The following is a 461,373-nucleotide window of genomic DNA, read 5'->3' as shown; positions in this document are numbered from 1 at the left end:
ATTCGCCGCGATCACCCCTGCGCCCAGCCTTCGGTCGGCGAGGTCCGCCAGGCCGGCGAAGGGCAGCTCCGCCGACCGGTAGTCCGCGTAGGGATCGCCCCCGCCGTAGGGCCGCGCGTCCCCCGTGAAGGAGGTCAGCGCCGTGCTCACCCCGTCCGCACCCGCGCCGGCCGCTCCTGCCCCGCTCTGCTCCGTCATCGCCATCCCCTCGTCCCCCTCGTCCCCCGCGTCGCGGCGGTGATGAACCCCGTCTCGTCGGGGGTACGCAGCACGTGCCGCTCGCGGAGGTCCCAGTCCTTCATGCAGCCACCCTAAACAGTCCGCCGCCGGCCGCCGGGTTCCCCTGTGGACAACGGATCTGCCGGTCAGGACGCCGCCGCGCCCTCACGGTGCTGCCGTGGACTGACGCCGCGCACCCGCTTGAACGCGGCGCTGAGCGCGAACGGACTGCCGTAACCGACCTTGCGGGCCACCGCTGCGATCGTCGCGTCCGGCTCGCGCAGCAGGTCCGCGGCGAGCGCCAGCCGCCAGTTGGTGAGGTAGGCCATGGGCGGTTCGCCGACGAGTTCGGTGAACCGCCGGCCGAGTGCGGCCCGGGACGCCCCGGTCCTGGCGGCGAGCGCGGCCACCGTCCACGGGTGCGCTGGGTCGTCGTGCAGCAGCCGCAGTGCCGGCCCGACCACCGGGTCGCCCTGGGCGGCGTACCAGGACGGCGTGTTCGCCTCCGGCCGGGAGAACCAGGCCCGCAGCACCGCGATCAGCAGCAGGTCAAGCAGCCGGTCGAGCACCACGTCCTGGCCGGGCTGGTCCTTGACGATCTCCTCGCGGAGCAGTCCGGGCAGCGGGCTGTGCCAGGCGCCGGCGGGCAGCACCAGGATCTGCGGCAGCGCGGACAGCAGCCGTCCGCTGACCTCGCCGCCCAGCTGGTAAGTGCCGCTGATCAGCACGGCGGTGCCCTCGGGGTCGTCGCCCCAGGTGCGGACGCCGAGGTCCATCGCGTCGCACAGCAGGCCGCCGCGCAGGTCGGCGGAGACCTGGCCCGGCCCGACGACGATCTGCGGCTCGCGCGCCGGGTCGTCGCCGACGGTGTACGCCTCCGGGCCGCGGATCACCGCGATGTCGCCCGGCGCGAGCCGCACCGGCACGCCGTCGTCGGGGACCACCCAGGCGTCGCCGTCCACCAGGTGGACCAGGGTCAGCGGCGCGCGGTCCTCGATCCTCACCGCCCAGGGCGGAGTGAGGATCGACCGCAGCAGGAAGGCGCCGCGGGCCCGCGGACCGTCCAGCAGGTTCGCCAGCGCGTCCATGCCTCCAGCCTAGGCTGGACGCTCGCGTATGGGCGTGAGCTTTTCGACGATGGCCGGGGCGCCGGCCGGACGGCTGTACTCGATGGCATGACGACACCGCCGCCGGGTGCCCCGGCGGTCTGCCGCCTCGTCCCCGACTCGCCCGCGTACCAAGGGAATTGCCATGACCGGCGAACTCCGCGCCTTCGTCCTGCTGGCCGCCACGCTCACCACGGGCCTCATGGCCGGCCTGTACTTCGCCTTCTCCGTCGCTGTCATGCCCGGCCTGGGCCGCTCCGCCGACCGGACCTTCGTCGAGGCGATGCAGCGCATCAACGTCTCGATCCTGAACGGGTGGTTCGGCCTCGCCTTCGGTGGTGCGCTCGTACTGGGCGCGCTGGCGGCGGCGCTGCACTGGCGGGGTGACGGGCGGCCCGCCCTGCCGTGGATCGTCGCGGGCGTCGTGCTCTACGCGGTCTCGCTGCTCATCACGATGGGCGTCAGCGTGCCGCTCAACGACCGGCTGGCGGCGGCCGGTGAGCCGGACCGGATCCGCGACCTGGCGGCGGTACGCGAGAGGTTCGCGTCCGCGTGGGTGCGCTGGAACGCCGCCCGCACCCTGACCTGCCTTGCCGCCCTCGGGTGCCTGGCGTGGGCGCCGCGGGCCGGCCGGGGCTGATCCGCGGGGCCGCCCGGTGGCAGGCGGCGGGTAGAGTCGGCCGCGACCTGCGAGGGCGGAGGACCGGGGAGCGGCCCGCGCAGTCCGGATGAGCGTCGACCGCCTGGGCGCCTCGCATCAGCGGGGCAGAGCGGCTGTGGAGGCCCGGTGGAGCTGCGGTACGGACTCAATCCCCAGCAGGGCGGCGCTCACGCCGAGCCGGTGATCCCGGGCGAGTGGCCGCTGCGGGTGCTGAACGGCGCTCCCTCGTACCTCAACCTGCTGGACGCGCTGAGTGGTTGGCGGCTGGTGCGGGAGGCGGCCGAGGCCCTGGGGCGGCCGGTGGCGGCGTCGTTCAAGCACGTTTCCCCGGCGGGTGCGGCGCTGGCCGGACCGGTGGACGGGCCGACCGCGCAGTTCTACGGTTTCGACCCTGCCCAGGGCATCGCGAGTCCGCTGGCCAGTGCGTACGTCCGCGCGCGGGACGCCGATCCCAGGTCGTCGCACGGCGACTTCGCGGCGCTCTCGCACCCGGTCGACGCGGAACTGGCGGAGTTGCTGGCCCGGGTGGTGTGCGACGGAGTCATCGCGCCGGGGTACGAGCCCGGCACGGTCGGCGCGCTCAGCGCGAAGAAGCGGGGACGTTTCCTGGTCCTGGTGGCCGACCCGGCGTACGTACCACCGCGGTTGGAGGAGCGTGAGCTGTACGGGCTGCGGCTGACCCAGGCCCGCGACGAAGTGCCGCTGACCGCGGACCTGCTCGGCGACGTGGTGTGCGGACAGGAACCGCTGCCGCCGTCGGCGGCCGAGGATCTGCTGCTCGGGCTTGCCGTGGTGCGCCACGCCCGGTCCACCGCGGTCTGCTACGTACGCGGTGGGGTGACCCTGGGGATCGGGGCCGGGCAGCCGTCCCGGGTGGACGGCACGCGACTGGCCGGCGCGAAGGCGGCCACCTGGTGGCTGCGGCGCCATCCGGCGCTCCAGGCCATGGAGTTCGCGCCGGAGGTACGGCGTCAGGAGCGGGCCGACTGGCAGGTCCGGCGGGCGGAGGGCGATCTGACGCCCGACGAACACCTGCGGCTGGCGGCCTCGTTGGCGGCTCCCATGCCCGAACTCCCCGACGAGGAGCGGCGCGCCTGGTCCGCGCTGCTCTCCGGTGTCTCCTTCGCCTCCGACGGCGCTCTGCTGTTCCGGGACAACGTCGACCACGCGGCCCGCCACGGAGTCCGCTGGATCGCCGAACCCGGCGCCTCGCTCCGCTCGGGCGACGTGGCGGCGGCGTGTGCGGAGCACGGCATCACCTTGATCCGCACCGGCCTGCGTCTCTTCCAGCACTGACCGGGGTGACCGGGGACGGAACCGCCGTACGCGGCCTGTGACCGTCTTACGGGGGAGATCGCCCGGCTGTCACGGGCGCCGCAGGTGGCGGAGGAAAACCCACTCCTTGCCACTCTCAACTTATAGCCCACGGGGGGGCTTGCGGCAAGGCCCGGGTGGTGGGGCAGAATCGCACGCCGAAGCCCGAACTTGCCGAAATGGGAGATTTGCCAGGTGCGCCTTTTTTCTTCGGTCCGTGGTTCGTGCGGTCCGCGGTTCGTGCGGTGCCGCCGGGCCGGTGGCGGGGCGGCGCGCGCCGCGGTCGCGGGCTCGGGGCGCCGAGGCGCGGGAGTGCGCGCCGACGGCGCCAACCGGCGCGACCCCGGATCGGAGCTGCTGCCATGAACCCCCTCACCACCAGCGCGTTCGACCTGCCCGACCGGCTCTCCGCCAAGGCCGACCCGGCGCTGACCGACCGCGACGAACGGCACTTCGCGGCCATCGCGGAGAGCCTTGAGCTGACGATCGCCGAACTCTCCGAGAGCCTTGCGGCCGAGCGCAGGGCGCCTGGTGGCATCGGCCGGGAGGCGATGGACCGGGACACGGAGATCCACCGGCTGACCGGCCGCCTGCGCGCGTTGCGCCGCTTCGGCCTTGACCTGTGTCTGGGACACATCGTCACCGCGGGCGACCCCGAGCCGGTGTACATCGGGCGCCTCGGACTCACCGACAGCGCCGGACGCCGGCTGCTGCTCGACTGGCGCTCCCCCGCGGCCGAGCCGTTCTTCGCGGCGACCCACGCCAACCCGATGGGTCTGGTGAGCCGCCGCAGGTACCGCTGGACCCGCGGCCGGATCAGCGACTACTGGGACGAGGTGTTCACCGCCGACGGGCTCGAAGGGCACGCGGCGCTCGACGACCAGTCCGCGTTCATCGCCAGTCTGGGCGGCAACCGGTCGGCCCGGATGCGCGACGTGCTCGCCACCATCCAGGCCGACCAGGACGCCGTGATCCGGGCGGGCTCCCGCGGCACGCTCGTCGTCGACGGCGGGCCCGGCACGGGCAAGACCGTCGTCGCCCTGCACCGCGCCGCCCACCTGCTCTACTCCGACCCGCGCCTCGGGCGCCGCAGGGGCGGGGTACTCTTCGTCGGTCCGCACCAGCCCTACCTGGCCTACGTCGCCGACGTGCTGCCCAGTCTCGGCGAGGAGGGCGTGAAGACCTGCACCCTGCGGGACCTGGTCGCCGAGGGAGCCGCGGCGGCGGCCGAGACCGACCCGGGCGTGGCCGCGCTGAAGGCGTCCGCGGACCTGGTGAAGGCGATCGAGCCGGCCGTCGGCATCTACGAGGAGCCGCCCACCGAGGGGATGACGGTCGAGACCCACTGGTCCGACCTCTGGCTGAGCCCCGACGACTGGGCGGCGGCGTTCGCGGCGGTGGAACCGGGTACTCCGCACAACGAGGCGCGTGACCAGATCCGGGAGGAGCTGTTCACGATCCTGATGGACAAGGACGACAGCGACGCCCCGCCCGACCTGCTCCGCAGGTCGCTGCTGCAGGACCGCGAGCTGATCAGGACGCTCAACCGCGCGTGGCCGATGCTCGAAGCAGGTGACCTCGTCGGAGATCTGTGGTCGGTGCCCGCCTACCTGCGCGCGTGCGCTCCCTGGCTCAGCCCGGAGGAGGTCCGCAGGCTGCAGCGCGCGGACGCCCAGGCCTGGACGGTGTCCGACCTGCCGCTCCTGGACGCGGCACGCGCGCGGCTCGGCGATCCGGAGGCGTCCGCGCGCACGCGCCGGCACGAAGCCGCTGTCGCCGCCGAACGCGCGCGAAGGGCCGACGTCATCGACAGCCTGCTGCAGAACGTCGTGATCGACGAGAGCGAAGGCGCGATGGGGATGCTGCACGGACGGGACCTGCAGGACAGCCTGATCGACGAGAGCGCCCTGCCCCGCGCCGACCCGGAACCCCTCGCCGGTCCGTTCGCGCACGTCATCGTGGACGAGGCGCAGGAACTGACCGACGCGGAGTGGCAGATGCTGCTGCTGCGCTGCCCGTCCCGCAGCTTCACCGTGGTCGGGGACCGGGCCCAGGCCCGGCACGGGTTCACGGAGTCGTGGCAGGAGCGGCTGGAGCGGGTCGGGCTCGACCGGATCACGGTGGCCTCCCTGAGCATCAACTACCGCACCCCGGAGGAGGTCATGGCAGAAGCCGAGCCGGCCATCCGCGCCGCGCTCCCGGACGCCAATGTGCCGGTCTCCATCCGCAGCGGCGGCCTGCCCGTCGTCCACGGATCCGTCGCGGAGCTGGACACGGTCCTCGCCGGCTGGCTCGCGGCGCACGCCGACGGGATCGCCTGCGTCATCGGTGATCCCTCCTTCCTGGCGACTCCCCGCGTCCGGTCGCTGCCCCCGGAGCTGTCGAAGGGGCTCGAATTCGACCTGGTCGTCCTCGTCGACCCGGAGAAGTTCGGCGAGGGCATCGAAGGGGCGGTCGACCGCTATGTCGCGATGACCCGGGCGACGCGGCAACTCGTCGTCCTCACCGGTCCCTGACGCCGGCCGTGGAGACTCGCGGCAACGGGCAACGGGCAACGGGCAAGGGAGAACGGGCAACTGACTACGGAGAACGGGCCGGCGGCGGGTTCCGACGCGACGGTCGCACGCCGCGACCGGAGCCGCCGCCGCGTCCGGTCCCCGGACCGGCCGGCCCTGGCTACAGTGGCCGGATGCGCGAGACACCCGAAGAAGTCAATGAGCTCCAGGCCCTGCTCGACGCCTCCTTGTCCGGTGCCACGGCCCACCTCCGCTCGATCGTCGCCGAGCGCACGGTGACAGCGGAGCAGCTCACCGGGATCCTGACCGGCATGTGCACGCTCGCCCTGTCCACCGTGACGGCAAAGGGCGAGCCGCGGATCAGCGGCGCGGACGGCCATTTCCTCCACGGCACCTGGCACTTCGGCACGGCCCGCACCGCCGCGAAGGCCCGCCACCTCGCCGCCCGCCCCGCCGCGAGCGTCGCGCACCTGCGCGGTGAGGACCTGGGCGTCTTCACGCACGGCACGGTGGAGATCCTCAACCCCGAGGAGGGCGAGCCGGCCGCGGACTGGCCCGAACTGCTCGCGTACTTCAAGGACTTCTACGGCGACGACAGCTTCGACTGGGACCACGAGGTGGTCTACTACCGGCTGCGCCCGCACTGGATGACCGTCTACGCCCCCGATGTCGCCAAGCTCACCACCGCGTGAGCGAAGGCGCATGAACGAAGGCTCGTGAAGCGGCCGGCGCCGGCCCGGACGGCCGGGTGACTCCTTCAGCCGGCCGCGGCTTCCCGCAGCGAGATCTGCCGCGAAAGCCTAGGCGCCTGCCCCGGCGTACCGATCCTCCCGTATCACCATCAACCCGAACAGAAGCCTTCCCCCACCTGACGCAGCATCAACCACCGCCCCACCAAGGGGGTTCCACCCGCTCCCCCGCGCCCTAAGATCGGCGCGATGCGGAGCTGACAGGCGGAATCCAGATCGCGTTACGTGTCATGTCTCCGTCGATTCACGCGTGGCCGTCACCGTCCTGAACGGAGAGCCACCCCCCATAGGAGGACACGTGACCGGTCCGACGTCCCGTCGTCGAGTTACCCTTCGCCCCCGTGCGGCGCTGCGCACCGCGCTGCTCGGCACGCTGACCGCATGCCTGGCGTTCGCCGTCGCCGGCCCCGGAGCGGGCACCGCCGCCTCCGCCGCCGGCACGGACTCACTGCCGCTGTCCGGCGCCACCACGTCGGGCCTGCACAACAGTTACGACCCCGCCACGTTCACGTACCTCGCACAGGCGCTCGACACGGGCACCTCGATGATCGAGCTGGACGTCTGGGACGACTTCATCACCCAGGAGTGGAAGGTCAGCCACTCCAACCCGCTGGGCAACAGCAACAACTGCGTCGACGCGTCCTCGGCCGCGCAGCTCTACACCGGCGGTGCCAACAAGGACCTGGAGAGCTGCCTTGACGACGTGCGGGTGTGGCTCGGCGCGCACCCCGGGCACGGTCCGCTGATCATCAAGCTGGAGATGAAGGCGGGCTTCCAGGCCACCTTCGGACTGAGCCCGGCCAAGCTCGACCAGTCGATCAGCGCCCACCTGGGCAACCTGGTCTTCAAGCCGAACGACCTGCTCAACAAGCCGGGCGGCGGGCAGTACGCCACCCTCGACGACGCGGCGAAGGCGGGCAACTGGCCGACCCGGCAGCAGCTCGCCGGCAAGGTGCTGCTTGAGGTCATCCCGGGCACCGTCGAGGAGTCCAACCCGACCGACTCGCTGTGGACGGACAAGGAGTACGCGCAGTACCTGCGCGACCTGCACACCCAGGGCAAGACCGCGCAGGCGAACATCTTCCCCTCGGTGCACAACGCCGCGGCGGGCGACCCGCGTACGCGCTACTCGGACACCTCGATCCGTCCCTGGTTCGTGGCCTTCGACGGTGACGCGGCCACCTACCTCAACGGGTCCATCGACACGAGCTGGTACGACACCAACCACTACCTGCTCTTCATGACCGACTCGCAGAACGTGGCGCCTGCCCTGGACGACGTGAATCCGTCGCCCGCGGACGCCGCGGCGCGGGTGGCGCTGCTGGCCAAGGCGCACGCCACGGTCGCGTCCAACGACTGGAAGAGCCTGCCGGACGTGCAGTCCCTGGTGGTGCCGCGCGGCTGAGGCACCGGGCCACCGGGCGCCGGGATCCGGCGGCTGACCGCAGCGCGCGGCAGCCGTGGGAACCCGGCGCCCGGTGGCTTGCGGCTTGCGGCTTCAGGCGGACAGGGACGTGTGGTCGCCCATCACGATCACCGGGTGGTCGGCCGGCTGGAGTGTGCGCAGCAGGTCGACCATGTGCGCGGCCGAGACGCTCACGCAGCCGTGGGTCGGGCCGCCGTGGTCCACATGCACCCAGATCCCGCCCCCGCGGCTCGGCCCGAGCGGCTGCGTGCCGTCGAGCGGGGAGGTGCCGGCGACGCGGTTGTAGTCGATGGCGATCACGTAGTCGAACGCCTGATCCAGCGTCTCGCCGTCGAAACCGACGCCGCCCGCCTGGAACTTGGACGAGTGGTGGTACGGCAGTGCGGACCCGGGGTCGGCGTCGAAGCCGCCGGCGTCGTGAAGCGTGAACACCCCGATGGGGCTGTGCAGATCGCCCGCGTGGTGCGAACTCGTCCAGCCGTGGAGGGCGTTGTGGGCGGGCCAGGTGGCGCCGGCCTTCCAGTGGCCGTCGTCGGTACGGGACCAGAGGGTGACCAGGGTGTCCGCGGAGTTCTTCGCCTTGCCGGAGGCGACCAGCACCTGCCGGGTGGTGGCCGGGATCCGGCCGCGTGTCCTGGGGCCGAGTCCGGGGATCCCGGTGGGCAGCGCGTCAGCAGGGCTCGGCGTGGCCGACGGGGTCGCCGGCGCGGTGGCGGACAGCCGCCCGGAGGCGGGCCCGCGCTGTCCGTCGGCGGCGACGGCGGTGCCGTTGTGCCGGGCCACCACGAGGTATCCGGCGCCGGCCACGACAAGGCCGACGGCGCCGGCGGTCGCCAGCATCATCCTGCGCCGGGGCGCGCGCCGGGGACCGCGGTGCCGGTTCCGGCCGCGGTCTTCGTCGTCTCCGCGCTCATGGGGCGCGTCAGGAAAAGCGGAAGTCATCGTTCTCATCCTCGCAAACCTTCGGCTCTGGGTAACCACTCGCCCCCTGATGTCGTCCGTTTGGTCCAGGAGATTCACCTTTCGTTCGCAGGGGCGTGTCGCTGCGTGCGATCAGCGGATGGTGCGGTGGACGGCGAGCAGCAGGCGCCAGACATGCCGGGCGAAGTCCTCGGGGCTCAGTTCGACCTGCCCGTGGAGCCAGTCGGCGAGCAGCCCGGTGAAGGTGGCGGCGGTCGCGGCGGCGGCGAGGTCGGGGTACGGGGCGCCGGCTCTGACCCGCTCCGCGTGGGAGCGGGCGCGCAACTCCCGGTGCAGAAGAGTGCCGAGCGGGCCGCCGGCGCCGTCGGGCAGCAGGGCGCGGTAGAGAGCGGCCCGCCGGTGGACGGCGACGAGGAAGTCGGTGAGCGGGGCGGGCGGGGCATCGGGCGAGGGGGCACCGGTCCAGGCGTGCAGGGCGTCGACCCCTTGCCGTACGACGTCGGCGCACGCGTCGACCGCCAGCGCCTGGAGCCCCTCGTAGTGCAGATAGAGGGTGGCCCGGCCGACCCCGGCGCGGCGGGCCACCGCCGAGAGGCTGACCTGGTCCAGCGGGCGCTGTTCGCACTCGGCGAGGAGCGCGGCCCGCAGCCGGGCGCGGGTACGGATCGTCCGCGGGTCGCCGGGTCTGTCCTGGCCGTCGGGTTCCGTGGTCATGCCGCCACGAGCACCACGACGAGCGTGACCACCGCCGGCGCGAACTGGGCGAAGAGGATCGTGCGGGACGCGGTGGCGGCGCCGTACGCCCCCGCGACGATCACGCAGCACAGGAAGAAGACCTTCGCCTGGAAGCCCACCGGGTCCCCGGCGATCAGCCCCCAGACCAGCCCGGCGGCCAGAAACCCGTTGTAGAGGCCCTGGTTGGCGGCGAGCGGCGCGGTGATACGGGCGCCGGCCGCGTCGAGGCCGTGCAGCACCCGGCCGCGCGGTCCCTGCCACAGGAACATCTCCAGGACCAGCACATAGACGTGAAAGGCGGCAACGAGTCCGACCAGCACGTTCGCAACGACGTTCACCGTATCCCCCAGGGCTCGATTTCCTGGGCAACTGTACAGGAAGTGGCCTACGGACTCACCCCGAAGGTGATCCGGTACCCGGCCTCGCCGTTGCTGGTGAAGGTGCTGGTCGCGTCGTCGTCCACGTAGGAGTACGCGAACGGCTCGGCCTTCTTGAAGATCGCCGCGTAGTCCACCGGCCACTGGTCCGGCAGGCACTTGTCGCGCGGCGCCCACTGGGCCCGGCAGCAGTACTGGTCGGTGTCGAAGACCCCGCACGGCGACTCGCAACCCACCGTCCGGCCGCCCGAGGTGACCTTGAGTTCGGCGGGGCAGGCGACCGCGCGGGTGCAGCCGGCGGCCGAGCAGCCGTTCGCGCTCACCGGGTCCTTGGTGGTGCCGCCGACGAGGTTGATGTACATCGGCAGGTTGGAGCCGTCGACCAGGCTCACGTCGTAGAAGTCGAGCCCGTTCCAGGCGTTGAGGTTGAACTCCGCGAGGGTCGCCGGGATCACCCCGTAGCCCGCGCACTGGAACCTGCCGTCGCAGTCACCGGTTTCGCAGTGGCCGCGGCCCGCCGTGTCGAAACTGCAGCCGGTGCGGCCCCAGAAGCGGCCGTTCCAGTGGTCGGGAACCCGGACGCTGAGTGTCTGCCCGGCCTTCAGCACCCAGCCGGTGGTTCCCAGTGCGGGCTGCGCCGTCTGCTCGCCGGAGGCCAGCCAGATGGTCTGGCTCACGTTGTTGACGAAGGTGAACACCCGGGTGCCCGCCTGGGGCGCGAGGCCGGCGCCGGTCGCGGGCGGAGCCGCCGCCTTCTTGTGCCGGGGCTTCGGCGCGGGTCGTACGGACGGGGGCTTCGTCGTCGGCTTTCTCCTGGTCGGGGTGGCCGAAGGGGTGGTCGGCGACGGCCGCACCGTGGTGGGCGCGGGTACGGGTGGGGCCGTGCTTCCCGCGTCGGCAACAGGTGTGCCACGACCGGCCGTTGCCGACCTGCCGCCATGGCCGACCACGACGTACACCGCCACACACAGCGCGGCCACCGCCAGCGCGGCTGCGGCCAGCAGGCCGCCCTGCCCCTTGCGCCGTCCCCTGTGTCCCATCGCTCCGACCTCTCCCGGCATGCCATCCCCGACACACAGGAGACGGCCGCCGACCGGGCCGGATAACAGAAATTCTCCATGGTTCAGGGTTTGCGGCGGCGGGAGTACGGACACGGCCCGCGGCTGTCGGGCGGCCGTCCCGCCAGGTGCGACGGGAGCGGGACGTGCCGCTCCCGGGCCGGGTCGGGTGGCCCCGTAGGCGGGTCTCCGCGGTCACCCGACCCCGTAGACCCCGTCGAGCCAGTGCTTCAGGTCCGCTTCGAGAGACGCGGGGTCGGCCTGCGGGGCGAAGTCGTGGACCGCGAGACCGACCGTGGCACCGGACCGGTTGCGGCCGAAGACGCGGTACATCGCGTGGCCGGTGCGCAGGCCGATGAAGTACGGGTTCAGATAGTCCAGTACGGCCTGCGAGGAGTGGGCCGCGCCGGGGAGCTGGACGCGGACCGTGTCGCCCTCGGCGGCCCCCGGCGCGAGGCCGAGGGCCCGGGCGGCGACGGTCAGGGCGTCCGGGCGCCGGCCGCGCCGGAGCCCGAGGCGGTGGCGAAGGCCGCGGGGCGGCCGGTGAAGTGCAGGAGGTACTGGCGCAGGGTGTGGAGGTAGAAGTCGGTGTGCTTGTCGGCGCCGTCGTACTGATTCTCCCAGTCGTCGACGAAGATGCCGCTGTGCACGTACCGCACCCAGGAACCGCCGCCCTCCCGGGGCTCGAACTCCATGGGCCACAGCCAGCCGCCGGTGCCGGCGGAAGCGGCGGGGCCGAAAGGTGACGTGCCGGGGCACGCGCGACAGACCGCCTGCGTGGGTGTCGCCGCAGGTCCCGGCGGAGGAAGCCCCGCCGGATCTGTCGCTCAGCCGGCCGTGATATGTACTGCGTCGGGGGCAGCGTTGGCACGTCCTCGGGGGAGCAGCAATCAAGGGGGGCCTTCATGCCGTTGATCCGTCGCCGCGCCGAGACCGGGGTGTCCCGCCGGCGGCGCGCCACGCCCTGGGTCGACCCCAGCTACGGCGATCCGCGGCTCGCTGCCCTGCGCGAGACCGCACAGGGCGCGACGGCCGGACAGTGGCCGCTGCTGCGCGAGCAGCTGGATCTCGCCGTGGACGGCGAGGATCTGACCTGGCTGGTCGAGGGTCTGGCCGCGATCGACGGCGTCGAGAGCTGGATCGGCGAGGTGGTTGCGGCGCAGCCGGAGTCGGCGCTGCCGCTGCTGGTCTCGGGCGCCCGGCACATCGAGTGGGCCTGGCAGGCCCGCACCCGCAAGATGGCCAAGTACGTCTCCGAGGAGCAGTTCGAGGTCTTCCACAGCCGGCTGCGCCTCGCCGAAGACCAGTTGTACGAGGTGGCGGAGCGCGAACCCGGCTGGGTCGCGCCCTGGTACTTCCTGCAGATCGCCGGCCGGGGACTCCAGGTGGGGACGCGCGCCGCGGCCGGCCGGTTCGAGGCCGCGGTACGCCGCAGCCCCGGTCATCTGGCAAGTCACCGGCAGCAGTTGCAGCAGGTGTGCGACAAGTGGGGCGGCTCGCACGAACAGATGCACCGCTTCGCCCGTGAGTCGGTGCTCGCCGCACCGGCCGGCGGCCCGCTCGGTGAACTCGTCGCCATCGCGCACCTGGAGCAGTGGCTGGACGACGGGGCCGGCGGCAGCGCCTACATGCGCAGCTCCGCCGTCATCCTCCAGCTGTACGAGGCCGCGGAACTCTCCGTGCACCACCCGCAGTACGTCCGCCACCGGGACTGGACCCGCGGCTTCAACACCTTCGCGCTGGCGTTCGCGCTCGCCGGGGAGTCCGAGGCGGCCCGCGACCTGTTCCGGGTGCTCGACGGGAGCGTCACCCAGTTCCCGTGGATGTATCTCGACGGGCAGGATCCGACGGTGCCGTTCCGCGAGTGGCGGTCCCGCTGCCGGGGGTGACCCGGGCCGGCCGCGCGCCCGCCTCCCCTGACTCCCCCCCTCCCCCGACTCCCCTGACTCCCCTGACTCCCCCGCTGGGAAACGCCGTACGAGCCCCGGGCACCCGGGCCGTCGAGCCCGGTCGAGTCACCCGCCCACCGACGAGAAAGCCGCCATCGGTGTCAGACGACGCACAGTCAACACACACGTTCCAGGTCGACCTGCGGGGCCTGGTCGACCTGCTCTCCCACCACCTCTACTCCAGCCCCCGGGTCTACTTGAGGGAGCTGCTGCAGAACGCGGTGGACGCCATCACCGCCCGGCAGGCGCTCGACGCCGGGGCGCCGGCCCGGATCACGGTCCGCACCGCGGACGGCCGGCTGACCGTCACCGACACCGGGGTCGGCCTCACCGAGGCCGACGTGCACCGCTTCCTCGCCACCATCGGCCGGAGCTCCAAGCGCGGCGCGGACGGCGGCCTGGACGGCGCCGAACTGGCCTCGGCCCGCGGCGACTTCATCGGCCAGTTCGGGATCGGGCTGCTCGCCTGCTTCGTGGTGGCCGACGAGATCACCGTCACCACGAAGTCCGCTGCCGACCCGGCGGCGCCCGCGGTGGAATGGCGCGGCGGCTCCGACGGCCGCTACGCGATCCGGCCGCTGCCGGCCGGCGCCGTCACAGAGCCCGGCACCACCGTCACCCTGGTCCCGCGCCCGGACGCGGCCGAATGGACCCGCCCCGAGCAGGTGGTGGCGCTGGCCCGGCACTACGGCGCCCTGCTGCGGCACGAGGTCACCGTCGAGGACGCCGGCGGCCGGGTGACCCGGATCAACGACACGCCCCCACCGTGGCAGCGGCGGTACGGCTCGCCGCTGGCCCGCAAAGAGGCGCTGGTCGAGCACTGCCGCAGGACGTTCGACTTCACCCCGCTGGACACGATCGACCTCGACCTGCCGCTGGTCGGACTGCGCGGGGTGGCGTACGTGCTGCCGACGTCGGTGCATCCCTCCCGGCAGGCGGGGCACCGGGTGCACCTCAAGGGCATGCTGCTCTCCGACCAGGCCCATGAACTCCTCCCCGACTGGGCCTTCTTCGTCCGCTGCGTGGTGGACGCGGACAGCCTGCGGCCGACCGCCTCGCGCGAGGCGCTGTACGAGGACGAGACACTCGCCGCGATCCGCGACGCGCTCGGGGCCCGGATCCGCGACTGGCTCACCGGTCTTTCGGCCGGCGATCCCGCACTGCTGCACCAGTTCATCGCCACCCACCACCTGGCGGTCAAGGCGCTGGCCCGCTACGACGACGAACTGCTGCGGCTGCTGCTGCCGTGGCTGCCGTTCGAGACCACCGACGGGCAGGTGACGCTGGACGAGTTCGCCCGGGCGCACCCGGTGATCCTGGTGACGCAGTCGGTGGAGGAGTTCCGGCAGGTGGCGCCGATCGCGAGCGCCGCCGGCCTCGGCGTGGTCAACGGCGGTTACGCCTACGACCGGGACCTGGTGCACCGGCTGCCGGAGATCCGGCCCGGCAGCTCGGTCACGGACCTCGACCCCACGACGGTCACCGCCCACCTGGACACGGTGGACCCGGCGGCCGAACTGGCCGCGGCGGCCTTCCTGCACACCGCCCGCGAGGTGATCGCCCAGTTCGACTGCGATGTGGTGCTGCGCAGTTTCCACCCGGTCAGCGCACCGTCGCTGCTGCTGGACAGCCGGGAGGCCCGGCACGAACGGACCCGTACCGAACTGGCCACGGAGGCCGACGGGTTGTGGGCGGACATCCTCGGCTCGCTGCGATCCGCCGCGCCCCGCGCCCAGTTGGTGCTCAACCATCTCAACCCGCTGGTGCGGCGGGCCGCTTCGGTCACCGAGCCGGGGCTCGCGGTGACGGCGGTGGAGGCACTGTACGGCCAGGCGCTGCTGCTGACCCGCCGCCCACTGCGGCCCACCGAGAGCGCACTGCTGAACCGGGCCTTCATCGGCCTGCTGGACCATGCCATGCACGAGACCGGGAGCGACCCGCGGGGGGAGACGTCATGACGGACACGCCGGAAGCCGTCTTCGAGGCGCTGCGCGAGAACAACGAGCGCCCGTACGGCCGGCCGCGGACCGTGCGCGCCGAGGAACTCGTCGAGGCCGCCGAGCAGTTCGACGACAAGGGGGCGCTGGTCACCGCGCTCTTCGAGCTGATGTCGGCGTACACGTACTCCGGTGAGGAGCGGAAGTCGCCGGTGGTGTTCGCGCGGATCTCCCGGATGTGGGACGCGCGCCCCGAGGACTTCAGCGAGTGGGAGGAGCACCAGCTCTACTGGCGCTACAAGTGGGTGACCACCGCGCTGCTCCAGGTGCCTGAGGTGCCGCTGGCGGCCATCGAACGGTGGACCGGGGAGATGCGGGACCGCTACCGCACGGCGGGGCACGGCATGCAGCCGGTGTACGCGATGCGGTACCAGGTCGCCGCGCACACCGGAGCAGGCAGGGACGAGGCCTACGACCTGTGGGTGTCCCGGCCGCGGACCGATCTGAGCGACTGCGAGGCATGCGAGACCCGGCACCTGGCGCTGCACCATGTGGCGGCCGGCGACGACGCCCGGGCCCTGGAGGCGTGGGCGCCGGTGCTGACCGGCCGGCAGACCTGCCTTGAGGAGCCGTTCGCCAGCATGGCGCACGCGCTGACCCCGCTGCTGCGGGCCGGACGGCTGGACGAGGCACGCTCCTGCCACCTCACCGGCTACCGGTTCGCCCGCGGCAAGCCGGACATGGCCGGTTCGATCGGCCTGCACCTGGAGTTCTGCGCCCTGTCGCGCAACGAGGGCCGCGGACTTGAGGTGCTGGCCGAGAACCGGGCGCTCTTCGAGATCACCGGCGCCCCGCTGGACCGGCTCGACTTCCTGACCGGCGTGGAGATCCTGCTGGCCCGGCTGGCCGGGCAGGGCCACGAGGACGTCGCGGTGGCCGGCCCGCCCGGGCGCAACTGGACCGTGGGCACACTGCTCTCGCAGGTGCGGGCCGACGCGTCCGGCCTCGCGGCGGCCTTCGACGCCCGGAACGGCACAGCGGCGGTGAGCGCGCGGCGCGGCGCCCGGCTGGCCGGGGAGCCGCTGGTGGACGAGCCGCTGGCGCTGGGCATACGGGCGAAGGCCGTCGCCGGAACACCGCGGGCCGTGCCGCCGGCAGCGGTCGCGGCCACCGCGGAGATCCCGGACGACTTCGCCGGACTGGTCGCCCGGGCAAGGGAGTTGTCGCTGGTCGGGCAGCCCGCGGCCGACGCGTTGTGGGCTCGGATCCGGGAGCTGACGCAGCGCCCTGGCCACGTCCACGACGACCGGGTCGGGCCGGAGGTGGTGCTGCGGGCCGAACTCGCCGAGCGGCTGGGCTTCGACGGCTTCGACCGGGAGGAGTGGGAGCCGGCCAGGACGGCGATGCTGCGGGCCGCGGAGCTCTACGAGGAGGCCGGAGAGCCGTGGCGGGCCGCCGCCGCGCGGGCCAGGGCGGTGACCGCGCTGGTGGCCGCGAACGAACGGGACCCGGCGGTCGACTGCTCCACGGCGCGCGCCGACCTGGACGCCGAAGTACGCCTGGCCGAAGGGCTGCTGGCGGCGCGGGAGGGTGCCGGGAGCGGGATGGAGGCCGACCGCTGTCTGGCGATCCTGCAGTGCGCGGCGATGGTCACCCGGCACGCCCTGCTCGCCGAACTGCCCGAGCCGTCGGAAGCGGCCCGCGCGGACTTCGACGCGTCCGTCGAGCGGCTGCTGCGCGCGGCGGAACGCTGGCAGTCGCCGTCACGGGCCTCGGCAGCCCGGCAGTACGCGGCCGACGTGGCCGCCCGCGACGGCGCGCTGGAGACGGCCACCGAGCAGCTGACCACCGCGCTCGCCCTGCTCGAAGAGGCCGGGCAGCCGTGGCGGACCCCCCGCCCGCTGGCGCTGCTGGCCCAGGTCACGATGCAGTCCGGCCGGGCCGCGGAGGCGGTTCCGCTGATCCATCAGGCGCTGGCTGCCGCCGCCCGCTGGCCCGACGCGACCTTGTCCCTCGGTCCCTTCCACGCCCTGCTCGGCCACGCCGGCGCGCACTCCGGTGATCTCACCGCCGCCGTACGGCACTTGTCGGAGGCGGCGGACCGGCTGGACCGGGACGGCGCCGACGAACACGCGGCGCAGATCCGGCTGGAACTGGCCGACCTGCTCGCCCAGGACGGGCGGCAGGCCGACTCGGTGGCGGTCCTGGAGTCGGTGCTGCTCGGCGGTACCGAGGGGATCGAGCCGCGGCTGCTCGCCCAGGTGCGGCTGAACCTCGCCCGCGGGCTGGCGGCGCTCGGCGAGAAGCGGGCGGCGGCCGAGGAGTTCCTGCGGCTGGCCGACGTGGTGGCCGAGTGGACCGACGAGCAGTTCACCCACACGCTGGTGGCCTGCGAGGCGGCGGCCGCCCTGGCCAGGGCGGGGATGTGGGACGCCGCCCGCACCGCCTACGCCCGCGCGGTGTCCTCGCACGGCGTCGCCCCGCGGCCGGCTCCGGTGGCGGGCATGATGCGCGAGTTCGCCCGGCTGACCATGGCCGACGAGGAGGCCGCCGGTCTGGACAAGGCGCTGGCCCACCTCGCCGAGGCCGACGCGCTCTGCGCCGCGTTCCCGGAGTCGACGGACGACTTCGTGACCTGGTACCAGACCGGCGCCACCCATTACCAGCGCGGCCGCAGTTACGTCACCGCCAACGCGTACGACGAGGGCCTGGCCGAGATGGAGCGGGCCATCGCCGCCTATGAAGCCGGCGGTCACGCCGGCGAGGAACCCCGCGCGGAAGCGGTCCGCATCGCCGCCCTCATCGAGGCCAACGCCCTCGGATCGCTGCCGGCCGCGACGGCCCGGCTCAACGCGGCGATCACCCGCTGCGAGCAGGCCGGCTTCCCGGACGCGGCGGCGGCGCTGGCATCGGTACGGGCAGGGCTCGCGGAGGGGTGACGCCCGCCGGGGGCGGGGGGCGTTGTGCCCACCAGGGGCCGGGGCAGCGCGTTACGCTCCCCGCCCCCGTACCGCCCGCGGTCCGAACGCGCGCATCGCCTCGTCCACCAGCGCCGCCAACTGGGCGTGGTGCGCGCCCTTCCAGTAGGCGCGGCCACAGGACGCGCACTGGGCGAAGACGTCGTAGGACTTCCGGGTGCCGTCCTCCAGTTGGGCGCGGACGGTGTCCTTGTCGGCGGGGGTGAGCGGGCCGTTGCAGGCGACGCAGCGGGTCCAGGGGGCGAGGTCGGGCGCGAAACGGGAGAGCACGTCGGGCAGTTGCTCGGCCGGGCGGTCACTGTAGACATAGCCGCCGGCCCACAGCTCCCGGCGGCGCAGCAGGCCGCGGTCGCGGGAGAGCAGCACCCGGCGCTCCGCGGCGGACATCGCGGCGAGCGCTGGGTCGCCGATGTCCTCGTTCTCGTAGGCGGTGTCGACACCGAGCAGGCGCAACCGGCGGGCCAGCGTGCCCAGATGGACGTCGAGCAGGAAGCGCAGCGGGGCGCCGGGCACGCGTTGGGGGCGGACGACGGCGTCGACCGTCACATCGGCGCCGTCGGCGGGGACGTACGAGCGCGGCACCTCCCGTCCGTCGACGGCGAGCCCGCCTACTTCGGTGAGCGGGATGCCCAGGGACTCGACGACGTGGCCGAGCGAGGAGGAACCGTCGGTGGCCACGTCGGTGGACTCGCCGCGCCGGTCGGCGGGGAGGAAGAGCCGCAGGCCGGCAGGGACCCGTACGGTGATGTGCGGTCGGTTCACCGGCTCAGCATGCCATCGGGCCCGGCCCGCGGACCACGGGGTTCTCCCGCCCGCCCGGCGCGGGGCCCGTGCCGCAGGAACCCGTCGCGCGACCCGGGCGGACGGCCGGCCGCGGGCCGCCGGTCAGAGGTCGTAGCTGACCGTCACCGGGGCGTGGTCGGACCAGCGCAGGTCGTAGGAGGCGGCGCGTTCGACCACGGCCGCGGTGGCGGTACGGGCCAGGCCCGGGGTGGCGACCTGGTAGTCGATCCGCCAGCCGGCGTCGTTGTCGAAGGCCTTGCCGCGGTAGGACCACCACGAGTACGGGCCGGTGGTGTCGGGGTGCAGGTGGCGGACGACGTCGGTCCACGCGGTGAGGACACCGCTCAGCCAGGCGCGCTCCTCGGGCAGGAAGCCCGCCGCTTTCTGGTTGGACCGCCAGTTCTTCAGGTCGGCCTCCCGGTGGGCGATGTTCCAGTCACCGCAGACCAGTGCGTGGGTGCCGCCGGCCGCGGCCTTGGCGTGCAGGTCGCCGAGGTGGTCGCCGAAGGCGTCCATGAAGCGCAGCTTCTCGTCCTGCCGCTCGGTGCCGGCCTCGCCGGAGGGCAGGTAGAGGCTGCCGACGGTGAGACCGGGTCCGGCGTCCGGCAGGTCGATCTCCAGGTAGCGGCCGGACGCGTCGAACTCCGCGGAGCCGAAGCCGACCCGGACCGCGGCGGGCGCCGAGCGGCTGTAGACCGAGACACCGGCCCGGCCCTTGGCGGCGGCCGGCGCGTGGTACGCGTGCCAGCCGGCGGGATCGCGCAGCTCGGGCGGGAGCTGGTCGGGCTCGGCCCGGACTTCCTGCAGGCAGACGACGTCGGCGCTGGTGGCCGCGAGCCAGGCGGGGAAGCCCTTCCTGGCGGCTGCGCGCAGACCGTTGACGTTCACGGTGGTAACGGTGAATGGCACGCCAGGACCTTACCCGGAGGGCCGGCGACCGCCGTCCGCCGGCCGGACCCAGACCGTCCCCGGCCCGTCCCCGGGCTGTCCCCAGCCCGTCGCCGTCCGGGTCCGGCCGACCGCCCCGGCATCGTACAAAGGTACGAGCGCCGTACGATGTGGCCTGTGGAGATCAGAACGACGCGCTATGACGCCCCCGACGCGGTGAAGCTCAACGACCTGGTGCAGCAGGAGTACGTACGGCGCTACGGGGACGGCGACATCACCCCCATGGACGCGGCGCACTTCGAGCCCCCGCAGGGTCTGTACCTGCTGGTGTACGACGCGCAGGGCACACCGGTGGCCAGCGGCGGATGGCGGGCGAAGGACGCCTCGCCGGAGGGTTTCCACGACGGGGACGCCGAGATCAAGCGGATGTTCGTGGTGCCCGAGGCGCGCGGGCGGGGGCTGGCCAGGGCGTTGCTGGCCCGGCTGGAGACGACCGCGGCTGCGGCCGGCCGGACCCGGATGGTGCTGGAGACCGGACTGAAACAGCCCGAGGCGATCGCGCTGTACGAGTCCTGCGGATATCTGCCGGTGCCGAAGTTCGGGGTCTACCGGAACGACGAGCTGAGCGTGTGCATGGGGAAACCGCTCACCGCCGACGTGCAGGTCTGAGGCGGTTCCCGGAGGGCCCGCCGGGCTCAGTACCGGCTGCGCCGGCTCCCGCCGCGCCGCAGGACCAGGCCGCACAGCAGACCGACCACGAAGGTGATCAGCAGCGCCGCCCACAGCCGCATCGTCACCTCGGGGATGATCAGCCGGATCCTGATCTTCTTGGTGTTCTCGAAGATGAAGATCAGCGCGAGCGCGGCGAGCACCAGGACGGCGATCCTGGCCGGGGTCATCGCGTCGCGGAAGGAGCGGCCGCCGACCCGCTTGTCGGAACTCATGGCGTTCACCTGCTCTCGGCTGGTCGGTCGTCACCTCTGCCCATGATCGGCCCCTACGGGCTCGGTGACCCGTGGACCGCGCCGAACGGGTGACGGGACAGGCGGGGAGGAGCTGAGGGCAAGGGCAGGGAGCAGGTGGCGGGGGCCGGGCGCCGGCGCGTTAGGAGTGCAGTTCCTCGTACACCGCGATCACGCTGCGTGCCTGCTGTTCCACCTGGTCGGTGACGGGGACCCAGCGGGGGCGGTAGGCGCTCTCGTACGCCTCGCACCACTCGTCGACCAGCCGGGTGGCGCCGGGGACGTCGCCGATCCGGCGGAGCATCGCGGCGGCGCGCAGCGGGATGCGCTGGGCGTAGACCTGGAGGCTGGTGACCTGGGCGGTCGTCATCGGCGGCAGCGGGGCGGCGTCCGGCGGACGGACCGCCGGGTCCCAGTCGGCCGTCAGCTCGGGGCCGATGGAGACCAGTTCGCGGACGGTGCGGAGCATCGGGCTGTCGGCGCCGATACTCCGTGGGTCGATCCGGTCCAGCACCCGGGCCACGGTGGGCAGATCGCGGCGCAGCGCGGCGCCCGCGGTGCGCAGCGCCTGGTCGGCGGCGGGGTGCGGGGTGGTGTCGGCGCTGCGGTCGCAGGCCCACATCGGCACTTCGACGATCGCCGTCACCCCGTCGTAGCGCTGGGCGTGCGCCCAGGTGGAGTGGGCGCCGTCGCCGGCCGCCGGGTCGGACACGGGCGGCATCACGTACACCCCGGGCCCGGGGCTCGGCCACCGGAAGGCGTCGGAGGAGCCGCTCTCCAGCGGGATGTCGAGTTCTGCGGCCGACTTGCCGATCCGCTCCGGGACCCCGGGGATGTCGCTGGTCAGCTGGACGAAGCTGCCGCCGACGTCGATGCCGTGCAGCGAGCACTGCAGCACCGGCCGCAGGCCGTCGAGGACGCCGACCAGGGCGCGGGTCTCGGGCAGACGAGCGGCGGCGACCTCTCCGTCGCGCGGCAGCCACTCGGGCTGCTCGGCGGCGCACGGCCGGAAGAAGTGTTCGTAGTGGCCGCGCAGGGTGTAAGGCCCGGGCAGCCACGGCTCGTTGAGCACCGCGCCGTCCGGGTCGATGCACAGCAGGAAGTTCCAGGCGCTGCCGTCGTCCTCGCCGCGCTCGCGCGCCGCGGCGATCTGCCCGGCCAGCCGCAGCACGGTGGCGCCGCCCAGGGCGGCCTCGTTGGCGTGCGGCCCGGCCACCACCAGGACGTTCCGCGTGCCCTGCCCGACCGTCAGCATCAGCAGCGGACGTCCCGCACGCGATCTGCCGACCGCCCCCAGCCGGCAGATCCCCGGATACCTCAGCGTCAGCGACCGGGCACCCTCGGTTACTTCCGCCGTCGTCGGATATCGCTCTCTCGTCACCGCAATCCCCCTGGAGCCCGGCACGTCAAGGCTGCGACCGCATGACGACACCGGAGTCGATCCCGTTAGTAGGTCACGGTGCCGCGAGGGTGTCAACGGTGCTACTCGCCCCTTTCCCGCCGGGCAGCGCACGGGCCGCGGCGATGTGCGCGAACGTCCGTACGGCGTACGGCAGTTGACCGATCCACGGCACATCGACGGCCGCAGGGAGGGTACGCAGCCGGTCAGCCGGCGGGCTCGTGGCGGGAGGCGGCGGCCCTCGGCGCCGCACAGGTCGAGCCGGGAGGGGCGCGGACACGCGTCGCCGGGTCGCCGGCCGGAACCTTACGGATTGGGGACGGCGGGGACCTGCGGGGGCCGGGCCGTGGTCACTGTCAGTGGTGGGTGGCAGACTCGACCGCATGAGCAGCGCAGCCGTTTCCGTAGGGCCGGGGGAGCTTCCGCAGGTGCGCCGGCGGGTGCTGGTGGTGGACGACGATCCGACCGTCGCCGAGGTCGTGGCCGGTTACCTCGACCGGGCGGGCTTCGCCGTGGAGCGGGTCGCGGACGGGCCGGCGGCGGTGGCGCGGGTGGCCGCCGCCCGTCCCGATCTGGTGGTGCTCGACTTGATGCTGCCGGGGATGGACGGCCTGGAGGTGTGCCGGCGGATCCGCGAGGACGGCCCGCTGCCGGTGGTGATGCTGACCGCGCGGGGTGACGAGGACGACCGCATCCTCGGCCTGGAAGTGGGCGCGGACGACTATGTGACCAAGCCGTTCAGCCCGCGTGAGCTGGTGCTGCGGGTGGAGTCGGTGCTGCGGCGGGCCGGCAGCACCCCGCCGCCGGGGCCGTGGCTGCACTCCGGGTCGCTGGCGCTGGACCCGGCGGCCCGGCGGGCGGTGCGCGGCGGCGAGGAGCTGCCGCTGACGATCAGGGAGTTCGACCTGCTGGCCTTCTTCCTGCGGCACCCGGGCCGGGTGCTGGGCCGGGAAGAGCTGATGCGGCGGGTGTGGGGCTGGGAGTTCGGCGATCTCTCCACTGTGACGGTGCATGTGCGGCGGCTGCGGGAGAAGATCGAGGCCGACCCGGCCAGGCCGCAGCTGATCAGCACGGTGTGGGGGGTGGGGTACCGGTTCGACCCCGAGGACCCCGAGGACCCAGCCGACACCGCCGGGACCACCGGCATCGCCGACCCGGCCGGCGGGGGTGAGCACGGTGCGTGACCTGCTGGTGATCGCCGCCTACGCGGCGGTGGGCGCCGCGGCGGCCGGACTGCTGGGCGCCGTCGTGCTGCGGATGCTGCGGCACCGCTCGGTCGTGCTCTCGCTCGCGGTGGTCGCCGCGGTGACCGTGGCGGCCATGCTGGCGGGCACCTTGTCCGTGGCCTGGGCGATGTTCCTCTCCGAGCACGATCTGGGCGTCGTGACGACGGTGTGCGCGATCGCTGCGGTGGTCTCGCTCGCCGTCACCCTGCTGCTGGGCCGCCAGGTAGTGGCGGGCAGCCGGGCCCTGACCGCGGCGGCCAGGGCGTTCGGCGACGGCGACCCCTTCGCGGCACCGGCCGGCGCCCCCACCGCGGAGCTGGCGGAGCTGGGCCGGGAGCTGGCCGCCACCAGCGCGAAGCTGGCCGCCTCACGGGAGCGGGAGCGCGCGCTGGAGGCGTCCCGCCGGGAACTGGTGGCGTGGATATCGCACGATCTGCGCACCCCGCTGGCCGGGCTGCGGGCGATGACGGAGGCGCTGGAGGACGGCATAGCGGTCGACCCTGCCCGCTACCACCAGCAGATCAGGGCCGAGGTGGACCGGCTCAGCGACATGGTCGGCGACCTCTTCGAACTCTCCCGCATCCAGGCCGGGGTGCTGGCCCTGTCCCCCATGCGGATGTCGGTCTACGACCTGGTGGGCGACGCCATCGCCGGCGCCGACCCGCTGGCCGCCGAGCACGGCGTGCGGCTGGTCGGGGACGGGGTGGAGCAGATACCCGTCGAGGTCGACGGCCGCGAGATGACCCGGGTGCTGGCCAATCTGCTGACCAACGCGATCCACCGGACCCCGGCCGACGGCACCGTGGCGGTCGCGGCCCGCCGGGACGCCGAGTCGGGCGCGGTGGTGCTCTCGGTGACCGACGGCTGTGGCGGCATACCGGCGGACGACCTGCCGCGGGTCTTCGACACCGGCTGGCGGGGTACGGGCGCGCGCACGCCGCCGGCCGGCGCCGGACTGGGCCTGGCCATCGTGCGGGGCATCGTGGAGGCCCACCACGGGCGGGCCGCGGTCCGCAATGTCCCCGGCGGCTGCCGCTTCGAGGTGGTCCTCCCGGCTGCTCCGCACTGAGCCGTCGGCCGGCCCGCGGGGCCGGCGGGCGCCGGTAACAGCGGGCGGTCGGCGGCCGGCGGACCGGGCGGGGCCGGGTCAGGCCAGGGCGGGCGCCTCAAAGGTGAGGGTGGCCGCGTCCGCGTCCAGCACCGCGGGGACGCCGAGCGGGACGGTCAGCGTGGACGGGCAGTGCCCGAAGCCGAACTCCTCCACGACCGGGACCCCGAGGCCCCCGAGCCGGTCCAGCATCAGCGCCCGGACCTCCTCGTAGGGGCCGCAGTCCTCCCAGGAGCCGAGCACGATGCCGGCCACCCCGTCGAGCCAGCCGGAGCGCAGCAACTGGGTCAGGATGCGGTCCAGCCGGTACGCCTCCTCGCCCACGTCCTCCAGGACCAGGATGCCGCCCGCCGCGGACGGGCGGGCGTAGGGCGTACCCAGCTCCGCGGCGAGCAGGCTGACGCAGCCGCCGAGGGTGACGCCCTCGGCCCGGCCCGGCAGCAGGGTGCGGGCGCTCCGCGGGGCCAGGGTCCGCACCTCCTGCGGGGTGAAGAGGGTGCGCCGCAGGTGGTCCTGGGTGGGGCCGTCCTTGAGGAAGGTCGGCGCCGCGGCCATCGGCCCGTGCAGGGTGGCGAGGCCCAGCCGGGTGGCGAAGGCCTCGTGCAGCGCGGTGATGTCGCTGTAGCCGATGAACGCCTTGGGGGCGGCCTCGCCCATCGCCGTCCAGTCCAGCAGGTCCACCATCCGCTGCACCCCGTAGCCGCCGCGGGCGCACAGCACCGCGGCGAGTGCCGGGTCGCACCAGGCGGCCTGCAGGTCCTCGGCCCGCTCCCGGTCGCCGCCTGCGAGGTAGCCGCAGGGGTGGTCGTCCAGCACGTGGGGGGCCACCACGGGTTCCAGGTCCCAGGCCCGGAGGATGTCCAGGCCGGCGTCGAGCCGTTCGCGGGGCACCGGACCGCTGGGGGCGACGATGCCGATCCGGTCGCCGGGGACCAGCCGGCGGGGGCGGAGCAGTGCGGGGACCGGCGCGCCTGCCGGGCCGGTCCCCGGTGCCGGCCGTCCGCCGGTCACGGGTTCAGCTCCAGTACCGGCACTCCGGCCGGGGTGAAGCCGAAGACCTGTCCGTACAGGGAGAGTTCGGCCTCCAGGCAGGTGACCATGGTGGCGAGGCGGCGGAAGCCGTGGCTCTCGCCCTCGAAGGTGAGATAGGCGTGCGGGATGTCCCGGCCGGCCACCGCCGCCAGGAACCGGTCGCACTGCACCGGCGGGCAGATCGGGTCGTCGAGGCCCTGGAGCAGCAGGAACGGCACCTCGATCCGGTCCCCGTGGCTGACCGGTGAGCGGTCCCGGTACCGCTCGGGCACCTCGTCCACCGGTCCGACCAGCGACTCCAGGTACTGGGACTCGAAGTCGTGGGTCTCGCCGCCGTTCTTCGACCAGCCGGTCAGGTCGAGGATCGGGTAGAGCACGGTGCCGCAGGCGTAGGTGGAGGTGGAGGTGAGGGCCGCCGCGCTGGTCCAGCCGCCGGCGCTGCCGCCGCGGATGGCGAGCCGGGCCGGATCCGCGGAGCCCTCGGCGACCAGTCCCTGGGCGACGGCCGCGCAGTCCTCGACATCGACCACGCCCCACTGCTCGCGCAGCCGGTTGCGGTAGGCGCGGCCGTGTCCTGTCGACCCGCCGTAGTTGACCTCGGCGACGCCGATGCCGCGCGAGGTGAAGTAGGCGATCTCCAGGTCGAGCACCATCGACGCCCGGCTGGTGGGGCCGCCGTGCACCCACACCGCGTAGGGGGCGGGGCCGCCGGCGGTCGCCACCGGGTTGCGGGGCGGGTAGACGTGCGCGTACACCTCCCGGCCGCCGGGGCCGGCGAAGACCCGCTCGACCGCCTCGGGCACATAGGCCGGGTCGACGGTGTCATGGTGGGCGTTGCCGATCACCCGGGCGCGGCCGGTGGCGGCGTCGAGTTCGACGATCTCGTACGAGGTGCGGGAACTCGCCGCGATGCCGATGACCCGGCTGCCGTCGGCGGCCAGTGCCGGATTCCACTCGGTCCAGTGGCCTGCGGTGTCGGTGACCTCGCCGGTGGCCGGGTCGAGGAGGCCGAGGTGCGGGGCGCCGACGCCGTGCAGCACGGCGACCAGTCCGTGCTCCAGCGGCAGGAACCAGCGCTGGCCGATCTTCCACAGCGCGCCGGCGAACTCCTCGTCGCGGCGGCACAGGTTGACCGCCTGGCCGGTCGCCGGGTCCACCCGGTGCAGATTCCACCAGCCGGTGCGGTCGGTGGCGGCGAGCAGGGTGCCGTCGGCGGCCCACTCGGCCTGGGCGACGGACTCCTCGGGGCCGCCGATGAGGGTGCGCGCGGGACCGAGGAGACCGGAACCGGGGTCGACGTCGGCGATCCGCAGTTCGGTGCCGTCCCACGGCATCCGCGGGTGGTCCCAGGCGAGCCAGACCGCCTGGCTGCCGTCCGGGGAGAGCCGCGGCCCGGTGACGAACCGGTGCTCGGCGGCGGCCAGTTCCCTGATCCGGGTACGGTCATCGGCCGCGGAGCCGTCGAGCGGCACCGCGGCGGGGACCCGGCGGCAGTCGCTCGGGCCCTCGCCGGTGAACTCCTCCAGTACCGCCCAGACCTCGCCGCGCTCGGTGTGCAGGGTGAGGTCGGCCCAGCGCAGGCCGCCGCCCACCGCGGAGAGCGGGGTGAGCGGGCGGGGCGCGGCACCGGGCTCGTCCGGGCGGAAGGCGTAGAGCCGCTGGTCGGCGTGGTGGACGAAGACGATCAGCGGGGCGCCGTCGGTGATCGCGCCGGCCCAGGGGATGCCGCCGTACTCGATGAAGCGGCTGCGGACGTTCCAGGGGGCGGGCAGCGGGCACTCCTCGGTGCCGTCCGCCTTGCGGCGGATCAGTGCCCGGCGGCCGGCTTCGGCGGGCCGGGGCGCGGTCCACCACACCTCGTCGCCGACCGTCCCGACGTACTCGGGGCTGCCGTCGTGCGAGGCGGCGGTGACGGCGTCGATGGGCGAGGGCCAGGTGCCGTACGCGAGGTGCTGGGCGGTGGGCGCGGTCATCGTCCGGCCTCCCCGTTCGGTGCGGAGGTGCTGGGGGAAGCGGTGGCGGCGCGCATGAAGCGGTCCAGCACGCGGACCCCGAAGTGCAGCGCGTCCACCGGCACGCGCTCGTCCACGCCGTGGAAGAGCGCCTGGTAGTCGAAGCCGGGGGGCAGCTTCAGCGGTGAGAAGCCGTAGCCGGTGATGCCGAGCCGGGAGAACTGCTTGGCGTCGGTGCCGCCGGACATGCAGTACGGCACCACGTGGGCCTGGGGGTCGAAGTGCTCCAGTGCCTCCCGCATGGCGGCGAAAGCGGGTGAGTTCACCGGGGCGGTCAGCGGGACCTCGTGGTGGTAGTACTCCCAGGTGACGTCGGGGCCGGTGAGGCGGTCCATGGTGGTGACGAACTCCTCCTCGCCGCCCGGCACGATCCGTCCGTCGACGTAGGCGGTGGCGCTGCCGGGGATGACGTTGACCTTGTATCCGGCGTCCAGCATCGTCGGGTTGGAGCTGTTGCGGACGGTGGGCCGGACCAGGGTCGCGGCCGGGCCGAGCCTGTCGAGCAGCGCGTCCACGTCGGCCAGGTCGGCGGGCAGGTCCTGCAGGGCGGCGAGTTCGGTGATCGCGGCCCGTACGGTGTCGGTGATCCGGACCGGCCAGCGGTGCTCGCCGATCCGGGCGACGGCGGCGGCGAGCCGGCTGACCGCGTTGGCGCCGTTGACCTTGGAGCCGTGTCCCGCCGTGCCGTGCGCGGTGAGCTTCATCCAGGCGGTGCCGCGCTCGCCGGCCGCGACCGGGTAGATCCGCAGGGTGTCGCTCGCGTGGAAGGTGTAGGCGCCGGACTCGCTGATGCCCTCGGTGCAGCCTTCGAAGAGATCGGCGTGCTCCTTGACGAGGTAACCGGAGCCGTAGGCGGCGCTGTCCTCTTCGTCGGCGGTGAAGGCGAGCACGATGTCGCGGACCGGGCGCGCTCCGGTGCGGGCCCAGGCGCGGACGGTGGCGAGCACCATCGCGTCCATGTTCTTCATGTCGATGGCACCGCGGCCCCAGACCACGCCGTCGCGGATCTCGCCGGAGAACGGCGGCACGCTCCAGTCGGCCGGCTCGGCGGGGACCACGTCGAGGTGACCGTGCACCAGCAGCGCGTCGGCCGACGGATCGGTGCCGGGGATGCGGGCGACGACATTCGCCCGGCCCGGGGCGGACTCCAGGATGCGCGGTTCGATGCCGGCGTCGGCGAGCTGCCCCGCGACGTATTCGGCGGCGAGCCGCTCGTTGCCGTCGCCGCCACCGCGGTTGGTGGTGTCGATCCGGATCAGGTCGGAGGTGAACGTCACCACCTCGTCCAGCGCCCGGGCGTCGAGTACCGCCGCCCGGTCGATGGTCGGGACGACCTGCTGCTGCTCAGCCATACTGCTCCTCCACGGCCTGCGAGACGAGGGTGGTGACCGCCTTGAAGGCGCGGATGCCTTCGTACATGGTCGGTGCGGTGTAAGAGACCCGCCGCTCACCGGTGCGCTCCACGCCGGGCACCACGGCGGCGGCCCCGGACAGGTGCACCGCGTCGAACTCCAGCTCCACCGTGAACGGCCCGGCGTCGACCGGTTCGTGCCGCACGGCGAGCGCCACGGCGTCCTTGGCGGCGGCCCGGATGTCGGCGGCGGTGCGGGCGGGGGTGCGGCACACGGCCGCGTACCGCGACACGTAGTCCTTCACGGCGACGGTGCGGGCCTGCGGGGCGTATCCGTGGGCGTCGAGGCCGGTGCGGTCGTCGCCGGTGACCAGGACGACCGGGACGCCGTACTCGGCGACGACCAGCGAGTTGAGCCGGCCCTCACTGGCCGGCTCGCCGTTGACCCACACCCCGGTGATGGAGTTGGCGAGGTAGGTGTGGGCGAGGACGCCTTCGGTGCCGGCGCCGGTGTGATAGCCGACGAAGGCGATGCCGTCCACGTCGCCGTGCTGGACGCCCTCGACCATGGAGAGGTCCTTGTGCCGGCCGGTGAGCATCTCGACGCGCTCGTCCAGCTTCTCCAGCAGCAGGTTGCGCATGGACCAGTGCGCCTCGTTGATGAGCACCTCGTCCGCGCCGCCGTCGAAGAAGCCGAGGACGGCGGCGTTGACATCGGAGGTGAACATGTGGCGGCAGCGCTGCCATTGCTCACTGCCGGGCAGCACGTCGGCCGGCCAGGTCACACCGGTCGCGCCTTCCATGTCCGCGGAGATCAGGATCTTCATGGTCAGCACGTTACGCGGCACCGCGTCGTCGCTGCCAGGGCCCTCCCCCGGCCTGTGGATAACTTCAGTGGACTAGACCAATAAACCCGGCCTTCCGCGCCCCGGGAACACCGCCCGCCCGAGCCCGCGGGACCCTGCGACCCCACGGACACCACTGGTCCCAGCGCGGCACCGGCCGGCCGCGATACGGATGTGATCCAGGTCAAAACCGGTGGCGCAATCCGGCGGACCATGGTTCGTTGGACGGGGTCTCCGAATGCCCGGGACGGTCAGGGGAACCCGTCAACGCAGGATGCGCGTCACCGCTTCCAGGGTGCGGCCGGATCCCTGGACGAGGGGCCGCAAATGCACCAAAGCGGGTGCACGCCCGCGCATAAGCAACCTAACCGGCCGTGCTAGCGTCCAAAGTCTCTGTTCGAACTCTGCTCCTGAAGCGCGGTTCGATCCCGCCGGACGGGACCCGGCCGGGATGTTCCGCCCCCGCTACTGGAAGAGGCCACGTGACCACCTGGCAGCCCGCGCGCTTCGCCGTCGTACGTGGTCCCAGAGCCATCTTCAAGCGGGTCGACCCGCGCCACCCGATCCTGCTCGCCACCGCCATGGCCGCGGCGCTCCACCTGGTGTGGGCGCTCTATCTCGCCAAGGACTCCGGTGACATGGCGGCCCAGTACGCCTGGACCAACTTCATACGAGCACATCCGTCGGCGTCGTACAACCTTTCCTGGTACGGCGGTATGCACCCGGCGTCCTACAGCATCCTGTCGCCGTACGTCATGGCGGCGCTGGGGGTACGGACGACCGCGGTGATCGCCGGCACGCTGTCCGCGACGCTCGCCGCCGCGCTGGTGCTGCGGGCCGGCGTGAAGCGCCCGCTGGTGCCGGTGCTCTGGACGGTGTTCGCTCTTTGGTGTGACGTGATCTCCGGGCGGGTGACCTTCGCGCTCGGCATCCTCTTCGCCCTGGTCTCGACGGTGCTGCTCTACCCCGCCGAGCGTGCGACGCGCGGGCACTCCTCGCGGCTCGCGGTGGCCACCGCCTCGGCGGCGCTGGCCACCATGTGCAGTCCGGTGGCCGGACTCTTCCTGCTCGTGGTCGCGGCGGCGCTCTTCTTGAACAAGCGCCGCAGGGACGCCTACATCCTGGCCGCCGCACCACCGCTGGTGGTCGGCTCGACCTCGCTGCTCTTCCCGTTCTACGGGGTGCAGCCGTTCAAGTGGTACTTCGCGATCATCCCGCTGGCCGTCGCGGTGGTGATCTCGCTGGTGGTGCCCCGGTCCTGGCGGTCGATACACCTGGGCGCCGCGGTCTACGCGATCGGGGTGGCGCTGACCTGGGCGATCCCGTCGCCGATCGGCAGCAACGTGGAGCGCCTCTCCCTGCTCTTCGGCGGCACGGTGATGCTGATCGTGGCGATGGGCAGCACCTGGGGCACCCGCCGCGCGCTCGCGCTGTGGCTGGCGTTCGCCGGAGTGGCGGCCTGGCAGATCACCAAGCCCATCGTGGACCAGGTGACCACCTCGGCGGTGTCCTCCACGGTCAAGCACGCCGCCCCGCTCATCTCCGAGCTGCGCCAGGTGCGGGCCGACCGGGGCCGGGTCGAAGTGGTGCCGCTGCGCTCGCACTGGGAGGCGTCCGGCCTCTCCCCCTACGTCAACCTGGCCCGCGGCTGGAACCGGCAGGCCGACGTGGAACGCAATCCGCTCTTCTACGACGGCACCCTGACCGCCGAGACCTACCGGGCCTGGCTCTACAACTGGAGCGTCAACTACGTCGTCCTGCCGGCCGACCAGCCGGACGGCGCCGCGGTCGCCGAAGCGAAGATCGTCTCCGCCGGGCAGAACTGGCTGCGGCCGGTGTGGCACGACGCGAACTGGCGGCTGTACGAGGTGAGCGCGGCCGCTCCGCTGGCCGATCCGCCGGCCGTGGTGAACGAGGCCGGGCCGGCCGAGCTGACCGTGACCATGCCCCGGGCCGGCTCGGTGCTGCTGCGCATCCCGTGGTCGCCGGTGCTCGGCATCGAGGGTGCGAGCGACAACAAGCACGGCTGTGTGACCTCCGACGGCGACTGGACCCGGCTGTACGCGCCCTCGGCGGGCAAGTACCGGATCGGCGGCAGCTACGCGCTGATCCGCGGCACCCAGTGCGACAAGGCCGAGGTCGAGAGCGGGGACGGCACGCCGGCTCCTCCCGACAGCGCCAACTGAGCCGCGGCCCGGCAGCGGGACCCCACCGCACCTGGGAGCCCGGAGTGCATGGAGCCCGCCCGGACATGCGGAAGGCCGGGTCCGCCCGCGCGGCACCCGGCCTCCCTCACACCGCGCTCCCCCTCAGTCCTCGTGCCCGAGCTGGATGTCCCGCTCGGTGCGCCCGCCGCCGGCCACCTGGAGCACCGTGGCCACCGGCGGATACCCCGCCGCGATCACCGTGTACTCGCCCGCCGCCAGGTCCACGAACCGGAAGTGGCCGTCCGCGCCGGTGGTCACCGAGTCCACCACATTGCCCGCGGCGTCCAGCAGGGTGACCCGGGCGTCCTCCACCAGCCGGCCGCCGGGGGCCCGTACGATCCCGCGGAGCACCGCGCCACCGGCAAGCTCCACGTCCTGCCGGGTCTCCCGGGACGCCTGCACCGACACCGGCAGCGCCGAGGGGCGGAAGGCCAGTGCACTGGCCGCCAGGGTGTACTCGCCCGCGACGAGGTCGGTGAGCGCGTACACACCCTCGCGGCCGCTGCGGGCGCTGGCGACCACGTCGCCGCGGACGTCGGTGAGGGTGACCACCGCGTCCCTGACCGGGGTGCCGTCGGCGGTGTGCACGGTGCCGGCGAGGCGGCCGGCCCCGCCGAGCACCACATCCAGCTCCACCGGGTGGTCGCCGACGGTGACACTGACCGCCTGCGGCTGGTGGCCACCCGCGGCGGCGATGAGCACATAGCTGCCGGCGCCCGGGGTGCTGAGCGCGTACCGCCCGTCCTCGGTGGTGGCGCCGCGGCCGACCTGCCGCCCGGAGACGTCGATCAGGGTGAGGGCCGCCCGTCCGACCGTGGTGCCGTCGGAGTGCTGGACGGTGCCGCAGACCGGTACGCCGCCCAGTTGGGCGCGGCGGGCGCCGGGCAGCGCCTCCGATGCGGTGAGCCCGGTGACGGTGTCGGTGAGTACGCCGCCCGCCGGGGTCGGGGCGGCGTCGTAGAGGGGTTCGTAAGCGGGGTCGTACGCCGTCGGGGCGGCGGGGCCGTGCTGGGTCACCAGAGGTTTCTCCTTGAGCAGGAAGGCGAAGAGGAAGCCGAGAACGAGGACCGGCACCAGGTAGAGGAAGATCCGTGGCATGGCGTCGGCGTAGGCGTTGATGTAGCCGTCACGGACAGGTCCCGGCAGCGTGCGGACCAGTTGCGGGGTGACCGACTGGGGGTCGGGCAGCCTTACTCCGTGCGGGAGTTCGGCGGTCAGCCGCTTGCCGAGCCGGTCGGCGAACAGGGTGCCGAAGACCGCGGCGCCGACCGAACCGCCGATCTGCCGGAAGTAGTTGTTGGCGCTGGTGGCCGCGCCGATGTCGGACGGGCGCACCGAGTTCTGCACGGCGAGCACCAGGACCGGGAGGATCAGACCGATGCCGAGGCCGAGCACCGCCATGTAGACGCTGTAGGCGACCTGCGAGGTGTTCGCGTCCATCAGGGAGAGCAGAAACATCCCGGCCGAGGACAGGGCGCCGCCGATGATGGGGAAGATCTTGTAGCGGCCGGTGCGGCTGATCAGCTGGCCGCCCGCGATGGACGCGACGACGACGCCGAGCATCATCGGCAGCATCAGCAGCCCGGAGCCGGTGGCGCTGGCGCCCTCGACCATCTGCAGGAAGGTCGGCAGATAGCTGGCCGCGCCGAAGAGCGCCACCCCGACGATCCCACCGATCAGCGCCGTCATGTTGAAGACGCCGTCGCGGAAGAGCCGCAGCGGGATGACCGGTTCTGCGGCGAAGCGTTCGACCAGCACGAAGAGCAGTCCGCACAGGAGCGCGCCGACGCCCAGCGCCACGATCTGCCGCGACTGCCAGTCGTACGTGGCGCCGCCCCAGGTGGTCAGGAGCACCAGGCAGGTGGAGCCGGCCGCGAGCAACAGGGCGCCGAGCACGTCGAGTCGGGGGCGGGCCTTCGGCTTGGGGAGTTTCAGCACCACCGAGATGACGGCGAGGGTGACCAGGCCGAAGGGCACGTTGATGGAGAAGCACCAGCGCCAGGAGGCGTGGTCGGTGAAGAAGCCGCCGAGCAGCGGGCCGGCGACCGAGGCGAGGCCGAAGGCGGCGCCGATCAGGCCCATGTAGCGACCGCGCTGCCGGGGCGGGACGATGTCGGCCATGATCGCCTGGACGCCGATCATCAGCCCGCCGCCGCCGATGCCCTGGATGGCGCGGAAGGCGATCAGCTCGTCCATCGTGCGGGACCAGGCGGCCAGCGCGGAACCGGCTACGAAGACCAGGATGGCGAACTGGAAGACGCTCTTGCGGCCGAAGAGGTCGCCGAGCTTGCCGTAGATCGGCAGGCCGATGGTGGAGGCCAGCAGATAGGCGGTGACGACCCAGGACATCTTGTCCAGGCCGTGCAGCTCGCCGACGATCTTCGGCAGTGCGGTGGCCACGATCATCTGGTCGAGGGCCGCGAGCAGCAGGGCGAGCATCAGGCCGAGGAAGACCAGCCGCAGCCGGCGCGGGGTGAGTTCATCGCCCGCGGTGCCGGGACCGGCCGGCGGCTCGGTGCCCTTCTGCTCCCCGGCGACCCGCTCTTCGGTCCCCCGCGGCCCGGTTGCCTGCCGCTCCGTCCCCCGCGGCCCGGCTGCCTGCCGCCCGGGGTGGTCCTGCTGGGGGCCTTCGGGGCGGGGCGGGGCCTGATCGGCCTCCGCCGCCGCACCTTCGATCACCGTGCCACTCACCGCTGCCGCTCCCCTCGTCCCGCCTGCTCCGCCACCGTTTCCCGCACGAGGCGACAACGACGGACAGAGGCGGCGATTCCCAGGAAGCAGGCAAAACCACCCGTATCAGTGAATGATCCGGAAACCCCGCGTCACTTCTGCTCCACCTCGACCGCCAGCGACGCCAGCACCGCGTCGTAGATCCGGCCGAGCCCCTTGGGCGCGAAGGTGCGCTCGAAGAAGCCGCCGACACCGCTCGCGCCCTGCCAGGTCGTGGCGGTCACCACCTTGCTGCGGCCTTCACCCGCCGGGGTGACGGTCCAGGTGGTGACGAGCGTCGAGTTGCGGTCGGTCTCGACCAGCTGCCCCGGGGTGGGGGCGGTGACGTCGAAGAGGCAGTCGCGGACCCGCTTGCTGGTGGCCTGGAGCTTCCAGTGGACGACCGTGCCGGCTCCCTTGCCGCCCTCGCGGACCTCGTACTCGCTGAACTGTCCGGGCAGCAGCCGGCCGCGGGTCCCGGCGTAGTCGGCGAGCGCGTCGTACACCCGCTCCGGCTCCGCCTCGACGATGCGCTCCGTGGTGGCCTCGACCAGCGCCATGACTTCTCCTCGATCTACCTGGGCGACGTGTCCGCTACGCGCTGCATACCGCGTGTCGCGTGTCGCACAGCCAACCACACCCGCATTTCGAATTTCTGTTCTATTCTGGGGCGGACGGGGACCACTGACGACCGAAGGAGGGCGCGATGCGCTGGGACCAGCTGGACCGCCATGACTCCGCAGGTGCGCTCTTCAGCACGGACGCGGTGACCACCCGCACCTTCGACACCCCGGGTTTCCGCGGCATCACCTTCCACGAGATCCGCGCGCGTTCGATCATCAACCGGGTGCCGGGCGCCTCCCGGATGCCCTTCGAGTGGACGGTCAACCCCTACCGGGGATGCAGCCACGCCTGCGTGTACTGCTTCGCCCGCAAGACGCACAGCTACCTCGACCTCGACACCGGGCACGACTTCGACTCGCAGATCGTGGTGAAGGTCAACGCGCCGGAGCTGCTGCGCCGGGAGCTGGCCTCGCCCCGCTGGGAGGGCGCGCACATAGCCATGGGGACGAACGTCGACTGCTACCAGCGGGCCGAGGGCCGTTACCGGCTGATGCCGGGTATCATCACCGCGCTGCGCGACCGGGCGAACCCGTTCTCGATCCTCACCAAGGGCTCACTGATCCTGCGCGACCTCGAACTGGTGCGGCAGGCCGCCCGCGTCACCGATGTGTCCCTCGCGCTGTCCGTCGGATTCGTCGACGGGGAGCTGTGGCGCAGCGTGGAGCCGGGCACCCCTTCCCCCGAGACGCGTCTCGCGGTCTGCCGCACCCTCGCCGAGGCGGGGCTCGCACCGTCGGTCCTGATGGCGCCGGTGCTGCCCTTCCTCAGCGACTCCCCCGAGCAGCTGCGGGCGACGGTACGGGCCATCGCGGCGGCCGGCGGGGCCTCGGTCAGCCCGATCGTGCTGCACCTGCGGCCGGGGGCCCGTGAGTGGTACATGGCGTGGCTGGCCCAGCACCACCCGCATCTCGTACGGCGCTACGAGACGCTGTACGCGGGCGGTTCATATGCGGCCAAGTGGTATCAGCGGCAGGTCACCCGGCAGGTGCACGAGTTCGCCGCGGAGTTCGGGTGCGGGCCGCTGCGAAGGGGACGGCAGGTCGAACCGCCGGTCGCCGAGGAGCCGGTGGTGCCGGCGCGGCCCGCGGAAAATACCCAGCTGACCCTCATGTGATCCGCCTAGGGTCTGCGCATGGTGCGCGTACGGGCGATGACCGATGACGATGTGCCGGCGGTGTCGGCGATCCGGGTCGGGGGGTGGCGGGCGGCGTACGCCGGGATCGTGCCGCAGAGCTATCTGGACGCGATGGACGTGGAGCAGGACGCGGCGCAGCGGCGGAGGTTCCTGGCCGGATCGGCCGGGCGGGTACGGAATCTGGTGGCGGTGGAGCCGGGCGGGGGACCCGGCGGACCCGGGGCATCCGGGGCATCCGGCGAAGAGGTCGTGGGCTGGGCGGCGTTCGGGCCGTACCGCGGGGAGCCGGACGATTCGGCGGACGGCGAGCTGTACGCGCTCTACGTACGCCCCGACCGGATCGGTACCGGCGCCGGGCGGGCGCTGACCGCCGCGGTGATCGGCGAAAGCGCCCGACTGGGCCGCAGGCGGCTGCTGTTGTGGGTGCTCGCGGAGAACACGGCGGCCCGGCGCTTCTACGGGCGGGCCGGCTTCACCGCGGACGGGGCGGAGACGACGGACCAGTACGACGGGGTGCCGCTGCGCGAAGTGCGGTACGTCCGCGGGGTGCCTACGGCTCCTCGCTGACGGCCCCCAGCGCTTCCAGTCCCTCGGCGCAGGCCCGGGCGATCCGTTCGTGGGCGGGCTGCGGCGCGGCGCGCAGCCGCCGCAGGGTCTGGGTGAGCGCGGGTACCGCCTCGGGTGCGCGCAGTTCGACCAGCAGGCGGATGGCGGGCAGGGCGTAGCCGACCCGCAGCGGGTTGGTGGCGAGCGCGGCGGCGGCCCGGCCGGTGCGGGGGTCGCCGAGCCGCAGCAGGGCCTCGGCGGCTTGCTGGGCGCGGGCCTCGTCGCGGTAGTTGAGCAGCAGCGCGAGGGTCTCGAACGACCGCGAGTCCCCCGCGGCGGCGAGCTCCACGGCGGCGGATTCCCGTACCGCCAGGGGCTGTCCGGGGGCGGTAAGAGCGAGCGCGAGCCGCTCACGCGACGCGGAGTCCATCGCCCCACCCTAAGCCGCGCGGCCCAACCGGGTGGGCAACCTCCCCTTTTCCGCAGGCACCGGCCTTCTCCCCCGCGCCACCGAGCCCCCCGCCCGCGGCTCCCCCAGCCGATCCCCCACCCGGACGACCGGCCCGCCCCCGGACCCGCGGGCCCCCAGCGCCCGGTCTCCCGCGGGGAGCCGCTCATGCGGGCGCGGCGGAACCCCCCGCCGCGCGCCGCACCGGCCCCGGACCCGAGGCCCCACAGCCCCCGGCCCTCGCACGGAGCCGCTGATTCGGTCGCAACGGAACCCCCCGCCGCGCGCCGTCGGCCGTCCGACCTGCGGGCTCACCGCGTCCCGCTTCCGGCAGGGAGCCGCCCGTGCGGTCGGACCACCCCAGCAGAACCCCCGCAAGCCGGCCGAGGGCCCTGCCGTCCCAGGCCATCAGCGCCCCGGCTTCCCGCAGGGAGCCGTTCCGTCGGTCGGACCCACCACAGCCGGAACCCCCCGACGTCAGGCAGATGCCCCCGGCCTCCCGGAAGGGACCGCCCGTGCGGGCGCGGTGGGACTCCCGGTTGCGCGCCGCAGGCCGCCGCTCATATGGGTTGGGGGGATGTCATCTGCGCACAGGGCTGGCCAGGAAGTTACTGACGGGTTACCCTCGGAGAGCCGGGTGTTCGGTGGGTGGTGACGCAGCCGCCGGGCACTGATGAGCACGACGTCGGTTCGGCATCGCTTGGCGAGGCCCCGGGACAGGGTCCGCCGTTGACTGCGCGGGCGCGCGGGGTGACCCCCCGGCCCGCGACTCCTCCTCACTCCCGGCGGTGGCCGCGCGCTCGCGCGCCCCGCGGTTCCTCAAGCGTCTGGAGTCACGCGATGGACCGTCCCTCCCTGGATTCTCCCGTCCCCCCTCCCTCCGTCGTGGCCGTCATCGGTCTCGGCACGATGGGCACCGGTATCGCCGAAGTGCTGACCCGCGGCGGCCACGAGGTGATCGGCGTCGACCTCAGCGACGCCGCCGCCCGGCGGGCCGTCGCGGAACTCGAACGCTCGACCGCCCGGGCCGTGGAGCGGGGGCGGATGACCGGCGCCGAGCGGGACGACGCGCTCGCCCGCTTCCGTACCTTCGGTGATCTGCAGGCCGCCGCCGACGCCGATCTGGTGATCGAGGTGGTGGACGAGCGGTACGACACTAAACGCGAGGTCATCACCGCGCTGGACCGGATCGCCAAACCGGGCGCGATCCTGGCGACCGGCACCAACGCGCTGTCGGTGACCCGGCTGGCCGCCGAGACCGCGCGGCCCGACCGGGTGCTCGGCCTGCACTTCTTCGCCCCTGCGCCGGCCATGAAACTGGTGGAGGTGGTCTCCACGGTGCTCACCTCGCCGGAGGCGACCGCCGCCGTCACCGCGCTGGTCCGTGACCTCGGCAAGGAGCCGGTGCCGGTCGGCGACCGGCCGGGCTTCATCGCGGACGGCCTGCTCTTCGGCTACCTCAACCAGGCCGCCGCGATGTACGAGGCCCGGTACGCCACCCGGGAGGACATCGACGCCGCGATGCGTCTCGGCTGCGGCCTGCCGATGGGCCCGCTGGCGCTGCTCGACCTGATCGGGATCGACACCGCGACCACCGTGCTGGAGGCGATGTACGAGGCCAGCCGCGACCGGCTGCACGCGCCCGCGCCGGTGCTGAAGCAGCTGACCGCGGCCGGGCTGCTGGGCCGGAAGGCGGGCCGCGGCTTCTACACCTACGACGCGCCCGGCAGCCCGGTGGTGCTGCCGGACGGCGAGACCCCGGGCGACCCGGGCACGCGGGCCGCCGAGGGGCGGACCGTGCGGCGGGTGGGCGTGGCCGGGTCCGGCACGATGGCCACCGGCATCGCCGAGGTCTTCGCGAAGGCCGGTTTCCCGGTGGCGCTGGCCGCCAGGACGCCGGAGAAGGCCGAGCTCGCGGTGGCACGGCTCGCGGCGTCGCTCGACCGCTCGGTGGCCAGGGGACGGCTGACCCCGGAGCAGCGGGACGAGGCGGTGTCCCGGGTGACGCCGGCCGGCTCGTACGACGCCTTCGCGGACGCCGATCTGGTGGTGGAGGCGGTGGCCGAGGACCTGTTCGTCAAGCAGCAGCTCTTCCGGACGCTGGACAAGGTCTGCAAGCCGGGCGCGGTGCTTGCCACCACCACCTCCTCACTGCCGGTGGTGGCGATCGCCCGGGCCACCGGCCGCCCGCAGGATGTGGTGGGGGCGCACTTCTTCAACCCGGCGCCGGCCATGAAGCTGGTCGAGGTGGTCCGTACGGTGCTCACCGCGCCCGATGTCCTCGCCACCGTGCACCAGGTGTGCGGGACGCTGCGCAAGCACCCGGTGGACTGCGGCGACCGGGCCGGCTTCATCGTCAACGCGCTGCTCTTCCCGTACCTCAACAACGCGGTGAAAATGGTCCAGGACCATTACGCGACCGTGGACGCCATCGACGCGGCGATGAAGCTGGGCGGCGGCTATCCGATGGGCCCGTTCGAGCTGCTGGACGTGGTCGGTCTCGATGTGTCGCTGGCGATCGAGCAGGTGCTGCACGAGGAGTTCCGCGACCCGGGCCTGGCACCGGCGCCCCTGCTGGAACACCTGGTCTCCGCGGGCTGCCTGGGCCGTAAGACCGGCCGGGGCTTCCGCGAGTATGCCGCCCGCTGACCGGCCGCGGCGCGGCCGGCGCACCCGTCCGGCGGGCTGGGGCGGTTTTCCCCCGACCGCCGGACCGGGCGGCCCGGCGTGTTACGTTCCCCACATGCCCCAGTCCGTGAAGTCCGACGTACCCGAGACCGCGAACGGCCGCCGGGCCGCGGCCCAGCGCCACCGGGTGCGGCAGGATCTTGCGGCGGCGGCGATGCACCTGTTCGCCACGCAGGGGTACGAGGCCACCACGGTCGACGAGATCGCGGCGACCGCCGGAGTGGCGCGGCGGACCTTCTTCCGGCACTTCCGCTCCAAGGAAGAGGCGATCTTCCCCGACCACGACGACACGCTGGTCAGGGTGCAGGCGGTGCTGGACTCTGCGGACCCGCACGAGCACCCGCTGGACACGGTCTGCCGCGGCATCACCGAGGTGCTGCGGATGTACGCGCACCTGCCCGAGGTGTCGGTGGAGCGCTACCGGCTGACCCGCGAGGTGCCGACCCTGCGGGAGCGGGAGATCGCCTCGGTGGCCCGCTACGAGCGGCTCTTCACCCGCTATCTGCTGGGCCACTTCGACGAGGGCGCGCACCGCGACGGCGACGACGACCCGCTGCTCGCCGAGGTGGCCGCCTCCGCGGTGGTGGCGGCGCACAACCACGTGCTGCGGCGCTGGCTGCGGGCCGGCGGCAAGGGCGACGTCGAGGCGCAACTCGATCACGCCTTCGAGGTGATCAAGGTGACCTTCGGCACCGGGATAGGAGCCGGCCGGATACCCTCGCGCGCCACCGCGCGACCGGTGTCCACGGTCTCCCGGCACGGCGAGGTGGTGGTCGCGGTGGCCCGCACCGACGCCTCCCCCGCGGAGATCCTGCGCAGCATCGAAGAGGCGCTGCGCAGGGCCTGACGTCCCTCTGCCGCTCTCCCGAACGGCTCCCGACCGCGCACAGCGACCGCCCGGCAGGCCCGGGTGGCCGCTGTTGCTCGTTTGCGGGCCCAGGGTGACGTTTGAGAGAAATTGATGGCACTCAGTGTCTTTACGACTGGCACGGGGTGTCATACGGTGTGGGCAGTCCGGGCGGCGGGCGTACCGCGATCCCCGTACGCCTGCTGTCCCCCAGGCCCGGACGCCTGCGTCACAGGCACTGACCGCGCCACCGCGCGAACCCTTCACCGCACGACTGCGAACCGACGACGGCACCCCCATCCCATCGACCCCCGCGTTCCCGAACGCGGTGCGAACGCTCCGCCGGAGGCGAGTCATATGAAGGAAATCCTGGACGCGATCCTCGCGCCGGACAGTACGGCCGCCGACTTCGCGGCCGTCAGACTGCCCGAGTCGTACCGCGCCGTCACCGTCCACAAGGACGAGGCCGAGATGTTCTCCGGCCTCACCACCCGGGACAAGGACCCGCGCGTCTCGCTGCACCTGGACGAGGTGCCGCTGCCCGAACTCGGCCCCGGCGAAGCCCTGGTGGCGGTGATGGCCAGTTCGGTCAACTACAACTCGGTGTGGACCTCGATCTTCGAACCGGTCTCCACCTTCGCCTTCCTGGAGCGGTACGGGCGGATGTCGCCGCTCTCCCGGCGGCACGACCTGCCGTACCACATCATCGGTTCCGACCTGGCCGGTGTGGTGCTGCGCACCGGGCCCGGGGTCAACAAGTGGCAGCCGGGCGACCGGGTGGTGGCGCACTGCCTGAGCGTGGAACTGGAGTCCGCCGACGGGCACAACGACACGATGCTCGACCCGGAGCAGCGGATCTGGGGCTTCGAGACCAACTTCGGCGGCCTCGCCGAGATCGCGCTGGTCAAGTCGAACCAGCTGATGCCCAAGCCGGCGCATCTGACCTGGGAGGAGGCGGCGGCACCCGGGCTGGTCAACTCCACCGCCTACCGCCAGCTCGTCTCGCGCAACGGCGCGGGCATGAAGCAGGGCGACAACGTGCTGATCTGGGGCGCCAGCGGCGGACTCGGCTCGTACGCGACGCAGTTCGCGCTGGCCGGCGGCGCGACTCCGGTCTGTGTGGTGTCCAGCCCGCAGAAGGCGGAGATCTGCCGGAAGATGGGCGCCGAGGCGATCATCGACCGCAGCGCGGAGGGCTTCAAGTTCTGGAAGGACGAACACCACCAGGATCCGCGGGAGTGGAAGCGGCTCGGTGGCAGGATCCGTGAACTGACCGGCGGCGAGGACGTGGACATCGTCTTCGAGCACCCGGGCCGCGAGACCTTCGGCGCGTCGGTGTACGTGACCCGCAAGGGCGGCACCATCGTCACCTGCGCGTCCACCAGCGGCTACACCCACGAGTACGACAACCGGTACCTGTGGATGAGCCTCAAGAGGATCGTCGGCTCGCACTTCGCCAACTACCGCGAGGCGTGGGAGGCCAACCGCCTGGTGGCCAAGGGGAAGATCCACCCCACCTTGTCGCGCACCTACGCGCTGGAGGACACCGGGCAGGCCGCGTACGACGTGCACCGCAACCTCCACCAGGGCAAGGTCGGCGTCCTCGCCCTGGCCCCGCAGGAGGGCCTGGGCGTCACCGACCGGGCACTGCGCGAGAAGCACCTGCCTGCCATCAACTTGTTCCGTGACGCGGCAGCGGAGTGGGCCGGCGAGCACAGTCGCGACGCGGCAGCCCGGCCGGCCGGCGAGCAGGGCGGGAACGCCTGATGACGGGCCGTCAGGGAGTCGACGAGGCGGCCGGGGCCGGCCGGCCGGCGGCGGCGCGCCGGGAGCGGGACCGGCCGTGGCTGATGCGCACCTACGCCGGGCACTCCACCGCGGAGGCGTCCAACGAGCTCTACCGGCGCAACCTCGCCAAGGGGCAGACCGGCCTGTCGGTGGCCTTCGACCTGCCCACGCAGACCGGCTACGACCCGGACCACGTGCTGGCCCGCGGCGAGGTGGGCAGGGTGGGCGTACCGGTGGCCCATCTCGGCGACATGCGGCGGCTCTTCCAGGACATCCCGCTGGACCGGACGAACACCTCGATGACGATCAACGCCACCGCGATGTGGCTGCTGGCCCTCTACCAGGTGGTCGCCGAGGAACAGGGCGCCGACATCACCGCGCTCCAGGGCACGACGCAGAACGACATCGTCAAGGAGTACCTCTCCCGGGGAACGCACGTCTTCCCGCCGGCGCCGTCGCTGCGGCTGACCACCGACATGATCACGTACACCGTGAACAACATCCCCAAGTGGAACCCGATCAACATCTGCAGCTACCACCTGCAGGAGGCCGGGGCCACTCCGGTGCAGGAGATCGCCTACGCGATGTCCACCGCCATCGCCGTGCTGGACGCGGTGTTCTCCTCCGGGCAGGTGCCGCTCGACCGGCGCGGGGAGGTCGTCGCGCGGATCTCCTTCTTCGTGAACGCCGGGGTGCGGTTCGTCGAGGAGATGTGCAAGATGCGCGCCTTCGGCGAGATCTGGGACACCATCACCCGCCGGCGGTACGGCATCCTCGACGCCAGGCAGCGCCGATTCCGCTACGGCGTGCAGGTCAACTCGCTCGGCCTGACCGAGGCGCAGCCGGAGAACAACGTGCAGCGGATCGTGCTGGAGATGCTGGCCGTCACGCTCTCCAAGGACGCCCGCGCCCGGGCGGTACAACTCCCGGCGTGGAACGAGGCGTTGGGACTGCCCAGGCCGTGGGACCAGCAGTGGAGCCTGCGCATCCAGCAGGTGCTGGCGCACGAGAGCGACCTGCTGGAGTACGAGGACATCTTCGCCGGGAGCAGCGTGATCGAGGCGAAGGTGGCCGAACTCGTGGGGCAGGCGACCACGGAGATCGAGCACATCCAGGAGCTGGGCGGCGCGATGGCCGCGGTGGAGTCCGGCTATCTGAAGTCGGAGCTGGTCTCCTCGCACGCCCGGCGGCGGGCCCGGATCGAGTCCGGGGCGGAGAAGATCGTCGGGGTGAACTGCTACGAGTCCACCGAACCCAGTCCGCTGACCGCCGATCCGGCTGCCGCGATCATGACCGTTGACCCGGCGGACGAGGCCCGGGTGGTGGCCGCGCTGGAGGAGTGGCGGAGCGGTCGTGACGAGGAACGGGCGCAGAAGGCGCTCGCCGCGCTGCGGTCGGCGGCGGCCGGCCCGGAGAATCTGATGCCCGCGAGCGTGGAGTGCGCGCGGGCGGGTGTCACCACCGGGGAGTGGTCCGGGGCGCTGCGGGAGGTCTTCGGCGAGTTCCGGGCGCCGACCGGGGTGAGCGCGGCGCCGGTCGCGGTGGCCGCCGAGCCCGGCAGCGAACTGGCGGCGGTACGCGGCAGGGTCGCCGAGACCGCGGCGGAGCTGGGCGGCGGGCGGCTGCGGCTGCTGGTCGGCAAGCCGGGTCTCGACGGGCACTCCAACGGCGCCGAGCAGATCGCGGTACGTGCGAGGGACGCCGGTTTCGAGGTGGTCTACCAAGGCATCAGGCTGACACCGGAGCAGATCGTGTCGGCGGCGGTCGCCGAGGACGTGCACTGCGTGGGTCTGTCGATCCTGTCGGGGTCGCATGCCGCGCTGGTGCCCGATGTGCTGGCGCGGCTGCGCCGGGCCGGGGTGGACGACATCCCGGTGGTGGTCGGCGGGATCATTCCGGCGGCGGACGCCAAGGAGTTGCGGGCCGCCGGTGTGGCAGCGGTCTTCACCCCGAAGGACTTCGGTATCACCGGGATCATCGGCCGGATCGTGGACGAGATCCGGCTCGCGAACAAGCTGGAGGTATGACTGTGCGGTTCGGGCGCACCTATGAGGAATTCGAGATCGGTGCGGTGTACAAACACTGGCCGGGAAAGACGGTCACGGAGTACGACGACCATCTCTTCTGCCTCCTCACCATGAATCACCACCCGCTCCACCTCGACGCCAACTACGCGGGAAAGACAACGGACTTCGGCCGTAACGTCGTCGTGGGCAACTATGTGTACTCACTGCTGCTCGGCATGTCGGTGCCGGATGTCTCCGGCAAGGCCATCGCCAATCTGGAGGTCGAGTCGCTGCGGCACGTGGCGCCGACCTTCCACGGCGACACGGTCTACGGCGAGACGACGGTGCTGGACAAGCGGCCGTCGAAGTCGAAGGACGACCGCGGCATCGTGCAGGTGGAGACCCGCGGCTACAACCAGGACGGCACGCTGGTCTGCGTCTTCCGCCGCAAGGTGATGGTGCCGACCGCCGCGTACATCGAGCAGCGCGGCGGGGAGCAGCCCGGCCGCCCGCGGCCGGCTGCCGACGCGGCGGCCGCGCAGGCTTCCCCGGGAGGGAACTGAGATGGCCAACCGGCTCGCGCAGACCGACGGTCTCACCGACATCCAGCAGGAGATCCTCGCCACCGTCCGCTCCTTCGTGGACAAGGAGATCCTGCCGGTCGCCACCGAACTCGAACACCGCGACGAGTATCCGTCGCAGATCGTCGAGGGTCTCAAAGACCTCGGGATCTTCGGGCTGATGATTCCCGAGGAGTACGGCGGCCTCGGGGAGTCGCTGCTGACGTACGCGCTCACCGTGGAGGAGATCGCCCGCGGCTGGATGAGTGTGTCGGGCATCATCAATACGCATTTCATCGTCGCGTACATGATCAAACAGCACGGCACCGAGGAGCAGAAGCAGTATTTCCTGCCGCGGATGGCGACCGGGGAGGTGCGCGGCGCGTTCTCGATGTCGGAGCCCGGACTCGGCTCGGACGTCGGGGCGATCCGCACCAGGGCGGTGCGGGAGGGCGACGCGTATGTGATCAACGGCCAGAAGATGTGGCTGACCAACGGCGGCACCTCCAACCTGGTGGCGGTGCTCTGCCGGACCGACGAGGGACAGCCCGCCGACGCCGCCCCGCACAAGTCCATGACGACCTTCCTGATCGAGAAGGAGCCGGGTTTCGGGCCGAATCCGAAGGTCTCCGGGCTGACCGTGCCGGGGAAGATCGAGAAGATGGGCTACAAGGGCGTCGACACCACCGAGCTGGTGCTGCAGGACGTACGGGTTCCGGCGGACCGGGTGCTCGGCGAGGCGAGCGGCCGGGGTTTCTACCAGATGATGGACGGTGTCGAGGTCGGCCGGGTCAATGTGGCCGCCCGCGGCTGCGGGGTGGCCCGGCGCGCCTTCGAACTGGGCATCTCCTACGCACAGCAGCGCCACACCTTCGGCAAGCAGATCGCCGAGCACCAGGCGATCCAGTTCAAGCTGGCCGAGATGGCCACCAAGGTGGAGGCCGCGCACCAGCTGATGGTCAGCGCGGCCCGCAAGAAGGACTCCGGGCAGCGCAACGACCTGGAGGCCGGGATGGCGAAGTACCTGGCCGCCGAGTACTGCAAGGAGGTCGTCGAGGACGCCTTCCGCATCCACGGCGGCTACGGCTTCTCCAAGGAGTACGAGATCGAGCGGCTCTACCGGGAGGCGCCGATGCTGCTGATCGGCGAGGGAACCGCCGAGATCCAGAAAATGATCATCGGCAGGCGGCTGCTGGAGGAGTACCGCATCCAGAGCTGAGCCGGGCGGACCATGAAGAGATTTGTCCGTATTTGCCACTGTTTTCCGGAGGCGAATCCCCGTCAAAGGTCACACTGTGTCATCGGCCGTGCCACCGGAACCAGCCATCGACTCGCCCTCCAGCTTGCCGAGTTGCCCGTGTCAGCCGATACCATCGACCAAAGCCGCCGTCCCCTTGAAGCAATTCGCGGCATCCTCCGCTACGAAGGTCTTCCATGCCCCACAGCCATTCCTCTGCACCACGCGGCCGGGTCCGCCTCGCGCGCGGAGCGTCGCCGTGGCTCCTCCCGACCGTGGCCACCGCAGCGCTCTCGCTCACCCGGGCCCGCCGCTCCGGCCGCTGGGCGACCGTGGCCGTCCCAGCCACCGCCCTCGCGGCCGGCATGCTGTGGTTCTTCCGCGATCCCGAGCGGGAGATCACCGAGGGCCGGGTGATCTCCCCGGCCGACGGTGTGGTGCAGAGCATCATGCCGTGGAAGGACGGACGCACCCGCGTCGCCATCTTCATGAGCCCGCTGAACGTCCATGTGAACCGGGCCCCGCTGGCCGGCACGGTCACCTCCGTCGAGCACATCCCCGGCGGATACGTACCGGCGTTCAACAAGGAGAGCGAGCACAACGAGCGGGTGATCTGGCACTTCGACACCGAACTCGGTGACATCGAGGTGGTCCAGATCGCCGGCGCGGTGGCGCGGCGGATCGTGCCGTACGTGCCGCGGGGCTGCAAGGTCGAGCAGGGGGACAGGATCGGGCTGATCCGCTTCGGCTCCCGGGTGGACGTGTATCTCCCCGAGGGCATCGAGCCCGCTGTCGAGGTCGGGCAGACCACCACGGCTGGGGTGACTCGCCTTGACCGTGCTTGAGCCCGACACTCAGTCCTCGGCGCCCCCGGCGCCCGGCGGGTCCACCGCCGCCTCGTCGTCCTCCTGGGTGAGCGAGCTGGAGCACGAGGTGGGCGACCTGCCGCTGTCCACCCGGCTGTCCATCGCGGACGCGCTCACCCTCGGCAACGCGATCTGCGGCTTCATGGCCGTGTACTTCACCACCACCGGGGTGCTCGTCCCGCACCTGATGGGCACCAGCGACGGCGCGATGTCCAAGCACAGCGCGGCGAACGCGGTCACGCTGATGCTGCTCGCGTCGGTCTTCGACCTCTTCGACGGGCTGGTGGCGCGCAAGCTGCGCAGTTCGGCGATGGGCGCGGAGCTGGACAACCTCTCCGACCTGATCAGCTTCGGTCTCGCGCCGGCCTACTTCGTCGTCGTCTGGGGCCTGATCTCGGACGACGCCCATGGCAAAGTCGCGGCGCTCGCCGCGGTGATGGTCGTGCTCGCGGTGGTGCTGCGCCTCGCCCGCTTCTCCTGCACCACGCTGCGGGACGGCGTCTTCCAGGGCATGCCCAGTCCCTTCGGGGCGATGACCGTGGTGTCGCTGGTCCTGCTGGAGCTGCCGTTCATCCCGACGGTGATCGGGATCGTCGGGGTGGCGTGGCTGATGGTCAGCCGCGTCGAGTACCCCAAGCCGCGCGGGCGACTGGCTCTGATCACCTTCGGCTGGACCCTGGTCAGCATGGCGTGCCTGGCCGCGTGGACGCTCGGCGTCCCCGGCGGCCACGCGCTGCTCCAGGCGGGCTGCGCCCTGCAGTGCATCGCGGCCGGCGTCATCCCCTGCTTCGCGACCACCCGCCGGGTCAACACGATCCGCGCCAACCGGCGCGAGGCGCGGGCCGGCGTGGCCCGCTGACACCGCACGCGGAAAGGCCCCGGGGTTCCGTTCCAGGACGGGAACCCGGGGCCTTCTGATGTCCCGGCGCGGGTCACCGCGCGGGGAGGAGAAAGTCCCGCGCGAGGTCCGCCGCCACCCGCTCCAGCAGCGGTCCTGCCCCGGCCATGCTGCGGGAGACGTCCGGCTCGATCGCGGCGATGGCGTACGCACGGCGGATCCCGGCCGCGCCGAGAGCCGCCGGCGGGAGCGCCAGACGGCCGCAGACCGCCACCACGTCGATACCGCGGGCCCGCGCCGCCTGGGCGACGCCGGCCGGCGCCTTCCCGTGCAGGGTCTGCTCGTCGAGGGAACCCTCGCCGGTGATGACCAGGTCCGCGCGGGTGAGCGCGTCCTCGAAGCCCAGCACGTCGAGCATGACGTCGATGCCGGCCCTGAAGACCGCGCCGAGCCCGACCAGCGCGCCGTAGCCGATGCCGCCGGCCGCCCCGGCCCCCGGCGCCTGCGCGGCGGCGGCCGCGGCGGGCCCGACCGCCGCGGTCAGCGCCTCGACGTAGATGCCGAGCGCGGCGTCCAGCGTGGCCACGTCCTGCGGGGACGCGCCCTTCTGCGGCCCGTAGACCGCCGCGGCCCCCTTCGCGCCGAGCAGCGGGTTGTCGACGTCACTGGCGAGCACCACCGAGGTCTCAGCGAGCCGCGGGTCGAGGTCGGTGAGGTCGGCCGTCACCAGCGTGGCCAATGGGCCGCCGCCGGGAGCCACGGGCACACCCTGGGCGTCGAGCAGCCGGGCACCGAGGGCGTTCAGCATGCCCGCGCCACCGTCGTTGGTGGCGCTGCCGCCGACACCGAGCACGATCGTCCGCGCGCCCGCGTCGAGGGCGGCCCGCAGCAGCTCACCGGTGCCGTACGTGGTCGCGGCGAGTGGTGCGAAGACGCCGGGCGGCAGGTGCCGCAGCCCGGACGCCTCGGCCATCTCCACCACCGCGGTGGTGCCGCGGAGCGCGTACGCGGCCTCGACGGGCTCACCGAGCGGCCCGGTGACCCGCACCGTGCGGCGCTCGTACCCGGCGGCGACCGCGGCGTCGACCGTGCCGTCACCGCCGTCGGCGACCGGCAGGGACTCCACGGTCACCCCGGGCACCACCGTGCGCAGCCCCGCCTCGACATGGGCGGCCACCTCGACCGCGGTCAGCGAACCCTTGAACTTGTCCGCGGCGATCAGCACGCGCGCCGTTGATCGTCCTGCAGCGTCCGACACGTTTGTCACTCCCAGCAGAAATCGGAACGTCGCGCCACTGGGGACCTTATCCCGGCACGGCCCGGCTGCCCACGGCGGCGTCCCGGCGCGACCGCCGCGCTACCGCCACCCGGGGGAGCCGGCGCGCCGTAGGTTGGGTGCCATGAGCATCGACTTCGCCACGTACCTCGCCGGCCTGCCCAGGATCCTCGCCGGAGCGAACACCCTCTTCCGGTCCGCCGACGGCCGGGTCCTGCTGGTCGAGCCGAACTACCGCGACGACGGTACGTGGACGCTGCCCGGCGGCACGATCGAGTCGGACGAGGGCGAGACACCCCGGCAGGCGGCCCACCGCGAGACGCTGGAGGAGATCGGGCTCGACATCACACCCGGCGCGCTGCTCGCGGTGGACTGGGTGGTCGGCCCGGGACGTCCGGCGCTGAGCAGTTACCTCTACGACGGCGGCGTCCTCGACGAGGAGCAACTGGCCGCGATCCGGCTGCAGGTTGAGGAGCTGGACTCCTGGGAGCTGAGCACGCCGGAGGACCTGGAGCGCTATCTCACCCCGGGCGCCACCCGCCGGGTGCGGGCCGCGCTGGCCGCCCTGCGCGCCGGCACCGGAACCGCCGAACTCGTCAACGGCCGCCCGGCCGCTGAGAGTTGAGAGCCGCATTGGGCACGTACCCGGGATCCGCCTCCGATGTGGTGCATGAGGTACGGGAGTTGCCGGCGATGCGCTGATGCGGGCCCCGGCCGGGCGGCAAGAATGCTCCGGGCAAAAATCCTGGAATCCGGTGACAAGGGGGTGATCCTTTCCCCTATGCTCACGTCTCTCTCCCCCACGTCGGTGACGCGTGCCGCACACGTGCGTATCCGTCCTGCGGGAGAGCGACTTGACGTCCCCGTCCATCGAAGGGCAAGTAATGAATCAGGTTCTCGGCCGAGGCACCACGACCACGTGGGAGCGCTTCTGGTACGTCCTCGGCTGCATCTACTTCGGCGCCGCCTATTTCCAGAAGGTGCCGGTGAAGAAGGCGCTGAGCGAGTACGGCCTCGCCACTCTCACCGGAGCCGAGAAGTTCTGGTACGTCGTCGAGTGCATCTTCTTCGGCGCCGGCTACTTCGCCAAGACCACCATCAAGAAGGCGCTCTCCGAGGTGCAGTACGGCCAGGGCGTTCCGCAGGGTGCCGCTCCTGAGGGTGCGCCGGCCGGTCCGCCGCCGTCCGCCTACTGAGCCACTGACGCGGCCGGGCGGGGGTGCGGCCCCCGCCCGCCGCGGGTGACCGGCCCGCCCCGGCGTAATCCGCTCGCCGCCGGGGCGCCGCCGCCCTACTCTCGGGGCGCATGAGCACCCGCAAGCCCCTCGTGGCGCTGCTGACCGGCGCCGGGATCTCCACCGACTCCGGCATCCCCGACTACCGGGGACCGAAGGGCGTGTGGACCCAGGATCCGGCGGCGGAGAAACTGGCCACCTACGACGTGTACATGGCCGACCCGGAGATCAGGCGCAGGGCCTGGCGGGTCCGGCAGGACACCCGGGTGTGGCAGGCACGGCCGAACGCGGCGCACGAGGCGATCGTGCGGCTGGAACGGGCCGGTGTGCCGGTGCGGGTCATCACGCAGAATGTGGACGGCCTCCACCAGCTGGCCGGGCTGCCGCCGCGCAAGGTCCTCGAACTGCACGGCAGCGCACGGTCGGTGGTGTGCACCGCCTGCCACGAGCGCGGACCGATGACAGCGGCGCTGGAGCGGGTGGCGGCCGGCGAGGAAGATCCCCGGTGCCGCTCGTGCGGCGGCGTTCTGAAGGCCGCGACGGTGATGTTCGGCCAGCGGCTCGACCCCGGGGTGCTGGCGGACGCGGTGGCCATCGCCAAGAACAGCGACATCTTCGTGGCGGTCGGCACCACGCTCGCCGTCCAGCCCGCCGCCTCCCTGGCCGGTCTCGCCGCCGAGAACGGCGCCCGTCTGATCATCGTCAACGCGGAGCCGACGCCCTACGACGCGCTGGCCGCGGAGCTCATCCGCGAACCCATCGGCACGGCCCTGCCCGCCCTGCTCGCCGGTCTGACGCCGGCGGCCGGCTGAGCCCCGCCGGGCACCGCTCGGCCACGCCGCCGGCGCGGCCGGCGCGGCCGGGCTACCGCCTGGCGGCGCGGTCCAGGTGGCGCAGGACCGCCCGGGCCGCGTTGTGGCCGCTCATGCCGTGGACGCCGGGGCCCGGCGGGGTGGCGGAGGAGCAGAGGAAGACACCCGGGCGCGGCGTGGCGTAGGGGATCGCGGCGAGCCGGGGGCGCAGGACGGACTGGAGCCCGGAGTAGGCGCCGCAGGCGATGTCGCCGCCGACGTAGTTGGCGTTGCGGGTCGCCAGAGCCGCAGGCCCTGTGGTCGCGCGGGCCAGCACGAGGTCGCGGAAACCGGGCGCGAACCGTTCGATCTGCCTCTCGATCACATCGGTGGCGTCTCCGTGCCAGCCCTGGGGAACATGGCCGTAGGCCCAGAAGACGTGTTTGCCGGCCGGTGCGCGTGAGGGGTCCACCACCGACGGCTGTGCGGTGATCAGGAACGGTGTCTGCGGCGGCCGGCCGGTGACCGCCCGGGTCAGCGCGTCACCGATCTCGGTGTAGGTCGGCCCGACATGCACCGTCCCGGCCCTGCGGGCGTCCGGCGACGTCCACGGCACCGGCCCGTCCAGCGCGTAGTCGACCTTGAAGACCGACGCGCCGTACCGGTAGCCGCGGTAGACGTCCCCGAGCGCGGCGATCCGGGCCAGCGCGGTCGGCGAGGTGTCGAAGACGTACGCGCGGGCGGGCGGTAGTTCGTCCAGTTTGCGTACGGTGACGCCGGTCCTGATCTCTCCGCCCAGCGAGGTGAGCAGACCGGCCAGCGCGTCGGAGATCGCCTGGGAGCCGCCGCGGGCCACCGGCCAGCCCCGCTCGTGCGCGGCCAGCGCGAACATCATCGCCATCGCGCCGGTGAACGGTTCGGTGAGCCGGGTGATCGCGTGCCCGGCGAGCCCCGCGAGCAGCGCCCTCGCCCGGGCGTCGCGGAACCGCAGCGCGAGCAGCGCCACCGGCGGGCTGCCGGTGAGCCCGAACCGTACGAAGCGGTACGGGTCACGGGGCAGCCCGGCCCAGGGCGGCCGGAAGAAGTCGGCGGCGATGGAGTCCCAGTGGCCGGTGTAGGGAGCCAGCAGCCGCCGGTAGGTGCCGGCGTCGCGTGGCCCGAGGGACGCCGCGGTCTCCCCCACCGTCCGGCCCAGCACCACCGCGGTGCCGTCGGGGAAGGGGTGCGCCATCGGCACCTCGGGCTGCAGCCACTCCAGGCCGTGCTCGGCGAGCGGCAGCGCGCCGAAGGCGGGCGAGCCGATACCGAAGGGGTGCACCGCCGAGCAGGGGTCGTGCCGGAAGCCGGGCAGCGTCAGCTCCTCGGTGCGGGCGCCGCCGCCGACCGTGCCGGCGGCCTCGTAGAGCTGGACGGAGAGCCCGGCGCGGGCGAGTTCGACGGCCGCGGTGAGGCCGTTGGGTCCCGCGCCGACCACCACCGCGTCGGCCACCACCGCCCGGCTCACCGCCGTACCGCCTCGGCGTCCGGCAGCAGGGTGCTCATGATCCGGCGGGCCGCCGCCTCGTCGCGGGCGACGGTGAACGGCAGGGCGTTGCCCCCGGGGACGCGGAACGGCTCGCCGGCCGCGGTCAGGCTGCTGCCGCCGGCCTCGGTGACCAGCAGCAGCCCGGCCGCGTGGTCCCAGGGCGCCTCCCAGAAGAACGCCACCGCGTCCGCGATTCCCCGGGCCACTTCCAGATAGCCGAGTCCGGCGCTGGTCAGGCAGGGCACCAGCTCGGCGCCCGCGTCCGCAAGACGGGCCAGGGAGGCCCGCTCGTCGTCGGTGCGGAACACCGGGTTGGAGATCCACACCCGCAGCCGCCGCGGGTCGGTGGCGGTCCGCAGCGGCTTCCCGTCGAGGCAGGCGCCGTGTCCGCGCCGGGCGGTGGCGAACAGGCCGAGCTGCGGGGCGTACGTCCAGCTGGCCAGCGGCTGCCCGCCGCGGACCAGGGTGACCAGCGTGGAGAAGCCCGGGTCGCCGCGGACGAACGCCGAGGTGCCGTCGACCGGGTCGATCACCCACACCGGGTCGTCGCCCTTGAGCAGCCCGAGCAGCGCCGGGTCCGCGCTGACTGCCTCCTCGCCGACCACCACCGAGCCGGGCAGCAGCGCGCCCAGTTGCTCGGTGAGCCGTTCCTCGGCGATCCGGTCGGCGGTGGTGACCAGGTCGTGCGGGCCGTTCTTCTCGGTGATGTCGGCGTCGGCCAGGCGCCGCCAGCGCGGTACGACCTCGGCGCCGACAACCGCCCTGACCGTGTCCTCGACGGCGGCGAGCAGCGCGTCCGTGACGCCTTCCGCCCCCGCCGGCCCACCGGTGACCGAACCGACCTCGTTGCCCATGCCGCCATCCAATCAGACCGCGCTGCGGCGCGGTCGGGGCCCGGTGGTGCCGGACGTCCCGGCTTCCGGAAGGGTTCCCGGGGGAGTTCAGGCCATCGCCGGGATGATGTACTCGCCGTACGCGTCGATCACCTTCTCCTTGGCGTCGTGCATGTCGTAGACCGCGAACTGGTCGACGCCCAGCGCACGCAGCGCCTCCAGCTTGTCCAGGTGCGCCTCGACCGGGCCGATCAGGCAGAAGCGGTCGACGATGTCGTCCGGCACGAAGGCGGTGTCGGGGTTTCCGGTCCGCCCGTGGTGGGAGTAGTCGTATCCCTGCCGCTGCTCGATGTACGCGGTCAGCTCCTCCGGCACCAGGTCGGAGTGCTGCCCGTACCGCCCGACGAGGTCGGCGACGTGGTTGCCGACCATGCCGCCGAACCAGCGGCACTGCTCACGGGCGTGGGCGAGCGCCTGCGGGGAGTCGTCGTCGGTGACGTACGCGGGGGCGGCCACGCAGACGGTGATGCCGGCCGGGTCGCGGCCGGCCTTCTCCGCCGCTTCCCTGACCGCCTTGACCATCTGCTCGGTGAGGTAGACGTCGGCGAGCTGGAGGATGAAACCGTCGGCCTTCTCCCCGGCGAGCGCCAGCGCCTTGGGGCCGTAGGCGGCCATCCAGACCGGGAGCCGGCCGTCGGTCACCCAGGGCAGCCGCAGCGCGGTGCCGTCCACCACCGCCTCGCGGCCCTCGGCCAGGTCGCGGATGACGGTGATGGCCTCGCCGAGGCGGGCCAGGGTGTTGGGCGGGCGGCCCGCCACCCGCATCGCGGAGTCGCCGCGGCCGATGCCGCAGACCGTCCGGTTGCCGTACATCGAGTTGAGGGTGGCGAAGGTGGAGGCGGTCACCTCCCAGGTGCGGGTGCCGGGGTTGGTGACCATGGGGCCGACGGCGAGCCGGCGGGTGTGGTCGAGGATACGGCTGTGGATGACGAAGGGTTCCTGCCACAGCACGGCGGAGTCGAAGGTCCAGCCGTGGGTGAAGCCGTTGCGCTCGGCGCGCCGCATCAGATCGACGACGTCGGAGGCGGGCGGGTCGGTCTGCAGCACGAGGCCGAAGTCCATGGGCGTGCTCCTTGGGCTGCTGGGGCTGCTCGGTTCCGGGCTCAGTTGACGTACTGGCAGATGCCGCGGGGTGTGTAGCGGCCGTGCCCGGCGCGGCCGACGTAGCCGCCGTCCTGGATGACCGGCACACCCCGGGAGAGCACGGTCTGCACCTTGCCGGTGATCCGCTTGCCCTCGTACGCGCTGTAGTCGACGTTCATGTGGTGGGTCTCGGCGGAGATCACCTGTTCGGCGTGCGGGTCGTAGATCACCACGTCGGCGTCCGCGCCGGGCGCCAGGGTGCCCTTGCGCGGGTAGAGCCCGAACATCCGGGCCGGGGCGGCGCAGGCGATGTCGATCCAGCGGCGGCGGCTGATCCGGCCCTCCACCACGGCCTGGTGGAGCAGGTCCATCCGGTTCTCCACGCCGGGCATCCCGTTGGGGATCCTGGAGAAGTCGTCGCGGCCCATCTCCTTCTGGCCGCTGAAGCAGAACGGGCAGTGGTCGGTGGACACCACCTGGAGGTCGTCGGTGCGCAGGCCCTGCCAGAGCGCGGCCTGGTGCTCGCGGGGGCGCAGCGGCGTGCTGCACACGTACTTGGCGCCCTCGAAGCCGGGTTCTGCGAGGTTGTCGGTGGACAGGAAGAGGTACTGCGGACAGGTCTCGCCGAAGACCGGCAGGCCAAGGTCGCGGGCGGCGGCCAGTTCGGCGACGGCCTGCTGGGCGGAGACGTGCACGATGTAGAGCGGGGCGCCGGCCACCCGGGCCAGCTGGATGGCGCGGTGGGTGGCCTCGGCCTCCAGCAGGGCGTGCCGGACCTCGCCGTGCCAGCGCGGGTCGGTCCGCCCGGCGGCGAGCGCCTGCTGGACCAGGACGTCGATGGCGATGCCGTTCTCGGCGTGCATCATCACCAGGCCGCCGTTGCCGGAGGCGCGCTGCATGGCCCGCAGGATCTTGCCGTCGTCGCTGTAGAAGACGCCGGGGTAGGCCATGAACATCTTGAAGCTGGTGACGCCCTCCTCGACGAGGATGTCCATCTCCTTGAGCGTCTCGTCGTTGACGTCCGAGACGATCATGTGGAAGGCGTAGTCGATGGCGCACTGGGCGTCCGCCTTGTCGTGCCAGGCGTCGAGGCCGGCCCGCAGGCTGCGGCCGACGCTCTGGATGGCGAAGTCCACGATGGTGGTGGTGCCGCCCCAGGCGGCGGCGCGGGTGCCGGTCTCGAAGGTGTCGGAGGCGGTGGTGCCGCCGAACGGCATCTCCATGTGGGTGTGGCCGTCGACGCCGCCCGGGATGACGTACTTGCCGGTGGCGTCGATCACCGTGTCGTTGTTCCAGCTCTTGGCGACCGAGGATTCACTGGCGGCCACCGCGGCGATCCGGCCGCCTTCGATGAGGACGTCGGCGTGGGTCTCGTCGGCGGCGGTGATCACCAGGCCGCCGCGGATCACGGTACGGGTCACAGGACGTTGCCTCCCTGCGGCTTGCCGGCCGCTGACAGTGCGGGCAGTGCGGACTGTGCCTGCTTCAGGGCCGCCTCCAGGGCGGCGGCGCCCTCCTCGGCCTCGGCGACGGTGAGCGAGAGCGGCGGGGCGATCCGCAGCGCGTTGCCCGCCCGGCCGCCCTTGCCGATCAGCACGCCCTGCTCGCGGGCGGCTTCCAGCACCAGGCTCGCGGCAGCGGCCGAAGGGGTGTCGGTGCCGGGTTCGACGAGTTCCACGCCGAGCATCAGGCCGCGGCCGCGGACCTCGCGGACGATGCTCAGCCCGGCGCCGATCGCGTCCAGCCGGGACTTGAGCAGGCCGCCGACCCGGCGGGCGTTGCCCTGCAGGTCGTGGTCGACGAGGTAGGTGAGGTTGGCGAGCGCGCCCGCGGTGGTGACCGGGCTGCCGCCGAAGGTGGAGATGGAGTTGGCGGTCAGGCTGTTCATCACCTCGGCGCGGGCCACCACACCGCCCATGGACAGGCCGTTGCCGACGCCCTTGGCGAAGGTGAGGATGTCCGGCGGCCCGGCCTGGCCGTGCGCCTGCCATCCCCAGAAGTTGTCGCCGGTACGGCCCCAGCCGGTCTGCACCTCGTCGCTGATCCACAGGATGCCGTGCCGGTCGAGGACCCGCTTGAAGGCGGCGAGCAGCCCGTCGGGCCCGGAAGTGAAGCCGCCGACGCCCTGGACGGGTTCGGCGATCAGCGCGGCGACGGTGTCGCCCGCCTGGCCGAGCATGTCCTCCAGGTCCTCCACACAGGCGGCGGTGAACTCGGCGTCGGACAGGTGCGCGAACGGCCCGCGGGTGCGCACTCCCCCGTGCACGTAGAGCGTCTGCAGCGGGGAGAGGCTGGTCGGGGACCAGGAGGAGTTGCCGGTGATGCCGATCGAGGTGAAGGAGCGGCCGTGGTAGCTGTTGCGCAGCGCGAGGATCTGGTTGGAGCGGCGGAAGGTGGTCGCCAGCAGCAGCGCGGTGTCGTTCGCCTCGGTGCCGGAGGTGGTGAAGAAGACCCGGGCGTCGGGGATGCCGGAGAGCCGGGCGATCCGCTCGGCGAGTTCGACCGCCTGGTGGCTGAGGTAGAGCGTCGAGGAGTGCAGCAGCTTGCCGGCCTGCTCGGCGACCGCGTGCGTCACCTCGGGCAGCGCGTGCGCGGTCATGGTGGTGAGGATGCCGCCGAAGAAGTCCAGGTAGCGGTTGCCCTCGGCGTCCCAGACGTGGCGGCCCTCGCCGTGCGTCAGCTCGATCGGGCGCTTGTAGTACGTGGCCAGCCAGTCGGGCAGGACCGCGCGGTGGCGGCTGTACAGGGCGTGGGTGTGCTCGGTCGCGGTCGCCATCGCGCTCACGCCCCCGTCAGGTCGCCGTAGGCGTCGGGCCTGCGGTCGCGGTAGAAGGCCCAGGTCTGGCGGACCTCGTCGATGAGGTCGAAGTCGAGGTCGCGGATGAGGAGTTCCTCCTCCTTGTCGGAGGCGGCCCCGTCCACCAGCTGACCGCGGGGGTCCACGAAGTAGCTGGTGCCGTAGAAGTCGTTGTCCCCGTAGGGTTCGCGGCCGACCCGGTTGATGGCGGCGATGAAGTACTCGTTGGCGACGGCCGCGGCCGGCTGCTCCAGCTGCCACAGGTACGCCGACAGGCCGCGGCTGGTGGCCGAGGGGTTGTAGACGAGCTGGGCGCCGGCCAGGCCCAGCGCGCGCCAGCCCTCGGGGAAGTGGCGGTCGTAGCAGATGTAGACGCCGATCCGGCCGACCGCGGTGTCGAAGACCGGCCAGCCGAGGTTGCCCGGCTTGAAGTAGTACTTCTCCCAGAAGCCGGTGACCTGCGGGATGTGGTGCTTGCGGTACTTGCCGAGATAGCTCCCGTCGGCGTCGATGACGGCCGCGGTGTTGTAGTAGACGCCCGGCTGCTCGATCTCGAAGACCGGGACGATCACGACCATGCCGGTCTCCCGGGCGAGCGACCGCATCCGCTGGATGGTGGGACCGTCGGGCACGGGTTCGGCCCAGCGGTAGTGCTCGGCCTCCTGGACCTGGCAGAAGTAGGGGGCGTTGAACACCTCCTGGAAGCCGATCACCTTCGCGCCCTGTGCGGCGGCGGCGCGGGCGTGTTCCTCGTGCTTGGCGATCATCGACTCGGTGTCGCCGGTCCAGGTGGCCTGGACGAGCGCGGCACGCACGACATTGCTCATGTGCAGCTCCTCTGACGTGACGTCACGTCGGTTCTACGCACGTAGATCCCGCCGTGGGGACGAACGTAGAAGCGCGGAGACCACCATGGCAAGAGTGCCGCCGTTACCGGCCCAAGACGTTTCGGTTTCCGGCCGCGGCGACCCGTTCGGCGGTGCGGGGCGCTTCAGTGGTCGGGCAGGGCGGCCCGCCGCAGTGCGGCCACGATGTCGCGGCGGCGGGACTTGGAGACGCGTTCGGCCGCGGCGAGCAGCGCGGGCGTGAGTCCGGGGGCGGTTCGGGCCACGTCGACGGCGTCCTCGGGGCTGTGCACGCGGGTCAGCGTCTCCAGCAGTTCGCCGGCCTCGGCGCTACGGGCGCTGTCGTGCAGGACGGCGGCGACGGTGGCGATGTCCTTGGCCGGGCGTCCTGCGGCCTGCCGGAGCAGGGTGCGGCTGTCCTCGGTGCGGCCGTCGGCGGCCAGGGCGGCGGCCGCGGCGGCGAGCCGGTCGGGCGGCAGGACGGCCACTTCCCACAGGAGCGTGGCCACGTCGGCGCCCAGGTCGGCGCGTTCCAGCTCCCGGGCCAGGTACGGCAGGCACTCCGGCGGTCCGAGCGCGGCCTCGCACAGGACGAGGTAGGCCGCGCCGCTCTCCCCGGCCCGCCGCAGTTCCCCCAGCCGCGCGGCGCCCGCCCGGGCGTCGGCGGCCAGCCGGGGGTCCTCGGCGGGGACCTCGGGGGTCTCCTGGGCGCCGGGGGCCGCGGGCGCGCCGGCGAATCTGGCGCCGCGAGGGGCGGCTTTCCCGGTGGCGGCGGCCGGGACCGCCGGGACCGCGGCCGCGGGCGCCGGTGCGCTCGGTGCGCCGGCGAAGCGGGCACCCCGGGGCTTGGCGGCCTGTTCCGGCAGCGGGACGACCGTCGCCTCGGGGCCGGGCGCGGGGGCGGCGGGTGCACCGGCGAATCTGGCGCCCCGGGGGGCGGCCCTCCCGGTGGCGGCGGGCTCCGCCGGGGCGAACCGGGCACGGCGGGAGGCGGGCGCGTTCGGCGGCAGCGCGGAGCCGGCCTCGGGCTCCGCGCCGCGGGGGGTGTCCTGGGGGCCGCCGGAGCCCTCCCAGGCGTCGAAGCCGGGCCGGTCGGACCGCTGCGCCGGTTCGTTCCCGGCCGCCCGGCCGGCGCCGGTGCCGGTGTCGGCACCGGTGCCCCAGTAGGGGGACCTGACCGGGCGCCGCGCCTCCTGGCCGTCCCGCCGCTCGCGGTACACCGTGCCCTCTTCGGTGACGACCTGCGCCGCGGGTGCGGCGGCCCGTCGGGCCCGGACGTCCTGGCCGTACTCCTGGAGCGGCGTACGGCCGGGCAGTGCGACGAGGCGGGCGTGGAGTTCGGTGAGCCGGGCCGCCGCGCGTTCCCGGTCGTCGCGGGCCCAGGCGAGGGCGTTGCCGAGGCGGGCGACGGTGGCCTCGGAGGCGGTGGCGGCACCCTGGTCGAGGGTGCGGGCGGCCTCGTGCTCGCGCAGGACGGCGAGGTCGTGGGCGCGGGAGGCGGCGTCCAGGCGGGCCCGCAGGGCGCGTTCGGCGCCGGGCGCGGTGTCCCAGGCAGCGATCGCGGCGCGGTGCAGGGCCAGCGCCCGGGAGGTCTCGGCCGGATCGGGGCCGGCGCCGTGGGCGGCGGCGAGGTCGTGCAGCAGGGCCCGTACGACGTCCCAGGGCGGGACCTCCGAGCCGCTGTCGTAGGCCCGCGCCGCGCCCGGCTCGCGTTCGGCGAACACCGGGTACCAGCCCGGCCGGTCGCCGAGCGCGGCCACCAGCGAGCGGAAGTAGTAGGTGAAATCCGCTGTCGCCCGGGCCCGTTCCGTCGTCACCACGTCCTTCGCCGCCCTCTTCCGTTCCGTCCCGCATTGCACACCCGGCGCGTTACGACGCTGCTACAGCGCGTTTTCGACTGGCGACCGCATTCGACAGGCAAACTTGCAAGTTTTCCTGTTGAAGTTCTACGGTGGGGTCATGCCGAACCAGGACCAGGCCCGTACCGCGGACGAGCTGACGACGGTGTTGTCGCAGCTCGTCCGCCGGCTGCGGGCGGCCTCCGGGGAGGACGGGCTGACCCCGTCACAGGTCTCGGTGATGGGCCGGCTGCTGCGGGAAGGTCCGGCGACCACGGCGGCCCTGGCCCGCGCCGAACTCGTCCGCCCGCAGTCCATGGGGGCGACCCTCGCGGTGCTGGAGGAACACGGGCTCGTCACCCGCGCCCCGCACCCCACCGACGGCCGCCAGGTGGTCTTCTCCCTCACCCCCGCCGGCACCCACCTGCACGGCACCGCCCGCCAGGCCAGGCGCGGCTGGCTCGCCGAAGCGCTGGAGTCCGGGCTGACCGCGCCGGAACAGCGCGTCCTGGCCGAGGCGATCCCGCTGCTGCGGCGCCTGGTGGAGCTGTGAGCCGCGGCTGACCTCCCCGACCGGTCGCCGCACGGTCCGCCGCGCACCGACCAACCGCACCGAAGAACAGAACCGAACCGTCAACGCACCTGGAGTGACCCCCGTATGACCGCCACCACCCTCGACCCCCGCACCGCCCTGGTCGTCATCGACCTTCAGACGGGCATCGTCGGGCTGCCGACCGCGCACCCGGCCGACGAGATCGTCGCCCGCAGCGCCCGACTGGCCGCCGCTTTCCGGGAGCGCGGCCTGCCCGTGGTCCTGGTGAACGTCACCGGTGTCGCCCCCGGCCGGACCGACGGCGGCCCCGGCGGGACCGTCTCCTTCCCCGACGGCTGGGCCGACCTGGTCAAGGAGCTCGACCAGCAGCCCGGGGACATCACCGTCTCCAAGCAGCAGTGGGGGGCCTTCTACGGCACCGCGCTCGACCTGGAGCTGCGCCGCCGCGGGGTGACGCAGATCGTGCTCTGCGGGATCTCCACCAGCATCGGGGTGGAGTCCACCGCCCGGGACGCGTACGAGCACGGCTACCACGTCACCGTCGCCACCGACGCGGTGACCGACACCGACGCCGAGGCGCACGCGCGCGCGGTCGGCACGATCTTCCCGCGGCTCGGCGAGACGGGCAGCACGGCCGACATCCTGGCCCTGCTGCCCGCCGCGGAGTAGTCACCCGGTCAGTGCGGCACCGCGGTCCGCGGTGCCGGGCTGACCACCGCCGCCGCCCCGCCGCCGCGCCGCACCGGCTCTGCGGCGGCCAGCCACCGGCCGTCCGGCAGCCGCTGGACGCCGGTGGCCGCGCCGATCTCCGGGTTCTGGGTGAACTGCTGGCCGAGCGCCTGCAGCCGGGCCCGCAGTTCGCTGTCCCACAGCGCGGGTTCCAGTTCGGTCGCGGCGGCGTTGCGCTGGCTGGCCCGGGGCGCCGCGATGGCGTCCACCAGCGGCAGCCCGCGGTCGACGTGCTCGGTGAGCACCTGCAGCACGGTGGTGATGATGGTCGCGCCGCCGGGCGAGCCGAGGGCGAAGTCCGGCCGGCCGTTCTTCAGCACGATCGTCGGCGAGATCGACGAGCGGGGCCGCTTGCCGGGGCCCGGCAGGTTCGGGTCGTGCACGGCGGGGCTCGCCGGGACGAAGGAGAAGTCCGTCAGCTCGTTGTTGAGCAGGAAGCCGCGGCCCGGCACGGTGATCGCGCTGCCGCCGGTCTGCTCGATGGTGAGGGTGTAGGAGACCACGTCGCCCCACTTGTCGGCGACGGTGAGGTGCGTGGTGCTGTCGCCCTCGTAGGTGGTCGGTGCGGCCTGCCCGGTGGCGCCGCACGGCGTGGGACGGGCCGGGTCACCGGGGGCGAGCGGGCTGGTCAGGGTCGCGTCGTCCTTGATCAGGCAGGCCCGGGACGCGGCGAAGCCCTTCGAGGTCAGCCCCGCGGTCGGCACCTGTTCGAAGGCGGGGTCGCCGACCCACCGGCCGCGGTCGGCGAACGCGATCCGGCTCGCCTCGATGTAGTGGTGCAGATACTGCGTCTCACTGGCGCCGGCGAGATCGGTGTGCTCCAGGATGTTCAGCGCCTCGGCCACCGTGGTGCCGCCGGACGACGACGGCGCCGGCCCGTACACATCGAGCCCCCGGTAGCTGGTGTGGGTGGGAGCCTGCTTCTTGGCGTGGTAAGCCGCGAGGTCCGCGGTGGTCAGGTCGCCGGTGCGCACCACCCGGGTCGCGGCCGGGTCGACGGGCGGCTTGCGGACGGTACGCACGATGTCGGCGCCGATGTCGCCGTGGTAGATCGCGCCGATCCCCTTGGCCGCCAACTCCTGGTACGTGCGCGCGAGTTGCGGGTTGCGCAGGGTGGAGCCCACGGCGGGTGGGCGCCCGCCGGGCAGGAAGAGCCGCGCGGTGTCCGGGAAGTCCTTGAAGCGGTCCTGGTTCGCCGCGGTCTGCGAGGTGAAGGTGGCGTCCACGGTGAAGCCGTCGCGGGCGATCCGCTCGGCGGGCTTGAGCACCTCGCCAAGGGAGCGGGTGCCCCAGGAGTCGAGGGCGGTCTGCCAGGTGGCGGCGGTGCCGGGCACCCCGACGCTGCGCCCGCTGGTGACCGCGTCGGCGAAGGCCAGCGGCTTGCCGTTCTCCACGAAGAGCTGGTCGGTGGCACTGCGCGGGGCGGTCTCGCGCCCGTCGATGGTGAAGACCTGGTGCCGGGCCGCGCTGTAGTAGACGAAGTACCCGCCTCCGCCGATGCCCGAGGAGTACGGCTCGGTGACACCCAGCGCGCCCGCGGTGGCCACGGCCGCGTCCACCGCGTTGCCGCCGTGCCTGAGCACCTCGATCCCGGCGGCGGTGGCGTCGGCGTCCACACTGGCCACCGCACCTCCGTAGCCGACCGCCAACGCCTGCTTGGCCGGGGGCGGCTGGGGGTGGGAGTGGGCGGGGGCCGCGGCGGTGACCGCGCCGGCGGCGGCGGTGACGGCGAGCGCCGCGACGGTGCGGACCACCGCGCGGCGCGCGGTGGTGCCGCCTCGGACATGTCGTGCTGGTTGCGTCGTACGGTTGCTTGCCATGGCGGGGCCTCCACTCAACGACCGTCCCGGCAGCCTAACTTCACCCCACCCATCACGTCAGTAGCACCGGCGGCGGGTGTCCCGGCCCGGTCCCGGGGGTGTGCCGGGCCTGTCCCGGCCGGGCACCGGGCGGTGCGCCGGCGGCTCGAACACCGCTACGATCCGCGCCATGAGCGACGATGCGCGCACTCTTGTCCTCGCGCTGGCCGGTCTGGTGGTCGGCGCGGTACTCGGCTGGTTCGTCCGCAGCTGGGTGCTGCGCCGCCGGCTCCACCGCAAGCAGCGCTTCTTCGGACTGCCGAAGGAGTCGGAGTGCCTGCTGGTGGTGCCGCGCGACGCCGGCGCCCGCGGCTGGAGCCTGGCCCGCCACGACGCCTTCGCGCTGCTGGAACTGGCGGCGGTGATCAAGGAGTGCGGGGCGCATGCCGAGGTGCTCGCGCACGACACGGCCTGGCAGGGGTTCGGGGCCAGGACCGAGTTCTGCATCGGCGGACCGCAGGCGAATCTGCGGCTGGCCGCGCATCTGCGTTCGATGCTGCCCGGCATCGAGATCAACGCCGATCCGGCGCCGGGTCCCGAGCAGGGCGCGATCGGCGTCGGCGGGGAGACGTACCGGCTGGAGAAGGGCGCGGTCGAGTACGTCCTGCTGGCGCGGCTCGCCGCGGCCCGCGACTCCGGCAACGACCGGCCGGTGTTCCTCTCCTCGGGCCAGGTCGGCATAGCCAACCAGGCGGCGGTGCGCTACCTGGCCCGGCACCATGTGCGGCTGGCCCGCAAGCACGGGGTGGACGCGACCTTCTGCCTGCTGCTGCGGGTGGTGAACTCGCAGGCGTACGGCTCCGACGTGGTCGAACTCGTCGCCGACGTGACCAAGGCGGCGGTCGCCGCAAAGCCGGTCCCGAAGGTCAGCCGGCCAGACCGATCACCAGCCACATGATGCCCGCGCCGGCGACCGTGCAGGCCAGCGTGGTGCTGGACGGGTGCGGGCTGTGCGCCTCGGGCAGGATGTCGGACGTGGCGAGATAGAGCAGGAAGCCGGCGAAGAAACCGAGGTAGAGCCCGAGCACCCCGGACGGGATGGTGAACGCCAGGGTGATCGCGGCGCCCGTCACCGGAGCCAGCGCGTCGGCGCCGAGCAGCACCTGGGCCCGGCGCTGCCCGTTCCCGTAGAGCCGGGTGATCGTGTACGTGTTGAAGCCGTCGGCGAAGTCGTGCGCGATCACCGCGATGGCCACCACGGTGCCGACCGTGTTCCCGGCCTGGAAGGCGGCGCCGATCGCGAAGCCGTCCATCACGCTGTGCCCGACCAGCGCCGCCGCGGCGGCCAGGCCGACGCCCTTCACCGGGTCGTGCGCGTGGCCGTGCCCGTGCTCGTGCGAGGCGTACTCCCCCTCGTGGGCCCGGTGGATGGCCACCGAGCGCTCCACGATGTGCAGGGCCAGGAAGCCGGCCACGAACATCAGCAGCGCGGCCGGCACCCCGAACACGTGCCGCGGCTGGGTCTCCAGTGCCTCGGGCAGCAGGTCGAAACCGACCACGCCGAGCATCAGCCCGGCGGCGAGACCGAGCACCAGATGGCGCCGGTCGCCGATGCGCTGTGCGACGACGCCGCCTATCAGGGTCATCGCGAACGCGCACGCGGCTATCAGGACCGGCATGGAGTCATGATCCACGAAGCCGTGAGCGCCCGCGACTCAGGTCAGCCTTACCAGCGGGGGGTCAGTGGGCCTGCGGGGTGGACGCCGAGTGGCCCGCCCGTTCCGTGCGCGCGTCGGTGATGTCGAGGAAGACCCGGTCGGCGGTGGGCAGTTCCTCGCGGATGGTCTGCCGGATCCGCAGGCTGACCTCCTCCACCCGTTCGCTGTCCATGCCGGGCACCAGGTCGATCCGGGCGGCCACCAGGGTGGAGTCCATGCCCAGCCGCATCGTCAGCAGTTCCTCGACGGTGTCCACCTCGGGCTGCCGCGTCAGCAGCCGCTCGATCTTGCCCCGCAGCTCCGGGTCGGCGGCGATGCCGATCAGCTGCTGGTGCGCGGTCCTGCCGAGGGTGAAGGCGACCACCATCAGCAGGACACCGATCGCCATCGAGGCGGCGGCCTCGCCGACGCCGTTGCCGGTGGCCATGTGCACGATCATGCCGGCCGCCGCGAGCAGCACGCCGATCACCGCGGTGCCGTCCTCGGCCAGCACGGTCCGCAGCGCCGGGTCCTTCGCACCGTCGTCGGAGCGGCGGGCCTGGATCACCGCCCTGAGCAGCGAGGCACCCTCGGCGAGCAGGGCGATCAGCAGGACCGCCAGGCCCGCGATGTAACCGGACCGGGACTCGTTCTCGGTGCTGCGCAGCGCCTCGACGCCCTGGTAGAAGGAGAAGACGCCGCCGAGCACGAAGATCCCGACGGCGGCGAGCAGTGACCAGAAGTAGCGCTCCTTGCCGTAGCCGAAGGGGTGCTCGGCGTCCGGGGCGCGGCGGGCGCGGCGCAGCGACAGCAGCAGGAAGACCTCGTTGAGGCTGTCCGCGACGGAGTGCGCCGCCTCGGAGAGCAGCGCCGGCGAGCCGGAGAAGAGTCCCGCGGCGGTCTTGGCGGCGGCGATCACCAAATTCGCGCCGAGCGCCACCAGCACCGCGCTACGCGTGCCCGCGTCGCGCCCTTGCTCCGCCATCCGTACTCCGTCCCGCGCCCCGCGGGCCGCCGGTCACCGTGCGTGAGACGGTGGGCCGCGACCTGGGGTTTGCGCTTTCTTGGTCGTTTTCCCGGTCGTGTTCCGTGTTCCCCGCCGGATCTCGGGCATCCGCTCAACAAGGAGGTGCCGAGAATGTCCGCTTACGACCTTCCCGCCGTGCAGCTGGCGGTCAATGACTACGCCGTAGGCATCGGTCCCATGGTGATCGGTGTCTGCATCGTCATCGTGCTGATCGCCGCGGTCTGGCTCGGTATGCGGCGCATGGGCCGCGGCCCGGCGGTGCCACGTGGCCCGCGGCCCCGGTCGGGTGCCTGGCAGACCCGCCAGGAACACGACTCGGGTGCGCCGGACGACCACGGTCCGGGCCATCAGGAATCCACCGCGCGCACTCACGAGTCGCGCCAGCCGGAGCCGGACGAGATGCCCCAGGACGGTCGGCGCCGCCTGCCGTACGAGGTGCACAGCTCCGGTGTCCGTGCGGGGCGGGAGCGCACTCACGGGAAGCGGCACAGCGGCCCGAACGTCGACTGAGCGCCTTCGCCGCACGGTAGGCCGAGTGGGCGGTGGCGGAACCTCCGGGTTCCGCCACCGCCCACTGGCATGTCAGCTCCGCAGCGCCCGCAGCCGCCTGCCCGCGGGCCCCAGCGACCGGCCGCGGGCCGGCAGCCCCGCCCAGGGGTCGGTGCGGGCCTGCTCCAGCGCGTTCGCCAGTGTCCAGCGCCGTGCGCCCAGCTCCGGGTCGTCCAGCGCCTCCCGGGAGACCGGCGCCGCCACCGGCGCCCCGGGCAGCGGCCGTACGGACCAGGGGGCGACGGCGGTCTGCGCGTAACCGTTGCGCAGCACGTCGAGGTAGAGCCGCTTGCCGCGGTCGGCCTTGCGGGGTTCGGTGGTCAGCTCCCGCGGATACCGCGCGGCCAGGGTGCCGGCCACGTCGCGGGCGAAGTCCCGTACGTCGTCCACGTCCGCCCGCCGGTCGAGCGGCACCACCAGGTGCAGGCCGCGTGAGCCGCTGGTCATGGGCGCCCAGGGCAGTTCCAGCTCGTCCAGCAGCTCGCCGAGCCGCTGGGCGGCCCGGCGTACCGGCCGGAAGTCGTCCGAGACGGGATCCAGGTCGAAGACCAGCCGGTCAGGCTGCCGGGGCCGGTCGGCCCGCGCCAGCCAGCGGTGGAGGGTGGTGCAGCCCTGACCGGCGAGGTAGACCAGCGTCTCGGCGCTGTTGGCCAGCACATGCGTCACCGTGCCGCCCTCCTTGGGCAGCTCGGCGCGGCTGATCCACTGCGGATAGTGGCGGGGCACGTTCTTCTGCATGAAGCGCGGCCCGTCGATGCCGTCCGGGTGGATCTCCAGCATCAGCGGCCGGTCCTTGAGGTGCGGCAGCGCGTAGGGGGCGATGTCGCGGTAGTACGCCGCCAGGCCGGCCTTGGTGACCTCGGGGGCGCCGCCGGCCGCCGGGAAGAGCACCTTCTCCGCCCGCGCCACCTCGACGGTGTGCCGGCCGGCCTCGATGGTCACCGTACTCATCAGGAGGCGACCAGTTTGCGGGCCGCGGCCACGATCGCGTCGGCGTCGATGCCGGCTGCCTTCAGCTGCTCCTCCGGGGTGGCCGAACCGGGCATGGAGTGCACGGCGAGCCGGGTCAGCAGCGGCATCGGGTGCCCGTTGCCGAAGGACTCAAGCACCGCGTCGGCGAGCCCGCCCTCGGGGTGGTGGTCCTCGACGGTGACGAACCGGCCGGTGACCTCGGCGGCGGTGCGCAGCGTCTGGGTGTCCACCGGCTTCACCGAGTACAGGTCGATCACCCGTGCCCTGATGCCCTCGCCGGCCAGCCGGTCGGCCGCGGCGAGCGCCTGGTGCAGGGTGACGCCGGCGCCGATCAGGGTCACCTGGTCGTCGGCGCCGGACCGCAGCACCTTGCAGCCGCCGACCGGGAACTCCTCGTCGGGGCCGTAGATCACCGGGGTGGCGCCGCGGGTGGTGCGCAGATAGGTGATGCCGGCGCGGTCGGCCATGGCCGGGACCAGCCGGGCGGTCTGGTTGGCGTCGCACGGGTAGAGCACCGTGCTGCCGTGGACCGCCCGCATCATCGCCAGGTCTTCGAGCGCCATCTGCGAGGGGCCGTCCTCACCGATGGAGACGCCGGCGTGCGAGCCGAAGACATTGAGGTCGGAGCGGCTGATCGCGGCCATCCGGATGAAGTCGTGGGCGCGGGTCAGGAAGGCGGCGAAGGTGCCCGCGTAGGGCTGCCAGCCGCACACGCCGATACCGACGGCGGCGCCGATGAGCTGCTGCTCGGCGATGTAGCACTCGACGTACCGCTCGGGGTGCTCCTTGGAGAAGAGCTCGGCCTTGGTGGAGTCACCGACCTCGCCGTCCAGCACCACCACGTCCTCACGGCGGGTGCCGGTGACGGTCAGTGCCTCGCCGAAGGCGGTACGGGTGGCGACCGGGTCGCCGCCGGCCTCGTACACCGGCAGTGCGGCCCGCGGGTCGCCGCCGTGCGCGCGCCGCTCGGCGGCCGGCGGGCGGCGCACCTCGACCCGGATGTTCCGTACCCCGCCCAGCTCGCGGATCGCCTCCTCGGCGTCCGGCACCGGCTTGCCGTGCATGCCCTCGCGGTCCTCGACGGCGGCGACGCCCCTGCCCTTGCGGGTACGGGCGATGATCGCGGTCGGCGCGCCGCGGGTGGTGCGGGCGGCGGCCATCGCCTCGTCGATGGCGTCGATGTCATGCCCGTCGATCTCCACCGTGTGCCAGCCGAAGGCGCGGATCCGCCGGGCGTAGGCGTCCAGGTCCCAGCCGTGCCGGGTCGGGCCGCGCTGCCCCAGCCGGTTGACGTCGATGATCGCGGTGAGGTTGTCGAGTCCCTCGATCCCGGCGTGCTCGAACGCCTCCCACATCGATCCCTCGGCCATCTCGCTGTCCCCGCACAGCACCCAGGTCCGGTACGGCAGGTGGTCGAGGCGCTTGCCCGCCAGCGCCACCCCGACGCCGACCGGCAGCCCCTGCCCGAGCGACCCGGTGGCCACGTCCACCCACGGCAGCTTGGGCGTCGGGTGCCCTTCCAGCCGGCTGCCGAACTTGCGGTACGTGGTCAGCAGCTCCTCCTCGCTGATCGCGCCGGCCGCCCGGTAGGCCGCGTAGAGCAGCGGTGAGGCGTGCCCCTTGGAGAAGATCAGGTGGTCGTTGCCGGCGAGTTCCGGGTGGTCGAAGTCGTAGTGCAGATGACGGGTCAGCAGGACCGCGATCAGGTCCGCGGCGGACATCGACGAGGTGGGGTGGCCGGAGTTGGCCGCCGTCGACGCACGTACCGCGTCCACCCGCAGCTGCTGGGCGAGTTCGGCGATCTGGTGGTCGGTCAGGGCCGCTTCCGGGGTGGTGGCCGTGTTCATGAGGGACGTTCTCCGTTCGCTTGCGGACGGTAGGGGTGGCGGGGCAGTTCGGGGGCGGCGGTGTCCAGCGGGACCGCGTAGGAGCGGACCAGGCCGAGCTGGACCGCCTGCCGGGGCAGGATCGCGTCCAGCACCCAGTCGACGGCGACCCTGATCCGGTTGCCGGGCATGGCCGCCAGGTGGTAACCGCGGGTGACCGCGCCGGCCGCCAGCGAGGGCAGCGGCACCCCCAGCGGATTCGCGGCGCCCTTGGCGCCGCCGAGGTCGACGGTGAAGCCGAGGTCGTTGTGCTTGTAGGGGCGCGCCTCGCCGTAGCCGTACGAGGCGGCGATGTTGCGGGCGACGGTCTTACCCTGCCGGCTGGCGTGCTGCGCGGTCATCGCGGTGGACGAGCCGGGCCGGGTCACATCGGGTACGGCGGCGGCGTCACCGGCCGCGTAGACGTCCGGGTGGCCGGGCACTCTCAGGTCCTGGCCGACCACGAGACGGCCGCGTTCCTCCGGCAGTCCCACGGCGGCGACCAGCGGGTCGGGGCGCACCCCGACGCACCAGATGAGGCTGTGGGTGGCCAGCTGCTCACCGGTGTCGAGCAGGACACCCTCCGCGGTGGCCTCCTTGACGGTGTGGCCGGTCCGCACCTCCACCCCCCGCTGCCGCAGGATCTTGTCGGCGGTCCTCGACAGCCGCGGGTCGAGTTCGGGAAGCACCCGCTCGGCGATGTCGAGCAGCAGCCAGCGCGGCGGGTCGCGGTGCCGCAGCACCCGGTGCCGTTTGACCAGCGCGTCGGTGTAGAGCTTGCCCTGGGCGGCCACCTCGGTGCCGGTGTAACCGGCGCCGACCACCACGAAGGCGCAGCGCGCGGCGCACTCGGCGGGGTCGTCGGTGCCGCCGGCCAGTTCGATCTGCCGGGTGATGTGGTCGCGCAGGTAGAGCGCCTCGGGCATACCGCGGAAGCCGTGCGCGTGCTCGGCGACGCCCGGGATCGGCAGCAGCTTGTTGACGCTGCCGACGGTGAGCACCAGCCGGTCGTACGGCATGCTGCCGCGGTCGCCTTCTGGCCCGGTGAACGAGACGGTGCGCCGGTCCAGGTCGACCCCGTCCACCTCGCCGAGCACCAGCCGGGCCTTGGGCAGGGTGCTGGGCAGCGACACGGCGACCCGCCGGGGTTCCAGTACACCGGCCGAGACCTGGGGCAGTAGCGGCAGGTACAGGAAGTAGTCGGTCGGGTTGATCAGGACGATCTCGGTCTCTTCCCGCAGTGCGCGGTGCCGGGTCAGGGCGCGGGCGGCCTGGTATCCGGCGAATCCGGCACCCACGATGACGACACGGGATCGGGACATGGCTGCTCCCTTCCTCAGGCAGCGGGTGCCCGGGCGGGAGCAGGACAAACAGGACAGGCTGCGGAAAGGGGGGCCGCGGCGGCCCGGGGGCGGTCAGCCGAGCACGCGGTTGACCAGGGTGTCGCGCTCGGTCTGCGGGATGGCGGTCCACCGCATGCCGCGCAGGGCGCCCTCCAGCGCCAGCAGGGTGTGGGTGCGGGCGTCCTCGGGGAGGTCCGGGCTGATCTTCTCGAATGCGCGGCCGGAGCCCAGCCGGCGCAGTTCGCCGGCGTCGTCGACGCCCGCACGGCGCAGGCGGTCGGCGAGCACCGCCCCGATGTTCGGCAGCTGCTGAAGGGAGTCCACGTGGTGCCTCCGGTACAAGCTGGTGGGTGCGTTCGGCGCCATCATGCACGGACAGTGGTGTGTGGCCGGGAGATCTCCGGCTGACACGCCCGTGGCGGTCCCCCACGGTGGTGACGGTGTGCTGGCAGATGCCGAGGGGCCCGTGGTCGGGGCGGTGCCGCCCCGACCACGGCGTGGCGCGCCGTGGCTACCATCGCGGGCATGGAATTGGCGAGCTGGGGCCAGACGACGGGGCAGGGCTGGTCGCAGATCGGGGATCTGGGACTGGCGTTCGTGCTCTCCGCTGCGATCGGCCTGGAACGCGAGGTGCGGCAGAAGAGCGCGGGCCTGCGCACCCATACGCTGGTCGGCGTCGGTGCCGCGCTGATCATGCTGGTGTCGAAGTACGGCTTCAGCGACGTGCTGGGCGGGGAGACGGTGCTTGACCCGTCCCGGGTGGCCGCGCAGATCGTGTCGGGGATCGGCTTCATCGGCGGCGGGCTGATCTTCGTCCGCCAGGACATGGTGCGCGGCCTGACCACCGCGGCGGTGGTGTGGATCACCGCGGCGGTCGGCATGGCGGCGGGGGCCGGGCTGCCGGTGCTCGCGCTGGCGGTGACCGCCGGCCACTTCCTGATCGTGCTGGGCTTCGTCCCGCTGGCCGCCCGTATCCCCGGCTCCACCCGGGTGCCGGCCTGGCTGCGGCTGGAGTACGAGGACGGCCGCGGGGTGCTGCGCACCGCGCTGAGCACCTGCACCGACATGGGCTACAACGTGATCGACCTCTCCGCGGAGCACGACGAGCACCGCGGAGAGGTGACCGTGCATCTCACCGTCCAGGGCCAGCGGCCGGTGGTGGAGCTGGCCACGGTGCTCTCCGAGATCGAAGGGGTGCGGGGCGTCAGCACCAGCCAGGACTCCCCCAGCGACTAGCTGTACTGCCCGGTGAGGTCGGGGACGTGGGCGGCAGTCCTAGTCCTCGGCGGCCTCGGCCTGGACCTGGGAGAGTTCCGGGCTGCCGTGTTCGGCCCAGGAGTGGCCGAGTTCGACCGTGTCGATCTCCCGGCCGGAGGCGAGCCGCACGGTCGGGCGGCCGTCCGGCCAGATCTGCCAGGCCGCGCCGGGCACGGTGTTGACGATCACCGTGCCCAGGTAGAGGCCGGCGTCGTTGCCGAGTTCGGTGAGTGCTTCCGGGTCCTCCCGCCAGCTGGGCACGAGCTGGTCGAGGGCCGCCAACGAGCCTGCGGAGCCGTCGAGTTCCACTGCGTCGTCGGCGGCGCGGGCCCGCAGCAGCTCGTTCTCGCCGAGGAGTTCGCGGATACCGGAGTCGTCCGGTGAGTTGTCCATACCGCTCAGCGTCGCATCCCCGGCCGCCGCCGACCACCGACACCGCCGGACCCGCGTCCGGCCGAGGCCGGTATCCGGCCCGGCGCCGGTCTAGAGATCGAGGTCGACCACCACCGGCGCGTGGTCGGAGCCGCCCTTGCCCTTGCGCTCCTCGCGGTCCACATACGCGTCGGAGACCGCCTTGGCGAAGGCCGCGTTGCCGTAGACGAGGTCGATCCGCATCCCGCGGTTCTTGGGGAAGGCCAGCTGCCGGTAGTCCCAGTAGGTGTACGGGCGGTCGTACTTCAGCGGGCGCGGCACCACGTCGGTCAGGCCGGTGGAGCGCAGCGCGGCCAGCGCGGCCCGCTCGGCCGGGGTGACATGGGTGAGACCCTCGAAGGCCGCGGGGTCGAAGACGTCGTCGTCGGTGGGTGCCACGTTGTAGTCGCCGAGCACCGCGAACGGGCGGTCCCCGGCCGCGTCGCCGGCCACCGCGGCCTGCAGCGCCTCGAACCAGCGCAGCTTGTAGGCGAAGTGCGGGTGGTCGACCTCGCGGCCGTTGGGCACGTACACCGACCAGACGCGGAGCGGGCCGCAGGTCGCGGCGACCGCCCGCGGCTCCGGGACGCCTTCGTACGCGGGCCCGTCGGGCAGCCCGTGCACCACGTCGTCCAGGCCCACCCGGGAGATCACCGCCACGCCGTTCCACCGCCCGCTCGCCTCCACGGCCGCCTCGTAACCCAGCGCGCGCAGCTCGGCGTGCGGGAACTGCTCGGCGGTGGACTTCGTCTCCTGGACACACAGGACGTCCGTCCCGCTGCCCTCCAGCCAGGCCAGCAGCCGCGGGAGGCGGGCGGTGATCGAGTTGACGTTCCAGGTCGCGATACGCATGCCTGACAACCTAGCGGCTGGGTCCGACAGGCTCAGTCCTCGGTGCTCTCGTCCGGGGCGAGCCGCAGGTGCTCGGCGCCGCCGAGGCTGCCGATCTGCAGGTCGTAGACCGGCCGGGCCAGGTCGGCCAGCAGCGCGTCGTGCACGTCGACCGACCGGCGGGGCTTGACCTCGCGGACGTAGTCGATGACCTCGGAGATCTTGTTCCAGGGCGCCTGCACCGGCAGCAGCAGGGTGTCGACCGGGTGGTTCGGCACGGTCAGCGCGTCCCCCGGGTGGAAGACCGAACCGTCCACCAGGAAGCCGACGTTGGTGATCCGGGGGATGTCGGGGTGGATCACCGCGTGCAGTTCGCCGTGGACCTGGACGTCGAACCCGGAGACGGTGAAGGAGTCGCCGTGGCCGACGGTGTGCACCCGGCCGGGGAAGGCGGCGGAGAGCTGCTCCGCGACACTGGCCAGCGTCCACAGCTCGGCCGCCGGGTTGCTCTCCAGACCGGTACGGAGCCGTTCCTCGCTGAAGTGGTCGGGGTGCTCGTGGGTGACGAGGATGACGTCGGCGCCGACCGCCGCGTCCTCCTCGCTGAAGACCCCCGGGTCGATGACAAGGGTCCTGCCGTCCTTCTGCAGCCGGACGCAGGCATGGCGCTTCTTGGTCAGCTTCATGCTTCCATCTTGCTACGCCCGGCTATTCCTTCCCACCCGTCTCCTGCGCCACCACCGTCCTGGCCGCGGCGACGGCGGCCCTGGCGGCGGGCAGTCCGCAGTAGACCGCGGTGTGCAGCAGGATCTCCTCGATCTCGGCCGCGGCCAGCCCGTTGCGCAGGGCCGCGCGGGTCTGTTCGGCGATCTCGCCGAGCTGGCCGAGGGCGGTCAGCGCGGTGAGGGTGATGACGCTGCGGGTGCGCCGGTCGAGTCCGGAACGGCCCCAGACCTCGCCCCAGGCGTAGCGGGTGGCGAAGGTGTCGAACGCGGCGCCGAAGCCCTCGGCCCCGGCCAGCGCGGCGTCCACCTCGGCGTCCCCGGTGAGCTCGCGGCGCAGCCGCATGCCCTCGGCGTACTGGTCGGGTCCCGCGGGCGCCGCGGCGGGCACGGGGGTACGGGGCGCGACCGGCGGCGGGGCGGGCGCGAAGGGCGCGGGCGCCGGCGTGTGGTCCGCCCAGGCGGCCCGGAAGTGCCGGGCCAGCAGGTCGCCGACCGCGGTCGGCTCCTCGACAGGGGCGAGGTGCCCGGTCGCGGGGACCACCGCGAGCCGGGCGTCCGGTATGCCGGCCACCAGCAGCCGGGCGTCGGCGGGCGGGGTCTCGGAGTCGTCGGCCCCGGCCACCACCAGGGTCGGCACCGTGATGCCGCCGATGTCGTCGCGGATGTCGAAGGCCGCCAGCGCCTCGCAGGCGGCCACGTAGCAGGCGGCGTCGGTGCTTCTGACCATCTGCACCGCCCACTGGGTGATGGCCGGCTGGGTGGCCAGGAACGCCTCGGTGAACCAGCGCTCGGGGGTGGCGTGGGCGGTACGGTCCAGGCCGTTGGCGCGGACCACGACGCCGCGCTGCCGCCAGGCGTCGGCGGTGGCATACCGGGCGGCGGCCGAGACCAGGGCGAGCGCGGCGACCCGGTCCGGCCGCAGCAGGGCCAGCCGGGCGCCGATGGCCGCGCCGAGGCCGCAGCCGGCGTAGCCGAAGCTGTCGATGCCTTCGTCGTCGAGCACCGCGAGCAGCCGCCTGGCCAGGTCGTCGACCGAGTAGGCGGGATCGGCGGGCGCGCCGCCGTGTCCTGGCAGCTCGTAGCGCAGGACCCGCCACTCACCGGCGAGCACCGGCAGTTGGCGGTCCCACATGTGCCAGGTCGAGCCCAGCGCCGGGCCCAGGACGAGCACCGGGGCGTCGTCGGGGCCGTCGAAGCGGTACTGCAGCGGCGGCTGCAGCAGGTCGTCACGGTCGTCGTACCCGTCGCTGAACGTGTCGTACACGGGGGCGGCCTGGTCGGTCGTCTCGCTCATCGCCTCACGCTATCGAGTGCTGTCGAGTGACGGCGGGGGCGGGGTCTGCCGCGGAGCAGCCGCGGATCACCCGCCCCCGAAGCCGTGCTGGAAGTTGACGGTGGACACCACGTACACCGTCGGAGCGTCGGGGTTGGTCAGATCCACGATGATCTCGTGGTCGGGCTTGTCGCCGACCTGGTGCAGGGAGACGCCGGCGTACGAGCGCGGGACGTCGAAGTTCCAGCCGGCCGCCTTGGCCTGGGCGGGGCTGATCGCGGTGTTGCCCATGCGCAGCGCGGTACGGCTGGTGCCGATCTTGGCCAGGAAGGTGTCCAGGCCGCCCGCGGTGGTGCTGAACTGCGCGTAGAAGACGCTGACGTCCCAGGAGTTGGTCTCCAGGTAGCCGGGGTGGTGGGACTCGGTCGGGAACTCCACCTGGTAGATGCGCTGCTGCAGCCCGCTGGGCCAGTGCCGGGTCAGGTGCCGGGCGGCGGCCTCCTGCTGCTTGTCCATGCCGCTGTCGCGGCTCTGCTCGGCGGAGATGGCGACGTAGCCGATGGGCACCACGACCAGCAGCGGGAGCACGGTCCAGCGCACCCAGCGCGGAAGGTCGCGCGGGGCGTGCGGGTCGCCGGACCGGGGGTGGCCGGTGCCGGCTGCGGAGTGCTGGGGCGGGATGGTCTGCGAGGGGCTCATCTGCTCGGAGGGGTCGGAAGGTTCGGGGGCCCCGGGGGATCCCGTGGACCCGGAGGTTCCGGTGAGGCCATTGGGCCCATTGGGCCCCGTGGCTCCGGGGGACTCCAGGGACACGGCGGACCCGGCGGGGTCCGCGGCCGCTTCCGGGGCACCGGCCGGAACCGTTTCCCCGCCGCCTGCCGCGACCGGGCCGAACGGATCGTCCGGCCCTGACGCGTCCGGCGGACCCGGCTGTCCGGGCAAGTCTGCCGGATCCGCCGGATCGGCGGAATCCGCCTCGCTCTCCCCGGCCGCCCCGGGCTCCGACGAGGGGCCGGGCAGCCGCGCGGTGTGCTGCTGCCCGGGGGTCGCGGTCATGAATCGGCCGCCTGTCGCCCGTAGACCCGACCGTAGCGCTCGTACCGCTCGACGCGCCGCCGATTGGCGCGGCGGAAGCGGCGGGCGACCAGCCGGGCCAGGTCCGCGGCGCCGACCATGCCGGCCTCCGGGCCGAGTTCGGCCTTGACGATGCGTGCTTCCGGACGGTAGCCGCGGCCGGTGAGGTTGCGCCGGAAGGCGTCCCGGGCCGGGTTGATCAGCAGGTCGTCGGCGGCGCTCACGCCGCCGCCGATGACGAAGCAGGAGGGGTCGAGGGCGGCGGCCAGGTTGGCGATGCCGACGCCGAGCCACTGCCCCATGTCCTGGAAGAGTTCGATGCACATCGGGTCGCCCTGGCGGGCCAGCTCGGTGATCATCGGGCCGGTGATGTCGCGGATGTTGCCGCCGACCCGGTCGATGATCCCGTACGCCACCGGGGAGTCCTGGGCGGCCAGTTCCCTGGCCTCGCGGACCAGCGCGTTGCCGGAGCTGTACTGCTCCCAGCAGCCGCGGTTGCCGCAGGCGCAGCGGTGCCCGCCGGGCACCACCTGCATATGGCCGAACTCGCCCGCCACCCCGTAACGGCCCCGCTTGACGTGACCGTCCTCCAGGATGGCGCCGCCGATGCCGGTGCCGAGGGTGATCATCACCAGGTCGCTCTCGCCGCGGCCGGCGCCGAACCGCCACTCGGCCCAGGCGGCGGTGTTGGCGTCGTTGTCGACCATCACCGGCACCAGCAGCCGTTCGGCCAGGCGCTCGCGCAGCGGCTCGTCGCGCCAGGCGAGGTGCGGGGCGAAGAGCACCCGGGAGCGGTCGGCGTCCACCCATCCTGCGGCACCGATGCCGACCGCGTGCACGTCGTGCCGCTCCGACAGGTCGAGCACCAGCTCGACGATGGTGTCCTCGACGACCTTGGGGCTCTTGGACTTGTCCGGCGTCTCGGCGCGGATCTTCTCCAGGATGGTCCCGTCCGCGTCCACCACCCCGGCCATCACCTTGGTGCCGCCGATGTCGATGCCGACAGTGGGGACACGGGGCGCGGTCAGATGCGAGCGGCGCTCCCTGCGGTCGCGCATGCCGACGTTCTGCCACACCGTGGCCCGGGCGGCGCCGCCGCGGTAGACACGTTCACGATTGGCACTCAAGCGTTGATCTCCGGGTCAGTGCTGTCGGTGGATGTACGGCGCGGTTCCCCTTCCTCAGTCGGGTCGGGCGTCGTACGGCTCAGTTCATGGGTCAGCTCGTCAAGCTCGCTGCCTCCGGCCATCTCCCGGGTCAGCTCGTCAAGCGTAATGTCCCGCTTGAGGTGGCTGCCCGACATGGTGCCGCGCTTGAGCAGGACGAAACGGTCACCGACCAGGTAGGCGTGGTGCGGATTGTGGGTGATCAGCACCACCCCGAGGCCCGCGTCCCGGGCCGCGGCCACGTACTTCAGCACCATTCCGGACTGCCGGACGCCCAGTGCGGCGGTCGGTTCGTCGAGTACCAGAACCCTCGCACCGAAATGCACCGCGCGGGCGATGGCCACGCACTGGCGTTCGCCACCTGACAGAGTGCCGATCGGCTGGTCGACGTCCCGCAGGTCGATCCCCATCCGCAGCAGCGCCTGCCGGGTGGTGCCGCGCATGGTGGCGGTGTCCAGCCGGCGCAGCGGCCCGCGGCCCTTGGTGGGCTCGGAGCCGAGGAAGAAGTTCCGCCACACCGGCATCAGCGGGACCACCGCGAGGTCCTGGTAGACGGTGGCGATACCACGGTCCAGGGCCTGCCGGGGTGAGGTGTGCCGGACTTCCTCGCCCTCGACCGCGTAACGGCCGGAGTCGTGCGGGTGCAGCCCGGCGATGATCTTGATCAGGGTGGACTTGCCCGCTCCGTTGTCCCCCAGGACGCAGCTGATCTCTCCGGCGTGCACTTCGAGGGAGACGCCCCGCAGGGCCAGGACGTTCCCGTAGGACTTGGAGACGTCGGTCAGTTCGACCAGCGGGACCCGCCGGGACCGGTCGGTGGCGGTCAGGGTGCTCACTTGTTGGCCTCCGCCCGCAACCGGACCACCGCGTTGAGCAGGGTGGCGATCAGCAGCATCACTCCGAGGAAGAACTTGAACCAGTCCGGGTTCCACTGCGCGTACACGATGCCCTTGCTGGTCATGCCGAAGATGAACGCGCCGACCGCGGAGCCGAAGGCACTGCCGTAGCCGCCGGTCATCAGGCAGCCGCCGATGACGGCCGCGATGATGTACAGGAACTCGTTGCCGACGCCCTCGCCGGACTGCACCACATCGAACGAGAAGAGCAGGTGCTGCCCGGAGATCCAGGCGCAGAAGGCGACCGCCATGTAGAGCCCGACCTTGGTACGGGCCACCGGGACGCCGACCGCGCGGGCCGCTTCCGCGTTGCCGCCGGCCGCGAAGATCCAGTTGCCCGCGCGGGTGCGCAGCAGCACCCAGGTGGCGACCGCGACCAGGCCCAGCCACCACAGGATGGTCACCTGGAGGTCGACCGAGCCGACCGTCCAGTGCGAGGCGAACAGGTCACGGGCGGTCGGGAAGCCCTCCATGTCACCGATCGACTTGGTGGAGACGGTGCCGCTGATCAGCTTCGTCACCCCGAGGTTGAGGCCGGTGAGCATCAGGAAGGTGCCCAGCGTGATGATGAAGCTGGGCAGTCTGGTGCGGACCAGCATGACGCCATTGAAGGCACCGATCGCCAGCGTGACCAGCAGCGAGACACCGACGCCAACCCAGACGTTGGCGGTCATCTGGTAGCTGAACATCGAGGAGACCAGCGCGGAGCTGGTCACCATCACACCGGCCGACAGGTCGAACTCGCCGCCGATCATCAGCAGCGCCACCGGCACCGCCATGATCCCGATGGTGGAGGACGCGTAGAGCACCGTGCCCAGGCTCGACGCCTGCAGAAACGAATCGGCAACGATCGAGAAGAAGACGAAGACGGCCGCGGCGCCGACCACCGCGCCGAGTTCCGGCCGCCCCAGCAGCCGCCGGGTCAGCGAGCGCGGCGCGAGCCGTTCGTCCAGCTCACCCGGGTCGTTGGCGGTCAGCACGCTCATCGGGTGCCCCGCTTGGTGTAGCTGAGCAGGGCGTCGGCGTCGTCCTTGGTGACGATCTGCGGGCCGGTGAGGACCGGCTTGCCGCCGCCGAGGGTGTCGCCGTTGTAGCGGTAGAGCCACAGCAGGTCGATCGCCTCGTACCCCTGGAGGTACGGCTGCTGGTCGACGGCGAAACCGATGGTGCCGTCCTTGAGCGAGGTGGCGACCTGCGCGTTGAGGTCGAAGGTGTCGATCTCGGCCGTGGAGCCGGCCTCGCTCCTGGACTTGGCGGCGGTGGCGGCGAAGGGCGCGCCGAGAGTGACCACCGCGTCGATGGACTTGTCGGACTGGAGCTTTGCGGTGATCGCGGACTGCACGTCGGGCATGTTGGTGCCGTTGACGTAGAGCTTGTCCATGGTGCCGGAGAAGGTGTCCTTGACGCCGGCGCAGCGCTGCTCGTGGCCCACGTTGCCCTGCTCGTGCAGCACACACAGGGCGTGCTTCTTGCCGCGCTTGTCCAGTTCGGTGCCGACCGCCTGTCCGGCGATGGTCTCGTCCTGGCCGATGTGGGTGATCGCGCCGAACTCGGCGGACTCCTCGGAGCCGGAGTTGATGGTGATCACCGGGATGCCGGCCTTCTCGGCCCTGGCCACCACGGCCTTCATCGCGTCGGGCTTGGCGAGGGTGACCACCAGCCCGTCCACATGGCTGTCGATGGCGGCCTGGACGAGCTGTGCCTGCTCGTTGGCCTGGTCGCTGCTGGAGTAGACGAACTTGATGTTGTCCTTGGCGGCGGCCTGCTTGGCGCCGCTCTGCACGATGTCCCAGAAGGAGTCGCCGGCTCCCGAGTGGGTGACCATCGCGAAGGTCCAGTGCGGGGTGTTCACCGCCGAGCCGTTCGCGGCGAGCTTCTTGGCGCGGTCCTCCGCACGCTTGCCGCCGGTGCTGCTGCAGCCGGCCAGCGCGGTCGCGGCGAGCACCGCCGCCAGTGCCACGCCGAGCAGCCGCCTGGCGGTGACCCCCCGCCGTACCGTCGTTCCCGACCCTGCCTTCGCCACGTGGCGGCCCTGCCTTTCCGTGCTGTTCCTGGTGCAGCCGGGGTGGTGGTTGCGCGCGTAGCACACGTGGTGGGTGGGCTGCGCGTGCTGTGTGGGCTGCTGAAGCTGTGAAGTGCTTCGAGCGACCATCCCGGCGGGCCAAGTATCCGTCAAGGGGTCGGGGGGAGGGGGTGGCGGGGGGAGCGGGGGCGGAGCGAGGGGGTGGGGCGTCGCCGGGTTGCAAATACGCGATGACCGCGACTGCCGTCCCCCTCGTGGGAGGTGAACCGCGGCTGGCTGCTCGCCGCGGACGAATCGAGGCTAACCGTAGACGGGAACGTCCTTGGGATTGGGCCCGTACTGGTTCGTCGCCCAAAAACTGCCGCTGGAAAGGAATAGCAGAACAACGATGATCCCGACGACCGGGACAATGCCGATCAGGAGCGACCAACCGGAGCGACCCGTGTCGTGCAGGCGCCGTACAAGCACGGCAAGACGGGGAACGAAGGTCGCCAGCACGTAGATCTGGAAGGGGGCCCCGATATCCGTCTGGAGACCGATGAGAAACAGCAGGACGAGTACGACCGCGTCGAACAAGGAGTACATCCAGAACTCCCTGCGGCGGGCGCGCCCCTCGAAAACGGCATACTTCTTGAACACGTCGACATACCACCGCACAGCGAGTCCCCCCAAGGACCGTTCTTTCGACAGGCCGTCAAGCCGCCTTCAGCGGCGACTGGGCCAGCAGACCATATGGGTCCTCACCTCCCCGGGTCAAGAAGATCTTTTGACACGGCAAGGTATCGCCATCGGCGTCGGGGCACAGGAGAGTCACCCCGAATGAACTGCCCCGGCAGCCCGCCGGCTCCGCCTCACAACCCGCGGTGCCGCTCGGCGTGATTCCGGAGCCGGTCGGTGAGCGTCCGGGCGTTACGGAATGGCACCGGTTCGGCCTCCCGGATCTCGTCGTAGGTCCATACTTCGGAATCGGCTCCGGCGCCCCGCAGGAAGTCGAAAGAACGACCCTGTCCGTGGAAGTCAGGGTGACCACGGAATTGTTCTCCGCCAGCAGCCCGCCGGCGGCTCATCGCACACCCGGCACCGCAGGGTGGAAAATGTCGCCGCCCGCCAGGAAAAGGCCGATGCCGCCACCGGCCACCTCCAGGAACCGCCGGCAGGCGGCGCCGATCGGGACCGGCCGGTCCTGGTCAATGGCCTCGATCTCCCCAGCGGTCAGACCGACGGCCGAGGACGCGGTCGCCGCATACTGTGCCTGACCCCGGACCCCCGTTCAGCACCCGGTAGTGGTCGAAGCGGGAGCGACTGTCGCCGGCGACTCGCAGCCCGGGGTCCATCGCTTCGGGAAACCGGTTCGCGAACGCTCTCGCTATCTCCTCGCACGCCATGGCGGCACCCGAGGACGCACCGCAGGTGGCCCGTTCGGGTCGGGGGAAATGCGGTTGCCGGGGCGGGGCCGGGGTCGCGATGATCGCGGTATGAGCGACGGCTACGGGAAGGGCGGTTTCCGCCCCGTGCGTTGAGTGCGGCCCGAGTGGTTGCGGTTGGCCGGTCCCCGGTGTGCCCGGGGGCGCGCCGGCTGTCTTCCGAGGTGACGTATGAGCACAGAACTGTCCACGGCGTGGGAGCTGTTCGCGTCCGGCGACCCCAAGGGCGCGATGCGCGCGCTGCGGTCCGCGGCCGAGCACGTGCCGCCGGGCGAGACGGCCGCCCTGATGGCGGAGCTGAGCCGCCCGGCGGGGTTCGACGACCTCGGCGAGGCGTCCCGCGCGCTCGTCGAACGGCCGGACGGCGTAAAGGAGTTGTACGCGTTCGCCATCGCCTGCATCGGACGCGGGGTCAGTGAGGCCGCGGTGCCCGCGCTGCGGCAGGCGCAGCGGTCGGTGACCGGAGGCGGCCGGCGCGCCGTCGTCGTGCAGTTGGCCGTCGCGCTCGAAGACCTCGAACGGCATGCGGCGGCGGTGACGGCACTGCGGGAGCAGGACGCCGTCCTGGCGGACTGGCCGGACCGGTATCTGCTGGTCCACAACGCGCTGATGGACGGTCAGCCAGCCCTCGCCCGGGAGGTGTTCGGCCGGCTGAGCGAGCCGGCCGACGCGAGGTGGCGGCCGGCCGCCGACCGTGTCCGCCGTACCTTCGCGCGGGCGGCGGACGCGGCGCCTGCCGGGAACACCGATCTGCGGGGGTGGCACTTCACGCTCACCGGTGGCCTGCTCTGCACCCTGTCCCCGCACGGCTTCCGGCAGGGCATGACCGGCCGCTGGGCGTTCGCGCAGGACAGCCTGGAGTCGTGCAGGTACGGCCTGGAGCGGCTGCGGGTGGTGCTCGCCGCGACCGGGCGGTGGCCGGCCTCGGTCGGGCTGCTGCCGGACCGGGGCAGCCAGGTGCTCGGTCTGGCCGCGGCCCGGCTGCTGGGGCTCCCCGCCGCTCCCTACCGGCCGGGGACCGCGGACGCGCTGGTGGTGGCGTACGACCTGACCAGGGCGGCACCGGAGTTGCTGCCGGCACTGCGCGAACGGGCCCCCAGGGAGGTGCTGTTCGAGCACGCCACCTGCTGGACCCGGCCGCCCGCGGTCTCCGCGGACGTGAACACGCTGCTGGTACAGACGGTCATCGCGCCCTGGGAGGCGCAGTTGCGGTTCGGCCCCGAGCGCGAGCGGGTGCCGGCGGTCCCGGATCCGCGGCCGGCGGCGGAGCTGGCCGAGGCGGTCTGCGCGGCGCCGGTCGCGCCGCAGGAGGGTGACGGGGAGACCCCGCCGGACCCGGACGAACTGCTGGCCGCCTTCGCGGCCCGGGTACGCGGGACGTGGCTCACCGGCCCGCGGGACCGCGTGAACTCCCCGGGCCCGGTACGCAGTTCGCGGTTCGCCTGACCGGCGACACCGCGCCGCCGCCGGCCGGCGACGGCGCGCACCGAGCGGACGGACCAGGGCCACGGTTCAGCCGACCCTGGAGCGGCAGGCTGCGGCGGGGGTCAGGGCGGGCGCGGCGAGGGTGGCGGCCAGTGGGCCGTGGTGGCCGGGCGGGAGGAGCAGGTGCCGGCCGCCTACCGCGAGCACTTCGGGATCGTGCTGGACCGGGAGCCGGTGGTGGCACCGATCGGGGTCTGAGACCCGGCCGGGCCTACGGCGGCGGACCGCTCCGTACGCCCGGCCGCCGCCCGGGTCAGGCCGGGCGGCGGCCGGAGGCATCGCGCTCGCCGGGTCTCTCAGCAGAGTCAGGAGAAGACGACCGAGCGCAGCCTGCTGTCCTCCGGGTTCGCCGGTGAACACCCCCACCCTAGAACCCCCGGTCCCGCTCCGGTCGGGGGGAACGTTTCCGCCGGCGGGTCGGCCCCCGCACACGAGGAGCGGCGGGCAGGGACTACACGCCCCACTGCTCCCGGATCCCGGCGAAGAACTCATGGAACTCAGGGAAGGTCTTCTTCACACACCCCGGGTCGTCGAAGGTGGTGCCGGGGGTGCGCAGGCCCGCCACCGCGAAGCTCATCGCGATCCGGTGGTCGCCGTGGCAGCTGATCTCCACCGGCGCCGGGGTGCCGGGGTGGATCTCGATCCAGTCGCGGCCGGTCTCCACCCGGATGCCCTGACGGCGCAGGTTCTCCGCGCACGCCTCCAGCCGGTCGCACTCCTTGACCCGGGTGTTGTAGACGTCCTCGATCCGGACCGGGCCGTCCGCGAAGGGAGCGATCGCGGCGAGGGTCGGCATCGTGTCGGAGATGTCCCGCATGGCGACGGTGACACCGGAGAGCCGCCCGGTGCCGGTCACCGTGGTGGCGCCCTCGCCGATCTCCACCTCGGCGCCCATCTCGCGCAGCACGTCCACGAAGCGCAGGTCGCCCTGGAGGGCGCCGGTGCCCAGGCCGGGGACGATCGCGGTGCGGCCGGAGAGCGCCGCGGCGGCGAAGAAGTAGCTCGCCGTGGAGGCGTCGGGCTCGACCGGGTAGTCGGTGGCGCGGTAACCGCCGGGCGCGACGGTGAAGGTGTCGCCGTCGCGGGTCACCTCGGCGCCGAAGCGGCGCATCATCGCCAGCGTGATCTCGACGTACGGCACCGAGACGATGCCGGTGACCTTGATCCGCAGGCCCTCGGCGGTGAGCGGGCCGGTGAGCAGCAGGGCGGTGAGGAACTGCGAGGACAGGCTCGCGTCGAGCTCGATCGCGCCGCCCTTGATGCCGTCGGCGACGACGGTCAGCGGCAGGTGGCCCTCGGCCTCCTCATGGGTGAGGTCCACGCCGAGCTCCCGCAGCGCCCGGGTCAGCGGGGCGACCGGGCGGCGGCGCATCTGGGCGGAGGCGTCGAACCGGAAGGTGCCGTGGCCGGCTGCCGCGAGCGCGGGCAGGAAGCGGGCAGCGGTGGCCGCGTCCCGGCAGTAGACGTCGGCCTCGTCCACGGCCGGGCCGGCCGGGCGCCCGGTGATCCGCCACTCCCGCGCGCCGCGCACGACGTCGTACCCGAGGCCGGCCAGGCCCTCGGCGAAGCCGTCGGTGTCGTCGGAGAGCAGCGGGCGGTGCAGCGTGCTGACACCGTCCGCCGCGGCGGCGAGGAACAGGGCTCGGGCGGTCACCGATTTCGAACCGGGTACGGCGACGACGGTCACGGGAGATCTCCTGGCGGGGTTACGGATGAGGGCCCGCGCGGCCCCCCGCCGAGTTTAGGGCGCGCCCGCCGCGGGCCGGCTCCCGCCCGGGACCGGCCACGCTCCGCGCCCCGCCGGGCCCCTGCCCGATGCGGCCCGCGCCCGCCAGGCCCGCACCCGCCAGACCCGCTCCCGCCGGCCCGCTCCCGCGGGCCCGCACCCGCCGGGCCCGCACCCCGCCAATCCCCGCGCCCCGACCGAGCCCCGTCCGGTCCGCCGCCCGCCGCCCTAGAACCGCACCGGAAGCCGCTGCAAGCCCCGCATCAGATGGCCGGAGCGCCAGGTCAGCTCGTCGGGGGTGGCGTCCAGCGTCAGGCCGGGGCAGCGGGCCAGCAGGGAGGTCAGGGCGATCTGCCCCTCCATGCGGGCGAGCGGGGCGCCGAGGCAGTAGTGGATACCGTGGCCGAAGGCGAGATGGCCCTGGGTCTCCCGGCGGATGTCGAAGGTGTCGGGGGACGGGAAGCGGCCGGGGTCGCGGTCGCCCGCCGCCAGCACTACCGCTATCAGCTGCCCGGCGGGCAGCAGCCGACCGGCGATCTCGGTGGGTTCGCGGGTGAAGCGGAAGGTGGCGTTCTCCAACGGGCCGTCGTACCGCAGCATTTCCTCGATCGCGCCGGGCATCAGGCCGGGGTCGGCGCGCAGCGCGGCGAGCTGGTCGGGGTGGCGCAGCAGCGCGAGCACGCCGTTGGCGATGAGATTGACCGTCGTCTCGTGACCAGCGACCAGCAACAGGAAGGCCATGCCGACGAGTTCGGCGGCCGACAGCTGGTCGCCGTCGTCGTCCCGGGCCCGGATGAGAGCGCTGAGCAGATCCGGCTGCGGGCCGCCGCGCCGCTTGTCCTCGATGAGTTCGGCCAGATAGCGGCTGAGCAGGTCGGTGGCGGCGGCCCCGTCGTCATACCCGTCGCTCTCGCCGATGGCCTTGCGGGACAGGGTGCTGAAGGTCTCCCGGTCCAGATCGGGCACGCCCAGCAGCTCGCAGATGACGGTCATCGGGAGCGGGAAGGCGAGTGCTTCGATGAGGTCGGCGCTTGTCCGCGGCGCCATCTCGTCCAGCAGCCGGTCGGTGATCTCCTGGACGCGGGGCCGCAGCGCCTCGATCCGCCGGGAGGTGAACTCACGGGCCACCAGCTTGCGCAGCCGGGTGTGCACCGGGACGTCGGACTCCAGCATGTTGGCGCTGATGCTGGGGATCTCCTGGGTGTCGGGGACGACGGTCCGCCAGTCCTTGCTCAGGCGCGGATCGGCGAGGACCGCGCGGGCCTCCTCATAACCGACGACCAGCCAGATGTCCCCCTGTAAAGGTGAGTTGGCGCGGTGCAGTGGTCCCTGCTCGCGCAGGCGGGCGTAGAAGGCGAACGGGTCGGCGACGAACTCCCGGCCCAGTGCGGACAGATCGACGATCCCGGTGACGCTCATGCACTTCCCCCTGACGGTGTGTGTCCACCACCGCCACCGTAGCCAGGGTCGGTTGGGTACCGCGTCCCCCGCAAGGAGGAAGCCGAATGGGGGAACGGGCCGGTCCGGCGGAGGCCGGCCCGCCGCTCATGCCACGTCGGCGAGGCGCTCCAGCAGTTCGGCCAGCCGCTTGGTGACCGTCTCGCGGTCACCGTCAGTCAGCGACGAGCCCATGCCGACCGCGACGGCGCCGGCCGCCACCCAGTGCGGGGCCGCGGAGACGGTGATGCCGCCGATCGGCAGCAGGGCGGCCTGCGGGATGATCGCGTGCACGTCGACCACCCAGTCCGGGGTGTAGGCGGTGGCCGGGTAGAGGGTGAGCGCGTCCGCGCCCATCTCCATGGCGCGGACCGCCTCGGTCGGGGTGGCGACACCGGGGAAGACCGGGATGCCGTACCGGTGGCCGGTGCGCAGCACCTCTTCGTCGAGGTTGGGCGAGAGCAGGAAGCGGGCGCCGGCCTCGATCGCCATCCGTGCGGAGACCTGGTCGAGTACGGTGCCGGCGCCGATCACCGCGTCGTCGCCGACCTCACGGACCAAGGTGGTGACGGCTTCCAGCGCGAACGGGGTGGTGAGGGAGATCTCCAGGGTGGTCAGCCCCGCCGAGAGCAGGGTGTCGGCGGTGGCGGCGGCCTGGTCGTAGCTCTCGCTGCGGATGGTGGCGAATACCCGCTGGGCCAGTGCGGCCCGGGTGGTCTCCCAGCGGTACACGGCGGATCGCCCACCTTCCTCGGGGTCTGCGGATCTGCGGGACAGCGGGTGCGTGGGGCGGTGGCGACGGGACGGCGGCGGTGCGGCGGGCGGCGGTGCGGCGGATCGGGGTGCGGGGCAAGGCTGCGGTGCGATGCACGGGATCAGCACGTTACTCGCTGTGGGCGGCGGTAACGGAGGCCGCAAGGGCAGCTGTCACCTCAACGTGACATGAGAGGAGCATGAGACCTTCGCCGGGCGCCGTGGCGCGGGCACCCGGCATGGGGATCAGCCGGCATCGGGCCAGCCGGCGCGGGGGTCCCCCGCGCAGGGGAAAGCCCGCGCGGGGGCCAGCCGGCGCGGGGGTCAGCCCGCGTGAGTGGAGAAGAGCCCCCCGGTGGGGCCCTGCTTGTCGCCGCCCTGGGACTTCTTGAGGGCGTTGGCCAGGCCCTCGATCGTCATGGACTGGAGGATCACCTGGCCGTTGCCCTCAAGGGTGGCGAGGGAGAGGCCCTCGCCGCCGAAGACCGCGTTCATGATCCCCTGGCGGTTGAGGCCGCCTATCCGCTGGACCCCGTACTGGATGCCCTCCTCGAAGGCGACGATGCAGCCGGTGTCCACCTCGATCCGGCCGCCGAAGTCCGCCGGGTTGAGGTCGATGAAGTTGCCGGCGCCGGCGATGATCACGGTGCCGCGGCCGGTGAACTTCTCCAGGATGAAGCCCTCGCCGCCGCTCATGCCCTGCCGGCCGCCGGCGAAGGCGATGCCGAACTGGACGGTGTCCTCGGCCGCCACGAAGGCGTCCTTCTCGGCGAACCAGGCCCGCGACCCGGTGAGCTCCAGGGCCCGCATCTCGCCCGGCAGCACCCCGGCGAACCCGACCGTGCCCTCGCCGCCGGAGGCGGTGAAGTACTGGAAGGCCAGTGACTCGCCGGCCAGCGCGCGCTGGCCGACCTGCATGGCGGTGCCCATGGCCTGCCGCAGCAGGCCGCCCATGCCGCCCGCGCCCTGCTGGCCGGGGGCGCCGCCCTGCTGGCGGTTGCCGGGACCGCCGAGCCGGGTCTCCATGGAGACGTTGGCGGTCTTGAAGAGGAACTTGCCCGCCTCGCAGTACACCGTCTGGCCGGGGTTCAGGGTGCAGACGGCCATCTGCATGGCGTTGCCGACGATCTGCTGCTGCAGGGTCACAGCGGGCTCCTAGGTCGTGCTCGGGATACGTGAGCGGGTGCCCCTGGTCGCTCACGGACCGGGAGTCACCGCCAGGTCAACGTACCGCCCGCGCGATTCGGTTCCGCAAGCTCTCCGGGCGCTCGGAGTGCTCGGTGCCGTCGTGCGCACCGTCCTGAGCGGCGGGAACCCGGACCGTACGCTCGCCGCCGGTCTCCAGGAAACGGGCCAGCGGGAGGGTGGCGGCACCCACGGTGACCGCGTCCGCGCCGAGCCGGCCGAGCTCGATGGAGGTCTGGGCGCAGGGGTGGTGGAGCGAGTAGGCGGCGGCGACCTCGCGGACCGCGGGCAGCAGCCGGGGGCCGAGCAGCAGGCCGGCCCAGCCGCCGATCACGATGCGCTGCGGGTTGAAGAGGTTGATCAGGTCGGCGATGCCGGCGCCGAGGTACTCGGCGGCCTCGGCGAGCAGCGCGCCGGCCTGCGGGTCGTGGTCGGCGGCGGCGAGCAGGGCGGCCAGCCCGTTCTCCTCGCTGACGCCCTCGGGGGCGTCGGGCCAGCGGCCCAGGAGCGCCGCGGCGCCGACGTACGCCTCCAGGCAGCCGCGGGAGCCGCAGCGGCAGGTCCGGCCGCCGACCCGCAGGGTGGTGTGGCCCCACTCGCCCGCGCTGCTGCTGGCGCCGTGGTAGGGCTTTCCGTCGGCGACGACGGCCGCGCCGACACCGGAGCCGATCAGGGCGATGACCACGTTGCGCGAGCCGCGTCCGCCGCCGAACCACATCTCGGCCTGGCCGAGGGTCTTGGCACCGTTGTCGATGAAGAGCGGCAGCGCGGTGCCGGCCCGCAGCAGCCGGCCGAGCGGGACGGCCTCCCAGCCGATGGTCTGGCCGTGTACGACGATGCCCTCGCCCGCGCCGGGGACGGCGGAGCCGGAGTCGCCCTGTTCGACGATGCCGGGGACGCCGATGCCGACGCCGAGCACCTCGCTGTCGTCGATGCCGGCCTCCCTGACCACCGACGCGATGCCTTCGAGGGCGAGCCGGACCACGTGGTCCACGTCATGGCCGCTGTCGGAGAGCGGCAGGTCGGCGGAGGCACGTTCGGTGAGCGCGAGGTCGAAGAGCTCGACCCGCACCCGGGTCTCGCCGACGTCCACGCCGACCACGTATCCGTAGCCGGCGGCGACCTGGAGCAGGATCCGCGGGCGGCCTCCGTCGGACTCGACGGCGCCTGCCTCCTCGACCATCCCGTCGGCGATCAGTTCACCCACGACATTGCTGATCGAACCCGCGCTGAGGCCGGTGTCCCGCCCCAACTCCTGACGGCTCAGGGGGCCTTCGAAATACAAATGACGCAGAAGCGATGCACGGTTGCCCCGCCGCAGGTCACGCACGGTCCGCTTGCCGCGCTCTGCCATCGCGTCTCCCTCCCAGGCCGTCCCGCGGAAATCTATCGCTGCACAGGGTCTTGACGCCACCTTTTCTCACAAGTTAAATCACGGCCTGAATTAAGGCACAGGCGCTGTTCACTTCCTGAAGCGATCCCACCCCCTGAGAGGGAACCGGTATGCGCACCTCCAGCACCTCCAGCAGACTCCTCGCGGCCACCGCCCTCGTGGCCGCGCTCGGTCTGACGCTCTCCGCCTGCGGTGGCGGCAACGACGACGGCGGCAGCGGCAAGACCTCCGCCGCACCCGGCAGTCTCAAGGGCCAGACGATCACCTACTGGGCGAGCAACCAGGGCACCAGCCTGGACAACGACAAGCAGGTGCTCACCCCGGAGCTCAACAAGTTCACCCAGCAGACCGGCATCAAGGTCAAGCTGGAGGTCATCGGCTGGGCGGACCTGCTCAACCGCATCCTGGCGGCGACCACCTCCGGTCAGGGCCCCGATGTGCTCAACATCGGCAACACCTGGTCCGCTTCGCTCCAGGCGACCGGCGCGCTGCTGCCGTGGGACGCGGCGAACTTCACCGCGATCGGCGGCAAGGACCGCTTCGCGCCCGCCGCGATAGCCTCCGCCGGCGCGGCCGGCAAGGACCCGGCCGCGGTGCCGCTGTACTCGATGGCGTACGGCCTGTACTACAACAAGAAGATGTTCGCCGACGCGGGCATCGCCACGCCGCCGAAGACCTGGGACGAACTGGTCGCGGACGGCAAGAAGCTGACCACCGGCGGCCACTACGGCCTGGCGGTCGAGGGCGGCAACGGCTCGGAGAACATCCACCACGCCTTCGTGCTGGCCAAGCAGCGCGGCTCGGACTGGTTCGACGCGTCCGGCAAGGCGACCTTCGACACCCCGCAGAACGTCGCGGCGGTCAAGCAGTACGTCGACTTCATCGCCCAGGACAAGATCGCCGCCAAGGGCGACGCGGAGTACGCGCAGAACCAGACCATCACCGACTTCGCCACCGGCAAGGCCGCGATGATGATGTGGCAGTCCGCCGCGACCTCCATCAAGGCGCACGGCATGACGCCCGATCAGTACGGCGTGGTGCCCGTCCCGACGCAGACCGCGGGGGCGACCGGCGACGCCGGCATCACCTCGATGGTGGCCGGCATCAACCTGGCGGTCTTCAAGAACAGCAGCCACCAGGCCGCCGCGGTGCAGCTGGTCAAGTTCCTGACCAGCACGCCCGAGCAGAAGATCCTCAACGGGACCTACGGTTCGCTGCCGCCGGTCAAGGAGGCGCAGAGCGACCCCGCCTTCCAGACGCCCGACCTGAAGGTCCTCGCCGGTGTGCTCGGCAGCTCCGCCGCGCCGCTGCCGCAGGTGCCCAACGAGAGCCAGTTCGAGACGCTCGTGGGTACCGCGGTCAAGGACCTCTTCGCTGACGCAGCCGCCGGCAAGAGCGTCACCGAAGACTCCGTCAAGGCCGCGCTGACCAAGGCGCAGCAGCAGATGCCCGCATCGTAAGGATCGGCTCTCCATGACTGCCACCGCCCCTCCTCGGAGCGCTCCCGAGGCCGGTCCCCCCAGCGGCAAGAAGCCCGCTGCCGGGGGCCGGCTCCGGCCGCGTATCCCCGTTCGGCTGCGCCAGCTGGGCCTGCCGTACCTGCTGCTGTTCCCCGCGCTGATCCTCGAACTGCTGATCCACCTCATACCCATGGTGTTCGGCATCATCATCAGCTTCAAAGGGCTGACCCAGTTCTTCATCAGGGACTGGGGCAGCGCGCCCTGGTCCGGCCTGGACAACTACCGCCTGGCGGTGAAGTTCAACCAGCCCGTCGGTGAGGCGCTGCTGCACTCGTTCTGGGTGACCTGCGGCTTCACCATCCTGTCGGTCGGCTTCTGCTGGCTGATCGGCACCGCGGCGGCGATCTTGATGCAGGACGCCTTCCGCGGCCGGGCGCTGATGCGCGCGGTCTTCCTGGTGCCGTACGCGCTGCCGGTCTACACCGCGGTCATCACCTGGACCTTCATGTTCCAGCAGGACACCGGTCTGGTGAACCACGTCCTCCACGATCAGCTGCACCTCACCTCGGACAAGCCGTTCTGGCTGATCGGCCCGAACAGCTTCTGGGCCCTGGTGATCGTGTCGGTCTGGAAGGGCTGGCCGTTCGCCTTCCTGTGCCTGATGGCCGGTCTGCAGAACATCCCGCGCGAGCTGTACGAGGCCGCCGCGATGGACGGCGCGGGTGTCTGGCAGCAGATCCGGAAGATCACCATGCCGTCGCTGCGGCCGGTGAACCAGGTGCTGATCCTGGTGCTCTTCCTGTGGACGTTCAACGACTTCAACACGCCGTATGTGATGTTCGGTCAATCGGCGCCGCACGCGGCCGACCTGATCTCCATCCACATCTACCAGTCGTCCTTCATCACCTGGAACTTCGGCTCCGGCTCGGCGATGTCCGTGCTGCTGCTGCTCTTCCTGCTGCTGGTGACGGCGGTCTATCTGCTGCTCACGTCCCGGAAGCGAGGCGACGCCGATGCCTAGGGTCCCGGTCCAGCCGTCGCCGATGGCGTCGCCGAAGTCCTTCCTGTGGACCCGGCGGATCGTACTGACGCTGCTGCTGCTCTTCGTACTCGTCCCCGTGTACGTGATGCTCAGTTCGTCGCTGAAGAAGCTGCAGGACGTGCAGGGATCCTTCAAGTGGATCCCCAGCGGTCTGACCATCCGGCCGTACATCGACATCTGGTCGACCGTCCCGCTGGCGCACTACTTCATGAACTCGCTGATCGTGTCGGTCAGCGCGACCCTGCTGTCGGTGGCGGTGGCGATCTTCGCCGCCTACGGCGTGAGCCGGTACCGCTTCCCTGGCCGCCGGTTCTTCACCATCACGGTGCTGTCGACCCAGATGTTCCCCGGCATCCTCTTCCTGCTGCCGCTGTTCATCATCTTCGTCAACATCGGCAACTCCACCGGCATCCAGCTCTACGGCAGCCGGCTCGGCCTGATCATCACCTATCTCACCTTCTCGCTGCCCTTCTCCATCTGGATGCTGGTCGGCTACTTCGACTCCATCCCGCGCGACCTCGACGAGGCCGCCAAGGTGGACGGATGCGGCCCGTTCGGCGCGCTCTTCCGGGTCGTCGTGCCGGCCGCCATCCCCGGCATCATCGCGGTCTGCGTCTACGCGTTCATGACGGCCTGGGGCGAAGTGCTCTTCGCCTCGATCATGACCAACGACAGCACCCGGACGCTGGCGGTGGGCCTGCGCGGATACGCAACCCAGAACGACGTGTACTGGAACCAGGTCATGGCCGCCTCGCTCGTGGTGAGCGTGCCGGTGGTCGCCGGATTCCTGCTCCTGCAGCGTTACCTCGTCGCCGGACTGACCGCCGGCGCCGTCAAGTAACCCCACCGAAAGGTACCTTGTGAACGACCTGAGCGCTCTTCCCGCCGATTTCATCTGGGGAGCGGCGACCGCCGCCTACCAGATCGAGGGCGCGGTGGACGAGGACGGAAGGTCCCCGTCCATCTGGGACACCTTCTCCCACACCCCCGGCAAGGTCGCGGGCGGCGACACCGGCGACGTCGCCTGCGACCACTACCACCGCTGGACCGAGGACCTGGAGCTGATGAAGGCTCTGGACCTCGACGCGTACCGCTTCTCCGTGGCCTGGCCGCGGATCGTCCCGGAGGGCTCGGGCGCGGTCAACGCGGCCGGGATCGCCTTCTACGACCGGCTGGTCGACGGCCTGCTGGAAGCGGGCATCACCCCCAACGCGACCCTGTACCACTGGGATCTGCCCCAGGCCCAGCAGGACCGCGGCGGCTGGCCGGAGCGGGAGACCGCGGAACGGTTCGGCGACTACGCGGCCGTGGTCGCCGACGCGCTCGGTGACCGGGTGAAGGACTGGGCGACCCTCAACGAGCCGCTCTGCTCGGCGTGGATCGGCCACCTGGAGGGCACCATGGCTCCGGGTCTGACCGACCTCACCGCGGCCGTCCGGGCCTCGTACCACCTGCACGTCGGGCACGGTCTGGCCGTGCAGGCGCTGCGGGCGGCCCACTCCGACCTGCGGATCGGCATCGTCAACAACCTCAGCCCGTGCGAGCCGGCCACCGACCGGGAGGCGGACATCGCGGCCGCCAAGCGGGCCGACGGGCACACCAACCGCTGGTGGCTGGACCCGATCCACGGGCGCGGCTACCCGCAGGACATGGTGGACCTGTACGGCGTCGACCTGCCGGTCAAGGACGGCGACCTGGAGTCGATCGCCGCGCCGCTGGACTGGCTGGGCCTGAACTACTACTTCCGGCAGGTCATCGCGGACGACCCGACCGGCCCGGCGCCGCACGCCAAGATGGTGTACCTGCCGGGTGTCCGCCGTACCGCGATGGACTGGGAGGTCAACGCCGACGGTCTGGAGCAGCTGCTGGTCCGGCTCTCCGAGGAGTACGGCGCGAGCCGGATCCTGGTCACCGAGAACGGCTCCGCCTACCACGACACGGTGGGCGCGGACGGTCAGGTGGACGACCCGGAGCGGGCCCAGTACCTGGAGGAGCACCTGGCCGCCTGTGCCCGGGCGGTCCGCCGCGGGGTGCCGCTGGCCGGCTACTACGCCTGGTCGCTGCTGGACAACTTCGAGTGGGCGTACGGCTACGACAAGCGCTTCGGTCTGGTGCACGTCGACTACACCACGCAGAAGCGCACCATCAAGGGGAGTGGCCGCCGGTACGCGGAACTCATCGGGGCGCACCGCCGCAAGGCACGCCGCGCCGCGTGACCGCGATTCCGGTACCGCTCAACTCCCGCCGGCCGGCCGTTCGATGAGCCGGCCGGCGGGCTCGCCGGTCACCGCCCCGTCCCGCGCCACCACCCGGCCGGCCAGCCAGGTGGAGCGCACGACTCCGTGCAGGGTGCGGCCGGCGTAGGCGGTGATGGGGTTGCGGTGCTGGAGCCGGGCCGGATCGACGGTGAAGGTCCGGTCGGGGGCGAGGACGGCGAAGTCCGCGTCGTAGCCCTCGGCGATGGCGCCCTTGGTGGCCGCGAGTCCGGCGAGGCGGGCCGGGCCCGCGGACATCCAGCGGGCGACGTCGGCAAGGGTGTGGCCGCGGCGGCGGGCTTCGGTCCACACCGCGGGCAGACCCAGCTGGAGTGAGGAGATACCGCCCCACGCGGCGGCGAAGTCACCGGTGTCCTTGTGCTTGAGGTCGAGGGTGGACGGCGAGTGGTCCGAGACCACACAGTCGATCAGTCCGCCGGCCAGCGCCCGCCAGAGCTGATCCTGGTTGGCGGCCTCCCGGATCGGCGGGCAGCACTTGAACTCGGTGGCGCCGTCCGGCACTTCCTCGGCGGTCAGGGTGAGGAAGTGCGGGCAGGTCTCCACCGTGATCCGGACGCCTTCGCGGCGCGCCGCCGCGAGCAGCGGCAGCGCGCCGCCGGAGGACAGGTGCAGGACGTGCACCCGGCCGCCGAGCCGCCGGGCGAGCGCGATCAGTCCGGCCACGGCCTCGTCCTCGGCGGCCCGCGGGCGCGAGGCGAGGAAGTCCGCGTACTTCGGCCCGGCCTGCCGCGGGGCGCCGTCGATGATCCCGGGGTCCTCCGCGTGGACGATCAGCAGACCGTCGAAGCGGGTCAACTCGGCCATGGCTGCTTCGAGTTCGCCCGGATTCAGCTGGGGGAACTCGTCCACGCCGGAGTGCAGCAGGAAGCACTTGAAGCCGAAGACCCCCGCGTCGTGCAGCGGGCGCAGGTCCTTGACGTTGCCGGGGACGGCGCCGCCCCAGAAACCGGTGTCGGTGTGCACCCGGCCACGGGCGGTGTCCCGCTTGATCTCCAGATGCTCGGTGCTGGTGGTGGGCGGGATGCTGTTCAGCGGCATGTCCACCACGGTGGTGATGCCGCCGGCCACCGCGGCGGCGGTGGCGGTCGCGAAGCCCTCCCACGCGGTGCGGCCCGGATCGTTGATGTGCACATGGGTGTCGACCAGGCCGGGCAGCACGACGTCGCCACCCACGTCGGTGAGCCGGGCGCCGGGTGGGACCGGCGCGTCGTACGGGAGCACCGCGCCGATCGTGCCGCCGTCGAGGAGGATCGCGGCCGGGCGCTCGCCGTCCGGGGTGATCACGCGCGTCGAGCGCAGCACCTGCTTGCCCTGCACCGGCTCTACCACCGTATGACCTCCGGTTCGACGGCTGCTTCAACGTTCTGTTGACGGACATCGTGGGTATCGTTCGCGTGGACGTCAAGGGCGGTACGATTCCACAGAGCGAAAATCACCTTCCGCTCCATCCGTACCGGGCCGTATCGAACGAGGGGATCGCACGTGTCTGCTGACCGCGCCGGGGGCGTCCAGTCGCTTGAACGGGCCTTCGATCTGCTGGAGCGGATGGCTGACGCGGGCGGCGAGGTGGGTCTGAGCGAGCTGTCGGCGAGCAGCGGGCTGCCGCTGCCCACCATCCACCGGCTGATGCGCACCCTGGTGGCCTGCGGTTACGTCCGCCAGCAGCCGAACCGGCGGTACGCGCTCGGCCCGCGGCTGATCCGGCTCGGCGAGGGCGCGTCCCGGCTGCTGGGCACCTGGGCACGGCCGTATCTGGCCGAGCTGGTCGAGGCGACCGGCGAGACGGCGAACATGGCGCTGCTCGACGGCGACGAGGTGGTGTACGTGGCGCAGGTGCCGTCCCGGCACTCGATGCGGATGTTCACCGAGGTCGGGCGGCGGGTACTGCCGCACTCCACCGGGGTGGGCAAGGCGCTGCTCGCCGCGGTGCCGCCGGACGAGGTACGCGCGCTGCTGGCCCGTACCGGAATGCCGGCCGCGACCGACCACACCATCACGGAGCCGGACGCCTTCCTCACCGAACTGGAGCACATCCGCACCCAGGGCTACGCGGTGGACGACAACGAGCAGGAGGTCGGGGTGCGGTGCCTCGCGGTGACCGTGCCGGACTCCCCCACGGCCGCGGCCATCTCCATCTCGGGCCCCGCGGGCCGGGTCACCGAGGCCGCCACGGACAAGATCGTGCCGGTGCTGCACGCGGTGGCACGCCGGCTCGCGCTGGCGCTGAGCAGCGCGGGGGCGCCGGTCGGCTGACCGGCGGTACGGTGTCCGCTCTTTCGCGTCTTTCGCGAGGGCGGGGTCAGACGCGGCCTCCGTACGGCGGCGCCAGGGTCTCCACCGCCTCGCGCAGGGCGTCCAGCGGGGCGGCCAGCGCGCTGACCGAGCCGAGCGCGGCGGCCACCAGGAGTAAGGAGTGCCGAAGGCGTTCTGTGTCCAGCAGAATGCCGGCCCGGGCGGCCGTCGCGGCCTGCCCCGCCAGCTGGTCGAGTTGGTCCTCCGCGACCGCGCGGTCCGGTAACAGCGGTCGGTACGCCGCGAGTTCACGCCGCAGCAAGGCCACCGCATCCTGCAGGCCCACCGCCGCGCCCCCCGGCGCACCGTCCCCGCCCGGCCGCGCGGCCATGCCGCTGCGGTCGTCGTCGAGCACCTGAGTCTCCCCCACCACCACGTACTACCTGCCCCATCGAGTCGTACTCGTGCCCGGGCGTCCTGGCCCTCGGCGCCCGGGGCCGATCAGTAAACGCGACTCTTGCTCGATGCGCTACAGACTCGTGGAAATCTGCGCCGAATTCGATGGCGGAAGGAGGCGATCGGTCGTCGGGCCACCGGTTGCGACGAGTCCGTCCGTTACGGCGGTTGTGGCGGGGCCGGCGGTTGTGGCGGGGCCGGTGGTTGTGGCGGGTCCGGCGGGCTGCCGCCACACCGTGACGTCGACGGTGGCGGCGGGCTGCGGGTCGCCGGGCTCGGTGATCTGACGGATGGTCAGCAGTGCGGTGGTGCCGTTCGGCGACCGTACGCACACCCGGGAGCCGCCGACCACCAGCCGCCGGGGGATCGAGACGATGCGGGACGTGCTCGCGGTGCATTCGGCGAGCGTCCCCTGGCCCTGCGGGTCGAGCAGCGCGAGGGTGCCGTGCTGCGGGTCGGTGGCGAAGGCGTCGGCCTGCGGGGTGTACCCGAAGCCGCCGCTGTAGGTGCCGGGGCGCACCACGGGTGAGCCGGTCTGCCACGAGAGCGCGTAGCCCGCGGGGAGGCGGAACCCCTGGTACCTGCCCTGCGGCGAGGGCTCCGCGCTGCCGCCCGTGGGTGGGGTGGGCGCAGCCGTCGGCGGCACGCCGGGCGCCGGGGCACCCGCGCTCGCGCCGGACCGGCCGCCGTCGTGGAACTCCCCGCCGAGCACCAGTGCCGCGACGGCGATCAGCGCGAGGCCGGTCACCGCACCCAGCACCGCGGCGGTCCGCCGCCGCGGCTTCCACCCGGCCGGCGCCACCTGCGGCTGCGCCGCCCGCCCCCAGCGCTGGGGCCCCCAGGCGAACCCGGGCGCCGCCCCGGCAGCGGGCACCGGCGGCGCGACGACGACCGGGGACTGAAAGGGCGCCCCCGGGGCAGACCCCGGTGCTCCCCCGGCGCTGGGGGCCTGGAGAGGCGGGCCGGCAACAGGCGCCGGTGGCGCGGCAACGCCAGGGGGCTGAAGGGGCGGCCCGACAGCGGGCGCCGGCGATGCGGCGACGGTCGGGGACTGGAACGAAGCCCCCGGGACGGCCCCCGGCGCACCCCCCGCGCCGGGGGGCTGGAGGGGCGGGCCCGGGGCCGGTGCTGTCGGTCGGCTGGGGGCCTGGAGGGGTGCTGGGGGGTGTGCCGGGTGCGGGGGGGCCGGTGGGGGCATCGCCGGGATGATGGCGGTCAGGACCGGGGCCGGCAGCCAGGGCGCGGGGTGGCGGTGGAAACGGCGGGACGGCGCGGCCTGGGCGCACATCGCGGCGATCTGGCCGAGTGAGGGCCGCAGCGCCGGGTCCTTGATGAGGCAGCGGGTGACGATCTCCCGCAGCTCGCCGGGGAGTTCGTTGAGATCGGGCTCCTCCTGCTGGACCCGGGGCAGCACCGCGCCTGCCGCCCCCTCGCCGAAGGGCGCCGCGCCGATCGACGCATAGGCGGCGAGCTGCCCGAGGGCGAAGACGTCCGTGGCCGCCAACGGCGGCTTCCCGCCCGCCTGTTCGGGGGCGAGGAAGACCGGCCCGCCGCCGGCCGCCGGATCCGCCACGACGGGCGCGAGACCGTACCCCTTGAGCCGGGGCCCCTCCGCGGTGAGCAGCACCTGGGCCGGCCGCAGGTCGCCGTGGACCACGCCCGCCCCGTGGAGTGCCCGCAGGCCCTCCGCGACGCCGGCCACCAGCCGCAGCACCGTCCGGGTGGGCAGCGGTCCCGCCCCGGCGACGGCGGCACGCAGTGACACCGCGGGGACGTAACCGGTGGCGATCCAGTAGCGGTCGCCCTCCTTGCCGCTGCCGAGCACCGGGACCGTGAAGGGGCCGGCCGGTACGCGTCCCGCGGCCTGCGCGTGGTGGTGGAAGCGGGCCGCGAAGTCCGGCTCCGCGGTGTCCCGTGCACGGAGCACGGTGAGCGCCACCGGCTGCCCGCCGGGGGCGTGCGCCAGGTAGACCCGGCCGAGCGCGCCGTCGCCGAGCACCGCGCCGATCCGGTGGCCCGAGACCACCGCCGGGTCGTCGGCGGCGGCGGGTCCGAAGACCGGTTCCCGGAAGGCCGGACCGGTGTGCGCCATGCCCATCAGCCCCCGCCCCTCACCTGACCAACGCCCCGCCCCGGACACGGCTTGACGATACCGGAACACGCCACGCCGCCAGGGGCCTGTTCCGCCACCGTGCGGCAGGCGGTATGCAGGACGCATGGAGACGAATGGCGAGGTGGCCGGTCTGCTGCTGGCGGCCGGCGGGGGGCGGCGCCTCGGCGGCCGTCCGAAGGCGCTGCTGCCGTACCGGGGGCGGCCGCTGGTGGAGCACGCCGTGGAGATGCTGCGGGCGGGCGGCTGCGGCCCCGTGCACGTGGTGCTGGGCGCGGCGGCGGACGAGGTACGGGGGCAGGCCGATCTCTCCGGCTGTGTGATCGTGACGAACCCGCGCTGGGAGGAGGGCATGGGCACCTCGCTCCGGGCCGGTCTCGCCTCCCTGGCCGGGCACGAGCAGGACGCGGAGACCCCGGACACGCGCCGGGCCGGCTCCGCGGCGGGCGCCGGACACCCGGGGGCGGCGGTGATCTGCCTGGTGGACCAGCCCGGCGTCGGCGCCGAAGCGGTCGCCCGGGTGCTGGCCGCCGCCCGGGCCGGCGAGGACCTGCCCTCGGCGCTGGTCTCGGCGGTGTACGGGGCCCAGCGCGGGCACCCGGTCCTCTTCGGGTCGAGCCGCTGGGCCGCGGTGGCGGGCAGCGCGGGCGGGGACCGCGGGGCTCGTAGGTATCTTCGCGAGCACGCCGAGCAGACGCTTCTGGTGGAGTGCGGTGACGTGGCGGACCCGGCGGATATCGACACCCCCGCCGACCTGCGGATTCTCGATGAGACCGCCCGTGGTGCCACAGAACGTTGAACTTCCGCACTGCGAAAACTACACTCCACCTAGCAGAAGCGCCCGTATCCCGACGCGGCCCGGCACCGCGTGCCTGCCCACCGCCCCGGCGTGGGCGGCACCTCCGGGCCGTACACGGCGGACGCCGACACCCTTTGCTCTCTGGAGGAGTGACCCGCATGTCCGCAAGCGCGCCGTCCCCGTCCCCGGCCGTCGTCTCCGAAGCCGCCCCGACCGTGGCCCGCGCGGAGGAGGTGCTGACGCCGCAGGCGCTGGCCTTCCTCGGCGAGCTGCACCGCCGTTTCGCCCCCCGCCGCGCCGAACTGCTCGCACTGCGCGCGAAGCGGCGGGCCGAGATCGCCCGTACCGCCTCCCTTGACTTCCTCCCCGACACCGCGCACATCCGGGACGGCGCGTGGCAGGTGGCCCCCGCCCCGGCGGCGCTGAACGACCGCCGGGTGGAGATCACCGGCCCCACCGACCGCAAGATGACCATCAACGCGCTCAATTCCGGCGCGAAGATCTGGCTCGCCGACTTCGAGGACGCCTCCGCGCCCACCTGGGAGAACGTCATCGGCGGCCAGGTCAACCTGATCGACGCCTACGAGCGGCGGATCGACTTCACCTCCCCCGAGGGCAAGAGCTACGCGCTCAAGGACGCCGCCGAACTCGCCACCGTCGTCACCCGGCCGCGCGGCTGGCACCTCGACGAGCGGCACCTGACCGTGGACGGCGAGCAGGTCCCCGGCGGCCTGGTCGACTTCGGGCTCTACTTCTTCCACAACGCGCAGCGGCTGATCGACCTCGGCAAGGGCCCGTACTTCTACCTGCCGAAGACCGAGTCGCACCTCGAAGCCCGGCTCTGGAACGACGTGTTCGTCTTCGCCCAGGACTACACCGGCATCCCGCAGGGCACCGTCCGCGCCACCGTGCTGATCGAGACGATCACCGCCGCGTACGAGATGGAGGAGATCCTCTACGAACTGCGCGACCACGCCTCCGGGCTCAACGCGGGCCGCTGGGACTACCTGTTCTCGATCGTGAAGAACTTCCGGGACGCCGGTGAGCGGTTCGTGCTGCCGGACCGCAACGCGGTCACCATGACCGCGCCCTTCATGCGGGCCTACACCGAACTGCTGGTGCGCACCTGCCACAAGCGCGGGGCGCACGCGATCGGCGGCATGGCGGCGTTCATCCCGTCGCGGCGCGACGCGGCCGTCAACGAGGTGGCGTTCGAGAAGGTCAAGGCCGACAAGGACCGCGAGGCCGGCGACGGCTTCGACGGCTCCTGGGTGGCGCACCCGGACCTGGTGCCGATCGCCCGCGCCTCCTTCGACGCGGTGCTCGGCGACCGGCCGAACCAGAAGGACCGGCTGCGCGAGGACGTGCACGTCACCGCCGCCGAACTCATCGACATCGCCTCGCTGGACGCCAGGCCGACCTACGACGGTCTGCGCAACGCCGTCGCGGTCGGCATCCGTTACATCGAGGCGTGGCTGCGCGGGTCGGGCGCGGTGGCGATCTTCAACCTGATGGAGGACGCGGCCACCGCGGAGATCTCACGCTCGCAGATCTGGCAGTGGACCAACGCGGGTGTGGTCTTCGAGGGCGGCGAGAAGGCGACCCCCGAGCTGGTCCGCCAGGTCGCCGCCGACGAACTCGTGGCGATCCGCACCGAGGTCGGTGAGGACGCGTTCGCCGCCGGCAAGTGGACCGAGGCGCACGAACTGCTGCTGCGCACCGGCCTCGACGCGGACTACGTCGACTTCCTGACGCTGCCGGCGTACGAGCAGCTGGCCGGCTGACTGCCCCTCCAGGGGCGGCCGGCTGACCGCTGCCTCTCCAGCGGTGCGGTGGCCCGGCGGGCGCGGCATCGCCCGCCGGGCGCCGGCCGGGAGCCGTCCCTCCGCGGCCGGCGGTCCTGTGCGGGCGGCGGTCAGGCCAGGCCCGCGATCCCGGCGAGGCGGCGCGCCTCGCTGCGGGTCAGCTTCGCCACCGCCTCCTCGTCGGCCCGGGTGAGGCGGCCGTTCTCCACCACCGGGACGCCGTTGACCAGCGACAGGGTGACCGGGGCCGCCGCGCCGAGGACGAGCGCGGCCACCGGGTCGGCGATGGAGGCGTGGCCGATGCCGTCGAGCTTCCACAGCACCAGGTCGGCGAGCTTGCCGGCCTCCAGTGAGCCGATCTCGGCTGCCCGGCCGAGGACTTGGGCGCCTCCGTAGGTGCCCAGCCGCAGCGCCTGGCGGGCGTTGAGCGCCTTCTCACCGCCGCCGAGCCGGTTGATGAGCAGCGCGTTGCGCAACTCGGTGTGGAGTTCCCCCGATTCGTTGGAGGCGGTGCCGTCCACACCGAGGCCGACCGGGACTCCGGCGGCGAGCATGTCCGGCACCCGGGCGATCCCGGCGGCCAGCCGGGCGTTGGAGGACGGGCAGTGCGCCACTCCGGTGCCGGTGCGGGCGAAGGCGGCGATGTCGGCGTCGTTCATATGGACGCAGTGCGCCATCCACACGTCCTGGCCGAGCCAGCCGGTGGACTCGAAGTAGTCGGTGGGGCCCATCCCGAACAGTTCGTGGCAGAACTTCTCCTCCTCCACCGTCTCGCTGCCGTGGGTGTGCAGCCGCACACCCTTGCGGCGGGCCAACTCCGCCGCCTCCCGCATCAGTTCGGTGGAGACCGAGAACGGCGAGCAGGGCGCCGCGGCGATCTGCAGCATCGAGCCGAAGGAGGCGTCGTGATGGGTGTCGATCGCCGACTCGGTGGCCAGCAGCGCCTCTTCTGTGGTCTCCACGGCGAAGTCCGGCGGCAGCCCGCCGTCCGCTTTCCCGCGGTCCATCGAGCCCCGGGTGGCGGTGAAGCGCACCCCGAGTTCGGCCGCGGCCCGGATCTCGGCGCCGAGCAGGTCACCGGCGCCGCGCGGGAAGACGTAGTGGTGGTCCATGGCGGTGGTGACGCCGCCGCGGACCATCATCGCCAGCGACCCCGCGGCGGCCGCGTACACCATCGGCTCGTCGATCCGCGCCCAGGTCGGGTAGAGCTCGACCAGCCAGTCGAAGAGGTTGCTGTCCTGGGCCAGACCGCGGGTGAGCCACTGGTAGAAGTGGTGGTGGGTGTTGACCAGGCCGGGGGTGACGAGGTGGCCGGTGGCGTCGATCCGGCGGGTGACGCCGGTGAGGCCGCCGGGAGCGGGGCCCGCGCCGACCGACTCGATCAGGTTCCCGGCGACGACGACATGCCCCCGGGCGTACTCGGTGCCGGCCGCGTCCACGGTGGCGACGGCGCCGTTCTCGATGACGATCCGGCCGGGCGCGGGGGCGTTGCTGGTGGTCATGGTGAGCCCTCTCAGTCCGTCACCGGGATGCGGGCCTGGGCGCCGTCCCGCAGCACGGTGCCCTCGATGAGTCCGTAGGGGCGGTCGGCTGCCAGGTAGACCTCGTTGTCGTTCTTCAGCCCGAAGGGCTCCAGGTCGACCAGGAAGTGGTGCTTGTTGGGCAGCGACAGGCGTACTTCGTCCACCTCGGGCCGCTGCTCGACGATCCGGGTGCCCATCGCGAAGAGGGTCTGCTGCAGCGAGTAGGAGTAGGTGTCCGCGAACGCCTCCAGCAGGTGCCGGCGGACCTGCGGGTACGACTCCTCCCAGTCCGGCGCGGGCTGCCCGTCCTCGCTCCAGCCGAACCGCCAGCGGGCGTTGACCTCGGTGGCCAGGATGCGGTCGCGAGTCTCCGGGAGCGTCGTGTACTTGTCCTTGACGTAGCCCCAGAACTCCGAGTCGGTGGAGTTCAGCACCACCAGGTCCTTCAGACCGGAGATCACCTGCCAGCCCCGGTCGTCGAAGGTGACCTCGGTGGTACGGATCTCCTGGCCCTTGCGGGCGAAGGAGTGCTCGCCCGCGCCCTCGTGGGGGATGCGCTCCCAGCCGTACTCCTCGATCCGGATCCTGGCGCGGTGAATGGAGGGCCGGCTGTCGACGAAGTGCCGGGCCAGGTGGATGCCGAACTGCTCGGCGGAGTCGATGCCGTGTTCCCTGGCGAACGCGAAGACGGTGTTCTTGGTGGCGTCGGTGGTGAGCACATTGGCGTTGGAGCCGGACAGGTGGACCTCGTCCATGGCGCCGGAGAGCGCCACCGAGACGTTGAGGTCCTTGATGTGGTGGGTGGCGCCGTCGCGGATGATCCGCACGACACGGTTCTCCGCCTTGCCGTACTGGTTGGGTCCCAGCCGGGTGACACGGACAGGGCGGGTTTCGTCGGTCATCGTGCTAGCTCCCTCGGTATACGGAGTAGCCGAACGGGTTGAGCAGCAGCGGTACGTGATAGCGCTCGCCCGGCGTGACGGCGAAGACGACCGCCACCTCCGGGAAGAACACTCCGCTGTCCCTTGTGCGGGGGGCGTCCTGCCGGTCCTCGGCTGCGGGTGATGAGGTGCGGGTGAAGTACGGCTCGACCTCGAAGCGGAGCCGTACGTGGGTGGTGGCTTCCGGCAGCGCCGGCAGGTCCTTGCAGCGGCCGTCCGCGTCGGTGGCGGAGACGGCGTGCGCGGTCCACGGGGCCCCGCGGCCGGCGCGTACCGACACCTCGACCGCGACGGCGGCGGCGGGGCGGCCGGCGCTGGTGTCGAGGACGTGGGTGGAGACAGAAGCGGAGGGGGACGGGGATGCGGGGGACGGCGCGGGCGTCATGACGGGTCCTCCTGGGCGAGCCGTTCGATCAGCCGGCCGAGCCGGATGTGATTGATCTTCCCCAGTTCGGTGCGGACGATCTCGCGTTCGGTCGCGGTGTCGTTGCCGATGCGCTCCTTGAGCGCGGCGAGCATCTCGGCGCCGGTGCGGCCGGTGGCGCAGATCAGGAAGACATGGCCGTGGGCGTCCTGGTAAGCGAGGTTGAGCCGGAGCAGTTCGGCCCGCTCCTCGTCCCGTACGCCGCTCTGCTCCCGTGCGGAGGCCGGGTCACCCGGCCGGGGGCGGCCGATCGGCGGGTGGCCGGCCATCGCCTCGCCGAGGTCCGCGGCGGTGAGTGCCGCCATCGCGGCGTCGCTCGCCGCCAGCAGGTCACCGAGACTGCCGTACGGCCGCCCCCGTGCCACCGCGGCTCCCCAGGCGGCGCTGGCGCACACCTCGTGCAGCCGCTCGGCCAGCGGGGCCGGGGCGGCGTCGTTGAACCGGGCCAGACCCGGCGGAGCGCTGGAAGTCACCCTCGCAAGCTAAGAGCCGCCCGGGCCGGACGTCAACAGATTGTTGAAAAATCCGGGTTACGGATCCGCCCGAATGGCGCCGGCCGCGCGGTCACTCCCCCGTTCGCGCGGTGTTCTCCCTGTTCAGATAGTTGTAGACGGTGAAGCGGCTGACACCGAGCGCGGAGGCGACGGTCTCGACGCCGTGCCGTACCGAGAAGGCGCCGCGTTCCTCCAGGAGCCGGACGACGGTCTGCTTCTCCTTGCGGCCCAGCTGGGCGAGCGGTCCGTGCCGGCGCTCCAGGTCGGCCAGGATGTGGTCGAGTGAATCGGCCAGATGGGGCAGCCGCACCGCCAGCACCGGCTCGCCCTCCCAGCTCAGCACGACGTCGTCGCCGCGGGCGTCCGCCAGGGTGACGAGTTCGGCGCCCATCGCGTCGACCAGCGGTTTCACGGCCACCGCGAGCGGGTGCCCCGGCGGGAGCGGACCACCGGGGCTCATCGCTGGTCCTGGGGCGCGGCGGCGCCGGCGTCTGAGCCTGCGTCTGTGCCTGAGCCCGCGTCGATGACATTGATCTGCAGCGACACGCGGGTGGCGCCGACCGCGACCGTACGCCGCAGCAGGTCGGCGACCGCCTCGACCACCGCCTCGGTGGAGCCCTCGGCGGTGTTGCCGAACGGGCCGACGTCCACGGCCTCCAGGGTGCCGTTCTCGACCACCTCACGGGCCACCAGGGCGTGCTCGGGCGGCTCGTCCAGGTCGAACGGCTCGGTGGTGAATTCCAGCCTCAGTCTCATGTGGGCCCCCACGGCGGCTGCGAGGTTCGCCGGCCCTCCACCGCGGAGGGCGACTCGCAGGTGACCTTAACCGACGGGCCCGGGGCCGCGAGGTGCGCGCGGGCGGCGGCCACCGGCTACGGCGATCCCGCCGCGGCTCTTGGCCACGGCTCTTGGCCACGGCTCTTGGCCGCGGCTCTTGACAGCCACGCCGACCCTGCTTCACTGTTTCCACAAGACAGAATAAGTCTTCCGCATTTCGGAAGGAGCGCCACCCCGTGAGCTTCACCGACGCGCGCTTCGATGTGAACCTCTCCATCCTGTTCACCGAACTCCCGCTGCTGGAACGGCCGGCCGCCGCGGCGGCCGCGGGCTTCGACGCGGTGGAGCTGTGGTGGCCGTGGCCCGACGACCCCACCCCCGCCCCCGCCGTACTGGCGGAGCTGCGGTCCGCCCTGGAGGCGGCAGGCACCCGGCTGGTGGGCCTCAACTTCTACGCCGGGCGGCTGCCGGGGCCGGACCGGGGCGCACTGTCGCTGCCGGGCGCCGAGTCCGAGCGCTTCCGGGCCAACGTCGAGGTGGCCGCCGCGTTCGCCACCTCGGTGGGCTGCACCGCGCTCAACGCGCTCTACGGCAACCGCGTCGCGGGGGTGGACCCGGCCGAGCAGGACGCGCTCGCGCTGGAGAACCTGGTGCTCGCCGCCCGGGCCGCCGACCGGATCGGTGCCACCTTGCTGATCGAGGCGCTCAACGCCCCGGAGTCGCCGCACTATCCGCTGGTCGGCGCGGACGCGGCGGTCGCGGTGGTGGACCGGGTGAACGAGGCGAGCGGGCTCGGCAACGCCCGCTTCCTGCTCGACCTCTACCACCTGTCGATGAACGGCGAGGACCTGCCCGCGGTGATCGACCGCTACGTCTCCCGCACCGGCCATGTGCAGATCGCCGACAACCCGGGCCGCGGCGCGCCCGGCACCGGGTCGCTGCCGCTGGCCGAACTGCTGGGCGCGCTGCGCAAGGCGGGTTACGACGGATGGACCGGCCTGGAGTACAAACCGGGCCCGGCCGGCAGCGCGGCGAGCTTCGGCTGGCTGGGCTGAGGCGCGCGCCCCGGGGCCCCGAGCCCCTCCCCCGACCCGCACTCCCCGAGAGGACCCCCATGAGCACCCATCTGCCCACGATCGCCTGGATCGGGCTCGGCATCATGGGCTCGCCCATGTCCGAGAACCTGATCAGAGCAGGTTACGACGTCACCGGCTACACGCTGGAGCCGGAGAAGCTGGCACGGCTCACCGCCGTCGGCGGCACCGCGGCCGGTTCGGTGGCCGAGGCGGTCAAGGACGCCGATGTGATCATCACGATGGTGCCCGCCTCTCCGCAGGTCGAGGCCATCGCCTACGGTGACGCCGGCATCCTGGCCAACGCCCGCCGCGGCGCGCTGCTGATCGACACCTCCTCGATCACCCCGCAGACCTCGATCGACCTGGCGAAGGCCGCCGCGGACAAGGGCATACGGGTGCTGGACGCGCCGGTGTCCGGCGGCGAGGCGGGGGCGGTGGAGGCGGTGCTCTCCATCATGGTCGGCGGTGGCCAGGCCGACTTCGACGAGGCCCGGCCGATCCTGGACACCCTCGGCACGACGGTGGTGCGCTGCGGACCGCACGGCGCCGGCCAGACGGTGAAGGCCGCCAACCAGTTGATCGTGGCGGTGAACATCCAGGCCTGCGCGGAGGCCGTGGTCTTCCTGGAGAAGTCCGGGGTGGACCTGCCCGCGGCGCTGGAGGTGCTGGGCGGCGGGCTGGCCGGCTCGACGGTGCTGGCCCGCAAGAAGCAGAACTTCCTCGACCGGGAGTTCACACCCGGCTTCCGGATCGATCTGCACCACAAGGACATGGGCATCGTCACCGACGCGGCCCGTACCGTCGGCGCCGCGCTGCCGGTCGGCGCGGTGGTCGCCGGTCTGGTCGCCTCGCTGCGGGCCCAGGGCGACGGCGGCCTCGACCACTCGGCGCTGCTGCGCGGGGTGGAGCGGCTCTCGGGCCTGCCGGTCAAGGACTGACCCCGGCCCTCCTCCGGGTCCCGGCATACGCGCCAGGGCCCGACGAAGTCCCCGTCCGGCGGTGCGTGACATCCTGTCGCGCCAACCGCACCGCCGGACGGCACCACGGGCGGGGGCCCGGGACGGCTGCGTGCCCGGACACCGCGGGGTGGTCGGGGCGCCGCGGGTGGTCGGGGCGCCGCGGGTGGTCGGGGCGCCGCGGGTCACCGGTCGTACGGGTACGGTCCCAGCGGCTCCCGGCGGCGCCGGATTCCTGCACTATGGGTGCAGACGTCTTGGGCGTATCCGCCACGGCCGACCGGGAGTTGCGAGCGATGGCAGAGAACGTGCGGGTGTGCTGCCCGGCCTGCGGGCGTGTACACCGCTACACCGCCCCGACGTTCCCCTGTGCCTGCGGCACCCCGCTGGCGCCGCCGGTGCACCACGGCGGTCCGCCGGTCGCGATTCCGTACCGGTCGTGGGAGGACTCCTGGGTACGGCTGCGCTGCCCCGACTGCGGGCGCTGCGACCAGTGGCCGCAGCCGGAGTTCGACTGCTCCTGCGGCGCGCTGGTACGGCTGCCAGTGGCCGGCGAGGCGGTCACCGGAACCCTTGAACCGGCGGCGCCGCACGGTACGGCGCCGGCGCCGGTGGGCCAGGTGCCGCCGCCGACCACCGAGCGTCCGCCGTTCCGGCCGGTGACCATCCGTACCGCCCGCGACGCGCTGTCGGCCGCCTCCCACTATCTGAAGTGGCTCGGCTTCGGCGGGGTACGGCCGGCCGGCGACCGGACCGCGAGCGGCATCGATCTGCGCGGCGACGGCCTGGTGGCGCAGGTCGATCCGACGACGCTGCCGACCCCGCTGCGCGAGGTCGAGTGCCTCTGGCTCAACTGCGCCAACGAGGACGCCACCGGGGCGTTCTTCTCGCTGGCCGGCTACGCGCACGACGCCCGGCTGCGCGCCGACGAGTTGGGCGTACCGCTCTTCGTGATGGATCTGACCGGCACCCCGCAGCCGGTGAACGAGGCGGCCGGCGAACTGATCCGGTCGGGGCCCGGCACCGGGGACTGACCCGGGCAGCGCGTCCCAGCATCTCTCAGTACCTCGCAGCACCTCTCAGCACCTCTCAGCACCTCTCAGCACCTCTCAGCACCCTTCCGGCACCTTTCAGGGCGCCCGGCCGCGCGACGCGTGCCGGGCGCTTTCGTGGTGCGCCCGCGCCCTCGCCCGCCTCGGCGCACGCCCCCTTCGCCCCTCCCTTGACGGCTGCCGCACCCCGCCTTATGTTCATTCCATATTGCAGAACTGCTTTTCCGTACTGCGGAAATGAGCGAGAGCGCCCCGGCGCACCGCGCACGACGGAGAAGACCCGGCTCACGCCTGGAGAGGGAGACTCATGCCTCGTATGACCGCCGCCCGTGCGGCCGTGGAGATCCTGAAGCTGGAGGGCATCGACACCGCGTTCGGGGTGCCCGGTGCGGCGATCAACCCGTTCTACGCGGCCCTCAAGGCGTCCGGCGGCATCCGCCACACGCTCGCCCGGCATGTGGAGGGCGCCTCCCACATGGCCGAGGGCTACACCCGTACCGCGCCCGGCAACATCGGTGTCTGCATCGGCACTTCGGGCCCGGCCGGCACCGACATGATCACCGGCCTCTACTCGGCGACCGGCGACTCGATCCCGATCCTGTGCGTCACCGGCCAGGCGCCGACCGCGGTGCTCCACAAGGAGGACTTCCAGGCGGTCGACATCGCCTCCATCGCGGGGCCGGTCACCAAGGCGGCCACCACCGTGCTGGAGGCCGCACAGGTGCCCGGTGTCTTCCAGCAGGCCTTCCATCTGATGCGCTCGGGCCGCCCGGGCCCTGTCCTGGTCGACCTGCCCCTCGATGTCCAGCTCACCGAGATCGAGTTCGACCCCGCGACCTATCAGCCGCTGCCGGTGTGGAAGCCGGCCGCCTCCCGGGCCCAGATCGAGAAGGCGCTGGCGATGCTCGGCGCCGCACAGCGCCCGCTGATCGTGGCCGGTGGCGGTGTCATCAACGCCGACGCCTGCGAACTGCTCGTGGAATTCGCCGAGTTGACCGGCGTGCCGGTCATCCCCACGCTCATGGGCTGGGGCGCCATCCCCGACGACCACGCCCTGAACGCCGGCATGGTGGGCCTGCAGACCGCGCACCGCTACGGCAACGCGACCTTCCTGGAGTCCGACTTCGTGCTCGGCATCGGCAACCGCTGGGCCAACCGGCACACCGGCCGGATCGACGTCTACACCAAGGGCCGCACCTTCGTGCACGTGGACATCGAGCCCACCCAGATCGGCAGGATCTTCGCTCCGGCCTACGGCATCGCCTCCGACGCCGGGGCGGCACTGGAACTCTTCATCGAGGTGGCCGGTGAACTCAAGGCCGCGGGCCGGCTCCCGGACCGCACCGCGTGGGCGGCGTCCGCCCGGCAGCGCAAGGCGACGCTGCACCGCCGCACCCACTTCGACAACGTGCCGATGAAGCCGCAGCGGGTCTACGAGGAGATGAACCGCGCCTTCGGCCCGGAGACGCGCTACGTCACCACCATCGGCCTCTCGCAGATCGCCGGCGCCCAGATGCTCCACGTCTACCGGCCGCGGCACTGGATCAACTGCGGCCAGGCCGGCCCGCTGGGCTGGACCGTGCCGGCCGCCCTCGGGGTGGCGGTCGCCGACCCGGACACCCCGGTGGTCGCCCTGTCCGGGGACTACGACTTCCAGTTCATGCTGGAGGAGCTGGCGGTCGGCGCGCAGCACCGCATCCCGTATGTGCATGTGCTGGTGAACAACGCCTACTTGGGGCTGATCCGGCAGGCCCAGCTCGGCCTCGACATCAACTTCCAGGTCAACCTGGAGTTCGAGAACCTCAACTCGCCGGAGCTGGGCGTCTACGGCGTGGACCACGTCAAGGTCGCCGAGGGACTGGGCTGCAAGGCGATCCGGGTCACCGACCCGGCGGAGCTGGGCGCGGCCTTCGAGCAGGCGAAGAAGCTGGCCGCCGAGCACCGGGTCCCGGTGGTGGTCGAGGCGATCCTGGAGCGGATCACCAACATCTCGATGAGCACCACCGCCGACATCGGCGAGGTGGTGGAGTTCGAGGAACTGGCGACCGCGCCCGGTCAGGCGCCGACCGAGATCATCCCGCTGGGCTGACGTCCCCGCCGGAAGCGAAGTCCCCGCGCAGTTCCACCTTGCGGACCTTGCCGCTCACCGTCATCGGGAAGGCGGCCAGGATCCGCAGCCGGCGCGGGATCTTGAAGTGCGCGAGCCGCCCGGAGCAGAACTCCGTCAACTCCGCCAGGGTGGGCGGATCGGCCGGGTCGCGCGGGATCACGCAGGCCAGGATCTCCTCGCCGTACCGCTCGTCCGGCACCCCGACCACCTGCACGTCGGAGACCTTGGGATGCGCGTACAGGAACTCCTCGATCTCCCGCGGGTAGACGTTCTCGCCGCCGCGGATGATCATGTCCTTGATCCGGCCCACGATGGCGACATAGCCGTCGTCCCGCATCACCGCCAGGTCCCCGGTGTGCATCCAGCGCCCCTCGTCCACCACCTCCCTGGTGCGCTCCGGTTCGTCCCAGTAGCCGAGCATCACCGAGTAGCCGCGGGTGCACAGTTCACCGGTGGTGCCGCGCGGCACGGTGACGCCGGTGAGCGGGTCGATCACCTTGACCTCGATGTGCGGCAGCGCCCGGCCGACGGTCGCGGTGCGGTGTTCCAGGTCGTCGTCCATCCGCGTCTGGGTGGAGACCGGCGAGGTCTCGGTCATCCCGTAGCAGATGGACACCTCGGCCATGTGCATCTCGGCCATCACCCGCTTCATCACCTCGACCGGGCAGGGCGACCCGGCCATGATGCCGGTGCGCAGCGAGCTGAGGTCGTAGGAGGCGAAGGACGGCAGGCCCAGTTCGGCGATGAACATGGTGGGGACGCCGTAGAGCGAGGTGCAGCGCTCCTGCTCCACCGCGCGCAGCGTCGCGGCCGGGTCGAAGGCGGGCGCCGGGATGACGATGCACGAACCGTGCGAGGTGGCCCCGAGGTTGCCCATCACCATGCCGAAGCAGTGGTAGAACGGGACCGGCAGACAGACCCGGTCCTGTTCGCTGTAGCCGACCGTACCGCCCACGAAATAGCCGTTGTTGAGGATGTTGTGGTGCGAGAGGGTGGCGCCCTTGGGGAAGCCGGTGGTGCCCGAGGTGTACTGGATGTTCACCGGCTCGTCGCAGCTCAATGTGGCCTCGGCGGCGGTGAGTTCGGCCGGGTCGCGGGAAGCGCCGGCGGCCAGCAGCGCGTCCCAGGAGGGGTCGCCGATGTGCACCACCTCGCGCAGCGCCGGGCACTTCGGGCGGACCGCGGCGGCCATCGCCCGGTAGTCGCTGGTGCGGTACTCGGTGGAGGCGATCAGCAGCCCGACGCCCGCCTGGTTGAGCACGAACTCCAGCTCGTGGAGCCGGTAGGCGGGGTTGATGGTGACCATGATCGCGCCGAGCCGGGCGGTGGCGTACTGCACCATCACCCACTCCGGGGAGTTCAGCGCCCAGATGCCGACCCGGTCGCCCTTGATGACGCCGCGGGCCAGCAGGCCGAGCGCCACTTGGTCCACCGCGCGGCCGAACTCGGCGTACGTCCAGCGCCTGCCGCTGGGGACGTCGACCAGCGCCTCCCGGGCGGGGTGGGCGGCGATCGCCCGGTCGAGGTTGCGGCCGATGGTGTCACCCAGCAAGGCCGTCACCCCCGTCCCGTGCGCGTAGGACGGTTCGTCCGGTGGATAAGGGGCCTTCGGCGCCGGCTCCGTCACCGGTAGTCCTCCTCATGGAACTCCCTGCTGCCGTCGTGCATGGTCGCTTCGCGCAGTTCGATCCGGCGGATCTTGCCGGAGACGGTCTTGGGCAGTTCGGCGAACTCCAGCCGCCTGACCCGCTTGTACGGCGCCAGCACGGCCTGCGAGTGCGCGAAGATCGCCTTCGCGGTCGCGCCGTCGGGCTCCCAGCCCTCGGCCAGCACGACATACGCCTTGGGGACCGACAGCCGCAGATCGTCCGGCGCGGGCACCACCGCCGCCTCGGCCACCGCCTCGTGCTCCAGCAGCGCGCTCTCCAGCTCGAACGGCGAGATCTTGTAGTCGGAGGACTTGAAGACGTCGTCGGAGCGGCCGATGTAGGTGATCCAGCCGTCCTGGTCGCGGCGGCCGATGTCCCCGGTGCGGTAGTAACCGCCGCCCATGGCCTCCTCGGTGAGGTCGGGCGCGCCCGCGTACCCGGTCATCAGGCCGACCGGGCGTTCGCTCAGATCGAGGCAGATCTCGCCCTCGTCGCCGGGCAGGCCGCTGACCGGGTCGATGAGGGTGACGGTGTAGCCGGGGGTGGGGCGGCCCATGGAGCCGGCCTTCACCGGCTGCCCGGGGCTGTTGGCGATCTGCACGGCGGTCTCGGTCTGTCCGAAGCCGTCCCTGATCGTCGTCCCCCACACCCGCTTGACGTGCTCGATCACCTCGGGGTTGAGCGGTTCGCCGGCCGCGACGGCCTCCCGCGGCGGGGTGCTCAGGCCGCTCAGGTCGGCCTGGATGAGCATCCGCCAGACCGTCGGCGGGGCACAGAAGCTCGTCACCCCGGCCCGTTCCATCTCGGCCATCAGCCGGCCGGCGTCGAAACGGCTGTAGTTGTGCACGAAGACCGTCGCCTCGGCGTTCCACGGCGCGAAGAGGCTGGACCAGGCGTGCTTGGCCCAGCCGGGCGAGGAGATGTTGAGGTGCACGTCGCCGGGGCGCAGCCCGATCCAGTACATGGTCGCCAGGTGCCCGACCGGGTACGAGACGTGGGTGTGCTCGACCAGCTTCGGCTTGGCGGTGGTGCCGGAGGTGAAATAGAGCATCAGCGGATCGGCCGAACGGGTGACACCGTCGGGGGTGAAGCCGGGTTCGGATCCGTAGGCGTCGGCGTAGGCGAGCCAGCCGGGGACCTCGTCGCCGACCGCGATCCGGGTGTAGCCGCCGGGCACGCCGGTGAACTTCCCGGTGTCGGCGGAGCGCGCCACCACGTGCCGGGCCTCGCCGCGGTCGATGCGGTCCCGCAGGTCGGCGGGGCCGAGCAGGGTGGTGGCGGGGATGACCACGGCCCGCAGCTTCATCACCGCGAGGACGGTCTCCCACTGCTCCGCCTGGTTGCCGAGCATCAGCAGCACCCGGTCGCCGGCCCGTACGCCCTGTGCGCGCAGCCAGTTGGCGACCCGGGCGGAGCGCTCGGACATCTCCGCGAAGGAGATCCTGGTCTCGGTGCCGTCCTCCTCCACGATCCACAGGGCGGGGCGGCCGGCGTTGGCCGGGTCGCCGGCGATGACGTCGAACCAGTCGAGCGCCCAGTTGAAGTGCTCGGGGCGGGGCCAGCGGAAGCCTTCCCTGGCGGCCGGATAGTCCTCCCGGTAGCGCAGCAGGAAGTCCCGGGCGGACCGGAACTCCCCGGTCGCCTCCGATGCCGGCATGTGCCCTCCTCGTCGATGAGCCCCCACGTAGCATCGTGCGGTAGTGACCTGGGTCTCACTACCCCCGGACGGGGGTGAGGAGGGCGAGGAGGGCGAGGAGGCGGTTGGGGTGGACGCGCGGGGCGAGGCCATAGAGGTGCGGGCGGCACTGCTGCGGATGCGCGGGTCGGGGCTGCTGCCGGTGACCTTCGGCGGGCTGGTGGCGGGTGCGGGCGGCGCGGGCCAGCCGGCCGGTCATGGCGCCCGCAGGTTCCGGATCACCGAACTCTCCGGCGCCGCCACCGAGTCGCTGCGCGGCCTGGGCATCGCCACCGGCAACGGTCTGGGCGGGAAGACGCTGGCGATGGGCCGCCCCTTCGCGGTCACCGACTACGGTTCGGCGCGCAGCATCAGCCATGAGTACGACGCCGCGGTCGCCGTCGAGGGCCTGCGCTCGGTGCTCGCGGTCCCGGTGGTGGTGCACCGGCGGGTGCGCGGGGTGCTCTACGGGGCGCTGCGGCAGCCGTACGCGCTCGGCGACCGGGCGCTGACCGTGGCACTGGACGCGGCCCGCGAGCTGGAACAGGCGCTGGCGGTCCGCGACGAGGCGCACCGGCTGCTCTCCTTCGCGCAGGCTCCGCCGACCGCCGATCCGCGGGCCTGGGAGGAGGTCAGGGCGGCCCACACCGAACTGCGGGCGCTGGCGGTGCGCATCCCGGACCCGCGGCTGCGGCAGGAACTGCTGACCGCCTGCTCCCGGCTGGCCGCGGCGGGCAGCACGCCGCCCGGCGGCACCACCGCGGAGCGGGTCCTCCCGCCGGCCCAGCTGACCCCGCGGGAGCTGGACGTGCTCGCCACCGTCGCCTCCGGCGCCACCAACGCGGCAGCCGCCGCCAGGCTCCGGCTGCGGCCGGAGACGGTGAAGAGCTATCTGCGTTCGGCGATGCGGAAGCTGGGGGCGCACACCCGGCTGGAAGCGGTGGTGGCCGCCCGCCGGGCCGGGCTGCTGCCGTGACCCGCGGGCCGGGGGACACCTCGCCGGGCCGCCGGCCGCGCCGGGTGGACGCGTAAGGCGGAAGACGCCGCCGGGAGCCGAAAGGGTTGAGCCGGGGGTGGTGTGAGGAGAGGCACACCCCGGACGCCTGCGAAACGTTTGCGTTTCGATAAGGGCAGTCGTACGGTCAATCGAGTACGAAACCGTTTCGTTCTTCCTGCGGATCACCCGTCCCACACAGGAGTCCCACGCATGTCGACACAATCAGCCGCCGACGCGCACGTCGGCGAACCCGCCGCCGGTCCGTCGCTGGACAAGGACCTCCCCGGCGCCAGGGTGGAGAAGCCGAACCACCGCTGGTGGGTCCTCACCATCATCGCCATCGCCCAGCTCATGGTTGTCCTCGACGCGACCGTGGTGAACATCGCCCTGCCCTCCGCCCAGAAGGCGCTCGGCTTCAGCGACGGCAACCGCCAGTGGATCGTCACCGCGTACTCCCTCGCCTTCGGCAGCCTGCTGCTGCTCGGCGGACGGCTGGCCGACCTGGTCGGCCGCAAGATCGTCTTCCTGATCGGCGTGGTCGGCTTCGCCGGCGCCTCCGCACTGGCCGGCGCCGCCCAGAACTTCGAGGTGCTGGTCACCGGTCGCGCCCTGCAGGGCATGTTCGGCGCGCTGCTCGCACCGGCCGCCCTGTCGCTGCTCAACACGACCTTCACCGACGCCAAGGAACGCGCCAAGGCGTTCGGCATCTTCGGCGCCATCGGTGGCGCGGGCGGCGGTATCGGCCTGCTGCTCGGCGGCGTGCTCACCGAGCACCTGAGCTGGCGCTGGACCCTGTACGTGAACCTGGTCTTCGCCGTCATCGCCTTCCTCGGCGGCATGGCGCTGCTGCGCAAGGGCGCCCCCGCGGACCGGCCCAAGCTGGACGTCCCCGGCACCGTGCTGGTCACCGCCGGCCTGGTCGGCGTGGTCTACGGCTTCTCCAACGCCGAGACCCACGACTGGAGCTCCCCGCTGACCTGGGGCTTCCTGACGCTTGGCGCCGTGCTGCTGGCCGCCTTCACCTGGTGGCAGACCAGGGCGGAGCACCCGCTGCTGCCGCTGCGTGTCCTGCTCGACCGCAACCGCGGCGCGTCCTTCATCATGCTGGCGATCTCCGGTGCGGGCATGTTCGGCGTGTTCCTCTTCCTCACCTACTACCTCCAGCTGTCGCTGCACTACACGCCGGTCAAGACCGGCCTGGCGTTCCTGCCGATGATCGGCGCGCTGATGGTCGCCGCACAGCTGGCCACCAACATGCTGCTGCCGAGGTTCGGGCCGCGGCCGATCGTGCCGCTCGGCATGGCGCTGGCGGCCGGCGGCATGGCCTGGCTCACCGCCCTTGACCTGGGCAGCACCTACGCGGCGAACGTACTGCCGCCGCTGATCGTCACCGGTGTGGGCATCGGCCTGGCGCTGCCGCCCGCGATGAGCGTGGCCACCTCCGGTATCGCCCCGCGGGACGCCGGCGTGGCCTCGGCCGCGGTCAACACCATGCAGCAGGTGGGCGGTTCGATCGGTACCGCACTGCTGAACACGCTGGCGGCGAGCGCCGCGGCCAGCTACCTCGTGGGCAAGAAGCTGTCCGCGCCGGTGGTCGCCCAGTCTCAGCTGCACAGCTACTCCACCGCCTACTGGTGGTCGGCCGGCCTCTTCGCGGTCGGCGCGGTCCTGGCACTGCTGATGTTCACCAACGGCCGCATCAAGGAGGACCCGGAAGGCGTGCAGACCGTCCACATGTAGTGCGTGAGCCGCCCCAAACCCCCCGGCGACGCTTCTGAGCGGAGAGCAGCCGGGGACGGGGGGCGGGCCACCGGGTCATCGTGGGGACGGGACACCCGGTAGCCACTTCGCCCCCCTGTACAGCCGCCCCGCCGGTGCACGACCCCCGTGTGCACCGGCGGGGCGGCCGTCTGTGTGCTCCCCGCACACCGCTCTCCTGCCCCCGATCCGCGCGGGTCTGCACGCCGGACGCCGGGCATGCGGGTGCATTTGGCGGGCCCGCGCCGCCGGGTTCCGCGCCCGCGGGGGCCGGGCGCGGCAGGCTGCTGGGCGATCCCCCTCCCCCCACGGAAGGCCCGCCCATGAAGTACCTGCCCTCACGTTCCCGGCCCTGCCCCCGGCCGCGCGCACGGCTGCGCGCCCTGGCCCGTGTCCCCGGCTGCCTCGCGCTCACCTGCGGGCTGCTGCTGGTGGCGGCGGACGGTTCGAGCGCGTTTCCGGTGCCCCCGCTGGGCGCTGTGCCGCGCGTGCCCACTCCCGGCATCCGGCCCCTGCCGGCACCGCCCGGGGCGGACGACCGCGGCGGCACCTCCCTCCACGGCTCGGTGGCCCCGGTCGACACCGAGGTCGCCCGCGACCAGAACGGCGACTTCACGCTCACCGTCGTCAACACTGGAAGCGCCACCGCCCAGGACGTACAGGTGCTGATGGAGCGGAGCGACGAGGGCAACACCGTGGGCGCGTCCGACGGGCGGTGCCTGGGCCGGGTGAACACCGCGTCGCCGGCCGATCTGTGGTGCGACCTCGGCGATGTGGCGCCGCTGGAGAGCGTGTCGGTGGACGTGCACGCCTTCATGTCCACCTGCGTACGGGCCGCCCCGGCGGCCACGTCGACGCCGCTGCACGCCGTGGCCTTCCGCTGGCGGGTCCGGTACACCGACAGCGGCCGCGCCCTGACGCTGAACGCCCCCACGCCGCGCTGGACATGCGGAACCAGCAGGCATCAGGCGGACCTTGACACCGATCCGGCGGCCCGGCGACCCTGAAGCACAGGACCTCGCACCGCCCGTGCACGACCGCCGGCGCCCTCCGGCCACCCCCGCCCGGTCGTCAACAGCCATCACGGACCCGGTAGTCCACGAGAGGCCGCCATGCCGCCCGACAGCACCGACGCAGCGCTCTTCGGTTCCGCCTTCGCCGTACCGGAGGACTGGAGTGCCCGGCTGATCCCGGATCTCGGCGGCAGGCTGGCGGTCATCACCGGCGGCAACACCGGGCTGGGCCTGGCGACCGCGCGGGAGCTGGCCAGGGCCGGGGCGGACGTGGTGCTGGCGGTGCGCAGCACCGGGCGCGGGGCCGCGGCGGCGGCCGACATCCGGCAGGCGGCGCCGCGCTCCCGGGTGGACGTCCACCGGCTGGACCTGGCGGATCTGGGGTCGGTGGGGGACTTCGCCGACCGGTTCCTGGACGAGTACCCGGCGCTGGACCTGCTGATCAACAACGCCGGGGTGATGGCGACGTCGCGGCAGACCACGGCGGACGGTTTCGAGCTGCAGTTCGGGGTCAATCACCTCGGGCACTTCGCGCTGACCGGGCGACTGCTGCCGGCGCTGGCGGCGGCGACGGCGGCGCGGGTGGTGACGGTGAGCAGCGCGCTGCACGCGGTGGGGCGGCTGGACTTCCGCGATCTGCAGTCGCGGCGGCACTACCGGCGGCTGCGGGCGTACGGCACGTCGAAGCTGGCGAACCTGCTCTTCACAGGGGAGCTGGACCGGCGGGCCCAGGCGGCGGGGCTGGCGCTGCGGGCGTACGCGGTCAATCCCGGTTACGCGGCGACGTCGCTGCTCACCGCGGGGCGCCCGGGGGTGCTGCGGCCCCTGCTCGCCCTGCCCAACGCGCTGCTCGCGGTCGGGCCCCGCACGGGTGCGCTCCCGACGCTCTGCGCGGCGACCCTCCCCGGGCTCCCGGGGGCCACGTATCTGGCCCCCCGCCACCTCTCGGGCCTCCGCGGCACCCCCGCGGTCCTCCCCCCTTCCCCCCACGCCCGCCACCGCCCCACCGCCACCCGCCTCTGGGAGATCTCCCAGTCCCTCACCACCACCCACTACGACTTCCCCACCCCCGCGCGCCTCCCCTGACCCGCCCCCACCGCCTCCCGCGGTCCGCCGCGGCGGCGGGAAGCCGGACGGCGCGGCCCGGCGGTGCCAACCGCACGCGGGGGCCGGGGCCGGGAGGGCACACCACGCCCCCGCACGGCGAGCCGCCCCCGCCACGGGCCCGGGACCTCATTCCGCCGCGGCGGCGGGAAGCGAGACGGCGCAGCCCGGCGGTGCCAACCGCACGCGCGCCCCGGGCCGGTGAGGCCCTCGGGCCGCTGCTGGAGCGGGGCGAGTTCAGGGGCTGACGGCCACCGCCCTCATGAAGGTGTAGAGAAACGTGCCGTCCCCCTCCGCCGTGCGGCGCAGTTCGGCGACGCCCCGGTCGAAATCGGCGGCGGTGGTGAGCCCGGCGGCCACCGCCGCCTCCCGGACGGCGGCGACCATCGCGGTGAACGTCTGCCGGGTGAAGCCCTCGACCAGCGCCGGCCGGGTCCGGTCCGCGTACACCGTCAAGGGATCGACGGTCACCGCGGAGAAGCCGGCGGCGGTCAGCAGCGGACCGAGCCGCCGGCCGATCAGTGCGTCGCCGCCGGCCGCCGCCTGGAGGCGGACCTGGTGCCGTACCACCGCCCGGGCGTACGCGCCCGCCGGGTGGAAGAAGGCCGAGCCGTGGTCGCCCTCGATCACGGTGACGGTGCCGCCGGGCCGCAGCACCCGGCGCAGTTCGGCCAACGCCCTTGCGGGGTGCGGCAGATGCTCCAGTACGAAGCAGACGAAGGCATGGTCGAAGGCCCCGTCCGCGAACGGCAGCCGGCCCACGTCCGCCCGCAGCCACCCCACCGGGTGGTCCGCCGCCGGGGTGCGGGCCCTGGCGACCGCGAGCGACTCCGCGTCCAGGTCGACGGCCACGATCCGCGCGCCCGGGCCGGCCGCCGTCAGGTGCGCGGTCTGCGCGCCCACCCCGCAGCCCGCTTCCAGCACGGTGCTGCCGGCCGGCCAGGACATGCCGCGGTGCAGCAGCGCGGCGAGTGTGACCGCCTGGCCGGTGAGCCGGCGGGTCTCCCGGTCCGAGTAACCGTGGACGTAGCCGGGTACGTGGTCAACTGCGGTGCCTGGCACGGGATGGAGTACGTGGTCGGTGGTCACACGGCGAGCCTCGCCGGAGAACGGTCCGGTGGACAGGTCCAAAGACGACGCGGCCGACAGGTCCACAACGGACCCGGACGTCGGCGCGGACTTCCTGCAACTGCGGTCCGCCGAAGCGCCGTTGGGCGGGCTGGCCGGCTGGCTGACGGCCCGGCTCCGCTCGGCCATCGCCGAAGGACGGCTGCCGGTCGGCAGCCGTCTGCCACCGTCCCGGCAGCTGGCCGCCGAACTCCGGGTCTCCCGGGGCGTGGTGACCGAGGCGTACCGGCGGCTCGCGGAGGACGGCCATGTGGCGGGGCGCGGGCGCGGCGGCACCGTCGTACTCGCCGCACCCGAGGCGGCGGCCGGCGGTGGCGGGGAGCAACACGCTGACCGCGCCCGGCCGTTCACCGCGTTCCCGCCCGGGCCGGAGGTCTTCGACACGCTGCGGGCCGCGCCTTCCCGGGTGGACCTCTCCCCCGGCGTGCCCGACCTGAGTGCCTTCCCCAGGGCCGCCTGGCTGCGGGCCGAGCGCGCTGTGCTGGCCGGGCTGGCCGCGGGCGGCTTCGGGTACGGCGACCCGCGGGGCGCGTACGAGCTGCGGCGGGCGGTGGCGGCCTGGCTGGCCCGCTTCCGGGGTGTCGCCGCCGACCCGGACGAGGTGGTGATCGTGGCCGGCACCGCGCAGGCGCTCACGCTGCTGGCCCGGGTGCTGGCGGCCCACGGCGTACGCGAGGTGGCCGTCGAGGACCCCGGCTCGCTCGGCGTCCGCCAGCACCTGCGGCATGTGCTGCCCGCGACGCCGCCGGTCCCGGTGGACGCCGAGGGCATCCGGGTCGACGCCCTGCGGGCCACCGGGGCGCGCGCGGTGCTGCTGACCCCGGCGCACCAGTTCCCCACCGGGGTGGTGCTCAGCGGGCCGCGGCGGCGGCAGCTGATGGCGTGGGCGGAGGAGGGCGGGCTCGTCATCGAAGACGACTACGACGCGGAGCACCGCTACGACCGGCCCCCGGTGGCCGCGCTGCGGGCGGCGCTGCCGGGGCGGGTCTGCTACGCGGGCAGCGTCTCGAAGGTGCTGGCGCCCGCGCTGCGGCTCGGGTGGGTGCTGGCTCCGGCGCCGTACCACGACGCCCTGGTGGCGGAGAAACGGTTCACCGACCTGGGCAACGCGGTGCTCGCGCAGCTGGTGCTGGCCCGGCTGATGGAGTCGGGCGTGCTGGAGGCGCAGCTGCGGCTGCTGCGGCGGCGGCACCGGTCGCGCCGGGACGCGATGACGGCGGCGATCCGTAGGTACCTGCCGGGGGCGGTGGTGCACGGCGCGGCTGCCGGGCTGCATCTGACGGTCACCTTCGCCGAGGACTCCGTCTCGGACCTGGCACTGTCGGCCGCGTCACTCGATCGGGGGGTGAAGGTGCAGCCGCTCTCCTGGCACCGGCAGCTGCCGGGGGGGCCGGGGCTGGTGCTCGGTTACGCCGCCAACAGCCCGGATGTGCTCGCTTCGGCGGTCGCCGAGGTGGGTGCGGCCCGGTCGGAGCTCCTGAGCGCGGGGCGCTCCGCGCCGTCCACCGGCTGAGCACGCCGTACGCGTCGCCCGCCCGCCGCGTTACGGTTGCCCCATGCAGGTAAGCCAGCACCAGCCGCCCCCCGGCGAGCCGACCACCGGCAAACCTCCCACCCCCACGGCCCCCACGCCTGTGGCCCCCAGCACGGCGACCCCCGCCGCCTCCCCGACGGGCGAACGCCACGCCGACGACCGGGCCACCGCTGGCCCCACGCCCGCGGCCCCCAGCAGCGCGACCCCCGGCGAAGCCGGCACCACCACCACGGCCGGCGGCACGCCCGCGACCCCCACCCGCCACCTGATCAGCGCGGCCACCACCGGGACACCGGCCGGGCCCACGCCCACGGCCCCCAGCACGGCGACCCCCGCAGCGACCCCCGCTGACGAGGTGCCCGCGACCCACGACCGCACCCCGACGGGCGCAACGTCCGCCCACCACCTGATCAGCGCGACCACCGCCGCCGCGGCCGGCACCGTGCCCCTCGCCGACGACGGGGCCACCCCCACGCCCACGCCCAGCGGCACGCCCGCGACCCCCACCCACCACCTGCTCGGCGCGACCACCACCACGGCGCCCGCAGGGACCCCCGCTGACGAGGTGTCCGCTGTCCCCGCCGGAGGCGAAGCCGTGTTGGGCCGGGGGTCGGAAGAGGCGGTGCCGGCGCGGGGTGGGGTGCTGTATGTGCCGGTGAAGCAAGGGCCCGCCGGGGCCGTGGTGCGGCTGTGGCGGACGCCGTTCGGGACCAGGACGGCGGTCGCCTTCACCAGTGACCAGCGGCTGCGGTCCGTGCTCGGGCCGACGCAGCCGTGGATCCGGCTCTCCGAGGCCGCGCTGCGGCGGATGGCCGAGCCGCTGGGTGCCCCGCATCTGACCGTCGACCCGGTGCTCACCGCCCGGCCGCCGGCCTCCTGGTCCGAGCCCGCGCCGGCCGAGCCGTGCGGGCACGTCCCGCAGAAGCAGCAGCGCGCCGGCACCGCCCCGTAAAGCCCCCCGTAAAGCACCCTGGTCAGTCGGCCGGCTGCACATCACCCACCATCTGGGCCGACACCTCCCCGCGCCCGGCGAGGTCGCCCGGCGGAATACCGGGATGGTGGCGGCCTCCGTCCGGCAGGCCCGCGGGGCCGGCCGGGGCTCCGTCGCCGAGCGCGAGGCGGGAGACGATGCGGTAGCGGTCACCGCGGTAGACGGAGTGCACGTACTCGACCGGCCGTCCGGTGTCGTCCCTGGTGAGGCGTTCGAAGAGCAGCGCAGGGGAGAGGACGGGGACACCGATCAGCCGGGCCTCCTCCTCGTTGGTGACGGTCGGCTCGATCGACTGGACCGCCTCGTGGACCCGCACCCCATGGCGGTCGCGCAGCAGGTCGTAGAAGTCACCGGACTCCATGTCGGCCGGGCGCAGTCCGCGGACCAGGCCGGCCGGCACGTGCAGGTACTCGATGGCCATCGGCTCACCGTCGACCAGCCGGAGCCGGGCGATGTAGGTGATCTCGGCGGCCGGCGAGATCCGCAGCTTGCGGCCGACGCGGGCGCCGGCCTGGACCGTGGTGAGTTCCAGCACCTGGCTGGCCCAACTGCCGGACGCCTGCGGCAGGCGGTGGGTGCTGGCGTCCGGCACCAGCTCCTGGGTGATCTTGGCGCGGGCCACGAACATGCCGCGGCCGTGCTCGCGCACCAGCAGCCCGGTGGTGACCAGTTCGTCGACCGCGGAGCGCAACGTCGGCCGGGAGACGCCGAGTTGGTCGCAGAGGGTGCGCTCGGACGGGATCGCGTCGCCGGGGTCGCGTGACTCCACGAGCTCCATCAGGTGGTCGCGGACCCGTTCGCGTTTCAGCGCCGAGCGCACCGGCTCCCTGCCCATGACATGTGTCCCTTTCCGCTGCCGTGCCGTCCAGCCGAGGTTAACCACAAGTTGACCAGTACGCCAGTGCCGTCGGCGCCGCTCCCGGCGGAAGAACCGCACGGTCACAGCGGCCAACCGACGTATACGAGCGGGAACATGACCCGACGCACACCCTTGACGCCCTCACTGGTCTATGCCACTTTCTCTCACCAGAACCAGACCAGTCAGTGAAGTGGTAAGTTCCGCCGCTCCCTCCGAGGTGACTTCTCCGTGAGATCCAGACTCTTCCCCGGCGCCGCCGCACTCGCCCTCGCCGCCTGCCTGACCGGCCTCACCGCCTGCGGTTCGTCCGGCTCCTCCGACGACGGCGCCGGTGACGGCGCCGACGCCGCCAAACCGGCCGGACTCACCGTGTGGATCATGCGCGACAGCGTGTCCGACGCCTTCCTCAGCCGCTTCAGGACCGACTTCGAAGCCACCCACAAGGGCACCACCCTGGACATCCAGATCCAGGAGTGGGACGGCATCGGCCAGAAGATCACCAGCGCGCTCGCCAGCAAGGACGCCCCCGATGTGATGGAGGTCGGCAACACCCAGGTCGCCCAGTACGCGGCCAGCGGCGGGGTGAAGGACCTCACCGGCAAGGTCGCCGATCTGGAGGGCGCCGACTGGATACCCGGCCTCGCCGAGCCGGGGAAGATCGACGGCAAGCAGTACGGCATCCCCTGGTACGCCGCCAACCGGGTGGTGATCTACAACAAGGACCTCTTCGCGAAGGCCGGCATCACCACCCCGCCGAAGACCAGGGACGAGTGGATCGCGGACACCACCAAGCTCAACACCGGTGGCGACGACGGCATTTACCTGACCGGTCAGACCTGGTACGCGCTGGCCGGCTTCATCTGGGACGAGGGCGGCGACCTGGCGGTCAAGGGCGCCGACGGCAGCTGGAAGGGCACGCTGGACACCCCGCAGGCCAAGGCGGGCATGGCCTTCTACAAACAGCTGCAGGCACTCGGCAAGGGCCCCAAGGACTCCGACGAGGCGAAGCCGCCGCAGGCGGACGTCTTCGCCAAAGGCAGGAGCGCGCAGATCATCTCGGTGCCCGGCGGCGCGGACGCGATCACCAAGGCCAATCCGGCGATGAAGGGGAAGATCGGCTTCTTCCCGATCCCCGGCAAGTCCGCCGACAAACCGGGCGCGGTCTTCACCGGCGGCTCCGACCTGGTGATCCCCGAGGCGTCCCGGCACCAGGCGCAGGCGTACGAAGTGGTCAGGGCCCTGGCCGGCGCCACGTGGCAGACCGACATGGCCAAGACCATGAGCTACGTGCCCAACCGCACCTCGCTCGCCGGGGTGCTGGCCGGCAACCCGGGCGCCTCGGTGATGGCGGTCGGCGCGGCCAACGGTCATGCCACCCCCAACTCCCCCAACTGGGCCGCCGTCGAGGCCAACAACCCGATCAAGCAGTACATGACGCAGGTGCTGACCGGCGCCGATCCGGACGCCGCGGCGAAGACCGCGTCGGACGCGATCACCAAGGCCCTCAACACCGCCTCCTGACCGCTCCACACCCCGGGCCACCGCCACCTCACCGTCCGCCTGAACCCGCAGGAGACCGCCGTGCTCACCGCTCCTTCCGCCGCCCCTCAGGTGGCCGCAACCGATCCGCCCGCGGCGCGGCCACGGCGGCGCGGGCGCCGGATCGCCGCCGCGGCCTGGCCGTATCTGCTGGTCGCGCCGACCGTGCTGGGCGCGGCTTTCCTGCTGGGCTATCCGCTGGTCCGCAACACCGTGATGTCCTTCCAGCACTTCGGACTGGGCGAGCTGATCCGGGGCGGCGCGAGCTTGGCGGGCTTCGCCAACTACCGCGAGGTGCTGGGCGATCCGGAGTTCTGGACGGTGGTGCGGCGGACCCTGTGGTGGACCGCGCTGAACGTGGCGCTGATCATGGTGCTGGGCACGCTGATCTCGCTGATGCTGATCCGGCTCGGCCGGCGGATGCGGCTGGCGGTGATGACGGCGCTGGTGCTGACCTGGGCCACCCCGGTGATCGCGGCGACCACCATCTTCCAGTGGCTCTTCCAGTCCCGTTTCGGAGTGGTCAACTGGCTGCTGGTGAAGCTGGGTTTCACGTCCTTCCGGGACTACACCTGGTTCGCGCACGGCGGCTCCACCTTCGGCATCCTGGTCGCCCTGGTGGTGTGGCAGTCGGTGCCGTTCGCCGCGCTGACCCTCTACGGCGGGCTCACCACCATCCCGGCCGAGCTGTACGAGTCGGCGCGGATCGACGGCGCGGGCGCCCTGCAGACCTTCCGGCTGGTGACCTTCCCGATGCTGCGGCCGCTCTTCGCGCTGATCACCTCGCTCGAAGTGATCTGGTGCTTCAAGTGCTTCACCCAGATCTGGGTGATCGGCCAGGGCGGCCCCGACGGCGCGACCACCACGCTGCCGGTCTACGCCTTCCAGATCGCGCAGTCACTGCACAAGTACGACCTGGGTTCCGCGGTCTCCACGCTGACCGTGCTGATCCTGCTCGGGGCGCTGGTGTTCAACCTGCGCCGGATGTTCCGCCAGGAGGGCGCCCTGTGACCACCGGAACCGTACGTCCTCCGGTCCGCCGGCGGACCACCGGCAGGGCGCTGCGGCGGCTGCCGCTGAACCTGGCGGCGCTGCTCACCCTGGCGGTCACCGCCTTCCCGGTCTACTGGATGCTGATCACGGCGCTGAAGCCGACCTCCGACATCCAGGCCGACAACCCGTCGTTCCTGCCGCTGCACCCCACGCTCGCGCACTTCCGTACCGCGGTGGACGCCGACGGCTTCGGGACCTTCTGGCGCAACAGTCTCACCGTCACGCTCGGCGCGGTGCTGATGTCCCTGGTGGTGGCGCTGCTGGCGGCCTTCGCGGTGGGGCGGATGCGGTGGCGGGGGCGCCGGGCCTTCATCCTGCTGGTCTTCACCGCCCAGATGGCGCCCTGGGAGGCGCTGCTGATCCCGGTGTACGTGATCGCCCGGGACGTCGACCTGCTCGACAGCCTGTCGATGCTCACCCTGATCTACTTCATGACCACGCTGCCCTTCACCATCGTGACGCTGCGCGGCTTCCTCGCCGCGATCCCGGTGGAACTCGAGGAGGCCGCGCAGGTCGACGGGTGCACCCGGCCGCAGGCGTTCCGCCGGGTGACCTTCCCGCTGCTGGCGCCCGGGCTGCTGTCCACCTCGCTCTTCGGCTTCATCACCGCCTGGAACGAGTTCGCCTTCGCCAACACGCTGATCATCAAGAACCAGGACGCCCGCACCCTGCCGGTCTGGCTCTCCTCGTTCAGCAATGTCTTCGGCACCGACTGGGGCGCCACGATGGCCGCCTCCACGCTCTTCATGCTGCCGGTCCTGGTGGTCTTCCTGCTGCTGCAGAACCGGGTCACCTCCGGCATGACCGCGGGCGCCGTCAAGGGCTGACGCTCACCGCTCGTACCGGCCGTACTGCCCGTACCGGCCTGCCGTCCGCCACTGCCCGGCGCCACCGCTCCGTGTCGCATGCCCCCGCCCGCCGCTCCCCCGGCATCTGGAGACCACCGCTGTGATCATTCCGCACCCCACCCATCTGGCCCGGCTGCCCGGCCGGTTCACCTTCGACGAGAACACGACGGTACGGGCCGACGGCGACGCCATGGCGGCGGCCAAGCTGCTGCGGACGCTGCTCGCCCCGGCCACCGGGCTGCCGCTGCGGCCCTCCCCGGCCGGCACCGTGGTGCTCACCGTCGACCCGCAGCTCGGCGGTCTCGGCGCCGAGGGGTACGGGCTGACCGTCGGCCCCGACGCGGTGCTGCTGCGCGCCGCCCGGCCCGAGGGGCTGCTGCACGGGGTGCAGACGATCCGCCAACTGCTGCCCCCCGAAGCACTGTCACGGCGGCCGGTGGCGGGGGTGCCGTGGCGGATGCCCTGTGTGCAGATCACCGACGTGCCGCGGTTCGGCTGGCGCGGCGTGATGATCGATGTCGCCCGGCGCTTCCAGCCGGTCTCCTTCCTGCGGCGGCTGGTGGACCTGCTGGCCCTGCACAAGCTCAATGTGCTGCATCTGCACCTCACCGACGACCAGGGCTGGCGGATGCCGGTGGCGGCGTATCCGCGGCTCACCGGGGTCGGCGGGTCCCGGGCCCGGTCGATGCTGGGCCGGGCCGGCAGCGGCCGGTTCGACTCCCGGCCGCACGCTGGCGCTTACACCACGGCGGAACTGCGCTCGCTGGTGGCCTACGCGGCCGAGCGGGGGATCACCGTGGTGCCGGAGATCGAGATGCCGGGGCACGCCCGGGCGGCGCTGGCGGCGTACCCGGAGCTGGGCAACGTCCCCGGGCGGCAGCTGGACGTGTGGACCGAGTGGGGCGTGTGCGAGACGGTGTTCGGCGTCCACGACGAGGTGCTGGACTTCTGCCGGACGGTGCTCGGCGAGGTGCTTGACGTCTTCCCCTCGCCGTATGTGCACGTGGGCGGCGACGAGTGCCCGGTGATCGAGTGGGAGACCAGCCCGCGGGCGCTGGCCCGCACCGCGGAGTTGGGGCTCGCGGCGCCGAAGTTGCTGCGCGGCTGGTTCCTCGGCCGGATCGGGGAGTTCCTGCTGGACGCCGGGCGCCGGCCGCTGTGCTGGGCGGAGGACGGCGGCACGCTGCCGCCGGAGTTCACCGTGATGCCGTGGCGGGACGCCGATCACGGGCTGGCGGCTGCCCGGCGCGGCCACCAGGTGGTCATGGCGCCGCACCGCTCGACGTATCTGGACTATCCGCAGTCGGACGACCCCGGCGAACCGCTCGGCCAGGCCGGGGCGGTGGTCGATCTGCACGCCGTGCACCACAGTGAGCCGGCGCCGCCGTCCTGGGAGCCGGCTGCCACCGCCCGGGTGCTCGGTACGCAGGCGCAGCTGTGGACCGAGTTCGCCCGCACTCCCGGCCAGATCGAGTACCTGGCGTTCCCCCGGCTGTGCGCGCTCGCCGACCGGGCCTGGAACCCGGCGAGCGACTGGGCCACCGACTTCCTTCCCGCTCTCCGGCACCACGAGGACCGCCTCGCGGTGCTGGGCGTCCGCCACCGGGCCACCGCGCAGCCGCGCACCGGCTCCCTTCCCCGCACCACCTCGCACTGACATCCCCGCCAAAACCCCACTGTCGAAAGGGATCACCGTGTCAGGAAAGTTCCGCGTACCCACCAGGGTGCGCACCGCGATGGCGGTGTGCACGGCCGCCGGCCTCGCCTGCGCCGCGCTCACCGCGCTGCCCGCGTCCGCGGCGCAGGACTCGCTCACCGCCCAGTACCGCACCAGCGCCTCCGGCGCCACCGCCGACCAGGCCGAGCCATGGCTGGAGGTCACCAACACCGGCAGCACCACGGTGCCGCTCAGCCGGGTCACCGTGCGGTACTACTTCACGTCCGACGGCGCTGGGGTGAGTTACCGCTTCGCCTGCTCATGGGCGGTCAAGGGCTGCGCCAATGTCACCGGGACGTTCGGCACGCTCGCCAACCCGACGGCCACCGCGGACCGTTACCTGGAGGTCGGCTTCACCTCGGGCGCCGGTTCGCTCGCCCCCGGCCAGAACACCGGTGACCTGCAACTGCGGTTCTACCGGGCCGACTGGCAGACCATCACCCAGTCCGACGACTACTCCTTCAACGGCGCCCAGACCTCCTACGCGAACTGGCCGAAGGTGACCGTGCAGGACAGCGGAGCCGTGGTGTACGGCACCGCGCCGGCCGGCAACGACCCGACGCCGCCCACCACGCCCCCCACCACCCCGCCGACGAGTCCGGGCGGCGGCACGCCCGACGGGCCCACGCTCTTCGACGACTTCAGCTACACCACCAGCTCCGACGCGGCGATCGGGCAGCACGGCTGGACGGTGAAGTCCGGCCAGGGCGGCCCCGGGGTGGCCGGAGCCACCTGGGCGCCCGGCGACGTCACCTTCGTCACCGACGGGTCGAGCAAGGTGATGAACCTCAAGCTCACCACCGACGGCACCGCGGCCGGCACCCGGGAGACCGAGATCCAGACCACCGCGCAGAAGTTCAAGAACGGCACCTACGCGGCCCGGGTGAAGTTCGACGACACCCCTGACGGCGGCCCGGACGGCGACCACGTCAACCAGACCTTCTTCAACTTCACACCGCTGAACGCGCCGATGGACCCGAACTACAGCGAGCAGGACTTCGAGTACCTGCCCAACGGCGGCTGGGGCGAGACCCAGAACATCATGTACGAGACCACCTGGGAGACGTACAACCCGGACCCCTGGAACGCGGTCAACACCCACGGCCAGCAGTACGGGAGCCTGGACGGCTGGCACGACCTGCAGATCACCATCGACAACACCAGCGTCACGTACTTCATCGACGGCCAGGTGGTGGCGACCCACGGCGAGCCGTACCTGCCCGAGGGCGGCCAGTTCATCGACTTCAACCACTGGCTGATCGACCTGGCCGGCCAGACCGGCACCACCTCGCGCTCGTACAACGAGCGGGTCGACTACGTCTACTTCGTCAAGGACCAGGTGCTCTCCCCGGCCCAGGTCCAGTCCGCCGTCTCCGGCCTGCGCGCCGCCGGCACCGCCTTCAAGGACACCGTCCCGGCGAGCTGACCCCCGCCGCCCGGTTTCCGCCCACCGCGGCAACACCGCCGCAGCACCGCCGCCGCGCCGCCGGTACGCCGCCCGCACCCCGCGCACCCGGGTGCGGGCGGTCGGCCGCTCCGGGCGCCGTGCTTTTCTGTTATCCGCAGATCGTGGGAGCGTCTCCTGTCCGAGGGCAGAGAACGCGAGCGAGATGGAGCAGTGATGCGCGCAGGCGATCGGGTCGGTCCTGACCCCGGGATGGTGGTCGCGGCACGGGCGGGCGATCAGCGAGCGCTGGACCTGCTGGTCGCGGAGTGCCTGCCGCTGGTCTACAACATCGTCGGTCGGGCGCTGGACGGGCACGACGACGTGGACGACGTGGTGCAGGAGACGCTGCTGCGGGTGGTGCGCGGGCTCGGTGAGCTGCGCGACCCTGCGGCGTTCCGGTCCTGGCTGGTGGCGATCGCGGTACGGCAGGTGCGCGACCGTGAGCAGGCCCGCAAGGCGTCCTGGCACCAGCAGACCGCGCTGGACACGGCCGAGCTGATACCCGACCCGGCCTCCGACTTCGCCTCGGTGACGATCCTGCGGCTCGGGCTGACCGACCAGCGCCGGGAGATCGCCGAGGCCACCCGCTGGCTGGACCCCGACGACCGTCCGCTGCTGGCGCTGTGGTGGCTGGAGGAGACCGGTGACATCGGCCGCTCCGAGCTGGCCGACGCGCTGGGCCTGACCCGGCAGCACGCGGCGGTGAAGGTCCAGCGGATGAAGGAGCAGCTGGAGACCTCCAGGACCGTGGTGCGGGTGCTGGGCGCCGCCGAGCAGTGCCCCGACCTGCACCAGCTCGCCGTGGGCTGGGACGGCGTGCCCAGCCCGCTGTGGCGCAAGCGGTTCGCCCGCCACGTCCGGGGCTGCGAGGTCTGCGGCCGGGTCGGCGGCGTGCTGCTGCCGATGGACCGGCTGCTCAGCGGGCTGCCGATGCTGCCGGTGCCGGTCGGCCTCCCGTTCGCCACGCCCCACCCGGGCCTGGGCCCGCTGCCCGCCCACTCCCCCGCGGCCCCGCCGCCGGCCTCCCCGGCCGCTTCCCCGGCGGCCCCGGGCACCGCCGCGCACCCGCACCCCCCGGTGCGCAGCGGTGCCCGGCGCGGAGCCCACGGGCTGCGGCGGGCCCGGCCGCGGCTGCTGCGCGGCCCGTTCGGCGTGCCGGCGGCCGCGATGGGCGCTGTCGCGGCGGTCGCGGCCGGCACCCTGCTCGCCGTCCACCTGTCCGCCGGCAGCCCGGCGCCGGTCGCGCAGGCCACCGCCTCCCCGCGGCCGTCGCCGACCCTGCGGCTCACCACTGCCCCGGCGCCCACCACCGCCTCCCCTTCGCCCAGTCCGTCGAAGAAGAAACCGCCGACGAAGAAGCCGGCCGCCAAGGCCGCCACCCGGGCGCCCAGGAAGGCCCCCGCCCCACCACCCGCTGCGCCGGTCTCCTCGGTCCGCAAGGGCGTGGGGGTGTGGTCCTTCAACGGGGTGAACACCGCGCTCGACCGGTCAGGCGCGGGCTGGTTCTACACCTGGTCCACCACCCACAGCGGCATCAGCGGCCCCGGCTTCGTCCCGATGATCTGGGGCGCGGACAGCGTCAACTCCGGCACGCTGGCGCAGGCGAAGGCGGCCGGCCCGTATCTGCTGGGCTTCAACGAGCCCGACATGGCCGCGCAGTCCAACATGTCGGCGGACAAGGCGCTCTCGCTGTGGCCGCAGCTGATGGACACCGGCAAGGTGCTGGGCAGCCCGGCGGTGGCGTACGGCGGGGACACGCCCGGCGGCTGGCTGGACACGTTCATGTCCGGCGCGAAGGCCAAGGGATACCGCGTCGACTTCATCACGCTGCACTGGTACGGCGGGGACTTCACCACGCCGAACGCGGTCGCCCAGCTGAAGTCGTATCTCCAGGCGGTCTACAACCGCTACCACAAGCCGATCTGGCTGACCGAGTTCGCCCTGATCGACTTCTCCAACGGCACCCGTTTCCCGACCGACCAGCAGCAGGCCGCCTTCGTCACCGCGGCCACCAAGATGCTGGACGGACTGCCGTATCTCCAGCGGTACGCCTGGTTCGGTCTGGGGGCCGACGACTCCAAGCCGAGCAGCGGGCTCTTCCACAGCGGTCCTTCCGAGACGCCCGCGGGACGCGCCTTCGAGGCGGCACGCTAGGAGTCCGGACGCTCGCAGCGGACCTCCGGGGCGCCGACCTCCGAGGCGCCGGCGGCCGGGCCTGAGGCGGCCGGCAGGTTCACGCCACCGCGTCGCCGGTCCGGCGGGGCAGGGCGGCCGGCGGGGTGTCGTGGTGGATGGGGATCGTCGCCCCGGTGAGGGGGGCGCCGGAGCCGCCGTGGCGGAAGGCGACGATCTCGGCGGCGATCGACAGGGCCGTCTCCTCCGGGGTGCGGGCACCGAGGTCGAGGCCGATCGGGGAGTGGAGCCGGGCCAGGTCGAGTTCGGTGACGCCGTTCTCCCGCAGCCGGTCGAGCCGCTGGAGGTGGGTGCGGCGCGACCCCATCGCGCCGACGTAGGCGACCGGCAGCCGCAACGCCCGCTCCAGCAGCGGGAGATCGAACTTCGCGTCGTGGGTGAGCACGCAGACCGCGGTACGGCCGTCGATCCGCTGGGCGGTGGCCTCCGCGTCCAGGTAGCGGTGCGGCCAGTCCACGACCACCTCGTCCGCCTCGGGGAAGCGCCGCGCGGTGGCGAAGACCGGCCGGGCGTCGCAGACCGTCACCCGGTAGCCGAGGAACTTCCCGGCCCGTACCAGCGCCGCGGCGAAGTCGATCGCACCGAACACCAGCAGCCGCGGCGGCGGCACGCTCGACTCGACCAGCAGCGTGACCGGCTCCCCGCAGCGGCTGCCGTCGGCGCCGATCTCCACCGTGCCGGTACGGCCGGCCGCCAGCAGTGCCCGCGCCTGCGCCGCCGCGTCACGGTCCCGGCGGGGGTCGCCGAGCGAGCCTTCCCAGCCGTCGCCCTCCCCTACCAGCAGCGCCCGGCCCAGCAGTTCCGCCGGGCCGGCGACGACCCGGGCGGCTGCCGCCGCCTCCCCGGAGGCGGCGGCGGCCAGGGCCCGGACCAGCTCCGGGCGGGCCGCGGGGTCGATCCGCTGGATGAGGATGTCGATCTCGCCGCCGCAGGTGAGACCCACGGCGAAGGCGTCCTCGTCCGAGTAGCCGAAGCGCTCCAGCAGCGTCTCGGGACCGTGGCCGTCCAGTGCCTCCCGGCACAGGTCGTAGACGGCGCCCTCGACGCACCCGCCGGACACGCTGCCGATCACGGTGCCCGCACCGTCGACGGCGAGCGCGGCGCCGGGCTGCCGCGGCGCGCTGCCGCCGGTGGCGACGACGGTGGCGACCGCGAACGGCCGGCCGCGAAGGCACCAGCGGTGCAGTTCTTCCGCGATGTCCAGCATGGTGGCTCAACTCCCTCTGGTCCCCGTCCGCGGTGCCCCGGACGCCGGGGTGCTACGACCCGGTCAGGTGTTCCGGTCGGACCGGGGTCCGGTTCAGCTCAAGACCGGTGGCCTGCCGGATGGCGGCGAGGACGGCCGGAGTTGAGGAGAGGGTGGGCGCCTCGCCGACGCCGCGCAGCCCGTACGGGGCGTGGGAGTCGGCGAGTTCGAGGACGTCGACCGGGATGTCCGGCGTGTCGAGGATGGTCGGGATGAGGTAGTCGGTGAAGGAGGGGTTGCGGACCTTCGCGGTCCGCGGGTCGACCACGATCTCCTCCATCACCGCCACGCCGAGGCCCTGGGTGGTGCCGCCCTGGATCTGGCCGATGACGGAGAGCGGGTTGAGTGCCTTGCCGACGTCCTGGGCGCAGGCGAGTTCGACCACCTTGACCAAGCCGAGTTCGGTGTCGACCTCGACCACCGCCCGGTGCGCGGCGAAGCTGTACTGCACATGGCCGTTGCCCTGGCCGGTGCGCAGGTCGAACGCCTGGGTCGGGCGGTGCCTGAACTCAAGTTCCAGATCGACCGCCTCGCCCTCCAGCACGTCCGCGAGGGCGGCCAGCGCCTCACCGCCGTCGGTGACCACCTTGCCGCCCTCCAGCAGGAGTTCGGCGGTTGCCCAGGCCGGGTGGTAGGTGCCGAACTTGCGGCGGCCGATCTCCAGCACCTGCTCGCGTACCGCCTCGCAGGTGTTCTTCACCGCGCCGCCGGTCATGTACGTCTGCCGGGAGGCGGAGGTGGAGCCGGCCGAGCCGACCCGGGTGTCGGCGGGCTGGATGGTCACCTGGGCGACGCCGAGTTCGGAGCGGGCGATCTGGGCCTGCACGGTGATGCCGCCCTGACCGACCTCGGCCATCGCGGTGTGCACGGTGACCACCGGTTCACCGCCCACGACCTCCATCCGGACCCGGGCGGTGGAGTAGTCGTCGAAGCCCTCGGAGAAGCCGACGTTCTTGATGCCGACCGCGTAGCCGACGCCGCGGACCACACCCTCGCCGTGGGTGGTGTTGGACAGTCCGCCGGGAAGGGCGCGGACGTCGGAGGCGCCGCCGGCCACCTCCCACTGCCGTTCCGGCGGCAGCGGACGGGACTTGACCCGGCGCAGCAGTTCGGCGACGGGTGCGGGCGAGTCGACCGGCTGGCCGGTCGGCATGATGGTGCCCTGCTCCATGGCGTTGCGCTGCCGGAACTCCACCGGGTCCAAGCCGAGCCGCGCGGCCAGTTTGTCCATCTGCGCCTCGTAGGCGAAGCACGCCTGGACCGCGCCGAAACCGCGCATCGCCCCGCACGGCGGGTTGTTGGTGTAGAGGGCGAGCGCCTCGATGTCGACGTCGTCGATGACGTACGGGCCGGCCGAGAGTGAGGCGGCGTTGCCGACCACGGCCGGGGAGGAGGAGGCGTACGCGCCGCCGTCCAGCACGATCCGGCACTTCATGTGGGTGAGCTTGCCGTCCTTGGTGGCACCGTGCTCGTACCAGAGCCTGGCGGGGTGCCGGTGGACATGGCCGAAGAAGGACTCGAAGCGGTTGTAGACGATCTTCACCGGTTTGCCGGTGCGCAGCGCCAGCAGGCAGCCGTGGATCTGCATCGACAGGTCCTCCCGGCCGCCGAAGGCGCCGCCGACACCGGAGAGCGTCATGCGGACCTTGCTCTCCGGCAGGCCGAGCACCGGCGCGATCTGCCGCAGGTCGGCGTGGAGCCACTGGGTGGCCACGTAGAGGTCGACGCCACCGTCCTCGGCGGGGACCGCGAGCCCCGACTCCGGGCCGAGGAACGCCTGGTCCTGCATGCCGAAGACGTAACTGCCGGTGACGATCACGTCCGCCCGCCGCGCCGCCGCTTCGGCGTCGCCGCGGACGATCGGCTGACGGTGCAGGATGTTGGGGTGCGTGACGTGGGGGAAGTGGTGGTCGTCGCGGTGCTCGTGGACCAGCACCGCGCCGGGCGCGGTGGCGGACGCCTCGTCGGTGATGACGGGCAGCTCCTCGTAGACGATCCGGATCTTGGCGGCGGCCCTGCGGGCCGTCTCCGGGTGGTCGGCGGCGACCAGCGCGACGGGTTCGCCGTGGTGGCGGACCTTGCCGTGGGCGAGCACCGGGGTGTCCTGGATCTCCAGGCCGTAGTGCCTGACCTCGGTGGGCAGGTCGTCGTAGGTGAGCACGGCGTAGACCCCGGAGGTGGCCAGTGCCTCGGCGGTGTCGATGGACACGATGGTGGCGTGCGCGACGGTGCTGCGCAGGGTGTAGCCCCACAGCATGTCCTCGTGCCAGAGGTCGGAGGCGTACGCGAACTCGCCGGTGACCTTGAGGACACCGTCGGGACGCAGCGTGGACTCGCCGATGCCGCCCTTCGTGGCGGCGCCCTGGGTCAGCCCTGTGGGGGTGGGAGTGATGCCGCTGGTCGTCACGGTCGCACCGCCTCTTCCGCCGCTTCCGCGCGGGCGGCGGCCAGCCGGACCGCGTCGAGGATCTTCTCGTAGCCCGTGCAGCGGCACAGGTTGCCCGACAGGGCCTCGCGGATGTCGCCGTCGGAGGGTTCGGGGTTGCGTTCCAGCAACTCGTCGGCGGCGACGAGGAGTCCGGGGGTGCAGAAGCCGCACTGCACCGCGCCGGCGTCCACGAACGCCTGCTGGAGGGTCCCCAGTTCGCCGTTCTCGCCGGTAAGTCCCTCGACGGTGTCGACCTGCCGTCCTTCCGCCTGGCCCGCGGCCACCAGGCACGAGCAGACCAGGACGCCGTCCAGGCGGACCGTGCAGGAACCGCATTCGCCTTGCTCGCAGGCGTTCTTGGAGCCGGGCAGGCCGAGCCGCTCGCGCAGCACGTAGAGCAGGCTCTCGCCCTCCCAGACGTCGTCCGCCTCCTGGGGGCGGCCGTTGACCGTGAAGTTCACGCGCATGACGCGCTCCTCTCGCCGCGGTATTCCTGCCAGGTCCAGCCCAGGGTGCGGCGGGCCATCACCGCGAGTGCGTGCCGGCGGTAGGAAGCGGTGCCGCGCACGTCGTCGATCGGGTTGGCGGCACCGGCCACCAGATCGGCGAACTGCCGTGCCACGGACGGCGGTACGGCGCCCCGGCTCTCCCACAGGCCGCCCTCGTCGAGCGCGGCGGCCAGGAACTCCTCTGCGGTCTTCGCGCGGATCGGGGTGGGCGCGGCCGAGCCGATGCCGGTGCGTACCGTCCGGGTCTCGGGGTGCAGTGCGATGCCGAAGGCGCAGACCGCGATCACCATGGCGTTGCGGGTGCCGACCTTGGAGAACTGCTGCGGGCCGCTCGCCTTCTTCAGGTGCACCGCGCGGATCAGTTCGTCGGCGGCCAGCGCGTTGCGTTTCACACCGACATAGAAGTCGTCGATGGGGATCATCCGGGTGCCGCGGACCGACACCGCTTCGACCTCGGCGCCGCCGGCCAGCAGCGCCGGGTGGGCGTCACCGGCCGGGGAGGCGGTGCCGAGGTTGCCGCCGACACCGCCGCGGTTGCGGATCTGCGGGGAGGCGACGGTGTGCCCGGCGAGCGCGAGCCCGGGCAGTTCGGTGCGGAGCGCCTCCATGATGCGGGTGTACGGGACACCGGCGCCCAGCCGTACGGTCTCCGCGCCGACCTCCCACTCCTGGAGTTCGCCGATCCGGTTCAGGTCCAGCAGGTACTCCGGCCTGCGGTGGTCGAAGTTGATCTCGACCATGACATCGGTGCCGCCCGCGATGGGCACGGCGGTGGGGTGCGCGGCCTTCGCGGCGAGCGCTTCCTCCCAGCCGGCGGGGCGCAGGAAGTCCATGGGGGGTCTCTTCTCGGATTCTCGAAGGGGACGCGAATGGGGCGCGGAGGGGACGTGAAGGTGAGGGGACGGAGGGTCGCTTCGAGGAGTGCGGAAGATCTCCTCCTGTTGAGCAATGCACGCGGACACGGCCCAGTACACGGCGGAGCGCCCGTTCGGGTGCAGTCACCGAAACCATGAAGGGCCGGGCCGGTCAGCAGCCGTGTCTTGTAGATTCCTCTGAAAGGAGCCGCTCCGAAACCTGGCGGCATCCCACCGGCAATACCGATGGAACGGCTCCCCCGTCACCCTGGGATGCGCACGGATTGCTCACGACAAGGCGACAACGATGCGGCTGCGGGCCCTGCTGGAAACCGAAGGTCTCGGCCTGCGGCTGCTCGGCGGCGAGGACGAACTCGACCGTACGGTACGCGGCGTCATGACGACCGACATGCGCGACCCCAGCCGTTACCTCACCGGCGGCGAACTGGTGCTCACCGGCCTGGCCTGGTGGCACTCCCCGGCCGACTCCGACCCCTTCGTCCGGCACCTGGCCGGCGCCGGAGTGGCCGGCCTCGCGGCAGGCGAGGCGGATCACGCCGAGATCCCGGGCGACCTGATCGCCGCCTGCGCCCGCAACCGGCTGCCGCTCTTCGCGGTGAACGAGCAGGTCTCCTTCGCCACCATCACGGAGTACGTGGTCCGGCAGGTCTCCACCGAGCGGGCCGGCGACCTGGCGGCGGTCGTCGACCGGCACCGGCGGCTGATGTCCTCAGGACCGGGCAGCAGCGGCCCGGACGCGGTGCTCGATCTGCTCGGCACCGATCTGGACCTGCGGGCCTGGGTGCTGTCGGCCACCGGCCGGGAGATCGGCGGCTCCGAGCGGCCACTGCCCGCCGCGCTGCGGGCGGAGCTGGCCGGCGCCGGGCAGGCCGCGGCCCGTACCGCCCGCCCGGTGCCGTACCGGGTCGCGGTCCAGGGCGGCCGGACGTACTCGCTCTTCCCGGTCCGGGCCGGCGACGGCACCTCGGACGTACGGGCCACGGTGCTCTCCGACTGGTTCCTCGCGGTGGCGGCGGACGCCGGCGAGTGGCCGGCCGAGCGGCTCGACCTGCTGCACGGCGTCACCCAGCTGATCGCGGTGGAACGTGACCGGCGCGAGGCGGCCCGCACGGTACGGCGGCGGCTGGCCACGGAGGTCTTCGAACTGCTCGGCGGCGGCGCCCCGGCGGCCGAGACCGGTGCCCGGCTGCGGGCGGCGGCGCCGGTGCTGGTGCCGGGTGCCGGGGCGGTGCCGCAGTGGCAGATCGTGGTGGCCAGGGTCGACTGGTCGGGCGGCGAGGCGGCGTCAGGTCCGGTCGCCCAGGCGCTGCTGGAGGAGGCACTGGCCGACCCGGCGGAGGCCGGCCCGGCCGCGGCCGAGCGGATCGCGGTGGCGCACGCGGACGGCACGGCGATGGCGCTGGTGCCGCTGCTGCCGGCGCGGGGTACGGCGGGGGCGGCGCCGGGGTCGCCTGTCGCTGTGGGGGTGCCGGGGGCCGTGGGAGCGACGGAACAGCCGGCCGGCCCGGAGGGCGGCGCCGCGGCGCCGCCCGTGCCGCTGGTGGCGGAGCGGGTGCTGGCGCAGCTGCGCGGGCCGATGTCCCGCGGGCTCGGCGAGGACGGCCGGCTGACGGTCGGGGTGAGCGCGGCGGTGCACTCCCCCGAGGGGCTGCGCGGCGCGCTGGAGGAGGCCAGGCACGCCCGCCGGGTGGCGGCGGCGCGGCCGGGGCGGGTCTGCGTCGCCGGGCACGAGGAGCTGGCCTCGCACGTCCTGCTGCTGCCGTTCGTGCCGGACGACGTCCGCCGGGCCTTCACCGCGCGGCTGCTGGACCCGCTGCGGGCGTACGACCGGCGGCACCGGGCCGAGCTGATCCCGACGCTGGAGGCGTTCCTGGAGTGCGACGGCTCCTGGACCCGCTGCGCCACCCGGCTGCACCTGCACGTCAACACGCTGCGCTACCGGATCGGGCGGATCGAGCAGCTCACCGGGCGGGACCTGGCCCGGCTGGAGGACAAGCTGGACTTCTTCCTCGCACTGCGGATGAGCTGACGCTTTACCACCGTGTGCGGGGTACAGCCAGCCGCCGCATTAGTGATCCCATTCACAAGAAGTGATCTCCGACCCCTTGGCGCGGGCCCCCTCCCCGTGCTGGACTTCGGCCACTGGTTGTCGACTGACGGACATCCGGAGGTCAACTCACGGTCGGCGGCCCGCACGCGCGTACACGTGCGGGCGGGCACGGAGTTGCCTGGCTCACACTGGCTCGATGACGCGCTTGGGGGAGAGGCTGTGGCGGAGACCGCCCTGTCGGCATCTGTGGTCGGGGTACCGGACGTGTGGCGGCTGCGGGCACGCGGCTGCTGGTCCGAGGCGGCGGCGCTGCTCGCCCCCTTCTGCGAGGACGACGCGGGGGCCGCGCTGAGCAGAGCGGAGCTGCTGGTGGAGGGGTGCTTCTACCAGTTGGAGGGGTGGGCCGAGGCGGAGGACGCGCTGCGGGTGGCCGAGGCGCTGGCGGCCAGTGACGAGGAGCGGGGGGCGGCGGCCTCGGAGCGGGGCTATCTGGCGTACGGGGCGACGCTCTTCTCGGTACGGGACCGGGCGGACGAGGCGAGGTCGGCGTTCGGGCGGAGCGCGGCGCTGCTCTCCCCCGGGTCGCCGGGGCGGCCACTGCTGGACTTCCGGCGCGGGCTGGTCGCGGAGAACATCGCGGCGAACCCGACGGCGGCGCGGGCCGCCTACCGCCGTGCGCACGCCGGGGCGGTGGCCCACGGCGACACCTTCCTCACCTCCTTCACCTGGCGGCACCTGGCCGGGCTGGCCGCCGCGGACGGCGACCTCGCCGAGGCGAGGCACGGCTTCGCCGAGTCGCTGCGGATCCGGGTCTCCCTCGGCCACCTCGTCGGCACCGCGCCGGCCCTCCTCGCCCTCGCCGACCTCGAACCCGACGAAACCGCCGCGGCCCTCCGCGCGGAAGCGGCCCGCCTCTACACCCTCCTCGGCAACATCCCCGCCTGGCTCTCCCCCGCCTTCACCCTCTGACCGCCCCCACCGTCCGCCGGGAGAACGCCACCGACCGCGGCCGGCCCCCACCCCTGTCCGCGCCCCACCGGCCACGCCGGGAGAACGCCACGCGCGGACGACCCCCGGGCCGGACCGGACTCCGCCGGACCCGCACAGGCGGACGACGACGCTGGGACGCGAAAGTCCTGTCCGCGCCCCCCGGGCCCGCCGGGAGAACGCCACGCGCGGGCAAGGCCGTGGGGCGCGCCGCCAGGGCCCCGGGGACGCACCGCGGACGGGGGTTCGGGGGTGCCGCCGGAGGCTAGCGCCAGGTGGAGCCGGCGAAGTGCTCGCGGGCGAGGGACTCGACAACCCGGACGTCGCCGGCGATCAACGCCTCCAGCAGGACCCCGTGCTCGGTCGCGTCAGCGAGAATCGTGCCGGGCCCGCGCGGCCCCGCCGGCGGCCACTGGGCGCGGCGGTGCAACTCCTCCGCGACCGAGACGAGCTGAAGGTTGCCGGAGAACTCCAGCAGCGCCCGGTGGAAGGCCCGGTCCGCCTCCGCGTACGCCGCCCGGTCCCCGAGCGCCGCCACCGCGACCGTCTCCTCGGCCAGCGGCCGCAACCGCTCCCACCGCCCCGACGGCACCGACCTGGCCAGCGCCAGCACCACCGGGACCTCCAGCAGCGCCCGCACCTGCGCCAGCTCCGCCAGATCCCGCGCCGTGCGCTCGGCCACCCGGAACCCCCGGTTCGGCAGCACCTCGACCGCCCCCTCGCGGGCGAGCACCTGCATCGCCTCCCGCACCGGCGTCGCCGACACCCCGTACCGCTCGGCCAGCGCCGGCGCCGAATGCACCGACCCCGGCGCCAGCCCGCCGCCGACGATCTCCGCCCGCAGCCCGTCGAGCACCTGGTCCCGTACCGACAGCCGCTCCGGCAGCCGCGGCTCGCGGGGGGCCGGGACCCCGGTGTGCGCGGCCTGATCCACCGAGGTCCCTTCCGTGTCCGAGGATTCCGCCAGCCGTCACCCGGGTGGCGTACTGGGGTCAGGGTAAACCCCCGTTCCCGTGGCTAAGGTAAGCCTTGCCATGCAAGCGATCACCTCCAGTTACGCCCGGCTCGCCGCCGTCCACCCCGGCCTGAAGATCAGCGCCGCCGCCCCCCGCGGCGGCGCCGGCTGGATCACCGCGGACGAGCTGGCCCGCGGCGGCCCCGCGCTGACCGCCCACGTGGCGCGGGAGACCGACCGGCTGACCCGCGAACACGGCCGAGCGCCGCGGCCCGACGTGGCCGCGACACTGGCCCTGCACCGCTACCTCTGGCCCGCCTGCCTGCTCTTCACCGCGCCGTGGTTCCTGCGCCGCCGCGTGCCGCTGCTGCCCGTCACCGCCGTGGCCGCCCACCCGGCCACCGGACGGATCACCGTCCGCGTACGCGACTTCGTATGCCTGCCGGACGACCCGGCGGCGCGGCTGCCGGGGGCCCGTCCCGTCCCCGGCGAAGCGGCGCTGCGCCGTGAACTGCGCGCCGCGCTCGCCGGACATCTCACCCCCGTGCTCACCGCGTTCCGGCCGCTGCTGCGCCGCGGGCCGCGTGCGCTGTGGGGCATGGCGACCGACGAGGTCGCCGAAGGGCTCTGGTACGTCGGGCGGTCGCTCGGCGAAGCGGACCGCGCGGTGGCCGAACTGACCGCGCTGCTGCCGGGCGGCACCGCTCCGTTCGCCGGCGGCGCCGCCTTCACCGCCGTACCCGCATCACCTGCAGAAGCCGACTCTCCGTCAATTCCCGTACGTCAGACGGCCGGAGCAACCCGGAAGCGCCTCTCGTGCTGTCTCTTCTACACCATCAGTCCCACCGCCCCCTGCGCGGGCTGCCCGCGGGACCGCAATCCGGACCGTATCGACCGCCGGGCGACGGCAGCCTGAGCCGTCACGCTACGATCTCGATCAACTCAGCTGTTCTGGCACGAGAGTTCGAGGACAGGTCACCGTACGCGTGCTCTTGTGCCATAACGTCTGCACGTATCCGCGCTCTTCGCAATGATGGCGGTCGTCAACCGGTCCACGACCCCGAGCGCGACGGAAGCGACACGAGGATTCGCACATGAGACTTACCGACATATCGCTGAACTGGACGATCTCGGGCATCGTCGGCCTGGTCGTTCTCGTTGCCTGCGCCGTCGTGTTCCGCAACCGCCGCACCACGGGCGGGGCGGACGAGGCCGACTCGTGGGAGCGCAGCGAGGAGCGCCGCCGGCGCAAGGAGGCGGTCTACGGCAGTGCGTCGTACGTGCTGCTCTTCTGCTGCGCGGCGGTCGCCGCGGCGCTCTCCTTCCACGGCCTGGTCGGCTTCGGTCAGCAGAACCTCGGCCTGACCAACGGCTGGGAGTACCTGGTGCCGTTCGGCCTGGACGGCGCGGCCATGTTCTGCTCCGTGCTCGCGGTCCGCGAGGCCAGCCACGGCGACGCGGCCCTCGGCTCGCGCATGCTGGTGTGGCTCTTCGCCGGCGCCGCGGCCTGGTTCAACTGGGTGCACGCCCCGCGCGGCATCGACCACGCCGGCGCCCCGCAGTTCTTCGCGGGCATGTCGCTCTCCGCGGCGGTGCTCTTCGACCGGGCGCTGAAGCAGACTCGCCGGGCCGCGCTGCGCGAGCAGGGCCTGGTGCCGCGTCCGCTGCCGCAGATCCGGATGGTGCGCTGGCTGCGGGCGCCCCGGGAGACCTACGGTGCCTGGTCGTTGATGCTGCTGGAGAACGTACGGTCGCTGGACGAGGCGGTCGAGGAGGTCCGGGAGGACAAGCGGCAGCGTGAGCACAACGCGCTGCGCCGCCGGGACCACGACCGTCTGGAGCGGGCCCGGATAAAGGCCTTCAACCGCCAGCACCGGCCGTGGCCGCGCGGTGGCGGCCGGGGCGGCCGGCAGGTGGAGCTGCCCGCGGCGAGCGCGGCAGGCGGCGGTCAGGCCGCATCGGAGCCTGCCATAGGGCCATCGGCCGAACTCCCGGCCGGTGAACTGCCGGTACGGGCCCGGCCGGCGCTGCAGCCGGTCCGCGAGGAGGCCGCCGCCGATCACGGCGCGTCCACCGCGGTGGAGGCGGCGTCGCCGTTCACCGTCGATCTGACGGCTGAGGACGACACGCTGACGCTGCCCCGGCTGGACTCGCTGGAGCGCAAACTCCAGGACCTGGAGCGGCAGTTCGGCTGAGCCGAAGCAGTGACAGGATCCGGCGGACGGATCCGGGCGGCGCGGCCCCGGTGGGAGGTGACTTCCCCGGGGCCGCGCCGCTTGCGTCTTCCGGTGCGCGGTGGCCGGGGGCCCGGCGGTCAGGCCGCGTCCGTGTCCGCGCCGGCCACCGGCCCGGCGTCCGCGGCCAGTTCGAACCAGACCACCTTGCCGCGGCCCCGTGGCTGCGCTCCCCAGTCGTCGGCGAGCGCCTCGACCAGGATCAGCCCCCGTCCTGAGGTGGCGTACTCGCCGACGGCGGAGGGCTTGGCGGAGATGCCCGCCCCCGGCAGCCTGGACCGCCGGGCGGCGGAGTCCCGTACCTCCACCCGCAGCCGGTGCTGAGGGCGGCGGGTCAAGGTGGCGGTCAGCACCGCGCCGCCGCCGGTGTGCTGGAGTGCGTTGGTGAGCAGTTCGCTGGCGAGCAGTTCCGCCGTGTCCGAGAGCGCGGGGACACCCCAGCGCCGCAGGTGGTCGCGGAGCAGCCCGCGTGTTTCGGACACGGCCGGCAGGTCCGCCCGCCGTACCGCGTGTCGTAAACGGTTCCCGGTGGTATCCGTCGGCTTCCCCCGATCCGGCCGTACTCTTCCCCTGCCGATAGGCATGCCCCGCCCCGGACGCGTCCAGTCGTCTGTGCGCCAAGTCACTGGCTGGTTCAGACCAGATCTCCAGCAACTCGCCTTATACGTCCGATGTATTGCCGATTCTTCCCTTGACATGGTCGGTCCGGGACGCCACTGTGTGGCGCACTCATCCCCTGTGTTTCATGGATGTTGCGCCGCCTGTGTCGTATTCCCGTTGCCTCGGGAGGGGCCGTGTCCTCACAGCACCGCACATTCGGAGGTCTCCGAATGGTCCGACCACCCGTCATCGCAGCCGCCGCACTTCTTGCGGCCGGACTGCTCGTACCCGCTGTTTCTTCCCAGCCGGCCGCGGCGGCCACCGCCACCACCGCCTGGCAGAACGGCAGTTTCCACGTCGACACCCCCAATGTGATCCGCCGCTCCGACATCGTGCTGGGCGCCCCGAACACGGCCGCCGCCCAGTCGCTGCCGCTGGGCAACGGCTCGCTGGGGGTGGCCGCCTGGGCGGCCGGCGGATTCACCGCCCAGCTCAACCGGGCGGACACGCTGCCCGACCGCAAGTCGCCCGGCCAGGTGCAGATACCGGGCCTGTCGGCACTCACCGGCGCCAGTGACTTCAAGGGCTACCTGGACGTCTACACCGGGGTGCTCAACGAGTCCGGCGGCGGTATGACGCTCAAAGCCTGGGTGTCGGCGACCAAGGACGAACTGATCGTCGACGTCACCGGCGCCAACCCCAACGCCCAGCAGACTGCCACCGTCAGCCTGTGGTCCGGCCGGACCCCCACAGCGGCCGTATCCGGTGCTACCGGCACTCTCGCCGAGACCTGGGTGGACAACTCCCAGCCCGGGCACTCCGACCGCACCTTCGGCTCGCTCGCCGCGATCACCGCGGGCGGTCGCGGTGTGACCTCGTCGGTGGTCAACTCCACCCAGGTGCGGACCACGTTCACGCCCAACACCGACGGTTCGTTCCGGGTCGTCGTGGGTTCGCCGGTGTGGACCGGCGGCAACGCGGCCACCACCGCGGCGAATCTGCTCGGCTCCGATCCCACCGCCGCCGAGTCGTCACTGCTGTCGTCCCAGCAGTCCTGGTGGGCCGACTTCTGGGCCAACACCGGTGTTCTGGAGGCCAATTCGGCCGACGGCCAGGCCCAGTACATGGAGTCGCTGCGCACCCTCTACCTGTTCATGGAGGCCGCCTCCATGCGCGGCACCATCCCGGGCAGCCAGGCCGGGGCCGCCGACATGTTCAACTTCGGCCAGGACCACCAGAACTGGACCCCCTCGGAGACCTGGCTGTGGAATCTGCGCACCCAGATCTCGGCCAATATGAGCAGCGGCAACTTCGCGCTCAACATCCCGATCTTCAACCTGTACCAGAACGCTCTGCCCGGCATCGAGGCGTGGACCAAGCAGCAGATGGGCGGCCTGCCGGGGGCCTGTGTCCCCGAGGTGATGCGGTTCAACGGCAACGGCGGCGACCCGGGGGCCGGCCAGAACTCGGCCTGCAGCGAGCCCGGCAGCCCCAACTGGAACGCGCTCAACGTCACTTCGGGCGCCGAGATCAGCCTCTACATCTGGCAGCAGTACCAGGACACCGGTGACCTCAACTTCCTGCGGACGTACTACCCGCTGCTGAAGGACTCCGCGGTCTTCCTGCTCGCCTACCAGAAGGTCGGCTCGGACGGAAAGCTGCACGCGGTCGCCAACGCGCACGAGACGCAGTGGGCGGTGCAGGACCCGACCACCGACCTGGCCGCGGACGCCGCGCTCTTCCCGGTGGTGATCAAGGCCGCGCAGCTGCTGAACACCGGGGACAGCGCGCTGATCTCCCAGCTGACCACCGCGCAGGGTCAGATACCGGACTGGCCGCGTACCGACTACAACCGCACCCAGGTGCTGCCGCCGTCGGCGGACGCGTCGAACAACGACATCATCGCGTACTCGTACCAGCCGACCGCGCAGATCAGGAACAGCGAGAACATCGACCTGGAACCGGTCTGGCCGTACAACCTGATCACCGACGACCCGGGTGCGCTGCACGACCTGGGGGTGCGCTCCTACAACCACCGTGCGGTGACCGGCGGCAACGACTGGAGCATGGACGCCATCGACGCGGCCAGGCTCGGGCTCGCCGACCAGGTCGCGGCGAAGCTGGTGTCCATCACCCAGGACCATCAGGTCTACATCAGCGGCCTGGCCGACCTGGGCGCCACGGTCGGCACCGAGTCCTACATCGAGCAGGTCTCCGGCGTCGCCACCGCGCTCAACGAGGCCCTGGTGCAGGACTACGACGGCACGCTGCGGATCGCGCCGGCCTGGCCGGCCGGCTGGGACGTCAGCGGCACCGTCTCGGTCCAGGGCAACACCAAGGTCGATGTGCAGGTCCAGGGCGGCACCCCGGTCACCGTCGCCATCCAGGCGGGCACCACCCAGACCATGAAGGTGCGCAACCCCTGGCCCGGCCAGTCGATCGAGGTGGTCAACGGCTCGAGCAACGCCGTCGTGGTCTCCCCGACCACCGCCGCGAGCATCAACGTCCCCGTCAGCTCCGGCACTTCCTACCTGGTGGAGCGGACCGGCAGCCTCACCACCGCGCTGCCGTACGCCCAGGTCTCCGGTGCTCCGGCGACCGCCGCCAAGCATCTGGGCAGCCGGCAGATCGGCCTGGACGGCAACGGCGGCACGGTGCCCGGCAACGGTTCCGTGATCAGCCTGCGCGCGCACGCCAACGGCGACTACGTGACGGCCGACAATGCCGGCGCTTCGCCACTGATCGCCAACCGCACCGCGATCGGGCAGTGGGAGCAGTTCGACCAGATCGACGAGGGCGGCGGCTACATCGCCCTGCGGGCACACGCCAACAACAAGTACGTGACCGCCGACAACGCCGGGGCGGCGCCGCTGCTGGCCAAGGTGGACGCCGTGGGCGACTGGGAGCAGTTCCAGCTGATCCACAACGGCGACGGCAGCGTCAGCCTCAAGGCGAAGATCAACGGCGACTACGTCACGGCGGAGAACGCCGGTGCCTCGGCGCTGATCGCCAACCGCACCGCGATCGGACCCTGGGAGGAGTTCGACCTGATCAACGACTGACGCTCCGTCAGCAGCTCAATCTGCCGCGCCCGTGGTGAAGTTCACGGGCGCGGCAGTCGCGTGTGCGGGCCGCGGCGCGGCCGGCGTCGCTTTTGTGGCGCTTTTGCGGCACGGTCAGGGGCGCGGCACGTTGCGGAGGTTGGAGCGGGCCAGCTGGACCATCTTGCCGACACCGCCGTCCAGCACCATCTTGCCCATCGACAGCGCGAAGCCGCCGATCTGTTCGCCGGTGATCTTCGGCGGGATGGAGAGCGCGTGCGGGTCGGTCACCACGTCCACCAGCGCCGGGCCCTTGTGCCGGAAGGCGTCCCGCAGGGCGCCGCGCAGGTCCTTGGGCTTCTCCACCCGCACCCCGTAGGCGCCGGACGCCTGGGCGATGGCGGCGAAGTCCGGGTTGCGGTTGGTGGTGCCGTAGGCGGGCAGCCCCTCGACCATCATCTCCAACTCCACCATGCCCAGTGAGGAGTTGTTGAAGAGCACCACCTTGACCGGCAGGTCGTACTGCACCAGGGTCAGGAAGTCGCCCATCAGCATGGCGAAACCGCCGTCGCCGGACATCGAGACCACCTGCCGGCGCCGGTCGAGGAACTGCGCCCCGATCGCCTGCGGCAGCGCGTTCGCCATCGAGCCGTGCGAGAACGAACCGATCACCCGCCGCTTGCCGTTGGGCGTCAGATAGCGCGCCGCCCACACGTTGCACATCCCGGTGTCGACGGTGAACACCGCGTCGTCCGCGGCCTCCTCGTCCAGCACCGAGGCCACGTACTCCGGGTGGATCGGCAGGTGCTTCTCGACCTTGCGGGTGTACGCCTTCACCACGCCTTCGAGCGCGTCGCTGTGCTTCTTCAGCATCCGGTCGAGGAACTTGCGGTCCGTCTTGGCGCGCACCTTGGGTGTGAGACACCGCAGCGTCTCCCCCACGTCGCCCCACACCGCCAGGTCCAGCTTCGAACGGCGGCCGAGGTGTTCGGGCCGCACGTCGACCTGGACGATCTTCACGTTGTCGTGCGGCAGGAAGGCGTTGTACGGGAAGTCGGTGCCCAGCAGGATCAGCAGGTCGCACTCGTGCATGGCCTCGTAGGCGGCGCCGTAGCCGAGCAGTCCGCTCATCCCGACGTCGTACGGGTTGTCGAACTGGATCCACTCCTTGCCGCGCAGCGCGTGCCCGACCGGGGACTTGACGCGTTCGGCGAAGGCCATCACCTCGTCGTGGGCGCCGGCCGTACCGCTGCCGCAGAAGAGGGTGACCCGGGAGGCGTCGTCCACCAGCCGTGCCAGCTCGTCGAGTTCGGCGTCACCGGGGCGGACGGAGGGCCGCCGGGTCACCAGCGCGTGCTCACCGGCCGACTGCGGCGCCTCGTGGGCGGCGATGTCGCCGGGCAGGCTGATCACCGAGACGCCGCCGCGGCCGACCGCGTGCTGGATCGCGGTCTGCAGCACCCGGGGCATCTGCTGGGCGTTGGAGATCAGCTCGCTGTAGTGGCTGCACTCCTGGAAGAGCCGGTCCGGATGGGTCTCCTGGAAGTACGTGGTGCCGATCTCACTGCTGGGGATGTGCGAGGCGAGGGCGAGCACCGGCGCCATCGAGCGGTGCGCGTCGTAGAGCCCGTTGATCAGATGCAGGTTGCCCGGGCCGCACGAGCCGGCGCACGCGGCGAGCTTCCCGGTCAGCTGCGCCTCGGCGCCGGCCGCGAACGCGGCGGTCTCCTCGTGCCGTACGTGCACCCATTCGATGGAACGGTTGCGGCGCACCGCGTCCACCACCGGGTTGAGGCTGTCGCCGACGACCCCGTAGAGCCGCTGCACGCCCGCGCGCACCAGGACATCGATGAACTGCTCCGCAACCGTCTGCTTCGCCATGTACCCATCTCCGCACAGGGACAGGGGTCACGCATCCCGGACGCGCTCAGGCATCCCAGACCGTCACCGCCGTACGATCATCGGCATAGCCTTTCACCCTGGTCTGTGTATCCGCCAGATAGGCCGCGAGGCCGGGCACCTTCCCCGCTCCCCAGCGGGCCGCCAGATGCACCGCCAGTTCCGGCTCGCCGCGCAGGGGTTCGGCCAGGCCGCCGCTGCACATCAGCAGCGCGTCACCCGGCTGGGCGACGGTGGCCCGGAACCGGAACGGTGCGGAGGTCTCGTCCGGTGCGAGGTCCAGGTCCTGCCAGGCCCCGTCCCTGATCCGGAAGAGGCCGCCCTCCCCGACGCCGAAGAAGAGCCGGATCCGGCTCTCCGGGTCGGTCGGCAGCAGCAGGCAGCGCAGCGAGGCGGTGTACGTGCCCTCGTCGAGGCCCAGATCCTCGCCGCGGGCCCGCAGCCGTCCGTAGCAGCGGTCGGTGAGCCGGTGCAGTCCGGACTTCAGCGAGCCGCGCCGGGCGCCGCGCAGGTCGTCGGCCAGCCGGGCCCGGCTGCGGCCGACGGCGCCGGCGATCCACCGTACGGCGTCCTGCGCGGCCAGGTGCGCGTCGTCCGCCCCGCGCGCGCCGCTGGCCATCGCGACCAGCAGCAGCGCGTCGTCGCCGGCGCCGAACCGGGCGGTGAGCAGCGCGTCCCTGCGGGGCCGGCCCCGGTACCGGGCGGAGTCGCCGCGCAGCGCCACGGTTCTGATCGTCAGGCGTCCGTACTGGGCGCCGTCCAGCACGGTGTCGGCGACCAGGCCGTCCAGCGCGTCCGGGTCCGCCTCCGGCCAGGCGGACGGCTCGGCGCCATAGGTGGGCGGGCCGCCGCCCACCACCTCGGGCTCCCCCACCGGCTCCCGCGGTTCCCAGGCCGGCTCCCACCCGGGCGGCAACTCCGGCGCCCACCGCACGTCCCCTTCCGCGAACCCGGTCTCCCCCCACCCGGGCCGCTCCGTTTCCCGCCGCACGGGAGTGAGCGAAGTGGTGTCCTCGCCCGACCCGGTCCCGGGCTCCCCCTCGGGGCCGGCCACGAAGGGGGACGCACCCGAGGGGGAGGGCACGTAGGGCCGCCCCGGACGGAACGCCACCGCCTCCGGGGGCGCCGGATCGGGCAACGGGCTGACTTCCCCAACCGGCGCGGGCGCGGCGTCACCCGCTGGAGGAGCGACGTCTTCCACAGCGGGCACGGGCGCGGTGAACGGGTCGTCGCCCGACGCAGGGACCTTCTGGGCGGCCGGATCGGGCAACGGCCCCGGGTCCCGCACAGGAAGCGGGCCGGTCTCCGCAGCCGGCACGGGCGCCGGAGGCCCGCCGGGGGCGGACGGGGCGAAGGGGCCGGAGTCCCCCGCCGGAGACGCGAAGTCCGCCGCAGGGGGCGGGGGCGCCGGAGGCCCGCCGGGGGCCGATGCGGGGAACGGGGCGGGGACGCCCGCAGGGGCCTCCTGTGGGGCCGGATCGGGCAACGGCCCCGGGTCCCGCACCCGAAGCGGGCCGGCCTCCGCAGCCGGCGCGGGCGCGGCGAACGGCTCGGGCTTCCCCACCGCAGGCGGGCCGGCTTCCTCAGCGGGCGTCAGGGGCCCGCCGGGGGCCGATGCGGGGAACGGGTCAGGGCCGGACGCAGGCGCCTCCCGGGGGGCCGGATCGGGCAACAGGCCCGGGTCCCGCACCGGAAGCGGGCCGGCTTCCGCAACCGGCGCGGGCGCCGGAGGCCCGCCGGGGGCGGGCGGGGCGAACGGGGCGGGGTCCCTCGTCGGAAGCGGGCCGGCTTCGGCGGCCGGTGCGGGCGCGGGGTCGGACGCTGGAGGGGCAGCGTTTTCCGCAGTGGGTTCCGCCGGGAGGGTGAGGCGGGGGTCGGGCGGCTGCTCGGCACGGGGCGGGGCGGCGGGCTCGGCGGAGGGGGCTGCCGGGTCCTGTGCGGGCGGGGTCTCCGGTGGGGGTCCCCACTCTTCCGCGGGGGGCGGAGCCGTGGGCCTCGCCGGGGAGCGGGGGGCGACCCACGCCTCCCAGGGCTGAGCCGGCGGCGGCTCGTACGTCCGCTCGGCCGGCGCCTCCCGCCCGCCGAACGTCGGCTCGGCCGACCACGCGTCCCACGGTCGGGGTTCGTCCTCCTCGCCGACGTCCCCGTCCGCCTCTGGCCCGGAGCCGGCCTCGGCCTCGGACTCTTCCCCGGCGCCGAAGGTGGGCGCCGCCGACCACGGGTCCCAGGGCGAGGGTTCGGGCTCACGGACGGGCGCCGGCGGCTCCGCAGCCTGCCGCGGCACGGACACCGCCGGTGCCTCCACCTCGAAGGTGGGTGGCGCGGCCCACGGGTCCAACTGCTCGCGCTCCCCGCCCTGTTGGGCCTCCGGCCCGGACCGGACCGGTGCCGATCCGTCCCCATGGCGCGGTGCGGGTGGAGCCTCCCGGGTCGGCCGGGGCCACGAAGGCGGCGGCTGGGGCGCCGTCGGGCGGCGCAACCGCATCGCCTCGGGCCGTGGCGGAGGCGGCGGCGACATGGCGTTCAGCGCCGAGTCGAAGTGCGCGTCGACGGCCTCACCGCCGGGCCCCGCACTCCTTCCCGGATCGGGACCGGCAGCGGACGGACCGCCGGACGCGGTCTCCGCGTCGTACAACTGCCGCCACCAGTCGTCCTCTTGACTCCCGCGTGCGTCGCCCTGCTGGCTCATGCCCTTATTGTCCACCGCCCGGGCCGACGGGAAACGCGAAACGCCGGGGCGGGCCCTGCCCCCACAGTCAGGGCCGCCCCGGTCCGGCCGCATGCCTTCCCCGGACCGTGCTGATCGCACATGCGGCGCCGATCACAGTGGCAGAACCCGCCGCGGCAGAGAGAAGATGACCACGGCGGAAAACCGCCGTGGCTCATTCCCGCCAGGTCCGGCACCGCCGCAGGACCCGTACCGCACCCGCACGACCCGTACCGCCCGCGTCACCGCACACCCGCACCGCCCGCACCAGAACAAGGAACGAGGGGGACTTCGTTGCTCGGCGCCATCGGCCTGGACGACGTACAGGAATCCGCGTACCGCGCCTTGGTGGCCCTCGGCGCCGCCGACGTGGGTGATCTGTCGCACCGCCTCGGCCTGCCCGAGGACGACACCGCCCGGATACTGCGCCGGCTCGAAGGCCACGGCCTGGTCGCGCGCTCGTCGGCCCGGCCGGCCCGCTGGGTCGCCGCGCCGCCGGGCGTCGCGCTCACCGCCCTGCTCACCCGCCGGCGCCATGAGCTGGAACAGGCCGACCTGGCCGCCGCCGTGCTCAGCGCCGAGTTCCGCGCGGAGGCCACCGAGCCGGCCGTGCACGACCTGATCGAGGTGGTGACCGGCGCCCACGCGGTCTCCCAGCGGTTCCTGCAGTTGCAGTTCGGCGCGGAGAGCGAGGTGTGCGCGCTGGTCACCGACCGCCCGGTCGCCATCAGCGGGACGGACAACGACGCCGAGGAGGACGCCGCCAGGCGCGGGGTGACCTACCGCGTCGTGGTGGAGCGCGAGGTGGTGACCGGCGCCAACGGCCTCACCGAACTGGCCGCCGCACTCGGCCGCGACGAGCAGGTACGGGTGGTGGACCGGGTGCCCACCAAACTCGTCGTGGCCGACCGGACGACTGCCCTGGTCCCGCTCACCCGCGAGCTCGCCGAGCCGGCCGCGCTGGTGGTGCACGCCAGCGGGCTGCTGGAATCGCTGATGGGGCTCTTCGAGGGCGTCTGGCGGCAGGCGGTACCGCTCCGCCTCGAAGGCGCGGGCCTGGTCGCCGAGGACCTCCCGGACCAGCCGGACGGCACCGACCTGCAGATTCTCTCCCTGCTGCTGGCCGGTCTCACCGATGCCTCGGTCGCCAAGCAGCTCGACCTGGGCCTGCGGACGGTGCAGCGCAGGGTAAAGCGGCTGATGGAGATCGCCGGAGTGGCGACCCGGCTGCAACTGGGCTGGCAGGCGTACGAGCGCGGCTGGGTGGCCCGGTTCTGAGCACCCCGGGCGGGCGCCCGCAAGGTTCTTCGGGCAGGGTTGGCCTCATGGGGACCGCACAGGTGTGCCTGATCGGCGCGGTGATGCTGCTGGGCCTGGTCTGCGTACCGGCCCCCGGTGTGCCGGGGACGCTGCTCTGCTGGGCCGCCGTGCTCTGGTGGGCCACCTTGCAGCACACCACGCTGACCTGGGGCGTCCTGGCGGGGGCCACCGCGCTGCTCGCGCTGACCCAGGTGCTGCTGCGGCTGATGCCGCCGCGCCGGATCCGCGACTCGGGGGTCAACTGGCGGATGGTGCTCACCGCGAGCGGGGCGGCGATCGCGGGCTTCTGCGTGCTGCCCGTCCTCGGCGCACCGCTCGGTTTCACCGCCACGATCTACGCCATCGAACGCGCCCGGCTGGGCAGCCACCGCTCGGCCTGGTCGGCGACACGCCGGGTGATGCGGACGGTGGGCGGCTCGGTGCTGGTCGAACTCCTCAGCTGCCTGCTGGTCGCGGGGGCGTGGGTGGGCGCGGTGGCGGCGGGCTGACCCCGGCCGGGTCCCGCACCGCGGTAACCGCCCGTGCCGCCCGCACCACCACCCGCGGTTGCCGTCCCGTAGCGGGTGGAACACCACCCGGAGCAACCCAGAGAGCGCTCTCACACTCCGCCCGGTAACCGGATACGCTGTGTCCACCGAAATTCACCCGGGAATTTCTGTTATCCGTGCGCCGAGGAGCCCTCCGTGTCCGACCCCACCTTCGCGCCCCGTCCCACCCTGGAGGAGGTGGCGGCACGGGCCGGCGTCTCCCGGGCGACCGCCTCCCGGGTGGTGAACGGCAGCGACGGCGTACGGGCGCCGCTGGCCGAACGGGTCCGGCAGGCGGTCGACGAGCTCGGCTACGTACCCAACCAGGCCGCCCGCACCCTGGTCACCCGGCGCAACGACGCCATCGCCGTGGTGGTCGCCGAGCCGGAGACCCGCTTCTTCACCGACCCGTTCTTCGCCCAGCAGGTCCGCGGCATCAGCCGTGAACTCACCGCGCACGACAATCAGTTGGTGCTGCTGCTGACGGAGGGCGCGGCGGACTACGGCCGTGTGGGCCGGTATCTGGCCGGGGGCCATGTGGACGGTGCGCTGATCTTCTCCCTGCACAGCGACGATTCGCTGCCGGTGATGGCCCGCAAGGCCGGGGTGCCCACGGTGATCGGCGGCCGGCCGAGCTGGTCGGACGCGGACACGCTCTATGTCGACTGCGACAACCGGGGCGGCGCCCAGGACGCGGTACGCCATCTGCAGGGCCTCGGCCGGCGCCGGATCGCGCACATCGCGGGTCCGCTGGACCAGACCGCTTCGATCGACCGGCTCGACGGCTTCCGCGACGTGCTGCCGGACATCGACCCGAAGCTCATCGTCGAGGGCGACTTCACCCCGGAGGGCGGGGCGCGGGCGATGGCCGAGCTGCTGGAGCGCCGGCCCGACCTGGACGCGGTCTTCGCCGCCTCCGACGTGATGGCCTCGGGCGCGCTGCGGGAACTGCGGCACCGGGGGCGGCGGGTGCCCGAGGACGTGGCGGTGATCGGCTTCGACGACATCGTGTCGGTCGCCGAGTGGACCGACCCGCCGCTGACGACGATCCGTCAGGACATCGAGGAGATGGGCCGGATGATGGCGCGGCTGCTGCTGCGCCGGGTGGCCCCACCGGTGGCCGGCCCCGAGGGGGAGGTGCCCGCACTGTCCTCGATCGTGACACCGACCCAGGTGGTGGTGCGGGCCTCGGCGTAAGCCGCCTGCCCAGGAGCCCTGTTGGGGCCCCTGGACCCTTCCCTCTGACCTGCTCCCTGGCCGCTTCGCGGGGCCTGTCCCGGCCCCCGCGAACTCCTCGCACCCGGCTGTGGGTTGGAAACACCGCGCAACGGGAATGTCACGGGCACGTAGCGAACGTGATGGTGCGGTGAAGACCGCGCGCGTGGCGAGGAGGGTTCGGCATGGCTTACAGCGTGATTCTCGGGATCGTGATCGTCGCACTCGTGGTCGCCGTTGTCATCGGCTCCTTCTGGAGCTCGGGCAGCCCGATCGCGGTGCGGCGCCGGCACGGCCGCGGCGGCGGGGCCGGATGAGGTCCGCCCGCCCGGCACCCCCGGGCAGCGGCGGCCGTCGTTGGGACCGACGGCCGTCGCCGTGACTCACCCCGGCAGCGGGTCAGTAGACGCGCCCGTGGCGGTGACCTCCGCCCCCGCCACGCTTGCGCTCGTACATCTCCCGGCCGGCCGCCGACCGCTGCTTCCACTCGCGCCGCATCTCCGAGCGCAGCCGCTGGTCGGTGCGTGAGGCGATCCAGGCGTTCTCCCGCAGCAGCTTGCGGTAGCTCTCCAGCCGGCGGTGCGGCAGGACGCCCTCTTCCAGCGCGGTGAGTACGGCGCAGCCCGGCTCGCTCTGGTGCGAGCAGTCGTGGAAGCGGCAGTCGCGGGCGAGTGCCTCGATCTCGGCGAAGACCTGGGAGACCCCGGACTGGGCGTCCCAGAGCCCGACGCCGCGCAGCCCCGGCGTGTCGATCAGCACCCCGCCGCCGGGCAGCGGCAGCAGGTCCCGGGTGGTCGTGGTGTGCCGGCCCTTCCCGTCGGCGTCCCTGACGGTCTGTACCTCCTGCACCTCACTGCCCAGCAGGGCGTTGGTGAGGGTGGACTTGCCGGCGCCGGACTGGCCGAGCAGCACCGCGCTGCCCCGGTCGAGCACCCCCGCGAGCACGTCGAGGCCGGTGCCGTCGGCCGCGCTCACCACGACCACCCGCACGCCGGGCGCGGCGGCCTCCGCGTCGGCCAGCAGATGCGTGGTGTCCGGTACGAGGTCCGCCTTGGTCAGCGCGACCACCGGCTGCGCGCCGCTCTCCCACGCCAGCGACAGGAAGCGTTCGAGCCGGCCCAGATCCAGCTCGGCGGCGAGGGACACGCAGACCACCACGTGATCCAGATTCGCGGCCAGCACCTGCCCCTCGGACCGCTTCGAGGACGTCGACCGTACGAACCGGGTCCGCCGCGGCAGCAGCTTGCGGACGAACCGCGGGTCGCTGTCCCCAGGGTCCAGCACGGCCCAGTCACCCGTGCAGACGATCCTCATCGGGTCGGACGGCATCACCATCGCCGTGTCGGCCCGGACGATGCCGTCCGCGGTGAACACATCACACATGTTCCGGTCCACCCGCACCACCCGCCCGGGCACCAGCCCGGGCGCCGTGTGCGCGGCGAACTCCGCCTCCCACACGTCGTCCCACCCATAGGGCACGAGGGCATGCGAAGAAGCCGAGAGAAAAGAGAAAGACAACGGAAAACCCTTCGAACAGGGCCCCGGCACACCACGCGCCCACGCGCGCCAGAAGAGAGAAGAGTGAGTCAGCCGGAGACCACGGAGGTGAACAGCACGATCAGCCGAATGCGGGCAGCGCCCATCTCAAAAACAGCCATCGGTCACACCTCCCTGATCCTGCACACGCCCAACCGGGCCCCGTCCGGGCCCCCTCCAACACCCACGGACCCTAGCCGCACCCCGCCGCCGGCCGCCACCGAATTAACCCACCCGCTCACGCGGCCGGCAGGGGCCTTGACCCAAGGCCCGGCTTGATCAGTCGAGCGGGAGGCGTCGAACTTCGGTCCACTCGTACATCCGGTGGTCGCGGTTGATGCGGATCAGGTCCACGTGGGTGATCCGTGCCTTGGCCGGTGCGATGTCAGAAGCCGCAATTGCCTCGGCGAATGGAGCAGCTGCGCCGTCGGAGTTGCTGTACGCGAGGGAGACGTGGGGCACGAAACCCCCTGCGCTCTCCGGGACTTCGCCAAGAACGTCGCCGATGGAGACGCGGATCGCATCGCGCAGCTGAGTGACGGTCTGGTGCGGCTGAACAGGCACGAGGAGTGCCTCAGGGTCCACGATCGGCGTACTGAGGGTGATAGCGAAGGAGTGGAGTGCTGCGAGTCGAGGTGCGGCGGCGCTTGCGATCTCCTCGACCGTGGACTCGGGTATCTCTCCTGCGAAGCCAATGCCTTGCATGGTCAGGTGCAGCCATCGGTCGGGGATGAGGTCGAGGCCGGCCAGGCGGCCGAGGGTCTGTCGGTACTCAGCGGCGAAGCGGTGTACGTCCGGCTGGTCGGCGAAGGTCAGATGCCATGTGTAGAACGAGCGGCCTTCACGCCAGCCGGGTCGCCACCACCAGTGATCGCGCATGGTCATGGGCTCGTTCTGATCGGTCACTGATGGCTCCTCGCTCATCGGGCCTTGCCGGGCCGGCCGGGTAAGGGAAGTGTGGCAGGCGTCTCGTCAGGAGAAGGTGCTGCCCGAGGGGAGAGCGAGGCGTGAGGGAGCAGAGTCCTGGCACCAGTCGGTGAGCTCCGCCCGCGCGCGGACACTTTCCGCCCCACGCGAGCCAGGTACGTGCCTCATCATCGCGGTGAGTTCCCGCATGCGGCTGACGACGGTGTCGAGGCGCTGCTCAGGCCGTAGTTGGAGTACCGAGACGAGCACTTCCATCACTGCTTCCGGATGGCCCAGGCCGACGTGCCCTATGGCCTGGCTGATGGCGGTCTGAGCTTCTGTGCCGTAGGCGCGTTGCGGCTGGGTTTGCAGATGGGCCTGTGCGCTGTCCGCTTCAGCAAGGGCCGGCTCGTACTTGCCGGTCCGCAGATGAGCGCTGGCGTGATACTGCTCCTGGCGGCCGAGGGAGCAGGCGAACAGGCCGCCGATCTCGTCCTGGCCCGTGACTGTGCTGCGAGCGGACTCGGCGCGGTGCAGGGCGTCTTCCGTCTCGGCGGCAGCTCCGATCTTGGACCAGGCATCAGCCTCCTGACAGGCGAGCAGGGCGCCGACTGTCCCTTCTGCGGCGTAAGAAGCGCCGCGTCGGGCATGGTTGACGGCGTCGCGCAGGCGTCCGTCCCAGATGGCGATCTTGCTGCGTGTGGACGCGGTCCACGCGAGCAGCCCCTGGTGACCGGCCTTCTCTCCGCACAACCAGGCGGTGCGGCCGTGGGTGTCGGCATCGGCAAGGTGGCCGAGGTCTGATGACATCCAGGCGAGCAGCGCGCATGCATAGCCGGCGACGACGTAAAGCTCCGCGGACTGGCGGGGGCTCTGATGTCCCTCCAGCAGTCGGAAGACACTGTCGCGAAGGCTTCGGGTGCGTACGAAGACGCTCACCGCGTCGCCACCGAGGTACTCATCGGCGAGGCGACGGACGTCGGCATGCAATTGTTCCAGAGCGATGTCGCCGATGTTCGTCGGATCCGCCCATGCTGCCCAGGCCGCCGACTCCTCGGCTGCCCGGCGTACCGCCTCAGATCCCGTGGGGCTGTTCAGCGCCGCAGCCGGCGCAGGGTGCTGCGCATGCGTGGAGACCGGATCGGAGACCTCCGCCGTCAGTGCCTGACTCGGTCGCATCGAGCGGGCAGGCATCGCCCGGTGGTCTTCCAGGTCCAGGAGTTGTCCGACGGAGCACCCGTACGTCTCTGCCATCAGGGAAAGCAGTTTTTCTCCGGGCCGGCGGCCGGCGGCTGATGGCCATTTCTCCCACTTGCCAACCAAAGACGCGTCTGCCGCGACCGCGTCCCGGCGACCCGTGGCCACCTCGTTGATACGGTCCGCCGCCTGCTGGGTGCTCCAGCCAAGGGTGTGCCGCCACGCCTCACGGGGGCGGAAACCGAAACGTGCGCGCATCTCGGATGCGATATCGGCGAGGGTGAAGCCGCCGGACAGCATCTCGTGACGCAGAGAATCGCGTTCGGATTTACTACCGGTCTTCGGTCGCTGAGCCATGGCGGGCTCCCGGGGATCGTGCGAGATGCGTGATGGTGCATCAACCGTACTCAAGCAGGGATCCCGACCGAAGAGCTTTGCCCGGTTTCAGGAGTGACCCAGCGCCCGAAATCCCGCCCGAAAATTACCGTTTCCCCAGGTCAACAAAGTGTCACCTGTACGGATTCAACGGACACCCATGCCCGTGACGGGCCATCGGCTTCAGCGGGATCGTTGGACCACGCCGCCATCCCGACCCGGGGCGAGCCTGAGGCCGGGGCATGCACTACCGATGCCCTGTTCCGCCTCCGCCGAAATCGACTTGGAGCCGACAATGACGACCACTCGTCCGTTCCCCCAGCAGGACGTCTGTCGTCGTGCGGTCGAAGCCTCTGCCGACGAGGACCGGTTCTGCTCTCGTACGACTCTCTCGGCGGCTTCAGCCGGCCTCACCGCGTTACACGCTGGCGGGCCCGAAATGGTTGTGGATGAACTGGTCCTGCGCCTGGTGCGCGAGACCGGGCGCCCTGGGGCGATGGCGGAACACGAGCGGCGGTGGGCGGGCCTCCTTCGCCGGCTGTCGACGGCGAAGTTGCGCAGCTGGGGGATCCATGAACTCGTTGATGACGCGGAACTCCTCATCAGCGAACTCGCCGCGAATGGCCTCCAGCACGGCCAGGGACCGGAGTTGGTATTCCGGCTGGTTATCGCGAGGGATCTGCTGCTCATCGCCCTTGACGACGGTTGTCCACGTCGTCCTCAGATCCATGAAGCCGGGGTGGACGACGAGCGTGGCCGTGGCCTGCTGATCGTTTCCCAGGTTGCTGCCGACTGGGGTGTCAGTTCAGACGGGACGACGACCTGGTGCACGCTTGCCCGGGGTCGGGCGTGAGCCGCATGGAGCGGGGCACTCCCGCAGGGGAGTACCAGCCGGCGTTCCAGCCCGCCGGCCTGGACACCGCGCTGCAGTGGGCGGTCGACGCGATCAAGGTCGGGCACTGGATGCCGATGCGGGACCTCCTGGCCGATACCGGCACCAGCTGGGCACCGCGTACGTCACACTCCCAGGTCCTCGGGTCGGCCGCGGCCGGCACGCACGTGGTGCGGCAGCGGCTGGACGAGGAGCCGGGAAGCGGCGACACCCTGATGATGCACGCGCGTGTCAGCGCCGAGCTGGTCCTGCGCGCCTACCGCCCCCAAGGCGCCGACGTCTGCTCCTACCTGCCGGCCACCGATCTCGACATGCGGCCCCTGTACGGCTTCGCCCTGACCTCCTGGGAGACCGGCTTCGGCGACATCTTCCTCCAGCCGGATCTCACGGCCTGGTGGCCGGTCACGGGAGCGCACCGTACCGACGGCGACACATCGCGAGACATCCGGGAAGTCATCGTCCTGGCCGACGCCCACCATCTGCAGGCAAGTCCCGTCGAGGTCTCCCCGCGCCAGGTGCTCCGCCGCCAACTCCAGCGTCTTGAGTTCAGCTGGGGCCTGACGGCGAAGGCCGGCCTGGAGTGCGAGTTCACGGTGTTCCGCGGCCCGCAGGACGACGCCGTCCACACCCTCCGACCCCTCGGGACGTACAGCGGCGACTACGCCCTGCACCATCCGCTGCACCAGGGGCAGTTCCTGCGCGAACTGGAAGACGGTCTCACCGGCGCCGGGCTGCCGCGGGAAGCGGTCAAGACCGAAGCCGACCCCGGCCAGAAGGAGGTCACCTTCCGCTACGGGCCTGCCATGGCCGCAGCCGACCACCACACCCTTTTCAAACACCTCGCCCGCCAGACCGCCGACTGGACCCAAAAAACCGCCACCTTCATGGCCGCCCCCACCACCGCTACCAGCAACGGACTGCACCTGCACCTCTCCCTGTGGCGGCAAGGCCATCCGGCGCTCAGCCACAACGGCGGCGACACGCTCTCGGAAACCGGGCAGCACGCACTCCACTCCCAGTCCGACGGCTGGTACAGCCTCGTCGCGCTGCGCCTGGCGGGGCTGCTCCGCCACCGTGTCGTTTGCACCATGTATGAGTCGCGGGCCGGGGACCGCAGCCTCGGTGCGCACGACGACGAATGGGACGGCGTCATCGTCAGGTGCGGGGAGCAAAGTCCTGGCGGCTCTGGCCGCCCGGCGGCGATCCGTACGACCTGCTCACCCGTGCAGGGGACGTGCTGCTGCTTCCCCGTGGCGTCAAGCACGAGGTGACCACGCCGGACTACTCGGTGCACCTCACGCTGGCCGTGACCGACACACCCCTCGCAACCGAGGCGTGACAACGGCCGCCCGGCAAACGCGCATTCCGGCCGGCCCTCCCAGCGGTCCAAGTGCCGGCCAGGGCGACGGGACGCACCCGGATACGGACCACCTCTTCCCGGCGGTAGCCATCCCGGAAGGTCTCCGCCCTCGCCCCCTCTGCCGGGTTGCTCGTGGCCACGCACCACGGCACCGTCCGCGGTCGCCTGGCACCAAGTCCCCGGGCCCGACGGGGGCCCGGAACCGTGCACTACCCGTCACTACGCAAGGAGACCCGTATGACCGTCCACCTGGAGGAGCCGGTGGCTGCCGTGCCGCCGGCCGCCGAGGTCATCCACGACGACCCGTTCCAGCTCGACATCACCTTCATCGAGAACACCCCGGCAACCGAGACGGTGCTGATGTGCGGCACCGGCGACAACTGCGGTAGCTCCTGCCCGAGCGCCTGCACCACCTCGTAGCCGGTCCAGTCCAACGGTGCGGGCTGGACGGGCGACCCCGTCCAGCCCGCACCCTCTGCCCAGAACGGAGTGTGGGTGATGACACGGTCACGCCATAGCTGGTATCGCGGTATCCATGGCGGGATGCTGCGCGCCGCGGTGAACCTCAGCGGCCCGGACATGCCGCCCTGGCCGGGACCTTCCGCCTCACTCGCACGCTGGCGTTCGTGGCTGGCCGCCGTGTGGGCCGATGACACCTTCCGGCAGGCCGTGACCAGCGCGAGCCCGGACCTGGCCCGCCAAGTCCAGTCGATTCTCAACGGAGCATCCCCGAAGGTGCGCCGGGCACGGCGGGCGGCCCTCGCCACCGCGCGTTACGCCATCAGGTCCACGCGCCGCTCCACCCCGTACGGCCTGTTCGCGGGTGTCGCATCGGTCGGGTTCGGCGAAGCGGCCGAGGCCCGTGTCGGCGAGCGGCACCAGGCCGTCGCCCGGCCGGACCCGGTGGCGCTGGACGCGGCGATCACCGCCTGGGAGACGGACGCCCAGCGGATGGCCGGCATCGACGTATGCGTCAACAACCTCGCGCAACAGCGAGGCGGGCGCGTCTACGTCCCTTCCGAGGGCGCCTCGGAGTTCACCCTCGCGTTGACGCCCGCGGTCGCGCTGGTGCTCGACGCGGCCCGGTCCCCGATCCGGTACTCGGCCCTGGCGGACAAGCTCGCCGCCGAATTCCCGAACACGGCCGCGCACCACCGGGCCGGACTGCTCGCGCAGCTCCTGGGGGTGCGGCTGCTGCGTTCCTCGCTGCGGGCCCCCGCCACCGTCGTTGATCCGACCGGTTCCCTGCCGGCCGCTCTGCGTGAAGAGGCCCGGCACAGCTGGACGGCGCCGGATCTGCGGTTGGACGCCGCGGTGCGGTTACCGGAGGCTGTCCTGACGGAGGCGGAGACCGCCGCGACCGTCCTGACCCGGCTCGCCGCGCATCCGACGGGAACCCTGGTGTGGCGCCGGTACGCCGAGCAGTTCGCCGAGCGCTACGGCGAGGGCGTCGAGGTGCCGCTGGAGCTGGTGACCGACAGCGAGCGGGGCTTGGGCTTCCCCGAGGGGTTCGGACAGGTGTCCGTGGCTCCCCGCCCGATGACCCGGCGGGACCGGCTCCTGCTGGAGCTGGCGGGGATCGCGGGTGTCAAGGGCAGCAGGTCGGTGGCCCTGTCCGGCGAGATGATCGAGCAATTGGAGGCCGCCGCGGGTAAGGCCGTTCTCCGCCCGCCTCACCTGGAGCTGGGCGTGCAGGTGCGGGCCGGCTCGACGGAGGCTCTGGACCGCGGTGACTTCCGCCTTCAGGTGTCCACCGTCTCCCGTGCGGCCGGTTCGATGACGGGTAGGTTCTGGCACCTGTTCCCGGACGCTGGCACGGCTTACACCGTCCTGCCCACGGTCGAGCCGGGTGCGGAGCTGGTCCAGCTCTCCTTCCACGCCGCCCGCGTCCATGCGGACCTGCTGACCCGTGCCCCGCAGGTGCTGCCCCGGGTGATCAGCGTCGGGGAGTTCCGGCACCGCACGGAAGGGGTCCTGTTCCCGTCCGACCTGGCCGTCGGCATACGCGACGGCCGCCTCTATCTCGTCGAGGCCGCCACCGGCACACGCCTGGAGGTGCTCGCGCCCACCGCGATCAACTTCCTGTGGAACAACTACACCCCTTCCCTGCCGCGATTCCTCGCCGAGATCAGCCGGTCCGCAGCACCGCAGGTGACGTGGTTCGACTGGGGCGCGGCCTGGACGCTGCCGTTCACCCCGGCAGTGCACTACCGGCGGTCGATCCTGGTTGCCGCGCGGTGGAAGCTGCGCGCCCGGGATCTGCCCGGCCGCGCCGCGACGCTGGATGAATGGGCCGTGCGGCTCCACGCCTGGATGCACCGGTTCGGCGTGCCGGACTGCGTGCTCCTGGCCGAGGACGACCGACGGCTTCCCCTCGATCTCCGCCAGGACATGCACCTGGACCTGCTGCGCGCCCACCTCGACGCCGGCCCGACCGGTGTCGCGCAACTGCACGACGCGCCACCGCCGGATGCCGACGGATGGCTCGGCGGCCGGGCCCACAGCCTCGTCATCCCGCTGCAGGCACGCTCATGACGGCGGCCACCGGCCCCCGGACGCAGGATCTGTCGGAGGGCGCACTGGGTGCAGCGCTGCTGCACATCGAGCGCGGTGATCTCGCCTCCGCGCGGCACCACCTGACCCAGGCGGTGGCGGGCGGTGTCAGCGCGGGTGGCAACGCATCCCTTTTCCATGGCGCCCCGGCGGTGGAGTTCGTGCTCAGCCGCGCCGGGCGTACCGGCCGGGAAGTCCGTGATGCGGTGGACCGCGCCGTGGCAGCCCGGCTGGCCGCAGCGCGCCGCCGGCAGGCATCCGGGACCCTGCCCCATCTCGCCGAGTTCGACCTCATCCGGGGGCTGACCGGGCTGGCCGCGCTGCTGCTGACCCGCAGCGCGGCCTCGCCGCTGCTGAAGCAGGTCTTGGCCCACCTGGTCTCCCTGTCCCGGCCGGTCCCTATCGCAGGCCGGGAGCTGCCGGGGTGGTGGTCGCAGGCCGGCCCTGCCGGTGAGGAGATGGACGGCGGGCACAGCAACAACGGCGTCGCCCACGGCATCGCCGGTGTCCTGGCCGTACTGTCCATCGCGCTCCGCGACGACGTGCAGGTGCCGGGGCAGCAGGACGCCATCGAGACGTTCGCACGTTGGCTGGACACGTACGGCGGCTGCTACTGGACCACCCACGACCAACTCTCGGCCAATGGAACACCCGAGCCGGAACCCGCCCGCCCGTCCTGGTGCTACGGCGAGATCGGGATCGCCCGCGCCCAGCAACTGGCCGCGCTCGCCCTCGGCGATCCGGTACGCCGGTGCGCGGCAGAGGAAACCGTCGTGCGCACGCTGGGCGACCCCAAGCGCCTGGGCCGGATCACCGACGCCTCGCTGTGCCACGGCTGGGCCGGCCTGGTGACCGTCGCCCGCGCCGTCGCCCAGGACAGCACAGCCCCGGACAGCTTCGCACCGCTGATCACAGACCTGACCAAGCGTCTGGCCGCTGACCTGGACCGGCTGTCCAAGCCCGGGTTCCTGGAAGGCCGGGCCGGCGCGCAACTGGCACTGCACGGGGCCGACACCACCGGCTGGACCCGAGCGCTGCTGATCACCTGATCCCACCCCCACCAGCCGAACCGAGCACACCGACAAGGAGCGCCCAGGACCATGAACTTCGACGACGAGAACCTCTCCACCCGCGCCGAGACAGACTGGTGGCACGCCCGCGTGTCCTTTCCGGGCGGTACCGGGATAACCCCCGAAGCCGCCGGCGCACTGTCCTCCGCCCTGGGCGAGCAACGGTTCCACTTCCTGCGCAAGGACGGGGATCTGCGCCTGCGCACCCAGCAGCCCGCAGCCGACCTGCTGGAGCGCCTCGTCGCCGACCAGGCAGCCACAGCCTGGGTCGTCGGCATCTACGAACCGGAGACCCATGCCTTCGGCGGCCCCGAAGGCATGAGCCTCGCACACGACGTGTTCTGCGTAGACAGCCGCGCCGCCCTGGCCGAGACCGGCAGCCCCGGGGCCAGGGAACGCTGTGTCCTGCTGCTCTCCGTCCTGATCCGGGCGGCCGGACTGGACCCGTTCGAGGCCGGCGACGTCTGGGCGAAACTCGGCTCCCTGCGACCGCCCATCGCCCCGCCCACCGGCTGGCCCCGCGAACGGGCAGTCGCGGCCATGCGGCGCCTGATGAACGCCGATGCAGCCCTGCGGCCGGACGCCGAGCCCCACTGGGCCGAGCGCGTCGCGGTGTTCGAGAACGCCGGCCGCCAACTGCGGCAGCTCGCCGCTGACGGAGAGCTGACCCGGGGCCTGCGCGCCGTACTCGCCCATCACGCGATCTTCGCCTTCAACCGCGCCGCAGTACCCACCACCGAGCAAGCCGCGACGGCCTGGCTGGGCCGCCAAGCCGCCTTCTCCGACCAGGAACCGGCCGACGTGTCCCCCCGCAAGCCCACCCCTCACACCTCTAACCTCACCCGAATGGAGACCACCGTGACGCCCGCCACCGACCCCACTGAACTGCGCGAAGCGCTCGTCAACCGCCTCATCGACAGCACCACCCTGCACACCCCCGACGTCATCACCGCCTTCCGCGACACCGAGCGCCACCAGTTCCTGCCCGGCGTCGACCTGCCGACCGCGTACATCAACGACGCGGTACCCACCAAGCACGACGCGGCCGGCGAGATGATCTCCTGCATCTCCGCACCCTCGATCGTCGCCACCCAGCTGGAGCAGATGGGGGCCAAGCCCGGCCACAAGGTCCTGGAAGCCGGGGCCGCCACCGGCTACAACGCCGCGCTCCTCGGCCGGCTCGTGGCCCCCGGTGGCCACGTGTGGACCCTGGACGTGGACCAGGACCTCGTGGACGGCGCCCGCAAGAACCTCGCGCAGGCCGGGGCCGCGAACGTGACGGTCGTACTGGGCGACGGCGCCGCCGGCCTTCCCGAGCACGCCCCCTTCGACCGTATCCAGTTCACCGTCGGCGCCGGCGACGTGCCGGCGAAACTGCTCGACCAGCTCGCCCCCGGCGGACGCCTGGTCCTGCCCATGCGGATCCGCGGAAGCATCTCCCGGTCCTTCGCCTTCGAACGCGACGGCGACACCTGGCGGACCGTCTCCTGCGAGATGGCGACCTTCGTGCCACTGCGCAAGGGCGTCATGAACGACATCTACACGCCGGTGCCCATGGCCGGTGAGGGGAACGTCCGCCTGGAGACTTTCAGCGAACAGGAAGTGGACCGCGACACGATCCGCACCGTCCTGGACCAGCCGCCGGCCAAGGTCTACTCCGGCGTGAAGTTCCGCCAGGGCGACCCCTGGGAGTGGCTGTACCTCTACCTGGCCTCGGCACTGCCCAACGGCCTGTCCCGCATGCCCGGCTCCCGCCCCGGCTTCACCCCGCACTTCGGCTGGGGCTCCATGGCCGCACTCGACGGCGACACCCTCGCTTACCTGACCGTGCGCGAAGGCGAGGACGAACAGGGCAGGTTCTGGGAGATCGGCGTCATCGGCCACGGCTCCCGCGCCACCGAACTCGCCGGCCACGTCACCGGCGAGATCCGCGACTGGAACGAGGGCTGGGGCAACCACGCCCCCGAACCCACCTTCCGGATGGCCATCGGCGCCGCACGCGGCCAGCTCACCGCCACCGAGCCGCGCTTCGTCATCGACAAGCCCTTCAGCCGTCTCGTCATCGACTGGCCGCGCAAAGGCTGACCCGCGATGGTCCCCGCGATAGCCGGCCGCATCCCCCTGGTCCGCCGGCCCAAGGCACCCGCACTACCGCTGGACGAACGCATCACCCACCTCACCGGACTCACCATCGCGCCCGCCGGCGCGGACCACCATGATCAGGTGGCCCGCGCCGGCGGAGTCCTCAACTACGCCGCGCTGATCGCCTCCGACGTCGGGATGCCCGACCTGGCAGCCGAGCTCTGCTGGAGACAGCACAAGATCTTCGCCGACGCCGGACACCTCACCGGGAACATCGCCGTCATGGCCCTCATGCCCCTGATCAACATCTCCCGGCTGCTGACCCGCCAAGGCGACGGCGACGCCGCCTACGACGTACTCACCCGCCTGTACCGCGCCGCCCAGAAACGCGACACGGCGGAGATCCACGGCAACACCGTCGACCTGTCGCTACTGACCGACACCGAAGCCGGCCACCGGAAGATCTGCGAGGAGCTATGGATCACCGTCCTCGTAGACGGCGCAAGAGCACTGGCGAGGATCGGCCGCTGGACCGAAGCCGCCGACGCCATGACCGCACACCGCGGCATCGGCAACCGCCTCCTCGACGGACGCCAAATCAAGATCATGTCGCTGATGGAACGCGGCCTGGACCAGGAAGCCCGCGCCACGATCAACTCCACCGCCCCCACCGAACCGTGGGAAAACACCGTCGCAGCCCTCCTCCGTGTCTGCTGCCGGCCCCCCGACTCAACCACGCCACAGCAGGAACTGGACCTCGTCCTCCAACAAGCACACGCGCTGGTCAGCCTGCCCGACCCCACAACCGCCGCGTTCCAGACCCGGGTCGGACTGACCGCGCTCGAACTCCTCCAGGACCGCACCAGCCCTCACGCTGGCCTCCTGAAGAACGCCGTCGCCGAAGCAGCCGGACTCGACGCCCACGCCGCCCGAGACGTCCTGAACCACCCGGCGACCCACCTCACCAGCGAGCAGAAACAGAAACTCGAAACCGTAATCACTGCCTCCGGGCTCGGCGCCGGGAAACTCTCAACAGCCCACACCCAAACCCTCACCGCGGCTGTGGACCAGGCCGATGCCGCGCTCCACGAGCTTCTCTAACCCGAACGCGTGGGAGTACCGCCGACGGCCGGGAGACGGTGGGCTTCTTCGCCGAGGTCAAATCGCGCACGCTCGCGTGGTCAGCGCAGGGTTCATAAGCAGCTGCTACGCGGTCCGCTCCGGAGTCGAGGGCACTGTCAACGAGTTCGCCCACGCACACGGCATGCGCCGGTGCCGCTACCGAGGACAGCCGAAAGCCCATCTGCAACACGTCCTCACGGCCATCGCCGTGAATATCGAACGACTCAGCAGCCTGTCAGCGACCGAGGAAGCCTCATCACCGAGACCACCGACCGCCTTCGGTCGAGGAGTTGCTGGGCCCGGGTGACGGCGACGTAGGCGAGGCGGCGGGCCTCGGCGCTGTCGACGGGCCCGGGAATGGGGCGGGCATCGGGGCCGAGTTGGTCGGTGTCCTTGGGCGGGTGGAAGTCGGCGGCGATCTGAACGCGCGGGTATTCAAGCCCCTTTGCCTTGTGGGCGGTGGAAACGGTGACCTGGCAAGCCGCCTCGTCGTGCAGGCCATCGACCGCACCGGCCGGCACGCATCCCACCCCGCGACGACTCCCGTGGCCCGGTCCGGACACGGTTGGCGTTCAGGCTGCGCGAGATCCCCGAGACCGGGTGCTTCGCGGTGATGACGAAGAGTTCACCGTGCGAACTGCGAGTCCACGCAGTCGAACAAGGTGAGGTCAGCCCGGCACACGAACCGCTCGCAGGGCACGGCGCAACCATGGAGAACCACGGTCCTGCGGCGAATGCGATGGTCGATACACGTCACAGGTTCCTACTCAGGAGGCTTGGGTGTCGATCACCGAAACGTCAGAGCGTCAGCCGACGCTCGAAGAACTGAAGAACTCCTTGGCCGCCTTGGTCCCGGTGCTCCGCGAGAAGGCACAGTGGTCCGAGGAGCACCGGCGCATCCACGACGACTCCATCCGGGCCATGGACGAAGCAGGGATCCTCAAGTTGCGGATGCCGGTCCGATTCGGCGGTTACGAGGCCGACACCCGGACACTGGTGGACGTCGCCATCGAACTCGGCCGTGCCGACGGCGCGCTGGCGTGGACGGTGTCGACCTACTGGATCGCGTCCTGGATCGTCGGCCTGTTCCCCGACGAGGCCCAGGAGGAGGTGTTCCCGACCCCGGACGTCCGGATCTGCGGCGCCGTCAGTCCGAGCGGTGCGGCGGTGCCTGTGGACGGCGGGGTCCTGCTCAACGGCTCGTGGCACTTCGTCAGCGGCGCCCTGCACGCGAACTGGCAGGAACTCGCCACGGTGCTGCTCCGGCCGGGCGCGGAGCCCGAACCGGTGATCGTGGCCGTGCCCATGTCGAGCCTGGAGATCGTGGACGACTGGCACACGTCGGGGATGGCCGCCAGCGGCAGCGTCACCACCGTGGCGAAGGACGTCTTCGTTCCGGATACCCACATCATCCCCATGGAGTCGGCCATCCGGCCGAACGGTCTTTCGAAGGCGAATGCCGACTCGACGATCTGGCGCAGTCCGACGATCCTGGCCGGATCGGCCGCGACGGTCGGCATCCTGGTCGGCATGGCGAAGGCGGCCCGCGAGGCGTTCTTCGAGCGGATGCCCGGACGCCCGATCCGGTACACCGACTACGAGCACCAGGCGGAGGCGCCGATCACGCACATCCAGGTCGGTACCGCCGTGATGAAGACTGAGCAGGCCGAGTACCACGCGTACCACGCGGCGGAGCTGGTGGATGCCAAGGCCGCCAGCGGCGAGCCGTGGACGATCGAGGAGCGCGCGCGGGTCCGCGCCGACGAGGGGTGGGCCACCCGCCTGGCCAAGGAGGCCATCGATCTTTACGCCTCGGCCAGCGGGGGTTCTTCCATTTACCGGCACGAGCCGATCCAGCGGATCGTGCGCGACATCCACGCCATCAGCGTGCATCCGATGTTCAGCCCTGACTCCAACACCGAGACGTTCGGGCGGGTGCTCTGCGGGCTGGGTCCCAACACGATGTTCATCTAGATCGGTCCGGCTCGCCCGCTCCGTCCGGCGTCATCCAGTGCGTACGGCATCTCGTGGCGGCGTATCGCGCAGGGGTCCCCGTTCCAGCAGCGGGGGCCCCTGCGCGTTTTCACCCACTCATACGCAACCCATCGGTTGCGTCTCCTCGCGGCAATGTGCAACCATTGGGTTGCACTAATCGGCGACGAAGGAACCCTCATGAGCGACGATCGCATTGAAAGCGAAACCCTGATCGAGGCCCCGGTGGAGCGGGTCTGGTCTCTGGTGGCCGAGCCCGGTTTCTGGGTCCTGCCCGAGGAGAGCCTGACCGGTGCCGTCGCCAAGGCCGGCGACTCCACGGTGGCCAAGAACCCCGAGCACGGCGAGTTCCCGGTGCGGGTGGAGAAGGTCGAACCGCCCACCTACGTGGCGTACCGCTGGGCCAGCGCGTTCCCCGGCCAGGAACTGACCGAGGACAATTCCACCCTCGTCGAGTTCACCCTGACCGCCGAGGGCGACAAGACCCGCCTGCGTGTCGTGGAGAGCGGCTTCGCCGCGCTCACCGTCCCTGGCGAGGCCCGGGACCAGGCGCTCAAGAACAACACCACCGGCTGGGTTCAGGTCCTCGGATCGGCCAAGAAGCGCAGCGAGGCGTAGTCCGTGTGACGGACGAACGTCGCGACAATGCCGATGGGGTCGACAACGTCCTCGGCGCCCTGGCCGATCCGACGCGACGTCAACTGCTCGATCTCCTTGCCGCACAGGGCGAGGCGACTGCGACCGCACTCGCCGAGCGGCTGCCCATCTCGCGGCAGGCGGTGGTCAAGCACCTTGCCGTTCTGGACGCCGCCAAGCTGGCCGTCGGCACCAGGGTCGGACGCGAGGTGCGGTACTCCCTACGGCCGGCAGCACTGAACGCCACCGCCCGTTGGATGGCCGGTCTCGCGTCCGAGTGGGATCGACGGCTGGCGGCCGTCAAACGCGTCGCTGAGGCGGCGGAGCGCGACTCACGCGAGTAGCGCGTGCCGGTAATTCCCGCTGGCCAACGGGGGTTGCCGGCACACCCGGCCGTCGGTCGGAGGGGGCACCGCCGGTCCGCCGAAGACGGCACGCGGGAAGAACCGCCGCACAGCCGCTGCCAGAAGGCTTGTTGGCACCACTTCCTGTGACCGACAAGGAGACTGCACCATGAGCGATCAGACCAGTCACCGGTTCGTGCAGACCAACGGCATCCAGACGCACATCGCCGAACAGGGCGAAGGGCCGCTCGTCGTGCTGCTGCACGGCTTCCCGGAGACGTGGTACTCCTGGCGGCACCAACTGCCCGCCCTGGCGGCGGCCGGCTACCACGTCGTGGCTCCCGACCTGCGTGGCTACGGACAGACCGACCGTCCGGCTGCGGTGGAACAGTACTCGCAGCTCCACCTGGTGGGCGACGTGACAGGTCTGCTCGACGCGCTCGGCGAAGAGCAGGCCGTGGTGATCGGCCACGACTTCGGCACCTCGGTCGCCTGGAACGCGGCGTTGCTGCGTCCCGACCGCTTCCGTGGTGTCGCCGCCCTGAGTGTGCCCTACCTGCCGCGCGGCCCGATCAGCTCCCTGGCGGGCCTGAGGCAGGCACTCGGCGACGGGTTCTACATGCAGTACCTGCAGGAGCCCGGCGTTGCCGACGCCGAGCTGGCACGGGATGTGCGCACCACGCTCACCCGCGTCTTCAGCTGGGGCTTCGGCGACTCCCCGCAAGCGCAGGCTCCCACCCTGCCGGTGGTGCCCGAGGGCAAGGGTCTGCTCGACCTCATGCCGGAACCCGCGGCGCTGCCCGACTGGCTGACTGAGGCCGAACTCGACCACTACGTCGCCGAGTTCACCCGGACCGGTTTCACCGGCGGCCTCAACTGGTGGCGGACGCTCGATCTGAGCTGGGAGTTGACTGCGCCCTGGCAGGGTGCGCCGCTGACCACCCCTGCTCTGTACATGCACGGCGATCGGGACGGCAGCATCACGCTCCCGGGGATGGACCAGCTGATCGCCAACCTGCAGGCGTTCGTGCCGAACCTGACGCGCACCGTGGCGCTGCCCGGGGTCGGGCACTGGACGCAGCAGGAACGGCCGGAAGAGGTCAACGCGGAACTGCTGAAGTTCCTGGGCGGCCTCTGAGCACGGCCACGGTGCACATCGAATCCGCGCGCTCCGGCCCTGCCACGGCATGCGGGGGTGACACCGACGCGGGCTCGGACAGGACAGAGCGCGCGGATTCTGACCATCGGGTCCTACACGAAGAGGAGATCCCACCTTGACGACCGCCACAGACTCTCCGCCCGGATTCAGCGGTAGGCAGCGGTTGATCCTGCTCCTGCTGCTCGGCTCCGGCTTCCTGTTCGCCGCCGACTACTCGCTGCTGAACGTGGCGCTGCCGAAGGTCGGGAGCGGCGTCGGCCTGGGGCTGACCGGGCTGCCCTGGATCGGGGCCGCGTATACGCTGCCCGCCGCCGGCTTCATGCTCATGTTCGGACGACTGGCCGACCTCTACGGGCGGCGGCGGTTATTCCTGTACGGCATGATCCTGCTGGCCGGAGCCTCGCTGCTCGGAGGGTTCGCGACCAACCCCGAGATGCTGCTGACCGCCCGGGTGCTCCAGGGCACCTCCACCTCCATGGCCCTCCCCGCCGCACTGTCGCTGATCACCACGACCTTCGCCGAGGGCGGCCTGCGCGACCGCGCGCTCGGCCTCAACGGCGCGATCCTGTCCGGCGGCTTCACGGCTGGTGCACTGGTCGGCGGCATCCTGGTCAGCCTGCTGAGCTGGCGCGCCGGATTCTTTGTCAACGTCCCGTTCGCCATCATCATCCTGCTGGTCACACCCTCGCTCGTGACCGAGAGCAAGGCTCCGGACCGGGTGCGGATCGACCTGCCGGGCGCGGTGACAGTGACCGGGGGGCTGCTGGCCCTGGTCTACGCGGTGGTACAGAAGAACATCATCACCGCCGTCGTCGGCGTGGTGCTCCTGGCCGCCTTCTGGGTGATCGAGGGCCGGTCGTCCGCCCCGCTCGCACCGGTGCACGTCCTGCGGCGGCCAACGGTCAGGTGGGGCAACTTCGCGGGGCTCGTGACGTTCTCCATGGAGACCGGCATGATCTTCCTGATGACGCTCTACCTGCAGGACGTGCTGAAGTTCGCGCCTGTGATCACGGGGCTCATCTTCGGTGTCCCCGGTTTGGCGGCCGTGTTCGCCGGACCGATCGCCGGCCGCATACTCGGGCGCTTCGACGGGCGGAAAGTCATCACCGTGGCGCTGTCCCTGCAAGCGCTGATGATCCTCCCGCTGGCGTTCCTCGGCTCCGACCGGCTGGTGCTCGCGGTCCTGATCCCTGCCCTGTTCCTGGGGTTCTTCGTGCACGTCATCGTCATCGTGTCCTACACCGTGATCGGGACCTCCGGTCTGCCCAACGAGGAGCAGGGACTGGCAACGGGGCTCGCCTCGCTCACCCAGCAGGTGGCCCTCACCGTCGGCGCCCCGGTCATGGTCTCCATCGCCGCCACGCAGAGCTCCTCGCTGACCGGCACACACCTCGCGATCGGGGTGAACGTGGCGGTGATCCTGGTCAGCGCGGCCGCCATCTGGTTCGGACTGCGCCCGCGCACCGAGCGGACCGGGCCGGCAGCACAGACACCCGGCCCCGCGGCGAAGGGAAACGCCGAGGAACTTGCCGCGTCCCTGGACTGAATCACGTCATCCTGACCCCAAGCCCATCATGAGAGGACCAACGCAACATGATCACTCCGAAGCTCAGCAGCATGCTTCTCGGCACCACCCGGCCCGCGGAACTGCGTGAGTGGTACCGCAAGGTGCTCGCCCCCGAGTACAAGGGCGAAGGCCCCATCGACCTCGGCGGGTTCCTGCTGGTCATTGAGGAGCGCGACGACGTCGATGTGAAGAACGCCGAGCCCGGCCGGATGATCATCAACTTCCATGTGGACGACTTCGACAGCGTCGAGGCGCAACTCCAAGCGGCCGGCGTGAACTGGACGAGCCCGGTCGCGGACCGCCCCTCCGGCCGCTTCGGGACGTTCACGGACCCCGACGGGAACCTCCTCCAGATCATCCAGTTCAAGTAAGCGCCGCACGCACGGGCGCCGGGGCGGAACCACATCGTGGTTCCGCCCCGGCGCCCGTTGTGCTGCGGGCCTCAGTCCGCCCTCCGCAGCCCCGCACCGGTCAGCAGGTAGCCGGGCGCGAGTGAGGAGGCATCCACGGTCAGCAGCTCCACGACCGCGGCGCCGGCGCCCTCCGGGGTGAGCACCGGTCCCATCTTCCGCACGAACTCCTCCTCGGGCACCCCGCTGCGCGCCGCATACGCCCTGACCGCGGAACGGCCGAAGGCGGTCGACGGCGTCATCCGGGGCATCACCACAGTGAAGGCGATGTCCAGGCCGGCCCGTTCCGCCTCCTGCTGGGCGTAGGCGGTGATGAAGCGCTGGGTGGCCTTGGCGCCGGCGTAGCCCCCGCTCAGCGGCGATCCGGCCAGTGCCGCGCCGCTGCCGAACACCACCACGCGACTGCCGGGGCGCAGCGGTGTGAGCAAGACCTCGCGTACCCAGTGGAAGGAGATCCTGACATCGCTGTGCCAGTGCGCGGAGAAGCTCTCCCAGGTGTGCTGCTGCAGGGGACGCATGTACAGGCTCGCGCCGGCCACCACCACGATGCCCGTGGGCTGATGACGGTCGATCAGGTCGGCCACGGCGGACGGGTCGCCGGCGTCGGCGGTCTCCGTCCGGATGGCTCCTGACCCGTTGGCCGGCTCGGGGAAGTCGGTCACGGTTCGGGACACCGCCACCACCGGGGCACCGGCCTCAGCAAGGGCCGAGGCGACGCCCCGGCCGAGGCCGCGGCCGGCCCCGACGACAATCGTGGTCCGGCCGGACAGGTCGCTCATCGGGATCCTCCAACTCGTCGGTGCCGCACCGGCGGAGAGCCGGTGCGGATGCCCGGTACCCACTGACAGACCGTCACTATGACGGTTCGCCGGTTGGGGACCGGGGCCGTTCACGTGTGTGCCGCCCGCCGGATCGGCGGGCGGCACACGGGGTGCGGAGAACGCCACTACGACTGGAACCGAGTGCCGTTCCACCAGTTGCCGCCGGGACCGGCCGCGTTCAGGTCCTCGTAGCTGTCCTTGAACCGCCACCAGTCCCAGGGGTGTTCGAGCTGCTCCTCCTGTCGCCCGAGGACCGTGATGTCCAGGTAGTTGTAGAAGCTCTTGAAGATGTCCCCACCGCGGTCGAAGATCGAGTAGGTGTGGAAGACCTGGTCCCCCTCGCGGACGAACGCGCTCACTCCGGGGGATTCGCCCTGGTCGGTGGTCACCTCGTAGTCGCGGTTGAACTCCTCGCCGACGGCGGTGTACCAGGGGATCTTCCAGCCCATCCGGGCCTTGAACGCCGCCAGCCGCTCCTGGTCCGCCAGTGAGACCATCACGAAGGTGGTGTCGCGGGCCCACATGTGGGCGAGTTCGCCGACGCTGTCCGCCTGCATCGAGCAGCCGATGCAGCCTTCCGTCGCCTCCGGCCCGAACATGAAGTGGCGAACGATCAGTTGACGGCGCCCCTCGAAAAGATCGAGTATCGAGCGCTCTCCTTCCGGCCCCACGAACCGGTAGTCCTTCTCGACCCGCACCATGGGCAGTCGCCGGCGCTCGGCGGCGATCTCGTCGCGCGCCTTGGTGACCTCCTTCTCCTTTTCCAGCAACTCCTTACGTGCCACCAGCCATTCTTCCCTGGAAACTACTTCCGGAAGGCCCATCAGATCTCCTTCAGAAATGACGGCGACAATTCCGGTCTCCCGTCATATCGCCGACCGATCGAAAGTCCATTCTGATGTCCAGGATGTCATCGATTCCAGAGAACTTCTTCTCCGAAATTGACCATATGGCGCGGGCCGTCGGTCAACCAGCCACAATTTCGCGCTTCTTGAGGGCGCGGCGCTCTATCTTCCCGACCGGGGTGCGGGGAATCTGTTCGACGAATTCAATGCGGCGGATTTTCTTGTAAGGCGCCACCCGCTCCGCCACGAAGGCCATCAGTTCCTCGGCGGTGACGGGCTCCCGGGCCACCACGATGCCCTTCGGCAGTTCGCTGGCCTCTTCGTCCGGCACCCCGACCACGGCCGCGTCGGCGACCTTCGGATGGGCCATCAGGACGGCCTCCAGTTCGACCGGAGAGACCTGTTGGCCCTTGTACTTGATGAGCTCCTTGATCCGGTCGACCAGGAAGAGCTCCTCGTTCTCGTCGAAGTAGCCGAGATCCCCGGTGTGCAGAAAACCGTCCGGCTCCAGCACCTTGCGCGTGGCCTCCTCCGCGTCGAGATAACCCAGCATCACGTGCGGCCCCCGGATCAGCACCTCGCCCCGGTGGTGCGGACCGAGCGCTTCCCCGGTGGTGATGTCGACGATCTTGCACTCGATGTTGGGAGTGGGCACTCCGACCGATCCGTTCGGCTCGGCGTCCTCCACCTGCATGAAGGAGACCATTCCCTCGGTGAGCCCGTAGCCCTGGCCTATCCGGAGCCCGGTGCGGTCGCGAACCTGACGTGCCACCTCCGGGTCGAGCGCGGCGCCGCCGGAGACGGCCGAGCGGAGCGAGGAGAGGTCGAAGCGGTCGACCAGCGGGCTGCGGGCGAGCAGCACCGCGATAGTCGGCACGATGTAGAGCCGGCTGATCCGGTGCTCCTGGATCGCGCGCAGATACGCCTCGGGGTCGAACCGCTCCATGGTGACAAGCGTCGCACCCTGGAGGAGGCTGGCGTTCAGCGTCATGATCAGCCCGAAGGCGTGATGGAACGGCGGAACGGCGAGCACCTTCTCCCCCTGGACAAGTGGTGCCACCAGGCTGGTCTGGAGCACATTGGCGACCATGTTCCGGTGTGTCAGCAGCACTCCCTTGGGATACCCGGTGCTCCCGCTCGAGTGGAGCACCGCAACGACGTCCCGCGCGGGGGTGACGACCGGCGCGGGTGGCGGTTCCTCCTCGCAGAGCAGAGCGGAGAAGGGTGTCGCGCCCGGCTCTTCGCCGAACACCACCACCTCCTGGACCTTGGTACGAGACTGGAGCGCGATCGCCTTGGCCGCCTCAGCGGGTCCCGCGACGAGCACCCGGGCGGTGGCTTCGTTGAGGAGTCCGACAAGGTCGTCCGGCGTGTCGAGCGGGTTGAGCACGACCACGGCGCCACCCGCGAGTGCGGCGGCGTGGAAGGCGATCGGGTACTCGGGCACGTTCGGCGAGAGAATCGCCAGCACGTCGCCGCGGTTGAAGCCGCGGGCCCGCAGGCCCGCGGCGGCACGCCGTACCGCCTTCGCCAGTTCCGCGTAGGTGCAGGCCCGGTTGCCGGCGATGTCGACCGTCGCGGTGGTGTCGCCGTACTGCTCAGCGCGCTCCAGAACGAAGTCGGTGAGGGAGACATCCGGAACGGGGACGCCCGGACGGGGTCCGGTGAAGATCACGACGTGGCTTCCGCTCGGGCGTAGGTGCTCAGCCCCGGCTGGAAGCTGCGCTTCTCGAACTGCTTCAGCGCCACGTTGATCCACTCGTTGCCGCTGAGCCGGGACAGCTCCCAGAGCTTGGCCTGGTCGTAGTCGATGGCGGCCGGGAGGTCGAGGAACGTGGTGCGCTCGTAGACCTGCTTGGCCAGCGCCAGGGTGACCGGGTTCTTCCGGACGATCTTCTTGACCAGCTTGTCGACCTCCTCGTCCAATCGGTCGGCCGGCACGGCCTTGTTGACCAGGCCGTGCCGCTCGGCCTCGGCGCCGGTCATGGTGTCACCCGTGAGGATGTAGTACAGGGCCTGCTTGCGGGCCAGATTGTGGGTCGCCGCCCAAGTGGCGCCGCCGGCCGGGAAGATGCCGAAGTTGATCTCCGACAGACCGAACAGGGCGGTCTCGTCCGCCACGGCGAGGTCGCACAGGCCGGTCACCAGGAACCCGCCGCCGAAGGCGAAGCCGTTCACCTTGGCGATGGTGACCGCATCGAACGCCTTCAGCCGCTGGAACCACTTCAGCGCGACGAGATTGGTCCGGTAGAACACCTGCGGGTCGTCGAAAGGCTTGAGGAAGCACTCCTCCAAGTCCATTCCGGCACTGAAGCTGTCCCCGCTTCCGGTCACCACGACGGCTCGCACTCCGCCGTCCTCTTCGATTGCGTCCAGGACCTTGTTCATGTCCTGGTGCATCTGCGGGTTCATCGCGTTCTTCTTGTCCGGCCGATTCAGATGGACCGTGGCCCGGGGGCCTTCGATCTCAAGGTTCACCGTCTCGAAGGTGATCACTTTCCGACCCTTTCTGTCAGGACGCAATTCGCACGATCGAGCGTTGCACGCCTTCGCTCAGCGGGACTTCTCGCAAGATGCCGAGCCGCAGACCCACCCGGCCCCATGGGGCGCCCCTGCCCTGGGACTGCCCGGCGCTTTTGGGAGCCCCGTCCGGGCCGGTGGCACAGGCAACGCCGGCGGCGGCGCTGCGGAGTTCGGCAGTACGGGAGAAGGCGGGGCGTCCCGCCCCTGCGAAGCTCGGTCCGGGAGGTGGGTGCCGATGCGGATGAGCGCGCCCGAAAGACGGGCCCTGATGGTACGGATGGCGGCCGAGGAATTCGCCCGTGGCGGCTTCCAGGGGACCTCGACCGAGTCGATCGCCGCGCGCTCCGGCGTCTCGCAGCCGTATCTGTTCCGGCTTTTCGCCAGCAAGCGCGACCTGTTCCTGGCCGCGGCCGACCACGGTACGACGCGCGCCGAACAGGCATTCCGGGAAGCGAGCGACGGGGCGGCCGGGACACAGGCGCTGCTGGCGGGCGAGCGCGCCTGGCGCCAACTGGTCCAGGAGGACTACGTGTTCGCGCTGCAGGCCCAGGTGCACGCCGCGGCGGCCTCGGACGCGGTGATCCACGCCGCCGCCGCCCGGCAGTGGGCGCGGCTGCGAAGGACGGTCGCTGCCGCCACCGGCCTGCCCGCACCGGCGCTGGAGGGGTTGTTCGGCCGCGTGCTGCTGCTGAGCACGGTCACCGCGTTGGACCCCGGCCGCCGAAAGCGGCGTGGGGAAGGCGGTACCGCTTCGGCCGGTCCGGCGATCACCACTCCCCCGCCACCCACAGCGCGTGGAAGCCGTGCGGCACCCGCATCGGCAGCTGCACCACCGCGGCCGGCTCCCCGGTGAAGTCCGCGGTGTCCAGCACGTGCAGTTCGCTGCGGTCGGTGGCAGGGTCGTACACCAGCGTCAGCAGCCACCCGTCGGCCTCCGGCGCCAGCGCGTCACGCGGCACGAAGACGCCTTCGCCGGCCGTCCGCCCGCCGGTGAAGGCGTGGCGGTCGGCGCGCCCGCTGACGTGGTCGTGCCGCAGCAGCGCCGGGCCGCAGAGCGCCGCGCCCTGCTCCGGGTCGAGTTCGACGGTGAAGGCGTAGCGGTGGGGCAGCCCGGTGCGCCGTTCGTCGATCCGCGGGAATTCCTGCACGCGGTCGTCCAGTTGCCGTTCCACCACAGCGCCCTCGCGCGGGTCGAGGGTCCAGCGCCACAAGGTGGGCGCCGACTCGCTGGGGTGCAGCCGGTCCCGGTCGAAGGCCCGCTCGTGCCGGATCACGTCCACGGTGATGCGGCCGTCGGCGTCCTCGAAGGCGTTGACCGGGTGGAAGACGAAGCAGGGTGAGACCTCCAGCCACAGCGCGGTCGCCTCGCTCCGGCCGCGGGGCACGATGCCGATCCTGGCGTCGCGGTCGCCCTGCCAGGAGTAGGGCACGGGTGAGCCGGCCCGCGCCTCGGCGGCGTCGTAGGCCACCGGCAGGTCGAAGAGCACGGTGTGGCGTTCGGTGAGGGCGAAGGAGTGCATCCAGGGCCGGCCCTTGACCGGGACGGGCGACGCGCCGCGCACCCGGCCCTCGACGTCGACGGTGAGCAGGAGCACCTCATCGTCCGTCTGGCCGGCGGCGACCGCGTGGAGTTCGCCGGTGACCGGGTCGGTGAGGGGATGCGCGCAGAATCCGCCGGGCAGGGTGCCGTCGAAGTCGGTGCGGGCGAGGGTGCGCAGGCCGGAGTCGATGACGAGCGGCAGGGCGCCGCCGTCGGTGACGGCCAGCGTACGGCCGGCATGCCGGACCAGGTTGGCGTTGACGTTGTCGTCCGCGCCGTGGCGCGGGCCGGGGGTGGGCAGCTCGCCGAGCGCGCGGCTGATCGCGTCACCACGCAGCCAGCGGTTGCGGTACCAGTGCGCCCGGCCGTCGCCCAGGCGCAGCCCGTGCACCATGCCGGCGGCGCCGAAGGAATGGTCCACCGCGGGGTCGTGGGCGCCCCGGGCGTTCGCCCCGATCCGCAGGAAGGTGCCGTCGAGCGCGGGGGGCAGGGTGCCGTGCACGGTCAGCGCGGTGTGCTCGGTCTCGGCGGACACCGGCTGGTAGCCGCGTTCGAGGAGGTGCGCCGTGCGGTGCGGAAATCCGCCGGGAAGGTGTCCTTCGGGCGTGTGACCAGTGGTGCGAGGCATGGCCGCCTCCTTCGAATAGCACTGTTATATAACGCCGTCATGGAAAGCGTCACAGCCGGCTGCCATACTGTCAAGGGTGAGTCCACGCCGGGTCGACCCGAATCTCAGTGCCCAACTGATCGACGCCGCCGCCAAGTTGCTCAGCGAAGAGGGACCGGCCGCGCTGTCCACCCGCAAGCTGGCGGCCATCGTGGGCACCTCGACCATGGCGGTCTACACGCATTTCGGCGGCATGGACGACCTGGTGCGGGCCATGGTCCGCGAGGGCTTCATGCTGCTCAGCAGCAGGCTCGGTGCGGTCGGGGAGAGCGACGACCCGGTCGCCGACGTGGTCGCCCTCGGCTGGGCCTACCGCGCCAACGCCCGCGAGCACTGGCACCTTTACAACGTGATGTTCGGCGGGTCGAGCCTGAGCGGTTTCTCGCTCACCGACGCCGACCGGCAGCACGGCCGGTACACCCTGGACGTACTCGTGGGGGCGGTCAAGCGCTGCGTCGCGGCCGACCGCTTCCGGCCCTCCGACCCCGAACTGGTCGCCCACCAGCTCTGGATCGCCCTGCACGGCCTGGTCACCCTGGACCTCGGCGGCTACCTGATCGAGCCCAACACCGCCGACGTCTGCTTCGAGGCGCAGGTGTGCGGCATGATCCTGGGCGCCGGGGACGATCCGCAGCGGGCCCTGGAGTCGGTGGCCCGAGCAGCACGACGGCGGGTCTGAGCCCCCCGCGGGGCCCGGACCCGCCGTCGTCAACCGGCGGCAAGCAGGCGGCCGTTACGTGTTCCAGGGCGCCTTGGGGAACCAGATGTAGCCGAGCGAGCCCAGCAGCCGCACGTCCCAGTAGATGACCGTGAACGCGCCGGCCACCAGGAACGCGGACGACGTCAGCGTCGCCACCCGGCCCGGTTTCGCAGCCAGCCAGCGCTGGATCGGCCGGCCGAAGCCGTAGGACAGGATCAGGAACAGCAGCGACATCACCAGGATGTTGCCGATGGACTGGAGCGAGAACGCGACCGCCCCGTAGAGCGGGTTGTGCTCGTCGGCCGCGTGCCGGAACAGGTTGCGGAACAGCGGGTACGGGCGGCCGATCAGGAAGCCGCCGACCATGACACCGACCAGCACCAGCGGGGCGTTGGGACGCCGGCGGGCGAGCGCCGCCAGCGGGTCCGGGATCAGGCCCGCCGCGGCCAGCCCGAGCACCAGCATGAACACGCCGATGACACCGAACACGATCATCGCCTGGGCGATACGCGGCGAGATGCCGGCGGTTGCCGCGGTCGAGAACTGCGGCATGTGCGTGCCGACCAGGCCGACCAGCACGCCGTAGGCGGCGGAGACCGGCAGCATGCCGACCGTCACCCAGCCCAGCGGCCGCAGCGTCTGGGCCAGTCGCTGGCGGCGGGTGAGGCCGGCCTGCCCGACCAGCGGGCCCACCGCGCCGAAGACGGCCACGTTGCAGGCGGTGAAGGAACCGGCCAGACCGGAGACGAAGGCGAAGAGCACGCCGGTGGCGATGCCGGTCAGCGGGGTGTTCACGGCGTTGTGGCCGAGCAGGTGGTTGGCGGTGTTGAAGCCGATCTCGTCGTCCGCCACGTTGGACGACCAGGCGTACGCGAGCAGCAGGCCGCCGAGCAGGCCGAGCAGCAGGACCAGTGCCCGGCGGCGCGGGAACAGGCCGTTGACGAACAGCGACGTGGCCCGCGGTGGCGCCTCTGGTGCCGGCGCCGTGGTGGTGGTCTCGGTCACGTGAGATCTCCTCTGGGAACAGGGGGGCGGAGGCATTGCGTGCGATCCGACAGCGGCAGCCGGGCGGCCGATCCCGTACGGCGGTGGCAGTATGTGAGCCGCCCGGTGCCGAGAGTGCAGGGAACGGGCCTGATTGTTCGGACTCAGCCCGTTCCACGCCTACTTCCGTGTTGCCCCGGCCCCGGCACGGTGGGAGTAGTGCCGCGGGCCCCGGCGCCGAAGCATGTAAGCGGAGAGCTGCGGCCGTCCGGGCACGCGGCGGGCTGGAGGCAACGATGAGCGGGAGCTGGCGGGCGGTCAGGCGCCGCCTGATAACGCCGAGCCACAACGAGACGAAGCTGTCGACCCGGGGCTTCTACGACAAAGGCCCCGAGGCGCGTGAAAACCTGGAGCGGGTCGGAGCGACCTTCCTGGACGGGTACGCGTTCGCCGTCGAGGCCCGTGACCAGGACGAGGCGCACCGGCGGCTGGAGCGCATTCCGGTGGGTTACCGCGGCTTCGGCTACGAGGGCGCCGCGATGGGTCTGGCCATGCTGGACGGCCTGCCGGTGCCCGGCAACGGGCGGGTGGCCGCCTTCCTGGCGGGCCACGGCGCCCCGCACGACTACATGGTGCACGTCGGCGTCGGCTGGGCGATGGCCCGGCTGCCCCGCTTCCGGTGGGCGTCAATCGCGCCCGCCGACCCGCTGCTGCGCTGGCTGGCCCTGGACGGATACGGCTTCCACCAGGCGTACTTCCGCACCCAGCGCTATGTGCGCGAGCAGTACCAGGAACGGGACTTCCCCTGGCCGGGCGACAGCACCCGGCGGTACGCGGGGCATGTCATCGACCAGGGCATCGGCCGGGCGCTGTGGTTCGTCGGCGGCACCGACCCGGCGGTGGTCGCGGACCTGGTGGACGGCTTCGCGACCGACCGACGCCCCGACCTCTACAGCGGGGTGGGGCTGGCCGCCTGCTACGCCGGCGGCGCCGACGAGGCGGAGCTGCTGACCCTGCTGGAGCGGGCCGGCCACTACCGGCCGCAGCTCGCCCAGGGTGCTGCCTTTGCCGCGACCGCCCGGGTGGAGGCGGACCTGGTGACCCCGCACACCGAACTGGCCACGAAACTGCTCTGCGGCCTGACCCCGCAGCAGGCCGCCGAGGTCTGCGCGCAGGCCCGGCCGACGCCGGTGGTGGACGACCGGCTGACGGCGTACGAGGTGTGGCGCCGGCAGATCTCCGAGCGGGTCGCCAACGGCGCTCCGGAGGCGCGGACATGACCGGCGTGGAGTCCGCGGCCGCCCCGGTCCGGCCGCGCGGCGCCGGTCCGCGCCGGCCCCCGGGGCCCTCGCGCGCCGCCACCCCGGTGCTGCTGGCCCGGATGGCGTCCGACCGGCTGGCGGTGATGACGGACGCGGCGGCCACCTACGGCGACGCGGTCCGGCTGCCGCTCGGCCCCAAGACGCTCTACTTCTTCAACCACCCCGACCATGTGCGCCAGGTGCTCACCGACAACAACACCAACTACCACAAGGGCATCGGCCTGGTGCACGCCCGCAAGGCGCTCGGCAACGGACTGCTGACCAGCGAGGGCGAGCTGTGGCGGGCCCAGCGCAAGGTGATCCAGCCGGTGTTCCAGGCGCGCCGCGTCTCCCGGCAGGCCGGCGCCATCGCCGAGGAGGCACTGCTGCTGGCCGAGCGGCTGCGGCTGCTCGCGGGCTCGGGGCCGGTGGACATCCGGCAGGAGATGACGGGTCTCACCCTCGGGGTACTGGGCCGCTCGCTGCTGGACGCGGACCTGGGGGCGTACGAGTCCATCGGCGAGGCGTTCGAGGTCGTCCAGGACCAGGCCATCTTCGAGATGATGAGCCTGAGTTCGGTGCCGTCCTGGGTGCCGCTGCCGCTCCAGCTGAGGTTCCGCAGAGCGCGGGCGGAGCTGGACCGGATCGTGGCCGCCCTCGCCACCGAGCGGGAGCAGCACCCGCCGGCGGACGGCACCCGCGACGACGTGCTGTCGCGGCTCATCGACGCGACCGCCGGCGAGCGGGACCCGGCGGTGCGGCAGGACCGCATGCGCGACGAGCTGATCACCCTGCTGCTGGCCGGGCACGACACCACGGCCAGCACGCTCAGTTGGACGCTCTACCTGCTGGACCGGCATCCCGAGGTCGGCGACCGGGTCCGCGCGGAGGTCGACGAGGTGCTGGGCGACCGGCTGCCGGACTTCGAGGACATCCACCGGCTGACGTACACCTCGATGGTGCTCCAGGAGGTGATGCGGCTCTACCCGGCGGTGTGGCTGCTGCCGCGCAAGGCGCTGGCCGAGGACGAGATCGGCGGCTTCCGGGTGCCGGCCGGCGCCGACGTGGTCCTCTGCCCCTACACGCTGCACCGGCATCCGCAGTTCTGGGAGGACCCGGACCGGTTCGACCCGGAGCGGTTCGCCAGGGGCCGCTCGGCGGGCCGGCACCGCTACAGCTACGTGCCCTTCGGCGCGGGACCGCGGGTCTGCGTGGGCAGCAGCCTGGGGATGCTGGAGGCCACGGTGGTGCTCGCCGTCCTGCTGCGCCGGCTGCGGCTGACCGTTCCGGCCGGCCACGAGGTGGTGGCCGAGCCGATGCTGACGCTGCGGATCAAGGGCGGTCTGCCGATGACCGTGGCGCCGCGGAACTGACCCTGTCCCCTGAGTACGAGGAAGCCCCCCGGCGGTCCGCCGGGGGGCTTCCTCAGGTGCCGCGGTCAGTCGGCGAGCCGGCGGAAGGCCCCGCCGAGGTACAGCAGCGGGTCCTCCGCAGAGGAGCGGCCGGCCCCCAGGACGGCGCCCACGAAGATGGTGTGGTCGCCCCCTTCGTGGACGGCGCTGAGCCGGCACTCCAGCCACGCCTGGACGTGGCCGAGCACGGGAGCGCCGGTGTGCCGTCCGGGCTGGTACTCGACAGCGGCGAACTCCCGTGTCCCGCGCGGGCGTCCGTGGTCGGCGAAGTGCCGGGCCACCCACTCCTGGTCACGGCCGAGCACCGAGACCGCGAACGCCTGCTCGGCCAGCACGGTCTGGTGGATGGCCGCCGACTTCACCACGCACACCAGCACCTGGGCCGGCTCCAGCGAGACGGACGTGAAGGAGTTGGCCGTCATACCCCGCGGGGTGTCGCGCCCCGCGGTCAGTACGGTCACCCCGGTGGCGAAACGCCCCAGCACCCCGCGCAGCGCGCGGCGGTCGTGGACGTCCGCCTCGGGTGCCTCTACGGGCAGCGGTGGCAGGTCGAGCGGGCCTGGCAGCGGTACGGAGGCCGGTTGGACGGTGGACATGGGAATCACCCCGCGGTGGTGGTGACGGTCAGGGAGGTCGCCGTGCCGGGGACGGCGTAGGGGACCAGGGCGAGCCGGAGCGGCTCGGGAACCCTGGTCGGGCGCGTGTCGGTGTTCGGGCCGCGCATGCAGGCGATCCGCTGCTGCCCGCGGGCGATCAGCGACTCGCCCCCGTCCGGCCCGAGGCGGACGTAGTCGAAGGTGAAGGCGACCTGGGTCTGGGTCAGGTCCAGCAGCCGCATACGGATGGACAGTTCGTCGAACGCGGTGATCTCGGCGAAGAACTCGCAGTCCACCTTCAGGGTGAACAGCTTGAGGTCCGCGCGGATGTCGGCGAGCACGCCGGGGGCCTTCTCCCGCAGGAACATCTCCCGGCAACGGCCCTGCCAGCGCAGGTAGTTGACGTAATAGACGTTGCCGACGAGGTTGGTCTCCTCGAAGCCCACCAGGTGGCGGTACTCGTAGTAGTCCGGCAGGGTCATCGGGTCCCCTCGGTCAGCACGCTGAAGGACACCGGATCGGCGACGCCGTCCAGGGTGGTCAGGAAGGTGACGACGCGGTGCTCGCCGCCGCGGAAGGCCACCCAGCCGGCGGGCAGTCCCGCGTCGCCGTCCAGGCTCAGCGACGCGACCGCGCGGCCCGCCTTGCGCAGCGTCTCCACCGCGCCCCACACCCGGGTGGCGGCCTGGCTCAGCGGCTCGCCGCGGCCCTCGGCGAGGAGGCTGGCCAGCGCCAGGCCATCGGCTCCCAGCAACCCTGCCCACTCGCTCTCCGGACGCTCGGCGGCGACCTCGACGTCGCAGGTGACGGCGTGCTCGGCGACCACGGCGAAGGTGACGCCCGCCGCGTGCGAGGACGACATCCGCCGGCCGTCGGCCAGTTCCGGCCTTCCGTCGGGCCGGTGGTGCACCTCGGTGGTACGTCCCAGCGCCCAGCTCACCGCCTGCGCGGTGCGCTGCCGCCGCTCCTCGACCGAGGAGCCGGCCGCCGCGCCGCCGGGCAGGACGACGCAGCGCACCGGGTGACCGAAGGCCGCCTCCACCCGCCGTTCCAGGAACGGGCCGAGCAGTGCGGGCAGCCAGGGACCGGCGCCGTCCTGCTTGCGGACCGCCTGGAGCAGCAGGCCCTCCCAGCGTTCGACCAGGAGGCCCGCCTCGTCGCGGACGTCAAGGTCGTAGAGGTAGCTGTCGCCGTCCCGGGAGCGCTCGCGCGCGTCGAGGAACAGCAGCCGGCCGGTACGGGCGGCGGACGCGGCGGCCAGGTGCAGCCGCTCCACGCTCACCGGCAGCAGGGTCGCCTCCGGTACGCACGCCTGAATGGAGTGCATGAGGGCGTCCCGGGTACCGGGGTCGGCCAGGACGAGGTCGCCCGGGTGGTAGCCGGCGAACCAGTCCGAGCGCGGGGTGTCGTCGATCTCCGCCAGGCAGTGCTTGGCGGCCAGGTCCCGGTAGCCGAGCAGCCGCTGAAAGCGGTCGCCCTGGAAGAGCACCGGCCCGTACAGCTCGCCGGGGGCCAGCGGCACCCGCGGCACCTGGTCGGTGACGGGTACCGGTTCGCCGTCCGGCAGGGAGGTGCCGAAGCGCAGGGTGGCCCGGAAATGGTCGGCCTGGAAGCCGGTCTCACCGCTGCGCACCACCGCCTCGACGGTGTCGGGGCCAGTGGCGAGGACGGCGACCCGCAGGGTCGTCGCGCCGTTCACCGGAACCACGATCGGCCGCAGGAACCGCATGTTCTCCAGCACCGGGGTGTCCTGCCGGCCGGTCAGCGCGGTGGCGGCCTGGGTCATGGCCTCCATGCCGAGGACGGCAGGGAAGAGCAGGTCGCCGTCGAGCAGGTGGTCGGGCAGGTAGAGGTCTCCGCCGGCGCTGAGTTCGCAGTCCGCGACCAGTTCGATGCCGGGGTAGTGCACCTGGGTGCGCTCCAGGAAGCGCAGCAGCGGCAGTTCGCGCTGTTCCAGGGTGATCGTCGGCAGCCCGCCCGCCCGGCCCATCACGACCAGGGCCGGCGGCGTGGTACAGGTGGCCAGCAACTGGCCGAGCAGTGCCACACCCTGGTCGGCGGGTATCGGCTCGATGCCCTCGCGGACCAGCGCCTCCAGCACACCCAGCCGCTCCCCCATACCGGCGCCGGACCAGACCGACCACTCCAGAGCAAGGCAACGGCAGTCGGGGTATTCCTGCTGGAAGCGGACCGTGAGTTCGGTGAGCCAGTCGTTGGCGGTCGCGTAGTCCGCCTCGCCGCGCAGTCCGGCCCGGCCGATGATGCTGCCGAAGGTCACGAAGAGCCGCAGCGCCGCCGGGTCGATCGCGGCCAGGACGGTCTCCACGCCGTCGATCTTGGTGGCCAGGGTACGGCGGAACGAGTCCTCGTCGAGGGTGGCAAGCGCCTGCGGCTCGTTGCGGCCCGCGCCGTGCAGCAGGCCGGTGACCGGGCCGAGCGCGCGGGTGATCTCGCCGACCGCCGCCTTGACCTGGTCGGCGGAGGTCACATCGGCCCTGGCGTAGTGCACCCGGACCCCCGCTGCTCTCATCCGGGCCAGGTTGTCGGCGAGTTCGGCGTCCTCGGCCGGGTCGGAGCGGCCCATCAGACCGACCGCCGCGCCGTCCTCACCGGCCAGCGAGATCGCGCACTCGGCGGTGATGCCCTTACCGCCGCCGGTGACCAGCAGCACGTCATCGCTGCCGAGCGCCTGGTGGGCGGGATCGGGTTCGATGTCCACCACCCGCAGCACCGGCACCCGCCGTACTCCGTCTGCGTCGTAGTGCACCTCGCTGAACGCGGTGGTGGCCGCCGTGTCGGCGGCGATCCTCTCGCTGAGCGCGTCGGCGCGGTCGGCCGGCAGGTCCTCGGGCAGCGGCAGCGTCACGACGGTGACGGGGATGTCCGGGGCCTCCAGGTGCAGTGTCTTGGCCAGGCCCGCGGCTCCCCTGCGGTCGCCGATCGCGACCAGCCGGGTGCCCGCGGCGCGGCGAGCCGGGTCGAGCGCGGCCCTGGCGGCGGCGAGCATCAGGCCGGTGTGCTCCTGGTCGCAGTCGCGGGGCAGCGCCAGCAGAACGCCGCTGCCAGGCCCTGACGCGCGCAGCCGCTCGGCGAGCGGTCCGGCCAGCGGGTGCCGTTCGGAGGCGAAGACCTCCCACTCGCCGCCGGGTCCGTCCGCCGCGCCGGCCGGCGTTTCGGCCGGTGTCAGATCGACCAGGAACGGCCGCACCCACGGCGCGACACCTGGTGCGGTGGCCGGCCGGCGGTCGCCGTCCGGCGCCTGCTCGGCCAACTCGTCAAGCAGCTCGGCGAGTTGGCTGAGGGTCGAGGTGGCGAAGGCGGTGGTGACCATGGGGGCGCCGATGCCCAGCTCCTGGGCGGCCTGGTTCATGATCTGGCCGACGGTGATGGAACTGAGATGCAGTTCGTCCAGCGGGTTGGCCGCCGGGTCGACGGTCTCGACCGGAAGTTCGGCCCGCTCGGCGGCCAACCGGACCAGTACCTCCAGGCTGGAGGCGGTCTCCCCGCCGCCGTTCGGTGCCGCGCCGGCGACCGCGCTGTCGATGCCGGCCGCGAGGGCGGTGAGTTGGGGCGGCGTGACCGGTTCCGGCTGCTCCAGTACGAAGTCCTCGCCGTTGGCCTCGCAGGGACTGGCGAAGAAGCGGAACTCCTTGTCCAGCGGCAGCGGCCGGGTGAACCGGTTCGTGAACAGCCGGTCGTGCCGGACGGGCGCGCCCATCGTCCAAGCGGCCGCGACCGAGCCGAGCAGCCCGCTGAGCGACAGGGCGTCCGCATCGGTGGCGACCGCGGGCACGGTGGGCGCGATGTCGGCGGCCAGCGACTTCAGCACGTGGCCGGGGCCGACCTCGATCAGCAGGTCGACGTCACCGGCCAGTTGCTGGAGAGCCTCGGTGAACCGCACCGGTCGCAGAATCTGCTGGGTGAGCAGGTCCACCACGTCGGTGTCGGCGGGCAGCAGCCCGCCGGTGACGGTCGAGACCATGCCGTCACCGACCGTGCCGAACCGCTCGTTCGCCAGGTGCTCGGCGAATCCGGACGCCGCCGGGGCGACGGCCGGGGAGTGGAAGGCGTGGGAGACGTTGATCCGGGTGACGCCGACGCCCTGTCCGGCGGCCAGCGCGCAGACCCGTTCCACCGCCGCGGCGGGACCGGACACCACCGTCTGCTGCGGGCTGTTGTAGCCGGCGATCACCACCGGTTCGCCGACGGTCAGCGCCTCGGCGAGCGCCGGTGTCGTGGTGAGCGCCGCCATCGTGCCGTCGCCGTCGCTGGCTTCGGCCATGATACGACCGCGGGCTGCCGCCGCCCGCAGCACCGTGGGCTCGTCCATGGCGCCCGCCCAGTGCAGGGCGGTCAGTTCGCCGAGGCTGTGCCCGGTGGCCCGGACCGCCTCGATTCCGAGGATGTCCAGTATCCGCAGGCCCGCCACCGAGGCGGCCACGATGCGCGGCTGTGCCACGTCGGTGGCGACCAGGTCGCCGTCGGTCGGCAGCGCCAGCCGGTCGTACAGCTCGTCCACGGCGGCGAACCGACGGCGCAGTGCGCCTCCGTCGCCACGCTTTCCGGCGCCCTGGCCCGGGAAGAGGAAGCCGATCCGGGGGGCGGACCCGGCGCTGCCGAGAAAGACCCCGCGGGCGGTGTGCACCGCGGACCGGACCCCGGAGGCCAGCAGGTGGGCCAGCGCGGTCAGCCGCTCGGTGGCCTGCTCGGGTGAGGCGACGACCACTGCGGCACGCAGGGGCCGGTCGGCCAGTTCGCCCTGCAACGTGGCGGCCAGGTCGGCGAGTTCTGCGTAGGACAGCTGGGCGCAGAACTCGGCGAGCCGGGTCGCCTTCTGCTGCAGTTCGTCCGGGTCGGCACCGTCGAGCAGGAGCAGCTCCACATCCTGCCGGGAGGCGACAAGCCGCCGGGCGACGGCGGGCACGCCGGTGCGGCGCACGCCGTCGGCGTGCTCGACCACGACGTGCGCGTTGATGCCGCCGAAGCCCATGGAGGAGACTCCGGCCCGGATGGGCGCGCCCTGCGGCCACAGCTCGGCCCGGTCCGGCACCCGCATCGCGGGCGCCGGACCGGTCAGTTCGGAGTGCGGGTCGACGTGGCTGGTGGCGGGCGGGATCACCTGGTGGCGCACGGCGAGGATCGCCTTGAGGAGTCCGGCGACGCCGGCCGCCGCCTTGGTGTGGCCGAAGTTGCCCTTGACCGTGCTGAGGGCGGCGGGCCGGGTCGCGGCGGCGTCCCGGCGAGCCTCGGAGAAGGCCCGCAGTTCGGTGGCGTCGCCGACGGCGGTGCCGGTGCCGTGGCCCTCGAAGTAACCGACCGTCTCGATACCGAAGCCGGCCGCGCGGTAGGCGCGGCGCAGGGCGAGCCGGTGGCCACTGGCCTCGGGCCGGGTGATGCCGCCCTTGCCGTCGGAGGAGTAGCCCCAGCCGGCGATGGTGGCGTAGCGGAAGCGGTCCTGCGCGCGGGCGTCCTCGTCCCGCATCAGGACCAGCATGCCGCAGCCCTCGCCGGGCCAGAAGCCGTTGGAGCCCTTGTCGTAGACCCGCATCTCGCCGGTGGCGAGCGCGCCGGTCTTGGCGAAGCCGATCACCTCAAAGGGGTCGATGCTCAGGTCGACGCCGCCGGCCACCGCCACGTCGATCTTGCCGCCGGCCAGCGCGTCGCACGCGGTGGACACCGACAGCAGCGAGGAGGAACAGGCGCCGTCGACGGTGAAGCCGCCGCCCTTGAAGTCGAAGTGGTTGCAGATCCGCCCGGCGATGGTGTTGGCCAGGCCGCCCGCGAGGGTGTCCTCGCCGATGGGCGGGAAGGCGCTCTTGTAGCGCTGCTCCAGGTTGTCGAGGAAGGCGGTGAGCGCCGCGTCGTCCCAGCCCTGCTCGCGCAGCGCCGCGCCGACGGTGCGGCGGACGTACGGCCAGCGCAGCCGCATCAGGTTGGCCCGGCTGAACTCGCCGGTCAGGGTGTTACCGATGATGACGCCGGTGTTGGCACCCTCCAGCCCCTCACCGAACGGGAAACCGGCGTCCTCCAGCGCGCGGGCCGCGGTGTCCAGGGCGAGCCAGTGGGTCATGTCGGTGGAGCGGAAGGTGCTGCCGGCCACCCGGTAGCGGACCCGGTCGAACTCGAAGCCCTCGATCACCGCGGCCTTGGCGCTGTAGAAGCGGTCGGGGGCCGTGGGGTCGGGCGAGTAGTAGTCCTCGGCACGCATCCGCTCGTCGGGCAGCTTGCGGAAGGCCCGGCGGCCCGCGAGGACGTTCTGCCACAGCTCTTCGGGGTTCTCCGCGTCGGGATAGCGGCAGGCGATGCCGACCACCGCGATCCGCCCTGCCTGGGGACGCTCCTCGTCATCGGCCGTGGTGACCGGCCGGAAGTCGCGTACGGTCATGCGGCCACCGCCTCGCTGCCCGTGGGGCGCTCCGGTTCCGCGGTCTGCTCCACCGGGCCGCCGGCCGCGCTGTTCTTGCGGGCGCGCTGCTGGATGAGGTGCGCCACCCACCAGCCGATGCCGCGCAGGCCGCAGACGATCGTGGTGGCGAAGAAGAGCGTGTAGACGACGTTGAAGACCATCAGCACCGCGTAGACCATGGCGACCGAAGAGCCGAAGACGAACTGGTTGCGGCCCTTGGAGGGCGTGGTGCCCGGGTCGGTGATCATGTAGTTGGTGAAGAGCACGAACGCCACGCCGCTCATCGGCCCGAGCGCGGACCAGATCGCCACGTGCCAGATGAAGTGCCGCAGCACCGCCTGGATGACGAAGCCGCCGAGCCAGCCGACGATCAGCGGCACCCGCTTGGTGAGCATCGCGTTGATCACCGTGCCCGCGGTGGCGATGACCAGCGGGATGCCGACCCGGAAGAAGGTGTTGGCGTTCTCGGTGAACTCGTACGGCGGGGCGATGCTGATCCAGGAGCCGAACATCACCAGCGAGACCGTGATGCCGAAGTTGGACGGGTTCATGAAGTGCCGCATCCGGCCGTTGACCGGGGCCTGGAGCACATGCTTGCCGGCCACGCCGATGAACACGCCGAGCAGGATCGGCAGCAGCCGGCTGTTGGCGTAGAGCAGCATGTTCACCGCGAGCGCGGTGATGTGGGACGGCAGCAGGAACTCGTACACCCCGCGGGCGCCGTTGCCGAGGAAGCGCGGCTTGCGCTCCTGGGCCCAGGCGCTGATCAGCTCCAGCGCGATCTCGACGACATAGGCGAACGGGGCGCAGATGACCGGCCACAGCCAGGGCTGCTCGAAGCCGAGCAAGGTGTAACCGAGGACGTTGAACACGGACATGGACAGCGCGAAGTTGCGCAGCGCAAGATAGCGGGGGTCTCTGTTGGGTTCCTTCTTCTTGGTGCGGGGCCGGACTGCGTGCGGCGTCGCGTTGACGGTCTCGGTCGCGGTCATCAGCTCGTCACCTCCTGGATGTCGTCGGTCAGCATGAGGGTGTGGCTGCCAGCGGTGAGCTGCTGGGTCGTGGTGTGCAGACCGCCCTGGCTGTCGCGCCAGGTGAAGTGCGCGGTGACCGGTCCTGAGTAGCTGCCGAGGCCGAAGCGCACGTCGAAGCTGCGGAAGCCGCCGTGGCCGCCGCCGCCGTCGAGCTGGGCGATCTGCTTGCCTTCCGGCGTGGTGATGCTCACGGTGGCTCCGTAGGCCGGCGAGCCGGGGGCGGTCAGACCCTGTCCTGCGGTCGCGCCCTGGGCCGGCCGGAACAGCCGCAGCGTCAGGTCGTGGCCCAGCGCCGGGGACTGGTTGGCGTAGAAGGCCGGCGGGCCCCACTGGCGGGCCACCGCGAAGTCCAGCGAGCCGGTGCCGGTGGTGTCGGCGGTGGCGATGCCGCGGGTCGGGATCTGGACGTCGAGGCCCAACTGCTTGCTGACATTGGCGTACTTGCCGCCGGCGGTCCTGGCGTAGAAGGCCAGCACCTCGTGGCCCGCCAGGTCGTCACCGGGACCGACGTGCGGCCACATCGCCGGATTGGACAGCAGGTCGTCGTTGGTCATGGCCATTTCCTGCAGCCACGGCCAGCGGTCGATGTCGCCCTTGACGAAGCCGTCCGCCTGCAGGATGTTCTGCCGGCCGTCGTTGAGGAAGTCGCCCATCTTGGCGTCCCAGCCCCAGCCGGTCCAGGCGACGCCGTTCTCCTGCGCCTCCTGCTTGAACGGCGCGACACCGGCCTGCATCTTGCTCTTGGCGGCGGCCGGGCTGCCGGCCTGGTTGACCCAGAGGAAGTTGCTCTCCTCCAGGCCCCAGGCGACGGTGATGTTGCTGACCATCATGTCGAAGCTGCCGTTGGCGTCCACATCGCCGAAGTCGACGCCCATGCCCTTGAACGACCCCTTGCCGAGCACGAAGGACTTGGGGGTGGTCGGGGTGCGCTGCCCGGTCACCTCGGTGAAGTGGATGTTCCCGGGGGTGGAGGTGTTGTACAGCAGGTGGCCGTGTCCGAAGTCGTTGGCGATGTAGACGTCGGGCAGGCCGGAACCGGTCAGGTCGGCGCCGGAGATGGCCAGCGTCCAGCCGGTGGAGGCGGCGTACGGAATGGCGTCCTTGTCCTCGATGAACGTGGCGTCGGGGTCGGTCCCGGCGCTGGACCGGTAGTAGCGCAGCACGTGGTCGCCGCCGGCGTTCTTCGCGCTGGACAACGAGTTGTTCATCTGGACGTTGTTGAGGCCGTGCGGGTCCAGGACGTCGGAGTCGGGGAAGTAGTTCCCGATGATGATCGACGGGTGGCCGCTGCCGTCGAGGTCGGCGACGTAGGCGGCGTCGGTGTTCCACCGCGGGCCGTGGTACCTGCCGTCGACGGACTGCGAGGGGACGACCTCACGCGGGGTGTACGCGGCGACGGACGGTGTGGTGGCGTCGGACTTGGCCAGGAACAGCACCGGGGTCCGTCCCCAGTACGTGACCAGGAAGTCGGTGCGGCCGTCACCGTTGAAGTCGCCGGGCGTGCAGCCGGTCGGCGCCATGGTGTCGTCCATCGGCAACGGCTTCCCGTCCAGCACGAACGGGGTGAACCGGTCGGTGGGACGGGCAGTGGGGGTGTAGGTGACGACGACGTCGTTGGTCCGCGTGTCGACGATGCACATGCCGTCGGCCAGTCCATGTCCGGTGACGTCGTTGACCGCGATGCTGGCACCGACCGAAGAGATCCAGGCGCGAATCTTCTCGTAGGCCGGATTCACTTTCCGGATCGTGTTCATCGGCTGGGACTCGTAGCCGGGAGGCATCGCGATCGGCATTTCCTTGAATTTGTACGCCGCGGCTGCCTCGTCACCTCCGGCTACTGCCACGGAAGCGCGGACGACAAAGAACAGCGAGGCTGCCACCAATACGGTGACAACCCCGGGTACGAGTCTGCGGAATCGTCGACGGTACGACATCCAAATTCCCTCCGTTTGAACGACGACAAGGGAGCCGGCCAGGCCGTCACGAATTTAATTCGACAACGTCGGTCGACAATTACCTGCTGGACCTCACACTTGAGGATGCCTTGCCCGAGCAGGGCATGTTTCTCTGACGTTGCTGGGGTTCGAACGGGTGCGCAGCCATCGGGAACAACGGATTTCCGAGGTTGTCGCTGAGCACTCTGGAAGAAGACCGGATGCAGACTTCCGGTGAAAATCGGAGGAGATCGGCCCGGTTGAATCCCTGTCTGGCGAGGTTGAATCCATGGTGCACACGTATGACGTGATAGTCGTCGGGTCCGGCTCCGCGGGGGCGGCGCTCGCCACCCGGCTCAGCGAGGACCCGGTCCGTTCGGTGCTCCTCATCGAGGCGGGCCCGGACTTTCCCGAGCCGGCCGACATTCCGCACGACATCACCGACGGCAACGCGATGTCGATGAGCAAGCACGACTGGCACTACCGCGCGGAGATCCTCGACGGCCGGCGCATCCTGTTCCCGCGCGGAAAGATCACCGGCGGATCGTCCGCGGTCGGTGCCACCATCGCGCTGCGGGGCGTACCGGAGAACTACGACCAGTGGGCGGCCGTGGGCAACCCGGCGTGGGCGTACGACCAGGTGCTGCCGTACTTCCGCCGGCTGGAGGACGACCTGGACTTCGACGGCCGGTACCACGGCAAGGGCGGCCCGGTGCCGATCCGCCGCTTCCGGCCCGACGAGATGACCACGGTGCAGCGGGCGTTCACCGAGGCGAGCCTGGCGGCGGGCTTCCCCGAGGTCGCGGACCACAACCACCCGGAGGCGACCGGCATCGGGCCGATCCCGTCCAACCGGCGCGACCCGCGCTACCGCGTCTCGACGGCGATGGCCTACCTGACCGGCGAGGTGCGGGCCCGGCGGAACCTGACGATCCAGGCCGGGACACTGGTGCACGAGGTGCTCTTCGACGGCGAGCGCGCCACCGGCGTCCTGGTCTCGGCGGGTGGCGGCGAGCCGGAGGAACTGCGGGCGCACAAGGTGGTGCTGTCGGCCGGCGCGGTCAACTCACCGACGCTGCTGATGCGTTCGGGCATCGGGCCGGCCGACGACCTGAGGCGGCTCGGCATCCGGGTGCGGCTGGACCGGCCCGGAGTCGGCGCGCACCTGATGGACCACCCGCGGACCGGTGTGTTCATGCGGCCCAAGGACGGCGCCGTCGACCAGAACGTACCGTTCCTGCAGTCCATGGTCCGGACCACCGCCAAGGGGTCCACGGCGTTCAACGACATGCAGTACTACATGGTCAACCACTTCGACCTGGAGCTGTTCCCGGAGCTGCAGATGCTGGCCGGCGCGCCGATGATCCTCGGCGTGATGGTGGTGGACCAGCAGCCGGAGTCCGTCGGCCGGCTGCGGCTGGTCTCCGCGGACCCGGCGGCCGGACCCGACATCTCGCTCGGCTTCCTGTCCACCGAGCGGGACCTGGAGAAGATGGTGGACGGCGTGCGGACCTGCTGGGAGCTGGCCAACCACCCCGGCATCCGCGAGCAGGGCGACGGCTTCATCGTGCTGAACGACAAGCTCATCGAGAAGGACGCGATGGTCGAGCAGTACGTGAAGGTGAGCCTGGACAGCGGATACCACCCGGTGGGCACCGCCCGGATGGGCACCGCCGACGACGAAGGCGCCGTGGTGGACGAGCGGTTGCGGGTGCACGGGCTGGCGGGCCTGTACGTGGCCGACGCCTCGGTGATGCCGAGCATCGTCAACTGCAACACCAACCTCACCTCCATCATGATCGGCGAGCGGCTGGCGGACTGGCTGCGCGCCGAGTGACCTGATCCGGCCTCCTGCGACGGCCGTTCCGGCGCCCCTGCCGCGCCGGGACGGCCGTTCGCGCGTCCGTGTCCGGGCCCGCGGGCGGGCGGCGAGCGCCGGCGGCTCCGGGCGCGCAGAGCAATTTGAGAGACGAGACGCCCCCGGTATTCCTGTCACCATGGTGGAAAACCACGCCGCAATTGCCCGCCGGGCAGGAATCCCGCATTTTCCCCCCGTTTATTCGGCAGCGGACCGCGGGGCGGCCCCACCACCGGAAAGTGAAGGCGATTACCCATGACCGATCCGAATGTGCTGAGTACGGTTCGCGTCCCCCTGGTGGAAGAAGCCGATGCCGAGGGCCGTACGGCCGAGCTCTACGACCTGATCAAGTCGCGGATGGGCATTCCCTTCGTGCCGGACATGTTCCGGCTGGTGTCCAGCCGGCCCGACCTGCTGGAGGTGGTGATCGCCGGCTACGGCGGCGTCTTCAACGACGGGGTGCTGCCGCGCGCGACCCGCGAGATGATCTCCGCCTGGAGCTCCAAGGTCAACGGCTGCCCGTACTGCGTGGGCACCCACAACTGGTTCCTGGCGCAGTTCGGCGGCGAGCAGGAGCTGACGGACGCGATCGAGACCGCGAACTCGGTGGACGAGCTGCCGATCGACGACCGCACCAAGGAGCTGATGCGACTGGTCACGCAGGTCGGCACCGGCGCCTTCCGGATCACCGAGGCGGACTGGGCCAGGACCGAGGCGGCGGGCTGGTCCAACGCGGAGATGCTGGAGGCGGTCTTCACCGCCGCCATGTTCGCCTTCATCAACCGCATGGTGGACGGCCTGGGTCTGGGCAACTCGGTGACCCGCAGCCGGGTCGCCTCACAGCCGGAGGGCGCCACGGTGTCCGAGGACCGGCTGGCGGAGTCCCGGTGAGCAGCCCCTCGCGCGCGATCCTGCTGACCGGCGCCTCGTCCAGCACCGGTATGTCCTCCGGCACCGGGAGCGCCGCCGCGCTGCGGCTGCACCGGGCCGGCTGGCCGGTGTACGCGACCGCGCGGCGGACCGAGGCGCTGGCCGGACTGGCGGCCGAGGGCATCAGGGTGCTGCAACTGGACGTCAACGACGAGGAGTCGATGACGGCGGTGGTGGAGAAGATCACCGCCGAGCACGGCGCGGTCGGCACGCTGATCAACAACGCCGCCTACAGCCTCAACGGCACGATCGGCGAGACCCCGATCGACGAGGTGCGCAGCCAGTTCGAGACGAACATCTTCGGGCTGTGCCGGCTGACGCAGTTGGTGCTGCCCGGCATGCGCGAGCAGGGCAGCGGCCGGGTGGTCATGATGTCCTCCATCTTCGGCCAGTTCGCCACCCCCGGCCGCGGCTACTACCAGGCCACCAAGCACGCCCTGGAGGCCATCGGTGACTCGCTGCGGCTGGAGGTGGCGAAGTTCGGCATCAAGGTGGTGCTGATCGAGCCGTCGCCGGTGCTCGGCGGGTTCGTTCCGATGACCGTCGCCGACCTCGGGATGTCCGGACAGGAACGGACCGGCCTGTACGACGACTTCTGGCAGTACTTCGTCGACTGGCACGGCGCGTACCGGGAGACCGACCGGCCCACCGGCCGGGGCCGGATGGCGGTGCGGGCCGAGACGGTGGCGAAGGTCATCGAGAAGGCCGTGAGCAGCGACAACCCGAAGATCCGGTACCGGATCGGGATGCCGTCCCGGCTGCTGCCGCAGATGCGGTGGACCATCGGGGACCGGCTGTTCGAACACTTCGTCCGGTTCTTCTTCCCCATTCCCTGACGGGCCGCGCGCCTGCCAAGGGAAGAAAAACGGAGGAGTCGGAAGGAATAAAAAGTGACGCGTGTGATCCCTTCCGTCACACCAACACCTCACGTCCGAATAGACCCAATTCTCGAACCGCAAGGATGAAGAAAGAATGACCCGCCACGGGTGCGACGATCGGGTGACGCGTCGACCGGATATCGCCCAAGAGCCGAGGGGACGGCCACGGATGCCGGAAGGCAACAAGGAAAGAACGCAAGCAAGTTCCGCGGGCCCGGTTCCCGGAGCGGGCTCATGACCGACAGGAGGCTGCTCGTCCAGGCACCGCTCAGGGGACTCTCGCTGCAACAGGTCCGGTACGTTGCCACCGTGCCGTTCGGCGAGGCCACCGGCGACACGGCACGGGTCTACCGGGAACTGGAACGGGACTTCGGGGTGCTGGCGCCGCCGGTCGCCCTGCACGCACCCGTGCCGGAGCTGCTCGCCGCGGCGTGGGTGATGCTGCGCGAGACCATGCTCGTCAGCAGCCGGGCACCACGGACGGCGAAGGAGGCGGTGGCATCCGCCGTCTCGGTGAGCAATCAGTGTCCGTTCTGCACCACCATGCACACCACGATGCTCGACTCCCTGACCGCCCGGCCGCTCGCCTCCGGGCCGGGCGGCCGGTCAGGGCCGACGACGGACCAGCTGACGGCATGGATCACCTCGGCTGGCAAGCAGCCGTTCGCGCCCGATGCGCTGCCCGAACTGGCCGGCACCGCGCTCTGCCTGCAGTACCTGAACCGTATGGTCAACATTTTCCTGGTCTCCCGGCCGCTGCCCCCGCACGCCCCGGTCCGCGCCCTCGGTCCGGTGCTGCGGATACTGACCGGGCTGATGCGCGGCTCGGCGCGTGGGAGAACACGGCCGGGCGCTTCGCTGTCGCTGCTGCCGGACGCGCCACTGCCGCGGGACCTGGCCTGGGCCTCGGCCGACCCGGGAATCGCCGGGGCCCTGGCACGGAGCACGGCGGCCATCGAAGCCGTGGCCGAGGATCTGGTGCCGGAACAGATCCGAGTCCTGCTGAACGGCGAACTGGACCGGTGGGACGGCCATGATCCCGGCCTCGGCCGGGCCTGGCTCGACGCCCCGCTGCGCGAACTGCCGCCGGCTGAACGCGCGGCGGGCAAGCTCGCACTGCTCACCGCCCTGGCCTCCTACCGGGTGGACGAGAAGATCGTCGCCACCTTCAGGCAGGACGGTGCGAGCGATCGGGAAATGCTGGCGATCACGTCGTGGGCGAGTCTGCAGGCGGCCCGGCGCCGTAGCCGCCAGCTTATCGGCGACAGCTGAATATCCGGCCTCCTCGGCCGACAGCCTCCGTTCCACCACCCTGTTATTTTGCGGCGGCGTCCCGCCGGCTTCCGTCTGGAGTGCGGCTCCCGCGTGCCGATTTCCGGGCAGGCGCATTCAGCGGTCGGTGGATTCGCCTGCCGAGGGACCAAGGTACGCCAGTACATCGCTTTCGAACGCGCAATACCGCATCGGCCGACCCGTTGTCCGTGGTGCCCGGCCGGTTCCGTCAGTATGCATTCGTTTCGTTGACGAGCTCAGGGAGATGCCATGCAGACCGCTGTCGAACGCGCCATCGCAACGATGTGGGAGCGCTACGAGGAACCACTTTCGCTCGATGAGATCGCCAACACGGCGATCCTCAGCAAGTTCTATTTCTCCCGGGTGTTCCGCGATCTCACCGGGACCTCTCCGGGGCGCTTCTTGTCCGCAGTCCGACTGCACCAGGCAAAGGCCATGCTGCTGGAGACCGATCTCAGCGTCACCGAGATCTCCTATCGCGTCGGCTACAACAGCCTGGGGACTTTCACCAGCCGTTTCACCCGCAGCGTGAGCCATTCACCGGCCCGTTATCGGGCGCTGGCCAGAGCGGGGCTGCCCGGGCCGGGCTACCAACCTGGCCCGGCACCGCAGCCGGCCAGAGAGAGCGACGAGTGCGGCTGCGTCATCGACGGGTTCATCAACACGCCGGACACGGGACAGCCGGTACGGATCTATGTGGGCGCGTTCCGGGAGCCCCTCGTGCAGGGTCGCCCGATCGCCTGCGAGATCCTGGACGGATCCGGGCCCTTCGCGCTCCGCGTGTCGGAGGGCGTCTGGTACGTCCGGGCAGCTGTGGTGGCCCTCAGCGACTTTCCGGCACCGCCCTGGGAGCGGCGCCCGCTGCTGGTGGCCTCCAGTGAGGAACTGTGTGTGCGCCGGGGCCAGGAAACGCGGGTGGGCCTGGAGGCGCGTCCGCTGACCTCGCTGGACCTGCCGATCCTCCTGGCGCTGCCGGAGCTGGACTCGTGCCGGCCTCCGGACCCGGGCAGCTCTCCCCTCCGGCTGCCGGCTCTCGCCGATACGCATCGAACGGGTTCATGACGAACGGGTGCCGGCGGCCCGATTTCGTCATGCGAGAACGCAGGTCCGCCCGGCACCAGGGGCGGGACCGCTGCACGGTCCCGCCCCTTCACCTGTCGCCGTTCCCGCCGTCAGGTGCCGTGGACCGGATCCACTTCCGCTGCGGGCGGCGTGAACGGCCCCCAGGTGAAGGCTCTCATCCATGTCGCCGACGACTGCCCGGACCAGCGCAGGCGCTCGATCTGGCGCCAGGTGCGGCGGCCGGTCAGTGAGCGGAACACATCGAAGCCGGAGCCGCGCACGGTGGTGGTGGGAGGTCCCTCCCCCACCACCCAGTCCCGCTCCGGGGTGCGAATCCTCATGGCCGGCAGTTCGTTGCCGTGCACCGCGAGGCCGAAGCCCATGGTGGCCAGGTCCAACGCGCCGGCGAACGCCGGGTGCCCGGCCGGCGCGACGGGCACGCCGAGGCAGACCCGCAGGTCGACCTCGTGCGAGAACACGTCGAGCAGCAGGATGCGCCGGCGCAGTTCAGGGGTGCGGACCAGCGCTTCACGCAGCGGACCGTCCAGCGCGGCCCACCGGTCGAGCAGACGGTCCAGTCCGACTCCCTCCGACGGGCGCAGGTCTATCTGGCTCTCCTCCAGAGCCACGAACGACTCGCAGATGTGCACCAGGTGCCCGACCAGATCCCGTACGTTCCACTCGGGACATGCGGGCACCCCGGCGGCGTCCACGTCAGGTTTCCCTGCGACGAGTGCGGTGATGTTCTGCCGGGTGCGCCGGTAGGCCAGATGCTGCTCGGCGGGCTCATGCTCCGTGCCGATCACCGTCCCGGGGTCCCGCGCCGCCGTCACGACCCGCTCCGGCCGGCCGGGGCGCCGGCGGACACCGGCACGGCGTGTACGCAGGTGTAGACGGCACCGTACTCAGCGGGTATGTGCCACGGCCACCACCGTCGCACCGTGTCAGTGCGGACCGGGGCCCCGTCCTCCTGGAACCGGCGGGCGGCCGTCTCGCACGCCGCCTTGCCGGCCACGTACGGCACCCCCGCCGGATGGATCACCGCGCCGGCGTCACCGACCGCCGGCGCGGCGACCGTGTGCGAGCCGAGGAAGCCGGTGCCTCCCGTCAGACAGATCAGCATCTCGTTCCTCGCCTTTCGTCCGTTGCGCTGCCTGCCGCTACGGCCGTGCGGCCGGGGCACGGGTGTTCACAGCCGGTCCGGGAGCAACTGTTCGGTGATGTCCTCCAGCCTGCGGCCCCTGGTCTCGGGACCGATCCACAGAAAGGCGACCGCGGCCAGCAACAGCGGTACCGCGCCCAGCAGCGCGGTGGTGGCCAGCGAAGGCACGGTCGCAGCGGCCACGGTGAGGGCGAGGATCAGCACGCCGCCCGCCTTGGTCATTCCGGCGGCGAAACCGGTGGCGCGTGACCGCACCAGAGTCGGATAGACCTCGGCCGCATAACTGACCACGACCGCGACCACCGAGCTCACCCCGGACAGCGGCACCACCAGGAGCAGCGACAACAGTGTCTGATCGTGGGCGAGTTGGTCGCCGGCGATGACAAAGCCGAGCAAGGTCAAGCCGGTGACCGCGCTGACCGTGACGATCGTCCTGCGGCTGCCCCACACGCCGTACATCCAGGCGGTGAGCACGGTCAGCGGAAGGCCGATCAGCGCCGCGTTGCGGACGACATAGTCGGAGTTGACGGCGGAGTAGCCGAGCTGCTGGAGGTTGGTGGGGACCCAGAGCTGGAAGCCGTAGGTCATCAGGCCGATTCCGATGCCGAGCACCGTGATGGCGGCGGTCGGGCCGAACAGCGGGCGGCGGAACAGCAGGAACACATCGCTGCGCTCGACCTCGCGGCTCAGCTCGGCCTCGTCCGGGGCCAGTTCCTCGGCCACGGCCCCGAAGCGGGCCATCACCTGCTCGGCCTCCTCCTGCCGGCCGGCGGCCAGCAGGAAGCGCGGCGACTCGGGAATCCACCGGTTGAGGGCGATGAACACCAGTCCGGTCGGCAACCCGATCAGCCACAGGATGCGCCAGCTGTAGGTGGGCGTCAGCCACCCGGCCAGCCAGCTGGTGATGACATACGCACCCGCGATGTCGCCGCCGATGAGCACCATCAGCCACCCGCGGTGTCTGGACGGGATGGTCTCGGCGAGCAGGGTGAAGGCGATCGGCAGCATGCCGCCGGCGCTGATGCCCATCAGCAGGCACATCAGCAGATTCCACGAGAAGCCAGGCATGGTGCCGCAGATGGAGGTGGTGACGAAGAGCATGCCGGCCATGACGATGGACGCCCGCCGGCCGATCCGGTCGCCGAGCCAGCCCCAGATGAACGAGCCGAGCACGGTGCCGGTGATGCCGACCAGCGGCAGCCAGGAGACGGGGATGTGGCCGTGCGGGTTGGCGGGCGAGCGCAATCCGTATTCCGCGGCCATGCCGGGGGCGACGAAGGACAGCGCGGTCGGCTTCATCACGTCGATGGTGACGGCCAGAGCCATGGCGAGGATCAGCGCGACGTGCGGACCGCTGATCGGGGCGTCGTCCAGCACCCGGACCCGGATCCGATGGGCGTTACGACTGATCACAGCGCTGTAGCGGGGCATCACCCCGTAAAGGCTCAGGCCCAGACCGACGACGATCAGGACCATGCCGGTGATCATGGTGCGGTCGGGGGCCATCCCGTGCATGTGGTAGCCCATGTCACGGGCGCCGATGTACATCGGCAGGTGCAGGATCACGCCGACCGTGCTGGCCAGCGCACCGGTCCAGAACGCGACCGGGTGCGTGAAGCCGCTCCCGGCCTTGCGGTCACCGCCGGTACCGGTCGTGTCGTCAACGGACATATCTGGCTCCTCCTGTACAGGGCGGATCCGGCTTCTGCGCGTGCCGGAGCGGCGCACCGGGCGGTACGAACGCGGGCGGATACGTGCGGATACGAACGGGGCAGTGCGGGCAGTGCGGGGCAGTGCGGGCGCCGGCGGTACGGGTGGACGGGGAGGCCGTTAAGCGGCCTGCTCACCGGACTCGGCCCTCGCGCGGCGCTCGGCATCCACCTGGACGTCCTTGGCGAAGGAGGCCATGAGCACGGGGACCGCCTCGGCCTGGAAGTCGACCTCGGAGTCGAACTCCTTGATCATTCCCTCCAGTACCAGCAGTGACAGCAGCGGAAAGGCGAACTCGGCGGCGGCGAACACTCCGAAGTCCCGTTGCAGCTTGAACAGCCGCGGTGCGAACGCCCCGAGGTCGAAGTCCTTCGACAACGCGCCGGCCACCTCGTCCACCAGCTCCGTCACCGCCGTGCGGAAACCCTCCCGGTCCAGGTCGCCGGGCAGACGCGCGGCGCTGTCCAGCACGATGTCCGCACACCGCGGTCCGTTGCCCTGGGCCATGTTGAGGAAGAAGCCGGCGAACGAGCGCCGCACCGCGTCGGGCAGTTTCACCACGAAGCCCGCGTCGAGCACCACCACCCGTCCCTCGCCGTCCAGGCAGAGGTTCCCCGGATGGAGGTCGCAGTGCACCACGCCGTCGACGAAGAGCATCCGGTAGACCGCCTTGAGCACGTCGCGGACCACCTCCTGGCGACGGGCCATGGTCATGCCCAGCGGCCGGAACCGGCCGAGGTCCCGGACGAACTCCATGGTGAGCACGGTCGGCCCGCACAGGCCGTCCACCGGCGCCGGGATGCGCAGTTCGGTGTGGTCGGAGAAGTTGGCGCGCAGCGCGACCAGCGAGTCCCGCTCAGCGGTGAAGTCGAGCTGGTGCAGGACGGCGCCGCCGAGCTGGCCGATCATCTCCTCGGCGGGCAGGTCCCGCATGCCCGGCATCACCCGTCCGGCCCGTACGCCGAGCAGCGCCAGCCGCAGATCGGCCTCCAGCACCGGGCGGATGCCGTGCCGCTGCACCTTGACCGCGACCTCGGTGCCGTCGGCGAGGCGGGCGCGGTGCACGCTGGCGATGCTGCCGCAGGCCACAGGCTCCCAGTCGAACTCGGCGAAGGCATCGGCGAATCCGGCTTCCGCCAGGGTCCTGGCCACCGCGGCACGGCCGGGCGGCCGTACCTCGTCGGCCAGTTCGCCAAGCGCGTCGCACCAGTGCTCGGGAACCAGATCACGGCGAGTGCTGAGCAGTTGCCCGGCCTTGACGAAGAACGGGCCCAGTGCGGTCAGCAGTCGTGGCGCCCGGCCCGCGAGACGCGCCCGGCCGCCGCGGGTCACAGCATGCGGCAAGGCAGCGAACACGTGCACCGTGACGATCAGGGCAGTGGTGCAGGCCCTCTTCGGCAGTAGCCACCAACCAGTCCCTTGCTTTCGCATGGCACCCCCAGATCCCTCTCGTCGGGCGGACCGAAGACGGCCCGTCAGCGAGGAAACCAGTCCCCGGACGCGTGATCTATACGCGATATTGCCCAATGGGGGCGCGGCCCTCGCCGGGCGGCCCGATATAGGTCTGAGCGATGTCCAGCCAGTGGTCCGCGTCCGTACCGCCGGCCTTCAACGCGAGGTCGTCGCGGTGCCTGCGGCGGGTGACGAGCAAGCAGAAGTCGGCAGCCGGACCGGTGATCCACTGGTCGGCCTCCGGCGGGCCGAAAGCCCACAACTCGCCTGATGGGGAGGTGAGTTCGAACCGGAATGGCTCGGCAGGCGGCTGCTGGCCGCGGGCGTGATAGGCCAGGTTCCGGGTTCGGGTGCCGAGAAAGACGATGTGGCCTATGCGGTCGGTGAGGACCCGGGTACGGCCGAGGCCGTCGCGGATGTCCTGGCCGTGTGCGAACAGTTCCATCAGAGCGACGGCAGCGAGCACACTGGCCGGCAGCGGACCGCCGAGCCATGGCACCGGTTCACGCCGGGGCAGCGCGGCCAACGCCTTCTCGGCGGCGGCGCGTTCCTCGCCCCAGCGGCGCAGCAGTTCCGGGACCGGCACGGCGGCGTACTCAGCGAGCCGGGCGTCCATACCGGCCTGAAAGTTTTCGCGGGCCGCAGCAGTCCCGGCCGCGAAGGCGTCCGGATCTCCCGTCGCGAGCACCAATAGATGTGCCACGTGGGTCAGGTGTGCCACCTGGTGCCGGACGGTCCACCGGGGAGCCGGAGTTGCCGTATCCCACTCACGACGGGGCAGATCTGCAACGATTTCACCGAGTTCGATGCCCTCTGCAACCAAGTCGGCGTATACGTCATGCAATGCCGTCACGTGGAAAATCCTTTCGGCGCGGGCAGAGTATACAAAAGGCGATCCTGTGACCGTCCCGTCCATTGTCGGGAGGGGACACCGGCGGCACTTCTCCATACGTGCTCTTGCCGCCCGACCCGAACATGGGGCATGTTTCGACCGCACGACCGATGCCGACGGCCACGGGGAGGCGTCTTAGCACGTGAGCGAGCCACCGGTCAATCCGCACGATGCTCTCCGGCAGCCCACGGTCGGCCCCCTGCCCCTCAGAGGCAATACCGCAGCAGACCGAGGGAGAACCGCTCACCGCATCGATCCGATCGGCGACACCCACTCATTCCGAGCGGGATTCCGCACTTCCGCGCGCACGCACACGCAATCTCAAATTCCACAATCGGGGGATACGGATGCGCAGAGCAGCAGAGGTAGCGATAGAGCGCAGCATCAGCACGATGTGGAACAACCACGCCGAGCCGCTTTCACTGGAGCAGTTAGCGGAGGCCGCGTACTTCAGCAAATTCCACTATGCGCGGACTTTCACCCAGGTCACCGGAACGTCGCCGGGCCGGTTCCTTGCCGCGATCCGGCTGTTCATGGGTAAACAGCATTTGCTCGAAACCAGAGCGAGCGTCACCGACATAACCTACCGGGTGGGCTACAACAGTCTGGGCACGTTCACCAGCCGCTTCACCCAGAGTGTGGGTATCTCGCCTGCCCGGTACCGGTTCCTGGCCCGGTGCGGCCTGCCGCCACTGATCCTGCCGACCCCGCACCTCGACCATGCGACCTCGACGGTGACCGGACACCTGCAATTCCCGCCCGACGCCGGCCCGGTCCGGGTGTACGTGGGGGCGTTCAACACCCCGGTCCTGGCCGGCTTCCCGCAGTCCTGCGACATCCTGGACGAGCCACGCCCGTTCCGGCTTCACGTGACCGACGGGCTGTGGTTCATCCGGGCGGCGGCGGTGGCACCGCACGACGCCGAACCGGTACCGCATATCCGGCTCCCGCGCCTGATCGGTTCCGGCTCGGCGATCCGAGCCCGCGGCGGTCGCATGTACCGCGCGGACGTGCAATTGCGGACGGTCACAAGCATCGATCTGCCGGTCCTTCTGGCCTTACCCGAACTCGACGGCACCCGCAGTGCCTCGGCCCCCGCTCCGCCTTGGCCGCGTCGAGTCCCGCCGCGTCATGGGTGAATGGTCCGGTGGCCGGTCCGGTAGCGGCCCGGGGTCGTTCCGATGATGCCGGTGAACGCCGCGATGAAGCTGCTGGGGTTGGACCATCCGCAGGCCGAGGCGGTGCGGGTGGTGTCGTGGCCCTCGGCGAGGAGCACCAGCGCGTGGTGGACGCGCAGCTGCGTGCGCCACTCGTAGAAGGTCATGCCGAGTTCGTCACGGAACAGCCGGCTGAGGGTACGGGTGCCTGCTCCGATCGTCTTCCCGAGTTCGGCCAGCGTGGCGTTGTCCCCAGGCGACTCGTACAGCATCCGGGCAATGGCCCGCAGCCGGTCGTCCCGTGGTTCGGGCAGGTGCAGCGGCTGTTCGGGGGCTTCGCGGAGTTCCTCGACGAGGACATGAAGGAGGCGGGAGCGCGCGGAGCGGCTGTAGTCGGGCACGGCGGGGTCGTAGTTGCGGGGGCCGGTCAGGGCGAGCAGGACCTCGCGGGCAAGGCCGGAGGCCAGGAACACGGCGGGGTGCTCAGGGACGAGCCGGGCCAGGGACGGCGTGAGAAAGACGATCCGCATATCGGTGTCGCCGTGGGCGCGGTGGTAGTGGGTGAACCCGGCGGGGGTCCAGGCGACCCGGTTGGCGGGAACGATCGACGTGCCGCGCTCGGTGTGAACCGCCAGGACACCACCGGCCGCGTACACCAAGTGCCCCCGGGTGTGCGACTGCACGGCGCTCGTTCCGCCGGACGGCCACAGGTGGCGCCCGCCGGAGGGCCAGATGTGCGACGTCGCCCCGGCGGCCGGACGAGGTTGGCGGTGAACAGGCATCAATTGGCATCGTAGCGGTAGCACGCCACGCGTTGATCCGGCGAAACTGCCTGCATGAGCGGTGGTTGCCAGCCGCGCGGAGCCCGGCCGGACCACAGGGCATCGAGGCGGCGTGCCTCGATGCCGCGGGCTTGAGACAGGCCGCGGGCTTGAGACAGAAGGAGAAACGCATGACGACGTTCGTCCTGGTGCCCGGCGCCTGGAAGGGTTCCTGGTCGTTCGAGGCGGTGGTTCCGCTGCTGGAGCGTGCCGGTCACACCGTTCACGCCCTGACCCTGACCGGTCTGCGGCCGGACGACGACAACGCGACGGTCGCGACCGCCAACCTCGACACGCACGCCGACGACGTGCTGCGGCACCTCGACCGCCACCGCATCACCGGCGCGACGCTGGTCGGCCACAGCTATGCCGGGATGGTGATCGCCGCCGCCGCCGACCGCGCCGGCGGCCGGATCTCACGACTGGTGCATCTCGACGCCTACGTGCCGCGCGGCGGCGAATCGTGCTGGTCGTCGACGAACGAGCACTTCCGGGCTGTGTTCGCGGCCGGCGCCGCGGGCAGCGGCTACGCCGTCCGGCCGCCGGCCGGCGGCGATCCCCGCCGCCGTCCCCATCCTCTCGCCTCGTTCCTGCAGACGGTCCGGCTCACCGGCGCGCTCGCCCAGGTCCCCCGCCGGGAGTTCGTCTACTGCTCGGGGTGGGAGGACCGGACGCCGTTCGCCGGACTCCGCAGCCGGCTGCAGGCCGATCCCGCGTGGCGGGTCCACGACCTCCCCACCGGGCACGACGCGATGCACGAGGCCCCCGAGGCGGTCGCCGCACTGCTGCTCGACGGGTAACGCGCCGCCCAGTCCGTCCGGCCCGTCCAGTCCGTCCGGCCTATCCGGTGCGTCCGGCCTACCCGGTGCGTCCGGGCAGGTGGCTCGGCGGGCAGCGCGAACCGTACGCCGGGACGGAGTGCTCCGTCCCGGCGTACTCCCCCGCACCGCCGGAGCCGTAGGGACTACCGTGCTCCGACGAGGACTTCCGCGGCGGCGACACCGGAGGCGGCGGTCGCGCCGTGGGTGAAGATCCGCACCGCGCCCGCACCGGAGTCGCCGGGCAGGCCCATCTCCACCACGATCGCGTCCGGCCGCCGCCTGGCGAGTTCCGCGAGCGCCTGGCCCATCCAGGTGTTCCGGGACGCGTCCCGGACGACGACGACCAGCGGGCGCCCGGTGGCGGGCGCCAGTGCGTACTCCTCAAGAATGGCCGGGCGGGCGGCGAGCTGCTGGTGGTGGACCCGGACAAAGGTGGTTCCGGGCAGCCGCTCGCGCAACGGCACCGCGACACCCCACGGGGTCTCCTTGCCGATGGCCAGGTTGGTGGCCGGCACCAGCTCGACCACGTGCGGCGGTGCGGTCAGCGGCAGCACGTCGTCCACCGAGCCGCTGCAGCGGATGGCGCGCCGGGCGGCGACGAAGCCGATGTCTCCGCTGATCGGGTTGACCGGCAGGGACCGGGCGCGGCCGGCCGACCAGTCGGCGAACTCCTGGACCTGGCGGGATGCCTCGGTCAGCCGGGCTTCGGTGAGTTCACCGGACTCCACGGCGGCGACGAGCGCGCCGGCCAGCTGGTCGGGCACCCCTTCGCCGGCGTTCTCGCCGCCGACGCAGACCGCGTCGGCGCCGGCCACGACGGCCTTGACCGTGGCGCCCTCGATGCCGTAGGCGTCGGTGACGGCGCCCATCTCGATCGCGTCGGTGACGATCAGGCCGTCGAAGCCGAGTTCCTTGCGGAGCAGGTCGCCGAGGATACGGCTGCTGAGGGTGGCGGGCAGTTGCGGGTCGTAGGCCGGTACCAGCAGGTGGCCGCTCATCACCGCGCGCACGCCGGCCTCCAGCGCCGCCCGGAAGGGCGGCAGCGCCTGGGTGGCGATGGTCTCCAGGCCGGCGTCGTAGCTGGGCAGTCCGTGGTGGGAGTCGACGGCGACATCGCCGTGCCCGGGGAAGTGCTTGGCGCAGGCGGCCACCCCCGCCGACTGGAGTCCCCTGATCCAGGCGGCGGCGTGCCGTGCCACGCGTCCGGGGTCGACGCCGAAGGACCGGACGCCGATGATCGGGTTGTCGGGGTTGGAGTTGACGTCGACGCTGGGCGCGTAGTTGAGGCTGACCCCGACCGCGTGCAGCTGCCCGCCGAGGTCGCGGGCGACCGCCTCGGTCAGGTCGAGGTCGTCGACGGCGCCGAGGGCGAAGTTGCCGGGCCGGGTGGAGCCGGTGGAGGACTCGATCCGGGTGACATCGCCCGCCTCCTCGTCGATGGCGATGATCAGCGAGGGGTTCTCGGCACGCAGTCGGGCGGTCAGCAGGGCGACCTGCTCGGGCGAGACGATGTTGCGGGCGAAGAGCACCACGGATGACAGGCCGTCATTGATCGCCCGCAGTACCCAGTCCGGCGCCTGCGTCCCCACGAACCCGGGTTGCAGGACGGAGAGTGCGAGTCGTCGCAGCTCCTTGCTTTGCTTGCTGGCGGACATCAACTGGGCCTTCCACGTAGAGCCAACGCACTGACCGCGCCCGGCGATCATTGGTACAGACCAACGGATACTCGCTCAGCCCGCTCAGAGGTGTCAAGGGTGAGCCCGGCCGACTCCGGTGCGGTACGTACCGGCCGCGTTGCGTACACACCCCTTCACCCGCTACTAATGACGGGAAGTCACCCGCGGTAGGGATAAGACTGCATACGGCAACGAAATCCGCCGTATCGCCCCGGGCCCATGTGCCGGAGCCATCAAAAGCGCTGAAAATACTCCTTCCGCCGTAAGCGCCTCATTGCTGACACTATGTGAACCAAAGAGCCACGGAGCCGAGTTGGGAACCACACAGGCCCAACTCACCGTTTGACAGCGGCAGATGGTCTAATCCATTTTAGGAAGACGCGAGTTCAGCAGCGACAACCGCGGCGTGACGCCGAGGGCGGACGAGGAAGCCCGCTGACGGAGCCCACAGGGAACCCATAGGCATGACCGGCCGGGATCTGCGAGCCCCACCACCAGGCTTTCCGTTCGTCATGGCCGCGCCACCCATTGCCGTGCGTGATTTCTCGCGCACCGAGGGCCAGACCCGCGGTGACCGCTCAAGAACATCCGAACCCTGGAGCGATGTTTTGCTGGCGCCCAACCGCCCTTACCGAGCCTCCTGTGAACTCCCGTACTTCAGCTCGGACGGCGACACCTATATCGCGCAGACCCCACTGCGGAGCCTGCGGAAGACCCAGAAGCTGCGTGTCCTGTCCGAGGCCGACTTCGATTTCTGGCAGACCTATGGCTATGTGGTGGTGAAGCAGGCGATCACCACCGAAGCCGCCGCGGAACTCCTCGCATTCACCTGGGACTTCCAGGGCCTCGACCCCGACCGGCCGGAAACCTGGTACGACGACCGGGAATTCCGCTCGGACCTGGACCGCGAACTGCACATCTACGGCTTCGTCGAGGCGTACCACCACCAGCTCATCTGGAACAGCCGCCAGACCCAGCGGGTGTACGACGCGTTCGTCGACGTCTGGGACTGCGAGGAGCTGTGGGTCACCCAGGACCGGCTCAACCTCAACCCGCCGAACATCAAGAACCGGGACCGCGCGCTCATCGCGCCCACCGAGCGCGGCTTCGACATCAGGCTGCACTGGGACATCGACACTTCGCTCGACGATCTCCCGCAGCGCGTCCAGGGCATCATCGCGCTCAACGACACCGCACCGGACCGCGGCGGATTCCAGTGCTCGCCCGAGCTGTTCCGCCGGTTCGACGAGTGGAAGCCGCTCCAGCCGGCCGACCGTGACCCGATCCGCCCCAGCGTCGACCAGGCCGAATTCCCGGTCATCCGGCCGGAGCTGAAGGCCGGGGACCTGCTGATCTGGAACGGCCAGCTGGCACACGGCGTGGCGCCGAACACCTCGGCCGACGGGGTGCGGGCCGCCCAGTACCTGTCGATGATGCCCGCGTTGGAGTCGCACCGGGAACTGCGGCGCTCCCGCGTCGAGTCCTGGCGGACACTCAGCACCCCGGAGTGGAACACGACGCTGGTCGGCGACGCCACCAAGCACGAGTCCCTGCGGTACGGCCCCGCCGAGCTGACCGAGCTGGGCGCCAAGCTGCTCGGTCTCGACTCCTGGCACCCGCGGAACCCTGACCAGGTGACCGGAGAGTAGCCATGCGCCGAATCTGTCTGGCCCTTCCCACCAACAGGCCGTGCGCCGCGGCGATCTCCGCCGTTCACCAGGAGGCGGCGTACGCCGCCGAGAACTTCGACGTCGAGGTCCACCTGCTGGTCCTGGACTCCTGCGACCGGGCTTCCTTCACCCGGCACGCGGCGGTCGTCGGCGGCCTGCCGGCAACGCCGGGAGTCGTCACCCACCATCTCGACGAAGCCGCGCAGCGCGAATTCCTGCGGCAGGTGATCGGCGCCGCCGGCCTGGACAAGCCGGAACTGCTCCTCGATCTCATGCTCCCGGCCGCACTGTCCTACGGCGCCTGCACCAACCGGGCATTCCTGATCGCCGCCGCACTCGGCTGCGCGTCGGTGCACCGCCGGGATTCCGACAGCCGTTATCAGGAACTCGACGGGGTGCCGGTCTTTCCGATCCACCATGAACTCCGCTCGCTCGGAAAGCGCGCGGCGGACGCGGCGAGTTCGGTGACCGGAACCGATCTCGACGCCCGGCACCGGGACAAGCCCGTTTCCATGGTGGGCAGTTCCTTCGTCGGCGAGATGTCCGTGGACATCGACGAGATGTACCGGCTCGACCCCGAGGTGTATTACGAAGTGGTCGGCCTGTGGGCTCCTTTCCACTGGCCGCAGGAGGAGAAACGCCGGTTTGTCGACGACTCCTTCCGCGGCGCCGGCACCGAAATGTTCACCCGCGACCGTGCGACACTCACTCTGGTCGATCCCATGCGGGTGGACATGTGCAACATCGCCTTTTCCGGGGTGCAGGAACAGGTGCCGCTGATGCCGGCCACCGACACCATCGGCAGCGACTACTTCCTCATCCATCTGGTGCACGACGCCACCTTGCCCGGCGTCCTGCACAACCGGAACATCGTGAATTTCTACACCGGTGAACGGCGCACCGATCCCGGATTCATGGCGTATCACCTGCGGTTCGCGAAGTTCTTCCTGTCGATGCTCTACCTCAATCATGTCTACGACCGGATGGAAAAGGCCGGCGAGACGCTGCTCGACGGCGAACACCGGATACGGGTGCCCGCGATCGTCGAACTGCTGCGGGAGAGCAGCGGTCTCGACGTCACGGAGAACGTGCAGCGACTGGACGCCCTGGACCGGACCTACCGCAGACTCGGCGGCAGATACGCCCGGTTCGCCTCGGCACTGGCGGAGCGCCGGGCCCGGCTGCTGGACGAGGCCCGCCGGGACATCGAGGACTACGCCCTGCTCACCGAAGCCTGGTCGGCGATGATCCGGGCGAGCAGAGCCACCGACCTCCACCGGCTCAAGCGGCTGCCCGGCTGAAACCTTTCATGATGCACGAGAACGCTCTGTTCGACGCCCTGTCGGCCACCGCCGACGACCAGATCGTCTTCGATCTCACCGGAATCGAAGAACGCTACGCATCACTGCTGCGGGAACTGCCCGACGTATCGGTGCGCTTCGCCATGAAAGCCTGCCCGGTGGACGAGGTGCTGTCCTGCCTCGCGGAGCAGGGCAGCGGAGTCGACGCGGCCAGCCTGCGGGAGATCTCGCAGGCCATCGACGCCGGCGTCCCACGCGACCGCATCCACTACGGCAACACCATCAAGTCCGACGCGGACATCGCCGAGGCCTACCGCCTGGGCATCCGCGATTTCGCCACCGACAGCCTGGAGGACGTCGCGGCGCTCGCCGTGCACGCCCCCGGTTCCCGGGTCTTCTGCCGGCTGGCCACCGACGGACAGGGCGCCCTGTGGGGGCTCAGCAACAAATTCGGGTGTTCGGCCGACGACGCCTCGGCGGTGCTGGCGAAGGCGCGGGAGACCGGCCTCGACCCGGCCGGCCTGTCGGTGCACGTCGGCTCCCAGCAGATGACGGCCGACGCCTGGCGGCGGGCTTTCGACCAACTGGTGCACGTACTGGGCGACCTGACCCGTCGCGGCATGTCGCTGCGGTACGTCAACCTCGGCGGCGGCCTGCCGGCGCTCGGCTATCTCGACAAGAAGGGCCGGCCGCTCGACCCGCCGCTGGACAAGATGTTCGCGGTGATCCGGGAAGGGATGCAGCAGTGCCGGGACGCGGCCGGGCACGAACTGGATTTCGTGGTGGAACCGGGCCGCTATCTCATCGCCGACCAGGGCGCCGTGCGGGCCCATGTCTCCCGGCTCTCCCGGCGCCACGCACCCGACGGCGAACCCCAGTACTGGCTCTACTTGAGCTGCGGCAAGTTCAACGGCCTGTACGAGATGGACGAGTTGCAGTACCGGCTGGTCTTCCCCACCCGGCCCGACGGCCCGTACGTCATGGCCACCGTCGCGGGTCCCACCTGCGACAGCGACGACGCCTACTCCCGCGCGCACGGCCTGGTGCGGGTGCCCGCGTCGGTCGCGTCGGGCGATCCGGTCTGGGTGCTCTCCAGCGGTGCCTACGCCGTCAGTTACATGACCCAGGGGTTCAACGGCTTCAGCCCCCTTCCCTGCCGTTGCGTCCGAAGGGCGGGCGGCCGATGAACCACCCGGTACGCATCCGCCGTATCGCCGAGGAGGACTGGGACGCCATCGTCGCACTGGAAGCCGGCGCCTACACCGCCCTCGGGCTCTGCGAGGGACGGCCCGCGCTGGAGGCCAAGGTCCGGGCGTCCCCCGCGACCTGTTTCGCGCTGGACCACGGCCGGCGGCTGGCCGGCTACCTGCTGGCGCTGCCGTATCCCGGGTCCGAGTCACCCGCCCTCACCAGCCGGGAGGAGGTCGTCTTCCACTCGCGCAACCTCCATCTGCACGACCTCGTCATCGCCCGGGACCTGCGCGGCAGGGGGCTCGGCAAAGCCCTGGTACGTCATCTGACGGCCGGTGCCCGGCAGTTGGGGTACGAGCAGATCTCGCTGGTCGCGGTCGGCGGCAGCCACACCTTCTGGGCGGCCATCGGTTTCACCGCCCGGCGCGAGGTGGTCAACTCCCCCGGCTACGGCCCGGGTTCTGTGTACATGTCGATGTCCCTGCCACCGGAACAGGCCGAACGCCCCACAGCCGAACACCCGGCACCGGCCGGCGCTCTGCCGAGCGGAGCACCATCACGAGAATACGAAGTGGGATGAACCCTATGCTGCGCGTGCACGACCCCTTCCGCCGGGGACAACTGGCCATCGGTGCCCTGTTCTTCTCGCTGGGTTTCCAGTACGCCACGTGGGCGTCGCGGCTCCCCGCGATCAAGTCGCATCTCGGCCTGACCGCCGCCGAGGTCGGCCTGCTGCTGATGGCCACCGGCATCGGGGCGGTGTCGGCCTTCCCGCTGGTGGCGACGCTGATGCGCAAGCTGGGCTCCCGGCAGGTCGCCCTCGGCTCCGCTGCGGGTCTTGCGCTGCTGCTGCTGGCGATGTCGGCGCTGCCGAACTACCCGGTGGCGCTGCTGGTCATGTTCTGCGACGGCGCTCTGGTGGGGGGCCTGAACGTCGCGATGAACGCGCAGGGGGCGGCGCTGGAGGTCGCCCACGAGCGCAACGCCATGGCCAAGCTCCATGCCACCTTCAGCGGCGGGTCGCTGGGCGCGGCGCTGCTGGCCTCCGGGATGAACACCCTGACCTCGCGGGTGATCGTGCACTTCGGGGTCGCTGCCGCGCTCCTGCTGCTGCTCGTCGGCTACTGCGTCCCCGGCCTGCTGACGCAGGACCAGGCGGTGGAGAAGAAGGACAAGAGCCGTAGCCGGTGGACCCTGCCGTCCCGGGTGACGCTCTGGCTGGGCGCCGCGATGGTCTTCGGCACGGTGACCGAGGGCGCCATGAACGACTGGTCGGCCATCTACATGAGGGACGTCGCCAAGGCGTCGGCGGAGGTGGCGCCCCTGGGGATCGCCGTCGTGTCGGTGATGATGGTGCTGGCCCGGATCTTCGCCGACGGCTGGCGCAGCCGGTGGGGCGACGGCCGGATCGTACGGTCCGGCAGCGCACTGGCCGGCGCGGGGCTGGCGCTGGCGCTGCTGAGCGGCGGTGTGGTGCCCGCGCTGATCGGTTTCGCCTGTGTCGGCCTCGGGATCGCGGCCGTGACCCCGTGCGTGTACGTGGCGGCGGCCAGGAGCGGCTCGGACGCGCTGACCGTGGTCGCCACCATGGGCACGGTGGGCCTGCTCGCCGGGCCGCCGGTCATCGGCTTCATAGCGAACGCCAGCGGGCTGGTGTGGGGCCTGGGCGCGGTCGCCGCGTCGGCGGTCCTGGTCTCGGTGTGCAGCACCCGCATCCGGTGGACGGCCGCCACCGGCTGAGCCGGCTCCACGGGTGCCGAAGGGGCCGCTCCCCCTCGGCGCCCGCTCACCCTGTTCACCCCGGTGGCAGCGGCGGCAGCGCGGTGCGGCGGCACCAGGCGGCGAAGAGTCCGTCGAGCGGCAGGGAGGTGTACTGCTGCGCGTGCGCGGCCAGGCTCGCGGTGGTCACCACCCCGTGGCGGTGTATCACGCTCCAGCCCTTGATCATCCGGAAGAAGGTGCCCTCGCCGAGCGCGCGGCGCAGGGCGTGCACGGTCAGGCCGCCGCGGTCGTAGAGCCGGTCGTCGAACATCAGCCGCCGTCCCGGGTCGTCGAGCCGCAGGTCCTGCCGCTGCCGGGCCAGCAGGGCGTGCGCGGCGGCGGCGTGCGCGGCGGCCGTGGGGCCCCCGGAGTGCTCCGACCAGAGCCACTCCGCGTACTTCGCGAAGCCCTCGTTGAGCCAGATGTGCCGCCAGTCCGCGATCGAGACGCTGTTCCCGAACCACTGATGGGCCAGCTCATGGGCGATCAGCCGCTCGGAATGGCGCTTGCCGCCCAGGTGGTTGGTGCCGAAGGTGGCCAGCCCCTGCGCCTCGACCGGGACGTCGAGTTCCTCGTCGGCGACCACCACGGCGTACTCCTCGAAGGGATACGCCCCGAAGACGTCCTCGAAGAAGTCCATCATCCGGGTCTGCCGGCCGAAGTCGACGGTGAACTCGGGGACCAGCCGGGCCGGCACGTAAGCCCGCTGCGGGACCGGCCGGCGCGGGTCGAAGCCGCCGGCCGGGCCGGTGAGCCGCACCGTCTCGTAGCGGCCGATGGAGACGGTCACCAGATAGCTGGAGGTGGGCGCCGCCTGCTCGTAGACCCAGGTGGTGCTGCTCGCCCTGGTGGTCCTGGCCAGCAGCCGGCCGCTGACGACCACGGTGTACGGGGACGGGGCGGTGACCGAGATCTGGTAGGACGCCTTGTCGGCGGGTCGGTCGTTGCACGGATACCACGACGGTGCGCCGACCGGCTGGCTGGCCACCAGCGCGCCGTCGGTCAGCTCCTCCCAGCCCAGGCCGCCCCAGGGGCTGCGGACCGGCGTGGGGTTCCCGGTGTACCGCACCTCGGCGGTGAAGGCGGCGCCCGGCTCCAGCGCCTTCGCCGGGCGGACGCGCAGCTTGCCGGCCCGGTGGGTGTAGTGCGCGTCGCGGCCGTCGACCAGCACCCCGCCGAGCCGGAACCCCGGGGCGAGGTCGAGGGCGAACTCCCGCAGCGGGTCCTGGCCCGCCACCGCGCTGAGCCGGGCGGTGCCCTTGAGCCGGTTCGACACGGGCCGGTAGTCCAGCGCCAGTTCGTAGCGGTGGACCCGGTAGCGGACGTCTCCGCTGGCGGGGAAGTACGGGTCCGCGGCGGGCTGCGCCGGCTGCCTGTGGCTCAAGGTCTCCGAACTCCCTCGCGGTCGGCGGACGGACGGTGCCCCGCCGAACCGTGCCTCATCCTTCGCCAAGCCAGGCTTCCGCCGGATTGCCCAGCCACCGGGTGTCCGGCGGGATGGACTCCCCGCGCATCACCAGCGAGGCCGGTCCCAGCGTGCTGCGGGCGCCGATCTCACTGCCCGGCAGCACGATGCCGCCCGGGCCGAGCGTCGCACCCTCGCGGAGGACCACCGTATCCATCTGCATGATCCGGTCGTGAAACAGGTGGGTCTGCAGGACACAGCCCCGGTTGACGCTCACCCCGGCCCCCAGCGTGACCAGGTCGGCCTCGGGCAGCCAGTAACTCTCGCACCACACGCCCCGGCCGACCTTCGCGCCGAGCCCGCGCAGCCAGAGGTTCATCACCGGGGTGCCCGGCACCGAACCGACCAGCCACGGCACCGCCAGCACCTCGACGAAGGTGTCGGCGAGTTCGTTGCGCCACACGAAGCCGCTCCACAGCGGGCGCTCCACCGCGCGGAAGCGCCCGACCAGCAGCCACTTGGCCACCACGGACACCAGCGCGGCGGCGGTCCCCGCGCCCAGCAGCACGACGCCCGACAGCGCCGCCGCCCAGCCGAGCGGCACGGCGCCGGTCAGCCGCACCAGCGCCGCCAGGGTGACCACGGCCAGTGCGGCGGAGGCCAGCACCGGCACCACCCGGCACACCTCGACCAGTGCGCGGGCCCACACCAGCCGGGCCGGCGGCTCGTAGGTACGGCTCTGGTCGCCGTCGTCGGCCGAGCGGGGCAGCCGGACCGGCGGCATCCCCAGGTAGGAGCGGCCCTCCTTGGCCTTCTTCGGGGTGGCCGAGAGGACTCCGACCAGGCCGCGGTCAGGGACGGCGCGGCCCGGGGCGGTCATGCCGGAGTTGCCGAGGAAGGCCCGTTCGCCGATCTCGGCCGGCCCGATCCGCAGCCAGCCGCCGCCCAGCTGGTACGGGGCGACCAGCGCGTCGTCCGCGAGGAAGGCTCCGTCGCCGACGGTGGTGAGGCTGGGCAGCGCCAGCACCGTGGAGACCTCGGCGCGGCTGCCGACCTTCATACCGAGCACCCGGAGCCAGACGGGGGTGATCAGGCCGGCGTAGAGCGGGAAGAGGATCTCGCGCGCCGCGTCCATCAGCTGGCTCACCGTCCACGACTGCCAGCCGACCCGGCTGTGCAGCGGATGCCAGCCGGGGCGCAGCCGCACGCTCAGCAGCCGGACGGCGGCGGCGAGCAGGGCCGCGTACGCCAGGCCGAAGGCCAAAGTGGCGGGCACCAGGGCGACGAGCGCGCCGCGGACTGCGCCGCCGAGGCCGGCGCCGGAGGGCACGATGCAGGCCGCGACGGCCACCGCGGCGGCGCCGGCGGCCACCGGGAGCAGGCTCAGTCCGAGGCCGCTCGCCCCGTAGGCGGCGGCCCAGATCACCCGGCGGGCGGGGCGCTGCTTGGGCCAGCGCCGCTCGGCCCGGCCCAGCTTCACCGCGGGGGCGCCGGACCAGCGCTGGCCGGTCGGCACCTGCCCTGTGACGCTGGAGCCGGCCGCGACCTGGGCGCGCTTGCCGACCCGGGCCCCCGGCAGCAGGGTGCTGCGGGTGCCGACCACCGCGCCGGAGCCGACCTTCACCGGGCCGATCTCCAGCCGGTCGCCGTCCAGCCAGTAGCCGGAGAGATCCACTTCGGCCTCGACCGCGCTGCCCCGGCCGAGCCTGAGCATGCCGGTGACCGGCGGCAGGGAGTGCAGGTCGACGTCCTGCGCGATACGGGCGCCCAGCGCGCGGCCGTAGCGGATCAGCCACGCCCCGGACAGGGTGGTCGCCCCGGTGACCTCGGCGAGCCGCTCCGCCGTCCACAGCCGCAGATGCACGCTCCCGCCGCGCGGGTAGCGGCCCGGGCGCACCCCGCGGAGCAGCAGCCGCGCCCCGCCGGCGGCGAGCGCGAGCCGGCCCGGCGGGCTGAACAGGAGCACGCCGCCGGCTCCCACCAGCCACCAGGAGGCGGTCGGCGCCCAGGCGTAGCCGCCGGACCAGGACAGCACGTTGCCCAGCGCGAGCAGTCCGACCGTCCAGCGCAGCCCGGCCACGGTGAAGAGCGGGAGCAGCAGCAGGAGCTGGAGGAGCTTGGCGCGTGCCGGGACGGGTGCGACGGGCCGCGCCGCCCGGTCCTCCGGCACGGAGGCGTCGAGCAGCCGGGCGAGCTTGCGGACGGTGGGCTGCTGGTAGATGTCGACGACGGCGACCGCGGGGTAGCGGGTGCGCAGCAGCGTGGTGAGCTGCGCGGCGGCGAGACTGCTGCCGCCGATGGCGAAGAAGTCGTCCCGGGCGCCGGTGACGGGCGTACCGAGGACCTCGCTCCACTGCTCGGCCAGCCAGGCCTCGGTCCCGGTCAGCCGCTGGGCCGGGCCGGGTCCGGCGGCCGGTTCCGCGGTGCCGGGCAGCGGCCAGGGCAGCGCGGCGCGGTCCACCTTGCCGGAGGTACGGGTCGGCAGGACGTCGACGGGGGCGATCAACGGCACGAGGGCGGCGGGCAGGTGGGCCCGCAGCTGCCGGACCGCCTGTTCCCGGTCCCAGCCGTCGGTGGTCACCACGTAGCCGACCAGGAGCGGGTTGCCGCGCTTGGCGGTCCTGACCGCCGCGGCGGCGCCGGCGACACCGGGCAGCGCCTGCAGCGCGGCGTCCACCTCGCCGAGTTCGATCCGCCGGCCGCCGAGCTTGACCTGCTCGTCGGCGCGGCCGAGGAAGACCAGCCCGTCGGGCTCGGCCTGGACGAGGTCACCGCTGCGGTAGGCGCGCTCCCAGCCGAGCGCGTCGAGCGGTGCGTACTTCTCGGCGTCCTTGGCCGCGTCCAGGTAGCGGGCCAGGCCGGCGCCGCCGATGATCAGCTGGCCGCTGCCGCCCATCGGGACGGGCGCGCCGGCCTCGTCCACCACGGCCAGCTCCCAGCCGTCCAGCGGCAGGCCGATACGGACCGGTCCCTCGCCGGTCAGCAGCGCGGCGCAGGCGACCACGGTCGCCTCGGTGGGGCCGTAGGTGTTCCAGACCTCCCGCCCCTCGGTGACCAGCCGCTCGACCAGCTCCGGCGGGCACGCCTCACCGCCGAAGATCAGCAGGCGTACCTCGTTGAGCGCCTCGGCGGGCCACAGGGCGGCGAGGGTCGGCACGGTGGAGACCACGGTGATCTCCTGCTCGGCGAGCCAGGGCGCCAGGTCGGCGCCCTCGCGCACCTGGGAGCGGGGTACGGGCACCAGGCAGGCGCCGTTCCGCCAGGCGAGCCACATCTCCTCGCAGGAGGCGTCGAAGGCGACCGACAGGCCGGCCATCACCCGGTCGCCAGGGCCGATCGGCTCCTCCTGGAGGAAGAGCGCGGCCTCGGCGTCGACGAAGGCCGCCGCGTTGCGGTGGGTGACCGCGACGCCCTTGGGCCGGCCGGTGGATCCGGAGGTGAAGATGATCCAGGCGTCGTCAGCGGGGACCGGGCGGCGCGGCGCGGTCCGCGGGGTGCGGACGTGCCGCACGGTGAGCGCGCGGCCCGCTCCCAGGACCGCGTTGACCTCGGCCTCCGCGAAGACGAGGTCGGCGCGCTCGTCGGGGTCCTCGGCGTCGACCGGTACGTAGGCGGCGCCCACCGAGAGCACCGCCAGGATGCAGATGTAGAGGTCGTTGGTGCCCGACGGCACCCGGACGCCGACCCGGTCGCCCGCGCCGATCCCGGCCGACGACAGCCGGCGGCTCAGCGCACCGACCTCGGCGGCCAGCGCCCGGTAGCCGAGCGCGGTGCGGCCGTCGTCCAGGGCCGGCTCGTGCGGGTGGGTGAGCACGGTGGCGTCCAGGATCTCCAGCAGCGTCCGCGGCGCGGCGGCGGCACGTCCGGCGAAGTGGGCCAGGTCCGTGCCGGGCCCGACGCCGCCGGCCGCGGCCTGCGGCCGGTCCTCGTCCGGCAGCGTGCCGGTCTGCACGCTCGCGTTCATGCGCTCCCCATTCCTGGCTGCCGCCGGTTCCCTGCCGCCGGCGGGTGGCCGGCTCCGGAGACGGTGAAGTGCCCGCACGGGCGCCGCACTCCGTACCAAAACAAGACAACCGGCCAATATTAAGGGCCGTTCCCCGGGCAGCCGCCCGGCCACCGGTGGCGCGGGGAGCCGCCGGAGCCGTCCGGGGCGGTGGCGGGAAGAGCCTGACCTGCGGGGACGGCACGGCAGTGTGACGTTCGGAACGATGCGGCCGGCACCGCCGAACGGGGCCCTGTCTGCCCGGATTCGCCGGATGTACTCACGATGCGCGCAGTGTCATTGGAACCCCGACGAGCGGTCAGGAGCGTTCCATGTCGCACATGTCGCACACCGGGACCAGCACCCACAGCGCCCACGCCTGGCACGGTCACGGCCGGCTCGGCACCGACGGGCAGCCCCACCACCATCACGCACGGGCCGACCACGGCGCCCCCTCGGGGACGCTGCGGGCCGGCCGGACCCTCATGCTCGCGGTGGCGGTCCTGATCGTCCTGGCCGCCGCCTTCATCGTGCTGCTCCGGTGAGGGTCCGCTGAGTACGGCGCGGGCAGCGCAACCCTGAAGGCCACCGGACGCCGACGCGGCGTCCGGTGGCCTTCCTTCTGTCACGAGCCTTCTGTCACGCGCCTTCTGTCGCAGGCCCTCCGTCGCGGGCCTTCCGTGACGAGCGGCGCGGTTACGGCACCTGCGGGCGGTGACCCGGCTCCTGGTGGGGCACCCGCTGGTGGGCGATGGGCGCGACCGGCATCGGCAGGTGGGCCGCCTCGTACTGGGCCAGGTTGTACTGGCCGTTGGTGCCCGGCAGCGAGGGGATGTACCGGCTGGCGTCGTGGAAGCGGAAGGCGGACGTCAGGTCACCGACCGTGCGGCGCCGCCACTGGCTGATGTTCGTCTCCACCACACCGGTGACCTTCTCCAGGAAACGGAGCTGCGAGGTGTGGTCGAAGAGCTCGGAGCAGACCCAGCCGCCCACCGTCCACGGCGAGACGATGACCGCGGGCACCCGGAAGCCGAGGCCCACCGGGAGGCCGGCGCCGTCGACGCCGGTGACCGACGTCTTGAAGACGAACTCCCCCGGTGTGCCGGCCTTCGGCGTGGGCGGGACGACGTGGTCGAACATCCCGTCGTTCTCGTCGTAGGAGAGGATGAAGACCGTCTTGGCCCAGACGTCCGGGTTGGCGGCGATGGCGTCGATCACGCTGGAGACGAAGGTCGCGCCGGCGGCCGGCGAACCGGCCGGGTGCTCGTCGAAGCCGCTGGGCGGCAGCAGCCAGCTGACGGTGGGCAGTTGGTCGTTCTTCGCGTCGAACTCGAACTGTCCGAGCGGCGAGGAGGCCATCGCCTGGTCGTGCAGGGGCGTACCGGGCTGCGCGTTGAAGTACTGCGCGATGTGCTGCAGGCTCGGCAGGCCGGTCGCGCCGTCCTGGTGGTAGATCTTCCAGCTCACGCCGGCCTCGGTGAGGCGCTCCGGGTACGTCGTGAAGGAGTAGGCGGCGTTGGGCGCGCCGGTGGTGAGGGACGGTCCGCCGAACCGGCCGTCCGGGTCGACGGTGCCGGCCATCCACATGTGGCGGTTCGGACCGGTCGGGCCGAGCACCGAGCAGTGGTAGGAGTCGAGCACGGTGAACGCGTCGGCGAGGGCGTACTGGAAGGGGATGTCCTCACGGGTGAAGTAGCCCATGACGTAAGGGCCATTGGCACCGTCGGCAGCGCGGTGCGCGGGCAGCCAGCTGTCCATCCTGCCGTGGTTCCACGCCTGGTGCTGCACCGCCCACTCGTGGCTGGTGGAGGGGATGACCTGGGCGGCGGTGGTACGGGTGTCGAGTCGGTACGGGAGCAGCTTGCCCTCGGGGCTCACCGCGTCGGGCTGCTCCCAGACGGGGCTGCCGTTGGGCAGCCGGACGGCGTGCGGGTCGCTGAAGCCGCGGACACCGGACAGGGTGCCGTAGTAGTGGTCGAAGCTGCGGTTCTCCTGCATCAGGAGCACGACGTGCTCGACGTCCTTGAGCCGGCCGCGGCGGCCCGACCCGTCCTGGGCGAGGGCCTTGCGTACGTTCGTGGGAAGTGCGAGGTCGGCGGCGGCGATGGCGCCGACGGTGGCTGCCGAACCGAGAAGTCTGCGTCGGGTGAGGCTCGTTGACTCCTGCCGGGTGTCCGGAGCGTCGTTCATCGAAGTCCTTTCGAGATCGGCCTGCCGGCCGAAAGAAGGGTGCACTTCGCGACACTCATGGGCATTGTTGATGATCACGCCGTTGTTCGGCGCACGCCGGCTGAACTTCAGTTGAAGGTAAAACGGTCTTACCACCGCTGTCGGTGAGGGGTATGACGCCCGTTCAGGCCGCCGTCACCGGTCGGTCCGCTTCTCCGTGCTCTCGCGCGCCGGACGCGGTCGCCCGCGGCGCACGGCCAGGATCGCCAGCGCGGCGCCCAGGGCGATGGCCACGGTGCCGCCTGCGTACCAGGCGGCCGCGGGCGGTGCGGAGGGGCGGGCGGACCCGGCGCGCAGCGGTTTGCCCGCGGCGGGGACGGTTGCCGGCCCGGCGCTCGGGGCGGCCGGCGGGGCGGCGTTGAGGGTGCCGACGGCGGTGGTGCGGCCCGCCGCGGCGAAGCCCCAGTCGAGGAGGGCGCCGGCTTCCTTGTAGACGGCTTGCGGCTTGCCGGACTGCGGGTTCATGACGGTGGCGATGAGGGTGCGGTCGCCGTGGGTGGCGGCGGCGATCAGGGTGTTGCCCGCGTTGGTGGTGTAGCCGTTCTTCACCCCGATGACGCCGGGGTACTTGGTGACGCCGTCGGCGCCGGTGAGCAGCCGGTTGGTGTTGCGGATGCCGAAGGAGGCCACGAACGTGCCCTTGGCGTCGTAACCGCCGGGGAACTGGGAGGTGGCGGTGTCGGCGTAGCGGGCGAAGTCCGGGTTCTTCAGGCCGGCCCGGGCGAAGAGCGACAGGTCGTAGGCGGAGGAGACCTGGCCGGGCATGTCGTAGCCGTCGGGTGAGACCACATGGGTGTCGTCGGCGCCGAGCATCTTCGCCTTGGCCTGCATCTGGGAGACGGTCAGCGGCACCGAGCCGTTCATGTGCGCCAGGACGTGCACGGCGTCGTTGCCGGAGGCGAGGAAGACCCCGCGCCACAGGTCGGCCACGGTGTACGTCCGGCCGGCCTGCACGCCGACCAGGCTGCTGCCCTCCCCGGTGCCGGCCAGGTCCTCGTCGGTGACCTTGTGCGTGGTGGCCGCCGGGAAACGGGGCAGCACGGTGACGGCGAAGAGCGTCTTGAGGGTGGAGGCGGGCGGCAGCTGCCGGTGCGCGTCCTTCGCGGCGAGCACCTGGCCGGTGCGGGCGTCGGACACGATCCACGACAGACCGGAGAGGTCCTTCGGCAGTGCGGGCGTCCCCGCCCGCGGCAGCACCTGAACCCCCGGCCGCCCCAGCAGGGCCCCACCCGCCAACGAAACGTGCGCCTGCGCGGCGGGCGCGGCCGGGAGGGACGCCTGCGGGGACGCGACGGGCACGGCGGTGCCCTGCGGGGACGCGGCAGCCGCGGTCGCCGGGTCCGCCTGGGAGCCCGGGGCGGGTACGGTCGCGGCGGCGGCCTGCGGGGACGGCGCCCACGTGAAGGTGGCGGGTGCGGGGGCGGGCGCGACGGCTCCGGCGTCACCCGACCGGGCCACCGCACTCGCGGCGAGGACAACGGGCAGGCAGCCGACTGCGAGAGCGGCGACTGCGGCCGCCGTCGAACGCGTGGAGATCCCGGTCATGCCTCGACCGTAGGAACGCGCGCCCGGCTCGGCGCGGTGACCGAGCCCATCCGGATGAGCCCCGACCGCCCGCGGCGCGACCCGCGACCCCCGCCGGCCGGGGTTGCAGGCGTCGTGGGCGCGGGCTTGCTCAGGACGTGGTCGAAACGGAATAGGGATTCCTCATACGATAGTCTGTGCACCGCTGGCGGAATGTTGGTTCCGCTTACGGCCGACCGGTGAGGGAGTCCCATGGCGTCAGAGACCCGGCGCACGCACCATCAGGTCACGTTCGCGGTGCTCGCGGCGGGCGTCGCCGCCTATGCGCTGCTGCAGTCGCTGGTCACCCCGGTGCTCGCCACCATCGCGGTGGACCTGCACACCGACCAGAACACCGTGACCTGGGTACTGACCGCCTACCTGCTCTCGGCGTCGATCTTCACGCCGATCATGGGCCGGATCGGCGACATGATCGGCAAGGAGAGGGTCTTCGTGGCGACCCTCGCCGCACTCGCCGTCGGATCCCTGCTGGCCGCGCTCGCCACCAATGTGACGGTGATGATCGTCGCCCGCGTCATCCAGGGCGTCGGCGGCGGCGTGCTCCCGCTGGCCTTCGGCATCATCCGGGACGAGTTCCCCCAAGAGAAGCTGAACGGCGCCGTCGGCGCCATCGCCTCACTGAGCGCGGTCGGCGCGGGCCTGGGCATCGTGCTGGCCGGCCCGATCGTCAACGCGCTCGACTACCACTGGCTCTTCTGGCTGCCGATGATCCTCACCATCGCCGCCGCGGTGGCCGCCCACTTCTTCGTCCCCGAGTCGCCGGTGCGGACCGAGGGGAAGATCAGCTGGCCGCCCGCTCTGCTGCTCTCGGCATGGCTGGTCGCCCTGCTGGTGGCACTGAGCGAGGCGCCGACCTGGGGCTGGGCCTCGGGCAAGGTGATCGGCCTGCTGATCGCCGCCGTCGTGCTGGCCGTCGCCTGGGTCGAGGTCGAGCGGCGAGCGGCGGCCCCGCTGATCGACATGAACATGATGCGGAAGAAGGCGGTGTGGACCAACAACCTGGTCGCGCTGCTGATCGGCGTCGGCATGTACGCCGTCTTCGCCTTCCTGCCGGAGTTCGTGCAGACGCCGAAGTCCACCGGATACGGCTTCGGCGCGAGCATCACCGAGTCCGGCCTGATCCTGCTGCCGGCCTCGGTGACGATGTTCCTGGTCGGCATGTGGGCGGGCAGCTTCGCCCGGCGGATCGGCGCCAAGGCCGTGGTGATCATCGGCTGCCTGGTCGGTCTGGTGTCGATGGCGATCCTCGCCTTCGCGCACGAGGAGAAGGGGGAGCTGTTCGTCGCCACCGCGGTCATGGGCGTCGGCTTCGGGCTCGCCTTCTCGGCGATGTCCAGTCTGATCGTCAGCGCGGTGCCGCCGGAGCAGACCGGCGTGGCCAGCGGCATGAACGCCAACATCCGTACCATCGGCGGCTCCATCGGCGCCGCCCTGATGGCCAGCATCGTCACCTCGGGCCACGGTCCGGGCGGCCTGCCCAAGGAGTCCGGCTACACCAACGGCTTCGCCATGCTGGCCGGCGCCCTGGTGGTGGCCGCGCTGGCCGCGATGCTGATCCCCGCCGCCGGCCGCACGCTGCGCGGCGGCACCGACGGCGAGCCGGAGCACGCCGAACTCGCCCTGGTACCGGGCGGAACCGTGGTGGGTGACGCCCCGGAGTAACGGTCCCCTCCGGGGGAGGAACCGCGCGAGCGACCGGCCACCGGCCGGTGGTCAGGACACGACAGCGACTGCCCCTTCTGGCCGGGCCCCCGGAAGGATCAGCCGCACTTCAACGGCCGTCGTGCGGCGCCCTGTTGCCCGCTCCCGCCCCCGCCCGCTCAGCCCCGTTCCGTGTGCGGCGCGGGGAGGTGGGAGGCGACGGCGATGGCGGTGATGCCGCTGATGTGGCGGGCGCCGCAGCGGTCCTGCGGGAGGACGAGTTGCGGGCCGGGGGAATCCAGCGGCTCGTCGTCGATGCGGGTGGCCAGCAGGACGGGCGCGCCGCCGAAGTCGGGGTCGATCTCGGCCCAGGTGAGCAGCGCGTGGTGGCCGTCGCCGCCGCTGACGGTGATCAGGAAGCGCAGCCGGTCGCGGCGGCCGGCCGCCGGACGGAAGGCCGGCCCCGCGGTGATCAGGACATCGTGCAGCAGCGGGCCGCGGAAGCGGTGGCGCTGGGTGCCGCTGGTGGCGCACTCGAAGCTGACATCGGTCTCCCGCTCGGGCCAGCCGCGCAGTTCGGCGACGGTGAGCAGGGCAGGCCGGGTGAGGTCACCGAACAGGGCGACCGACCCGGAGGGTCGCGGATGCGAGGGTTCTGCGTCGGATACCGCGCGGACGCGGTCGGGAAATACCGTCACCCATCTCATATGCGCCCGCGCCGACCGGAGCGCAAGAGGGTGTCAGGGCGCACCGGGGGCGGCCGGAGGCACCGGGCGCCCGGCGTCGTGCGACCCGTCTGTGCGATCGCACCAGCAAAGGGGATCATCGCATTCGTTCTGATTATGCAATGCTCCAGCAGACATCCCCCTCGCAGATGCGGCACTATCATCATCATCGCCCATACCGAGGATCGCCCGCGTCGGACCGGGACCGTCCGACCGGGAGCGGCGGATTCCGCGCCACCGCGCGCGGCAGAGAGGGAGACATCCTGTGACCACCCGTTTCGCGCGGCGCAGCACCCTGCTTGTGGCGGCCGGCAGTGCCGCGGCCCTGCTGGCGCTGACCGCCTGCTCCTCGGACTCCGACACGTCCTCCGACGCCTCGCCCTCGGCCCCGGCGACAACCACGGCCGCCCCGTCGGCGAGCGCCTCGCCGACGGTGTCCGGCACGGTCGTGGTCTTCGCGGCGGCCTCGCTGCAGGAGAGCTTCACCACGCTGGGCAAGGAGTTCGAGAGCGAGAACCCGGGGACCAAGGTCCAGTTCAACTTCGGCGGCAGTGACACGCTGGCCGCCAGCATCACCAGCGGGGCGCCCGCCGACGTGTTCGCCGCCGCCAGCCCCAAGACGATGAAGACGGTCACCGACGCGGGCGACGGCGACGGCACGCCGGCCACCTTCGTGCGCAACCAGCTGGAAATCGCCACGCTGCCGGGCAACCCGAAGCACATCACGTCGCTGAAGGACCTCACGCAGAAGGGGCTCACCGTCGTGCTCTGCGCCAAGACGGTGCCGTGCGGGTCGGCCGCGCAGACCGCGCTGACCGCGAGCAATCTGAAACTCACCCCGAAGTCGTACGAGCAGGACGTCAAGTCGGCGCTGACGAAGGTGGAGTTGAAGGAGGCGGACGCGGCCGTGGTGTACAAGACGGATGTGAACACCGCCGGTGGCAAGGTGGACGGCGTGGACTTCCCCGAATCCGCCAAGGCCATCAACAACTACCCGATCGTGCGGCTCAAGGGCGCACCGAACCCGGCGGGCGCCAAGGCGTTCATCGCGCTGGTGCAGTCCACCCTCGGCCACAAGGTGCTGCTCCAGGCGGGCTTCCTGAACCCGTGAGTGTCCGTACCGCCGAGGGGCAGGGCGCCGCGCCCGGGCCCGGCGGCGTCCGGGCCCGGCGACCGCGTCGGCCGGGGCGCCGGCCGGGTCGCCGCCCGGTCGCCGGCGGGGCGCCGCTGCCGTTGCTGCTGCCGGCGCTGATCGGGCTGGCGTTCCTGCTGCTGCCGCTGCTCGCGCTGCTGATCCGGGCGCCGTGGCGGACGCTGCCCGACCAGCTGACCAGTGCGTCGGTGTGGCAGGCGCTGCGGCTCTCGCTGCAGACCGCGACGACCGCCACCGTGGTGGCGCTGGTGCTCGGTGTGCCGCTGGCCTGGGTGCTGGCCCGTACCAGCTTTCCCGGCCGGCGGATCGTACGGGCCCTGGTGACGCTCCCGCTGGTGCTGCCGCCGGTGGTCGGCGGCGTGGCCCTGCTGCTGGCGCTCGGGCGCAACGGCGTGGTCGGGCGGTCGCTGGACGACTGGTTCGGCATCACGCTGCCGTTCACCACCTCCGGGGTGGTGGTCGCGGAGGCGTTCGTGGCCATGCCGTTCCTGGTGATCAGCGTGGAGGGCACCCTGCGGGCCGCCGACACCCGTTACGAGGAGGCCGCCGCCACACTGGGCGCTTCCCGGTTCACCGCCTTCCGCCGGGTCACCCTGCCGCTGATCATGCCGGGGGTGGCGGCCGGCGCGGTCCTCGCCTGGGCCAGGGCGCTCGGCGAGTTCGGCGCGACGATCACCTTCGCGGGCAGCTTCCCCGGCCGCACCCAGACGATGCCGCTGGCGGTCTACCTCGCCCTCCAGAACGACCCGGCGGCGGCCATCGCGCTGAGCCTGGTACTGCTCGCGGTCTCGATCGCCGTCCTGGCGGGTCTGCGGGACCGGTGGACGGGAGCGGTATGAGGCTCGGCAAACGGCTGCCTGCGCCGGACCTGGACGAGGCCGGCGGCAGGGCCGACGGCGGGGGCGGGGGCGGGGCCGGCCTTGACGCGCATCTCGTGCTGGACCGGGGGGCGTTCACCCTGGATGTCCGGCTGAGCGTGGCGCCCGGTGAGGTGCTGGCGCTGCTCGGGCCCAACGGGGCGGGGAAGACCACGTCGTTGCGGGCACTGGCCGGGCTCGCGCCGCTGACCGGCGGGCATCTGCGGCTGGACGGTGTACCGCTGGAGGAGCCGGGGGTACGGCGCCGGGTGGCGCCGGAGGGCCGGCCGGTCGGGGTGATCTTCCAGGACTACCTGCTCTTCCCGCACCTGTCCGCACTGGAGAACGTGGCCTTCGGGCCGCGCTGCCACGGCATGCCCCGGGCGCAGGCGCGCGCGGTGGCGGCCGATCTGCTGGAGCGGATGGGCCTGACCGACCACGCGGGCGCCAAACCGCGGCGGCTCTCCGGCGGCCAGGCGCAGCGGGTCGCGCTGGCCCGGGCGCTGGCGACGGAGCCGCGGCTGCTGCTGCTCGATGAGCCGCTGGCCGCACTGGACGCACGGGCCCGCCTGGACGTACGGGCCGAACTGCGGCGCCACCTGGCCGCGTTCGAGGCGGTGGCGGTCCTGGTCACGCACGATCCGCTGGACGCGATGGTGCTCGCCGACCGCCTGGTGGTGATCGAGCACGGGCGGGTGGTACAGGAGGGCGGCCCGGCGGAGATCGCCCGCCGGCCGCGGACCGACTACATCGCCCGGCTGGTCGGGCTCAACCTCTACCAGGGTCAGGCGGCAGGACACACCGTGCGGATCGGCCCCGAACTCGCGCTGACCAGCACCGAGTCGCTGACCGGTCCGGCGTTCGTCGCCTTCCCGCCGAGCGCGGTGACCCTCTCCGGCACCCGGCCCGACTCCTCCGCCCGCAACGCCTGGCGGGCCCGGATCACCGGCCTGGAGACGCACGGCGACCAGATCCGGGTGGCGCTGACCGGCGTCGCCGACGGGCTGCCGCTGGCCGCCGACCTGACCACCGTCGCGGTCGCCGAACTCGGCCTGGAGACCGGCGCGGAGGTGTGGGCACAGGTGAAGGCCGCCCAGACGCACGCCTATCCCGCGTGAAAGCACCCGCCGGACCGCACCCGGCCGGCCCCGGCCGTGGCAAGGTGATGCGATGCTGCTGCGCCAGCTCGAATACCTGGTGGCTCTGGCCCGCGAACGGCACTTCGCCCGTGCCGCCGCGGCCTGTTACGTCTCGCAGCCGTCGCTGTCGGCGGCGATCCGCAAGCTGGAGCACGAACTGGACGTGCCGATCGTCCGGCGCGGCCGGCGGTTCGAGGGGCTGACCCCGGAGGGCGAGCGGGTGCTGGCCCGGGCGCACCGGGTACTGGCCGAACGGGACGCGCTGCAGCAGGAGTTGTCGGCGATGCGGGGCGGTCTGGCCGGCACTCTGCGGTTCGGTGCGATCCCCACCGCGCTCAGCGCGGTGTCGCTGCTGACCACGCCCTTCTGCGCTCAGCACCCCGCGCGCCCGGGTGTCGTTGGAGTCGCTGTCGTCGCGGGAGATGACCCCGCACATCTCCGGCACCAGCCTGTCGGCGCAGGCGCGTTACGCGGCCGGCACCCGGGAGATCCTGGAGAGCCGGCTGGAGGGGACGCCGATCCGTGAGGAGTATCTGATCGTGGCGGGCGGTGCGCTGGCCGGCACCGGCGCCCAGTCGTACTCGACCAGGAGCTGACGGACGGCGCCGCGGCACCCGGGAGCGGGCCTCCCGGGTGCCGCGGCGTTCGCGGTCTCAGCTCAACTCGGCAGCGTCCACTGCTGGTTGGCGCCGGTGCCGCAGGTCCAGATCTGCAGCCGGGTGCCGTTGGCCGAACTCGGCCCGGTGGCATCCAGGCACTTCCCCGACCCCGCGTTCACCAGCGTGCCACCGCTCGCCGCCCACTTCTGCGCGGCAGTGCCGTTGCAGTCGTACAACTGCACGGTCGTCCCGTTCGCCGTCCCGGCCGCCGTCACATCCATGCACTTGCCCAGCGCCCGCAGCGAACCGTCAGAACCCACCGTCCACGTCTGCGCATTGGTGCCGTTGCAGTCGTAGAGCTGCACCGCCGCCCCGTTCGCACTGCTCGCCGCCGCGATGTCCACACACTTGCCGCCGTACCCGTGGATCGCGCCGGACGGCTCGGACGGCGGCGGGGTGACCGGTCCCGACTGGCCGGCCGCCCAGCGGATCTCCTGGATCAGCAGCTGGTTCTGCTGGGCGCTGGCGAAGGTCGACGACAGCGCGGTGTTGGTCGCGTAGTTCATGTCGTTGTGCCCGAAGTTGTTGTAGACCATCTTGTAGTTCTTGTTGGTCCACACGATCGGGTAGTAGCCGCTGTACCAGGTCTGGCTGGGGTCGGTGCCGATCGGGAAGGTCGACTGGTCCATCGACGCGAGGATGTCGATGTTCGGGTTCTGCCGCAGGTCGTTCTGCCAGCTGTACCACTCGCTGACCGAGGAGGCGATGGTGCCGGGCAGGCCCGCGGTGGCCGGGTGGTTCGGGTCCTCGATCTTCAGCGTCTCGGCGGTCGGGCCCCAGCTGTTGGACTTGAAGGTGCCGGTGCCGAGGAAGGTCTGGTGGTACCACGACCAGCCGCTGGACGACGCGTCGTTGTACGCCGCGACATGGAAGCCGATCCAGCCGCCGCCGTTGTTCATGTACGTCTGGAAGGCGCTCTGCTGGGCCGCGGTCTGCGGGTAGTTGTCGAGGAACATCACCACCTGGTAGTTGGCCAGATTGGCGGTGTTGAGCTGGCTCCAGTCGTTGGTCGAGGTGTACGAGAAGCCGTACTGCGCCGCGTGCGCGGGGAACCACGCGTTCGCCTCGTGCACGAAGCTGATGTGCGCGGCGTCGTAGGTGCCGTCGTAGAAGGCGAGCACCTTGACCGCGGGGGCGGCCTGGGCGTGATGGGCGGGCGCCGCCTGCAGGCCGAGCACCACGGCGAAGAGTGCGAAGAGCCGTATCAGGGTGCGGGGCCAGGCGGCGATCGCCGTACGGGGTCTGGACATGGGGGGACCTTCCTGATGCGCGACGGTGGGGGAAACGTGCGCGTGCAGCAGGATTCAAAGGTCTAGACGTTGTTCATGTCAATGACCTATGGTCCATACCAGCCTGGCGGCAGGATCCGACGCCGGGATCACCACAGAACCGCGCCGCCGCGGAGCAGGGTGCGCCTTCGCGGCGGCGCAGCGAACCGGGTGTGAGCAACCATCCGGGGGCGGCATGGGCGGGTGTCCGTTTCCTTCAAGACGCGGGCACCCGCCCTGTCTAGCGTGAGCGGTATGACAGCACGCACCGCACCGCGTATCGACCTGATCGGCATCGTGGCCGCCGACATGGCGGCCTCGCTGGCCTTCTACCGCCGGCTCGGCCTCGACCTGCCCGCCGACGCGGACACCCGGCCGCACGTCGAGGTGGCCCTGCCCGGCGGGCTGCGGCTCGCCTGGGACACCGAGGCGACGGTCACCTCCTTCGACCCCGGCTGGAGCCGGACCCCCGGCGCCCGGATCTCGCTCGCCTTCGACTGCGGCACCCCGCAGGGGGTGGACGAGACCTGGGCGGAGCTGACCGGCGCGGGTCACACCGGGCACCTCAAGCCGTGGGACGCCTTCTGGGGCCAGCGGTACGCCGTCGTCCACGACCCGGACGGCAACACCGTCGACCTCTTCGCGGCGACCGACCGGGGTCAGTGAGCCAGCAGCGCCGTCAGCGGCACCCCGGCAAGTGCCTTCACCTCACGGGAGAGATGGGGCTGGTCGGCGTAGCCGGCCTCGGCGGCCACGGTGGCCGGCGGGATGCCGGAGCGGGCCAGCGCCAGGGCCCGCTGGAGGCGCAGCACCCGGGCCAGGGTCTTGGGTCCGTAGCCGAAGGCCGCCTCGCAGCGCCGGCGCAACTGCCGCTCCCCCAGGCCGGTTCCGGCCGCGACCTCGGTGACCGTACGGCCCTGGCGCAGGGCGGCGGCGACGTGGCCGGGCAGCGGGTCCGGCGTTCCCACGGTACGGACGCGGTGCACCGCCCACGCCTCCAGGCCGGCCGCCGGGCCCCCGGCGGTCCGCTCGATCCGCTCGGTGAGCACCCGTGCCGCCGGGCCCGGCCAGGCCGCGTCGAGCGGCACCCGCAGGTCGCGCAGCTCCCGGGCCGGGATGCCCAGCAGGCCGGGTCCCGACCCCGGCGCGAAACGCAGGCCGGCGTAGGAGGAGCCCGGCGGGTCGTCGGAGAGCTGGGCGGCGGTGTCCGGGCCGGCGATCAGAAGGGTGCCGTTGTGCCAGATCAGGTCCATGCAGCCGTCAGGCAGCACCAGATACCTGCCGGCGGCGTCGCCCCGGGTCCAGACGGTCACCCCGGCCGCCCGGCCGGGCCACTCGCGGTAGGCGTCCTCCACGGGTTCATTGTCCACCGGGGGCGTGCCTGCGGCGCCCGGCCGTGCCCGCGGGGGGGCTGCCGTTCCCGCGGCGCCCGGCCGTTCCCACCGTGCGGTCGGCGCACGCCGCCGGCGGCATCGTGTCGTGGACGGAAAGGGTGGTGTGTCCACGCATCTGAACTCCAGCCCTCAGCGGTCCCGCTCCTCCCCCTGCCAGGGGGAGATCACCGGGGGGTACGGCGGTGGCGGCGGCAGGAGTGGGGGCTGGGCGGGGGGCGGCACATAGGAGCCCCGTTCGCCGAACGGGGGGTGCGGGGCGGGCGGGGCCTCGGGGCGGTCCGGCGGCGGGTAGGCGATCGGTCCTGGGCCACGGGGGCGGCGCAGCCGGGCCCGGACGTCGGTGGGCGGCAGGAAACCGGCCCAGCGCTCCGGGTACTCCGACGGCGCGTCGTCGGGGAAGTCCTCGTCCTCGCCGCTCTCCAGGGCCGCCAGGTCGGCGGTCGCGCGGGCCACCACCTCCGCGGCGGCGGCCTCCCGCAGCCGCGCGGTCTCCTCGCGGGCCGCCGCGGTGGCCAGCGACGGCCAGACCCGGTCCACCGCCGCGTTGACCGCCGCGCCGACCAGCACCGCGAAGGCGGACACCCCGATCCACAGCAGGACCGCGACCGGCGCCGCCAGCGAGCCGTAGATCGTCGGGCCCTCGACGCTGTGGGTGAGGTAGATCCGCAGGACGAAGCTGCCGAACACCCACATCAGCAGCGCGACGAGCGCGCCCGGCACGTCCTCGTACCAGGCCGACCGCACCGGCACCGACACGTGGTAGAGGGTGGTGAGGAAGGCGATCGAGGCCAGCAGCGCGGCGGGCCAGTACAGGACGTGGACGACGCCCGCCCCGCCGGGCACCCAGTTGGTGACCGCGTCGGGGCCCGCCACCACCAGCGGCAGCACGGCCGCGCCCAGCACCAGCGCGACCACGTACAGCACCAGCGACATCAGCCGGGTCTTGACGATGCCGCGGTGCCCCTCCAGGCCGTACATGATCGTGATGGTGTCGACGAAGACGTTCACCGCGCGGGACCCCGACCACAGCGCGAAGAGGAAGCCGATCGAGACCAGATCCGGCCGCCGGCCGTGGAAGACGCTGTTGACCAGCGGTTTCACCAGGTCGTTGACGCCCTTGTCGGAGAGCACGGTGGAGGAGGCGGTGAGGATGTTCTGCTGGATGTGGTCGATCGTGTCGAGCCCGATCACCGTGTCCACATAGCCGAGCGCGCCGACCAGGCCGAGCAGCAGCGGCGGCAGCGAGAGCAGCACGAAGAAAGCGGCCTCCGCGGCGAGCCCGGTGACCCGGTACTCCATGCACGAGTCCACGGTGTCCTTGGTGAGCAGCCAGGCCACCTTGCGCGTGGAGACGTTGCGGTACAGGGCGCGGACCCTGCGCCACCGGTTCGGCCGCCGGTGGCTTCTTTCCTCTGCGTGCACCCCCTTACGTTATCTGCCATGAGCACCCCCACTCACACGGTCGGGAACCAGCCGCCCCCGCTGGTCGGGCATGACGTGTACAGCACCGACAGCGCACTCACAGAAGCGGTGTCCCGGCACGCCGGTCCTGAGCGGCTGGCGGGCATCGAGGCGGAACTCTCCGAGCTGGGCCGGGCCGCCGGTTCGGTCCAGGCGCAGGCGTGGGCCACCGAGGCGAATACGTATCCGCCGGTGCTGCGCACCCACGACCGGTACGGCAACCGGGTCGACGAGGTGGACTTCCACCCGTCCTGGCACCGGCTGCTCGGGCACGCGGTCTCGGCCGGGCTGACCGACGCCTGGTCGCGGCCGGACGGGCACCTGCGGCGGGCGGCGGGCTTCCTGGTCTGGTCGCAGGCCGAGGCGGGTCACGGCTGTCCGGTGTCGATGACGCACGCCGCGGTGCCGGCGCTGCGGGCCGACCCGGAGCTGGCCGCCGAGTGGGAGCCACGGCTCGGCTCGCATGCCTACGACCAGCGGCTGACGGTGCCGGGCGGCAAACCGGGGGCACTGTTCGGGATGGGCATGACGGAGAAGCAGGGCGGCTCGGACGTGCGGGCCAACACCACCACGGCGCAGCCGCTGGCGGAGCCGGGCACGTACGCCCTGACCGGGCACAAGTGGTTCTGTTCCGCGCCGATGTCGGACGGCTTCCTGGTGCTGGCGCGGGTGCCGGGGAACAGCTCCGGGGGCGGCGGGCTGACCTGCTTTCTGCTGCCCCGTGTGCTGCCGGACGGCAGCCGGAACGTCTTCGCGATCCAGCGGCTCAAGGACAAGCTGGGCAACCGCTCCAACGCCTCCGCGGAGGTGGAGTTCGCGGGCAGCTGGGCGCGGCGGGTGGGCGAGGAGGGCCGCGGGGTGGCGGTCATCATCGAGATGGTGGCGGCGACCCGGCTGGACTGCGCGCTGGGTTCGGCCGCGCTGATGCGGCAGGCGGTGGCGCAGGCGATCCACCACGCCACGTACCGCAGCGCCTTCGGCGGCCCCTTGGCGGACAAGCCGCTGATGCGCAATGTGCTGGCCGATCTGGCGCTGGAGTCGGAGGCGGCGACCACCACCGCGCTGCGGCTGGCCGCCTCCTGTGACGCGGACACCGAACAGGAGCGGCATATGCGGAGGCTGGGGGTCGCGATCACCAAGTACTGGGTGACGAAGCGGTGTCCTGCGGTCGCGGCGGAGGCGCTGGAGTGCCTGGGCGGCAACGGCTACGTCGAGGAGTCCGGCATGCCGCGGATCTTCCGCGAGTCGCCGCTGAACTCGGTGTGGGAGGGCTCGGGGAACGTCCAGGCGCTCGACGTGCTGCGGGTGCTGCAGCGCGAGCCGCTGGCGCTGAACGCCTTCCTCGGCGAGATCGGCCTCGCCCGGGGCGCCGACCACCGGCTGGACCGGGCGATCAAGGACCTGCTGGGCGAACTCGCCGACCTGGACGGCGTCGAGGCCCGGGCCCGGCGGATCGTGGAGCGGATGGCGCTGGTGCTGCAGGGTTCGCTGCTGGTGCGGTTCGCACCGGCCGCGGTCGCGGACGCGTTCTGCGCCTCACGGCTCGGCGGGGACTGGGGGTCGGCCTTCGGGACGCTGCCGCACACGCTGGATCTGACCGCGATCGTGGACCGGGCGCGGCCGGTGGCGCGCTGAGCCGTACGGGACGGGTGGCGCGCTGAGCCGTACGGGACGGCCCGGCGCGGCTGCGAAGGATCCCGCCCGCACCGGCGTGCTGCCTGCGGCCGGCTGCCGGCTGTCTCGTGTCGGGCGTCGGCGGCCGGCCGGCCGGCCGGCGGAAAGACGAGGGTGGTGCCGCGCCGACTCGGCACCACCCCCGGTCCTGGGGCCGCGGTCACCGCGGCGTGCACGCACCGGACTTCCGGGTTCGGTGATGCGGCGTCACTCTCCGTCGAAGTCACGTACGCTCGCAACCGTTGCAACCCGTTGCATGTGCTGCGCGGTCCTCCCAGGGGGCTCCCGGGGACGGCGGGGCACGGGAGGGGGCCGGCAGGTTTCGAGGGCGGGGGCTTCGTGTCAGACCTACCGATCGGGCTCGGACGGCTGGACACCCTGGACATGCGGACCTCGGCGCACCTGCTGGCCGCGGTGCGCGAGGCGACGCTCTCCGGTGAGGTGCCGCCGCGGCCGCCCCGGACGGTGATCGGCGAGTCCTGGGCCCGGATGCTGGCCGCCGGGCTCGACCCGGACACCGGGCGGCACAGCGGGCTGCTGAGCACCGACGAGATCGAGCAGCGCCGGCAGGACACCCCGCTCGGCGAGATCCTGCCGGTGCTCCGCGACGGGCTGGTCACCGTCGCGGACGCGGCCTGGCACATCATGGTGGTGACCGACGCCGAGGGACGGGTGCTGTGGCGGGACGGCAACCTGGCGGTGCGCAAGAGCGCGGACCGGCTGGGCCTGGCCGAAGGTGCCTCCTGGGCCGAGGACGTGGTGGGCACCAACGCGATAGGCACCGCCCTGGTCACCCGGTCCCCGCTCCAGGTGCACTCGGCCGAACACTTCGTCCGGGTCCACCACGGCTGGACCTGCGCCGCCGCACCGCTGCACGACCCGCGCAGCGGCCGGCTGCTGGGGGTGGTGGACGTGAGCGGCCCGGCGGCCACCGCGCATCCGGCGACCCTCTCCCTGGTGTCGGCGGTGGCCCGGGTCGCCGAGGGCGAGCTGCGGGCCGGGCACTGGGCCGCGGTGGAGCGGCTGCGGGCGATGGCCGCGCCGCTGCTGGCCCGGATCGGCGGCCAGGCGCTCGCGGTGGACCGCAACGGCTGGACCGCGGCGGTGACCGGGATGGCGCCGACCGGGCGGGTGGCACTGCCGGTGTCGGTGCGGGCCGGGGAGGTGTGGCTGCCGTCGCTGGGGCTGTGCGCGCTGGAGCCGCTGCCGGGCGGCTGGCTGATCCGGGTCGGCGGACGGGAGCGGGCGCCGGCCGCCGGCCGGGTGGTGGTGGACCTGAGCCGGCCGCGGGAGTGGCTGGTGACGGTGGAGGGACCGGCCGGCAGCTGGGTGCAGCGGCTCAGCCCCCGCCACGCGGAGCTGCTCTTCGTCCTGGCGGTGCACCGGTCGGGCCGCACCGCGGCGCAGCTGGCGGCGGACCTCTTCGGCGACCCCGGCCGCGCGGTGACGGTCCGTGCCGAGCTGTCGCGGCTGCGGCGCAATCTCGCCGGGGTGCTGGCGCACCGTCCGTACCGCTTCGCCGACGGGGTGGACGTCGAGCTGGTCCGCCCGGCCCTGCGCACGGAGCTGCTGCCGCACTCGGTGGCACCCGCGGTGGTGGCCGCCCGCCGGTGACGGCTCCGGGCGCCGCTTAGGGTGGCGGCATGACAGGCACCGCCGTGACCACCTGGTATCTCGAACTGACCGCGCCCGAGGAGCTGCGGCCGGCCGCCGTACCGCCGGCGGAGGCCGGGGTGACGGTGGTGCGGGCCGAGGAGCCGTCGGGGGTGTTCGGGCGGTTTCTGTATACGGCGGTGGGCGGCGACTGCTCCTGGACCGACCGGTTGCCGTGGGCGCCGGAGCAGTGGCAGCGGCACCTGGAGGAGCCCGGCCGGGAGCTGTGGGTGGCGTACCGGCACGGCACGCCGGCCGGTTATCTGGAGCTGGCCGGGCAGGACGAGGGGGCGGTGGAGATCGTCTACTTCGGGCTGCTGCCGCGCTTCCGCGGCCTCGGCATCGGCGGACACCTGCTGTCGTACGGCACCGCGCGGGCCTGGGAGCTGGCGCGGCGGTGGCCGGGGCGGCCGGCCACCGGGCGGGTGTGGCTGCACACCTGCTCGCTCGACGGGCCCCACGCCCTGGGGAATTACCGGCGCCGGGGGTTCCGGGTGACCAAAACCACAGTGTCTCAGTCCGTGGGATAAAGAAGTCCACATACTGGATCCTGGTGGACGCTCCGGAGACCCGCGTGCCACGCTTTCGACATGTCACGCACTGGAATCGCCTTGGTAGGTCGGCCGCACGTCGACTTCTGCCGCGTGTCCAGCGCCATCTGTCCGGCGGGCTGACCACACCAGCGCCAGCACTCGAAACAGCGCCGCCCTCCCCGTCGTCGTGGACCGCGCGGTCGCCCCGCTGCCCTCGCTGAGCCTCGCCGCTCCGCGTTTTCGCAGGCCGTAGGGTACTTCCGCGCCGCACCGACCCGTACTCCTGCCTGCCCGAAGGACGCATCGCCATGGCTTCCAGCCCTGACCAGCCCCAGACCCCCCGGGGGAGCGCCCCCGCGGCGGGTGCCGCCGCGCACCGCAAGGCGAGCCGGCACCGCGGTGAGGGCCAGTGGGCCATGGGCCACTTCACGCCGCTGAACCCCAACGAGCAGACCAAGAAGGACGACGACGGTCTCAATGTGCGGACACGCATCGAGACGATCTACGCCCACCGCGGCTTCGACTCCATCGACGGCGCCGACCTGCGCGGCCGGATGCGCTGGTGGGGCCTGTACACCCAGCGCCGGCCCGGGATCGACGGCGGCCGTACCGCGATCCTGGAGCCCGAGGAGCTGGACGACCGCTACTTCATGATGCGGGTCCGGATCGACGGCGGCCGGCTCACCGTCGCCCAGCTGAAGGTGATCGGCGAGGTCTCGCAGGAGTTCGCCCGCGGCACCGCGGACCTGACCGACCGGCAGAACATCCAGTACCACTGGATCCGGATCGAGGACGTCCCGGAGATCTGGCGCCGGCTGGAGGAGGTCGGCCTGTCCACCACCGAGGCGTGCGGCGACACCCCGCGGGTGATCCTCGGCTCCCCGGTGGCCGGGATCGCCGCCGACGAGATCATCGACGGCACGCCCGCGATCGACGAGATCCAGCGGCGCTTCATCGGCAGCAAGGAGTTCTCCAACCTGCCGCGGAAGTTCAAGACCGCGATCTCCGGCTCACCGCTGCTCGACGTGGTGCACGAGATCAACGACATCGCCTTCGTCGGCGTCGAACACCCCGAGCACGGCCCCGGTTTCGACCTGTGGGTCGGCGGCGGCCTGTCCACCAACCCCAAGCTGGGGGTGCGGCTCGGCGCCTGGGTCCCGCTCGACGAGGTGCCGGACGTGTGGGCCGGCGTGATCGGCATCTTCCGCGACTACGGCTACCGGCGGCTGCGGACCCGCGCCCGGCTGAAGTTCCTGGTCGCCGACTGGGGCGCGGCCACATTCCGTCAGGTGCTCCAGGACGAGTACCTGGGGCGCGAGCTGACCGACGGCCCCGCGCCCGAGCAGCCCGCCCAGGTGTGGCGGGACCACATCGGCGTGCACCGGCAGCAGGACGGCCGCTACTACGTCGGTTTCGCCGCCCGGGTCGGCCGGATCGACGGCGCCACCCTGACCAGGATCGCCGCCCTCGCCGAGGAGCACGGCTCGGGCCGGCTCACCACCACCACCGACCAGAAGATGATCGTGCTGGACGTCGAGGAGTCCCGGGTCGAGTCGCTGGCCGCCGGCCTCAAGGCACTGGACCTCCAGGTCGAGCCGTCGGCCTTCCGGCGCGGCACCATGGCGTGCACCGGCATCGAGTTCTGCAAGCTGGCGATCGTCGAGACCAAGGCCCGCGCGGCCTTGCTCATCGACGAACTGGAGCGCAGGCTGCCGGAGTTCGACGAGCCGATCGGCATCAACATCAACGGCTGCCCCAACTCCTGCGCGCGGATCCAGACCGCCGACATCGGTCTCAAGGGCCAGTTGGTCACCAACTCCGAGGGCGAGCAGGTCGAGGGCTACCAGGTGCACCTGGGCGGCGGCCTCGGTCTCGACCCCGGCTTCGGCCGCAAGGTCCGCGGTCTGAAGGTCACCGCCACCGAACTGCCCGACTACGTCGAGCGGGTGCTCACCCGCTTCCAGGCCGAGCGCACCGACGGCGAGCGCTTCGCCCAGTGGGCGGCGCGGGCCACCGAGGAGGCACTGTCATGACCGAGCGCGCCGCCCCGTTCTACTGCCCCTACTGCGGGGACGAGGACCTGCGCCCGTCGGAGGAGGGGCACGGCGCCTGGGAGTGCCGGGCGTGCAATCGCGCCTTCGGGCTGAAGTTCCTCGGCCTGCTCGCCCAGGGGCTGACGTCAGGGCAGTCCACGGCCGGTTCACCGCAGGGAGGCGCTTCGTGACCGTCGCACGGCACCGGACAGCGGAAGAACTCAGACCCCTGGCCGAACAGGCCGGACGCGACCTGGAGGAGGCGTCCGCGCTCGACGTGCTGCGCTGGGCCGCCGACACCTTCGGCGGCCGGTTCTGCGTCACCTCCTCGATGGAGGACGCCGTCGTCTCCCACCTGGCGTCACGGGCGATGCCCGGGGTGGACGTGGTCTTCCTCGACACCGGCTACCACTTCCCGGAGACCATCGGCACCCGCGACGCGGTGGCCGCCGTGATGGACGTCAACGTCCTGACCATCGCCCCCCGCCGTACGGTCGCCGAGCAGGACGCCGAGTACGGCCCGAAGCTGCACGACCGCGACCCCGACCTCTGCTGCGCGCTGCGCAAGGTCGCCCCGCTGGAGGAGGGCCTGCGCGCCTACGACGCCTGGGCCACCGGACTGCGCCGCGACGAGTCGCCGACCCGGGCGAACACCCCGGTCGTCGGCTGGGACGAGAAGCGGCGGAAGGTGAAGATCGCGCCGATCGCCCGGTGGACGCAGGAGGACGTCGAGGCGTACATCGCCGAGCACGGTGTGCTCACCAATCCGCTGCTGACCGACGGATACGCCTCGGTGGGCTGCGCCCCCTGCACCCGGCGGGTGCGGGCGGGCGAGGACGCGCGCGCCGGACGCTGGGCGGGCCTGGGCAAGACCGAGTGCGGAATCCACCTGTGAGCGGGGTGCCGGTGCCCGCGGCGGCTCCGGCCGCCGCCGCGGCCGCCCCGACGAGTCAGGAGAACGCGATGACCACCGGAGCCACCGTCTGGCTCACCGGGCTGCCCAGCGCGGGCAAGACCACCATCGCCCGCGCGCTCGCCGAGCGGCTGCGCGCCGGCGGCCGGCGGGTCGAGGTGCTCGACGGCGACGAGATCCGCGAGTTCCTCTCCGCGGGCCTCGGCTTCAGCCGCGAGGACCGGCACACCAATGTGCAGCGGATCGGTTTCGTCGCCGAACTGCTGGCCTCGCACGGGGTGCTGGTGCTGGTCCCGGTGATCGCGCCCTACGCCGACAGCCGCGAGGCGGTGCGCAAGCGCCACCAGGCACAGGGCACCGGCTACCTGGAGATCCACGTGGCCACCCCGGTGGACGTCTGCTCGGACCGGGACGTCAAGGGGCTGTACGCCAGGCAGGCAGCCGGTGAACTGACCGGCCTGACCGGGGTGGACGACCCGTACGAGGCTCCGGACCGGCCGGACCTGCGGATCGAGACGCAAGGGCACACCGTCGAGGAGTCCGCGGCGGCCGTACACGGGCTGCTCGCCGAGAAGGGTCTGACCACATGACGACGACCGTCGCGACAGCCGGCGCCACCGACAGCCCGTACGCACTGACCCACCTGGACGCGCTGGAGTCCGAGGCGGTGCACATCTTCCGCGAGGTGGCGGGCGAGTTCGAGCGGCCGGTGATCCTCTTCTCCGGCGGCAAGGACTCGATCGTCATGCTGCACCTGGCGCTGAAGGCGTTCGCGCCCGCCGCGGTGCCGTTCTCGCTGCTGCACGTGGACACCGGCCACAATTTCCCCGAGGTGCTGGAGTACCGGGACCGTACCGTCGCCCGGCACTCCTTGCGGCTGCACGTGGCGAAGGTGCAGGACTACATCGACGACGGGCGGCTGCGCGAGCGCCCGGACGGCACCCGCAACCCGCTGCAGACGGTGCCGCTGACCGAGGCGATCCAGCGGGAGCGGTTCGACGCGGTGTTCGGCGGCGGCCGGCGTGACGAGGAGAAGGCCAGGGCCAAGGAGCGGGTGTTCTCGCTGCGGGACGAGTTCTCGCAGTGGAACCCGCGCCGGCAGCGCCCCGAGCTGTGGTCGCTCTACAACGGCCGGCACGCGCCCGGTGAGCATGTGCGGGTCTTCCCGCTCTCCAACTGGACCGAGCTGGACGTGTGGCAGTACATCGCCCGGGAGGACATCGAGCTGCCGCGGATCTACTTCGCGCACGAGCGTGAGGTCTTCAACCGGGCCGGGATGTGGCTGACCGCGGGCGAGTGGGGCGGTCCGAAGGCGGACGAGCCGGTGGAGACCCGGCTGGTGCGCTACCGCACGGTGGGCGACATGTCCTGCACCGGCGCCGTCGACTCGGGCGCCACCACGCTCGACGCGGTGATCACCGAGATCGCCGCCTCCCGGCTGACCGAGCGGGGCGCGACCCGGGCGGACGACAAGATGTCCGAGGCCGCCATGGAAGACCGCAAGCGCGAGGGGTACTTCTAACGATGACCGGCACCACGAGTCCGCTCACCGCCGAGCAGTTGTCGGCGACCACCTTGCTGCGGTTCGCCACCGCCGGCTCCGTCGACGACGGCAAGTCCACGCTGGTGGGCCGGCTGCTGCACGACTCCAAGTCGGTGCTGACCGACCAGCTGGAGGCGGTGGAGCGGGCGTCGCTCAGCCGCGGCCAGGAGGCGCCGGACCTGGCGCTGCTCACCGACGGCCTGCGCGCCGAGCGGGAGCAGGGCATCACCATCGACGTCGCCTACCGCTACTTCGCCACCGCCCGCCGCCGCTTCATCCTCGCCGACACCCCGGGCCATGTGCAGTACACCCGGAACATGGTGACCGGCGCGTCGACCGCGGAGCTGGCCGTGGTGCTCGTCGACGCGCGCAACGGGGTGGTCGAGCAGACCCGCCGGCACGCCGCGGTGGCGGCGCTGCTGCGGGTCCCGCACGTGGTGCTCGCGGTCAACAAGATGGACCTGGTGGCGTACGCGGAGCCGGTCTTCGCCGCGATCGCCGAGGAGTTCACCGCCTACGCGGCGTCGCTCGGCGTGCCGGACGTGACGGCGATCCCGATCTCCGCGCTGGCCGGGGACAACGTGGTGGAGCCGTCGGCGAACATGGACTGGTACGGCGGCCCGACCGTACTGGAGCACCTGGAGACCGTCCCGGTCAGCCACGACCTCACCGCCTGCCCGCCGCGCTTCCCGGTGCAGTACGTGATCCGGCCGCAGACCGCCGAGCACCCGGACTACCGCGGCTACGCCGGCCAGATCGCCTCCGGCCTGCTGCGGGTCGGCGACCCGGTGACCGTGCTGCCGTCCGGCCGCACCACCACCATCACCGGTATCGACGCGCTCGGCCGCCGGGTGGACACCGCGTGGGCGCCGCAGTCGGTGACCGTACTGCTCGCCGACGACCTGGACATCTCCCGCGGCGACCTGATCGCGCCGACCGCGAGCGCGCCCGGGGTCACCCAGGACATCCGCGCGACCGTCTGCCACCTGCACGAGCGGCCGCTGCGGGTCGGAGAGCGGGTGCTGCTCAAGCACGCCACCCGCACGGTGAAGGCGATCGTGAAGGCGCTGCCGTACCGGATCGAGCTCTCCTCCGGCCTCGCGCACGTCAGCGACCCCGCGGAGCTCGCGGTCAACGACATCGGCGCGGTGGTCTTGCGGACCGCGGAGCCGCTGCCGATGGACGCCTACGCCGACTCCCGGCTGACCGGCTCGTTCCTGCTGATCGACCCGGCCGACGGCACGACGCTGACCGCCGGGATGGCGGGCGAGGCGTTCGCCGAGCGGAAGCCGGCCGATGCCGCCCAAGACGACGAGGAATGGGATTTCTGACCGTGTCCCCACTGGTCCATGACGCCTTTTCAGGCTTCGCGAAGGAGGGCGGCCGCGTCGGCAGCGGCTCGCTCGGCTCCGGTACGGGCGGGGTGGCGCGATGTGTGCGCTGACGCCTCCGGTCACGGTCCGCGCCAGGACCGCGGCCACCGCCGTACCCGCCCGCCGCGTTGCGCGCACCGCGCCGCACCGCCTTCGAAGACCTGACGACACTCCGGCCGCGCCCTAGTCGCGCGACACGCCGGGCCTTACGAAAGGACACGCCCGTGTCTGCCCAGCCCCGCCTCGCACCCGGCACCTCCCGCCGCCGCAGACTCGTCGCCGCGGCCGCCGCCCTGCCGATCCTCTTCGGCGCACTGGCCGCGTGCGGCTACGGCTCCGACACGTCGGACGACGCCGCCGACGCCTCCCCCTCCTCGGCCCCCGCGGCGGGCGCGAAGAAGCTCTCCGCGGACGAGGTACGGATCGGCTACTTCCCCAACCTGACGCACGCGACCGCGCTGGTCGGGCTGAAGGAGGGCTTCTTCCAGAAGGAGCTGGGCGCCACCAAGATCAAGCAGTCCACGTTCAACGCGGGCCCCGCCGAGATCGAGGCGCTCAACGCCGGCTCCATAGACATCGGCTGGATCGGCCCCTCCCCCGCGATCAACGGCTACACGCAGTCCAAGGGCACCAGCCTGCGGATCATCTCGGGTTCGGCGTCCGGCGGTGTGAAGCTGGTGGTGAACCCGAAGAAGATCACGTCCCTGGCCGACGTCAAGGGCAAGAAGATCGCCACCCCGCAGCTCGGCAACACCCAGGACGTGGCGCTGCTGGCGTGGATCAAGTCCCAGGGCTGGAAGGTCGACGCGCAGAGCGGCAAGGGCGATGTGTCGGTGGTCCGCACCGACAACAAGATCACCCCCGACGCGTACGCCAACGGCTCGATCGACGGTGCGTGGGTGCCGGAGCCCACCGCCTCGAAGCTGGTCAGCGAGGGCGCGAAGGTGCTGCTGGACGAGAGCACGCTGTGGCCCGACAACAAGTTCGTGATCACCAATGTGATCGTGTCGCAGAAGTTCCTCACCGATCACCCGGACGTGGTCGAGGCAGTGCTGCGCGGCTCGGTGAAGACCAACGCCTGGATCAACGCCAACTCCGACCAGGCCAAGGCCGACGCCAACGCCCAGCTCAAGGCGCTCACCCAGAAGGCGCTGCCGGCCGACCAGCTGGACCCGGCCTGGAAGTCGATCACGCTGCTGGACGACCCGCTGGCCAAGACCGCGCAGGAGGAGGCGGACCACGCCGTGTCGGCCGGTCTGCTGAAGGCGCCCAAGCTCGACGGACTGTACGACCTGACGCTGCTGAACAAGGTGCTCAAGGAGCAGGGGCAGCCGGCGGTGGACGCGGCGGGCCTGGGCAAGCAGTAGCGGCCCGTACCGGCAACGACGACCCGACATCCCGCTGAAGAGGACCCCAGGAGGTGACACCCATGGCTGACACGCTCGCCGGCGCCGCCGCGCCGACCGGGGAAGCCGCCGCGTACGCGGCCAGGCTCGACCATGTGTCGAAGGCGTTCGGCCGGCCCGGCGCCCAGCAGCTCGTGCTGGACGACATCACGCTGGACGTACGGCCCGGTGAGTTCGTCTGCCTGCTGGGGGCCTCGGGGTGCGGCAAGTCCACCCTGCTGAACCTGGTCGCGGGCCTGGACAAACCGACCGCCGGGAGCATCGAGGCTCCCGGCGGCCGGCCGGCCCTGATGTTCCAGGAGCACGCGCTCTTCCCGTGGCTGACCGCGGGCAAGAACATCGAACTGGCGCTGCGGCTGCGCGGGGTGCCGCGCGAGCAGCGGCGCCCGGAGGCCGAGCGGCTGCTCTCCCTGGTGCGGCTGGGCGAGGCGTACGGCAAGCGGGTGCACGAGCTGTCCGGCGGTATGCGGCAGCGGGTGGCGCTGGCGAGGGCGCTCGCCCAGGACAGCCAACTGCTGCTGATGGACGAGCCGTTCGCGGCGCTGGACGCGATCACCCGTGATGTGCTGCACGACGAGCTGACCCGCATCTGGTCGGAGACCGAGCTGTCGGTCGTCTTCGTCACCCACAACGTCCGCGAGGCGGTACGGCTCGCCCAGCGGGTCGTCCTGCTGTCGTCCCGGCCCGGGCGGATCAACCGCGAATGGGTCATCGACATCCCGCAGCCGCGCCGGATCGAGGACTCGGGCGTGGCGGACCTGTCCGTCGAGATCACCGAAGAACTGCGTGGGGAGATCCGCCGCCATGGCCAGCACTGAGACCGGCACCGCAGAGAAGGACCCGCGGGGCACCGTGCCGCGGCAGGCGACCGACGGCTCCGGCACGGACGGCGCGCTGCGGGACCTGTCCGGCCTGGAGGCCGGTCTGGACGCGCTCGACACGGTCGTCATCAAGCGGACGTCCTTCGGCCAGGTGCTGGTGAAGAAGGTGCTGCCGCCGCTGAGCGCGGTGGTGCTGGTCCTGGTGGTGTGGCAACTCGCGGTGTGGGGCAAGGTGGCGAGCCCGACCAAGCTGCCCAGCCCGCACGCGGTCTGGTCGGAACTGGTCGCCCGGTGGAGCGCAGGCGACCTGTTCTCCATCATCTGGACCAGTGTGGAGCGCGGCCTGCTCGGCTTCCTGGCGGCGCTGGCCATCGGCACCCCGCTGGGTCTGGTGGTGGCCCGGGTGCCGTTCGTCCGGTCCGCGATCGGCCCGATCCTCTCCGGGCTCCAGTCGCTGCCGTCGGTGGCCTGGGTGCCGGCCGCGGTGATCTGGCTGGGCATCGAGGACTCGGCGATGTACGCGGTGATCCTGCTGGGCGCGGTGCCGTCGATCGCCAATGGCCTGGTGGCCGGCATCGACCAGGTGCCGCCGCTGTATCTGCGGGCGGGACGTACCATCGGTGCGACCGGGCTGCGCGGCGCCTGGTACATCCTGCTGCCTGCCGCGCTGCCGGGTTATGTGGCCGGCCTCAAGCAGGGCTGGGCGTTCTCCTGGCGCTCCCTGATGGCCGCCGAACTGATCGCGTCCTCGCCCGATCTGGGCGTGGGCCTCGGCCGCTATCTGGAGAACATGCGGGAGGGTTCCGACATGGCCGGTGTCTTCCTCGGCATCCTGCTGATCCTGCTGGTCGGCATCGCCATCGACCTGATCATCTTCTCCCCGCTGGAGCGCTGGGTGCTGCGCACCCGGGGCCTGTCCGCCGGCCGCTGATGTCCCGCCCCGCCACCGGCCACCAGCGCCGTACCCACCCCGGCTCGGGCCGCCCGCCCCTGCTGGTCATCGCGCACGGCTCCCGTGACCCGCGGCACGCCGCGACGGTCCGCGCGCTGACCGCGCGGGTGGCGGCGGCCCGGCCGGGGCTGCGGGTGGAGACGGCGTTCCTGGACTTCTGCGCGCCGTCGGTGCCGCAGGCGGTCCGGCGGCTGGCCGCCGACGGCGTACGGGACGCGGTGGCGCTGCCGCTGCTGCTCACCCGCGCGTTCCACGCCAAGACCGACATCCCCGCGGTGCTGCGGGAATCCACGGCGGCGCTGCCGTCGCTGCGGCTGCGGACCGCCGACGTACTGGGCCCCTCGCCGCTGCTGACCGCGGCGCTGGAGCGGCGGCTCCAGCAGGCCGGGCTGCGGCCCGGCGACCGCGCGTCGACCGGTGTGGTGCTGGCCTCGGCGGGCTCCACCGACCCGGAGGCGGGCGCGGTGATCGCGGCGATCGCGCGGGAGTGGCGGCGTACCGGCTGGTGCGCGGTGCGGCCGGCGTTCGCCTCCGCCGCCCTGCCGCGGACCGAGGACGCGGTCCGCGCGCTGCGGGCCGAGGGGGTGCGCCGGATCGCGGTCGCGCCGTACGTCATCGCGCCGGGCTTCCTCCCGGACCGGATCGCCCGCGGCGCCCGCGAGGCCGGCGCCGATGTCCTGGCCCCCGTGCTGGGCGCGGCGCCCGAGGTGGCCGCGCTGCTGCTGCACCGGTACGACCAGGCGCTGCTGCCGGTCCGGCGCCGGATCGCGGCCTGAATCCTCCCCAAGTGCCCCGGTTCGCACAGGGATTGCACAGCCGTCCCACAGACCCCGTGCAAATCACCCGTATGCATGGGTCATTTCCTCCCTAATGGGTCAACCCGGTCACCGCTCCCGCCGCCGCCGTGTGAGAGGGTCGACAGCGCATGCCGTACGACCTGACGAAAAGCACCCACGGACGACAGGGGAGAACCGGCTCGTATGAGTGGCTTTACCAAGGCAGCCGACAGGACGGTCACCGCACCCGAAGCCGCTGCCCGGAGTATCGGACTGCCACCCCTGCACCGGCCGCTCCCCCCGGCGTCCCAGGGCGGCAGGCCACCGGTGGCGGCCGCACAACGGGGCGGCCGACTCGCGGTGCTCGACGGACTGCGCTTCCTGGCCGCCCTGTCGGTGGTGCTCTTCCACTTCGTCGGGCAGACCCCGGCCTCGATGGAGTTCGTCTGGGGCCGCCCCTACGACCAGGTCTTCTCCGAAGGGGCGCACAGCGTCTTCGCCTTCGGCCGGCTCGGCGTCGATCTCTTCTTCCTGATCAGCGGGTTCGTCATCTGCATGAGCGCCTGGGGACGCAGCCCGCGGGACTTCTTCATCTCCCGGGTCTCCCGGCTGTATCCGATGTACTGGACCGCGGTCATCCTCACCACGGTGGTGCTGCTCGCCTTCGACTCGCCCTTCGACCCGCCGCAGGGGCAGACCGTCGTCGCCAACCTGACGATGTTCCAGACCCCGCTCGGCGTGAACAACCTGGACTCGGTGTACTGGACGCTCTGGCCCGAGCTCTGCTTCTACCTGCTCTTCGCCGCCGTGGTCTGGCGCGGCCTGACCTACCAGCGGGTCGTGGTCTTCTGCGGCCTGTGGACGGTGGCCGCGGTGCTCAGCGCCGGGTCCCACATCCAGCTGCTCACCTTGGTGGTCAATCCGACCTCCGCCCCGTACTTCATCGGCGGTATGGCCTTCTACCTGATGTACCGGTTCCGGCCGACCCCCATCTTGTGGGGCATCGTCGGGATGTCGTACCTGCTCGGGCTGTACTTCCTGCTCACCCCTACCGGCGGCCGCAACAACTGGGCGACCTGGCACCCCTGGCGGCCGTGGCTGGTGCTGGCCACCACGCTCTTCTTCGCCGCCGTCGCCGCCATCGCGCTGGGCTGGACCGGGCGGGTGCGGTGGCGCTGGCTCTCCACCGCCGGCACCCTCACCTTCCCGCTGTACCTGATCCACGACGTCATCGGCGTGACCGTGGTCAATCACTACGGTGACGCCGTCGACCCGTGGCTGCTGGTGCTCTCGCTCACCGCGGGCCTGGTGCTGCTCGCCTATGTGCTCCAGCGGTTCGCCGAACGGCCGGTGGCGGACGCGGCGCGGCGCGCCATGCGCTCGGGGAGCTTCGGGCTGCGCACCCCGCCGCCACAGCGCTGAACTGAGCCGGCCCGGGGCGACCCGGCCGCCGGGGAACCGCCTGCCCGGCGAACCCTTGTAGGGGCCAACCGCCTGGTCATGGTGGGGTTTCCCCCACCCGAGGAGGGGAGAAGCCCGGGGGTCGAGTCACCAGCAGGCCGGATGGGTCACGGCCTTTCCCGCCCCTAGCGTCATGGGTGGACGGAGCGGCACCGAGCCGCCACCCATGACGATCCTCACAAGGGGGCACACCGTGAGTCGCGGACGCGCACACGGCAACACGATGGGCATCGCCGCGGCGATGGGCGGATGGAGCGCCCGGCACCGCTGGGCGGCGGTCGGGGGCTGGCTGCTCTTCGTCATCGTGGCCATGGTCATCGGCCAGGCGGCCGGCCGGACGGACGTGGACGAGAACCGCGCGATGCCCGGCGAGGTCAAACAGGCCGCCACCATCATCGACGACTCGGGGCTGACCGACGCGGCCGGCGAAATGGTGCTGATCCAGGCCACCCACGGCGGCAGCACCTCCGACCCGGCCTTCCGCACGGCGGTCTCCGACGTCGTCACGGCGGTGCGGGCGACCGGCAAGGTCACCGCGGTCACCTCCCCGTACGACACCGGGGCGATCTCCGCCGACCACCGCAGCGCACTGGTCAGGTTCGACATGCGCGGCGCCGCGGACGACGCGGCCGACCAGGTGCAGCCGGTCCTGGACGCGGTCGGCAGCGTGCAGGGGCAGCACAAGGACCTGCGGATCGAGGAGTTCGGCGACGCCAGCTCCGCCAAGGCGGAGAACGACGCCTTCGGCAGCGACTTCAAGACCGCCGAGTTCTCCGCGGTGCCGGTCGCGCTGGCCATTCTGCTGATCGCCTTCGGCGCGCTGGTCGCGGCGCTGCTGCCGGTACTGCTGGCGATGACCGCCTTCCTCGGCGCGACCGGTGTGGTGGCGCTGGTCAGCCACGCGGTGCCGATGAGCGACACCGCCAACTCGGTGATGCTGCTGGTGGGTCTGGCGGTCGGCGTCGACTACTGCCTGTTCTACCTGCGCAGGGAACGGGAGGAGCGGGAGGCGGGGCACGACGCGGGCACCGCGCTGCGGATCGCCGCGGCCACCTCGGGCCGGGCCGTCCTGATCTCCGGCATCACCGTGATCGTGGCCATGGCCGGCATGCTCTTCACCGGCATCGGCGACTTCAAGGCGATGGGCGTGGCCACCATGATCGTGGTGGCGATCGCGATGTTCGGCTCTGTTACCGTGCTGCCCGCGCTGCTGTCGCTGCTCGGCGAGCGGGTCGAGAAGGGCCGGATCCCGTTCCTGAACCGGCGTGCCAGGGCGCAGCGCGGCCACGGCGCCGCCGACGGCGGCAGCCGCTTCTGGCGGACCGTCCTGCGCCCGGTGCTGCGCAACCCGAAGACCGCCACACTGATCGCCGGCGGTGCGCTGGCCGCGATCGCGATCCCCGCCTTCGGCATGCACACCGCGAACCTGTCGATGGACCAGGAACTCGGCGACGGGCCGGCCATCGTACGGACCTACCAGCACATCAGCGCCGCCTTCCCCGGCGGCCCCGACCCGGCCCATGTGGTGGTCAAGGCCGACGACATCACGGCGCCCGCGGTGGTCAGGGCGATCGAGGCCTTCCGCGCCGAGGCAGTCTCCTCCGGTGCCAGTAGCGGTCCGGTCACCGTCACCGTGCACAGCGCGCAGAACGTGGCCCAGCTCGCCGTACCGCTGGCCGGCGGCACCGACCGCGGCAAGGCCGAGGCCGATCTGACCACCCTGCGCGATCAGGTCAGGCCGGACACCCTCGGCAAGGTGGCCGGGGTGCAGGCACCGATCACCGGCCAGACCGCCGGGTCCATGGACTTCACCCACAAGATCACCAGCAGTGTGCCGCCGGTCTTCGCCTTCGTCACCGTCTTCGCCTTCCTGCTGATGCTGCTCTCCTTCCGGTCGCTGACCATCGCGCTGACCTCGATCGCGCTCAACCTGCTGTCGGTGGGCGCCGCCTACGGGGTGCTGACCATGGTCTTCCAGCACGGCTGGGGCGCCGGGCTGGTCGGCGCCACCGGGACCGGTGCGGTGGTGGCCTGGCTGCCGCTCTTCTTGTTCGTGATCCTGTTCGGGCTGAGCATGGACTACCACGTGTTCGTGGTCTCCCGGATCCGCGAGGCCCGGATGCGCGGGCTGAGCACCCGCAGCGCGATCGAGCACGGCATCACCACCACGGCCGGTGTCGTCACCAGCGCGGCGGTCATCATGGTGGCGGTCTTCGCGATCTTCGGCACCCTGTCGATGCAGAGCATGAAGCAGATGGGCGTCGGCCTGGCCTTCGCGGTGCTGATCGACGCCACGGTGATCCGCGGGGTGCTGCTGCCCGCGGTGATGACGCTGCTCGGCGAGCGGAACTGGTACCTGCCGCGCTGGATGAACCGGCTGCCGGACATGACGCACGACGAGTCGGCGCTGCCGAAGCCGCCGGCCACCGCGGGCCACCGGCTCCCGGTCGCGCCACCGCAGGTCCCCGACCGCGTGTGACGCCTTCCCACCCGGCCGGCCTGGGTGTTCGCCGACGGCAGTGCCCCCGTACCGGTCCGGTACGGGGGCACTGTCAGTGGCCCCGGTTACGGTGGAGTGCATGACCGTACGGGAGAGTGCGAGCGGTTCGACGGCCCTGGCCGCCGACGAGGTGGAGCACCGGTTGGAAGAGCACCGGGTCGAGCTGACCGGTTACTGCTACCGGATGCTCGGTTCGGCCTTCGAGGCCGAGGACGCGGTGCAGGAGACGCTGGTGCGCGCCTGGCGCGCCGCCGACCGGTTCGAGGGCCGGTCCAGTCTGCGTTCCTGGCTGTACAGGATCGCCACCAACGTCTGCCTGGACAGCCTCAGGGCGGGCAACCGCCGGGCCAGGCCCATGGATCTGTCGCCCGCCTCGCACGCCGACGCGGTACTGCCCGGCATGACCGCCGGGTCGATGTGGGTGGAGCCGGTGCCGGACGCGCGGACGGCGCCGTCGGCCGGTGATCCGGCCGATGTGGTGGTCGCCCGGGAGTCGATCCGGCTGGCCTTCGTGGCGGCCCTCCAGCATCTGCCGCCCCGCCAGCGCGCGGTGCTGATCCTGCGCGAGGTGCTGGCCTGGAAGGCGGACGAGACCGCGGAACTCCTGGGCACCACCGTCGCCTCGGTGAACAGCGCGCTCCAGCGGGCCCGTGCCACCCTCGCCGACAGCGGCCCGGGCGGCGCGCAGCCGGCGCCCCCCGCCGAGATGGACGAGGAGCAGCAGGCACTGCTCGACCGCTATGTCGACGCCTTCGAGCGGTACGACCTGGACTCGCTGACCAGCCTGCTGCACGAGGACGCCACCCTGTCCATGCCGCCGTACCCGCTGTGGCTGCGGGGCCACGAGGACATCCGGGCCTGGTTCCTGGGCACCGGGATCGAGTGCAAGGGCTCACGGCTGCTGCCGGTCGCGGCGAACGGTTCGCCGGGTTTCGGCCAGTACCGGGCGAGTCACGAAGGCGGTCACCGGCCGTGGGCGCTCCAGGTGCTGGAGATCTCCGACGGGCGGATAACCGGGATCAACTCATTCCTGGACACCGCGCACCTCTTCCCCCTCTTCGGGCTCCCACTGGAACTCCCCGGCCAGCCCTGACCGCCCCAGCAGCGCCCGCAGGCCCGGATCGGCGCCGGTCAGCCGCACCTGGCGGCCGGCCCGCCGGGCGGCCAGCCCCAGCCGGGCCAGCGCGGCGACGGCAGCCAGGCCCCTGCCGGCGCCTCGGTACGGCAGGCCGCTGACGTCGACGGCGACCGGCGGGCGCGGATCCGAGCGGTGGTTCCCCGCGGGCCCGGGCGGGCCGGCACCGGGGTCCGGCGGCGCCGGCCGGGGCGTTCGCGGACTCACCCGGGGGCTGTCCTGCCCGGCCGCGCGCGGGCGGGCAGGTTCCTCCGGGTCACGGGCCGCCACCACGGCGTTCCTCCTCGTTCCGGCCCCGCCCTGGGGCTCCCGCTGATACCGACCGGGCCCGGCGCCGTAACTCATCGCAGCGCCGGAAACGTATGCGCGGCGGATGACCGGGAAACCCGGCGCGGGGCACCGGCGGTCGGGTGGGACACTTGCGGTGTCCACCGCACTGTCCGGTGACCGGGGCATATGCGGGGGGACGGAGGCGCGGACAGCGGGCGATCGGGACCAGTGGACGAGGCGAGAGGCGCGGCATGGCGGACGCGGTGTTCACGCAGGAGCGGGCCCGGGCGGTGCTGGATGCCGCGGGGCACCCCGATGCCGAACTGCTCTCCTTCGGGGAGAACGCGGTGTACGCGGCCGGCCGCCTGGTGATCAAGGTCGGCCGGGGCGCCGATCTGCTGGACCGGGCGCGCCGGGAGGTGCGCACCGCGGACTGGCTGGCCAAGCACGACGTACCGGCGGTCCGCTCGGCGGAGTCGGAGGTCCGGCTGGTCGAGGGGCACCCCGTCACCTACTGGCAGCGGCTGCCGGAGTCGCTGCGGACCGCAGAACCGGCCGATGTGGCACCGCTGCTGAAGCTGGTGCACGCGCTGCCCGAGCCGGACTTCGGGCTGCCGCCGCGGGATCTGCTCGGCGGGGTGGAGCGGTGGCTGCGGAACGCCGGGGACGCCATCGACCCGGCCGACGCGGCCTATCTGCGCCGCCGCCGGGACTCCTTCGCGCAGGCCACCGCCGACCTCGTCCCGCACCTGCCGCGCGGCCCGATCCACGGTGACGCGCTCCCGCGCAATGTGCACATCGGCCCGGACGGGCCGGTCCTGGTCGACCTGGAGACCTTCTCCTCCGACCTGCGCGAGCACGACCTGGTGGTCCACGCGCTCAGCCGGGACCGCTACGGGGTGCCGCAGGCGGCCTACGACGCCTTCACCGCGGCCTACGGCTGGGACGTGGTCGCGTGGCCCGGCCACGCCACCCTGCGCGGCGCCCGCGAGACCGCCTCCTGCGCCTGGGTGGCCCAGCACGCCCCGGCCGGCCCGGCCGCGCTCGCCGAATTCCGCCGCCGGGTCGCCTCCCTGCGCGCGGACGACCCGACGGTCCGCTGGTACAGCTTCTGACCGGGGGTCAGCCCAGCGGCTGGGTGAGCCGCAGCGGCCAGCCGGTGTCGACCTCGGCGTCGGCTGAGCCCTTCTTGCGCAGCCAGTCGGCGAAGTCCTCGGCCCAGGCGAGGTACCAGCCGCGCTGCGAGGCGTGGAGGTCCCAGATCTCCGCCTCGGCGGCCTGCGGGTAACGGGCGGCGACCGCGCGGGCCACCCGGACCGCGGCGAGCGCGTCCGCCCCCGCGTCATGGGCGCCGTCCAGCCGCACCCCGTAGACCGCGCAGGCGGCCTCCAGGGTGCGCTTGCCCCGGCGGTACTTGTCCAGGGCGCGGTCCATCACCAGCGGGTCGACGACCGGTCCGGCCAGGCCGCCGGGCGCGACCAGCGGCGGCAGCGCGTACCGGCGCAATTCTTCATCCAGAAGGGTGAGATCGAAAGGCGCGTTGTAGACGACGACCGGCACCGAGGCCGCCCAGTACCCCCGCAGCGCGTCGGCGATCTCGGCGACGACCTCCGGTGCGGGCCGGCCTTCGGCCGCCGCCCGCGCGGTGCTGACGCCATGTATGGCGGTGGTCTCAGCCGGGATCGGCACCCCGGGATTGGCCAGCCAGGCCCGGTGCCGCACCGGCTCGCCGCCCTTCACCTCGGTGACCGCCGCGGTCACGATCCGCGCCTGCCGGGGATCCGTCCCCGTGGTCTCCAGGTCGAAGCCGACCAGCAGATCCTCGTGCCATGCCATGGCGAGTCCTTCCACCCGATTCCCCCGTGCGTGCCCTTGCGCTGCCCATCATCGCGTGGGGCACTGACAATCCCCTCGGGCGGGGTCCGGTGACGCAGCGTCAGGAGACCGGGCGCGAATCGGTCCAGATCCCCTCGAACTCCTCGCGGTACACCTGGAAGAGCCCGCTCTCCGGAGCCGGCCCGCCGTCCGCCACGACCCGCCGGGAGCCGCCGCGCAGCACCAGCACCGGCACCTCCATGCCGCGGGCCCTGCGCAGGTACGTCTGCACCACCGCGAGTCCTTCGGCGGAGTCCCCGTCGATCAGGTAGGCGGTGAACCGCGGGATCTCGTCGAAGACCTGGATCTCGAAGGCGCCCTGGTCCCGCAGCCGGGCGCGGACCCGGCGCATGTGCATGATGTTCATCTCGATCGACCGGCTCAGCTCGCCCCGCCCGAGGCCCAGTTCGCGCTCCCGGCGGCGGGTGGCGCTGCTGGCCGGGTTGAGGAAGAGCAGCCGGACCCGGCAGCCGGACTCGACCAGCCGGACCAGCCGCCGCCCGGAGAAGTTCTGCACCAGCAGATTGAGCCCGATGCCGACCGCGTCGAGCCGCCGGGCGCCGGAGAAGAGATCCTCCACCGGCAGCTGTCGCTGCAGCCGTACCCGGTCGGGGTAGACCCCGATCACGTCGGCGTACCGGTCGGCGACCAGTTCCTCCATCGCGTCCACCGGCAGCCGCTGGGCGGCCGAACTCGCGGGCCCCGCGCCCAGCAGCTCCAGCACCCGGGCGGAGGCCCGCTCGGCCTGGTCGAGCACCGTCCGGGACAGCGCCCGGTTGCGGGAGACCACGTGCCGGGCCACTTCCAGCTCGTCCAGGGCGAGTTCGAACTCGCGCCGCTCGTCGTAGTAGGGCTCGAAACAGGGCCAGTGCTGGACCACCAGCTCGCGCAGCTGAGGCAGCGTCAGGAAGCTGAGCACATTGTCGTCGGCGGGGTCGAGCAGGAAGCCCTTGCGCCGGCTGACCTCGCGGACCGCGACCGCCCGCTGCACCCATTCGTGGCCGGCCGGACCGGCTGCCGCCACCACCCACTCCTCGCCGTGCACCGGTTCGTAGATCGGGCGGAGCACGGCGTTCACCACGGACCGCAGCCGCTGCTCGACGAGGTTCAGCCAGATGTAGGCCCGGCCGGCCCGCCGGGCGCGGGTGCGCACCTCGGCCCAGGCGTCGGCGTCCCAGTCCAGTTCCGCTCCGATCTCCATCGGCGCGGCGACGGTGACCGCGCCGGGCGGCCCCTCCGCGGCGGCGCCCTCCGCGACGTGCCGGTCTCCCTGCTCACCGCCACCCGGGAGCATCAGACCTCCGGACGTCACCACGTCACCGCCTCCCGCCCCCGTCCACGATCAAGGAAGGGTACTGCGGTGCGGGGGGCGTCGCAGCCGTATCGACCCTACTTGACTACTACCGGACAACCTCATCACCCTTGCGGTCGCTGCCTGTTGCGGCTGTGTCACCCTCGGGTGGAACCGGATGGGAGGATGCGTCTTCGGCAACGTGATTTCCGGGTACCGGAGAAGACCGAACGGAACCCAGTAGTCCGGTTACGGAGTGGAAGAGTCATCACATGCAAGTCTGGCCGGGTCAGTCGTATCCCCTCGGCGCCACCTTCGACGGGGCGGGCACCAACTTCGCCGTGTTCTCCGAAGTGGCGTCCCGGATCGAGCTGTGTCTGCTGCACGACGACGGCTCCGAGACGGCGGTGGAGCTGCGCGAGGCGGACGCCTTCGTCCGGCACGCCTACCTGCCGGGGGTGATGCCGGGACAGCGCTACGGATTCCGGGTGCACGGGCCCTACGACCCGGCGCGCGGCCACCGCTGCAACTCGGCGAAGCTGCTGCTCGACCCCTACGCCAAGGCGATAAGCGGGAACATCGACTGGGACGAGGCGGTGTACGGCTACCGCTTCGGCCAGCCCGACTCCCGCAACGACCTGGACTCGGCCCCGCACACCATGACCTCGGTCGTGGTCAATCCGTACTTCGACTGGGCCGACGACCGCGCGCCGCGTATCGATTACCACAAGACCGTCATCTACGAGGCCCATGTGAAGGGTCTGACGATGACCCACCCGGGCCTGCCGGAGGAGATCCGCGGCACCTACGCGGCGCTGGCGCACCCGTCCGTGATCGGCCATCTGGTGGAACTGGGAGTGACCACGCTGGAACTGATGCCTGTGCACCAGTTCATCCAGGACCACCGGTTGGCGGACGCGGGGCTGGCCAATTACTGGGGTTACAACACCATCGGATTCTTCGCCCCGCACCACGACTACTGCTCGCTGGGCGACCGCGGGCAGCAGGTGCTGGAGTTCAAGACCGCGGTCCGCGCGCTGCACCGGGCCGGCATCGAGGTGATCCTTGACGTGGTCTACAACCACACCGCCGAGGGCAGCCACCTGGGGCCCACGCTCTCGCTGCGCGGCCTGGACAACGCGTCCTACTACCGCCTCGGCGGCGACAAGCGCTACTACACGGACACCACCGGCACCGGCAACAGTCTGCTGATGCGCAGCCCGCACGTACTCCAGATGATCATGGACAGCCTGCGCTACTGGGTCACCGAGATGCACGTCGACGGCTTCCGCTTCGACCTGGCGGCCACCTTGGCCCGGCAGTTCCACGAGGTGGACCGCCTGTCGTCCTTCTTCGACCTGGTCCAGCAGGACCCGGTGGTCTCCCAGGTGAAGCTGATCGCCGAGCCCTGGGACGTCGGCGAGGGCGGTTACCAGGTGGGCAACTTCCCGCCGCTGTGGACCGAGTGGAACGGCAAGTTCCGCGACACCGTGCGGGACCTGTGGCGCGGTGAGAGCGCCACCCTGGCGGAGTTCGGCTCGCGGCTCACCGGCTCCTCCGACCTCTACCAGGACGACGGCCGCCGCCCGCTGGCGTCCATCAACTTCGTCACCTGCCACGACGGCTTCACCCTGCGCGACCTGGTGTCGTACAACGACAAGCACAACGAGGCCAACGGCGAGGGCAACCGGGACGGCGAGAGCTTCAACCGGTCCTGGAACTGCGGCGCCGAGGGCGAGACCGAGGACCGGGCGGTACGGGCGCTGCGCGGGCGGCAGATGCGGAACTTCGTGGCCACCCTGATGCTCTCCCAGGGCGTGCCGATGATCAGTCACGGCGACGAGTTCGGCCGCAGCCAGCGCGGCAACAACAACACCTACTGCCAGGACAACGAGCTGTCCTGGATCTCCTGGCCGGGCAAGCCGGGCACCAGCGAGGACGACGACGAGGCGCTGCGGCTGCACGACTTCGTGCGCAGCATGGTGTGGCTGCGCCGGGATCACCCGGTCTTCCGGCGGCGCCGCTTCTTCCACGGCCGGCCGATGGAGGGCACCCACGACGAACTCTCCGACATCGCCTGGTTCACCCCCGAGGGCCAGGAGATGGCGCAGCGCGACTGGCAGGCCGCGCACGCCAGGACGCTGGTGGTGTTCCTCAACGGCAACGCGATCTCCGAGCCGGGCCCGCGCGGTGAGCCGGTGATCGACGACTCGTTCCTGCTGATGTTCAACGCGGCGCCGCGCGCCCAGGAGTTCGTGGTGCCCGACAACCACGGCAAGGAGTGGCACCTGGTGGTGGACACCGAGCGGCCCGAGGGGGTGCCGCCGGGCACCGGCGAGCGGGTGCAGGCAGGGGACCGGCTGCTGCTGGCGGACCGCAGCATGGTGGTGCTCCAGCGGCCGGCGGACTGAGGCCGGCCCGGGCCGCGGCGCCCGCGGGCGACACGAGAGCCCCCGGACGCGCCTGAATCGCTGATCCGGGGTAGAGAAGACCCCATGACCGCACATCCCGTGACGCCCGGCTCGACCTACCGGGTGCAGCTGCAGCCCGGCTTCACCTTCGCCGACACCGCGGCCGCGCTGCCGTACCTGGCCGAACTGGGCGTCACCCATCTGCATCTGTCCCCGGTGCTGACCGCGGTGCCCGGCTCCACGCACGGCTACGACGTGGTGGACCACACCCGGGTCCGCGGCGAACTGGGCGGCGAGGAGGGCCTGCGCGAACTCTCCCGCGCCGCCCGGGAGCAGGGCCTGGGCCTGATCCTGGACATCGTGCCCAACCACATGGCGGTGCCGGCCCCGGAGTACCTCAACGCCCCGCTCTGGCAGACGCTGCGCGAGGGGCCGGGCTCGCCGTACGCCTCCTGGTTCGACATCGAGTGGGACGCGCTCGACGGCAAGGTGCTGCTGCCGGTGCTCGGCGAGCCGCTGCCGGACGCGCTGGGCAGTCTGTCGGTGGTGAACGACGAGGCGGCCGGCGAACCGGTGCTCGCCTACTACGAGCACCGCTTCCCGCTGCGGCCCGGCACCGGGGAACTGCCGCTGCCGGAACTGGTCGAGGCCCAGCACTACCGGCTCGCGTACTGGCGGGCCGCCCGCACCGAGCTGAACTACCGCCGTTTCTTCACCATCTCCGAGCTGATCGCGGTCCGCGTCGAGCGCCCGGAGGTCTTCGAGGCCACCCACGCCACGGTGCTGCGGCTGCTGCGTGACGGTGTGGTGGACGGCCTGCGGATCGACCACCCGGACGGTCTCGCCGACCCCGCGGGCTATCTGCGGCGGCTGGCGGCGGCGAGCGGCGGGCGCTGGACGGTGGTGGAGAAGATCCTCCAGCGCGACGAGCGGCTGCCGGCGGACTGGGAGTGCGCGGGCACCACCGGATACGACGCGCTGGACCGCGTCGACGGGCTGTTCACCGACCCGGCGGGTGCGGCCGAGGTGGCCGGCTTCTACCGGGACTTCACCGGCGTCGGGGACGAGACCGGCGGGCGCTGGGCACCGACCGTCCGCCGGGCCGCCCACCGGGTGGTGTCGCTCGACCTGGCCACCGAAGTGGCCAGGCTCCGGCGCGCCGCGGAACAGGCCCGCGGCGCGGTCCCCGGCAGCCCCCCGTACGGCCCCGAACTCCTCGCCGACGCGATCCGCGCGCTCCTGGTCCAGATCCCGGTCTACCGCCCCTACGTCGTACCCGGCACTCCGGCCACCGACCTCGACACGGCCATGCTGGAGCAGGCCGCGGCGCAGGCCCGCCGGGAGTCCGCGCCGGAACTGGCGCCGGCCGTCGACTTCGTCCGGGACCTGGCGCTGGGCCGGGCGGCCGGCGCCGCCGCCGACGACTTCGTGCCCCGCTTCGCCCAGGTCGCCTCGGCGCTGCACGCCAAGTCCGTGGAGGACGCCGCCTTCTACCGGTACGTGCCGCTGCTGTCGCTCTGCGAGGTGGGCCGCGACCCGGGCGAACCGGCCACCACGCCCGCGGAGTTCCACGCCTACTGCGAGCGGATGCGGCGCGAGCGGCCCGCCACCGGGACGGTCCTGTCCACGCACGACACCAAGCGCAGCGCCGACCTGCGGCTGCGGCTGGCGGTCCTCACCGAACTCCCCGGTGCCTGGCGGGAGTGGCTGGAGGCGCCGGCGGGCGGTGCGGAGGCACCGGACCGCCACACCGAGTACACCGTCCGGCAGACCGGCGTCGGCCTCGGCTCCTGCCCGCCGGACCGGCTGGTCCCCGCCGCCCTCAAGAGCGTCCGCGAGGCCGGCCTGCACACCACCTGGACAGAGCAGGACGGCGCGTACGAGAAGGCCGTCGCCGACTTCACCGAGCAGGGGCCGTGCACGGCCGGCGCCGGCGGGGTCGTCACGTTCGTCCGCTCGCTGGCGCGCTACGAGTCAGCGAACAGCCTGGGCGCGGCGCTGCTGCACCTGACGATGCCGGGCGTGCCGGACGTCTACCAGGGCACGGAGCTGCCGGTGTACACCTTGGTGGACCCGGACAACCGCGCCCCGATGGGCAGCCCGGACGCCGGCCTCCTGCGCGAACTGCTGGCCGGCCGGGCGCCCGGCTCCTTCGCCGAGGAGAAGCTGCGGCTGACCGCGGTCGCCCTGCGGCTGCGCCGCGACCACCCGCACTGGTACGGGCCGGACGCCGGCTACGAACCGCTGGCAGCGGCCGGTCCGGCGGCCGGCCACTGCGTCGCCTTCGTCCGCGGCGGCGGCGCGCTGACCGCCGTCACCCGGCTCTCGCGCCGGCTGGAGGAGGCGGGCGGCTGGCGCGACACGGTCCTGCCGCTGCCGCCAGGACGCTGGCAGGACCGCCTCGGCGGCGGCGCGTACGAGGGCCGGGTGCCCCTGGCGGACCTGTTCGCCCACTCCCCGGTGGCACTGCTCACGGCCGTCAGCGGAAGCTGACGTCGCTCACGTCGATGGAGACGCTCAGCACGTCCTTGTTCGGCTTGTTGCCCTCGCCGATCCGCCAGACCCGCCGTTCGGCCGGCACCACGATGCCGTCGTACTCGCGGTGCCCGGAGATCATGTGGGCGGCGCGGGTGACGCCGGTCCCGAGCACTTCGGCGAAGTAGTCGTGCCGCCGGATCAGGCCGTCGGCGTCGATGTAGTAGACGTTCTCCCTGCTGTGGCCGGTGAGTTCCGGCGCGAGGAGCACCTTCAGGCGGCGCCAGGTCTCGCCGTCCTCCTGCCAGGGTTCGATCTCCTCGGTGACGGTGCCGGGGGCGGCCAGTGAGAAGGGCTCGGTGAGGTACGTCCACATGGCGTAGCCGGTGAAGTAGGCCAGGTGCAGGCGGTCCCACGGGGTGGTGAACTCGTGCCCGGCGAAGGCCGCCCGCGGGTCGGTGCGCTCCTCGACCACCTCACCCGTCTCCTTCTCTACGGCCACCCGGTCGGGCGTGTAGACGCTGAGCAGGCCGGGGCCGGCGAACGCGTGGGCGGCGTACTGCCGGTGCAGTTCGATACGGGTGGTGTAGTCGTCGAGCACGCCCTCTTGCTGCTTGAGCGTCCACAGCACGCCGCCGCCCCGCACGCGGGCGGTGAGTTCGCGGTAGCCGTTCCAGCGGTCGAGGCCGCCATAGGTGTCGATCACGTGCTGCAGCAGGTCGTTCATGGCGGTCAGGCGTCCTTCTGGTCGGTGCCGGTGGGGTCGGTCGCGCCGGCCGGGCCGGTGGGTCCGGCCTCAGCGAGGCGGTGACATGGCCTTCGTAGCGAAGACACTTACACGCTACGCAGGGAAGGTGCCCGATGTAAAGGTCTTCGTGAAATAGACCATGTCGACGTAGGATGCGGTCATGGCACCGAAGACCACGGCACCCCAGCGGCGCGAAGCGGCCATACCCCAGGTCGCGGTCGCCGTGGTGGACCTGCTCAACTCACGGCCGTACGCCAACCTCGGTGACAAGCTCGACGACCCGCGGACGGCCGCGGCCGTCCTGCGCCCCTTCGGCGCCCACCCGGTGGAGGGTTCCGGCGCAGCGGACCGGCTGGAGGCGGCGCGCGCGATCCGCTCGGACCTGCTGGCACTGGTGGCCGCGGCCGACCCCGCGGACCGGGCGCACCACTGGGCGGCGCTGTCCGGCCGTATCGCGGCGGTCACCTTCCGGCAGGAGTTCACCGGCCCCGGCCGGGTGGACCTGCGGCAGACCGATGGTGACCCGGTCGTCGGCGGCATCGTGCAGGCGGTCGCCGCCCTGGTCGCCGCGGACAACTGGACGCGGATCCGGCTCTGCGCCAACGAGGAGTGCCACGAGGCGTTCTACGACACCTCCCGCAGCCGCACCCGGCGCTGGCACTCCTACGAGGTCTGCGGCAACCGCACCAACGTCGCCGCCTACCGGGTCCGCCACCAGCAGTCCTGACCGGTCGGCGACCTGCGGGCACGGGGGTTGTCGGACCCCGCTGTTACGTTCGGTGCCATGACCACCACCGAGACGGACACGCACTCCCTGCTGGGACGCATCCTGGGGAGCCGGGAGGCGGAGGAGTTCCTCGCCTGGCCGGGTGACTTCGAGCCGTCCAGGTCCGGGCAATGTGAGGCGATACGGCTGCCGTCCGGGACCCCGCTGCAGGCGGTCGCCGGTGACGGCAACGGCGGCACGTACTACCAGGCGGGCGCGGGCGCCGGGGCCGGCCGGCCGGTGCTGTACGTGAGTTCGGAGGGTGAGGGCGGGCTGATCGCCGCGTCGCTCCCGGAGGCGCTGGAACTCCTGATCGGGCTGCCCTACTGGCAGGACTGCCTCCCGGGCCGCGACTTCCCGGTGGCGGAGCTGGAGGCCGAATACGGTTCGACCTTCCCCGACCTCGACGAGCGCCGGGACCGGGTGACGACCCTCCTCGGCCTGAGCCGTCCCGACACCCCCGAACTGCTGCGCCGCCTCCACACAAGCCTCTCCCGCACCACCCCCCACTACCTCCCCCTGGGCCCCCACGGAGACCCCTACACCCCCCTGACCTGACCCCGGACCACCGAGCACGCACGCAGTCAGGCACACGGTCAGGCCCGCCGGCGGGAAAAACGGCTGGACCCGTCGCCGCGGGCCTGGCTAGGGTGCTCGGCACGCCCATGGCTGATCGGAAGGAGGCGAGTGCGATGAAGACTTCTCCACCGCGCTCCCGCCTCTTCCCCGGGCGTCCGTGAACCTTCCGGGAGCGCTCCGTCCGCTCACGAAGGAAACACATGCCGGACCTGTCGGACCTGGTCATCCGCCCGCTCACCACGGGTGAGTCCACCCTCTTCAACTCCCTTCCTGCCACCTCCCTGGTGGGCCGCGCACTGCTCGGCCTGCGGTTCGCGACCCTCGACGCGGGCGGTGAGTTCCGTCCCGAGTGGTCCTGGGTCGCCCTGCGCGGCGGCATGGTGGCCGCGCGCGCCGCGTGGTGGGGCAAGCCCGGGGACACCAAGCCGCTCGCCCTGGACTGGTTCGACTTCGCGCCCGGCGAGTCGGCCGCGGCCGCCGCACTGCTGCGCACCGCGGACATCAGCGCCGAGTACGACCTGCTGCTGCCGTACGGCTGGCGGGAGCAGCCCGCGGTGCGCGCCGAAGCCGAGGCCCGGATGGCGGCGGCCGAAGCCGGCGGCCTGCGCAAGCTGGTCGAGCGGTACCGCTACACCTGGCAGGCCGGCCGCGACCCGCTGCCGCCCCGCACCGGCCGGCTGATCTGCCGGCCCGAACCCGACGACGCCGCCTTCCGGGCGGTGCTGGCCCGCGTCATGACCGGCACCCTGGACGCCCACGACCGGCGGATGCTGGACGAGCACGGCCTGGAGGCGGCGCTCGACGAGGCGATCGGCTTCCTCGACTGGCTGACCTCCGCGGCCGAGTGGCGGCGGGTCGCGTACACCGCGCAGGGCGAGGTGGCGGGCGTGCACGTCCCGGCGAAGAACCCCGGCGGGTTCTGTGTCGGGTTCATCGCGGTGGTGCCCGAGCAGCGCGGGCACGGCTACTCCTACGACCTGCTGGTGGAGTGCACCCACGATCTGGTGGAGCGGGGTGCTGAGGAGGTCGCTGCGGCTACTGATCAGGAGAATTTCCCGATGGCGGCGAACTTCGCGAAAGCGGGGTATCCGATCACTCAGGAGCGTGTGAACTTCGTCTGAATCCGGCCGCCCCGGGCATGGAAGTGCCCGGGGCCAGGGCATGCATGTGCCCGGGGTTCGGTACGAACCCACGACGTTCCGCACCACCGGTGCAGAGCCGGTACAACCGCGTCACCAACGCATCAGACACCAACCGCGTCAGACGGGAGCCGTGCGTGCTGTTCGAGGTGTGGGCGCCGAACGCCCAGCAGGTGGAGATCCAGATCGAGGGCGGTGCCCATCGGCTGGGTCCCGATCCGGCCCGCACCGGCTGGTGGCGCGCCGAACTGCCCGCCACCGACGGGACCCGCTACACGTACGCGCTCGACGGCGGCCCCGCGCTGCCCGACCCCCGCTCCCGCCGGCAGCCGGACGGCCCGGACGGCCCCAGCGCGGTGGTGGACCAGGACGCCTTCCGCTGGCAGTCACCCTGGCCCGGCCGGCCGCTGCCCGGCGCGATCCTCTACGAACTGCACGTCGGCACCTTCACCCCCGAGGGCACCTTCGACGCGGCGATCGAGCGGCTGCCGCACCTGGCCCGGCTGGGGATCACCCATATCGAGCTGATGCCGGTCTGCCCGTTCCCCGGCACCAACGGCTGGGGGTACGAGGGCGTGTCGCTCTGGGCGGTGCACGAGCCGTACGGCGGCCCGGCGGCGATGAAACGGTTCGTCGACGCAGCCCACCAGCACTGCCTGGGCGTCATCCTGGACGTGGTGCACAACCACCTGGGTCCCTCCGGCAACCACCTGCCGCCGTTCGGGCCGTACTTCACCGACCGCCACCACACCCCGTGGGGCGACGCGGTGAACCTCGACGCACCCGGCTCCGACGAGGTGCGGGACTTCCTGATCGGCAGCGCCCTGGCCTGGCTGCGGGACTACCGGCTCGACGGCCTGCGCCTGGACGCGGTGCACGCACTGGTCGACACCCGGGCGCTGCACTTCCTGGAGGAGCTGTCCACCGCCGTCGACGGCCTGGCGGCGGCGCTCGGCCGCCCGCTCTTCCTGATCGGCGAGTCCGACCTCAACGACCCGCGCACCACCGCACCGCGCGAAGCCGGGGGCCTGGGCCTGCACGCCCAGTGGAACGACGACTTCCACCACGCCGTGCACACCGCGGTCACCGGCGAGGCACAGGGCTACTACGCCGACTTCGCGGCGGCCGGCCCCGGCGCGGTCGCCAAGGTGCTCACCCACGGCTTCTTCCACGACGGCAGCTGGTCCTCCTTCCGCGGCCGGCACCACGGCCGCCCGCTGGACACCACCGAGGTGCCCGCGCACCGGCTGCTCGGCTACGCCCAGACGCACGACCAGATCGGCAACCGCGCCACCGGTGACCGGCTCGACCCCGACCAGCTCGGCGCCGCCGCCGCGCTGGTGCTCACCTCGCCGTTCACCCCGATGCTCTTCATGGGCGAGGAGTGGGGCGCGAGCACCCCCTGGCAGTTCTTCACCGACCACGACGACCCGGAGCTGGCGGCGGCGATCACCCGCGGCAGGCGGCGGGAGTTCGCCGCGCACGGCTGGGCCGAGGAGGACGTACCCGACCCGCAGGACCCCGCCACCCGGGACCGGTCGTGCCTGGACTGGGCGGAGCCGGAGAAGGCGGCGCACCGGGACCTGCTGGAGTGGTACCGGGCGCTGATCGCGCTGCGCCGGGCGGAACCCGCGCTGACCGATCCACGGCTGGACACGGTGACCGCGACCGCGGGCGGCCGGACGCTGCTGGTCGCCCGGGGCCCGTTCCGGATCCTGGTCAACTTCTCCGACGCGCCCGCCAGGGTCCCGCTCAACGCCCCCTGCGAGGTGCTGCTGGCCCGGCCGGCCGCCAAGCTGCTGCCGGGCCCCGCGGTGCGGCTGCCGGCCCGCGGAGCGGTGGTGCTGCGGGTCACCGGCACGGGCAAGGGCCCGGGAGGGACAGGGGAAGGGACAGGAGAGCGGACCGCCGAAGAGACCGCCGCCGGCGTTACGGTAGACGGGTGACGCCGACCCGGCCGGAAGCTCCCGGCACCCCGCAGGAAGAGCTCGCCGACTGTGTGCTGTGCGGCGAGCCGACGGAACACCCGGCGAGCACGCGGGGCGCGACCTTGTGCCCGGTGTGCGCGTGGCAGGAGGCCCAGCGGACCGCCTGCTCGGGGTGAGTGCGGTCCCTGGCGGCCGGCCGGTGAGCCGGCGCCGCGCTCAGAGGGAGAGCAGCAGCCGGCGGCTGTCCTCCACGTCGAAGTCGGCCTTCGGGTAGGCCGGGTCGATCTCCTCCAGGTGCGCCAGCAGCAGCTTGCTGATCGCCCAGTTGCGGTACCACTTGCGGTCGGCCGGCACGAGATGCCAGGGCGCGTTCACCGTCGAACACCGCTTGAGGACGTCCTCGTACGCCTTCTGGTAGTCGGGCCACAGCTTGCGGTCCTCGATGTCGCCGGGGCTGAACTTCCAGTGCTTGCGGGGGTTGTCCAGCCGGGCCAGCAGCCGGTCGCGCTGCTCCCGGTAGCTGATGTGCAGGAAGACCTTGAGGACGGTCACGCCCTCGTCGGTGAGCGACCGTTCGAACTGGTTGATCTCGGTGTAGCGGCGGCGCCAGGTGTCCTTCGGGACGAGGCCGTGCACCCGGACGGCGAGCACGTCCTCGTAGTGGGAGCGGTCGAAGACACCGATCTCGCCGGGCTGCGGGAGCGCCCGGCGGATCCGCCACAGGAAGTGGTGGCGGCGCTCCTCCTCGGTGGGCGCCTTGAACGCGCGGACCCGCAGGCCGGCCGGGTTGAGCCCGGCGACCACGTGCTTGACGGTGCCGCCCTTGCCGGAGGTGTCCATCCCCTGCAGGACCAGCAGCAGCCGCCGGGGGTCGCCCGCCACGCTCTGCGCGAAGAGCTTCTCCTGGAGTTCGGCCAGCAGGGGCCGCATCTCCTCGATCTCGGCGAGCGCCCTGCTCTTGTCCTTCGGCCCGCCCGGGGTGGCCGCGGCGTCGTACGCCAAGAGGTCGACCGGTCCGCCGCGAGGAGCGATGCGCAGCCGGGCGCGGACATCGGCTGGGTGCTGCTTCGACTTGGCCATGGCACCGATCGTCCGCCGGTTCGCCGCGGCCCGCCAGCCCGCGGGCCCCGCGGTGGGCACCCGCCGCGGCCGGCGGGTGTCCGCGTTCAGTCCCGCTGTCCGCCGGCGAGCCGCTGCCCGTCACGGGCCAGCGCGGTGAGCCGGGACACCGCGCGGAAGTACTTCTTGCGGTAGCCGCCGCTGAGCATGTCCTCGCTGAAGAGGCGGTCGAAGGGCGTTCCGGAGGCCAGCACCGGGACCTCCCGGTCGTAGAGCCGGTCGGCGAGGACCACCAGCCGCAGCGCGGTCGCCTGGTCGGTGATCTGCTCGACGTCCCGCAGGAACACCGCGCCGATCCCGTCGCAGAGCGCCCCGTACCGGCTGGGGTGCACGGTGGCCAGGTGCGCGGTCAGCGCCGCGAAGTCGTCCAGTGCGGCCCCGGGGGTACGCAGCGCCGCCGCGGTCACCTGTTCGTCGCTGAAGGGCGCGGGGGCCTGCGGCAGGCCGCGGTGGCGGTAGTCCTCGCCGTCGATCCGCAGCGAACTGAAGCGGGCCGACAGGCCCTGGATCTCCCGCATGAAGTCCGCGGCGGCGAACCGTCCTTCGCCGAGCTTGCCCGGCAGCGTGTTCGAGGTCGCGGCGAGCCGCACCCCGGCGTCGGCGAGCTTGCCGAGCAGGGTCGAGACCAGCACGGTGTCGCCCGGGTCGTCCAGCTCGAACTCGTCGATGCAGACCAGCCGGTGCCCCTGGAGCGCGCGGACCGCGCCCTGGAAGCCGAGGGCGCCGACCAGGTTCGTCAGCTCCACGAAGGTGCCGAACGCTTTCTGCTCGCGCGGGGCGGGGGCGGCGTGCCACAGCGAGGCCAGCAGGTGCGTCTTGCCGACGCCGTACCCGCCGTCCAGATACACCCCGCCGGGCCCGGTGGGGGCCTGCGGCGCCCGCCGGAACCACCGCTTGTGCTGCTCGCTCCTCGCCGGCCCCAGCCCGGCGGCGAAGTCGGCGAGCCAGGTCACCGCCGCGGCCTGGCTGGGCTGCCCGGGATCGGGCACATAGGTCTCGAACCGCACGCCGTCGAACCGTGGCGGCGGAACCATGTCGGCCACCAGCCGCGACACCTCCACCTCGGGCCGCCGTTCACTGAGCGCTACGGGCCCGGTGGTCATCGGGCTCCCCTGGGATGTGGTGATGGTGGACACGGCTGATCAGCTTAATGCGTGGTGGTGAACGGCCGGTCACGGGAGCGTCGCGGGCCCGATCTCCTGCGAGGCCGGCGGGCGGGAAGGGCGGCCTCCCGGACCTGACCGCGGCCGGCCGGGCACCGGCCGGCGCATCCCGGCCGGTGCCCGGCAAACGTACGTGCGAGACTTCCGGCATGCAGCGGCTGTTTCCCCGCCCGGGGCCCGGAGCGACGCGAGAGTCCCTGGACGAGGTGCTCGGCCTGGCCGATGCCTACGCCTACCCCGCCGGCGGCCCGCCGGGCACACCGTATCTGCGGGCCAACATGGTGAGCGCGCTGGACGGCGCCGCCCGGGCCGAGGGCAGGTCCGCCCCGCTCTCCTCCCCCGGCGACATGCGGCTCTTCGGCACGCTGCGCGGCCTCGCCGATCTGGTCCTGGTGGGCGCCGAGACGGTGCGCCAGGAGGGCTACCGCCCGGCCAAGGTGCGTGATGTCTTCGCCGCCCGCCGTGAGGCGGCCGGCCAGAGCCCCGCTCCGGCGGTCGCGGTGATCTCCCGCCGGCTCGACCTGGACTTCACCGCGCCGCTGTTCACCTCCCCGGCCGTACCGACCCTGGTGCTGACCGGCGCCGGCGCTCCGGCGGACGTCGTCGCCGGGGCCAGGAAGGCGGGCGCGCAGGTGGTGATCGCCGGCGAGGGCGACGCGGTGGACCCGGTACGGGCGCTGCGCGAGCTGGGCGCCCTCGGTTTCACCCGGCTGCTGCACGAGGGCGGACCGCGCATCCTGGCCCAGTTCGCCGCAGCCGACGTGCTCGACGAGCTGTGCCTGACCCTCTCCCCGCTGCTCACCGGCGGCGACGCCCCGCGGATCATGAACGGTCCCGGGGTGCTGCCGCCGTCCCGCTTCACCCCGTTGTCGATCCTGGAAGAGGACGGATTCCTCTTCACCCGCTACGTCCGCGCGTGACGAAAAAAGCGGATTGTTCCGTTCCGCTTGGCGTCGCGCGGGAACACTTACAGCGGTGCTCCGTGCAGATCGGGGCAGGATGTTGCTGTGGCGGCCCGGTGGCTGAAAGAGCCCGGTGGGCCCATGAGAAAGAAGGACGCGTCCGTGTTCACGACCGTACTCATGATCGAGAAGCCGCTCGTCCCTGCCGATGTGGAGATGGTCACCACCCTCCACGGTGACGAGCAGGTCTCCTTCGTCGTACTCATGCAGCCGCGCGGCGACCAGGACCGCCTGCTGCGGGCCGTGGACGATGTGGCGCTCGGCCATCTGGAGACCGCCACTCGGGAGAACGATGTGCCGGAGGGCCAGGATGCCTTCCCGCCCGCCGAACGGGCCCTCGCCCACTCGCTGGAGGCGCTGCGGCAGACCGGCGCGCAGGCCGTCGGCGAAGTGGTGGAGTCCCACCCGCTGGACGTCCTGACCCGGGTGGTCGAGCAGACCAAGGCGGACGAGGTGATCGTGCTGACCGCGCCGCACTTCGTGGAGGAGTTCTTCCACCGCGACTGGACCTCGCGGGCCCGGCACAAGGTGGGTGTCCCGGTGCTGAAGCTCTTCGCCGAGCAGGACTGACGGCGGCGGGGTGGCGCACCGGGGCCTGCGGGGGAAAGCGCGCGCCCGTTGGTGCGAGAATCGGTGACCCGACACCCCGCCGATTCACCACCCCCCGGGAGACCCGCGCATGAGCCCGTCGATTCCGCCCGCCCTGGAGCGACCGCACTTCATCGGCATCGGCGGCGCCGGAATGTCGGGCATCGCCAAGATCCTGGCGCAGCGCGGGGCCCGGGTGGCCGGCAGCGACAGCAGGGACTCCGAGACCGCCGAGGCCCTGCGCGCGCTCGGCGTCACGGTGCACCTCGGCCACGATGCCGCGCATCTCGCGCCGGACGCGACCGCCGTGGTGATCTCCAGCGCGATCCGGCCGGAGAACCCGGAGCTGGCCGCGGCGGCCGGCCGCGGCATCCCGGTGGTGCACCGCAGCGACGCGCTGGCCGCCCTGATGGAGGGCACCCGGCCGATCGCGGTCGCCGGGACGCACGGCAAGACCACCACCACCTCGATGCTCGCGGTGGCGCTCGGCGCGCTCGGCCTCGACCCGTCGTACGCGATCGGCGGCGACCTGGACGCACCCGGCTCCAACGCCCGGCACGGCGACGGCGAGATCTTCGTCGCCGAGGCGGACGAGAGCGACCGCAGCTTCCACACCTACTCCCCCGAGGTCGCGGTCGTCCTCAACGTGGAGCTCGACCACCACGCCAACTACGCGTCCCTCGAAGAGATCTACGAGTCCTTCGAGACCTTCGTCGGCAAGATCAGGCCGGGCGGCACCCTGGTGATCTCGGCCGACCAGCCGGGCGCGGTCGAGCTGACCGGCCGGGTGCGCGACCTGGGGTCGCTGCGGATCGTCACGGTCGGCGAAGCCGAGCACGCGGACCTGCGGATCACCCGGATCAACGCCCGCGGCCTCACCTCCGAGGTGACGGTGCTGCTGGAGGGCCGGCCGCTGACCTTCACCGTCTCGGTACCGGGACGCCATTACGCGCACAACGCCGTCGCGGCGCTCGCCGCGGGAGTGGCGATCGGCGCCCCGGCCCGCAATCTGGCCTCGGCGCTGGCCAAGTACACCGGGGTCAGGCGCCGCCTCCAGCTCAAGGGCGAGGCGGCCGGCGTCCAGGTGATCGACTCCTACGCCCACCACCCCACCGAGATGGCCGCCGACCTGGAGGCGATCCGCGGCGCGGCCGGGGACGCGCGGGTGCTGGTGGTCTTCCAGCCGCACCTGTTCAGCCGCACCCGCGAGCTGGGCACCGAGATGGGCGGCGCGCTGGCGCTGGCCGACGCCTCGGTGGTGCTGGACATCTATCCGGCCCGCGAGGACCCGGTCCCGGGGGTCACCAGTGAGCTGATCATCGACGCCGCGCGGGCGGCCGGCGCGGACGTCACGGCGGAGCACGACAAGGCGGCGGTACCGGAGGTGGTGGCGGGAATGGCCAAGGCGGGCGATCTCGTTCTGACTATGGGCGCCGGGGACGTGACCGATCTGGGTCCGCTGATCCTTCGACGCCTCCAGAGCTGAAAGGACGTCCATGTCGTATGAAGTGAAGAAGACCGACGAGCAGTGGCGCGCGGAGCTGTCTCCGCAGGAGTACGCGGTCCTGCGCGAGGCCGGCACCGAGCGTCCCTTCGTCGGCGAGTACACCGACACCAAGACCGAAGGCGTGTACTCCTGTCGCGCCTGCGGGGCGGAGCTGTTCCGTTCCGATACGAAGTTCGAATCCCACTGCGGCTGGCCGTCCTTCTACGACCCGAAGGACAGCGACGCCGTGGAGCTGATCCAGGACCGCTCGCTCGGCATGGTCCGCACCGAGGTCCGCTGCAACCGCTGCGGCTCGCACCTGGGCCATGTCTTCGAGGGTGAGGGATACCCCACCCCGACCGACCAGCGCTACTGCATCAACTCCATCTCGCTGCGGCTGACGCCCGACGGGCAGTGACCCTGCCGGCGCACCGCTGGGCCCGCGCGCTCCCCGCGCGGGCGGCGGCCCTCCCGGACAGCCACAGGGCAGGCGGCCGTCAGCGGGGCGGCGACCGCCGGCCGCCGGCCGGTCCCGCCACCCCGCCTCGCATGCGCCTGTCCTGACCCACCCCGCGGGACCGGCCCCACCCCGGTGGCAGACTGGGCTCCGTGAGCACCACTCCCGCCGACCACACCGGCTCCAGCCCTTTCGAAGACCAGGCCCTCGACCGGGACGCCGCCCCGCAGTACGTCCTCCCGCTGGTGGTACGGATCGAGCGCGACGCACCGCCGCCGCGTACCGACGCGCTGGAGACCGCCGCCCGGGCCGTGCTGACCCTGCTCAGCGACGAGCGGACGACCGCCGAGGACGGCGTGTGGGCGCAGGCGGTGCGGGACTGGCAGGACGCCCGCATCCGCAAGGTGGTCCGCCGGGCGCGGGGCGCCGAGTGGCGCCGGGCCGAAGGGCTCCCGGGCATCACGGTGACCGGTTCCGCCGCCGAGGTACGGGTCTTCCCGCCGGTGCCGCTGGACGGCTGGCCCAAGGACCTCGCCAAGCTCCAGGTCTCCGGCACCGAGCTGGACGACCCCGGCCCGGTGGAACCGGCCGGCCCGGCCGGCCCCGTGCTGTGGCTCAACCCCGGGGTGGCCATGTCGGCCGGCAAGGCGATGGCACAGGCCGGGCACGGCGCCCAGCTCGCCTGGTGGGAGCTGTCCGAGGCCGACCGCGCCGCCTGGCGGGCGACCGGCTTCCGCCTCGCCGTGCGCACCCCCGGCACCACCGACTGGTCCCGCCTCACGGCATCCGGTCTGCCGGTGGTCCGCGACGCGGGCTTCACCGAGATCGCCCCCGGCTCCTGCACGGTCGTCGCCGACCACCCGGCCCTGCGGAAGAACTAGGGCCGGGGGCGCCCGCCGGGCTCACACCCGGGGGCGGGGGTCAGGCGAGGCCGGCGACCAGTTCGGCGACCGAGCGGCGGCGGCCGGTGTAGAAGGGGATCTCCTCACGGACGTGGCGGCGGGTCTCGGAGCCGCGCAGGTGCCGCATCAGGTCCACGATGCGGTAGAGCTCGTCCGCCTCGAAGGCGAGGATCCACTCGTAGTCGCCCAGCGAGAAGGAGGCGACCGTGTTGGCCCGCACATCGGGGTAGTCGCGGGCCATCTTGCCGTGCTCGGCGAGCAGCCTGCGGCGGTCCTCGTCGGGAAGCAGATACCACTCGTAGGAGCGGACGAAGGGGTAGACGCTGATGTACGAGCGCGGGGTCTCGTCGGCGAGGAACGCCGGGATGTGCGACTTGTTGAACTCCGCCGGGCGGTGCAGCGCCATGTTCGACCAGACCGGCTCCAGCGCGCGGCCGAGCCGGGTGCGGCGGAAGAGGTTGTACGCCTCCTGCAGCGCGTCCGCGGTCTCCGCGTGCCACCAGATCATCAGGTCCGCGTCGGCGCGCAGGCCCGAGATGTCGTACGTGCCGCGGACGGTGATGTCCTTCGCGGCGAGCTGCGCGAAGAGCTCCTCCACCTCGTCCGCGTAACCCTTGCGGTCCTCCGGCAGCACCTCGCGCAGCCGGAACACCGACCAGAGGGTGTAGCGGATGACGTCGTTGAGGTCCTTCGCCTTCTTGCCGGCGTTCGGGGACTTGGCAGAGGCGGCGGCTGGGTCGTGGGCGTGGTTCGCGTCGGTCATGCGGCTATTCTCCCGCGCCGCCGGCCGGGCCCGGCACCAGGGTGGCGAGTACGCCGGCGGCGGCCCGCCGCCCGCTGCCGATGCAGGCGGGGATGCCCACTCCGTCGTAGAGGGCACCGCACAACGCGAGGCCGGGCAGTTTGCCGGCCTGCTCGCGGATCCGCGCGACCCGGTCCAGGTGCCCGACGGTGTACTGCGGCAGCCCGCCGTCCCAGCGGGTGACGCGGGCTGCGACCGGCGCCGCCCGCAGCCCCACCGCCTCGCCGAGGTCCTCCCGGGAGAGCCGGACCAGGTCGGTGTCGTCCCAGGCGAGATCGGCCTCGCTGCCGTAGCGGCCGACGGAGGTGCGCAGCACGAAGGTGTCCTGGCCGGCTTCGGCGAGCCAGCCCCACTTGTGGCTGGCGAAGGTGGACGCCTTGATGGTGCGGCCGTCCACCGGCGGGACCAGGAAGCCGCTGCTGACCGGGAGCTGCAGCAGGTCGCGGCGGCGGAAGGCCATGGTGACCAGCGCCATGCTCGCGTAGGCGACGCCGCTGAGCTCGGCCGCGGCGGCCGGTGACTCGGCGGCCAGCAGGCGGGCCGCGGCCGGCGCGGGGGTGGCGAGCACCACCGCGTCGGCGGTGAGGGTGCGGCCCTCCAGGCCGATCTGCCAGCCGTGCGCACCAGTGCGGCGCAGTTCCCGTACCGGTGCGCGGGTCTCGATGGTGACGCCGGCCGCCCGGCACGCCTCGGCGACCGCGACCGGCAGCCGGCCGACGCCGCCGCGGATGCCGTTGAAGACCGGGCCGGTGGCGCCCGCCGCGGCGGCTTTGCGCTGGACCGCGCGGGCGGCCTCGATGAGCGAGCGGCCGTCGCGCACCGCCGGATAGAGCTGCGGGACCGCGGCGCGCAGCGAGATCTCATAGGCGTTGCCGGCGTAGACGCCGCCGAGCAGCGGCTCCACCAGCCGGTCCACCACCTCGTGGCCGAGCCGGGCGGCGACGTAGGCGCCGACCGCGATGTCGTCGCCGACCTCGGTACGGGGCAGTACGTGGTCGAGCGGCAGCCGGGCGAGGCCGGCCGCGGAGAGCAGTCCGGAGGCGGCGAGCGGCCCGAGGTCGCCGGGGACGCCCATCACATGGCCCCGGGGCATCTGCCGCAGCTTCCCCCGGGTCCACACGGTGGCGCCGAGGACGGCGGGCGGTTCCAGCTCGTCGGCCAGGCCCACCTCGCGGGCCAGGCCGACCGCTTCGGGGCGGCGGGCCAGCAGCGACTCGGCGCCGAGGTCCACCGGGACACCGGCGATCTCGTCCGCCCAGAGCTTGCCGCCGAGGCGCCCGGTGGCTTCGAGCAGCGTCACCCGGGCTCCCGCTGCGACCAGGTCGTAGGCGGCGGCGAGGCCCGAGATCCCGCCGCCGATGACCACCACATGCCCCGGGGGGAGCGTCACGCCGTGCGTCTGGCTCATGCCCTCCACTGTCTCAGATTCCGGATCGAGTTCCGAACGTGACCCCTTCGGGACCGCCACCCGGCAACCCGTTTCGCGGGCCGCACGTCAAAGGAGCATCAGCGTTTCAACGGCCCTGATTCCGGGGGGATTTGATGTCCGATGCAACCGATGCCCAGCAGTCGCGCCGGAGACCGGGGGTGCGGCGCCCCGCGGTGGTGTTCGCCGTGCTGCTGGCCGCCGCACTGACCGTCGCCGGGTGCAGTTCCTCCGCCGGGAGCGGCGCGAAGTCCGACAGGTCGGTCTCCGGGGCCAAGGCCCCCGCGGGACCCGCGGCCGGCGGCGACAGCGCGGGCGCCCCGTCCGCCGGCAGCACCACGGCGGCCACCACCGGGAACGCGCCCGGCGCCAAGGCCCCGGCGCCGGCCACGTATCTGGTGCGCACCGCGGAGCTCAGCGTCCGCACGAAGGAGGTGCGCAAGCAGTTGGACGCGGCCCGGGCGTACGCCGCACAGGCCGGCGGGTACGCGGGCGACGAGGACACCACGGTGGACGCCAGGGGCCACGCCTCCTCCAGCATCCAGCTGCGGGTGCCGCCGGCCGCGTACGACCGGGTGCTGACCGAGCTGGCCGGGCTGGGGCAGCTGCTCGGCCGCCAGGTGAGCGTCGAGGACGTCACCGGCCAGGTGGTCGACGTGCAGAGCCGGATCACGTCGCAGCAGGCGAGCGTCAACCGGGTGCGGGCGCTGATGGACCGGGCGGACCAGCTCAGTGACGTGGTGTCGCTGGAGAGCGAGCTGAGCACCCGCGAGTCGGCGCTGGAGGCGCTGGAGGCCCAGCAGGCGTCGCTGCGGTCACGGACGAATCTGGCCACGATCACGCTGCGGCTCACCGAGCCGCCGGTCCCGCCGCGGACCGCGCCGCCCAGGGCGGACAAGCACGACGGTTTCTGGACCTCGGTCGGCCACGCCCTCGGCGACGGCTGGCACGCGTTCTACGAGACGGTCCGGGTGGTGCTGGTCGTGGTGTCGGTGGCGCTGCCGTTCGTGCTGGTGGCGCTGCTCGGCTGGTTCGGCTACCGGCTGCTGCGCAGGCGGCTGCCGGGGCTGCCCCGGCGGACCGCCGCGGAGTCGTCGCTGCGCGGGCCGGGCGGCCGTCCGGCCAGGACGCCGCAGCCGGCCGGGCAGTCGGCAGGGCAGTCCGCCGGGATCCCGCTGCCGCAGCACCCGCCGGAGTCCGTCCCGGAGCCGGAGCGGCCGGCCGGCGAGTGAGGCTCGGCGCGCGGCCGGCGCACGCGTGAGGCTCAGCGCTGCGTCGACCGGTGCACGAAGTCGACGAGGCGGGTGAGCGCGTCGGGGTCGGTGCTGGGCAGCACACCGTGGCCGAGGTTGAAGATGTGACCGGTGGCCGGAGCGGCGTCCAGCACCTCCTGGGCCTTCGCCTCGACCGCCGCGGTCGGGGCGAAGAGCACCGCCGGGTCGAGGTTGCCCTGCAACGCCCGGCCGGGGCCGACCCGGCGGGCCGCCTCGTCCAGCGGCACCCGCCAGTCGACGCCGACCACGTCCGCGCCGGCCTCGCCCATCAGGCCGAGCAGCTCGCCGGTGCCGACCCCGAAGTGGATCCGGGGCACCCCGTAGCCGGCCACCGCGTCGAAGACCTTCACCGACGACGGCATCACATAGCGCCGGTAGTCGGCGGGGGCGAGGGCGCCGACCCAGGAGTCGAAGACCTGGACGGCGCTGGCGCCGGCTTCGATCTGCACCGTGAGGAAGGCCGCGGTGATGTCCGCGAGGCGGTCCAGCAGATCGCGCCACAGCTCGGGTTCGCCGTACATCAGGGCCTTGGTGCGCTCGTGGTTGCGCGACGGGCCGCCCTCGACGAGGTAGCTGGCCAGGGTGAAGGGCGCGCCGGCGAAGCCGATCAGCGGGGTGGACCCGAGCTCGGCGGTGAGCATGCCGATCGCCTCGGTGACATAGGAGACGTCACCGGGCTCCAGGTCGCGCAGCCTGGCCAGGTCGGCGCGGCCGCGGATCGGGTCGGCGACCACCGGGCCGACGCCCGGCTTGATGTCGAGGTCGAGGCCGATGGCCTTGAGCGGCACCACGATGTCGCTGAAGTAGACCGCCGCGTCGACCCGGTGCCTGCGCACCGGCTGCAGGGTGATCTCGGTGACCAGCTCGGGCCGCATGCAGGACTCCAGCATGGGGATGCCCTCGCGCAGCTTCAGGTACTCGGGAAGCGACCGGCCGGCCTGCCGCATGAACCACACCGGAGTGTGCGGCACGGGCTCGCGGCGGCAGGCACGGATGAACGGGGAAGCAGCGGTCTGCTGGGGCGCACTCACACAGCGAATCTTCGCACGGCACCCGGACCGGTCGGCTCGGTACGGGTGTTGCTGCGAGCACACGGGCCGCCGGGGTCCTAGTCTTCCGGGCATGGCAGCGGTTACCGGGCACTTGGGCGACGAGGCCCCCTTCCCTTTCCGGCACGCGGTGGAGGGCCTGCGCGCTGCGCGGGTCCGGCCCGAGGTCCGGATCGAGGACACCGCGGCGCCGCGCCGGCTCGCGGCGTACGCGTACGCCCTGGAGGCCACGGTGCTCGCCGACGGCGAGGAGCTGGCCGACGGGCGGCTCGTGCTGCTGCACGAGCCGGACGGGCAGGAGGCCTGGCACGGCGACTTCCGGCTGGTCACCTTGGTGCGGGCCGAGCTGGAGCCGGAGATGGCGGCCGATCCGCTGCTGCCCGAGGTGAGCTGGTCGTGGCTGACGGGGGCGCTGACCTCACGCGGCGCGGGCTTCGCGGAGCCCAGCGGTACGGTCTCGCGTGCCTCGTCGCACTACTTCGGTGCCATCGGGGACCGGGCGGACGACACCCAGATCGAGATGCGGGCGTCGTGGACGCCGCTGGACCGGCCGGCCGGCGGCGGTCCCGACGTGGCGGCGCACCTGGCGGCCTGGTGCGATCTGCTCTGCCAGTGCGCCGGGCTGCCTCCCTCGGAGGGCCCCGAGCAGCCGCTGCGCGGGGGCGCCGGGGTGCTGCCGCTGCCGAAACGGCGGACCTGAGCCTTTCAGAGGAGGCCGCTCGGGGGCCGGTCCTGCGGCCGGCCGGTGGCACTGCGGAGCCGGTCTTCGGCCGGTCCGGGGCCCGTCCCCGGCCCGTTTCACGGTCGGATCAGGCCGGATCAGGCCGTAAACCGGCAGCAACAGGCACCGCGTGGTCGCCGGGAGATCCGTACCTCCCGGCGCGTTGGGCGCAAGGGGGCGCGCCGCAGGGCGTGAAAAGCCGCGCACATTCGTGCCCTGACAGTCCGTCCGTTCGATCGGCCGTCCGATTTGCCGGAATTGATACTCAATAAATCGTGATCTTTCCCTAAAGGCCGGAGCAATTGCTGCCGAAGGAGACTGTGACCGTTTCAGTCCCCTTTGCCACAGGAGGCCCGGTGTCCGTTCTTCTCGAGCAGCCCACGAGCCTGGTCGCCTACCGTCCCAGCAAGCCGACGGCCATGGTCGTCGTGGCCGACCCCCGCGTCCGCTCCACTGTCACCCGGCACCTGTGGGCGCTCGGGGTCCGTGACGTGATCGAGGCCTCGTCCATCGCCGAGGCCAGGCCCCGGGTCGGTAATCCCCGCGACATCTGCGTCGCCGACGTCCATCTGCCCGACGGCTCCGGCCTGACTCTGCTGGCCGAGACCCGCGCCGCGGGCTGGCCCAACGGCCTCGCGCTCTCCGCCGCCGACGACATCGGCGCGGTGCGCAACGCACTGGCCGGCGGCGTCAAGGGTTACGTCGTGACCGGCACCCGCAACAGCCCCGGCTCGCTGGCCGGCCGACCAGGTCTCGCCCCGCTGGGCGCCACCGCGGCCCGTATGCAGCGCCGCCCGCCGGGGGCGCCCGGTCACCCGGGCGGTTACCGGGAGCTCTCCGGCCGCGAGGTCGAGGTGCTCCGGCTGGTCGCGGAGGGCCAGTCCAACAAGGCGATCGGCGTGTCCATGGGCCTGTCCGCGCTGACCGTCAAGAGCCACCTGGCCCGGATCGCCCGCAAGCTGGGCACCGGCGACCGGGCCGGCATGGTGGCGGTGGCCCTGCGTACCGGCATCATCCACTGAAGGCGCGAAAGCCCCTGGCGCCCGCCGGGCCGCGGGCCCACCGGCCTCCGATACGCACCCGCCCCGCCCGTACGCACCGGTCCCCGGTACACCGGCACCCGCCGGCACCCCCGCGGCCCACCGGTCCCCGGGGCCGGCCCACGCCCGTCGGCGGAACGTTCCGCCGGCGGGCGTTCCGCATGCGCCGGCGGCCCCCGTCCGGAGGTGTGGCCGATGGTTCTACGCGGCGTCGCGGCGTAGAACCATCGGTCAGGCCCTACCCGGCTACCCTTGACAGGTGACCGACGCGAGAGAGACCGCAACCCAGACAACCGCGGCGCCGGTCCCGCTGCTGGATCCGCGCGAGGGCATCCCGCCGGTGACCGCCAGCCCGGAGGCGCTCGAAAGTGTTGTCGCGGCCTTCGCCGCGGGCTCCGGTCCGGTCGCCGTCGATGCCGAGCGCGCGTCCGGCTACCGCTACGGGCAGCGGGCCTATCTGGTCCAACTGCGCCGCACCGGAGCGGGGACCGCGCTGATCGACCCCGTCGGATGCCCCGACCTGTCCGCGCTGGGCGACGCCCTGGCCGACACCGAGTGGGTGCTGCACGCCGCCACCCAGGACCTGCCGTGCCTGGACGAGCTGGGCATGCGCCCCAGCGTGCTCTTCGACACCGAACTGGCCGGCCGGCTGGCCGGCTTCGCCCGGGTCGGCCTGGGCGCCATGGTGGAGAATGTGCTCGGCTTCGCCCTGGAGAAGGGGCACTCCGCGGTCGACTGGTCGACCCGCCCGCTGCCCGACCCGTGGCTGCGGTACGCCGCGCTCGACGTCGAGCTGCTGGTCGATCTGCGGGACGCGCTGGAGGAGGAGCTGCGCACCCAGGGCAAGCTGGAGTGGGCGCTGGAGGAGTTCGCGGCCATCGCCGCGGCCCCGCCGCCCGCGCCCCGGGTCGACCCCTGGCGGCGTACCTCCGGGATGCACAAGGTGCGGCGCCGGCGGCAGATCGGCGTGGTGCGTGAGCTGTGGCTGGCCAGGGACCGCACCGCCCGGGAGCGGGACGTGTCGCCGGGCCGGGTGCTGACCGACGCGGCGATCGTCACCGCCGCGCTGGAGAACCCGCCGAATGTGCACGCGCTCGCCGCGCTGCCCGGCTTCGGCCACCGGATGGGCCGCCGCCAGCTGGAGCAGTGGCAGGCCGCGATCGACCGGGCCAGGGCGCTGCCCGAGCGGGAACTGCCGCAGCCGGCCGCCGCGTACACCGGTCCCCCGCCGCCGCGCGCCTGGGCCGACAAGGACCCGGCCGCCGCGGCCCGGCTCTCCGCGGCCCGGGCCGCCGTCTCGGCCCTCGCCGAGGAGCTGAACCTCCCGCAGGAGAACCTGGTCTCGCCGGACACCATCCGGCGGCTGTGCTGGGCGCCGCCCTCCGACCTCTCCCCCGAGGTCATCGCCTCCACCCTCACCGCGCTGGGCGCCCGGCACTGGCAGACCACCTTGATCACGCCCCTGCTCCCCGCCGCGCTGGCCGCCCGCCCGGCTCCGAGTAACCCCGGGTAACCTACCTTCTGATGTGACCTGCGCCGCTTCCGCGAGTGGGGCTGTGCGCCTCGGTTACCGACGAGTAGCATGGCCTCCGGACCCGCGCTCGCTTCCCGGCGGACGCCCGCGCCCGGCGGTTCGCCGGTGAGCGGGCACGCGGACGCCGGCACCGGGTCGAAGCGCCGGAGACGAGCGAACACATAAAAGAGGGAGAGCCATCGTGCCTCGTAACGTGAGGGATGTCGTCTTCGTCGACGGCGTCCGCACCCCGTTCGGAAAAGCGGGCCCGAAGGGCATGTACCACGAGACCCGGGCCGACGATCTGGTGATCAAGTGCATCCGGGAGCTGCTGCGCCGCAACCCGGATCTCGACCCGGCCCGTATCGACGAGGTCGCGGTCGCCGCCACCACGCAGATCGGCGACCAGGGGCTGACCCTGGGACGTACCGCGGGCATCCTCGCCGGGCTGCCCACCACGGTGCCCGGCTTCTCCATCGACCGGATGTGCGCGGGCGCGATGACCGCGGTGACCACCACGGCCGGCGGCATCGCCTTCGGCGCGTACGACGTGGTGGTCGCGGGCGGCGTCGAGCACATGGGCCGGCACCCGATGGGCGAGGGCGTCGACCCGAACCCGCGGTTCGTCTCCGAGAAGCTGGTCGACGAGTCCGCGATGTTCATGGGCATGACCGCGGAGAACCTGCACGACCGCTTCCCGCAGCTGACCAAGCAGCGCTCCGACGAGTTCGCCGTGCGCAGCCAGGAGAAGGCCGCGAAGGCGTACGCGAACGGCCGGATCCAGCAGGACCTGGTGCCGATCGCGATCCGCCGCACCACCCCGGAGGCAGGGGAGACCGGCTGGGGCCTGGCCACCGCCGACGAGCCGATGCGCCCGGGCACCACCCTGGAGCAGCTGGCCGGACTGAAGACCCCGTTCCGCCCGCACGGCCGGGTCACCGCGGGCAACGCGGCCGGCCTCAACGACGGCGCCACCGCCTCGCTGCTGGCCGCCGAGGACGTCGCCGAGGAGCTGGGCCTGCCGGTCAGGATGCGCCTGGTGTCGTACGCCTTCGCGGGCGTCGAGCCGGAGGTGATGGGCATCGGCCCGATCCCGGCCACCGAGAAGGCCCTCGCCAAGGCCGGGCTGACGATGGATGACATCGGCCTGCTGGAGGTGAACGAGGCGTTCGCCGTCCAGGTGCTGTCGCTGCTGGACCACTACGGCATCGCCGACGACGACCCGCGGGTCAACCAGTACGGCGGCGCCATCGCCTACGGCCACCCGCTGGCCTCCTCCGGGGTGCGGCTGATGACGCAGCTGGCCCGGCAGTTCGAGGAGCAGCCGCACGTCCGCTACGGCATCACCACCATGTGCGTCGGCTTCGGCATGGGCGGCACGGTCGTCTGGGAGAACCCGCACTTCGACGGAGGCACCAAGTGAGCACCGCTGAACTGCTGAAGAGCGCGGCCGAGCTGTTTCCCGGCGAGGTCGTCACCCAGGCCCAGGTACGGCACCTGGACCTGCCGGGCGCGGGCCGGTTCGCGCTGATCACCCTGGACAACGGCCTGGACCACACCAAGCCGACCACCTTCGGCCCCCAGTCGCTGGCGAACCTCGACGCCGCCATCGACCAGGTGCACAAGGAGGCCGCGGACGGCGCCATCACCGGCGTCGGCATCACCGGCAAGCCGTTCATCTTCGCGGTCGGCGCCGACCTCAAGGGCGTGGAGCTGCTCAAGAGCCACGAGGACGCGCTGGCCATCGGCAAGGGCGGCCACGACGTCTTCAAGCGGCTCCAGTCGCTGGCCGTGCCGACCTTCGCGTACTACAACGGCGCCGCGATGGGCGGCGGCGTCGAGATCGGCCTGCACTGCTCGTACCGCACCGTCTCCGCCTCGGTGCCGGCCTTCTCGCTGCCCGAGGTCTTCCTCGGTCTGGTGCCCGGCTGGGGCGGCTGCACCCTGCTGCCGAACCTGATCGGCGCCGACCGCGCGGTCACCGTCATCATCGAGAACTCGCTCAACCAGAACCGCCAGCTCAAGGGCGCCCAGGTACGCGAACTCGGCATCGCCGACGCCCTCTTCGAGGCAGCGGACTTCCTGGAGCAGTCGCTGGCCTGGACCGCGGCCGTGCTCAAGGGCGAGCTTGAGGTGATCCGCCCTGAGGTGGACCGCGGCGAGGCATGGGAGCAGGCGGTCGCGCGCGGCCGGGCCATCGCCGACAGCAAGGTGCACGGCGCGGCCCCGGCCGCCTACCGCGCGCTGGAGATCATCGCCGCGGCGAAGAACGGCGACCTGCGGCACGGCTTCGACGCCGAGGACACCGCGCTGGCCGACCTCATCATGGGCGGCGAACTGCGCAGCGGCATCTACGCGTTCAACCTGGTGCAGCGGCGCGGCAAGCGCCCGGCCGGCGCGCCGGACAAGGCGCTGGCCCGCCCGGTGTCGAAGGTCGGCGTGGTGGGCGCGGGTCTGATGGCCTCGCAGCTGGCGCTGCTCTTCGCCCGCCGGCTGGAAGTGCCGGTGGTGCTGACCGACATCGACCAGGAGCGCATCGACAAGGGCGTCGGGTACGTCCACGGTGAGATCGACAAGCTGCTTGCCAGGGGCCGCCTCGGCCAGGACAAGGCCAACCGGCTCAAGGCCCTGGTCACCGGTCACCTCGACAAGGCCACCGCGTTCGGTGACGCGGACTTCGTGATCGAGGCGGTCTTCGAGGAGCTGGGCGTCAAGCAGCAGGTCTTCGCGGAGCTGGAGGCGGTGGTGCGGCCGGACACGATCCTGGCCACCAACACCTCCTCGCTGTCGGTCTCCGAGATGGCCGCGAAGCTGGAGCACCCGGAGCGGGTCGTCGGCTTCCACTTCTTCAACCCGGTGGCGGTGCTCCCGCTGCTGGAGATCGGCCGCGGCGAGACCACCGACGACGCGTCGCTGGCCACCGCGTTCGCGGTCGCCAGGAAGCTGAAGAAGACCGCGGTGCTGGTGAAGGACGCCCCGGCGTTCGTGGTCAACCGCATCCTGACCCGCTTCATGGGCGAGATCCAGACCGTCATCGACGAGGGCACCCCGGTGCCGGTCGCCGAGAAGGCGATCGAGCCGCTGGGGCTGCCGATGTCACCGCTGGTGCTGCTGGAGCTGGTCGGCCCGGCGATCGGCCTGCACGTCTCGGAGACGCTGCACGCGGCCTTCCCCGACCGCTTCACCGTGTCGCCGAACCTCGCGGCCGTGGTCAAGGCGGGCAAGCGCGGCTTCTACGTCTACGAGTCGGGGAAGCCCGAGCTGGACCCCGAGGTCGCGGCGCTGCTGCAGCAGGGTGACACCGTGCTGACGGAGGACCAGGTGCGGACCCGGGTGCTCGAAGCGGTCGCCCAGGAGATCGGTCTGATGCTGGACGAGGGTGTCGTCGCCGAGGCCCAGGACATCGACCTGTGCCTGATCACCGGCGCCGGCTGGCCCTTCCACCTGGGCGGCATCACGCCGTACCTGGACCGTGAGGGCATCTCCGAGCGGGTGAACGGCAAGCGGTTCCTGGAGCCGGGCGTGGCGAGCGTCCCGGCGTAGTTCCCCCGATCCCCCATGGGTGTGGGCCCGGCGCACCGCGCCGGGCCCACACCCATGTCCGCCGCCGGGCCGCGCCCGGCGGTGGATCGACGCGGTGTCAGCCGGTGGCCGTGAACCCGTCCGTGGGAGTCCCGGTGGCGGAATCGGTCGGCGTGTCCGTGGAGGAGTCGCTCGGCGTGTCCGAGGGCGTACCGCTCGGCGTCCGGCGGGGCGTCGCGCTCGGTGAGGCGGAGGGCGTCGCGCTCGCCGACGCGTCGGCGGCCGCCTTCTCCAGCGCGATCACGCGCTTCGCCTCGGCCAGCACCTTCGAGTGCAGCTTGCCCGGGGTCAGGTCGTGCGCCACGTTCTTGATCGTGGTGTCGTCGATCTGCACCACCGGCACCGCGCCGAGTCCGGAGGCCGCGTACTGGCTCTGCGACTTCTTCACCCAGCCGAGGTGGTCGGCCTCCTCCACGCAGGGCTCGAACTTGCCCATCGTGATCTTGCCGGCCCGCTCCGCCGTCCGCTTCAGGAAGCTCTCCTGGGAGAGCGTGCCGGACTGCGGGTCGGGCTGGTACGCGAAGAGGGCGTCGACGAACTCGGGGAACCGCCCCTGGTCCTGCGCGCACGCCGCCGCGTTGGCCGCGTCCAGTGAGCCGGTGCCGCCGTACTTCTTGTCGGAGGCGGTGACCAGCCGGTAGTGCAGCTGCATCTGACCGGTGCTCAGCAGCTGGTCGAGGACCGGCCGGTACGTGTCGGCGAACGCCTTCGACTCCGGGCTGCGCAGGTCCTCGTAGATGGTCACGGTGACCGGGACCGACGGGTGCACCGGCACATCGAGCTTGGGGCCGGCCGGGGTGGCGGTGGGCGACGCGGAGTCGGCCGGCCCGGTGGGCACCACCGCGGGACCGACCGCGTTCGCCGGTCCGCTGACCTTCTCCTGCTTGCCCGCGCGGACGTGCGCGCCGATCACCGCGGAGATACCGAACACCACGGCCATCGTCACCACGGCGAACGCGTAGGGCCGCAGGCGCCTTATCCGGCTGCCGCGCTTCTTCTTGCCAGGGACCGCCGTACTGTCCTGCTTGTCGGGTCCCTTGGACTCCGTCATGACTACGCCACCTCGATCATCCCGCACAGCTCTCCGCGCATTTCTACCACCGGTCACGGCGGTTCCACGAAGCCGGGCCCCCACCTGCCGGCCCATGAGGGCCAGGAGCACGCCGTCACGGGCCGGGAGAGGGGTCTGGAGGGCCGGCAGGCCCTCGCCCGGCCCGGGCGACGCTCGCTCAGTCGCGGGCGCTCTCGCCGGCGGTCTCGGGCGCCTCGGCCTCGTCGGCGAACCGGCCGCCGATGGTGGCGACCAGACCGGTCACCTGGCGGGCGATGTCCGGGGCGGTCAGACCGATACCGGCCATCACGTCCTTGCGGGAGCCGTGCCCGAGGAACTCCTGCGGGATGCCGAAGTCCCGCAGCGGCACGTCCACGTCCGCGTCGCGCAGCGCCTGGGCGATGGTGGAACCGACGCCGCCGACCCGGCCGTTGTCCTCGACGGTGACCACCACGCGGTGCCGCGCGGCGAGCCCGGGCAGCTCCGGGTCGACCGGCTTGACCCAGCGCGGGTCGACCACGGTGCTGGTGATGCCCTGGGCGTCCAGCAGCCCGGCGATCTCCAGGCACATCGGGGCGAGCGCGCCGACCGACACCAGCAGGACGTCGGGGCGCTCGGCGCCGTCCGCGGGGGCACGCAGCAGGTCCATGCCGCCGATCCGGCCGACCGCGGCGACCGCGGGGCCGACGGCGCCCTTCGAGTAGCGCACCACGGTCGGCGCGTCGGCGACCGCCACCGCCTCGCGGAGCTGGGCACGCACCTGGTCGGCGTCGCGCGGGGCGGCGATCCGCAGGCCGGGCACCACCTGCAGGATCGACATGTCCCACATGCCGTTGTGCGAGGCGCCGTCGCTGCCGGTGACCCCGGCGCGGTCGAGCACGAAGGTGACGCCGCACTTGTGCAGCGCGACATCCATCAGCACCTGGTCGAAGGCCCGGTTGAGGAAGGTCGCGTAGACCGCGACCACCGGGTGCAGGCCACCGGTGGCCAGCCCCGCCGCGGAGGTCGCGGCGTGCTGCTCTGCGATACCGACGTCGTAGACCCGGTCGGGGAAGGCGGCGGCGAACTTGGTGAGGCCCACCGGGTGCAGCATGGCGGCGGTGATGGCGACGATGTCGCCGCGCTCCTTGCCGAGTTCGAGCATCTCGTCGCCGAAGACCGAGGTCCAGTCGGCGCCGGCCGCCGCGATGGGCAGGCCGGTGTCGGGGTGGATCGGGCCGATGCCGTGGAAGCGGTCGGTCTCGTCGCGCTCGGCGGGGCGGTAGCCGCGGCCCTTCTCGGTGATGCAGTGCACGATGACCGGGCCGCGGAACCGCTTGGCGCGCTCCAGCGCGGACTCGACCGCCTCGATGTCGTGGCCGTCGATCGGGCCGACGTACTTCAGCCCCAGATCCTCGAACATGCCCTGCGGGGTGATGAAGTCCTTCAGGCCCTTCTTGGCGCCGTGCAGCGTCTCGTAGAGCGGCCGGCCGATCAGCGGGGTGCGCTCCAGCACCTCGCGGGTGCGGGCGAGGAACTGCTCGTAGCCGTCGGTGGTGCGCAGGGTGGCGAGGTGGTTGGCCAGGCCGCCGATGGTCGGGGAGTACGACCACTCGTTGTCGTTGACGACGATGACCAGCGGGCGGTCCTTGGCGGCGGCGATGTTGTTCAGCGCCTCCCAGGCCATGCCGCCGGTGAGCGCGCCGTCGCCGATCACGGCGGCGACGTGGTCGTCGCGGCCGAGCAGTTCGTTCGCCTTGGCCAGGCCGTCGGCCCAGCCCAGCACGGTGGAGGCGTGGCTGTTCTCGATCACGTCGTGCTCGGACTCGGCGCGCGAGGGGTAGCCGGACAGGCCGCCCTTGCTCTTCAGCCGGCCGAAGTCCTGGCGGCCGGTCAGCAGCTTGTGGACGTACGCCTGGTGCCCGGTGTCGAAGAGGATGCGGTCCTTCGGCGAGTGGAACACCCGGTGCAGTGCGATGGTCAGTTCGACCACCCCGAGGTTGGGGCCGAGGTGCCCGCCGGTCTTGGACACCGCGTCGACGAGGAAGGACCGGATCTCGCCGGCCAGCTCCAGCAGCTCGGGCTGGCCGAGTCGGTCGAGGTCACGGGGTCCGTTGATACGGGTCAGCCGGGTCAGCGCTGCCACCCGTTCCTCCTCTTGTCGCTCGCCGGTGCCTTGGGCCGGTCCGGCTTTCGGACGAGTCTAATGTTCCGGTTACCGGCGCGTCGGCCGACCCGTGCGACGTATCTCACGAGTGGTCCTGATACCTGCCGCGGGCGCGCGTATGTACGAAACCGCCGGGCGGGCCTGGAGGTCCAGGTCCGCCCGGCGGTCCGGGGTGGTGCTCGAAGGTGCCGCGGGGGGCGTTACGCCCGGCCGGACGTCTTCTGCGTACGGCGCGAGACCGAGTCGATGACCACGGCGGCGAGGAGGACCGCGCCGGTGATCATGTACTGGATCGACTGGTTCATGTTGAGCAGGTCGAGACCGGTCTGGATGGACTGGATGACCAGCATGCCGAGCAGCGCCGACCAGACGTTGCCGCGGCCGCCGAAGAGGCTGGTGCCACCGATGACGGCGGCGGCGATGGCGAGCATCAGGGTGTTGCCGCCACCGGCCTGGAGGGTCGCGGTGTAGGTCTGGCCGGCCAGGAACAGACCGCCGAGGGCCGCGAAGCCGCCGGAGATGGCGAAGACCGAGATACGGACCATGTCGACGTTGATACCGGCACGGCGGGACGCCTCGACGCTGCCGCCGAGCGCGAACACCTTGCGGCCGAAGGTGGTGCGGCGCAGCACGAAGTCACAGATGATCAGCGCGACCAGGAAGATCACCAGCGCGTTGGGCACGCCTGAGGACTTGTTGAGCACGAACGCCACGACGTACGCGACCACGGCCAGTGCCACGGTGCGCAGCAGGATCTCGCTGGTGGGCCGGAAGGGCACCCCGGCCTTGCGGCGGCGGGCCTGGTCGTACAGACCGCCGAGCAGCATCGCGGCGACCCCGATGGTGGCCAGGATGTACGCGCCGGCGATGGACTGGTCCATGAAGTACGAGCGCTGGCCCAGGATGTGCAGCGGGCCCTTGTCCGCGATGCTCAGCGAACCGGTGTCGCCCAGCACCCACAGCATCAGGCCGTTCCAGCCGAGGAAGCCGGCCAGGGTGACGACGAAGGCCGGCACTCCGATCTTCGCGAAGAAGAAGCCGTGGAAGGCGCCGATCCCGATGCCGATCAGGACGGTGACCAGGAAGGCCAGCCAGTTGTTCCACCCATGGGTGGTGGCGAAGACCGCGAAGAGCGCTGAGGACAGACCGCTCACCGAGGCGACGGAGAGGTCGATCTCACCCAGCAGCAGGACGAACACCAGGCCGATGGCGAGCATGCCGGTGCCCGACATGAAGTAGGCGATGTTCACCATGTTGCTGGAGCTGAGGAAGAGGCTGTCCTTGCTCTGGAAGATCGCCCAGATGACGATCAGGGCGACGACCACCGGAAGGGAGCCGAGCTCACCGCCCTTCAGGCGGCGCTGGAACTCCGTGAGGTAGCCCTTGAAGCCCTGTTCGCGGACCAGCAGCCGCGGGTCGATGGCCTGGACGGCGGGCGGCGGCACCTCTTCGGTTGTCTTCGAGGTGTCCAGGGTGCTCTTGTCGCTGCTCACTTGGCCGCCTCCGCGTTGCGCGCCAGCCGACGGGTCACGGCGTTGTCCGTGGCGCCGGTGATCGCGGCGATGATCGTCTCGTTCGTGGTGGTCTTCACCGGGAAGTCACCGTTGTTGCGGCCCAGCCGCAGCACGTGGACGGTGTCCGCGACCGCGGTGACGTCCGCCATGTTGTGGCTGATCAGGATCACGCCGAGGCCGCGCTCGCGCAGCCGCTCGACGAGGTCGAGGACCTGGGCGGTCTGCTCGACACCGAGGGCGGCGGTCGGCTCGTCGAGGATGACGACCTTGGGCTCACCGATCAGTGCGCGGGCGATGGCGACCACCTGGCGCTGACCACCGGAGAGGCTGGCGATCGGTATCCGCACGCTGGGGATGCGGATGGAAAGGGTGTTGAGCAGTTCGCGGGCGCGCTGTTCCATCGTGACCTCGTCGAGGCTGCCGTAGCGGAGCAGCTCCCGTCCGAGGTAGAGGTTGCCGACCACGTCGAGGTTGTCGCAGAGGGCGAGGTCCTGGTAGACGGTGGCGATTCCGAGCTGCTGGGCGTCCTGCGGCCGGTTGATGGTGACCGGCCTGCCGTCCCACTCGATGACGCCTTCGTCGATGGGGTGAACCCCGGCGATCGTCTTGACCAGGGTGGACTTACCGGCACCGTTGTCGCCCACAAGGGCGGCGACTTCTCCGGGGTGAACCTCCAACTCGACTTCGGTGAGGGCCTGAACCGCACCGAATCGCTTGGAGACTCCGCGCAACGCCAGCACGGGCGTAGCGGACACGTGAACCATCTCCTTCGCCGCCTGACCGGCGGGGATGCCGCGCCTGGAACAGCCGCGGAGGGAGTGCACAAAGCACAGGATTACAAGGTGAACGGGGAACTGGGAAGGGGTATGCCCGTTCCCCCTGGACTGCTGCCCCAGAAGAACCGTTTCCGTCCGGCGCCCCGCCTCGGCAGCGGGGTGGTTTGGTTGAGGCGGGGCGCCGGACAGGCTTCTTCGGGAGGGTGCTACCGGGTGTTCCGGGTGTTACTGGATGCCGGCGGTCTTGCAGGCGGCCGCGAACTCCGCGGTGCAGATCTGCGGGATCGTGTACAGACCGTCCTTGATCACGGTGTCCTTGATGTTCGCCTTGGTGACCGCGGTCGCACCGATCAGGTGGGCCGGCACGGTCTGGCCGGAGGCGCTGGTGGCCTTGGTCTCCGTGATGGAGCTGAAGTCCTTGCCCTGGAGCAGGTCGACGGCGATCTCGGCGGTGGCCTCGGCCTCAGGCGCGTACGGCTTGTAGATGGTCGCGGCCTGGGTGCCGGCGAGGATCCGCTGGATGCCCGCGAGCTCGGCGTCCTGGCCGGTCAGCGGCGGGTTGATGCCGGCGCCCTTGAGGGCGGTGGCGATACCGCCGGCCATACCGTCGTTGGCCGAGTAGACGCCCTTGATGTTCTTGGCGCCGAGCTGGGTGATGGCCGCGGTGACCTTCTGGTTGGCGACCGTGTCCTTCCACAGACCCGACTGCTCGTAGGCGATCTTCACCTTGTTGTCGAGGATCTTGTGGGCGCCGGCCTTGAACATCGCGGCGTTCGGGTCGGCCGGGTCACCGTCGATCATGACGATGTTGGACTTCGGGGTGGCGTTCGGCCCCATCGCGTCCAGCAGCGCCTGGCCCTGGAGCTCACCGATCTTCTCGTTGTCGTAGCTGACGTACGCGGAGATCGGGCCCTCGGCGAGGCGGTCGTAGGCGACGACCTTGATGCCCTTGGCGACGGCGGCCTCGATGGAGGACTTGATGCCGACCGAGTCCTGCGGGTCGACGATCAGCACCTTGACACCCTTGGTGATCATGGTGTTGACCTGCTGCGCCTGCTTCTGCGGGTCGGCGCCGGCGTTGTCGTACTGCACCGAGCAGTCGGCACAGAGTTCCTTGATCTTCGCGGTGATCAGCGGGCGGTCGAACTTCTCGTACCGCGTGGTGGCGTTCTCCGGCAGGAGCAGACCGATGGACTTGCCGCCGGCCGAAGAGCTGCTGCTGTCCGAGCTGCCGCTCGACTTGTTGTCACCGGCCTTGCCACAAGCGGCCATGGTGAGCGCGATCGAAACGGCTACCGTTCCGACGGCGATGCGACGCGTCATTGCGTTCATGTTGAGGTTGCCTCCCTGACAGGGCCGCAACACCGCGGCCGAGGTGCTCGTGAGTCAACTCCGGCTGACACCGTGTCGTCAAGAAGTAAACACTTAACGAGATGGCAACGGCGCGTTTCGTTAGCTGTGTGAACGCTCCGTTATGCCGAAAAGGCGGGCTCATCAACCGGGGTATTACCATCCAAAAGTGTCGAATCGCCCATCTCACTCAGAACCAGGGCGAGAGCCCCCAGAACCTCCGCCCGGGCACCGAGCGCGCCCGGCATCACCGACAGCCGCTGGGCGGCGCTGGGGATCGCGTAGCGTGACACCGATTCCCTTATCGGGCCCAGCACCAGCTCCCCCGCCTCGGCCAGATCGCCGCCCAGCACGATCCTGCTGGGGTTCAGGATGTTGCAGAGACTGGCCACACCCATGCCGATGTGCCGGCCCACGTCCCCGATCACCCGGCGGCAGCCGGGGTCGCCCTCGCGCGCCAGCTGCACCATCTTGGGGACGGTGACGCCGTCCCCGTGACTGCCGCGGAGCAGTTCGAGTACATAACGCGCCGCGGTGAAGGTCTCCAGGCAGCCGCGGTTGCCGCAGCGGCAGACCGGGCCGGACTCGTCCAGCGTGATGTGACCGATCTCGCCCGCCGTGCCGCCGGGTCCGCGGTAGATCCGGCCGTCTATCACCAGGCCGGCGCCGACCCCGCTGGCGACCTTGATGTAGGCGAGGTCCCTGACCCCGCGGCCGCCGCCCCAGACCAGCTCGCCGAGCGCGCCGAGGTTGGCGTCGTTGTCCACCTGGACCGGGACGCCGAGCCGGTCGGTCAGCTCCTGGCGGGGGTTGATCCCGCTCCAGCCGGGGAGGATCGCGGTGGAGCCGAGCGTCCCGGACTCCACGTCGATCGGGCCCGGCACACCGAGCCCGACACCGAGCACTTTCTCCGGATTGATCCCGGTCGACTCCACCAGCCGCGCCACCAGTTGCTCGGCCCGGTCGAAGCCCTGCGAGGCGGACGCGTCCACGTCGATCGGCTCGGACTGCTCGGCGAGCACCTGGTGGGCCAGGTTGCCGACCGCGACCCGCAGGTGCGAGTGGCCGAAGTCCACCCCGACGACGATCCCGGCGTCCCCGGACAGCGCCACGCTGCGCGCCCGCCGACCCCCCGAGGAGGTCGGCGTGACCTGCACCGTTCCGTTGTCCCGCAGTTCGCGGACGATGTTGGACACCGTCGCGGCCGACAACCCCGTGCTCCGCGCGATCTCGGCCTGGGTCAGCGACCCGGCGAGCCGCACGGCGCGTACGACGCGTTCCAGGTTGGCCCGGTGCAGCGATGACTGCGATCCCGGAGTCTCCACGACATCCACTCCTGCCCGGCAGCCGGAGGCGGCTCCGACTGCCCGCACGGACGGCACCGCACCGGCATCACACCAGTGAGACCCCGTCGTCTACAACATGTGAACTCTAAGTTGAGTGTTTGGGGTGATGTCCCGTCAAGGGGGAGAGCCACACCGTTACGCGAATCGGCCGGGAACGCCGAGCAGCGGCCCCGCGGGTGCGCGGAGCCGCTGGTAACGGCGTTCGGCCTGGTCAGCCCTGGTACGGCGACCGGCGGGCGGGGACTACTTCAGGGCGCCGGCGGTCAGGCCGGCCTGCACCTGGCGCTGGAAGACCACATAGACGGCCAGCACGGGCATCATCGCGATGGACAGCCCCGCGAAGAGGCCGCCCCAGTCGCCCTGGTAACCCTGCTGGACGGCGAGGTCCGCCAGACCCTGGGTGAGGACCCACTTGCTGGTGTCGCCCTGGTTGAGCACCAGGGGCAGCAGGTACTGGTTCCACTGGCCGAGCACGTTGAAGATCCCGATGCTGATGATGCCCGGCTTCGCCATCGGCACCATGATCTGGAAGAAGGTGCGGGTGTGCGAGGCCCCGTCGACCAGTGCCGCCTCCGCCACCGAGGTCGGCAGCGTCTTGAAGAACGACGTCATGAAGAAGACGGTGAAGGGCAGCGAATACGCGATGTAGACCAGGATCAGGCCGGGCAGCGTATTGAGGATCCCGAGATTCTTGGTCACGAAGAAGAGCGGGACCAGCACCATCACCACGGGGAAGGCCATGCCGCCGACGAACAGGAAGTAGATCAGCCGGTTCAGCGGGAACTCGAAACGGGCCAGCACATAGGCCGCCATCGAACCGAGCAGCATGGTGCCGACGGTCGAGAAACCGACCACGATCACCGTGTTGATGAAGTAGCGGCCCATGTTCGCCTTGGACCAGGCGTGCGACCAGTTCTCGAAGTGGAGGTGGGTCGGCAGCGACCACGGGTGGCTGAGAATGTCACCCGAAGTCTTGAACGAACTCCACAGCGCCCACAGCAGCGGCACGCCGACCATCAGCGCCCACACCACGAGAAACACATGGCTGAAAGCGTTGAGCACCAGGCCCTCGCTGCGCTTCCAGCCCCACCGGGCATTCGCCTTGGGCCGCGCCCCGGTCTTCTCCGAGGCCGGGCCGGTCGGTTCAAAAGTCTCTGCGGTCATCGCGCCACCCCTAGAACTCGATACGCTCGCGGCGCGACAGCCGCAGGGTCAGTACGGCGAACACCAGCGTGACGATCAGCATGGCGACACCCATCGCCGCCGCCAGACCGTACTGGCTGTTGTCCCGGAAGGCCGTCTTGTACAGCAGCAGCGGCACGACGTCCGTGGTCTCGTTCGGCCCGCCGTTGTTGACCGACATCAGCTGGACATAGGCGAAGGCGTCCATCGCGATGATGCCCATGTAGACCCAGCCGGTGGCCACCGTGTCGCGCAGCAGCGGCAGGGTGATCCGGAAGAAGGTGGTCAGCCGGGTCGCCCCGTCCAGCAGCGACGCCTCATAGATCTCGCCGGGGATGGACGACATGCCGGCCGAGAACAGGACGACGTAGAAGCCCACGTTCGCCCAGATCATCACGGCCATGATGCACGCCAGCGCGATCGACGGATCACCCAGCCAGGACTGCTGAAGGGACGTCAGACCGATGTGCCCCAGCAGGGAGTTGAGCAGACCGTCTTCCGGGTCAGGGTTGTAGATCTGCTGCCACAGGATCGCGATGACGGTGACCGACAGGACCTGCGGGAAGAAGTAGATGATCTTGTAGAACCCGGCTCCCCTGACGCCGGCGACCGACGCGCTGCCTTTGCGCCGGCCGCCGACATTCAGCATGAAGGCGAAGAACAGACCGAGAGCGAGCGTCACGACAGGGACGATGAGCAGCAACAGTACGTTGTGCCACAGCGCCTTCCAGAAGAGGTCGTCGTGGATGATCTTCCGGTAGTTGGCCAGCCCGACCCAGTGCTTTTCGGGTGTCAACCCGCTCCAGTTCGTCATCGAGATCTGGAAGTCCTGGACGAAGGGCGAGATCACGAGGACCCCGTACAACGCCAGCGGGACCGCCAGGAAGCCGATGATGAACCGGTACTTGCCGTGTCGCATGTCTCCGGTCGCTCTCGTCTCAGCCGTCGGGGGAATCGTCAGACGTGCTTGAACTTCGGCACGGACGAGTCTTTCTTGGTGGCGTCGGCAGCCTTCTGCGCGCCCTCGATCCACTTCGCGGCGGTGAGCTTGCCGGTCAGCAGCTGAGCCGTCAGGTTACCGATCGTTTCCTGGTTCAGCTTGACGTACCAGTCCTGGATACGCGCGTTCAGCACGTTCGGACCAGCGGCCTTCAGCGCGGCGCTCGCGGAGGCCAGACCCGGGGTGAGGGTCAGACCTTCGGCGGCACCGGTGACGCAGGTGAGCGACTTCGTGGTGTTGGTGAAGTTGTCCGTCTGCTTCTTGCTGAGCATGATGCGCAGCAGTTCCATGCCACCGGTCGGGTTCTTGCCGTGCGCCGAGACGATGTACGGCTCACCGGCCGCCGCGTACAGGGTGCCGAAGGGCAGCTTGTCGCTGTCGCCGGTGCCGATCAGCGGGCCGACGGCGAGGTCGAAGTCCTTGGGCATGGTCGGGGCGGCCTCGTTCTCCACCCACGAGCCGTTGGCCACCAGGGCCGCCTTGCCCTTGGTCCACGCGGTCTGCATCTGAATGTGCGTCATGCCCTCGGAACCGGCCAGGAAGTACTTCTTGGCGGCCAGTTCCTCGTAGTAGCCGATGACCTGCTTGACGGCGTCCACCTGGAACGCGCCGTCCTCAAGGTCGTCGATGGCGTTGAGCACGTCCTTGCCGCCGACCTTGCCGATCTGGGCCAGCAGGTCGAAGTGCACGTAATAGGGGTACTTGCCGGGGTACGTGAAGGGCGCGATACCGGCCGCCTTGATCTTGCCGGCCAGCGTGATCATCTCGTCGAAGGACTTCGGGTACTCCCAGCCCTTGTCCTGGAAGAGCTTGTTGGAGTACCAGGTGCCGTACACGGTGAAGGCGTAGTTCAGCGCGTACATGGCCTGGGTGCCGAACTGGCCCTGCTCGATGGTGCCGGCGATCAGGACGTCGCGGACCTTCTTGCTGGGGTCGTCGACGGTGGCCGCGTCCAGCAGCGGGGTCAGGTCCAGCAGCTGGCCCTGCTTGGCGAGCGCCGCGGTGTCCAGGTTGTCGGCACCGGAGTTGTCCATCACGTCCGGCGGGGTGTTGCTGGCGAAGCGCGGCTGCAGCTTCGGGCCGAGGCCCTGGGTGCCGGTGTGCTTCACCGAAATGCCGTATTCGGTGTTGTAAACGGACTCAGCGGCCTTGACGTAGTCGTCGCCGAAGCCGCCCTTGAAGATGAACGCCTCCAGCGGCGCGCCCTTCTTCACACCCAGCGGGTTGTTCGCCGACTTCGCACCGGTCGGGGCCGCCTTGGCCGGCTTGTCACCACCGCTGTCGGACGCGCACGCCGACAGCAGGGAGGCGGACGGAATCGCCACCAGTCCGATGGCCATGGCCCGCTTGAGTGCGTCGCGCCGATTGAGTTCGGATCCCATGCTCAAGTCCTCGCCTTCTACAGGACTCATGCGGTGCAGCGGAATCCGCCGACGACCGCGAACAGTTGAAGCGTGAGTGAAGCAATACATCCAGTGAGGCGAGGAACGATAGCGAACCACTGGCTCTGCCGCCTGTCTGGCCCCCCGCCGACCCGCGCTCGGCGGGTTCCCTTGGACGCGACAGGTATAGTCCACTTCTCTCCGGCAGGGCAAGATCAGGTGAAGGTTGGTCGATAAGCTTTCCCGAGTTGAGACCTGTCCGAAACGTGGGACGACGAACTGGCCACCGCCACATTTCCGGTCGGCCCGCCGGACCTGCGAGGGTGTGCCACAACCATGCCCATCGCCCGGTCGGCAGGGCGGCGACCCCTGCCGCCCGCAGTCCCGGGAACGGGGAGGTCACCCGGCATCACCACGATCCGGTCCGGCGCCGCCGGGCCGGCGCGGAGTGCTGCGCCGGGCTGTTACGCCGGTGCCTCCGGCGGGGGGCGGTGGCTGCGTACTTGGCCGGATTCCACCGGCCCGGGCCGACCGCTACGGGTGCCTTCGCCATGCCGTCCCGCGCCGCCGCCGGGCGCTCCTTTGCGGCCGGGCCGCCGGGCGCCGGACGCAGCGAGCCGCCTGCTCCCGCCGCCGGGCCCCCGTCGCCGACGCCGACGTGTGCGCGGCCGCACACCACGCCGTAACCGCGACGCAACACGCCACCGACTCCCACGGCACGCCCGCAGCTCGTGCACAGCCCCGCCCGGGTCACCGGGCCGTCGGGGCGGCGGGGCGGCGGGGCGGCGGGGCGGCGGGGCGGCGGGGCGGCGGGGAGCCTCCAGGGGCGCTGACCGAGTATCAGCGCCGGGGCGGGAATCCGGACCGGTGGGGGCTTCCTGCGGCAGCTGTGAGGCGGCTGAGCGGGCCGGGGCCGCCGGCGCGGTGCGCAGAGCCGCCTGCTGCCCCCTGCACGGCGCCCGGAGGGCGCCTGGCAGGCCCCCCGGGGGCACGGCGGGCGTGGGCCCGGGGCGGACGCGCGGACGGCCGCGTCCCCGGGTGGGGGACGCGGCCGTCCGGTGGCGGGTGCGGCCGTGCCGCGGCGGGGCTACTTGCGGATCAGCGACCGCAGCACGTACTGCATGATGCCGCCGTTGCGGTAGTAGTCCGCCTCACCGGGGGTGTCGATCCGGACCACCGCGTCGAACTCGACACCGGTGTCGGTGCTGACCTTCACCGTGCGCGGGGTGCGGCCCTCGTTGAGCTCGGTGACGCCGGTGATGGTGAAGGTCTCCTCACCGGTGAGGCCGAGCGTGGCCGCCGAGGCGCCCTCGGGGAACTGCAGGGGCAGCACGCCCATGCCGATCAGGTTGGAGCGGTGGATGCGCTCGTAGGACTCCGCGACGACCGCCTTGACGCCGAGCAGCGCGGTGCCCTTGGCCGCCCAGTCGCGGGACGAGCCCGAGCCGTACTCCTTGCCCGCCAGCACGACCAGCGGGACGCCCTGCTCGATGTAGTTGCGCGACGCGTCGTAGATGTAGGCGACCGGGCCGCCGTCGCGGGTGAAGTCCCGGGTGAAGCCGCCCTCGGTGCCCGGTGCGATCTGGTTGCGCAGCCGGATGTTGGCGAAGGTGCCGCGGATCATGACCTCGTGGTTGCCGCGGCGCGAGCCGTAGCTGTTGAAGTCACGGCGCTCCACACCGTGCCCGGTGAGGTACTGCCCCGCGGGCGTGTCCGCCTTGATGGCGCCGGCCGGCGAGATGTGGTCGGTGGTGACCGAGTCGCCCAGCTTGGCCAGCACCCGGGCGCCGGAGATGTCGGTGACCGGCTCCGGGTCCATGCCCATGCCCTCGAAGTACGGGGGCTTGCGCACGTAGGTGGACTGCGGGTCCCACTCGAAGGTGTCACCGGTGGGGATGGGGAGCGACTGCCACTGGGTGTCGCCGGCGAACACGTCCTGGTAGGAGTCGCGGAACATCTCCTGGCCGATGGCGTGCGCCACCACATCGTTGACCTCGGCCTCGGAGGGCCAGATGTCGTCGAGGTAGACCGGCTTGCCGTCGGTGTCGATGCCCAGCGCGTCCTTGGTGATGTCCACCTTCATCGAGCCGGCGATGGCGTACGCGACGACCAGCGGCGGGGACGCCAGGTAGTTCATCTTGACGTCGGGGTTGATCCGGCCCTCGAAGTTGCGGTTGCCGGAGAGCACCGCGGCGACCGCCAGGTCGGCCTCGTTGACCGCCTTGGAGACCTCCTCGGGCAGCGGGCCCGAGTTGCCGATGCAGGTGGTGCAGCCGTAACCGACCAGGTTGAAGCCGAGCTTGTCCAGGTACGGGGTGAGGTTGGCCTTGTCGAAGTAGTCGGTGACGACCTTCGAGCCGGGGGCGAGGGTGGTCTTGACCCACGGCTTGCGGGTCAGGCCCTTCTCGACCGCCTTCTTCGCCACCAGCGCGGCGGCGACCATGACGTACGGGTTGGAGGTGTTGGTGCACGAGGTGATCGCGGCGACCGTGACGGCGCCGTGGTCGATCTCGTAGGTGTCGCCCTCGGGGGTGGTCACCAGGGTCGGCTTGGTGGGCACGCCGTTGTGGGTGGCCGGGGAGTCGGAGGCCGGGAAGGACTCCTTGCCCGCCTCCTCGTCGTCGGTCACGTAGTTGCGGACGTCGCGGGCGAACTGCTGGGCCGCGTGCGCGAGCACGATCCGGTCCTGCGGCCGCTTGGGTCCGGCGATGGACGGGACGACCGTGGAGAGGTCGAGCTCCAGCTTCTCGGAGTAGTCCGGCTCGGCGGCCGGGTCCAGCCACAGGCCCTGCTCCTTGGCGTACGCCTCGACCAGCGCGACCTGCTGCTCGGTGCGGCCGGTGAGCGTCAGGTAGCTGATCGTCTCGGCGTCGATCGGGAAGATCGCCGCGGTGGAACCGAACTCCGGCGACATGTTGCCGATGGTGGCGCGGTTGGCGAGCGAGGTGGCGCCCACGCCCTCGCCGTAGAACTCCACGAACTTGCCGACCACGCCGTGCTTGCGCAGCATCTCGGTGATGGTGAGCACCAGGTCGGTGGCGGTGGTGCCGGCCGGCAGTTCGCCGGTGAGCTTGAAGCCGACGACCCGCGGGATCAGCATGGAGACCGGCTGGCCGAGCATCGCGGCCTCGGCCTCGATGCCGCCGACGCCCCAGCCCAGCACGCCCAGGCCGTTGACCATGGTGGTGTGCGAGTCGGTGCCGACGAGGGTGTCGGGGTACGCCTGGCCGCCGCGGACCATGACGGTACGGGCCAGGTGCTCGATGTTCACCTGGTGCACGATGCCGGTGCCGGGCGGGACCACCTTGAACTCGTCGAAGGCGGTCTGGCCCCAGCGCAGGAACTGGTAGCGCTCCTTGTTGCGGCCGTACTCCAGCTCCACGTTCTGGCTGAAGGACTCCGGGGTGCCGAACCGGTCGGCGATCACCGAGTGGTCGATGACCAGCTCGGCCGGGGCCAGCGGGTTGATCTGCGCCGCGTCGCCGCCGAGCTCCTTGACGGCCTCGCGCATCGTCGCCAGGTCCACCACGCAGGGCACGCCGGTGAAGTCCTGCATGATCACGCGGGCCGGCGTGAACTGGATCTCCTGGCTGGGCTGGGCCTGCGAGTCCCAGCCGCCGATCGCCCGGATGTGGTCGGCGGTGATGTTCGCGCCGTCCTCGGTACGCAGCAGGTTCTCCAGCAGCACCTTCAGGCTGTACGGCAGCCGGGCGGAGCCCTCCACCTTGTCCAGCCGGAAGATCTCATACGATTCGTCGCCCACCTGCAGGGTGCTGCGGGCGTCGAAGCTGTTCGCCGACACGACAGTCTCCTTCATGCATGTTTTCCGTGCGTACCACCGCTTTGCTGCCGACTGACAGTACGCCTCAGCAGATATCTCGATGTCGAGATAACTGTACTCCACGCACACCGCCCGCCGTCGGACGGGCACCGGTACGAAAAGCCCTCCGTTCGGCGGTGCGTTCGCCCCGCCCGGGCGGGGCGAAGACCGTCCCCGGGCGGCGTGGCGCGGGTCCCCGCGGGTACGGTAAAGGCGGGTGGAGGTACGGCGCGGGCCCCGTCACGGCGGCTCCCGGATTCTGTCCCGGCCGTGTCACGAACGGCTCCACCGAGTTGCCTCATCTCATATAAGAGATAGCCTCGGTGTCATGACCGACGACTACCTGGTACGTATCGGCAGGCTCATTCGGGACGCACGGCAGCACCGTGGCTGGACACAGGCGCAGTTGGCGGAGGCGCTGGGGACCAGTCAGAGTGCGGTGAACCGCATCGAACGGGGCAACCAGAACATCAGCCTTGAGATGATCGCCCGCATCGGTGAGGCGCTGGACAGTGAGATCGTCTCCCTGGGCTACGCCGGTCCGATGCATCTGCGGGTGGTCGGCGGGCGCCGGCTGTCCGGTGCCATAGACGTCAAAACCAGTAAGAACGCCTGTGTGGCGCTGCTCTGCGCCACCCTGCTGAACGCCGGCCGCACCACGCTGCGCCGGGTGGCCAGGATCGAGGAGGTCTACCGGATCCTGGAGGTGCTCGGCAGCATCGGTGTGCGCACCCGGTGGATCAACGACGGCAACGACCTGGAGATCGTGCCGCCGGCCGAGCTGGACCTGGCCGCGATGGACACCGACGCCGCCCGCCGCACCCGCAGCGTCATCATGTTCCTCGGCCCGCTGCTGCACCGTACCGACCGTTTCCAGATCCCTTACGCGGGCGGCTGCGACCTGGGCACGCGTACCGTCCAGCCGCACATGAACGCGCTGCGCCACTTCGGCCTGGACATCACCGCCACCGACGGCTCGTACCACGCCGAGGTGGACCGCTCGGTCACCCCGCACCGGGCGATCGTGCTGACCGAGCGCGGCGACACGGTGACCGAGAACGCGCTGCTGGCCGCGGCCCGCTACGAGGGCGCCACCGTCATCCGCAACGCCAGCTCCAACTACATGGTCCAGGACCTCTGCTTCTACCTGGAGGAGCTGGGCGTCCGGGTCGAGGGCATCGGCACCACCACGCTCACCGTGCACGGTGTCGCGCACATCGACCGCGATGTGGACTACGCGCCCTCCGAGGACCCGGTGGAGGCGATGAGCCTGCTGGCCGCGGCCGTGGTCACCGAGTCGGAGCTGACCATCCGCCGGGTGCCGATCGAGTTCATGGAGATCGAGCTCGCGGTGCTGGAGGAGATGGGCCTGGACCACGAGCTCACCCCGGAGTACCGGGCGGACAACGGCCGCACCCGGCTGGTCGACCTGACGGTCCGTCCGTCCAAGCTGCGCTCCCCCATCGACAAGATCCACCCGATGCCGTTCCCCGGCCTCAACATCGACAACGTGCCCTTCTTCGCGGCCATCGCGGCCACCGCGCAGGGCTCGACGCTGATCCACGACTGGGTCTACGACAACCGGGCCATCTACCTCACCGAACTCACCCGCCTCGGCGCCCAGGTGAAACTCCTCGACCCGCACCGGGTGCTCGTCGAGGGCCCGACCCGCTGGCGGGCCGCCGAGATGATGTGCCCGCCGGCCCTGCGCCCCGCGGTGGTCGTCCTGCTGGCGATGATGGCCGCCGAGGGCACCTCGGTGCTGCGGAACGTCTATGTCATCAACCGCGGCTACGAGGACCTCGCGGAGCGGCTGAACACGATCGGCGCGCAGATCGAGATCTTCCGCGACATCTAGCGCGGCACGCGGCCGGGGAAGCCGCCGGCGGGACGGGGCGCCGGCGGGTTCCCTGCCTGCGGCCCTCAGCCGAGGGTCGCGACCAGGACCGCCTTGATGGTGTGCATCCGGTTCTCCGCCTGGTCGAAGACGACCGACCGCTCGGACTCGAAGACCTCGTCGGAGACCTCCAGGAACTCCAGCCCGTGCCGGGCGTGGATCTCCCGGCCGATCGTGGTGCCCAGGTCGTGGTACGCGGGCAGGCAGTGCAGGAAGGTGGCCCGCGGATTGCCGGTGGCCCGCATCACCTCGGCGGTGACGGCGTACGGCTTCAGCAGCGCGATCCGCTCGTCCCAGACCTCCTTGGGCTCGCCCATGGAGACCCAGACATCGGTGTGGACGTGATCGGCGCCCGCCACTCCCTCGGCCACCTCCTCGGTGAAGGTGAGCCGGGCCCCGGTGGTCTGCGCGAGCCGGCGGGCCTCGGCGACCACCGTCTGGTCCGGCCACAGGCCCTTCGGCGCCACGATCCGTACGTCCATGCCGAGCAGCGCGCCGGTGACCAGCAGCGAGTTGCCCATGTTGGAGCGGGCGTCGCCGAGGTAGGCGTAGGAGATCTCGGGAAGCGGCTTGGGGTTGTGCTCGGTCATGGTGAGGACATCGGCGAGCATCTGGGTCGGGTGCCACTCGTCGGTGAGACCGTTCCAGACCGGCACGCCGGCGTACGCGGCCAGCTCCTCGACCACCCGCTGGCCGTGGCCCCGGTACTGGATGCCGTCGAACATCCGGCCCAGCACCCGCGCGGTGTCCTTGACCGACTCCTTGTGCCCGATCTGCGAACCCGACGGGTCGAGGTAGGTGGTGGAAGCGCCCTGGTCGGCGGCGGCCACCTCGAAGGAGCAGCGGGTACGGGTGGAGGTCTTCTCGAAGACCAGCGCGATGTTCCTGCCGCGCAGCCGCTGCTGCTCGGTGCCCGCCTTCTTGGCCGCCTTCAGCTCCGCGGCCAGTTCCACGAGGTGCCGGAACTCTGCCGGGGTGAAGTCCAGTTCCTTGAGGAAGTGCCGGCCCACCAGGTCGACGGCCATACGGAAACTCCTCGCTCGGGGCGCTGCCAACCCTGGAACTCTATACGATAGTCGACATTTTTATACAGCCGGGTCTCCCGCCGCCCGCCCGCCCCTCACACCGGATCGCGCTCGATCGGACAGGTCATGCACCGCGGGCCGCCCCTGCCCCGCCCCAGCTCGCTCCCCGGGATCTCGATCACCTCGACACCGCGCTTGCGCAGGAACGTGTTGGTGGTGGCGTTGCGCTCGTAGGCGACCACCACCCCCGGCTCGACCGCCAGCACATTGCAGCCGTCGTCCCACTGCTCGCGCTCGGCGGCGTGCACGTCCTGGGTGGCGGTCAGCACCGTCACCGCGTCGAGGCCGAGGGCCGCGGCGATGGCCCGGTGCATGTGCTCCGGCGGGTGGTCGGTGACCTTCAGCTCGGCCTCGGAACCGCCCGGTTCGATGGTGTACGAAGGCAGCATGCCCAGCCCCGCGTACTGGGTGAAGGTGTCCCCGTCGACCATCGTCATCACCGTGTCCAGGTGCATGAAGGCCCGCCGCTTGGGCATGTCGAGCGCCACGATCGTCCGGGCGGAACCCGCCGCGAACAGGCCGCGGGCCAGCATCTCCACCGCCTGCGGAGTGGTGCGCTCACTCATCCCGATCAGCACCGCGCCCTTGCCGATGACCAGCACGTCGCCGCCCTCTATCGTCGACGGGTACGCGGCCTGGCCCCCGGCCCAGACATGGAAACCGCCGCCCGCGAAGAGCGGATGGTGCTTGTAGATCGCCTCGAAGTGCACCGTCTCACGCTGCCGGGCCGGCCAGCGCATCGCGTTGATGCTCACCCCGTCGTACACCCACGCCGAGGTGTCCCGGGTGAACAGGTGATTGGGCAGCGGGCTGAGCAGGAAGTCGTCCAGGCCCATCGCGTGGAAGAGCACCGAGACCGGCTCCGCGAAACCGGCCAGGAACTCCCGCTTGGTCATCCCGCCGACCAGCGCCTCGGTCAGCTCCGCCACGCCCAGCCGCTCGAAGGCGGACCGCAGATGACCGGTGGCCAGCGGCCCGTACGCCTTCTCGTCGAAGACCCGGTCCAGCACCAGCTGCTTGGCCCGCGGGATCGTCAGCGTCTCCCGCAGCAGGTCACCGAAGAGATGGACCCGGACCCCGCGGTCCCGCAGCACATCGGCGAAACCGTCGTGCTCGGCGCGGGCCCGGCGCACCCACAGCAGGTCGTCGAAGAGCAGCGCGTCCTTGTTGGTCGGGGTGAGGCGCTTCAGTTCGAGATCCGGGCGGTGCAGGATGACGCTGCGCAGCCGCCCGGTCTCGGAGTCCACGTGGAATCCCATGGACAAAGACCTTCCCACGCCCGGGGGCGCGCGGCACGCTCCCCCGGGCGCGGGTCACCGCGTCACCGTACGGCGGCCCGGCCGCCGCGCCCCTTCACAGCCGCGGGTCCACCGGCTCGGACTCCAGCGCCAGCACCGCGAAGACCGCCTCGTGGACCCGCCACAGCGGCTCACCGCCGGCCAGCCGGTCCAGGGCCTCCAGGCCGAGGGCGTACTCGCGCAGCGCCAGCGACCTCTTGTGCCCCAGCGCCCGGTTCCGCAGCCGGGTCAGGTGCTCAGGGCGGGTGTACTCAGGCCCGTAGATGATCCGCAGGTACTCCCGCCCGCGGCACTTGACACCGGGCTGCACCAGCCGGCCCGCCTCGGTCCTGATCAGCGCCGCCAGCGGCTTGACGACCATCCCCTCGCCGCCCGCCCCGGTCAGCTCCAGCCACCAGCGCACCCCCTGCGCGACCGACTCCTCGTCCCCGGTGTCGACCAGCAGCCGCCGCGTGGTGTGCAGCAGGCCGGAGGTGTCGGCCGCGGCGAGGCGGTCGATCATGGCCAGCTGCGCGTCGTGCGGCAGCCCGGCGAGACTGCGGCCCTCCACGGCGAGCAGCTGGAACGGCGCCAGCCGCACCCCGTCCAGACCGTCGGTGGTCCAGCAGTACCGCCGGTACGCCTCGGTGAACGCGGTCGCGTCCGCGGCCCGCTCCCGCTGCCGGTCCAGGACCGCGGACACCTCGCTGCCCCGGGCCGCGGCCGCCTCCAGCGCGGCCAGCGCCGGCGGGAAGACCGCACCCGCCGCGGCGCCCACCGCCGCGTACTGCTTGCGCAGCAGACCGGACGCCTTCAGCGACCAGGGCAGCAACTCGGCGTCGAGCAGCAGCCAGTCGGTGCCCAGCTCCTCCCACAGGCCGGCCCCCGTCACCGCGGCCCGCAGCCGCGCCAGCACCTCCTCGGTGACCGCCGGGTCGTCGAAGAACGGCCGGCCGGTACGGGTGTGCAGCGTGCCCGTCACCCCGTCGACGCCGAACCGCTGCCGCGCCGCCGCGGCGTCCCGGCAGACCAGGGCGACCGCACGCGAGCCCATGTGCTTCTCCTCGCACACCACCTCCCGCACCCCGTCGGTCCTGAAGGCGGCGAACGCCTCCCGCGGGTATTCGAGGTAACCGTCCTCGTCCGAGGTCGCGCACGGGGACATGGTCGGCGGCAGGTAGCCGAGCAGCCGCGGGTCGACCGCGAACCGGCTCATCACCTCCAGCGCCGCCGCGGCGTTCTCCTCCCGCACCGCGAGCCGCCCCATCCGGCTGGTCTCCACCACCCGCCGGCCCGCCACGTCACCGAGGTCCAGCGGACGGCCGTCCACGCCACCGGGGGTCTCAGCGGCCAAGGGCCGTACCGGCTCGTACCAGACCTTCTCGGCCGGCACGTCCACGATCTCCCGCTCCGGCCACCGCAGGGCGGTCATTTTCCCGCCGAACACCGCACCGGTGTCCAGGCAGATGGTGTTGTTGATCCACGAGGTGGTGGGGACCGGGGTGTGCCCGTAGACGACCGCGGCACGGCCCCGGTAGTCCTCGGCCCACGGGTAACGGACCGGCAGGCCGAACTCGTCGGTCTCACCGGTGGTCTCCCCGTAGAGCGCGTGCGAGCGGACCCGGCCTGAGGTGCGGCCGTGGTACTTCTCGGGCAGCCCGGCGTGGCAGACCACCAGCTTGCCGCCGTCCAGTACGTAGTGGCTGACCAGCCCCTCGATGAAGCGCGCCACCTTCCCCCGGAACTCCGGGTCGCGGGCGTCCTCCGCCGCCAGCTGCCCGATGGTCTCCGCCAGCCCGTGGGTGTGCTGGACCTTGCGGCCCTTGAGCCAGCGGCCCAGCTTGTTCTCGTGGTTGCCGGGCACGCACAGCGCGGTGCCCGCCTCGACCATGCCCATCACCCGGCGCAGCACCCCCGGACTGTCCGGGCCGCGGTCCACCAGGTCACCGACGAAGACCGCGGTACGGCCCGCCGGGTGCCGGCCGTCGTCGTAACCGAGCGTGGTCAGCAGCGTCTCCAGCTCGGCGGAGCAGCCGTGCACGTCCCCGATGATGTCGAACGGACCGGTCAGGTGCGTCAGGTCGTTGTACCGGCGCTCGGTGACCACCTCGGCGGCGTCGATCTCCTCGGTGCCGCGCAGGATGTGCACCTTGCGGAAGCCCTCGCGCTCCAGGCCGCGCAGCGAGCGGCGCAGCTCCCGCTGGTGCCGCTGGATCACGTGCCGCGGCAGGGCGGCCCGGTCCGGGCGGCGCGCGTTGCGTTCGGCGCATACCTGCTCCGGTACGTCCAGCACGATGGCGATCGGCAGCACGTCGTGCTCCCGGGCCAGCGCGATCAGCTGCTTGCGGCTCTCGGACTGCACGCTGGTGGCGTCCACGACGGTGCGCCGGCCCGCCGCCAGGCGCTTGCCCGCGATGTAGTGCAGGACGTCGAAGGCGTCGGTGGTGGCGCTCTGGTCGTTCTCGTCGTCGCTGACCAGAGCGCGGCAGAAGTCGGAGGAGAGCACCTCGGTGGGCTTGAAGTGGCGGGCAGCGAAAGTGGACTTGCCGGAGCCGGTGGCGCCGATCAGCACGACGAGGGAGAGGTCGGTGACGGCCAGGGTGCGGTGGGCTTCGGTACGGGTGCGCTCGGCGGTGTCGCTCATGCGGCTGCCTCCTCCTTCTTCTTCTGCGCGGTCAGCGTGAACACGGCCAGCTGGGTGGGCGGACCCACCTCCGGGTCGTCCGGCCCGACCGGGGTGTACGCCACCTGGTAGCCGTACCGGCCGGCCACCGCCCCGGCCCAGGCGGCGAACTCGGCCCGGGTCCACTCGAACCGGTGGTCGGCGTGCCGGACATGACCAGCCGGCAGCGTCTCCCAGCGCACGTTGTACTCGGCGTTCGGCGTGGTCACCACCACCGTGCCGGGACGGGCGGCACCGAACACCGCGTACTCCAGCGACGGCAGCCGCGACAGGTCCAGGTGCTCGATCACCTCGCTCAGCACCGCCGCGTCATAGCCCTTCAGCCGGGCGTCGGTGTACGCCAACGACCCCTGGAAGAGACTGATCCGGCCGGCCTGCCGCTCACCCATCCGGTCAAGCCGCAGCCGGCGGGCCGCGATGTCCAGCGCCCGCACCGACACATCCATCCCGGCGATCTCGGTGAACCGCGGCTCCTTGAGCAGCTCCGCCACCAACTGCCCCTGCCCGCAGCCCAGATCGAGCACCCGGGCGGCCCCGTGGTCGCGCAGCGCGGCCAGGATCGCCGTCCGCCGCAGCACCGCCAGCGGCGTCGGCCGCTCCTCGGCCTCCTCCGGCACCTCGGCGGCCACCGCGTTGTCGATGTCCTCGACCTCGATGTCGTCGGCGTCCGCCAGCCGGGCCAGCTCCAGGCGCTCCAGCGCGTCCCGGGTCAGCGACCACCGGCGGGAGAGATACCGGCTGGTGATCAGCTTCTGCTCCGGGTGCGCCGGCAGCCAGCCCGCCCCGAACCGCAGCAGCTTGTCCACCTCGTCGGGCGACACCCAGTAGTGCTTGGCGTCATCCAGCACCGGCAGCAGGACATACAGGTGCCGCAGCGCCTCCGACAGCCGCAGTTCGCCCTCCAGCACCAGCGAGACGTACCGCGACGCACCCCACTGCGGGAAGTGCCCGTCCAGCGCGACCGGCTCCGCCGCCACCTGCCAGCCCAGCGGCGCGAAGAGCCGCTCCACCAGCGGCGCGCCACCACGGGCGGGAAGCGCCGGCACCTCGATCCGCAGTGGCAGCGGCGCCGCAGCACGCTCCGGCAGCGTCCGGCACTCGCCGCGCAGCGCACTGGAGAACACCGTCCGCAGCGCCACCGCCAGCAGCGACGAGGCGGCATACGGCCGGTCGTTCACATATGCCGCGAGCGCCGCGTCGGGTGCGCCGCCCCGCCCCCTGCCCTGCGTCCGGCCACGCCGGACCAGCGCCGGCGGATCGACCTCCAGCAGCAGCGCGGCCGTGGTCCGCTCGGCGGACGCCTCAGGGTAGAAGACATGGGCGGCGCCGTAGGAGGTCGAGAAGACCTGGGACCTGTCCGGGTGCTTGTGCAGCAGGAAACCGAGGTCGGTGGCGGCGCCGGCGGCGCTTGCGGTGGTCGATATCGTCAGGAACACGCACTGAGTATCCGTGCCGCCCGCCGGTGGCGGTAGCGGATAAAGGCGGTAGTGGATCAAAGGACCTCCGGTCTTCCCCGGGGCCGCCGTTCGAGCGGCCCGGGGAAGACCGGCGGCCCGGCCGCCTACTGCCCGTAGACGCCGAACTCCCAGAGGGAATAGCCGAACTGGGTGCCCCGGACGGTGCCGAGCAACCGCACCCAGCGCCCGCTGCCGCTCACCGGGACCTGCACATCACCACCGCGCCCGGCGGTGGACGAGGCGATCGTCTGCCAGGAGGACGTGCCGTCGGGCGAGACCTGGATCTGCCAGGAGGACGCGTACGCCGTCTCCCAGTCCAGTTCCACCTGGGTCAGCGTGCGGGTCTGCCCGAGGTCCACGGCGAGGGACTGCGGGTCACCGGAACCACTGGCCCAGCGGGTGTCACGGTTTCCGTCGACCGCGTCGGCCCCCACCATCGTGCTGCCCGCCTCCACGCTGGACGCCTGCACCGGCCGGCCCAGCGCCAGATTCACCCGCGGCGCGGTGGTGGCGGCGCCGAAGACACTCAGCGGCACGGCGTCCGCTATGGCCTGCATCCCCAGGTCATTGGGGTGCAGGTGGTCGCCGGAGTCGTAGGAGGGCAGATACGCCTGCGGGTCGGACGGGTCGTGCGTGGCGGCGTCGACGTCGTTCACCGCGTCGCAGCCGCTCGACGACGTACGCAGGAACGCGTTGTACGCCTCCCGGACGTCCTCACGGCTCTGTGTCCACCCGGTGGTGCCCTTGAACGGGGTGAGCGTCGAGCAGAGGAACCCCACACCCCGCGCATGGGCGGCCGTCACCAACTGCGAGGAGGCGGACTCGATCTGACCGATCGTCGGCGGGTTGGAGTTGAGCAGGTCGTTGATGACGTCGTCGCCGAAGACCACCCACGTCACGCCGGACTGGTCCAGGACGTCGCGCTGGAAGCGCGTGGTGGCCTTCTGCCCGCCGCCGTCGAAGATCAGACCGTTCCCGGAGATGCCCTCGTTGATGACACCGACCGCCCGGCCGCTGTCCAGCAGCCGGTCCGAGAACAGGTCGGGCCACCGGTGGTAGGCGCCGAACGTCGAGGAGATCGCGTCGGTGATCGACGCGCCGAAGGCGACCACCGCACCGGGCGAGGCGGCGTTCTGCACGTCCAGACCGGCCAGGAAGCTGGTGTTGGTGTCGCTCTGGGCTCCCGAGAGCACCGCGGAGCCGCTCTGGTCGCCCGGCGCGACGTAGTTCGTCACGTTCGCGGTCTGATGCCAGGTCGACAGCGCCGACTGCGGGACGTAGAAACTCACCGCGAGGTCGGCGTCGGAGGGGACGGCGAACGCCACGCCGTCGCTGACCGCGCTGCCCCCCGCGGGGATCGTCACCGACGAGGCGCCGCCGAAGGTGACCGTGCGGTCCGTCGAGGTGTCGACCGCGCCATTGGCACCCGGCTCGGCGAGGTGGACGTCGGAGAGCGTCACGGGCGCGCTGCCGAAGGCGTTCGAGAGGTGGATACGCGCGCTCGTACCGCCGATGCTGGTGTGCACCGTCTGCCGCAGTGTCTGCTGGGCGAACGTGGCACCCGCCGACTGCATCGCGGTGCCCCAGGTCCCGGTGAAGGGGGTCGCGGCGGCACGCGGTAAACCGGCGGGACCGGCGGGACCGGCGGGACCGGCGGTCGAAGCGGCGGGACCGGCGGGACCAGCGGTCGAAGCGGCGGCCGGTCCGGCCACGGCCAGGGGGGCCAGGGGCACGACCAGCCCCAGGGGGAGAAGCAACGGAGGCAGAACCCTGCCCAGAGCCCTTCGCATGTGGTGCGTCCTTCCATCGGGGAAACGGGAACCCAACGGGCGGGGCGACGCACGATCCGTTACGACGCCCCGCACTGCCGGACCCCGGACAGGACACGATCCCGCGCGCCGAACGGTTCACCCGGGCGCGCCCGGGGCGTCCGCGCCGCGGGTGGTGAGAGCGGGCGACGCTGGGGTCGGGCGAGGTCAGGTGAGGGCGGCGGCGAGGCGCGCGATCTGCGCGGGCCCCACCCGGCAGCAGCCGCCGATCAGGCGGGCGCCGGCGGCCTCCCAGCGCCGGGCCGTCCCGGGGTCGAAGGCCGAACCGCCGGACCAGCGGCGCGCCTGCCCGTCCCACTCCTCGCCGCTGTTGGGATAGGCGACGGCGGGCTTGCCGGTGACCGCCACCGCGGTCCTGACCGCCGGCTCGACGTCCCCCGGAGCGCAGCAGTTGACGCCGACCGCGACCACCTCGTCACGGTCCGCCGCCACCGCGAAAGCCTCCGCCAGCGGCTGGCCCGCGCGGGTCCGGTCGCCGGCCACCGTGTAGGACAGCCACACCGGCACCCCCGTCCGCTCCGCCGCCCGCAGCATCGCCTCCGCCTCATCGGCGTCCGGCACCGTCTCCAGCGCCAGCACATCCGGGCCCGCCTCCGCCAGCGCCTCGATCCTGGGCCGGTGAAAACGCTCCAACTCCCGCACCGACAAGCCGTACCGCCCCCGGTACTCGCTCCCGTCCGCGAGCATCGCACCGTAGGGTCCGACGGACGCCGCCACACGTACGGGGGGCTTCCCCTCCCCCCTCCCCTCCCCCGCCCCCGTCCCTTCCGCCCCGCTGCTGGCCGCCGCGTCGCGGGCCAGGGTGACGCTGCGGTGCAGCAACCGCGTCGCCTCGGGCCGGCTCAGCCCGCGCCGGGCGAACCCTTCGTAGGTGGCCTGGTAGCTCGCCGTGATGAGCACCCGTGCCCCCGCCCGCAGGTAGGCGGTGTGTGCCGCTTCGACCTGGGCCGGCTCGTCGGCGAGCAGCCGGGCCGACCACAGGGCGTCGGACAGGTCGCAGCCCTGTGCGGCGAGCTGGTTGGACAGGCCGCCGTCCAGGAGCAGCGTGCCGCCGTGGCCGAGGAGCGGTTCGGCGGCGGGCGGGGGCACGGGAGGGGTCATCGCCGTGTCAGCTCAGCTGGGACTGGACCTGCGCGGAGATGAGCTCCAGGTGGTCCAGGTCCTTCGGGTCGAGGATCTGGAGGTAGAAGCGGGTGGAGCCCTGTTCGGCGTACCGCCCGATCTTGTCGACCACCTCGGCCGGCGAACCGGCCAGGCCGTTCGCCTTGAGCTCGTCGACCTCCCGGCCGATGGCGGCGGCCCGGCGGGCCACCTCCGCGTCGTCCTTGCCGACGACGGCGATCAGGGCGTTGGAGTACACCAGATCGCCGGGGCCGCGGCCGGCGGCCTGGAGTGCTTCCCGTACCCGGGCGAACTGGCGGGCGGTGTCCTCCACCGATCCGAAGGGCAGGTTGAACTCGTCGGCGTAGGCCGCGGTGAGCTCCGGGGTGCGCTTGGCGCCCATACCGCCGATGAGGACCGGGACCTTGGGCTGGGCGGGCTTCGGCAGCGCCGGGGAGTCCTTCAGCTGGTAGAACGTCCCGTCGTAGTCGAAGGTCTTCCCGACCGGGGTCGCCCACAGTCCGGTGATGATCGCCAGCTGCTCCTCCAGCCGGGCGAACTTCTCCTTCGGGAAGGGGATGCCGTAGGCGGTGTGCTCCGCTTCGTACCAGCCGGCGCCGATGCCGAGTTCGACCCGGCCGCCGGACATCTGGTCGACCTGGGCCACTTCGATGGCCAGCACGCCGGGGAGCCGGAAGGTGGCGGCGGTCATCAGGGTGCCGAGTTTGATCCGGCTGGTCTCGCGGGCGAGGCCGGCCAGGGTGATCCAGGCGTCCGTGGGTCCGGGCAGGCCGTCGCCGTCGCCCATCGACAGGTAGTGGTCGGAGCGGAAGAAGGCGTCGAAGCCGAGGTCTTCGGTGGCCTTGGCGGCGGCCAGCAGGGTGTCGTAGGTCGCGCCTTGCTGGGGCTCGGTGAAGATTCGCAGGTCCATTCCTCCATCCTGCCCGCATCACGGTGTACCGCGTCAATCGCCTCCCTGGCTGGTCAGCTCCTTGATCCGGTCTTTGGCTTCGTCGACGGCGTCGAGCGCTTCGATGCAGTTCCAGTACGCCGTCTCGTCCTCGGCGGTGCGGGTGACACCGACGAGGGTGAGGCTGATCTCGCCGAGCAGGGTGCGCAGTGCCCGCAAGGTGGCGGCCCGGTCGCGTACGGCGGTGAGACGGGCGGCCCGGGGCGGGCCGGCGCCGGTGGTGGTGATCGTGGGTGCGGGTCCGGCGCGGGCCACGGGCTGTGCGTGGCTGTCGCCGAGGAGGTGGCTGATGGCTTCGGTGAGTTCACAGGCCTGCCAGGCTTCGGCGATGACGTGTTCGGGCTGGGGGTCGCTCCGCAGTGCCCGTTCTGCCTCGGTGATGAGCCGGGTGGCGTCCATGGTGGTGCCCCTTCGGTCCGTCGCGGCGGGTTCGGTGACCGCCGCCCTGATGTCACTCAGCGTGACACGTGGAGGGCGGGGCGGAAGGGGCGGTCCGTGGATCTGTGGACAACTCGCCGGTTGTGGACAACTCGGCCACCCTCACGGGTGATGTGCGCGGCCCGGGGCAGCGGTCTCAATCCTGCTCCGGCGGCCCCAGTACCGCTCCCGGCCGGGGGAACCGCAGCTCGTTGCGGTCGATCTTCGCGTCGAGCGCGGCTGCCGGGTCGACGCCGAGGACCGCGCAGAACTGCAGCAGGTAGGCGAGTACGTCCGCGACCTCGTCCCGTACGCGGTGGGCGCTGTCGGGGTCGTCCATCACGGCCGCGGCCTGTTCGGGGGTCAGCCACTGGAAGATCTCCAGGAGTTCCGATGCCTCGACGCTCAGGGCGACCGCGAGGTTCTTCGGGGTGTGGAACGGCTCCCAGTTGCGGGCGGCGGCGAAGTCGACGAGGCGGCGCTGGAGGGCCGCGAGGTCCGGGGCGTGGGGTTCGGTCACCCGGACTGGTCTACCTCATCCTCGCGGTCGCCGCCCGCGCGGTGCGCGGTTTGTCCCTGGGTGAGGCCGAGGGTGGTGACCGAGACGCCGCCGATCCGGTCGAGGCAGGCGGTGTCGCGCACGGTTCCGAGGAGCCGGATGTGGCCGCGGGCGGCGGCCACGGAGGCCAGTCGCAGGAGTTCGCCGGTCTGCCGCTTGTCGAGGCCGAGGTCGAGTCCGTCGGCGATGACGGTGAGCACCTGGCCGGCCGGCAGGAGTTCGGTGCTGGTGTCGACGTCGAGGACGCCGGGTCCGGTGAGCAGGACCAGGGCGAGGGCGAGGAAGCGGAGTTCGCCGTCGCCGAGCCGGTCGATGGGGATCAGGCCGAGGGGGCCGCGGTCGACGGCCGCGATGGTGCCTGCGGTGGGGAGGCGGCCGTTTCCGGTGAGGGCGGCGGGCAGGGTGGTCAGTCCTTCGACGGGTGGGCTGCACACGGCGCGTACCGCGTTGACCAGGGCGGCGTGCCGGGTGACGCATTCACCTTCGGTTCTGGCCAGGACGGCGGAGAGGTTGTCGCAGGCGGCGCGGAGCCGGCCGTCGCCGAGCGGTACGGGTGCGCGCATGAGTTCGGGGCGGGGGGCCACGGGGAAGACACCGCGCAGGGCGACCACGACTTGTTCCGCCGCGGCGAGGACGAGGCGTTGTCCGTCGGTGCGGCCGGCGACGCGCAGGGGCAGCAGCGCGGTGGCGAGTCTGTCGTCGGGGAGCGGGGCGCGGGTGACGGCGACGACTCCTGCGGTGTGCCAGGCGGCTTGGACGGTGGGGCGGGAGGGGTCGCGCAGGGCGGTGGTGAGCAGGGTCTCGCCGCCGGCGCTGAGCCGTTCGCCGACGATCCGCAGGGTGGGTTCCGCCTGGACGGCGACGTCGAGGCGGACCGGGCCGACGGGACCGGTGACGGTGCAGCCGATGCGGAAGCCGCGGCGGCCTTGGGCGTCGGGTTGGGCGGCCTGCGGGACGCAGGCGGCGGCGCCGCCGCGTACCGCGGCGCCGAACACCTCGTGCAGTCCGGCGCCGCAGGCGAGCCGGCCGAGTGCGCAGAGCCCTTCGAGCACGCTGGACTTGCCGGTGCCGCTGCCGCCGGTGAGCAAGGTGAGCGGGCCGAGCCCGAAGGTCGCTCCCCGGTGCTGTTTGAAGGCCGAAAGCCGCAGTTCGGTGACGACGGGTCGGTGCTGCGTGGTGCTCATGGCCGCGAAGGTAACGACCCGGAGGGGTGCCGAACCGTTCAAGCGGCTTTCTCGTCCTTCGAACGAGGGACAACACGGGCGAACGAGGGACAACGGAGCATGACCGGCGTCCGGCCGACGGGGAGTTGGCGCCCCTGGCACGCCGGGACACACGCACGGGTGCGCGGAGCGGCTCGTACGCCGGGCATGGGTGAACGGAGCAGCCCGTGCGCGGAGCCCCGGTGAACGGAGCAGCGCCTACGCGGAGCACCGGTGAACGGAGCAGCGCGTACGCCCGGCACCGGTGAACGGAGCGCCGGTGCCGGTAGCGTGGCGAAGGTGACCGAGACCACCACCAGCTATGCCGCGCTGCTGCGCGGCATCAACGTCGGCGGCAAGAACAAGGTCCCCATGCAGACGCTGCGGGAGATCGTCGCCCAGATCGGCGGTTCGCGGGTGCGGACGCATCTGCAGAGCGGCAACGCCGTCTTCGTGCACGAGCAGCGCGATCCGCTGCGGGTGGCGGCGGATCTGCGGGAGGCGCTGCTCGCCGAGCTGGGGCTGACGATCGCGGTGCTGGTGCGTGACCACGCGGATCTGCGGCGGGTGGTGGACGCCAATCCGTTCGCGATGGGGGGCGTCAACGGGTCCCGCTTCATGGTGGTGTTCCTGTCGGGGCCGGCGCCGGCGGACCGGCTGGCGCTGATCGACGCGGCGGCGTACGCGCCGGACGCGTTCGCGGCCGGGGAGCGGGAGATCTACGCCCATTTTCCCGACGGCATGCGGGACTCGAAGCTGGCGGCGCTCTTCACCGACCGCAAGCTGGGGCTGACCGCGTCGGCGCGCAACTGGAACACGGTGACGAAGCTGCTGGCGATGAGCGAGGACGTACGGCCGGCGTGAGCCGGTGGGGTACGGGACCGTGCGCGGCTGCCTGGGCCCGCGCGGTCCCGTACCCCGTACCTTCTCCGGCGTGCGCCCGTCACCCGGCGGCGAGCGCCTCCTGTGCCAGGTCGTCGCCCGCCGCCGCTTCCGTGACGGGGATGGCGATGGCGGTCTCCTCCTCGGGGACGACGAAGACCGGGTCGCCGTGGCTGAGGCCGACCTTCTCCCGGTACATCCGGGAGCGCAGCAGGGTGTCGCCGACCCGGACGTGGTAGTCCCAGCAGTCACCGTGGTAGATGCTGAACTCGACGGTGCCCTTCCAGCCGCGGCCGCTGGGGTCCTTGCGGGACAGCACCAGGCTCTCGGGGCGGATGAAGACGTTGACCTGGCTGCCGACGTCGGCCCGGCCGGTGGTCAGACAGCGCAGCCGGCCGTTGGCGAGGCTGATCTCGGCCATGTCCTCGGCGGCGGACTGCACGGTGCCGGGGAGGCTGTTGGAGATGCCCATGAAGCGGGCGGTGAACTCCTCGCGGGGGCGGCGGTAGATGTCGTGGGCGTGGCCGCGTTCGACGATGCGGCCCTGGTCCATGACGATGACCTCGTCACTCACGGCCAGTGCCTCGTCCTGGTCGTGGGTGACGAAGACGGTGGTGATGCCGAGCCGCTGCTGGACCGCGCGGATCTCGTCGCGGACCCGGTCGCGCAGGCCGGCGTCGAGGTTGCTGAGCGGTTCGTCGAGCAGCAGCACCTCGGGTTCGCGGGTCAGGGCGCGGGCCAGTGAGATGCGCTGCTGCTGGCCGCCGGACAGGGCGGGGGCCGGGCGGTCGGCGAATTCGGTGAGGCCGACCATGTCGAGTGCTTCCATGGCGCGGCGCCGGGCGGCGGCCTTGGGCAGCTTCTTCTGTCCCGACTGGAGCGGGAACATGACGTTCTGCACGGCGGTCATGTGCGGCCAGACCGCGTAGGACTGGAAGACGACGCCGATGGGGCGGTGGTGGACGCCGACGTAGACGCCGTCCTCGGGGGCGCACATCAGCCGGTTGCCGATCCGGATCTGGCCGGCGTCGGGGCGCTCCAGGCCGGCGATCAGCCGCAGGGTGGTGGTCTTGCCGCAGCCGCTGGGGCCGAGCAGGGTGACCAGTTTCCCTTCGGGTATGTCCAGGTCGATGCCGTCCACGGCGTTGCGCGACACGGTCCGTCCCGGGTAGCGCTTGGTCAGTCCGCGTACCTCGATCACGAGACTCTCCTTCGAGTGCTCACTGGCGGTTCAGCCCGGTTCTCCTGGTGAGGAGGCGGACGATGGCGACGATCACGGCGAGGAAGGCGACGATGACCACACCGAGGGCGGCCACGATCGGGTAACTGCCGTTGGACCACTGCTGGTAGATCGTCACCGACACGACTTGCGTGCCCTGGGTGTAGAGGAAGATCGCCGCCGAGATCTCGCGGAAGGCGACGATGACCGTGTAGAGGAAGGCGGCGGCGAGGGAGGGGGCGAGCAGGGGGACGTAGATGCGCCAGAAGGTGCGCACCCATGATGCGCCGCTCGCCGCGGCGGCCTCTTCGAGTTCGTCCTTGATCTGGGACATGCCGGGCACGATGTACCGCAGTCCGTAGGGCAGGCCGATGGTGACGAAGGCGATGACCAGGATGGTCAGGGTTCCGTAGAGGTGGAGCGGGATCGGGGCGGTCAGGTACCAGTAGAGGATGCCGACGCCCATGACGACGCTGGGTACGGCCAGCGGGATGGTGGCCAGGCCGTCGAGCAGGCCGCGGCCGCGGGCCTTGGTCTTGACGGTGATGTAGGCGACCAGGGAGCTGAGCACGGTGACGATGGCGCCGGCCAGCAGTGCGGTGATCAGGCTGTTGCGTACCGAGGAGACCAGGCCCGGGGTGTGCCAGATCTCCCGGTAGTTGGAGAAGGTGAGGTGGTGCAGCGCGGAGATGGACGGTGGTTCGTAGCCGGGCAGCAGCGACGACCAGATGAGCATCAGCAGCGGGAGGGCCACCGCGACGATGAAGAAGAGGATGAACAGGGCAAGGCCCATCCAGCGCCAGCGTCCGATGTCGGTGCTGGTGGGGCGGAAGCCCTTGCCGGTGATGGTCTGGGCGCCGGCGCCCGAGCCGCCGAGCCGGCGGGACATCCACAGTCCGGCGGCGGCGACCACCAGGATGAAGACGCCGATGACGCCGACGGTGCCGTAGTCGGTGGGGAACGCCTGCAGCGCGTTGTAGATCTTGCTGACGAAGACGAAGGTGTGGCCGGGGACGCCGATGAGCTGCGGCACTTCGAAGGTGGAGATGGTCTGGACGAACATCAGCAGCACCGCGGAGAGCACCGCGGGGCGGATCAGCCGGGCGGTGATGGAGCGGAACACCCGCCAGGGTGAGGCGCCGGAGGCCAGCGCGGCCTCTTCCAGTGAGGAGTCCATCTGGGTGAAGGCGGCGGTGCCCATCAAGAACGCGACCGGGGTGACGTGCATGGACTGCACGAGGACCATGCCGGCCAGGGAGTAGATGTTGAACGCCGGCAGATGGATGTCGCGCAGCAGCACGTTGAGGGCGCCGGTGTGCGGGGCGAAGAGCAGCGCCCAGGCGACGGTGTTGAGGATGCCGGGGATGATCAGCGGCACCAGGGCGGCGACCTGGGCGAAGAACTTGGCGGGGGTGTTGGTCCTGGACACCAGGTACGCCAGGCCGAAGCCGATGACGGTGCTGATCAGGGCGGTGGCGGCGGCGTAGAGGAAGGAGTTGCCGACGAGCGTCCAGAAGTCCGAGGTGCCCAGGGTCTCGGTGTAGTGGCGGAAGGTCCAGTCCACCGGTCCGGTGCTGAGGAACTGCGACTGGAGGCTTGCCACCGCCATGGTGCCGGCCGGGACGATCGCCAGGTAGGCGACGACGATCGCGACCACGGCCAGCAGCAGGTTGCGCGGGTCGCGGAACCAGTTCAGCAGACCGCCCGCGCGGCTGCGGCGCGGTGTGTCGAGGGTGGGAAGTGGCGCTGGGCGGGACCGGCTGAGCAAGCTCATGGCATGGCCGTCCTCGGGGCTCGGAGTGGGTGGGTGCCGGGGGGGATGGAGACGTGGCGGGTCCGGTCACGGACGCGGACGGCGGGAGGGGTCCTGCCGCGGAGACTCAGATGGCGTGCAGGGCCTTCTGGTACTCCTGCAGGTACCGGTCGTACGTGTCCGCGGTGATGACCGGCAGGGACCACGCGGGCTTCCACTTCGCCGGGTTCCACACGCTGGTGTCGTTCTTCGCGGCGGTGTCGAGCGAGGTGTGGTTGGTGATGCTGACCACGTTCGCCTGGCCTTCCGGGGACATCAGCCAGTCCATGAAGAGCTTCGCCGCCGCCGGGTGCGGGGCGTCGCGGGCGACTTCCGCGAGGGCGGCCGCGGCGGGCTGCGGGTCGGTGTTGCTGAACGCCATCCGGGTGGGCGTCTTCTTGGCGAGGGACGCGGCCTTGTAGGCGTACGCGTTCACCGAGGCCAGCGGTTCGCCGGACTGCACCTGAGTCAGGGACTGGGTGTGGCTCTCCACCAGCAGCGGGGAGTTGGCGCCGAGTTTCCTGACCAGTTGGAGGGCCTTGTCGTGCCCCATGGAGGTGATGAGGCTTTCATACCAGTTGATGGCCGACGGGTCGATGGAGAAGCGGCCCTTCCACTGGGGTTCGGTGAGGTCCTCGATCGTGGTCGGCGGCTGCAGGTGCTGCGCCTTGACGCCGCTGGGGTTGTAGGCGATGGCGCTGGTGAGGATGTACACCGCGTTGCCGTAGCCCTTGGGCAGATTCTGCAGCTGGGCGGGGAGCGGCGGCACCTGCGGGGGTTCGTACGGAGACAGGGTGCCGGCCTGGATCAGCTGGTAGACGGGCTCGCAGTCGGCGGAGATGACATCCGCGTTGTACTTGCGGCCGCGCTGCTCGGTGACCAGGCGCGAGGGCAGCTTGTCGGCGCTCAGCCGCAGGGCGTCGACCTTCACCCCGGGGTAGCTCTTCTGGAAGGCGGAGATCATGTCGTCGACATCGGAGTCGGCGAAGGTCGTGTACCAGACGACCTTGCCTTCCTGCTTGGCCTGCGGGAGGAGCTGCTCGGGCTGCTGGGCGGGCTGGATGTCGTTGCTGCCGCCGATGGCACTGCTCCCGCAGGCGGTGAGCATGCCGGCCAGCAGCAGGGCCCCCGCGGCCAGGGGCGCGCGGCGCCGCATCCTGCCCGCCCTTCGTTGTCTGACTTCGTGCATACGGTCATCCTCCATTTGGGGGCCCGGAAAAGAGCTGGCCAGTGGCCTCTTTTCGCGGGGGTTGCCTCCTCGAAACCAGTGACATTGTGGGCTGTCGGTATGACCATTGCAATAGATAGAACATAATTGGATGAACGGAGAGTGCGCCGGCGGCGGCGCCCGTCAGGCTCCGGCGGTCACATGGAGGGCGTGTTCGCCGGTCCGGCCGGCCGCCGTGCGCAGCGCCGTGTCGGCCTCCGCCAGGGCGAAATGATGGGTGGTCAGGAGGTCGAGCCGGTGCCGGCCGGAGCGGATGACGTCCAGCGCCGCCTCCACCGACCGGTGGTCGTGCCCGCGCGCTCCGGCCAGCCGCAGTTCACCGCGGGCCACGGCCGTATACGGCAGGGCGGCGTTACCGGCGGATCCCGGGGCGGCGAGCAGGACCGCGGCCCGCGGGGCCGCCATGCGGACCGCCTCGGCGAGCGTGCCGGGCTGCGGCGACAGGTGCACGACGGTGTCGGCGCCCCGGCCGCCGGTCAGCGCCCGCACCTCGGCGACCGCGTCCTCCTCGTCGGCGAAGACCACATGGTCGGCGCCCAGGTGCTTGGCCAGGTCGAGGCGGCGCAGCTGCGCGGTGCCGCCGACGACCACCACGGCGCCCGCCCCGGCGTGCCGGGCGGCCGGTACGCAGGCCAGCCCCTGCCGGGACGGCCCGTGGATGACCACGGTGTCGCCGGGGCGGGTACGGGCCTGGCGGGCGATCCAGCGGATGCCGTTGGCGAGCGGTGCGAAGAGCGTGGCGACCCGCGGGTCGACGCCCTCGCCGACCCGGTGGACCACCGCCCGCGGGTGCAGATACAGGTACTCGCTCAGCCCGCCGTACAGGCCGGGCGCCAGGGCAACGGGCGTACGGCCGTAGCCCGGTGGCCGGTCGGCGCCCGGGGTGCGGGCGATCCGGCAGCCGCGGTGCTCGCCGCGCCGGCAGGGGCCGCACGCACCGCAGGACAAGAACTCCTCCACCGCGATACGGTCGCCGGGTCCGACTCCCCAGCGTTCGGCGGCGGCCGGGCCGACGGCGGTCACCCGGCCGATGATCTCGCGGCCGAGGATGACACCGCCCGGTCCTGAGGTGTAGCGGCGCCAGTCGGCGCCGCGCACGCCGGTTGCCTCTACCCTGAGCAGGCCGTCGTCGGGTCCCAGCCGGGGCAGCGGCAGTTCGTACAGGCGCGTGGTGCCGGCCCCGCCGGTGACGGCCGCGCGCGACACTCCGGCCGGCCACGGCCGGGACAGTGCACCGTTCACGCTCGTCTCGCCCCCAGGGCCTATTGGTCATACCGTAAGCCGGTAGAATAGGACCGTCAACGTCTACGGAAGGAACCTTCATGGCCCCTCGCCGCCCGGAAAGCAAGCCGGTGGACGGCAAGTCGGGCGGGCTGCTCAGCCCCGTCACCGACCGCCGGATCTCCGCACTCATCGTCGACCAGGTGCGGTCCCTGATCCACGAGGGCAAGTTGACCCCGGGCGACCGCCTGCCGCCCGAACGCGAGATGTGCGAGCGGTTCGGCGTGAGCCGGGTGACCGTGCGCGAGGCGCTGCGGGTGCTGGAGGCCAGCGGCCTGGTGGAGATCCGGGTGGGCGCGCACGGCGGCGCCTTCGTCACCCAGCCGACCAGCGACCGGGTCGGCGCGAGCATCACCGACCTGCTCACCTTGTCGTCGGTCACCGCCGCCGATGTCACCGAGGTCCGCCTGGTGCTGGAGGTCGGCATCATCCCGCACCTGTGCGCCAACGCCGACGACGAGGACATCGAGGCGCTGCTGGCCATCTGCGACCGGCAGGAAGAGGGCCTGAACAGCGGGACGTACGACGTCGCGCTCTCCGCGGAGTTCCACACCCGGCTGGCGGCCAGCACCCACAACACCGCCTTCGAGATGCTGATCCACACCTTCCACGGCCCGCTGCTGATGTCGCTGGCGACCGCGCAGAAGACCGCGCCGGAGATGGGGCGGCGCGGCGTGGAGGAGCACCGGGAACTGATCACGGCGATCCAGCAGCGCGACACCGCGGCCGGCGAGCGGATCATGCGCGAGCACCTGAGCCGTACCGCGGCCCGGCTGTGCCTGGACGAGCCGAAGCGCAAGGCGCCGCGCAAGGTGGCGGCGGCGAAGAGCTGACGGCCGCGGCGGGCCGGTGCGGGCCGGTCCGCCCAGGGGCGGAGGTGGTGCGGTGCGGTGCCCGGTTCGGTGCTCCGGCTGCTCGCCGCTGTGCTCAGCGCGGTGCCGCGCGACCCATGAACAGGCAGGTGTAGAACGCCTTCCAGGCGATGTCCACCTCGGTGATCCCCGCCGCCCGGTAGCCGTCGAGGTGGTCCTCGATGCCGGGCAGCGGCCGGTCGTGGTGGTGGGTGCCCGCCGGGCGGGGCGGGGTGAACTTCTTGCGGGCCGAGCGGAAACGCCGGTTCCAGACCTCCTCGGGGGCGATGTGATCGAGGTTGACCAGCCACCCGCCGCCGGCCAGCAGCCCGGCCGCCTCCTGGTAGAAACCGTGCAGTTCGGCGCGGTCCAGATGGTGGCTGGCCCGCGAACTGGCGATCAGATCGGCGTCCCCGGGCACACCCGCCGCCCGCAGTTCGGTCATGTCACCGGGACGGAACTCCACCCGGTCACCGAACCGGGCCAGTTCGGACCTGGCCCGCTCCAGCATGGTCGGCGACGCGTCCAGCCAGACGCCCCGGGCACCGGGAAACGCCTCAAGCAGCACCGAAAGGAAGGCGCCGCCGCCACCGGCCACATCGACGATCAGCCGGGGCTCGGGCGTCTCCTCGGCCACCACCCGCGCCGCGATCAGCCGCGGCAGCGCCAGCAGATCGTGCTCCCCGCGCGGATCGGCGGCCAGCCACGCCCCGGCGAAATCCGGGTCGGACCACACCGCGGCCGCCGAACGGCTCCGTTCCGCCATGTCGTCCCCAACTCCTCGTGCTCCGCCCCGCGTCCACGGGGCCGCTCACTGACACCGCACCGGTCAGCGGGCCGGTCACCGCACCCGTCACTGGGCGGCGTCGTACTCCGGTGCGTTCTCCAGGTACGTGACGGTGTCGTAGCCGAGCTGCTTGAAGAGCCGGTTCTGGGCGGAGATGAGGACCAGGGGCTCGCCGTCGGCCGAGAAGTGCTGCGCGACGGTGTTGTGCGGGACGTAGAGGGTGTCGCCGGCCTTGATCTCGTGGCGGGTCGGCTCCTTGGCGATGCGGGCGTAGTACTTCTCGGCGATCTCCGCCTCCACCTCCCAGTGCAGGCTGTAGCCGCCGCCGGAGCGGACGTAGAGCACCTCGTCGGCCATGTGCCAGCGCTTGCCGGAGCGGCTGCCGGCCGGGATGTCGAGCACGAAGGCGTCGACGCTGAAGGTACGGACGTCGTCGCCGGGGGCGGAGAGCACCCGCACCTTGCCCAGCGGCGTGGTCTCCCACTTGGTGTCGCCGACCTTGACGACCTTGCGGAGCTTGTCGACGTTCGGCGTCCAGACCTGCGACCAGTCCTCGCGGGGCCCGAAGCGGTCCTCGTTCTCCACCGGGCCGCTGCGGCCCTGCTGGATCAGGCCGAGGTACATCCACATCGACTTGGCCTTGAAGATCAGGCAGCGGGCCATCTCGTCGTACGGGTTGAAGTGCCGGTGCACGGAGTCGGTGTGGACGATCACCATGTCGTCCTTGGCCCACTCGTAGCGCTGGTCGTCGTGGATCTCGTAGCCGGCGCCGTCCAGGATGTAGAAGGCGGCCTCGTTCTGGTGGCCGTGGCCGTGGTTCGAGGAGTGCGGCGGCAGTTCCACGAAGTGGACCTGGAGGCTCTGGGTCAGGAAGGGGTCGTCACCGGGGCCGATCCGCCACCAGGTGCGCGATTCCGCGGAGTCGCCGGAGTGGCCGACCTTCGCGTCGTCCACCACGATCGAGTCGTCCCGGACCCGGGGGGCGTCGAGCTGGCTGCGGCGGAACTCCTTCAGTCCGTACGTCTCCGATGTGATGCCCCGGAGAAAGACCCGGCCCTTCTTGCCACTCATACGGCTCTCCTCATGGTCGCGACCTCGCCCTCATTGGCCTAACCGTTATATCAACGTACCTCTGGGCCGTCAACGAGCCGGACGCTATGGCATAATGGTATGACGTTAAGCGTCGACGCGTGAGAGGAGTCGCGGTGAGCGGCAACGGGACACTGATCATCGGCGCCAGTCAGGCGGGCCTTCAACTGGCCGTCTCACTACGGCAGTTGGGCGACACCGCACCGATCACCCTGGTCGGCGCCGAGACCCACCCGCCCTACCAGCGGCCCCCGCTCTCCAAGGAGTTCCTCACCGGAACCGCCGGGCCCGACACTCTCGCGCTGCGGACGCCGGCCTTCTACACCGACAACCGGATCGACCTGGTCTGCGGCGAGCGGATCACCGCGGTGGCGCTGCCGGGCCCGGCGGGCGCCGGCCTCGCGGCGACCGCGAGCGGGCGCGAGCTGCGCTTCGACCGCCTGGCGCTGACCGTCGGCGCGCGGCCACGGCGGCTGCCGCTGCCCGGCGCGGGCCTGGACGGGATCTGCCGGCTGCGCGACCACGCCGACGCCGCCGACCTGCGCCGACGCCTGCCCTCGGCGCGGCATGTGGTGGTGGTCGGCGGCGGGTTCATCGGCCTGGAGGCCGCCGCCGCGGCCCGCGCGCTGGCCGGCGCCGCCTCGGTGACCGTGGTCGAGGCCGCCGACCGGCTGATGGGCCGCGCGGTGGCGCCGGTGGTCTCGGAGTTCTACCGCCGGGCGCACCAGCGCCGCGGCACCGAGGTACGACTGGCCACCGCCGTCGCCGCCTTCGAGGGCGCCGGCGGCCGGGTCACCGCGGTCCGGCTCACCGACGGCACCCTGCTCCCCGCCGACCTGGTGCTGGTCGGCGCCGGCGTGGTGCCGCGCACCGAACTCGCCGAGCAGCTGGGCCTGGCCGTCGACGGCGGCATCGTGGTGGACGCCTACGCCCGCACCAGCGACCCCTCGGTGGTCGCGGCAGGCGACTGCACCACCCGGCCGCACCCGCTCACCGGGGAGGGCAGGTTCCGCCTGGAGTCGGTGCAGAACGCCATCGCCCAGGCCCAGGTCGCCGCCGCCACCTTGCTCGGGCGGTTCGAGGAGACCCGTACCGTGCCGTGGTTCTGGTCCTACCAGGGCGACTTGAAGCTCCAGATGGCCGGTCTTTCGGCCGGACACGACGGTTATGTGGTCCGCGGCAGCCTGGACGACGAGAAGTTCTCCGTCCTGTACTACGGGCACGGCCGGCTGCTGGCGGTCGACGCGGTCAACCGGCCCGCGGACTACATGGCGGTCCGCAAGGCGCTCGGCGACGGCGCGACCATCGACCCGGACCGCGCGCGGGACGCGGAGGTCCCGCTGAAGTCCCTCATCACCACCCGGGTGGAAGCGGGTCTGCCCGCCTGAGGCGGGCACCCCTCTCCGCCCTCCCCGCTCCCCCATTCCCGGCTCACCTCCGGCCGGAAAGGCATCCCACCGGCTCCCGGCCGGAAGGGCAACTCCCCCCCCGGCCCCCCGCCGGAAGGGCATCACCGCCGGCCCCGGCAGCACCCCGCTGCCGGTCCGAAGGGCACGGCCCAGGACCGTTCGCGCAATTTCTGCGCGACTCCTTGTCCCATGGTGCCGTAACGGAATCCGCGACCGGCGCCGCACGGAACTCCGCACCGGAATCCGCGACGGGCGCCGCCGGTCCCGCGCCGGTCGGCCTCGACGTGGCGCCGGTGGCGCCGCGGCAGGTGGTGGCCATCGGCTGGGTGGTGGGGCTGCTGCTGGTGGTCTACGTCTTCGGCTTCGAGGTCGCCATTCCGGCGTTCTTCCTCGTCTACTTCGGAGTGATGAGGGCGTGGCGCACCGCGCTGATCAGCGCGGTGGCCATGTGGGCCGTCACCTACGGGCTCTTCGAGATGGCGCTGGGCGTGCCGCTCCCGCACGGGCTGCTGTGAGCGGTACGAGCCGCGCGACACGGCCGGGGCGGGGCCGGGATCGTCTCCCGGGCCCGCCCCGCCGGGCACGGCGCCCCGCCGCACGCCGGCGGTCACCCGTGAGCGGCGGGCGTCACCTCGGTGCTGAAGACCAGCGACTTGATGGTGACCGGCACGGTGTTGGACGGGTGGCGGACCCGGCCGATGTCGACGTAGTCGAAGTCCCGCAGGCTCAGGCCGTCCACGACCAGCAGTTCGCCGGTGACGTCGAGTTCGTCCCGCAGCAGCCGCCCCAGCGTCATGGCCACGTCCCCGTCGAGCACGACGTACACCGGCCTGCCGCGGGCGATCCGCCCGGCGAGGCCGTCGCGGACGCCGCGGGCGAAGGCGATCAGCCGGTCGTAGCGCGGTTCGCCGCGCCAGCCCAGCGCGAGCACGATGTCCGCGTCGGTGGTGTCCGCGCCGAGCGCGGCCAGTTGCCCGCGGATCGCCGCGGCGAGCGCCTTCGCGTCCACCTCAGCCGTCAACTCGTAGGCAGGCTTGACAACTTGGAGGTTACGGCGGGGCAGCAGCCGGTCGGGGTCCGTGATGCAGCCGGTGTTGCCGCTGAGCTGCACGCTGTACTCGGACGCGCCGAGCGCGGTGGCGCGGATGCATTCGCCGGCCGGCAGCAGCGGATACGGCAGCGCCCCGGCGTCCACCCGTCGCCGCAGCGCGCGCCCGAGCGGCTTTCCGAGGTCCCCGAAGTCCCGGGGTTCCCGGTCGTAGACGTACTCCGCGACGCCCCCGGAGAAGACCACCCCGTCCACCGCTCCCGGGTTCCTCAGCGGCTCGGTCAGCCAGAGGGATTCCCCGCCGGGGGAGTTGGGTGTTCCGCCGTCCGGGGAGGGCGCCGGGAGCGCGGCGAGCAGTGCTTCGGCCATGGTGTCCGCGAGCCGTTCGATCTGCTCCGGGCTCACCCGGCCGCCGAGGTCGAGGGTGAGGCCGGCCCGGGCGGCGTGGGCGCGGCCGGCGGGCTCCAGGCGCACCACCTCGCCGGTGTCGTCGTACGCGAGGAGCCGGCCGCCGATGTGCAGGGCCGCGGTGGCGACGATCCGGCCCCGGTCCAGCAGTGCCAGCTTCGTCGTGCCGCCGCCGATGTCGACGGTGAGGATGCGGGCGCCGGTGTCGTAGGACGTCCTGGCGGCACCGGACCCGTAGGCGGCGAGCATCGCCTCCATGTGGTGGCCGGCCGCCGCGGTGACGAGTTCACCGCCGCGCTGGGCGAGGACCCGGGTGATCGCCTCGGCGTTGCGGCGGCGCAGCGCCTCACCGGTGAGGATGACCACCCCGGTGTCGACCTCCTTCGGGTCGACGGCGGCGGCCTCGTACGCCCTGTCGATGATCGCGCCCAGCGCCTCCGCGTCGATCCGCTCGGCCCCGGTGTACGGGGTGAGCGCGACCGGTGAGCGGTAGACGTTCTCCCGGCGGATCACGATGTAGCGGCTGGTGAGTTCCTCACCGATGCGCCGCATGTGCAGCCGGGAGAAGACCACTTGGGTGCCCGACGAGCCGATGTCCATGCCGACGCTGTGCAGTACGACATTGTCCTGCTGCCAGATCGGGTTCTCCTCGATCGGCGCGAGCGGTTCGTCGTCGTGGTCGTGATCGTGGTCCGGGACGTACGCCGAGTACACCGCGGGGGCGTGGGTGTGATGGTGGTGGTGCCCGTGGGCGTGCGGCTCGGCGGGACTCACGGACGGGCTCCTCGCGGTCGGTACGGCGGGGCGGCCGGCCGGGCGTTGCTCGGGGGCGGCCCGGCCGGGGGACGGAAAGGGAGCCGCAGGTTACGGCTTGGGCGGCAGCGAGGCCAGCTCCGCCTCGTAGGCCGCGTCCATCTCCGGCTTCTCGCCGTGCTCGGCGAGCGCCTGGCGGAAGGTCTCGCGCACCACCGGCGACTCGTCGGCGTAGTCGATCTGGTCACCGCCGATACGCCGGCTGATCCACGCCTTCGGCACGCCCTGGGCGTTGCGCAGCGACACCGCCTCGTGCTTGAAGGCGAGGTAACGGCCGGGCTCGGTACCGGTGTTGAAGTGCTGGTGGAACCAGAGGTTCGGCGGGACGATGAGCGTGCCGGGGCCCCAGTCGTACCGCTTGGGCTCCTCGCCCTCGGGCCACATCAGGCTGTAGCCGGTGCCGGACAGGATGATGACGTGCGCGCCCGGGCCGTGCCGGTGGCCCTTCTTGTACGTCCGGGTGGGGAACTGCGAAATGTGGCTGTTCATCGAGCCCTTGGCCATCGCGAACCGGATGTGGCCGCCGCCGGCCCCGCGCTCCTTGGCCTCGATCAGCGGCAGGTTCACCGCGTCCGCGACGAAGTTGGTGTCGAGCAGCAGGCCCTTCTGCTCACCCTTGGGGGCGAAGTAGTCGGGTTCGCCGGCGAAGCGGCTGGGGAAGTCCCGTTCGGTGTGGAAGACGAAGTCCACGTCGTCGTAGAGGTTGATCACCGGCGGCAGGTTGGTGGACGACACGAACCGCGCCGCCTCCCGGCCGGAGCCGTTGAAGTGCTGGTGGTGGGCGTTCAGCGGGATCGCGAAGAGCGAGTTGGGGCCCCATTCGAAGGTCACCTCGGCGCCGGCGTCGTTCCACACCCGGGTCGACCCGTGGCCGTCCAGGACCAGGATCATCTCCTCGAAGAGCTGCCGCTGCGGGGCGAGCTGCCCGCCGGCCGGGATCTCGCAGACGTAGCAGTCGTTGGAGGTCCTGGTCGCCTCGTGGTTGATGAACACCCCGCGTCCGCCGCGCCGCTCCCACGGCTTGAGCTCCACCGTGCGCAGGTCCTGCACATAGTGGGCGGCGATGATGTCCAGCCCCTCGGCGGCCACCCAGCGGGTGTACGGGGACTCCTTCTCGGTGGCGAACTTCGCCGCGAGGTTGTCGTTGACAATCGCCTCACTGGACATGGGGGTAGCCTTCCTGCCGGCACTATTGGTAGGACCATACGGCCAAAAATTTTGGCCTGTCAACGGGGGTGCGGGCTGCTTGTGCGTGCACGGACACCTCTGGTCTAATGGACATACCAACGGACGTCGGTCCGGGGGCGTGACGCTCGCCGCCCCCGGCACGACCAACCGCGAGAGGGCTGAGGGGCCTTGGCCAAAGTGATCTACATCGGCAGCGCCGGTGACGAGTACGCCGTCGAGGCCGACGTCGGTGACACCGTCATGGCGGCGGCGGTCAGGAACGGCGTTCCCGGGATCGTCGCCGAATGCGGCGGCAACTGCTCCTGCGCGACCTGCCATGTCTGGGTGGACGACGAGTTCACCCCGCTGGTGGGGCCGCCCGGGGACATGGAGGAGGACCTGCTCGACATGGCCGTCTCCGAACGGCGGGCCGGCAGCCGGCTGTCGTGCCAGATACGCGTCACCGAGGAGCTCGACGGGCTGACTGTCGCGATTCCGCCGGAGCAGCCCTGACCTTCGGGCCATCATGTGAAAGGGAAACGGCCGTGCTTAGACCAGACATCAATGAGCTGCTGACCCAGACCGGCCCCGGGACCCCGATGGGGGAACTCTTCCGGCAGTACTGGATCCCGGCGCTGCACGCCGAGGAGCTGCCGGAGAACGACTCCCCGCCGGTCCGGGTGAAGCTGCTGTCGGAACGCATGATCGCCTTCCGGGACAGCGACGGCCGCTACGGGCTGGTCGACGAGTTCTGCGCACACCGCGGCGCCTCGCTGTGGTTCGGCCGCAACGAGGGGTCCGGGCTGCGCTGCCCGTACCACGGCTGGAAGTACGACGTCACCGGCCAGTGTGTCGAGGTACCGTCGGAGGCCGACAACAGCAGCTTCTGCCAGAACGTCAAGCTGACCGCGTACCCGCTGGTCAAGGTCGGCGACCTGCTGTGGACCTACATGGGTGACCCGGGCAAGCAGCCGCCGCTGCCCGAGTTCGAGTTCGCGCATGTGCCGGCGGAGCAGACGTACACCTCCAAGCGCTGGCAGCAGTGCAACTGGCTGCAGGCCTTCGAGGGCGGTATCGACTCCAGCCATGTGACCTTCCTGCACTCCGGCGGCCTGAAGACCGATCCGCTCTTCAAGGGTGCCAAGGGCAACGAGTACAACATGAAGGACACCAAGCCGTTCTTCGAGGTCGCCGACAGTGAGGGCGGCCTCTTCGTCGGTGCCCGCCGCAACGCGGAGGAGGGCACCTACTACTGGCGGATCACGCCGTGGGTGATGCCGGCCTTCACGATGGTGCCGCCGCGCGGCGACCACCCGGTGCACGGCCACTTCTGGGTGCCGATCGACGACGAGAACTGCTGGACGTACTCCTTCGACTACCACCCGGTGCGGGCGCTGACCGAGGCCGAGCGGCAGGCGATGATCGACGGCCACGGGGTGCACAGCAAGAACATCCCCGGCACCTACCGGCCCGCCGCCAACATGGACAACGACTACCTGATCGACCGCGAGGCACAAAAGCGCGGCGACACCTACTCCGGTGTCGCCGGGATCGCCATGCAGGACGCGTCACTGCAGGAGAGCATGGGCCCGGTCGTGGACCGCAGCAAGGAACGGCTGGTGCCGGCCGACAGCGGGATCATCAAGGCCCGGCAGAAGCTGCGCAAGGCGGCGGTGGCACTGCGGGACGAGGGCATCACCCCGCCCGGAGTTGACCCGGCCCACCACCGGGTGCGGTCGGCGGCGGTGGTGCTGCCGCTGGCCGAGTCCTTCCTGGACTCGTGCCGCGACGCGGTCACCGTCACCCCCGGCGTCGCACAGTCCTCGGTATGAGCATGACGGCACCGGTCATCCATCCGAGCGAGTCGGCGCGGGCCGCCTCGGCGAGCGAGTCCCGGTTCCGGATCACCCGGCCGATCGCGCCGGCCAGGAACGCCCGGATCGTCGCCCTGGACTCTGCGGCCGAGGCGGTCGCCCGCCGGGTCTCGCACGGCCCGTGGGCCCGGGCCCGGTTCTACGGCTGCGCGCCCCGGCCCGGTGATCTGGGCCTGTACGAACTGGACGGCCGGCCGGCCGCGCTGCCCGAGGTGCTGACCAGCACCGACGTGGTGGTGATCCTGGCCACCGAGGACGGCGGCAGGGCCCAGGCGGCGGAGATCGGCGACGCCTGCTGGGCGCGTTCGATCACCACGGCCGGGGTGGTGCTCGGCGACGGCTTCGAGGCCGAGGACGCGGTGGCCGCGCTGCGCCCGTACGCCAGGGTGCTGCTGCTCTCCGCCGACGAGAGCGATGTGTTCGAGCTGCTCACCGCGCTGCGGGTCTGACCGGTACGGGGCCGCGCGGGGAGGTTCGCCCCGCGCGGCCCCGACCGTTCCCGCCACCGGCAAGCACCGGGCAGCAGCACCACCGGACCGGACGAGCGGAGCCCAGCGCCGTCCGGCATGACCGACCAGCACCACCGACCGGCAGGAGTCGAAGGCGAGATGCCAGAGAAGATCACCCCGCATGTACTGCAGCGGATGAAGGACGACGGCCGGAAGATCGTCGGCGTCGTGGCCTGGGACTACCAGATCGCCCGGATCGTGGACCGGGCCGGCGTGGAGATCGTCTCCGTCGGCGACACGGTCGGGGTGAATCTGTGGGGGCACTCCAACCCCTTCGAAGTGACCATGGACGAGATGGTGGTGGTCACCAAGGCGGTCCGGCGCGGGGTGCGACGGGCCCTGGTGAGCGTCGACTTCCCGTTCGGCCCGCTGCAGGAGGGCACCGCCAGCGCGCTGCGGGCGGCGGTCCGGTTCGTCAAGGAGACCGGCGTCGACATGGTCAAGCTGGACGCGGCCTCCGACCACCTGGACGCGGTGACGGCGATCAGTGCGGCCGGCATCCCGGTCTTCGCCCAGTTCGGCATCACCCCGCAGACCGCGCTGCGCTACGGCGTGGCGTACAACGCGGTGCCGTCCGCCGCCGACCAGGTGCCGGTGGAGATGAAGGACGCGATGGTGCGGGAGGCCAAGCGGCTGGAGGAGGCCGGCGCGGTCCTGCTGAACTTCACCAACTCCGGCCCGGTGGTGGGCGCCGCGGTCGCCGCGGCGGTCTCGGTGCCGGTCCTCGGCGGCTTCGGCGGCGGCCCCTGGCTCGACGGCCGGATGCGAATGGCGCACGCCGCCATCGGCTACGCGGCCTCCGCCGTCGACGACCCGCCCGAGACGTACGCCAATGTGGCCCGGATCGCGCACGACGCGATCACCACCTACGCCGAGGACGTCAGGGCCGCCCGCCAGATCGCCGGCGGCATCCGCGTACCGCCTGTTTCCTGACGTCACGTCACATCCTGCCGCCACCTGGGAGAGGAGCGCCTGCCATGCCCACCACCGTACTCGACGGAATCGCCACGCGTTACGAAGTGGCGGGCTCCGGCCCGCCGTTGCTGATGTTCTCGCCCGGCGGTTTCGACTCCACGCTGGAGAGCTGGCGCACGGTCGGCATCTACCGGCGGCTGCGGATGCTCGACCACCTGACCGAGCAGTACACCTGTGTCACCTTCGACCGCCGTGAGTCCGGGGAGTCCGGCGGCAGGCTGGAGCGGATCTCCTGGCCCCACTACGTACGGCAGGGGGTCGCGCTGCTGGATCATCTCGGCTTCCAGCAGGCGTACTTGATGGGCGGCTGCGTGGGCTGCTCCACGGTCGCCGCGGTCGCGGTGGCGCACCCGGAGCGGACACTGGGCATGGTGCTCTACTCGCCGGCCGGCGGGGTGAAGTACCGGATGAAGCAGCACGCACGGTTCCTGACGCACCTGGCGTACGCCGAGGAGCACGGTCTGGCGCAGGTGGTGGCGCTGGCCCGCGGCACCCTGGCGGGTTTCTCGGCGGACCCGCGGGTCGGCCCGTGGGCGAGTGTGCTGCGCCGGGACCCGGAGTTCGCCGCCCGGTACGCGGCCACCGATCCGGCGCGCTACCGGTTGCTGGCCGGCGGGACGGCCCGGCTGCTCTTCGACCGTGACACGGTGCCGGGGCCCGAGCCGGAGGATCTGCTGACGCTGGACGTGCCGGCGCTGATCGTGCCGGGCCAGGACGACTCGCACGCGCCGTCGGCGGCCCGCTACCTCCAGGAGTGCCTGCCGCGCGCGGAGTTCTGGGACGTGCCGGTGGCCGAACAGACCGAGGCGACGGCGCCCGAGCGGGTGCTGCGGTTCCTGGGCGGCGCGTGAGGCCGTCGGACCGAGCCGAACGTGCGGCGAAGAGGCCGGTCAGGCGGGCGAGAGCCCGCCTTCCAGCGCGGTGATCTGGTCCACCCGGTGCTGGTGGACGCCGCCCTTGAACGGGGTGTCGAGCCAGGCCGCGAGGATCTGCTCGGCGGCTTCGGGGGCCAGCACCTTCGCGGCGAGCACCAGGACGTTGGCGTCGTTGTTGCCCCGGGAGATCCGGGCGCTCCACTCGTCGTGGCAGAGCCCCGCCCGCACCCCGCGGATCTTGTTGCAGGCGATGGTCTCGCCGAGGCCGCTGCCGCCGAGCACGATGCCGCGGTCGGCGCCGCCCCGGACGACGTGCCAGCAGACGTCGGCGCACAGCGGCGGGTAGTCCACCTGCACGGTGCCGGGGTAGGCGCCCCGGTCGTCCACCAGGTGTCCCCGGTCGGTGAGCCAGCCGGTCAGCCGGGACTTGAGGACCAGGCCGTTGTGGTCGGCGGCGATGGCGATACGCACGAAATCCCCCTCACACCGTGAGGTCACGGGTGCCCTCGGCGAACAACTCGTCGAGGGGCAGCGGCTCTTGGAGGATGTGTTGCTCGACGGCGTGCCGCATCAGCTCTTCCAGCACCGCCCGGTTGGGCGGCAGCCCGTAGGGCAGCGGGTCCTGGCCGGTGACCTCCATGACCCGCAGGTTGAGCCGGTCGGTGGCGGTGGGCTCGGTGATCGAGCCGTCCCGCAGCCGGTCCACGTAGAGCTGCTTGGCGCGGGCGAAGGCGGCGAAGACCTCGGTGCCGAGGCGGGGGTGCTCGCGCAGGCGCTCGTCCTTCACCACCACCAGGTGGTTGATCGGGAACAGACCCCGCTCGGCGAGCATGGTGAGTCCTGCCTGCCCGGGGTCCTCGATCAGCGGCCGCAGCCGGGTGGTGCGGGTGTTCAGGCCGATGACGGCGGCGAGTTCACCGCTGAGCACCATCTCTTCGAGGGACGCGCCGGCCAGCATCGGGACGACGTTGGCGGGCGGCCGGTAGGACGTGACGTGCTCGTCGCCGGAGAGCACCCAGGTGACGCGGTCGAGGTCGACGCCGTGCTCCTGGCTGAGGACGGAGCGGGCCCACACCCCGGTGGTGACGGTGTAGCCGCGGTTGACGCCGACCTTGCGGCCTTCGAGGTCCTTGGGGCCGCGGATGCCGGACTCGGGGTCGTAGAGGATCGCGCCGTGGTGGAAGCCGCGGACCAGGAACGCGGGGACGGCGGTGAACCGCGCGCCGTGCGCCTTCGCGACCAGGTACGTGGTCAGTGCCATCTCGCTGACGTCGTACGCGTGCTCGCGGACCATCCGGCGGAAGGCGTCCACGAGCACGGGCACCTCCTCGAAGGCGAAGTCGAAGCCGTGCGGGCGCACGGTGCCGTTCTTCAGCGCTTCGTTGGCGCCCTGGGTGCGGGTCACTGCCTTGAGCTTCAGTCCTCCAGCCATGGACAGAAAGGTAGCATGGTCAGTCCATAAGGCCATAGAATTGGGCGGACCCCGCACTGCCGGGTCTGAGGACGAGGACCAGCACCAGGACGAGGAGAGGCCATGCCAGAGCAGGTACTGGCAGCGGTGAGAACCGCGCCGGGCACCACCGAGCTGCGCGAGTTCCCCATGCCGGACATCCCCGAGGACGGCGCCCTGCTCAGGGTCGAGGTCGCCGGGATCTGCGGCACGGACGTGAAGATGTACGCCAAGCCGCCGTTCACCGACCCGGTGATCATGGGGCACGAGAACGTCGGCGTCATCGCCAGGGCGGGCCGCGAGTTCAGCGAGCGCAAGGGCCTGGTGGAAGGCGACCGGATCTTCGTCGAGCACTATGTGGGCTGCTTCCGCTGCGAGTGGTGCCACGCCGGCGAGTACCGGCACTGCGAGGCGACCGACTGGCGCACCAACCCCGACGCCCGCCGCTACGGCTACACCTCGTCCGACAACCCGGGCCGGCTGTGGGGCGGGTTTTCGCAATACCTCTACCTGCCGTGGAACTCCGTCACCCACCGGGTGCCCGACGGGGTGTCGCCCGAACTCGCCGGTCTCGTCACGCCGTTGTCGAACGGCATCGAGTGGGCGCTGGTCACCGCCGGCGTCGGCTACAACTCCACGGTGCTGATCCAGGGCCCCGGGCAGCAGGGTCTCTCCCAGGTGGTGGCGTGCAAGCAGGCCGGCGCCTCGCTGATCATCGTCTCCGGCACCACCCGGGACACCGCCCGCCTCGCGATGGCCCAGGAGCTGGGCGCCGACGCGGTGATCGACGTGACCCGCGAGGACGCGCTCGGCCGGGTCATGGAGATCACCGGCGGCCGCGGTGTGGACGTGGTGCTGGACTGCACGGCCGGCGCGGGCACCGCCCCGATGCTGCTGGGCATCGACGCGCTCAAGCGCCGCGAGGGCACCATCGTGGTCCAGGGCGAACTCGCCGCCTTCCCCGACTTCCCGCTGAAGAAGGTCACCGAGAAGTCGATCAGCGTCAAGAGCGCCCGCGGGCACAGCTACCGCAGCTGCGAACTCGCCCTGGCACAGCTGGCATCCGGCCGCTTCCCGCTGGAGAAGCTGGGCACCCACACCTTCCCGCTCGCCGACACCGACCGCGCCATCCGCACCGTCGCCGGCGAGTTCGGCGGCGACGCCGTGCATGTGTCCCTGCTTCCCTGGGAGCAGGCCGTATGAGCGTCGTCGTCAGGAACCCCCCGCGCGCCGACGCGGCCACCACCAAGGGCCTGGCGGAGTACGGCGTCGCCACCGTGCACGAGGCGCAGGGCCGTACCGGACTGCTCGACCCGGCGCTGCGCCCGGTCTGGTCCGGCGCGCACATCGCGGGCACCGCGGTGACCGTCAGCGTGCCGCCCGGCGACAACTGGATGCTGCACGTGGCGGTCGAGCAGTGCCGCGACGGCGACATCCTGGTGGTGGCGCCCACCACCCCCTCCGAGGCCGGCTACTTCGGCGACCTGCTCGCCACCTCGGTCGCCGCCCGCGGGGTACGCGGCCTGGTCATCGACGCCGGCTGCCGGGACATCGCGGTGCTGCGCGACATGGGCTTCCCGGTCTGGGCCCGGCACATCAGCGCCTTCGGCACCGTCAAGGAGACCCTCGGCGACGTCAACACCCCAGTGGTGTGCGGCGGTCAGCTGATCACGCCGGGCGATGTGCTCGTCGCCGACGACGACGGTGTGGTCCGGGTGCCGAGGGCGCGGGCCGAGCAGGTGCTGGAGGCGTCGCGGGCCCGGGAGGACCGGGAGGCGGCCCTGCGCGACCGGTACGCGAGCGGTGAACTCGGCCTGGACATCAACGCGATGCGCGAACGGCTGGCCGCCAAGGGCCTCACCTACGTCGAGTACGGGGACGCGACCGCATGATCATCGACTGCCACGGGCACTACACCACCACTCCCCCGCAGCATCAGGCCTTCCGTGACGCCCAGTTGGCCCGGCTGGCGGACGGCTCGCTGCCGCCCGCCGCACCGGCGGTGATCAGCGACGACGAGATCCGCGACAGCGTCGAGAACCACCAGCTGAAGCTGCTGCGGCAGCGCGGCGGCGATCTGATGATCTTCTCCCCCAAGGCGTCCGGCATGGAGCACCACGTGCCCGACCCGGACACCGCCCGCGCCTGGGCGGCGGCGAGCAACGACCTGATCCACCGGGTGGTCGGCCTCTTCCCCGAGCACTTCGCCGGTGTCTGCCAGCTGCCGCAGGTGCCGGGCGGCCGGCTGGACGGCGTGGTCGCCGAACTGCGGCGCTGCGTCGAGGAACTGGGCTTCGTCGGCTGCAACCTCAACCCCGACCCGTCCGGTGGCCACTGGACGTCCCCGCCGCTCACCGACCCGTACTGGTTCCCGCTGTACGAGGCCATGACCGAGCTGGACGTCCCCGCGATGGTGCACGTCTCCACCTCCTGCAACCCGAGCTTCCACACCCTGGGCGCGCACTATCTCAACGCCGACACCTCGGCGTTCATGCAACTGCTCGAAGGGGACCTCTTCACCCGCTTCCCCACGCTGCGGTTCGTCATCCCGCACGGCGGCGGCGCGGTGCCGTACCACTGGGGCCGCTACCGGGGCCTGGCGATGCGGATGGGACGGCCCGACCCGGCCGGACTCCTGCGGGAGAACGTCTACTTCGACTCCTGCGTCTACCACCAGCCGGGCATCGACCTGCTGCTGGACGTGGCCGGCACCGCCAATGTGCTCTTCGCCTCCGAGATGCTCGGCGCGGTACGCGGCGCCGACCCGGCCACCGGCGTCGAGTGGGACGACACCAAGACCTACCTCGACCGCGCCGGCCTGGACGAGGCGCAGCGCCACCAGGTCTTCGAGGCCAACGCACGGCGGGTCTACCCGCGGCTGCACACACGACTCGTTTCGGAAGGCAGGTAGCCAGACCCCATGGCACGACTGCAACTGACCTTCGCCTGCGGCGACTACGACCGCACCCGGGCGATCGACGAGGGCACGGTCCGCGCGGACGGCATCGACCTGACGTATCTGCGGCTCCCGGTCGAGGAGACCTTCTTCCGGATGATGCGGCACCAGGAGTTCGAGGTGGCGGAGATGTCGCTCTCCTCGTACGTCGTCTCGCTCCGCGGCGACCCCGCACCCTTCGTGGCGCTGCCGGTCTACACCTCGCGGATGTTCCGGCACAGCTCGCTGTACTGCAGCGCCGATGCCGGCATCAGCGCTCCGGAGGACCTGCGCGGCAAGATCGTCGGCACACCGGAGTACCAGCTCACCGCGTGCGTGTGGATGCGCGGCATCCTCGGCGACCGGCACGGTGTGCCGTTCGACTCGGTCGAGTACCTGACGGGCGGCCAGGAGACGGCCGGCCGGATCGAGAAGGCGGCGCTGCGGCTGCCCGGCTCGGTGAAGATCAGCCGGATCCCGGAGGACCGGACGCTCTCGCAGATGCTGGCCTCCGGCGAGATCGACGCGCTGTGCACCCCACGCGTCCCCAGTCCCTTCGCCCAGGGCGACCCGCGGGTGCGGCGGGTCTTCCCCGATGTGATCGGCGCGGAGAAGGAGTACTACGGCGCCACCGGCATCTTCCCGATCATGCACGTCGTGGTGATCAGGCGCGATGTGTACGAGGCCCACCCATGGGTCGCCCAGTCCCTCTACAAGGCGCTGCTGACCGCCAGGGACCAGGCGTACGCGAGTCTCTACGACACCTCGGCGCTGCGTTTCATGCTGCCGTGGCTGACCCCGCAGCTGGAGGAGGTGCGGGAACTCCTCGGCCCGGACTACTGGTCCTACGGCGTCGAGGGCAACCGCGAGGTGCTCGCCACCTTCCTGCGCTACCACCACGAGCAGGGCCTGTCGGAACGGCTGTGGACGCCGGAGGAGCTCTTCGCACCGGAGTCCCTGGAGGCGGCGGTGATCTAGCCGATCAGGCCGGGCCGGCGTTCCTGCCACCGGGCAGCAGTCCGTACTTCACCTGCCGCCTCAAGGACGCCACGCAGCTGACCAGCACACCGCCCGCCGCCCACGCGGAGACCACCCACCACGCCGTACTGGTGTGATGGCCGCCGAAGTAGACGTAGTTGCGCACCAGGGTGACACCGGCGCCGTTCGGAAGAGCGGGGCCGATGTCACGCCAGAACGGCGGTAGCAGCGCCGCGGGATAGACCCCGCCCGCGCTGGGATTTCCCAGGATCACGAAGATCAGTACCGAAAGGGCGATTCCGGCCGAACCGAGCAGCACCTGGAAAGCCATCCCGGCCGCCGCCGCGGCGAACGAGGTCAGAACCGCGATCCACCAGAGCGTCGCGAAATGCCCCGGCAGCGCGTCGAATACCAGGTCGACGATGATCGCGCCGCCGAGTCCCGAAACGACCGCCAGCCCGGCGAGTGCGGCCAGCCGGATGACAGTGCGGTGCGGATTGGCCGGCCGGGCGCCGAAAGAGGCGGAGAGCGCGGCTGAGGCCAGATAGCCACCGATGATCACGCCCAGTACAAGATAGAAACTGCTCAGCCCGCGCCCGTCCGCGGAATGGGGTGGCCGCAGATCGGTGAGCATCACACTGCGGGGGCCCTCGGCCTTCTCGAAGACCAGTTGCAGCGCCTGCACCCCCGACGGTCCGCCGGCCGACGCCACCACCAGCCGGTCCGGGGCCGCCCCCGGGGTGACCACCAGTGCCGCGTCCACCCGGCGGTCGAGGACCATGGCGCGCGCCTGGGCGGGGCTCCGCGCGGGGCGGGCCGACAGCGGCCGGCCGGGCAGCGCGTTCAACCTGCCGACCAGCGCGGCCTGTGCGGGCGCGGGGGCCACCACGGCCAGCGGAATATGACTGGGTTTCGGCGAATGGAAGGCGCCGATATAGGAGACGACGAACGCCAATTCGAGAATCAGGACGCCCAGCAGCATCACCGCCGCACGCGGACTCACCGCGTCCTTCACCTCTTGCCGGAATCCCTTCGACGGCCGGAGCCCCGCGGGGGGCGAGGGTTCGGCGGATTCTCCCGGCGGCCCCGGCTCAGGGGTCGACCGATCGTTCCCGTCACTCATGTCAACTCCGGCTCGGTTCCGTGGAAAGACTCTTTGACGCAGTGTCAGTATCCGGACGGAGACGGAGACACCGTCCGGGAACACGGCACCGGACGGCGGAAGTCACTCCTACGGCGACTGCGGCGGGAACCCGGACCCCGGCATCCCTGCATCCCGGCCGCGGAGGCCGTCCGTCCCCGGCTCGGGCGGACGGCTCGCCTGCATCTCCTGTGCCGGGATGCCGCTCAGGGCGTCACATCTCGAAAACGATGCGGGCCTTGACCCGGCCGCCGAGCACGTCGTCGATCGAAGCGTTGACCGACTCCAGCGACCGGGACTCGCGGATCACCCGGGTCCGGCCGGCCGCGTGCAACTGGTAGACCTCAGTGAGGTCCTGGCGGGTGCCGACGATCGAACCGATGACGGAGGTGCCGTCCAGCACGGTGTCGAAGATCGGGACCTGGACGGTGCCGTGGGCGGGCAGTGCGACCATGACGAGTTTCCCGCCGCGCCGAAGTCCCCCATAAGCGGCCGAGAAGGCGGCCTCGTTCACCGCGAGGGCGATCGCCGCGTGCGCGCCGCCATGCGACTTCAGCACCTTGCTGACGTCCTCCTTGCGGGCGTCGATCACCAGGTCGGCGCCGAGTTCGGTGGCCAGCTCCAGCTTCTCGTCGGTGACGTCGATCGCGGCGACGGTGGCGCCGGCGATCTTGGCGTACTGCACCGCGAGGTGGCCGAGGCCACCGACGCCGGAAATGGCGACCAGTTGGGCCGGGCGGACCCCGGCCACCTTGAGCGCCTTGTAGGTGGTGACGCCCGCACAGGTCAGCGGAGCCGCGTCACGGGGGTCGATGCCGTCCGGTACGGGCTGGGCGAAGTCGGCCCAGGCCAGCATCTTCTCTGCGTAGCCGCCGTCGCAGCCGTAGCCGGTGTTGATCTGCTGCTCGCAGAGCGTCTCCCACCCGGACAGGCAGTGCTCGCACCGTCCGCACGCCTTTCCCAGCCAGGGCACGGCCACGCGCTGCCCGAGGGTGAGGTGGGTGACGCCCTCGCCGAGCCGCTCCACGGTGCCGACGCCCTCGTGGCCCGGGACGAAGGGCGGGGTGGGCTTCACCGGCCATTCCCCGCGGGCGGCATGGATGTCGGTGTGGCAGAGCCCCGACGCCTCGACCTTCACACGGACCTGACCGGGTCCCGGTTCGGGGTCGGGGCGGTCCTCGATGACCAGGGGTTCACCGAAGGCCCGGACAACAGCTGCTTTCATGGCGGCGCTCCTTGGAGGTGGCTGACCGGTTGGCTGACTCACTCGTGCGGGACGACCCCTTCCGTGATCTTCCGAGTCCCACCATCCGCCGGTTCGCGGCCTTCCCGGCAGAGCTGTCCGGGACCCTCCAGCCGGGCCGTTCGGCCCTCGGACACGGGCCCTGGGCCTCCAGCGCCACCACCCCCCACCACGGGACAGTCATCCCGTAGCCGGACACCACCCCACCGACCAGGGAGCCACCATGACCCTCCACAACCACATCCGCCTCCACACCGGATTCCACCTCCCCATCCGCACCAAGACCCGCACCACCCCCGACACCCCCGCCACCGCCAGCACCACAGCCACCACCACCCACGCCACCGCAGCCGCCAGGTCCCTCGCCGTCCTCCGCATCGCCACCGGCTTCATCTTCCTGTGGGCCTTCCTCGACAAGCTCTTCGGCTGGCACTACGCCACCGCCACCGGCAAAGGCTGGACCGACGGCGGCTCCCCCACCAAGGGCTTCCTCTCCAACGTCTCCGCCGGCCCCCTCCAGTCCTTCTTCCACACCATCGCCGGCCAGACCTGGACCGACTGGACCTTCATGCTCGCCCTCCTCGGCCTCGGCATCGCCCTCACCACCGGCATCGCCCTGCGCATCACCGCCATCGGCGGGACCATCCTCATGGCCATGATGTGGGCCGCCGAATGGCCGCTCGCCCAGCACCTGTCCAACGGCGACCCCAGCGGCTCCTCCAACCCCCTGGTCGACTACCACTTCCTCTACGCCCTCGCGATGATCGCCTTCGCCCTCACCGCCGCCGGCACCACCTGGGGCCTCGCCCGCACCTGGGCCCGCCTCCCCCTCATCCGCACCACCCCCTGGCTCCAGTGACCACCCCTCACTCCCTCCGCCTCGCAGCGCCCGTCCTCCGCGAAAAGCCGCCCCGCCGTAGTCCGGCAGGGGCGGCTTCGCCGTATGCCCGGCGGCCCGGGCAGTGATCGACGGGCCCCGGTGGCGGCTCCTTCGCCGACACTGGCGGCTCGGCAACCGGCAGAAGTTACCTCCGTCCTGCGCCTCTCAAAATCTGCAGCGGCGGGAGTAGACATTCCGTGGCGGTGTGGTTATGGTTTCTCTTGTAGTCGAGATCGAGCACGGCCCGGCAGACATGAACTGCCGGGAAGCCGCACAGGCAGTTCGCAGGTCGGTGCGGTGGTGGAGTTCCGGAGCCAGGCAGTCGCAGGACGGTGACGGGACTGACCGCCGGACCGGGTGGCCCGCGGTGTTCAGGGGCCGCCACCAGCAGTACGCAGTATCCGAAAGTGCGGTATCAGCAGCGATCAGTGGTTCCCCGGTAAAGGCGCCGTGCTGCGGGCGCGCGTACCGGGGCCGGCAGTGAGGTTCCGAGCCGGAGCAGTTCGCCGTACCGGTTCGGCACCCGATCGATTCAGAGGGAAGAACGGAGGAGTTGAACGCCATCCAGGATCGCCCGGGCGGAAGGTTCGACCCCGGGTACCGCAGGACATCGACAGGCAGGTGGTCTCCGGTCACGTATTCGCGATCCCCGCACACGTCGCCACCCCCCCTGCGGCGGTGCGGACACAGTAGGCCGGCGCGACACTGCGGCCGGCAGGTGGTGTAGCAGTTCCTTCGGGGCCTTGGTGCCGTACGGCACCAAGGCCCCTCGACACGTTCTCCAGTGACACGTTCTCCAGAGAGGTGAGATGACAGCAGAAAGCTCCTTCGGCCGTCTCGACGACGACGACTATCCCGCGTACACCATGGGCCGGGCCGCCGCGATACTCGGGACCACCCCCGCCTTCCTGCGCGCCCTCGGCGAAGCCCGTCTGATCACCCCGCTGCGCTCCGAGGGTGGCCACCGCCGCTACTCCCGCTACCAACTGCGCATCGCCGCCCGCGCACGCGAACTCGTCGACCAGGGCACCCCCGTCGAAGCGGCCTGCCGCATCGTCATCCTCGAAGACCAGCTCGAAGAAGCCCGGCGCATCAACGAGGCACTGCGCCGGTCCGAGGCCCCGCACCCGGCCGACACCTGACACATCCGGCACGCTCCCTGTCCCCAGGCGCCCGTACCGGCACCGCACCAGCCACCCGTTTCCCGCCCTGTGCGGCTCAGCCCCCGGCGGATACGAACGCACCTCAGCCGGCCGGCCGCCGGCTCCTCCTCAGCGCCGCCCAAGGCACATGCCCGCGCACGGTCCGGCGCGGTTCCAGCCGTCCCTGCGCCCGCGCGGGCCGCCTTCGCAGGCGGCCCGCGCGGGCGCAGGGGGTGTCCAGGAGGGGGCCTCGCGTCCTCAGCGGTACGGTGCCGGCCCCGTCGGCCTCAGCTGGTGATCTCCCGCCGGGCGGATCCCCCGCCGACGCTGATCTTCCGGGCCTTGGCACGCTCGGCGATCGGGATGCGCAGCGTCAGCACCCCGGCCTCGTAGTCAGCCCCGATGCGTTCGGTGTCGAGGGCATCGGCCAGCACGATCTGGCGGGTGAAGACGCCCACGGGCCGCTCGGACAGATCGACGTGCACTCCGTCGCCGTGCTCGGCCGCCCGGCGCTCGGCCTTGACGGTCAGCATGTTGCGCTCGACGTCGATGTCGATCGCCTCGGGTGACACGCCGGGAAGATCGAAGGAGACCACGTACGCGTCGCCTTCGCGGTAGGCGTCCATCGACATCACCGCGGGCCTCGACGTCCCGGGGCGCAGGAGCTGCTCGGTGAGTCGGTCCAGTTCACGGAAGGGGTCGGTACGCATCAGCATCGCGGAACACCTCCAGAGAGTCGGGCAGTTCTTGCCGGTGTCTTTCACCTGCCATCGGTTGTAGCACGTCATCCATTCGATGACAAACATCGGCGTCATCCTTAGGGTGACGCTCGCGAAGCTCCCCGACGCCGGCCGGCCCGCACCGCCCGTGGACCACCGGGCAGAGCGCCGGGCTCGGCAGCCTGTCGCTCCTCCACCCCCGCCGCGGTCGAAGCCGCTCCCGCCGCGATGTCATCACCACGACGACTCCGCGATTGTCGTCCTTTGGACGACGTGCTACAACGGATCCGAAAACGAGCGCACAGGCAGCTTCTGCCTGGACACACAGGGGGTGTTTCGGGATGTTGAGGCGCACTGACCTGATCAGCGAGCGGTCGGTGTACGGGTCCGACAGGGCGAGCCAGTCGTACGAACGGGAGCAGGAGCGGCCGGGTCGAGGCGGGACGCTTCCGGCCGGCCCCTTCGCGGTGCCGGTGGTGCCGGCGTATGCGACCCCGCACGCCCAGCCCGGTGGTGAGGGTTTCGGTGGTGGTTTGGGTGGGTCGGGGTGGGGGGCGCAGTTCCCGCCGGCGCCGCCGGAGGGCGGGCGCAGGCGGCGTGGGACGGGTGTGCTGATCGCGGCGGTGGTGGCGGCGCTGGTGGCGGGCGGGGTCGGCGGGGCGATCGGGTACAACGCCGCGAAGGACAACGACACCGGCGGGTCGACGACCGTGTCCGCACCGAAGGACGCCGCGGCCCTGAACCGGGCACCCACCTCGGTGGCCGGCATCGCCAGCACCGCCCTGCCCAGTGTCGTGACGATCAAGGCCAGCGGCAGCCAGGAGTCCGGGACCGGCACCGGCTTCGTCTACGACACCCAGGGCCACATCCTCACCAACAACCACGTGGTCGCCCCGGCAGCCGACGGCGGCAAACTCACCGTGACCTTCTCCAACGGCAACACCTACGACGCCCAGGTCATCGGCCGCGCCCAGGGCTACGACGTCGCCGTCGTCAAACTGAAGAACCCCCACGGCGTGAAACTCACCCCCCTGCCGCTGGGCAACTCCGACAACGCCGCGGTCGGCGACGCCACCATCGCCATCGGCGCCCCCTTCGGCCTGTCCGGGACCGTCACCACCGGCATCGTCAGCGCCGTCCACCGCCCGGTCGCCTCCAGCGACGGCCAGGGCAGCACCTCCTCCTACATGAGCGCCATCCAGACCGACGCCTCCATCAACCCCGGCAACTCCGGCGGCCCCCTCCTCAACGCCAACGGCGCCGTCATCGGCATCAACTCCGCCATCCAGCCCGGCGGCGCCAGCGAACCCGGCGCCCAGGGCGGCAGCGTCGGCCTCGGCTTCGCCATCCCCATCAACCAGGCCAAACGCGTCGCCAACCAGCTCATCAAAACCGGCCGGCCGGTCTACCCCGTCATCGGCGTCAGCCTCGACACCCAGTACGAAGGCGACGGCGCGAAAATCGCCGACGACACCGCCACCGGCGTCACCCCCGGCGGCCCCGGCGCCCAGGCCGGCCTCAAACCCAACGACATCATCACCACGTTCGACAACACCCTCATCGACAGCGGCCAGACCCTCATCGGCGAAATCTGGCAGCACCAGCCCGGCGACAAGGTCAACCTCACCTACACCCGCAACGGCACCACCCACACCACCACCGTCACCCTCGGCAGCCGCACCGGCGACACCGACAACTAACCCACTGAGCCACACCCCCGCGGACCACACACACCGTCACCGCGTGGGAGACCGCTCTGGGCGTGGGGTGGTGACAGGCTGCGGGTGGATACCGGAACCGCGGCCCGCGCCTGCCGGGACAGGGGTGCGGGCAGGCGCGGCCGGTGCGGTGAGCGGTTGCTCCCGTCTGAGTGCTCGGGGCCGGAAGGAAGGGGCTGCTGGTGATCTTCAGTGGGCGGCGGCGTGGCGGGGAGGCGCGGGAGGACCGCTCGGAGGGGTTCGGTGAGCGGTTGCTGGGTGTGCTGCTGGACCGGGCGCACGAGATGCCGCCGCAGCTGATCGCTCCGATGGTCGCGGAGGAGGTGGGGCGGATCGGCGGGCGGGACGTCTCCATCCTGCTGCAGGACTACGAGCAGTTGCTGCTGGTGCCGCTGCCGGGACGGCGGCTGGCCATCTCCGGCCCGGATCCGGTGGTCGGCTCCCCGGCGGGTGAGTGCTTCCTGCTCCGCCGGACGGTGGAGGTACAGGAGCGCGGCGGGGTGCGGATGTATCTGCCGCTGCTGGACGGCAGCGACCAGATCGGCGTCATGGTCGTCACCCTGGACCAGGTCGATGACGACGACCGGCGGCTGCTGCGCCGGCTGGCCGCTCTGGTCGCCGACATGATCGTCACCAAGGACGCGTACACCGACGAGTTCTTCCAGGCCCGCCGCCGTGCCCCGATGGCCGTGGCCGCCGAGATCCAGTGGTCGCTGCTGCCACCGCTGTCGATGACCGTCCCCCAGGTCGAGGTGGCCGGAATCCTGGAGCCCGCCTACCAGGTGGCCGGCGACAGCTTCGACTACGCCCTCAACGGGGACACCCTGCATGTCGCGATGATCGACGCGATGGGGCACGGCCTGGACGCCGCGACCATGGCCACCGTCGCCATCGGCTCCTACCGGCACACCCGGCGGGCCAACACCGACCTGTCGCAGATGTACGCCTTCATGGACCGGGCCATCGGGAAGCAGTTCGGCCCCGACCACTTCGTCACCGCGCAGATGCTCTGTCTCAACGTCACGACCGGCCATCTGAAATGGGTCAACGCCGGCCACCCGCCGCCGGTCCTCATCCGCGCCGGCGCCGTCCACGGGCGGCTGGAGAGCCCCACCACCCTGCCCCTGGGCCTCGGTGGCGAACAGCCCCGGGTCAGCGAACGACTGCTGCGGCCGGGCGACCGGATCCTGTGCTTCACCGACGGTCTCGTCGAAGAACACCGCGGCGGCGAGGCCCAGTTCGGCGAGCCCCAGTTCCTCGACGCCATCGACCAGGTCCTCGCCGCCAAGGGAACCGAAGGCGTGCGCGCGGTCGTCCGGGTCCTCTCCCACGAGCTCAAACACAGACGCGGCGGCATCACCAGCGACGACGCCTCACTCTTCCTGATCGAATGGCGCGGCGGCGCCGCCGACCACCTCGCCGTCATGAGCCAGGCGAACCACCGGGGCCGGCCTTCCGGCACCCGCCAGGACGCGGGTCAGGCGCCCTTGGAGGCCGGGACCAGGATGGCGACGCACTCGACGTGGTGGGTGAAGGGGAAGAGGTCGAAGGCGCGCAGGGTGACCGGGCGGTAGCCCTCCTCGGCGAACCAGGCGAGGTCGCGGGCGAGGGCGGCCGGGTCGCACGCGACGTAGGCGATGCGGCGCGGGTCGAGCGAGGCGATGTGGCGGACGGTGGGGCGGCCGGCGCCGGCCCGCGGCGGGTCGAGGACGACCAGGTCCACCTCGGAGATGCCGGTACGCGGCAGCACCTGCTCGACCTTGCCCGCCTCGATGCGGACCCGCTCCAGGTCCTCCAGATTGTGCCGGGCGTCCTCCACCGCGCGTTTGCCGGACTCGATGCCGAGGACCGCGCCGCGCTCCCCGACCCGTTCGGCCAGCGCACCGGCGAAGAGGCCGACCCCGCAGTAGAGGTCGAGCGCCATGTCGCCCTTGCGCGGCATCAGACCCTGCATGACCGCCTCCACCAGCAGGTCGGCGGCCTTCGGGTGGACCTGCCAGAAGCCGCCCTCGCCGACCCGCCAGGTGCGGCCCGCGGCGCGCTCACGGACGAAGGGGCGGCCGTGCACGCGGTGCACCGCGTGGTCCCGCTCACCGATCCGCTGCACCGAGACCGGCCGGTCGAGTTCGACGATCGGCAGCCGGCCGCCGGGCCGCGGGGTGAGGATCACCTGACGGTCGTGCGAGCCGGTGGCGGCGATGGCCTCCACGGAGGCGATCTGCGGCCAGCTACGGGCCTCCACACCGAGTTCGGTCACCTCGGGGGCGGCGATCAGACAGTGGTCGATCACCTCGACCTCGTGCGAGCGGTGCTTGCGCAGGCCCGCGTGGCCGTCGGCGTCCACCGCGTACTGCACCCGGGTCCGCCAGGCCGGCACCTCGCCCTTGGCCACCTTGTCGCCGGGCGCGGGCGCGACCGTACCGTCCCAGCCGGCCTGCTCGGGGGTGAGCCCGGCCAGCCGCTCCAGCTGCTCGGCGATCACCGCGGCCTTCAGGCGGCGCTGGGCGCCCGGCGCCGCGTGCTGCCAGTCGCAGCCGCCGCAGCGCCCGGGACCGGAGAAGGGGCACGGCGCCTCGACCCGGTCCTTGGAGGCGGTCAGCACCTGGACCGCGTCGGCCCGCAGGAAGCGCGCACCCTCCTCGCCCTCGGTGACCCTGGCCACCACCCGCTCGCCGGGCAGCGCGTGCCGGACGAAGAGCACCTGGCCGGCTTCGGTCCGCGCCACGCAGTGACCGCCGTGCGCCACCGGGCCGACCTCGACCTCGTACTCCCGGCCGACGAGCGAGACGGCGGGAACTGAAGAGTCGGTCTGCATACGGGGCTGCTCCTGGGCTGGTCAGCGGGGTGTCCGCGAGGGCTGGCGGCGAAGGTGCGGCCGGGCCCGGCGGCCCGGCGGCGACAGCCCACCAGTCTACGTGCCCGCGCCCGGCCTCATCACCGGCGGAAATCCCGGGGCCCGCGGCCCCGGAACACGGTCGGCGCGCGGGTCCCCGCTGCTTCTTCTCCGGCTACTTCTTCTCCGGCCCCGCGCCCGGCGTGCTGTGCGCCCGGTCCCTGGACTGCGGCGGCCCCACCGGACCGCGGCGGATCGACCCGGGCGCGTTCCAGTCCGCGCGCCGCCTGGCGCGGGCCCTGGCCGCCTCGGAGGACTCCAGCTGCCACGGCACCGACGTCACCATCACGCCCGCGGTGAAGAGCAGCCGCCCCTTGAGCCGCAGCGCGCTCTGGTTGTGCAGCAGGTGCTCGTACCAGTGGCCGACCACGTACTCCGGGATGTAGACGCTGACCACGTCGCGCGGGCTGTCCCGGCGCAGTCCCTTGACGTAGTCGATGATCGGCCGGGTGATCTCGCGGTAGGGCGAGTCGAGGACCTTCAGCGGCACATCGATGCCGTGGGCCTGCCACTCCGCCTGCAGGGCCTTGGTGTCGTCGGGGTCGACGTTGATGCTGAGCGCCTCCAGGGTGTCGGAGCGCATCAGCTTGGCGTACGACAGCGCCCGCAGGGTGGGCTTGTGGAGTTTGGAGACCAGCACGATGGAGTGCACCCGGGACGGGCGTACGTAGTCGTCCCCGGGTTCGTCGTCGGCGGCGATCTCCTCGGAGACCCGGGTGTAGTGGCGGCGGATCGCCGTCATGATCGCGAAGAAGACCACCATGCCGAGGACCGCGACCCAGGCGCCGTGGGTGAACTTGGTGAGGAGCACGATCACCAGCACCAGGCCGGTGAGGAAGGCCCCGAAGCTGTTGATCGCCCGGGAGCGGTGCATGTGGCGGCGCTTGCCGGGGTCGAGCTCGGTCCGCAGGTGGCGGTTCCAGTGCCGGACCATGCCGATCTGGCTGAGCGTGAAGGAGACGAAGACGCCGACGATGTAGAGCTGGATCAGCCGGGTCGAGTCGGCGCCGTAGATGTAGACCAGCACGCAGGCGAAGCCGGCCAGCAGCACGATGCCGTTGGAGAAGGCCAGCCGGTCGCCGCGGGTGTGCAGCTGGCGCGGCAGGTAGCGGTCCTGGGCGAGGATCGAGCCGAGCACCGGGAAGCCGTTGTACGCGGTGTTGGCGGCCAGGAAGAGGACCAGCGCGGTGACCGTGGCGAGGAAGACGAACGGGATCGAGTTGTGGCCGAAGACGGCCTCGGCGACCTGCGCGATGACCGGGTCCTGGGTGAAGCCGGAGCCGACCGGCTTGCCGTTCACCAGCAGGTCGGTGGCCGGGTTGGAGGCCATCCGGACCTTGGTGTTTATCGCCAGCGCGATGATGCCGCAGAACATGGTGACGGCCAGCAGGCCCATCGCGGCCAGCGTGGTGGCGGCGTTCTTGGACTTGGGTTTCTTGAACGCCGGCACGCCGTTGCTGATCGCCTCCACGCCGGTGAGCGCGGCACAGCCGGAGGAGAAGGCTCTCAGCAGCAGGAAGATCAGCGCGAAGCCGCCGATCCCTGAGGACTCCGCATGGATGGTGAAGTTCGCCGTGGGCGCGTGCATGTCATGCCCAGTGGCGATCTTGATGATGCCCCAGCCGATCATGCAGAACACGCCGAAGACGAAGGCGTAGGTGGGGATGGCGAAGATCGTGCCGGACTCGCGCACCCCGCGCAGGTTCATCAGCATCAGCAGCACGATCATGCCGACCGCGCCCAGCACCTTGTGCGTGACGAAGAACGGCACCGCGGAGCCGAGGTTCTCGATGCCCGAGGCGACCGACACCGCCACGGTGAGCACGTAGTCGACCAGCAGGGCGCTGGCCACGGTGAGGCCCGCCTTCGGTCCCAGATTGGTGGTGGCGACCTCGTAGTCGCCGCCGCCCGAGGGGTAGGCGTGCACGTTCTGCCGGTAGGAGGCGACGACGGTGAACATCAGCACCACGACCGCGACCGCGATCCACGGGCTGAAGTGATAGGCCGACGCTCCCGCGATGGACAGGACCAGCAGCACCTCGCCCGGTGCGTACGCCACGGAGGACAGCGGGTCCGAGGCGAAGACGGGCAGCGCGAGTCGCTTGGGGAGCAGTGTTTCCCCCAGCTTGTCACTGCGCAGCGCCCGGCCGATCAGGATCCGTTTCGGCAGGTCGGTCAGTTTGGACACCCCGCGATGTTAAGGGATCGTCAAGATGCGCGGGTGCCCGGTCGACTTATGGAGTGTGGCGAACTTGTGACCCCGCCATGGCGCAACCTTGGGGGCCGCCACGCACGTGTGTAGCTTTGGCCGCGGTCTGAGACGCTTGACGTACCGCTTGGAGGAAGGACGGTCGTGCACGTCGTGATTATGGGATGCGGGCGAGTGGGTTCGACGCTCGCGCACTCCCTCGAACAGCAAGGTCATACGGTCGCTGTGGTGGACCAGGACCAGACGGCGTTCCGCCGGCTGGGCGCTGGTTTCGCCGGGCGCCGGGTGACCGGAGTCGGGTTCGACCAGGACACGCTGCGCGAAGCCGGAATCGAGGAGGCGGGCGCCTTCGCGGCCGTCAGCAGCGGTGACAACTCCAACATCATCGCGGCCCGGGTGGCCCGCGAGATGTTCGGGATCGAGAACGTGGTGGCCCGGATCTACGACCCGCGGCGCGCCGAGGTCTACCAGCGGCTCGGCATCCCCACCGTGGCCACCGTGCGGTGGACCGCCGACCAGATGCTGCGCCGGCTGCTGCCCTCCGGGGCCGAGCCGCTGTGGCGCGACCCCAGTGGTGGCGTGCAGCTGGCCGAGGTGCACACCCCGGAGAGCTGGATCGGGCACAAGGTGAGCCTCCTCCAGGAGGAGACCGGGGTCCGTGTGGCCTTTATCACCAGGCTGGGCGAGGCGACCCTGCCGACGTCGCAGACCGTGCTGCAGGAAGGCGATCTGGTGCATGTGATGATGCGCACCGACGGCGTCGCCGAGGTCGAGGCGGCCTTCGCGAAGGGTCCCGGGGGGGCGCAGTCATGAGGGTGGCCATCGCCGGGGCCGGCGCGGTGGGACGTTCCATCGCGGGCGAGCTGCTGGAGAACGGGCACGAGGTGCTGCTCGTCGACAAGAACCCCACCTCCATCTCGGTGGAGCGGGTGCCGCAGGCCGAGTGGCTGCTCGCCGACGCGTGCGAGATCACCTCGCTCGACGAGGCGGCGCTGCAGCGCTGCAACGTGGTGATCGCGGCGACCGGTGACGACAAGGTCAACCTGGTCGTGTCACTGCTCGCCAAGACCGAGTACGGGGTGCCGCGGGTCGTCGCCCGGGTGAACAACCCCAAGAACGAGTGGCTCTTCAACGAGTCGTGGGGGGTGGACGTCGCCGTTTCCACCCCGCGGCTGATGTCGGCCCTGGTCGAGGAGGCGGTGAGCGTCGGCGACCTGGTCCGGCTGCTGCGCTTCAGCCAGGGCGACGCGAATCTGGTGGAGCTGACCCTGCCGCAGGACGCGGCGCTGGTCGGCACCCGGGTCGGCGACGTGGAGTGGCCGGTCGACACCTCGCTGGTCACGATCATCCGCGGCAACCGGGTGCTCACCCCCGCCAAGGACGACGCGCTGGAAGCCGGTGACGAGCTGCTGTTCGTGGCGGCGCCGCACCGGGAGGAGCAGCTGGAGGACCTGCTCTCGGTCCAGGGCGACCCTGAGGAGTAGCCGCCGGAGGCCACGACGACGTGGGGCCCCGGCCTGCCCGGCCGGGGCCCCACGCTGTTCCGCGTTCGTACGGCGCTGCGCACCTCAGGTGAGCGAGGTGCTCTTCTCCGCTTTCTCCTTCTCCGCCTTCTCGGCCGCTTCCATCTCCGCGATCACGTCGATGGGCGGCGGCGCCTTCACCAGGAAGATCCAGGTGAGGTAGACCGACAGCAGGAAGGGCGGAATGCCGAGGGCGACCTTGACCCAGCCCAGCTGGGTGGCGTTCCCCCACCAGTACAGCGGGAAGAGGATCGCGGACTTCGCCAGCAGGATCAGGCCCCAGGCCCAGCTGGCCTTGGTGTACGCGCGCAGCCGCCCGGGGTTGCGGGTCCGCCAGGAGAGGTTCTCCTTGAAGATCGGCCCGAGGATCAGGCCGAGCAGCGGGAAGCGGGCCGCGGCGCTGACGATGTAGGCGACGGCCAGGCCGAAGGTGTAGAGCATCCCGGGCAGGTAGAAGTTCTTGGCGTTGCCGGACATCAGCGCGAAGACCGCGCCGAAGGCCACACCGAAGACCCCGCTGAAGGCGTGCTTGAGGGTGTCGCGCTGCACCAGCCGGGAGACGCCCAGCACCACCGACAGGGCCAGTGCCGCGATCGCCGACGACTTGATGTCGTGGTTGACGGTGTAGATCCCGACGAACACCAGGCCGGGGACCGTGGTCTCCACCATGCCGCGGACGCCGCCGAACGCCTCGAAGAGCGCCGCCTCGGTCACCGCCCGCGCCGCGTCCTCACCCGGTGGGGCGGCCGTCTCCGGGCCCGGGCCCGTGTGTTCTGCGGTGCCCGTGTTCTCTGGTGACGCCACCTGTTACTCCTGTCCGACCGGACGCAGCTCGTACTTGGGATTGAACAGCACCGGACGGCCCCGGTTCATCGAGATCCGGCCGGAGGCGATGATCCTGCGGCCGGGCTCTATGCCCGTGATACTCCGGCGGCCGAGCCACACCACGTCGAGTCCCGCGGACCCGTCGAAGAGTTCGGCCTCCAGTGCCGGCACGCCCGCCCGTGGACGGAGCGTGACCGTACGCAGCGTACCGGTGACGGACACGATCTGCCGGTCGGAGCAGTCGCAGATCCGCGTGCAGCCGGTGGCAAGCGCGTCCTGCTGCAGTTCCTCGGAGTCCATTTCCTCCTGGGTGGAGGACAGGCGGTCCAGCATGCGGCGGAAGCGGCCCGCGGGCCGTTCGGAACGGAGTGCACCACTCATGTCTTCAAGGGTACTCAACCCTCGAAGCGGTAACCCATGCCCGGTTCGGTGATGAAATGCCGCGGCCGGGCCGGGTCGGTCTCCAATTTGCGGCGCAACTGGGCCATGTAGACCCGCAGATAATTGCTCTCCGTCCCGTAGGCGGGTCCCCAGACCTCCTGGAGCAGCTGCTTCTGGCTGACCAGCCGGCCCGGGTTGCGGACCAGGACCTCCAGCAGATGCCACTCGGTCGGGGTGAGCCGGACGTCGGCGCCTTCCCGCTGCACCTTCTTGGCGGCGAGGTCGACGGTGAAAGTGTCGGTCTCGATGGTGGCGGCGTCGTCCTCGGGCCCGCTGGGGGCGGCCCGGCGGACCGCGGCGCGCAGCCGGGCGAGGAGTTCGTCCATGCCGAAGGGCTTGGTGACATAGTCGTCGGCGCCGGCGTCCAGCGCCTCGACCTTCTCGTCGGACGCCTGCCGTGCGGAGAGCACGATGATCGGCACCCGGGTCCAGCCGCGCAGCCCCCTGATCACCTCGACGCCGTCCATGTCGGGCAGGCCGAGGTCGAGCACCACCACGTCGGGGTGGCGGGCCGCGGCCACCCGCAGCGCGGTGGCGCCGTCGTGGGCCGCGTCCACCTCGTACGACCGCGCCCGCAGATTGATGGCAAGCGCGCGTACGAGCTGCGGCTCGTCGTCGACCACGAGCACCCGGTGCATCTGTGTCCTCTCCTCCGTTGTCCTGGCCGCTGATGACCGCGGTCAGGTGGTCGCCGTCACCGGCAGGCCGGCGCGGGCCGGGGCGCCACCGGGCGCGGCCCGCAGGGTGAACACCATGGTCAGGCCCCCGCCGGGGGTGTCCTCCGCGACGAGGGTGCCTCCCATGGCCTCGGCGAAGCCGCGGGCGACCGCCAGGCCGAGACCCACGCCGTTGCCCCGCGGCGCGTCGCCGTACCGCTGGAAGGGCTCGAAGATGTGCTCCTTGGCCTCCTCGGGGACGCCGGGCCCGCGGTCGACCACCCGCACCTCCACCCGGTCGCCCAGCGCGCTGGCGGCCACCAGGACCTTCGCGGCCTCGGGGCTGTACTTGACCGCGTTCTCCACCACGTTGGCGACGCCTCTTTCCAGCAGTCCCGGGTCGACGGCGACCATCGGCAGCGTCTCGGGGATGTCGAGGGCGACGGACCGCTCGGGCACCCCGCCGAGCGCCATCGGCACCACCTCGTCGAGGTCCACCTCGCGAATCAGCGGGACGACGGTGCCGGTCTGCAGCCGGGACATGTCCAGCAGGTTCCCCACCAGGTGGTCAAGCCGGTCGGCGCCGTCCTCGATACCTGCCAGCAGCTCCGCCTCGTCCTCAGGCGACCAGGCGACGTCGTCGGAGCGCAGCGAGGAGACCGCCGCCTTGATGCCGGCCAGCGGGGTGCGCAGGTCGTGCGAGACCGCGGCGAGCAGGGCGGTACGTATCCGGCTGCCCTCGGCGAGCTCCCGGGCCCGGCCGGCCTCGTCGGTCAGCCGCTCGCGGTCGAGTGCGACCGCGGCCTGCGCGGCGAAGGCGGAGAGCACCCGGCGGTCGGAGGCGGGCAGCATCCGCCCGGTCAGCGCCAGCGACAGCCGGTCGTTGACGGGCACCTCCACGTCGGCCTCCTCCGGGCGCAGGCAGGGCCGGCTGCCGACGCTCACCACCCGGTGCCAGCCGTCGTCTTCCCCGGCGCGTTCCAGCAGCACCACCGCGTCCATGGCGAAGGACTCCCTGACCCGTTCCAGCAGGGCCTTGACGCTGCTCTCACCGCGCAGCACGCTGCCGGCGAGATACGAGAGGATCTCCGCCTCGGCCCGCAGTCTGGCGGCCTGCTGGGTACGCCGGGCGGCCAGGTCCACCACCGAGGCGACCGCCGCGCCGACCACGACGAAGATCGCTATGGCGATGATGTTTTCGGGCTCCGCGACGGTGAAGGAGTGCCGGGGCGCGGTGAAGTACCAGTTGAGCAGGAGCGAGCCGCCCAGTGCCGAGACCAGCGCCGGCCACAGCCCGCCGACCAGCGCGGCGGCGACCGTCAGGGTCAAGAAGAGCAGCATCTCGGTGGCCTGGCCCATGCCGGGGTGCCAGTGGGTGAGCAGCACCGCGAGCAGCAGCGGGGCACCGATCCCGGTCAGCCAGCCGGCCACCACCCGGGACCTGCCGAGCTTCGCGCCGCGGGCGGCGGGCAGCCCGCGGCCCCTGGCGGCCTCCTCGTGGGTGACGATGTGCACGTCGATGTCGCCGGACTCGCGGGCCACGGTGGCGCCGACGCCGGGCCCGAAGGCGTACTGCCAGGTCTTGCGGCGGCTGGTGCCGAGCACGATCTGGGTGGCGTTGACGCCGCGGGCGAAGTCCAGCAGCGCGTCCGGCACGTCGTCGCCGATGACGTGGTGGAAGGTGCCGCCCAGGTCCTCGACCAGGGTGCGCTGCACCGCGAGTTCCTTGGTGGAGCCGGCCGCGAGGCCGTCGCTGCGCACGATGTGCACGGCGAGTATCTCGCTGCCGGAGCCCTTGGCGGCCATCCGGGCCGCCCGCCGGATCAGGGTGCGGCCCTCGGGCCCGCCGGTGAGGCCGACCACGATCCGCTCGCGGGCCTGCCAGGCGGCGGAGATCCGGTGGTCGGCGCGGTACTGCTGGAGGTATTCGTCGACCCGGTCGGCGGTCCACAGCAGCGCCAGTTCGCGCAGCGCGGTGAGGTTGCCGGGCCGGAAGTAGTTGGACAGGGCCGCGTCGACCTTGTCGGACTCGTAGATGTTGCCGTGCGCCATCCGGCGGCGCAGCGCCTGGGGCGACATGTCGACCAGCTCGATCTGGGCGGCCCGGCGCACCACCTCGTCCGGCACGGTCTCGCGCTGCTTCACGCCGGTGATCGACTCGACCACGTCGGCCAGCGACTCCAGGTGCTGGATGTTGAGGTTGGAGACCACGTCGATGCCGGCCCGCAGCAGCTCCTCGACGTCCTGCCAGCGCTTGGTGTTCCGCGAGCCCGGCGCATTGGTGTGGGCCAGCTCGTCCACCAGGGCGACCTCGGGGGCGCGGGCAAGGACGGCGTCGACGTCCATCTCGCTGAAGAGGGTGCCGCGGTACTCCAGCTCCTTGCGGCGGACGGCCTCCAGCCCGTGCAGCATCACCTCGGTGCGGGGCCGCCGGTGGTGTTCGACGTAGCCCACCACCACGTCGGTGCCGCGTTCGGCCCGTCGGTGGGCCTCGGAGAGCATGGCGTAGGTCTTGCCCACGCCGGGGGCAGCTCCGAGATATATGCGCAGTGTGCCGCGTGCCATGGCTCCATCGTCCCGCCGGTGCGCGACCTTCACCCGGGGGGCCGGGGCGCGCGCTCGTCTACGACAGTAGATCGCACGAACCGGTCATACCGGATTTCCCCGCTGCGGGACCCCGACATTGACGGCGTCTTGACGCCGCTCCTGACGGCTTCCGGCGGCCAGACCGGGGCTAGGTGTCGGAGACGATCGTGCCGTCGCGCAGTTCCAGGACGCGGTCGGCGAGCGCCAGCAGCTGGGTGTCGTGGGTGGCGACCAGTGCTGTGACGCCCTCGCTGCGCACGACCGCGCGCAGCAGGTCCATCACGGCGAGGCCGGTGTCCGCGTCGAGCTGGCCGGTGGGTTCGTCGGCGATGATCAGCACCGGCTGGTTGGCCAGCGCCCTGGCGATGGCCACCCGCTGCTGCTGGCCGCCGGAGAGCTCGCTGGGGCGCTGGTTGGCGTGGTCGGCGAGGCCCACCAGGGAGAGCAGCAGCTCGACCCGGCGCTCGCGCTCACGCGTCGGGACCTTGCGCAGCCGCATCGGGACGCCGACGTTCTCGGCCGCGGTGAGGATGGGGATCAGGCCGAAGGACTGGAAGACGAAGCCGATCCGGTCGCGGCGCAGCGCCAGCAGGTCGTCGTCGCCGAGGCCCGCCAGGTCGGTGCCGTCCAGGGTGATCCGGCCGCCGTCGGGCGAGTCCAGGCCGCCGACGAGGTTGAGGATGGTGGTCTTGCCGGAGCCGGAACGGCCCTTGAGGGCGACGAGTTCGCCGCGCGGCACGGTGAAGGAGACCCCGCGCAGCGCGTGGACCGCGGTGTCACCGCTCCCGTAGGTGCGGTGCAGGTCCTCCACCACCACCATGTCGCCGGCCGGCGCCTGCGCCACCGCGGTGGCACCTGCCCCGGTGGACTGCTCGCTCACGTTTCCTCCCCGTACCGTCCCACCGTCGCGTTTCCGTCACCGTACGCCGCACCTGGCCGGATACGGGCGGCCCGTGGATAACGATCACGGCACCGGTGCCGCGCCCGCCGGGCCGTCGCGGACGCTGCCGCCAACCGGCCGGATACGTAAGGCCGTTGCCGCCGCCAACCGGCCAAGGCCGGACATGGCGCACCCGGCTGCCGTGATATCGGCAGCCGGGTGGCTGTGTGCTGTACGGGCTCCGCCCACGTCCCGCCGCGGCGGCGGGAGTGGCCGGCGGTCAGTGCAGTTCGGTGATCTCCGGTCCGCGCCGCATCGGGTCGATGCCGTCACCGAACTTGGAGACCTCGGCCTGCTCCGCGGGGGCGGCGCCGTCCGGCACCATCTGCGCGTCGTTCGGCAGCTTCAGCACGATCGGGTCGCGCGGCGCCATCGGAGCCTCACCGCGTACCACCACGGTGTCGCGGAAGATCGACTCCAGGACGCCGGCCGCGGCCGGCTGCACCGCGCCCTGGCCGGAGATCACTCCGCGCAGGAACCAGCGCGGACCGTCGCAGCCGATGAAGCGCACCAGCTGCACGCCGTTGGTGCCGTCGGGCAGCCGGACCGGGACCTGGGCCCGCAGCTCCCACCCGAGCGGACCCTCGATCTCGTCGACGATGCCACCCTGCTGAGTGATGCCGGACGCGATCTCGTCCCGCACCTCGCCCCAGATGCCCTCGGACTTGGGGGCGGCGAATCCCTGCAGCTGGACGGCGCTGTCCCGCAGCACCACGGTGGCGGCCACGATGGACTCGCCGGCCACCTCCACCCGCAGTTCCATGCCGTCGACACCGGGGACGAACAGACCGCCGAGATCGACCCGGCCCTCGCCCGGCTCCCGGACCTCGCTGATGTCCCACGGGCCGTCGGGCCGTGCGGCGGGCGGCAGGTTGTACCGGACCGACTCGTCGGAGCCGTCCTGCTCCACCCCGGCATCAACGGCGTCCTCGGCCGGCTCGTCCAGGCCCTCGGCCTCGTCGAGCTCGTCGATGGCGTCTTCGCGCTCCTTGCGACGACGGAACACGGTCACTGTCCTTCCCGGTCGCTGAGGACCGATGCGTATCCGTTGCTGGACGTGTCGGCCGACGGCGGCTCCACCGCGGCGTGACCCCCCGTGGAGCCGAAGCCCCCCGTGGCCCGGGCAGAGCCGGGCAACTCCGCCACCTCGTGGAAGCGGACCCGTTCGACCTGCTGGACGACCAGTTGCGCGATCCGGTCGCCGCGCTCGAACCGCACACTCTCGCGCGGATCGAGATTGACCACGATCACTTTGATCTCTCCACGGTACCCGGCATCCACCGTTCCCGGGGCATTCACCATGGCCACCCCGCAGCGGGCCGCGAGGCCGGAACGGGGGTGCACGAAGGCCGCGTAGCCGTCGGGCAGCGCCAGCGAGATGCCGGTCGGCAGCACCGCGCGCTCGCCGGGCGCGAGCTCGGCGGACTCGGTGGTGGTCAGGTCGAGCCCGGCGTCCCCGGGGTGCGCGTACGAGGGCACCGGCACCGACGCGTCGAGCCGCTTGAGCAGCACGTCCACCGGCGGCCGGCTCACGGGTTCACCTCGAAGGCGCGGGCCACCTTGACCTGGTCGGGGTCGGCCATCGCCGCCTCGATCTCGGCCGGGCGGCCGTTGCTGGTGAAGTGGTCGAGTTTGACCTCGATGAAGAGGGCGTCGGCGCGCACCGCGACCGGCCCGTCGGGGCCACCGATCCGGCCTTCCGCGGTGCTGTAGATCTTGCGGCCGGCCACCGCGGTGCAGCGGGCCGACAGGTGGAGGGTGGCACCGACCGGCACCGGGAGCAGGAAGTCCGACTCCAGCCGGCCGGTGACCGCGATGACCCGCAGCAGCCAGCTCAGCGAGCCCAGCGTCTCGTCCAGCGCGGTGGCCAGCACCCCGCCGTGCGCCAGGCCCGGTGCGCCCTGGTGGGCGGGCCGCACGGTGAACTCGGCGGTGACGCTGACGCCCTCGCCGGCCCTGGCGGCCAGCCGCAGTCCGTACGGCTGCTCCTCGCCGCAGCCGAAGCACTGGTCGTAGTGCGCGCCGAGCAGCTCACCGGGCGCGGGCGCGTCCGGATGCCGCACGGGCGCGGTGGCGCCGGGCGGCGGGATCGCACCCGGCCGGCCGCCGCTCGCGGATGTCGTGGCTGCACTCACGCCGGAGACCCTACCCTCCTACGGGATCCTTTCCCTTCCGGTGTCCGTTGCTCTTCGGGGGCCGCCCGCCACGGGCGGTACCGGGAGCCCCGCCGGACCACCGAACTGCAGCGGAGCCACGGATGAATCCCAGGAGCGTCGTCGTCACCGGCGCCGGCCGAGGCATCGGCCGGGCCATCGCCCTCGAACTGGCGCACACCGGTTTCGACGTCATCGCGACGGTCCGCACCGAGGAGCGGGCGGAGGCGCTGCGCACCGAGGTGGCCGGTACCGGCGCGGCGGTCCGCACGGTGCTGCTGGACGTGGCCGATCCGACCTCCTGCGTCACCGCCTTCACCCGGATCGCCGGGATGACCGACGGCGGCCCGTGGGCGGTGGTGAACAACGCGGGTTTCGCGCAGCCGGGCGCCGTCGAGGACGTGGACGACGAACTGGTCCGGCGGCAGCTGGAGACGAATCTGGTGGCGCCGGCCCGGATCGCCCGGCTGGTGCTGCCCGCGATGCGCGACCGGCGGGCCGGCCGGATCGTCAATGTCTCCTCGGTCGCCGGGCGGGTGTCGCTGCCGATGCTGGGCTGGTACTGCGCGAGCAAGCGCGGTCTGGAGTCGGTGACGGACGCGCTGCGGATGGAGACCGAGCCGTTCGGTGTGAAGGTCAGTCTGGTCGAGCCGGGCTCGTACCGCACCGGCATCTGGCGGACCGGCGCCGAGCTGCTGCCGGACGACCGGGCGTCGGTGTATGCCGAGCAGTACGCCGCCGCCGGCGCCAGGCTGCGCGGCGGCCAGGACCTGCCGGGGCCGCGGCCCGTGGCGCTCGCGGTGCGCAAGGCACTCACCGCGCGGCGCCCGCAGCCGCGTTATCTGGTGGGCGGCGGGACCCGGTCCACCACCGTGCTGGACGCGGTGGCGCCGACCGCGGCCTCGGACCGGGTGAAGCAGCTGGCCACCGGGCTGCGCTCGGCGCCGCCGCGTGTCACCCGGGCGCTGGCGCGCCTCCGCGTCAAGTAGCACAGGGGCGCATGGCAGTCTTGTGCCATGTCCGATCCCGTTCAGCGTCCTTCGCAGCCTTACGACGAGCGCCTCACGGTGCCGCGCTCCTGGTGGGTCCTCGCCGTCGGGGTCGGGGTGGCGTTCGCGCTGATCCTCTTCCCCTTCGGACCGCTGCCGATCCTGGCCGGCCTGGTGGGCGGCGCGGCACTGGCCATGATGGGGGTCAGTTCCTACGGTTCGGCCCGGATCAGGGTGGTGGCCGGTTCGCTGCTCGCGGGCAAGGCCAGGATCCCGCTGGACGCGCTGGGCGAGGCCGTGGTGCTCGACGCGCAGGAGGCCGTCGCCTGGCGGCTGCACAAGGCGGACCCGCGGGCGTTCATGCTGATGCGCTCGTACGTGCCGACCGCGCTGAAGGTCGAGGTCGTCGATCCGGCCGATCCGACGCCGTATCTCTATCTGTCGACGCGGTCCCCGCAGCGGCTGGCGGACGCGCTGACAGCGGTCAGGACCGTCGCCTGACGGTGGGTCGCCCGGGAGCGGGCGGTGCGGACGCCCGGGAGCGGGCCGGGGAGCGCCGGGAAGGCGGTCAGGACGGGCGCGGGTCGCCCTGCTGTCCCTCATCGGGGCCGGGCAGTTCCGGCCGCTTCAGCAGCGCGTCCAGGGAGTCCTCCGGCGGCGATTCCAGCTCGGGCCAGGCCAGTTGGTGGCTGCGCAGATCGCGGCGGACCCGGGCGGCGAGCTTGCGGGTGTCCCGCCGGTTGAGCACCGCGCCGACGGCGGCGCCGACCATGAACGGAGTCAGCGACGGGGCGTGCCGCAGGCTGCGGCGCAGCAGCCGCTGGCGCAGCTCCCGCTTCATGGTGGTGCCGAGCGCCACATTGACGGTGGTCGGTTTCAGCACGTCGATGCCGCGCTGCTGGGTCCAGGACCAGAGGTAGGCGGTGGCGCGGTCCCGGGCGTTGCCGGGGACCCGCAGGCCGTACACCTCGTGCAGTTCGGCGATCAGTTTGTACTCGACGGCGGCGACGCCGAGGGTCTCGGTGGCCAGTTCGGCCGGCATGGCCGGTGGCGTGGGCATCATCGCGGCGGCGCCCACACCGGCGCCGACGGTCATCGTGCCCTTCACCGCGGCGGCGGTCAGCCGGTCCGCGATGTCCTCGGGGCCGAGCCCGGGGAACTGCTTGCGCAGGGTCCGCAGATCGCGGACCGGAATGCGCGGGGCGGTGTCGATCAGCCGCTCGGCGACCGAACCGATCCCGACCTTGGCCATCCGGCCACCGACGCGGGCTCCGCCTGCCATGCCGCGGCCCAGGCCGCGCACGGTACTGGCCGCGAGCGAGGCCGCACGGCCTCGCTCGTCGCCCTCGGGTCGTTCCGGCGAGCCGGTCACGGGCGCCCGCGGATCAGGCCGCGCAGTCGCGGCAGATCGGGTTCCCGTTCTTCTCCGAGGCCAGCTGGCTCCGGTGATGAACGAGGAAGCAGCTCATGCAGGTGAACTCGTCCGCCTGCCGGGGCAGCACGCGGACCGACAGCTCCTCGTTGGAGAGGTCGGCGCCGGGCAGCTCCAGGGACTCGGCCTGGTCGAACTCGTCGACGTCGACCGCGGAGGTCGACTTCTCGTTCCGCCGGGCCTTCAGTTCCTCGATGCTGTCTTCGTTGACGTCGTCGTCGGTCTTGCGTGGGGTGTCGTAATCCGTAGCCATTTTCGCTCTCCCCCTGTGGGTGTCTGTGGTGTCTCCAGCGCACGTAACGCGCGGGAGGCCGGACTTGTGCCCGACCCGAGGCGGAGATTTTGCCTCACATCAAGGCCCGTTACGCGATCGACACCCGACTACGCCCCCGAAGAGGTGATCGCGCGGGTGGCCGATCATGAACCGTGACGGTTGGAAGATACTCCGGCACGGGCGCCTTCACGTGTACTTCCCGTGATCATGACCTGGGGAAACATGGATTTTGTGGCCCTTTTCCCAGGTCTTGCGATCACCGAGAGTACCCGCTGTACAACATCTGTGTGCGATCGGTCACAGTCGGTACCGGCTGAGAACAGACCCTGAAATTACTCGCAAAGCGAACGACCGGTTCTTCCGGCCGATGTGGCCCACGCGTCGGAAGTGACGCGGTTCACAGCTGATGAGAGCGTTGGAGGGGCTGCTTCCGCAGGTCCGGTGGGAGACCCTACAGCGGGATCGCGACCCGCATGACCAGGCCGCCACCCTCCCTGGGCTCGGCGGCGATGACGCCACCGTGCGCCCTTGCGACCGAGCGGGCGATGGACAGACCGAGCCCGACTCCCTTGTCGCTGCCGGTGCGCTCGGTTCTCAGCCGTCGGAACGGCTCGAAGAGGTTGTCGATCTCGTACGCGGGCACCACTGGCCCGGTGTTGACCACCACAACGAGCGCATGCCCGCTCTCGGTGCTGGTACGCACCTCGACCCAGCCGTCCTGCGGCACGTTGTAGCGCACCGCGTTCTGCACCAGATTCAGCGCGATCCGCTCCAGCAGCACGCCATTGCCCTGGACCACCGCGCCCTGCAGTTCGGCGCGCAGCTCCACGCCCTTGGCCTGCGCCTCGCCGCGCACCTGGTCCAGCGCCCGGGAGGCGGCCTCGGCCAGGTCCACCGGTTTGCGGTCCACGATCTCGTTCTCGCTGCGGGCGAGCAGCAGCAGGCCCTCCACCAGTTGTTCGCTGCGCTCGTTGGTGGCCAGCAGGGTCTTGCCGAGCTGCTGCAGGTCCGGTGATGCCTCCGGGTCGGAGAGCTGCACCTCCAGCAGGGTGCGGTTGATCGCCAGCGGGGTGCGCAGCTCGTGCGAGGCGTTGGCGACGAAGCGGCGCTGGGCGTCGAAGGAGCGCTCCAGCCGGTCCAGCATGCCGTCGAAGGTGTCGGCCAGCTCCTTGAGCTCGTCGTCCGGGCCGTCCAGTTCGATCCGGCGCTTGAGGTCGGAGCCGACCACGCTGCGCGCGGTCCTGGTGATCCGGCCGAGCGGCGCCAGCACCCGGCCGGCCATCACATAGCCGAAGACGAGCGCGACCACGGCCAGCCCTATCAAGGCGATCAGTGACCGCTTCAGCAGGGTGCTCAGCGCCATGTCCCGCTGGTGCTGCATACAGGTGTTGAGCGCCTGGGTGAACTGGTCGGAGGTGATGACCTGCCCGGCCGGCAGCTCCGAGCAGTTGGTCGACTGGATGCTGGTGCTGCCCAGCAGCTTGAAGGGGAAGACGCTGCCCTGGTCGAGCGCCTGGGCGGCCAGCAGGTAGATGATCCACAGCAGCAGTACGCCGGCGATCAGGAACATGCCGCCGTAGAGCACGGTGAGCCGTATCCGGATGGTCGGCCGCAGCCACGGCGGCGGGCTCTCGTCCGGGTGCGGGTCCCAGGAGGGGCGCGGCGGGGCGGGCGGTCCGGCGTGCGGGCCCGCCGGGGTCTGTGGGGAGACGGAGGCCACGGCGGATCAGATCCGGTAGCCGGAGCCGGGCACGGTGACGATCACCGGGGGCTCACCGAGCTTGCGGCGCAGGGTCATCACGGTGACCCGCACCACGTTGGTGAAGGGGTCGGTGTTCTCGTCCCATGCCTTCTCCAGCAGTTGCTCGGCGGAGACCACCGAGCCCTCGCTGCGCATCAGGACCTCCAGCACCGCGAACTCCTTGGGCGCCAGATGCACCTCGTCGCCGTTGCGGAAGACTTCGCGGCGGTTGGGGTCGAGCCGGATTCCGGAGCGCTCCAGGACCGGCGGCAGGGCCGCGGTGGTACGGCGGCCGAGCGCGCGGACCCGGGCGGTCAGCTCGGTGAAGGCGAACGGCTTGGGCAGATAGTCGTCGGCGCCGAGCTCCAGGCCCTCCACCCGGTCGCTGACGTCGCCGGCCGCGGTGAGCATGAGCACCCGGGTGGGCATGCCGAGGCCGATGATCTGCCGGCACACCTCGTCACCGTGCACCACCGGAAGGTCACGGTCGAGGACCACGACGTCGTAGTCGTTGACCCCGATCCGCTCCAGGGCGGCACCGCCGTCGTAGACCACATCGACGGCCATGGCCTCGCGGCGCAGGCCGGTGCCCACCGCATCGGCGAGCAGTTGCTCGTCCTCGACGACCAGTACGCGCAAGGCGCTGTTCCTTCCATGAGCTGTGCGAATCCCCCTCCATCCTGCACCGGAGGTCCGTAAATCGGCGGTAAGGGACCGTAGGGGACGGTCCCGGCACCCGGTCGCGTGAACTTATCTGTGGCGGGGATGTTTCCGGCCGGAAACGCCTGGGCAAGACGGCTGTACACCCACCCACCATGCCTTGCCACGCGTTTCCCACGCGGGGCAGCCGGGCTTTGACACACCTCGTGTCAACGGAGTCGACGAGGGGGCGCACATGAACGCGTTCACTACCGGAATCCTGCAGCGCATACACAGCACGGAGTCGGACCTGCGCAGGGCACGCGAGACGGGCGACGACTTCCTCGCGGACGTGGAGCAGAGCGAGCTGGAGGACCTCCAGCGGCTCGCCGCGGAACACGGGGTGGACGTACGGCCCAAGGTCGCCTGACCCACCGGATCCGCACCGGTCGACCCCCGAGCCGCACGCCCCGGCCACCAGGAAGGTGCCGGGGCGTTCGCATGTCTACGCGCGGTGCGCCGGTCAGCTCGGGCGCGGCCGGTCGTGCCAGGCGCCGAGCTCCTCCAGCATCGCCTGGAGCGGCTCGAAGAGCCCGGGGGGCGCGGCGATGGTGAGTTCCCCCGAGGCGGGCTGCCCGGGCCGTCCACCGGTCAGGGCGCCCGCCTCCCGGGCGAAGAGCGCGCCGGCCGCCAGGTCCCACGGGTTGAGGCCGCGCTCGAAGTAGCCGTCGAGCCGGCCGCAGCCGACGTCGGCCAGGTCGATCGCGGCGGCGCCGGCCCGGCGGATGTCCCGGACCCGCGGCACCAGGGTCCGCACCACTTCGGCCTGGGCGGCCCGGCGTTCGGCGAGGTAGCCGAAGCCGGTGCCGATCAGCGCGTGCGAGAACTCCGGGGCCGGGCGGCAGCGGGCCGGCTCCCCGTTGACGAAGGCGCCGCCGCCGCGTACCGCCTGGTAGGTCTCGCGCCGCATCGGTGCCTCGACCACCCCCGCGATCACCTCCCCGTCGTACTCCGCCGCGATGCTGACCGCCCAGGACGGCAGGCCGTAGAGGTAGTTCACCGTGCCGTCCAGCGGGTCGATCACCCAGCGCACCCCGCTGGAGCCCTCGCTGCTCGCGCCCTCCTCGCCGAGGAAGCCGTCGTCGGGCCGCAGCCGCCCGATGCGGTCGGTGATCAGCTTCTCGGCGGCGATGTCCATCTCGGTCACCACGTCGATCGGGCTGGTCTTGGTGGCGGCCACGCCGAGGTCCGCGGGCCGTCCGTCGCGCAGCAGGACGCCGGCCCGGTGGGCCGCTTCCAGGGCGATCGTCAGCAGTTCCGCGGGGTCCGGGCTCGCCGGGGTGGTGGTCATGGGGTGACTCCTCAGTCGATGCCGGCCGCGGCGGGCAGCGGGGTCCTGGCCGGGCAGCAGCCCGCGGGGCAGATGTCGTGGCTGGGGCCGAGGGTGCCCAGTGCGCACCGCCGGGGCGCCAGGCCGCGCTCGGTGGCGGCGCGCTCCAGCACCAGGTCGCGGACGGCGGCGGCGAACCGCGGGTCGGCGCCGACGGTGGCGGCGCGGCTGACCGGCAGGCCCAGTTCGCCGGCCCTGGCCGCGGCCTCGGTGTCGAGGTCGTACGTGACCTCCATGTGGTCGGAGACGAAACCGATCGGCACCATGACCACCGCGGGCGCCCCGGCCGCGTGCACATCCGTCAGGTGGTCGCAGATGTCCGGCTCCAGCCACGGGATGTGCGGGGCCCCGCTGCGGGACTGGTAGACGAGCTGCCAGTCGCGTTCCACGCCGGTGGCCGCCTGGACCGCGTCGGCGATCACCCGGGCGGTGTCCAGGTGCTGGGCGACGTAGGCGCCGCCGTCGCCGTGGCCCGGCACCGGCCCCGAGGTGTCGGCGGCGGTGACCGGGATGGAGTGCGTGGTGAAGGCGAGCCGGGCGCCGTCCCGGACCGCCGCGGGCAGTTCGGCGAGCGCGTCCAGGGTGGCCTGGATCATCGGCTCGACGAAGCCGGGGTGGTTGAAGTAGTGCCGCAGCTTGTCGATCCGCAGCGGCTCGCGGCCCTCCTCGGCCAGCACCGCGAGCGACGCGGCCAGATTCTCCCGGTACTGGCGGCAGCCGGAGTAGGAGGCGTAGGCGCTGGTGGCCAGCACCAGGATCCGGCGGTGCCCGGCGTCGCTCATCGACCGCAGGGTGTCGGTGAGGTACGGCGTCCAGTTGCGGTTGCCCCAGTACACCGGCAGGTCGAGGCCGCCGTCGGCGAAGTCCTTGCGGATCGCGTCGAGCAGCGCGCGGTTCTGCGCGTTGATCGGGCTGACCCCGCCGAAGAGGAAGTAGTGCTGACCGACCTCCTTGAGCCGCTCGCGGGGGATACCCCGGCCGTGGGTGACGTTCTCCAGGAACGGCAGCACGTCGTCGGGGCCCTCGGGTCCGCCGAAGGAGAGCAGCAGCAGGGCGTCGTACGGTCCGGCGTCGGGCCGGCCCGCGGGGGTGGGCTGGTGTGGCTGATCGGGCATGCCTCCGATCCTGCCACCCGCGGGTGACCGTGCCGGTGACCGGCTCCCCGGGCAGCCGCGTGCGGCCGCCCGCCGGCGGCAGGAAAATCGTTTGCCCGGCTCCGTAAGCTGTATGGGCCAGCTGCACGCCTTACCGGGGAGAGACCGTGAGCAGTCCGTACCGCGCGATCTTCACGGTCCCCGGCAGCAAGGCGTTCTCGGCGGCCGGCCTGGTCGGACGGATGCCGCTGTCCATGCTCGGCATCGGCATCGTGACGATGATCTCCCAGCTCACCGGGCGCTACGGGCTGGCCGGCTCGCTCTCGGCGGTGCTCGCGCTGTCCGCCGCGGCCTGCGGTCCGCAGGTCTCCCGGCTCGTCGACCGGTACGGCCAGCGGCGGGTGCTGCGGCCGGCCAGCGCGGTGACGGTGGCCTCGGTGGGCGGCCTGCTGATCGCGGTGAAGGCCGGCGCCCCGGACTGGGTGTACTTCCTGTGCGTACTGGGCGCAGGGGCCACCCCGAGCGTCGGCGCGATGGTCCGGGCCAGGTGGTCGGCCATCCACCGCGGTTCGCCCGAACTGCTGCACACCGCCTACTCGCTGGAGTCGGTGGTGGACGAGATCGTCTTCATCCTGGGGCCGATCATCTCCATCGGGCTGTGCACGGTGTGGTTCGCGGAAGCCGGCCCGCTGCTGGCGGTGCTCTTCCTGGGCACCGGCGTGCTGCTGCTGACCGCCCAGCGCCGTACCGAGCCCGCACCGCATCCGCGCGGCCCGGGACCCGGCCGCTCGGCACTGCGCTCGCCGGGGATGCCGGTGCTGGCCGGGGTGTTCGTCGGCACCGGCACGATCTTCGGCGCGGTGGACGTCTCCACGGTCGCCTTCGCGGACGAGCACGGCCACAAGGGCCTGGCGTCCCTGGTGCTGGCCAGTTACGCCCTCGGTTCGTGCCTGGCGGGGCTGGTCTTCGGGCTGCTCACACCGCGTGGCACCAGGGCCGGCCGGTTTCTGCTGGGAATCGCACTGATGTCGGTGAGTATGATCCCGCCACTACTGGTCGGAAACTTGTGGTTCCTGGCCGGTGCGCTGTTCTTGTCGGGCCTGACCATCGCGCCGACGATGGTGACCGCGATGGGCCTGGTGGAACAGCTGGTACCGCGGGCGAAACTGACCGAGGGCATGACGTGGACCACCACGGGGCTCGCGGTCGGGGTCGCCGCCGGAGCCGCGCTCGCCGGTCGGGTGATCGACGCGCGGGGCGCCTCGGCGGCGTTCGCGGTGCCGGCCTCCGCGGCGGCGTTCGCCCTGGCGGTTGCGTTCCTCGGTTACCGCCGGCTGCGGCCGGCCCCGGAGCGGGAGGAGTACGGCGATGGCCGGATCGAGCGGCACGACCGAGAAGGTGTGGCGTAACTGGGCGGGCAATGTCACGGCCAGGCCGGTCCGCAGCGCGACGCCGGCCTCGGTGCCCGAACTCGCCGAGGTCCTGCGCGAAGCGGCTGCCGACGGACTGACCGTCAAGGCGGTGGGCTCCGGTCACTCCTTCACCGGCGCCGCCGCCACCGACGGGGTGCTGGTCCGGCCCGAGGGGCTGACCGCGATCCGCGGCATCGACCGGGCCGCGGGCACCGTCACCGCCGAGGCGGGGGTGCAGCTGCGGCACTTGAACGCGGCGCTGGCCGCGCAGGGTCTGTCGCTCACCAATATGGGCGACATCATGGAGCAGACGGTGGCCGGCGCGACGAGCACCGGCACCCATGGCACCGGCCGCGACTCCGGCTCGATCGCCGCCCAGATCACCGCACTTGAGCTGGTGACCGCGGACGGCTCGGTGCTGAACTGCTCGGCCGCCGAGAACCCGGAGGTCTTCGCCGCGGCCCGGATCGGCCTCGGGGCACTCGGCGTGGTCAGCGCGGTCACCTTCGCGGTGGAGCCGGTCTTCCTGCTGACCGCCCGTGAGGAACCGATGACCTTCGACCGGGTGACGGCCGAGTTCGAGCAGCTGGCCACCGAGAACGAGCACTTCGAGTTCTACTGGTTCCCGCACACCGGGAACTGCAACACCAAGCGGAACAACCGCAGTCAGGGCCCGGCCGCGCCGGTCCCCGCGGTCCGCGGCTGGATCGACGACGAACTGCTCTCCAACGGGGTCTTCCAGGCCGCCTGCGCGCTCGGCCGGGCGGCGCCGGCCGCGATCCCGGCGATCGCCCGGGTCTCCAGCCGCGCGCTGTCCGCCCGTACGTACACCGACATCCCGTACAAGGTGTTCACCAGCCCGCGCCGGGTGCGGTTCGTGGAGATGGAGTACGCGGTGCCGCGGGAGGCCGCGGTGGACGCGATCCGTGAGCTGCGGCTGATGGTGGAGCGGTCCTCCCTGCGGGTCAGCTTCCCCGTCGAGGTACGGGTCGCGCCGGCCGACGACATCGCGCTGTCCACCGCGTCCGGGCGGGACACCGCCTACATCGCGGTCCACATGTACCGGGGCAGCCGGTACCAGGAGTACTTCACCGCGGTGGAGAAGATCATGACCGCCCGCGAGGGGCGGCCGCACTGGGGGAAGATGCACAGCCGCGATGCGGAGTACCTCGCGGGGGTGTATCCGCGGTTCGGTGAGTTCACCGCACTACGCGATCGGCTGGACCCGGGACAGCTGTTCGGCAACGATTATCTGCGAAGGGTGTTGGGTTCATAGGAGTACGTCCCCCTTTGCCCGGCGCACGCCGGGCGCACTTGTGAGTCGCATCACCCAACTCCCCCTCCACGGACGAACATTCGACGGCGCGGCAGCCACCCTGCGGTGGCCCGAATGGAGTACCGTGACGAATCCTGGCGCCCGGTGCCCGTCCGGTCGCCCGTTGGTCACAATCCGTGGCCAATAGACCACCGTCCCATAACGGCGTGTCACCATGTAATCCCGACACGCCGGGTAACTCTGCAAGGTTGTGGCACGCTGCACCCGGGCAGGCCACACTCGTGTCGAACGGGAGCAGCGACGCATCGGACGTCGGCAGGCACCACCCGGGAGGTAACCGTGCCCGAACTGCGCGTCGTGGCCGTCAGCAACGACGGCACACGACTGGTGCTCAAGGCTGCCGACAGCACGGAATACACGCTCCCCATCGACGAGCGGCTTCGTGCCGCGGTGCGCAACGACCGGGCCCGGCTCGGTCAGATCGAGATCGAGGTCGAGAGCCATCTCCGGCCCCGTGACATCCAGGCCCGGATACGGTCCGGCGCGTCCGCGGAAGAAGTCGCGCAGATGGCGGGCATCCCGGTGGAGCGGGTCCGCCGCTTCGAGGGACCGGTCCTCGCCGAGCGGGCGTTCATGGCCGAACGGGCCAGGAAGACGCCGGTCCGGCGGCAGGGCGAGTCCACCGGACCCCAGTTGGGCGACGCCGTCACCGAACGGCTGCTGCTGCGCGGCGCGGAGAAGGACCACGTGCTGTGGGACTCCTGGCGCCGCGACGACGGCACCTGGGAGGTGCTGCTCGTCTACCGGGTGGCCGGTGAGCCGCACTCGGCGAGCTGGACCTACGACCCGCCGCGCCGGCTGGTGCAGGCGGTGGACGACGAGGCCAGGTCGCTGATCGGCGAGACCGCCCAGAGCCAGGCCCAGCAGGAGCCGAGCTTCCCGTTCGTACCGCGGATCGCCAGGCTGCCCAGGGACCGTCCGCTGGACCGCTCCCAGGACCGGCAGCAGGCCGAACCGCGTGCCGAGGAGCGGGCCGAGGCCGCCGCGGACGAACGGGACTCGCTGACCAGCCTGCTGGAGGCGGTGCCGAGCTTCCGCGGCGACATGGTGGTGCCCGCGCCGCCGACCGCACCGCCCGACGCCGCTCCGGCCGCCGAGGTCCCGGCCGAGGAGGCGGAGGAGGCGGCCCCGGCAGCCAGCGCCGGCGCCGCGTACGCGGATGTACTGATGCCCCGGGCAGTGGCGGGCCACCGCGACCGCCTCAAGGGCACCACGGACCGCCAGGCCGAAGCGGACGGCGTCCGCCCCGGCCGCCGCGCCACGGTGCCCAGCTGGGACGAGATCGTCTTCGGCAGCCGCCGCAAGAAGCAGGACTGACCCCACCGGGTCGGTCCCCACCGGGGTCCGTCTTCACCGGGGTCCGTTCGGAACAGCACCGGTAAGGGCCGGCCACCAAGGTGGCCGGCCCTTACCGCGTGCTGAGGGCGGCCGGGCCGCGTCAGCCCGGGTGGGGGCCCGTGGCGACGGGACGGGCGGAGGTGGCGGTCCACTCGCTCCAGGAGCCCGCGTAGAGGGCCGCCGGGATGCCTGCCGCGGCCATGGCGAGGACCTGGTGGGCGGCGGAGACGCCGGAGCCGCAGTAGACGCCGACCTCGGTGCCGGGGACGGCGCCCAGCGCGGTGAAGCGGGCTGCCAGGTCGGCGGCGGGCAGGAAGCGGCCGTCGGGGCCGGTGTTCTCCGTGGTGGGGGCGTTGACCGCGCCGGGGATGTGCCCGGCGACCGGGTCGATCGGCTCGGTCTCGCCCCGGTAGCGCTCCCCCGCCCGGGCGTCGAGCAGCAGGCCGCCGCGGGCCAGCCGGGCCGCCTGGTCCGCGTCCAGCAGCGGCATGCCGCCCGGCACCGCGGTGAAGTCTCCGTCGCCGGGGGCGGGTTCCTCGGTGCTCAGCGGCAGTCCTGCGGCCTTCCAGGCGGCGAGCCCGCCGTCCAGCACGCGGACCCGCCGGTGGCCCGCCCAGCGCAGCAGCCACCAGGCGCGGGCGGGACCCCACCCGTTCCAGTCGTCGTAGACGACCACGTCGCTGTCCCGGCCGACGCCGGCCCGCCGCATCGCCGCGGTGAAGTCCGCCGGATCGGGCAGCGGATGCCGGCCGCGCGGCCCGGGCGGCGCGGCGAGGTCGGCGTCGAGGTCGACGTAACGCGCCCCGGGGATGTGGCCCTTGGCGTACTCACCGGCGCCGGGCGGGCCGCCCATGCGGTAACGGACGTCCAGGATCGTCGTCCCGTCCAGCGCGTCCGCGAGCGCGGCCGCGGAAATGATCGGTTCCATACGTCCATTGTGAGGGCCGCCGGGTCGGCGCAGGAGCGGTTCGAAGGCGCCACCCGCGAGGTGACGGACCGCTGTGTCCGACGGCTCTTCCCGGTGAGCCGGAGGCGGCCGGGCTACGCGGGTTCGGCCGCGGTGATCTGCGGTTCGCCCGTGGTGGCCGAGAGGAGCTGGGGCGCGTCCGCGAGCACCAGGCCCGCCGCGCCGCGGACTTCGGCGCCGTCGCCGAGGCCGCCGGTGACGATCTCGACGCTCTCGGCGGCCGACGGGAGGGTGTGGCGGCGCACCCCGGCCCGCATCGGTTCGAGGATGTCCTCGCCGGCGCCGGCCAGATCGCCGCCGACCACGATCAGGCTCGGGTTGAGGAGCGTGACGAGAGTGGACAGCGCCCGGCCGACCGCGTCCCCGGCATCGCGGACGGCGCGCAGCGCACCGGTGTTGCGACGGCGGATGAGGTCGGGCAGGTCGCGGGCGGAGACCTGCTCGCCCCAGCTGTCCGAGAGCAGCCGGGCGACGGCGACCGGGCTGGCCACCGTCTCCAGGCAGCCGCGGTTGCCGCAGCGGCAGATCAGGCCGTCGGTGATCAGCGGGAGATGGCCGATCTCGCCGGCCAGCCCGCGCGCCCCGAGCAACAGCCGCCCGTTGCTGACGATGCCCGCGCCGATGCCGGCCGACAGCCGCACGTACACCATGTCGCCGGCCTGCCGGCCGGCCCCGTACATCCGCTCGGCGAGCGCCCCCGCGTTGGCGTCGTTGGTGACCCGGACCGGCAGCGAGGTGCGGCGGCGCAGCTCCTCGGTCAGGCGCATGCCGACCCAGCCGGGCATGATGCCCTCGGCGCCGAGCGCGCCGCTGCTCTTCTCCACCGGAGAGGCGATGCCCGCTCCTATGCCCAGGACCCTGGCCCGGGTGACGCCGGTCTCCTGGAGTGCGCGGTTGACCAGCACGGCGACCAGGTCGAGGGTCTCCTCGGGCGCCCGGTCGACCTCCTTGGCCACCCAGTGCTCCCAGAGCACCGCCCCGAACAGGTCGCAGAGGATCACCCGTACGTGCTGGTGGCCGATGTCCGCGCCGATCGCGTACCCGGCACTCGGCACCAGCGACAGGGACTGCGCGGGCCGCCCGGTGCGCCGCGGTTCGGGTTCCTCGGGCCCCTCGTCCTCGGTGACCAGGCCGACCGCGATCAGATCGGCGATGAGCGAGGACACGGTGGCCCGGGACAGGCCGGTGACCCGGACGAGTTCGGGGCGGCTGCTGCGCGCGGTGCTGTGCAGGGCCTCCAGGACCCGCAGCCTGCCCACCTCGCGCAGGTTCACTGGCGTATCGATCATGACCCCCGGAGTGTGTACGGACGGTGAACCGGTTCGCACCGTGCCTTGTCCCCGATCCTTCCGTCAAGAGCCTTGACTTATGACAAAGTTCAGGCAGAAACTCACGAACTGCCCGCTCCGGCGCCGTCACTTTCTGTCGACTCCGGATGAATGACGCTCCGCCCCGGCCAGGAGGACGTACGTGACGACGACCGCACCCCCGCCCCTGCGGATCGGCATGGTGGGCCATGCTTTCATGGGCGCCGCCCACTCCCACGCCTGGCGCACCGCCGGCCGCTTCTTCGACCTGCCGCGGCGCCTGGAACTCACCGCGGTCTGCGGCCGTTCCGAGCCGGGCGTACGGCGGGCCGCGGAGCGCTACGGCTGGGACTCCTACGAGACCGACTGGCGGCGGCTGGTCGAGCGCCCCGACATCGACGTGGTGGACATCTGCACACCCGGCGACACCCACGCGCGGATCGCCCTGGCCGCGCTGGCCGCGGGCAAACACGTGCTCTGCGAGAAGCCTCTGGCCAACTCGGTGGCGGAGGCGGCGGAGATGGCCGGGGCCGCCGACCGGGCCAGGGCCGCGGGCGTACGCTCCCAGGTCGCCTTCAACTACCGCCGGGTGCCTGCCCTGGCGCTGGCCAGGCAGCTGATCGGGCAGGGCCGGATCGGCACCGTCCACCAGGTGCGGGCGAGCTATCTGCAGGACTGGCTGGTCGACCCGGAGTTCCCGCTGGCGTGGCGGCTGCGCAAGGAGCGCGCCGGGTCCGGGGCGCTCGGCGACCTGGGCGCGCACAGCGTGGACGCGGCGCAGTATCTGACCGGGCAGCGGATCTCCTCGGTCGGCGCGCTGCTGGAGACCTTCGTCACCGAGCGGCCACTGCCCGCCGAGGCCAGCGGCCTGTCCGGCACCGCGAGTACGGAGCGCGGACAGGTGACGGTCGACGACGCGGCTCTGTTCACCGCGCGCTTCGAGGGCGGTGCGATCGGGGTCTTCGAGGCGACGCGGTTCGCCACCGGGCACAAGAACGCGATGCGGATCGAGGTCAGCGGCTCGGGCGGCAGCCTCGCCTTCGACGCCGAGTCCCTCAACGAGCTGGAGTTCTACGACCGTGCGCAGGAACCCGGCACCGCGGGCTTCCGGCGGATCTCGGTGACGGACCCGGTCCACCCCTACCTCGACGCCTGGTGGCCGCCGGGCCATCTGCTCGGCTACGAGCACACCTTCACCCACCAGGTGCGTGACTTCGTCACCGCGGTCGCGGAGGGCACCGATCCCCGGCCGTCCTTCGCCGACGGCCTGCAGGTACAGCGCGTGCTCGCCGCCGTCGAGTCCAGCGCGGCGGCCCTCGGCGTGCACATCCCCGTCCAAGCCTGACCTCTGGAGGATGCTCATGGCCCGACCCGTCACCCTCTTCACCGGCCAGTTCGCGGACCTGCCCTTCACCGAGGTGTGCGGGCTCGCCGCGGACTGGGGCTACGACGGTCTGGAGATCGCCTGCTGGGGCGACCACTTCGACGTCCAGGCCGCGCTCACGGACGACGCCTATCTGCCCCGGCTGCGCGAGACGCTGGACAGGCACGGGCTGCGCTGCTGGACCATCTCCTGCCATCTGACCGGCCAGGCGGTCTGCGACCACCCGATCGACGAGCGGCACCAGGGCATCCTGCCGGCCAGGATCTGGGGGGACGGCGAACCCGAGGGGGTGCGCCGCCGGGCCGCGGAGGAGATCAAGAACACCGCGCGGGCCGCGGCGGCCTTCGGCGTGCGGACGGTCGTCGGCTTCACCGGCTCCTCGATCTGGCACACGGTGGCGATGTTCCCGCCGGTGCCGCCGGCCATGATCGACCGCGGCTTCCAGGACTTCGCCGACCGCTGGAATCCGATTCTGGACGTCTTCGACGAGGTGGGCGTGCGGTTCGCGCACGAGGTGCACCCGAGCGAGATCGCCTACGACTACTGGACGACCGTACGGGCGCTGGAGGCGATCGGGCACCGGCCGGCCTTCGGCCTCAACTTCGACCCGAGCCACTTCGTCTGGCAGGACCTGGACCCGGTCGGCTTCCTCTACGACTTCAAGGACCGCATCTACCACGTGGACTGCAAGGAGTCGGTCACGCAGCTGAACGGCCGCAACGGCAGACTCGGTTCGCATCTGCCGTGGGGCGACCCGCGGCGCGGCTGGGACTTCGTGTCCACCGGGCACGGCGACGTGCCGTGGGAGCCGGTGTTCCGGATGCTCAACAGCATCGGCTACGACGGGCCGGTCTCGGTGGAGTGGGAGGACGCCGGCATGGACCGTACCCTGGGCGCGCCCGGCGCCCTCGCGCACGTGCGCGCGCTGGCCGCGATCGAACCGCCGGCGGCCTCCTTCGACTCAAGCTTCAGCTCGGGCGGCTGATCCGGCCGCCGGACCGCGGGGGCCGGTCTCCTGGAGGGGAGAGCGGTCCCCGCGGCCTTGTGCGGGCCGGCGGCGGGATCAGCCGCCGATGGCGATGGAGAACAGGTGCATGGCCACCTGGTGGTCCACCTGGGTCTTGCTGACGTTCGGCAGGGTGATGGCCCGCACGGTCTTACCGGGCTGCAGATCCACCGTCGCCGCGTAGATGTGCACGTTCTGTGTCTGCTGGCCGCCGCCGTTGTTGAGGTACGGCGTGGTGGCGGCGATGTCGCTGCCCTGGGCGGCCGAGCCCGACCACCAGTCGGCGAGTGCCAGCGCGTACGTCTGGGTGGTGCCGTCGGTGTAGACGATCGTGCCGCTGCCGGAGGTGGCGCCGAAGGCGCTGGTGCCGACGAAGCCCAGCTTGCCGCCGCTGCCGGTGATCTTTATGGCCTGGCCGCCGGCCACCGCGTTGTCGGGGCTGCCGGTGCCGGCGGTCGCGGGCCAGGGGAAGCTCACCCCGTCGTGCACGGTCTCCTTGCCGGCGTTCCAGCCCGCGGCGGCGAGCGCCTGGAGCGAGAAGCTGGCGCCCTCACCGTCGAGGCTGGCGGCCTTGGTGTCGGCGTCGTCGCTGATGCCGGTGTTGTTGTAGGCGGCGGTCAGTGAGGCGTACGGCACGGTCACCGGGGTCTGGGCGCTCAGGTCGCCGCCGGGTGCGGTGACGGTGGCGTTCAGGGTGAAGGAGTCCGGGTCGGTACCGGCCGGGATCGCGACCTGCCAGGTGGTGGTGACCTTCTGGCCGGGGGCGACGCTCGGGAAGCTCGCCGGGGTGGTGGCCGTCGCGGTCCAGCCGGCGGGGGTGTCGAGGCCGACGGTGACATCGCTCGTCGCGGTGGTGCCGCCGTTGGTGTAGGTGGTCGTCGCGGTCAGCGTGCTGCCCGCGTCGGCGATCGGCAGGGCCTGCAGCGTCAGGGTGTTGTGGACCACGATCGCGGTGGATCCGGTGACGCCGCCCACCGTGGCGGAGATGGTGGCGACGCCGTCGGAGACCGCGTGCACCAGACCCTTCTTGTCGACGGTGGCGACCGCGGGGTCACTGCTGCGGTAGGTGACCTTGGCGGTGCTCAGGTCCACGAACGACTGGTCGTTGTTGACCGCTTCGACGACGTTGTCCGCGGTGATGGACGTGTCGCGCTGCTCCTTGCTGTGGTCGGTGTCGTCCTTGATCCACTTGTTCTTCGCGGTGAGGCTGAAGGTGTCGCCCGCGTTGTACACCACGCTCTCCGGCTGCACCGTGACCGTCTGCACCTTCGGCGTCAACTGGCCCTTGACCCTGACCGATTCGGTGCCGGCGGCGTGCGCGGAGTCCGGGCCGACCTGGAAGGTGTATGTGCCGTTGTAGACGGTCTGCCGGGAGCTGGTGGCGTCCCAGAAGGACAGGTCGGCGGCCTTGACGGTGATGGTCAGGTGCTGGCTCCTGCCGGGCTTCAGCACCTTGGTCTTGGCGAAGCCGACGAGCCGCTTGGCGGGCAGCTGGACGCCGGGGACGGTGAAGGGCGTGGCCGCGTAGAGCTGCGCGACGGTGGCGCCGGCCGCCTTGCCGGTGTTGGTGACGTCGACCCCGATCTTCACCGAACCGTCCGGGGTGATCTGGGACTTGCTGGAGGTGATGCCGGTGAAGGAGAAGGTGCTGTAGCTCAGGCCGTAGCCGAAGGGGTAGGTCGGGGTGCCGGTGAAGTACTGGTACGTGCGGCCGAGGCCGCCGGTCTCGGCCGGGGTCAGGCCGTAGTTCTGCTTGTCGGGGAGCTGAGAATCGTCCTTGTACCAGGTGAAGTTGAGGTGCCCGGAGGGATTCTGTGCGCCGAAGAGCACATCGGCGAGCGCGGTGCCCTGGTCCTGGCCGTTGTAGCCGCTGAAGAGGATCGAGGAGACAGGTGAGGCGGGGCTCTGCTCGGCCTGGATGTCCACCGGGCCGTCGGACTGGATGACCAGCGCCAGCTTGTCGTTGCCGAGGGCGGCGGTCTGGTCGATCAGCGACTGGTAGTTGCCGGGCATGCCGAGGTTGTCGCGGTCGTTGCCCTCGTCGGCGTTGGCCTGGCTGGTGCCGACGAAGAGCACCACCAGGTCGGCGGCCCCGATGTCGGCCTTGGTCTTGTCGGAGAGCACCGCGGCGCCGGTCCCGGTGGCGGAGGAGCCGGCCGCGTCGTAGATCACCGAGGCGGTCGGGTTCGCGGCGCAGACGGCGTTCTTGATGCCCTGCACGGGGCTGGTCCGGTGGGTGGGGTCGCCCGAGTACAGGCCGAGCGAGGTGGTGTTGGCGAGGTCGCCGAGGATCACCACCTTCTTGGTCTTCGCCAGGTCCGCCGGGAGCAGCTTGCCGCCGCCGGAGGCCGGCTTGTCGTTCTTCAGCAGCACCAGGGAGTTGTCGGCGACCTTGGTGGCCAGCGCCTGGTGGGCCGGGCTCTCCACCTGGTCCTTGGTGATGTTGGTGTACGCCACCTTGCTCGCCGGGTCGAATTCGCCGGTGGCCATCCGGACGGTGAACACCTTCACCAGCGCGGTGTCGACGACGCCCTCGCTGAGCACGCCGGCCTTGATGGCCTCCTCGATGTTGGCCGTGGTGGCCTCGTCACCGGTGCAGTTGAGGTCGGTGCCGGCCCGCAGTGAGTACGCCTGGGCGCCGGCCTGGCCGGAGACCTTCGTGCCGGTGGCGGTCTCGGTCCAGGTCGGGTTGTCCTTGTGGTCGGTGGTCCAGCCGGGCGGCGCCCAGTCGTGACCGCCCGGGAAGAGCCGCCAGTTGGTGCCGACCGCGCCGCAGTCCGAGGTGATGTAGCCGTCGAACCCGTAGGTCCGCTGGGCGAGTTCGTTGGTGGTGTAGGTGTCGGAGGTCGACGGTGTGCCGTTGATCGCGTTGTACGAGGTCATCAGGCCGGCGACGTGCGCGTCCTCGATCAGGCTGCGGAACTGGGCGGTGTAGTAGTCCCGCAGGTCGGTGTCGTTGACGTCGGAGCTGATGCCGGTGCGGTTGTCCTCGACGTTGTTGAGCGCGTAGTGCTTGGCGGTGGCGGCGACCTTGAGGTAGCCGGTCTGCGAGGTGCCGTCCTGGTTGTTGCCCTGGTAGCCGTTGATGAACTGCCCGGCCATCTGGCCGACGAAGTACGGGTCCTCGCCGAACGCCTCGTCGGTGCGGCCCCAGCGCGGGTCCCGGTCGAGGTTGACGGTCGGCGCCCAGTAGGTCAGGTCGCCGTAGTCGTCGGCGGACGGCCCGAGGTTGTTCTGCCCGGTGCCGAAGAGCGACTTGTCGAGGAAGCCGCGGGCCTCGTCGGAGATCGCGGTGCTCTCCTGGTACATCAGGTCCTTGTCCCAGGACATGGACGAGGCGAAGTTGGTCGGGAAGCTGGTGGAGTGCACGCCACCTTGGACCCCGCCGTTGTTCTGGTCGGCGCCGAGCTGGTTGATGCCGTGCTGGCCCTCGCTCCAGTACGTGTACTGCTGGACGCCGAGCCGCGGGATGGCCGGGCCGCTGTTGGTGCTGAGCTGCTGCACCTTCTCCTGGAGGGTCATCCGGGACACCAGGTCGGCGGCTCGCTCCTGGAAGGAGTAGCTGGTGTCCAGGTAGACCGGGGTGCCGGCGACCTTCGCGCTCGGCGCCTGGGCCAGCGCCGTACCGCCGGAAGTGGCGCTCAGTCCGGCCGCGCACGCCATCGCGCAGACCACGGCCAGTCCCGCACGCCGGCGCTTTCGCTTGTCCATCCTGCCTCCGTCGTCATCGAGCAGGGGACCCGGCTCGCTTCGGAGTTCCGTACAAGTCCGAAGAAATTCCGGGGCTTGCGTTATCAATGTGGCAGTTTGTTGCCTGTTTTGATGCAGCGTCAAGAGTGGTGCCGGGACTTTCCGTCAGCCGTTTTGACTGATGGCGGCAGAATCCCCGAAGGTGCCCGACGGTCGCCGCGGCGGCCGGTCAGGGGCGGTCGCGGCCACGCAGCCGGGGGGTGAACGTGGCGTGGAAGATGGTCGACGCGGCACCGACCGCGGCCGCCTCGGCGCTGAGCACCGACCGCTCGACCTCCACCCGGCGCAGCCGCCGCGCAGTGGGGAATTCGTTGACCACCCGGCTGATCTCGTCCAGGTAGTGCCCTGCGGTGTCGTCGGTGAAGAACGGGCCGCCGAGCACGATCAGGTCGATGTCCAGCAGGTCCACCAGGCCCAGCGCACCGCGGCCGACCGCGCCGGCCACCGCCCGGATCGCCTCGACCGCCGCCGGGTCGCCGGCCGCCGCGGCCCGCCCCACCGCCCGGTAGGCGGCGGCGCTGCCGAGGCCGGGGCCGGCCCGGGGCAGGCCCCGCCGGGCGGCGAACTCCGGTACGGAGACCGGTGGATTGCACTCCGGCACCATCTCGGGGCGGCCGTCGGGGCCGGTCCGGCCGAGCGCGATCGCGCAGAGCTGGCCGAATTCCCCGGCATTCGCGCTCACCCCGCGGTAGAGGTCGCCGTTGAGATACAGCCCGGAGCCGACGCCGGTGCCCAGATAGAGGTAGGCGAAGTCACGGGCCCGCCGGTCGCGGCCGATCCACCGCTCCCCCGCCGCCGCGGCCAGCGAGTCCTTCTCGATGATCACCGGGCAGGGGAAGTGGTCCTTGAGCAGGTAGAGCAGCGGGAGGTCGTCCCACGCGGACAGGAGCGGCGGGCCGAGCACGGTGCCGGAGGCGATGTCCACCGGGCCGGGCACGGCGACGCCGATGCCGAGGAAGCCGTCCGCGCGGACCGCGCCGCCCGCCTTCGCCAGCGTCTCCCGGCCGAGCGCGACGGCCTGCGTCACGAACTCCCCCGGGTCGATGTCCGCGGACACCGGGCGGGTGCGGGCGCAGACGATCGCGCCGTCCAGGTCGATCACCACGGCGGTCAGCACCTCGGGGTCGATGTGCAGCCCGAGCGCGTGCGCGGCGGTACCGCAGAGGCGGACCGGGGTCCGGGGCTTGCCGGAGGTGGCCCGCCGCTGCGACTCCTCGACCAGGATGCCGCGGTCCAGCAGGGAGCGGGCGATCCGGGAGACGGACTGCTGGGTGAGCCCGGTGCGGTGGGCGATCTCGCCGCGGGTGATGGTGCCGGAGAGCCGCACCGACTCGATGACCACGCACTCGTTGAACGATCCGAGGTCGATCTGGTTGACCCCGCTGGCCGTTGGGGCCGCGGGGCTCTCCTGCGGTGCACGCCACCGCAGGTGCCCGGCCACACGTCCGCGCAGCCACCGCACGGGACCGCCGGGCCGTTCCAGCGCGGCGACCAGGTCCAGGTAGACCCGGCGCGAGGACTCGGGGTGGGTGGTGCTGTCCAGGGCGATCACCGCACGCAGGAAGCTGCGCCAGGTGGCGTTGGCGGGGAGCTGATGCCGCGTCACCGTGTTCTCGGGGGAGGCCCCGGGGGAGGGTTCCGCGGGAGCGTCCTCCCACAGCGTGACGGCGTGCAGGGCGATCTCCGGATGGTGGGCGGCGGCCTCGGCGAGGTAGCCGGTGAGGCCGGCGGCGGGCTCCTGTTCCTGTGCCGCCCGTACCGTCTCCAGTGCGTCGGCGAGACCGGTCAGTACGTCCTCGCCGAGCACGCTGGCGTCGGCCGCCCGCGGGGCCGCCACCGGACGGGTCCCGGTCAGCAGAACAGCCCGGCTCCGGTCCGCGTACAGACCCATCACCCAGACATCGGAACCCGGCAGCGGCGGCCGGGCCGGCACCTGGGCGGCCCCTTCGCCGCCGAGTCCCCAGCGGCGCCGGATCGCGGCGACGGTGGCGTGCGACAGCCCCAGTTCCCGGGCGATGGCCCGGCTCGCGCCGCTTCCGCCGGGGGCGAGCAGTGCGCGGGCCACCACCTCCGCCTCGTCCACGGTGGCCGGGCGGCCTGTCCGCGGCCGTTGCTCAAGACCGGCCAGGCCGGCGCTCTGCCAGCGGTGCCGCCATGTCCCGACGGTCTGCCGCGACACTCCGAGCCGCCGCGAGATCTCCGCGTCCCGCAGCCCTTCGGCGGCCAGCAGCACCACCCGGGCCCGCGTCGCCAGCGGCCCGCCGCCGGCCCACTCCCGCAGGACCCCCATCTCGTCAGCCACGCTCGCCCCCACCTGCCGGCCCGCTCCCGGGGAGCGCGCCGGCCCTCGCGGGCGCCGGCGCCGGTGGCCGCGGGGGCCGGCGGCCGGTCCGGCCGGAGCGGGGCGTCGGGACGGTTCTGCTGGGCTCAGGCAAGGCTGGTCCCTTCCTGGGCGGCGCGCCGCAGACGGAGGGTGCGGATCTGGAACGGGCGGAGGGTGAGGGTCACGGTGGTGGCGGCGTGGGCGAGCGGGGTGGGGTGCTCCTCCAGGAGGTCCGTGGCGTGGACCGCGGCGAGCGGGAAGTCCGTGCTGAGGGTGGTGCGGGCCCGGCCGCCGCGGGACTCGTAGAGGCGGACGACGACGTCGCCGCTGCGGTCGTCGGCGAGTTTGACCGTCTCGATCAGGACGTCGGGGTGGTCGACGGCGACCAGGGGCGGCCGGGGCGGGGCGGACGGGCCCGGGCGCAGCGGGCGGCCGAGCGCGTAGCCGTCGCGGATCGCGTCGCCGAGGCAGGCGCCGGGGCGAAGGGTGTGGCGGAAGCGGTGCGGGCCCCGGTCGGCGTAGGGGTCGGGGCTGTGCGGGGCCCGGAGCAGGGTGCCGCGCAGCAGTGTGGTGGTGCCGCCGTCCGGGCGGGCGTCGCGGCTGACGTCGTAGCCGTAGGTCGCGTCGGAGGCCAGCGCCACGCCCCAGCGGTGCTCGCTGACGTGCACCCAGCGGTGGGCCGCGTGCTCCGCCGTGTCGTGGGCGGGCCGGGTCACGTGCCCGAACTGGACCTCGGCGGTGGCGTGTTCTGCGTGCACGTCGAGCGGCCAGCACACCTTGAGGACGTGGTCCCGCTCGCGCCAGTCGACCTCGGTGTCCAGCACCAGCTGCGGACTGCCGGCCCTGAGCGTCAGTTCCTGGACGATCCGCGAGCGCCCGGTGCCGCGCACCACCCGCAGCGTCGCCAGCAGCGGTCCGGCCGCGCCGATCTCCACGCTCTGCGCGGTGTCGAGGTCGCGTCCGGCGCGGGGGTGAAGGTGCCGTGCGCTCCAGCCGGCGGGTTCGTCGCGCAGCAGCCGCAGCAGGTTGCCCGCACCGCCAGGGGCGATCGTCTCGCGGCCGGTGGCCGTTTCGACCACCGATCTGACCAGGCCGTCCGCGTCGACCCGCACCCGCAACAGGCCGTTCTCCAGCAGGTGTTCACCGCTCGCGCCGACCGGCCGGACGGTCGCCGGGGCGAGGTCGCCCAGCGGCAGCCCGGCGGTTCCGGCGCCGAGCGCGGGTGCCTCGGCGAGCACCGCGAACCGCCCGTCGGCGAGCGGCTGACCGGTGCCGGGCCGGGTGCCGGGCCCGAGGACGACGACCTCGCGGCGGGCGTGCGGGGCCGGGTTGAGCACGCTCGCCCCGTCCGGATCGCCGGCCGCCCGCCGTATCAGCCGGTCCAGCCGGCGCCCGGCCTCCCGGTGGGCCTGCTCGGCCTCCTCGTGCACCCACGCGATGGAGGTACCGCCCAGGACGTCCTGGCGCTGCTGGAGCAGCACCTTCTTCCAGAGCGCGTCCAGCTCGTCGTAGGGGTAGCGGACCCCGAGCCGTACGGCGGCGGTCGCCGACCACAACTCGGCCTCGTGCAGCAGCGCTTCACAGGTGCGGTTGCCGCGCTTGGTACGGGACTGGCTGGTGTACGTGCCCCGGTGCGCGGCCAGGTCGAGGCCGCCGCGCCAGACCGGGGCGTCGCCGTACCGGCTCCCCTGCCCGAACTCCTGCTCCGCGTCGCGGAAGAAGGCCGCCGGGGTGGACGGGACGACCCGGGGGGCGCCTTCGAGGCCGGCGAGGCGGCGGGCACGCTCCAGCGCGGCCCGGCCGGGGCCCGTGCCGCCGCCGAAGGGCAGCAAGGAGCCGGCGACCGTGTCCGCGCCTGCGAAGTCGGCTGCGGGGACGGGGAGTTCGCCGCCCGCCGGATCGCCGTCGGCCGGCGCCAGGTGGGTGAAGAGCCGGGTGCCGTCCAGGCCCTCCCAGCGGAAGGTGTGGTACGGCGGGGCGGTGCCGAAGCCGGGGTCGGGTCGCCGGCCGAGGAACCAGCGGGCGCCGGAGAGGACGGCGAGCTGCGGGAGGGCGGCGGACGCGCCCGGCGCGGCGGGCAGCCACACCCCGTCGCCGTCGGCGCCGAGTTCGTCGCGGAAGAACCGCCGGCCGTGGCCGAACTGCCGCACCAGCGCCTCACCGCCGGCCAGTTCGGTGTCGGCCTCGACCCACATGCCGCCCACCGGCGTCCAGTTGCCGTCGGCGACGGCTTTGCGGATCCGCTCGAAGATGCTCGGCTGGTGCTCCTTCATCCAGGCGTAGTGCTGCGCGGAGGGCGCCGCGACGGTCAGCTCCGGGTACTCCTCGGCGAGTTGCGCGAAGGTGCTGAAGGTGCGGGCACAGCCCCGGACCGACTCGCGCACCGGCCACCGCCAGGCCGGCCCCGGGTGCGCGTGGCCGACGGCCGCCAGGGTGGGCGCGGACGCGGGTGCGGGCCGCCGCAGCGCCGGGGCGAGGACCGTACGGGCCAGGGCCGCGGTTCCGGCGACGTCCCCGGGGTCGACGGCGTCGACCGCGCTCTCCAGTGCGGTGAGCAGTTCGTGTCTGCGGGGCTGCCCGGCGGGCAGCGAGCGCATCAGCCGGTCGAGGGTCTCGACGTCGTTCAGCAGCTGCCAGACGTTCTCGTCGCGCGGTGCGAGGTCGGCCCGGCGCAGCCGGTACAGGAGGGTGTCGCCGCAGGTGACCGGGGAACCGTAGGACAGACCGGTGCCCGTGCCGCCGTCGATGGCGGGGTTGGCGGCGGCCTCGACCAGCAGCCGGACCGGTGCGCCGCCGGTGGCGGCGGTCGCCACCAGCACCGCGTCCACCTCCCGGGTCAGGCCCTGGACCGGGACGCCGTGCTCGTCGTGGACGAGCCCTTCGGCCCGTCCGCCCGCCGGGTCGTCACCGAGGTCGATGAGCGCTTCCACCCGGCGCCCGGCCCAGCGCTGCGGCACCCTCGCCCGCATGGTGAACCAGGTGGTGGACCAGGGCTGCCCCCAGGAATCGCCGGCCGCGAACGGCACGTACGGGGCGCGCGACGCCACGTCCACCGCGGCGGGTTCCCCCGGGATGTGCCAGGCCCCGATGTCCATCGGAAGGCGCTGCGGATAGAGGGCGGGACGCAGCCGTTCGGCGAGGAATGCGGCTATCCGGTCTTCTCCGGATTCGCCGGAAGTGATCCGGTCACGCATGGGCGGCCCTTCCTGTCCAGCCAGTGACCGCCATGTAAAACCCTGTGTGTTATCAAGTCAACGCCTGTCACAATCTCCCCTCCGGTGCAGGTCGTGACCTGCGAGAACGGTTGTGTCAGGGCAATTTCGGGCCGGTGCGTTGCATCATTGTCGGATAATTGGCCTGACAATCCGGGCGGCAAAGACGGCGGAAAGAGCCGCCACCGCGTCTTCCCGCCGTCTCCCGACACCTCCCGACTCTTTCGCCGTCTCCCGCCGTTTCCTTTCCGGTGTCTCGCTACCCGGTGTCTCGTTATCCGGTGTCTCGCTACCCGGTGTCTCCTCGTCCGGTGTCCGCCGCTTGGCGCGGGAGTACGGGCGCGGGCCGTTCACAGCGGGAGGCCACCGGGAGCGCGGCGCCGCGTTCCGCGGCGTCGAGCAGGGTGAGCATCACATCCAGTACGTGGGCGGCGAGTTCGGCGGACGCCAGGTGCGGCCGCCCGGTGACCAGGGCGTCGGCGAGGTCGGCGAGCCCGATACCGCGGCCGGCGCCGGGGTGCCCGGCCGAGACCGGCAGTTCCCGCCATCCGCCGTTCTCGTACAGCTCCACCGGTCCGGCGAAGCCGTTGGGGTCGGGTACGGAGAGCGAGCCGGTGGTGCCGTGCACCTCGATCCGCGGCAGCCGGGCGGCGTGGATGTCGAAGCTCATCATCAGCGTGGACAGGGCGCCGCCGGTGTGTTCCAGTATGCCGGTCACGTGGGTGGCGACCTGGACCGCGAAGCGCCGGCCGGCGCGCGGGCCGCTGCCGATGACGCGTTCGGCGCGCGGGGTGGCGGCGGCGCCGGTCACCTTGACCACCGGGCCCAGCAGGTGGACCAGTGCGGAGAGGTAGTAGGGGCCCATGTCGAGCAGCGGGCCGCCGCCGGGCCGGTAGTAGAACTCCGGGTCGGGGTGCCAGGCTTCGTGGCCCGGGGTGGTCATGAAGGCGGTGGCGGCGACCGGGGTGCCGATCAGCCCGTCGTCCACGGCCCTGCGGGCGGTCTGGGTGCCGGTGCCCAGAACGGTGTCGGGCGCACTGCCGACCCGTACTCCGGCGGCCCGGGCGGCGGCCAGTACGGCGGCGGCCTCCTCGCGGGTGGTGGCGAGCGGCTTCTCGCCGTAGACGTGCTTGCCGGCCGCGACCGCGGCGAGCGCGACCTCGGCGTGGGCGGCCGGGATCGTCAGGTTGAGCACGGCGTCCACGTCGTCGCGGGCGACGAGTTCGGTGACGCTGCCCGCCACGTCGGCGCCCGCCCGGCCGGCGGCCTCCCGGGCGCGGCCCGGGTCCAGGTCGGTGACGGCGGTCAGGCGGAGGCCGCCGGCCTTGGTCAGGGTGTCGAGATAGGCGCCGCTGATCCGGCCGGCGCCCACCATGCCGATCCGCAGAGCGGTCAGCGGCTCGCCCACAGCAGCCCCCGTTCGGTGAGGGTGCGGACCTCGGGCACGTCGAAGTCGTCGGCCTTGTGACCGATCGAGGAGACGAAGACCCGCCCGGCGCCCCGGGTCCTGGTCCAGACGGCGGGCATCACCACCGGCCGGCCGCCTTCTGCGCCGGCCGGGAAGGTGGTGGTGGCCAGAACGTCGTTGGCGGGGTCGGTGGCCACCCAGTACTGCTCGGTGTGCACGGGGAAGTCGCCGAGTCCGGCGATCACCGGGTGCCCGGCGCGCTCCGGGAGCGGGTGGACGGTGTGGTCGAGGAAACCGGGTGGGTGCATCAGGAACTGACCGCCGGTCAGCAGGGCGTAGTCGACGTCGCCGCGGAAGGAGTCGATGATCCCGCCGTGCCAGCCGGCGAATCCGGTGCCGTCCTCGACCGCACGGACCAGTCCCCCGGTCTGCTCCTGGGTGATCTCGCCCATGCTCCAGCACTGCACGATCAGGTCGGTGGCGGCCAGGAGACCGGCGTCGGCGTACACATCGAGGCGGTCGGAGGTCTCGACGGTGAAGCCCTGGTCCTTGAGGAAGGGCAGGAAGAGATCGGTGATCGCGACCGGTGAGTGGCCCTCCCAGCCGCCGCGGACCACGAGGGCCCGCCGGGTCGCTGAGGGCTCGGGGGCCAGGGGGCTCGCGGGGGACACAGGGCTCGCGGGCATGAACGCTCCCATCGGTGGCGCTCGGCAGGACCGTACGGCTACCTGAACGGCATCCATACGGATAGCAGAATGTCGTACCGCTTTCCGAACGTAAGGAGGGCCGGAAGAGTTTGTCAATCCCTTTGACAAACCCACGTCGCCCCCGGAACGGATGGGGCGTCAGTGCGAGCCGAGGCGCTTGAGAAGGGTGCTCAGCGAGTGGGCCGCCTCGGTGACCGCCCGGGCGACCTCCTCGGTGCGCACGTCGTCCATCCGGCTGGCGGGCGCCGAGCAGCTGATCGCGTCGCCGCCCTGGCCGCCGCCGAGCGCCACCGCGACGCAGCGGATGTCCACCGAGTTCTCGCCGTCGTCCATCGCCCAGCCGCGCAGCCGCGCCTCGGCCAGCTGGGCCAGGAAGGCGTCCGGGTCCACCACGGTGTTGGGGGTCAGCCGCTCCAGCGGCCAGTCGAGCCGGCGCTGCACCTCGGCGTGGTCGTACTGCGAGAGCACCGCCTTGCCGAGGGCGGTGGTGTGGGCGGGCAGCCGGCGGCCGACCGCGGAGTACATCCGCAGCGCGTGTCTGGATTCGCGTTTGGCCAGGTAGACCACGTGGGTGCCGTCAAGCCTGCCCAGGTGCACGGACTCGCCGGTCTCCTCGGCGAGGGCGTCGAGCACCGGTCCCGCCAGGCTGGTGACGTCGTCGCCCTCCAGGTAGGCGGTGCCGGTCAGCAGCGCCTTGAGACCGAGGCTGTACCGGGTGCCGGACGGGTCGAGATCGACCCAGCCGCGCGCCTCCATGGTCCGCAGGATCGCGTGCAGGCTGCTCTTGGGCACCGCCATCGCGCCGGCCATCTCGGCCAGCGACAGCCGGGCGCCGTCGGCCCCCAGCAGCTCCAGCACCTCCAGCACCCGGGCCGCGGACTTGACCTCCTCGGGCTTCCGCCCGCGCGCCGCTTCTGCCACCGATTCCACTGATCCTCCGCTCCCGCGCCGACGCCTGACGGCCCGTGCGTGCCCACCCCATCGCAGCGCGCGCCTTGACGCTATCTCAAACGCGACTCTATGTTCATGGACTCCAACGTCATTCGGTCTTCTGAACGATCGAACCCTAGGCAGGGGCCATGCGCATACCTCGCATACCTTTCGCACGATATTCCCCGGGCGGCACGAGGTCTCCGGGCGGCACCAGGACTCCGGCCGGTACGGCGGCCCCGGGCAGTACGAAGGCCCCCGGCGGTACGGCGGCCCCGGTCGGCGCGAGGAACGGCGGCGCTCCCCGGACCGGCAGGACCCGCCTCACCGTCGCGGTCCTGGCCACGGTCGTCTCCCTGGCGCCGGTCGCGGCCTGCGGCGGCTCCTCCGGCGGCTCCGGCGACAGCAAGTCCCTGGAGATGTGGACCTTCAAGCAGTCCCATGTCGCCGGTCTGCGAGACGCCGCCGCCGTCTTCAAGCAGCAGACCGGCATCACCGTCAGGATCGAGGCGTACGGCCCCGACGACGCCTACACCACCAAGGTGCAGGCCGCCGCGAAGACCCACGACCTGCCCGACGTACTCGAAGTGCACTCCGACGGCGAGGACTTCGCACTCGGCGCCACCGGTATCGCCAGGAACATCGCCGACGACGTCGACAGCGCCTGGAGCGGCCAGTACCAGAAGGGCGTCCGGATCTCCGGCACGGTGACCGCGGCCAAGTACAAGGAATCGCTGCCCGGGGACTCCAAGTCGCACGGCGTGGCACGGGGCCAGCGCTTCAGCGTGCCCTTCACCTCGGGCACCTTCGGCATCGTGCTGGCGAACAAGAAGACGCTCGCCGCGGCCGGCATCACCCGGCCCCCGGCGAGCTGGGAGGAGTTCCTCGCCGACCTGAAGGCCACCACCGGCAAGAACGCCAAGACCGGCGGCGTCAGCCTCGGCCTGAAGGTCAAGGCGACCGGCCTGACCTGGGTCCTGCAGCCGCTGGCCTTCGCCCAGCTCGGCCGGGAGAAGTACCACGCCCTCTTCGGCAAGGACGCCGCCGCGGACTTCGCCTCCCCCGACGGCCTCAAGGCACTTGGTCTGTACGACCAGTTGCAGCCGTACTGGATGCCCGGCACCCAGAGCCTGGACATCGACGCGGCCGACCAGGCCTTCGCACAGGGTAAGTCGGCGTGGGACATCGGCGGCACCTTCACGCTCGCCTTCCTGCAGCAGAACGGCATGGCCCCCGACGACGTGATGGCCTTCGGTCTGCCCGGCCCGCAGGCCGGTGCGGTGCCCAAGCCGGCCCTCGGCCCGCTGGCGCTCACCGGCCTGGCCGTCTCCTCCACCAGTGCGTATGCCGGCAACGCCGAGAAGTGGATGAAGTTCCTGGCCCAGCCGGCGGTCGCCTCGACGTTCGCCAGACAGGCCACCGAGGTGCCCGCCACCGAACTCGGCCCGGACGCGGCCCAGGTGATGGGCCCGACGCTGGCCGACATGACCAAGACCTTCGCCGGCACCCCGGCGACCACCTACGACCCGGGCGACAACTCCTTCCGGCCGCCGACCTACGACCAGGACTCGATGGGCGAGGTGCTGGCGGACCTGACCCCGCTGGGCCAGAAAAGCGTGGCGGCCACCGGCAAGGCGATGGCCAAGCTCAACAACTCCTTCTGGGCGACGTCGAAGTGACCACGGTGCCCCGTCCCGCACTCACGGAGACGACCGCGGCCGGCCGGGACCCGCGCCCCCGGCCGGCCGGTCCGGCCGGCGCCGACCGGACCGGCCGGCGCTCCCGCCGCCGCGGCTACGAGGCGGTCTCCGGCTATCTCTTCGTCGCCCCGGCCGTGGTGCTCTTCGCGGTCATGGGCCTGTACACCGTCGGTTACGGCTTCCTGCTCAGCTTCGCCCGCTGGAACGGCTTCGCGCCCCACTGGTCCTGGGTCGGCGTGCAGAACTACAAGGACCTGCTCTGGGCCAACCCGGCGTACGCGCCCCGGGTCCGGCACGCGGCCGGCCACACGCTGTCGGTGATGATCGCGGTCCCGCTGCTGACGGTCCTGGTCTCCTTCCCGCTGGCGATCCTGCTCAACTCCGCCAAACGCCTTCAGGGGCTGCTGCGTTCGGTGTACTTCGTGCCGTACGTGACCAGCGGTGTCGCGGTCTTCTTCGCCTGGCAGTACATCCTGCAGCCGGACGGCGCGGTCAACGCGCTGCTGAGCGCTGCGGGGATGGGCTCGCTCGCCCAGCCGCAGGGCTGGCTCGGCAATCCGCACACCGCGCTGCCGACCATGATCGTGGTGACGGTGTGGGGCGCCGTGCCGGTGGCGCTGCTGATGTACCTCACCGGGCTGCAGACCATCGACCGCAGCGTGCTGGAGGCCGCCCAGCTGGACGGCGCCGGCTGGTGGCGTACCAATGTCTCGGTGGTGTGGCCGCTGGTCCGGCCGATCACCGCGATCGTGGTGCTGCTGAACCTGCGCGACTCGCTGCAGGGCTTCCAGACCTTCCTGGTGATGACCAACGGCGGCCCCGGCGACCACACCAATGTGCTCGGCCTGGAGGCGTACCGGCTGGCGTTCCTCAAGGAACTGGCGCCGACCCTGGGCCTGGCCAGCGCGCTGGGCTGGCTGCTCTTCGCCGCGGCGGTCGTCCTGGCACTGGTCAACCTGCGAGTCCTGCGGAGCAAGACATGACGACGACCTCCCCTGCCCCTGCCTCCCCCGGCACCCCCGGCACCCGCTCCCGGCAGGGAGCTTCCGCGCTGCCGCGCAACGCCGCGAAGGCCGTGGTCGGCCTGCTGCTCGCGCTGTACGGCCTGGTCAGCGTCTATCCCTTCCTGTGGATGGTGTCGGCGGCGTTCAAGGACCAGGCCGAGGTGGTCCGCGGCGGCCACCTCGTCCCGCACCGGCCGACCTTCGGCACGCTCGCCGACACCTGGAGCCAACTGCACTTCTTCCGCTACTTCCTGAACAGCGTCGAGGTGTCCGCGCTGACCGTGGTGCTGACGCTGGTGGTGTACGCGGCGGCCGGCTACGCCTTCGCGGTGCTGGACTTCCCCGGCCGCGGGCTGCTGCAGAAGCTCTTCGTGGCCCTGCTCTTCGTGCCCGCGATCACCGTGATGCTGCCGATCGTGCTGCTGGAGAACAAACTCGGCATCCTCGGCTCGCACCTCGGGCTGGTGCTGCCCTTCGTCAACGGCGGCGCCCCGCTGTCGGTGCTGCTGATGACCGGTGCCTTCTCCGCGGTGCCGAAGGAACTGCGGGAGTCGGCCCGGGTGGACGGCGCCAACGAGTTCCATGTCTTCACCCGGATCTACCTGCCGCTGACCCGGCCGGCGCTGATCACGGTGGCGCTGCTCACCGCGATCCCCACCTGGAACGAGTACCTGCTGACGCGGGTCTCGCTCAACGACGAGAGCACGTACACCCTCCCGCTGGGACTGCAGACGCTCGCGTCGCAGAACGTGCCGCACTACAACAACCTGATGGCCGGCGCGCTGATCGTGGTCGTGCCGGTGGTGCTGCTCTTCGTCTGCCTCCAGCGCTACTTCGTCAACGGCCTGGCCGGGGCGGTGAAGGGCTGATGCCGGTACTGGTCACCGGGGCGGCGGGACACATCGGCGGTCATGTGACCCGGGAACTGCTGGCGGCCGGCCACCAGGTGGTGCTGACCGACCTGCTGCCGGTGCGCGAGCCGGGCGCGGAGCGGGTGCACACCGGCGACCTCCAGGACCCCGGACTGGTCGACGCGGCGATGGACGGGGTGACCGCGGTGGTGCACCTCGGGGCCGTCCCGCACCCCAATGTGCCCGACCCGAGTGCGCTCTTCGCCCACAACTGCCTCACCGCGCACCGGGTGTTCGAGGCGGCGGGCCGGGCCGGGGTGCGCCGGGTGGTGGCCGCCTCCAGCATGGCGGCGGTGGGTCTCGCCTGGTCCCCCGAGCCGCTGTCGCCCGCGTACGTGCCCCTGGACGAGCGGCATCCGACGCTGGTCCGCGACCCGTACGGGCTCTCCAAGCTGGTGCTGGAGGAGGTGGCCGCCACCGCACACCGGCGCTGGGGGCTGGAGTCGGTGTGCATGCGCTTCCCGTTCACCGGCGCCGGCGACCGGCTCGACGGCTTTCTGGCCGCGTGCGCCCGCGACCCGGCGGCGCAGCGGCACGACCTGTGGGGCTGGCTGCACACCGCGGACGCGGCCACCGCGGTCCGGCTCGCCCTGGAGGCGGAGCTGGACGGCTGCCATGTCGTCAACGTGGCCGCCGCCGACACCACCTCGGCGCTGCCGACCGCCGAACTGATGGCCCGCCACCATCCGGGGGTGCCCGTGCCCGCCGGGCTGCCCCCGCACAGCACGCTCTTCGACCGGCGCGCCTGCGCCGGCCTGCTGGGTTTCACCCCCAGCCGCACCTGGCGCCGGCCCTGAGAGCCCCGCGGCCGTCACCGCCACTCCGGCACGCGGGTTCCGGCTGCTCGGCTGAGCCCTGGACGGCGCCGGACTCCCGGTCAGCGGAAGGACGATCACCGTTCCGGTGACCGCCGACCGCACCGTCGTCGCGCGGTTCGGCCCGTCGGAAGAGGACCCGGCCGGCTGACCGGCGCGGCTTGACCAGCGGGCCCGGGCAGGCACGAGGAGGGGAGCCCGGGTCCGCTGCGGCAGCGGGAGGCGTCAGCCGTGGTTGACCGGTAGGACGTCGGGCGAGAGCGTGCTCGCCCGCGCGGTGGCACTGGTCATCCGGCGGCGGTGGTGCCGGCGGCAGAGCACCTCGTACCCGACGTCGTCGGCGTCACGGTCCACGTCGCCGATGACCACCTGGGCGCCCTCGACGACCATCACGCCGCCGGCCGTACGGGCGTTGTGGGTGGCGCGTTCGCCGCACCAGCACAGCGCCTCGACCTGCAACGCCTCCACCCGGTCGGCGAGTTCGATCAGCCGCTGGGAGCCGGGGAAGAGCCGGGTGCGGAAGTCGGTGGTGATGCCGAAGGCGTAGACGTCCTTGTCGAGTTCGTCCACCGCCCGGGCCAGCTGGTCTATCTGGCCCGGCGCCAGGAACTGGGCCTCGTCCACCACCACGTAGTCCACCCGGCCGCCGCGGCTGATCTTCTCGACCAGATAGCCGTACAGGTCCGCGTCGTCGGTGACCTCCACCGCGTCGGTGACCAGGCCGAGGCGGGAGGAGAGCTTGCCCTGGCCGGCCCGGTCGTCACGGGTGAAGATCACCGACTGCAGGCCGCGGGCGGTGCGGTTGTGGACGATCTGCAGGGCGAGGGTGCTCTTGCCGCAGTCCATCGTTCCGGAGAAGAAGACCAGTTCGGGCATGGGAAGGGCGACGGCCTTTCGGGGGACGACGGGGCCGGGTTCTCCGGTACGGAGTTCTCCGGCGCGGGACGCTCGGGGCGGGGGTCGGTGCGGGGACTTCGGGGGGCGGGACGTTCGAGGGCGGGACGTTTTCGGTGCGGGGCCTTCCGTACGGGCCTTCCGATGGGCGTTCGGCGGGGAGCCGGCGGCTCGGGGTGCGCCGGTCAGGACCTCAGGAGCGTACTTCCAGCAGCGGCACCAGTTGCTCGACGGGGGCCAGCGAGCCGTGCAGCCCGATCATCTTCGACTCCCCCGGCTCGCTGCGGGTGGCCACGACCGCCATGTCGTCCCGGGCGGCGGCCACCACGTCGCCGATCCGGCCGAGCATCCTCGCCTCGGGTGCGGGCCCGAACCACCCGGCGGCGACGGCCTCTTCGCGGCCGGCCACCCACATCCGGTCCCCCAGCACCTCGCTCCACACCGCGAGGACGTCGCCGGCCGCGCCGGGCACCGCGTAGACGTGCCGGGCCCTGCCCTCGCCGCCCAGCACCGCGACGCCGGCCCGCAGTTCCCAGTCCTCGTCGAAGTCGATCCGTGACTCCTCGTCGAAGGGCACGTCGAGCATGCCGTGGTCGGCGGTGACGTACAGGGCGCTGCGCGGCGGCAGTTGCTCGGCGAGCCGCTGCACCAGCCGGTCGACCATCATCAGCTGGCCACGCCACGCGTCGGAGTCCACGCCGTGCCGGTGGCCCATCGCGTCCAGTTCGCTGTAGTACGTGTAGACCAGCGTGCGGTCGGCCGCCCCCAGCCGGTCGGCGGCCAGGTCCACCCGTTCCTCGCCGGTGAGGCGGCCGTGGAAGGTGCCGCCGGAGAGCGCGATCTTGGTGAGCGGGGTGCCGGCGAAGGCCGGCGAGGACACCTGGCAGGTGGCGATCCCGGCCGCGTCGGCCAGCGCGAAGACGGTGGGGTGCGGCTGCCAGACGCCGGGCGGGGTCCACGGCTGCCAGCGCAGCTGGTTCATCAGCTGACCGGTGTCCGGGTTGAGCGTGGTGTAACCGGCCAGGCCGTGCCCGCCCGGCGTCAGACCGGTGCCGACCGACGCCAGCGAGGTGGCCGTAGTGGCCGGGAAGCCCGCGGTGATCGGGCGGCCGGTGCCGCCGCGCGAGGTGTCCAGCAGCGAGGTGAGATAGGGCGCCTCGTCCGGGTGCCGCAGGATCAGCTCCCAGCCCAGGCCGTCCACCAGGAAGAGGCAGACCCGGTCGGCGGGTTCGAGACGCATGCCGGTGAGGGGCATGCCGGGGACGGCGAACCCGGCGACGGCGGCCGGGATGACGTCACACAGCGCCCCCGTGCCGTACTCCGGGGCGGGGGCGGTGCGCGGGTCGAGCGGCTCGAAGCCGTACGCGTCAGGGAGCAGGGGGACCATCAGTCCGTGGCCGCGGTCGCCTCGGAGAGCGCCTGGGCGAACGCCAGCGTCTGGCGGACCGCGTCCGGGCCGTCGCCCGCCTCGCTGACCCGCAGCGAGAGGTCGTCGGCGGTGGACGAGCCGGTGTAGCCGTGGTCGGCCTCGCAGTTGGGGTCGCCGCAGGCTGCGGGCTCCAGGTCGAGCCGGGAGACGGCGCCCCAGCCGATGGTGAGCACCACCTCGCGGGGCAGTGTGCCGGGGGTGTAGGACTCCGGATTGGCGACGACCCGGCTGACCACGACGGACGCGATCCGGCCGATCTTCACCGATTCGGTGGACGTGGTGGCGTACGGGCTCGGCGAGGTGTCGTCGGCGGCCTGCTCATCGGTGTGGCTGACCAGGAAGCGGCTGGCGGTGAGCACCAGGACGGTGACGTGCCGGCGGACCTCGTTGGCGTCGAAGGTGGTCTCCTGGTGGACCAGGTACGAGGAGACCGGCTCGCGGCCGACCGCCGCCTCGACGGCCTCGGCCACCAGGGCCGGGTAGTAGCCGCTGCGCTCGATCGCCGTGCGCAGGCCCTGTGTCGTGGTACCGGTCTTCGCCATGCCGACCATCCTAAGGGCGCGGGGTGCGCCGGCGGCTCCTTGGGAGGCGGGCGCCGCGTGGGGCCGGCCGGGCGGCGACGGCGTCGGCCACGGTCAGAAAGAGGACAGCGCACGCGGCCCGAGGTCGGTGCGGGCGGGCGGTTTCGCCAGCCGTACCCAGGCACCGAGCACGGTGAGGCCGTGCGCCGCGACCACCACCGGCTCCAGGTCCACCGCGACCACCTCCGGCAGGTCGTCGGCGAGCATCGACACCCGCAGCAGGAGTTCCTCCAGCGCCGCGGTGTCCACGGGTTCCGCGCCCCGCCAGCCGAAGAGCAGCGGTGCCGCCTTGATGGACCGCACCAGTTCCGCTGCGTCCCGGTCGGTGGCCGGAACCAGCCGGTGCGCCACGTCGCCCAGCAGTTCGGAGGGTGCCCCGGCGAGTCCGAAGGAGAGCAGCGCCCCGGCCGCGGGGTCCACCCCGGCCCGTACCACCGTGTCCACGCCCCGCGGCGCCATCGGCTGCACGACCGGCAGCAGCTCGGCGGGCTCGCCGAGCCGCGCGGTCAGCTCCTCGTACGCCCGCCGCAGGTCGCCCTCGTCGGCGAGGTCGAGCCGGACGCCGCCGAGATCGGCCCGGTGCCGCAGGTGCGGGGCGGTGGTCTTGAGCGCCACCGGGTAGCCGAGCCGGGCGGCGGCGGCCACCGCGGCCTCCGGGTCGGGGGCCGGCAGGGTCCGGCGGACGTGGATGCCGTAGCGGCCGAGCAGCGTCGCCGTGTCCTCGTCGGAGAGCACGGTCTCGGTCTGCGCGGGTGCGCCGGCGGGCAGCAGCCGGGCCACGTCCTCGGCTGCCGCGGCCTGCTGGATGTCGTCGAACTCCGGGACCCGGCCGGGTTCCGCGGCGCCGGCCCGCCAGGCGGCATAGGCGGCGGCCTCGGCCAGTGACCCGACCGCGCGGTCGGCGGCGCGGTAGGCGGGGATACGGGCGCCGGGTCCGGCGGGGTCGGCGAGCCGGTCGGCCATCGCGTCGAGCGCGAGGTGGACGACGGCCACGGGTTTCGTGGCGCCGTCGGCGGCCCGGCGCAGGGCCTCGGCGAGGGCGGGGTCGTCGCCGGACTCCGGGTCGGGGCCGGCGGGCCCCGGGTCCGCCGGTGTCCCGGAGGGGTCGCCGGCCGCTCCCGCGGGTGCCACCGGTCCGCTCTCGGAGCCGACCCTGGGGATCACGGTGACCAGCACCGCGTCGTTGCCCTCGTCGGCCAGGGCGGCGGTGAGGGCCGCGGTGATGTCCTGCGGGCGGGCCGCGGTGGTGAGGTCGAGCGGGGCGGCGGGGCGCAGCCCGGCGGTGAGGGCCGCGTCATAGGTGAGCAGGCCGATGGACTCGGAGTTGCCGAGGATGGCCACCCGGTCGCCGGCCGGCAGTGGCTGGAGGGCGAGGAAGAGCCCGGCGTCGAGGAGTTCGGTGACGGTGTCCACCCGGATCACACCGGCCTGCCGGAAGAGCGCGGAGACGGTACTGTCCGGGATCCGGGCGACCGGGACCGCGTGCCCGGCGGGCACCGAGCCGGAGTGCAGGGCGCCCTTGACCACCACCACCGGTTTGGCGGCGGCGGTACGGCGGGCGAGCCGGCTGAACTTCCGTGGGTTGCCGAAGGATTCGAGGTACATCAGCACCGCGTCGGTCTCCGGGTCGTCCTGCCAGAACTGCAGCAGGTCGTTGCCGGAGACGTCGGCGCGGTTGCCGGCCGAGACGAAGGTGGAGGGGCCTGCGCCCCTGCGGTGCAGGCCGGAGAGGAGGGCGATGCCGATCGCCCCGGACTGGGTGAACAGGCCGAGCCGGCCGTGGCGCGGCATCTCCGGCGAGAGCGAGGCGTTGAGGGCGATGTCGGGGGCGGTGTTGACGATGCCGAAGGCGTTGGGGCCGATCACCCGCATGCCGTGGCTGCGGGCCTGCCGGACCAGGTCGCGCTGCCGCTCCCGCCCTTCGGGGCCGGTCTCGGAGTAGCCGGCCGCGACCACCACCAGGCCGCGTACCCCGGCCTCGCCGCAGTCGGTGACCGCTTCGGGCACCCGGTCGGCGGGGACGGCGACGATCGCGAGGTCCACTTCGGCGCCGATGGCGCGGACCGAACGGTGGCCGGGGACACCGTCGAGGTCGGCGCCTGCGGCGGGGAAGGAGTGGTTGACCGCGTAGAGCCGGCCGGTGAAGCCGCCGGCCACGATGTTGCGCAGCACCGTCCGGCCGATCCCGCCGGGGCGGCGGCCCGCGCCGACCACCGCGACCGAGGCGGGGCGCAGCAGCCGCTGGACGGAGCGGGCCTCGGCGCGGTGCTCGCGGGCCCGCATCACCTGGACCGACTCGTCGGTGGGCTCCAGGTCGAGGTCGAGGTGGACCACGCCGTCGGCGAAGCTGTGCTGCTGGGTGTAGCCGGCGTCGGTGAAGACCTTCACCATCTTGCGGTTGGCGGGCAGGACTTCCGCGGTGAAGTGCAGGATGCCGCGTTCCCTGGCGACCGCGGCGATGTGCTCCAGCAGGGCGGAGGCGACCCCGCGGCCCTGGTGGGCGTCCTGGACCAGGAAGGCCACCTCGGCCAGGGTGCCGGCCGCCCCGGAGGCGGGCCGGCCGTCCGCGGTGGTGCGGTCGTAGCGGACGGTGGCGATGAACTCGCCGCCCACGGTGGCGGCCAGGCCCACCCGGTCGTTGTAGTCGTGGTGCGTGAAGCGGTGCACGTCACGGTCGGAGAGCCGGGGGTAGGGGGCGAAGAAGCGGAAGTACTTCGACTCGTCGGAGACCTTCTCGTAGAAGTCGACGAGCCGGCCCGCGTCGCCCGGACCGATCGGACGGATGTGGGCGATGCCGCCGTCGCGCAGGACGACGTCCGCCTCCCAGTGGACCGGGTAGGGGTGAGCCGGCTGCTCCGTCATGGCCCCAGCGTAAGCGGGCGCGCCCTACTCGCGCGGCCGACGCGTAACAGGCAGGCTGGACGCACTGTGCGGGACCTAACCGAAGGGCATCACCATGGCTGAGCGCCGCGTCAACGTCGGCTGGGCAGAGGGTCTGCACGCCCGCCCGGCGTCCATCTTCGTCCGCGCGGCGATGGCCGCCGGCGTGCCGGTCACCATCGCCAAGGCGGACGGCGGCCCGGTGAACGCGGCGTCGATGCTGGCCGTGCTGAGCCTGGGCGCACAAGGGGGCGAGGAGGTCGTGCTCGCCTCGTCGGCCGAGGGCGCCGACGCCGCGCTCGACCGGCTGGCGAAACTCGTCTCGGAAGGGCTCGACGAACTGCCGGAAACCGTCTGAGAGATCTTCTTCCGGACCCGGGCGGCGCTTATTTCAGGCCACCGCCCGGCCGCGGGCAGCGGAATGCAACGGGGCCGGACATTCCCCCATGGAATGTCCGGTCCCGCTTTCTTGCATTTACGCGGGCCACAATTCTATGCCCTTGTATACGGTGTGAATGTTAAGCGCGGCGGCGCACCGCGTTTACGGGATGTTTCAGGATCCTCACCGCGGCCGCCCGCTCCACGTGCACCGCGGCCAGCCGGCGGGCCCGTTCGGCGTCGCCGCGCGCCACCGCGTCGATGATCGCGGCGTGCTCCTCCCACGACTCGGCGGCCCTGGTGGTGCCGCCGTCGCCGTACACCCAGGCGATCTTGTGCCGCAGCTGGGTGAGCAGGGCGGCCAGTGTCGGGCTGCCGGACGCCTGGGCCAGCGTCTCGTGGAACCAGCCGTCGAGGGACGGCAGGTCGGACAACTGCCCCTGCACCGCGCGTTCCTGCCCGAGCCGGACCAGACCGCGCAGCACCTTCAGGTGCGCCTCGGTCCGCCGCTGGGCCGCGCGGGCGGCGCCCAGTGGCTCCAGCAGTCCGCGTATCTCCAGCAGGTCGGCCGCCTCCTGCTCGGTGGGCTCCGCGACGGAGGCCCCGGCATGTCTGCGGGTCCGGACGAACCCTTCGGACTCCAGGGTGCGCAGTGCTTCGCGCACCGGCACCCGGGAGACCCCGTACCGCTGCGCGAGCAGCTCCTCGGTCAGCCGGCTGCCCGGCGCGAAGAAACCGCCGACGATGTCGTCGCGGATGGCCGTACACACCACCTGCGCCGAGATACGCCGCCCCGCGCCGTCCGCCCCGTTCACGTCCGGTTCCGCATCGCCGACTCCGTTTCTTTCCCCGTATTGTGCCGCGACTCTATTCCAGCACACCGGGAAAAGGGAAAGCACCCCTGGAATAGTTGGATTGTTTTTGGACAGGAGGGGCGCTTTCGGGCACGCCCGGGACCGATCCGGAGCGCTTTAGGACACCAACGGACAAGGACGAAGGCCCCGGCGGGGGCAGCCGGGGCCTTCGGTCGTGCCGGTCCGCGGCCGGGGCGGCGGACCGGAGCCGGATCAGATCGTGACGCCGTGCGAGGCCATGTACGCGACCGGGTCGATGTCGGAGCCGTAGTCGGGGGTGGTGCGCACCTCGAAGTGCAGGTGCGGGCCCGTGACGTTGCCGGTGGCGCCGGAGATGCCTATCTCCTGGCCCTCGGTGACCGTCTGGCCGGCCGACACCAGCGGCTCGGTGAGGTGGCCGTAGAGGGTGTACTTGCCGTCGGCGTGCTTGATGATCACGTCGTTGCCGTAGGCGCCGTCGGCGCCCGCGGAGATCACCGTGCCGACCGCGACCGCGTGGACCGGGGTGCCGGAGCCGACCAGGAAGTCCACACCGGTGTGCGAACCGCTGGACCACAGCGACCCGGAGGCCTTGTAGCCGGTGCCGATGGCCGCGTCGCCGACCGGCTTCATCCAGCCGGAGTCGGTGCTGACGGGCAGTGCGGCCCGCGCCTCGGACCGGCTGGCGGCGGCCGGCGCCGCGGTGCGGACCGCCGCGGCCTTCGCCGCCGCGGCTGCCTTGGCCTCAGCCTGTTCCCTGGCCTTCGCGGCAGCGGCGGCCCTGGCCCGGGCCTGCGCCCTGGCCTGCGCCGCGGCCTTGGCCTTGGCCTTGGCGGTGTCGGCTGCCTTGTGCTGGCTCTCGGCCTGGGCGGCCAGGGTGTGCGCCAGGGACGCGTGCACGTCCAGGGCCTGGGTGAACGCGGTGGGCTGCGCGGCGGCCGCGGGGGCCTGCCCGGGGGCGGCCATCGCGCTGGCGCCGATGGCGCCGCCCGCGGTCAGTACGGCGATCCCGGCCACGGTGGCGGCGGTACGCCCGGGGTGGACGCGACGGTGCTTCCCGCCGGGGGCGGGCAGAAATTTGAACGCCATGAGGAGGCGTCGCTCCTTTCCTTCCTTCTCGCCTACCGGGTTAGCTGACGGGTTCGGAGCAGGAAGGTCTCCTACGGGGCATCCGCGGCTACGGCGGCGGGTGGCCCCGATTCACCCCAGGGACGTGGGTCCCCGGCTCCCCTCGCGGGGACTCGGCGATGTCTGGGTGCGGCCGGACGAATCGGACGCTGCTGCCTTTCACGGGCAACGCGCGTTGACGCTAACCGGGCACTTGGCCGTACACCAAACAGATCAGCTGATATGTAGCGCACGCCACACACACCCCGGCAGGGCGCAAAACACCCCGGAACCCCGATGCCTGAGGGGCGACCGGGGTTCCGGGGTGTGGGGGTGAAGCCTGCGGCGGGCTCGCGGAGCCCGGCCGGCACCTCGCCGGTGCGGCCCGGTGTGCCGTCAGCCGATGACGCTCACCGGACCGATCCCGAGGGCCCGTACCGGCTCCTCGATGGAGGCCGCGTCACCGACCAGGACCACCACCAGGCGGTCCAGCGGGAAGCCGTTCACCACCGCCGCGGTGGCCTCCACGGTGCCGGTGGCCGCCAGCCGGGCGTACAGCCGGGCCTGGTAGTCGTCCGGCAGCTCCTGCTCCACCTGGTCGGCGAGCGTGTCCGCGACCGCGGCGGCGGTCTCGTACCGCAGCGGTGCGACCCCGACGAGATTCTGCACCGCGACGTCCCGCTCCTCCTCGGTGAGACCGCCCTCGGCGAGGGTGCGGATCACCTGCCAGGTGTCGGCCAGCGCCGGGCCGGTCACCTCGGTGGCCACCGAGCCGCTGATCGCCAGCAGCGCGGCGCCGGTGCCGTCGGCCGAGCTGAGCAGCACCTGGGCGAAGGCCCGCACGCCGTAGGTGTAGCCCTTCTCCTCGCGCAGCACCCGGTCCAGCCGTGAGGTGAGGGTGCCGCCGAGGCTGTACGTGCCGAGCACCTGGGCCGCCCACACCGGGTCCTGGCGGTCGGGCCCGGTACGGCCGATCAGCAGCTGAGTCTGCACCGCGCCCGGCCGGTCCACGATCACCACCCGGGCGGTGTCGTCCGAGGTGAGCGCCGGGCGGGGACGCGGCTTCGCGGCGCCCCCGGTCCAGCGGCCCAGGGTCTCGGTGAGCAGCGCCGGCAGGTCGATGCCGGTGAAGTCGCCGACCACCACGACGGTGGACGTCGCCGGCAGGACATGGGCGGTGTAGAACTCCCGGACCGCTGCCGCGTCGATGCCGCGGACGGTCTCCTCGGTGCCCTGACGCGGCCGTGAGATGCGCAGCGTGGACGGGAAGAGCTCCTTGGACAGCGCCATGGCCGCGCGGCGGGCCGGGTTGGCCAGCTCGTGCGGGATCTCGTCGAGCCGGTTGGCGACCAGCCGCTTCACCTCGGACTCGGCGAAGGCGGGGGCGCGCAGCGCCTCGGCGAGCAGGCTGAGCGCCTTGTCCAGCCGGGAGGCGGGCACTTCGAGGGAGACCCGGACACCGGGGTGGTCGGCGTGCGCCGACAAGCTGGCGCCGCACCGCTCCAGCTCGGCGGCGAACTCCTCGGCGCTGTGCTCGTCGGTGCCCTCGGAGAGCGCCCTGGCCATGATGGTCGCCACGCCCTCCAGGGCCTCCGGTTCCGCGTCCAGCGGCGCGGCCAGCACCACCTCGACCGCGATCACCTGCTGTCCCGGCCGGTGGCTTGTGAGCAGTGTCACCCCGTTGGGCAGGGTGCCGCGCTCGGGCGCCGGGAAGGCCCACGGCTTGGGCTCGCCCGGCTGCGGCTGCGGGTGGAACGTCATGACGGCCGCGGTGTCGCTCACGCTTCGCTCTCTTCCTGCTCGGTCGCCTCGGTGGCTTCGGCGCCCTCGGCACCCTTGGCGTTTTCGGCGCTTTCGGCGCCTTCGGCCTGGTCGCCCCCGGTGGGTTCGTAGACGAGGACCGCCCGGTTGTCGGGCCGCAGCCGCCCCGCGGCCACCGCCTTGACCTCCTCGGCGGTGACGGACAGCACCCGCTGCACCGCGGTCAGCGCGAGCTGCGGGTCGCCGAAGAGCACCGCGAACCGGCAGAGTTCGTCGGCCCGTCCGGCCACGGTCGCCAGCCGGTCCAGCCACTCCCGCTCCAGCTGCGCCTGGGCCCGCTCCATCTCCTCGGGCGTCGGGCCCTCCTCGGCGAAGCGGGCCAGCTCCTCGTCCACCGCGCTCTCGATGGCGGTCAGTTCGACCCCGGAGGACGCCTTGACGTCCAGCCAGCCGAGGGAGGGCGCCCCCGCCAGCCGCAGCAGCCCGAAGCCGGCCGTCACCGCGGTGCGGTCGCGCCGCACCAGCCGGTTGTGCAGCCGGGAGGACTCGCCGCCGCCGAGCACGGTCAGCGCCAGGTCGGCCGCGTCGCCCGCCCGGGTGCCGTCCTCCGGCAGCCGGTAGGCGGCCATCAGGGCGCGGGAGGGCACGTCCTCCTCGACGACCTCGCGCAGCTGGCCGCCCATGACGTCGGGCAGCGAGCCGTCGCGCGGCGCCGGCTTGCCGTCGTGCGCGGGGATGGTGCCGAAGTACTTCTCGATCCAGGCAAGCGTCTGCCCCGGGTCGATGTCCCCGACCACCGACAGGACCGCGTTGCCAGGCGCGTAGTAGGTGCGGAAGAAGGCCCGGGCGTCCTCCAGGGAAGCCGCGTCCAGGTCCTCCATCGAGCCGATCGGGGTGTGGTGGTAGGGGTGCCCGTCGGGGTAGGCGAGCGCGGTGAGGCGTTCGAAGGCGGTGCCGTACGGCACGTTGTCGTACCGCTGGCGGCGCTCGTTCTTCACCACGTCCCGCTGGTTGTCCAGGCTCTCCTGGTCCAGCGCGGTGAGCAGGCTGCCCATCCGGTCCGCTTCCAGCCACAGGGCCAGTTCGAGCTGGTGGGCGGGCATGGTCTCGAAGTAGTTGGTGCGCTCGAAGCTGGTGGTGCCGTTGAGCGAACCGCCCGCGCCCTGTACCAACTCGAAGTGGCCGTTGCCCTTCACGCTGGCCGAGCCCTGGAACATCAGGTGCTCGAAGAGGTGAGCCAGGCCGGTACGGCCCTTCACCTCGTGCCGCGAACCGACGTCGTACCAGAGGCAGACGGCCGCGACCGGGGTGAGGTGGTCCTCGGAGAGCACCACCCGCAGGCCGTTCGACAGGCGGTGTTCGGTGGCTGTCAGGCCGCTGGAGTGTGCCTCCGGGGTGGCCGTGTGACCCATGGGCAAGCTGTCCTTCCGGTCGCTGCTGCGTGACTGCGTAGAGTGCTGCCACTCTAGGGAAGCGAGCCGGTGCCGCGCGAAGTTCCCGCCCACGGCGCGCTCGCGGCGGGCGGTGGTCCGCGCTGTCGGTGGCGCGGTCCACAATGGTCCGCAGCAGTCCCGACCGGGCCGCGGGGCGTCAAGTCCCGCCGGTCCGGCAGCAGTCCCCAGGTCCAGAAGAAGGAGCGCCGCCGAGATGGCCCGCCGCACGACGAAGACCCCGCCGCCTCCCGACGACGGTTTCGAGGAGCGCATCCTCGACATCGACGTCGTGGACGAGATGCAGGGCTCCTTCCTTGAGTACGCCTACTCGGTGATCTACTCGCGCGCGCTGCCCGACGCCCGCGACGGCATGAAGCCGGTGCACCGCCGCATCGTCTACCAGATGAACGAGATGGGCCTGCGTCCGGAGCGGGGCTACGTCAAGTGCGCCCGGGTCGTCGGCGAGGTGATGGGCAAGCTCCACCCGCACGGCGACTCGTCCATCTACGACGCCATGGTGCGGATGGCGCAGCCCTTCTCCCAGCGGCTGCCGCTGGTCGACGGCCACGGCAACTTCGGCTCGCTGGACGACCTGCCGGCCGCGATGCGGTACACCGAGGCCCGGATGTCCGGTCCGGCGCAGCTGATGGTCGAGTCGATCGACGAGGACACCGTCGACTTCGCGCCCAACTACGACGGCCAGGAGCAGGAGCCGGCCGTCCTGCCGTCGGCCTACCCCAACCTGCTGGTGAACGGCTCGTCGGGCATCGCGGTCGGCATGGCCACCAACATGCCGCCGCACAACCTCGGCGAGGTCATCGCCGCCGCCCGCCACCTGATCCGCTACCCGAACGCCGACCTCGACGCCCTGATGCGGCACGTCCCCGGGCCGGACCTGCCCACCGGCGGCCGGATCATCGGCCTGTCCGGCATCCGGGACGCGTACGAGTCGGGCCGCGGCACCTTCAAGATCCGCGCCACCGTCACGGTGGAGGACGTCACGGCCCGCCGCAAGGGCCTGGTGGTGACCGAACTGCCCTTCAATGTCGGGCCCGAGAAGGTCATCGCCAAGATCAAGGACATGGTCGGCGCCAAGCGGCTGCAGGGCATCGCCGACGTCAAGGACCTCACCGACCGCGAGCACGGCCTGCGGCTGGTCATCGAGATCAAGAACGGCTTCAACCCCGAGGCCGTGCTGGAGCAGCTCTACAAGCTGACGCCGATGGAGGACTCCTTCGGCATCAACAACGTCGCCCTGGTGGACGGCCAGCCGCTCACCCTGGGCCTGCGCGAACTGCTCCAGGTCTATGTCGACCACCGCTTCGAGGTGGTCCGCCGCCGCAGCGAGTTCCGCCGCACCAAGCGCCGCGACCGCCTGCACCTGGTAGACGGCCTGCTGGTGGCCCTGGTCGACATCGACGAGGTCATCGCGATCATCCGGGCCAGTGAGAACGCCGCGGCGGCCAAGCAGGGCCTGATCGAGCGGTTCGGGCTGTCGGAGATCCAGACCCAGTACATCCTCGACACCCCGCTGCGCCGGCTGACCCGCTTCGACCGGATCGAGCTGGAGTCCGAGCGGGACCGGCTGAACGCGGAGATCGCCGAGCTGACCCGGATCCTGGAGTCCGACACCGAGCTGCGCAAGATGGTCTCGGCCGAACTGGCCGCGGTCGCCAAGCAGTACGGCACCGAGCGCCGCACGGTACTGCTGGAGTCGGCGGACTCGCCGGTCTCGGCGGTGCCGCTTGAGGTCGCCGACGACCCGTGCCGGGTACTGCTCTCCTCGACCGGCCTGCTGGCCCGTACCGAGATCGGCGGTGACCTCGGCGAGAGCGCCGGGCGGCGCGCCAAGCACGACGTGATCGTCTCGGCGGTGCCCACCACCGCCCGGGCCGATGTCGGCGCGGTCACCTCCACCGGGCGGCTGCTGCGGCTGACCGTCATCGACCTGCCGATGCTGCCGCCCACCGCCGGCCCGCCGTCGCTGGCCGGGGGCGCGCCGATCGCCGAGTTCCTGTCGCTGGAGGACGGCGAGCGCGTGCTCTGCCTGACCACGCTGGACGAGTCCTCGCCCGGCCTCGCGCTCGGCACCGAACAGGGCGTCGTCAAGCGGGTGGTGCCGGACTACCCGTCGAACAAGGACGACCTGGAGGTCATCTCCCTCCGGGACGGCGACCAGGTGGTGGGCGCGGTCGAGCTGCGGACCGGCGAGGAGGACCTGGTCTTCATCACCGACGACGCCCAGCTGCTGCGCTACCCCGCCTCCCAGGTGCGCCCGCAGGGCCGCGCGGCCGGCGGCATGGCGGGCATCAAGCTGACCGACGGCGCGAAGGTGATCTCCTTCACCGCGGTCGACCCGGCGGTGGACGCGGTGGTCTTCACCGTGGCGCGGGCCGAGGGCACGCTGGAGGACGCCGAGCAGGCCACCGCGAAGCTCACCCCGTTCGACCAGTACCCGCGCAAGGGCCGGGCGACCGGCGGTGTGCGCTGCCAGCGATTCCTGCGCGGTGAGACGGGGCTCGCGCTGGCCTGGGCCGGTCCCGCCCCGGCCCGCGCGGCGACCGCCACCGGCGCCGCCGCCGAACTGCCGCCGAAGGACCCGCGCCGCGACGGCTCCGGCGTCCCGCTGCTCAAGCCGGTGGCGGTGGTGGCCGGCCCGGCGTGAGGCCGCCACGGCCCGCAGGGCGCCCGAACGGATTCACGCCGCCGGGCCGACTAGGCTCGGCGGCGTGATCACGTGTACGAAGGCGTCCCTCGAACTGGCCGAGGACGTGGCAGGAACCGGTGCGGTCGCCCGCACCTGGCTGCTCGTCGAGCAGCCGGGCAGCTGGGGCGCGAAGGCGCTGCGGAGCAGCGGCCTCGACCCCGCGGTGGGGCGCGTGCTGGAGGAACGGGCCGACGGCACGGGGGTGCGGATCGGGCTGATCCGGCGTCCGGACCGCCCGGCCGGTCCTGGCCCGCGCCGGGTGCTGCTCGCCCACACCGCGCCGCACGACCCGTGGGTGCGGACCGCCGATGTCGCCGACCCGGCGGAGCTCACCGCGCTGGACTTCCGGGCCCTGGGCGCGGGCGCGCACGGCGGTTTCGGGGCTCCGTACCAGGGGCCGCCGATCGCCCTGGTGTGCACCAACGGCAAGCGCGACCGCTGCTGCGCGGTGTACGGCCGCCCGCTCGCCGCCGAGCTGGCGGCCTCCGGCGGCTACGACATCTGGGAGACCACCCATCTCGGTGGGCACCGCTTCGCGCCCACCATGCTGGTCCTGCCGTACGGCTACAGCTACGGCCGGGTGGACGGCCACCACGCCAAGGCGATCCTGGAGGCGGCGCACTCGGGGCAGGTCGTCCTCGACGGCTGCCGAGGCCGCTCGGCCTGGGAGGCTCCGGGGCAGGCCGCCGAGCTGGCGGTCCGCGCGCTGACCGGTGAGGAGCGGGCGGACGCCCTCACCGTGACCGGCACCGAGACCGGCCCCGACGGCTGGACCGTGCGCGTCGCCCACACCGACGGGCGCGGCTGGCAGGTCACGGTGGCCCGGCGGCCCGCCCTGCCGCCGCGCCCGGTGAGCTGCGGCGCGGACCCGGTCACCCCGGACCGCCTCGCGGTCACCACCGTCACCGCCGTGACGGCGGTCACCGGGGCGGGGCCGGTGGCACCCACGGTTTGAGGTTCTGCACGGACTCGGTGGTGAACGCTCAGCGCCCCGGAGGTGACCGAGCGGGCCGGGTTGAGCCGCTCCACCGCGAGCGCTACCTCAAGCACCTGGAGCCTCCGGCCGGGTGCCCGGCAGGTCCGCCGGGCGGGTCAGATGGGTCCGCCTGGCTCAGGCGGCGCCGGCTCCGGTGAGCGAACGCACCTCCGTCTCGGCGAATTTGCCCTCATCGGCCGGCTCCGGCGACAGCACGGTGCCGAGCCAGCCGGCCAGGAAGCCCAGCGGGATGGAGACCAGGCCGGGGTTCTCCAGCGGGAAGAGGTGGAAGTCCACCCCGGGGAAGAGGGCGTCGGGCCGCCCGGACATCACCGGCGACAGCACCACCAGCACCAGCGCCGGTACGAGGCCGCCGTAGATCGACCAGACCGCGCCCCGGGTGGTGAAACGGTGCCAGAACAGCGAGTACAGCAGCGCGGGCAGATTCGCCGACGCCGCCACCGCGAAGGCCAGGCCGACCAGGAACGCGATGTTCTGGTCCTGTGCGAAGAGGCTGAGCCCGATCGCCACCGTGCCGATGCCGACGGCGGCGAACCGGGCCACCCGCACCTCCTGCTGCTCCATCTCCCCGTCGGTCCCGGCCTGTTGAACCGGGACGGACGGGTTGGCGGGGTTGGCGGGGTCGGCCGGGGCTGCCGGTGCGGTCTTCGCGGTCCGCCGCCGGCCGTGCCTGCCCTGGGTGGGCGGTCGCCGCCAGGAGGCGTAGAGGTCGTGCGCGACCGAGGCCGAGGAGGACAAGGTGATGCCGGCCACCACGGCGAGGATTGTCGCGAAGGCCACCGCGCCCACCACCGCGAAGAGCACCGTGCCCCCGGTGGTGCCGCTGCCGCCGCCGAGGATCTCGGCGAGCAGCGGGACCGCGGTGTTCCCGGCCGCGTTGGAGTCCCGGACCGTGTCCGAGCCGACCACTGCCGCGGCGCCGAAGCCCAGCACGATCGTCATCAGGTAGAAGACGCCGATCAGCCCGATCGCCCAGACCACCGACCGCCGCGCCGAACGGGCGGTCGGCACCGTGTAGAAGCGCGACAGGATGTGCGGCAGGCCGGCCGTCCCGAGCACCAGCGCGACGCCGAGGCTGATGAAGTCCAGCCGCGAGGTCGCGTTCGCCCCGTACTTCAGCCCGGGCGCCAGAAACGCGTTCCCCTGCCCACTGCCGTTCGCCGCCGACCGCAGCAGGTCCCCGAAGTCGCCGTGGAAACGCACCAGCACCATCACGGTCAGCGCGATCGTGCCGCCCATCAGCAGCACCGTCTTGACGATCTGGATCCAGGTGGTGGCCCGCATCCCGCCGAAGGACACGTAGAACACCATCAGCGCGCCGACCCCGATCACCGTCCAGGTGCGTACCGCGGTCCCCTGGCCGCCGCCGAGCAGCAGCCCCACCAGGCTGCCGGCGCCCACCATCTGGGCCACCAGATAGAGGATCGAGACGGTCACCGATGCGGTGCCGGCCGCGATCCGGACCGGCCGCTGCCGCATCCGCGCGGAGAGCACGTCGGCCATGGTGTACCGCCCGCAGTTGCGCACCAGCTCCGCGACCAGCATCAACACGACCAGCCAGGCCACGAAGAAGCCCACCGAGTAGAGCAAGCCGTCGTAGCCGAAGAGCGCGATCAGCCCGGAGATACCGAGGAACGACGCCGCCGACATGTAGTCCCCGGCGATCGCCAGCCCGTTCTCCATCGGTGAGAAGAGCCGCCCGCCGGCGAAGAACTCCACCGAAGAGCTCCGCCGCCGCCCCGCCCACGCGGTGATCGCCAGCGTCACCGACACGAAGAGCGTGAACAGCACAATCGCCAGGCCCTGGTGTTCCCCGGCCACGTCCGCCAGATGTGCCGTCCCGGTCACCGCACCCGCTCCTGTCCGGTCCTGGTGGCCAGCGTCCACCGCAGATCGAGCGCCGCCCGGTCCCTGCGCAGCCGCGCGTGCCGCGCATAGGCCCACGTGAGGGCGAAGGTGCTGGCGAACTGCGCCAGCCCCGCGACCAGCGCCACATTCAGCTCACCGGCCACCGGGTGCGCCATCAGCCCGGGCGCGGTGGTCGCCAGCACGACATACAGCAGGTACCAGGCCACAAAGCCGACCACCGCCGGAAAGACGAACTTCCGGTACCGGTCCCGTACTGCCCGGAACTCCGCGCTGCCCTGCACTTCCAGATAGACCGCCGCCCGGTCGGCGCCCACCACGGGCTCCGCGTACTCCGTCCCGGCACCGTCGGTCTGCGGACCCTCTCCCCCGCCCGGCTCGACCTGTTCGGTCCACCCGGGCGTCTCGGGGGCCTGCTGGTCCGGCACCCACAGGCCGGCCGCTCCGGCGTTCTGCCAGGGATCGTCCACCCGCAGCACCGTCGGGTCACCCCCGTCGTGCTTGTCCACCGAACTCTCCTCGTTCCACCGGCCGATCGGCCGTGCGCCCAATCATGGACAGAGCGGGAAGATCCAGCAGCAACAAGGAGAAACCTTCACCTCATCAGGTGATGCCGTGCCGGTATGCATATCCGACAGCCTGAGCGCGATCCCGTACTCCGGTCTTGGCGAACAGATTGTTGATGTGGGTCTTCACGGTCGCCATGCTCACGTGCAGGCGGGCGGCGATCTCCGTGTTGGACAAGCCCTCCGCCACCAGCGCCAGCACCTCCGCCTCCCGCGCGGTCAGCCCGTCCGGCAGTTCGCCCCGCGCCCGCCGGCCGCCGTCTCCTCCGGCGCCCTCCCGACCGGTCGGGCCCCCCGGCCCCGCCGCCGCCCACGCGTCCAGCACCCTGCTCTGCACCGCGGGCGACAACCCCGCCCGCCCGGCCGTCACTTCGGCGATCGCCCGGGCGATCTCCTCCCCTCCCGCGTCTTTCGTCAGATATCCCCGCGCCCCGGCCCGCAGCGCCGGGAAGAGCGAATCGTCGTCCTCGAAGGTGGTCAGCACCACCACCTGCGTGCCCGGGAACTCCGAACGGATCCGACGGGTGGCCTCCACCCCGTCGCAGCGCGGCATCCGCAGGTCCATCAGCACCACCTCCGGCCGCTGTTCCGCCACCAGCCGCACCGCCTCCTCCCCGTCCGCCGCCGCCCCGACCACCTCGATGCCGGGCAGCAGCCCCAGCAACATCACGATCCCTTCGCGCACCACCGTCTGGTCGTCCGCGACCACCACCCGCGTCACGCGGGAACCCGCAAGCGCACCACGAAGCCCTCCTCGGCCGGTCCGGCGTCCAGCGCGCCGCCCAGCAGCTCGGCGCGCTCCCGCATCCCCCGAAGACCGTAGCCCGATCCGGATGCCCCCAGAGAGTTGTCCACAGGCGTTCTTCCCCCGTAGTCCCTGAACTCCAGCTCGACCTCCCGCGGCCGGTACTCCAGCCGCAGCGCGACCTTCGCCCCCGGCGCGTGCTTACGCACATTCGTCATCGCCTCCTGCGCCACCCGCCGCACCGCGAGCCCGGCCTCGGCCGGCAGCCTGCGCGACTCCCCCGTCACCTCCAACCGCGCCCCCTCCGAAGCCACCAGTTCCCGGAGGAACTCCTCCACCGGCGCCATCTCGCCCCGCAGCGCGGAGAGCGCCTGCCGTGTCTCGGCGAGCCCCTCACGGGCCATCCGCCGGGCCGCGACAACCCGCTCCAGCACCAGCTCCCGGTCCGCACCCCGCTCGATCAGCAGCCTCGTCGCCTCCAGGTGCACCGTCTGCGCGGACAGGCTGTGCGCCAGCACGTCATGGATCTCCCGGGCGATCCGCGCGCGCTCGCCCAGCGCGGCCGACTCCGCCTCGGCCAACCGCGCCGCCCGCTCCTGCGCCAGCAGACGCTGGGTCTGCCCCCGCGCGTCGGCGTCGAGCCGCACGACATACCCGGCCAGCAACAGCCCCAGCGACGTCAGGATGGCGCTCAGCGGCTTGTCCCCACCGTCCAGCGCCACGAAGGCGGTCAGCGACACCGCGGCCAGCGGCGCCCCTGCGGCCAGCGGCAGCCGTTCGACGGACACCACCGCGCAGCCGCACCACACCACGACCCCGCCGACCGGGGTGTCCAGCAGGTGGGCGAGGCCACCCCCGGCGATCAGCAGCGCGATCAGCCCGACCGCGGGCCACAGCCGGTGGTGCAGGGTGACCCGGAAGTAGGCCCGGAGCATGGCGTACCCGACCGCCAGCCCCAGCACCGCGAGGGCGGTCTGCCAGGAGTTGAGCCCGCCCTTGGCGACGATCCACCATGTCGCGCCGCCGAACAGCACGAGCCGTACCCCGCGGCCGAGCGAGCGCCGGGCGGCGGGCCGGCCCTCCCGGGAGAGCGCCTCCTGCAGCGGCCAGGCCGTCCAGCTGTTCATGAGACCGTACGGTACGACGGCTCCAGACTCCGGGCCCGACGGATTAGCACCCCGGTGCGTATCAGCAGGGTGACGGCGACCGCGAGCAGCACCGACCCGGAACTCTGGTGGACGTCCTCCGCGGCGGCGATCGCGTACAGCCCGACCCGCACGGCTATGCCCAGCACCCAGACGGCGAGGGTGGCCTTGGTGCCCTGAGCCCACACCGTGCCGTCCGGCTTGGTCCACATCCGGGTGGTGGTCGCCCACACCACGCCCATGGCGAGGCCGACGACCAGTTCCGCGACGAAGAGTGCTGCCGCCGCGTCCGGGTGGTGCGCGTCTATGAGGCCGCCGTCCCGCACCGCGAGCACGATCAGCACGCCCGGAATCAGCCACCAGCGGCCGCTGCCGACCTGGCGGGGCCGGAGCTGGCGGGCGATCACGATGCCGATGACCGCGACGATCACCACGGCATTGACCAGACCGGACATGACGGACGCCTCCGAGAGATGGATTCGGGAGTGGGCGGGTGTGCTGCCCACGTTTTGAATCTACGGAAACACGCAGGTCAAAGGATCAAGCCAGGGGTGGAAACCTTCTCTCCACCCCCAGGTGGAGCCGCCAGGGCCGACGGCTCCGGCCCGACTCCGCGCGGACCCGACCGGCCACCGGGCCGACCCGGCGCCGGCCCGAATTCCGTTGAACAAACGGCGGATTCGCCCGGATACCCTTCACGAGATGAGCATCAACTTCGCGGCCAGCTGGTGCGGAAGTGACCTGGGGGGTCATCGTTCCCCTTCCGGCGGCTACGTCCGCTCCTCCTACGATTCCTTGCCTCCCCTGGACACACGACTTTTCCAGGGGACCTTCGAGTGGCTCGGGGGAAGCACCGGAATCTCTGCGCGCAACGCCGGGGAACTTCGAACGCTGACTGAGCAGTTGGACAGGAGGGGGCTGTCGCTCCCTGCAGACTTCCTGGCTTTCTACGCCTCGGAGAACCTCCCGGACGCACTGGAGGACAACGCGCCGACGAGCTGTTGGAGCAGCCTTTCCGAGCCGATACCCAGCCCGGTCGAGCCCGGCGCCTTCCTCGTTCGCTTCTTCCGCGACCAGCAGGACTGCGTTCTCTGGTACCTCTACCTGCGGCCCGGCAGTCCGGCCTTCGTGGTGCACTCTCATCTTGAGTACGGGTACGAGTACGAGGCCCACGTCAGTGGTGGCGCTTTCCGCGGGGACAGCGATATCGACGACAGGGAGGAGCAGTTGGCCGCTCTCCAGTACTGCGCTGCCACCTTCGAGGAGTGGGCTTAGTCGCTGTTGTCGTTCCGAATTTGAGGGCGGCGTTTTCACTGGTCAGGCATGGGTTGGGTAGTTCGGTGGGAGGTGTGGCCTGTCGGGTTGTCGCTCGCTGGGGAGGCCGGGATGCCGTCGGTTGTCGGACTGCTGGAACAGCACGAGGTTGCTGCTCGTCGTCGGGTCGACGGGCTGCGGGAGGAGGCTGATCGGATCCAGGCCGAGCTGGCCGAGGCCGAGCAGGAATGGCAGGAGTGGTCGGTCGCCCGCAGGCGAGTCGACGCGGTGCTGGCTTCCGGCGGCGATGACCAGGCGGAAGCCTCCCAAAGCTCGCGGGATGCGGTGCAATCGAGGTCACAGGTGCCTGTGTGGCGCGAAGGGCTTGCCTGTTCGGTCCTGTCGGTGGACTACCAGCGGATCGTGCAGGCACTCGCCGACCGGTCCCGGCTTCATCAAGGGCCCTTGACTTGCCAGGAGATGGCCGCGGTGTTCGGGATGGACGTGGTGCCGGCGCGGGTGGAGGCCTTGCGGGCGAAGGCGAAACGCCTGGTCGCGCGGGGATGGCTGACCGAGCCCTCACCGGGCCAGTTCACGCTGGCGAAGGGTGTGGCCGGGCCAGTCGGCGGGTCATGAGCAGGGTCATCGACCAGTAGACGATCGCCTCCGCGCTGGTGGTGCGGCGTTCGTAGTCGCGTGCCAGCCGGCGGGTGCGCATCAGCCAGGCGTTGGTGCGCTCAACGATCCACCGCTTGGGCAGGACCACGAAACCCTTCTGGTCGTCGCTGCGTTTGACGACCTGCAGGACCAGCGCGAGGACGGCCAGGCAGTGCTCGACGAGGCTGCCGGTGTATCCGCCGTCTGCCCAGACCAGGACCAGACGGTGATGCGCCTCGGCCACCCGCTGGAGCAGGACCTTCGCGGCGGTGCGGTCTCCGACGTCCGCAGCGGTGACCATCACGCCCAGCAGCAGCCCGAGACTGTCGACCACCAGGTGCCTTTTGCGGCCGTTGATCAGCTTCCCGCCGTCGAAGCCGCGGCTGTCCGAGCCCACCACGGCGTCGGCCTTGACCGACTGGGAGTCGATCACGGCGGCCGTCGGCTCGATGTCCCGCCCGGCACGGGTGCGGACCCGGTCGCGCAGCCGGTCGTGGAACTCCCCGATCAGGCCGCGGTCGCGCCAGCGGCGGAAGAACGCGTAGACCCGGTCCCACGGCGGGAAATCGGCCGGCATCGCGCGCCACTTGATTCCGTTGTCGACCAGATACCGGACCGCGTCCAGTATGGCCCGGTGGCAATACGCCTCCGGCTGCCCGCCGCGGCCCCGCATCCAGCCCGGCACCGGCAGCAACGGCCGGACCACCTTCCACTCCTCGTCCGTCATGTCCGACGGATAACGCGGCTGCCGGGCCCCGTTGTCGGCGGCGTTTCCGAACCGGTGTGCCAGGCAGTCACACCCCGGAGTGACCGAACTGGACGGCCCAGCCATCGACACGGAACACTCCAACACCGGGGCCTCCTGACGTTGTTCGTTGATTCGACACCATCGAACTGTTCAGAAGGCCCCACCCTTATGCACCGACCATGCCGTCACCACCCAAACGGGAACCCCGGTTCGAAGCCCACTCCCCAAGGCCGGAACGACAACAGCAACTTACCGCTTCTGGATCGAAGCCCGCATCGACGAAGCCTTCGAGAGCGAGGACGGACCGTCCCTCGACAAAGAGCAACGCGCATACGTGGACCACTACCACGCATCCCACCACCGGTCACCGTCTGCTTGATCACGGAGCGCCGTGAGAACTGTCGCGCCGGAGCCCAGGAGAGGGGGAGCCTCCACGTGTCCGCCCGCCGTCAGCGGCGCGGGCCACGGCGGAACAGCTGCGCCTCCCCGAGCTCACACCAGCGGGTGCGGGCCCTCCGAAGCGGTCCCGCACCGCGCCCTGGCGGAAATCACACGTCGATCCGCGCCCGGTCCAGCGTCGCCGCCGAGTTGGTGATGAACCAATCAGGCAACCTTCTGACCTGCGGCGGAGCGGCTACTTGCGCGCTGACCTGGCGTTTCTCCGACGGGTGGCGTTGGCCCCCGACGGCCGTTTTCCCCTGTCCTGCGGACCGTTTGCGGACTGGGGCCACCGGCCCCGCGTCCATTGGTCAGGGATGGGGCGATCCGGGAATTGTGATCCCGCCGCCCCGGAAAGCGGTGGCCACGCTGCCGCTCGCGCTGCGCGAGTACCCAGCACCGCTGTTGCGATCCTCGACCAGATCCGCCGGCTGCAAGCCGACCGCGCCCTGAGGTACGACGTCGAGACCGACCGGGACCAGCGCAACACCATGACCCTCAAAGACGTCGCCTACCGCGTGCACACCCAGATGAAACTGGCCCCTGACGCTGGCGCCCCGGCCGCGAAGTACCGTGCCCAGTTCCGCCGCCGCGTCGAGCGCGGCCAGTGCTTCTCCCAGCCCTTCCTCGGCACGCGTGAGTTCGCGGGTTACTTCGGGCCGACGGGCTCGGCGCCGGTGGAAGGGCGCCCGATCGACCGCAACGACGAGCTGGGGGGTGATGCTCCACTCGATCGAATACACCGACGAGGGCGAGCGCTACCGCTGGTTCAACGCCCGTCTGCAACACGGTGTGCTTGAAGTCGGGAAGCCGCTGGGCCCCGACGACGTCGACATGCCGAAGGCGTCCTGGCGCAAGGGGGCCTGATGCTCCTGCACCGCCTCGTCGCGTACAACGCCCGGCGCACCGACGCGCCGCCTGCCTACTACCGGCACAAGCAGATCGCTTGGAAAGTCACCCTGCACGAGCGTGGCGTGTCCCTGGACAACATCCGCCCCCCGCGGGCCGCCAAGGGCGAACCCCAGGACCGCGGCGTCCTCCGCCCCGCCCCTCACGTCCACCGCACCAGGGCCGTAACGCCCCTCCTCCTGGCGGACACCGCCGAGTACGTCCTCGGAAGTGCCCCGCAAGGATCCCGCGACTGGCGAGGTCTCCGCGAAGGACGCCGCCAAGGCAACCAAGTACAAGGCCGCATTCCTCGCACTGACCGAGCAGTGGGCAGCCACTGTCCCCGGCGACCCCACAGCCGAAGCCGTCCTGAACTTCCTGCGCACCCCGCCGCCGCTGCCCAAGGATCTGAACGCCGGGGACCTGATGGCGTTCACTATCGACGGGCGCTGGGCGCACGAGCAGGAATCAGTCTCCGGCTTCTGGGCCGAGCACGTGCGGGGCCTGAAGACCGGCCGCAGTGGGACCGGTACCTGCCTGGTGTGCGGCGCCCAGGGCCTGCTGCTGGACACCCATCCGCAAGGGCGCCATCCCCGCGGGCGGCGACGTCAACGGAACCGCGATCGTCACCTTGCTCATCGGCCCCCGCCACCGTCACCGCGGCGCGGACTTCGTCACCCTGTGGTGGACTCGCAAACCGGCCAACACCGGCTGGATGCAGCAGCTAGACGGCCCCGACCCCCAGCAGGTCGCCGAACTCATGGACGCCGCCCGCACCGCAAAGGAACATCCGGTCCGCCAGACCGACGCCAATGACTTCCACGCCCTGTCCCTCGGGCTCAACGCAGGCCGTGCCGCCGTCAATGACTGGATCGACGTACCCCTGCCCGAGGTCAAGATCCGCCTCGGCCAATGGTTCGACGACCACCGCATCCACGACGGCTGGCGCAACGAAGACCGAGTCTTCTCCGTCTGGCGCCTGTGCCTGGCCGCCGCCCGCTGGGACCGGCGGAGCGACAAGTACATCCCCGCGACTATTCCGTTCGGCCTCGAAGCCGCGCTGTACGCCACAGCCCTGCACGGCACACCCCCGCCGGCCTGGATCCTGCCCCGCCTGCTGCAGCGCGTCCGCGCCGACCAGCACCCCGACACCGCCCGAACCGCCCTCCTGCGACTCACGCTGACCCGCACCCACGCCCTGGAGGACTTGGCCATGCCCGGTTTGAATCCCGACAACACGAATCCCGGCTACGTCTGCGGACGCCTGTTCGCCGCCCTGGAAAGCATCCAGTACACCGCAGGCAAGATCGCCGACCGCAAGGTCAACGCCACTATTCGCGACAAGTACTTCGGCACCGTCATGACCAGCTCCGGCTCCGTTCTGCCCAACCTCCGCGTCGGCGCCAACAACCACCTCGGCCAGATCCGCCGCAAACGGCCCGGCACCGCCACCGCACTCGAACGCAAGCTCGGCACGATCTTCAGCCTCCTCGGTGACGACATCCCCGCCGTCCTGCCGCTCCCGCAGCAGGGTGCGTTCGTCCTGGGCTATGAACACCAACGCGCCGACGACTTCGCCCGCGCCAGCGCCGCCAAAGCCGCCCGAGAAGCCGGCGACGCCGTCGAAGACGACGCCGACCTCGTCCTTGACGCTCCCGCCAACTGACACCCGCCGCCCAACCCACCAGGAGAACCACCATGACCGAACCGCGCCTCGACCCGGCCAGGAAACACGACTTCGTCTTCCTCATCGATGTCCGGGACGGCAACCCCAACGGCGACCCCGACGCCGGCGGAATGCCCCGCATTGACCCCGTCAGCATGCAGGGACTCATCACTGACGTCGCCATCAAGCGCAAGATCCGCAACACCACCTCCCCGATCAAGGAAGGCGTGCCCGGTTACGAGATCTACGTCGAATCCGGCGTCGCCCTCAACGCGCAGCACGAACGTGCTTACACCGACGGCAAGGCGACCGACGCCGCTACCGCCCGCACCCGGATGTGCCAAAACTTCTTTGACGTCCGCATGTTCGGCGCCGTCATGACCACCGGCAAGAGGGACAAAACCGCCGGCCGCTTCCAGGGACCGGTCCAGATCAGCTTCTCCCGCTCCATCGACCCCATCACCCCTCAGGAAATCGGGATCACCCGCGTCACGCCCACCCGCGCCGAAGACCTCAAGACCAAAGAAACCGAGATGGGCAGCAAGCACATCGTCCCCTACGGCCTCTACCTCGGCACCGGCCACTTCTCTGCCCCCCTCGCCAAACGCACCGGCGTCACCACCGACGACCTGGCTGTCTTCTGGCGCGCCTTCACCCTCATGCTCGAACACGACCGCGCCTCCAGCCGCGGCGAAATGACCCTCCGCGGCCTCTACGTCTTCACCCACGACGACGCCTACGGCAAAGACCCCGCCCACCAACTATTCAACCGCATCCACGTCAAACCCACCGGCAGTCCCACCGCCCGTTCCTACGACGACTACACCACCGAGATCAACGACACCGACCTCCCCGACGGCATCGCCCTCACCCGCGTCCTCGGCTAACCGGGCCGGAACGAAAAACAGCCATCTCCCCAATGAAGCGGAGGATCGCGACCCGGGATCGGGGGCTGCACAGCCACATACTCACGGAGTATCTGGCGTCCTACGGGCCAGCGGGAAGGTCGCAACTTCATGCTCAGCTGGCGAGCGCCGCGGCAGAACAGGAGATGGACTCTCCTTGGGACGCGGAGAATCGCAACCGCCTGAAGGTCCCGGCCACGGGTACCCTCGACCCCGGGGTTGCCGCCGCTCTCCAGGGCGGCGGAGCGTCGCAACACCCGGGTCTTCGTGACCGTGGACGCTGCTCTCGTGAGTGGCTGTCGTCCTCCGGGGCAGCGGAGCATCACAACTGAGAGCGCGAGGGACGCGAACCGTGCCGCCCCGCGTCATGCGTCACACTGCAGGACGACGGATGATCGCTTCGAGATGATTGGAGGTCGCGAGGTCTCCGTTGTGCGTCGGCCGCCTTGCAGGCCGAAGGAGGACCAATACCGCATCGGCTCGTGATGCGGCAACTTCATATGCCTTTCACAGGTTCCTGCTCCGCTATTCGTCGCCCTGACACTAATGGTCTCAACGGCCCGTGCCGGTCCCTCGTCTGAGATGCTGAGCCTCGTCGAGAGGGGCCGCAGCGATGCAGTGGAAGATCCATGGGGAACGTCCGATCTACGAGAACCCCTGGGTGAACGTGTGGTTGGTGGACGTCGAGCAGCCGGACGGGCACCGCTGGGAGCACCACGTTCTCAAGCTGCGGCACCTGGCGGTGGCGGCCGTGATGAACAGCGAGAAGCAGGTGCTGATGATGTGGCGGCATCGCTTCATCACGGACTCGTGGGCCTGGGAGCTGCCCATGGGGCTGATAGAGCCCGGCGAGACCCCGGCCGAGGCTGCGGCTCGGGAGGTGCTGGAGGAGACTGGCTGGCGTACCGGCGAGATGACGCCGCTGATCTACGCCCAGCCGGCCAATGGCATCACCGACTCCGAGCACTTTGTCTTCCGTGCCAACGCAGTCGACTACGCGGGCCCGCCGACGGAACTCAACGAGTCCGACCGGCTTGAGTGGATCCCGTTGTCCGAACTGCGCGGCATGATTGACCGCCGCGAGATCGTCAGCAGCGGTTCGCTGGTTGGTGTGCTGTACCTGCTGCTGGACGAGGCCGGCCTGTAGTCAGCCCGCCGCCTGCAGCAGCCGCGCGTCCAGCTTCGCGACCGGCCGCGACGAGCGAAACGGCGTGAGCAGGTGGCGGAACTCCTGCCAGTGCGCGGTCACACGAGGCGAGTCGACCGTCGTGGACAGGTTCAAAGCATCGCTTGCTGTCACGCAAGCTGCCTCGACTTGGCCTCGCTGCAACTGGGTTCTGGCCAGCCAGAAGGAATGGAAGGCCCGGCCGCGCAGGTTCGTCTCCGGCTCGCCGCGCAGGGCCTGAGCGATCAGTGGCTCGGCGGCGTCCGCGTCGCCGAGTTGCCCGAGGGCGATGCCCATGTCCACCGTGAGCTTGGTCTGGTCGAAGTAACGAACCCACGGCGGGTCTTCGTCTGTCGGCTCGACTCGTCCGAAGTGGCGCTGCGCATCGGCGATGGCAGTGTGGGTCGCTGGTCGGTCATGTGGCATGCCCGAATGCCTCCCGGATGGAAAGCATCGCCATCAGCCGCGGGGTGCCGCCGCCGTAGCGGGCGACATCCTGCGCGGTCCGTGCCAACGTGACGGCCTCCCCGGCCCGGTCCTGGTAGGTGGCCTGGAGGCTCAGACAGGCGAGAACGTTGGCGACGAAGGGATGGTCGTCGATGGCGCGAGCCAGGCGGAGGGACTGGGTGAAGTACGCCCTGGCCGTGCTGTACTGACGGGCATCGAAGAACGTCCATCCGGTCAATCGTGCGAGTTCAGCAGCGATGCCGTGGAGGCTGCGCCGATGATTCGGGTCTGTGCTGTTGGCGAGTATCCCCATGACGTATCGGAGTTGGCCGATCACCGCCGGCCGCAGAGCCTCGCCGCCATGCTGGTCGTCTCGTCGCCAGTAGTCCTCGATCGAGGTTTGCAGAGATCGGAGGGTGCTCGGGGTGACCTTGGTTCCCGCGGCGATGGCGAGAATGCTGTCCAGGTTCTCTGCGGGCTCCGGGAGGGACCGAGAAGTGTCCTGAACGGCCGTCGGCTTGGGCCGATGTGGCCTTGGGGTGGGTTGTTCCCAGGCTCGCGTCGCGAGGCCGAGCATGTGGCCTGGAATTCGTAGCCCGTCCGCGACGCGCTCGATCACGCTCATGTTCGCGATCGTGCGACGGCCGGCGATGATTTCGCCCACTCTGCTCGGCGTGAGCTCGCAGAGGCGGGCGATCCGCGAGGCGTGAAATCCGCCCCTTGCCTTCGCCAAGCCGAAGATCTTCGCGAAGTCCCTCGCCCCGCAGGCGGCGATCATCTCGGGATCCGCCAACAGGCGTATAGGCAGGCTGACCGGTGCTGGTTCGGTCATGTCCGGCGCCCCCTCGTACCCGGAAGGTGCTCGCTCACCGTCACACGAGATCACTGCACGCGAGTTTACCCACCGTGGGTATCCACGCGGGCCTTATCCCCGAACGGACCGCCGGGAGAGTCTGAGATTCCTCCAGGAGCCCGTCTCCGGAGGAAGCAACTGAAGTGCGGTGCTGCGCTGACTCAACGACATGGCACAGCATCTACCGCCTGGCGAAAGGTCCTCAGCAATGTCAGCCACCACCTCGGATGCCAAGTCGGCGCCCTTCGGATTTCGGGTGCTTCCTGTTCCGGAGGCAGTGTCCGACGCGCGAAGGCGGGTCGTCGCGGTGGTGGGTGGATGGCGACCGGGCATCCCCGAGGACGCCTTGCACGACGTGGAGTTACTGACCGGCGAGGTCGTCGCGAATGCTGTCAAGCACACGGGCTCACCCTGCGCGGTGTATGTGCACTGGACGGGAGACCGGGTGCGGGTCGAGGTGACCGACGTCGACCCCCGTCTGCCAGAGCCGGCGGACTTCGGTCAGGAACAGGAGACGGGACGCGGGCTGTACCTCGTTGATTCCCTGGCGGCCGATTGGGGTAGCAAGGCGGGTCCGACCGGAAAAGTCGTCTGGTTCGAAGTCGGCCCGCGCGATACGACGGCTCCGACGCGCAGCCGGCGATCGACCGCCCAGGTCAGCTCCGCACTTCCCTTCACCTCGTCCGCGAGCCAGCCCGGAGACCCGCGCCAGCCGCACCAGTTCTCCTGATCCTCTCGGCAGATCCGGCCGGACCCTGACCGAACCGCGCTCCTACCCACCGCGGCGGCTGCGGCTTTCCCCACGCGCCATCGCGCCAGCCCGCCTGTCAACAACATCAAGCACCACAAGACGAAGGAGACCGACATCCCACCGCACCCCAGCACCGTCGCAGAACGCCCTACGCAGCGGGCATCGTGGAGTACGCCGGGTACGTGGACGATCACCACCGAGAGCGGTTCTACGACGTCCGGCTATCTCCCCGTCTGGGCGGAGGACGACCCGAGCGAGGTCGACGTGCCGCTCGACCTGCTGTCCGTACGGCTGGCCGATATCAGCCACCGGAACTTCTTCGCGGGCCAGACCATGACCGTCCTGGCCCCGGACGCGAAAGGCAAGGCCGAGGAAGACACCGTCTTCGAGGGAACCATCGACTGCAACCCCTACGTCCAGGACCCCGCCCTGCGAGTACCCGTCGTCAACATCCAAGTCTGTCTTGACCACTGGATTCTCGGCCTCGACCCGCAAGGACTCATGACCATTGCCGCGCAGTTGCACGCCCAGGCAGACCGACTCGAACAGGAAATACACCCCGCACTCATCGCCGCCCGCAAGGACTGGGCCGCCCACCACGCGGATTGATAGCCCTCGGCCCCGGATAGGACGTCCCGTTCCGAACGAGCTGTGCATCGACATCTCGGTTCGCACAGACCCGCCGCTTAGCCAGGTCCCGCTCGCCAAGCGACTTACCACGCCGGACCGCCGCACGGAGTCCCTGCCTGTCCGCTCCCATCCTGGAGGTAGGAATGCAAAATAAGCCAGCGTTAGCAGCCGACCAAGTCGACTGGACCGCCCTGCACAACTTCGCCGCGCTCCGCGGTCAACTCCGTGTCTCCTTCTCCCCGCGCTGCAACATCGCCTGCTGGTTCTGCCACAACGAGGGCGACGTGCCGCCACCTTTGACACGCCAGGACCGGTCCCAGCAGCCGCGCGTCCGGCAGCTCGACGCCGACGCCTACCTCGCCCTCATCAACTCCCTCACGAACGCCGGCCTGAAGCGTGTGTACTTCACCGGCGGTGAACCACTGACTTCGCCAATGGCGCGACCGGTCCTGGAACGGCTGCCCGAGCCCAGCCCGGACACCTCGTACACGCTGATCACCAATGGCACCCGGATCCGAACCCACCGCTCGTGGCTGGCCGGGACGCACCTGGACAAGGTGAAGGTCTCCCTGCACTACTTCTCCGACGCCTCACTGTGGGCCATCGCCGGAACCCGCATCGGGATCGACACGGTCCTGGACGGCATCGACGTAGCCCGGGACATCTTCGAACGGGTCGAGCTGAACACGCTCCTGCAGAAGGAGAACGCGCACGAGGTCCGGCAGATCCTGGACTACGCGCTGGAGCGCCGACTGCCCGTGCAGTTCATCGAACTGGTGGGCACCGACTTCAACGAGGGCCGCGCTGCTTCCGCGGTGCCGGCCGACGAGATCATCGCGCACCTGCGGACCCTGACCAGCGACGAGCACATCGAGGTCGCCGGCGTCGGCCAGGGACGCAGGGTCTTCCGCGTCGACGGCGTGGAGATCGACGTCATCCACCGCGATCTCGGCCGCCACCACGTCGGCCAGTGCGGAACCTGCCCCGTGCGCCTCCAGTGTGTCGAGGGCTTCTGGGCACTGCGGGTCGACCATGCCGGCGGCGTGCAGCCCTGCCTGCTCCGCGACGACCTGCGGCTCGATGTGAACGACCTGATCGCCGACCCGACCCGGCTCGCCCAGGCGGTCGCCGGCCACACGGCGGCCTTCACGGAAGGAATCCTGTGAGCCTGCCCGCTCCGTACCGTCCGGTTCAGTTCGACGGCCCGCCGCATCCCTTCATCGTCCTGGAAGGCGTGTCCGGCATCGGGAAGTCGACGCTCGTCCGCGCCCTGGACAAGCGTCTGCACGGGACGTCGCTGCACACCCTCACCGCTCCCCACACCGACTGGTCCCCCACGGTGAACCAGCGACTCCGCGCCCTGCCGCAGTTCGGCTTCTACCTCTCAGGCCTGCTGCACACTGCCGACTCGGTCCGCGTCGCCCGGACAGTCGGCCCCGTCGTCGCCGACCGCTATGCCTCCTCCGTCATCGCCTGCCACGCCGCCGTTCACGAGGTTGCCGTCGAGGAGGTCACCCAACTCCTCGAACCCTTCCGGCCCTACCTGGAGACCCCCACCCGCACCTTCTACCTGACCTGCTCCGAAGCCGCCCTGCGGCAACGCCTCGCGGTCAAGAGCGACACCAAGCAAGACGACCTCGACCTGTTCGCCGTACCCGGCCGGCTGGTCCGCCTCCTGGCCAACTTCCAGGCCGTCCAGGCCTCCGACCCCACGGCCATCACCCTCGACACCAGCGACGAGTCCCCGGCAGACCTGGCTGACCGGATCATCGCCCACCTGGAGGTCCAAGGTGCTTAACCCCATCGACACCGAGGCCGTCATCCGCGACGGAGGCGCGATCGGCCACTTCCCCGGGGAGATCCACGAGGGCGTCGCCTGGTGGCTCGGCGCCTGTTTCGTCGACCTCAGCTCCGCCAACCGGCTGGCCGTCGGAAGCGACGGGCAGCCCGTCACCGCCGAGTTCTTCCGCCGACTGTGCAAAGGCGCTGTCAACGCCCACCACCACGCCTGCCGGGTCACCGCCATCAGCGGGATCACCGAGAACGCGTTCCACGCCTTTATCCGGCGCTATCAGCCGCTTCCGGGGGCCTACCTGGCCGCGACACGCAACCCGGACGCCACAGCGATGGTCCGCATCCGCCTTTACGACGCGAACAGCGAGTTGCTGACAGAGGACACGGGGCTCTCCCGTATCCGCCGAATGATCGCCGAAGACCGCGTACCGATCCCCGTCAGCGACAGCGCCCGCGGCGCCATCGAGCACCGCTCCACGACCGCCGTGGAGGCCGCCGAATGATAAACACAGCCGAGATCATCCGCAGCCGGACCAGCATCCTGTTCGTCACACTGGACTCCCTCCGCTATGACACCGCTCGCAACGCTTACGACAACGGCCTGACCCCTCAACTCGCGGCGCTGCTCCCCGACGGAGGCTGGGAACGTCGCCAGACGCCAGGCACCTTCACCCTCCCCGCCCACATCGCCTTCTTCTCCGGCTTCCTGCCCAAACTGCCGCAGCCCCAGCAGCCGCCCAGACTCTGGGAATGCCGACCACCCGCGTTCAAAACCGTCCCGCCGGAGACCTTCGTCTTCGACGCCCCCAACCTCCTCAGCGGCCTCGCCCAGCACGGCTACCGCAGCATCTGCATCGGCGGCGTCACCTACTTCTCCCGCGAGACGCCGCTCGGCTCGGTCCTGCCCGACCTGTTCGACGAGGACCACTGGCGACCGGAGTTCTGCTCACCTGAACCTGACTCCACTCGCCACCAAGTCAACCACGCCCTGGAGGTCATCCACCGCTACGAGGACCGGCCGGTGTATCTCTTCGTCAACGTCTCGGCCACCCACGTCCCCCACGGCCACTACCTCGGCGACAGCCAGGACACCCTCGCCTCTCAACAGGCCGCCCTTGCCTACGCCGACACCCACCTCAGCCGCCTGATCACCACCCTCACCGCCAACCGCCACTGGCTGATCATCCTGTGCGCCGACCACGGAGACGCCTTCGGCGAAGATGGTTACCACGGCCGCGGCCTCGCCCATCCTGTAGTGATGAACGTCCCGTACGCCGCGATGGTCCGCTGACCCCCGCTAGCCTCCCGGGGTATGACCGACGTCCCACCCGACCGCGGCCTGACCCGCGACGCCTCCGTCATTGTGGCCCGCGATGCCGACGGACTCGTAGCCCTCCTCAGCGCCCACTTCCCCCACCACGGCGGCGATTACCTCTTCCTCCCCGGCGGCCGCAAAGAACCCGGCGAAACCGACGAGGAATGCGCACGCCGCGAGCTGCGCGAAGAAGCCGGCATCACCGCCGAGACCTGGACCCCGCTCGGCTCCTACGCCCTCACTCTCGCCTCATCCGCACGCATCCACCTCTACGAAGCCCGCGACCTCACCTGCGGCCCCCAGGAACTCACCCCCAGCGAGCAGGACTTCAAACTCGCCTGGTGGCCGATGGACGAAGCACTGGCTGCGGCGGTAAAAGGTCGTTTCCTGCTTCCCGCAGGACCGCTAGCTCTGTTCCTCGCCGACAGAGCCGATCAGCCCTGAGAACAGAATTCTCGCCACCTTGGAAAGGGTGAAGCGGACGTCGGCCTACATTCCCGGCCGGTGCGTACGTGTCGGCGATCGTGGCGCCATAGGGTGGTGCGGGCGACCACCCAGAGGTATCTGGTCCTCCGGCCACGGTCTCGTCGGACCCCAACGAGCACCAAGCCCCAGATACACACGATCCGCACACTGCGCCGTTCACGCTGCACGAGTCCTGACTGGATAGTGAACCGCCCGGGAAGGCGGGAGCAACCGACCGGCGGCTACCATCCGATCCAAAGCGTGTCCGCGCACCCGCCCCGGGGGTGAGCCACATTCGTACGGAGCCAGCAATGACCTACCGCGGCCTGATCCTCGACTTCGGCGGCGTCCTCACCATCCAGATGCGGCTCAACGGCCAAGCCTTCGAGCGCAGCGAGGGCCTAGCGCCCGGCACTTACACCCACGCGCTGAACGAGCATCCCGACGGGGTGGCGATCTACAAGGCCCTGGAGGTCGGCGAAGCCACCCAGGAGCAGTGGAACCAGGTCATCGGCGGCATCCTCGGCATAGACCCCACGGACCTCATGCGACGCGCCCTGGCGAACCTCCACCTGGAACCGCGCATGGTCGACGCCGCACGCCGCGCCCGCACAGCGGGCATCAAGGTCGCCATGCTTTCCAACAGCTTCGGCATCACCCCCTTCAATCCCTACGAAGCACTGGGGATGTGGGACGGGGAGTGGGACGCGATCGTGCTGTCCGAACAGATCGGCGTACGCAAGCCCGATCCGGGCATCTACCTGCACACCCTTGACCTGCTGCAACTGCCGGGCGACGACTGCGTGTTCGTCGACGACCACGCGGTGAACCTGCCGCCCGCCGAAGCATTGGGCATCCGCACCATCCACCACACCGACGCCACCGCAACCGTGGCGCAACTCGACGAGCTTCTTGCCTGCGCCACGGCAGTGACCTGATCAGACAGGGGCTGAAGCCGGCAAGTGCCGACGGCCAGGCAATTCCCCACCCAAAACGCTGCGTAATGGGCTAGGGGAATGATGAAGCTACGACCGGATTGGCCTGCCTACTCCCCCGCCTGGTCGGTGCACGCCGACCGGATCTCCTCCAGCAACTCTGGGTAGCGTTCGCCGTATGTGTTCACCGCATGCCACACCGCGTCCAGTGCCGCCTTCAAAGGGTGAGGCTCAGCTGCGGCGAGCACGGCGGGAAGAGCGAAGTGCGGCTGTGAGATCCGCTCTGGGCCGCGCAGATTACCGACGGGGTGCACCACCACGGCGGCAGCGTGCTCCACGCCGCTGACCGCCGTCGGCCTCTCGTCGGCCGGACCCGCCGGTATGATCCTGCCCAGGAACCGGCCGAGGCCCGGCCGGTCGTCGGCCCCGCCGTCCCCCAACTCCTCGGCCGAGATCCACGTCCACCCGCACGTCGGCGGGGGCGTCGGTGGGCGATAAGGCGGCGACTCGGGAGGTACTGCCCTGAGCACCGACCGCCTCGGAACCCGCGGATCCGACCGCAGGGTCTCCCACAGCCGCGCCGTGTCATCGAACGGCGGCGGCAGCGGATAGCTCTCCGTCAACGCCGTGAGTGCCGGAGTTACCCACAATACGTCGGTCAGGCCCGCCGCCTCGCAGGCCCGCCGGGCAGCCAGCAACGCCACCGCACGCTGGACCTCGGGACCCGCGGCATCGAGGGCGTGCACCAGGTCGCTGTCGAAGCGGAGCAGACCGCGGACATTGCCGCCGACATCGCGCAGCGCTTCGCTCGGCAGCTGTCCGCCCCACTCCCACTGCTCGCGGTGCAGTCGCCGCTCCTCGGCGGCCCGCTCCTCCGCCTCACGGGCCAGGCGTTCGGTCTCGGCGCGCTGCTCGGGTGCGGGGGGCGGCGGTAGTTCACGCGCATGACTGTGCCAGTACGCGGCAATTTGCGAGGTCTGGCGGACCACGTGGTCCGGGCGAGGCGGCGCGGGCCAGAACTGCAGGAGGTAGCTGTCCGCCTGTGGCTTCCCTGCCACCCTGGTGTCGAGCTCCCGTCCCGCGTCCATCCCCCGGGCGCTGTACCGCACCCGGTAGTCGGTCTGCGCGAGATCCAGATCCCACGCGTCTTCACCCGCCCACTGCACCAAACTGGTGCGTTCCGACACCGGGCGGAAGGACACCTCCACCACCTCCTCCCAGACCGGGTCCAGCGGAGGGGCCTCGTCGTGGACTTCCACGACGAAGCCGACGTTGCCCGTGTGCAGTCCGGTGATCAGCCAGAGCACACCCGGAACCGCGGCCCCGCACAGACCCCCCCTCTGGCCTGCGAACGCCTCGGAAAGATCCGGAATCAAGCTGTCCGGATCGCTCTCGACGTAGATCTGACTGTAGTGAACGTGCACCTCGCCCATGACCGGTCTGCGCACGGCACCCCCTTCGTCACCGACGGCCTCGGGAACCCCTGTCGGACGGACCGTCACATGCCCCGCATCATGCCGCAGACCACCGACAACTGGTCCGACGACGACGGTGACCGGACACGCCGGGTCAGCGCATACGGTGCTGCTGGGAGTCGGTGGCCGGGCTGGTGGCTGTCGCCACGGGCTGCGGAATGGGCGGTCGGGAGAGGTTGCCTGCGACGCGGGAGCGCATGCGGGCTGCTTCGGCGCGGCGGTTGGGGGCGGGGTTGCGGCTGGTGTGCTGGAGCCGGGTGAGGAGCACGCGGGCGGGCTGGCGGTGTGGAGTTCGCGTCGTTCGGCAGCTTCCTTGAGGAGTTGAACCGGCTGGTGGCCGCCGGCCTCGGCATCCGCGAGGACGGCGGCAAGAGCGGGCCAGTCGGGATCGGCGAGGATGCGGGCGGCGTGGTCGGGGACGGCGGCCCGTAGGTCGTTCGCGAGGGTGGCGCGGGTGTCCGGGTTGGGCTGGCGCTGGGTGAGTGCGGCGGTGCTGTGTTCGGCGCGGATCTGGGAGCGTTCTGCCCGGGCGTACGTCTGTGACGCTGCTCGGAGTTGGGCGCGGAGTTCTGCTGGGGCGGTCTGGGCGGTGGCTTCGATGAGTTCGCCGAGTGCGGCGAGCTGGGCCTGGCTGGCACGGTCGCCGTCGGCCGTCGGTTCGGTGTCGGTGAGGTGCCCGGGCAGGGTGTCGGGGGCTTCGGTGGCCCGCTGCCAGGGTGTTCCGGGCCGGTTCACGGCTCCCCAGGGCGGCTCTGTGGCGTACAACGAGTTCATGAAGCGGGTCTGGCGCCCCGCGTGCCGGAAGGCAGGTATACCGGACGGCATCGGCCCGCACGCCCTCCGGCACCACTACGCCGGCCTGCTGATCAACCACGGCGAGTCGGTGAAGACCGTCTCCGAGCGACTTGGCCACACCGACGCGGCCATGACGCTGAACATCTACACCCACCTGTGGCCCGACTCCGAGGCGCGGACCCGGGCCGCCGTCGACAAGGCCTACGCGGACCGCCCGGACGAGGGCGAGACGCCGGCCGAGGAAGCGGCATAGCCACTCCCCCGCGCCGGTCTCGCGGCAAATCCCTTGCGGACTGTTTGCGGACCGCAAGGGGGTAGCTCAGGCGGCGTGCTTGCTCCGCCGCAGGTCAGACGTCGATCCGCGCCCGGTCCAGCGTGGCCGCCGAGTTGGTGATGAACTCCTTGCGCGGTGCGACCTCGTTCCCCATCAGGAGGTCGAACGCCTGCTCGGCGGCTTCGAGGTCGCCGATGTTGATGCGGCGCAGGGTGCGGTGGCGCGGGTCCATCGTGGTCTCGGCCAACTGGTTGGCGTCCATCTCGCCGAGGCCCTTGTAGCGCTGGATGGAGTCCTTGTAGCGGACGTTGCGCCGCTCAAGGTCCAGCAGGGTCTGCCGGAGTTCGTTGTCGGAGTACGTGTACAGGTACTTCTCCTGGCCCTTCTTGGGCTGGACCAGCTCGATCCGGTGCAGCGGGGGCACCGCCGAGAACACCCGGCCGGCCTCGACCATCGGCCGCATGTAGCGCTGGAAGAGGGTCAGCAGCAGGGTGCGGATGTGGGCGCCGTCGACATCGGCGTCGGCGAGGAAGATGACCTTGCCGTAGCGCGCCTGGTCGATGTCGAAGGTCCGGCCCGACCCTGCTCCTATCACCTGGATGATCGCGCCGCACTCGGCGTTCTTGAGCATGTCCGAGATGGACGCCTTCTGCACGTTGAGGATCTTGCCCCGGATCGGCAGCAGCGCCTGGAACTCGGAGTTGCGGGCCAGCTTGGCGGTGCCGAGCGCCGAGTCGCCCTCGACGATGAACAGTTCGCTGCGGTCCACGGCGTCGCTGCGGCAGTCCGCGAGCTTCGCCGGCAGCGACGAGGTCTCCAGCGCGGTCTTCCGGCGCTGGGCCTCCTTGTGCTGCCGGGCGGCGATGCGGGTCCTGGCGGCGGCGACTGCCTTCTCCAGCACCGCGCGGGCCTGGGCCTTGGTGTCGCGCTTGACCGAGGTCAGGAACTCCTTGAGCTCCTTGGCCACCACCGCGGCCACGATCCGGTTGGCCGCCGAGGTGCCGAGCACTTCCTTGGTCTGGCCCTCGAACTGCGGCTCGGCGAGCCGGACGGTGACCACCGCCGTCAGGCCCTCTATGGCGTCGTCCTTGACGATGTCGTCCTCGGCGACCCGGAGCAGCTTGGTGGCGCGCAGCACCTCGTTGACCGTCTTGGTGATCGACCGCTCGAAACCGGTCATGTGGGTGCCGCCCTTGGGGGTGGCGATGATGTTGACGTACGACCTGGTGGTGGTGTCGTACCCGGTGCCCCAGCGCAGGGCGATGTCCACGCCCAGCTCACGGGTGACCTCGGTGGCGGTCATGTGCCCGCGGTCGTCCAGGACCGGCACGGTCTCCTTGAAGCTGCCGCTGCCGGTCAGCCGCAGGACGTCGCAGATCGGCTTGTCCGGCGCGAGGTACTCGCAGAACTCGCTGATGCCGCCGTCGAAGTGGAAGACCTCCTCGACCGGCTTGTCGGTCTCGATGCCGCGTTCGTCGCGGACCACGATCGTCAGGCCCGGGACGAGGAAGGCCGTCTGGCGGGCCCGCTGGTGGAGGTGCTCCAGCGAGAGCTTGGCGTCCTTGAGGAAGATCTGCCTGTCGGCCCAGTAACGGACTCGGGTGCCGGTCCGGGTGCGGGGGACCTTCTTGGTCCTGACAAGGCCGCTCGCGGGCTCGAAGGGGGCGTCCGGGCCCGGTTTCGAGTAGCGCCCGGGGACGCCTCGGCGGAAACTGAGAGAGTGGGTGTGGCCGCCGCGGTCGACCTCGACATCCAGCCGGGCGGAGAGCGCGTTGACCACGGAGGCGCCGACGCCGTGCAGACCGCCGGAAGCCGCGTACGATCCGCCGCCGAACTTTCCGCCGGCGTGCAGCTTGGTCATCACGACCTCGACGCCGGAGAGCCCGGTCTTGGGCTCGACGTCGACCGGGATACCACGGCCGTTGTCCCGTACCTCGACGGAGCCGTCCTCGTGCAGGAGCACCTCGATGCGGTCACCGTGGCCGCCCAGCGCCTCATCGACGGAGTTGTCGATGATCTCCCAAACGCAGTGCATCAGACCGCGACTGTCGGTCGATCCGATGTACATACCGGGCCGTTTGCGTACGGCTTCGAGGCCTTCGAGGACGAGCAGGTGCCGCGCGGTGTAGTTGGAGCCGTCACGGTCCGCGCCGGCCAGCAGCGCGGAGGACGGCACGGATGTTTCGGCGGTCACGCGGGCAGCTCCTCGATCCAGATGTAGTGATGTTCGTCAACCGATATGGGTCGCACCGGTGAGAGGGTACCGATGCCGGGCAGGTGGGCGACGCCGCGACCCGGCATCCGGAACGCCCATACTAGACCTTATCGAGCAGGCGTTCGATAACCCGCGCGAGTGATACACATGTCACGTTCCCAAAGAGGCATGAACCATTTAGGCTCCGGGCACGTCCTCAGCAACAACCCGACAGCCAGCCGGGGACGAGTTCGGACAACAAGCCCCAAACGCGACATCTGACGCAACTGACTCCTATTCGCCGCCAATCGGTAACACCCAGTCATTCCGACGACGGTTTCCGAGGAAAAGCCGTGAGCGGGAACGTTTTCGGCCTGGTTGGATGTTGACCCTGGTACGACAGCTCGTCGAGCTAGAGAAGAGGCGACGTGACCACTGTTCTGACCCCCGCGAGTCCGCTGACAGCGGCAGACCGCTGCGACCGTTGCGGCGCTCAGGCTTACCTGCGCGTCGTACTCGCCAGCGGTGGAGAGCTGCTCTTCTGCGCTCACCACGGCCGGAAGTTCGAGCCGGAGCTGAAGAAGATCGCAGCCGATATACAGGATGAGACCGGCAGGCTGACCGACAAGCCGGCGTCGGCGGGAGACGACGAGCGCTGACACTTCGCACCAGCGACGAGTTCGGACCGCGGGCGGACGGACCCCTTCAGGGGGTGTCCGCCCGCAGGTTTTCCGGGCCCCGCCGGCGCTCAGCGGGCTCCCGCCCGCCCGGTCCTCACATGTGCTGCGCGACCAGCGCGGCCACCGCGGAGACCCGCGTATAGACACCTGGATATGCGGCCTCCGCACATCCAGTACCCCACGACACCAGTCCTACGAGACGGTCGGCAACCACCAGCGGGCCGCCGCTGTCGCCCTGACAGGCGTCACGGCCGCCCGTAGGCGCCCCGGCGCACATCATGGTGGACTTCACATAGATGCCGTCCGTACTGCCCGGGTACGCCCTCTCACAGGTCGTGTCCGCGAAGACGGTGACCGGCGCGGACCGTAGCGAGTCCGCGTAGTCACCGCGGCCCGTGGTGTCCCCCCAGCCGTACACCTCCGCCTGGACCCCGTCCTGGTACAGCGAGGTGTCCGAGGGCTGTGCGAGCGCGATGGCCGCCCCGCTGGGCAGATCCTGCGCCAGCGTGATCACCGCGACGTCGCCGGCATTGGTCGACGCGTCGAAGTCCGGATTCACCCAGACATCGGAGAGCTTCAGCTCCTCACCGGCGTCGCCGGTCAGATCGGTGCGCCCCTCGATGACCCGCAGGTCGGGCAGTTGCCGCCAGTCGGAGACGCCCAGCGCCTCCCGGCCGAAGCAGTGCGCGGCGGTGACGACCGTACGCGGCCCGACCGCCACGCCTCCGCAGAACTGGCCGGATCTCCCCGAGCCGAAGCGCGACCGGCTGGACAGGGCGACGACCCACGGTTCCTGATCGGTGGTGGTTGGGCTGCCGCCGATGACGACACCGTTCGCGGCGGCCGGGGCGGCGGGCCCAGCCAGCGGTACGGCCATCGCCGGCAGCAGTGCCACCGCCGCCGCGATCACGGCACGGATGGGGAAACGCATACGGCCTCCTGACCCTGTGAACAACTCTGAACACCAAGAGTCATCGACAGGGCCGGAGGCCGCATCCGCAAGGGGGCTTTTCCGGGTTGTCCGCCCGGCCGGAAACCCGTTCGGTACGGGTCCCGGCCGAAGCGCCGACCGGAGATCAGTCGAGGTAGTCCCGCAGCACCTGAGAGCGCGACGGGTGGCGCAGCTTGGACATGGTCTTGGACTCGATCTGCCGGATCCGCTCGCGTGTCACGCCGTAGACCTTGCCGATCTCGTCCAGCGTCTTCGGCTGGCCGTCGGTGAGGCCGAAGCGCATCGAGACGACGCCCGCCTCCCGCTCGGAGAGGGTGTCCAGAACCGAGTGCAGCTGCTCCTGCAGAAGCGTGAAACTGACCGCGTCGGCCGGCACGACCGCCTCGGAGTCCTCGATCAGGTCGCCGAACTCGCTGTCGCCGTCCTCACCCAGCGGGGTGTGCAGCGAAATGGGCTCGCGGCCGTACTTCTGGACCTCGATGACCTTCTCGGGGGTCATGTCGAGTTCCTTGGCCAGCTCCTCCGGGGTGGGCTCGCGGCCCAGGTCCTGGAGCATCTGGCGCTGGACGCGGGCCAGCTTGTTGATGACCTCCACCATGTGCACCGGGATGCGGATGGTGCGGGCCTGGTCGGCCATGGCGCGGGTGATCGCCTGCCGGATCCACCAGGTGGCGTACGTGGAGAACTTGAAGCCCTTGGTGTAGTCGAACTTCTCGACCGCACGGATCAGGCCCAGGTTCCCCTCCTGGATGAGGTCCAGGAAGAGCATGCCGCGGCCGGTGTAGCGCTTGGCCAGCGAGACCACCAGGCGGAGGTTGGCCTCCAGCAGGTGGTTCTTGGCCCAGCGGCCGTCCTCGGCGATGATCTCCAGCTCGCGCTTGAGCTTGGGGGCGAGCTTGTCGGCGGCGGCGAGCTTGTCCTCCGCGAACAGGCCGGCCTCGATCCGCTTCGCGAGCTCGACCTCCTGCTCGGCGTTGAGGAGCGGGACCTTGCCGATCTGCTTGAGGTAGTCCTTGACCGGGTCGGCGGTGGCACCGGCGACGGCGACCTGCTGGGCCGGCGCGTCGTCCTCGTCGTCGTCGGAGAGCACAAAGCTCTCGGACTCCGGCTTCTCGGCCTCCTCCTCGCCGGCCTTGCCTGGCACGGCGGCCTCGTCGAGCAGCTCGTCCGTCTCGGCGACCGCCTCGTCCTCGCCCGACGCGGCGGTCTTCTTCGCCGCCACCTTCTTCGCGGGGGCTTTCTTGGCGGCCGTCTTCTTCGCGGCGACCCTCTTCGCGGGCGCCTTCTTGGCTGGGGTTTCCGCCTCCACCGATGGCTCCACCGTGGTCTCGGCCTCGACCACCACCTGGGAGGCGGGGGCCGCAGGCACAACGGTCTTCTTGGCAGGGGCCGCCTTGGTGGCGACCGTCTTGGTGGCAGTACGCTTCGCCGGGCTCTTGGCTGCGACGCTCTTACGGGTGCGCTTGGGCGCCTCAGCGGCAGTCACCATCAGCGTCACACCCTCCTCGTCGAGGACCTGGTTGAGGCTGCGCAGAACGTTCTTCCACTGGGTTGCCGGAATCTGGTCCGCTTCGAACGCCCGACGCACGTCGTCGCCGGCGATCTGGCCCTGGGCCTTACCCTGCTCGATGAGCGCCATCAGAGACTCGGATTCGGCGATCTCGGACGGGAGCGTACGGGATGTGCTGGCCGACACGAACAACCTCTCGGAACGATGGGAACGACTCGGTGGAACCGGACAGCGACTCAGCGTCGAACACGACGCTGAATATTCCTCGTACGGCTGCCACCTCTTAAGTCATCGCACTGCCTCGCCAAGCGTTACGCCCAGCCTACGTGGCCCGAGTCACACCCCGAATCGTACCCACTGGTAGTAAATCCGGCATATGCCACGCGTAAGGCCGCCGCCGGACCCGACGACAGGGGTCCTGCGGCGGCCCGGGATGCGGTCAGTGCTCGCGGGGGGCGGGGACGACATGTTCGCCTGAGGCCGGTTGCTCGGCCGGGACCGAGAGCAACTGGCGCATGGCCGCCTCCGCGGTGCCGCCGTCGCCCTCGGACAGCGCCTCGACGATCCGGTGGTGCAGGCCGACCGAGGCGTCCGCGGGGCGGTCGCAGCCGGTCGCCGGGCCGCCGGAGACGTGCAGCGCCGAGGAGACGATGCCCGACAGGTGCTCCAGCATCCGGTTGCCCGCGACCTGGAGCAGCAGGGTGTGGAACTCGCTGTCGGCGCGGGAGAAGGTGAGCGCGTCGCCCTGGGCGGCGGCGTGGGCCATGATCTCCGCCATGTCGGCCAGGCGCTGCTGGATCTCCTCGCGCCCGTGGCCCGCGGCCAGCCGGGCGGCCAGCGGTTCGATGGTCCAGCGCAGTTCCAGCAGTTCACGGCGCTGCTCGTCCCGCTGCGGTCCGAAGGCACGCCATTCGATGATGTCGGGGTCGAGGAGGTTCCAGTCGCTCACCGGGCGCACCCGGGTGCCGACATTGGGACGGGCGCTCACCAGGCCTTTGGCCTCCAGCACGCGCAGGGACTCACGCACCACCGTGCGGGAGACCTCGAAGCGCTGGCCGATCTCCTCGGGGACCAGCGGGCGGTCGGCGCCCAGGTCACCGGAGACGATCATCTGGCCGAGCTGCTGGACGAGTTGCCCGTGCAGTCCCCGGCCACGGCTGCCGCCGGCGCGGCGGCCGACCCGGCTCATATCCGGCTCCATGCCCTCCCAGGAGGGAAGTCCGGGGCGGTCGGTGCCGGTGGCGTCAGCGTACGTGTAGCGGTCCAGCTCGCCCGGGCCGGCGATACCGGAGTCGGCGGAGCGAGCCGCGGTCATCATCGAATGCGCAAGGGTACTCACGCATCCTTTGTCGGCGATGCCGCTGCGGGCCTTGAGGGCTTTGCTGAAAAGCACACGAAAGGGTGAGTGCTCATCACCTGATAATTGACGTTTTTATGGAGGAATCAGCTCTTTTCGCCGGTGAGCGGGGCGGTTTGGCCGGTACGAAGGGCAGTTGACCGCCGCCCCCGGCGCCGTCCGCGCAACGCGCTTGCCGCGTAGGCCCCGACCAGTGCGGCCAGCGACAACACCAGGGCGAGGAAGACGGGTTGACCGGCGAATCGCAGTGTCCCTGACACCGCGCCGCCGCCCTGGGAGACGCCTGTCACCAGTGACCACAACGCGTCGGCGGCGTCGCCGAGTTCCCGGGAACCGTCCCCGCCGAGAACCATACGGACGGCCGGTACGACCATCACCGGAACGGCCATCACGGCGGCGAGCCCCAGCGCGGTGGTTCGGAACACCGCCGCGGCCAGCACCCCGGCCCAGGCACACCCGACAGCGAGCGCGCCGAAAGCGGTCAGCGCACCGGGATGCGCCAGCGGATCGAAGGCACCGGGCGCGCCGGGCGCGGTCCGCAGCATCACCAGGTTCAGCAGGGTGGCGAGGGTGGCCAGGAGGAGGGCGGTGGCACCGCTGACCGCCAGCTTCGCGCCGAGCAGCCGGGGACTGCGGGGCTCCGGGCCGTAACCGGGAGCGAGCGCCGGGTAGGTGAACTCCTGGCCATAGCCGAGCGCGCCGAGTCCGCCGGCCCCGATCACGGCCACCGGCAGCGGCAGTTCGGTGGCCCAGCCGGAGACCAGTCGGAGCGGCGAGGTGGGGGCCGCGCCCCATCTGGTCATCAGCACGGTGCCCGCCATCGAGCCGAGGAGCGTCAGCAGGGCGGCCGGCCAGGGGGTGCGCACCCCGAACGCGCGGCGCAACTCGTAGCCGAACGGCCGCTCCGGGCCCGTGCGGTGGGCGATCAGCCGCACCGGCGGCGCCTTCCGCGTCCGGACCGGCTGCGGGATGTCCGCCGTCTCGGGCACGGCGACCCGCACGGCCTCGTCGGCGAGGTGGTGCAGCAGAATGCCGTTGCGGTACGCGGTTTCGCCCACCGCCGCCGATGTCGTCCCGTACACGGCGATACGGCTGCCGCTCGTGCTGATCACTTCGGCGCCACTCTCCGCGAGCAGCCCGGCGAGCCGCTGGGCGTACGGCGAACGGACCGCGACGTGCGGCCGCAGCCGGGTACGTGCGAAGTGCTCGGCGGACTCGCTGGCGACCAGCCGCCCCTTCTCCAGCGCGATCACCTGATCGGCGGTACGGGCCAGGGCACGCGCGTCCCTGCCGGTGAGCAGTACGGCCCCGCCGGCTGCCGCGTGTTTGCGTGACAGCTCATGTACCCAGGCGGCCTCCTGCGGCGGCAGACCGCGGACCGGGTCGTCGAGGATCAGCGCGCGCGGCCGGGCCAGCAGCGCCACCGCGAACCCCAGCCGGCGGTCCATACCGAGGGAGAAGGTGCCGATCCGCTCGTCGGCCATCGCGTCGAGTCCGACCAGGTGCAGCATCTCGTCCGCCCGTGACAGCGGCACCCCGAACGCGGAACAGAGCATCCGGAGATGGCCGCGGGCGGTGCGGCGCGGGTGTCCGACCACGTCGCCGACGACAGCGCCGATCTCCCGGGCGGGGTGCGGCAGCTCGTGCAGCGGACGGCCGTCGACGAGGGTGGCGCCGCGGCCGGCTTCCGTACCGAGCAGCAGCCGCAGGGCGGTCGACTTGCCGGAGCCGGCCGGCCCGAGCAGGCCGGTCACCTCGCCCGGCAGGATGTCGAAGGTCAGATCGGCGACGGTGGGCCGGGCTTTGCGGCGAGAGGTACTGGTCAGTCCGATGGCCTGGATCACTCCAGTACCATAACGCCGAAAATCGGCAAAGCCGACAAAAGACCCGGCGGCTCTAGACTTCCGGTCGCAGCATCGGCGGATTGAGCAGCGTGGCGCCGCCGGCCCTGAACAACTGTGCGGGCCGCCCGCCCTGACGCGTCGTCGTCCCGCCGGTGGGCACCAGGAAGCCGACCGTCCCGGTCACCTTGCGGTGGAAGTTCCGCGGGTCGAGAGCCACCCCCCACACCGCCTCGTACACCCGGCGCAGCTCCCCCACGGTGAACTCCGGCGGACAGAAGGCCGTGGCCAGCGAGGAGTACTCGATCTTCGACCGGGCCCGCTCGACTCCGTCGGCCAGGATCCGGTGGTGGTCGAAGGCCAGCTGGGCCGCCTCTCCCGCGTGCTCCTGCCCGCCCCCCGCCAGCAGCGTGTCGACCGGAGCCCAGCGTGCACTGCGTGCGTCACCCCCGGCTCGCGGCGCCGGCAGGTCGGGCGCGAGCACCAGATGCGCCACGCTGACCACCCGCATCCGCGGGTCGCGGTTCGGATCGCCGTAGGTGGCGAGCTGTTCGAGATGGGCGCCGTTCTGGGCCCGCAGTCCCGTCTCCTCGGCCAGCTCACGGGCCGCGGCCTGCCCCAGATCCTCGTCCGCCCGGACGAATCCGCCGGGCAGTGCCCACCGCCCCTGGAAGGGCGGCTCCCCCCGGCGTACGGACAGTGCACACAGCGCGTGTTCGCGCACGGTGAGCACGACCAGGTCGACGGTGACGGCGAAGGGCGGGAAGGCCGACGGGTCGTAGGGCGACATGCCCGCGATCTTAGTCGTCTTCCTGACGATAATCAGCCCGAGATCAAAGAACCCGCTCGGCCGCGGACCACCCACGCCGCCGCCCCGCGGAACGGGAGCCGCCCGCCGGGGGGCATGCCCCGCGTCGCCGCCGGAATACCGCCCGTCTACCGTTCCTGAACGTGAGCCACAGCTCCCAGCGCCGCCTCGTACCTCCGGAGACAGATCCATGGCCGTCCACCGCCAGCCCGGCACCGTCCTCACCGACCACACCTTCGCCGTGCCGCTCGACCACGATGCGCCAGGCGGTGAGCGGATCGAGATCTACGCACGGGAGGTCGTCGCGGCCGGCCGTGAAGACGACGAGCTGCCCTGGCTGCTCTACCTTCAGGGCGGCCCCGGCGGACGCTCGCCACGTCCTTTGGGCCGGGACGGCTGGCTGCGCCGGGCACTGGACGACTACCGGGTGCTGCTGCTCGACCAGCGGGGCACCGGCCGGTCCACTCCGGCATCGCGCCAGACCCTGCCGGAGCGGGGGGACGCCGCCGCGCAGGCGCGGTATCTCTCGCACTTCCGGGCCGACTCCATCGTCCGGGACTGCGAGGTGATCCGCCGCGAACTGCTCGGTGAGGAGGAACGCTGGAGCGTCCTCGGTCAGAGCTTCGGCGGTTTCTGTGCGATCACCTACCTCTCCTGTGCTCCGCAGGGACTGCGGGAGGTGCTGATAACCGGCGGCCTGCCGGGGCTGCGGTCCTGCGCCGAGGATGTCTATCGCGCGGCCTTTCCCCGGATCGAGCGCAAGAACCTGGGCCACTACGACCGCTACCCCGGGGACGTCGACGGGGTACGCGACATCGTCCGCCACCTGCACGACACCGACGTGCTGCTGCCGGGCGGCGGGCGGCTCACCCCGGAGGCGTTCCAGTCCCTCGGGATCATGCTGGGCTCCGGGAACGGTTCGCACACCCTGCACTATCTGGTCGAGGACGCCTTCGTCCCCGGGATCTCCCGGCCGGAACTCTCCGACTCCTTCCTCTCCGAGGTCCAGGGACATCTCTCCTTCGCCGGCAACCCGCTCTACGCGGTGCTGCACGAATCGATCTACGGGCAGCTCTCGGTCTCGCCGGGCGCGACCGACTGGGCCGCCGAGCGGGTGCGCCAGGAGTTCCCGCAGTTCAACGCGGACCGGGCACTGGCCGGGGAAGAACCGGTGCTGCTCACCGGCGAGACGATCCACCCGTGGATGTTCGCCACCGATCCGGCGCTTGCACCGCTGCGCGAGACGGCCGAGCTGCTTGCACAGCGCGAGCAGTGGACGGACCTCTACGACCCGGCTCAGCTGGCCCGCAACGAGGTGCCGGTGGCGGCCGCGATCTACCACGACGACATGTACGTCGACACCGCGGACTCCATCGCCACCGCCCGCGCCGTACGCGGTCTGCGGACCTGGGTCACCGACGAGTACGAGCACGACGGTCTCCGAGTGAGTGGCGGCCAGGTCCTCGACCGGCTCGTCCGGATGGTCCGCGGCGAGCTGTAGTCGCGGCGATCACCCGCTTGCGCCGCTCCTGGCGCAGACAGTGCCGCAGCAGCTCCGGGTCCAGTCCCTCGTTCACCGAGTGATGGAGGAGCCGGGCGAAGGTGTAGTGCGGTTCCCGGTCGAGCGCCATCCCCAGGGCGATCCGGGCCTCCGCGTCGTCGCCCGAGGACCACGCCACCCATCCGGCGAGGGCGAGCGGGGCGGCGGCGTGATCGGCGTAGGGGCCCGCGCAACGCCGGGCCAGCGCCCGCCAGAGCCGCAGCGCCGCGTCGGCCTGCGCCGGCTCCATCCACTCGGCGGCCCGGTCACGGGCCTCTCTGTCCTGCAGCCCGAGGATGATCATCGCCGCCTCGTCGTCGCCGAGCAGCTTGTCGTCCCGTTTGTCGGCGCTCGGGGCGTCGCTGATCGGCGGCGCGGCGCGGAAGCGTTCCAGTGCGGCGCGGGCCAGGCTGAGGGTGCGCTGTCTGATCTGCCCCTCCTCGTCCGCGCCGCCGTCGCCGCCCAGCATCCGTGGTACGAGTTCGGCGGAGGCGATGTCGAGCGCGATCTCGTGCCGCCGGTTCCGCTCGGTGGGCTTGAGCCGGCACTCCAAGTCCCGCTGCGAGCCCGGGGAAGGAAGCCCCACGTACGCGGCGGTGGCGGCCATGGCCGTACTGCCCGCCGGCGGAAGCTCCTCCCCCTCGCGGGAATCGGCGTCGGCCCCGGGCCTGCAGTAGGACCACCAGCGACCGGCGGACACACAGAGCGCCTCCACCACAGGTACGTCCAACTCGCCGCAGGCCACCCGCAGTTGCTGGACGAGTGGTCGCATCCGCTCCATGACGTCCACAGGCTGTTCCCCCTCGCGCGGATCCTGGCAGAGGAAGAGGACAACCGCGTCGGGCCGGGTGCCGTGCCGGGCGCTGTTCTTCAACAGGCAGTCCGCGAGTTGCCTGGCCACCTCGGGCCACTCCTCCGGTTCGCGGGGCAGTCCGAGGCGGAGCCGCCCGCCGAACCGGCCGTGCTCTCCGTGCAGTGCCGCCATGACCAGGCTGTCGTTCGGATGGAAGCCGCCGATGAGATACGGCAGGGCGTCGGCCAGTTCGGCCGGCCCGCGCAGGGTGACCTTGACCTCCTCCGTCGGCGGCGATGACTGTGCGTGATTGGTTTCGTTGCTCTGCGTCATGACTCGACGATGACGCATCGCACCCGTATCGCACCAGACCCTCCCGAATACCTGTGGATAACTCCGGTCGAAGTTATCCACAGATCGCCGAGCGGGGTTGGCGGATTGTCGGTCACATCGGGTTGCATGGACCCATGACCGAAACCACCACCGCGCTGCGTGCCGCGGCCGACACCGTACTGAGCCGACTCGTCGGCGCCGCTCCCGGCGCCGCTCCCGGCGCCGCGCGGCTGCGTGAGGACCAGTGGCTCGCGGTCGAGGCCCTGGTCGCACACGGCCGCAGAACACTGGTCGTGCAGCGCACCGGCTGGGGCAAATCGGCCGTGTACTTCGTGGCGACCGCGCTGCTGCGCGAGCGTGGCAGCGGGCCGACGGTGATCGTCTCGCCGCTGCTCGCGCTGATGCGCAACCAGGTGGAGGCCGCCGCCCGGGCCGGAATCAAGGCCCGCACGATCAATTCCTCGAACACCGAGGAATGGGGAGAGATCGAGGCGGAGGTCGCGGCCGGCGAGCTCGACGTCCTGCTCGTCAGCCCCGAACGGCTCAACAACCCCGACTTCCGGGACGAAGTGCTGCCCAAGCTGGCCGCGACCACCGGTCTGCTGGTCGTGGACGAGGCGCACTGCATCTCCGACTGGGGCCACGACTTCCGCCCGGACTACCGGCGGCTGCGCACCATGCTCGCCGATCTTCCGCCCGGCGTGCCCGTCCTGGCCACCACCGCCACCGCCAACTCACGGGTGACGGCCGACGTCGCGGAACAGCTCGGCACCGGAGCGTCGGGCACCGACGAGAAGGAAGGCGCGCTCGTCCTGCGCGGACCGCTGGACCGCGAGAGCCTGTCGCTCGGTGTCCTGCAACTGCCGGACGCCGCCCACCGGCTGGCCTGGCTCGCCGACCATCTCGACACCCTTCCGGGCTCCGGCATCATCTACACCCTGACCGTCGCCGCCGCCGACGAGATCACCGCGTTCCTGCGCGGCCGCGGCTACCGGGTCGCCTCGTACTCCGGCAAGACGGAGAACGCCGACCGCCAGGCAGCCGAGGCCGACCTGCTGGCCAACCGGGTCAAGGCACTCGTGGCCACCTCGGCACTGGGCATGGGATTCGACAAGCCCGATCTCGGCTTCGTCGTGCACGTCGGCTCGCCGTCCTCCCCCATCGCGTACTACCAGCAGGTCGGCCGGGCCGGCCGCGGCGTCGAGCATGCGGAGGTGCTGCTGCTGCCCGGCCGGGAGGACGAGTCGATCTGGCGCTACTTCGCCTCCCTCGCCTTCCCGCCGGAGGAGCAGGTCCGCCGCACCCTCGACGTCCTCGCGGCCTCGGACCGCCCGCTGTCGGTGCCGGCGCTGGAGCCCCGGGTCGATCTGCGCCGCTCCCGGCTGGAGATCATGCTGAAAGTGCTGGACGTGGACGGTGCGGTGCGCCGGGTGCGCGGCGGCTGGACCGCCACGGGGCAGCCGTGGACGTACGACACCGAGCGGTACGCCTGGGTCGCCCGCCAGCGCTCGGCCGAACAGCAGGCGATGCGGGAGTACGCCGGCACGACCGCCTGCCGGATGGAGTTCCTGCGGCTGCAACTGGACGACGAACAGGCGGCCCCCTGCGGCCGCTGCGACAACTGCGCGGGAGCCCGCTTCCCCGTCGAGGTGTCCTCCGCCGCACTGGACGCGGCCCGCGCCGCCCTCGGCCGGCCCGGTGTCGAACTCGAACCGCGCAAGATGTGGCCGACCGGTCTCGAAGCCGCGGGGGTGCCGCTCAAGGGCCGTATCCCGGCGGGCGAGCAGGCCGAGACCGGGCGCGCACTCGGCAGGCTCTCCGACATCGGGTGGGGCAACCGGCTCCGTCCGCTGTTCGCCGAAGGAGCCGTCGACCAGCCCGTTCCGGCGGAGGCGGCCGACGCTGTGGTGCACGTCCTCGCCGACTGGGCCAGGGGCGCGGGCGGTTGGGCCGGCGGGGCGCCGGGCTCGCCGCAGCGACCGGTGGGTGTGGTGGCGGTCGCCTCGCACCGGCGCGGGGTGCTGGTGGACTCGCTCAGCGCGCGTATCGCCGAAGTCGGCCGGATACCGCTGCTGGGCCGGGTCGAATACGCGGACGACGGAAATTCCGGCGGGGTGCCGCGCAGCAACAGCGCACAACGGGTTCGCGACCTGCACGGAGCCTTCCGCGTACCGGACGAACTGGCCACCGCGCTGCGTGCGGCGGCGGGACCGGTGCTACTGGTGGACGACTTCGCGGACACCGGATGGACACTCGCCGTCGTCGCGCGCATGCTCCGGCAGGCCGGAGCGACCGGGGTGTTCCCGCTGGTCCTGGCCGTTCAGGGCTGATCTGTCGGCGTACAGTCACCGAGCGGAAGGGATCTATGCGGCGGACAGGTCCATACCGGTCCCCGGCGGCAATTGCCCGTTGCCGCAAGGAGTTACGAGAGGAAGAATTGCCCTCGGATCCCCGATCGGCTCTTGGAGCCCTCTGACCGGCGTGCGCCCGCGCCCGGTCTACGGGTGCATCTGCGAAGGGAGGACCGTGACTATCGGCTTCGTTACGGAGACGTCCACCGCCGCCACCTCCCGCGCAGCACGCAATCTGGAAACGGCCGAGTGGACCGGCGTCGGGGTGCCCCTGCTCGCCAATCCCCGTGACGTGATCAAGGACCTGCACTCACGCCACCTGCCGACGCCGCCGATGGCCGTGGTCGCCGTCTACGATCCGGACGGACGGATCAGAGCGAGCGCGTCCTTCGCGTGCCGGCCCGGTGTGCTGGACGGATGGGAACGGCGCAACGCGCTCCTGTCCCACCTGCGCCGGGTCATCCCGCACGATCTGCGGCTGCGTCAGCCGGTACGGACCGCGGTACTGATGGTCTGCCGGGACGGCGGGGCCGGCTGGACCGAGGAGGACGGCGCCTGGATGTGGGGACTGCGGGACGCCTGCACCCTGCACGGCCTGCGCTGCGGCTCGTATGTGACGCTCACCGGTGATGGCTGGAACATCATCGGTGAGAACCGCGGCGGACGGACACCGAACGTGATCGCCTCCGCACGACGGGCGGGCGGATCGGCGCCCGTGGTCCCCGACAGGACCCCACAGCCGCTGCGCCGGGCCGCCGCCCGCTGACGGTCAGGCGCTGGCGCCCAGCAGGGAGTTGATCCGCGTCGGGTCACCGCACACGATCAGCAGCACGCCCGCCCGGGACAGCGCACCGGCCAGCGCCTGCGGCAGCGTCTCGTCCGACCCACCGTTGAGGGCGACGATGACGACCGGCCGGCCCGCGGCACGCGGCGCGGTGATGTCGGCGTAGAAGACGTCGTCGGCGGCGTCGTGCTGGGCCCAGTAGGAGGCCTCACCGAAGGAAAGCTCGTGGGCGGCCCACGGATGGGGATCTCCGGTGGTCAGGACAAGGACCTCGCCGGGGGCGCGGCCGGTGTCCAGCAGCAGGTCCACCGTCTCGTCGGCGGCGTCCACGGCGCCGTCGGCGGGAGCCGGGATCAACTGGATCTGCGCGCCGGGCGAGCCGGCGGCACGCTGCTTCGGCGCTCCGCTCGGGGTCGCCGCGGCGGCCGGGGCCACCGGCGCGACGGGGGGCACCGACGCGGAAGCCGCGCTGGTGCCGCTTCCGGCCGGACGGTGCGGACCGGGCCGGCCGGGACGGACACCCGCGGGTGCCGACTCCTTGGACGGTGCGGGCCGCGGCGCCGCGGGTCGCGGCGGGCCGGGAACGGGACGGGGGGTCGACGCACTCCGGCCGGCGGCCGGAGCAGTGCGGGGACCCGGGACAGTCTCGTGAATCTGAGGCTCCTCGGGGGTGAGAGGCATGAGTTGATGTCTATCAAACACAGGACGAATGCGCAGCGGGGGCGGGTGCTCCATCAGAAATCGAAACCGAGTTGTTCCCCTGTCTCGACGCCTTCACGCACCTTCTTGAGGTGCTGCCAGCGCGGCATCGCGTCCAGGTACGACCACGAAAGGCGATGGTGGCCGGTCGGTCCGAACTCCTCAAGTGCCGTCCGGTGAACGGGCGACGGATATCCGGCGTTGTCCGCGAAAGCGAACGGGGCGTATTCCGCGCCGAGTTCGGCCATTGCCCCGTCCCGGTGCACCTTGGCGATGACGGAGGCCGCGGCCACCGAGACACAGGACTGGTCGCCCTTGATCACGGTCCGGACCTGCCAGGCCCCGCCAAGATAGTTGTGCTTGCCATCGAGGATCACCGCGTCGGGCCGCTCCGGCAGCGACTCCAGCGCACGTACGGCGGCCAGCCGCAGCGCCGCGGTCATCCCCAGGTCGTCGATCTCCTCGTTGGAGGCGTGGCCGAGGGCGTACGAGGTCACCCATCCGGTCAGCAGCGCGGCGAGCCGCGCACGGCGCTTGGGGGTGATGAGCTTGGAGTCGGTCAGGCCCTCCGGCGGCCGGCGCAAGCCCGTTATCGCAGCGCACACCGTGACCGGTCCGGCCCAGGCACCGCGCCCGACCTCGTCCACACCGGCGACCGTCCGGACGCCGAGGGTGGCACGCATCGAGCGTTCGACGCTGTGGGTAGGTGGTTCGTACGGCATGACGGCTTCAGCCTACCCCCCGGCAACACGCCATCCACAGGGGGGCGATCAGGCCGGTACGGCCCACTCGGGAAGCGTTTCGGTCCGGGCTGTCCAGTCGGCGGGCGGTTCGCCGCCGGGCCGGGCCGCGAGGATGCCGCCGACGATGGCGCAGGTGGTGTCGACGTCACCGCCGGCCCGCGCCGTGTTCCAGAACGCCCGCTCGTAGTCGCCGAGATGCCGGGCCGCCGACCACAGGGTGAACGGGACCGTGTCCTGGGCGCTGGTACGGCGGCCGGAGCCGAGCACGGCGGCCACGGTGTCCACGTCCGCGTAGTCGAGCATGTCGCGGGCACGGCGGATTCCGGTGTGCACGGCACTGCGGGGCACGAGTTCCAGGACCGCGCCGAGCAGTTCATCCGGGTCGTCGGGTCCGGCCGCGTCGGCGACCAGCGCCGCGGTGACGGCGACCGCGATCGCCCCGGCGACCGCCTCAGAGTGCTGGTGCGTGGTGCCGGCCGAGACCTCCGCCTCGCGGGCGGCCCGCTCGGGGTCGCCCGCGTACCAGGCGCCCAGGGGCGCGATCCGCATCGCGGCGCCGTTGCCCCACGAGCCCTGCCCGTTGAACTGGGCCGCGGCGAGTTCGCGCCAGTCTCCGCCTTCCTGGCGGATCAGCCGGAGCATGCGGTTGACGGACGGGCCGTAGCCGCGGTCGAAGTCGTGGTGCTCGGCGAACGACAGCGCCAGGGCGTCGGGGTCGATGCGGCCCTGCCGGACCAGGACGGCGACCACCGAGCAGGCCATTTCCGTGTCGTCGGTCCAGGCCCAGGGGCCGGGCGGCAGTTCACCGGCCTGCAGAGCGGCGTAGTTGGCGGGGACGAAGAACTGTGCTCCCAGGGCGTCGCCCACGGACAGCCCGCGCAGGCCGGCCAGGGTGCGGGAGAGACGTTCGGCGTCGGACGGAGAAGTGGACGGATGCGTATGCGGTTGAGGGGTCATGGCGCCGGAAACTCTGACATCACGCCTGACGCGGGTCAATCGCCTTGTGCCGAAACTCACCCGGTGCCGCCGCCCGGCTGGCAGGGCGTGCCCCACCGCTCGAACGGCCGGTCAAGGAAGTAGCGGCCGCCGGAGCCGGCGAGCAGCATCCGCGTCTCGCCGTTGGACGGGTTGGAGAGCGTCTCGAACTCCTCGACCGTCCAGTGGAACCAGCGCATGCAGAACAGCCGCATGGTGAGTCCATGCGTGACCAGCAGGACGTTCGGGGGGAAGTCCGGCCGCTCGAAGGCCCGGTAGAGCGTCTCCATGAAGGAGCCGATCCGGTCGTAGACGTCGGCGCCGCTCTCCCCCATCGCGAAGCGGTAGAAGAAGTGCCCGTAGGAGTCCCGTGCCTTGCGCTGCCGCTGGATGTCCTCGACGTCCTGCCAGTTGCCCCAGTCCTGTTCACGAAGGCGCGGTTCCTCCCGTGCCTCGACCCGCAGCTGGTCCAGGCCCAGCGCGCGATAGGTCTGCCAGGTCCGGCGGTACGGGGACACGTACGCCTGCACGGGCTCCTCGCCGAAGACCTCCCGCAGCCGGGCACCCGCGGCCCGCGCCTGCCGCAGTCCGGTGTCGGTGAGCTCCAGGGCGTGATCCGGCACCCGCTCGTAGATGGTGTCGTCCTCATTGCCCTGGGACTCGCCGTGCCGGATGAGTACGATGCGGCGAGGACGTCCCATGACCATCAGCCTATTGCCCGCCTGGCCGGGCTGCGCGCCACCGGCGCCGCCGCTCGCACCATCGTGCCGGACACCACATTCCGCCGATGGCGCCGGCCGGTATCAGTCCCGGTGCCCGGGCCGGTCCGCCGCCCACTGCCGGCTCACGAAGGACAGCCGCGCCGGATCGGCCACCGCCCGGATCCCGACCATCCCCTGCGCTCCGAATTCCGGGGCCAGCACGCCGACGACCTCGCCTCCGGCCACCGCCAGCAGGGCGGGGTCTCCGTTGACCTCGGCGATGTGGCCCTGGGCGTCGTCCGGTATCCGTCCGCCCGCCGCGAGCAGGAAGCGGGCCACTTTCACCGCGCCCAGGACGGGCCGCCGTATGACATCGGGCCGTCCCGCACCGTCCGACCAGGCCACGACGTCGTCGGCGAGTGCTTCCTCCAGCGCGGCCGTGTCCTCCTCCCTGATGGCATGGAGCAGTTCCCCGACAGAGGCCCAGCGCTGGGCCTCCCCGTCCGGTGTGCGCGGCGCCGCGCCCCAGTCGGCCTCCTGGACGCGGTGCCGCGCCCGCCGCCTCAGCGCCCGGTACCGCGCCTCCGGCACGCCGAGTACCGCGGCGGCGTCTGCCGCGCCGTAGCCGAAGACCTCACGCAGCACATAAGCGGCCCGTTCGGCCGGCGGCAGCCGCTCCAGCACAACCAGCCGCGCCATCGAGACCGATTCGCGCCGCTCGGCGGTGTCCATCGGCCCCAGGGCCCCGCGTCCGGTCAGCACCGGCTCGGGCAGCCAGGTGTGCCCGTCGCGCCGCTGCCGGGCGGGGTCCGCACGCCGCAGCGCGGCGCCGACCACCTCACGCACCAGGTCGGACACGTCCGGCTGGACCGTCACCGTAAGCGCGCCGCGTACGGTCTCCCACGCCCCGCACGCCGAGCCGAGCATCCTGTACACAGCGCCGAAGAGCCGTATCGCCTCCGCGCCGGCCACCGCGCCGGGCAGCCGAAGCGCGGGGGCGCCCGCCACATCCGGGTCGCAGAGGTCGTGCGTCAGACTGTCCAAGCCTGCACCACATCCACCACGTCCCCGGCCACGGACAGCACGTCGGTGTCCAGCTCGGCGCGTTCGGAGAGCCGGGAGACCGCGCCCTCGCGGTATTTGCCGCGCTCCGTGGCGGAGTTCCACATCGACAGCACCAGGAAGTCGTTCCCGGCGCCCTGGCCGACGACTCCGCGCAGCATCCCGGGTGAACCGGCCATGGCGGGGTTCCACACCCGCTGCTGCATCAGGGTGAAGTGGTCGACCCGCTCCGGCCGCACCTTGCACAGTGCCACCCGCAGCAGATCGGCGTCGGTGAACCGCGGCTCGAAGCCGACCTTCACATCCAGCCGGTGCTCGAAGAGGTGGACGGCGAGCAGTTCGAAGGTGCCCTGCTGAGCGGCCGCTATGCCGTCGTGCGGGCCCGCCATGAAGGCGTCGTACGAGCGCCGGTCGTCCCAGAAGGCGAAGAGGTGTGCCACACCGGGCTGGGCCCGGCTCCAGCCGCCGCCCTGGCCGCGGAACCCCGGCTGCGCCGTGAGCGCCGCCCACCTGCGCTGACCCCGGTCGAATCCGGGTCTGTCCACGACGCCACTGCGTATCCACTTCACCAACACCGCGCCATCGTAGTGGCGTTGAGTCGGTGCCATGGCCGCAAGCCCGCACCCCGCGGTATCCGGTCCCACCGGCGGCGATGTGCGGCCTGTGAGCGGTCAGAGCGCTATGGACCCGCCGGGGCGCAGCCGGTGCAGCCGCTCGCCCAGCCCGGCCGCCGTGAAGGCCGCCTCCAGGCTGTCCCCGTCCTCGCTGAAGTGCGCCCAGTGCTCGAAATGCAGCGGTACGACGTCCCGGGCACCGAGTATCGCCGCCGCCTGGGCCGCCTGCTCGCTGGTCAGGGTGAGCGGCGCGTCCGGCACCAGGGCGGTGCGCGCCGCCCCGGCGAAGAGCAGCGCCACGTCGAAGGGCCCGAACCGCTCGGCCACGGCCCGGACGACGTCGAGCGACGCGTTGTCTCCGCTCACGTAGACCGTCGGCAGCCCATCGCCGGAGAGCACGAAACCGGTGACTTCGCCGACCACCTTCTCGCTGCCGTCGGGCCCGTGCTGCGCGGGCACCCCGGTGATCCGCAGGGCGCCGCCGTGCGGCCGGGGCAGTTCGACGCTCTCCCAGTTCGGCAGCGCCCTCACCGTCGCGTGCAGGCGCTCCCGCGCGGCCCTGGTGGACAGCACCAGCGGCACCTCGGCCACCAGCTCCCGTCCGGAACGGTCGAGGTTGTCCGGGTGCTGGTCGTGGGAGAGCAGTACGGCATCCACCGGGCTGATCGCGTCCACCGTTGTGGCCGGCCCGACCGTCTTGGTGAGGGCGCGTGCCCCGATCGGGTAGTCGCCCGGCTGGTCGAAGGTGGGGTCGGTCAGCAGCCGGAGCCCGCCGAGCGTGATGACCGCCGTGGGACCGCCGACGTAGCGGATGTCCAGTCCGGCCATGGCCGCCCTCCCGGTGCCGAGTCGATCTTCCACCCAGCACAATCGTTCGGCTGCGGAGCGTATTCCCGGCCGGGCACCGGGACCGGAAAGTCGTATCAACGCCAAGGGCGGTGGAACCGGATACCGGCTCCACCGCCCTGAACAGCGCCTTCAGACCCTGAACCGCGAGGTCACGCCCTGATGGCGCTCACGGTCAGCTGCAGCCGCTGGTCGACCCGCAGCCCTCGCACACGTAGCAGCTGCCTGCCCGCCGCATCTTCGTCCCGCAGGAGAAGCAGAGCGGCGCGTCCGCGTTGAGACCGAGCTGGATCTCCAGCAGTTCGGTGGAGCTGTGGGCTTCCTTGGGCGCCGGGACGGCCGCCGCCGGCTTGGCCACGGTGAGCGGGGCCCGCTGGGACTCGCTCTCCCGCGGAGCGGACTGGGCCAGGCCCTCGACGTCCATCTCGTCGTCGGTCGGCTCGTACGAACCGGTGTCCAGGTGGCGCTGGCGCTCCGGGGCGGAGTGGATGCCGAGCGCCGAGCGGGTCTCGAAGGGCAGGAAGTCCAGCGCCAGGCGGCGGAAGATGTAGTCCACGATGGACTGCGCCATCCGCACGTCCGGGTCGTCGGTGAGGCCGGCCGGTTCGAAGCGCATGTTGGTGAACTTCGAGACGTACGTCTCCAGCGGGACTCCGTACTGCATGCCGACCGACACCGCGATGGAGAAGGCGTCCATCATGCCCGCGAGGGTGGAACCCTGCTTGGACATCTTCAGGAAGACCTCGCCCAGGCCGTCGTCCGGGTAGGAGTTCGCCGTCATGTAGCCCTCGGCGCCGCCCACGGTGAAGGACGTGGTGATGCCGGGACGGCCCTTGGGCAGACGCTTGCGGACCGGACGGTACTCGACGACCTTCTCCACGGCGGCCGGCACGGTGCTCTCCGCCTCGGCCTTGGCGTCGTCCGAGCCCTTCTTCTTGGCGGAGAGCGGCTGGCCGACCTTGCAGTTGTCGCGGTAGATCGCCAGCGCCTTGAGGCCGAGCTTCCAGCCCTCGAAGTAGACCTCCTCGACCTCCTCGACGGTGGCCGACTCGGGCAGGTTCACGGTCTTGGAGATGGCACCGGAGAGGAACGGCTGCGCCGCTGCCATCATCCGGACGTGGCCCATCGCGGAGATCGCCCGCTCGCCCATGGCGCAGTCGAAGACCTCGTAGTGCTCCTGCTTGAGCCCGGGAGCGTCGATCACATGGCCGTGCTCGGCGATGTGGGCGACGATCGCCTCGATCTGCTCCTCCTGGTAGCCGAGCCGCTTGAGGGCAACCGGCACCGTGTTGTTGACGATCTGCATCGAGCCGCCGCCGACCAGCTTCTTGAACTTGACCAGCGCGAGGTCGGGTTCGACGCCGGTGGTGTCGCAGTCCATCATCAGGCCGATGGTGCCGGTCGGGGCCAGCACCGACGCCTGGGCGTTACGGAAGCCGTTCTTCTCGCCGAGCCGCAGTACGTCCTGCCAGGCCTCGGTGGCCGCGGCCCACACCGGGGTGTCCAGGTCGTCCACCCGCAGGGCCACGGTGTTGGCGTCCGAGTGCTGCTTCATGACGCGCTTGTGGGCGTCGGCGTTGCGGGCGTATCCGTCGTACGCGCCGACCACCGCGGCGAGTTCCGCGGACCGCTTGTACGACGTTCCGGTCATCAGGGAGGTGATCGCCCCGGCGAGCGAGCGCCCGCCGTCGGAGTCGTACGCGTGGCCGGTCGCCATCAGCAGGGCGCCGAGGTTGGCGTAGCCGACGCCGAGCTGGCGGAACGCGCGGGTGGTCTCGCCGATCTTCTCGGTCGGGAAGTCGGCGAAGCAGATCGAGATGTCCATCGCGGTGATGACCAGCTCGACGACCTTGGCGAAGCGCTCCGCGTCGAACGTCTGGTGCCCCTGGTCGTCGTGACGCAGGAACTTCATCAGGTTCAGGGAGGCGAGGTTGCAGCTGGAGTTGTCCAGGTGCATGTACTCGCTGCACGGGTTGGACGCGGTGATCCGGCCGGTCTCCGGCGAGGTGTGCCAGAGGTTGATCGTGTCGTCGTACTGGATACCGGGGTCGGCGCAGGCCCAGGCGGCCTCCGCGAGCTTGCGGAAAAGCCCCCTGGCGTCGACCTCCTCGATGACCTCACCGGTCATCCGGGCCCGCAGCCCGAACTTCGAGCCGTTCTCGTACGCCTTCATGAACTCGTCGTTGACCCGGACCGAGTTGTTGGCGTTCTGGTACTGCACGGAGGCGATGTCGTCGCCGCCGAGGTCCATGTCAAAGCCCGCGTCACGCAGGGCGCGGATCTTCTCCTCCTCCTTGACCTTGGTCTCGATGAAGGCCTCGACATCCGGGTGGTCGACGTCCAGCACGACCATCTTGGCGGCGCGGCGGGTGGCGCCGCCCGACTTGATGGTGCCGGCGGAGGCGTCGGCGCCGCGCATGAAGGAGACCGGACCGGAGGCGTTGCCGCCGGAGGAGAGCAGCTCCTTGGAGGAGCGGATACGGGACAGGTTCAGGCCGGCGCCAGAGCCGCCCTTGAAGATCATGCCCTCTTCCTTGTACCAGTCGAGGATCGACTCCATGGAGTCGTCGACGGACAGGATGAAGCAGGCCGAGACCTGCTGGGGCTGGGCGGTTCCCACGTTGAACCAGACCGGGGAGTTGAAGCTGAACACCTGGTGCAGCAGGGCGTACGTCAGCTCGTGCTCGAAGAGCTCGGCGTCCTCGGAGGAGCCGAAGTAGCCGTTGTCCTCGCCGGCCCTGCGGTACGTGCGCACGACCCGGTCGATGAGCGCCTTGAGGCTGTTCTCGCGCTGCGGGCTGCCCACCGCGCCGCGGAAGTACTTGCTGGTGACGATGTTGACCGCGTTCACCGACCAGAAGTCGGGGAACTCAACGCCGCGCTGCTCGAAGTTGACCGAGCCGTCGCGCCAGTTGGTCATGACGACGTCACGGCGCTCCCAGGTCACCTCGTCGTACGGATGCACACCCGGCGTGGTGTGGATGCGCGAGACCCGCACACCCTTGCCTGCCTTGGACCCCTTGGTGCGCGAACCGCGTGCCGGGCCGCTCGTCGTCTCTGTCATTCCGCCTCCCTATACGGGCGAAAACGCCCTGAAGTGCCAGGTTCTTCCCATGGCACGGTGTTGTCCTGCCGCCTCGGCGCCCACGTCAGGGGCACTCCGGCAAATCCTTGGGCCCGGTCCTGGGACCGGTCGCCGCTCAGTCGGTGGCGACGGCGGACGCGGGGACTCCGAGGTCCTCGTCGAGCCCGCCGGGCGTGGTGGGTGGCAGCTGCTCGCGCAGCTCCGTGATGGCCCGCTCGAAGTCTTCCAGCGAGTCAAAGGCCCGGTAGACGCTGGCGAAGCGCAGGTAGGCCACGAGGTCGAGGTCCTGGAGGGGGCCGAGTATGGCCAGTCCCACGTCGTGGGTGGACAGTTCGGCGCTGCCGGTGGCCCTGACCGCCTCTTCCACGCGCTGCCCGAGCTGGGCCAGGGCGTCCTCGGTGACCGGCCGGCCCTGGCACGCCTTGCGCACCCCGGCGATCACCTTGTTGCGGCTGAACGGCTCGGTGACGCCGCTGCGCTTGATCACCATCAGGGACGCGGTCTCGACGGTGGTGAAGCGGCGGCCGCAGTCCGGGCACTGGCGCCGGCGGCGGATCGAGGACCCGTCGTCGGTGGTCCGGCTGTCCACGACGCGGCTGTCCGGGTGTCGGCAGAAGGGGCAATGCACGGGTCTTCCACTCCCTCCCTCACCAGCCGGTGAGCGCGCGACAAAGGCTTCAGCAGGGCCTCGCACAAGCCGCGGATGCCACGGAAGCGACCGGAAAGCCACCAACGTCACCACAACTTGTTGTGCCCGGGTCCCATCTAACCACTAGATCTGGTGGCTGCGGCCAGTGGGGGCACTCCCGCGTGTCGCGGGCGTGCCGGTCGCGACGGACCGGGCTCGCGGCGTGCCAGAGCGTAAGGGACGACCCAGGATGTGCCTTCCGCGAACGCGCCGCACAGGGCGGTGAGACACTGAACCGCGACCGCCGCCGGCTCTCTCGCGGGCGAATGTGGGAATCGAACTTCCATTCGATCAATACACCCGGTACCTTGATCACGTCAGCGGATTTATGCAAATTCACTCGAACGTGTGTTTGGCGCAACCTTTCGAAACCCACTACCGTTGTACTAACTGCCCGTGCCGCGAGCGGGCCGACCGCAGTCCATGCGGTGGAGAAAATCTGGAAAGGGGCCGCCGTGACCGCCACCGCAGAGAGCGCCGCAGCGACATTGACCGCACATGACCGCTCCCCGGATCGAATCGGCCCGTTGGACGTGATGAACGAAGAGAACGCCCCGAAGCCCGCGCGCTCGCTTCCCGGACGGCCCCCGGGTATTCGCGCCGACAGCTCGGGACTCACCGAACGTCAGCGGCGCGTAATCGAGGTCATCAGGGACTCGGTGCAGCGGCGGGGATATCCGCCGTCCATGCGGGAGATCGGCCAGGCCGTCGGTCTGTCCAGCACGTCCTCCGTGGCCCACCAGCTGATGGCCCTGGAGCGGAAGGGCTTTCTGCGCCGCGATCCGCACCGGCCGCGCGCCTATGAGGTGCGCGCCTCGGACGCGGGCCACCCCCAGCCCACCGACACCACCGGCAAGCCCTCCGCCTCCTATGTGCCGCTGGTCGGACGCATCGCGGCGGGCGCGCCCCTGCTGGCCGAGGAGTCGGTCGAGGACGTCTTCCCGCTCCCCCGCCAACTGGTAGGCGACGGCGAACTGTTCGTGCTCAAGGTGGTCGGTGACTCGATGATCGAGGCGGCGATCTGCGACGGCGACTGGGTGACGGTTCGCCGCCAGCCCGTCGCCGAGAACGGTGACATCGTCGCGGCGATGCTGGACGGCGAAGCGACGGTCAAGCGCTTCAAGCGGGACGCCGGCCATGTGTGGCTGCTGCCGCACAACGCGGCCTATCAGCCCATCCCGGGTGACGAGGCCACCATCCTCGGCAAGGTGGTGGCGGTGCTGCGCCGGGTGTGACGCCCGGCCTCTCCATCCGGGCCCCGGAACCACTGCGCCGGTTCCGGGGCCCCGCTGTGTTCCGCCTGGCTACGCTCCGCCTGCGGAGCGTAGCCACGCTCTTTTCAGACCGGCTGTACGGCCTCTTCCGCCACGTCCGCGGTCCTTGCCGCCTGGTCGATCGCGGCCAGTGACCTGCGTACCTGATTGCGGTCCGTGGTGTACCAGAACTCTGGCAGGGAGGACCGCAGGAAGCTGCCGTAGCGGGCGGTGGCCAGCCGCGGATCGAGCACCGCGACGACACCCTTGTCGCCCGTCGCCCGGATCAGCCGTCCCGCGCCCTGGGCCATCAGCAGTGCCGCATGGGTCGCGGCCACCGCCATGAAGCCATTGCCGCCGTTCTCCTCGACCGCCTTCTGCCGGGCGCTCATCAGCGGGTCGTCCGGGCGCGGGAACGGAATGCGGTCCATCACCACCAACTGGCAGTTGACGCCCGGCACATCCACCCCCTGCCAGAGGGACAGCGTGCCGAACAGGCAGGTGCGGGCATCCTCGGCGAACCGCCGGATCAGCTCACCGAGGGTCTCCTCGCCCTGGAGCAGCACCGGGTGGTCCAGCCGCCCCCGCAGCGCCTCCGCGGCCGCCTGAGCGCCTCTCATGGACGAGAAGAGGCCGAGTGTGCGGCCGCCGGCCGCCTCGATCAGCTCGGTGAGTTCGTCGAGCATGTCCTCGCGGCTGCTGTCCCGGCCCGGCGGGGCAAGATGCCTGGCCACGTAGAGGATGCCCTGCCGCGGATAGTCGAAGGGCGAGCCGACGTCGATGCCCTTCCACTGCGGCACGTCCTCGCCCTCGGTGCCCTCGGGGGCCAGGCCGAGCGACGCGGCCACACCGTTGAAGTCCCCGCCGAGCTTGAGGGTGGCCGAGGTCAGCACCACGGAGCGTTCGGTGAAGAGTTTCTCGCGCAGCAGTCCGGACACGCTGAGCGGCGCGACCCGCAGCGACGCGCCGTAGCGGTCGTGCCGCTCGCACCACACCACGTCGTACTCCGAGCCCTGGACCAGGCGCTCGCTCACCTCGTGCACATGCTCCACGGACGCCAGTGCCTGCTTGCGCACCGCGTCCTCGTCCTGCACCGACTTGTCGCGGGTGTCGCCCAGTGCGGTGATCACCTGGCGGCAGGCGTCGCGCAGCGCGGCCAGGACGTAACCGAGGTCCTCGGGGATCTCTTCCAGCCGTCCCGGCAAGGAGAGCTCCATCAGCCGCTCGAAGCCCTCGGCGGCGCTGAGCAGCGCGTCGGCCGCCTTCTCGTTGACGAGCCGGGCTGCACGCTTGACCGCCCGGTTGACGCCGATCGGGGTCAGCTCGCCGGTGGCGACGCCGGTGACGCGGGAGACCAGCTCATGCCCCTCGTCGATGATCAGCACCTCGTGGCTGGGCAGCACCGGTGCGCCCTCGATGGCGTCGATGGCCAGCAGCGCGTGGTTGGTGACGACCACGTCGGCCAGCTTGGCCCGCTCGCGCGCCGCCTCGGCGAAGCACTCGGCGCCATAAGCGCACTTGGTGGCGCCCAGGCACTCCCGTGAGGTCACCGAGACCTGGCTCCAGGCGCGGTCGGAGACACCGGGGGTCAGACCGTCCCGGTCACCGGTCTCGGTCTCGTCGGACCAGTCCCGCAGCCGCAGCAGGTCCTGGCCGAGCTTGCTGGTCGGGGCGGCGGCCTCGAAGGGATCGAAGAGGCCGTCCTCCTCGTCCTGCGGCACTCCCTCGTGCAGCCGGTGCAGGCACAGGTAGTTGGAGCGGCCCTTGAGCATGGCGTACTGCGGTTCGCGCCGCAGCAGCGGTTTGAGCGCCTCGACGGTGCGCGGCAGGTCACGTTCGACCAGCTGCCGCTGGAGGGCGAGGGTGGCGGTGGCCACCACCACCCGCTCTCCGTGGGCGAGCGCGGGGACCAGATAGCCGAGTGACTTCCCGGTGCCGGTGCCGGCCTGGACGAGCAGATGGGACTGTTCGTCCACGGCGGCCTCGACGGCTTGGGCCATGGTGACCTGACCGGCCCGCTCGGTGCCGCCGACGGCGGTGACGGCGGCGTGCAGCAGGTCGGTGAGCGCGGGTGGGGGCGTGGCAGTCATAGGGAGGCCAGCCTACGGCGAGCCACCGACAACGCCGTCCGCGCGGAAGGCCAGGGCACGATTCCGGCCGCCCCGGGATCACTTCCGCGGCTGTAGCGGACATCACCGGGACCTGGTCGGCCGGCCGGTGCTAGCTTCTGGTCACATGCAGTGCGAGAGCCGGTTGACGCTGGACGCTTCCGCGGCCGAATACGTCGTCGATGTGGCGAACGTCGTCCGCGAACCGGGGCTCGGCGGCGACCGGCCGGCCGATCTGGCCCGGCTGGAGGGTCTGCTGGACGCGCTGGCCGCCTTCACCCGCGATCCGACCGTCCAGGTGTACGCGATCACCGACCGCTCGCTGCTTGCCGACGGCAGGCTGACCGCCGGGGAGCGCGAACGGCTCGACCGCTGGTACCGCGACGGGCTGCTGGAGGTGCTGCCCCGCGCCGACGACCGCATCCTGGAGCTCGCGGACGCCCTGGAACTGCGGGTGGTCAGCGCCGACAACTTCCTCGACTTCCACCGCGCCTACCCCTGGATTCCGGGCACTCGGCACCGTTTTCTGCGTCCCTTCCTGGAGCCGGACGGCCGGATCGGGGTACGGCCGAGGATCATGCCGGTGCCGCCGGAGTGGCAGGTCTCCCGCAAGGAGGAGGAAGGGATTCTGCTGGAGGCCGGGGTGCTGCGGCGCTGGGCGCCCTCGGCGCACCGGGCGGTACTCAGCCGCGACTGGCGCTGCCCGGAGGCGGACTGCCCGCTCTTCGGCGCCGGCGAGCGGCCGGGCACCGCGCTGCCGCGCCGCCACAAGGACCGGGTGGTGTGCCCGACACACGGCCTGCAACTCACCGACACCGGGCCGCTGCCGCGCCGCGCCCAGGTCAAGGTGGTGATGGACGGCACGGTCAGGGGCCGCTTCATGGTGACCGCGGGCCGACCGCTGGCCGTCGGCCGCGCGCCGGCCGACGGCGGGGTGGCCCTGGGCGCGTGGGTCAACAGCGCCTCGGTGGACTCGGTCAGCCGGACCCATGTCGTGCTCTCCTACGACGGCAAGGGGCTGACGGTGGTCGACGAGCGCAGCGCCAACGGCACCCGGATACGGCACAGCCGCCCGACCGGGGAGGAGTTGCTGCCGCTGCACCACGGCACGGTGTGGCGGCTGCGGACCGGTGACTCCGTCATGCTCCATGACCGCCTGGAACTGCTGCCGAGCGGGCGGCAGTTCGTCTTCGAGGAGGACACCACCGACGGCACCGTCGGGCCGCAGGCCGGGGCCGTCGCGGCGCCCACGATGCTGAGCGTGCCGCTGGACATCCGGCCCGAGGACCTGCCGGACGGCGGCCGGGACGAGCCCGGGTACGAGCAGGCGTGATGCCCGGCGGCGCGGACGGCGTGCCCGGCGGCATCGGGGTCGGCGCGGTGCTCGGCGGCCGGTACCGGCTGGACGAAGCACTCGGCGCCGGCGGCTTCGGGCAGGTCTACGCGGCCTTCGACGAGAACCTCGGGCAGCCCGTGGCGGTCAAGGTACTGACCACACGCCCGCAGTGGACGCCGGCCGAACGCGCGGAGCACGCCGACGGATTCCGCCGGGAGGCGACGGCGGCGGCAGGGCTGCGCCACACCAATGTCGCGGCCGTCCACGGCACGGGTGACCACGAGGGCCACCCGTTCATCGTGATGGAGCTGCTGCGCGGCACCGACCTGGGCCAGGTGCTGCTGGAGCGCGGCGCGCTCCCGGTCGCGGAGGTGCTCTCCTACGGCGCCCAGGTGTCCGCCGGGCTGTGGCACGCGCACGAACACGGCCTGGTGCACCGGGACATCAAGCCGGAGAATCTGATGCTGCTCCCCGGCGGTGTGGTGAAGATCTGCGACTTCGGTCTGGCCGCCCGGCGCGATTTTCCCGGCGCGCGTGACACCGGCCCGCGGGCGGTGCTGGGCTCCCCGCCGTATCTCTCGCCCGAGCAGGTCCAGGG

General features: G+C 71.8%; 392 protein-coding genes, 7 pseudogenes and 1 riboswitch (2 of these 400 only partly in view). Of the genes and pseudogenes, 198 read left to right on the top strand and 201 right to left on the bottom strand.

Features of this window, described 5'->3' with window-relative positions:
- On the bottom strand, window positions 1-198 hold the beginning of the coding sequence (gene alc / locus OG552_RS29160) for an allantoicase (protein ID WP_329137956.1). Its footprint begins 963 nt before the window's first position; 198 of the gene's 1,161 nt are visible here — the first part of the coding sequence; the start codon lies at window positions 196-198; the stop codon falls past the left edge of the window.
- Between the two features lie 167 nt (window positions 199-365).
- A complete protein-coding gene (locus tag OG552_RS29155) occupies window positions 366-1,307 on the bottom strand; it encodes an AraC family transcriptional regulator (RefSeq protein WP_329137954.1) in 942 nt (313 codons plus the stop codon).
- A gap of 163 nt (window positions 1,308-1,470) precedes the next feature.
- Between OG552_RS29155 and OG552_RS29150 the strand changes: the two genes are divergently transcribed.
- From OG552_RS29150 to OG552_RS29130, 5 genes are all read left to right on the top strand, one after another.
- Window positions 1,471-1,965, top strand: coding sequence for an anthrone oxygenase family protein (locus tag OG552_RS29150; RefSeq protein ID WP_329137952.1), 495 nt, complete (start codon window positions 1,471-1,473; stop codon window positions 1,963-1,965).
- A 147-nt stretch (window positions 1,966-2,112) separates the two neighbouring features.
- Window positions 2,113-3,282 carry a phosphoribosylaminoimidazolecarboxamide formyltransferase gene (locus OG552_RS29145; RefSeq protein ID WP_329137950.1) on the top strand — a complete coding sequence of 390 codons (1,170 nt, stop codon included), beginning with the start codon at window positions 2,113-2,115 and terminating at the stop codon, window positions 3,280-3,282.
- A 380-nt stretch (window positions 3,283-3,662) separates the two neighbouring features.
- Window positions 3,663-5,816, top strand: a complete 2,154-nt coding sequence (helR, locus tag OG552_RS29140; protein WP_329137948.1) for an RNA polymerase recycling motor ATPase HelR — start codon at window positions 3,663-3,665, stop codon at window positions 5,814-5,816.
- Window positions 5,817-5,989: 173 nt separating this feature from the next.
- Entirely contained in the window at window positions 5,990-6,508 is a 519-nt protein-coding gene (locus tag OG552_RS29135) for a pyridoxamine 5'-phosphate oxidase family protein (protein ID WP_329137946.1), read from the top strand.
- A gap of 355 nt (window positions 6,509-6,863) precedes the next feature.
- Entirely contained in the window at window positions 6,864-7,970 is a 1,107-nt protein-coding gene (locus OG552_RS29130; RefSeq protein WP_329137944.1) for a phosphatidylinositol-specific phospholipase C domain-containing protein, read from the top strand.
- Between the two features lie 93 nt (window positions 7,971-8,063).
- Here the strand turns inward: OG552_RS29130 and OG552_RS29125 are convergent, their stop codons facing one another.
- The 6 genes from OG552_RS29125 to OG552_RS29100 all read right to left on the bottom strand — a co-directional run bounded on the left by OG552_RS29125 (window position 8,064) and on the right by OG552_RS29100 (window position 11,777).
- The gene (locus tag OG552_RS29125; RefSeq protein WP_329137943.1) at window positions 8,064-8,942 is read right to left on the bottom strand and encodes a L,D-transpeptidase family protein; all 879 of its coding nucleotides are present in this window, start codon (window positions 8,940-8,942) and stop codon (window positions 8,064-8,066) included.
- Between the two features lie 102 nt (window positions 8,943-9,044).
- Window positions 9,045-9,626 carry a TetR/AcrR family transcriptional regulator gene (locus OG552_RS29120; protein WP_329137941.1) on the bottom strand — a complete coding sequence of 194 codons (582 nt, stop codon included), beginning with the start codon at window positions 9,624-9,626 and terminating at the stop codon, window positions 9,045-9,047.
- Window positions 9,623-9,985, bottom strand: a complete 363-nt coding sequence (locus tag OG552_RS29115) for a DUF1304 domain-containing protein (RefSeq protein ID WP_329137939.1) — start codon at window positions 9,983-9,985, stop codon at window positions 9,623-9,625. The genes OG552_RS29120 and OG552_RS29115 overlap by 4 nt, the downstream gene beginning before the upstream one ends.
- Window positions 9,986-10,032: 47 nt before the next feature.
- Window positions 10,033-11,064, bottom strand: a complete 1,032-nt coding sequence (locus OG552_RS29110; protein ID WP_329137937.1) for a thaumatin family protein — start codon at window positions 11,062-11,064, stop codon at window positions 10,033-10,035.
- A 213-nt stretch (window positions 11,065-11,277) separates the two neighbouring features.
- Entirely contained in the window at window positions 11,278-11,415 is a 138-nt protein-coding gene (locus OG552_RS29105; protein ID WP_329137936.1) for a hypothetical protein, read from the bottom strand.
- Window positions 11,416-11,561: 146 nt separating this feature from the next.
- Window positions 11,562-11,777, bottom strand: a complete 216-nt coding sequence (locus OG552_RS29100) for a hypothetical protein (protein WP_329137934.1) — start codon at window positions 11,775-11,777, stop codon at window positions 11,562-11,564.
- 210 nt (window positions 11,778-11,987) lie between these two features.
- Between OG552_RS29100 and OG552_RS29095 the strand changes: the two genes are divergently transcribed.
- From OG552_RS29095 to OG552_RS29085, 3 genes are all read left to right on the top strand, one after another.
- Complete coding sequence (locus OG552_RS29095; protein ID WP_329137933.1) at window positions 11,988-12,971, top strand: hypothetical protein; 984 nt, start codon at window positions 11,988-11,990, stop codon at window positions 12,969-12,971.
- Window positions 12,972-13,129: 158 nt separating this feature from the next.
- Entirely contained in the window at window positions 13,130-14,989 is a 1,860-nt protein-coding gene (locus tag OG552_RS29090; RefSeq protein WP_329137932.1) for an HSP90 family protein, read from the top strand.
- On the top strand, window positions 14,986-17,907 hold the full coding sequence (locus OG552_RS29085; RefSeq protein WP_329137931.1) for a hypothetical protein: 2,922 nt from the start codon (window positions 14,986-14,988) through the stop codon (window positions 17,905-17,907). The genes OG552_RS29090 and OG552_RS29085 overlap by 4 nt, the downstream gene beginning before the upstream one ends.
- A 51-nt stretch (window positions 17,908-17,958) precedes the next feature.
- Here OG552_RS29085 and OG552_RS29080 read toward each other — a convergent pair whose 3' ends face one another.
- Window positions 17,959-18,708: a Mut7-C RNAse domain-containing protein gene (locus OG552_RS29080; RefSeq protein ID WP_329137929.1), complete on the bottom strand. Its 750-nt coding sequence runs from the start codon at window positions 18,706-18,708 to the stop codon at window positions 17,959-17,961.
- A 123-nt stretch (window positions 18,709-18,831) separates the two neighbouring features.
- Window positions 18,832-19,638, bottom strand: a complete 807-nt coding sequence (locus OG552_RS29075) for an exodeoxyribonuclease III (RefSeq protein WP_329137927.1) — start codon at window positions 19,636-19,638, stop codon at window positions 18,832-18,834.
- Between the two features lie 147 nt (window positions 19,639-19,785).
- On the opposite strand from OG552_RS29075, the gene OG552_RS29070 reads away from it, so the two are divergent.
- Window positions 19,786-20,286: a GNAT family N-acetyltransferase gene (locus OG552_RS29070; protein ID WP_329137924.1), complete on the top strand. Its 501-nt coding sequence runs from the start codon at window positions 19,786-19,788 to the stop codon at window positions 20,284-20,286.
- Between the two features lie 26 nt (window positions 20,287-20,312).
- Here the strand turns inward: OG552_RS29070 and OG552_RS29065 are convergent, their stop codons facing one another.
- Entirely contained in the window at window positions 20,313-20,561 is a 249-nt protein-coding gene (locus tag OG552_RS29065) for a hypothetical protein (protein ID WP_329137922.1), read from the bottom strand.
- A gap of 160 nt (window positions 20,562-20,721) precedes the next feature.
- Window positions 20,722-21,960, bottom strand: coding sequence for a M14 family zinc carboxypeptidase (locus OG552_RS29060; RefSeq protein ID WP_329137921.1), 1,239 nt, complete (start codon window positions 21,958-21,960; stop codon window positions 20,722-20,724).
- Between the two features lie 401 nt (window positions 21,961-22,361).
- On the opposite strand from OG552_RS29060, the gene OG552_RS29055 reads away from it, so the two are divergent.
- Complete coding sequence (locus OG552_RS29055) at window positions 22,362-23,162, top strand: response regulator transcription factor (RefSeq protein ID WP_329137919.1); 801 nt, start codon at window positions 22,362-22,364, stop codon at window positions 23,160-23,162.
- Complete coding sequence (locus tag OG552_RS29050) at window positions 23,155-24,273, top strand: sensor histidine kinase (RefSeq protein WP_329137917.1); 1,119 nt, start codon at window positions 23,155-23,157, stop codon at window positions 24,271-24,273. Before OG552_RS29055 ends, OG552_RS29050 begins: the two co-directional genes overlap by 8 nt.
- A gap of 78 nt (window positions 24,274-24,351) precedes the next feature.
- Here the strand turns inward: OG552_RS29050 and OG552_RS29045 are convergent, their stop codons facing one another.
- The 4 genes from OG552_RS29045 to OG552_RS29030 are packed head-to-tail and all read right to left on the bottom strand — an operon-like array spanning window position 24,352 to window position 29,534.
- Window positions 24,352-25,323 (bottom strand): S66 peptidase family protein, encoded by a 972-nt coding sequence (locus tag OG552_RS29045; RefSeq protein ID WP_329137915.1) that lies wholly within the window; start codon window positions 25,321-25,323, stop codon window positions 24,352-24,354.
- Complete coding sequence (locus tag OG552_RS29040; protein WP_329137913.1) at window positions 25,320-27,317, bottom strand: prolyl oligopeptidase family serine peptidase; 1,998 nt, start codon at window positions 27,315-27,317, stop codon at window positions 25,320-25,322. The genes OG552_RS29045 and OG552_RS29040 overlap by 4 nt, the downstream gene beginning before the upstream one ends.
- The gene (locus OG552_RS29035; RefSeq protein ID WP_329137911.1) at window positions 27,314-28,708 is read right to left on the bottom strand and encodes a M20/M25/M40 family metallo-hydrolase; all 1,395 of its coding nucleotides are present in this window, start codon (window positions 28,706-28,708) and stop codon (window positions 27,314-27,316) included. The genes OG552_RS29040 and OG552_RS29035 overlap by 4 nt, the downstream gene beginning before the upstream one ends.
- On the bottom strand, window positions 28,701-29,534 hold the full coding sequence (locus tag OG552_RS29030; protein WP_329137909.1) for a M55 family metallopeptidase: 834 nt from the start codon (window positions 29,532-29,534) through the stop codon (window positions 28,701-28,703). The genes OG552_RS29035 and OG552_RS29030 overlap by 8 nt, the downstream gene beginning before the upstream one ends.
- Window positions 29,535-30,034: 500 nt before the next feature.
- On the opposite strand from OG552_RS29030, the gene OG552_RS29025 reads away from it, so the two are divergent.
- Window positions 30,035-31,738, top strand: coding sequence for an MFS transporter (locus OG552_RS29025; RefSeq protein WP_329137907.1), 1,704 nt, complete (start codon window positions 30,035-30,037; stop codon window positions 31,736-31,738).
- Between the two features lie 123 nt (window positions 31,739-31,861).
- Here OG552_RS29025 and OG552_RS29020 read toward each other — a convergent pair whose 3' ends face one another.
- Window positions 31,862-34,450 carry an MFS transporter gene (locus OG552_RS29020; protein WP_329137904.1) on the bottom strand — a complete coding sequence of 863 codons (2,589 nt, stop codon included), beginning with the start codon at window positions 34,448-34,450 and terminating at the stop codon, window positions 31,862-31,864.
- Window positions 34,451-34,581: 131 nt separating this feature from the next.
- Window positions 34,582-35,028, bottom strand: a complete 447-nt coding sequence (locus tag OG552_RS29015; protein WP_329137902.1) for an SRPBCC family protein — start codon at window positions 35,026-35,028, stop codon at window positions 34,582-34,584.
- 146 nt (window positions 35,029-35,174) lie between these two features.
- Here OG552_RS29015 and OG552_RS29010 point away from each other — a divergent pair, with 146 nt between their 5' ends.
- Both OG552_RS29010 and OG552_RS29005 read left to right on the top strand, forming a co-directional pair.
- On the top strand, window positions 35,175-36,206 hold the full coding sequence (locus OG552_RS29010) for an Rv2578c family radical SAM protein (RefSeq protein ID WP_329137901.1): 1,032 nt from the start codon (window positions 35,175-35,177) through the stop codon (window positions 36,204-36,206).
- Between the two features lie 18 nt (window positions 36,207-36,224).
- Window positions 36,225-36,794: a GNAT family N-acetyltransferase gene (locus OG552_RS29005; protein WP_329137899.1), complete on the top strand. Its 570-nt coding sequence runs from the start codon at window positions 36,225-36,227 to the stop codon at window positions 36,792-36,794.
- Between the two features lie 4 nt (window positions 36,795-36,798).
- On the opposite strand, the pseudogene OG552_RS29000 reads toward OG552_RS29005, so the two are convergent.
- Window positions 36,799-37,203 (bottom strand): annotated as a pseudogene (locus tag OG552_RS29000) (hypothetical protein); the annotation flags it as partial.
- A gap of 858 nt (window positions 37,204-38,061) precedes the next feature.
- Here OG552_RS29000 and OG552_RS28995 point away from each other — a divergent pair.
- From OG552_RS28995 to pssA, 8 genes are all read left to right on the top strand, one after another.
- The gene (locus OG552_RS28995; protein WP_329137897.1) at window positions 38,062-39,870 is read left to right on the top strand and encodes a 3-hydroxyacyl-CoA dehydrogenase family protein; all 1,809 of its coding nucleotides are present in this window, start codon (window positions 38,062-38,064) and stop codon (window positions 39,868-39,870) included.
- A 94-nt stretch (window positions 39,871-39,964) separates the two neighbouring features.
- Window positions 39,965-40,756: a TetR family transcriptional regulator gene (locus OG552_RS28990; protein WP_329137895.1), complete on the top strand. Its 792-nt coding sequence runs from the start codon at window positions 39,965-39,967 to the stop codon at window positions 40,754-40,756.
- A gap of 357 nt (window positions 40,757-41,113) precedes the next feature.
- The gene (ccrA, locus tag OG552_RS28985; RefSeq protein WP_329137894.1) at window positions 41,114-42,523 is read left to right on the top strand and encodes a crotonyl-CoA carboxylase/reductase; all 1,410 of its coding nucleotides are present in this window, start codon (window positions 41,114-41,116) and stop codon (window positions 42,521-42,523) included.
- Window positions 42,523-44,571, top strand: coding sequence for a protein meaA (locus OG552_RS28980; protein ID WP_329137892.1), 2,049 nt, complete (start codon window positions 42,523-42,525; stop codon window positions 44,569-44,571). The genes ccrA and OG552_RS28980 overlap by 1 nt, the downstream gene beginning before the upstream one ends.
- A gap of 2 nt (window positions 44,572-44,573) precedes the next feature.
- Window positions 44,574-45,113, top strand: coding sequence for a MaoC family dehydratase (locus OG552_RS28975; protein ID WP_329141240.1), 540 nt, complete (start codon window positions 44,574-44,576; stop codon window positions 45,111-45,113).
- Between the two features lies 1 nt (window position 45,114).
- Window positions 45,115-46,329 carry an acyl-CoA dehydrogenase family protein gene (locus OG552_RS28970; RefSeq protein ID WP_329137890.1) on the top strand — a complete coding sequence of 405 codons (1,215 nt, stop codon included), beginning with the start codon at window positions 45,115-45,117 and terminating at the stop codon, window positions 46,327-46,329.
- Between the two features lie 215 nt (window positions 46,330-46,544).
- Complete coding sequence (locus tag OG552_RS28965) at window positions 46,545-47,192, top strand: phosphatidylserine decarboxylase (protein ID WP_329137889.1); 648 nt, start codon at window positions 46,545-46,547, stop codon at window positions 47,190-47,192.
- Window positions 47,179-48,072, top strand: coding sequence for a CDP-diacylglycerol--serine O-phosphatidyltransferase (pssA, locus tag OG552_RS28960; protein ID WP_443071066.1), 894 nt, complete (start codon window positions 47,179-47,181; stop codon window positions 48,070-48,072). The genes OG552_RS28965 and pssA overlap by 14 nt, the downstream gene beginning before the upstream one ends.
- Window positions 48,073-48,145: 73 nt before the next feature.
- Here pssA and OG552_RS28955 read toward each other — a convergent pair whose 3' ends face one another.
- On the bottom strand, window positions 48,146-49,276 hold the full coding sequence (locus tag OG552_RS28955) for a glycerate kinase (protein ID WP_329137887.1): 1,131 nt from the start codon (window positions 49,274-49,276) through the stop codon (window positions 48,146-48,148).
- A 175-nt stretch (window positions 49,277-49,451) separates the two neighbouring features.
- On the opposite strand from OG552_RS28955, the gene OG552_RS28950 reads away from it, so the two are divergent.
- The 3 genes from OG552_RS28950 to OG552_RS28940 all read left to right on the top strand — a co-directional run bounded on the left by OG552_RS28950 (window position 49,452) and on the right by OG552_RS28940 (window position 51,374).
- Window positions 49,452-49,952, top strand: coding sequence for an NUDIX hydrolase (locus OG552_RS28950; protein WP_329137884.1), 501 nt, complete (start codon window positions 49,452-49,454; stop codon window positions 49,950-49,952).
- 259 nt (window positions 49,953-50,211) lie between these two features.
- Window positions 50,212-50,523, top strand: a complete 312-nt coding sequence (locus OG552_RS28945; RefSeq protein ID WP_329137882.1) for a hypothetical protein — start codon at window positions 50,212-50,214, stop codon at window positions 50,521-50,523.
- A 110-nt stretch (window positions 50,524-50,633) separates the two neighbouring features.
- The gene (locus OG552_RS28940; RefSeq protein ID WP_329137881.1) at window positions 50,634-51,374 is read left to right on the top strand and encodes an SIR2 family NAD-dependent protein deacylase; all 741 of its coding nucleotides are present in this window, start codon (window positions 50,634-50,636) and stop codon (window positions 51,372-51,374) included.
- Between the two features lie 52 nt (window positions 51,375-51,426).
- Here the strand turns inward: OG552_RS28940 and OG552_RS28935 are convergent, their stop codons facing one another.
- From OG552_RS28935 to OG552_RS28905, 7 genes are all read right to left on the bottom strand, one after another.
- On the bottom strand, window positions 51,427-52,842 hold the full coding sequence (locus tag OG552_RS28935) for a phytoene desaturase family protein (RefSeq protein WP_329141236.1): 1,416 nt from the start codon (window positions 52,840-52,842) through the stop codon (window positions 51,427-51,429).
- An 11-nt stretch (window positions 52,843-52,853) separates the two neighbouring features.
- The gene (locus tag OG552_RS28930) at window positions 52,854-53,732 is read right to left on the bottom strand and encodes an inositol monophosphatase family protein (RefSeq protein ID WP_329137878.1); all 879 of its coding nucleotides are present in this window, start codon (window positions 53,730-53,732) and stop codon (window positions 52,854-52,856) included.
- Window positions 53,733-53,819: 87 nt separating this feature from the next.
- The gene (locus OG552_RS28925) at window positions 53,820-54,833 is read right to left on the bottom strand and encodes a TIGR03842 family LLM class F420-dependent oxidoreductase (protein ID WP_329137876.1); all 1,014 of its coding nucleotides are present in this window, start codon (window positions 54,831-54,833) and stop codon (window positions 53,820-53,822) included.
- A 41-nt stretch (window positions 54,834-54,874) separates the two neighbouring features.
- A complete protein-coding gene (hydA, locus tag OG552_RS28920) occupies window positions 54,875-56,275 on the bottom strand; it encodes a dihydropyrimidinase (RefSeq protein ID WP_329137875.1) in 1,401 nt (466 codons plus the stop codon).
- Window positions 56,272-57,630: an aspartate aminotransferase family protein gene (locus OG552_RS28915; RefSeq protein WP_329137873.1), complete on the bottom strand. Its 1,359-nt coding sequence runs from the start codon at window positions 57,628-57,630 to the stop codon at window positions 56,272-56,274. The genes hydA and OG552_RS28915 overlap by 4 nt, the downstream gene beginning before the upstream one ends.
- Window positions 57,631-57,635: 5 nt before the next feature.
- Window positions 57,636-58,478, bottom strand: a complete 843-nt coding sequence (locus OG552_RS28910) for a nitrilase-related carbon-nitrogen hydrolase (RefSeq protein WP_329137871.1) — start codon at window positions 58,476-58,478, stop codon at window positions 57,636-57,638.
- Window positions 58,479-58,642: 164 nt separating this feature from the next.
- The gene (locus OG552_RS28905; RefSeq protein ID WP_329137869.1) at window positions 58,643-60,313 is read right to left on the bottom strand and encodes a hypothetical protein; all 1,671 of its coding nucleotides are present in this window, start codon (window positions 60,311-60,313) and stop codon (window positions 58,643-58,645) included.
- Window positions 60,314-60,455: 142 nt separating this feature from the next.
- Here OG552_RS28905 and OG552_RS28900 point away from each other — a divergent pair, with 142 nt between their 5' ends.
- Window positions 60,456-60,887 (top strand): MarR family winged helix-turn-helix transcriptional regulator, encoded by a 432-nt coding sequence (locus OG552_RS28900; RefSeq protein ID WP_329137868.1) that lies wholly within the window; start codon window positions 60,456-60,458, stop codon window positions 60,885-60,887.
- Window positions 60,888-60,992: 105 nt separating this feature from the next.
- Window positions 60,993-61,556 (top strand): isochorismatase family protein, encoded by a 564-nt coding sequence (locus OG552_RS28895; protein ID WP_329137866.1) that lies wholly within the window; start codon window positions 60,993-60,995, stop codon window positions 61,554-61,556.
- An 8-nt stretch (window positions 61,557-61,564) separates the two neighbouring features.
- Here OG552_RS28895 and ggt read toward each other — a convergent pair whose 3' ends face one another.
- Window positions 61,565-63,436, bottom strand: coding sequence for a gamma-glutamyltransferase (gene ggt, locus OG552_RS28890; RefSeq protein WP_329137864.1), 1,872 nt, complete (start codon window positions 63,434-63,436; stop codon window positions 61,565-61,567).
- A 169-nt stretch (window positions 63,437-63,605) separates the two neighbouring features.
- On the opposite strand from ggt, the gene OG552_RS28885 reads away from it, so the two are divergent.
- A complete protein-coding gene (locus OG552_RS28885; RefSeq protein WP_329137862.1) occupies window positions 63,606-64,373 on the top strand; it encodes a hypothetical protein in 768 nt (255 codons plus the stop codon).
- On the opposite strand, the gene OG552_RS28880 is transcribed toward OG552_RS28885, so the two are convergent.
- Both OG552_RS28880 and OG552_RS28875 read right to left on the bottom strand, forming a co-directional pair.
- Window positions 64,342-65,094 (bottom strand): ZIP family metal transporter, encoded by a 753-nt coding sequence (locus OG552_RS28880; RefSeq protein WP_329137860.1) that lies wholly within the window; start codon window positions 65,092-65,094, stop codon window positions 64,342-64,344. The two genes, OG552_RS28885 and OG552_RS28880, sit on opposite strands and share 32 nt — an antisense overlap.
- Before the next feature lie 61 nt (window positions 65,095-65,155).
- Entirely contained in the window at window positions 65,156-66,097 is a 942-nt protein-coding gene (locus tag OG552_RS28875; RefSeq protein ID WP_329137858.1) for a cation diffusion facilitator family transporter, read from the bottom strand.
- 153 nt (window positions 66,098-66,250) lie between these two features.
- Here OG552_RS28875 and OG552_RS28870 point away from each other — a divergent pair, with 153 nt between their 5' ends.
- Window positions 66,251-66,649 carry a DUF6479 family protein gene (locus OG552_RS28870; RefSeq protein WP_329137856.1) on the top strand — a complete coding sequence of 133 codons (399 nt, stop codon included), beginning with the start codon at window positions 66,251-66,253 and terminating at the stop codon, window positions 66,647-66,649.
- Between the two features lie 72 nt (window positions 66,650-66,721).
- Here OG552_RS28870 and ligD read toward each other — a convergent pair whose 3' ends face one another.
- From ligD to OG552_RS28850, 4 genes are all read right to left on the bottom strand, one after another.
- Entirely contained in the window at window positions 66,722-67,639 is a 918-nt protein-coding gene (gene ligD, locus OG552_RS28865) for a non-homologous end-joining DNA ligase (protein WP_329137853.1), read from the bottom strand.
- The gene (locus OG552_RS28860) at window positions 67,639-69,507 is read right to left on the bottom strand and encodes a transketolase (protein ID WP_443071065.1); all 1,869 of its coding nucleotides are present in this window, start codon (window positions 69,505-69,507) and stop codon (window positions 67,639-67,641) included. Before OG552_RS28860 ends, ligD begins: the two co-directional genes overlap by 1 nt.
- A complete protein-coding gene (locus tag OG552_RS28855; protein WP_329137851.1) occupies window positions 69,504-70,847 on the bottom strand; it encodes an NAD(P)/FAD-dependent oxidoreductase in 1,344 nt (447 codons plus the stop codon). The genes OG552_RS28860 and OG552_RS28855 overlap by 4 nt, the downstream gene beginning before the upstream one ends.
- 93 nt (window positions 70,848-70,940) lie before the next feature.
- Entirely contained in the window at window positions 70,941-71,192 is a 252-nt protein-coding gene (locus tag OG552_RS28850) for a TfoX/Sxy family DNA transformation protein (protein WP_329137849.1), read from the bottom strand.
- 201 nt (window positions 71,193-71,393) lie between these two features.
- Here OG552_RS28850 and OG552_RS28845 point away from each other — a divergent pair, with 201 nt between their 5' ends.
- The gene (locus OG552_RS28845; RefSeq protein ID WP_329137847.1) at window positions 71,394-72,104 is read left to right on the top strand and encodes an MgtC/SapB family protein; all 711 of its coding nucleotides are present in this window, start codon (window positions 71,394-71,396) and stop codon (window positions 72,102-72,104) included.
- Between the two features lie 39 nt (window positions 72,105-72,143).
- Here the strand turns inward: OG552_RS28845 and OG552_RS28840 are convergent, their stop codons facing one another.
- The 10 genes from OG552_RS28840 to OG552_RS28795 form a co-directional block, all read right to left on the bottom strand.
- Complete coding sequence (locus tag OG552_RS28840; protein ID WP_443071064.1) at window positions 72,144-72,518, bottom strand: DUF6278 family protein; 375 nt, start codon at window positions 72,516-72,518, stop codon at window positions 72,144-72,146.
- Window positions 72,519-72,608: 90 nt separating this feature from the next.
- A complete protein-coding gene (locus tag OG552_RS28835) occupies window positions 72,609-73,388 on the bottom strand; it encodes an exodeoxyribonuclease III (protein WP_329137845.1) in 780 nt (259 codons plus the stop codon).
- A gap of 32 nt (window positions 73,389-73,420) precedes the next feature.
- Window positions 73,421-74,053 (bottom strand): MBL fold metallo-hydrolase, encoded by a 633-nt coding sequence (locus OG552_RS28830; RefSeq protein ID WP_329137842.1) that lies wholly within the window; start codon window positions 74,051-74,053, stop codon window positions 73,421-73,423.
- 22 nt (window positions 74,054-74,075) lie between these two features.
- Window positions 74,076-75,386, bottom strand: a complete 1,311-nt coding sequence (gene pcaDC, locus OG552_RS28825; RefSeq protein WP_329137841.1) for a bifunctional 3-oxoadipate enol-lactonase/4-carboxymuconolactone decarboxylase PcaDC — start codon at window positions 75,384-75,386, stop codon at window positions 74,076-74,078.
- 66 nt (window positions 75,387-75,452) lie between these two features.
- Window positions 75,453-76,064, bottom strand: coding sequence for a hypothetical protein (locus OG552_RS28820; protein WP_329137839.1), 612 nt, complete (start codon window positions 76,062-76,064; stop codon window positions 75,453-75,455).
- A gap of 353 nt (window positions 76,065-76,417) precedes the next feature.
- Complete coding sequence (locus OG552_RS28815) at window positions 76,418-77,566, bottom strand: ROK family glucokinase (protein ID WP_329137837.1); 1,149 nt, start codon at window positions 77,564-77,566, stop codon at window positions 76,418-76,420.
- Window positions 77,563-78,432, bottom strand: a complete 870-nt coding sequence (locus tag OG552_RS28810; protein WP_329141231.1) for an ATP-binding cassette domain-containing protein — start codon at window positions 78,430-78,432, stop codon at window positions 77,563-77,565. The genes OG552_RS28815 and OG552_RS28810 overlap by 4 nt, the downstream gene beginning before the upstream one ends.
- A 5-nt stretch (window positions 78,433-78,437) precedes the next feature.
- The gene (locus tag OG552_RS28805) at window positions 78,438-79,487 is read right to left on the bottom strand and encodes an ABC transporter permease (RefSeq protein WP_329137835.1); all 1,050 of its coding nucleotides are present in this window, start codon (window positions 79,485-79,487) and stop codon (window positions 78,438-78,440) included.
- Entirely contained in the window at window positions 79,484-80,524 is a 1,041-nt protein-coding gene (locus tag OG552_RS28800; RefSeq protein ID WP_443071063.1) for a sugar ABC transporter substrate-binding protein, read from the bottom strand. The genes OG552_RS28805 and OG552_RS28800 overlap by 4 nt, the downstream gene beginning before the upstream one ends.
- A gap of 300 nt (window positions 80,525-80,824) precedes the next feature.
- Window positions 80,825-81,181 carry a DUF805 domain-containing protein gene (locus OG552_RS28795; RefSeq protein ID WP_329137833.1) on the bottom strand — a complete coding sequence of 119 codons (357 nt, stop codon included), beginning with the start codon at window positions 81,179-81,181 and terminating at the stop codon, window positions 80,825-80,827.
- A 938-nt stretch (window positions 81,182-82,119) separates the two neighbouring features.
- Here OG552_RS28795 and OG552_RS28790 point away from each other — a divergent pair.
- Window positions 82,120-83,394, top strand: a complete 1,275-nt coding sequence (locus OG552_RS28790; protein WP_329137831.1) for a hypothetical protein — start codon at window positions 82,120-82,122, stop codon at window positions 83,392-83,394.
- A gap of 490 nt (window positions 83,395-83,884) precedes the next feature.
- Here OG552_RS28790 and aroA read toward each other — a convergent pair whose 3' ends face one another.
- From aroA to OG552_RS28765, 5 genes are all read right to left on the bottom strand, one after another.
- Entirely contained in the window at window positions 83,885-85,120 is a 1,236-nt protein-coding gene (aroA, locus tag OG552_RS28785) for a 3-phosphoshikimate 1-carboxyvinyltransferase (RefSeq protein ID WP_329137830.1), read from the bottom strand.
- Between the two features lie 267 nt (window positions 85,121-85,387).
- Entirely contained in the window at window positions 85,388-86,578 is a 1,191-nt protein-coding gene (locus OG552_RS28780; RefSeq protein ID WP_329137829.1) for a cytochrome P450 family protein, read from the bottom strand.
- A 126-nt stretch (window positions 86,579-86,704) separates the two neighbouring features.
- Window positions 86,705-87,328: a bifunctional 4-hydroxy-2-oxoglutarate aldolase/2-dehydro-3-deoxy-phosphogluconate aldolase gene (locus tag OG552_RS28775; protein WP_329137827.1), complete on the bottom strand. Its 624-nt coding sequence runs from the start codon at window positions 87,326-87,328 to the stop codon at window positions 86,705-86,707.
- Between the two features lie 345 nt (window positions 87,329-87,673).
- Window positions 87,674-88,495, bottom strand: a complete 822-nt coding sequence (locus OG552_RS28770; RefSeq protein WP_329137825.1) for an AIM24 family protein — start codon at window positions 88,493-88,495, stop codon at window positions 87,674-87,676.
- A 76-nt stretch (window positions 88,496-88,571) separates the two neighbouring features.
- On the bottom strand, window positions 88,572-89,888 hold the full coding sequence (locus tag OG552_RS28765) for an ROK family transcriptional regulator (protein ID WP_329137824.1): 1,317 nt from the start codon (window positions 89,886-89,888) through the stop codon (window positions 88,572-88,574).
- A gap of 149 nt (window positions 89,889-90,037) precedes the next feature.
- On the opposite strand from OG552_RS28765, the gene OG552_RS28760 reads away from it, so the two are divergent.
- Genes OG552_RS28760 through OG552_RS28745 form a run of 4 tightly spaced genes read left to right on the top strand, consistent with a single transcriptional unit; the run spans window position 90,038 to window position 94,645 of the window.
- Window positions 90,038-91,387 carry an ABC transporter substrate-binding protein gene (locus OG552_RS28760; RefSeq protein WP_329137822.1) on the top strand — a complete coding sequence of 450 codons (1,350 nt, stop codon included), beginning with the start codon at window positions 90,038-90,040 and terminating at the stop codon, window positions 91,385-91,387.
- 13 nt (window positions 91,388-91,400) lie between these two features.
- A complete protein-coding gene (locus tag OG552_RS28755; RefSeq protein ID WP_329137820.1) occupies window positions 91,401-92,408 on the top strand; it encodes a carbohydrate ABC transporter permease in 1,008 nt (335 codons plus the stop codon).
- A 22-nt stretch (window positions 92,409-92,430) separates the two neighbouring features.
- On the top strand, window positions 92,431-93,270 hold the full coding sequence (locus OG552_RS28750; protein WP_329141227.1) for a carbohydrate ABC transporter permease: 840 nt from the start codon (window positions 92,431-92,433) through the stop codon (window positions 93,268-93,270).
- Between the two features lie 19 nt (window positions 93,271-93,289).
- Window positions 93,290-94,645: a GH1 family beta-glucosidase gene (locus tag OG552_RS28745; protein ID WP_329137818.1), complete on the top strand. Its 1,356-nt coding sequence runs from the start codon at window positions 93,290-93,292 to the stop codon at window positions 94,643-94,645.
- A gap of 18 nt (window positions 94,646-94,663) precedes the next feature.
- Here OG552_RS28745 and allB read toward each other — a convergent pair whose 3' ends face one another.
- A complete protein-coding gene (gene allB / locus OG552_RS28740) occupies window positions 94,664-96,034 on the bottom strand; it encodes an allantoinase AllB (protein ID WP_329137816.1) in 1,371 nt (456 codons plus the stop codon).
- A 153-nt stretch (window positions 96,035-96,187) separates the two neighbouring features.
- On the opposite strand from allB, the gene OG552_RS28735 reads away from it, so the two are divergent.
- Window positions 96,188-96,958: an IclR family transcriptional regulator gene (locus tag OG552_RS28735; RefSeq protein ID WP_329137814.1), complete on the top strand. Its 771-nt coding sequence runs from the start codon at window positions 96,188-96,190 to the stop codon at window positions 96,956-96,958.
- A 46-nt stretch (window positions 96,959-97,004) separates the two neighbouring features.
- On the opposite strand, the gene OG552_RS28730 is transcribed toward OG552_RS28735, so the two are convergent.
- Window positions 97,005-97,367 (bottom strand): DUF5955 family protein, encoded by a 363-nt coding sequence (locus OG552_RS28730; RefSeq protein WP_329137812.1) that lies wholly within the window; start codon window positions 97,365-97,367, stop codon window positions 97,005-97,007.
- Window positions 97,368-97,466: 99 nt separating this feature from the next.
- Entirely contained in the window at window positions 97,467-99,491 is a 2,025-nt protein-coding gene (locus OG552_RS28725; protein ID WP_329137810.1) for a serine/threonine-protein kinase, read from the bottom strand.
- A 118-nt stretch (window positions 99,492-99,609) separates the two neighbouring features.
- Between OG552_RS28725 and OG552_RS28720 the strand changes: the two genes are divergently transcribed.
- Both OG552_RS28720 and aceB read left to right on the top strand, forming a co-directional pair.
- Window positions 99,610-100,302, top strand: a complete 693-nt coding sequence (locus OG552_RS28720) for a nucleotidyltransferase family protein (RefSeq protein WP_329137809.1) — start codon at window positions 99,610-99,612, stop codon at window positions 100,300-100,302.
- Between the two features lie 158 nt (window positions 100,303-100,460).
- Window positions 100,461-102,086 carry a malate synthase A gene (aceB, locus tag OG552_RS28715; RefSeq protein ID WP_329137807.1) on the top strand — a complete coding sequence of 542 codons (1,626 nt, stop codon included), beginning with the start codon at window positions 100,461-100,463 and terminating at the stop codon, window positions 102,084-102,086.
- 131 nt (window positions 102,087-102,217) lie between these two features.
- Here the strand turns inward: aceB and OG552_RS28710 are convergent, their stop codons facing one another.
- The 6 genes from OG552_RS28710 to OG552_RS28685 form a co-directional block, all read right to left on the bottom strand.
- Window positions 102,218-103,609: an 8-oxoguanine deaminase gene (locus OG552_RS28710; RefSeq protein WP_329137805.1), complete on the bottom strand. Its 1,392-nt coding sequence runs from the start codon at window positions 103,607-103,609 to the stop codon at window positions 102,218-102,220.
- A gap of 11 nt (window positions 103,610-103,620) precedes the next feature.
- Window positions 103,621-104,532 (bottom strand): factor-independent urate hydroxylase, encoded by a 912-nt coding sequence (gene pucL, locus OG552_RS28705; RefSeq protein ID WP_329137803.1) that lies wholly within the window; start codon window positions 104,530-104,532, stop codon window positions 103,621-103,623.
- Between the two features lie 4 nt (window positions 104,533-104,536).
- On the bottom strand, window positions 104,537-104,956 hold the full coding sequence (gene uraH, locus OG552_RS28700; RefSeq protein ID WP_329137800.1) for a hydroxyisourate hydrolase: 420 nt from the start codon (window positions 104,954-104,956) through the stop codon (window positions 104,537-104,539).
- Window positions 104,953-105,468 carry a 2-oxo-4-hydroxy-4-carboxy-5-ureidoimidazoline decarboxylase gene (gene uraD, locus OG552_RS28695; protein ID WP_329137798.1) on the bottom strand — a complete coding sequence of 172 codons (516 nt, stop codon included), beginning with the start codon at window positions 105,466-105,468 and terminating at the stop codon, window positions 104,953-104,955. Before uraD ends, uraH begins: the two co-directional genes overlap by 4 nt.
- A gap of 91 nt (window positions 105,469-105,559) precedes the next feature.
- A complete protein-coding gene (locus tag OG552_RS28690; RefSeq protein ID WP_329137796.1) occupies window positions 105,560-105,949 on the bottom strand; it encodes a helix-turn-helix domain-containing protein in 390 nt (129 codons plus the stop codon).
- Window positions 105,946-106,245, bottom strand: coding sequence for a hypothetical protein (locus tag OG552_RS28685; RefSeq protein WP_329137794.1), 300 nt, complete (start codon window positions 106,243-106,245; stop codon window positions 105,946-105,948). Before OG552_RS28685 ends, OG552_RS28690 begins: the two co-directional genes overlap by 4 nt.
- 257 nt (window positions 106,246-106,502) lie before the next feature.
- Between OG552_RS28685 and OG552_RS28680 the strand changes: the two genes are divergently transcribed.
- The 4 genes from OG552_RS28680 to gcl all read left to right on the top strand — a co-directional run bounded on the left by OG552_RS28680 (window position 106,503) and on the right by gcl (window position 111,439).
- Window positions 106,503-107,321: a TIM barrel protein gene (locus OG552_RS28680; RefSeq protein ID WP_329137792.1), complete on the top strand. Its 819-nt coding sequence runs from the start codon at window positions 106,503-106,505 to the stop codon at window positions 107,319-107,321.
- Window positions 107,322-107,380: 59 nt separating this feature from the next.
- Window positions 107,381-108,280, top strand: a complete 900-nt coding sequence (locus OG552_RS28675; RefSeq protein ID WP_329137790.1) for a 2-hydroxy-3-oxopropionate reductase — start codon at window positions 107,381-107,383, stop codon at window positions 108,278-108,280.
- A gap of 314 nt (window positions 108,281-108,594) precedes the next feature.
- Window positions 108,595-109,332: a hypothetical protein gene (locus OG552_RS28670; protein WP_329137789.1), complete on the top strand. Its 738-nt coding sequence runs from the start codon at window positions 108,595-108,597 to the stop codon at window positions 109,330-109,332.
- Window positions 109,333-109,657: 325 nt separating this feature from the next.
- Window positions 109,658-111,439 (top strand): glyoxylate carboligase, encoded by a 1,782-nt coding sequence (gcl, locus tag OG552_RS28665; RefSeq protein WP_329137787.1) that lies wholly within the window; start codon window positions 109,658-109,660, stop codon window positions 111,437-111,439.
- On the opposite strand, the gene OG552_RS28660 is transcribed toward gcl, so the two are convergent.
- The gene (locus OG552_RS28660; protein ID WP_329137785.1) at window positions 111,423-113,087 is read right to left on the bottom strand and encodes an AMP-binding protein; all 1,665 of its coding nucleotides are present in this window, start codon (window positions 113,085-113,087) and stop codon (window positions 111,423-111,425) included. The genes gcl and OG552_RS28660 overlap by 17 nt on opposite strands.
- On the bottom strand, window positions 113,084-114,766 hold the full coding sequence (locus tag OG552_RS28655) for an AMP-binding protein (protein WP_329137784.1): 1,683 nt from the start codon (window positions 114,764-114,766) through the stop codon (window positions 113,084-113,086). Before OG552_RS28655 ends, OG552_RS28660 begins: the two co-directional genes overlap by 4 nt.
- A gap of 157 nt (window positions 114,767-114,923) precedes the next feature.
- Between OG552_RS28655 and OG552_RS28650 the strand changes: the two genes are divergently transcribed.
- The 4 genes from OG552_RS28650 (at window position 114,924) to OG552_RS28635 (ending at window position 119,638) form a co-directional block, all read left to right on the top strand.
- Complete coding sequence (locus tag OG552_RS28650; RefSeq protein WP_329141225.1) at window positions 114,924-115,760, top strand: helix-turn-helix transcriptional regulator; 837 nt, start codon at window positions 114,924-114,926, stop codon at window positions 115,758-115,760.
- Window positions 115,761-115,991: 231 nt separating this feature from the next.
- The gene (locus OG552_RS28645) at window positions 115,992-117,521 is read left to right on the top strand and encodes an MFS transporter (protein WP_329137782.1); all 1,530 of its coding nucleotides are present in this window, start codon (window positions 115,992-115,994) and stop codon (window positions 117,519-117,521) included.
- Between the two features lie 341 nt (window positions 117,522-117,862).
- Entirely contained in the window at window positions 117,863-118,546 is a 684-nt protein-coding gene (locus OG552_RS28640) for a hypothetical protein (protein WP_329137780.1), read from the top strand.
- A gap of 105 nt (window positions 118,547-118,651) precedes the next feature.
- Window positions 118,652-119,638, top strand: a complete 987-nt coding sequence (locus OG552_RS28635) for an oxidoreductase (RefSeq protein WP_329137778.1) — start codon at window positions 118,652-118,654, stop codon at window positions 119,636-119,638.
- 255 nt (window positions 119,639-119,893) lie between these two features.
- On the opposite strand, the gene OG552_RS28630 is transcribed toward OG552_RS28635, so the two are convergent.
- Window positions 119,894-120,745 carry a methyltransferase domain-containing protein gene (locus tag OG552_RS28630; protein WP_329137776.1) on the bottom strand — a complete coding sequence of 284 codons (852 nt, stop codon included), beginning with the start codon at window positions 120,743-120,745 and terminating at the stop codon, window positions 119,894-119,896.
- Between the two features lie 28 nt (window positions 120,746-120,773).
- On the opposite strand from OG552_RS28630, the gene pdxR reads away from it, so the two are divergent.
- Both pdxR and OG552_RS28620 read left to right on the top strand, forming a co-directional pair.
- Window positions 120,774-122,297, top strand: coding sequence for a MocR-like pyridoxine biosynthesis transcription factor PdxR (pdxR, locus tag OG552_RS28625; RefSeq protein WP_329137774.1), 1,524 nt, complete (start codon window positions 120,774-120,776; stop codon window positions 122,295-122,297).
- A gap of 43 nt (window positions 122,298-122,340) precedes the next feature.
- Window positions 122,341-123,270 (top strand): SAV_915 family protein, encoded by a 930-nt coding sequence (locus OG552_RS28620; RefSeq protein ID WP_329137773.1) that lies wholly within the window; start codon window positions 122,341-122,343, stop codon window positions 123,268-123,270.
- Between the two features lie 22 nt (window positions 123,271-123,292).
- On the opposite strand, the gene OG552_RS28615 is transcribed toward OG552_RS28620, so the two are convergent.
- Window positions 123,293-124,144: a GntR family transcriptional regulator gene (locus tag OG552_RS28615; protein WP_329137771.1), complete on the bottom strand. Its 852-nt coding sequence runs from the start codon at window positions 124,142-124,144 to the stop codon at window positions 123,293-123,295.
- A gap of 252 nt (window positions 124,145-124,396) precedes the next feature.
- On the opposite strand from OG552_RS28615, the gene OG552_RS28610 reads away from it, so the two are divergent.
- The 6 genes from OG552_RS28610 to OG552_RS28585 all read left to right on the top strand — a co-directional run bounded on the left by OG552_RS28610 (window position 124,397) and on the right by OG552_RS28585 (window position 132,926).
- Window positions 124,397-125,689 carry an extracellular solute-binding protein gene (locus tag OG552_RS28610; protein WP_329137769.1) on the top strand — a complete coding sequence of 431 codons (1,293 nt, stop codon included), beginning with the start codon at window positions 124,397-124,399 and terminating at the stop codon, window positions 125,687-125,689.
- Between the two features lie 60 nt (window positions 125,690-125,749).
- Window positions 125,750-126,718 carry a carbohydrate ABC transporter permease gene (locus OG552_RS28605; RefSeq protein WP_443071061.1) on the top strand — a complete coding sequence of 323 codons (969 nt, stop codon included), beginning with the start codon at window positions 125,750-125,752 and terminating at the stop codon, window positions 126,716-126,718.
- Window positions 126,715-127,587 (top strand): carbohydrate ABC transporter permease, encoded by an 873-nt coding sequence (locus tag OG552_RS28600; protein WP_443071059.1) that lies wholly within the window; start codon window positions 126,715-126,717, stop codon window positions 127,585-127,587. Before OG552_RS28605 ends, OG552_RS28600 begins: the two co-directional genes overlap by 4 nt.
- A 121-nt stretch (window positions 127,588-127,708) precedes the next feature.
- Window positions 127,709-129,265, top strand: coding sequence for a beta-N-acetylhexosaminidase (locus tag OG552_RS28595; protein ID WP_329137768.1), 1,557 nt, complete (start codon window positions 127,709-127,711; stop codon window positions 129,263-129,265).
- A 79-nt stretch (window positions 129,266-129,344) separates the two neighbouring features.
- On the top strand, window positions 129,345-130,751 hold the full coding sequence (locus OG552_RS28590) for a cellulose binding domain-containing protein (protein ID WP_329141219.1): 1,407 nt from the start codon (window positions 129,345-129,347) through the stop codon (window positions 130,749-130,751).
- A gap of 195 nt (window positions 130,752-130,946) precedes the next feature.
- Window positions 130,947-132,926, top strand: coding sequence for a sigma-70 family RNA polymerase sigma factor (locus tag OG552_RS28585; protein WP_329137766.1), 1,980 nt, complete (start codon window positions 130,947-130,949; stop codon window positions 132,924-132,926).
- A 79-nt stretch (window positions 132,927-133,005) separates the two neighbouring features.
- Here OG552_RS28585 and OG552_RS28580 read toward each other — a convergent pair whose 3' ends face one another.
- From OG552_RS28580 to OG552_RS28565, 4 genes are read right to left on the bottom strand one after another with little or no spacing between them, the layout of a single operon-like run.
- Window positions 133,006-134,172, bottom strand: a complete 1,167-nt coding sequence (locus OG552_RS28580) for an XdhC family protein (RefSeq protein ID WP_329137765.1) — start codon at window positions 134,170-134,172, stop codon at window positions 133,006-133,008.
- A gap of 52 nt (window positions 134,173-134,224) precedes the next feature.
- The gene (gene pucD, locus OG552_RS28575) at window positions 134,225-136,618 is read right to left on the bottom strand and encodes a xanthine dehydrogenase subunit D (RefSeq protein ID WP_329137763.1); all 2,394 of its coding nucleotides are present in this window, start codon (window positions 136,616-136,618) and stop codon (window positions 134,225-134,227) included.
- The gene (locus tag OG552_RS28570) at window positions 136,615-137,106 is read right to left on the bottom strand and encodes a (2Fe-2S)-binding protein (RefSeq protein WP_329137761.1); all 492 of its coding nucleotides are present in this window, start codon (window positions 137,104-137,106) and stop codon (window positions 136,615-136,617) included. The genes pucD and OG552_RS28570 overlap by 4 nt, the downstream gene beginning before the upstream one ends.
- The gene (locus OG552_RS28565; RefSeq protein WP_329137759.1) at window positions 137,097-137,981 is read right to left on the bottom strand and encodes an FAD binding domain-containing protein; all 885 of its coding nucleotides are present in this window, start codon (window positions 137,979-137,981) and stop codon (window positions 137,097-137,099) included. Before OG552_RS28565 ends, OG552_RS28570 begins: the two co-directional genes overlap by 10 nt.
- Window positions 137,982-138,309: 328 nt before the next feature.
- Between OG552_RS28565 and OG552_RS28560 the strand changes: the two genes are divergently transcribed.
- Together OG552_RS28560 and OG552_RS28555 are read left to right on the top strand one after the other, a co-directional pair.
- A complete protein-coding gene (locus OG552_RS28560; protein WP_329137757.1) occupies window positions 138,310-140,052 on the top strand; it encodes a PucR family transcriptional regulator ligand-binding domain-containing protein in 1,743 nt (580 codons plus the stop codon).
- Window positions 140,053-140,292: 240 nt separating this feature from the next.
- The gene (locus OG552_RS28555) at window positions 140,293-141,042 is read left to right on the top strand and encodes a hypothetical protein (protein ID WP_329137755.1); all 750 of its coding nucleotides are present in this window, start codon (window positions 140,293-140,295) and stop codon (window positions 141,040-141,042) included.
- Between the two features lie 283 nt (window positions 141,043-141,325).
- Here OG552_RS28555 and OG552_RS28550 read toward each other — a convergent pair whose 3' ends face one another.
- A complete protein-coding gene (locus OG552_RS28550; protein WP_443071209.1) occupies window positions 141,326-142,027 on the bottom strand; it encodes a GntR family transcriptional regulator in 702 nt (233 codons plus the stop codon).
- A gap of 67 nt (window positions 142,028-142,094) precedes the next feature.
- On the opposite strand from OG552_RS28550, the gene OG552_RS28545 reads away from it, so the two are divergent.
- Both OG552_RS28545 and OG552_RS28540 read left to right on the top strand, forming a co-directional pair.
- On the top strand, window positions 142,095-142,931 hold the full coding sequence (locus tag OG552_RS28545; protein WP_329137751.1) for an iron-sulfur protein: 837 nt from the start codon (window positions 142,095-142,097) through the stop codon (window positions 142,929-142,931).
- A 178-nt stretch (window positions 142,932-143,109) separates the two neighbouring features.
- Window positions 143,110-144,210 (top strand): DUF2637 domain-containing protein, encoded by a 1,101-nt coding sequence (locus OG552_RS28540; RefSeq protein ID WP_329137749.1) that lies wholly within the window; start codon window positions 143,110-143,112, stop codon window positions 144,208-144,210.
- A 119-nt stretch (window positions 144,211-144,329) separates the two neighbouring features.
- Here OG552_RS28540 and OG552_RS28535 read toward each other — a convergent pair whose 3' ends face one another.
- A complete protein-coding gene (locus tag OG552_RS28535) occupies window positions 144,330-144,833 on the bottom strand; it encodes an ATP-binding protein (protein WP_329137747.1) in 504 nt (167 codons plus the stop codon).
- A 246-nt stretch (window positions 144,834-145,079) separates the two neighbouring features.
- Between OG552_RS28535 and OG552_RS28530 the strand changes: the two genes are divergently transcribed.
- Complete coding sequence (locus OG552_RS28530; RefSeq protein ID WP_329137745.1) at window positions 145,080-147,911, top strand: fascin domain-containing protein; 2,832 nt, start codon at window positions 145,080-145,082, stop codon at window positions 147,909-147,911.
- Between the two features lie 114 nt (window positions 147,912-148,025).
- Here OG552_RS28530 and OG552_RS28525 read toward each other — a convergent pair whose 3' ends face one another.
- A complete protein-coding gene (locus OG552_RS28525; RefSeq protein WP_329137743.1) occupies window positions 148,026-149,771 on the bottom strand; it encodes a pyruvate dehydrogenase in 1,746 nt (581 codons plus the stop codon).
- Window positions 149,772-149,817: 46 nt separating this feature from the next.
- Window positions 149,818-150,723, bottom strand: a complete 906-nt coding sequence (locus OG552_RS28520; RefSeq protein ID WP_329137741.1) for a protein phosphatase 2C domain-containing protein — start codon at window positions 150,721-150,723, stop codon at window positions 149,818-149,820.
- 2,067 nt (window positions 150,724-152,790) lie between these two features.
- On the opposite strand from OG552_RS28520, the gene OG552_RS28515 reads away from it, so the two are divergent.
- The 4 genes from OG552_RS28515 (at window position 152,791) to OG552_RS28500 (ending at window position 155,875) form a co-directional block, all read left to right on the top strand.
- Window positions 152,791-153,774 (top strand): helix-turn-helix domain-containing protein, encoded by a 984-nt coding sequence (locus OG552_RS28515; RefSeq protein WP_329137739.1) that lies wholly within the window; start codon window positions 152,791-152,793, stop codon window positions 153,772-153,774.
- Between the two features lie 47 nt (window positions 153,775-153,821).
- Window positions 153,822-154,304 carry a DUF456 domain-containing protein gene (locus OG552_RS28510; RefSeq protein ID WP_329137737.1) on the top strand — a complete coding sequence of 161 codons (483 nt, stop codon included), beginning with the start codon at window positions 153,822-153,824 and terminating at the stop codon, window positions 154,302-154,304.
- A 195-nt stretch (window positions 154,305-154,499) separates the two neighbouring features.
- Window positions 154,500-155,540 carry a LacI family DNA-binding transcriptional regulator gene (locus OG552_RS28505; protein ID WP_329137735.1) on the top strand — a complete coding sequence of 347 codons (1,041 nt, stop codon included), beginning with the start codon at window positions 154,500-154,502 and terminating at the stop codon, window positions 155,538-155,540.
- 203 nt (window positions 155,541-155,743) lie between these two features.
- Window positions 155,744-155,875 carry a hypothetical protein gene (locus OG552_RS28500; protein ID WP_329137733.1) on the top strand — a complete coding sequence of 44 codons (132 nt, stop codon included), beginning with the start codon at window positions 155,744-155,746 and terminating at the stop codon, window positions 155,873-155,875.
- A gap of 82 nt (window positions 155,876-155,957) precedes the next feature.
- On the opposite strand, the gene rsgA is transcribed toward OG552_RS28500, so the two are convergent.
- The 3 genes from rsgA to OG552_RS28485 form a co-directional block, all read right to left on the bottom strand.
- Complete coding sequence (gene rsgA, locus OG552_RS28495; protein WP_329137731.1) at window positions 155,958-157,076, bottom strand: ribosome small subunit-dependent GTPase A; 1,119 nt, start codon at window positions 157,074-157,076, stop codon at window positions 155,958-155,960.
- 297 nt (window positions 157,077-157,373) lie between these two features.
- Window positions 157,374-158,000 carry a 2'-5' RNA ligase family protein gene (locus tag OG552_RS28490; RefSeq protein WP_329137729.1) on the bottom strand — a complete coding sequence of 209 codons (627 nt, stop codon included), beginning with the start codon at window positions 157,998-158,000 and terminating at the stop codon, window positions 157,374-157,376.
- Between the two features lie 66 nt (window positions 158,001-158,066).
- A complete protein-coding gene (locus OG552_RS28485) occupies window positions 158,067-159,554 on the bottom strand; it encodes an XRE family transcriptional regulator (RefSeq protein ID WP_329137728.1) in 1,488 nt (495 codons plus the stop codon).
- A 313-nt stretch (window positions 159,555-159,867) separates the two neighbouring features.
- Between OG552_RS28485 and OG552_RS28480 the strand changes: the two genes are divergently transcribed.
- The 9 genes from OG552_RS28480 (at window position 159,868) to OG552_RS28445 (ending at window position 168,958) form a co-directional block, all read left to right on the top strand.
- Window positions 159,868-160,425 (top strand): ATP-binding protein, encoded by a 558-nt coding sequence (locus OG552_RS28480; RefSeq protein ID WP_329137726.1) that lies wholly within the window; start codon window positions 159,868-159,870, stop codon window positions 160,423-160,425.
- Between the two features lie 5 nt (window positions 160,426-160,430).
- On the top strand, window positions 160,431-161,735 hold the full coding sequence (locus OG552_RS28475) for a hypothetical protein (protein ID WP_329141217.1): 1,305 nt from the start codon (window positions 160,431-160,433) through the stop codon (window positions 161,733-161,735).
- The gene (locus OG552_RS36505; protein ID WP_443071058.1) at window positions 161,699-161,803 is read left to right on the top strand and encodes a hypothetical protein; all 105 of its coding nucleotides are present in this window, start codon (window positions 161,699-161,701) and stop codon (window positions 161,801-161,803) included. Before OG552_RS28475 ends, OG552_RS36505 begins: the two co-directional genes overlap by 37 nt.
- 258 nt (window positions 161,804-162,061) lie before the next feature.
- Entirely contained in the window at window positions 162,062-162,244 is a 183-nt protein-coding gene (locus tag OG552_RS28470; RefSeq protein WP_329137724.1) for an FxLD family lanthipeptide, read from the top strand.
- Window positions 162,245-162,367: 123 nt separating this feature from the next.
- The gene (locus OG552_RS28465; protein WP_329137722.1) at window positions 162,368-164,359 is read left to right on the top strand and encodes a lantibiotic dehydratase family protein; all 1,992 of its coding nucleotides are present in this window, start codon (window positions 162,368-162,370) and stop codon (window positions 164,357-164,359) included.
- Window positions 164,356-165,426, top strand: a complete 1,071-nt coding sequence (locus OG552_RS28460) for a lanthionine synthetase C family protein (protein ID WP_329137719.1) — start codon at window positions 164,356-164,358, stop codon at window positions 165,424-165,426. Before OG552_RS28465 ends, OG552_RS28460 begins: the two co-directional genes overlap by 4 nt.
- 51 nt (window positions 165,427-165,477) lie before the next feature.
- A complete protein-coding gene (fxlM, locus tag OG552_RS28455; protein WP_329137717.1) occupies window positions 165,478-167,532 on the top strand; it encodes a methyltransferase, FxLD system in 2,055 nt (684 codons plus the stop codon).
- A gap of 6 nt (window positions 167,533-167,538) precedes the next feature.
- Window positions 167,539-168,630, top strand: coding sequence for a hypothetical protein (locus OG552_RS28450; protein ID WP_329137716.1), 1,092 nt, complete (start codon window positions 167,539-167,541; stop codon window positions 168,628-168,630).
- Window positions 168,605-168,958, top strand: a complete 354-nt coding sequence (locus OG552_RS28445; protein ID WP_329137714.1) for a transposase — start codon at window positions 168,605-168,607, stop codon at window positions 168,956-168,958. Before OG552_RS28450 ends, OG552_RS28445 begins: the two co-directional genes overlap by 26 nt.
- On the opposite strand, the gene OG552_RS28440 is transcribed toward OG552_RS28445, so the two are convergent.
- Window positions 168,876-169,172, bottom strand: coding sequence for a 3'-5' exonuclease (locus OG552_RS28440; RefSeq protein WP_443071057.1), 297 nt, complete (start codon window positions 169,170-169,172; stop codon window positions 168,876-168,878). The genes OG552_RS28445 and OG552_RS28440 overlap by 83 nt on opposite strands.
- 259 nt (window positions 169,173-169,431) lie before the next feature.
- Between OG552_RS28440 and OG552_RS28435 the strand changes: the two genes are divergently transcribed.
- From OG552_RS28435 to OG552_RS28410, 6 genes are all read left to right on the top strand, one after another.
- A complete protein-coding gene (locus OG552_RS28435; RefSeq protein WP_329137713.1) occupies window positions 169,432-170,625 on the top strand; it encodes an acyl-CoA dehydrogenase family protein in 1,194 nt (397 codons plus the stop codon).
- 198 nt (window positions 170,626-170,823) lie between these two features.
- Window positions 170,824-171,261, top strand: a complete 438-nt coding sequence (locus OG552_RS28430; RefSeq protein WP_329137711.1) for an SRPBCC domain-containing protein — start codon at window positions 170,824-170,826, stop codon at window positions 171,259-171,261.
- A gap of 5 nt (window positions 171,262-171,266) precedes the next feature.
- Window positions 171,267-171,623: an ArsR/SmtB family transcription factor gene (locus tag OG552_RS28425; protein WP_329137709.1), complete on the top strand. Its 357-nt coding sequence runs from the start codon at window positions 171,267-171,269 to the stop codon at window positions 171,621-171,623.
- Window positions 171,624-171,792: 169 nt separating this feature from the next.
- Complete coding sequence (locus OG552_RS28420; protein WP_329137707.1) at window positions 171,793-172,761, top strand: alpha/beta fold hydrolase; 969 nt, start codon at window positions 171,793-171,795, stop codon at window positions 172,759-172,761.
- Window positions 172,762-172,897: 136 nt separating this feature from the next.
- Window positions 172,898-174,328, top strand: a complete 1,431-nt coding sequence (locus OG552_RS28415; protein ID WP_329137705.1) for an MFS transporter — start codon at window positions 172,898-172,900, stop codon at window positions 174,326-174,328.
- Between the two features lie 47 nt (window positions 174,329-174,375).
- On the top strand, window positions 174,376-174,720 hold the full coding sequence (locus OG552_RS28410) for a VOC family protein (protein ID WP_329137703.1): 345 nt from the start codon (window positions 174,376-174,378) through the stop codon (window positions 174,718-174,720).
- Window positions 174,721-174,791: 71 nt separating this feature from the next.
- Here OG552_RS28410 and OG552_RS28405 read toward each other — a convergent pair whose 3' ends face one another.
- The 4 genes from OG552_RS28405 to OG552_RS28390 all read right to left on the bottom strand — a co-directional run bounded on the left by OG552_RS28405 (window position 174,792) and on the right by OG552_RS28390 (window position 178,921).
- On the bottom strand, window positions 174,792-175,538 hold the full coding sequence (locus OG552_RS28405; protein WP_329137702.1) for an SDR family NAD(P)-dependent oxidoreductase: 747 nt from the start codon (window positions 175,536-175,538) through the stop codon (window positions 174,792-174,794).
- Window positions 175,539-175,705: 167 nt separating this feature from the next.
- Entirely contained in the window at window positions 175,706-176,365 is a 660-nt protein-coding gene (locus OG552_RS28400; protein WP_443071056.1) for a DUF899 domain-containing protein, read from the bottom strand.
- Between the two features lie 181 nt (window positions 176,366-176,546).
- Window positions 176,547-178,100: an AMP-binding protein gene (locus OG552_RS28395; protein WP_329137698.1), complete on the bottom strand. Its 1,554-nt coding sequence runs from the start codon at window positions 178,098-178,100 to the stop codon at window positions 176,547-176,549.
- Entirely contained in the window at window positions 178,097-178,921 is an 825-nt protein-coding gene (locus OG552_RS28390; RefSeq protein WP_329137696.1) for a p-hydroxycinnamoyl CoA hydratase/lyase, read from the bottom strand. The genes OG552_RS28395 and OG552_RS28390 overlap by 4 nt, the downstream gene beginning before the upstream one ends.
- Window positions 178,922-179,189: 268 nt before the next feature.
- Between OG552_RS28390 and OG552_RS28385 the strand changes: the two genes are divergently transcribed.
- On the top strand, window positions 179,190-179,801 hold the full coding sequence (locus OG552_RS28385) for a TetR/AcrR family transcriptional regulator (protein ID WP_329137694.1): 612 nt from the start codon (window positions 179,190-179,192) through the stop codon (window positions 179,799-179,801).
- Here OG552_RS28385 and OG552_RS28380 read toward each other — a convergent pair.
- Window positions 179,716-181,116, bottom strand: coding sequence for a carotenoid oxygenase family protein (locus OG552_RS28380; RefSeq protein WP_329137692.1), 1,401 nt, complete (start codon window positions 181,114-181,116; stop codon window positions 179,716-179,718). The genes OG552_RS28385 and OG552_RS28380 overlap by 86 nt on opposite strands.
- 76 nt (window positions 181,117-181,192) lie before the next feature.
- Here OG552_RS28380 and OG552_RS28375 point away from each other — a divergent pair, with 76 nt between their 5' ends.
- Entirely contained in the window at window positions 181,193-181,834 is a 642-nt protein-coding gene (locus tag OG552_RS28375; protein WP_329137690.1) for a TetR/AcrR family transcriptional regulator, read from the top strand.
- 54 nt (window positions 181,835-181,888) lie between these two features.
- Here the strand turns inward: OG552_RS28375 and OG552_RS28370 are convergent, their stop codons facing one another.
- Complete coding sequence (locus OG552_RS28370) at window positions 181,889-182,860, bottom strand: hypothetical protein (protein ID WP_329137688.1); 972 nt, start codon at window positions 182,858-182,860, stop codon at window positions 181,889-181,891.
- Between the two features lie 275 nt (window positions 182,861-183,135).
- On the opposite strand from OG552_RS28370, the gene OG552_RS28365 reads away from it, so the two are divergent.
- Window positions 183,136-184,119 (top strand): DUF1702 family protein, encoded by a 984-nt coding sequence (locus OG552_RS28365; RefSeq protein ID WP_329137686.1) that lies wholly within the window; start codon window positions 183,136-183,138, stop codon window positions 184,117-184,119.
- On the top strand, window positions 184,116-185,513 hold the full coding sequence (locus OG552_RS28360; protein WP_329137684.1) for a cytochrome P450: 1,398 nt from the start codon (window positions 184,116-184,118) through the stop codon (window positions 185,511-185,513). The genes OG552_RS28365 and OG552_RS28360 overlap by 4 nt, the downstream gene beginning before the upstream one ends.
- 65 nt (window positions 185,514-185,578) lie before the next feature.
- Here the strand turns inward: OG552_RS28360 and OG552_RS28355 are convergent, their stop codons facing one another.
- The 5 genes from OG552_RS28355 to OG552_RS28335 are packed head-to-tail and all read right to left on the bottom strand — an operon-like array spanning window position 185,579 to window position 195,522.
- A complete protein-coding gene (locus OG552_RS28355; RefSeq protein WP_443071055.1) occupies window positions 185,579-186,148 on the bottom strand; it encodes a flavin reductase family protein in 570 nt (189 codons plus the stop codon).
- A 5-nt stretch (window positions 186,149-186,153) separates the two neighbouring features.
- Entirely contained in the window at window positions 186,154-186,624 is a 471-nt protein-coding gene (locus OG552_RS28350; protein ID WP_443071208.1) for an acyl-CoA thioesterase, read from the bottom strand.
- A gap of 2 nt (window positions 186,625-186,626) precedes the next feature.
- Window positions 186,627-192,533 carry a type I polyketide synthase gene (locus OG552_RS28345; protein ID WP_329137678.1) on the bottom strand — a complete coding sequence of 1,969 codons (5,907 nt, stop codon included), beginning with the start codon at window positions 192,531-192,533 and terminating at the stop codon, window positions 186,627-186,629.
- Window positions 192,530-193,546, bottom strand: a complete 1,017-nt coding sequence (locus OG552_RS28340; protein ID WP_329137676.1) for an enediyne biosynthesis protein — start codon at window positions 193,544-193,546, stop codon at window positions 192,530-192,532. Before OG552_RS28340 ends, OG552_RS28345 begins: the two co-directional genes overlap by 4 nt.
- Window positions 193,546-195,522, bottom strand: a complete 1,977-nt coding sequence (locus OG552_RS28335) for a CRTAC1 family protein (protein WP_443071054.1) — start codon at window positions 195,520-195,522, stop codon at window positions 193,546-193,548. The genes OG552_RS28340 and OG552_RS28335 overlap by 1 nt, the downstream gene beginning before the upstream one ends.
- A 289-nt stretch (window positions 195,523-195,811) precedes the next feature.
- Here OG552_RS28335 and OG552_RS28330 point away from each other — a divergent pair, with 289 nt between their 5' ends.
- The 5 genes from OG552_RS28330 (at window position 195,812) to OG552_RS28310 (ending at window position 201,543) form a co-directional block, all read left to right on the top strand.
- Window positions 195,812-197,359, top strand: a complete 1,548-nt coding sequence (locus OG552_RS28330) for a GMC family oxidoreductase (RefSeq protein ID WP_329137673.1) — start codon at window positions 195,812-195,814, stop codon at window positions 197,357-197,359.
- A 276-nt stretch (window positions 197,360-197,635) separates the two neighbouring features.
- Window positions 197,636-198,271, top strand: coding sequence for a carboxymuconolactone decarboxylase family protein (locus OG552_RS28325; protein WP_329137671.1), 636 nt, complete (start codon window positions 197,636-197,638; stop codon window positions 198,269-198,271).
- Window positions 198,268-199,146: an SDR family NAD(P)-dependent oxidoreductase gene (locus OG552_RS28320; protein WP_329137669.1), complete on the top strand. Its 879-nt coding sequence runs from the start codon at window positions 198,268-198,270 to the stop codon at window positions 199,144-199,146. Before OG552_RS28325 ends, OG552_RS28320 begins: the two co-directional genes overlap by 4 nt.
- Before the next feature lie 276 nt (window positions 199,147-199,422).
- Window positions 199,423-200,460 carry a carboxymuconolactone decarboxylase gene (locus OG552_RS28315; protein WP_329137667.1) on the top strand — a complete coding sequence of 346 codons (1,038 nt, stop codon included), beginning with the start codon at window positions 199,423-199,425 and terminating at the stop codon, window positions 200,458-200,460.
- Window positions 200,461-200,730: 270 nt separating this feature from the next.
- Window positions 200,731-201,543 (top strand): helix-turn-helix transcriptional regulator, encoded by an 813-nt coding sequence (locus tag OG552_RS28310; RefSeq protein ID WP_329137665.1) that lies wholly within the window; start codon window positions 200,731-200,733, stop codon window positions 201,541-201,543.
- Window positions 201,544-201,653: 110 nt separating this feature from the next.
- Here OG552_RS28310 and OG552_RS28305 read toward each other — a convergent pair whose 3' ends face one another.
- From OG552_RS28305 to OG552_RS28285, 5 genes are all read right to left on the bottom strand, one after another.
- Window positions 201,654-202,376, bottom strand: a complete 723-nt coding sequence (locus OG552_RS28305; protein WP_329137663.1) for a maleylpyruvate isomerase family mycothiol-dependent enzyme — start codon at window positions 202,374-202,376, stop codon at window positions 201,654-201,656.
- Complete coding sequence (locus OG552_RS28300) at window positions 202,373-202,666, bottom strand: hypothetical protein (RefSeq protein WP_329137661.1); 294 nt, start codon at window positions 202,664-202,666, stop codon at window positions 202,373-202,375. Before OG552_RS28300 ends, OG552_RS28305 begins: the two co-directional genes overlap by 4 nt.
- A gap of 66 nt (window positions 202,667-202,732) precedes the next feature.
- Window positions 202,733-204,376, bottom strand: a complete 1,644-nt coding sequence (locus OG552_RS28295; RefSeq protein WP_329137659.1) for an MFS transporter — start codon at window positions 204,374-204,376, stop codon at window positions 202,733-202,735.
- A gap of 159 nt (window positions 204,377-204,535) precedes the next feature.
- Window positions 204,536-205,759: an ABC1 kinase family protein gene (locus OG552_RS28290; RefSeq protein WP_329137657.1), complete on the bottom strand. Its 1,224-nt coding sequence runs from the start codon at window positions 205,757-205,759 to the stop codon at window positions 204,536-204,538.
- Between the two features lie 163 nt (window positions 205,760-205,922).
- Window positions 205,923-206,720 carry a TIGR03084 family metal-binding protein gene (locus OG552_RS28285; protein WP_329137655.1) on the bottom strand — a complete coding sequence of 266 codons (798 nt, stop codon included), beginning with the start codon at window positions 206,718-206,720 and terminating at the stop codon, window positions 205,923-205,925.
- Window positions 206,721-207,151: 431 nt separating this feature from the next.
- Here OG552_RS28285 and OG552_RS28280 point away from each other — a divergent pair, with 431 nt between their 5' ends.
- The gene (locus OG552_RS28280; RefSeq protein WP_329137653.1) at window positions 207,152-207,898 is read left to right on the top strand and encodes a helix-turn-helix transcriptional regulator; all 747 of its coding nucleotides are present in this window, start codon (window positions 207,152-207,154) and stop codon (window positions 207,896-207,898) included.
- On the opposite strand, the gene OG552_RS28275 is transcribed toward OG552_RS28280, so the two are convergent.
- A complete protein-coding gene (locus OG552_RS28275) occupies window positions 207,889-208,599 on the bottom strand; it encodes an AraC family transcriptional regulator (protein ID WP_443071207.1) in 711 nt (236 codons plus the stop codon). The genes OG552_RS28280 and OG552_RS28275 overlap by 10 nt on opposite strands.
- A gap of 269 nt (window positions 208,600-208,868) precedes the next feature.
- Here OG552_RS28275 and OG552_RS28270 point away from each other — a divergent pair, with 269 nt between their 5' ends.
- Window positions 208,869-209,537 (top strand): alpha/beta fold hydrolase, encoded by a 669-nt coding sequence (locus OG552_RS28270; RefSeq protein ID WP_329137649.1) that lies wholly within the window; start codon window positions 208,869-208,871, stop codon window positions 209,535-209,537.
- Window positions 209,538-209,701: 164 nt separating this feature from the next.
- Here the strand turns inward: OG552_RS28270 and OG552_RS28265 are convergent, their stop codons facing one another.
- Window positions 209,702-211,213, bottom strand: coding sequence for a glycoside hydrolase family 3 protein (locus OG552_RS28265; protein WP_329137647.1), 1,512 nt, complete (start codon window positions 211,211-211,213; stop codon window positions 209,702-209,704).
- 632 nt (window positions 211,214-211,845) lie between these two features.
- On the opposite strand from OG552_RS28265, the gene OG552_RS28260 reads away from it, so the two are divergent.
- From OG552_RS28260 to OG552_RS28240, 5 genes are read left to right on the top strand one after another with little or no spacing between them, the layout of a single operon-like run.
- A complete protein-coding gene (locus OG552_RS28260; RefSeq protein ID WP_443071206.1) occupies window positions 211,846-212,883 on the top strand; it encodes a phytanoyl-CoA dioxygenase family protein in 1,038 nt (345 codons plus the stop codon).
- Window positions 212,884-212,885: 2 nt separating this feature from the next.
- Entirely contained in the window at window positions 212,886-214,205 is a 1,320-nt protein-coding gene (locus OG552_RS28255; RefSeq protein WP_329137645.1) for a DUF6271 family protein, read from the top strand.
- An 11-nt stretch (window positions 214,206-214,216) separates the two neighbouring features.
- Complete coding sequence (locus tag OG552_RS28250; protein WP_329137643.1) at window positions 214,217-215,392, top strand: type III PLP-dependent enzyme; 1,176 nt, start codon at window positions 214,217-214,219, stop codon at window positions 215,390-215,392.
- A complete protein-coding gene (locus OG552_RS28245) occupies window positions 215,389-215,976 on the top strand; it encodes a GNAT family N-acetyltransferase (RefSeq protein WP_329137641.1) in 588 nt (195 codons plus the stop codon). Before OG552_RS28250 ends, OG552_RS28245 begins: the two co-directional genes overlap by 4 nt.
- 5 nt (window positions 215,977-215,981) lie before the next feature.
- Entirely contained in the window at window positions 215,982-217,136 is a 1,155-nt protein-coding gene (locus OG552_RS28240; protein ID WP_329141213.1) for an MFS transporter, read from the top strand.
- A 55-nt stretch (window positions 217,137-217,191) separates the two neighbouring features.
- Here the strand turns inward: OG552_RS28240 and OG552_RS28235 are convergent, their stop codons facing one another.
- Both OG552_RS28235 and OG552_RS28230 read right to left on the bottom strand, forming a co-directional pair.
- The gene (locus OG552_RS28235) at window positions 217,192-218,541 is read right to left on the bottom strand and encodes a M1 family metallopeptidase (RefSeq protein ID WP_329137640.1); all 1,350 of its coding nucleotides are present in this window, start codon (window positions 218,539-218,541) and stop codon (window positions 217,192-217,194) included.
- 55 nt (window positions 218,542-218,596) lie between these two features.
- Window positions 218,597-222,526 (bottom strand): Pls/PosA family non-ribosomal peptide synthetase, encoded by a 3,930-nt coding sequence (locus OG552_RS28230; protein WP_329137638.1) that lies wholly within the window; start codon window positions 222,524-222,526, stop codon window positions 218,597-218,599.
- 350 nt (window positions 222,527-222,876) lie between these two features.
- Between OG552_RS28230 and OG552_RS28225 the strand changes: the two genes are divergently transcribed.
- Complete coding sequence (locus OG552_RS28225; protein ID WP_329137636.1) at window positions 222,877-223,089, top strand: hypothetical protein; 213 nt, start codon at window positions 222,877-222,879, stop codon at window positions 223,087-223,089.
- A gap of 151 nt (window positions 223,090-223,240) precedes the next feature.
- Here OG552_RS28225 and OG552_RS28220 read toward each other — a convergent pair whose 3' ends face one another.
- Together OG552_RS28220 and OG552_RS28215 are read right to left on the bottom strand one after the other, a co-directional pair.
- On the bottom strand, window positions 223,241-224,734 hold the full coding sequence (locus OG552_RS28220; RefSeq protein WP_329137634.1) for an alkaline phosphatase family protein: 1,494 nt from the start codon (window positions 224,732-224,734) through the stop codon (window positions 223,241-223,243).
- Between the two features lie 174 nt (window positions 224,735-224,908).
- Window positions 224,909-226,318, bottom strand: a complete 1,410-nt coding sequence (locus OG552_RS28215; protein ID WP_329137632.1) for a D-alanyl-D-alanine carboxypeptidase family protein — start codon at window positions 226,316-226,318, stop codon at window positions 224,909-224,911.
- 231 nt (window positions 226,319-226,549) lie between these two features.
- On the opposite strand from OG552_RS28215, the gene OG552_RS28210 reads away from it, so the two are divergent.
- Window positions 226,550-228,019, top strand: coding sequence for an MFS transporter (locus OG552_RS28210; protein WP_329137630.1), 1,470 nt, complete (start codon window positions 226,550-226,552; stop codon window positions 228,017-228,019).
- A gap of 158 nt (window positions 228,020-228,177) precedes the next feature.
- Here the strand turns inward: OG552_RS28210 and OG552_RS28205 are convergent, their stop codons facing one another.
- A complete protein-coding gene (locus tag OG552_RS28205; RefSeq protein ID WP_329141211.1) occupies window positions 228,178-228,618 on the bottom strand; it encodes a hypothetical protein in 441 nt (146 codons plus the stop codon).
- A gap of 370 nt (window positions 228,619-228,988) precedes the next feature.
- Here OG552_RS28205 and modA point away from each other — a divergent pair, with 370 nt between their 5' ends.
- From modA to OG552_RS28180, 5 genes and pseudogenes are all read left to right on the top strand, one after another.
- On the top strand, window positions 228,989-229,834 hold the full coding sequence (gene modA / locus OG552_RS28200) for a molybdate ABC transporter substrate-binding protein (protein WP_329137629.1): 846 nt from the start codon (window positions 228,989-228,991) through the stop codon (window positions 229,832-229,834).
- Complete coding sequence (gene modB, locus OG552_RS28195) at window positions 229,831-230,715, top strand: molybdate ABC transporter permease subunit (protein WP_329137627.1); 885 nt, start codon at window positions 229,831-229,833, stop codon at window positions 230,713-230,715. Before modA ends, modB begins: the two co-directional genes overlap by 4 nt.
- Window positions 230,712-231,851, top strand: a complete 1,140-nt coding sequence (locus tag OG552_RS28190) for an ABC transporter ATP-binding protein (RefSeq protein WP_329137624.1) — start codon at window positions 230,712-230,714, stop codon at window positions 231,849-231,851. Before modB ends, OG552_RS28190 begins: the two co-directional genes overlap by 4 nt.
- 52 nt (window positions 231,852-231,903) lie before the next feature.
- Window positions 231,904-232,029, top strand: a pseudogene (locus OG552_RS28185) (LysR family transcriptional regulator); the annotation flags it as partial.
- 265 nt (window positions 232,030-232,294) lie between these two features.
- Window positions 232,295-232,468 (top strand): annotated as a pseudogene (locus tag OG552_RS28180) (NAD-dependent formate dehydrogenase); the annotation flags it as partial.
- A gap of 62 nt (window positions 232,469-232,530) precedes the next feature.
- Here OG552_RS28180 and OG552_RS28175 read toward each other — a convergent pair.
- Window positions 232,531-233,781: a ThuA domain-containing protein gene (locus OG552_RS28175; RefSeq protein ID WP_329137623.1), complete on the bottom strand. Its 1,251-nt coding sequence runs from the start codon at window positions 233,779-233,781 to the stop codon at window positions 232,531-232,533.
- Window positions 233,782-234,054: 273 nt separating this feature from the next.
- Between OG552_RS28175 and OG552_RS28170 the strand changes: the two genes are divergently transcribed.
- On the top strand, window positions 234,055-234,465 hold the full coding sequence (locus OG552_RS28170; protein ID WP_329137620.1) for a VOC family protein: 411 nt from the start codon (window positions 234,055-234,057) through the stop codon (window positions 234,463-234,465).
- On the opposite strand, the gene OG552_RS28165 is transcribed toward OG552_RS28170, so the two are convergent.
- Complete coding sequence (locus OG552_RS28165) at window positions 234,459-235,169, bottom strand: helix-turn-helix domain-containing protein (RefSeq protein WP_443071051.1); 711 nt, start codon at window positions 235,167-235,169, stop codon at window positions 234,459-234,461. The genes OG552_RS28170 and OG552_RS28165 overlap by 7 nt on opposite strands.
- A 153-nt stretch (window positions 235,170-235,322) precedes the next feature.
- Window positions 235,323-236,615 (bottom strand): YihY/virulence factor BrkB family protein, encoded by a 1,293-nt coding sequence (locus OG552_RS28160; RefSeq protein WP_329137618.1) that lies wholly within the window; start codon window positions 236,613-236,615, stop codon window positions 235,323-235,325.
- A gap of 18 nt (window positions 236,616-236,633) precedes the next feature.
- Here OG552_RS28160 and OG552_RS28155 point away from each other — a divergent pair, with 18 nt between their 5' ends.
- From OG552_RS28155 to OG552_RS28075, 17 genes are all read left to right on the top strand, one after another.
- Window positions 236,634-238,289, top strand: coding sequence for an acyl-CoA dehydrogenase family protein (locus OG552_RS28155; protein WP_329137617.1), 1,656 nt, complete (start codon window positions 236,634-236,636; stop codon window positions 238,287-238,289).
- 378 nt (window positions 238,290-238,667) lie between these two features.
- A complete protein-coding gene (locus OG552_RS28150) occupies window positions 238,668-239,942 on the top strand; it encodes a GAF domain-containing protein (protein WP_443071050.1) in 1,275 nt (424 codons plus the stop codon).
- Window positions 239,943-239,971: 29 nt separating this feature from the next.
- Window positions 239,972-240,511 carry a GNAT family N-acetyltransferase gene (locus OG552_RS28145; protein WP_329137616.1) on the top strand — a complete coding sequence of 180 codons (540 nt, stop codon included), beginning with the start codon at window positions 239,972-239,974 and terminating at the stop codon, window positions 240,509-240,511.
- A 60-nt stretch (window positions 240,512-240,571) separates the two neighbouring features.
- Entirely contained in the window at window positions 240,572-240,655 is an 84-nt protein-coding gene (locus tag OG552_RS28140) for a putative leader peptide (protein WP_322899662.1), read from the top strand.
- A gap of 167 nt (window positions 240,656-240,822) precedes the next feature.
- Window positions 240,823-242,547: a nitrite/sulfite reductase gene (locus tag OG552_RS28135; protein WP_329137614.1), complete on the top strand. Its 1,725-nt coding sequence runs from the start codon at window positions 240,823-240,825 to the stop codon at window positions 242,545-242,547.
- A complete protein-coding gene (locus tag OG552_RS28130) occupies window positions 242,544-242,738 on the top strand; it encodes a hypothetical protein (protein ID WP_329137612.1) in 195 nt (64 codons plus the stop codon). The genes OG552_RS28135 and OG552_RS28130 overlap by 4 nt, the downstream gene beginning before the upstream one ends.
- Entirely contained in the window at window positions 242,735-243,442 is a 708-nt protein-coding gene (locus OG552_RS28125; protein ID WP_329137610.1) for a phosphoadenylyl-sulfate reductase, read from the top strand. Before OG552_RS28130 ends, OG552_RS28125 begins: the two co-directional genes overlap by 4 nt.
- A 68-nt stretch (window positions 243,443-243,510) precedes the next feature.
- Window positions 243,511-244,050, top strand: coding sequence for an adenylyl-sulfate kinase (gene cysC / locus OG552_RS28120; protein ID WP_329137608.1), 540 nt, complete (start codon window positions 243,511-243,513; stop codon window positions 244,048-244,050).
- Window positions 244,047-244,982, top strand: a complete 936-nt coding sequence (cysD, locus tag OG552_RS28115) for a sulfate adenylyltransferase subunit CysD (RefSeq protein ID WP_329137606.1) — start codon at window positions 244,047-244,049, stop codon at window positions 244,980-244,982. Before cysC ends, cysD begins: the two co-directional genes overlap by 4 nt.
- 2 nt (window positions 244,983-244,984) lie before the next feature.
- Window positions 244,985-246,334 (top strand): sulfate adenylyltransferase subunit 1, encoded by a 1,350-nt coding sequence (locus OG552_RS28110; RefSeq protein ID WP_329137604.1) that lies wholly within the window; start codon window positions 244,985-244,987, stop codon window positions 246,332-246,334.
- 266 nt (window positions 246,335-246,600) lie between these two features.
- Window positions 246,601-247,743 carry an aliphatic sulfonate ABC transporter substrate-binding protein gene (locus OG552_RS28105; protein ID WP_329137602.1) on the top strand — a complete coding sequence of 381 codons (1,143 nt, stop codon included), beginning with the start codon at window positions 246,601-246,603 and terminating at the stop codon, window positions 247,741-247,743.
- Window positions 247,744-247,805: 62 nt separating this feature from the next.
- Entirely contained in the window at window positions 247,806-248,600 is a 795-nt protein-coding gene (locus OG552_RS28100) for an ABC transporter ATP-binding protein (RefSeq protein WP_329137601.1), read from the top strand.
- Window positions 248,587-249,534: an ABC transporter permease gene (locus OG552_RS28095; RefSeq protein ID WP_329137599.1), complete on the top strand. Its 948-nt coding sequence runs from the start codon at window positions 248,587-248,589 to the stop codon at window positions 249,532-249,534. The genes OG552_RS28100 and OG552_RS28095 overlap by 14 nt, the downstream gene beginning before the upstream one ends.
- The gene (locus OG552_RS28090) at window positions 249,534-250,331 is read left to right on the top strand and encodes a sirohydrochlorin chelatase (RefSeq protein ID WP_329137597.1); all 798 of its coding nucleotides are present in this window, start codon (window positions 249,534-249,536) and stop codon (window positions 250,329-250,331) included. The genes OG552_RS28095 and OG552_RS28090 overlap by 1 nt, the downstream gene beginning before the upstream one ends.
- A 204-nt stretch (window positions 250,332-250,535) precedes the next feature.
- Window positions 250,536-251,753 (top strand): acyltransferase family protein, encoded by a 1,218-nt coding sequence (locus OG552_RS28085; protein ID WP_329137595.1) that lies wholly within the window; start codon window positions 250,536-250,538, stop codon window positions 251,751-251,753.
- 262 nt (window positions 251,754-252,015) lie between these two features.
- Window positions 252,016-254,271 (top strand): MMPL family transporter, encoded by a 2,256-nt coding sequence (locus tag OG552_RS28080; protein WP_329141203.1) that lies wholly within the window; start codon window positions 252,016-252,018, stop codon window positions 254,269-254,271.
- A gap of 100 nt (window positions 254,272-254,371) precedes the next feature.
- Window positions 254,372-255,385 carry a sigma-70 family RNA polymerase sigma factor gene (locus OG552_RS28075; protein WP_329137593.1) on the top strand — a complete coding sequence of 338 codons (1,014 nt, stop codon included), beginning with the start codon at window positions 254,372-254,374 and terminating at the stop codon, window positions 255,383-255,385.
- Here OG552_RS28075 and OG552_RS28070 read toward each other — a convergent pair.
- Entirely contained in the window at window positions 255,317-255,634 is a 318-nt protein-coding gene (locus OG552_RS28070; RefSeq protein ID WP_329137590.1) for a hypothetical protein, read from the bottom strand. The two genes, OG552_RS28075 and OG552_RS28070, sit on opposite strands and share 69 nt — an antisense overlap.
- Before the next feature lie 314 nt (window positions 255,635-255,948).
- Here OG552_RS28070 and OG552_RS28065 point away from each other — a divergent pair, with 314 nt between their 5' ends.
- The gene (locus OG552_RS28065; protein ID WP_329137588.1) at window positions 255,949-256,812 is read left to right on the top strand and encodes an aminoglycoside phosphotransferase family protein; all 864 of its coding nucleotides are present in this window, start codon (window positions 255,949-255,951) and stop codon (window positions 256,810-256,812) included.
- Between the two features lie 7 nt (window positions 256,813-256,819).
- On the opposite strand, the gene OG552_RS28060 is transcribed toward OG552_RS28065, so the two are convergent.
- Window positions 256,820-257,533 (bottom strand): 3'-5' exonuclease, encoded by a 714-nt coding sequence (locus OG552_RS28060; protein WP_329137586.1) that lies wholly within the window; start codon window positions 257,531-257,533, stop codon window positions 256,820-256,822.
- 100 nt (window positions 257,534-257,633) lie between these two features.
- Window positions 257,634-258,884, bottom strand: a complete 1,251-nt coding sequence (locus tag OG552_RS28055; protein WP_329141201.1) for an SAV2148 family HEPN domain-containing protein — start codon at window positions 258,882-258,884, stop codon at window positions 257,634-257,636.
- Between the two features lie 251 nt (window positions 258,885-259,135).
- Here OG552_RS28055 and glgX point away from each other — a divergent pair, with 251 nt between their 5' ends.
- Window positions 259,136-261,274, top strand: coding sequence for a glycogen debranching protein GlgX (gene glgX / locus OG552_RS28050; RefSeq protein ID WP_329137583.1), 2,139 nt, complete (start codon window positions 259,136-259,138; stop codon window positions 261,272-261,274).
- A gap of 84 nt (window positions 261,275-261,358) precedes the next feature.
- Complete coding sequence (gene treY / locus OG552_RS28045; RefSeq protein ID WP_329137581.1) at window positions 261,359-263,767, top strand: malto-oligosyltrehalose synthase; 2,409 nt, start codon at window positions 261,359-261,361, stop codon at window positions 263,765-263,767.
- Here the strand turns inward: treY and OG552_RS28040 are convergent.
- A complete protein-coding gene (locus OG552_RS28040; RefSeq protein ID WP_329137579.1) occupies window positions 263,754-264,476 on the bottom strand; it encodes a hypothetical protein in 723 nt (240 codons plus the stop codon). The genes treY and OG552_RS28040 overlap by 14 nt on opposite strands.
- Window positions 264,477-264,657: 181 nt before the next feature.
- On the opposite strand from OG552_RS28040, the gene OG552_RS28035 reads away from it, so the two are divergent.
- From OG552_RS28035 to OG552_RS28015, 5 genes are all read left to right on the top strand, one after another.
- A complete protein-coding gene (locus OG552_RS28035; RefSeq protein ID WP_329137577.1) occupies window positions 264,658-265,224 on the top strand; it encodes a CGNR zinc finger domain-containing protein in 567 nt (188 codons plus the stop codon).
- Window positions 265,225-265,281: 57 nt separating this feature from the next.
- On the top strand, window positions 265,282-265,821 hold the full coding sequence (locus tag OG552_RS28030) for a hypothetical protein (protein WP_329137575.1): 540 nt from the start codon (window positions 265,282-265,284) through the stop codon (window positions 265,819-265,821).
- A 230-nt stretch (window positions 265,822-266,051) separates the two neighbouring features.
- Complete coding sequence (locus tag OG552_RS28025) at window positions 266,052-266,963, top strand: GNAT family N-acetyltransferase (RefSeq protein WP_329141199.1); 912 nt, start codon at window positions 266,052-266,054, stop codon at window positions 266,961-266,963.
- A gap of 155 nt (window positions 266,964-267,118) precedes the next feature.
- Window positions 267,119-268,927 (top strand): malto-oligosyltrehalose trehalohydrolase, encoded by a 1,809-nt coding sequence (gene treZ / locus OG552_RS28020; protein ID WP_329137573.1) that lies wholly within the window; start codon window positions 267,119-267,121, stop codon window positions 268,925-268,927.
- Complete coding sequence (locus OG552_RS28015; RefSeq protein ID WP_329137571.1) at window positions 268,924-269,085, top strand: hypothetical protein; 162 nt, start codon at window positions 268,924-268,926, stop codon at window positions 269,083-269,085. The genes treZ and OG552_RS28015 overlap by 4 nt, the downstream gene beginning before the upstream one ends.
- Before the next feature lie 40 nt (window positions 269,086-269,125).
- On the opposite strand, the gene OG552_RS28010 is transcribed toward OG552_RS28015, so the two are convergent.
- Both OG552_RS28010 and zapE read right to left on the bottom strand, forming a co-directional pair.
- Complete coding sequence (locus OG552_RS28010; RefSeq protein ID WP_329137569.1) at window positions 269,126-269,989, bottom strand: PPK2 family polyphosphate kinase; 864 nt, start codon at window positions 269,987-269,989, stop codon at window positions 269,126-269,128.
- A gap of 86 nt (window positions 269,990-270,075) precedes the next feature.
- The gene (gene zapE / locus OG552_RS28005; protein ID WP_329141197.1) at window positions 270,076-271,131 is read right to left on the bottom strand and encodes a cell division protein ZapE; all 1,056 of its coding nucleotides are present in this window, start codon (window positions 271,129-271,131) and stop codon (window positions 270,076-270,078) included.
- Window positions 271,132-271,340: 209 nt separating this feature from the next.
- On the opposite strand from zapE, the gene OG552_RS28000 reads away from it, so the two are divergent.
- The 5 genes from OG552_RS28000 to OG552_RS27980 all read left to right on the top strand — a co-directional run bounded on the left by OG552_RS28000 (window position 271,341) and on the right by OG552_RS27980 (window position 275,565).
- Window positions 271,341-272,111 carry a pyrimidine reductase family protein gene (locus tag OG552_RS28000; RefSeq protein WP_329137567.1) on the top strand — a complete coding sequence of 257 codons (771 nt, stop codon included), beginning with the start codon at window positions 271,341-271,343 and terminating at the stop codon, window positions 272,109-272,111.
- A gap of 144 nt (window positions 272,112-272,255) precedes the next feature.
- On the top strand, window positions 272,256-272,723 hold the full coding sequence (locus OG552_RS27995; protein WP_329137565.1) for an indole-3-glycerol phosphate synthase: 468 nt from the start codon (window positions 272,256-272,258) through the stop codon (window positions 272,721-272,723).
- 109 nt (window positions 272,724-272,832) lie between these two features.
- A complete protein-coding gene (gene murC, locus OG552_RS27990) occupies window positions 272,833-274,227 on the top strand; it encodes a UDP-N-acetylmuramate--L-alanine ligase (RefSeq protein ID WP_329137563.1) in 1,395 nt (464 codons plus the stop codon).
- A gap of 10 nt (window positions 274,228-274,237) precedes the next feature.
- On the top strand, window positions 274,238-274,645 hold the full coding sequence (gene msrB, locus OG552_RS27985; RefSeq protein ID WP_329137561.1) for a peptide-methionine (R)-S-oxide reductase MsrB: 408 nt from the start codon (window positions 274,238-274,240) through the stop codon (window positions 274,643-274,645).
- A gap of 182 nt (window positions 274,646-274,827) precedes the next feature.
- Window positions 274,828-275,565: an aminoacyl-tRNA hydrolase gene (locus OG552_RS27980; RefSeq protein ID WP_443071205.1), complete on the top strand. Its 738-nt coding sequence runs from the start codon at window positions 274,828-274,830 to the stop codon at window positions 275,563-275,565.
- A 40-nt stretch (window positions 275,566-275,605) separates the two neighbouring features.
- Here OG552_RS27980 and hemQ read toward each other — a convergent pair whose 3' ends face one another.
- Both hemQ and hemG read right to left on the bottom strand, forming a co-directional pair.
- The gene (hemQ, locus tag OG552_RS27975; protein ID WP_329137557.1) at window positions 275,606-276,349 is read right to left on the bottom strand and encodes a hydrogen peroxide-dependent heme synthase; all 744 of its coding nucleotides are present in this window, start codon (window positions 276,347-276,349) and stop codon (window positions 275,606-275,608) included.
- 4 nt (window positions 276,350-276,353) lie between these two features.
- Window positions 276,354-277,796 carry a protoporphyrinogen oxidase gene (gene hemG / locus OG552_RS27970; RefSeq protein ID WP_329137555.1) on the bottom strand — a complete coding sequence of 481 codons (1,443 nt, stop codon included), beginning with the start codon at window positions 277,794-277,796 and terminating at the stop codon, window positions 276,354-276,356.
- 134 nt (window positions 277,797-277,930) lie between these two features.
- Between hemG and OG552_RS27965 the strand changes: the two genes are divergently transcribed.
- On the top strand, window positions 277,931-279,046 hold the full coding sequence (locus OG552_RS27965; RefSeq protein WP_329137554.1) for a DUF4349 domain-containing protein: 1,116 nt from the start codon (window positions 277,931-277,933) through the stop codon (window positions 279,044-279,046).
- A gap of 32 nt (window positions 279,047-279,078) precedes the next feature.
- Here OG552_RS27965 and hemE read toward each other — a convergent pair whose 3' ends face one another.
- Window positions 279,079-280,119, bottom strand: a complete 1,041-nt coding sequence (hemE, locus tag OG552_RS27960; protein ID WP_443071049.1) for a uroporphyrinogen decarboxylase — start codon at window positions 280,117-280,119, stop codon at window positions 279,079-279,081.
- Window positions 280,120-280,210: 91 nt separating this feature from the next.
- Between hemE and OG552_RS27955 the strand changes: the two genes are divergently transcribed.
- From OG552_RS27955 to OG552_RS27935, 5 genes are all read left to right on the top strand, one after another.
- Complete coding sequence (locus tag OG552_RS27955; protein ID WP_329137552.1) at window positions 280,211-280,837, top strand: DUF3000 domain-containing protein; 627 nt, start codon at window positions 280,211-280,213, stop codon at window positions 280,835-280,837.
- Between the two features lie 377 nt (window positions 280,838-281,214).
- Window positions 281,215-281,880, top strand: a complete 666-nt coding sequence (locus tag OG552_RS27950) for a response regulator transcription factor (RefSeq protein WP_093738920.1) — start codon at window positions 281,215-281,217, stop codon at window positions 281,878-281,880.
- Window positions 281,881-282,157: 277 nt separating this feature from the next.
- A complete protein-coding gene (locus OG552_RS27945; RefSeq protein WP_329137550.1) occupies window positions 282,158-283,411 on the top strand; it encodes a ribonuclease D in 1,254 nt (417 codons plus the stop codon).
- 202 nt (window positions 283,412-283,613) lie between these two features.
- Window positions 283,614-284,834: a thiolase family protein gene (locus OG552_RS27940; protein WP_329137548.1), complete on the top strand. Its 1,221-nt coding sequence runs from the start codon at window positions 283,614-283,616 to the stop codon at window positions 284,832-284,834.
- Window positions 284,831-286,954: a 3-hydroxyacyl-CoA dehydrogenase NAD-binding domain-containing protein gene (locus OG552_RS27935; RefSeq protein ID WP_329137546.1), complete on the top strand. Its 2,124-nt coding sequence runs from the start codon at window positions 284,831-284,833 to the stop codon at window positions 286,952-286,954. Before OG552_RS27940 ends, OG552_RS27935 begins: the two co-directional genes overlap by 4 nt.
- Window positions 286,955-287,051: 97 nt before the next feature.
- Here the strand turns inward: OG552_RS27935 and OG552_RS27930 are convergent, their stop codons facing one another.
- From OG552_RS27930 to acnA, 10 genes are all read right to left on the bottom strand, one after another.
- The gene (locus OG552_RS27930) at window positions 287,052-288,044 is read right to left on the bottom strand and encodes a DsbA family protein (protein ID WP_329137543.1); all 993 of its coding nucleotides are present in this window, start codon (window positions 288,042-288,044) and stop codon (window positions 287,052-287,054) included.
- Window positions 288,045-288,222: 178 nt separating this feature from the next.
- On the bottom strand, window positions 288,223-290,160 hold the full coding sequence (gene dxs, locus OG552_RS27925) for a 1-deoxy-D-xylulose-5-phosphate synthase (protein ID WP_329141193.1): 1,938 nt from the start codon (window positions 290,158-290,160) through the stop codon (window positions 288,223-288,225).
- Window positions 290,161-290,390: 230 nt separating this feature from the next.
- The gene (locus OG552_RS27920; protein WP_329141191.1) at window positions 290,391-291,662 is read right to left on the bottom strand and encodes a sugar ABC transporter permease; all 1,272 of its coding nucleotides are present in this window, start codon (window positions 291,660-291,662) and stop codon (window positions 290,391-290,393) included.
- A gap of 17 nt (window positions 291,663-291,679) precedes the next feature.
- A complete protein-coding gene (locus OG552_RS27915; RefSeq protein WP_329137541.1) occupies window positions 291,680-292,468 on the bottom strand; it encodes an ATP-binding cassette domain-containing protein in 789 nt (262 codons plus the stop codon).
- A 237-nt stretch (window positions 292,469-292,705) separates the two neighbouring features.
- A complete protein-coding gene (locus OG552_RS27910; RefSeq protein WP_329137539.1) occupies window positions 292,706-293,812 on the bottom strand; it encodes a sugar ABC transporter substrate-binding protein in 1,107 nt (368 codons plus the stop codon).
- Between the two features lie 140 nt (window positions 293,813-293,952).
- The gene (locus OG552_RS27905; RefSeq protein ID WP_329137537.1) at window positions 293,953-295,155 is read right to left on the bottom strand and encodes an ROK family transcriptional regulator; all 1,203 of its coding nucleotides are present in this window, start codon (window positions 295,153-295,155) and stop codon (window positions 293,953-293,955) included.
- Between the two features lie 264 nt (window positions 295,156-295,419).
- Window positions 295,420-296,340 carry a carbohydrate ABC transporter permease gene (locus tag OG552_RS27900; RefSeq protein ID WP_329137536.1) on the bottom strand — a complete coding sequence of 307 codons (921 nt, stop codon included), beginning with the start codon at window positions 296,338-296,340 and terminating at the stop codon, window positions 295,420-295,422.
- A 10-nt stretch (window positions 296,341-296,350) separates the two neighbouring features.
- Entirely contained in the window at window positions 296,351-297,277 is a 927-nt protein-coding gene (locus OG552_RS27895) for a carbohydrate ABC transporter permease (protein WP_329137534.1), read from the bottom strand.
- Between the two features lie 38 nt (window positions 297,278-297,315).
- Entirely contained in the window at window positions 297,316-298,740 is a 1,425-nt protein-coding gene (gene ngcE, locus OG552_RS27890) for an N-acetylglucosamine/diacetylchitobiose ABC transporter substrate-binding protein (RefSeq protein ID WP_329137532.1), read from the bottom strand.
- 1,087 nt (window positions 298,741-299,827) lie between these two features.
- Entirely contained in the window at window positions 299,828-302,542 is a 2,715-nt protein-coding gene (acnA, locus tag OG552_RS27885; protein ID WP_329141189.1) for an aconitate hydratase AcnA, read from the bottom strand.
- A gap of 346 nt (window positions 302,543-302,888) precedes the next feature.
- On the opposite strand from acnA, the gene OG552_RS27880 reads away from it, so the two are divergent.
- Complete coding sequence (locus OG552_RS27880) at window positions 302,889-304,418, top strand: helix-turn-helix domain-containing protein (protein WP_329137530.1); 1,530 nt, start codon at window positions 302,889-302,891, stop codon at window positions 304,416-304,418.
- Between the two features lie 65 nt (window positions 304,419-304,483).
- On the opposite strand, the gene argF is transcribed toward OG552_RS27880, so the two are convergent.
- The 10 genes from argF to OG552_RS27830 form a co-directional block, all read right to left on the bottom strand.
- Window positions 304,484-305,482 (bottom strand): ornithine carbamoyltransferase, encoded by a 999-nt coding sequence (gene argF, locus OG552_RS27875; RefSeq protein ID WP_329137528.1) that lies wholly within the window; start codon window positions 305,480-305,482, stop codon window positions 304,484-304,486.
- A gap of 95 nt (window positions 305,483-305,577) precedes the next feature.
- Window positions 305,578-306,801 (bottom strand): arginine deiminase, encoded by a 1,224-nt coding sequence (locus OG552_RS27870; protein WP_329137525.1) that lies wholly within the window; start codon window positions 306,799-306,801, stop codon window positions 305,578-305,580.
- 94 nt (window positions 306,802-306,895) lie between these two features.
- A complete protein-coding gene (locus tag OG552_RS27865) occupies window positions 306,896-309,463 on the bottom strand; it encodes a polynucleotide kinase-phosphatase (RefSeq protein WP_329137524.1) in 2,568 nt (855 codons plus the stop codon).
- Window positions 309,460-310,938, bottom strand: coding sequence for a 3' terminal RNA ribose 2'-O-methyltransferase Hen1 (locus OG552_RS27860; protein WP_329137522.1), 1,479 nt, complete (start codon window positions 310,936-310,938; stop codon window positions 309,460-309,462). The genes OG552_RS27865 and OG552_RS27860 overlap by 4 nt, the downstream gene beginning before the upstream one ends.
- Before the next feature lie 125 nt (window positions 310,939-311,063).
- Entirely contained in the window at window positions 311,064-312,533 is a 1,470-nt protein-coding gene (locus OG552_RS27855) for a discoidin domain-containing protein (RefSeq protein ID WP_329137520.1), read from the bottom strand.
- A 402-nt stretch (window positions 312,534-312,935) separates the two neighbouring features.
- Complete coding sequence (gene mmuM, locus OG552_RS27850) at window positions 312,936-313,889, bottom strand: homocysteine S-methyltransferase (protein ID WP_329137518.1); 954 nt, start codon at window positions 313,887-313,889, stop codon at window positions 312,936-312,938.
- A 7-nt stretch (window positions 313,890-313,896) separates the two neighbouring features.
- Entirely contained in the window at window positions 313,897-314,820 is a 924-nt protein-coding gene (locus tag OG552_RS27845; protein WP_329137516.1) for an LLM class F420-dependent oxidoreductase, read from the bottom strand.
- A gap of 33 nt (window positions 314,821-314,853) precedes the next feature.
- Window positions 314,854-315,258: a DUF6099 family protein gene (locus tag OG552_RS27840; protein ID WP_329137514.1), complete on the bottom strand. Its 405-nt coding sequence runs from the start codon at window positions 315,256-315,258 to the stop codon at window positions 314,854-314,856.
- A 175-nt stretch (window positions 315,259-315,433) separates the two neighbouring features.
- Complete coding sequence (locus OG552_RS27835) at window positions 315,434-315,796, bottom strand: nucleotide pyrophosphohydrolase (RefSeq protein ID WP_329137512.1); 363 nt, start codon at window positions 315,794-315,796, stop codon at window positions 315,434-315,436.
- Window positions 315,793-317,019, bottom strand: a complete 1,227-nt coding sequence (locus OG552_RS27830; protein WP_329137510.1) for an AAA family ATPase — start codon at window positions 317,017-317,019, stop codon at window positions 315,793-315,795. Before OG552_RS27830 ends, OG552_RS27835 begins: the two co-directional genes overlap by 4 nt.
- A 318-nt stretch (window positions 317,020-317,337) precedes the next feature.
- Between OG552_RS27830 and OG552_RS27825 the strand changes: the two genes are divergently transcribed.
- Window positions 317,338-317,901: a DUF1697 domain-containing protein gene (locus tag OG552_RS27825; RefSeq protein ID WP_329137508.1), complete on the top strand. Its 564-nt coding sequence runs from the start codon at window positions 317,338-317,340 to the stop codon at window positions 317,899-317,901.
- A gap of 79 nt (window positions 317,902-317,980) precedes the next feature.
- Here OG552_RS27825 and OG552_RS27820 read toward each other — a convergent pair whose 3' ends face one another.
- The 4 genes from OG552_RS27820 to OG552_RS27805 form a co-directional block, all read right to left on the bottom strand.
- Window positions 317,981-319,120 carry an ABC transporter ATP-binding protein gene (locus OG552_RS27820; protein WP_329137505.1) on the bottom strand — a complete coding sequence of 380 codons (1,140 nt, stop codon included), beginning with the start codon at window positions 319,118-319,120 and terminating at the stop codon, window positions 317,981-317,983.
- Window positions 319,121-319,139: 19 nt separating this feature from the next.
- On the bottom strand, window positions 319,140-320,912 hold the full coding sequence (locus tag OG552_RS27815) for an ABC transporter permease (protein WP_329137503.1): 1,773 nt from the start codon (window positions 320,910-320,912) through the stop codon (window positions 319,140-319,142).
- A 106-nt stretch (window positions 320,913-321,018) separates the two neighbouring features.
- Window positions 321,019-322,119 (bottom strand): ABC transporter substrate-binding protein, encoded by a 1,101-nt coding sequence (locus tag OG552_RS27810; protein WP_329137501.1) that lies wholly within the window; start codon window positions 322,117-322,119, stop codon window positions 321,019-321,021.
- A gap of 162 nt (window positions 322,120-322,281) precedes the next feature.
- Entirely contained in the window at window positions 322,282-323,400 is a 1,119-nt protein-coding gene (locus OG552_RS27805) for a zinc-dependent alcohol dehydrogenase (RefSeq protein WP_329137499.1), read from the bottom strand.
- A gap of 80 nt (window positions 323,401-323,480) precedes the next feature.
- On the opposite strand from OG552_RS27805, the gene OG552_RS27800 reads away from it, so the two are divergent.
- Window positions 323,481-324,272, top strand: coding sequence for a FadR/GntR family transcriptional regulator (locus tag OG552_RS27800; protein ID WP_329137497.1), 792 nt, complete (start codon window positions 323,481-323,483; stop codon window positions 324,270-324,272).
- Between the two features lie 94 nt (window positions 324,273-324,366).
- On the opposite strand, the gene OG552_RS27795 is transcribed toward OG552_RS27800, so the two are convergent.
- Complete coding sequence (locus OG552_RS27795) at window positions 324,367-325,056, bottom strand: class I SAM-dependent methyltransferase (protein ID WP_329137496.1); 690 nt, start codon at window positions 325,054-325,056, stop codon at window positions 324,367-324,369.
- A gap of 87 nt (window positions 325,057-325,143) precedes the next feature.
- The gene (locus tag OG552_RS27790) at window positions 325,144-326,148 is read right to left on the bottom strand and encodes a cupin domain-containing protein (RefSeq protein WP_329137494.1); all 1,005 of its coding nucleotides are present in this window, start codon (window positions 326,146-326,148) and stop codon (window positions 325,144-325,146) included.
- Window positions 326,149-326,282: 134 nt separating this feature from the next.
- Between OG552_RS27790 and OG552_RS27785 the strand changes: the two genes are divergently transcribed.
- Complete coding sequence (locus OG552_RS27785) at window positions 326,283-327,554, top strand: NAD(P)/FAD-dependent oxidoreductase (protein WP_329137492.1); 1,272 nt, start codon at window positions 326,283-326,285, stop codon at window positions 327,552-327,554.
- 314 nt (window positions 327,555-327,868) lie between these two features.
- Entirely contained in the window at window positions 327,869-328,090 is a 222-nt protein-coding gene (locus tag OG552_RS27780) for a tripartite tricarboxylate transporter TctB family protein (protein ID WP_329137490.1), read from the top strand.
- A gap of 92 nt (window positions 328,091-328,182) precedes the next feature.
- Here OG552_RS27780 and OG552_RS27775 read toward each other — a convergent pair whose 3' ends face one another.
- Both OG552_RS27775 and OG552_RS27770 read right to left on the bottom strand, forming a co-directional pair.
- Window positions 328,183-329,805: an ethanolamine ammonia-lyase reactivating factor EutA gene (locus OG552_RS27775; RefSeq protein ID WP_329137488.1), complete on the bottom strand. Its 1,623-nt coding sequence runs from the start codon at window positions 329,803-329,805 to the stop codon at window positions 328,183-328,185.
- A 90-nt stretch (window positions 329,806-329,895) separates the two neighbouring features.
- Window positions 329,896-331,011 (bottom strand): ethanolamine ammonia lyase-activating protein, encoded by a 1,116-nt coding sequence (locus OG552_RS27770; RefSeq protein ID WP_329137485.1) that lies wholly within the window; start codon window positions 331,009-331,011, stop codon window positions 329,896-329,898.
- 198 nt (window positions 331,012-331,209) lie between these two features.
- Here OG552_RS27770 and OG552_RS27765 point away from each other — a divergent pair, with 198 nt between their 5' ends.
- The 5 genes from OG552_RS27765 to OG552_RS27745 all read left to right on the top strand — a co-directional run bounded on the left by OG552_RS27765 (window position 331,210) and on the right by OG552_RS27745 (window position 335,220).
- Complete coding sequence (locus OG552_RS27765; protein ID WP_443071204.1) at window positions 331,210-331,524, top strand: 2Fe-2S iron-sulfur cluster-binding protein; 315 nt, start codon at window positions 331,210-331,212, stop codon at window positions 331,522-331,524.
- 32 nt (window positions 331,525-331,556) lie between these two features.
- Entirely contained in the window at window positions 331,557-332,843 is a 1,287-nt protein-coding gene (locus OG552_RS27760; RefSeq protein WP_329137481.1) for an aromatic ring-hydroxylating dioxygenase subunit alpha, read from the top strand.
- On the top strand, window positions 332,840-333,334 hold the full coding sequence (locus OG552_RS27755) for a 3-methyl-2-oxobutanoate hydroxymethyltransferase (protein ID WP_329137479.1): 495 nt from the start codon (window positions 332,840-332,842) through the stop codon (window positions 333,332-333,334). Before OG552_RS27760 ends, OG552_RS27755 begins: the two co-directional genes overlap by 4 nt.
- A gap of 159 nt (window positions 333,335-333,493) precedes the next feature.
- On the top strand, window positions 333,494-334,327 hold the full coding sequence (locus OG552_RS27750; protein ID WP_329137477.1) for a 3-methyl-2-oxobutanoate hydroxymethyltransferase: 834 nt from the start codon (window positions 333,494-333,496) through the stop codon (window positions 334,325-334,327).
- 44 nt (window positions 334,328-334,371) lie between these two features.
- Window positions 334,372-335,220, top strand: a complete 849-nt coding sequence (locus tag OG552_RS27745; protein WP_329137475.1) for an alpha/beta fold hydrolase — start codon at window positions 334,372-334,374, stop codon at window positions 335,218-335,220.
- 39 nt (window positions 335,221-335,259) lie between these two features.
- On the opposite strand, the gene OG552_RS27740 is transcribed toward OG552_RS27745, so the two are convergent.
- Together OG552_RS27740 and OG552_RS27735 are read right to left on the bottom strand one after the other, a co-directional pair.
- Window positions 335,260-335,715 (bottom strand): RpiB/LacA/LacB family sugar-phosphate isomerase, encoded by a 456-nt coding sequence (locus OG552_RS27740; protein WP_329137472.1) that lies wholly within the window; start codon window positions 335,713-335,715, stop codon window positions 335,260-335,262.
- A gap of 10 nt (window positions 335,716-335,725) precedes the next feature.
- The gene (locus tag OG552_RS27735; protein WP_329137469.1) at window positions 335,726-336,676 is read right to left on the bottom strand and encodes an ABC transporter substrate-binding protein; all 951 of its coding nucleotides are present in this window, start codon (window positions 336,674-336,676) and stop codon (window positions 335,726-335,728) included.
- Window positions 336,677-336,778: 102 nt separating this feature from the next.
- Between OG552_RS27735 and OG552_RS27730 the strand changes: the two genes are divergently transcribed.
- From OG552_RS27730 to OG552_RS27715, 4 genes are read left to right on the top strand one after another with little or no spacing between them, the layout of a single operon-like run.
- Window positions 336,779-337,897, top strand: a complete 1,119-nt coding sequence (locus tag OG552_RS27730) for a zinc-dependent alcohol dehydrogenase (RefSeq protein ID WP_329137467.1) — start codon at window positions 336,779-336,781, stop codon at window positions 337,895-337,897.
- Entirely contained in the window at window positions 337,894-338,586 is a 693-nt protein-coding gene (locus OG552_RS27725) for a 4-carboxy-4-hydroxy-2-oxoadipate aldolase/oxaloacetate decarboxylase (RefSeq protein WP_329137465.1), read from the top strand. The genes OG552_RS27730 and OG552_RS27725 overlap by 4 nt, the downstream gene beginning before the upstream one ends.
- Window positions 338,583-339,605: an amidohydrolase family protein gene (locus OG552_RS27720; protein WP_329137463.1), complete on the top strand. Its 1,023-nt coding sequence runs from the start codon at window positions 338,583-338,585 to the stop codon at window positions 339,603-339,605. Before OG552_RS27725 ends, OG552_RS27720 begins: the two co-directional genes overlap by 4 nt.
- A 9-nt stretch (window positions 339,606-339,614) precedes the next feature.
- Complete coding sequence (locus OG552_RS27715) at window positions 339,615-340,607, top strand: ABC transporter substrate-binding protein (RefSeq protein ID WP_329137461.1); 993 nt, start codon at window positions 339,615-339,617, stop codon at window positions 340,605-340,607.
- A 4-nt stretch (window positions 340,608-340,611) separates the two neighbouring features.
- On the opposite strand, the gene OG552_RS27710 is transcribed toward OG552_RS27715, so the two are convergent.
- Both OG552_RS27710 and adhP read right to left on the bottom strand, forming a co-directional pair.
- The gene (locus OG552_RS27710; RefSeq protein ID WP_443071048.1) at window positions 340,612-341,730 is read right to left on the bottom strand and encodes a DUF3533 domain-containing protein; all 1,119 of its coding nucleotides are present in this window, start codon (window positions 341,728-341,730) and stop codon (window positions 340,612-340,614) included.
- Between the two features lie 232 nt (window positions 341,731-341,962).
- Window positions 341,963-342,973, bottom strand: a complete 1,011-nt coding sequence (adhP, locus tag OG552_RS27705) for an alcohol dehydrogenase AdhP (protein WP_329137457.1) — start codon at window positions 342,971-342,973, stop codon at window positions 341,963-341,965.
- A gap of 241 nt (window positions 342,974-343,214) precedes the next feature.
- On the opposite strand from adhP, the gene OG552_RS27700 reads away from it, so the two are divergent.
- Both OG552_RS27700 and OG552_RS27695 read left to right on the top strand, forming a co-directional pair.
- Window positions 343,215-343,850, top strand: coding sequence for a hypothetical protein (locus OG552_RS27700; RefSeq protein ID WP_329137455.1), 636 nt, complete (start codon window positions 343,215-343,217; stop codon window positions 343,848-343,850).
- A gap of 830 nt (window positions 343,851-344,680) precedes the next feature.
- The gene (locus OG552_RS27695) at window positions 344,681-345,013 is read left to right on the top strand and encodes a MerR family transcriptional regulator (RefSeq protein WP_329137454.1); all 333 of its coding nucleotides are present in this window, start codon (window positions 344,681-344,683) and stop codon (window positions 345,011-345,013) included.
- Window positions 345,014-345,300: 287 nt separating this feature from the next.
- Here OG552_RS27695 and OG552_RS27690 read toward each other — a convergent pair whose 3' ends face one another.
- Window positions 345,301-345,729 carry an Hsp20/alpha crystallin family protein gene (locus OG552_RS27690; RefSeq protein WP_329137452.1) on the bottom strand — a complete coding sequence of 143 codons (429 nt, stop codon included), beginning with the start codon at window positions 345,727-345,729 and terminating at the stop codon, window positions 345,301-345,303.
- A gap of 344 nt (window positions 345,730-346,073) precedes the next feature.
- Between OG552_RS27690 and OG552_RS27685 the strand changes: the two genes are divergently transcribed.
- Window positions 346,074-347,432, top strand: coding sequence for a S1C family serine protease (locus tag OG552_RS27685; RefSeq protein WP_329137450.1), 1,359 nt, complete (start codon window positions 346,074-346,076; stop codon window positions 347,430-347,432).
- A 203-nt stretch (window positions 347,433-347,635) separates the two neighbouring features.
- On the top strand, window positions 347,636-349,024 hold the full coding sequence (locus OG552_RS27680; RefSeq protein WP_329141186.1) for a PP2C family protein-serine/threonine phosphatase: 1,389 nt from the start codon (window positions 347,636-347,638) through the stop codon (window positions 349,022-349,024).
- Here the strand turns inward: OG552_RS27680 and OG552_RS27675 are convergent.
- Window positions 348,928-350,265, bottom strand: a complete 1,338-nt coding sequence (locus tag OG552_RS27675) for a class I SAM-dependent RNA methyltransferase (RefSeq protein WP_329137448.1) — start codon at window positions 350,263-350,265, stop codon at window positions 348,928-348,930. The genes OG552_RS27680 and OG552_RS27675 overlap by 97 nt on opposite strands.
- 193 nt (window positions 350,266-350,458) lie before the next feature.
- On the bottom strand, window positions 350,459-352,531 hold the full coding sequence (locus OG552_RS27670) for an APC family permease (RefSeq protein ID WP_329137445.1): 2,073 nt from the start codon (window positions 352,529-352,531) through the stop codon (window positions 350,459-350,461).
- Between the two features lie 165 nt (window positions 352,532-352,696).
- Between OG552_RS27670 and OG552_RS27665 the strand changes: the two genes are divergently transcribed.
- Window positions 352,697-353,365: a potassium channel family protein gene (locus OG552_RS27665; protein WP_329137443.1), complete on the top strand. Its 669-nt coding sequence runs from the start codon at window positions 352,697-352,699 to the stop codon at window positions 353,363-353,365.
- Window positions 353,362-354,036, top strand: a complete 675-nt coding sequence (locus tag OG552_RS27660) for a potassium channel family protein (RefSeq protein ID WP_329137441.1) — start codon at window positions 353,362-353,364, stop codon at window positions 354,034-354,036. The genes OG552_RS27665 and OG552_RS27660 overlap by 4 nt, the downstream gene beginning before the upstream one ends.
- A gap of 84 nt (window positions 354,037-354,120) precedes the next feature.
- Here OG552_RS27660 and OG552_RS27655 read toward each other — a convergent pair whose 3' ends face one another.
- From OG552_RS27655 to OG552_RS27620, 8 genes are all read right to left on the bottom strand, one after another.
- Window positions 354,121-354,789: a DUF3159 domain-containing protein gene (locus tag OG552_RS27655; protein WP_329141184.1), complete on the bottom strand. Its 669-nt coding sequence runs from the start codon at window positions 354,787-354,789 to the stop codon at window positions 354,121-354,123.
- A 93-nt stretch (window positions 354,790-354,882) separates the two neighbouring features.
- On the bottom strand, window positions 354,883-355,281 hold the full coding sequence (locus OG552_RS27650; RefSeq protein ID WP_329137439.1) for an OB-fold nucleic acid binding domain-containing protein: 399 nt from the start codon (window positions 355,279-355,281) through the stop codon (window positions 354,883-354,885).
- 14 nt (window positions 355,282-355,295) lie between these two features.
- On the bottom strand, window positions 355,296-355,979 hold the full coding sequence (locus OG552_RS27645; protein WP_329137438.1) for a response regulator: 684 nt from the start codon (window positions 355,977-355,979) through the stop codon (window positions 355,296-355,298).
- 42 nt (window positions 355,980-356,021) lie between these two features.
- Complete coding sequence (locus OG552_RS27640; protein WP_329137435.1) at window positions 356,022-358,562, bottom strand: sensor histidine kinase KdpD; 2,541 nt, start codon at window positions 358,560-358,562, stop codon at window positions 356,022-356,024.
- 169 nt (window positions 358,563-358,731) lie between these two features.
- Window positions 358,732-359,403 carry an ABC transporter ATP-binding protein gene (locus OG552_RS27635; protein ID WP_443071203.1) on the bottom strand — a complete coding sequence of 224 codons (672 nt, stop codon included), beginning with the start codon at window positions 359,401-359,403 and terminating at the stop codon, window positions 358,732-358,734.
- Between the two features lie 340 nt (window positions 359,404-359,743).
- Window positions 359,744-360,529: a DUF3710 domain-containing protein gene (locus OG552_RS27630; RefSeq protein WP_329137431.1), complete on the bottom strand. Its 786-nt coding sequence runs from the start codon at window positions 360,527-360,529 to the stop codon at window positions 359,744-359,746.
- A gap of 2 nt (window positions 360,530-360,531) precedes the next feature.
- Entirely contained in the window at window positions 360,532-361,056 is a 525-nt protein-coding gene (gene dut, locus OG552_RS27625) for a dUTP diphosphatase (RefSeq protein WP_329137429.1), read from the bottom strand.
- Complete coding sequence (locus tag OG552_RS27620; RefSeq protein ID WP_443071047.1) at window positions 361,053-361,658, bottom strand: PaaI family thioesterase; 606 nt, start codon at window positions 361,656-361,658, stop codon at window positions 361,053-361,055. Before OG552_RS27620 ends, dut begins: the two co-directional genes overlap by 4 nt.
- A gap of 122 nt (window positions 361,659-361,780) precedes the next feature.
- On the opposite strand from OG552_RS27620, the gene OG552_RS27615 reads away from it, so the two are divergent.
- Both OG552_RS27615 and OG552_RS27610 read left to right on the top strand, forming a co-directional pair.
- A complete protein-coding gene (locus OG552_RS27615; protein WP_329137427.1) occupies window positions 361,781-362,665 on the top strand; it encodes an SDR family oxidoreductase in 885 nt (294 codons plus the stop codon).
- Window positions 362,666-362,692: 27 nt separating this feature from the next.
- Window positions 362,693-363,166 carry a DUF3093 domain-containing protein gene (locus OG552_RS27610; protein WP_329137424.1) on the top strand — a complete coding sequence of 158 codons (474 nt, stop codon included), beginning with the start codon at window positions 362,693-362,695 and terminating at the stop codon, window positions 363,164-363,166.
- Window positions 363,167-363,233: 67 nt separating this feature from the next.
- Here OG552_RS27610 and OG552_RS27605 read toward each other — a convergent pair whose 3' ends face one another.
- The 4 genes from OG552_RS27605 to OG552_RS27590 form a co-directional block, all read right to left on the bottom strand.
- Complete coding sequence (locus OG552_RS27605; protein WP_329137422.1) at window positions 363,234-364,037, bottom strand: hypothetical protein; 804 nt, start codon at window positions 364,035-364,037, stop codon at window positions 363,234-363,236.
- Between the two features lie 13 nt (window positions 364,038-364,050).
- Window positions 364,051-364,350, bottom strand: a complete 300-nt coding sequence (locus tag OG552_RS27600; protein ID WP_033173914.1) for a DUF4193 domain-containing protein — start codon at window positions 364,348-364,350, stop codon at window positions 364,051-364,053.
- A 472-nt stretch (window positions 364,351-364,822) separates the two neighbouring features.
- Window positions 364,823-366,091 carry a sensor histidine kinase gene (locus OG552_RS27595; protein WP_329137420.1) on the bottom strand — a complete coding sequence of 423 codons (1,269 nt, stop codon included), beginning with the start codon at window positions 366,089-366,091 and terminating at the stop codon, window positions 364,823-364,825.
- Window positions 366,092-366,097: 6 nt separating this feature from the next.
- Window positions 366,098-366,751, bottom strand: coding sequence for a response regulator transcription factor (locus OG552_RS27590; RefSeq protein WP_329137417.1), 654 nt, complete (start codon window positions 366,749-366,751; stop codon window positions 366,098-366,100).
- Window positions 366,752-367,007: 256 nt separating this feature from the next.
- Here OG552_RS27590 and OG552_RS27585 point away from each other — a divergent pair, with 256 nt between their 5' ends.
- On the top strand, window positions 367,008-367,181 hold the full coding sequence (locus OG552_RS27585; RefSeq protein ID WP_329137416.1) for a hypothetical protein: 174 nt from the start codon (window positions 367,008-367,010) through the stop codon (window positions 367,179-367,181).
- Window positions 367,182-367,274: 93 nt separating this feature from the next.
- Here OG552_RS27585 and OG552_RS27580 read toward each other — a convergent pair whose 3' ends face one another.
- Both OG552_RS27580 and OG552_RS27575 read right to left on the bottom strand, forming a co-directional pair.
- A complete protein-coding gene (locus tag OG552_RS27580) occupies window positions 367,275-368,102 on the bottom strand; it encodes an inositol monophosphatase family protein (protein WP_329137414.1) in 828 nt (275 codons plus the stop codon).
- 11 nt (window positions 368,103-368,113) lie between these two features.
- Window positions 368,114-369,256: a ferrochelatase gene (locus OG552_RS27575; RefSeq protein ID WP_329137412.1), complete on the bottom strand. Its 1,143-nt coding sequence runs from the start codon at window positions 369,254-369,256 to the stop codon at window positions 368,114-368,116.
- A gap of 146 nt (window positions 369,257-369,402) precedes the next feature.
- Here OG552_RS27575 and OG552_RS27570 point away from each other — a divergent pair, with 146 nt between their 5' ends.
- The 3 genes from OG552_RS27570 (at window position 369,403) to sepH (ending at window position 373,300) form a co-directional block, all read left to right on the top strand.
- On the top strand, window positions 369,403-370,644 hold the full coding sequence (locus tag OG552_RS27570; protein WP_329137410.1) for an MFS transporter: 1,242 nt from the start codon (window positions 369,403-369,405) through the stop codon (window positions 370,642-370,644).
- On the top strand, window positions 370,604-371,923 hold the full coding sequence (locus tag OG552_RS27565; protein ID WP_329137408.1) for a D-arabinono-1,4-lactone oxidase: 1,320 nt from the start codon (window positions 370,604-370,606) through the stop codon (window positions 371,921-371,923). The genes OG552_RS27570 and OG552_RS27565 overlap by 41 nt, the downstream gene beginning before the upstream one ends.
- Before the next feature lie 339 nt (window positions 371,924-372,262).
- The gene (gene sepH, locus OG552_RS27560; RefSeq protein WP_329137406.1) at window positions 372,263-373,300 is read left to right on the top strand and encodes a septation protein SepH; all 1,038 of its coding nucleotides are present in this window, start codon (window positions 372,263-372,265) and stop codon (window positions 373,298-373,300) included.
- A 121-nt stretch (window positions 373,301-373,421) separates the two neighbouring features.
- On the opposite strand, the gene OG552_RS27555 is transcribed toward sepH, so the two are convergent.
- Both OG552_RS27555 and OG552_RS27550 read right to left on the bottom strand, forming a co-directional pair.
- Window positions 373,422-374,249, bottom strand: coding sequence for a sulfurtransferase (locus OG552_RS27555; RefSeq protein WP_329137405.1), 828 nt, complete (start codon window positions 374,247-374,249; stop codon window positions 373,422-373,424).
- A 113-nt stretch (window positions 374,250-374,362) separates the two neighbouring features.
- Window positions 374,363-375,577 carry an ROK family protein gene (locus OG552_RS27550; RefSeq protein WP_329137403.1) on the bottom strand — a complete coding sequence of 405 codons (1,215 nt, stop codon included), beginning with the start codon at window positions 375,575-375,577 and terminating at the stop codon, window positions 374,363-374,365.
- 217 nt (window positions 375,578-375,794) lie between these two features.
- Between OG552_RS27550 and OG552_RS27545 the strand changes: the two genes are divergently transcribed.
- Together OG552_RS27545 and OG552_RS27540 are read left to right on the top strand one after the other, a co-directional pair.
- A complete protein-coding gene (locus tag OG552_RS27545) occupies window positions 375,795-376,940 on the top strand; it encodes a Gfo/Idh/MocA family protein (RefSeq protein WP_329141181.1) in 1,146 nt (381 codons plus the stop codon).
- A 16-nt stretch (window positions 376,941-376,956) separates the two neighbouring features.
- Window positions 376,957-377,964, top strand: a complete 1,008-nt coding sequence (locus OG552_RS27540; protein WP_329137401.1) for a sugar phosphate isomerase/epimerase family protein — start codon at window positions 376,957-376,959, stop codon at window positions 377,962-377,964.
- A 78-nt stretch (window positions 377,965-378,042) separates the two neighbouring features.
- Here the strand turns inward: OG552_RS27540 and OG552_RS27535 are convergent, their stop codons facing one another.
- From OG552_RS27535 to OG552_RS27510, 6 genes are all read right to left on the bottom strand, one after another.
- Entirely contained in the window at window positions 378,043-381,696 is a 3,654-nt protein-coding gene (locus OG552_RS27535) for a glycoside hydrolase family 3 C-terminal domain-containing protein (RefSeq protein WP_329137399.1), read from the bottom strand.
- A gap of 208 nt (window positions 381,697-381,904) precedes the next feature.
- Window positions 381,905-384,037, bottom strand: coding sequence for an ROK family protein (locus OG552_RS27530; RefSeq protein ID WP_329137398.1), 2,133 nt, complete (start codon window positions 384,035-384,037; stop codon window positions 381,905-381,907).
- A 125-nt stretch (window positions 384,038-384,162) separates the two neighbouring features.
- Entirely contained in the window at window positions 384,163-387,252 is a 3,090-nt protein-coding gene (locus OG552_RS27525; protein ID WP_329137396.1) for an alpha-mannosidase, read from the bottom strand.
- A 307-nt stretch (window positions 387,253-387,559) separates the two neighbouring features.
- Window positions 387,560-388,678, bottom strand: a complete 1,119-nt coding sequence (locus OG552_RS27520) for a Gfo/Idh/MocA family protein (RefSeq protein WP_329137394.1) — start codon at window positions 388,676-388,678, stop codon at window positions 387,560-387,562.
- Window positions 388,663-389,364: a ThuA domain-containing protein gene (locus tag OG552_RS27515; protein WP_329137392.1), complete on the bottom strand. Its 702-nt coding sequence runs from the start codon at window positions 389,362-389,364 to the stop codon at window positions 388,663-388,665. Before OG552_RS27515 ends, OG552_RS27520 begins: the two co-directional genes overlap by 16 nt.
- A 159-nt stretch (window positions 389,365-389,523) precedes the next feature.
- Entirely contained in the window at window positions 389,524-390,306 is a 783-nt protein-coding gene (locus OG552_RS27510) for an IclR family transcriptional regulator (protein ID WP_329137390.1), read from the bottom strand.
- 158 nt (window positions 390,307-390,464) lie between these two features.
- On the opposite strand from OG552_RS27510, the gene OG552_RS27505 reads away from it, so the two are divergent.
- From OG552_RS27505 to OG552_RS27490, 4 genes are read left to right on the top strand one after another with little or no spacing between them, the layout of a single operon-like run.
- Window positions 390,465-391,994 carry an ABC transporter substrate-binding protein gene (locus OG552_RS27505; protein WP_329137388.1) on the top strand — a complete coding sequence of 510 codons (1,530 nt, stop codon included), beginning with the start codon at window positions 390,465-390,467 and terminating at the stop codon, window positions 391,992-391,994.
- 5 nt (window positions 391,995-391,999) lie between these two features.
- On the top strand, window positions 392,000-392,998 hold the full coding sequence (locus tag OG552_RS27500) for a carbohydrate ABC transporter permease (RefSeq protein WP_329137386.1): 999 nt from the start codon (window positions 392,000-392,002) through the stop codon (window positions 392,996-392,998).
- Window positions 392,995-393,888: a carbohydrate ABC transporter permease gene (locus OG552_RS27495; RefSeq protein WP_329137384.1), complete on the top strand. Its 894-nt coding sequence runs from the start codon at window positions 392,995-392,997 to the stop codon at window positions 393,886-393,888. Before OG552_RS27500 ends, OG552_RS27495 begins: the two co-directional genes overlap by 4 nt.
- Window positions 393,888-394,727: an NAD-dependent epimerase/dehydratase family protein gene (locus OG552_RS27490; protein WP_329137382.1), complete on the top strand. Its 840-nt coding sequence runs from the start codon at window positions 393,888-393,890 to the stop codon at window positions 394,725-394,727. The genes OG552_RS27495 and OG552_RS27490 overlap by 1 nt, the downstream gene beginning before the upstream one ends.
- A 243-nt stretch (window positions 394,728-394,970) precedes the next feature.
- Here OG552_RS27490 and OG552_RS27485 read toward each other — a convergent pair whose 3' ends face one another.
- From OG552_RS27485 to OG552_RS27470, 4 genes are all read right to left on the bottom strand, one after another.
- Window positions 394,971-395,621 (bottom strand): thymidine kinase, encoded by a 651-nt coding sequence (locus OG552_RS27485; protein ID WP_329137380.1) that lies wholly within the window; start codon window positions 395,619-395,621, stop codon window positions 394,971-394,973.
- A gap of 211 nt (window positions 395,622-395,832) precedes the next feature.
- The gene (locus OG552_RS27480; RefSeq protein WP_329137377.1) at window positions 395,833-397,026 is read right to left on the bottom strand and encodes an alkaline phosphatase family protein; all 1,194 of its coding nucleotides are present in this window, start codon (window positions 397,024-397,026) and stop codon (window positions 395,833-395,835) included.
- Window positions 397,026-397,610 (bottom strand): DUF5998 family protein, encoded by a 585-nt coding sequence (locus OG552_RS27475; protein WP_329137375.1) that lies wholly within the window; start codon window positions 397,608-397,610, stop codon window positions 397,026-397,028. Before OG552_RS27475 ends, OG552_RS27480 begins: the two co-directional genes overlap by 1 nt.
- A 93-nt stretch (window positions 397,611-397,703) precedes the next feature.
- Window positions 397,704-400,511, bottom strand: a complete 2,808-nt coding sequence (locus tag OG552_RS27470; protein ID WP_329137373.1) for a bifunctional acetate--CoA ligase family protein/GNAT family N-acetyltransferase — start codon at window positions 400,509-400,511, stop codon at window positions 397,704-397,706.
- A gap of 94 nt (window positions 400,512-400,605) precedes the next feature.
- Here OG552_RS27470 and OG552_RS27465 point away from each other — a divergent pair, with 94 nt between their 5' ends.
- Window positions 400,606-400,887 carry an HPr family phosphocarrier protein gene (locus tag OG552_RS27465; protein WP_329137372.1) on the top strand — a complete coding sequence of 94 codons (282 nt, stop codon included), beginning with the start codon at window positions 400,606-400,608 and terminating at the stop codon, window positions 400,885-400,887.
- Window positions 400,888-401,047: 160 nt separating this feature from the next.
- On the opposite strand, the gene OG552_RS27460 is transcribed toward OG552_RS27465, so the two are convergent.
- The 4 genes from OG552_RS27460 to OG552_RS27445 form a co-directional block, all read right to left on the bottom strand.
- Window positions 401,048-401,722, bottom strand: a complete 675-nt coding sequence (locus OG552_RS27460) for a GntR family transcriptional regulator (protein WP_329137370.1) — start codon at window positions 401,720-401,722, stop codon at window positions 401,048-401,050.
- A gap of 252 nt (window positions 401,723-401,974) precedes the next feature.
- On the bottom strand, window positions 401,975-402,829 hold the full coding sequence (locus tag OG552_RS27455) for a M23 family metallopeptidase (RefSeq protein ID WP_329137368.1): 855 nt from the start codon (window positions 402,827-402,829) through the stop codon (window positions 401,975-401,977).
- A 15-nt stretch (window positions 402,830-402,844) separates the two neighbouring features.
- A riboswitch (cyclic di-AMP (ydaO/yuaA leader) is annotated at window positions 402,845-402,997 on the bottom strand.
- 246 nt (window positions 402,998-403,243) lie between these two features.
- Window positions 403,244-404,608 carry a M16 family metallopeptidase gene (locus OG552_RS27450; RefSeq protein WP_329141179.1) on the bottom strand — a complete coding sequence of 455 codons (1,365 nt, stop codon included), beginning with the start codon at window positions 404,606-404,608 and terminating at the stop codon, window positions 403,244-403,246.
- A 17-nt stretch (window positions 404,609-404,625) separates the two neighbouring features.
- Complete coding sequence (locus OG552_RS27445) at window positions 404,626-406,020, bottom strand: M16 family metallopeptidase (protein WP_329137366.1); 1,395 nt, start codon at window positions 406,018-406,020, stop codon at window positions 404,626-404,628.
- 235 nt (window positions 406,021-406,255) lie between these two features.
- On the opposite strand from OG552_RS27445, the gene OG552_RS27440 reads away from it, so the two are divergent.
- Both OG552_RS27440 and OG552_RS27435 read left to right on the top strand, forming a co-directional pair.
- Entirely contained in the window at window positions 406,256-408,706 is a 2,451-nt protein-coding gene (locus tag OG552_RS27440) for a DNA gyrase/topoisomerase IV subunit A (RefSeq protein ID WP_329137364.1), read from the top strand.
- A gap of 64 nt (window positions 408,707-408,770) precedes the next feature.
- The gene (locus OG552_RS27435) at window positions 408,771-409,703 is read left to right on the top strand and encodes a sucrase ferredoxin (protein WP_329137363.1); all 933 of its coding nucleotides are present in this window, start codon (window positions 408,771-408,773) and stop codon (window positions 409,701-409,703) included.
- A 156-nt stretch (window positions 409,704-409,859) separates the two neighbouring features.
- Here the strand turns inward: OG552_RS27435 and OG552_RS27430 are convergent, their stop codons facing one another.
- The 5 genes from OG552_RS27430 to OG552_RS27410 all read right to left on the bottom strand — a co-directional run bounded on the left by OG552_RS27430 (window position 409,860) and on the right by OG552_RS27410 (window position 414,573).
- Window positions 409,860-411,566, bottom strand: coding sequence for a solute symporter family protein (locus OG552_RS27430; protein WP_329141178.1), 1,707 nt, complete (start codon window positions 411,564-411,566; stop codon window positions 409,860-409,862).
- 23 nt (window positions 411,567-411,589) lie between these two features.
- Entirely contained in the window at window positions 411,590-412,120 is a 531-nt protein-coding gene (locus tag OG552_RS27425) for a DUF485 domain-containing protein (protein WP_329137361.1), read from the bottom strand.
- A 94-nt stretch (window positions 412,121-412,214) separates the two neighbouring features.
- Window positions 412,215-412,844, bottom strand: a complete 630-nt coding sequence (locus OG552_RS27420) for a response regulator (RefSeq protein WP_443071202.1) — start codon at window positions 412,842-412,844, stop codon at window positions 412,215-412,217.
- A gap of 50 nt (window positions 412,845-412,894) precedes the next feature.
- A complete protein-coding gene (locus tag OG552_RS27415) occupies window positions 412,895-414,049 on the bottom strand; it encodes a sensor histidine kinase (protein WP_329137358.1) in 1,155 nt (384 codons plus the stop codon).
- Entirely contained in the window at window positions 414,046-414,573 is a 528-nt protein-coding gene (locus tag OG552_RS27410) for a DUF1453 domain-containing protein (RefSeq protein ID WP_329137356.1), read from the bottom strand. Before OG552_RS27410 ends, OG552_RS27415 begins: the two co-directional genes overlap by 4 nt.
- 196 nt (window positions 414,574-414,769) lie before the next feature.
- Here OG552_RS27410 and OG552_RS27405 point away from each other — a divergent pair, with 196 nt between their 5' ends.
- Together OG552_RS27405 and OG552_RS27400 are read left to right on the top strand one after the other, a co-directional pair.
- Window positions 414,770-415,342, top strand: coding sequence for a hypothetical protein (locus tag OG552_RS27405; RefSeq protein WP_329137354.1), 573 nt, complete (start codon window positions 414,770-414,772; stop codon window positions 415,340-415,342).
- A 111-nt stretch (window positions 415,343-415,453) separates the two neighbouring features.
- Entirely contained in the window at window positions 415,454-415,957 is a 504-nt protein-coding gene (locus OG552_RS27400) for a hypothetical protein (RefSeq protein ID WP_329131284.1), read from the top strand.
- Here OG552_RS27400 and OG552_RS27395 read toward each other — a convergent pair.
- Entirely contained in the window at window positions 415,914-416,705 is a 792-nt protein-coding gene (locus OG552_RS27395) for an IS5 family transposase (RefSeq protein ID WP_329131283.1), read from the bottom strand. The two genes, OG552_RS27400 and OG552_RS27395, sit on opposite strands and share 44 nt — an antisense overlap.
- A gap of 776 nt (window positions 416,706-417,481) precedes the next feature.
- Between OG552_RS27395 and OG552_RS27390 the strand changes: the two are divergent.
- The 7 genes and pseudogenes from OG552_RS27390 to OG552_RS27370 all read left to right on the top strand — a co-directional run.
- Window positions 417,482-417,775: pseudogene (locus OG552_RS27390) on the top strand (hypothetical protein); the annotation flags it as partial.
- A gap of 109 nt (window positions 417,776-417,884) precedes the next feature.
- A complete protein-coding gene (locus OG552_RS27385) occupies window positions 417,885-418,031 on the top strand; it encodes a hypothetical protein (RefSeq protein ID WP_329141399.1) in 147 nt (48 codons plus the stop codon).
- A pseudogene (locus tag OG552_RS36500) lies at window positions 418,031-418,276 on the top strand (hypothetical protein); the annotation flags it as partial. The gene OG552_RS27385 and the pseudogene OG552_RS36500, both read left to right, overlap by 1 nt.
- 7 nt (window positions 418,277-418,283) lie before the next feature.
- Window positions 418,284-418,574 (top strand): annotated as a pseudogene (locus OG552_RS36495) (hypothetical protein); the annotation flags it as partial.
- The gene (locus OG552_RS27380; protein ID WP_329137352.1) at window positions 418,573-419,718 is read left to right on the top strand and encodes a type I-C CRISPR-associated protein Cas8c/Csd1; all 1,146 of its coding nucleotides are present in this window, start codon (window positions 418,573-418,575) and stop codon (window positions 419,716-419,718) included. The pseudogene OG552_RS36495 and the gene OG552_RS27380, both read left to right, overlap by 2 nt.
- 32 nt (window positions 419,719-419,750) lie before the next feature.
- The gene (gene cas7c, locus OG552_RS27375) at window positions 419,751-420,605 is read left to right on the top strand and encodes a type I-C CRISPR-associated protein Cas7/Csd2 (RefSeq protein WP_329137351.1); all 855 of its coding nucleotides are present in this window, start codon (window positions 419,751-419,753) and stop codon (window positions 420,603-420,605) included.
- A gap of 631 nt (window positions 420,606-421,236) precedes the next feature.
- Window positions 421,237-421,770: an NUDIX hydrolase gene (locus tag OG552_RS27370; protein ID WP_329137349.1), complete on the top strand. Its 534-nt coding sequence runs from the start codon at window positions 421,237-421,239 to the stop codon at window positions 421,768-421,770.
- On the opposite strand, the gene OG552_RS27365 is transcribed toward OG552_RS27370, so the two are convergent.
- Both OG552_RS27365 and OG552_RS27360 read right to left on the bottom strand, forming a co-directional pair.
- On the bottom strand, window positions 421,771-422,214 hold the full coding sequence (locus tag OG552_RS27365; protein WP_329137347.1) for a hypothetical protein: 444 nt from the start codon (window positions 422,212-422,214) through the stop codon (window positions 421,771-421,773).
- Window positions 422,204-423,067 (bottom strand): hypothetical protein, encoded by an 864-nt coding sequence (locus tag OG552_RS27360; RefSeq protein WP_329137345.1) that lies wholly within the window; start codon window positions 423,065-423,067, stop codon window positions 422,204-422,206. Before OG552_RS27360 ends, OG552_RS27365 begins: the two co-directional genes overlap by 11 nt.
- 229 nt (window positions 423,068-423,296) lie before the next feature.
- Here OG552_RS27360 and OG552_RS27355 point away from each other — a divergent pair, with 229 nt between their 5' ends.
- The 8 genes from OG552_RS27355 (at window position 423,297) to OG552_RS27320 (ending at window position 428,981) form a co-directional block, all read left to right on the top strand.
- Window positions 423,297-423,818 carry an ATP-binding protein gene (locus OG552_RS27355; RefSeq protein ID WP_329137343.1) on the top strand — a complete coding sequence of 174 codons (522 nt, stop codon included), beginning with the start codon at window positions 423,297-423,299 and terminating at the stop codon, window positions 423,816-423,818.
- Between the two features lie 12 nt (window positions 423,819-423,830).
- Entirely contained in the window at window positions 423,831-424,448 is a 618-nt protein-coding gene (locus OG552_RS36490; RefSeq protein ID WP_443071201.1) for a DUF6907 domain-containing protein, read from the top strand.
- A 164-nt stretch (window positions 424,449-424,612) separates the two neighbouring features.
- Window positions 424,613-425,635: a radical SAM protein gene (locus tag OG552_RS27345; protein WP_329137340.1), complete on the top strand. Its 1,023-nt coding sequence runs from the start codon at window positions 424,613-424,615 to the stop codon at window positions 425,633-425,635.
- The gene (locus OG552_RS27340; protein ID WP_329137338.1) at window positions 425,632-426,267 is read left to right on the top strand and encodes a dTMP kinase; all 636 of its coding nucleotides are present in this window, start codon (window positions 425,632-425,634) and stop codon (window positions 426,265-426,267) included. The genes OG552_RS27345 and OG552_RS27340 overlap by 4 nt, the downstream gene beginning before the upstream one ends.
- Complete coding sequence (locus OG552_RS27335) at window positions 426,260-426,766, top strand: hypothetical protein (RefSeq protein WP_329137336.1); 507 nt, start codon at window positions 426,260-426,262, stop codon at window positions 426,764-426,766. Before OG552_RS27340 ends, OG552_RS27335 begins: the two co-directional genes overlap by 8 nt.
- Entirely contained in the window at window positions 426,763-427,554 is a 792-nt protein-coding gene (locus OG552_RS27330; RefSeq protein ID WP_329137334.1) for an STM4013/SEN3800 family hydrolase, read from the top strand. The genes OG552_RS27335 and OG552_RS27330 overlap by 4 nt, the downstream gene beginning before the upstream one ends.
- Window positions 427,555-427,575: 21 nt before the next feature.
- The gene (locus tag OG552_RS27325; RefSeq protein WP_329137332.1) at window positions 427,576-428,022 is read left to right on the top strand and encodes an NUDIX hydrolase; all 447 of its coding nucleotides are present in this window, start codon (window positions 427,576-427,578) and stop codon (window positions 428,020-428,022) included.
- 332 nt (window positions 428,023-428,354) lie between these two features.
- A complete protein-coding gene (locus OG552_RS27320) occupies window positions 428,355-428,981 on the top strand; it encodes an HAD family hydrolase (protein ID WP_329137330.1) in 627 nt (208 codons plus the stop codon).
- A 107-nt stretch (window positions 428,982-429,088) separates the two neighbouring features.
- On the opposite strand, the gene OG552_RS27315 is transcribed toward OG552_RS27320, so the two are convergent.
- Window positions 429,089-430,426 (bottom strand): hypothetical protein, encoded by a 1,338-nt coding sequence (locus tag OG552_RS27315; protein ID WP_329137329.1) that lies wholly within the window; start codon window positions 430,424-430,426, stop codon window positions 429,089-429,091.
- A 121-nt stretch (window positions 430,427-430,547) separates the two neighbouring features.
- A pseudogene (locus OG552_RS27310) lies at window positions 430,548-431,206 on the bottom strand (mobilization protein); the annotation flags it as partial.
- 19 nt (window positions 431,207-431,225) lie between these two features.
- On the opposite strand from OG552_RS27310, the gene OG552_RS27305 reads away from it, so the two are divergent.
- Complete coding sequence (locus OG552_RS27305) at window positions 431,226-431,501, top strand: tyrosine-type recombinase/integrase (RefSeq protein WP_329137328.1); 276 nt, start codon at window positions 431,226-431,228, stop codon at window positions 431,499-431,501.
- 94 nt (window positions 431,502-431,595) lie between these two features.
- Here OG552_RS27305 and OG552_RS27300 read toward each other — a convergent pair whose 3' ends face one another.
- Window positions 431,596-433,716, bottom strand: coding sequence for a DNA gyrase/topoisomerase IV subunit B (locus tag OG552_RS27300; protein ID WP_329137326.1), 2,121 nt, complete (start codon window positions 433,714-433,716; stop codon window positions 431,596-431,598).
- Between the two features lie 428 nt (window positions 433,717-434,144).
- Here OG552_RS27300 and OG552_RS27295 point away from each other — a divergent pair, with 428 nt between their 5' ends.
- Window positions 434,145-434,375 (top strand): DUF7455 domain-containing protein, encoded by a 231-nt coding sequence (locus OG552_RS27295; protein ID WP_329137324.1) that lies wholly within the window; start codon window positions 434,145-434,147, stop codon window positions 434,373-434,375.
- Window positions 434,376-434,490: 115 nt separating this feature from the next.
- Here the strand turns inward: OG552_RS27295 and OG552_RS27290 are convergent, their stop codons facing one another.
- From OG552_RS27290 to OG552_RS27270, 5 genes are all read right to left on the bottom strand, one after another.
- Window positions 434,491-435,327 (bottom strand): S1 family serine peptidase, encoded by an 837-nt coding sequence (locus tag OG552_RS27290; protein WP_329137323.1) that lies wholly within the window; start codon window positions 435,325-435,327, stop codon window positions 434,491-434,493.
- Window positions 435,328-435,472: 145 nt separating this feature from the next.
- Entirely contained in the window at window positions 435,473-437,044 is a 1,572-nt protein-coding gene (locus OG552_RS27285) for an RNA polymerase sigma factor (protein WP_329137322.1), read from the bottom strand.
- Between the two features lie 253 nt (window positions 437,045-437,297).
- Window positions 437,298-438,251 carry a FadR/GntR family transcriptional regulator gene (locus OG552_RS27280; protein WP_329137320.1) on the bottom strand — a complete coding sequence of 318 codons (954 nt, stop codon included), beginning with the start codon at window positions 438,249-438,251 and terminating at the stop codon, window positions 437,298-437,300.
- A 50-nt stretch (window positions 438,252-438,301) separates the two neighbouring features.
- Complete coding sequence (locus OG552_RS27275) at window positions 438,302-440,059, bottom strand: ABC transporter ATP-binding protein (RefSeq protein WP_329137318.1); 1,758 nt, start codon at window positions 440,057-440,059, stop codon at window positions 438,302-438,304.
- 52 nt (window positions 440,060-440,111) lie between these two features.
- Window positions 440,112-440,846, bottom strand: coding sequence for an NUDIX hydrolase (locus OG552_RS27270; protein ID WP_329137316.1), 735 nt, complete (start codon window positions 440,844-440,846; stop codon window positions 440,112-440,114).
- Window positions 440,847-441,054: 208 nt separating this feature from the next.
- Here OG552_RS27270 and OG552_RS27265 point away from each other — a divergent pair, with 208 nt between their 5' ends.
- Window positions 441,055-442,365 carry an alpha/beta fold hydrolase gene (locus tag OG552_RS27265; RefSeq protein ID WP_329137314.1) on the top strand — a complete coding sequence of 437 codons (1,311 nt, stop codon included), beginning with the start codon at window positions 441,055-441,057 and terminating at the stop codon, window positions 442,363-442,365.
- Here the strand turns inward: OG552_RS27265 and OG552_RS27260 are convergent.
- Complete coding sequence (locus OG552_RS27260) at window positions 442,277-443,530, bottom strand: DUF4192 domain-containing protein (RefSeq protein WP_329137312.1); 1,254 nt, start codon at window positions 443,528-443,530, stop codon at window positions 442,277-442,279. The two genes, OG552_RS27265 and OG552_RS27260, sit on opposite strands and share 89 nt — an antisense overlap.
- Window positions 443,531-443,664: 134 nt before the next feature.
- Here OG552_RS27260 and OG552_RS27255 point away from each other — a divergent pair, with 134 nt between their 5' ends.
- Together OG552_RS27255 and OG552_RS27250 are read left to right on the top strand one after the other, a co-directional pair.
- The gene (locus OG552_RS27255; RefSeq protein ID WP_329137311.1) at window positions 443,665-445,860 is read left to right on the top strand and encodes a RecQ family ATP-dependent DNA helicase; all 2,196 of its coding nucleotides are present in this window, start codon (window positions 443,665-443,667) and stop codon (window positions 445,858-445,860) included.
- A gap of 196 nt (window positions 445,861-446,056) precedes the next feature.
- Window positions 446,057-446,647, top strand: a complete 591-nt coding sequence (locus tag OG552_RS27250; RefSeq protein ID WP_329137310.1) for a hypothetical protein — start codon at window positions 446,057-446,059, stop codon at window positions 446,645-446,647.
- A gap of 3 nt (window positions 446,648-446,650) precedes the next feature.
- Here the strand turns inward: OG552_RS27250 and OG552_RS27245 are convergent, their stop codons facing one another.
- The 9 genes from OG552_RS27245 to nrdR all read right to left on the bottom strand — a co-directional run bounded on the left by OG552_RS27245 (window position 446,651) and on the right by nrdR (window position 456,018).
- Window positions 446,651-447,346, bottom strand: coding sequence for a hypothetical protein (locus tag OG552_RS27245; RefSeq protein ID WP_329137308.1), 696 nt, complete (start codon window positions 447,344-447,346; stop codon window positions 446,651-446,653).
- Between the two features lie 53 nt (window positions 447,347-447,399).
- A complete protein-coding gene (locus OG552_RS27240; RefSeq protein WP_329137306.1) occupies window positions 447,400-448,086 on the bottom strand; it encodes a ribonuclease HII in 687 nt (228 codons plus the stop codon).
- Between the two features lie 48 nt (window positions 448,087-448,134).
- Window positions 448,135-449,064: an ADP-ribosylglycohydrolase family protein gene (locus OG552_RS27235; RefSeq protein WP_329137304.1), complete on the bottom strand. Its 930-nt coding sequence runs from the start codon at window positions 449,062-449,064 to the stop codon at window positions 448,135-448,137.
- Between the two features lie 56 nt (window positions 449,065-449,120).
- A complete protein-coding gene (locus tag OG552_RS27230; protein WP_329137302.1) occupies window positions 449,121-449,783 on the bottom strand; it encodes a histidine phosphatase family protein in 663 nt (220 codons plus the stop codon).
- Between the two features lie 102 nt (window positions 449,784-449,885).
- Window positions 449,886-450,827: a sigma factor-like helix-turn-helix DNA-binding protein gene (locus OG552_RS27225; protein WP_329137300.1), complete on the bottom strand. Its 942-nt coding sequence runs from the start codon at window positions 450,825-450,827 to the stop codon at window positions 449,886-449,888.
- Window positions 450,815-451,420 carry a YdbC family protein gene (locus tag OG552_RS27220; protein ID WP_329137298.1) on the bottom strand — a complete coding sequence of 202 codons (606 nt, stop codon included), beginning with the start codon at window positions 451,418-451,420 and terminating at the stop codon, window positions 450,815-450,817. Before OG552_RS27220 ends, OG552_RS27225 begins: the two co-directional genes overlap by 13 nt.
- Before the next feature lie 96 nt (window positions 451,421-451,516).
- Window positions 451,517-452,287 (bottom strand): MBL fold metallo-hydrolase, encoded by a 771-nt coding sequence (locus tag OG552_RS27215; protein WP_329137296.1) that lies wholly within the window; start codon window positions 452,285-452,287, stop codon window positions 451,517-451,519.
- A 193-nt stretch (window positions 452,288-452,480) separates the two neighbouring features.
- Entirely contained in the window at window positions 452,481-455,369 is a 2,889-nt protein-coding gene (locus tag OG552_RS27210) for a vitamin B12-dependent ribonucleotide reductase (RefSeq protein WP_329137294.1), read from the bottom strand.
- 136 nt (window positions 455,370-455,505) lie between these two features.
- Window positions 455,506-456,018 (bottom strand): transcriptional regulator NrdR, encoded by a 513-nt coding sequence (gene nrdR, locus OG552_RS27205; protein WP_329137292.1) that lies wholly within the window; start codon window positions 456,016-456,018, stop codon window positions 455,506-455,508.
- A gap of 515 nt (window positions 456,019-456,533) precedes the next feature.
- Here nrdR and lexA point away from each other — a divergent pair.
- On the top strand, window positions 456,534-457,313 hold the full coding sequence (gene lexA / locus OG552_RS27200) for a transcriptional repressor LexA (protein ID WP_329137290.1): 780 nt from the start codon (window positions 456,534-456,536) through the stop codon (window positions 457,311-457,313).
- Window positions 457,314-457,417: 104 nt separating this feature from the next.
- Here the strand turns inward: lexA and OG552_RS27195 are convergent, their stop codons facing one another.
- Window positions 457,418-459,421: an ATP-dependent DNA helicase gene (locus OG552_RS27195; RefSeq protein WP_329137287.1), complete on the bottom strand. Its 2,004-nt coding sequence runs from the start codon at window positions 459,419-459,421 to the stop codon at window positions 457,418-457,420.
- 145 nt (window positions 459,422-459,566) lie between these two features.
- Here OG552_RS27195 and OG552_RS27190 point away from each other — a divergent pair, with 145 nt between their 5' ends.
- Both OG552_RS27190 and OG552_RS27185 read left to right on the top strand, forming a co-directional pair.
- Window positions 459,567-460,772, top strand: a complete 1,206-nt coding sequence (locus tag OG552_RS27190) for an FHA domain-containing protein (RefSeq protein ID WP_329137285.1) — start codon at window positions 459,567-459,569, stop codon at window positions 460,770-460,772.
- On the top strand, window positions 460,772-461,373 hold the 5' end (the start) of the coding sequence (locus OG552_RS27185) for a serine/threonine-protein kinase (protein ID WP_329137283.1). The gene runs 619 nt beyond the window's last position; the window shows 602 of its 1,221 coding nt (coding positions 1-602); the start codon lies at window positions 460,772-460,774; its stop codon lies beyond the right edge, outside the window. The genes OG552_RS27190 and OG552_RS27185 overlap by 1 nt, the downstream gene beginning before the upstream one ends.

The organism is Streptomyces sp. NBC_01476 (assembly GCF_036227265.1).
GTDB lineage: Bacteria > Actinomycetota > Actinomycetes > Streptomycetales > Streptomycetaceae > Actinacidiphila.
This window is presented reverse-complemented; position numbering and strand designations above follow the sequence as displayed.

Bases quoted from the DNA above. Each gene is read 5' to 3' on its own strand.
- OG552_RS28225 (WP_329137636.1), top strand. From the start codon at position 222,877: ATGTCGCACATGTCGCACACCGGGACCAGCACCCACAGCGCCCACGCC.
- OG552_RS27470 (WP_329137373.1), bottom strand. From the start codon at position 400,511: ATGACGGAGCAGCCGGCTCACCCCTACCCGGTCCACTGGGAGGCGGAC.
- OG552_RS28215 (WP_329137632.1), bottom strand. From the start codon at position 226,318: ATGACCGGGATCTCCACGCGTTCGACGGCGGCCGCAGTCGCCGCTCTC.
- OG552_RS27325 (WP_329137332.1), top strand. From the start codon at position 427,576: ATGACCGACGTCCCACCCGACCGCGGCCTGACCCGCGACGCCTCCGTC.
- OG552_RS28545 (WP_329137751.1), top strand. From the start codon at position 142,095: ATGCAAGCGATCACCTCCAGTTACGCCCGGCTCGCCGCCGTCCACCCC.
- OG552_RS28675 (WP_329137790.1), top strand. From the start codon at position 107,381: ATGAGCACCCATCTGCCCACGATCGCCTGGATCGGGCTCGGCATCATG.
- helR (WP_329137948.1), top strand. From the start codon at position 3,663: ATGAACCCCCTCACCACCAGCGCGTTCGACCTGCCCGACCGGCTCTCC.
- OG552_RS27615 (WP_329137427.1), top strand. From the start codon at position 361,781: ATGAATCCCAGGAGCGTCGTCGTCACCGGCGCCGGCCGAGGCATCGGC.
- OG552_RS28755 (WP_329137820.1), top strand. From the start codon at position 91,401: ATGACTGCCACCGCCCCTCCTCGGAGCGCTCCCGAGGCCGGTCCCCCC.
- gcl (WP_329137787.1), top strand. From the start codon at position 109,658: ATGCCTCGTATGACCGCCGCCCGTGCGGCCGTGGAGATCCTGAAGCTG.
- OG552_RS27465 (WP_329137372.1), top strand. From the start codon at position 400,606: ATGGCTGAGCGCCGCGTCAACGTCGGCTGGGCAGAGGGTCTGCACGCC.
- OG552_RS28560 (WP_329137757.1), top strand. From the start codon at position 138,310: ATGCGGCTGCGGGCCCTGCTGGAAACCGAAGGTCTCGGCCTGCGGCTG.
- OG552_RS28650 (WP_329141225.1), top strand. From the start codon at position 114,924: ATGCGCGGGTCGGGGCTGCTGCCGGTGACCTTCGGCGGGCTGGTGGCG.
- OG552_RS28970 (WP_329137890.1), top strand. From the start codon at position 45,115: ATGGCCAACCGGCTCGCGCAGACCGACGGTCTCACCGACATCCAGCAG.
- OG552_RS28355 (WP_443071055.1), bottom strand. From the start codon at position 186,148: ATGTCCACCGTCCAACCGGCCTCCGTACCGCTGCCAGGCCCGCTCGAC.
- OG552_RS28445 (WP_329137714.1), top strand. From the start codon at position 168,605: ATGCCGCGCTCCACGAGCTTCTCTAACCCGAACGCGTGGGAGTACCGC.
- OG552_RS27600 (WP_033173914.1), bottom strand. From the start codon at position 364,350: ATGGCTACGGATTACGACACCCCACGCAAGACCGACGACGACGTCAAC.
- OG552_RS28965 (WP_329137889.1), top strand. From the start codon at position 46,545: ATGCCCCACAGCCATTCCTCTGCACCACGCGGCCGGGTCCGCCTCGCG.
- OG552_RS27480 (WP_329137377.1), bottom strand. From the start codon at position 397,026: ATGGTCCCCCTGCTCCCTGACGCGTACGGCTTCGAGCCGCTCGACCCG.
- OG552_RS28410 (WP_329137703.1), top strand. From the start codon at position 174,376: ATGATCACTCCGAAGCTCAGCAGCATGCTTCTCGGCACCACCCGGCCC.
- OG552_RS27640 (WP_329137435.1), bottom strand. From the start codon at position 358,562: ATGGCACGCGGCACACTGCGCATATATCTCGGAGCTGCCCCCGGCGTG.
- OG552_RS28315 (WP_329137667.1), top strand. From the start codon at position 199,423: ATGACCGACAGGAGGCTGCTCGTCCAGGCACCGCTCAGGGGACTCTCG.
- OG552_RS27580 (WP_329137414.1), bottom strand. From the start codon at position 368,102: ATGACCACCACCCCGGCGAGCCCGGACCCCGCGGAACTGCTGACGATC.
- OG552_RS28430 (WP_329137711.1), top strand. From the start codon at position 170,824: ATGAGCGACGATCGCATTGAAAGCGAAACCCTGATCGAGGCCCCGGTG.
- OG552_RS28085 (WP_329137595.1), top strand. From the start codon at position 250,536: ATGAGTGGCTTTACCAAGGCAGCCGACAGGACGGTCACCGCACCCGAA.
- OG552_RS29135 (WP_329137946.1), top strand. From the start codon at position 5,990: ATGCGCGAGACACCCGAAGAAGTCAATGAGCTCCAGGCCCTGCTCGAC.
- OG552_RS27450 (WP_329141179.1), bottom strand. From the start codon at position 404,608: ATGACGTTCCACCCGCAGCCGCAGCCGGGCGAGCCCAAGCCGTGGGCC.
- OG552_RS27690 (WP_329137452.1), bottom strand. From the start codon at position 345,729: ATGCTGATGCGTACCGACCCCTTCCGTGAACTGGACCGACTCACCGAG.
- OG552_RS28230 (WP_329137638.1), bottom strand. From the start codon at position 222,526: ATGAACGCGAGCGTGCAGACCGGCACGCTGCCGGACGAGGACCGGCCG.
- OG552_RS27800 (WP_329137497.1), top strand. From the start codon at position 323,481: ATGGCCCCTCGCCGCCCGGAAAGCAAGCCGGTGGACGGCAAGTCGGGC.
- OG552_RS28170 (WP_329137620.1), top strand. From the start codon at position 234,055: ATGACAGCACGCACCGCACCGCGTATCGACCTGATCGGCATCGTGGCC.
- OG552_RS28780 (WP_329137829.1), bottom strand. From the start codon at position 86,578: ATGAGCGTCACCGGGATCGTCGATCTGTCCGCACTGGGCCGGGAGTTC.
- OG552_RS27230 (WP_329137302.1), bottom strand. From the start codon at position 449,783: ATGGGACGTCCTCGCCGCATCGTACTCATCCGGCACGGCGAGTCCCAG.
- OG552_RS27810 (WP_329137501.1), bottom strand. From the start codon at position 322,119: ATGCACGAAGTCAGACAACGAAGGGCGGGCAGGATGCGGCGCCGCGCG.
- OG552_RS28615 (WP_329137771.1), bottom strand. From the start codon at position 124,144: ATGGGCAGGGAGCCGGTGCGCTCGGCGCTGAAACGCGAACGGGTCCGC.
- OG552_RS27720 (WP_329137463.1), top strand. From the start codon at position 338,583: ATGATCATCGACTGCCACGGGCACTACACCACCACTCCCCCGCAGCAT.
- OG552_RS28640 (WP_329137780.1), top strand. From the start codon at position 117,863: ATGAAGTACCTGCCCTCACGTTCCCGGCCCTGCCCCCGGCCGCGCGCA.
- OG552_RS29100 (WP_329137934.1), bottom strand. From the start codon at position 11,777: ATGGAGTTCGAGCCCCGGGAGGGCGGCGGTTCCTGGGTGCGGTACGTG.
- OG552_RS27870 (WP_329137525.1), bottom strand. From the start codon at position 306,801: ATGGGATTCCACGTGGACTCCGAGACCGGGCGGCTGCGCAGCGTCATC.
- OG552_RS28885 (WP_329137862.1), top strand. From the start codon at position 63,606: ATGAGCGACGATGCGCGCACTCTTGTCCTCGCGCTGGCCGGTCTGGTG.
- OG552_RS28990 (WP_329137895.1), top strand. From the start codon at position 39,965: ATGCCCCAGTCCGTGAAGTCCGACGTACCCGAGACCGCGAACGGCCGC.
- OG552_RS28270 (WP_329137649.1), top strand. From the start codon at position 208,869: ATGACGACGTTCGTCCTGGTGCCCGGCGCCTGGAAGGGTTCCTGGTCG.
- OG552_RS28190 (WP_329137624.1), top strand. From the start codon at position 230,712: ATGAGGCTCGGCAAACGGCTGCCTGCGCCGGACCTGGACGAGGCCGGC.
- OG552_RS27965 (WP_329137554.1), top strand. From the start codon at position 277,931: ATGTCCGATGCAACCGATGCCCAGCAGTCGCGCCGGAGACCGGGGGTG.
- OG552_RS27675 (WP_329137448.1), bottom strand. From the start codon at position 350,265: ATGCAGACCGACTCTTCAGTTCCCGCCGTCTCGCTCGTCGGCCGGGAG.
- OG552_RS27190 (WP_329137285.1), top strand. From the start codon at position 459,567: ATGCAGTGCGAGAGCCGGTTGACGCTGGACGCTTCCGCGGCCGAATAC.
- OG552_RS28525 (WP_329137743.1), bottom strand. From the start codon at position 149,771: ATGGCGAAGCAGACGGTTGCGGAGCAGTTCATCGATGTCCTGGTGCGC.
- OG552_RS27195 (WP_329137287.1), bottom strand. From the start codon at position 459,421: ATGACTGCCACGCCCCCACCCGCGCTCACCGACCTGCTGCACGCCGCC.
- OG552_RS28805 (WP_329137835.1), bottom strand. From the start codon at position 79,487: ATGAGCGTGCTGACCGCCAACGACCCGGGTGAGCTGGACGAACGGCTC.
- OG552_RS27345 (WP_329137340.1), top strand. From the start codon at position 424,613: ATGCAAAATAAGCCAGCGTTAGCAGCCGACCAAGTCGACTGGACCGCC.
- OG552_RS28565 (WP_329137759.1), bottom strand. From the start codon at position 137,981: ATGGACTTCCTGCGCCCCGCCGGCTGGGAGGAAGCGCTCGCCGCGAAG.
- OG552_RS27330 (WP_329137334.1), top strand. From the start codon at position 426,763: ATGATAAACACAGCCGAGATCATCCGCAGCCGGACCAGCATCCTGTTC.
- OG552_RS28900 (WP_329137868.1), top strand. From the start codon at position 60,456: ATGCCGAACCAGGACCAGGCCCGTACCGCGGACGAGCTGACGACGGTG.
- OG552_RS28845 (WP_329137847.1), top strand. From the start codon at position 71,394: ATGGAATTGGCGAGCTGGGGCCAGACGACGGGGCAGGGCTGGTCGCAG.
- OG552_RS27385 (WP_329141399.1), top strand. From the start codon at position 417,885: ATGCTCCACTCGATCGAATACACCGACGAGGGCGAGCGCTACCGCTGG.
- OG552_RS27550 (WP_329137403.1), bottom strand. From the start codon at position 375,577: ATGATCGATACGCCAGTGAACCTGCGCGAGGTGGGCAGGCTGCGGGTC.
- OG552_RS28335 (WP_443071054.1), bottom strand. From the start codon at position 195,522: ATGTCGTACCGTCGACGATTCCGCAGACTCGTACCCGGGGTTGTCACC.
- OG552_RS29010 (WP_329137901.1), top strand. From the start codon at position 35,175: ATGCGCTGGGACCAGCTGGACCGCCATGACTCCGCAGGTGCGCTCTTC.
- OG552_RS29150 (WP_329137952.1), top strand. From the start codon at position 1,471: ATGACCGGCGAACTCCGCGCCTTCGTCCTGCTGGCCGCCACGCTCACC.
- OG552_RS27475 (WP_329137375.1), bottom strand. From the start codon at position 397,610: ATGGCGAAGACCGGTACCACGACACAGGGCCTGCGCACGGCGATCGAG.
- OG552_RS27215 (WP_329137296.1), bottom strand. From the start codon at position 452,287: ATGGCCGGACTGGACATCCGCTACGTCGGCGGTCCCACGGCGGTCATC.
- treY (WP_329137581.1), top strand. From the start codon at position 261,359: ATGACCGCACATCCCGTGACGCCCGGCTCGACCTACCGGGTGCAGCTG.
- OG552_RS27955 (WP_329137552.1), top strand. From the start codon at position 280,211: ATGGCAGCGGTTACCGGGCACTTGGGCGACGAGGCCCCCTTCCCTTTC.
- OG552_RS28500 (WP_329137733.1), top strand. From the start codon at position 155,744: ATGGCTTACAGCGTGATTCTCGGGATCGTGATCGTCGCACTCGTGGTC.
- OG552_RS28895 (WP_329137866.1), top strand. From the start codon at position 60,993: ATGACCGCCACCACCCTCGACCCCCGCACCGCCCTGGTCGTCATCGAC.
- OG552_RS27355 (WP_329137343.1), top strand. From the start codon at position 423,297: ATGTCAGCCACCACCTCGGATGCCAAGTCGGCGCCCTTCGGATTTCGG.
- OG552_RS28980 (WP_329137892.1), top strand. From the start codon at position 42,523: ATGACGGGCCGTCAGGGAGTCGACGAGGCGGCCGGGGCCGGCCGGCCG.
- pucL (WP_329137803.1), bottom strand. From the start codon at position 104,532: ATGACCGACGAAACCCGCCCTGTCCGTGTCACCCGGCTGGGACCCAAC.
- OG552_RS28875 (WP_329137858.1), bottom strand. From the start codon at position 66,097: ATGGCGGAGCAAGGGCGCGACGCGGGCACGCGTAGCGCGGTGCTGGTG.
- OG552_RS28840 (WP_443071064.1), bottom strand. From the start codon at position 72,518: ATGGACAACTCACCGGACGACTCCGGTATCCGCGAACTCCTCGGCGAG.
- msrB (WP_329137561.1), top strand. From the start codon at position 274,238: ATGTCGTATGAAGTGAAGAAGACCGACGAGCAGTGGCGCGCGGAGCTG.
- OG552_RS29030 (WP_329137909.1), bottom strand. From the start codon at position 29,534: ATGAAGATCCTGATCTCCGCGGACATGGAAGGCGCGACCGGTGTGACC.
- OG552_RS28265 (WP_329137647.1), bottom strand. From the start codon at position 211,213: ATGTCCGCCAGCAAGCAAAGCAAGGAGCTGCGACGACTCGCACTCTCC.
- OG552_RS28035 (WP_329137577.1), top strand. From the start codon at position 264,658: ATGGCACCGAAGACCACGGCACCCCAGCGGCGCGAAGCGGCCATACCC.
- OG552_RS27895 (WP_329137534.1), bottom strand. From the start codon at position 297,277: ATGCGACACGGCAAGTACCGGTTCATCATCGGCTTCCTGGCGGTCCCG.
- OG552_RS27505 (WP_329137388.1), top strand. From the start codon at position 390,465: ATGCGCATACCTCGCATACCTTTCGCACGATATTCCCCGGGCGGCACG.
- OG552_RS27735 (WP_329137469.1), bottom strand. From the start codon at position 336,676: ATGGCTGGAGGACTGAAGCTCAAGGCAGTGACCCGCACCCAGGGCGCC.
- OG552_RS28670 (WP_329137789.1), top strand. From the start codon at position 108,595: ATGGCAGAGAACGTGCGGGTGTGCTGCCCGGCCTGCGGGCGTGTACAC.
- OG552_RS27525 (WP_329137396.1), bottom strand. From the start codon at position 387,252: ATGCGTGACCGGATCACTTCCGGCGAATCCGGAGAAGACCGGATAGCC.
- OG552_RS27440 (WP_329137364.1), top strand. From the start codon at position 406,256: ATGGCCCGCCGCACGACGAAGACCCCGCCGCCTCCCGACGACGGTTTC.
- OG552_RS27240 (WP_329137306.1), bottom strand. From the start codon at position 448,086: ATGCCGTACGAACCACCTACCCACAGCGTCGAACGCTCGATGCGTGCC.
- OG552_RS28910 (WP_329137871.1), bottom strand. From the start codon at position 58,478: ATGAGCAATGTCGTGCGTGCCGCGCTCGTCCAGGCCACCTGGACCGGC.
- OG552_RS27915 (WP_329137541.1), bottom strand. From the start codon at position 292,468: ATGGTTCACGTGTCCGCTACGCCCGTGCTGGCGTTGCGCGGAGTCTCC.
- OG552_RS27245 (WP_329137308.1), bottom strand. From the start codon at position 447,346: ATGCCTCTCACCCCCGAGGAGCCTCAGATTCACGAGACTGTCCCGGGT.
- OG552_RS28830 (WP_329137842.1), bottom strand. From the start codon at position 74,053: ATGAAGCTGACCAAGAAGCGCCATGCCTGCGTCCGGCTGCAGAAGGAC.
- OG552_RS27210 (WP_329137294.1), bottom strand. From the start codon at position 455,369: ATGACAGAGACGACGAGCGGCCCGGCACGCGGTTCGCGCACCAAGGGG.
- mmuM (WP_329137518.1), bottom strand. From the start codon at position 313,889: ATGACCCCTCCCGTGCCCCCGCCCGCCGCCGAACCGCTCCTCGGCCAC.
- OG552_RS28245 (WP_329137641.1), top strand. From the start codon at position 215,389: ATGAACCACCCGGTACGCATCCGCCGTATCGCCGAGGAGGACTGGGAC.
- OG552_RS28220 (WP_329137634.1), bottom strand. From the start codon at position 224,734: ATGAACGACGCTCCGGACACCCGGCAGGAGTCAACGAGCCTCACCCGA.
- fxlM (WP_329137717.1), top strand. From the start codon at position 165,478: ATGAACTTCGACGACGAGAACCTCTCCACCCGCGCCGAGACAGACTGG.
- ccrA (WP_329137894.1), top strand. From the start codon at position 41,114: ATGAAGGAAATCCTGGACGCGATCCTCGCGCCGGACAGTACGGCCGCC.
- OG552_RS27495 (WP_329137384.1), top strand. From the start codon at position 392,995: ATGACGACGACCTCCCCTGCCCCTGCCTCCCCCGGCACCCCCGGCACC.
- OG552_RS28065 (WP_329137588.1), top strand. From the start codon at position 255,949: ATGGCGGACGCGGTGTTCACGCAGGAGCGGGCCCGGGCGGTGCTGGAT.
- OG552_RS28340 (WP_329137676.1), bottom strand. From the start codon at position 193,546: ATGACCGCGACCGAGACCGTCAACGCGACGCCGCACGCAGTCCGGCCC.
- OG552_RS28685 (WP_329137794.1), bottom strand. From the start codon at position 106,245: ATGAGACTGAGGCTGGAATTCACCACCGAGCCGTTCGACCTGGACGAG.
- OG552_RS27370 (WP_329137349.1), top strand. From the start codon at position 421,237: ATGCAGTGGAAGATCCATGGGGAACGTCCGATCTACGAGAACCCCTGG.
- OG552_RS29065 (WP_329137922.1), bottom strand. From the start codon at position 20,561: ATGAGTTCCGACAAGCGGGTCGGCGGCCGCTCCTTCCGCGACGCGATG.
- OG552_RS28345 (WP_329137678.1), bottom strand. From the start codon at position 192,533: ATGACCGTACGCGACTTCCGGCCGGTCACCACGGCCGATGACGAGGAG.
- OG552_RS27865 (WP_329137524.1), bottom strand. From the start codon at position 309,463: ATGAGCGACACCGCCGAGCGCACCCGTACCGAAGCCCACCGCACCCTG.
- OG552_RS27710 (WP_443071048.1), bottom strand. From the start codon at position 341,730: ATGAGTGACGGGAACGATCGGTCGACCCCTGAGCCGGGGCCGCCGGGA.
- OG552_RS28710 (WP_329137805.1), bottom strand. From the start codon at position 103,609: ATGACCACCAGCAACGCCCCCGCGCCCGGCCGGATCGTCATCGAGAAC.
- OG552_RS27545 (WP_329141181.1), top strand. From the start codon at position 375,795: ATGGTGGGCCATGCTTTCATGGGCGCCGCCCACTCCCACGCCTGGCGC.
- OG552_RS28750 (WP_329141227.1), top strand. From the start codon at position 92,431: ATGGCGTCGCCGAAGTCCTTCCTGTGGACCCGGCGGATCGTACTGACG.
- OG552_RS27265 (WP_329137314.1), top strand. From the start codon at position 441,055: ATGGCCGTCCACCGCCAGCCCGGCACCGTCCTCACCGACCACACCTTC.
- OG552_RS28860 (WP_443071065.1), bottom strand. From the start codon at position 69,507: ATGAACACGGCCACCACCCCGGAAGCGGCCCTGACCGACCACCAGATC.
- OG552_RS29005 (WP_329137899.1), top strand. From the start codon at position 36,225: ATGGTGCGCGTACGGGCGATGACCGATGACGATGTGCCGGCGGTGTCG.
- hemG (WP_329137555.1), bottom strand. From the start codon at position 277,796: ATGAGCCAGACGCACGGCGTGACGCTCCCCCCGGGGCATGTGGTGGTC.
- OG552_RS28930 (WP_329137878.1), bottom strand. From the start codon at position 53,732: ATGGGCAACGAGGTCGGTTCGGTCACCGGTGGGCCGGCGGGGGCGGAA.
- OG552_RS28855 (WP_329137851.1), bottom strand. From the start codon at position 70,847: ATGTCCCGATCCCGTGTCGTCATCGTGGGTGCCGGATTCGCCGGATAC.
- OG552_RS27320 (WP_329137330.1), top strand. From the start codon at position 428,355: ATGACCTACCGCGGCCTGATCCTCGACTTCGGCGGCGTCCTCACCATC.
- OG552_RS27745 (WP_329137475.1), top strand. From the start codon at position 334,372: ATGCCCACCACCGTACTCGACGGAATCGCCACGCGTTACGAAGTGGCG.
- OG552_RS28940 (WP_329137881.1), top strand. From the start codon at position 50,634: ATGAGCACCCGCAAGCCCCTCGTGGCGCTGCTGACCGGCGCCGGGATC.
- OG552_RS28790 (WP_329137831.1), top strand. From the start codon at position 82,120: ATGAGCACAGAACTGTCCACGGCGTGGGAGCTGTTCGCGTCCGGCGAC.
- OG552_RS28720 (WP_329137809.1), top strand. From the start codon at position 99,610: ATGGAGACGAATGGCGAGGTGGCCGGTCTGCTGCTGGCGGCCGGCGGG.
- cysC (WP_329137608.1), top strand. From the start codon at position 243,511: ATGACCACCGGAGCCACCGTCTGGCTCACCGGGCTGCCCAGCGCGGGC.
- OG552_RS28510 (WP_329137737.1), top strand. From the start codon at position 153,822: ATGGGGACCGCACAGGTGTGCCTGATCGGCGCGGTGATGCTGCTGGGC.
- OG552_RS29095 (WP_329137933.1), top strand. From the start codon at position 11,988: ATGCCGTTGATCCGTCGCCGCGCCGAGACCGGGGTGTCCCGCCGGCGG.
- OG552_RS27515 (WP_329137392.1), bottom strand. From the start codon at position 389,364: ATGCCCGCGAGCCCTGTGTCCCCCGCGAGCCCCCTGGCCCCCGAGCCC.
- OG552_RS28460 (WP_329137719.1), top strand. From the start codon at position 164,356: ATGACGGCGGCCACCGGCCCCCGGACGCAGGATCTGTCGGAGGGCGCA.
- OG552_RS28620 (WP_329137773.1), top strand. From the start codon at position 122,341: ATGCAGGTAAGCCAGCACCAGCCGCCCCCCGGCGAGCCGACCACCGGC.
- OG552_RS28280 (WP_329137653.1), top strand. From the start codon at position 207,152: ATGTGGAACAACCACGCCGAGCCGCTTTCACTGGAGCAGTTAGCGGAG.
- OG552_RS28450 (WP_329137716.1), top strand. From the start codon at position 167,539: ATGGTCCCCGCGATAGCCGGCCGCATCCCCCTGGTCCGCCGGCCCAAG.
- OG552_RS28655 (WP_329137784.1), bottom strand. From the start codon at position 114,766: ATGCCGGCATCGGAGGCGACCGGGGAGTTCCGGTCCGCCCGGGACTTC.
- OG552_RS28365 (WP_329137686.1), top strand. From the start codon at position 183,136: ATGAGCGGGAGCTGGCGGGCGGTCAGGCGCCGCCTGATAACGCCGAGC.
- OG552_RS27485 (WP_329137380.1), bottom strand. From the start codon at position 395,621: ATGCCCGAACTGGTCTTCTTCTCCGGAACGATGGACTGCGGCAAGAGC.
- OG552_RS27575 (WP_329137412.1), bottom strand. From the start codon at position 369,256: ATGCCCGATCAGCCACACCAGCCCACCCCCGCGGGCCGGCCCGACGCC.
- OG552_RS27795 (WP_329137496.1), bottom strand. From the start codon at position 325,056: ATGGCGGAACGGAGCCGTTCGGCGGCCGCGGTGTGGTCCGACCCGGAT.
- OG552_RS28995 (WP_329137897.1), top strand. From the start codon at position 38,062: ATGGACCGTCCCTCCCTGGATTCTCCCGTCCCCCCTCCCTCCGTCGTG.
- OG552_RS28145 (WP_329137616.1), top strand. From the start codon at position 239,972: ATGACAGGCACCGCCGTGACCACCTGGTATCTCGAACTGACCGCGCCC.
- OG552_RS28405 (WP_329137702.1), bottom strand. From the start codon at position 175,538: ATGAGCGACCTGTCCGGCCGGACCACGATTGTCGTCGGGGCCGGCCGC.
- OG552_RS28485 (WP_329137728.1), bottom strand. From the start codon at position 159,554: ATGGCTCAGCGACCGAAGACCGGTAGTAAATCCGAACGCGATTCTCTG.
- ligD (WP_329137853.1), bottom strand. From the start codon at position 67,639: ATGAGTACGGTGACCATCGAGGCCGGCCGGCACACCGTCGAGGTGGCG.
- OG552_RS27405 (WP_329137354.1), top strand. From the start codon at position 414,770: ATGAGCATCAACTTCGCGGCCAGCTGGTGCGGAAGTGACCTGGGGGGT.
- OG552_RS27725 (WP_329137465.1), top strand. From the start codon at position 337,894: ATGAGCGTCGTCGTCAGGAACCCCCCGCGCGCCGACGCGGCCACCACC.
- OG552_RS27610 (WP_329137424.1), top strand. From the start codon at position 362,693: ATGTCCGATCCCGTTCAGCGTCCTTCGCAGCCTTACGACGAGCGCCTC.
- OG552_RS27880 (WP_329137530.1), top strand. From the start codon at position 302,889: ATGACCGACGACTACCTGGTACGTATCGGCAGGCTCATTCGGGACGCA.
- OG552_RS27700 (WP_329137455.1), top strand. From the start codon at position 343,215: ATGACCCTCCACAACCACATCCGCCTCCACACCGGATTCCACCTCCCC.
- OG552_RS28075 (WP_329137593.1), top strand. From the start codon at position 254,372: ATGACCGTACGGGAGAGTGCGAGCGGTTCGACGGCCCTGGCCGCCGAC.
- OG552_RS28360 (WP_329137684.1), top strand. From the start codon at position 184,116: ATGACCGGCGTGGAGTCCGCGGCCGCCCCGGTCCGGCCGCGCGGCGCC.
- OG552_RS27660 (WP_329137441.1), top strand. From the start codon at position 353,362: ATGAGGGTGGCCATCGCCGGGGCCGGCGCGGTGGGACGTTCCATCGCG.
- OG552_RS27305 (WP_329137328.1), top strand. From the start codon at position 431,226: ATGAAGCGGGTCTGGCGCCCCGCGTGCCGGAAGGCAGGTATACCGGAC.
- OG552_RS28760 (WP_329137822.1), top strand. From the start codon at position 90,038: ATGCGCACCTCCAGCACCTCCAGCAGACTCCTCGCGGCCACCGCCCTC.
- OG552_RS27400 (WP_329131284.1), top strand. From the start codon at position 415,454: ATGCCGTCGGTTGTCGGACTGCTGGAACAGCACGAGGTTGCTGCTCGT.
- OG552_RS27535 (WP_329137399.1), bottom strand. From the start codon at position 381,696: ATGGACAAGCGAAAGCGCCGGCGTGCGGGACTGGCCGTGGTCTGCGCG.
- OG552_RS27730 (WP_329137467.1), top strand. From the start codon at position 336,779: ATGCCAGAGCAGGTACTGGCAGCGGTGAGAACCGCGCCGGGCACCACC.
- OG552_RS28480 (WP_329137726.1), top strand. From the start codon at position 159,868: ATGACGACCACTCGTCCGTTCCCCCAGCAGGACGTCTGTCGTCGTGCG.
- OG552_RS29155 (WP_329137954.1), bottom strand. From the start codon at position 1,307: ATGGACGCGCTGGCGAACCTGCTGGACGGTCCGCGGGCCCGCGGCGCC.
- OG552_RS29055 (WP_329137919.1), top strand. From the start codon at position 22,362: ATGAGCAGCGCAGCCGTTTCCGTAGGGCCGGGGGAGCTTCCGCAGGTG.
- OG552_RS28590 (WP_329141219.1), top strand. From the start codon at position 129,345: ATGGCGGTGTGCACGGCCGCCGGCCTCGCCTGCGCCGCGCTCACCGCG.
- OG552_RS28040 (WP_329137579.1), bottom strand. From the start codon at position 264,476: ATGAACGACCTGCTGCAGCACGTGATCGACACCTATGGCGGCCTCGAC.
- OG552_RS28530 (WP_329137745.1), top strand. From the start codon at position 145,080: ATGGTCCGACCACCCGTCATCGCAGCCGCCGCACTTCTTGCGGCCGGA.
- OG552_RS27755 (WP_329137479.1), top strand. From the start codon at position 332,840: ATGAGCATGACGGCACCGGTCATCCATCCGAGCGAGTCGGCGCGGGCC.
- OG552_RS27270 (WP_329137316.1), bottom strand. From the start codon at position 440,846: ATGTCGCCCTACGACCCGTCGGCCTTCCCGCCCTTCGCCGTCACCGTC.
- OG552_RS29085 (WP_329137931.1), top strand. From the start codon at position 14,986: ATGACGGACACGCCGGAAGCCGTCTTCGAGGCGCTGCGCGAGAACAAC.
- OG552_RS27930 (WP_329137543.1), bottom strand. From the start codon at position 288,044: ATGACGGAGTCCAAGGGACCCGACAAGCAGGACAGTACGGCGGTCCCT.
- OG552_RS28540 (WP_329137749.1), top strand. From the start codon at position 143,110: ATGAGACTTACCGACATATCGCTGAACTGGACGATCTCGGGCATCGTC.
- OG552_RS27830 (WP_329137510.1), bottom strand. From the start codon at position 317,019: ATGAGCACCACGCAGCACCGACCCGTCGTCACCGAACTGCGGCTTTCG.
- OG552_RS28475 (WP_329141217.1), top strand. From the start codon at position 160,431: ATGGAGCGGGGCACTCCCGCAGGGGAGTACCAGCCGGCGTTCCAGCCC.
- OG552_RS28080 (WP_329141203.1), top strand. From the start codon at position 252,016: ATGGGCATCGCCGCGGCGATGGGCGGATGGAGCGCCCGGCACCGCTGG.
- OG552_RS27910 (WP_329137539.1), bottom strand. From the start codon at position 293,812: ATGAACGCAATGACGCGTCGCATCGCCGTCGGAACGGTAGCCGTTTCG.
- OG552_RS27420 (WP_443071202.1), bottom strand. From the start codon at position 412,844: ATGTTGCTGGGGCTGCTGCCCGGCATCGAGGTGGTCGGGGCGGCGGCG.
- OG552_RS27555 (WP_329137405.1), bottom strand. From the start codon at position 374,249: ATGGAACCGATCATTTCCGCGGCCGCGCTCGCGGACGCGCTGGACGGG.
- OG552_RS27845 (WP_329137516.1), bottom strand. From the start codon at position 314,820: ATGGACCTGCGAATCTTCACCGAGCCCCAGCAAGGCGCGACCTACGAC.
- OG552_RS28210 (WP_329137630.1), top strand. From the start codon at position 226,550: ATGGCGTCAGAGACCCGGCGCACGCACCATCAGGTCACGTTCGCGGTG.
- OG552_RS27715 (WP_329137461.1), top strand. From the start codon at position 339,615: ATGGCACGACTGCAACTGACCTTCGCCTGCGGCGACTACGACCGCACC.
- OG552_RS28835 (WP_329137845.1), bottom strand. From the start codon at position 73,388: ATGCGTATCGCGACCTGGAACGTCAACTCGATCACCGCCCGCCTCCCG.
- OG552_RS27770 (WP_329137485.1), bottom strand. From the start codon at position 331,011: ATGTCCAGTGAGGCGATTGTCAACGACAACCTCGCGGCGAAGTTCGCC.
- OG552_RS27455 (WP_329137368.1), bottom strand. From the start codon at position 402,829: ATGGCGTTCAAATTTCTGCCCGCCCCCGGCGGGAAGCACCGTCGCGTC.
- OG552_RS28130 (WP_329137612.1), top strand. From the start codon at position 242,544: ATGACCGAGCGCGCCGCCCCGTTCTACTGCCCCTACTGCGGGGACGAG.
- OG552_RS27750 (WP_329137477.1), top strand. From the start codon at position 333,494: ATGCCAGAGAAGATCACCCCGCATGTACTGCAGCGGATGAAGGACGAC.
- OG552_RS27290 (WP_329137323.1), bottom strand. From the start codon at position 435,327: ATGCGTTTCCCCATCCGTGCCGTGATCGCGGCGGCGGTGGCACTGCTG.
- OG552_RS28820 (WP_329137839.1), bottom strand. From the start codon at position 76,064: ATGAGCCCCTCGCAGACCATCCCGCCCCAGCACTCCGCAGCCGGCACC.
- OG552_RS28325 (WP_329137671.1), top strand. From the start codon at position 197,636: ATGACCGATCCGAATGTGCTGAGTACGGTTCGCGTCCCCCTGGTGGAA.
- pcaDC (WP_329137841.1), bottom strand. From the start codon at position 75,386: ATGAGCGAGACGACCGACCAGGCCGCCCCCGTGTACGACACGTTCAGC.
- OG552_RS28240 (WP_329141213.1), top strand. From the start codon at position 215,982: ATGCTGCGCGTGCACGACCCCTTCCGCCGGGGACAACTGGCCATCGGT.
- OG552_RS28870 (WP_329137856.1), top strand. From the start codon at position 66,251: ATGTCCGCTTACGACCTTCCCGCCGTGCAGCTGGCGGTCAATGACTAC.
- ggt (WP_329137864.1), bottom strand. From the start codon at position 63,436: ATGGCAAGCAACCGTACGACGCAACCAGCACGACATGTCCGAGGCGGC.
- OG552_RS28300 (WP_329137661.1), bottom strand. From the start codon at position 202,666: ATGCTGATCTGTCTGACGGGAGGCACCGGCTTCCTCGGCTCGCACACG.
- OG552_RS29040 (WP_329137913.1), bottom strand. From the start codon at position 27,317: ATGACCGCGCCCACCGCCCAGCACCTCGCGTACGGCACCTGGCCCTCG.
- OG552_RS27685 (WP_329137450.1), top strand. From the start codon at position 346,074: ATGTTGAGGCGCACTGACCTGATCAGCGAGCGGTCGGTGTACGGGTCC.
- OG552_RS27540 (WP_329137401.1), top strand. From the start codon at position 376,957: ATGGCCCGACCCGTCACCCTCTTCACCGGCCAGTTCGCGGACCTGCCC.
- OG552_RS29015 (WP_329137902.1), bottom strand. From the start codon at position 35,028: ATGGCGCTGGTCGAGGCCACCACGGAGCGCATCGTCGAGGCGGAGCCG.
- OG552_RS28470 (WP_329137724.1), top strand. From the start codon at position 162,062: ATGACCGTCCACCTGGAGGAGCCGGTGGCTGCCGTGCCGCCGGCCGCC.
- OG552_RS28330 (WP_329137673.1), top strand. From the start codon at position 195,812: ATGGTGCACACGTATGACGTGATAGTCGTCGGGTCCGGCTCCGCGGGG.
- OG552_RS28645 (WP_329137782.1), top strand. From the start codon at position 115,992: ATGTCGACACAATCAGCCGCCGACGCGCACGTCGGCGAACCCGCCGCC.
- OG552_RS27445 (WP_329137366.1), bottom strand. From the start codon at position 406,020: ATGGGTCACACGGCCACCCCGGAGGCACACTCCAGCGGCCTGACAGCC.
- OG552_RS28100 (WP_329137601.1), top strand. From the start codon at position 247,806: ATGGCTGACACGCTCGCCGGCGCCGCCGCGCCGACCGGGGAAGCCGCC.
- zapE (WP_329141197.1), bottom strand. From the start codon at position 271,131: ATGACCACCGGGCCCGTAGCGCTCAGTGAACGGCGGCCCGAGGTGGAG.
- OG552_RS28725 (WP_329137810.1), bottom strand. From the start codon at position 99,491: ATGGGCATGGCGCACACCGGTCCGGCCTTCCGGGAACCGGTCTTCGGA.
- aceB (WP_329137807.1), top strand. From the start codon at position 100,461: ATGTCCGCAAGCGCGCCGTCCCCGTCCCCGGCCGTCGTCTCCGAAGCC.
- OG552_RS28420 (WP_329137707.1), top strand. From the start codon at position 171,793: ATGAGCGATCAGACCAGTCACCGGTTCGTGCAGACCAACGGCATCCAG.
- OG552_RS28140 (WP_322899662.1), top strand. From the start codon at position 240,572: ATGTCACGCACTGGAATCGCCTTGGTAGGTCGGCCGCACGTCGACTTC.
- OG552_RS28175 (WP_329137623.1), bottom strand. From the start codon at position 233,781: ATGTCCAGACCCCGTACGGCGATCGCCGCCTGGCCCCGCACCCTGATA.
- ngcE (WP_329137532.1), bottom strand. From the start codon at position 298,740: ATGGGATCCGAACTCAATCGGCGCGACGCACTCAAGCGGGCCATGGCC.
- OG552_RS28250 (WP_329137643.1), top strand. From the start codon at position 214,217: ATGCACGAGAACGCTCTGTTCGACGCCCTGTCGGCCACCGCCGACGAC.
- adhP (WP_329137457.1), bottom strand. From the start codon at position 342,973: ATGAAAGCAGCTGTTGTCCGGGCCTTCGGTGAACCCCTGGTCATCGAG.
- OG552_RS27565 (WP_329137408.1), top strand. From the start codon at position 370,604: ATGGCCGGATCGAGCGGCACGACCGAGAAGGTGTGGCGTAACTGGGCG.
- OG552_RS27695 (WP_329137454.1), top strand. From the start codon at position 344,681: ATGACAGCAGAAAGCTCCTTCGGCCGTCTCGACGACGACGACTATCCC.
- OG552_RS28030 (WP_329137575.1), top strand. From the start codon at position 265,282: ATGACCACCACCGAGACGGACACGCACTCCCTGCTGGGACGCATCCTG.
- OG552_RS29110 (WP_329137937.1), bottom strand. From the start codon at position 11,064: ATGGGACACAGGGGACGGCGCAAGGGGCAGGGCGGCCTGCTGGCCGCA.
- murC (WP_329137563.1), top strand. From the start codon at position 272,833: ATGAGCCCGTCGATTCCGCCCGCCCTGGAGCGACCGCACTTCATCGGC.
- OG552_RS29070 (WP_329137924.1), top strand. From the start codon at position 19,786: ATGTGGCCTGTGGAGATCAGAACGACGCGCTATGACGCCCCCGACGCG.
- OG552_RS28295 (WP_329137659.1), bottom strand. From the start codon at position 204,376: ATGTCCGTTGACGACACGACCGGTACCGGCGGTGACCGCAAGGCCGGG.
- OG552_RS29125 (WP_329137943.1), bottom strand. From the start codon at position 8,942: ATGAGAACGATGACTTCCGCTTTTCCTGACGCGCCCCATGAGCGCGGA.
- cas7c (WP_329137351.1), top strand. From the start codon at position 419,751: ATGACCGAACCGCGCCTCGACCCGGCCAGGAAACACGACTTCGTCTTC.
- OG552_RS27635 (WP_443071203.1), bottom strand. From the start codon at position 359,403: ATGGTGGTGGTGGAGGACCTGCACCGCACCTACGGGAGCGGTGACACC.
- OG552_RS28635 (WP_329137778.1), top strand. From the start codon at position 118,652: ATGCCGCCCGACAGCACCGACGCAGCGCTCTTCGGTTCCGCCTTCGCC.
- OG552_RS28090 (WP_329137597.1), top strand. From the start codon at position 249,534: ATGTCCCGCCCCGCCACCGGCCACCAGCGCCGTACCCACCCCGGCTCG.
- OG552_RS28570 (WP_329137761.1), bottom strand. From the start codon at position 137,106: ATGCGCGTGAACTTCACGGTCAACGGCCGCCCCCAGGAGGCGGACGAC.
- OG552_RS28765 (WP_329137824.1), bottom strand. From the start codon at position 89,888: ATGGCAGAGCGCGGCAAGCGGACCGTGCGTGACCTGCGGCGGGGCAAC.
- OG552_RS28690 (WP_329137796.1), bottom strand. From the start codon at position 105,949: ATGAGCCCCGGTGGTCCGCTCCCGCCGGGGCACCCGCTCGCGGTGGCC.
- OG552_RS28255 (WP_329137645.1), top strand. From the start codon at position 212,886: ATGCGCCGAATCTGTCTGGCCCTTCCCACCAACAGGCCGTGCGCCGCG.
- OG552_RS27255 (WP_329137311.1), top strand. From the start codon at position 443,665: ATGACCGAAACCACCACCGCGCTGCGTGCCGCGGCCGACACCGTACTG.
- OG552_RS27260 (WP_329137312.1), bottom strand. From the start codon at position 443,530: ATGACGCAGAGCAACGAAACCAATCACGCACAGTCATCGCCGCCGACG.
- OG552_RS28585 (WP_329137766.1), top strand. From the start codon at position 130,947: ATGCGCGCAGGCGATCGGGTCGGTCCTGACCCCGGGATGGTGGTCGCG.
- OG552_RS27365 (WP_329137347.1), bottom strand. From the start codon at position 422,214: ATGCCACATGACCGACCAGCGACCCACACTGCCATCGCCGATGCGCAG.
- OG552_RS28465 (WP_329137722.1), top strand. From the start codon at position 162,368: ATGCTGCGCGCCGCGGTGAACCTCAGCGGCCCGGACATGCCGCCCTGG.
- OG552_RS29105 (WP_329137936.1), bottom strand. From the start codon at position 11,415: ATGTACCGCGTCTTCGGCCGCAACCGGTCCGGTGCCACGGTCGGTCTC.
- OG552_RS27235 (WP_329137304.1), bottom strand. From the start codon at position 449,064: ATGACCCCTCAACCGCATACGCATCCGTCCACTTCTCCGTCCGACGCC.
- OG552_RS27490 (WP_329137382.1), top strand. From the start codon at position 393,888: ATGCCGGTACTGGTCACCGGGGCGGCGGGACACATCGGCGGTCATGTG.
- OG552_RS28000 (WP_329137567.1), top strand. From the start codon at position 271,341: ATGCAGCGGCTGTTTCCCCGCCCGGGGCCCGGAGCGACGCGAGAGTCC.
- OG552_RS28950 (WP_329137884.1), top strand. From the start codon at position 49,452: ATGAGCATCGACTTCGCCACGTACCTCGCCGGCCTGCCCAGGATCCTC.
- OG552_RS27815 (WP_329137503.1), bottom strand. From the start codon at position 320,912: ATGAGCTTGCTCAGCCGGTCCCGCCCAGCGCCACTTCCCACCCTCGAC.
- OG552_RS28060 (WP_329137586.1), bottom strand. From the start codon at position 257,533: ATGGCATGGCACGAGGATCTGCTGGTCGGCTTCGACCTGGAGACCACG.
- OG552_RS28915 (WP_329137873.1), bottom strand. From the start codon at position 57,630: ATGGCGACCGCGACCGAGCACACCCACGCCCTGTACAGCCGCCACCGC.
- OG552_RS27395 (WP_329131283.1), bottom strand. From the start codon at position 416,705: ATGACGGACGAGGAGTGGAAGGTGGTCCGGCCGTTGCTGCCGGTGCCG.
- glgX (WP_329137583.1), top strand. From the start codon at position 259,136: ATGCAAGTCTGGCCGGGTCAGTCGTATCCCCTCGGCGCCACCTTCGAC.
- OG552_RS28535 (WP_329137747.1), bottom strand. From the start codon at position 144,833: ATGCCTATCGGCAGGGGAAGAGTACGGCCGGATCGGGGGAAGCCGACG.
- argF (WP_329137528.1), bottom strand. From the start codon at position 305,482: ATGGCCGTCGACCTGGTGGGCCGGCACTTCCTCAAGGAACTGGACTTC.
- OG552_RS27650 (WP_329137439.1), bottom strand. From the start codon at position 355,281: ATGAGTGGTGCACTCCGTTCCGAACGGCCCGCGGGCCGCTTCCGCCGC.
- OG552_RS27645 (WP_329137438.1), bottom strand. From the start codon at position 355,979: ATGCACCGGGTGCTCGTGGTCGACGACGAGCCGCAGCTCGTACGCGCG.
- OG552_RS27900 (WP_329137536.1), bottom strand. From the start codon at position 296,340: ATGACCGCAGAGACTTTTGAACCGACCGGCCCGGCCTCGGAGAAGACC.
- OG552_RS27840 (WP_329137514.1), bottom strand. From the start codon at position 315,258: ATGGACGCCACCCGGCTCATCACCGAGGCAGAACGGGCACTGCGGAGC.
- OG552_RS29120 (WP_329137941.1), bottom strand. From the start codon at position 9,626: ATGACCACGGAACCCGACGGCCAGGACAGACCCGGCGACCCGCGGACG.
- OG552_RS27585 (WP_329137416.1), top strand. From the start codon at position 367,008: ATGAACGCGTTCACTACCGGAATCCTGCAGCGCATACACAGCACGGAG.
- OG552_RS28310 (WP_329137665.1), top strand. From the start codon at position 200,731: ATGCAGACCGCTGTCGAACGCGCCATCGCAACGATGTGGGAGCGCTAC.
- OG552_RS28155 (WP_329137617.1), top strand. From the start codon at position 236,634: ATGAGCACCCCCACTCACACGGTCGGGAACCAGCCGCCCCCGCTGGTC.
- OG552_RS28010 (WP_329137569.1), bottom strand. From the start codon at position 269,989: ATGGCCAAGTCGAAGCAGCACCCAGCCGATGTCCGCGCCCGGCTGCGC.
- OG552_RS28110 (WP_329137604.1), top strand. From the start codon at position 244,985: ATGACCGGCACCACGAGTCCGCTCACCGCCGAGCAGTTGTCGGCGACC.
- OG552_RS28095 (WP_329137599.1), top strand. From the start codon at position 248,587: ATGGCCAGCACTGAGACCGGCACCGCAGAGAAGGACCCGCGGGGCACC.
- OG552_RS28135 (WP_329137614.1), top strand. From the start codon at position 240,823: ATGGCTTCCAGCCCTGACCAGCCCCAGACCCCCCGGGGGAGCGCCCCC.
- OG552_RS27360 (WP_329137345.1), bottom strand. From the start codon at position 423,067: ATGACCGAACCAGCACCGGTCAGCCTGCCTATACGCCTGTTGGCGGAT.
- hemQ (WP_329137557.1), bottom strand. From the start codon at position 276,349: ATGACCGACGCGAACCACGCCCACGACCCAGCCGCCGCCTCTGCCAAG.
- OG552_RS28945 (WP_329137882.1), top strand. From the start codon at position 50,212: ATGAATCAGGTTCTCGGCCGAGGCACCACGACCACGTGGGAGCGCTTC.
- OG552_RS28925 (WP_329137876.1), bottom strand. From the start codon at position 54,833: ATGGACTTCGGCCTCGTGCTGCAGACCGACCCGCCCGCCTCCGACGTC.
- OG552_RS28385 (WP_329137694.1), top strand. From the start codon at position 179,190: ATGAGCGCGCCCGAAAGACGGGCCCTGATGGTACGGATGGCGGCCGAG.
- OG552_RS29035 (WP_329137911.1), bottom strand. From the start codon at position 28,708: ATGGCTGAGCAGCAGCAGGTCGTCCCGACCATCGACCGGGCGGCGGTA.
- OG552_RS27790 (WP_329137494.1), bottom strand. From the start codon at position 326,148: ATGAGTGGCAAGAAGGGCCGGGTCTTTCTCCGGGGCATCACATCGGAG.
- uraH (WP_329137800.1), bottom strand. From the start codon at position 104,956: ATGACGCCCGCGCCGTCCCCCGCATCCCCGTCCCCCTCCGCTTCTGTC.
- OG552_RS28880 (WP_329137860.1), bottom strand. From the start codon at position 65,094: ATGCCGGTCCTGATAGCCGCGTGCGCGTTCGCGATGACCCTGATAGGC.
- OG552_RS28580 (WP_329137765.1), bottom strand. From the start codon at position 134,172: ATGCTGGACATCGCGGAAGAACTGCACCGCTGGTGCCTTCGCGGCCGG.
- OG552_RS27415 (WP_329137358.1), bottom strand. From the start codon at position 414,049: ATGAACAGCTGGACGGCCTGGCCGCTGCAGGAGGCGCTCTCCCGGGAG.
- OG552_RS28380 (WP_329137692.1), bottom strand. From the start codon at position 181,116: ATGCCTCGCACCACTGGTCACACGCCCGAAGGACACCTTCCCGGCGGA.
- cysD (WP_329137606.1), top strand. From the start codon at position 244,047: ATGACGACGACCGTCGCGACAGCCGGCGCCACCGACAGCCCGTACGCA.
- OG552_RS27855 (WP_329137520.1), bottom strand. From the start codon at position 312,533: ATGCAGTCGGCGGGTGCCACGTTCGCCCAGCAGACACTGCGGCAGACG.